Raw genomic sequence first — 461,373 nt, 5'->3', positions numbered from 1 at the left:
ACAATTAATTGAGGAGAAAAAATGGTAAATATAAGTAAATGGGATGCGAGTGAGTATCTTGAGGACGATGATGATGTTATTGCGTATCTCAATGCTGCAGCAGAACTTAACGATCCTCGCTTGTTGCAAGCTGCTATAGGCGATATTGCAAAAGCTCGAGGCATGAAAGAGATTGCTCAAAAAGCTGAGGTTGGAAGGGAAAGCCTTTACAAAAGCCTAAGACGAGATGGCAATCCTAGCTTTCAAACTATTGCGAAAGTTGTTCGAGCGTTAGGTGGACGCATTGCAATAGAACCAGCAAATGCGTGACATACCAAGTTATCGTGGCAGTTTTGCTAATTTTGCAATTTTTGCCACGATAACTCGTATAGCATAGCGACTGTGCAATTAAAGTTATGCGATACAGTCGCGTAATCAGTTAAAAAATATTGCCTGTTCATCAACGATATTGATGAACAGGCAATATTTTCAAGACAACAAAATTTGGAAACTAATCTAAGTTATATTGCTAAATCGTTTACTATTTTGCTACGTCAAGAACTACTAAACGTTGTCCGCCATAAGTTCTGGCATCGAGACAAGTTTGAATAAAGTAAGCAGATTTAGGGAATTGCTCAACGTACTCTTTGAATACTTTTAGCAACTTATCCGAGCTTCCGCCACCCTCAAAGTCTTTATAATCCGCCACTTTGTAATCTTTGCCGTTTAATTTAACTGGCATGCCTTTTTGGAGTTTCTTTAATAAGATGCCTGAACTGTTCAAACGGTCTACAACCATATAATGGCCAGTGTTAACCTGGAACCAGTCGTCTTGAAGAGTCCAGTGATAGAAAGCATCTTTAACGTAAGCCAACTGATCAGGATAAGCGTCCCAAATAACGCGTTTAGTTTCACCTAGGGCTTCCAAAGTCCCTTCTTGTCCCTTTACAAAAGCTTCGGCGATTTTCTCTTTTGAGGCTTTTTTGATTGGTTTTGAATGTTTTTTGGTAGAATGACGGCTTATTTTTGTTGGTACTGGTTTGTTTGCTTCGGAGTTACCGCAGGCTGCTAGCCCCACTAGCGAGCTGAAGAGCACTACAACACAAAGTAATTTTTTATAAGTCATTTTCCCCATAAATGGATTTCTTTCTTCTTGTAGATGCGTCTAACGGATGTTAGTCATCTTTATAAACTTGAACTCCAACTTTAGTGCCTGCTCAGTTCAGTTCAAAAATCTTGGTTTGAACGTGAGTAGGAAGTGATAATCGCTGCCGATTTTTGCATAAACGAATCAACAAGACCAGTTCCTTTTCACATAGTGTACCATAAAGGCTGAGTGACCTGTGTTGCTTTCTGACTTTTTAGCTTTTTATATAGACTCTATTTAGCTGCAATAATTAACCTAACTAAATTAAAATTGGTTAACTAATTAAATTAATTAGTTAACCAATCAGTTAGTTATTCAGTTATTCAGCAAATCAGTTAGTAAATCAACTATTTGATTAGAAATCCCAATCATCGTCGTCGGTTTCAACTGACTTTCCCATAATGTAGCTGGAACCAGAGCCGGAGAAGAAGTCGTGATTTTCGTCGGCTGCAGGAGAAAGAGCAGCGAGAATTTCTGGGCTTACGTGAGTTTCTTCTTCGCTGTACTTAGCAGGGTAGCCAAGGTTCATTAAAGCTTTGTTAGCGTTGTAACGCACGAAGTCAAAAACGTCATCGTGGAAGTCAAATCCTTCATAAATCTGACCAGAATACTCAACTTCCAGATCATACAAAGTGTCGAGCAAGTTCATAGTGAACTTTTCAAGATTCTTCTTATCGTTCTCGCTTCTAAGCTCCAAACCGCGCTGGAACTTGTAGCCCGAATAATAGCCGTGAATTGCCTTATCGCGCAAAATCAAGCGAATCATATCGGCAGTGTTCATCATCTTGCCGCGAGAAGCAAAGTAAAGCGGAAGATAGAATCCCGCGTAAAGAAGCAACGAAGAAAGCATAGTTGCAGCAATCTTGCGCTTAAGCGGATCTTCGCTCTCATACTCGCAAAGCACAGTGGTGACGCGCTGCTGCAAAACGTCGTTGCCAACAGCCCAACGATAAGCTTCGTCAATCTCTTCGCTAGAGCAAAGAGTAGAGAAAATAGAGGAGTAGGAGCGAGCGTGAATCGACTGCATAAAAGCAATATTCGTGTAAATAGCCTGCTCGTGCTCCGTGCGAGCGTGCTCAATCTGGCAAAGCTCGCCAATAGTTGCCTGGCTGGTATCAAGCAAAGTCAAGCCTGTAAAAACGCGAGTAGTGGTCTTGCGCTCAAGATCGGTGAGGGAACGCCAAGAAGGAATATCGTTGCTCAGCGGAACCTTTTCTGGAAGCCAGAAGTTAGCAATAAGGCGATTCCAAACGTCCAAATCCTTGTCGTCAACAATATTATTCCAATTAACTGGGCGTACGCGCGATCCGTGATGGTAGCGGTACTGAGATGGTGTGATAGAAGCTGCCATCATAGCGTCATCTGCGATTACGCGATTTGTGCCGAAAGGCTTATCGAGGCTACTTCTAAGCTCGGTTGGGCTGAGTTCTGTCATTATTACTCCTGATTCTGTGTTTACGTTTTATAAAATTTTTAAGTTTTTGATTTGGCGTGCGAAAAATTCACAGCGTTACGACTTACAGCGTGCAGCTTACGCAACCTTCGATTTCCGTACCTTCCAAAGCCTTCTGGCGAATACGAATGTAGTAAAGAGTCTTAATGCCCTTACGCCATGCGTAAATCTGAGCCTTGTTCAAATCGCGAGTAGTCGTAGTGTCTGGGAAGAACAAAGTAAGCGACAATCCTTGATCCACATGCTGAGTTGCTTCGGCATAAGTGTCAATAATTGCCTTCCAGCCAATCTCATAGGCGTCCTTAAAGTACTGCATATTGTCGTTCGTCATGTATGCAGCAGGGTAGTAGACGCGTCCAACCTTGCCTTCTTTGCGAATCTCAATGCGAGAAGCAATCGGGTGGATTGAACTTGTGGAATGGTTGATGTACGAGATTGAGCCAGTTGGAGGAACAGCTTGCAAATACTCGTTGTAAATGCCATCGCTCAAAATCTCGTCGCGCAACTGCTCCCAATCGCTGACGGTTGGAATCGCAACGTTAAAACGGGCAAACAAATCGCGAACTTTTTGAGTTTTAGGCTCAAGCGAGCGGCTGCCATCTGTGTACTTATCGAAGTAGTTGCCTTTTCCTGCAGGCTTAGCGTAAGCGCTCGTCTTAAAGTTTGCAAAAGCGTGGCCGCGCTCTACAGCCAAAGCGTGAGAAGCCTTATAAGCGTGGTAAGCAACCGTCATAAAGTACATGTCTGTAAAGTCAAGAGCTTCCTCGCTTCCGTACTGCATGTGTTCACGCGCAAGGAAACCGTGCAAATTCATTTGACCCAAGCCAATAGCGTGACCTTCCGCGTTACCGCGACGAATCGAAGGCACAGAATCAATAGAAGTATGCTCCGAAACAGAAGTGAGCGCACGCACAGCCAAATCAACGCTTGTGCCCAAGTCGCCATCCATTGTCTTAGCAATATTAAGAGAGCCAAGATTGCAAGAAATATCGCGACCGACGTGGCTATAAGACAAGTCGGCGTTATAAGTGCTTGCTTCCTGAGTTTGCAAAATCTCTGAGCACAAGTTGCTCATAGTAATGCGACCCTCAATAGGATTCGTGCGATTCACAGTATCCTCAAACAAAATGTAAGGATAGCCAGACTCGAACTGAATTTCTGCAATCGTCATAAAGAATTCGCGAGCGTCGATGTACTTCTTGTGAATACGAGGATTTGCAACCATCTCATCGTAATGCTCGGTAACAGAAATATCTGCAAAAGGCTTGCCATATTCGCGCTCAACATCGTAAGGACTAAACAAAGCCATCTTTTCCTTACGCTTAGCAAGCTCGAAAGTAATATCTGGAATCACAACACCCAAAGAAAGCGACTTAATGCGAATCTTCTCGTCTGCGTTCTCGCGCTTAGTATCGAGGAAACGCATAATATCTGGGTGATGCGCGCTAATATACACTGCACCTGCACCCTGTCGAGCGCCAAGCTGATTAGCGTAAGAGAATGAATCTTCCAAAAGCTTCATAACAGGCACAACGCCACTCGACTGATTCTCGATTCGCTTAATAGGAGCGCCAAGTTCGCGCAAATTCGTAAGAAGCAGAGCCACGCCGCCGCCGCGCTTAGAAAGCTGCAAAGCAGAATTAATTCCGCGCGCAATAGACTCCATGTTATCTTCCAAACGCACGAGGAAGCAGCTCACAGCTTCGCCGCGCTGAGCTTTACCAAGATTCAAGAACGTTGGGGTGGCTGGCTGGAAGCGGCCTGCAAGCATTTCGTCTAAGTAGTTGGTCGCTGCTTTTTCGTCACCATCTGCAAGTTCCAATGCAACAGCAGCTGCGCGCTGAGCGAAGTTTTCCAAATACTGCTTGCCGTCGAAAGTCTTCAAAGCGTAAGAAGTGTAGAACTTAAAAGCACCCAAGAATGTGCCAAAAGTGTGGTGTGCGGCTTCCGCATGCTCGTAGAATTTATCGAGAAATTCATCGCTGTATTTGTTGAATACGTTACCGTTGTAGTAATAGTTGTCAATCAAATAGTTCAAGCGCTCGCGAGTTGAAGCAAACTTCATGCTATGTTCTTGCACGTAACCCGAAACGTAAAGCTTTTCTGCTTCTTGATCTTTATCAAACTGAATGCCTTTTTCTGGGTCAAAAAGACCGAGCATAGCGTTAAGAACGTGGTAGTCGCGGCTGTTGCGGATGCGCTCTGCTGTTGTACTGGCAGTTGCGCTTGCAGAATCAGTGTGATCAAGATTAAGCGAAGTAGATTCGCTCATCGGATCCGTGCTATTCATGGGGTTTGTTCCTTTCTTCATGCGTTATTTTTGCTTTTTTAAACGCTTTTTGTTTTGTTTCTTTTACTTATTTCGTTTGTTTTGTTTATTTTGTTTCTTCTGTTTCTTTGAGTTGTTTTAAAAATCTCGGTATGCCCTGCGCTACTTTTTCTATATCTTCTGCAGTTCCCGTAAGTTCAAACGAGTACATATTTGGGATTCCACACTTTCCTGCAATTTGATCACCTGCAGCGCAATATGCTTCTCCAAAATTCGTATTTCCGGAAGAAATTACTCCGCGAATAAACGAACGATTTTCGCGATTATTTAAGAATTTGCGAACTTGCATCGGTATTGCTTTCGCAATATTTCCACCGCCGTAAGTTGGAACAATCAAAACATACGGTTCGCGCACGTTTAATTCCGGTTCTTTAGGACGAAGCGGTATGCGATATACGTTCACGTTATTGCTTGGAAAATCGCAATTTTGCACAAATCTTAACGTATTTTCGGAAACTGAGGAAAAGTAGACTACAGCTCCGATTGATTCACCTTGTGCGCTAGATTCTGGTTCGCTTTGTTGTGTTATATTTTCTTGCTCACACATTTCTTATGCTTCTTTTGCTGCCTCTGCGGAAGTTCCAAGTTTATCCGCAATTTGCGCAATTAAATCTGGACGGTACCCACTCCAGGATGCGTCGGGAGCAATGACTACTGGAGCTTGACGGTATCCTGCATTTTTTAACTGTTCGAGTGATTCGGGGCTTTTTGACAAGTCTACAGTTTCGAAGTTCACGCCAAGTTTTGTGAACTGTCGCTTAGTTGCATCACACTGTGGGCAATGAGGTTTAGTAAACACTGTGATAGTCATTTCAATCTCCTCTGGTGATGGGGAATTTTGCAATTCCGTGTTGTATCGACAAAAGCCAAGTAGTTAGCTTACTCTGAATAAGCACTATTTATAGTGGTGTGTCGACTGTGTAAACACTATATATAGTTATTATTAAAATAGCTAAAAATAGCGTGTTTGTAAGCGTGTCGTGTTTTATGAAGTAAATATGAGCTTAGTTTTAACGATTAAAAATGTAATTTATTTCACAAAATTTATATTTAAAACTACTTAACTTGCACATTGTTAAGCCTTGTGCATATCCGCCTATAAAATTATTAAGTGCGTTTCTTGAAGGGGCGTAACGCAAAATAAAAAATTGTGTATTTTGTAGATAATGCAGATTGCTTGGGTGCGCAAAGCATGCGTGCAAATAACAAAACAAGTACAAGATAAGAGGTGTCATTATGACTCAAGCTCAGGCAAATATTGGTGTTGTTGGTTTGGCTGCCATGGGTTCGAATTTAGCGCGTAATCTTGCGCATCATGGAAATACAGTAGCTGTTTACAATCGTCATTATTCGCGCACTGAAACTTTAATGAATGAGCATGGCAGTGAAGGTGCTTTTGTGCCTTCAAAAACTGTTGAAGAATTTGTGGCTTCTCTCAAGCGTCCGCGCACCGCAATCATTATGGTAAAAGCTGGTGCTCCTACGGATGCTGTTATTGAAGAACTTGCAAATGCTATGGAGCCTGGAGATATTATCGTCGACGGCGGAAACTCTTATTTTGAAGATACGATTCGCAGAGAGCGTGACATTCGCGCGCGTGGTCTTCATTACGTTGGTTGCGGTGTTTCTGGTGGCGAAGAAGGTGCTTTGCGAGGTCCTTCGATGATGCCTGGTGGCACTGAGGAATCTTGGAAGACTCTTGGTCCTATTTTGAAGTCTATTGCTGCTGTTGCTGAAGGTGAGCCTTGCGTAACGCATATTGGTACCGATGGTGCTGGTCACTTTGTGAAGATGGTTCACAATGGCATCGAGTACTCGGATATGCAGCTTATTGCCGAAAGCTACGATTTAATGCTTCGCGGTTTGGGTATGAAGTCCGACGAAATCGCGGATGTGTTTAGCGAGTGGAATAAGGGCGAGCTTGATTCTTATTTGATTGAGATTACTGCGGATGTGCTTCGCCAGAAGGATGCTAAGACTGGTAAGCCTTTGGTTGAGATGATGGTGGATCATGCTGGCATGAAGGGCACTGGTACTTGGACTGTACAATCTGCGCTTTCGCTTGGCATACCAGTTACGGGTATCGCTGAAGCCGTGTTTGCTCGCGGACTTTCCAGTCAGGTTGCTTTGCGAGAAGCTGCCGAAAGTCAAGGTTTGACTGGTCCGGATGTGCATTTTGATTTGAATGATGCTGAGCGTAAGGCGTTTATTGAGGATATTCGTCAAGCTTTGTACGCTTCTAAGATTGTTTCTTATGCTCAGGGCTTCGATGAGATTGCGGCTGCTGCAATTGAGCATGATTGGAAGATTGATCAGGCTGCAGTTGCTCGCATTTGGCGAGGCGGCTGCATTATTCGCGCTCAGTTCTTGAACCGCGTTTCCGAGGCTTTTGAGTCCGGTGAAGCAAGCGTTTCTTTGCTTTTTGCACCGTACTTTAAGGCTGCTATTGAGAAGTCTCAGGCTGCTTGGCGTCGTGTTATTGCGCGTGCGGTGGAGCATGGTGTGCCTGTGCCAGCATTCTCTAGCTTGCTTGCATACTACGATGGTTTGCGTTCTAAGCGTTTGCCGGCTTCGCTTATTCAGGCTCAGCGTGATTTCTTCGGTGCTCATACTTACGGTCGTATTGACGAGCCAGGCGTATTCCACACTTTGTGGGCAGATCCTAATCGCCCAGAAGTAAAGCAAGATTAGTGCATGTAAAAGTGTATATATAAAATTTAAAATGTCAATTATGTAAAAAGCGTCACATGCGTTGTTATTCTGCATGCGACGCTTTCTTTTTACAATACAGAAGCCATGTAGTACGGTAGGTAAAGCAGTTTGCCTTCGCGCTTAATTTCTCCGTGGTGAAGCACGATTCCTTCGCTGCTGGTTTTACTAAAAGCTTCCATAAAGTTTGTAATTGACTTTACATTTTTACTGCTGCCAGATTTTACTTCTATCGGAATAATCTTGTTATTTTTTCTTAAGAGAAAATCTATTTCCATTACTGTCTTTTTGGTATTGGTATTTGTTTTTTTGTAAAAATACGCGTTGTGTCCATTTGCTTTTAGGCACTGTGAGACAATATTTTCTATTATCATTCCTTCATTAATGTGTAATTTGTCTAGCAGAATTGCCTTATAAAGTTCGTTTTCTAGGTAAGGCTTATCTTTGTATGCTAACGAAGTTAAGAGTCCTGTATCCATCATGTAGCATTTGAAAGAAGGATTGATAGTAGATAGATTCAAAGCTACACTCGGATCTTCAACGCTGTTTGCAATGTTTACTATCATCGCTTCTTCAAGCCAGCGTATTGGATCCCTATACTCTTTAATGCGCGCGTTGGAATCTACGTGAGATAGCATGTAACGTTTGTCATGTTTGGAAAGCTCTGCTGGAATTCTATCGAAAAAATTAGTTACGTAACTAGGGTTTTCTTCTTCCTGGTCTTGCATATCTTGCTTATAAAGATTGATTATTTGTTGTTTAGCAAAGTCAACCTTCGCAAAATCTTTTGTATCAACATATGCTTGAACAGCTTGTGGCATTCCTCCAACCAACATGTACTCTCTAAAAGACTTCATTATGCTCTGGTGCATACTGCCCATAGGTTTAAGTGATTCAAAGTGATCTTTAATAGTAGGGAAAATCATGTTGTTATTGTTCGCTAATAAATACTCTTCATAGTCAAGTGGAAGTACTTCTAGCGTGTACTCTTCTGAGGGTATGAGAATATCCTTGCTTTTCTTTGTAATAGAAGCAAGTGAGCCTGTTTCAATGTAATCATAGCGAGCGTCTTCAAGCAGAGTTTTTATTGCTTGCCGAGCTTGCGGAAATAGTTGTATTTCGTCAAGTATTATAAGAGATTCTCGCTTATAAAGTCTGGTATTATAAGCTAACTGTATTGTGTTAAATAGAGTATCTAAATCTCTTAGACTGTTTATAAAAAGTTGCTTAATGTCTTCTTCGGTTTGATCGAAACGAATAAGAATATAAGACTTATACTCTTCTTTGCCAAGTTTTTCAGCTAATGTTGTTTTGCCAACTCGTCTTGCTCCTTTAAGAAAAAGCGCATAATTTGGCGCATATTCATGCTTCCATTTCAGCATTTCTTTGTATATTTTTCTATCAAACATGCGATTTTTGTGCTCTTTCTTTTATTACAAATTTGTGCTTGATTTGTTCAAGTGTTGCCGAGTGCGGTTTTCCTTGTAATTTCAACGGTTTTATAAAGATTTTCCCAAATGCGACATATTTTGTCAAGCAGATTTTCCCAAATGCGCCATGTTTTTAGGGGTCGATTTTCCCAAATGCGCCATGTTTTGAACACGCTATTTTCGCATTTGCGCCAATTTGTGTAGCGCATTTAATCTTTGACTTGCTGAATATTATGCATATTGCTAGAAAACTATGCAGTTATTCAATAGCAGCTTGCAAAGTTTCTGCGGTGGTTAGCCAAGAGATTTCGTCTGTTCCGTTTGCAAAAGACGCAGGATATTCAGGATTATTAGCTCCCGAAAGTGAATTCATTAAAGCAGCGCCCTTTTCTGCTCCGGCAGTCAAAAACCAAGTGCAGTGACTGTGAGCTAATACAGGAACAGTAAGAGTTAAGCGCATAGGCGGCAACTTAGGGGAGTGATTTACTCCAACAACAATGCGATCGCGATTATTAACCTGCGGTAATCCTGGGAAAAGTGAAGCCATATGCGCATCCGGCCCCATACCGAGAATTGCTAAATCAAACACTGGCTCTTTGCCAAGTATGCTCACAATTTCTTCCTCATAGTCGCGCGCTGCAGCATCTAAAATAGCGTCATTTTCAGCGTCGCTGGCTGCTGCAATTTCCTCCGCATTACGCTCATCTGCAGGCATTTCGTGAATATGAGATTCTGCCAAAGCTTTGTTAGAAGTAAGTAAGTTAAGAAACATTTCGCGAGCCTTGCGTGCATTGCGATCCTCGCTATCATAAGCTACGAAACGCTCATCTGCCCACCAAATATGCACTAAATTCCAATTAATTGCTGGTAAAAGTGGATTGCTAGCAAGCATTTGGAACATGCGTATTGAATCTGTGCCACCAGTAAGAAGTAAATGGAATGGTTTATTGAGATTTTGCACATCATTCTGTGATTCCATAATAAGAGTCACCAAGCGTTGGGCTGCAACAGCTGCAAGCACATCGCGATTATCGTATCCGTAAATACTTGCGTTATGCGCAAAAGTAACTTCATTATTTGTCATAGTTGTTCCTTTTATGCCATTGAAAATGTTTCACGAATTGTTTCACGTAATGATTCACGCATTTTCTGCAGGATTATCTCGCACCAACTGCGCGTAAATTTCGTCAGGATCAATGCGTCGCAATTCTTCGCTTAAGCAATCATCCAGAGTGCGAATAGGAAGCGCAATAGGTTGTGCAGCCTGTCCAGGCAGACTAATCAAAGCTTGATCTCCGCCAGCAGGGCGAGTGAGTGACAATGTGCCATCCTCGCGTTCTAAAGTTACGGAAGTAATAGCTTGAGCTTCAGGATTTTCAACTATTTCTACAGGAACATGCAAGCTACTCTTAAGCCAAGCTGCCAGTAAGTGCAAAGATACGTAATGAGTAGGACCCACAATCTTCGCGCTAAGAATAGGCAAATGTGGAGGTTGATCGAGCATAGAAGCAAGTAACGCGCGCCAAGGAGTTAAACGCGTCCAAGACAAATCTGCATCTTGCGGAGACCAGTTTTTGCGCAAGTTTTGCACAGTTTTAAGAGTATCGTCTGCTCGCTGTGCGTCAGTAATTCTGCTACTTGCCATAGCTCCAAGCAAATCGTGAGCAGGATCTTCAGGAGCGTTTGTTGGCCACCATGCAACAATCGGCGCATCTGGCACGAGTAGTGGAATAACAAGCGTATCCGGATGACGAACTAAACCGTTGTGCGGATACAAAATAATAATTTCACCAGCTCCAGCATCTGCGCCAAAACGCACTTGAGCATCAAGATTTGGCACAACTTCACCGCGCTCAGCAGCGTGTTCGCTAGACCAATCTCGAACCATTGCAATAACTCGGCAAGGATGCTCGCGACTAGCTGCGTTTGCTGCATCAAGTGCATGCTCTAATTCTTTAAGAGTTGTATCAATAAGCAAAGTGAGCACTCGACCAGTAGCGGATTCGCCGCGCTCTTCGTGCAATTCGTCGATTTTTGCTGCAATTTTGCTTGTATTGGTATCAGGAAGGTTGATAATCATGGCAATCTCCAATGGCGATTATCTCGAGCAAGCATAGCATCAGCTTCTGCTGGACCCCACGTTCCAGCGCGATACGGTTGCGGTTGTGTGCCAAGCGAACTCCAGAATTCCTCAATAGGGTCAAGAATTTTCCAACTTAAATCTACTTCTTGCGTAGTTGGGAATAGCGGTGGTTCGCCAAGAAGTACGTCAAGAATTAATCGCTCGTAAGCTTCAGGGGAACTTTCAGTAAAAGAGCGTCCGTAACTAAAGTCCATAGAAACGTCTCGAACTTCCATAGCTGTGCCGCCAGGAACTTTTGCGCCGAAACGCATAGTAACGCCCTCATCCGGCTGAACTCGAATCACAATAGCGTTACTGCCAAGTTCGCGCACAGCAGTAGACTCAAACGGCAAATGCGGAGCGCGCTTAAAAATAACAGCAATTTCCGTAACGCGCTTGCCTAAACGTTTTCCGGTTCGCAAGTAGAACGGAACTCCAGCCCAACGGCGAGTATCAACGTCAAGTCGCACTGCAGCGTACGTTTCAGTAGTGCTTTGAGGATCAATGCCTTGTTCTTCCAAGTATCCAACAGCTTTGTAAGAGCCCTGCCATCCTGCTGCATACTGTCCTCGAGCAGTGTTGGCAGCCAAGTCTTGAGGTAGTCGGATTGCAGATAATACTTTTGTTTTTTCAGCAGTCAAATCGCTAGCGCGGAAGCTTACAGGCTCTTCCATAGCAGTAAGAGCCATAAGTTGAAGCAAATGGTTCTGAATCACGTCACGAGCAGCACCGATTCCGTCGTAGTATCCGGCTCTTCCGCCAATGCCAATATCTTCAGCCATCGTAATTTGCACGTGATCGACGTAATTTGCGTTCCAGATCGGCTCGTACATTGCGTTAGCAAAGCGGAAAGCCAGCAAGTTTTGCACAGTTTCCTTGCCTAAATAATGGTCAATTCGGAATACAGAATTAGGATCAAAAACTTCAGAAACGACGCGATCCAATTCTCGTGCGCTTGCTAAATCGTGGCCAAAAGGTTTTTCAATAATTACGCGTCGCCAAGCATGCTCAGAAGAGTGCGAAAGACCTGATGCTGCAAGCTGTTGGGCAACAACTGGGAAGCTGGAAGGCGGAATAGACATGTAAAAAGCGTGATTTCCGCGAGTACCTCTGTCTCGATCAAGTTCGTTCACTGTTTTGCTTAAACGCTCAAACGCGGACGCATCGTCAAAGGTGCCGCGTACGAAACGTATGCCTTTAGCGAGATTAATCCAAGTTGACTCACGAAATGGCGTTCTGCAATGCTGCTCAATATTTTCGCGCACAAAGTTTACGAAATGTTCATCCGTCCAATCGCGTCTCGCAAAACCAGTTAAACCAAATCCTGGAGGCAAAAGCCCGCGATTAGCTAAATCATATACTGCTGGCATAAGTTTTTTGCGTGCTAAATCGCCAGTAATGCCAAAAATTACTAGGCTGCACGGACCCGCAATGCGAGCTAAACGCAAATCACGCGGATCGCGCAAAGGATTCGTCCAAGTAGATACGCTTTCCCCAGCGTCTTGCGAATCACGTAGTGTCCTCAACTCAGTCATAGATACTATCGTAATATTTCGTAGCTATTTTCACCACGCAAAACGCAATTTATTATGCTTAATAACAGTATTAAAAAGTTTTAGCGCGTTATAACTCTAATTTTCAGCCGCCGCATACAGCTAAACGAATCATCTTCGCGTATTGTGGACCGCCGATTGGAGTTAAGTGAACTCCATCGTCAGTCAAATATTCCGAGTGACCATTACTCAAACCATGCCAGTCTATAATGCCAACATTATGATGAGTTGCTGCGAACTTGCGTAAGCTATCGTTCGTTGCATCCTGCCAAGGTTGCGGAACTCGTGTGGTAACGAAATAAACAGGTCTACCTTTTGCGACATCAACCATGTGTTGAAGCACGCTATCGTCATGAGGAGGACCGTTGGTTCCAAGAGCGAAAATCACCACATCTCCAGCGTGTTTTACCGAAATATCTTTCTCGTATTCATCAGCTCCGTGGAAAATTTGTCTACTCACTTTTCCATCTATATAAGCGTTAGGCATAACTTGCATCAAATATGGTTTAGCGCCTTCAGTAATAGAATCTCCAACCATAGTTAAGTTTACGGAACAAGTATTGCGTCGTTTGTCGATCCGCGTATGAGTAGTAACAAGATTTCGTGGAACTTTTTCCGCAATAGGGAAGAGAATGCGATACTTCGATGGTGTAGGTGGAAGAGACTGTTTTACTACATTCTTTTGCACACCTTTTGGAACTGCTTTTTCTTTTGTTTCTTGCTTAGAATTAGTTTTGTCAAAAGCAGTAGGTTTTTTATTTGACGATGAAGATTGCTCTACTTGTGCTGTCAATTCTGGGCGAAGCTGCATTGACCTATGCTTAGCTATATCTTGCCAATTTACTGGCAAGATAATTAACGACACAATAATTATGCAGCACAAAGTTAGTGAGACAGAGCGAATAAGCTTAAATAATTGTTGATCTTGTATTGGCTTTTCAAATAATTGATACAAGCATTCTGCAAGTGCAACTATTACTAGTGCTTGCAAGACTTGCTCTCCTGTAGATACAGCAGTTGTTCTATTTGCTGGGTTGAATAATTCAAGAACAGGGAAGTGAACTAAATAAATTGCAAAAGAGCGTCTGCCGATATAAGCGAGCGGAGCCCATGCAAATATTCTCGAGCAAATATTATCAGTTTGCGTGCACGACCACAGTATTAGTGTGCAAGCGGCTGCTGTTATTGTGTATCCGCCAAAAACAAATACTGAAGATGTGCCTTCTGCATACACGAAGCAGTAGCACAACACAATTGTTGCCAACAGTCCAATGCAAGATCTCTGCCATGCATGGAGTGGATTATAAAAAACAGTTTTTGGCTTATTGAATGCGTTATTTGGAAGTTCTTGTATATCTGGAGCTACGCTATTATCTGATAAATCAATTTGTAATCCTTCGCGCAAGTCAGCAGGTATTCCATCTTCAGCAAATACTTTTTCGTTATTTGCGTAGGCTTTATCTGATTTTTTCGTTAGTGCTGAATTATCTACACTACTATCTGCATTACTATCTAACTTAACTGATGAAGCTAAGCTGACCGATATGTTCTTTTTGCCCATCAGCAAATGTAATGCATGAATAAGCCACGCGTGGAATGAATGTTTGGCAAACCAAGCACCGTACATTGCTAGCATTGCACCCATTAAGAATTCTGATGCTCTCGTATCTAGAGAATAGTAGACGCGAGCTGGAGTTGTGTAATTGTTAAATAAGTAGGCAAAAGTAAAAGTAAGAATAGAAGAAAGTATGGCTAAGCCTGCTGTGATATACATGCGTATTAGCTTGCTACGCACGAATTTAATAAGTGCAGCAAGGATAATAGGCCATATAACAAAAGCCTGCATTAAAAGTCCGAGATACCAAAGATGTTTGATAGGAGAAGGTAGTCCGGACTGTTCAAAATATGAAAGCTTACGAGCAACATACATTATATTGCTAAAGAATCCGGAGCCTGAAAGAGCATCCGCTTGTAACTTTGGTAGTAGACTTGGCGAAAAAAGCCACATAATTGGTGCTGTTATAGCGATAATTCCAAGTGTTGGCGGCCAAATTCTTTTTACGCGCTTTAGTAAATACTCCCAGTAATGCCTGATTCCTTGAGTATTTTTATTATTATCTTCGATATTTTTTGCATTTTTTGCGTTTTCATCTGCGTTTAAATAGCGCAGAACTGATCTCGTGCAAAAATATCCTGCCAATACCAAAAACAGTGTTACTCCAAGGAATCCTCCCATAAGAAGGCTTGGACGCATATGAAAGCATACAATACCAATAATTGCTAGAGCTCTTAAACCGTCTATTGCTTTATTTCGCTTCGAAACAGTATTTGTAGGTAAAGTAGATGATTGTTTATTTTCAGCTTTTGCGCTATTAATAGTTTTTTCTACGGTATTATTTGCGTTTGCTGAAAGATTAGTTGAGGTCGTTTTACTAGCATTTTTTTCTGCAGGAACCTTCTTTGTTTTGAAGGATTGACCTGCTTGTGAAGCAGTGGAAGTGTTCACGCATCTTTTTTTTGTCATCTTGCCTACGCTTCGGTAACCATACTGGTATGTATGCAACATATCGTGTGTAAAACGTAGCAATAGTAACTGTGTATTGAGACACTTTTATAGCTTAAAGCGTGTCTTGTTGCTATGCCTAGGATGTGCTAGAAATATGTGATTTTATGCTACTTCTGTAAGTGATACAAAACGTTTATTATTTAACGAAATTTGTTAACAAAATTTTGTTTTATATGCTCTATTGCTGTCGTTCGTCGGTGCGCGCTAAAGTGAGATAGAACAGTTATATGAATTGTTATTAAAGTTATCAAAGGAGCCAATATGGCAGAAACTTTTAACGTTGTGGTAGAGATTCCACGCGGTTCTAAGAACAAGTATGAAGTGGATCACGAAACTGGTCGCGTATTCTTGGATCGCACCCTTTTCACAGCTATGGGTTATCCAGATGATTACGGTTATATTGATGGCACTTTGGGCGAAGATGGCGATCCACTCGACGCTCTTGTTATGATTCCAAATTCTGTGTTCCCAGGATGCGTTGTTGAGTGCCGCGCTGTTGGCTTGTATCACATGGTTGACGAAGCCGGTGGAGACGACAAGGTTTTGTGTGTTCCAGCGGACGTTCGTTTCGACGACATCAAGGATATCGATGACGTGAATGAGTATCACAAGGCTGAAATCAAGCACTTCTTCGAGCAGTACAAGGCTTTGGAACCAGGTAAGGAAGTTCTTCCTGGTGACTTCTGGGCTGGCGTTGAGCAGGCTGAGAAGGAGATCGTTGCAGCTCGCAAGCGCTTGGAAGAAAGCGAAAAATAAGTTTCGCTTTTAATGAGTAAAACAATAAAAATTAAAAGTTAATAAATAAAACGTCGAATACACATACTGTGTTTTCGACGTTTTTATGTAAGTGCGTGCTGCTTTCAGAAGTAAATTAAAACGTAACGTTGCATACGCTTTTAATAATTTTAAGCAGCTACTAGCATTCCAAGGCCTGCAATATACACGAGTATCCCTGAAAGCATTATTGGCAATATAGAAATAGCGATATCGTGTGAAACTATTCCAGTTTCGTATTCTTCATAATTGTTGCGAACCCATAAATATGAAAGTCCTGATAGCGCGATTAGCATAAATATGCACAGTACTATAACGAGTATTCCACCGTCTAAATTGCGAAGCGATGGCATAAAGCTAATAATTGACGGCAAAAATAGCCAACCCGGAAGTGCTGCACAAGCAATACTTGCAGTAAGCGTGTGCGAAAGATTTCGTACTAAATTTGTGCGATTCTCGCGCAGCATTTGCCTCAAGAATGTTACAAATGTTGCTGCTACAAGAATTAGAGCAAAAGATACAGCCCAGCGTTCGTAAGGGTGAATTGCAGCAATGAACTTACTCATTGACACAGTTTCGTTATCAATAATGACGCTTTTTGGTAGCCATCCCTTTAATACTCCGGTTGCAAACCATGTAGAAGCAATTCCTGCGCATAATGCAATAGCTCGGTCAATTACATTTCCGTGCAGTGGCCACAACGCTATAAATGTAAGCATTATGATAAGGCATAATATAAGTGTTATTTTTGCTGTTGCGATTGGCAATATTGCTGCAATTGCGAGAAGTACTACAACAAAAATTTGGCTTACAAACATCGCTAATGCGTTCATGCTAGGTATACGGGTATGTTTTTGAACATTTACGCAAGAATTATCATTTTTCTGCATCTTGTCATTGCAGATACGTGTTTCATTGCTCATACACACTCCCTAGTGCCGTAATTTTATATTTATAAAGCGTAATATGTCCGTAAAACATTAACAAATTACTTTGTTTATTTACTAATGTAGCCTATAACCTGCACTGCGCTTTATTGTGTTGATATTTTTTATCTTTGGAAAATGCAAGTGTTGCGCTTATCGCTATTTTTCGCAGTATGGTTTACAATTCCTGTAAAGGCTGAATTTGCTACTACATCAATTGTTTGTTGGAGGCATCATATGACTGATATCACATTGATGACTTCGTGTGCTTCTCCCTCTTCAGTTTTACCTTCACTTACTTTGTTATCTCATAAAGTGCGTTTACTTTCTTTGGATACGTCAAGTTTGGCAAAACTGCCCGCACAAACCATTCTTTTGCTTGATGCGCGTGAGGATTTAGCTCTCGCTAAATCAATGTGTTCTTCTCTGCGTGTTGCAAATATTACGGTTCCTGTCATATTAGTTATAACTGAGGGTGGTTTTACTGTAGTAAATCCTTCGTGGAACATTTCTGATGTTGTGCTGACTAATGCTTCTCCTGCAGAAGTAGAAGGTCGTTTGCGTTTGGCTTCTTTGCAACACGGATCTTCTGATGATTTATTTGTGCATTCGCAAGGCTCTGAAATTGATGATTCTTTCAATTCAGACAATGGAACTATGCGTTCTGGAGATCTCGTTGTAGATATGCGTAGCTACACAGTGAGTTTGCATGGTCATCCTGTTGATTTAGCTTATAAAGAATTTGAATTGCTGAAATACTTTGTGCAGCATCCGCGCAGGGTGTTTACTCGCACTCATTTGTTGCAAGAAGTATGGGGCTACGACTACTACGGTGGCACTCGTACTGTAGATGTCCATATTCGTAGGCTCCGTGCAAAACTTGGTGTTGAATATGAACATTTGATTGGCACAGTGCGTAATGTTGGCTATCGCTTCGATCCTTCGGAATCAGATGAGAATAGCGAGATTTCCGAAAGCAGCATTGAAGATGATTCTGAAAATGATGCAGATAAGCAGTCTGCGCAATAATGATTTATCAAAGTTCTAATATGCGAGAATCAAAACAAGCGAAATTAGCTCGTATTTATGCAGAGTACGATTTATTGTGCAAAGAAATACCGGAACCTAAGTGTGCATTAAATTTCAAAAATCCATTTGAGCTACTAATTGCTACTGTATTAAGCGCGCAAACTACAGATAAGCGTGTGAATATCGTGACGCCTGAACTCTTTTCTATTTTCCCCAACGCGAGTTCTTTAGCTGCTGCTCCTGTATCTCAAGTTGAGTCAATTATTTACCCTCTCGGATTTTATAGAGTAAAAGCACAGAACATTATTTCATTATCTGCATGTTTGCTTAATAATTTTTCTGGTGTAGTGCCATCAAATATGGAAGCTTTAATATCGTTGCCAGGTGTTGGTCGTAAAACTGCCAATGTCGTTCTTGGCAACGCATTTGGATTACCGGGGTTTCCTGTAGATACTCACGTAATACGTGTTACAGGTCGTCTTGGTTGGCGTAAGGTTCAGAATCGTCCAAATCCTGTTGCTATTGAGCGCGAAATAACTGCTTATTTTGCTCCTAAAGAGTGGACTAATCTCTCTCATAGACTTATTTTGCATGGCAGAAAAATTTGCACTGCTCGGAATCCAAAATGTGTTTCATGCCCTTTAAATACAACATGTCCGTCGGCAATTATTTAAAGCGTGTTGTTCCCAATTCAGATATTGATATAGACTGTAGGTTATGTCAAGAACAGGCAAATATGCGTGTCACGCTTCCAGGTCATATCATACTCGTACTAGTGCAGACTGGATACCATGGGTTGTGTTTGTGGTTGTGTCTGTAATAATGAGCGGCATTTTGTGGTGTGGATGGCAAATGTACCAGGGTCATTCGCCTTTTGCTGCAATAATGCATCCAGCTAGTAACTCAGTGCTAAAAGTTGGTCTACGTACTGCTCCTGAATCTCTTGATATTAGAAACGACGACAGTGACGCTTTACAGCAAGCTTTAATTGGTAATGTTTACGAAACTCTTGTTAAACGTGGCGATGATAATAGTTTGCAACCAGGTCTCGCGAAGTCATGGGATATTTCGAAAGACGGCTTAACATATCGTTTTAATTTGCGTCAAGGTGTGCATTTCTCTAACGGTAGTGAGATGACTTCAAATTCCGTATTACAATCTTTGAAACAAGGCATCACAAATAATTATCCTGGTTATAGTGCACTTACAAATATTAAAACTGTTAATAATCCGGATGATTACACTTTAGTAATTACACTTAATAATCCAGATGCTTTACTTCTACGTCGTCTTGCTGGACGTGTTGGCATTGTCTATGACACAAAATCGATGATCGACTATGCAAGTGCTGCTCTTGGCACAGGTCCTTTCACTGTAAGTGACTACAATAAAGGCAATTCTTTAGTATTACTTCGCAACGATAAATATTGGGGAACCCCTGCTTCTTGTGCAAGTATTACTTTGCAATATTTCAATAGCGATACTGCTCTAGCTGAGGCAATGGAAAAGGGCAATATTCAAATGGCAGTTCCGCTTGAAGGTAACGAAAATAAGCGTCTTGCTGCTGTTGCTAATACGCAAATGGTAGAGGGTCAGAGCACAAGAGTGCGATTTATTGCAATAAATACAACAGTTTCGTCGATTTTCTGCGATGAGCAGGCTCGTAAAGCTGCGAGATACGCTTTGAATGCGCAAACTGTACTTGCAGCTGATGGCAATGGTGGTGTTCCAGTAGGAGGACCTATTGATCCTCTTTCAACTGGTTATGAAGATTTAAATGGATTGTATCCTTATAATCCAGGCAAAGCTGCTCCTTTGTTCCATTACTTTAGCGCAAGCTATTTAGGAACTATTAATTTTCTTGTTCCACAGGGCGAAAGTGGAGTTGGGGGCGAGCTTTCAAAACAGATTAGTTCCGTGAGCGGTTTTAAGGTCAATCTTGAAGAAGTTGATCAACAAACTATGCGTAAGCGTATTAGTGAAGGTAAGTATGATCTTGCGCTTACTACGAGCAATCGTACTTTAGATGAAGGCATGTTTGCAGAAAGCGGTTCTCCGTTCGTTTTGCAAGACGCGCGTGCTCAACAAGCTTGGACCGATGCGGTTCATTCTAAGAATGCAAACGAATATGAGGCAAATGCTCGTGCATATGCGCGCGAAGTAAGCAATAATGCTGCAGCTCACTGGTTATATGCTCGAAAGAGCATTATGGCTGTAAAGTCTAATGTAAGCGGCTATACGAAAAATATGACGGATCAGCTTCTGCCATTGCAGAGCATAGTGGTGAAATAGAAAAGCGTAAGATTTGCGTTGTCGCGCTGAGTTTCTAATATTCAGTTCATGAGTGAACAGGATAATAACGCAGTAAAACACGCACATTTAACACCATTGCCTAACAAGGTTGGTGTTGATGGTCTTGAAGACAAGTGGCGTAGTAATTGGGACGAAGCTAAGACTTACGCATTCCATAATTCTCACGACCGTAAGGCCGTATATTCTATCGATACTCCACCTCCAACCGTTAGTGGTCACTTGCACGTAGGTCACGTATTCTCTTACACGCATACGGATGTCATTGCGCGATATAAGCGCATGCAAGGCTTTGACGTGTTCTACCCAATGGGTTGGGACGATAACGGCTTGCCAACAGAGCGCCGAGTACAAAATTATTACGGCGTTAGAGTGGATACTTCGTTGAAGTATGACCCTGATTTTAAGCCGCCTTTTGAAGGTACTGAAGGTAAGAAGATTGAGGCAAAAGATCAGGTTCCTGTAAGCCGACAGAACTTTATTGAACTTTGCGAACGCTTAACTTCTCAGGACGAGAAGCTTTTTGAAGCTTTGTGGCGTAGGCTTGGTCTTTCTGTGGACTGGTCGCAAACTTACCACACTATTGGTGAGCAGCCTCGCCGAGTTGCACAAAAAGCATTCTTGCGCAATCTTGCTCGCGGAGAAGCGTATCAGAAAGATGCTCCAGGTTTGTGGGATGTTACATTCCAGACTGCTGTTGCTCAGGCTGAGCTTGAATCGCGCGAATATCCTGGTTTCTACCATAAGATTGCGTTCCGTTTTGAAGATGGTACGCCAATTTATATTGAAACTACGCGCCCAGAATTGCTTGCTGCATGCACCTCTTTGATTGCAAATCCAGAAGATGAGCGTTATAAGAAGTACTTTGGTCAGGAAGTTTATTCTCCACTGTTTAAGGTGAAAGTTCCAATTTTGGCGCATTCTGCTGCTCAAATGGACAAGGGTGCAGGCATTGCAATGTGCTGCACTTTCGGTGATGTAACCGACGTTGAGTGGTGGCGTGACTTGAATCTTCCAACTCGACCAATCATTCAGCGCAACGGCCGCATTGTAATGACCACTCCTGATTGGATTACGGACGAGTCCGGCCGCGAAATGTTCGAGAAAATTGCTGGTAAAACCACTTTCTCTGCTCGTAAGGAAATTGTTGAAGCTTTGCAAGCAGCTGGAGATATGGAAGGCGAACCAAAGCCAACAAAGCGTATGACGAACTTCTACGAAAAGGGTGATAAGCCTTTGGAAATCGTCACTTCTCGTCAGTGGTACTTAAAGAACGGTGGCACGGACGAAAAGTTGAATGCTGAGCTTATTGAGCGCGGCAAGGAGCTTAATTTCCACCCAGACTTTATGCGCGTGCGCTACGAGAATTGGGTTCATGGCTTAAATGGCGACTGGCTTATTTCTCGCCAACGCTTCTTTGGCGTTCCGTTCCCACTTTGGTACCCAGTAAACGAAAACGGGGAAGTGGATTACGAGCATCCTTTGACTCCTAGCGAAGACCGTTTGCCAATCGATCCAACTATCGATGTTCCAGAAGGATTCGACGAATCTCAGCGCGACCAGCCAAACGGCTTTACTGCTGAGCAAGACATTATGGACACTTGGGCAACATCTTCCTTAACTCCGCAAATTGTGACCCGTTGGGAAGAGCCTGGTGAGGAAAATCAAGCTTTGTTTAAGGCTACTTTCCCAATGGATTTGCGTCCACAAGGTCAGGATATTATTCGTACTTGGCTGTTTAGTACGGTTGATCGTGCGCATCTTGAAAACGGCTGCTTGCCTTGGAAGCATGCTGCGCTTTCTGGTTGGATTCTTGATCCTGACCATAAGAAGATGTCTAAATCTAAGGGCAATGTGGTTGTGCCAAATAAACCAATCGAAGAGTTTGGCGCGGATGCTGTGCGCTACTGGGCAACTTCTGCAAAACTTGGCTTGGATGCAACTTACGACGAAGGTCAAATGAAGATTGGTCGACGTTTAGCGATTAAGCTTTTGAATGCTACGAAGTTTGCGCTCGCAATTGGTCGCGAAGATGATGAGCATCAGGTTCTTGAGTCTGCTAGCGCGGATTGGGATTTTGCAGACGTTACGGAAGTTTTGGATCGCTCTGTTATGGCAAAGCTTGCATCCGTTATTCGTACTGCGACTGATGCGCTTGAATCTTACGAGCATTCTAAGGCTTTGGAAGCAATCGAAACATTCTTCTGGGAGTTCTGTGACGATTACATTGAGCTTGCAAAGAATCGTGCTTACGGTACTGCAGAATCCACTGGACGCACTCCAAGTGAAGCTGCTGTGAAGTCTGCTCGCACAACTCTTGGTCTTGCACTCGATGCTTTGGCTTGCTTGCTTGCTCCTTACTTGCCTTACGCTACTGAAGAAGTGTGGAGCTGGATGCATGACGGCGAAGGATCCGTGCATCGTGCTAGCTGGCCATGCGCTAAGGCGTATGAGTCTGCTGCAAACGGAGTTTCTGCAGACACTTTGGCTTACGCGGGTGAAGCTTTGGCTACTTTGCGCAAGATTAAGTCTGAAGCAAAAGTTTCTATGAAGACTCCTATTTTGCAAGTGACTTTGAACGTTGCGCAAAATGCTTACAAGGCTGTTGAGGAGACTTTGGATGACGTTGCTGAAGCTGGTCGCGTTACTGGAGAAGTAAAGCTTAACGCTGTTAAGGCTGCAGTTGCTGCTGATACTGAATCTGCTGAAGATTCTGCAGAATCTGATGCAGCTAACGTGAACGTTTCTGTTGCTCAAAGCGAACTTGGCGAAGCTCCTGCAAAAAAGAAGTAAACGCAAGTAATCGAAAATAACTAATCGCAAAACAAAAGCGCTGGAAGTCAATTTTCGACTCCAGCGCTTTTTGTGTATTTAAAAACTAAGCATAATCACTTATTATAAATCCTGCTGCGATGGTCAATATCCACAACAAAAACGGTCAGTACATTATTTTCAATTGCACAAATTATTCTGTAATCCCTTACTCTATATCTCCAAAATCCCGAATAGTTGCCAGTTAGTGCCTTGCCTCTGATTCGAGGATTGTCGAGATTGCTAATTTCGCGAAGCTCCTTAACGATTTGCTTAGCAATCGTTTTGTCAATTTTCCCTAGCTGTTTTTCAGCTCTTTTAGATAAATTAATCTTCCAAATCAAGGCGCTTCACCACGTCGTCGAGTGGGGATGTTTCTAATTCTCCACGTTTGTATGCTTCAATATCTGCCATTAGACCATATTCATGTTCAAGTTCATCAATTTGAGCTTCTAGTGCTTGATTCATGTAAAATGAACGGGTGCGGTGGGTGGTTTTAGCGAGCCGATCATAACGATCTAAAACGTTAGAGGGTACTCTTAATCCTGTAATTGTTGCGACCATTTTTAATCTCCAATGTAAAACATGTAAAACATATATTACCTTACACTCAGAATAATGCAATCCAATGGGTTGTAATCGCGAAGCATCGCGCGGTAACGCTAGACTGTAAACCATGAATCCAGAAAGCTTAAGTGAATTAATTGAAAAAATTGCTAAAGATTTAGTAGCAAGCGGTAAAGCTGGCAATCTAACAGAAGATTTGATTCCTGCTGCCGAAAAACTTGCAGTTATGAGGCCAAAAGATCGCGCACACGGCGATTGGGCTACGAATGTTGCTATGCAACTCGCTAAAAAAGCTGGTATGAAGCCTCGCGATTTAGCTGAACTTTTTGCCGAGCGTTTGCAAGAAGCAGAAGGTATTGCGCGCGTAGAAGTGGCAGGTCCTGGTTTTATTAACATAACGCTTGATTCTGCTTCTGCGGCGGCGGTCGTAGACGAAGTCTTAAAGCAGGGTGCGGCTTTTGGCAAGAATACGCATTTGAGCGGCAAAACTTTGAATCTTGAGTTTGTATCCGCAAACCCAACTGGTCCAATCCACATTGGTGGAACTCGCTGGGCTGCAGTTGGTGATTCCATGGCTCGAGTTTTGGAAGCGAACGGCGCAAAAGTTGTGCGCGAATACTACTTCAACGATCATGGCGAGCAAATCAACCGTTTTGCAAAGTCTTTAGTTGCTGCAGCTCACGGCGAAGAAACGCCTGCAGATGGTTACAAAGGTGCGTATATTAACGAAATTGCGGACGCTGTTATAAAAGAAGCAAATGCGGATGGTGTTGACGTTCTCTCATTGCCACGAATTGATCTTGGAAAAGACGAAGAAGGTTTGCCTCTTGGCGAAGGCGATTCCGAGCAGCGCGAAGAGTTCCGCAAGCGCGCAGTGCCAATGATGTTTGCTGAAATTCGCAAATCAATGCGCGATTTTCGTGTTAGTTTCGACGTGTGGTTCCACGAAAACAGCCTGTACGAGGATGGTGAAGTTGAGCGCGCTATTGCAGACTTGCGTGAGCGTGGAGATATTTTCGAAAAAGACGGCGCAACTTGGTTTGAATCCACTAAGCATGGCGACGACAAGGATCGCGTAATTATTAAGTCCGACGGAAACTACGCTTACTTTGCTGCTGATATTGCGTACTATCGCAACAAGCGTCACCGCGAGCAGAATCCTGCAGACGTAGCAATCTACATGCTCGGCGCGGATCATCACGGATATATTGGCCGAATGATGGCAATGTGCGCGGCTTTTGGCGACAAGCCGGGCGAAAACATGCAGATTCTTATTGGTCAGCTTGTAAACGTTATGAAGGACGGAAAACCTGTGCGCATGAGCAAGCGTGCTGGAAACGTTATTACGATTGACGATTTAGTTGATGCAATTGGCGTTGACGCTTCGCGCTACTCGCTTGCTCGCACCGACTACAACACAAGCGTTGATATTGATTTGGATTTGCTTGCTTCTCACAGCAACGATAATCCTGTGTACTACGTGCAATACGCTCACGCACGCAGCTGCAATGTGGCTCGCAATGCGGCTGACGCTGGAATTACGCAAGATGGCGCTGATTTAAGCTTGCTTAATACCGAGGCTGACGGCGAAGTGTTGGCTGCTTTGGCTCAATGGCCTGCTGCTTTGGCTCAAGCTGGCGATTTGCGCGCTCCTCACAGAGTTGCGCATTACCTTGAGGATTTGGCAGCAAGTTACCACAAGTGGTACAACCTTGAGCGTGTTGTACCAATGGAGTTAACTGACCCTGAAAATCGTTTGCCAGAAGCCGAGCGTGAAGCTCAGCGCATTGCAAAGTGCCCAGAGCCAGCTCGTGCTGCAGCTCGCTTAAAGCTTAACGCTGCTGTGCGCACAGTTATTGCAACTGGTCTTGATTTGCTTGGAGTTTCTGCTCCAGAAAAGATGTGATTTTGCTTATTTTATATAAGATTTAGAGCAAAGCTATAGAGCATTTTTGATTACATAGGACGTTGGTAGCTTGCCAGCGTCCTTTTTTATTTTTTATTAGAGACACGCACGAATTATAAGTTTCTATCGATTAAGTACATGCAATTTATTAATATACCCTCTAATATTATTTTTGCTTTAAATCCACAAAATTACAAAGTAAGAGATTTAGCTGAATAGTATGTAAATACAAATTTATCCTTATGGGAGGTGTAAGCATGAGCGTCACAACACAAAGTGTCAGCACAGATAGTGCCCCGAAAAAAAGGAACTTGACCATTATTGAATCCGCGTACGTGGCGGTCATGTTGTTTGGTATGTTCTTTGGCGCAGGAAACCTGATTTTCCCTGTGTTCCTTGGGGCTAATGCAGGAACTAATTTCGTGCCTGCAACAATTGGCTTTATTGTTACTGGCGTTGGTTTGCCATTGCTTGGTGTTACGGCTCTTGCAATGAGTCGTGCAAACGGTCTTTTTGAACTTTCTAGTAAGCCGAGCAGAAAATACGGCATGTTCTTTACTTGTGTGCTGTATTTAACAATCGGACCATTCTTTGCAATTCCTCGTTGCACAACAACTTCGTACACTGTTGGTTTGGAGCGCGTTATTCCACAAGACGGAAACGGTCAATTGTATTTGTTCTTGTTCTCTGTGGTTTTCTTCGCGTTAGCATTCTTCTTTGCTATGAAGCCTAGCGGAATACTTACATGGGTTGGTAAAGTTCTTACGCCGATATTCCTGGTTTTCTTAGGTATTCTGGTATTTACTGCACTGTTTTCTCCTGTAAGCGGCGCTTCTGCGGATGCTGCTCCTATAGGGAAGTATGTTAATGAATCATTCTTTACAGGATTCTTAGATGGCTACAATACAATGGATGCTTTAGCTAGCTTGGCTTTTGGCATTATAGTTGTTAGTACTATTCGATCCTTTGGCGTAAAAGACCCTAAAGATGTGGCAGTGAATACTGTGCGATCTGGATTCTTTAGCTGCTTGCTTATGGCGTTGATTTACGTCGCAATTGTTGTTGTCGGTGTGCGTAGCCGTGCACTGTTTAAGCCTGCTGAAAACGGTGGCGTAACTTTGGTGCAAGTTGCACGCTACCATCTTGGAAACGTTGGTTTGCTTGTTCTTGCTGCAACTGTTACTCTTGCATGCTTAAAGACGGCAGTTGGTTTAATTGTAAGCTGCTCGGAAACCTTCTCTAAGTTATTCCCTAAGGGTCCTAGCTATCGCGTTTGGTCTGTGTTGATTACGCTTGTTTCGTTTGGCCTTGCAAACTTTGGTTTGAGCACAATCATCGAATATGCAGTTCCAGTATTGATGTTCTTGTATCCACTGTCAATCGTATTGATTCTTTTGGCTTTGTGCGGTCGACTTTTTGGAAATTCCAAAGTCGTGTACGCTTGGACGCTTGGTTTTACTGGTGTTGCAGCGGTATATGATTTTTTGAATAGTTTGCCACAAGCTTTACGCAGTGCATTGCATATGAACGATATGTTGGTGGTTGTTCAAAACTGGCTACCGTTCTCAGAATTTGGCATGGCGTGGGTTTGCCCTGCTGTTGTTGGATTTGTTGTTGGTTATGTCCGCATGGTTTTATTTGAAAACAAGGACATGGAAGAGGTGGCTCGTCTAGCTGCTGGTCCAGATCTTGAAGGCAGTGTTGCTAGCGACGATTATTATTCTTCAAGCGATGCTGAGTTTAACGAGCCTGCTGACTTCGCTGTATCCGCTAAATCTACTGTTGACGAACCTAATTTTAGTGAGCAATCCTAAAGTTTTGTAGCGTCGCGTAGACGTCATAATAATCGCCATATTTTGATGCGTATTTTACGTAACAAGATATGGCGATTTTATGCGACTTGCTAATTGAGGCTTGCGACTTGCGCCTAGAAGTTGCCGCCGTTCCAACCCCAGTCAGTAGTTGCAGTGTAACGAATATAAGTGCGATCCTGTGGAATCCCAAGCTCTCGCTCTAAAGCTGCCATAATCTGCTCAGTTAACTTTTCCCAAGCAGACCCTGGCACGCTGGAACCAAACACGTTCACCTCAACGTAAGCTGCAGGCTTAGTATTGTCTCCTGCAAAATAAATCGGCATATTGTCCTCGAATGGGCACATGAGCCAATGCTCGCTTTTTCCTGGAACTGCGCTAATTGCTTTGCCATAAGCAGCTTTTAATGCGTCGCGCTGGGCAGGTGTTGTGCTTACAGAAACATGAGTATGAATAACTGGCATAATCGCTCCTTTGCTAAATTTGGTAAGCTTTATTACGTAACAATTATATGTTATTTGTTAGCAGCCGCGTGTTTAATGGATATTATGAAAAAGCTTATTGAACAGGTTGTAAAGTTTGGAATTGTGGGCGTTATTGCCCTTATTATTGACGTTGCGCTACTCAATTTATTAATGCTTGCGCACTTAAATAATGTGGTTGCGGGTACGATTTCTTTCGTAATCTCACTTATCTTCAACTATATTGCCAGTATGAAATACGTCTTTAAACATCGTGAAGATATGGCAAAGTGGATGGAGCTTCTGATTTTTGTTATTTCCGCAGTTATAGGTTTGCTTATAAACGATTTGATTATTTGGGCTAGTACGTTAGGAATGGTTGAAAGCTTACGCGGATCTGCAGTATACGTTTTGCGCACAAATATAGGAAAACTTGTAGCTACTGTTGTTGTTGCTGTGTGGAATTTTGTTATACGAAAGTGGCTGCTCGATGATACTAAATCTCAACAGCCTGGGTATGTTGCGCAAGAAGATACGAGTTTTGCTCACCGTTTGGGAATGTGGTCGCTTAATCATACAAAAAATCGCAAGTAATTGATTTAATCTTTTAAACAGAAAGTAGAACGCAATGCCAGCTACGACAATTCATTTTGTGCGTCATGGAGAAGTTGATAATCCAAATCACGTGTTGTATGAGCGTCTTTCTGGATTTCATCTTTCTGCTCGCGGAGTGAGAATGGCGCAAGCTACAGCAAAATATATTGCCACTGTTCCGCAAATGCGCGGAATTACTGCAATTTATTCGTCTCCTCTTGAGCGAACACGTGAAACAGCGCGTGAAATCGAAAATGCTTTGCGCAATATTGCAGATTCTGCCTATGTAAAAGCGCACTGTGACGAAGATTCTGCGCAATCTCAAGAAAGCGACATTATTTTAGATAAACGCTTAATTGAAGCTGGAAATAATTTCCGCGGGAAACGCATAGGTTACGGTGAAGGCGCACTGTGGAAAAACAACAATTGGAAGCTTGTTGCGAATTTGTGGAAGCCAAGTTGGGGAGAAAGCTACAGAAGTATTGCCACTAGAGTTGGCGATTTTGTGCGCGAGCAGGTTCGTAAGCATCCGGGTGAGCAAATCGTTGCAGTTACTCATGAGTCGCCAATCTGGTCTTATAGACACCTACTGGAAACCGGCCACGCTGAACATAATATGCTTCTTCGTCACACGGCTTTAGCTTCGATTACTTCTATTACTTACGATTGCGAGACTTTGCGTGTGCTTTCAATTACGTATGTTGATCCTGCTGGGCGAGTGAAGTAAGTAACATATAATGCGAAGGAGCATTGAAATGGTTAGTTCTGTTGATTCTGTCAAAGATTCTGAAGATATTAAAAATAATGAAAAAAGTATGCTAATGCTGAATGATGCAGCGCAATCTGCCGCAAAACTAACGGAATTATGGCCATTGACGGAAGCGCGACACTTAGATAACGACGCAAAATATGCGGAAAATCTTGAGGTGCGCTCAATGCGAGCAATAGCACGAATACTCACGAATCTTGATGTTACTGTGCCGGATGCTGAATTTGTGTATGAAGGTGCGGATGAAATTCCTGGACGTCCGCAAGAAATAGTAGACGCGCTACTTGCTGCCGCCGATGCTTACGACAATATGGATTCATGCTATGAGCCTAACTATGATGAAGCAGAAGAAGCAATACTAGAAAATAGTAATAATATAAATTCCATTTTTAGTAAGATTGCATCTCATTCTGCCGAAGATTCTAATGCAATAAATGCAGCAGCCGATACGTTAAATGTTGAAGGTAATTGGAGTATTAGCGATATTGACTTTGCAATTAATTATGCGAAACAAATGGTTTCTTGTTATGAAAATAAATCATTGGAAATGCAAAAAATTATTGTAGTTTTAAGCTTATTAACAAATCTAATTAAAAAAACTAACGAGATTTGCGAAACTTTACCAATCTTCTTATATATTAACGAAATATGTGAGTGTGCTGGTTTGCCGCGAATGATGTTCAAGGATGCTCAATGGCGTGAGATTGTTGATTGTGTGCGCAATTCTAGCGATAAGTGTAATTGTGATATAAGTGGCGATATAAGTGCGTTGGTCAATTTTATTTCGCCGCTGCTTATTTCAGAGTGGGGAAAGCATCGTGAAGACGTGCTGTGGGATCCTGAAGTTGCGAAGAAGCTCGCAAAAGAAGAGGATGATAGAAAGTCCCGCGAGGCTCTTGCTGCGAAGTTTGCGCACGTTGAGGGTAATAAAGAATCTACGCAGGCACTTGATTAGTTTTTAGGTTGACTTATGTTTGATGCGAATGCTGCACGTCCGTAACGCGCGGCACAATGGAACCTATGACTGATATCGAGGAAACTCAAGAAGTTGCTAATAATGCAACAAAATCCGCAAAGCCTGAACTTCCAAAGAATGTTCGCGTGCGTTTTTGCCCTTCGCCAACCGGTACACCTCACGTAGGTATGGTTCGTACCGCGCTATTTAACTGGGCGGAGGCTCGCCATACTCACGGCAAATTGCTTTTCCGTATTGAAGATACCGATAATGAGCGCGATAGTGAGGAAAGCTACCAGCAGATTATTGAGGCTCTTCGTTGGCTCAATATTGATTGGGACGAGGGCATTGATGTTGGCGGAGATAACGGACCGTATCGCCAGTCCCAGCGCATGGAAATTTATAAAGACGTAGCACAAAAGCTTTTTGAAGCAGGATACGCTTATGAATCCTTCTCTACTCCTGAAGAAATTAAGGAGCGTAATATTGCTGCTGGCCGTCCTGCTGAATTTGGTTACGATGGCTACGATCGTAATCTTACGGAAGAACAGAAGCAAGCTTTCCGCGACGAAGGTCGCAAACCTGCACTTCGCTTGAAGATGCCAAATGAAGACATTACTTTTAACGATTTAATTCGTGGTGAAATTACTTTTAAAGCCGGATCTGTTCCAGATTATGTGATTGTGCGTCCGAATGGCGATCCACTTTATACGCTTACGAACCCTGTTGATGATGCGTTAATGGACGTGAACGTGGTTTTGCGCGGTGAGGATATTTTGAGCTCCACACCTCGTCAGATTGTGCTGTACCGTTACCTTATGGAAATGGGTATTGCTAAGGAAACTCCACTTTACGGCCATATGCCTTACGTTATGGGCGAAGGTAAGAAGAAGCTTTCTAAGCGAGATCCAGAGTCCAACTTGTTCTTGCATAGGGATAACGGCTTTATTCCAGAAGGCTTGCTGAATTACTTGGCTTTGCTTGGATGGTCTATTGCGCCTGATCGTGACGTGTTCACTATGGACGAGATGGTTGAAAAGTTCGATGTGCGCGACGTTAAGGCAAATCCTGCACACTTTGACTTGGATAAAGCAATTTCGATTAACGCTGAGCATATTCGTATGCTCGATCCGCAAGATTTCTTGAACCGTTCTGTGCCTTACTTGCATAAGGATGGCGTAGTTAGTGCGGATAATTGGGATGCGTTAACTGACCGCGAGCGTGAAGTACTCACCGCTGCTGCGCCTCTTGTACAGCCTCGCGTGCGTTTGCTTGGCGAGGTCGCTGGAATGGTTGGCAGCCTGTTAAGTGAAGATGGCTACATTGCTCCAGATGACGACGCTCGTAAGCAGTTGAAGGAATCTGCAGGAGAGATTCTTGACGCTGCGCTCGCTGCCTTGAAGGACGTTGATGCTGCTGATTGGCATACTGATTCCTTGCACGAGCTTTTGAACAAGAAGCTTGTTGAGGAAGCTGGCTACAAGCCGCGCTTGGCATTTGGCCCTGTGCGAGTTGCACTTTCTGGTCGTCGCGTTTCGCCTCCACTGTTTGAGTCCATGGAAATCGTGGGCAAAGACGTGACTTTGGCGCGTTTGGCTGGTTTACGCGAGCATTTGTAAATTACAAATAATTTATAAGCGCAAATAAAATTTGAATAAGGCGGGAGTGTGGCACTATTGCTGCATTTCCGCCTTTTTATTTGTTTTATGCTTAATATATTTTCGACACGCCGCGGTTGCAAGTATTTGCTTTATGTTGTAAAGTCGCTATTTGTTGCGTCAAGAGGCGTAGCTGATAAATGAAAGCCCCCGTCGTCTAGCGGTCTAGGACTACGCCCTCTCACGGCGCCAACACCGGTTCAAATCCGGTCGGGGGTACGAAGACGGAACGGTTCCAAGAGCCGCGAAGCTTGTCAATTGGGGTATGGTGTAATTGGCAACACAGGTGATTCTGGTTCATCCATTCTTGGTTCGAGTCCAGGTACCCCAGCGAATAGCTCTCGTAGAACGAGGGCTTTTTTGTTATCTATCTGTATTACTGCGATTTGTCTCAGCGCGCGACCTTTTCTTTACACGGCTGTAAAGTTTCTGCCGCTTGTTGGCGTGAAAGCGGCAGTTTCTTTACATACATGCTCAGTTTTTGCCGTTTACTCCCGTTTACCACGCTTGCCGCACGCTTCTTATGTAGCCTTAAAATCAAAAACCCCGGTGCGTGACCGGGGTTAGAGAAAGAAGAGAAGAAGAGAGGTTTAAGTTATTAAAGTCAAATTCAACTACTTGCTTGTAGTTTATTTCCCTTTGATGTATATATAATAACCACCTTATGCTGAGTGCAGTAATGCGATTACCTGTGAATTGTCTGTGAATTTGTAACTATTTTACTGAAATTGCACGTTTTTATCGCTTTTAGGTTATTTATTATCAGTATTTGCTTAATTTAGTATTTTTGAATGTAAATAATTTATGTAAACTTGCGCACAAAATTGAGTGAGTCGCGGCATATCTGCCGTATGCTTAAAGTATGACTGATTCTGCACAATCTGAAGCTCATGCATCTGCGGCACTTCCTTTATCTATTTCGGCTCGTTTAGGACGTTTGCAGTTCCATCTTTCTGGTAAATTCCGGGTGCTTCAGTGTGCAGATGTTCAAGATGGGTTACGTATTTCACAAGATACTATTCGACTTATTGCTTCTGCTTGCGATGCTGTGCGACCAGATCTTGTAGTTTTTACTGGAAACCAGATTGCAGGTTATGAAAGAGTATTTGCAAAAACTTTTCAGCGTAGACTCTGGCAGGAATCTTCCAATATTTCAGCTTCTGATAAGAAGCAATTGGTTGATAAGGTGCACGAATTTGTTGCTAAGTTAATGAAGCCACTAGAAGATCGCAGTATTCCGTGGGTTGTTACTTATGGGAATCATGATTTCCAGTGCGGTCTGAGTAATGAAGAGCTTGATAAGATATATCAAGATTTTCCATGTTGCATGAATCGCAGTGCTTCTAATGTATCTTCTGCAAGTGCTATGCAATCGACAAAATGTGTGTTGCCAAAGCAGATTATTTTTACATGTGAGCCTGGTACTTTTGCCTTGCCTGTTATGGATGAAAAGCATGAAAAGGTTGTTTTTTCAATAGTTTTAGTTGATTCTGGAGATTATGCTAAATCCGGCGGATATGGTAGCCCTTCTAAAAAAACTATCGAGTTTATTTCTGGTCTTTCTTCTTATTTGCCTGAGCATATTTGTGTTTTTCAGCATTTTCCATTGCCGCAATATTATCGTGTTCTTCGTGAAGTTCCGCAAGAACTTGCTGCGCGCGAACATGCTATTGAAGGGTATCGTACTTTTGCTGGTCGCTATTATGCTCTTGACGAAAAACATGTTCTGCCCGATGGGTATTTAGGTGAAGGAATCAGCTGCCCTGACGCCGATAGTGGTGAATACGCTGCTTTGCTTGATGCAGGAGCTTTTGCGCTAATTGCCGGTCACGATCACCGCAATTCTTTCGCAGCTAAAGATCCCGAGAGTAATATGCTATTTGTTGCCACTCCTACATGTGGTTTTGGATCTTACGGTCCTGAACCTGCTAAAAGAGGCGTGCGCTTGCTTGAATTTGATATTCGTCACCCGTTTGAACCGCGTACGCAAATGCTTGAATTTGGGAATCTTGTTGGCAAACCTTCTTCCAAAAAAGCCTATACTTATGCTCTTACAGCTGAGTCTGAGCATGAATTGCCAGAAGTGGATTTATTACGTAAACCATCATTACTTACTAGATTGATTCGTCGATGGCGTCAACGATCTACGCGCTAATTTAATCAGTTTTAATAGATTGCATGAGCGCGTTGGCAAATATGCCGGTATTATAGTGAATAGTGTTTTAGCGCGAACGAAAGAGGTAAATGTGTCCGCACACAATACGGCTGAACAGAACAACAATAGTGGCATTGACGCTGCAGATGTGTTGCATGTAGAAGGTGGTAAGCCGCTTAATGGCACTATTAAAGTGCGTGGCGCAAAAAACTTTGTTAGCAAGGCTATGGTTGCAGCTTTGTTGGCACCTGGCAAGTCTGTTCTAAAAAACGTTCCTGAAATTCGCGATGTTCATGTAGTTTCTGATTTGTTGCGTTTGCATGGTGTTGACGTTGAAGTTAATGGACCTGAAGGCATTGTGACAATTGATGCCACAAAAGTGCAGCTCGCAGATGTAGCTGACGTCGACACTCTTTCTGGTTCGTCTCGTATTCCAATTCTTTTCTCTGGTCCTCTTCTTCATCGTCTTGGAGAAGCGTTTATTCCTGCGCTTGGAGGATGCAATATTGGTGGCCGTCCAATTGATTTTCATCTTGAGACGTTGCGTAAACTTGGTGCAAATGTAGATAAAGATCACGAAGATGGTATTCATATTACTGCACCTAATGGCTTACATGGCACTAAAATTCATTTGCCTTATCCTTCTGTCGGCGCAACCGAACAGACTTTGCTTGCAGCGGTTCTTGCAGAAGGTCGTACAGAGCTTTCCGGAGCTGCAATTGAGCCAGAAATTATGGATTTGGTAGCCGTTTTGCAAAAGATGGGTGCGATTATTTCTGTAGATGTTGACCGTACTTTCCGTATTGAGGGAGTAAAAGAGCTTCAAGGATACACTCATACGTCATTAACTGATCGCATCGAAGCAGCTTCTTGGGCTTCTGCTGCTCTTGCAACACACGGAGATGTGTTTATTAAGGGCGCAACTCAGCCAGAAATGATGACTTTCTTAAATGTGTTCCGTAAAGTTGGCGGACAATTTGATGTTACAGATAAAGGAATTCGTTTCTGGCATCCGGGTGGGGATTTGCATCCGGTTGCTATTGAAACCGATGTACATCCTGGTTTTATGACTGATTGGCAGCAACCTCTTGTCGTTGCGCTTACTCAAGCGAAGGGCTTGAGTATTGTGCATGAAACTGTTTATGAAAATCGTTTTGGTTTCACGAAGCCACTTGTGCAAATGGGAGCTATGATTCAGCTTTATCGTGAATGCTTAGGTTCGCTTCCTTGCAGATTCCAGCAGCGCAATTACAAGCATTCTGCAGTGATTTTCGGACCTACTCCGTTGACAGGTCAAGATATTGATGTACCTGATTTGCGCGGAGGCTTTAGCCATTTGATTGCAGCTCTTACTGCTCAAGGTCCGTCGAATGTGCGTGGAATTTCGCTAATTGATCGAGGATATGCAGATTTTAGAGGCAAACTTTTAGCATTGGGTGCTAATATCGACTGATATATTCTTCTACTTCTTCTACAAAACGTGAATTTTGTAGGTTTATAAGCTTTTATCCACAATGCTATAAAAAGCTTTTTTACGCATAAATTTATCGGTACAGTAGTCGCAACTGTAATTCAATTACTCAAAAAATTAACTGAAATATTTGATGAGTAGTTGGAGTTTTCAATATTGCGGAGGCGTAACGATGGTTTGTGTAGGCGGACGCTATCAGCTGCTTGGTGAGCTGGGGCGTGGTGGCACTTCAACAGTGTTTCTTGCTGTTGACACCGTTTTGCACAAGCAATGGGCTGTTAAAGAAACGCTTCTGCAAGGAGACGAAGAGTATCAACGGCGTATTATTCAATCCTTACGTGCTGAAGCGAATGTTTTAAAGGAATGCGATCATCCAGCTATTCCGCGAATTGTTGATTTTTTTGAAGAAAATGGTAGAGCTTATGCTGTTCGCGATTATGTAAAGGGACGTTCTTTAAAATCTATTGTAGAAGAATCTGGATTGCAAAATGTTGAAACTGTTCTTGATTTAGGTATGCAACTTTGCTCAATACTTTCTTATTTACATTCGCATTATCCGCCAATTATATACGGTGATCTTAAGCCTTCTCAGGTTATGATTTCAGAAGATGGCACAGTCCGTTTGATTGATTTTGGTGCTGCAACGCAATTATATGCAAACGGGGGAGTGCTTGATTTGCGCACAATAGACCAGTGCGACGCGCGATTTGCTACTAATATTTTTACCGCTCCTGAAATTTTGAACGAAAACTCTGCAGCAACTACTTCAAGCGATGTGTATTCGATTGGAATGACATTGCGTTACGCATTATTACCAACTGAAGTGCCTAAAACAAACGTGCAATCTGCTGTACTATTGTCTCATGAGAATCGTGAAGTAGTAGAACAATTAGTGTCTGTGCTCGCAATAGCTACAGCTACTAAACCATCTCATAGATATAAAGATTGCGACGAAATGTTTTCTGCACTGGAAGCGTGTGAGCATACAGAAAAGCATTCGCAACAATGCGACACCTCTACGAATGTATTGCGACGCAAACAATGCAAAAATAGTTTTAAGCCTAGAAAAAAGCGCTATGCAATTACGGCATTAATTGTTGTAGTACTAGTTTTTATAGTAATTTTATTCAACTGCTTAGGTTTATTTGTTGGGAATGCTTTTGTAAATCGAAATAAGCAATCTTTTGATGGTGAGCCAAGTAGTAAAAGAATTGAGGAAATACGCAAAAATAATAAAAGCTACGATTCTTACATGCAATTAGCTGAGCGCGAAAGCAATTCGGATATTGCGTGTCGCTATATTTCTCATGCAATGCAAGTGCAAAATAGTATGATCAAGAAGAAATATATAAGCAAAATATCATTTAAACCTCTCCAAATTTTATTGCAAATTCAACTTGCAGATCAGCAATGGAGTGCCAACGAAGAGCAATGTTTTGTTGGTTTGATTAATAAATACGAGCAAAACTTGCGTCCTGTAAATAAAGATTGGTTGAATATTTCTATAGAAATAGGCAAAGCGTATTGGTACTATTTTGCAGGATTTTCTGGAAAAGTTTCACAAACAGAACGATTATCTCGTATGCGAGTAGCAAAAGTATGGTTCCAAGAGGCTCAAAAATATGAAAAAGATGCGAATAAAGCGTCTTCGCAAGCTGTAGAAACTAATTCTGATGGCATATCGCATACTGCTTCAAATCAAAAAATGTTAAGCGCGTACATCGCTATTTCTGACGCTTATGCGCAACTTGTTGATGTTTCTAAAGATTGTGCAAGCGTAGAAACGTATAAAAATTATGTGAATCAATTACAGCAGCTAATGCAAATTGTTGAGAAAGATCACGGAGACGTTTTATTTGTGGATACTGGAGAACTAGTTTTGCAATCAATTCATTCGTGGTTGCCGATGTTCCTAGAAAGCGGAGCCAGTAAACAAGAGATTCAGCAAATGTGCGACAAGGCAGAATATCTTCTTAAACAAGCGCATGCGTCAAATGATGAGGCTGTAAGTAGAAAGAAAAACGCAATCGATAGCGTCAAAAAAGTTCAAGACGAAATTAATCTAGCTTTTTTGCAAAAGAAATAAAAGAAATAAAAGGAATAATAAAAAGGAGGGAATAAATGTGTAAACAAAGAAATTTGGGGGATATGTGGTTTTTCAAGCGATTTAAATGCGGCTGCGCTCGCATTGGCGTTTATATTGGGATTATTGTATTTATTAGTGCTGCTATAGTTGTTGCATTATTGCCACTTAATTCTATTGCGTATGCAAAAAGCAGCTATAACGCAGCCAAAGGATTGCATATAGCAAATGTTTCTGTTATGACAAAACAGAAAACTGTTCGCACTCAAGGCGAGTACATGTTTACTAAACGTGCTGCTTCGCTACTTATAACTTTTGATGGATTGGACGCTTCGGAAATTAGGAACGCGCATAAAGCTACTGTTAGCGTTGGAAGATATCAAATAGTGAGTGCCAAAGTTGATTTAGCTAAGATTGAGGCGGTGTCGTCGCTAGTTAATATTCGTTATAAGATCCGACCTCGAGTATTAGGAATAGTAAGAGTTGAATTGCAAAAAGAAGGAATATACGATTTGCAAGATATCTCTATAAGACTTGCTGCTGTAACAATGCATCCTAAACGCATATGGGGAGGAGTTGACTCTAATTCTCATGTTTCAAAGCAAACTAACTATATTTCTAATGAAAGTAAACTTTCTGGCAACAAATTGCGCTCTCGTAAGCCAATATTAAGTATTCCTGATTCAGTTTTGAATGCTTCAGATTTAACAAAAGATAATTCTTATAGCAAGCGTCCAAGATATATTGTTATTGACAAAACTGCTCCTCGCTTGAGTGTTAGTTATGACAACAACGCATCGTATGAAGGCAAATATTTTCGTAATAATCGAGCTTCAAGAATATTAATACAGGATGATTCGTTCGTTTTCTCGTATTTGCTTCACGATTCTTATCCTATTGCGAAAGTTTTTGCTGATGGTAAGCAGGTTATGGTACTTACAGCTAAAAGCTTTAAAAACGATGGTGTGCATACAAACGTGTGGTATGCTGATGTTTCTTTTTCGGGGGATGCTTCTTGGGATGTTCGCTATTGTGTTGAAGATTTATCGGGTAATGCGAGTTCTTCTATCAGTAATAAATTCATTATTGATACGCTTTCGCCAACTGTTTCTATTACTGGAGTGCAACAAGGCGGAGCGTATTCTCATGCTGTAGTTCCAACATTAGTTATAAAAGATCGTTGGCTAAAACCTGCAAGCGTAACGTATTCGCTGAGAAGAATGCGATATGCTAAGGAATTGCGTTCTTTTGTGTCTAGAAAAGCTGATTCGCAAAGCGTAAGTGTGCAATACGTAGGTTTTTATAATGGAATTCAAGACGATGACGTATATCAGCTTCAGTGGAGTGCTAAAGATTTAGTAGATCATGTTATTTCTGGTAAGTTGCAATTTTCTATAAATAGAAGCGGTTCCTCATTTAGTATAGATAGTTCCACTAAAGCAATGAATCGTAAACAATTGCAAAATGCTAAAGATATTCATATTGAAGAACTCAATCCTAGCGGACTGGCAAGTCCTGCAAAAATTAGTGTTATGCAAGACGGTGTAGAGAAGATTTTATCAAAACAGGATTTTTCTGTAAACAGTCGCACAGATCGTGGCTGGCAACGATTGACTTACACTATTTTTAAACGGAATTTTGCCGATAACGCTCATTATCGTGTGCGCATTATGTCAGTAGACAAGGCAGGCAATCATTCTTGTAGCGAAAGTGCAGTTAGCAAAAAGGAAGGAATGTTGCAATTTGCACCAGCTTCCGTGCAATTTACAGTAGATAATCTTGCTCCAATCACAACAGTGTTTGATATGCAAAATAATTCTACTTATCGCACTAATAAAGAAGGAAAAATTTTACGTATTAGTGCAAAAGATAACATAGCATTGCAATATGTAACAATCGATGTTGATGGTAAAACAAATCGTATTTGGAGCGGTAAAGATGTGAATAAATCAGTTTTATCTACAAAACTAAAACCAGACGGTTTTACTCACGACGTATTAGTAAAAGCTGCAGATTATGCGGGAAATATAACAACTTTGCAATATAAAAATGTAAAAATTGTTTCTATTGCAAATAAGCTTGTAAAAAAATCTGAAGCAGATAAAAAATCTAAAAATAGCGAGAGTAAAGATGCTGATAGTTCTGATGATGGTTTAGATGATGATTCCGACAATAGCTCCGATAACGATGATTGGATAGCTCGTTCGCAAGTGAAAAAATCGGAAAAATCTTTTGAAAATGCTGATTCCTTTAAGCGAAAATCGGTAAATTATATAGAAATTGTGGCTTATATTGGCACTGGAATTATAGCAATTCTTTGTGCTGCATTAGGAATTAGCATTATTTTTAAAAAGAAAATTAACAATCAGTAAACTATTCTAATTAGTTTTGCTAGATTTGACAGGCATTGTGCGAGAAAAATAAAAAGCCCACTGCGGTGGAATGAATGCAGTGGGCTCAGTGGAGCTAATGGTAATCGAAACCACGACCTCTTCGATGCGAACGAAGCGCTCTACCAACTGAGCTATAGCCCCAATGTCTAAGACAAATCATCTTACGACAACTCTGCACACTGTACTACAAAGCTTGTATAAAAACAACATTTCTTGTAGTGCAGCGTGCTTGAGTGTCGTAAGTTAAAATACTAGTTTATTTGTTTTCTTTATTAAGTTTTGCTGCTTTCTTTGCTTTGTGCGCTTTGTATAAACCAATAAAAGTTGGCACAAGCGAGATAAGCAAAATTGCAACAATTACTAATTCAAAATTCTTCTGTACGAAATCAATCTTGCCGAAGAAATATCCAAGAAATGTGAAAAGCGACGACCAAACGAGACCGCCTAGTACAGAAAATGGTGTGAAGCGTATCCAGCGCATTCCAGAAATTCCGGAGATGAACGGCATAAAAGTGCGTATGAATGGGAAGAATCTACCCAAGAATACTGCCAGCGGACCCCATTTATCAATCATTTTTTCGGTTTTTGCAACTCGTTCTGGAGTGAGCGCTTTTACTTTCCCGGATTCTACAATCTTTCGTCCGAAGAAATGACCAATAAAGTAATTGCACTGATCGCCAATGATTGGGGCTAGCCACACTACGGCAAGTAATAGTGGAAGTGGAAGCGCGCTATGACCTGTTTGAGCGTCAGGAGCTGCAAAAAACCCTGCTGCGAAAAGAAGTGAATCTCCTGGAAGGAATGGGAAGAATACTACGCCTGTTTCAATAAAAACAATGAGAAAAATAAGGCCTAATGCTGGAGCTGTGCCCATTGCAATCCAACTTGCAATAGCTGAGCGTGGATCCTTGAGTAGGTTAACAATAAAATGAATAAATCCCATAATGTCCTGTCATAAATTTTGCGTATTTAGTGACGCTTGTTAATTAAAAATCAAGCGAAACAACTGTTATTTTGAGCCTAGCAGTCGCCATAAACGGTTGACACTTTTTGTGCACACGCTATCAGTTAATTGCGTTATAACATACAATAATAGTTAGTAATGTAATGTTGCATGGTTAAAACTTGAGAAATTGCTTGGCAATTAAAGATTGGCAGGAGAAGTAACGTATGAAGTTAAATGATGAGCATGATGGTGAATATCCACAAAGTTTTGCTCCGCTAAAGCCTAGGAAACGTTCTGCTCGTGTAATCAATGCTAATGAAGTTTTAAAAAAGAATGATGATTCGAAAAGCAAAATTCCTGACGAATATGTAAACATTGGTTTGCCGGAAACAGACTTATCGATTGCTGATTTTTCTCGTAAGCATTCTAATCCAAAGAATTGGTGGATTTATTTTGGCGTTCTGCTTGTCGCTATTGTTATTCCGTATTGGATTGGTCGCACTATGGCCGCTCGTCATACTTCATGGGTTATTTCGCATTGCTCTGGATTATCTTCGCAAGGTGTTGTTTTTATTTCGTGGGTAATCACAGTGTCTGCTTTTACAAGTCTTGCTATGGCGTTAATTGACACTCATCGTTGGATTTGGCGGATAATGTTTGCTGTTTTTCTGGCTTTAGAACAACTTATTGCCGGATTATGCATGCTAAACATGAGCTTCTGGTATTCGACGTATGTGGTCTATGGTCATGCTTCAGGTTTAGCGAATGCGGCAAATCTTGGCATTATTTCTGCAGGTATTGGAGTAGCTGTATTTGCTGTCATTTTTGTTGGTTTGCTTGTCATTGTTCCTAAAACCTCGGCTTTGAATGTTCTTACGCGTAGTTGGGCGTCGTTCATAATGTTTTATGCGATTGAGGTTTTGGCAATTCTAGTTGTGCTATTTGGTGGCTTTATGACCGCAATGTAATATTTGGATTTTGCGAAAATAAGTTGTTTGCAAGTGGTTGTATGATAGAGACTTGGCGTGTAACGCCCGCGGATTGAGAGCGCTACAGCAGAAGGTTGTGGCACCGCGCAGTGATATTAAGGAGGACGCCGTGGCATTAACGGCTGAAGATAAGAAGAATATTATCAACGAATACGCGACGCACGAGGGTGACACGGGTTCCCCAGAAGTGCAGGTCGCTTTGCTTAGCAAGCGCATTGCTGACCTTACTGAGCACTTGAAGGAGCACAAGCACGATCATCATTCTCGTCGTGGCTTGTTGCTCATGGTTGGTGATCGTCGTCGTCTTCTCGATTACTTGAAGCGTGTTGACATCAACCGTTATCGTTCTTTGATTGAACGACTTGGCTTGCGTCGATAGTCTTGTAGCCCGGGCTTAGCTCGGGCTTTTGTATTCTTTGTGCTGTACGCAGGTACGTGTACGCATAAAAATTGTTCACATATTCACAGATTTGGGGTAAGTGTTGTGAACAATATTTAAAATTTATAACTAAAAAGAATTAACGAATAATTCAAAAAATAATTAAAGATTGATGTATAACTGAATACGGATGATTGAAGTAACCGAAACAAAAAACACTACGAAATATTGACGTAACGCAAGTGTTGCAAAGAGTGCAAATATTCGCATATAAGTAATAATGCGAAGTCGTCAATGTTATTACGCATGTTGGTTGATTAGGTAAGTTAAGAAAAGGAGGAACCCGTGGAGGGTCCCGAAATTAAGGCTGTAGAAGCCGTTATTGATAATGGTTCATTTGGTAAGCGTACGCTACGCTTTGAAACTGGTCGACTTGCTCAGCAAGCAGATGGTGCTGTTGCCGCATATTTGGATGACGATTCCATGATTTTGTCGACGACGACTGCAGGATCTAGTCCGAAGGAAAATTACGACTTCTTCCCATTAACTGTTGATGTGGAAGAAAAAATGTATGCTGCTGGAAAGATTCCAGGTTCGTTCTTCCGCCGTGAAGGTCGTCCTTCTAACGAAGCAACGTTGGCATGCCGTATTATTGATCGCCCGTTGCGTCCGTTGTTCCCACACACTTTACGTAACGAAGTGCAAGTTGTTGAAACAATTTTGGCAATTAATCCAGATGATGCTTACGATGTTATTGCTTTGAATGCGGCGTCTGCATCTACTATGATTTCTGGTTTGCCATTTGAGGGCCCAGTTTCTGGCGTTCGTTTGGCTTTGATTGATGGCCAGTGGGTTGCTTTCCCACGTTGGAGTGAGCGCGAGCGTGCAGTATTTGAGATTGTTGTGGCTGGTCGTGTGATTGAAAACGGCGATGTTGCTATTGCAATGATTGAGGCTGGTGCTGGTAAGAATGCTTGGAATTTGATTTACAATGATGGTCAAACCAAGCCAGATGAGCAAGTCGTAGCCGGAGGTTTGGAAGCTGCAAAGCCATTTATTAAGGTTATTTGCGATGCTCAAAATGAGTTGAAGCGTATTGCAGCTAAGGAAACTAAGGAATTCCAACTCTTCCCAGAATATACTGACGAACTTTATGCTCGTATTGACGAGATTGCTCATGCTGATTTGAATGAAGCTCTTTCTATTGCTGAAAAGCTTCCTCGTCAAGATCGCATCGCTGAAATTAAGGAAGGCGTGCGTGCTGCAATTGCTGAAGAATTCACTGATATGGACGAAGCCGAAAAGGAAAAGGAACTCGGCAATGCGTTTAAAGAATTGCAGCGTCAAATTGTTCGTCGTCGTATTTTGACTGAAGATTATCGTATTGATGGTCGTGGTTTGCGCGATATTCGTACGCTTTCTGCAGAAGTTGATGTTGTGCCTCGCGTACACGGTTCTGCACTTTTCCAGCGTGGTGAAACTCAGATTTTGGGTGTGACTACTTTGAATATGCTTAAGATGGAGCAGCAGGTTGATGCGCTTTCTGGTCCACAGACTAAGCGTTATATGCATAATTACGAAATGCCTCCATACTCCACTGGTGAAACTGGTCGCGTTGGTTCTCCAAAGCGTCGTGAAATTGGTCACGGTGCTTTAGCTGAGAAGGCTTTGGTTCCAGTTTTGCCAGGTCGCGAAGAGTTCCCATACGCTATTCGTCAGGTGTCTGAAGCTATTGGTTCTAACGGTTCTACTTCTATGGGTTCCGTTTGTGCTTCTACGCTTTCTTTGCTTGCTGCTGGCGTGCCTTTGAAGACTCCAGTTGCTGGTATTGCTATGGGCTTAGTTTCTGGTGATGTTGATGGAAAGCATATCTTCAAGACTTTGACTGATATTCTCGGTGCAGAAGATGCATTTGGTGATATGGACTTCAAGGTTGCTGGTACTTCTGAATTCATCACTGCTTTGCAGCTCGATACGAAGCTTGATGGTATTCCAGCTGATATTTTGGCTGCCGCTTTGCAGCAGGCACATGAAGCTCGTGCAACGATTCTTGAAGTTATTAACGAATGCATTGATTGCCCAGCTGAGATGAGTCCATTCGCTCCACGCATTATTACAACCACAATTCCTGTAGACAAGATTGGTGAGGTAATTGGGCCTAAGGGCAAGATGATTAACCAAATTCAGGAAGAAACTGGTGCTGAAATCGCTATTGAAGATGACGGTACTGTTTACATTTCTTCTGAAGGCGGAGAAGCTGCTGAGAAAGCTAAGGGAATCATCGATTCTATTGCAAATCCTCGTGTGCCAAAAGCTGGTGAAACTTTCACGGGCAAGGTTGTTAAGACCACAAGCTTTGGAGCTTTTGTGAATTTGACTCCTGGAACTGACGGTTTGCTTCACATTTCACAGATTCGCAATTTAGCAAATGGTGAGCGCATTGACACTGTTGAAGATGTGCTGAAGGAAGGCGATAATGTTGAAGTTATCGTACAAAGCGTAGATGAGCGTGGCAAGATTTCTTTGGCTATTCCAGGTTTTGAAGATCAAGAATCTTCTGCTCCAGCAGTGCGTGAAAATCGTTCCCGCAGTTCTCGCGACGATCGCGATTCTCGTGACTCTCGTGGCGATTACCGTCGTTCTCGCCGTGACGATCGCGATAATCATGACCGTGCGGATCGTGCAGATCGCGATGAGCGTCCTCGTCGCCGCATGCGCGATGACCGTGACGATCGAGATCGCATGGATCGAAATGACCGATACATGGATCGCGATAACCGTTATGATGACCGCAACACTCGTCGAGACGACCGTCGTGCAGATCGTGCAGATCGCGATAACCGTTACAGCGATAACGATTTTGATGAGCGTCCTCGTCGCCGCGTGCGCGATGACCGTGACGATCGTTACGAAAATCGCGATGACCGTGACGATCGTGCAGATCGTGACGACCGTGAAGATCGCTCAAATCGTCGAGATTCAGAAAATCGTCGCGTATCTGATAGAAAGCCGCGTTATGCAGCTGATGACGATCACTATGACGAGTATCGTTCGGCTCGCGAAGAGCGCGCAGAGCGTCCTCGTCGCCGCGTGCGTCGCGATTTTGATCCATTTGAGGAAGATTAATTGCGCAAATAGTATTAAAGCAAAATTATTGCTAGATACTAAATAAAAATAAATATTCGTAGAAGTGCCTTCAAGCTGCGTTTGCGTTTGGAGGCATTTCTTTTAGATAGCTATTTAAATGTTTTATGCAATCTGTGCAATAAAATAAAATATAAAAAGTAGTAAAATATTGTGACCGCGTAAAGTAGCGTAATGCAATAATAAATACTCACGAAAAATATAAAACTTACAAAATAGGGGTGAAATATGGTTATGCATCGCGCATTAGGTTCGTTTGATACAACCGCTATTGGTTTTGGCGAAATGCCATTGACAATAGAAAACAATCTTGGTCACGATATGGGAATTGAAACAATCCACGCAGCTCTTGATGCAGGTTGTACGCATATTGACACAGCTTGGGCATATTACTGCTCTGGTGGTGAAGAACAAACTGGCGAAAAGCTTGTTCGTGAGGCTTTAGAAAGCTGGAAAGGCGACAAATCTTCTATTTTGGTTGCTACTAAAGTCGGTCACTTCCGTAACTTTACTGACGGGCGACCAACGTGGGGTAAGGATGGTAAGCCAGAGCATTTGATTGCGCATGCCAAAGAGTCTGCAATGACTCTAGGCGTTGACACTATTGACTTGCTTTACTTCCACAGGCCAGATCCAGAAGTTCCATACAATGAGTCTATTGAAGCAATGCAGGAGTTGCTTGATGAAGGTGTGGCTCGAGAAATCGGTATTTCTAACGCTTCTGTGGAGCAAATCGATATTGCGCGCAACATTTTAGGAGAAAAGCTAGTAGCAGTACAAAATCAATATTCTCCAGTTCATTTAGAGAATGAAGATACGTTGCAATATTGCGAAAAGCTTGGAATTGCTTTTGTTTGCTGGAGTCCATTAGGTGGATTCCGTCATCCTTATGACGAGCATCTTTTCGATCCATTCCGCAAAGTTGCCGAAAATCATAGCGTAAGCTATCAGCAAGTAGTTTTGGCTTGGGAGCTCGCTAAAGGCGATCACATATTTGTCATTCCTGGAGCTCACAGACCAGCTACAATTTTAGATAGTTTGAAAGCTTCCGATTTGCAATTAAGCAATGAAGAATTGGCTTATTTAGGCTGAAAGAAAACAATAAAATGCAAGAAACAAGCGTAACTGGTATGCCATTGCCTCACGAAGATGAGGACGGTACGCCAATTCCTGTAACCATTCCAGTGCCGTTAGGGTCTCGCACTCATGCAGTTTTTACTACTAGACTGGGTGGAATTTCTGAAGGTTCATTTGCTTCACTTAATTTAGGCGGACGCGCAGGAGATAGTGAGGAGGCTGTAGCAAGCAATCGCGCAGCTTTACAGAAAGCTTTGCAAGCAGACTTGTCGCTTGTTGCTCAAGTTCATAGCAGAGAAGTATTTGACGCAGATAGTGTAGTAGATTCATGGAATACTTCTTACGGCTTTGATGCAACAGGTTTTGCAGATTCGCAATTGAGAATTGAGGCGGATGCGCAAGTTTCAACTGCGTGCTCGCTTGCTTTAGGAATGTTTGCGGCAGATTGTTTGCCAGTTTTACTTGCGGACGACGAAGCTGGAGTAATCGCTGCAGCGCATTGTGGGCGAAAAGGATTGATGGCTGGCGTACTCGATGCTGTCATCGAAGCAATGTGCGAAAAGGGAGCTGAGCGTTCTCGTATAGAAGCAGTGCTCGGTCCGTGTATTTGTGGAGATTGCTACGAAGTTGGTGAGAGTATTGCGCGCGATTTTGAAAAACGTTATCCGCAAACTGTAACAAAAACGCGTTTCGGTGGAATTGGTATTGATATTGCTGAAGCTGCACGCATTGATTTAGCGATCGCAGGAGTTGCGAATATTGTTGACGCTTTGCCAAGAGTTACTGCAGCTACGCAATATTTGCAGGAAGATGAGGAATTGCGCACGATTTGCGAAGTAGATGGGGAAGGCGAGTCTTTGCCGGAACGTTTGCAAAATTTGCAAAACCCAATGTGCACTTTGGAAAATCCGCTATGGTATTCTCATCGACGTGCTAGTTTAGCTGGAAAATCGCATGAAGGTAGACTTCTTGCTTTAGTAATTCGCGACAAATAATCGCATATGCTATATAAACATTACTGTATTTGAGCTAGGTAGTAAGTGCAGTTGTGTGAGCTTAGCAAAAACGTGCGCAACACACGAGTGTTTTTTGCTTGTAAGTGATAGCGTTGATTCTGATGGTGTAGCACAGCGTTTTGTGCAGCTGTGTGGGGGCTTGTGAAAGGAATATTATGGTGGCTGATTTATTCCCAACCGCGTTGCGTGGGTACGATAAAGACAAGGTAAATGAAGCATTTGCAAACTATGAGCGTACTATTTCTCGTCTGCGTGAACAAGTGCGTTCAAGCGATGAATCAATTTTGCAATTACAAGCGCAATTGCAAGAAGAAAAAAATAATGTAAAACGTGCAAAAAGCGGAAATACTTTTGCATCCTTAGGTGCAAATGCGCAGCAATTGCTGGCATCTGCAGAGCAGACTAGTTCTCAATTGCTTGAGCGCGCTAAGCAAGATGCTGCATCAATTAAAAAGAATGCACAAGCACAAGCTGGAACTTTGCTGAACAATGCAAAACTGGATGCTGCACATTTAATGCAAGAAGCACAAACTAAAGCAGACACAATGCTTTCCAATGCCACGCAAAAGTCGACACAACTTATGCAAGCTGCACAAGAAGATTCTGCACGTTTGCGCGATACTACTGCTAAAGATGTGCAAGCTCAAAAAGACGCTGCAGAATTAGCTTTACAAAACACTCAAGAAGAACATACGAAGCGCATGGCTTCTGAGCGCGCTCAGCAAGAAAGCAGCATTTCGCAACTTAAGTCGGAAGCTGCGCAAAAAATTGCTGAGCAGCGTGCGGCTGCAAACGAAGAGATTGCACGTGCTAAAGCTGAAACAAACGATCAGATTGAATCTGCTCTTGCAGAAGCAAATAAAAAGCTTGCTGATATGCGCGAACACGCTTCGAAGATGATGGCTGACGCACAGCGCAAAGCTGGCGAAATTACGGATGCTGCTGCTGCTAAAGCTCAAGAAATTGCAGATGATGCTCAAGTTGAACGCACGCGTACGTTAAGCCAAGTTAGTGCAGAAGTTGAGCAGATTCGAGCAGATATTGCTGCTCAACAGGAGGAAGCTACAAAGAAAGTCAATGCCTTGCTTTCTGGTTTGAAAGAGAAAGAAAGAGCAGCTCAGGAAGAAGCAGATGCTTTGGTTGATCGCGCAAAAACTGTTCATCAAGAAGCTGACGAATATGCAGCGCAAACGCATCAGGCTGCGGATAGTCAGGCTGCTGATATTGTGCGCAAAGCTATGCAGGAGGCAACTGCTCAGGTTGAAGAGCGTAGAGCTGCAGCGCAGCAAGAGCTTGATGGCATGACGACTCGATTAACCCAATTGCAGCATCGTGAGGCAACTATTACGCAGCGCGTTACGGAATTGCGTTCGCTGTTTGCGAATGCTTTCTCTGGATTTGATTTTGGGGATGCTCAACAAAACCAACAAGTTGCGCAAGCTTCTGACGATAATGAGGATTCGTCGGATGTTCAATCTTCTGCAGATGCGAAGCAGGCTCAGCGAGATGTTCAAGCTGCGTTGGCTGAATCTGAAGAAGCTAACGAGTCTCAAGAAGACCAAGACACAGATAATCAATAAAGAAAATATTGTAAAATTTGTAGATTGGCTTAAACATCGTACGCTAGAATGTGCTGGTATTTGAATAAATATTTGAAATAAATATTGATAATTAACAGGAAAGGTAGCATTGTGACTGAAATCACTGCTCTAACTGATGAAAAATTACAAGGTTTGCGTGAGGATTTTGACGCAAATCCTTTAAACCGTTTAGCTATGAATGGTGTGACTGCTGCTGGTATTGATAAAGTCGCGCGTAATTATGATCGTGCGCGCTTATTGCAGCGTCGTTTTTCTACCATTGTTGATAACGGAGATGCAACACATCAGGATCGTTCTGGCCGTTGCTGGCTGTTTAGTTCGTTGAACGTGGCTCGTTTCATTGCGAAGAAATCCCTTGGATTGAAGGAATTTGAGTTTTCTCAAAACTATGCGATGTACTACGACAAGCTTGAGCGAATTAACTACTTCTTGAAGGATGTTGCTGCTTTGGTGCGTGCAGGTGAGCCTTCAGATTCTCGTTTGATTCAGCATTTGTTGCATGACGTTATGGGCGATGGCGGCCAGTGGACCATGGCTATGAATGTTTACAAGAAGTATGGTGCTGTTCCTAAGGATTTGTTCCCAGAAACTGCTTCTTCTAAGAATACTGGTGCTATGAATACGCAGTTGCGTGCGCTTTTGCATACTGCTGTTGCTCATATGTATGCGAATGCCACTGAAATTGATGCGATTATTGCGGATGCTACTGCTGCAGGTCACAGGATTTTGACAATTCACTTGGGTGAGCCACCTAAGAGCTTCGATTGGGAGTGGACTGATAGCGACGGCAAGTTCCATCGCGATGGTGAGATTACGCCAGTTGAGTTTTGGAAGAAGTACGTGAATGCTGGTCTTGAGGATTATGTGTGCTTGGTTGACGATCCTCGAGCTGAACATCCTAAGGGCAAGAAGATTGCTATTGAGCATTTGGGTAATGTTGCTGGCGGAGACGCAACCGAATATTTGAACGTGCCAAACCAGTTTATGAAGGATTGCGTGCGTAAGATTTTGGTTGAGAAGGGCATTCCAGTGTGGTTTGGTGCCGATTGCCATCCTATGATGGATCGCGAGAATGGCGCTTGGGCTACTGATTTGTTCGAGTATGGTCGCGTTTATGGCGTTGATTTTGATTTGGATAAGGAAGCGCGTGTGCGTTTTGCTGATTCTGCGATGAATCACGCTATGGCTTTTGCTGGTGTGGATGTTGCTGATGATGGTACGACTACTCGCCGTTGGCGCGTAGAGAACTCTTGGGGCACTGATATTGCAGATAAGGGTTACTTTACGATGAGTGACGACTGGTTTACCGAGTATGTGTACGAAGTTGCAGTGCCGAAGAATCTGCTTCCGGAAGAATATCGCAAAGCCCTAGAAGAACCAGCAATCGTATTACCGGCGTGGGATCCAATGGGCGCTTTGGCTTAGCTTAAGCGCATTGGGCGCTTAAGCTACTCCAAAGCGCCGCGCTCACTATTGCGAAAAGCACAGTGTGCTTTTCGCGTGAGCTCGGCGGTGCTTGCATCTTTATTCAAGATGCAAGCACCGACCACATCAAATGTGGTTGTGCTTTCAACGCAAGCTCGGCGGTGCACGCATCTTTATTTCAAGATGCGTACACCGACCCCACCAAGTTAGGTTGATTCTCTCCTCGCACCCACCGATCGCACCAAGCACAGTTTTTATAGGATGGTGACAAATGGCTTCTACAGCTGAGCAGCGTACTTCTCGCGCGGTAAAGAAGGAAGTTGAGGAGGGGCGTAACCCTCTTAATTCCGCGAAGTTTCAGCGCTGGGAAGACCAGGTTGGTGTGGATCGCATAATAAACCGCCGCGTGCTTGAGCTGGAGCCTTTGCCAACTCCTGCTCAGGTGCTTGGTGAGTTGCCATTGTCGCCGTATGCGCAGGATATTGTTGCTGAGTCGCGCGATGAGATTCGTAGCTGTTTGAATGGCGAAGATGATCGCTTGTTGGTTATTGTTGGCCCGTGTTCTGTGCATGATCCTAAGGCTGCTCTTGATTATGCGAGTCGTTTAGCTAAGTTGCGTTCGGAGCTTGAAGATGAGCTTCTTATTGTTATGCGCGTGTATTTTGAAAAGCCGCGCACAGCTCTTGGCTGGAAGGGTTTGATTAACGACCCGGATATTGACGGAACGCATGATATTCATAAGGGTTTGTTGCTTGCGCGTAAGACTTTGCTCGGCGTGTTGGATGCTGGTTTGGCTGCTGCTACTGAATTTTTGGAGCCGACCAGCCCTCAGTTTATTGCGGATGCTGTGAGCTGGGGTGCGATTGGTGCGCGTAATACTGAGTCTCAGATTCATCGTCAGCTTGCTAGTGGTCTTTCTATGCCGGTTGGTTTTAAGAATGCTACGGATGGTTCTGTTTCTGCGGCTGTAAATGGCTGCTTAGCTGCGAGCCAGCATCATACGTTCTTTGGTATTGATCATCTTGGTCGCGCTTGTGCTGTGCAGACTCTTGGCAACCCTGATTGTCACGTGGTTTTGCGCGGATCTAGTAAGGGGCCGAATTATGATGCTGCGTCGGTTGCTTCTGCTGTGGCTTCAATTCGTTTGCGTTTGGGTACTGGTTGCATGGCTTCGCATGGTGTTGTTGTGGATTGCTCGCATGGTAATTCTGGCAAGGATGAGCGTCGCCAGATTGAGGTTGTGCGTGAGATTGCGGATCGTTTGGCTGCGGGTGAGCAGGGTATTAAGGGCGTGATGATGGAGAGCTTCTTACAGGGTGGTAATCAGGATCCTGCTCCTCTTAGCGAACTTGAATATGGGAAGTCTATTACGGATCGTTGTATTTCTTGGGAAGATACTGCCAATTTGCTAAGAATTTTAGATAAATCTGTAGCAACTCGCCGTAGAGCTTAGAGCTTAGAGATTGTAGTAAGATAATCTCAATTAATTTCTACTTGGCTTATGTTCCTTACTGTATTTGCCGCCTATTTTTGCATTATATTTTGCGTACAAGGGAGTGTGTTGAAATGTATAACGAAGACTTGAATAAAGCGAATAATGGGAATAATGCGAATAAAGGTTTTATGTGTAAAGCACTACCGGTGGTGCGTTATATATTGTTAGCTTTGATTGCAACTGGTGTTATTTTGTTGGCTTTTGCATGGTATCGTGGCACGCATAGTGCTGGTTATACGCTTGTTACGTTTTCTGCATTGTGGTTTAGCGTTTTTATGCCGTTTGTAACTGGAATTGCTTTGCTTGTTTTTGCTAACGGATGGCGTCGCATTGTTGGCACTTTAGTTTGTGTATTGCTTATAGCTGGATTTTTCGCTTTTCTTGCTCTGCAGAATCAAATTATTGCGTTTTTCAATGTTCCTGTTGTGAATCCTTGGTTTGATTTTACGTGCGAAGCATTGCTGAAGATTGCGACTTTAACTTTTGTTATTATGACTTTAGTATGTGTGTTTTTGGTTAATTGTAATGACAAATACATAAGTAGCGAAATAAAAAAGGATGATTCTGCTCATGTCTAATATTGAAAAACTTACAGAAGCTGATATTACTAAAGTCGCTGTTGTTGGCGCTTTAGAGGAAGAAGTTGCGCATATTGCTAGCGCGCTTGAAAACGTGACTCACGATCACTCTGCAAGTCTTGATGTATCTTGCGGCACTCTTGACTCGGCGAATGGCAGTAAAATCGAAGTCGCGGCTACTGTTGGCGGAATGGGTCTGGTTAATGCTGCTGCAACTGTGCAATATCTTATTGACGCATATAACCCTCAAGTCGTAATTTTTTCTGGTATTGCAGGAAATCTTAATAAAAATTTGCATACGAACGATGTTGTTCTTGGAAAAACTGTAAAATATCTCGATACCGATATGCGCTTAATCGGTCAATGGAAGCCATTTGCAAGCGAATTTCATTCGGATGATTATCTTCTTAAAGTAGCTAGTAAAGTGCTTACCGATATGAAAATCACGCATATCGCTGGCACTATTGCATCCGGCGGATATTTTGTTGATTCGCCAGAAAAAGTAGCGGAGGTAATTGCAGCTACTCAAGCGGATGCTGTGGAAATGGAAGGCGCAGCAGTCTTGCATGTGGCTGCTCGTAACGACGTTCCTGCACTTGTTGTGCGCGCAATGAGCGATAATGCGGATACAAAATACGAGGATTTTCACACTTTTGATATTTCCGAGTATGCGGACACTGCTGCAAAAATTACGGTAAATATTCTTCGCAATTTGTAGCATTTCGACACGCTGATGTGGTCGCCGACCTTCATTTTGCTTAAGTCGCGTTAAATATAGCGCCAAATACCGCCATTTTTGGTACCCACTTTATTTTTGCCGGTGAGGTTTTACCCACCTGTTTACGATGGTTGCGTTAATAAAAAAAGATAGGGATTAATTAAGAAAATGCGCCCAATTCGCAATACGGCTATAGGAACGCGAAAATGTGGTGGGGCGCAAGGCAATTCTTCGCGAAAGGAAAGAAGAATATGCGTAACGATATGAATAAGTCAAATATGAATAAATTTAATACGACTAAAAGCGCACTTAAGTTCCGCAGTATTGCTGCGGCGGCGCTAACTTTCGGCTTGTGTGCAACCTGCGCTGCTTGCGGAGACAATGTTCCTGCTGATAATTCCAATGCGTCAGGTTCGCAAAACACTAAGATCTCCGGCAATTTCCAAGGCTCGGGTGCTTCTTCCCAGCAGGTTGCAATGGAAGCGTGGATTGCAGGATTCCAATCTAAAAATTCGGGTGCAAAAATTGCTTACAATCCTACTGGTTCTGGTGCTGGCGTTACCACTTTTATGACTGGTGCCACGGCTTGGGCTGGTTCAGACAAAGCGTTGAGTAACGACGAAGTTGAAAAGTCTAAGTCGGTTTGTGCTCATGGAACTACGGCTTTCGATGTGCCCGTGTATGTTTCACCAATTGCGATTATTTTCAACCTTAAAGGTGTTTCGGATGCTGGCAAGCATATTAATTTGGACGCTTCGACGATTGCTAAAATTTTCGACGGAAAAATTACGCGCTGGAATGATGACGATATCAAGAAGCAGAATCCTAAGCTAAAGCTTCCAGACACCCCGATTACTGTTGTTCACCGCTCCGATAAGTCCGGTACAACGCAGAATTTCTTAAGCTATGTGAAAGACGCTGCTCCGGACGATTGGAAATATGATCTTTCTGAAAACTGGCCGAATAGTGTCGGTCAAGGTGCAAAGGGCACTTCGGGCGTTGTATCTACTATTCGCATGGCAAATGGTGCGATTGGTTACGCTGATTTTTCACAGGTCGGTAAGCTCGGTACTGTTGCAGTGAAGGTGGGGGATACTTACAATGAGATTTCTCCGGAAGCTGCTTCTAAAACTTTAGCTGATTCTGAAATTGACGCAGACGCTTCTGCAAAATATCCTAATCGCGTTGTTATGAAAATTAATCACAATACGCAATCTAAGGGTGCTTATCCAATTGTGTTAGTTTCTTACGATATTGCTTGCCCGGTTTATAAAGATGCTGGAACTGCTCGATTTGTGAAGTCTTGGCTTAGCTACGTAACTAGCGCGGAAGGGCAGAATGCTGCTTCTTCTGCTGCTGGAACGGCTCCACTTCCACAAAATTTGGTAAGCAAAATTAACGCATCGATTAAGTCTGTTAAAACAGGAAAGTAAAAACTTTACAAACTGATATTATGAACGTATCGGTTATAAAGGAGAATGATTGAGTTCTACGAAAAATGCGAAAGCAGTTGCGAATAGTGCAAACGAAACTGCTCAAATTTCTGAGAGCAATAGCAAAAATTATGTTGGCACTCATCTTGCAGACCGTCTTTTTAAAGGCGTGGCTGCAGGCTGTGGCATGCTAATTTTGCTTGTTCTTACAGCAGTTGCAGTATTTCTGCTGTTTCGTGCTTTGCCGTTATTAAGTGGAAATCACAATCAAGTAAGTCATGTGTTTGCTGATTTTACTGGTGGTAAAGCGCATGATTTTATAAGCTATGTGGCTCCGCTTATTTTTGGCACAGTGCTTATGTCTGCGCTCGCGCTGCTGTTCGCATTTTTTGTGGCAATTGGTATTGCTCTGTTTATTTCGTATTATGCGCCTAAAAAAATTGTTCCGCTTTTGAGTGGAGTAATTGATTTGCTTGCTGCGATTCCGTCCGTAATCTATGGTTTGTGGGGCGGATTGGTTTTGGTTCCAGCTATGTATCCTTTCTGGGATTGGGTTTCTAAACTTTTTGGCTGGATTCCGCTATTTTCTGGTCCGGCGGCTAATCCTTCTCGTTCTGCTGCTACGGTTGCATTAGTTTTGGCTGTGATGATTTTGCCGATTATTACTTCTATGGCTCGCGATATTTTCCAGCAGGCTCCTCGCTTGCAGCAGGAAGGTGCGCTTGCGCTCGGCGCTACGAAGTGGGAGATGATTAAGTTAGCTGTTTTGCCGTTTGCAAAGTCTGGTATTGTGTCGGCTTCTATGCTTGGGCTGGGCCGTGCTTTGGGTGAAACGATGGCAGTTTTGATGATTTTGTCTCCTGGATTTACTTTTGGTATCAATATTTTCAAGGCTTCTCAAAATCAAACTATTGCCGCAAATATTGCAGCGCAGTATCCGGAAGCGAACGGACTTGGCGTAAGTGCGCTTATTGCAACCGGCTTAGTTTTGTTCGTTATTTCTTTTGCAGTCAACTTTATTGCTCGCAAAATTACCGGAAAGGCGGGCGCATAAATGGAGCATCAAATTAATAAATCTAACGAAGGTGCTGAAGTCTTCGCAGAAAATTGCGTAGAAAATCGCGCAGAAAATTCTGCAGCTCCGGTTATTGACTTCAACAAATTCCGCCCAACTCGCTCACACATAGCTGCGCGCAAACGTAAAGACATGCTTATGCGCGTGCTGATTTTCTTGTCTTTTGTTGTGGCACTTATTCCGCTTATTTCTTTGCTTTTAACAACCATTATCAATGGTATTAAGCGTTTAAATTTTGATTTTCTCACTCATAACATGACTTACGTTGTGGGCGGAAATGCTACTGGAACTGGCGGTTACGGCGGAATTTTGCACGCGATTATTGGAACTCTTGAAATAACGCTAGGAGCTATGGTTATTTCAATTCCGATTGGTTTAATGTGTGCTGTTTATTTGGTTGAGTATGCTCGCGGAAACAAAATTTCGCGCATAATTAATCTGCTTGTTGACGTTATGAGTGGTATTCCGTCTATTGTTGCTGGATTGTTTGCATTTTCTATGTTTGCTCTTCTTGCTGGTCCTGGCACAATCAATGGTTTTGAAGGATCTGTGGCTCTTTCACTTCTTATGATTCCAACAGTTGTGAAGTCTTCTCAAGAAATGCTAAAAATCGTGCCTAACGATTTGCGCGAGGCGTCTCTTGCTTTGGGAGTTACTCAGCAGCGCACAATTACAAAAATCGTTTTGCGCACTGCTCTTCCGGGAATTGTGTCTGGCTGTATTCTTGCGGTTGCGCGCGTTATTGGCGAAACTGCGCCACTTCTTATGGCTTCAGGCTTTATTGCTTCCACGAATCTCAATTTATTTGATGGGCAAATGACGACTTTGCCGGTGTACGTTTACCAAGAATATTCCAAACTTTCTGCGAATTGTCCAGCTAATGCGCCGGCTTCTTGTGTAACGTCAATTCCGATGGAGCGCTCGTGGGCTGCAGCTTTAACGCTTATTGTGTTGGTGTTGTTGCTAAATATTTTGGGGCGAGTTGTGGCTCGAGTGTTTTCTGTAAAGACGAAATAAAGCGAAGTAAATCTTAAATAAAGTGAGTTAAAGCAAAGCAAAATAAAACAAAGCAAAGCGAATTAAATTTTTAGAAAGTGAGCATAAAATGGGTCAGCGAATTGATGTGAAGCACTTAAATATTTACTATGGTGATTTTCTTGCTGTAGAAGATGTAAATATTAATATTGAGCCAAATAAAGTGACGGCTTTTATCGGACCTTCCGGATGCGGAAAATCAACAGTTTTGCGCACTTTAGACCGCATGCACGAAATCACTCCTGGCGCGCGAGTAGAAGGTCAAGTGCTTCTTGAAGGCCGCGATTTATACGGTAAAGACGTGGATCCTGTGGCTGTCCGCCGCGATGTTGGCATGGTTTTCCAGCGTCCAAATCCTTTCCCAACAATGTCTATTCGAGAAAACGTGCTCGCTGGAGTTCGTTTGAATAATCGCAAAATTGCTAAGAGTGATGCTGACGATTTAGTTGAGTGGGCTTTACGAGGCGCGAACTTGTGGAATGAAGTTAAGGATCGCTTAGATAAGCCGGGTATTGGTCTTTCTGGCGGTCAGCAGCAGCGACTTTGCATTGCTAGGGCTGTGGCTGTGCATCCGCAAGTTTTACTTATGGATGAGCCTTGCTCAGCTCTTGACCCTATTTCTACATTGGCTGTAGAAGATTTGATTAATGAGCTTAAGCGTGACTACACGATTGTGATCGTGACTCATAATATGCAACAGGCTGCGCGTGTTGCGGATTACACGGCATTCTTTAATTTGAAAGCTGTAGGTCAGCCGGGGCATTTGGAATACTTTGCAGACACAACTACTATGTTCAACAATCCGCGCAATGCTGAAGCTGAGCGTTATATTTCCGGTCGTTTTGGCTGAGTTGTTATATACTTCTTTGATTTCGGTGTATTTCCTTGGTCAGCACGTGCGCGTAAGGTCAGAGCTGTTCGGTTGTTCAAAGGTTTCGCAATTTTCATAATTTTATGTGAGATTTTGTGATGCCTTCGTTCATTCGACGAGTCGCAGTAACCTCTGCGTGAATGCCCAAATGTAATTGCGTACGCGATTGCTCAAGTGCTTTCGCCGCGCTTTTCTGGTCTTTTGCGCTTGTAAACCAAGGAACAGAGAGTATATGGAAAAGTTCTTCCATCTCAAAGAAAACGGCACGAATGTATCAACGGAGATCACTGCAGGTCTCACTACATTCTTCGCAATGTCGTATATTATCGTCGTAAATCCAATGATTTTAAGCCAAACTGGCATGCCTAAAGGTGGCGTTTTCCTCGCTACAATCATCGCAGCAATCATTGGTACCCTTGTTATGGGCTTGTTTGCTAACGTACCTTACGCACAGGCTGCTGGCATGGGTCTTAACGCATTCTTTACTTACACAGTTTGCTTCGGCCTGCATTTTACTTGGCAAGAGGCCATGTGCATGGTGTTCTTGTGCGGTTTAATTAACATTATTATTACCGTTACTAAAATTCGTAAAATGATTATTCGTGCCATCCCGACTTCGCTTCAACAAGCAATCGGCGGTGGCATTGGTTTATTTGTGGCCTATGTGGGCATGATGAGTGTTGGCTTGATTACTTTTACTTCCAAGGATCCTGCCGCCGCTGCAAAAAGTAAACCAACTGCTGCTATTCCAGGTCTTGCTGTTATGAATAACCCTGTGCTTTGGTTATTCCTTATTGGACTTCTTTTTGCTATTGTTCTTACAGTTCTTAAAGTTCGCGCAAGCTTGCTTATTACAATTATTGCAACTTCTTTAATTGGTATTCCTTTGGGATTGACTTCTTTGAACAATGCAGTGTCTGTTACTGATGCTTTTGCTCAGCTTCCAACTACTTTCGGTGCTATTTTTAGCGATAAGGGTTTTGCATCTTTGTTTGCTGATCCTGCTCGTTTGCCGCTTGTGTTGGTAACTATTTTCGCATTCTCAATGTCGGATACTTTTGACACTCTCGGCACCTTTATTGGTACTGGCCGTCGTACAGGTATCTTCTCTGAGGCTGACGAAAAGGCTCTTGAAAACGGCTCCGGATTTAGCTCCAAGATGGATCGCGCATTGTTTGCTGATTCTATTGCTACTTCTGTTGGCGCAATTTGCGGTACTTCTAACACCACTACTTATGTAGAATCTGCTGCTGGTATTGGTGCCGGTGGTCGCACTGGTTTGACTTCCGTAGTTGTGTCTATTTGCTTCGCGCTTTCTATTGTTCTTGCGCCTTTTGCTTCTGCAGTTCCTGCTGCAGCAACTGCAGGTGTGCTTGTTGTTGTTGGTTGCATGATGGCAAGCTCCTTGAAGGAAATTGCTTGGGACGATATTTCCGAAGCAATTCCTGCATTCTTTGCTGCCGTATTCATGGCGTTCTCTTACTCCATTTCTTACGGCATCGCTGCAGGCTTCATCATGTACTGCTTAGTTATGACTTGCAAGAAGCGTGCTAAGGAAGTTCATCCAATGCTTTGGATTGTTTCCTTGCTGTTCCTGCTTGATTTCGTTGCTAATGCTGTGCTGTAAATGTGCATTTAATGTAAGGGTGCATTTTGCAAGTAGTGAACTTGTGAAACATAAAATATAAAAGTAAAAATTAAAAAATTCGAGGGTATGTAAATTACATGCCCTCTTTTTTATTTTTATAGTATTTCTCTTGACATTGTCCTAACGGCGTATTAAACTTACCCAACGTAAACCACAGACCGTTGGCGGAATTAAAAATTCCTGAAATTGATGTGTCAGGCCAGCACAGGTTGAGCGATGATTTATAGCGAATTTCGTTATGAGTCGAAAATTTAAGTACGCCTTAGTGCTTCTTATGTTGCTCTGCCAGTGCGCAGGGCTTTTTTTATTGCTCTGTTTAATTAAGCTTGATGCGTTTCTTTCACCTACGGCCAATTTAGGAAGGAACGCCATGAAGAGGCCCGAAAAGGAAGCGGTAGTTGCCGAGCTTACGGAACTTTTCCGTAACGCAGACGCTATCTACCTCACCGAGTACCGCGGGCTTACCGTTCCGCAGATTTCTACTCTGCGCGAAAAGCTAGGCCGCGATACTTCCTACTCTGTGGCTAAGAACACGCTTGCTCGTATTGCTGCTAAGGAAGCGGGCATTGAAGGTCTTGACGAGCTTCTCGCCGGCCCAACTGCAGTCACCTTCGTTAAGGGTGATTTCATTGAGGCTGCTAAGACCTTGCGTGATTTTGCCAAAGAGAATAAAGCCCTCGTCATTAAGGGCGGTTTCGCAGATGGAACCGTTTACGATGCCGAAGGTGCAAAGCAGCTCGCCGACTTGAAGTCGCGCCCACAGTTGCTTTCCGAAATGGCCGGCGCGCTCAAGGGCACCATGTCCAAGGCCGCTTACCTGTTCAACGCATTGCCAACCAAAGCAGTTCGTACAATCGACGCTTTGCGCGAGAAGCAGGAAAAGGCCGCTTGATTCCCTTGCAGCTTGCTGCATGAGACCAACCAAATGTAAAAATGTTATGGTCGTAAGGCATAAGGTATGCCCGGCCAAGTAAGAAAGGAAGCCAATTATGGCTAAGCTCACTAACGAAGAGCTTCTTGAAGCTTTCGGTGAAATGACCCTCGTTGAGCTCTCTGAGTTCGTCAAGGCATTCGAAGATAAGTTTGATGTCGAAGCTGCTGCTCCTGTAGCCGCTGTTGCCGCTGCTCCAGCTGCTGCTGGTGCTGCTGAGGAAGAGAAGGACGAGTTTGACGTCGTTCTCACCGCTGCTGGCGATAAGAAGATTGCAGTCATCAAGGCTGTGCGTGCTTTGACCAGCCTTGGCTTGGCTGAAGCTAAGGCTCTCGTGGACGGCGCTCCAAAGGCTGTTCTCGAGAAGGCTAAGAAGGAAGACGCTGAGAAGGCTAAGGCTGCCCTCGAAGAGGCTGGCGCTTCCGTTGAACTTAAGTAGTTCTAACTTTTTGTTGCTTTGCGCGTAACGCAGTTTTATGCGTGCGTGTATAGTGAAAATTAGGCGGTAGGATTATTCCTGCCGCCTTTTTTGTTGCGCTGCGACCTTTTCTTTACTTGCGCGTAAAGTTTCTGCCGCGCGTGTTATGCGAAGGTTGATGACAAGGCTGCCGCAAAGAAGTCTGATAAGAAGTCTGAAGCTAAGAAGTCTTCCGAGAAGAAGGCTGCTCCATTGGCTAAGACCGGTGCTGCTGTAGCTTTGGCTGCTGTTGCTGCTTCTGTGCTTGCTGGCATGGGTGCTGCTCTTCGCAAGATCCGTCACTAAGCTGAAATCTGATTCAGTGATGAATCATTTGGGCTTTAGCTTATTGGTTGATCGTTGAGTCGGTTTTACTGTGAATTACTTAGTCTAGTGTGCTGAAAGGTGCGCTAGACTAAGTGCTTTTGTAAAAAATTTTGTGCTCTGCACGCTGTGTAGATCTTTTAGTTTTATACAGCAATTAATTGGTTTGCGTTTGCTTGTTGATATGGTTTGCCAAATTTCCTTTTTTACTATTGATTCAGGCTTCGTTAACCGATTAATGCTGAGCACTTTGCGTTGTTGCTTTCCGCTAGGGACGGTTGGTAATATCGCAAGTTTCGAGGCTCGGAAGTTTCTTCCGAGCCTTTTGTTATTTCCATTTGCATAAAGATTTTAAAAATTATTGCAAATAAAATTCTTTGCAAAAGTTCTAGTAAAATTCCTTATAAATTTTCTTGTAAAATCTTCAAATATGAATATGTGATATTTTTATGCTTAAAATCAACAAATACTAGCGCAATATACACAAAGCATGACACAATAGTAAGTAGTGTGTTTTTTGAAGGGAGCAGATCACGTGAGTGAGCGACAAACCGTGCAGCGCTGGATGATTACAGTTGGTGGTGTCGAGCAGGCACGTGTGGGTGCAGGTCAGTCTGTAGAGATTGGTCGAAAGCCTATACGCCCGTTGCGTGAAGATGGTTTCGCGCGCGTCGACATAGTGGATAATAAACGTTCTATGTCAAAGAGGCATGCGCTGCTAATTGTAGACATGCGAGGCGTGGCAACAATACGAGATTTGCATTCAACTAACGGTACATATTTAGTCAGCGCAAATGGTGATTTGCTGCGTCTAGAGCCTGATGTTGATTTTCAGCTTCCAGATAACTTAATGCGCATGCAATTCGGTGATGTTCCTGTTGATTTTGTGCGTGTAGAAGAAGAATCTGCTGAAGTTGAAAAAGATAACGCAGTGCGTAATCTGTTCTCTTATGCTACAGATGAATCGCATGATGAGCCTGCAGCTTCAGATTTATCAGTAGATCAAATTCTTGATTTGCGCGCTGGTGAGCCAACAGGTGTTTTCCATGCTCAATCAGTTTCGCATCCTGGATTGTCTTGGAAACAAGGCATGCAGAATCATACTCAGCTCAATGATGATTCGCAAACAGATGTTGCTCCAATCAATCATGATGTAACTTTGCCTGTTATGCGAGAACAGCAGGAGGTTCCTGTAGAGCCGCGTAATTTATTTGCAGATGCGCAAGCGATTCAGCAAGAAAGTTCAACTAAAGAAGAACCTTCACAACAAGATTCTGTGATTTCTTCGGTTTCTGCAGTTGATCAAGCTGATTCAGTTGCTCAAGCTTCTCCGGTTACGCCAGTTAATCCGGAAACAAATATATTGCAAAACGAAAGTTCTCAAGAATTTCTAGTATCTCCATTAAATTCAACTGAAACTTTTGCTGAAAATATTGCCAATACTTCAGCTTTTAATGGTGCAAATACAGGTTCTAATAATCTCGATATTAACAGTTTTGGCTCTACGAATCTCGGTACTACAAATCTCGACTCTAATAATCTCGATATTAACAATTCTGATGCGGAGTACACACCTGCATTTGAGCCAGGCTCCGTATTTGAAAAAGTATCAAAAGGCGAATTTGACTCTCAAGAAAATGTAGTGGAAGCCGGCGGATTTACGTCAAAAGAAGCTGAAGAAAGTAGTGATTTTTCAAAGCAATTTGAGATGGCGCAATATTCGCAGTTGCTTCCGTTCTTGGCTGCAAACACTGGGTTATATGATGACTTATACGCGTGGCTCGCAGCTCAAGGTAATTCTGAAGTAGATGCTGCACTAGCTAGAAACAGCGGTTATAGTGCATATCGCAAAGCTATTGAACAGTAAGCAAGTAGTAGGGTGGGAATATGAGTGATACAAACAACGTGGAGCAGGATTCGTCAGAGCAAGTTTTTACTGATACAGTAGTTGAAAATACTACGTCAGAAGGTGATTCTTTAGAAAAATCTGGCTCTAACAATACCAACAGCGCTCGTACTAACGCTTTACAACATATAGTTGGGTGGAAGCAGCAATATCAGGCTCAGCTATCTCCTTCTCCACTAGAAGATATAACGCAACTTGCTGCACAATTAGAGTTGACGCATGCTCATCCTTCCGGAATTGCGCAACTTTTTGCAAGCGGAAAAGTAACATTAAAATCTTTATTCCGAGACGCTGGAATGTTGCGGGCTGCTGGGCGAAGGCTAGATCGAGTTTTTGAAGATAGAGACGCAAAAGCACACGAAAGTGGCGTTTCCGAACTTTCTTTAATAGTTGGTGTTGCATCGTGGAATGGCAACCATGTGCCTGTTCTTACGTATCCTGTGAAAGTTGTTCGTGACACTAATCAAGATGAGACCTCCGCCACTATTTATTTCTCTGGAAGTGTTGGGCTGAACAATTCGCTTGTGTCGCGTTTAAGTGAGCGTGGTGTTCAACTTAGGGAAGATGTTTTATTCGACGGATCTCAATATGAAAGTGGAACGCCAGAAACTTCTGTAGTGTTTGATGCTATTTGTAAGCAAGCTCGCTCAGCTTTTACAGATTTTGATATTGAGCGCGATATTATACTTGGCTGCTTTACAGATGCTGGTTCGCGTTTTGTAGCAGAAAGTGAACAAATTATTAACGCTTTGCAATCTGGCAATGTTGGAAATGCGATGATTGACGCTATGGCTGGCGATGATCGAGCTATTCATAAGCTTCAGTCTGCAAATAAGCTAGAATATAGTCCTTTCGACGCAGATCCTCATAGCGAATGCGAAGTTGGTGAAGTAGATAACGTTGTGCGTTATGCAGCGGAGCTTGTTGCTTCTGGAAATTCTCTGTTCGTGGATATTGATTCGGGCTCAGATTCAGCTGCGATTGCTGCTGCGATTGCTTCTCGTTCTGTGATTGCAGGACATTCTGTGTTGTATGTGCCTAATGTTGTTGAGCAGCAGAGGCGTTTCCGTTACACGTTGAATACGCATGAAATTTCCTCATTAGCATTAGACGTTGCGGATGGTCATATTGCTAAGCATGTCGATGCGCAGTTGATTGCAGCAGTTGGTGCTAGACATAGTATTGCGACTTCACGATTTGAGCAGGTTGCAGATGAGTTGGTTGGAGTGCGTTCTCGCCTTACTCGTTATTTAGGCGATCTTCATGGTATCAACGAAACTTGGGGAGTATCTGCATATCAAACAATCCAGAATCTTGCAGCAATTGCAATGTTTCCAACCCATCCGTCTACGCATGTGCGTTTAGATGTTTCTGCAGCGCACGCCATGACCGGTCATATTGAAGAGTGGTCGAAAAAATTCCACCAAGCCGATGAGCTTGGAGAGTTTAGGATAAATCCTGAAGATACTCCTTGGTTTGGCGCGTCGATATTTGACGAAAATGAAGCTATATCTGTATATCAGCGTGTTGTAGACGTGCTTCTTAAGCTTCTTCCAGCAACTCGAGAACAAGTTAAAAGCACTGTGCAAAGCTGTGGTTTCCCTGTGCCAACAACAGCTCGTGAGTGGAGTCGTCAAGTTACAGTTCTCAAAAATTTGCGACGTGTACTTGACGTATTCCAGCCTGAAATTTTTGAGCGCGATTTAGATGCAATGATTGAAGCGAGTAAGCCGAAAGTTCAGCGTAAAGCCGAAGGCACAATTATGGGCTTCTGGGAACGTAGACATCATGTTCGAGAAGCGCGCAGCTTGCTAAGAGTTGGAGCTAAAGTCGATGATTTGCATGAGGCATTAAAGATTGTTGCGCAGCAAGCAGCTCAGTGGCGTACTTTCGTGCCTCACGGCGGATGGCCTGTTTTGCCGCCAAAATTGGATGATATTGTAAATACTCAAGAATTATTAGCAAGGCATTTAGTTGCTCTTGATGCAGTGTTAGCAACAACTCTTAAGGGCGCAGATCTTGAAAATATTGAATTTGCGCAGCTTGAAGCTCGTTTGCAAGATTTGCATGACGACAGAGCATCTCTAGATACTCTCCCTGGTCGTTGCAATTTGGAGCGTGAGTTCAGCAAAGCGGGCTTATCTGATTTAGTTAGCGATTTGCGTCGTCGCAACGTTACAGGTAATGCAATTGACGGTGAATTGCAATTGGCTTGGTGGACTACTGTTTTTGAAGATATCGTTAATTCTTCTGCAATTATTTCTCACCAAGATGGCTCCGCAATGCAAGATGTCTCTGATCGATTCGTGCAAGTTGATACAGAACATGTGCGTTCAATCGGTCCAATGGTTCAGCAAGAAGCTATGAGGCATTTGTGCGATTTATTGTTCTCGCACACGCAAGAAGCTAATCAGTTACATACTATGCTTGCAGGAAACCGTTCTGGAATTACTTTTAATAAATTATTGCGCAATTATGCGGAACTTGTGTTGGCTGCGAAACCAATACTTGTAGCTATGCCATCTACTCTTACTATGATGACTCCGTTGAGACCTATTGCAGATACTGTAATAATTGATTCAGCATCTCATATATCAAATATTGAGTTGCTATCTATTTTGTCTCGTGCTCGTCAAGTAGTAGTTTTAGCGCATAAGCAAACAGTAAGTTCTGAAAGTTTGCGTTCGCTTATTTCATTACTACCATCTGTAACAGTAGTTTCTAGAGCAACAAGGCGCTCGCTTCGTTTAGCGCGATTCTTGGAAGAACATGGTTACGGAAAGTTGCGTCATGACGTTCCTGTTGAACGTTTGCAAGGTAAAGTTCGTTTGCATCAAATTGAAGCAACTGGAGTTCCAGTAATGTCTTCTGGGCTTATTGAAAGCAGCCAGCGTGAAATTGATGAAGTAGTTGAGCTTATTCGTCAGCGTGCGAATACGTTTACGGTTGTTCCTTCAAGCTATGTGCTTGTCGTAGTTACGTTGACAAACGTGTTCCGCAGTCGTTTAGGAGCAGAGTTGAAGTCTTTGTCTATTAAAGACGAAAACATGGCTAGATTCTTGCGACATGTGAGACTTTTGGGCGTTAATGAAGCTTCTGGAGCAATAGCAACAGATGTAATTATGTCGCTTTGCTATGCAAAAACATCTCATGGCAGACTTCTTCAGCAGTTTGGATTGCTTGAAGAAGAAGGTGGAAGCAGTGTGCTTCTTGACGCTTTGGCTCTAGCTCGTCGTCATCTAGATATTGTTAGTGCGTTTACATCTAAAGATATGGAAGATGAGCGTTTGCACCAAGATGGTCCAAAGCTTTTGAAGAACCTTTTGCAATGGGCTGAGAAGTTAAGTGATAAGCCGCTTCGTCCAGAAGATGCCAACGATGTTGAAGCGCAAATTGCTGCAGAAGCTGCACAAAGAAATGTGCTATTTACTGATTTAGCTGAGCGTATTCGCTCGCGTGGATTAAAAGTTGCAGTCAACTATGGCTTCGATAATGGCGTTAGAATTCCTCTAGTAGTTGGACTTGCGGACAAGTCATTTGCTGTTGCTGTGCTTACGGATGATGCGCAATTTATGAGCGTGCAATCAACTCGTGAACGTCATCGCATGATTATTCAGGATTTGGAATCCTTGGGCTGGTCAGTTATGACAGTGTGGAGCGTTGGAGCTTTTGTCAATCCTGAAAAAGAGGTTGACCGTGTTGTTTCTCGTCTCGGGGAATTGTATGGTGACAACGAATGAGTAAATACGATCCCAATAGAAGATCTCCCCGCAGGTCAGTTAGGGTTGTTCGTGAAGGCTCGGAGCTTTTTGATGCAGATGGCGTTAAACTCGAGCCTTCTGACGAGCTTACTTTGCAACAGCGTAATCAAGACGACGATAATCGTATTTTAAGCGAATTGCCGCCTCACTGGGCGGTGTTTTCCGAGCGTATTAGTTGAGCTTGAAATACGCGAGAAGTAGCAGAATGATTTATTCTTGTTGCTGCTTGTTGCTGACTGGTCATTATCGCTAATTGCTAATAATTACCGCTGATTTCTACTAATCGTGTACGTATTCCATGACGGCAATCTCATTGTGACAATTTCATGGCAACAATTGCCAAAGAGGGGTTTTCAGACTGAGCTTGTAATAATCGCAACGCATCTGCAGCAGGCATAGCAAGAGTGGTAGTATTTTGCTGATTTTGTGAAACTTGAGTGCTTTGAGTTATTTGCATTACCGTAACATTATGAACTACGCTAACATAGTGTTCATCAATTTCTGAAATATTGTTTTCTTCAATATCCTGGTTTTTGTTTTTATCGTTATTTTCTACAGTGCTGCTTTTAGATTTTTCGTTGTTGTGACTTTCTGCATTTTTAGAGTTAGAAATTTCTTCATCTTGTACCGGCTTGCTAAAGGCTAGATCAATTTTTTCGCCAGGAAGCAGTGTGTGATCTGCACTAGCTAAATGAATGGTAATAGAAGTGAATCCTTCTGGAATGCGCGGAATTTTACTCAATAGTGTTTGCAAAATTGGCATGCCTTTACGTATTTCGCATGTTGCAATAATAGAAGCATTCGCGCTTATATTATTAGATAGCGCTTGATTAAATACTTTATGCTTAGGCACTCGAACGTATGCAATATCGTTTACGCTAACGCGTGAACCTTGCTGAATATTGTGTTTAGCTACTGCTATAACTTGAGTTTCTTGTGAGTCAATAATAGTTGACACAACGAGTAAAGCCATCATTCCAGCACATAGCACAATAATGATTTTCCGCACGAAAGCGCGTTGCCTCCGCTGCAATAACGCACTATTTTTTGCGTTATTTTGAGATTTAAATAAAGAAAAATTTATGCTCATACCTGCATTTTGAAATATAAAAAATGCAAGAGCAAGAAAAATTGCGCGCTGTGGATAAAACCTATTAGCGCGCAATATTTAAACAATAATTAATATTTATAATTTTACAAAATCATTTATCGGTTCGATAAAAGCCTTTGCCTTTAAAGTTGATTGGAGGAGCAGAGTACACTTTGTGCACTGCATCTTTTCCGCACTGAGGGCAAATGGTAATAGGGTCATCTGAAAATGATTGATGTTCTGAAAAATCGTATCCGCATTGCTTGCAACGATAATGATAAGTAGGCAAAAGTCCCTCCGAAGTTACACGAGCACATAAGTAGCAGCTTACTGTTCCTTCACATATCCTAGTACATACTATGACAGTTATTATAGGTGTTAAATTTGCTTAGTGAATGATTGCGGCACAGCATATTGTGTGATGTCGCGCGCAATAATCCCACATTTTGGCGACACGCCGAAATGTTTATGTTGCTACACATCCTATGACTTCTTTATATTAATACTTATGGGTTATGAATCGGTGAGTGCGGTACTCGTATTAGTCATCCTTGTAGCCTTATGGTTCGGGTGGTTGCCTAAACGCACGGTTAACGGCATGAAGTCTATGCTTGAACATCGCGAGGATAGGTTTTCACCAACACTTCATCTTGTAGGTGAGTGGAGTACTGCGCGCATTTGCGACGGTACTAGTATGTTGGCAAAAGGGGCTTGTATGCAACCGACACAACAAAAACGAACATTAACTCCTGAATATATTGCGCGCATTCGCGCTGCTAGGCGTGCTGCAATACGCCGTCGTTGTGTGTTGGTAGTTGCGCTTGCTGCCTTGACTTTTGTCGTATTCTTAGCAGGATGCTCTGGTATATTTTCTCCAGTTTTTGCTCTTATTCCTGGAGCTATATTGGCAGTAGTGCTTTATTTTGGAGCTCGTGCTTCTAAGCATGCTCGTGCTTGGGAGGCGCGTATTGCAACAATGCGCGCTGCTTCGAAATGCAAAGCTGAGGATGAGCTGTGCGAACGCCATAATAGTGCTGTTATACGCCAGTTGAAAGATTATTCTTCTGCATCTGATTCTGATTTTAATGGAGAAATCAACAGTAGTGATGCGATTTCTCAAAACGACAGTGCTGAATATTCTGTATCTCAGACTGTAGTGCCTGTTCGAAATGATGCGTCTCGTGACAATACTGAAACTTCGGTTATGGAGCAGAGCGAAATTCGTGTTGCGTTACATCGTGCGGAGCAAGAGCGCAATGCAGCGTTGCGTGAGCGTTTGTATAAAGAAGAATCTGAATCTAAAGAGTCTAATATCGTTGAGACGGAAAAGAAAGACGCATACGATTCTTCTAACGCTTTTGTGGCTTCGGAGCAAAACTATCAGTCTAATCAAGATTTAATTTCGTTCTCGCTTGATTCACAAACTAAGTCTGATTCAGGTAATGCTAATTTAGCATCTCGTACTCCAGAAAGTTTGGAAATTAAGTCAACTAAGCAAGTAGTTAAAGCTGTACCAGTTGCTAATGTTGATAATGCCGATGACGCTGCTAATTTTGCTGCTACAAACTCTTCTCAGTTCCACGAAAAAGAAAAAGTAAGCGAAGTGGATGCTCCAGAGAGTTCTGAAGACTCACTCGGCGTGGCAAATTTGCATGATGTTCTTGCTCGTCGAAATGCATGATTTAAGAGTTTTATAAAAATTTTCTTAAAAGATTAGCACTCGAGTTGTTAGAGTGCTAAATTCGCGGTATTATGAGGCATAGAACGTAAGTGCGGTTGCGGACGTGATCGTCAGCCTCGTCGGATTGTTTCTTGCGTACGAAATAGTATCTCTTATGAAAGGGGTGGCAACAGTGTCGATTAAGCTCACACCGTTGGAGGATAAGATTATTGTTAAGCAAGCTCAAGCGGAAACTCAGACTGCTTCTGGCTTGTATATTCCAGATAATGCCAAGGAGAAGCCACAGCAGGGTGAAGTTCTTGCCGTAGGTCCTGGTCGTCGCGACGATAAGGGCGAGCGCATTCCTATGGATGTTAAGGTTGGAGACAAGGTTCTTTATTCCAAGTACGGCGGAACTGAAGTGCATTATGAAGGTGAGGACTACTTAATCGTGTCTTCTCGCGATGTGCTTGCAATTCTTGGCTAGTATTTAGCCGGTTGAAACAATAAAACTTACGCTGGAAATGACGGAAACGTTGTTCCCAGCGTTTTTTATTGCGGTACGTAAGAATGTCTGTGGAATATTTAGATAGGCGGCAGAAACTTTACGCGGTTGTAAGGTTTTGGTCGGATTTTTGCTATTGCACAGTTAAGGCATGTGTGGAGTATGATGGAGAAGTATGACATACAAACACCGCAATATTGTAGATACAATTCCTAGCTACAAGCAGGGTAAGCCAGCTCCTAAATTAGACGGCATTCGTGCGTATAAGATTTCTAGTAACGAAAATCCTTATGAGCCTTTGCAAAGCGTAAAAGAAGCGATCTCAAATCGCGCTCTTAATGTAATAAACCGTTATCCTAATATGCGTGGCACAGAAGTTGTTGAAGAACTTGCTAAGCGTTTTGGTGTGACTGCAGACGAAGTCGTGCTTGGTTGCGGCTCTACGGAAGTTATTACGCAGCTTGTTGACTTGGTTGCAGGTCCGGGAGATGAGGTCATATACCCTTGGAGAAGCTTTGAAGCTTATCCGATTATTGTGACTGGAGCTGGTGCTACAAGCGTTCAGATTCCTAACCGTGCTGATGGTTCCCATGATGTTGACGCTATGATTGCAGCTATTAGCGATCGCACGCGTTTGGTTATTTTGAATAATCCTAATAATCCAACTTCTGCTTCACTTAGCGAGGAGGAAGCTCGCAAGGTATTAGATGCTGTGCCAAGCGACGTTCTTGTACTTATTGACGAAGCTTATGTGCAGTTTAACACAGCAAAAGGCACTGCAAATGGTATAAAACTGTACCATGAGTATCCAAATGTAGTTGTTGCTCAAACGTTCTCCAAGGCTTATGGATTGGCAGGTTTGCGCATTGGTTATGGTATTGCTCCGGCTGAAGTCGTAGACGGTATGCGTAAAGTTGCTGTGCCATTTGGAGTGTCTCAAATAGCGCAGGTCGCAGCTTTGGCTTCTTTGGAAGATGACGCAAGCAAGGAGATGAGTACTCGTGTTGCATCTCTTGTTGCTGAGCGTGAGCGCATTCTTGAAGCTTTGCGCGAGCAAGGTTGGAATATTGAAGATGCGTATGCAAACTTCTTCTGGATGCCATTTGGGGCAGATACCGAGCGGGCAACAGAACATTTTATTGCTGCAGGATTGTCTGTTCGCGCTTTTGCTGGTGAAGGTATTCGCATTAGTATCGGCGAGCGCGAGGCTAATGACAGGGTTTTGACAGTTTGCGAAAATTTAAAAAAAGAAGGTTTTTCGCTAAATAACTAGCTTTTTGCATAAAAGTTTTGCTTTCGGCGTGTCTTAATCTTGCATTAGTCGCGATTTCGTGGCAAAATAACAAAGTTGCCGTTTGAAGTTCACTTCTTACGGAGACTGCTGGCGGGTTTCCCAAGTGGTCAAAGGGAGCTGACTGTAAATCAGCCGCTTCGTGCTTCAGTGGTTCGAATCCACTACCCGCCACGCCTCGATAGCTCAGTGGTAGAGCACTTCCTTGGTAAGGAAGAGGTCGTGAGTCCGATTCTCACTCGAGGCTCTCTGGCGGGGTAGCTCAGCTGGCTAGAGCGTACGACTCATAATCGTAAGGTCAAGAGTTCGAGTCTCTTCCTCGCTACAACGGCCAGTAGGAGACTGGCTGGCCAATAATGAATTGTAGAGGTGAACGAAATGGCAAGCAAGAGCGCCGACATCCGTCCGGGCATTACGATGGCATGCACGGAGTGCAAAGAGCGTAATTACATCACGACGAAGAATCGTCGCAATACGCCTGATCGTCTTGAGTTGAACAAGTTCTGCCCACGCTGTGGCAAGCATACGCTTCATCGCGAGACTCGCTGAATCTTCAGCTTACTGCGCTCACGATTTTGGCTTGTTTAAGCTTATTGCTAGTTGCGCAGATTTTATGCTTATTACCCCGCTTAATGCGGGGTTTTTGTTATTTATTGCTGTTAATATTTAAACCATGAGTATGCAAGCATCTTTAGTAAATAATCCATCCTTTGCAGATATAACAACTGTTGGCGTAGGTGGCAAAATTGCGCGTTTTATAGAGCCAAAAAGTCGCGTTGCTGTTATTGAAGCGGTAGAAGATGCTGATGAGCTTGGTCTGCCTTTATGCGTTATCGGTGGCGGCTCTAATATGCTTGTTAGCGATGAGAACTTCAATGGCGTTGTTGTGCGAGATGCTAGACGTGATATTCATGTGCTTGATGAAGCAGCACCTTCAGAAGATGGCATTGATTTGCAAAGTGGTGCTCATTTAGTGCATATCAATGCTGAAGCTGGTTGTAATTGGGATGATTTTGTTTCCCATACAATTTCTCTTGGCTTAGAGGGTGTAGAAGGTCTTTCTGGCATACCTGGCACTGTTGGGGCTTCTGTTGTGCAAAATATTGGCGCTTATGGTCAAGAAGTATCTCAAAGTGTTACTTCCGTAGAAGTCTGGGACCGCAAAACAAAATCAACTATGGAGTTGCAGAAGGATGCTTTAAATTTTGGGTATCGCACTTCATTGCTTAAAAAAAGCATGTACTCTTCAGTAGGAGTTCCTGCGGACTCGTATTTTCCTACTCCTCGTTACGTTGTGCTGTCTGTTACTTTTTGTTTGAAACATAATTCAACCGGCATTGTCTCTCATTCGCAATTAGCTAATGCTTTGCACGTAGAATTGGGTGAGCGCATGCAAACAGCAGCAATACGTCGTGAAGTTTTGCGCGTTCGTGCCTCTAAAGGCATGCTTGAGGATGCTTCTCGTTACGATAAGCTGTGGATGCGTGGTACAAAGTGTGCTGAAGGTGTTGAATTTGCTTTGCGATTGCAAAGTGAAGACTATGTTACTGGCGAATTTTTAGAGGGCGATAATATTTACAGTGATCGTCATAGTTGCGGTAGTTTCTTTATGAATCCAATACTTAGTACTAGTGAAGCCGATACTTTGCCAGAAGATGCTCCTAAATTTGATGCAATTATGCAAGATGGATCGCATGGTATAAAGACTTCTGCAGCTTGGCTTATTGACCATGCTGGATTCCATAAGGGTTTTAGGCTTATAGAAAATGGGAAACCTTCGCCTGCGGGGCTTTCTTCATTGCATACTTTGGCACTTACCAATCGTAATAATGCTTCTTGTGACGATATTGCAAATTTGGCAAAAACTATTATCCGTGGTGTGCAAAGTAAGTTTGGTGTAACGCTTATTCCTGAACCTGTTGTAATAAATATTTCTATAAACTGAAAATTTTACGAATATGATGCGTTTTATGCAGTAATATATAAGTTTATTATTTAAATTTTCACAAATAATAAAGGAACACACGGTAAAACTACCGTGTAAGCAATGTTTTGTGTAATATTTACCTACATTATCTATATAAATTTTTTTATTTAATTACATTTACAGGAATAAATAAAGAAAATTAAGTAGAAATTTTATATAGGTGAAGTCGCAACTGTTTCGCAAATTTGTTGATGCGCTTCTGATTGCGGCATACCTTTATACCTATACCTCAACGAAAGTGCGTTTATTATGCAAATATGGAGAAAAAAGTCTGTTGAACAGACTATCGCTGAGACTATGGATGGTGAACGCCATCTTAAACGTACATTAAATGCTTGGGATTTGGCAGTTATGGGTGTTGCTGTCGCTGTTGGTGCCGGTATTTTCTCTGTTGGTGCTCAGGCTGCAGCATTTCATGCTGGTCCTGCTGTAATTATTAGCTTTATTATTGCAGGCATTGTATGCGGTTCTGCTGCAATGTGTTACGCAGAATTTGCTTCTATGATTCCAGTTGCTGGATCTGCTTATACGTTTACATATACTACAGTTGGTGAGCTTATTGCTTGGATTATTGGCTGGGATATGATCCTAGAAATGCTGATGGCTGGCTCAGTAATTTCAAAGTATTGGGGCGTTTATCTTAACGATTTAATGAAGCTTTTCGGTTTGAATATGACCACAAGTTTTAACTTAGGTGGTTTCACTATTGATGTTGCTCCGATTATAATCGTTGCATTCTTTACAACTATGCTTGTCCTTGGAACTAAGCTTTCTGCACGCTTCGACGGCGCTTTAACAATCTTGAAGATTGGTATCGTTCTATTCGTGGTTGTTGTGGGCTTCTTCTACATTAAAGCTTCCAACTTTACGCCATTTGTGCCACCTGCAACCGACGCTGCAAGTGTAAAGGGAATAGAAGTCTCTGGGGTTATGGCACAGCCTTTGTGGCAGTGGGTAACAGGCATGCAGCCAGCTGTTTATGGCGTTCCAGGTATTCTTTCCGGCGCGGCTCTCGTGTTCTTCGCATTCATCGGTTTTGATGTTGTTGCAACAACAGCAGAAGAAACTAAGGATCCGCACAAGAACATTCCACGAGGTATTGGTCTTGGATTGTTTATTGTTACTGTTCTTTACATCCTCGTCGCAGTTGTAACAACTGGTATGGTTTCCTACAAGGATTTGGCAAAGCAAGCCGCTCCTTCGCTTTCTACAAGTTTCGAACTTGTGGGTGCTACTTGGGCTGCAAAGATTATTTCCCTCGGTATTGTTATTGGTTTAACAACCGTTGTGATGGTGCTTTTGCTCGGTCTTACGCGCATTATCTTCGCTGTGAGCCGCGATGGCTTGCTTCCACGTAGCTTCTCTAAGGTAAGCAAGCGTGGTATTCCTGCAAGACTTCAGATTGTTGCTGGTATTGTTGTGGCAGTCGTTGCTTCCACTCTCGATATTGGCATTCTTTCCGACATGGTGAACATTGGTACGCTTTCTGCATTCCTGCTTGTTTCTGCTGGTGTGCCGATTATGCGTATGCGCAGACCAGATTTGCACCGTTCATTTAGCGTTCCTGGCAATCCATGGCTTCCGCTGTTTGCAGCGCTTTCTACATTCTGGCTCATGCTTAACTTGTCTGTATTGACTTGGATTCGTTTTGCAGTGTGGCTGGCAATAGGCTTTGCGGTGTACTTCGGCTACTCTTACCGCAATTCTTTGCTTGGCAGGCAGTTGCGTAAAGCTAAGCAGCTCGGTGTTCTGGTTGAAACTTTGTTTGCTCAAGATGCTGCTGCTGCAGAGAAGGTAGCTGAAGGAGAAACAGAGGAGCAGGCTCGTGCAGAAGCTCAAGCTGAGGCGACTGCTGCAGCCTCGCAAGATAGTCAAAATTAATAAATTATTTATTTAGCAAGAAGTCGGCATACGGTTATATCGCATGCCGACTTTTTGTGTCATAGACTTTTCAAAAATGTTCTATAATAGAAAAGTTGCATAAAAGCAGAAAGGAGGGCGTTATGCCATATGTAATCGCAGAGCCTTGCGTTGATGTAAAAGATAAAGCGTGTGTAGATGAATGCCCTGTAGACTGCATTTATGAAGGCGATCGAACGCTTTATATTAACCCAAACGAGTGTGTGGATTGTGGAGCTTGTGAACCGGCTTGCCCAGTAGAAGCTATTTTTTATGAAGATGATTTGCCAGAAGACTGGGAGTGGTATCGCGATGCTGCGGTTGATTATTTCGACAAGCTCGGAGATTTGGGAGGAGCTACAGATGCTGGAGCTTCCGGATGGGATGAAGCTCGCGTTGCAGCCTTGCCTCCGCGTTCAGATAAAGCAAGTAATTAATTATTTGCAAAGTATTATTTAATGTGGCGCGAGTTTACAATCCAATGTGGGCAGCGTTGTTGCCGTATTTTTTGCGAACGGCATCTAAAGCGTGTTCTGCGTGACGCAATCTAGTATTTTTATTCATTGTGGACATGATGTTTTGTGTAGGATTTTTAGATTCGCGAGTATTTTCCTCCAGAATATCGTTTAGAGAAGGCTGAAGTGAAACTTTGTTTGCTGGCACAAGATTATTCGCTGTAACACCAGCTAAACGAACTGGGCTTAAAAGCTTTGTGTTATTGCCTCCAAGAATGTAATTATGCACAGTTGGATTAGCTTTAGAAAGCAAAACAACGACATGCTCGTAAAACTCGTGTGTTGAATCAGTTGCGTTTTGCAAAGTAGAAGATCTAGTAACATAATGCAAGTCGCCAAAGCGTAGTTTTAACGTTATAGTGCGTGCCATAAGTTTTCTGTTTCGCAACTGTTGAGTTACTTCGCTGCAGCATTGCTGTAGTAATTGTTTAACAGCATTCTCGTTCGTGGTATCTGTATCAAGAGTTCGCTCAGTTCCAATGGATTTTTCAGGGGCATGTGCAGTCACAGTGCGCTCGTCTATGCCCCTAACTGATTGATATATCATTCTTGCTAAGATTTGCGAACCCGTTATGCGAGTAAGCGTTGCTTCGTCAACATTTTTAAGCGACGCAACAGTAGATAAGCCCCAATCCTCAAGCTTATGTATTAAAGATGAGCCAATTCCTGGTATTGCGCGCAATGGCATTATTGACACAAAATCTTCATTACATTTTTGCGGAATAAGAAGCATTCCGTTAGGTTTTGCGTTAGTTGAAGCCATCTTTGCAATAAGTTTATTGCTGGCAATGCCAACCGAGCATGTAATATGATACTTTTCAAATACTTCTTTTCGTACCCAAGTTCCAATATTTACAGGCGATTTCCACTGTAATAAAGCCGATTTAACATTCATATAGCATTCGTCAACAGAAACTTTTTCAACTTGATTAGTAATATGCAAAAAAATATTTTCAAAAATACTTTTGGAAACGCTTGAATAGTAAGGAATGTCAACTGGCAAGAAAACTCCTTGTGGACAAAGATTTCTAGCTTTAACAACGGGCATAGCGGAATTAACGCCGTAAGCGCGCGCTTCGTAGCTTGCTGCAGAAACAACAGCGCGATTGCCTGTGCCGATAATAAGCGGCTTTCCTTTAAGCTCCGGGTGTCTTGCAACTTCTAAAGAAGCATAAAATGCATCCATGTCGACATGAAGTATGTTACAACCTGAGGTGTCGTGCCCCCAATCACGTTTCGCTGCTTGTACTCTCGGTGCTGTACTCATAAGTTTATAATAGAACAAACGTTCGATTTTATGGAAAAAATTTGTGGATTAAACTAATGTTTTTGTAAAAAAGCGTATGTCGGATCAATATTCATGTAGGGTTGTTGCTATGAAGCAATTTGTCGTCAATCTTTTACATCGCATGCCTGTGCTGCTTATTATCGTCATTGAGGCTTCAATGGTGTATACAGCAACTTCTGTTGCAAAAGTAGCTTTTAGCCAATTGGATCCTCTGTATGCAGTGTGGTATCGCGTAGGATTTATGACATTGTTGCTTTTGGCTTGGAGAAGACCATTTTCTCGCAGCAAACGTAGTTTTTTGCCAAAAACGCTACGAGAATGGGGAATTGTTGCAGCCGTTGGCGTGTCGTTAGTTGCTATGAACACTATGTTCTATGTTGCTATTAGTTGCATGGCTGTTGGTGTTGCAGTGACTATAGAATTCATAGGTCCTTTGCTTGTGGCTGTTATTGCAGGTCATGAATGGCGAGAGCGTGTGGGAATTGTGATTGCTGTTTGTGGCATTATGCTGTTGGCTAGCGCTTCTATACATAGTTCAGTAAGCCCGCATTTTCTAATTGGGTTATTCGCCATTCTTGTTGGCGGTTCAATGTGGGGCCTATATATTGTTTCAGGTCGCATGTTGGCAAAAAGTTCACACGCTATTGATCGTGTAAGTGTTGCAGCTCTTATTGGTTGGCTGTTGCAATCTGTTGTTCTTGCTGTTCCTGCAGTGCAGCATGTTATTTCGCCTAAACCAGAAGCTACTTGGGCTGCTCGCCCTGGTGGTTCTTTTGCTTTACTTGCGTTAATGTTGGTTATTGCAATATGTGCTTCTTTCTTCCCAACTTTGCTTGATCAGGTTTTATTGAAACGTGTTACTTCTGCAAAATACTCTGTTATACAAGCGTTGTATCCTGCAATCGCAGTTATTATTGGAATGGGATTTGGTGAAATTCCAACATTGACTGATATTGCAGGAATAATTCTTGTTATGTTTGCTGTAGTTGTAACGTTTTCTGGAGATCACAATCCTGTGTAGCACTGGATATTGTTATATTAAATGTTATCTTAAAGTGTGTCGTCAAGCTTGTTTACAGTCCTTAAGAGGTGCTATAGTGTCAATCTGTTGCTGTTATGTACAGTAAACAAGTGGAGTCATGCCTGAGTGGCCGATAGGGGCACCCTGCTAAGGTGTTAGTCGTGTAAGCGGCTCGAGAGTTCGAATCTCTCTGACTCCGCGGATTACTCCGGATTGCTTTTTGCAGTCCGGAGTTTTTGTTTTTTAAAAATCTCCACATGAAAAAATTGGGTAAGCGGCGGGTAAGCGGCGGGTAAACGGCAAAAATTTAGGCAAGAGATTTAAGCAAAATTGTGGATTTGTGCATAACTTTTATCCAAATACTACCTTTTAACCACAATACTAAAAAAATATTTACGCAAATCTTTTCTAAAGTCATAGTTGATGTCATGAGCGCTTACTCTAGTGTTCAATGCAAATAGAAAATTATTCTCATAATTCGCTATTGCATTAAGGGTTGGGTTAAAGGAGATTTTTATGGAAACATATTTGGGGAAGCATACTAATTTTAGTTGTGCGAATAAATTGCGAAACCTCATGAAACAAAAAAATATTCGCAAAATGTTGGCATTGTTTACTTCCGCAGTACTAGTTCCTTCGGTGCTTTGTTCGCAAATTGCTATGGGATCTGTCGATAAATTAACGGGTTATTATTACAAAAAGTCGAATACTGTTGAATGGCTAAGCGAAAAGATTGCAAGGCTAAGGCTCGGTCCTGTTACGGATAAGTGGGAGGGTAGAAAGAATTCTATTTTTTGCATGGAATCTTCCGTGTTTATAGATTACAAAGGCAATATTAAGCAGATGAATGGTGAAGATTATCGTATTGCTGCAAATATTATTAAAACGCACAACAACAATGACGATGATTTAACTCAGGCTGCTTTGGCGTTTATGATTCATAATCATTTTGATATTAATCAAGATAGATGGAAGGAGGCTGTTGAAAACGGATTTGTAGACGTTGAAACAGAAACTTTAAGGAATAAGGCAGATAAGTTGTGGCAGCAGGGTGTTAAAGAAACTCCGGTTAAGGCTGTGCTAAAAAATGATTACACTAAGGGCAAGCGCATTGGCGTAATGCATATTAGTCTGCAAAATTCTAATGGAGATTCTTTAGGAGGAGTACCTATTAAAGTAAAATCCTCAAATAATCTTATTAAATTTGCTAACGGATCTGAGTCTTTTGAAGGAAAATCTAAAAAAGAAGGTTTAGATATTACTTGGAACGCACTTGATGCTGGAAACGCTCGAATTGAAGTTTCTTTTAACGCTCCAAAAGCTGAACGTTTATTCTCTCCAGATGGTCAAGATGTGATTAGATCTTTTGAAAATACATGGTATCCGCAAGATTTTTCTTTTGGTGTAGAAAAAACTTTCCAGCCGTTACTTAAGTCGAAAATATCAAAGCATGAGCTGCGTGCAGGAGAGCAGGTAGATAGTACTGTAACTAGCAGTGTTGCAGGAAATGATTCTTGGCCAGAAAATGTTCGTCTTCGCGCGCAAGGCTACTATTTTGTAGGTTCAGCTGAAGATATTTTGCATATTCAACAGCGAAATAGTGGTGAATCTGCTAAAGAGTACTTGAATCGCATGCGTTCTATGCCTAATTTGCGCCAAGTTGCTGCGGCTAAAGCTAATTTCTCTAATTCTGGCGAAACTATAACTGCAGTAGCAAAACGCGCTAATGGCGATATTACATCATCTGATCTTGATAAAGCAGAAGCTTATAAAGTAAATGATTTAGAAGCAGGTTTGTTTGGCACATGGGTTTGGATTATTTCTCGCGATTCTCAGAATAAATCTGACCGAGAGTTTCTGAAAGATGATGTTGTGCAGCTATTTGGTTCTACAGACACTACGGCTGTTCATCAAGCAACCGTGAGCTCAGATATTGTTGCTAAGCAGCAAACTGTTGGGCTTAATACGGAAATTGTTAATGAGATTACTGTAAGAGGTCTTCCTGAAACTTACGGATCTTTTAAGGGAAATAACAGTTACGGCTTTAATGAAGATAAAAAAGCGCATATTCGCGTTTGGTGGGCTGGTGCAGGTAGCGAAAATCCTACTAAAAAAGACAACGAAAATTATATGCCGGGATCTAAAGGCGAGCCGTCTTATCAAGAGCCAAAAGAAGATAGTCATCATCGTTTGATTGCAAAGTGGGATGTTCCTGCAGTTAATGGCGTGTACAAGATTGGCAACGGAAATATTACGCTTAGACCTATTGCTGGAACTGATAGGTCTACTACTGAGCCGAAAGTTTTGGAAAATAACGTGCATATTCGCGCTAATAAAAATAGTGAGTCAGGATGGTATGTGTTTGTTTATGATTTTCCTGGTTCTTCACGCGCTTTAGCTCATAAATCCGCGTATGACGGATTGTGGAGCCGTGCCTTAGTTGAACCGGATGTTTTAACTACCCCTGTATCTGTTACAACTAGAGTAAGCGATGAAAAAGTTAAGGCTGGTGAAAAGTTTCACGATAATGCTCGTATTACTGGCACGTTGCCAAAAGGAAGTTACGTAGTGTTTAGTGCATACGAGTATGAAGATGGTAAGGGGAATAAGAGTGATTCTAGTGGAGCTAAATGTAGCGATGCTAAGAATGGTGATGCTAAGAAGGGCAGTGATTCTGAAACTAAGGAGATTAAGGAAGCTAAGGAAGCTAAGGAAACTAAAGAGACTAAGGAAACTGTAATATCTGCTGAAATTGAGAAAAAAATGCCTCAATCTCGCGTAAATATTACAAATAAACAAGCTGAAGAAAGTAAAAAGTCTTCTATTTCTGTAAGTTCTGCAGATATTACATTAGATCATGAAGGAACTGTTTATTGGAAAGCTGAAGTTTACGATGCTCAGGGTAATCCTTTAGCAACTCACGCATTGGGTGTAGAAGGAGAGACTGTGCAAGTTTCCGGCGGCGAGGATCGTTCTAAGAATGATGAAAATGAGGAGAATAATAAAGAAAACAAAGAAAATGTAGAAGAAAATCATAGTAAAACTGGCAGTGATGAAACGGCTAGCAGTGATGATTCAACTGATTCGAAAAATGATGTGAATGATAATGCTTCCAATCAACACGACAGCACAAATAGCAACGAAAATGCTAATAAGAATTATGTTAATCGAAGTAATACAATTCCAACATCGCTTGCTGTTACTGGTGCTTCTTCAGTAACTGTGATACTTCTGGCTGTTATTACGTTAACCTTTGCTTCAGGTTTATCGTTAGGTCGTTTTTCATCTATAGTTCCTAAGCATGGGAGAATGTCTGGTGGAGCGCGACATGGCGGGATTCCTCCAATGAGGCGTCGGTTAGTGAAATAGCGCATTTTTAATGTAGAATATTTGGCGCGTTAGTCTATTGAGATTTTTTTGAAGTAGATTAACGCGTCATTTTGCAATAAATAATACGATGATGCATAATATAGATACAACGATTTATTGTATTAATTTATATATGATGTTATAACCTTTATGTGGTTGTGTAATTGATAAATCGGAGTAACGATGAAGAATTATGATATTGATAAAGAAAAACTGATAGTACGCATGCATCGAGTACAAGGTCAGCTTGCAGCAGTCAATACTATGATTGAAAACGATGCGAAGTGTCAAGATGTTCTTATGCAGCTTTCTGCTGCAACTGCTGCTTTACATTCTTTAGCAGTGATAGTGGCAAGGGAACATGTCAATAAAGAAATACATGAATCTGTAAAAATTGGTACCGAAGAAGGTGCCGATGCAGCAATGGAAGATATTTCTGGTATCATTGACAGGTTATTGCGTTACGAAAAAGCGTAGTATTGGGTAGTATCTAGTGACTAATTCGCATAATATTCTGCACACTGTTCGTCAATTGCAATCGCAGCCTTTCGAGGCTTCTTTCGTAGAGAAAAAATCAGAGTTTATTGGATGCATTTGTCATATTGATAATCTTGACGATGCTGCGGAATTTATGCAATCAGTGCGTTTTAAGAATCCTAAAGCTCGCCATGTTGCGTATGCTGCAATTTGTGGCTCGTCGAAAGCTCAATTGTGTGAGCGCATGAGTGACGATGGTGAGCCAACTGGAACAGCAGGAAAACCAATATTAGATGTACTTAGATCGTCAAATTTAACAGATTGTGTAGTAACAGTAACGCGATATTTTGGTGGTATTTTGCTTGGAGCTGGTGGTCTAACCAGAGCTTATGCGCGTGCAGCAAGTATGGCAGTAGAATCTGCGCAAATAGTTGATATTATTACGTGCACTCGTTTTACTTGCAAGTTGCAATATCAACAATTGCGAATGTTGCAGCATATTGTAAGCCAAATGGAAGGTATAATTGACAACGAAATTTATGGTGCTGAAATTTCTCTTAATATTGCTATTCCAACTTTAAAATCACAAGAATTTCTTGATATGGTTCAGAATGCTTTTTCTGGAAGCGTTGTGCCGAAAGCAGATGGTACTCTAAGTAATAAGCTGATAGATACTAAGCGTTAAAGGTGATTTCATGGAAAAGACTAATGAAAAAACAAACACTATTGACGATTCATCTTATGAACCTTTAACTGCTGTATATGAGCATTTACGACATAGCGAAGATTCAGCTGAGCTTCATGAATTTGCTAGGAGAGAATTACCGGATCGATCAGACCAAGCGGCATTTTCTAGAGCCACCTCCTTGCTTGAAGCAGTTGCAGGTAATATCAATACTCCAGAAGAAGACCGTATTTATTTAGCTACAGAAATGCCTTTCCCAAACATATTAGTGAAACTTTCTGAAGATTCTGCTGATAAAGTACGTTTGGCTGTTGCTGAAAATAAAAATGCTAAAAATTGGTTAGTTGGAAGACTTACTAAAGATTCATGTAACGCAGTTCGAAATGCTGCATTATGCAATCCAAAAGCTTCTTGGAAAATGCGTTTAGAGGGTGCGCAATCGGATGGCATAAGTGCTGAAACATTGAAATATCTCGCCTCCCTTGGTGTTAGTGCAGAAGAAAACGCTCCAATTGTATTAGCTTCCATGGTACGAAGAGCTGTTGCGCTAAATCCTGGTGTTCCACAAAATGTGCTGCAAGAACTATGCAACGATAAATCTGAAGATGTATCATCAGCGGCGCGCAGTCGTTGCTAACGCGAATAATGGAGCGTATGGATAATACAACAGATGAAGAAGTAGCAATGAAGCCATTACACCGTCTTGCTGAATTAATGGGCGTTGGCGTGAGTTTTATTGGTTCGGATAATCAAAAACACGAGATTCAAGATAACGTATTAGTTTCTGTCTTAGGCGCATTAGGCGTAGATGCTTCCACAAATGAGACAATAGAAAGATCTACAAACGACGTTTTAGCGTATCGACACGGTCGTATTGTTGCTCCAACAGTTTTGCACACTGTTGGCAAATGTGATGAAGTTACAGTTAATACGGGAATATTAGAATACCCAGTTGCAACATTGACATTGGAAAATGGTGAACAATATAAAGGCGATTTAACTATTGTTCCTAACGAAAATGATGTTGCATACCCTGTAAATGGAAAATTTGTTGCAACATCTCTTATAAAAATTCCTGAAGATGTGCCAATGGGTTATCACACATTGCGTGTGATAGTTGGTGAGAGACAAGAAGAAGCAACACTTATTAGTGCTCCAGAAAGCATTGATACGCTGAATTCCTTAGAGTCCAATGGAGAACAGCTTTGGGGATGGATGGCACAACTTTACTCAATCCGTTCTTCGAAGTCTTGGGGTGTTGGTGATTTTGCTGATTTGGCGACTCTTCTTACTGAAGCTAAGCAAAAAACTGGCGCTGACTTTGTGTTAATAAACCCAATGCATGCAGGTGAGCCTATAACTCCGCTTACTCCATCCCCATACCTGCCGGTTGCTCGAGGAATGGTAAACGTAACGTATATTAGCCCAGAAAGTATTCCTGAGTACGAAACGTTAAATGATAAAACTCGCAAAGAAATTGAAAAGCTTCATGGACAGGTTGAGCCGCTTAACAATGACGCGCAAATAATAGACCGTGATTCCATGTGGCGTGTAAAAATGCGTGCATTGTGGCTGATTTTCAAGGCTGGTATGTCTGAAGATCGCGCTCGCATTTTTAATGAGTTTAAGCATGAGATGGGTGACAGGCTTGAATCTTATGCCACTTGGTGCTTGTGCTACGACAAGTGGGGTGTTCCAAAGGGTGACGATTGCTGGGAGAAAACTCTTACTAAGGATTCTGAGCAAGTTCGCGAATTAGCTAATCGTTTCCCAGATACTCTTGAGTTTTATCGTTGGCTTGAGTGGGTTGCTTTTACGCAATTGCATGATGCTCAAGTTGCTGCACGTAAAGCTGGTATGAAAATCGGCATTATGTCTGATATGGCTGTTGGCGTGCATCCTGCAGGATCTGAAGTTTGGTGGAATCCGGAGAGATTTGCTAACGGAGCTACTGTTGGCGCTCCACCTGATTACTTCAATCAGCAAGGTCAAGATTGGTCTCAGCCACCTTTGCACCCATTTGAGCTTGAGCGGACTGGTTTTAAAACATACCGAGATATGGTTCATGGAATGTTTGCTTCAGCAGGTGCTGTTCGCATTGACCATATTCTTGGACTTTTCCGCTTATGGTGGATTCCAGAAGGTTCAGCTCCAAGTGGCGGCGCTTATGTTTACTACGATGCTGATATTATGCTTGGCATTTTGGCAATTGAAGCCGCTCGCGCTCATGGTGTAGTTGTTGGCGAAGATTTGGGTGTTTTGCCTGCAAATGCTTTGGAAGTGTTGCGCAAGAAGGCTGTGCTTGGTTGCACGGTTGAATGGTTCGAAGAGCGTGACGGCGAATTCCGTACTCCAGACAAGTGGCGCGAAATGACGCTTGCATCTGTAAATACGCATGATTTGCCTCCTGCTGCCGGCTATTTGCGCTATGAGCAAGTTAATATTCGTGAGCGCTTGCACTTGCTTACTGGTTCCGTTGAAGAATTCCGCGCTGGAGCTGTTGCAGAGCATCGCGCTATGATGCGAATGTTGGTCAAAGGTGGTTATTTGGATGCTCAGTTGCTTGAGGATGAGGCTGCTCATACTCAGGAGATTGTTGAAGCATTGTACCGCGCTTTGAAGGCTGCTCCTTCCAGATTGTTGGCTGCTTCTTTGGTCGATGCAGTTGGAGAGTGTCGTGTGCAAAATCAGCCTGGAACGAATGACGAGTATCCGAATTGGCGTATTCCATTAGCTGATGGTGAAGGCAATCCTGTGTCCTTGGATAATATGTTTGATTTGCCTCGAGTGCAGTCGCTTTCTGCGATTATGAATGCCTGACGTTTTGCGATTCGTTTTGTAATTCGTCTTAGCTTTATATAAAATAGACACTTGCAAGTAGTCGCCACTTGGCGATATACTTGCAGATTGTTGTGTTTCCCTAAGGGGTCCTTCAAAGCGCTTTTCCCACTCGCCATCGAGGACTTTCAGGGAGCCCACGGATTATGAGTAAAATATTTTCTATAAACCAAGAAGATATACGCTCGAAACACAATAGAGAAAAGGTACGATTGTGAAGACTTTCACACCGAAACCAGCAGATTTAACTCATGACTGGTACATCATCGATGCCACTGACGTGGTACTTGGTCGTTTGGCCTCTCAGGTAGCAATCTTGCTGCGTGGTAAGAATAAGCCAACGTTTGCTCCTCATGCTGATTCTGGCAATCACGTTATTATTATTAACGCTGAAAAGATTGCTTTGACTGGCAATAAGTTGAGCAAGGAACTGTATTCCCACTCTGGTCGTCCGGGCGGCCTTCGTCGTGATAGCTATGCAGAGCTTTTGGAAAGGAATCCAAAGCGTATTATCATGGCTGCCGTTAAGGGTATGCTTCCAAAGAATCGTCTTGCTAAGGTGCAGCTTGACCGTCTTCGTGTGTTCACCGGAGCTGAGCATCCGCACACTTCGCAGAAGCCACAGGTCTTCGAGATCGCTCAGGTCTCTCAGCAGGCTAAGTGAGATCAAGGAGAATAGATATGGCAGAAAATAACAACTCCGCGGTTCTTGAGAACGAAGAAGAACTGACTAGCTACACCACTGAAACCAATGCTGGTGCAGGCACTGGTACTTCCGCCATCGAGCCAGGCTACGGCACTGGTCGTCGTAAGGAAGCTGTTGCTCGCGTGCGTTTGGTTCCTGGCTCCGGTAAGTGGACTATCAATGGTCGCACTTTGGAGGAGTACTTCCCATCTCGTTTGTTGCAACGCGAAGTGAATTCACCAATCGTGTTGCTCAAGCTTGAAGGCAAGTTTGATGTTGTAGTCCTCGTTGACGGTGGTGGTACCACTGGTCAAGCTGGTGCTATTCGTTTGGGTGTTGCTCGTGCATTGAATGCTATCGATCGCGATGCAAACCGTGTTGCTTTGAAGAAGGCTGGCTTCTTGACTCGTGACGCTCGCGTTGTGGAACGCAAGAAGGCTGGTTTGCACAAGGCACGTCGTGCACCTCAGTTCTCGAAGCGTTAAGTTTCGCGAATTTATATTTACAAATGGCTCCTGGTTTTGCTGGGAGCCATTTTTGTATTTTTTTATTATTTATTAAATTTGTTGAGTAAATGTTATAAATAGTGTGTAATTATCTGTCAAAATTGACATTCTAGAAAAATTTATCTATTAATCGAACATAAATCATTACAAAAAAGAACAAATAACGAACAATAGAGGATAAAGCTCGCTCATAAATAGCGCAACTCGCTTCAAAGATGCGAAAGTACAGCAAAGAGACTAAATTGTGACTTGTATCACATATTTAGCGGTGAATACTAAATTAGTTTGTTCATAAGTCTATTGATACCGCTGGTGGAACTATCGAGGAGGATACTCATGGTTGAGGCACAACACCAAGCCGAAACTGGCAAAACTGCTAGTGCTGATGACATTGCGTTAGCTGCTCAAAATGAAGTTGATAAACTTGTTGAAAAAGCAACTGTCGCTTTGAATGAGTTTGAGAAGCTTAATCAGCAGCAAATTGATCATATTGTTGCTAAAGCTTCAGTGGCAGCGTTGAATAAACATTTGGTTCTTGCAAAGATGGCTGTTGATGAAACAGGTCGTGGTTTAGTAGAAGATAAAGCTACAAAAAATATCTTTGCATGCGAACATATTACGCATTATCTAGCAGGTCAAAAAACAGTTGGTATTATTCGCGAGGACGATGTTCTCGGAATTGACGAAATAGCTGAACCGGTTGGTATTGTTGCAGGCGTCACTCCAGTTACAAACCCAACTTCTACAGCTATTTTTAAGTCGCTTATTGCACTTAAGACTCGTTGCCCAATTATTTTTGGATTCCATCCTTTCGCGCAAAAGTGCTCTTCTGAAGCAGCTCGAATTGTTCGCGATGCTGCTGTGGCTGCAGGCGCGCCAAAAGATTGCATTCAGTGGATTGAGCATCCTTCAATTGAAGCTACTGGTGCATTGATGAAACATCCAAAGATCGCAACTATTCTTGCAACAGGCGGTCCTGGAATGGTTAAGGCGGCGTATTCTTCAGGAAAACCTGCTCTTGGTGTTGGTGCTGGAAATGCTCCTGCATATGTCGATAGTGATGTTGATATTGTGCGTGCTGCAAATGATTTGATTCTTTCAAAGCATTTTGATTACGGAATGATTTGTGCAACAGAGCAAGCAATTATTGCGCATAAGGATGTATATGAGCCATTGCTTCGCGAATTGAAGCGCAGGAAAGCATATTTTGTTAACGCTGACGAAAAAGCTAAGCTTGAACAATATATGTTTGGATGCACTGCATATTCTGGAAATACGCCAAAACTTAATTCTGTTGTTCCTGGTAAGTCTCCGCAATATATTGCGCACGAAGCTGGATTTGAAATTCCAGAAGATGCTGTGATTTTGGTTGCAGAGTGCAAAGAAGTTGGCGAAATGGAGCCGCTTACTATGGAAAAGCTCGCTCCTGTACACGCAATGCTTCGCGCAGAAAATAAGGAACAAGGCTTCAAGATGTGTGAACAGATGCTTGTGCATGGAGCTGGTCACACTGCTGTAATTCACACAAATAATCAAGATCTTGTGCGCGAATATGGTGTTCGTATGCATGCTTGCAGAATTGTTTGGAATTCTCCTGGATCTCTTGGTGGCGTTGGAGACATTTACAACGCGATTGCTCCTTCGCTTACTCTTGGATGCGGATCTTATGGTGGAAATTCCGTTTCTGGCAACGTACAAGCTATAAATCTTCTTAATATTAAGCGTATTGCACGAAGGAATAATAATATGCAATGGTTCAAGATTCCGGCTAAAACTTATTTTGAGCCGAATGCTATTCGTTATTTGAGAGATATGTACGGCGTTGAGCGCGCAGTTATTGTGTGCGATAAGGTTATGGAGCAACTTGGCGTAGTCGATAAGATTGTTGATCAGCTTCGTGCTCGAGATAATCGCGTTAGCTTCCGTATTATTGATTACGTTGAGCCTGAGCCAAGCGTTGAAACAGTTGAGCGTGGCGCCGCAATGATGCGTGACGAATTCCAGCCAGACACAATTATTGCTGTTGGTGGCGGTTCTCCAATGGATGCTTCTAAGATTATGTGGCTTATGTATGAGCATCCGGAGATTTCTTTCGCTGATTTGCGAGAAAAGTTCTTCGATATTCGTAAGCGCGCATTTAAGATTCCGCCTCTTGGTAGCAAAGCTAAGCTTATTTGCATACCAACTTCTTCCGGAACTGGTTCTGAGGTTACGCCTTACGCTGTTATTACAGATCACAAGACTGGATACAAGTATCCTATTACGGATTACGCTTTGACTCCAACGGTCGCAATAGTCGATCCTGTTTTGGCTCGTACTCAGCCGCGTCGATTGGCGTGCGATTCTGGTTTTGATGCTTTAACTCATGCTATGGAAGCTTATGTTTCTGTTTACGCAAATGATTTTACGGATGCTATGGCTTTGCACGCTTCGAAACTTATTTGGGAAAATCTCAACGATTCTGTGAATTGTGAAGATTCTCAGCGCAAGATTGAAGCAAAAGAAAAAATGCATAATGCAGCTACTATGGCTGGAATGGCGTTTGGTTCTGCATTCTTAGGAATGTGCCACGCTATGGCTCATACTATTGGTGCTTTGTGCCACGTTGTACACGGTCATACGAACGCAATTTTGCTGCCTTACGTTATTCGCTATAACGGTCAAATTCCGCAAGAGCCAACTAGCTGGCCAAAGTACAACCGCTATATTGCTCTTGAGAGGTATCAGGAGATCGCTAAGAATCTTGGTGTAGATTCTGGTAAAACTCCTGAAGAAGGCGTTGAAAATCTTGCTCGTGCTGTTGAAGAGTATCGAAATGAAAAGCTTGGCATGGACGCTTCGTTTAAGGCTTGTGGCGTAGACGAAGAGTACTACTGGTCGATACTTGACAATATTGGCATGCGTGCTTACGAAGATCAGTGTGCGCCTGCAAATCCTCGTATTCCGCAAATTGAGGATATGAAGGATATTGCTATTGCTGCATATTATGGTGTTTCTCAAGAAGAAGGCCATCGCATGCGCTTGGAGCGTGAAGCGGCGTAATTATTTGCATATCTAGTTAATAATGGCAGAAGCTCAACTAATTGTAGTTTCTGCCAATTTTTGTTGGAAAATAGCCGACACGCCCGGTTTTTAATAATCGAAGGTTGATGGTTTAATTACTTAGTTGCCTGTTTTAAGGCTCGCATATTGTAATTAAAAAAAGCGAGCGCGGAAGCAAAAACTTTGAATCGAAATTTTTTTTGTATGAATAGGTTTTTGATGCCGCGCACTGATGTGGAATTACCCTAGGGGTTTATTCTCGCCGGTGCCCTTGAATTCAGGTTGGTAAACAGTAAACGAATCGCTAGAAAGGGCGGACGGCAATGGCGGGACAGAAAATCCGCATCAGGCTTAAGTCCTATGACCATGAGGTCATCGACCAATCGGCGAAGAAAATCGTCGAGACGGTGACGAACGCGGGCGCCACAGTAGTGGGTCCGGTTCCTCTGCCGACCGAGAAGAACGTGTTTGTTGTTATCCGTTCTCCTCATAAATACAAGGATTCTCGCGAGCATTTCGAGATGCGCACTCATAAGCGCCTCATTGACATCGTAGATCCAACGCCAAAGGCTGTGGATTCTTTGATGCACATTGACCTGCCTGCGGATGTAAACATCGAGATCAAGCTGTAGGAAGGGGGAGAAAGTAATGTCGCAGAATAAGAATCGCACTGCATTGCTCGGCCGCAAGCTGGGTATGTCGCAGGTTTGGGATGAAAACGGCTTCTTCGTCCCCGTAACTCTGGTTGAAGTTGCTACTAACGTAGTTACCGCTGTAAAGACTGTAGAGTCTGACGGTTATTGCGCAGTACAGCTCGGTTACGGCCAGATTGATCCTACCAAGGTGACTAAGCCATTGGCTGGTCATTTTGCAAAGGCTGGTGTAACTCCTCGTCGTCACCTCGCTGAGGTGCGCACCGAGAACGCGGCAGATTATCAGCCAGGTCAGGAATTGACTGCTGAATTGTTCGCTGAGGGTTCTGAAGTAGATGTCACTGGCACTACCAAGGGTAAGGGTTTTGCTGGCACTATCAAGCGTTGGGGCTTCAAGTCCTATCGTCGTACTCACGGCTCGCACAAGAACGAACGTCGCCCAGGTTCTGTGGGCGCTTGCGCAACTCCAAGCCGCATTTTGAAGGGCAAGCGTATGGCTGGTCGCATGGGTCATGTGACTTCCACCGCGCTTAACCTCACCATCGTTTCTTCGGATGTCGAGAACGGCATTCTCGCTATTAAGGGCGCTGTTCCAGGTCCTAAGGGCGCAATCGTTCTCGTCCGTTCGGCAGTGAAGGGAGCCTGATAATTATGGCAAACGTAACTCTGAACGTCACTGATACTAAGGGCAATGCAAACGGAACCGTTGAAGCTCCTGCTGAAATTTTCGGCATCTCCAACGAAGACGTTTTAGCTCACGGTCCACTGGTTCATCAGGTCGTAATCGCTCAGCTTGCTGCTGCTCGTCAGGGCACCCATGCTGTGAAGAATCGTGCTAATGTTTCCGGCGGCGGTAAGAAGCCATGGAAGCAGAAGGGCACCGGTCGTGCTCGCCAGGGTTCCATTCGTGCTCCTCAGTGGGTACATGGTGGCGTTGTTCACGGTCCAGTTCCTCGTAAGTACGATCAGCGCACCCCGAAGAAGATGAAGGCAGCTGCTCTTCGCTACGTTCTTTCGGATCGTGCAAATGCTGGACGTATTGCTGTAGTTGACTTTGGTATTAAGGATGTTCCATCCACCAAGACAGCTGTTGCAGCACTTACTCCTGTGACCAATAACCAATTCACTACTGTTGTTCTTTCTCGTGAGAACATCAATGAGTGGATGTCTGTACGCAACATTCCAACTGTTCACGTGATCTTCGCTGATCAGCTCAACACTTACGATGTTGTTACAGCTCAGTACGTCGTCTTCTCCAAGGAAGGCTTCGAAGCCTTCGTTGCTGCTAAGACCGAGCCTGTCGTTAAGGAGGCCTGATTTAAATGGTCGCAGTCCATAACCCAGCACATGACGTAATTCTTAAGCCAGTTGTTTCTGAAAAAAGTTACGCAGCTTCTGATCGTGGTCAGTACACTTTCGTAGTGGCTCCAGATGCTAACAAGGTTCAGATCAAGCAGGCTATCGAAGAAATCTTCAAGGTCAAGGTGACAAACGTTAACACTTTGAACCGCGCTGGCAAGTTGAAGCGCTCTCGCACCGGTTTCGGCCGTCGTGTGAACCAGAAGCGTGCTATTGTCACCGTGGCTGAAGGTCAAACGATTGACATCTTTGGTAACTGAAGGCTAGCCGAGAAAAGTAAAGGAATACTATATTATGGCTATCCGCGTTTATAAGCCGACGACTGCAGGCCGTCGCAACGCTTCGGTTTCGGATTTTGCCGAGATCACGCGTTCTACGCCTGAAAAGTCGCTGGTACGCAAACTCAGCAAGACTGGTGGTCGTAACTCTTACGGCCGCATGACTTCTCGCCATCGCGGCGGTGGTCACAAGCGTCAGTATCGTCTCATCGACTTCAAGCGTTGGGACAAGGATGGCGTGCCAGCAAAGGTCGCTCATATTGAGTATGACCCTAACCGTTCCGCTCGCATCGCTTTGTTGCATTACGCAGACGGTGAGAAGCGTTACATTATCGCTCCTGAAGGCGTTGCCCAGGGTGATGTTATTGAGACCGGCGCTCAGGCTGATATTAAGCCAGGCAACAACCTGCCTCTGAAGAATATCCCAACTGGTACCGTGGTTCACGCAATTGAGCTTCGTCCACTTGGTGGTGCGAAGATTGCTCGTTCCGCTGGTGCTGCTGTTCAGCTCGTCGCTAAGGATGGTGCTTATGCGCAGTTGCGTATGCCATCTGGCGAAATTCGTAACGTGGACGCTCGTTGCCGCGCTACTGTTGGCGAAGTAGGTAATTCCGATCACGCCAATATCGAGCTTGGTAAGGCAGGTCGCGCACGTTGGCTTGGTCGTAGACCAATCACCCGAGGCGAATCCATGAACCCTGTGGACCATCCACATGGTGGTCGCACCCGTGGTGGTAAGCCACCAGTTTCTCCATGGGGCAAGGGCGAGGTTCGTACACGTCGTCCAAAGAAGGCTTCGAACAAGATGATTGTTCGTCGTCGCCCGAATGGTAAGAACCGCAAGTAAGGGAGTGTCGAATAGATGACTCGTAGCATCAAGAAGGGCCCTTTCGTCGACGCCCACTTGCAGAAGAAAGTCGACGAGCAAAACGACAAGGGTACGCACAATGTCATTAAGACTTGGTCGCGTCGTTCGATGATCACTCCTGATTTCATTGGACACACCTTTGCCGTACATGATGGCCGCAAGCATGTGCCGGTATTCGTTACCGAAGCCATGGTTGGTCATAAGCTCGGTGAGTTCGCCCCGACCAAGACCTTTAAGGGTCATGTGAAGGACGACAAAAAGGCACGCCGCTAAAGGAGAGTTAGGACACATGGAAGCTAAAGCAATCGCTCGTCACGTTCGCGTGACGCCGCGCAAGGCTCGCCGCATGGTCGACCTCATCCGAGGCAAGCGTGCAAGCGAAGCTATTACCATTTTGAAGTTTGCTCCTCAGGACGCATCATTGCCGGTGCGCAAGGTTCTTGAAAGCGCGATTGCTAACGCTCGCGTTAAGGCTGAAAAAGCCGGTGAACCATTCCGTGAGCAGGACTTGGTCATCAAGGAAACCTATGTGGACGAGGGTGTAACGCTTAAGCGTTTCCGTGCTCGTGCACAGGGTCGCGCTGCGCGCATTAACAAGCGCACAAGCCATATCACTGTTATCGTCTCGCTTAAGGAAGGAGCCCGCTAAAGATGGGTCAGAAGATCAATCCTTTCGGCTATCGCCTGGGCATCACCGAGAATCATCGCTCTAAGTGGTTCTCTGACTCCAACAAAGCTGGCGAGCGTTATCGTGACTTCGTCCTTGAGGATGACAAGATTCGCAAGGAAATGAGCCATGACCTCGAGCGTGCTGGCGTATCTCGTATCGTTATCGAGCGCACTCGTGATCGCGTTCGTGTAGATATTCACACTGCTCGTCCGGGTATTATCATCGGTCGTCGTGGCGCTGAAGCTGAGCGCGTTCGCGCAAAGCTCGAGAAGCTCACAGGCAAGCAAGTACAGCTCAACATCTTCGAAGTGAAGAACGCTGCACTTGACGCTCAGTTGGTTGCTCAGGGAATTGCGGAGCAGTTGACAAACCGTGTTACATTCCGTCGTGCTATGCGTAAGGCACAGCAAGATGCAATGCGTGCAGGTGCCAAGGGTATCCGTATCAAGCTCTCCGGTCGCCTTGGTGGTGCCGAAATGAGCCGCTCTGAGTTCTATCGCGAGGGTCGCGTTCCACTGCAGACCCTTCGTGCCTTGATTGATTACGGCTTCTTTGAAGCTAAGACCACATACGGTCGTATCGGCGTAAAGGTCTGGATCTACAAGGGTGATATGACCGAGCGTGAGTTCGAAGAGCAGCAGGCTCAGCAGGGTAAGCGTGAAGGTCGTCGTGGTGGCGATCGTCGTCCACGTCGTGGCGCACGTCCTGCTAACCAGCAGAAGGCTGCTGAAGCACAGGCTGAAAAGCCAGCTGAAGCTGCAGCTGCTGAAGCTCCTGCCGCAACGGAAACGAAGGAGTGAGCAGATGCTTATCCCAAAGAGGACTAAATATCGTAAGCAGCACCGTCCTACCCGTAGCGGCATGTCTAAGGGTGGCACCGAGATCGCTTTCGGCGATTTTGGTATTCAGGCGCTGGCTCCGGCTTACATCACTAACCGACAGATCGAGGCAGCTCGTATCGCAATGACTCGCTACATTAAGCGTGGCGGTCGTGTGTGGATTACGATCTTCCCAGATCGTCCATTAACCAAGCACCCGCTTGGTGCGCGAATGGGTTCCGGTAAGGGTGCTCCAGAATTCTGGATTGCCAACATCCACCCAGGACGCGTAATGTTCGAGATCGGTGGTGTTTCTGAGGACATCGCTCGCGAGGCTTTGCGCCGCGCTATCGATAAGCTCCCAATGAAATGCCGTGTTATTGCGCGTGAAGGCGGTGACATCTGATGCCAGTCGGAACTGCAGACTACACCATCAAGAATTTGAACGAGAAGACAAATGCTGAGATCGAAGGCTTCTTGAAGAAGTCTAAGGAAGAGCTATTTAACTTGCGCTTCCAGGCAGCAACTGGTCAACTCGAAAACAGCGCTCGCCTCGAGGCGGTCAAGCACGACATTGCCAGGATGTATACTATCCTGCGTGAGCGTGAACTCGGCATCAGCCAAGAGCCTGGCGCCACTGAGGTCAAGGAGAAGTAAGCATGGCTGAGAACCAAGAGCGCAACTTCCGCAAGGTTCGTCGCGGCTACGTCGTGTCCGAGGCCATGGACAAGACAATCGCCGTTGAGCTGGAGCAGCGTTCGACACACCCGCTTTACGGTAAAGTCGTTCGCTCCACCCGCAAGGTCAAAGCCCATGATGAACACAATGAGGCACATATTGGCGACCTCGTGAGTATTATGGAAACTCGGCCACTGAGCAAGACCAAGCGTTGGCGTCTCGACTCGATTATCGAGCGCGCCAAGTAAACAAGTTCGGCAAGGCTCCGCGCTTCACCTGTGTCTGCTAATGTGTAGACACAGGTGAGTGGGGAGAACCAGCTCGGCTAAGGAGAATCAATGATTCAGCAGGAAACGCGGCTTCATGTCGCCGACAACACGGGTGCTAAGGAGTTACTTGCCATCCGCGTGCTCGGTGGATCGAAGCGACGCTATGCCGGCATCGGCGACATCATCGTCGCCTCCGTCAAGGACGCGATCCCTGGCGGGTCGGTCAAGAAAGGCGACGTAGTTAAGGCTGTCGTCGTCCGTACTGTCAAGGAGCATCGCCGTGTCGATGGTTCCTATATTAAGTTCGATGAGAACGCCGCCGTAATTCTCGGCTCCGGTCGTGAACCAAAAGGCACTCGTATCTTCGGACCAGTCGGTCGTGAATTGCGTGATCAGCGCTTCATGAAGATTGTGTCCCTTGCTCCGGAGGTGATCTGATATGGTAGCCAAGATTAAGTCCGGCGACCAGGTGAAGGTCATTCGCGGCAAGGATCGCGGTAAGGAAGGCAAAGTAGTTCGTGTACTAGCCGATGACCGTTTGATTGTAGAAGGCGTTCAGATCGTTAAGAAGCACGTTCGCGCCACCCAGCAGGGTCAGCAGGCGGGCATTGTTTCGGTTGAGGCTCCAATCCATCGCTCTAATGTGATGGTTATTGATCCAGAGACCAAGCAGCCTACACGCGTTGGCGTGATTGTTAAGCAAGAGGCTCGTGACGGCAAGGTTAAGACCGTGCGCGTGCGTGTCGCCAAGAAGTCCGGAAAGGAGCTGGCATGACCGATACTACAGTTGAGTTGCCGGCAACTCCGCGCTTAAAGCAACAATACAAGGATGAAATCGTACCAGCCTTGGAGAAAGAATTCGGCCACACTAATCCTATGCAGGTGGCTCGCGTGCAGAAGGTTGTCGTCTCTATGGGTGTCGGCGCTGCAGCTCGTGATTCTAAGCTCATTGAAGGTGCGATTAAGGATCTCACTTTGATTGCCGGCCAGAAGCCAAAGGTAACTAAGGCAAAGAAGTCTGTCGCTCAGTTCCATTTGCGCGAAGGTCAGGCTATCGGTGCTTACGTAACTCTTCGTGGCGATCGTATGTGGGAATTCTTGGATCGTTTGCTCACTCTGGCTTTGCCTCGTATCCGCGATTTCCGTGGTATCAATGGCAACCAGTTTGACGGTCAGGGTAATTACAACTTTGGTCTTACGGAACAGTCTATGTTCCATGAGATTGATCCTGACTCGATTGATCATCAGCGTGGTATGGACATCACCGTGGTGACTACCACCAAGGACGATGTGGAGGCCAAGTCTTTGCTTAAGCACCTCGGTTTCCCATTCAAGGAGAACTGAAATGGCAAAAACCGCTCTGAAAAACAAGGCGGCCGCCAAGCCGAAGTTCAAGGTACGCGCTTATACGCGTTGCCAGGTTTGTGGTCGTCCTCACTCCGTGTATCGCAAGTTCGGTCTGTGCCGCATCTGCCTTCGTGAGAAGGCTCATCGCGGTGAGTTGCCGGGTGTTACGAAGTCCAGTTGGTAAATATCGACGCTGAAGGTCCACTGCTTGAAGACAAAGTTCTCATATAGAGGCGGTGGAAACCACGGCGAGAAAGGGCGTTAGCCCACATGACAATGACAGATCCAATCGCAGACATGTTGACACGTCTGCGTAATGCGAGCGCGGCAAAGCACGATACCGTGGAAATGCCGTACTCCAAATTCAAGGCGAATATCGCCGAGATTCTGAAGCACGAAGGCTATATTAAGGACTTCGCTGCTAAGGAAGCTAAGGTTGGACAGACGTTGGAAATTACGTTGAAGTATGGCTCCAATGGCCAGCGTTCTATCCAGGGCATCAAGCGCATTTCTAAGCCAGGCTTGCGTCGTTACGCAAAGTCTGATGCTTTGCCAATGCCTCTTGGTGGTCTCGGTATTGCTATTATCTCGACCAGCTCGGGATTGTTGACTCAGAAGGAATGTCTCGATCGAGGCATTGGCGGCGAAATCGTCGCCTACGTATGGTGAGAAAGGAGAGCTGAAGATGGCATCGCATATTGGTAAGCTCCCCGTCGACATTCCTGCAGGCGTGGAAGTAAAGATTGAAGGTCAGTCCTTCAGCGTCAAAGGCGCTAAGGGTTCTGATTCTTATGAAATTCCAGAGGGAATCACCGCAGCAGTCGCTGACAATCAGATTGTTCTGACTCCAGTTGACGATTTGCGTCCAACTCGTGCAAAGCATGGTTTGGCTCGCGCAATTGTTGCTTCTATGGTGAAGGGTGTACATGAAGGCTACACCAAGACTTTGGATATTGTCGGTACCGGTTATCGTGCAGTGATGAAGGGCAAGGGCATTGAGTTCTCGCTCGGTTATTCTCACACTATTACCGTTCAACCACCGGCAGGTATTGAGTTCGAGTTGCCAAATCCTAACCAGGTAATCGTAAAGGGCACCGATAAGCAGACTGTTGGTCAGGTTGCTGCTAACATTCGTAAGCTTCGTGCTCCAGAACCTTACAAGGGTAAGGGTATTAAGTACACCGATGAACGTATCCTGCGCAAGGCTGGAAAGGCTGGTAAGTGATATGAGCGTTAAGATTTTCGGTAAGGGTACCAAAGTCGCACGTTTGCGTCGTCACGCCCGTCTTCGTAAGCACATTGCCGGCACATCTGAACGTCCTCGTTTAGTTGTTTCCCGTTCTAACCGTCATATGGTTGCTCAGATTGTGGATGATACCAAGGGAATTACTTTGGTAAGTGCTTCCACTTTGACTGCTGACTTCGCTGGTTTCACTGGCACGAAGACTGAAGCTGCAACCAAGGTTGGCGAATTAGTAGCGGCTAAGGCGAAGGAAGCGGGTATCACCGCTGTAGTCTTCGACCGTGGCGGTAACAAATATCATGGTCGCGTCGCAGCAGTGGCTGAAGGCGCCCGTCAGGGAGGTCTGGCACTGTGAGCGACAACGAAAAGGAAACCCAAGTGGCTGAAGAAACTCAGAACACTCAGGCATCCGCTGAGGAGCGTAACGATGATCGTCGTTCTCGCCGTAACAAGGGCGAGGGTAAACGCGGCGAACGTCGTAATCGTCGTGAAGAAAACCGTGGCGAAGAGCTTCTGGATCGCGTAGTTACTATTAACCGTGTTTCCAAGACCCACAAGGGTGGTCGTACCTTTAGCTTTGCAGCACTTGTTGTTGTTGGCGACGGTAAGGGCACTGTTGGTGTTGGTTACGGCAAGTCTCGCGAAGTTCCAGCTGCTATTGCTAAGGGTCAGCTTGACGCTAAGAAGCATATGTTCACTGTTCCACGCATTCGTGGCACCGTCACTCATCCAGTGCTCGGTCACGATGCTGCTGGTACTGTGTTGCTCCGTCCAGCTGCTCCAGGTACTGGTGTAATTGCTGGTGGTGCTGTACGCGCTGTTATGGAATGCGCCGGCATCACGGACATCCTCACCAAGTCCATGGGCTCTGCAACTGCTGTAAACGTAGTGCGTGCTACTGTGGACGCTTTGAAGAAGCTCGAAGAGCCAGAAGAGATTTCTGCTCGTCGTGGTCTTTCTCTTGAGGAAGTCGCTCCTGATGCTTTGCTCCGTGAGCGTGCTGCTGGCATTGCCGAAGCTCGCAAGGCTCGCGAAGAAGCTCAGGCCGCCAAGGCATCTGAAGCAAAGGATGGTGAGTGATGTCAAATTTGAAGATCACTCTGGTGCATGGTTTAGTTCATACAACTGAGCGCCAGCGCGCGAATGTTCATACGCTCGGCCTTCATAAGATTGGTCACAGCGTAGTTCGCGAGGACACCCCCGTCAATCGTGGCTTGGTTATGGCCGTTCGTCACTTGGTGAGCGTCGAGGAGGTCGACTGATTATGGCTAACGAAGAACCAATGCTGCATATGCACACGTTGCGTCCAGCTCCAGGAGCTAAGAAGGATCGCATCCGTGTAGGTCGTGGTGAAGGCTCTAAGGGTAAGACCTCAGGTCGTGGTGATAAGGGCACAAAGAAGCGTTATCAGGTTCGTCCTGGCTTCGAAGGTGGTCAGCTCCCACTGTATATGCGCTTGCCTAAGTTGCGTGGCTTCAAGAGTCCTTTCAAGAAGGAATTCCAAGTCGTCAACGTTGCAGATCTTGCTGACCTTTTCCCAAAGGGTGGCGAGGTTACTGTAGCTGACCTTATTACTAAGGGCGCTGTACGTGATGGCTATCCTGTAAAGGTTCTTGGCGATGGTGAATTGACTGTTGCTTTGACTCTTAAGGGTATGAAGGCTTCTGCTTCTGCTAAGGCAAAGGTTGAGGCTGCCGGCGGCTCCATCAGCGAAGAGTAGTTAAAGGCTACTTAAAGCTTGATGCAGTTATAAATCTGTGATAGTCCCTCTAGCATTGTCTAGAGGGACTATTTTTATCACCAAAACTCACAATAACCTATTTCAGTAGGTACCGTGGGTTAAACTATCGTCTCAGAGTTTGTTTTTTGCACTGTTGCGCCTAGGAGTGCGCGAAAAAAGGGAGGAAGACCCAGGTGAAAACGTTAATCCAGGCCTTCAGGACGAAGGAGTTGAGGAACAAGATCCTCTTCGTCTTCGCTATGATAATTATTTATCGTATTGGTTCATTTATTCCGATTCCGGGTGTGGACTATAAAGTTGTGCACGCTTGCACTGTTAAATTAGCTTCATCGAGCGAGAACTTTATTGGGTTAGTTAACTTGTTCTCAGGTGGCTCGCTGTTGCAGCTTTCTATTTTTGCTTTGGGTGTTATGCCTTACATCACTGCTTCCATTGTGATTCAGCTTTTGCGCGTGGTTATTCCTCGCTTCGAAGCTCTTCATAAGGAAGGTCAGTCTGGAGAAACAAAGCTTACGCAGTACACGCGTTACCTAACTATTGGATTGGCAATTTTGCAATCTACTACGATTTTGGTAACAGCACGTACGGGTGCTTTGTTTAATTATCAGTGCGGAAATAATATTATTCCAGACGGAAGCATGTGGAGCCTTATTGTCATGGTTTTGATCATGACTGGCGGCACTGGTCTTATTATGTGGATGGCAGAACTCATTACCGATAAGGGTATCGGTCAAGGCATGTCTGTCTTAATCTTTATGTCTATTTGCTCTGGCTTCTTACCAAAGCTTTGGGAGATTGGTTGGGGAACCAACGGTTCTAATGGCGATTGGAATAAGTTCGCTATTGTTGGTGGCGTTTTGATTGTTATCCTCATATTTGTTGACTTTGTTGAGCTTGCTCAGCGTCGTATTCCTGTGCAGTATACGCGTCGCATGATTGGCCGAAAAATGTATGGCGGCTCTTCGACTTATTTGCCATTAAAGGTAAATATGAGTGGTGTTATTCCACCAATCTTTGCTTCGTCAATTCTTGCTGTTCCTACCCTTATTGCTCAGTTTGGAGATAAGAGCAAGGCTTGGGTGAATTGGATTGAAGCTAATTTGGCTAATTCCACTTCTGCTTGGTATATTGCGTTTTACACAGTAATGATTGTGTTCTTCTGCTTCTTCTACACAGAGATTACTTTTAATCCTGATGAGACTGCAGATAACATGAAAGAGTATGGTGGCTTCATACCAGGCATTCGCGCTGGTAGTGCTACAAGTCATTATCTTAGCTATGTTATGAATAGGTTGAATACTGTCGGTGCTATTTATTTGCTCTTTGTTGCATTGATTCCTACCGTTTTGATTATGGCTTTGCATTTGAATACAAAATTGCCATTTGGTGGTACAACAATTTTGATTATTGCTGGCGTTGGTTTGGATACGTTGCGTCAAGCAAAGGCTCAGACTGAACAATTCCAGTATGCTGGTTTCTTGTTCAAGCATGATGAGCAGTTATTGAGCTAAGGAGATGAATATGCGATTACTAATTATGGGTCCACAGGGCGTTGGAAAAGGCACTCAGGCCGCTTTGTTAAGTGAGCATTATGGCATTCCAGCGATTTCTACTGGTGATATTTTCCGCTATAACCTTAAGAATCATACTGAGCTTGGAAAACAGGTTCAGGGATATCTTGACAAGGGCGAGTTGGTTCCAGATGAGCTGACTAACAGCATTGTTAAGGATCGTCTTGCTCAGGACGATGCAAAGAGCGGCTGGATTCTCGACGGTTATCCTCGCAACGCTTCTCAGGTTCAAGCTTTGGATCGTATGTTGGAAGAGCTTGGCACTCCTCTCGATCACGTTGTGGCTCTCGAGGCTGAGCGCGATGTTTTGCTCGAACGCATGCAAAAGCGTGCAGTGGAGCAAGGTCGTTCTGACGATACTCCAGAAGTAATTGCTAAGCGTTTAGAAACGTATGAGAAGGAAACAGCTCCATTGCTTGATATCTATGATAGCCGCGGTCAGTTGGTTGAAGTAGATGGCGTTGGAGATATTAAGGAAATCAATAATCGCATTGTTGAATCACTTAATTAAGTAGTGCGTTTTTAAATTTAAAAAGTAAAATGCGTTCTGTTCGACACGCCGAGTGTTGAATGGAACGCATTTACTGTATTATAAAAGATTGGCGTGTCTTCGGATGCGCAAAGTAGTATGCCCAAGGAACGGAACGAGGCTCATGGCAAAAGACGGTGTGATTGAAGTCGAAGGCACGGTAGTAGAAGCACTACCAAATGCGATGTTTCGCGTTCAGCTTGAGAATGAGCACATTGTTTTAGCTACGATTTCTGGTAAGATGCGTAAAAATTATATTCGCATTCTTCCTCAAGATCGTGTAGTGCTAGAAATGAGCCCTTACGATCTAAATCGTGGGCGTATTACGTACCGTTATAAGTAAGGTACAAGCAAAGGAAAACCATGAAGGTCAGCCCTAGCGTGAAGAGGATCTGCGAAAACTGCCGCGTGATCCGCCGTCACGGCCGCGTCATGGTGATCTGCATTAACCCACGTCATAAGCAGCGTCAGGGCTGAGCAGATTTCCATCGCGGAATACAAAGAATAAGGCGCTAAGTCACAGCCTAAGCTGAACCCTGGGTGCGCAGGCCCAGGCCGCACTTAATTTCTATTAATGCGGAAGACTTGGTGCACGACCTGCGTAACAGTAAAGGAATTACAATGGCACGTCTTGCCGGAGTAGATATTCCCAATGAGAAGCGCATTGAGATTGCCCTCACCTACATTTTTGGTGTTGGTCGTACTCGCGCTAAGGAAACGCTTGCCGCGACCGGTGTTAATCCGGACACTCGCGTCAAGGATCTTACGGATGAACAGCTGATCACCTTGCGTGATTATCTTGAGGCCAATTACAAGATTGAAGGCGATTTGCGTCGTGAGATTGACGCTGACATCCGTCGTAAGATTCAGATCAACTGCTATCAAGGCCAGCGTCATCGCAAGGGTCTTCCTGTGCGTGGTCAGCGTACTAAGACTAATGCTCGTACTCGCAAGGGTCCGAAGCGTACTGTCGCCGGGAAGAAGAAGGCCACCCGATAGTAGTCGGTGGTCGGCTCTAGGCCACGGATATATTTCCATCGTCTAGACATACCAACTCATTCGTCATTAGGAAACGAGGGTCAATGGCAGCTGCAAAGCAAGCCTCGCGCAAGCCGCGTCGCCGGGACCGCAAGTCGGTGCCGGTTGGGCAGGCGCATATTAAATCAACATTCAATAACACGATTATCTCCATTACCGATCCATCCGGTGCAGTCCTTTCTTGGGCTTCCGGCGGTGATGTCGGCTTTAAGGGTTCCCGTAAGTCGACTCCTTACGCTGCAGGTATGGCTGCTGAGTCTGCTGCACGCAAGGCAATGGAGCATGGCCTCAAGAAGGTCGACGTGTTTGTTAAGGGTCCAGGTTCCGGTCGTGAAACCGCTATCCGTTCCCTCCAGTCCGCGGGTCTCGAAGTTGGTTCTATTACCGACGTTACCCCACAAGCGCATAACGGCGTACGCCCACCAAAGCGTCGCCGCGTCTGAGCACTCTTACGAATCCATCCATCCAACCCGCTTATGGGCGGCGAGTGCACCACCGACCAGAAGCTGAAAGGATACCAAAGTGCTTATCGCACAGCGTCCGACACTTACCGAGGAATCACTGAATCCCCAGCGTTCTCGCTTTACTATTGAGCCGCTGGAACCAGGTTTTGGCTACACTCTCGGCAATTCGCTGCGTCGTACCTTGTTAAGCTCTATTCCAGGTGCTGCCGTTACTTCGGTTCGCATCTCTGGAGCTTTGCATGAGTTTACGACTCTGCCAGGTGTTGAAGAAGATGTCACTGAAATTCTGCTGAACATCAAGGGCATCGTGCTCACGAGTGAGTACGACGAGCCTGTAGTGATGTATTTGCGCAAGAATGGTAAAGGTGAGGCCACTGCTGGAGATATTACTCCTCCAGCCGGTGTTACTATTGCTAATCCTGACTTGCATATTGCTACACTCGCAGAAGATGGTGAACTTGAAATTGAGTTTACTGTTGAACGCGGTCGCGGTTACGTGCCAGCTCAGATGAACAAGCAGGAGAACAGCGAAATCGGCCGCATTCCTGTGGATTCGATCTACTCACCAGTTTTGAAGGTGAGCTATAAGGTCGAAGCTACCCGCGTGGAACAGCGCACGGACTTCGATAAGCTCATCCTGGATGTGGAAACCAAGCCAGCTATTACACCGCGTGATGCAGTTGCATCTGCAGGCTCGACTTTAGTTGAGCTTTTCGGTCTTTGCCGTGAGCTTAACGTTGATGCTGAAGGTGTTGAAGTTGGTCCAGCGCCAACTCATGATGAAGCTGATTCTCAGTTGGCTATACCGATTGAAGATATGAATTTTACTCAGCGTAGCTATAATTGCTTGAAGCGTGAGGGTATTCATACAGTCGGCGAACTGGTAGTTCACACTGAGCAGGATTTGCTCGATATTCGTAATTTCGGCATGAAATCCATCGATGAAGTTAAAGAGAAGTTGCAGGCAATGGGTCTGTCTTTGAAGGCTTCACCGATTGGCTTCGACGCCAATAATCTCGAAGGTGGCACTTTCTTCTCGCCTGAAGACGAGTAAGTTCCGCCTGCAATCGTCGTAACGTTCGGATGTTCGGGTTGATGCCCACCTGAACGATGCGACAATAAGGAGTAATAATGCCTACACCGAAACAAGGCCCTCGTCTGGCTTCTAGCCCGGCTCATGAGCGCCTGATGCTGGCCAATATGGCGACCAGCCTCTTCCAGCACGGTCGTATCGTAACGACGTTGCCAAAGGCAAAGCGTCTTCGTCCGCTTGCTGAGCGTTTGATTTCGTTCGCTAAGCGTGGCGATTTGCATTCGCGTCGTCGTGTGTTGCGTGTAATTCGCAACAAGTCCGTGGTTCACGTGCTTTTCACTCAGATTGCTGAGCAGATGAAGCAGCGTGAAGGTGGTTACACACGTATCGTGAAGATTGCTCCACGTCGTGGTGATACCGCTCCTCAGGCAATTATTGAGCTCGTAACTGAGCCAGTAAGCCCAAAGAAGGCTGTTGTGAAGGAAGCTGAAGCAGCTACCAAGGTTGCAGCTAAAGAAGAAGCTGCCGAGTAGTTTGCATTCCAGCTTTACGCATCGGTAAAGTGAATCTTAAAGCAAGCGTTTAATCGCTTCTTGAAGAATTGCTAAAACGAGTCGAGGATTTCCTCGGCTCGTTTTTTGTTTGTATTATTATTAAGTTATGCCGAATATTTTGGATCAAGTAAGAAGCGATTTTCGTACTTTTGCTCAAAGAAGTTTTAATTCTGTTGATGCTTTGATTTTGTGTGAGCTTTCATACATAAATATGCCAAAATCTATTCCGCTATATAACAGTGAGTCAAAAGTTATTTCGACTACGCCTATTTACGATCTGCTACGTTTTGAAGATTTTTCGTCGATGTTTTCTTCTGGAGTAGCTAAGGTTGATAAGTTTCGTCAAGAGTTACTTTTTGCAGTTGCAGCTAATCCGCGCTACAGAGGTATTAAAGTAGGCGAAATTCTTGAACGATTTGATAAATCGAATGCTCATGAATCTTGTGAACAGCAGTTTGCTGGTGTTACTTTTGACCTTAGTTCTTGTGAAGGAATTGATAATCCGAATACTATTGTTGTTGCTTTTAGAGGAACTGATAATACGCTTGTTGGGTGGAAAGAAGATTTTAATATGGCCTTTCGCTGCCCAATTCCAGCTCAGGAGTCAGCAGCAGAATATTTAATTTCTGTAACACAAAGATATAGTAAATATATTGCAAAAAAAGCTAGTTTATTACAAAAAATTTCCTCGTTTTTCGCAAAATCAACTAATTCGAAGCGTGACAATTGCGATAACAATAATAAGCGCGATAATAATAACAAGCGCAATAACAGCCCGAATATTATTGTCACAGGTCATTCAAAAGGTGGGAATATGGCGTCCTATGCTACTATGCGATTGGATGCGGAAAATGAAAAACTTGGCAATCTTGTATCTAAAATTTATTCAATGGATGGGCCGGGTTTTGCAAATGATGTAGTAGATACTAGCGTTTTTTCGTGCGTGGCAAGTCGAATAGAGAAAGTTGTGCCGCAATCTTCGATTATTGGGCTTCTTATGGATAATGGATTGCCATATAAAGTAGCTAGGGCTGATTCTGTTGGTTTAATGCAACATTTTGGCATGTATTGGCATGTTGAGGATGGTGATTTTGACTATCGAGATGAAGTTACTGCTCGCGCTGCTGCAATCGCAAAAGCTATGAATTCTTGGATGTTTGATTTGCCTGTTGAGGAACGAAAACGCAGGATTGATAGTGTGTATAACGTTTTGTCGAGTTTAGGTTATCCTACTTTTGATTTATTGGGTTCTCATTGGTCTGAGCTTGTGCCAAAATTACTTGGAATGGCAACGCACTTGGATGCGAAGTCTTATGAGCTTATACGCGGAATTATTGCTGCTGTTGCTGGCGTAGGCGTGAAGTAACTGTGGTGAAGCAAGCTTTATGAGTAACTGTAGATGGAAAGTAATACTAAGCGGAAGCAACTGTAAACGGAATTTAATTGCGGAATTATTTAGTTACGACGAATGGAAGGTTTTTTAAATGCGACTTCGCTTAGATTTAGCGTATGATGGCGGCGGATTTTACGGTTGGGCTAAGCAGCCTACTTTGCGCACCGTGCAGGGTGAAATTGAGGGTGCTTTGCATACAGTATTGCGTGTTCCAGAAGGGGATGCTGCTGAGCCGCTGCGCCTTACTGTGGCTGGACGTACGGATACGGGCGTGCATGCATCGCATCAGGTTTGTCATCTTGATGTTTGTGAAGAAACTTTATTGCGATGCGTAGGTCATACTGGATTGGACGGTGTTTGCGCGCTCGAGTACAGGCTTAAGCATGTTTTGCCACAAGATATTTCGTTGCATAAGGTTAGCGTTGCGCCCATTGGTTTTGATGCACGCTTTTCTGCGTTAGAGCGCACGTATGTGTATCGTATTTGCGACGCTTCTGATTATTGTGATTATGACCCTCGTATGCGCGGTTTTGTTTTGAAACTTGATGATGTTTTGGATGTTGATGCAATGAACCAGGCTGCGAGGCTTATGATTGGCCTTCACGATTTTGGATCTTTTGCGCGCCCTAATCCTGGAGGCACTACTATTCGCGATGTAAAAAGTGTCTGTTGGGAACGCGTGGGAACGCGTGCTAATGACGTGCGCGTTAAGCTTAAAACTGGATGCGTGCCGCCTGTTGAGCAGGGTTTGCTTGAATTTACTATTGTCGCTGATGCTTTTGCGCACAATATGGTGCGTTCTCTTGTGCAAGCTTGTGTGCAAATTGGTTGTGGGAAGCGTTCTTTTGATTGGTTTGAGGAAAAGATCAATGTTCCTCTTCGTGAAGGCTCGACGGGTCCAATTGATCCTCATGGATTGACATTGGAATATGTAGCTTATCCTCCTGATGAGGAGCTTGCTTCTCGCGCTGAAAAAATTCGCGCTCGCCGTGATTCTGCTGAGTTATAGCGTTTCAACTCGCCATAAATTTATATTCGCGCCATGGTTTACAATTGAAAAGTTGCGTTTGCGCGCGATTTTGTTGCGCGAATCGTAAGTGGATGAATGTCCGAGCGGTCTAAGGAGCACGCCTCGAAAGCGTGTGAGGGTAAAATCCTCCGCGAGTTCGAATCTCGCTTCATCCGCGAATTAACCAAGCCTAAAGCATGTAAAATTGCTTTAGGCTTTTTAATTCGCCGAACTTCGTAAGCGATCGTAATCCGTGCGAACTTTCTCTCGCGTTTGAAGTCGAGTCCTATTTTGTGTGTAAAGGGAATGCCCTATAGGCTAAAAGCCCCAAGGTTAAGTTTTACTTCAAAATAAGCTTCGTATCAGTAGGATACCCAAGTTCATAAGCTCTTAGCAGTCTAGATGTGATTAATTGCACAGTTGCATTTTTAAGAGTTTGTTGAGCGCGTATTACAGAATCGTTATCATCGCTTTTTGTAGTAACGTTATTCTCGGATGCATTATTATTTTTTGACGTAATAGTTATTATTTGATTAAAAGCAGCTAGCTCTTCTCTAGCGCAATCCATATAAGCTATAGCGGTAATCGACAGATCTTTTCCGCTTGCTGAATCATGTGTTTTTCCGCTTTCTAACGCCTCTTGAGGAATATCGTAAACTTTTTTGCGCAAGTCTGTTCCTTCTCCTGCAACTCGTATAAGAGTTTGAGCGTTTGTCGACGCCATATCGCTGTATTCCAATGTTATATTTTGCTCTTTTCTCGCTGCTAGTGTTTGTAAAATAAAAGCAAGTTTGTCTTCAGCTTCTGCAGCTTGAGCTAAGGGTTGATGTGTCCATTTGAAGTTTTTGTAATGATTTATTACTTCTATAAGATTCGCGTATGAATCGTGCTCCATTTGTTGCGCTGTTGTAGTTTTTGTATTTTCTGAGCTTTCGTTTCCGCTTTTATTGCTTACATTATTTGAATTTTCGTTACTATTTTTCTTCGAAAGCATTTCCCATTGAGCTTGCGTGCTGTATATAATGCTTTCACTTAATCTTCCTGGGCATTGCTGAGCGACAGTTTTCCAATATTTTGCTGCGGTTTCAAAATTCTTAATGGATGTGTTGTTTTGGTTCTTTTTGATTTCACGCTGCTTTTTTTGCGCAAGTCTGTATGCTTTAGCACATGCATTTTCTGGAGCTGCTGTGTGAACTGTATGCTCGACGTGAATGTTTTGTAATGTTCCACAGGCTGTTAGCAGTGGAGATATTAAAACGCATATAAGAAGCACGAGTGCTCTGGCAATACTGCGTTTTACTTGTTTGCGCATGTCATTTAACAAAACATAAAGTGTCTGCATAATCTACTAAAATAGCCACTGACTGTGACCAATATCGATTTATTAATTTGGTATTTGTTCTAAGTCTGCAACAATTAAAGCTAACTGTCGTTAGAAGAAAAAATAAGTGTGCTTTAATAGTTACAATTAATAATCATAAATTAATGCGTTATAACGAGAGGACGTGCGCGATGGAATTGGATTTGGCGGGAATGCATCAGCTTGCGGCACAGCAGGGGATTAATGCCGAGGAGCTGGACGAGGCGCTCGCCGAGGCCTTGCGTCTTGCGTATATGAAAACCGCTCATCCTGCAAAGCATGTGCGAGTTGAATTGGACGAACGTGCAGGTTCGTTCACTGTGTGGGCTAGGGATGAAATTCCTGGTAAACCTACTGAAGATAACCCGTATCCAGCTCCAACGCTGGGAGAGGAGTATGACGATACTCCTCATGATTTTGGTCGTTTAGCTGCTGCAACGGCTCGTCAAGTTATTAGTCAAATTTTCCGTAAAGCTGAAGATGATCGCGTGTTTGGTGCGTTTTCTGGTCAAAAAGGAAAGCTTATTAACGGCATTATTCAACAAGACGCAAAAGATAACACTAATATCCACGTTGCTGTTGGAGATGTTGAAGCTATTTTGCCGCGTCGCGAGCAGGTTCCAGGTGAACGTTACCGCCATGGTGAGCGTATTCGCGTATATGTTGTAAATGTTGCTCGTGGTCTGCGTGGTCCGGAAATTGTTGTTTCACGTTCACATCCTGAATTAGTTCGTCGTCTTTTTGAGCGAGAAGTGCCGGAACTTGTTTCTGGAGCAGTTTCTATTATGTCGATTGCACGTGAAGCCGGAGCTCGCACAAAGATTGCTGTTAGAGCTAATACTGAAGGTGTGAATCCAAAGGGTGCTTTAATTGGTCCTGGCGGTTCACGCGTGCGTGCTGTAATGGAAAACTTGGGTCAAGAGAAGATTGATATTGTCGATTGGTCGTCTGATCCAGCAAAGTTTGTTGCTGCTGCTCTTTCGCCTGCTACTGCTACACAAGTGCAAGTAGTGAGTGAAAAGAATCAAACTGCAGTTGCTTTTATTCATGATGCTCAGCTTTCTCTTGCTATTGGTAAAGAAGGTCAGAACGCTCGTTTGGCTGCAAAGTTGACTGGTTGGAAGATTGGTATTGAGTCTGCGGAAGAGCATGCTAAGAAGGTTGCTGCAGCTCAAGCACAAAATGCTCAGCCTGCTTCAGCTGATTTGAATAATAACGCATCTGCTGCTGAATAGATTGTTAATTGAGAAGTGCTAAATATTTTTAGATTGATATTTTCGCAATGTTTAGCACTTCTTGATTGTTTATTTTGCTAGTGGTGTGCAAATAAAGTAGTCTCTCGCGTGGCATTTAGCGACACTCGAGTCAATCCAACGTTTCGAGTATGCTAAAAGCTGGAATCTGGGCGAAAGGCAATCGCCATCGTCCGGCGGGAGACGAGGTATAAGATCATGGTCGCACGATGATATATCGCACGATAATAAATAATAAGCTCGCAATAATGTAAAGTGGTCGCGTGTACTAGCGCTGCCACAGACAGAGGAGAACACTGAGTGGTTAAAAAGCGCGTGTATGAACTGGCCAAAGAATTTGGTGTAGACAGTAAAACCGTGTTGGAGCGTTTGAAGAGCATGGGCGAATTTGTTAAGTCTGCTTCTTCAACAGTTGAGGCTCCAGTAGTTCGTCGTTTGCAAACAGCGTTAGCATCTGACGGAAATAAGTCCGAAAAGGCATCTAGTGCAAGTAAGCCTGCTGCGCCAAAAGCTAAGCCTCAAGCTAAGCCGCAGACTAAACCTCAAGCTAAAGATTCGTCACACAGTGATTCTGTAGCTGGCTCTTCTGCTAACCAGCCTGTGCACAACACAGCTTCTCATTTTGTTCCAAAGCCGGGTGCAAATCATACTCGTTCAAACAATCCTTCGCGTTCTAATGCTGCTGCCGGCGAAAATAGAAAAAATGATCGTCGCAATGATAATCGCGGCGAATCGCGACAGCAAGCTCAAGGTCAATCTCACTCAGATCGTTCACAGATGCCTCCTCGCCCTCGTCCGCACCAGAATGCACAAGGTGCAGGCGCATCTGCTCCACGTCCTGGTAATAATCCGTTTAGCCGTAAGCAGGGTATGCGTGCTCCTACACCTGGAGATATTCCACGTCCTCATCCGATGTCTCGTCCTGGTGCTGAAAATGGCCGCGGTGGTCGTCCAGGTCAAGCTGGCTCTGGACCTCAAGGTTCGCGTGGTGAACGTGCAGAACGCGGTGGCCGCTCGCGTGGTGGCCGCTCTGGTCAAGGTGGCGCACGCTCATCGCAGTGGTCGGGTCAGCGTCGTGGTCAAGGTGGCGCAGGTGCTGGCTCTGGTGCATCTTCTCGCCCATCTGCAGAATCTCGTTTTGCATCTCAAGGAGCTAGCTTCCAGGCTGCTGCAGCAGGCGCACCTAATGGTGGTCCATCGCGTGGCGGCGGTCGCGGTCGTGCAGGAGCTGCAGGCGCATTCGGTCGTCAAGGTGGTAAATCTTCTAAGGCTCGTAAGAATCGTTTAGCGAAACGTCGTGAATACGAAGAGCTTAAAGCACCAGTGATTGGCGGCGTGCGTATTCCTTCTGGTAACGGCGCTACGATTCGCTTGCGTCAAGGCGCAACTCTTTCTGATTTGGCGGAAAAGATTGATGTAAATCCAGCAGCTTTGGTAACTGTGCTCTTCCACTTGGGAGAAATGGCAACATCTACACAATCTTTGGATGAATCAACATTCCAAATTTTGGGTGAAGAAATCGGCTGGAATATCAGCATTGTTTCTGCTGAAGAAGAAGATAAAGAGCTTTTGCAGCAGTTTGACATCGATTTGGACGAAGAAGAGCTGCAAGAAGATGACGATTTGCAATCTCGTCCGCCTGTTGTTACTGTTATGGGTCACGTCGATCACGGTAAAACTCGCTTGCTTGATACCATCCGTAAGTCGAATGTTATCGATCGCGAAGCAGGTGGCATTACTCAGCGTATCGGTGCTTATCAAGTAACTGTAAATCTTGAAGGAAAGCCTCGTAAGATTACGTTCCTCGATACTCCAGGCCACGAAGCGTTTACTGCTATGCGTGCTCGCGGTGCTGAGCTTACAGACGTTGCAATTCTTGTTGTTGCAGCAGACGACGGCGTAATGCCTCAGACTGTTGAAGCTATTAACCACGCTCAAGCTGCTCATGTGCCAATTGTTGTGGCTGTGAACAAGATTGATGTTGAAGGTGCCAACCCAGATAAGGTTCGCGGTCAGCTTACAGAATACGGTTTAGTTGCTGAAGATTACGGTGGAGACACCATGTTTGTGGATATTTCTGCAAAGCAGGGCACGAACGTCGATAAGCTTCTTGAAGCTGTGTTGTTGACTGCTGACGCTGAGCTTGATCCTAAAGCAAATCCAAATATGGATGCTCGCGGTGCAACTATCGAAGCTCGACTCGATAAGGGTCGTGGTGCTGTTGCTACTGTTCTTGTGCAGCAAGGTACTCTTCACGTTGGTGATTCTATCGTTGCTGGCACTTCTTATGGTCGTGTGCGCGCTATGCTTGACGAGAACGGCAAGCATTTGCAGGATGCGGCTCCTTCCACTCCTGTTCAGGTGCTTGGTTTGACTTCTGTTCCAACCGCTGGCGACTTGTTCTTGGTTACTTCGGACGACCGTTCTGCTCGTCAAATTGCTGAAAAGCGTGCAGCTACAGAGCGTGCAGCTCAGCTTGCTAAGCGCCGCAAGGTTGTGTCTCTTGAAAGCCTTAAGGAACAGTTCGCTAAGTCTGAAGTTGACATGCTGAACATCGTTATTAAGGGCGATTCTTCTGGTTCTGTTGAAGCTTTGGAAGATTCCTTGATGAAGATTGAGGTCTCTGAGGAAGTTGGCATCCAGGTTATTCACCGCGGTGTTGGTGCAATTACTCAGAATGATGTGAACTTGGCAACTGTCGATAAGGCTGTGATTATTGGCTTCAACGTGCGTCCAAACCGTCAGGTTGCTGATTTGGCTGAACGCGAAGGTGTGGAGGTTAAGTACTACTCGGTTATTTACAAGGCAATCGAAGATATCGAAGCTGCTTTGAAGGGTATGCTTAAGCCAGAATTTGAAGAGGTTGTCACTTCTCACTCTGAGATTCGCGAAATCTTCCGTTCTTCCAAGTTCGGCAATATTGCTGGTGTTATGGTTCAAGATGGCGAGGTCAAGCGCGGTACGAAGTGCCGTATTTTGCGCGACGGCGTTGCTACAGTCAACGACTTGGAGATTTCCAGCTTGCGTAGGTTTAAGGATGACGTGCAATCCGTTAGCGAAGGTTACGAAGCTGGTATTAATCTCGGCAGCTTTAATGACATTGAGCTTGGCGATATAATCGAAACCTTTGAAATGAAGCAGATTGAGCGCAAGTAATTATGGCAGGAACGAATCCTAGAGCTGCACGTATTGCAGCATTAATTCAGCGCGTAATCGCTTCTAATATGGAATCGCATTTGCATGATAAGCGTTTGGCAAGTGTGACTATTACGGAAGTGCGTGTTACGAACGATTTGCAAATTGCAAAGGTTTACTGGACTCAACTTGGTCACGAAGGCAAAGAGCAGGGCGAGCGTCAGCGTGCAGCACAAGCTTTGCAGCAGGCTCACGGTCGACTGCGCTCTTTGGTCGGTGCAAAAGCTGGATTGCGTTTGACTCCTCAATTGCAATTCATTTATGACGAAGTGCCGTCTGAAGCGCACGAAATTGAGGATATTCTTGTTGCAGCTCGTCATCGTGATGAAGAATTAGCTAAGTTGCGTGAAAATGCTAAGTATGCTGGTGATGTCGATCCGTATAAGAAGCCACGCGAAGTTGAAGAATCTGACGATGATTTCGAAGAGGGCGACGACTTTGAAGAGGGCGACTTTGAAGACATGTCTGAATCGTCTGACAACAATTAGATCTCAAAGCAAACTCAATGTGAATCGTATAGTAGTTAGATTTAACTTATGTGCATACCAGATTCGGGATTACTGCTTGTAGATAAGCCGCAAGGTGTTACAAGTCACGATATTGTTGCATGCGCTCGTCATTTGTTGCATACAAAGCGAGTTGGGCACGCAGGAACGCTTGATCCTATGGCAACAGGATTGCTAATCATAGGTTTTGGCAATGCAACGCGACTTTTAAATTACATGTTGGGGCACAATAAAACCTATGAAGCAGTAATCCGCTTAGGAGAAGCAACTACTACTGATGACGCAGAAGGTGAGATTCTTCCGGATAATGCATTAAATATAGGTCCGGGGGTTCATGTCGATAATGACGACACGTCTTTTGAAAAGTCACTGTCTTTTGAGCGAATTAAGCAAGTTGTTAGCGAAAATTTAGTAGGCAAAATTATGCAAGCTCCTACTGCTTTTTCTGCTATTAAAATTAATGGTCAACGAGCTTATGATTTAGCGCGCGAAGGAAAATCAGTAGAGATTGCTCCTCGAGAGATATTTGTTAGTGATTTTTCAGTAAGTAATCCTCGAATTACTAGGGGAGTGAGTGGGAAACTCGTATGCGATATATCTGCAAAAGTTTCTTGCAGTAGTGGAACATATATTCGCGCTTTAGCTCGCGATTTAGGTCGCTTACTAGGAGTTGGTGGACATCTTACTCAGCTTCGTCGCACTAGCATTGGTGATTTTTCGGTTACTGATTCGCGAGTTCTTAAACTTCGCGCTCAAATGCGAGAATTTACTGATCGCAATGGAGTATTGCAGCATCGCTCAAAAGCAGTTCCTAGTGACGATTTTGACGCAAATAATATGCTTCCTAAAATTTGCTTAAATATGATGGATGCAGCTTCGCATTCGCTTCCAACTTTAAGCATTGATGAGAATCAAGCTAAAGACTTACGTTTTGGGCGCTGGATTGAGCTTAAATCTGGCATAAATTACGAAAATTATCCTGCAATAGCGTACGTTCAAAACGCAAATACTGAGGAATGTGACGTTGTTGCAGTAGTTGAATTGACAAAAAATATAAAAAGTAATCAAATCAAACCAATTGTGGTATTTCCGGCAAGCGAGAAGACTGGTAAACTAGATAAGTATTTAAAATAACGAATTGCGTATTTTGCGTAGTTTGCTTGAGTAATGCTTGAACGCGGATAGTAAGGATATCATGAAGGTCATCGACATTCGACCAGATGCCAACGGCATGATTAATTGGCCAACGTTAAGTGCGGAGCGTAAAGCGGTTGTTACCATTGGCGTATTCGACGGTATGCACAAAGGTCATCGCGAGGTTATTCGTCGTACTGTGGATCTTGCGCATCGTCATGGAGCGTTTTCAGTAGTGATTATGTTTGATCCACGTCCAAGCGTAGTGCATGCTAATCCTGATTTATACGATGATTTTGGCGACGTTAATTCTAAACTTCCGGACGATCCTGATGCTCTTACAAGCGTGCGTCAACGTTTGCGCGTGATGTCGCAGTTGGATGTTGATCATGTTGTGATTGTGCGCTACAGCCTTGCTTTTGCTGCAAAATCGTACCGTTTCTTCTTAGGTCAGCTCGTTGGAAAGCTTGGTATGCGAGCATTAGTTCTTGGCTCTGATGCTGCGCTTGGTGCTCGTCGTGCTGGTGATATCAAAGCAATTCGCGAGTTGTCTCAAGCAACTGGAGTTTTTGAGCTTATTGAAGTAGAGGATTTGGGTCCAGACGACGTTCGCGTGCCTGATCCTATTGTTCGTGAGGTTCCACAGGAGCCTGGAGACCCTAAAGATCCTTCTGATGGCATGAATAAAGCTGAATATCGTGCTTGGAGCAAGAGCATGCCAAATAAGAAAGTGCGTGCTTGGAGTTCTACAAATGTGCGCTGGATGTTGGCTACTGGTCGAGTCAAAGAAGCGCGTGAAATTTTGGATCAGCCGCATCGCGTTGAAGGAACAGTAGTTCATGGAGACGAGCGTGGGCGCGAGATTGGATTCCCAACAGTAAATCTTGGCGAAAAAATTGAAGGCTATGTGCCAGTTGATGGCGTGTACGCAGGCTGGGTTGTTGATTTAGATGCTGACAATAAGAACGATGTCAGACCATCGAAAAATGCTGTTCCGGATGTGAGTGTTTTGCGTCGTGACGAGCTTCATTTAGGCGTTCATTCTCCGTGGCGTTGGCCTGCTGCGATTTCTATTGGAACTAAGCCAACATTTAATAAAGATGGCGAAGAAGATGCAGAGCGCACTGTTGAAGCTTACGGATTGTTCGACGATTGGAAAGACTTGTACGGGCATCGTGTTTGCATCGAGTTTGCTAGTTTCTTGCGCCCGCAGCAGACTTTTGATTCGGTTGATGCGCTAAAAGATATGCTCAAAGCTAATGTTGAGCAAGTGCGCGAGATTACAGATGCTGAGTCTGAAATCTGATTTTGATATTTGTTTAGCTGCGTTTAATTGCGTTTAGCTTATAGCCCAAGTGCTTTTAAAATTGTGTCTGCGAAAGCATAAAATATACTTATGATAAACGCAGCAATCAATCTTGAGCAAAGTGAAACATATAATCGCGCGTTTGGAGCTATTGTTGGTCTTGCTATAGGCGATGCGCTTGGAATGCCAACTCAAAGCATGAGTGCTCAAAGCATACGCCGTTTTTATGGCGGTCCAATTACAAAATTAATGGACGCTGTAAGTCAGCAGCCAATCGCGCCAAATATGAAAGCAGGTTCTGTAACAGACGATACGGAGCAAGCTTTTTTACTTGCTGAACGCATAATCGCAGATAATGGCAATATTGACAACAACAAGTATGCGCAAAATCTTCTAGATTGGGAAGGTGCAATGCGCGAAAAAGGTTCCTTGGATTTGCTAGGACCGTCAACTAAGTCAGCTTTAAAAGCACTTGTAAATGGAGTAATTCCTGAAGAAACAGGCAAATTTGGCACAACTAATGGTGGTGCAATGCGCGCGACACCAATTGGCATTGCTTTCAAACCAGGTGAATCGCTTGCTAAGGCAGCCAGAAAATCATGCTTAATTACTCACAATACGACTCAAGGAATTGAATCTACAACACTCGTTGCTGCGGCAGTAAGTTTAGGTATTGAAGGTTGTGAAAATCCGCTTAAAGAAGCAATAAAATTCGTAAAATTGCTTCCAAAATATGGTAATTGGAGCGCAAAAGCAAGCGTTATAAGTAGGGTCGAATTTTTCACTAAAAAAGCTGAGGAGTTGAGTTGCTTATCTGTAAGTGACGATGATTTTGCTGAAATGTTGCAAAATGATTGTGGTACAAGTGTTGAAGCTAATGAATCCGTAGCTGCAGCTTTCGCAATTGCAACTCGCTTTGCAAATGAACCAACCAAAGCTGCGTGTTTTGCAGCATCGATTGGCGGAGATACCGATACGATTGCTGCAATGTGTTCTGCGATGTTGGGCTCACAGTATGGGTTGCAAGTGTTCGATGAAAAAATACGAGAACGCGTTTTAGAGAATTTGCGAGTCGATCACTGCTACGACGTAGAAAAGATAGTGTATGCTTTGTGCTTAATGAGAAAAAATTAGAAGATTGAGAAAAGTAGAGAATATGCTGCATAGTAGCTTTCAGAGGCGATTGCAATGTACGAATCAAACATAAGCTTGAATGAAAAAGCAAGTTTGGTCGTGCCGCAAGTAATCTCACTTGGTCAAATTATTGTAGATGTAACTATGAAAGTTAGCTCTGTTCCTAAACCAGGTGAAGACATATTTGCAAACTCGTATAGTATGAGCGCTGGTGCAAGTTACAACATGCTATTTGCTGCAAGTCAAATGGGAGCTAAAGCGCAATGGGCTGGCGTTTTGGGTGAAGGATATTTTGCAAATATTATTTCTAAAGCTTTAAACGAAGCACGTATTTCGCATATTGGCACAAAAAATTCCATGCTTGATTCAGGATTTTGCATAGCTCTTACGGATAAAAGCGCAGAACGAACTTTTATATCTACTAAAGGTGCGGAAACTAGTGGTGACGAGCATGCTTTTGACTTTGTAAATCCTAATCCGGAAGATGTTGTGTACATTAGTGGATACACGTTTGTGAGTCCTATAAAACGTGCGCTTTTGCGGTTTATGCTAAGAACAAGCGGTTTGTGCGGTTTAAGTAGTAGTGCTTTAGAGAGTTCTTTTGATAAACACAAGCGCCGGTTTACAGCGATTTTTGATGCGTCGCCAATGATTGCAAATATTTTAGATGAAGATTTAAAAGCCTTGATTGACTACGCGCCAATTTGGTTGTGTAATGCTAGAGAAGCTGAGATTTTAGCAAAAAGGCTTAACGCTTGGGGAAATGACGAAATCGAAGATGATTGCAGCGAAGATGCTGACGAAAGCAAAGATGCTGATAGCAAAAACTTTAATGACGAAACAAATAATCAACTTACAAAACGAAAGATTGAGCGTTTACAGCGTGCGCTAAGAGCTCCCCTCATCGTTCATGCAGGATCTCACGGAGCTTGGGTGTGTGATTTAGGTAAAGAAGCCGAGCATATTAAAGGATTTCAAGTAAAAGCAGTAGATACGAATGGAGCTGGCGATGCGCATACTGGCGTACTTGCGGCTTGCATAGGCTACAAAATGACGCTTAAGCAGGCTGTTTTATGCGCGAATGCTGCAGCTGCTATTGCTGTCACAAAATATGGGCCTGCAACGTGTCCTACAAAAAAGGTGATAGAAGATTTTATTAAAACAAATGTTTATTAATACCAACATTTATTGGATTTTCTTAAATTATTCACAAATCTATAAAACAAAATCAATATAAAAAGAAGCTAGGTGAAAAATGAGTAAAGCTCAAGTAGGAGAATCTAAAACTCAACAAGCCACAGACTCGTCGAGTCAACATTCCTTAAGCATTGAGGAACAAGGCATAGACACAATCAGTGAAAGCGAGCGCAAAGGAACGCCATCAAGCCTATTCTGGCCGTGGTTTGCAGCGAATATTTCCGTATTTGCAATGTCGTACGGAGCGTGGGCGCTTGGTTTTGCAATATCCTTCTGGCAGGCAACGTTAATGACAATAATCGGCGTAATTGTGTCATTCCTGCTGGTTGGAGTGATTTCAATAGCCGGCAAACGTGGAAACGCTCCAACAATGGTATTGACTCGCGCAACGTTCGGCGTACGTGGAGCAAACATTCCAGCAGCACTAAGTTGGATTGCAACGCTCGGATGGGAGATTTCTCTAGCAATAACTGCCGTTCTTGCAATGGCAACAGCCGCAGAAAAGATCGGCTGGGGTAGTGGTACGAGTGTTAAAATCGTGAGCACAATCATCGTAGTTGGATTAATTGTAATTGTTGGAATTTACGGCTACGACTTAATTATGAAGTGTCAGCAAGTTATAACAATTGTAACGGGAATAATCACTCTTGGATTCTTCGTACTAGGTTGGGGACACATAAACTTTGCTGCGATTGGTCAAATTCCAAACGGATCTCTTCCTGCAATGCTCGGTTGCTGCTTCTTCGTTATGACTGGCTTCGGCGTAGGCTGGGTTAATGTTGCGGCTGATTACTCTAGATACTTGCCTAGAAAATCTTCAAATAGCGGAATCGTTTTTTGGACTACTTTTGGAGCGTCAATTGCAAACGTGTTCCTAATTTTCTACGGTCTTCTACTCGCAGCTTCTAATATGGAATTAGCTCAAAACGTTGGAAACGACCCGATTGGAGCAATTGCTGCAATCTTGCCAGCGTGGTATTTGATTCCGTACACGATTGTAGCGGTTCTAGGACTTATGTCTGGAGCAATTATGGACAATTATTCAAACGGTCTTGCGTTGCTATCTTTTGGAATACGTATTCCTCGAACTGTTGCAGCAATTATTACTGCAATTCTAACTACTCTTGGCGTTGTTTATGTCACGTTCTTCTCCGACACATTTATTGGACCATTCCAAGGCTTCTTAACGACTTTGGGAGTGCCAATGGCTGTTTGGGCTGGAATGTTTACTACGGATGTGCTTGTTCGCAAAAAAGATTATTGCACTGAGGACTTGTATAAGCCGGAAGGTCGCTACGGTGCTTGGAATGTTAAAGCTTTTGCAATTCTTTGCGTTGGAACGATTGTTGGATGGGGTTTGGTCGTAAACTCTGCAGCGAAATGGCTTACATGGCAAGGTTATTTGCTTTGGTTTGTTGGCGGAAAATCAAGTAGCTGGGCTGGTGCAAACTTGGGCGTAATAGTTGCGCTACTAATCGGCTTAATTGGCTCTTTAATTTTCCAGCGTAAAGATATTGCTAAGCAAGAAGCGGATTTGCCAACAAGCGAAGTAGGTTTGCAGACAAGCGAAATTGCAGAATAAAAATAAAAATGAAAAAGGATATTCGTATGAAAGGATATTCAAATGATTAAAGAAGACGAATGGTTAGTGGTAATCGACAGACAGCGCGTTTTTTGCGAAAGTGAGTGGTCGACTTGGGCGTGTGCAGATCACACTTACGATTCAACAACAGAAGCTTTTACAAAACTTGCAAAAGCTTATGGTAATCGAGTAATTTACACGCGCTATGTAGCACCGCTTAAGCCAGAAAACGCTTGGATTGACTATTTTAAAGATTGGCCACAATTCCTCGTAAAACCTGATGACCCAATGTATGACTTCACTCCAGAAACAGCAGAACTTGCGGAAGGTCACACTGTAGTTACTTGCGAAACTTTCGGAAAGTGGGGTAGGAAACTTAAGGCTGCATTAGGCGAATGTCGCAAAATAACAATTTGCGGAGTTGCAACAGATTGTTGCGTATTAACAACTGCTTTAGCTGCAGCGGATAATGGCGTTGCTGTGCGTATTGCAGAAGATGCTTGTGCAGGAAGCACGCCGGAAAATCATAAGCTAGCTCTTAAAACTATGGAGCTTTTTACACCGCTTATAACAGTGTGCAGCACAAGCGAAATTCTTTAAAGTAGTAGCACTTGGGCATTTGCTTAGCTTATAGCCCAAGTGCTTTCAACGCTTCTCGCACTGTGCTAACTTCAATAATTTCTAATCCTGGAATATTAACATTTTTCCACATATGGCAAACTATTGCGCGCTTATATCCTATTCGCGCAGCCTCGCGCAATCGCGGCTCTATTCTTGGCACTGGGCGAACTTGACCAGTTAAGCTCATTTCACCAATTGCGCAAGTTTTAGGAGTTACTGCTTTCCCGGCAGCAGTGCTAGCTAAAGCTGCTACGATTGCTAAGTCGCAAGACGGCTCTTTTGCCAACGCTCCTGCAATAGTAGATACGTACAAATCTTTTGCAAGCAAATTAACGCGTCCGTGACGATACAAAACTGCTGTAAGCATTGCAAGACGGTTAGAATCAACACCAGAAACTGCGCGGCGAGGAGTAGGCAGAGCTGATTGCGTTACAAGTGCTTGTATTTCAATCGGCAGGCTTCTGTGTCCTTCAAGCGTAAAAGTGACGCAAGTTCCGTCGTTTGTGCAATCTTGCGCATTTTTACCTTGATTAGCGTTTTCTGTAGAAGACAAAAACAGTCCGGAAGGATCCGGCACTTCCTCAATTCCTTCACCGCTCATGTCGAAGCATCCAACTTCGTCTGTAGGTCCAAAGCGATTCTTTACGGCTCTTAGCATGCGTAGTGCTGTTTGTGTGTCGCCCTCAAATTGACATACTGTGTCAACTAAATGCTCAAGCGTTCGCGGCCCTGCTATTGAACCATCTTTTGTAACGTGCCCAACTAAAAGTATCGGAATATTGTTAGCTTTAGCAACGTCGATAAGTGCACTCGCAACTTCTCTAACTTGTGTAGAACCGCCTGTAATACCATCTACTTCTTGTGCGGAAATCGTTTGCGCAGAATCGACAATAGCAAGCGTAGGGTGATGCGTTTCAATAAGATCCAGCACAGTGTCAAGATCGCCTGTTGTTGCAAGTAATAAATAATCGTTTACAGCGTTAATTCTAGACGCGCGCAATTTAACTTGTGCTGCTGATTCCTCGCCGGAAATATACAATACCGGGGGAGTGTTGCTTTCTTTTGATTGCTTAGATACGTAAGCTGCTGTTTTTAGAAGTAGTGTTGATTTTCCGATACCTGGCTCTCCTGCTATAAGAGTTACGGAGCCTGGCACAAGTCCTCCGCCTAATACGCGATCGAATTCGCTAAAACCAGTGTGGATGCGCATTGCGTCGTCTGCTTGAATTTCGCTAATTGGTTGCGCGGATGTTGCTGAATCGAGAGTTGAATGTGCGCTATTGCGATTAGAAGTAGTTATGCTATCTGGTGAATATGCGCGCGATGCTGTTGTTGCGCGCGGTGTACGTGTTGTACGAGATAATCCGCTAACTCGCGCTTCTCTAAACTCGTTCACTGTGCCCCATTCGCCACATTCAGGGCAGCGACCGTACCATTTTGAGCCGCTCCAACCGCATTCAGAGCATAAATAGTGAAGAGTAGATTTACTAGCCATATCTCGACGCTATACGCTTTATTAGACAATCATATTTTGTATTTGTTTTTGATTGTAAAGCGCTTTTGCGTACTAAAAGCGTCATCGCGATGTGACATAATGCAAGTATGTCGAAATCGAATGCTTCAAGTATGAATGCTTCAAAGATGGGTGCGTTGAATATGAATTCCTCAAGTGTCAATAATTCATCACACAGCAAGTTATTAGTTGTGTTGACTTCAGCTGCAGTAATTGTGGTTTTGGCTCTAATTTCAGCATTTATGTGGCCAGGTTGGGCATTAAATCACGAAAACGTTGCGAGCAAAAATCATATGGTAATGCCTAAAACGCCTTCTATACCATCGAAACCTTTGCCAGCATCTTCTACGGCATTGCTTAAGGCTATGCCAGATAGCGTACTTGATTTCGCTCGTGTTGACGCTATACCTAGTGCAACTTGGACTGAATCGTCGCCTTTGGAGGAATATTCTGTTAAGTACTCAACTGGTCAGCCAGATGGGGAAGTGTCTGTAACTGTTGCTCAATGGTCGAATCGTGATTCTGCAAACAAACAGTATGAGGCGTTAGTTGATGGACTTAAGGGTTCTGATATCGCAAGTGGAAAAATTCAAGTTTCTGGCAAGACTTCCGGTAGCTATGTGTTGCGAAATGATGAAAATGATAAATCACAGGCTAGTGCATTGTGGCAGAACGATACCGCTGTTTTTGAAGTGAACGGCGCAAAGCAAGCAGTAGAGCGTTTTTATCACAGATTCCCAATGTAAATTGTTGTAAAAAAATGATGTTCTTTGTAATATCACTCCACAAAGTCGTTAAAACGGTGTAACATTAGGCAAGTTGCACACTTTACATAGGAATGGAGGCTTCAGATGGGTTCTGTCATCAAGAAGCGCCGCAAGCGGATGAGCAAGAAGAAGCACCGCAAACTGCTGCGTAAGACTCGTCACCAGCGCAAGTAATTTTCTTGCTATGCGTTGATGCGTGTCTGAACGTTTAGGCACGTGAGACTTTTTTTGAAGCGTCGGTTTTCCCGGCGCTTTTTTATATACAAAAAAATAGAGCCCGTGTTTACAGACTCTACTTTTCGCTTAGTTTCGCTACTTATTTGGGTTGGTAAGCGTGCGAGGGCCGTTAGGATCGCCGACGATCACGGTGTCAACCATGTTCAAGAACAAGCCGTGTTCCACAACGCCAACAGTTTCAATCAAATCCTTCGCCAACTCCTGTGGATGCTCAATGCGCTCCATATGCAAATCAACCACGAAGTTGTTCTCGTCGGTGCGAACTTCTTTGCCGTCTGCATCAAGACGCAAAACTGGCTTATATCCGCGCTTTTCGAACTTACGAATCACTTGCGCGGAGCCGAATGGAATCACCTCAACAGGAAGTGGGAACTTGCCAATCGTGTCGACTACCTTGCTTGCATCAACAATCCACACAATGCGGTCAGAGTTAATAGCCACAATCTTTTCCCAAAGAAGAGCTGCGCCGCCGCCTTTAATTCCGTTGAAATTCTTGTCAACTTCGTCGGAGCCGTCGATTGTAACGTCAATGTGATCCACTTCGTTAATGTCGAGAATCTTAATGCCGTAGCCTTCTGCTTGCTCTTGTGTGCGACGAGAAGTGGTAACTCCCGTAAAGCTCAAGCCTTCTTCCTGAACTCTGCGGCCAAGCTCGTCAACCAAGAAGCGCACTGTAGAGCCGGTGCCAAGGCCAACCATCATTCCATTCTTTACAATCTTTGCGGCTTCAATGCCTGCTGCTTTTTTAAGCGCATCTTGTTGTGCTTTATCCATTATCCCTGCTTTCTTGTTTTTGTTATTCCCGAGTTCGCCGATGAACTTCCATCGCTATTTGCGGGAGAGGCTTTGTGTTTTTATGCGTGCCTCATTTTCGTACATTTCCATATTAGTCTGCGTGCAGATTTTTAGGGCTATGTGCATTTTAATTGTGCCTTCATTCATTCACGGGATATTCGTGTGGTAGAGATTTGAGATTTTTTGCACTGATTGGATGCTTGCACGTTCATGAAGTTTTGCAGTTGCGCTCTGCAGACGTTGAGTATTTATTGCTTAGAGAACACTAGCGTCATTGCTACTGCATGGTGCCACACCAGGCACTCATACCACACCACAGAACGCTAGCGGTTTTATTAGTAGTGGGAGATAGGAATTGCTTGGTCGAGCAATATAAAAGCGGAACGATAGTAATAATCTTGTTGATGAATACTATTTTTGCAGAAAAAGTAAGTAAAAAACTAAACTTAACTATGCAACCGCTAAGCTCAAATAAGGTATAAGAGCGGAGCGCTGCGAGACAAGTAATTCCTATCTCACACAGCCACTTCAGAAATCCGCCAGCCAAACACCACACTAAACGAATTGCAAAAAATAGCTATGAAAGGTAGAAGGCGGTTGGAGATAAATGCAAGGTGCCGTCTGGTTCTACGTAGCCGTTTACGTTGATTGTGCCGGAAATAAAGCGCGCCTCGCCGTTAAAACTTGGGCTTGTGTTTGGTGGTGGAGTAAATTGCAGCACGCCAGAAACACTTAATCCTTGAACTGGTTTAGATGCAGTTTGCGTAACATTTTGCTTTGTTTTTGGAACTTCTTGAACAATAGTTATAGCATCTTGCTGGTGTGCAACTTGCTGGTGTGCATCTTGTTCATTTTCTATTGATAGTGCATCTTTTTCGCTATTTTCTAACGTTTCACGCTTTGTTTCACGCGCTTGTTCGCGCGCTGATTCATTTGCAGATTCAGTTAGATCACTAGTGTTTTTACTATTTTGTGCAGAAAAATCAGGATTAATATCTTCGCCAACTGTGCGTTCAAGATGGTATTTTGCATGAGAAATTTTGCCATCTAAAAGCATTTTCGCATCACTTGGCACATTCGTACCTTTTGCATATTCAGAAGCAAGAAGCGACTTCCAGCCTTCTAAAGGCAAGTATCCGTCCTTCAAACCATTTCGGCAATCTTCCGCATATCCGCGCGCTAATGTATCAACTTTTTCGTTTCCTTCGTTTCCTGCGTGACCCTTAACCCACACGAATTTTACGGCGCCTTCGCGCTTAGTAATTTCCGCGTCGATTGCTCGAATCAGCTCGGCATTTTTAACAGGTTCATTTTTAGAGTTTTTCCAACCGTTCTTTTTCCATCCGTGAATCCACGTAGTTGCGCAGTTTATAGCGTATTGTGAATCACTTTCGATTGTGAGCGGCTCTCTTCCAGGATGTGCTCGTAAAGCTTCCAAAACCGCGCATAATTCGCCAATTTGATTTGTGCCATTAGTTGCGCCTCCAGCATCTGCATTGCCTGTGTGATGATGTTCGTTAGAGCTACCAGACTCGTCAATGTGATCTGCCCACGCCCAACCCATTGAACCATTTGGGTTTCCGAGCGCGGAACCGTCTGTTGAAACAACAATCATGACAAAACCTTTCAAAAATGCGCCGGCTGCAGATTGCAACCAGCGCAATTAGTAGATTTCTTTATTTACGCAAGATTATTACGTTACGCTAAAGCCTTGTCGACTACAGCAGTAGCTTCCTCAAGCACCTTGTCAAGTGCTTCTGGAGAAACGAAGGATTCTGCGTAAACCTTGTAAATATTCTCGGTACCAGATGGGCGAGCAGCGAACCAGTTGTTCTTCGTCGTCACCTTCAAGCCACCAATCTTTGCGCCGTTTCCAGGAGCTTCTGTAAGCTTTGCGGTAATATCTTCGCCGGCAAGCTTGGTTGCTTCCACGTCGTTGCCGCTCAAAGCTGCGAACTTCTGCTTCTGCTCAAGCGTGGTTGGGGTATCAACGCGCTTATACCAGCTTTCGCCAAAGCGCGCAACCTGATCCTGGTGAAGCTGAGCTGGGTTCTTGCCAGTCTTTGCAGTAATTTCCGCAGCGAGTAAATCAGGAATCAAACCATCCTTATCGGTGGTCCACACGCGACCATCTTTGCGCAAGAAGCTCATGCCGGAGCTTTCCTCGCCGCCGAAAGCAACTTCGCCGCTAAAGAGTGGGTCAACGAACCACTTGAATCCAACAGGAACTTCCACAAGCTTTGCGTTAATAGAAGCAGCTACGCGGTCAATCAAGGAAGAAGACACAAGCGTCTTGCCGATAGCAGTATTCTTTGGCCAATCCGGGCGAGCACCGCCGAACAAGTACTCCACGCACACCGCGATGTAATGGTTCGGGTTCATAACGCCCCAGTTCGGGCACACAATACCGTGACGGTCAGCATCTGGATCGGTGCCGCCAACCAAATCGTACTTATCCCAAGCGCCAGCGTTAAGCTGATCAACTAAGCCCTTCATTGCGTAAGGGGAGCTTGGATCCATACGAATCTTGCCATCGTGGTCAATAGTCATGAATCGCCAGGTTGGGTCAACTTCTGGACGCACAACGCCAATGTTCAGGCCGTACTTTTCGTTCATAAGTGGCCAGTAGTTTACGCTTGCGCCGCCGAGTGGGTCAATTCCCAAACGCACGCCGCTGGAACGAATCACGTCGAAGTCGATTACGTTTGCCAAATCGCTAACGTAGTGTTCGCGGTAATCGAAGCCTTCAACCAAATCAGACTTGATTGCTTCCTCGAAAGGTACGCGCTTTACGGACTTGTAATTGTCGAGCAATTCGTTTGCGCGAGCTGCAATTGCGTTAGTTACTTCTGCAGGTGCAGGGCCGCCTGTTACAGGATCGTACTTAAAACCACCGTCGGTTGGTGGGTTGTGTGAAGGAGTGACGACAATGCCGTCAGCCAAGCCGTCGCCGCTAAAACGCTGAGTGCCGTCGGCTGCGCGATTATGCGTCAAAATAGCTTGAGAAACAACAGGAGTTGGCACGAAATCTCCGCGAGAATCCACGCGAACGTGAACTCCGTTAGCAACCAAAACCTCAATAGCGGTTTTTTGAGCAGGCTCAGAAAGAGCGTGCGTATCGCGACCAATATAAAGAGGACCAGTTACGCCAGCTTTCTTGCGATATTCAGCAATAGCTTGCGTAATTGCCACAATATGAGCTTCGTTAAACGAAGTTTTTAAAGCAGAACCACGGTGACCGGACGTGCCGAAAATCACGCGCTGTTCTGGAATGTTGGAATTTGGAACTTCATCATAGTAAGCGCCAACCAAAGCGTCGACGTCGACTAGATCTTCTGGGGTGGCGGGCATTCCCGCATTTTTTGCTACCATAATTTTTTATTTTGCCACGGTGCTTGTATTTTATTTATTTTTTGGCACTCTTACGCACAATGCTTGCTTGTCAACAGTGAAGCGCAAATGTTTCGTATAGCCCAAAATGTCGCCGTCTACTTGCACTGGAGCAGATTTTTCTAATTGCACTTCTGCGCTAAAACCTTGCGTTTGGTCAATTCTTGAGCCTGCAGAAAGCGAATCCTGCTGGAGCGCGCGCCCTGTTAGCGTTTGGTGTATTACTCCTCGGAACAAATTAGCCCAACCAATTAAACCGCCCGAAGTGTCAATAATCTCAAAATCAAGCACACCATCGTCATATGCTGCTTCTGGCATAAGCGAAAACATAGGAATCTGACCGCAATTTCCAGCCATAAGTGTGCGGAAAGTCAATCCTTTTAGCACGCTTTCGTCGCCATTCGAACGCTGTAAGGTAACGGTTGCGCGATATTTTGGCATAAACAAATGCTTTACGCCAGAGACAAAATAAGCAAGCCAACTAATATTCTTTTTTAAGTTTGGATCAGTGTCGTCAATCATTAACGCGTCAAAACCAATGCCTGCAATAATTAAGAATGCGTGTCCATGATCTTCTTCTGGATTGTCGAGAATCGTTACGCGCCCAACGTCAACCTGCCTAGAGCCGTGAGAAGTTGCAACACGCAACGCAGCATCCACGTCGTTTACTGGAATTCCCATATTTCTAGCAAAAAGATTGCCAGTTCCAATAGGAATAATTCCCATCGCGTGACCTTTACCGCTTACTGCGCTCGCAACAGTACGAACCGTGCCATCTCCGCCTACTGCTACTACTACGTTAGCTCCGTTTGAAAGTGCTTCTAAAGCGCATTCGCGTCCATCTTTATCTAACTGTGTATCAATAATTTCGTAGGTTAAATTGCGTTCTTTGCAATAATTTTTAATACTTTCGCGATACGATTTCGCTTGTGGTTTTGAAGGATTAAGTATGAATGCGTAATGCACTGAGTCGCCATGTCGTTGAGCAAGTTTTTCTGCCAAATGATGACGTTTTAAAGCGCGCGAAACAATCATGATGACGAATGGAGCGAGTACAAGCGCGAATACAATCATCATAAGAGCAATAGTCGCTTGAATAGGCATAGTTGGCATACCTCCTATTCTTGCACATTATTTTTTCTACAATACTAAATTTTGCGGCATATTGCGAATATTTACGTTTTTTACACATTTGTATAGTATGTATTGTTTTTATAAATACCGTTTATTGCTTGTATTAGATGTTTATTAGTTACTCATCAGGTGTCGGCTAGTTGCTAGTTAATTGTGCATTTTGATGCTTTTGCTTGTTCTTTGCTCGTTTTTCACGTGTATTATTCGCATTAATTCTGTACTAAATATTTAGTTAGTTATATAGCTAGTTATGTAACCAGTTATGCTCTCCTGCTTCGCTAATACTAATTTCGTGCGTCGCTAGTGGTAAACTGTGCAAGCGTATCTGTCGCATACAACTATTGAGCAGAGGTTTTGAATATGGCTGAATTACAGCAAAATTTTGAGGGAGATGAATCCCTCAATATTACACCTAGTAATATGCCTGATGATGCTAGTGACGATACTGTTGCTTTTATGCAGGTTCCTCAAAGTCATGTAGAAGATCAAATAGCTGATAATTCTGTTAATTATGAGGGAACTCTTGCTGATAATTTAGACGAAGTCGCCGATGAAGAAGATACTTCTGGAGACATTGTTGACGATATCGTTGAAGATATTGCCGGTAATAAGAAGAATGTGTTTGGTAATAATGCTGCATCTTATGGCATGTATGCAAATGCAACTCCTGCCGATTCAACTGCAACCGATTCATTTAGAGTAGTAGAGCCGAAAGCAAAGAAACATCGTACGAATCGTTCCGCAATGGCGTTGATGTATTCGCTTCTTATTTTTGTTATTTTGTTAGCAGCAGCATTTTTTGCACTTCATTTGTATTTCAACAATCGAGTTGCTCCAGGTGTTGATTTTGGTGATGCTTCTATTACGCGCAATCTCACTGGCTATCAGGAAGATTCTGTAAGCAAGACTGTTCAGAATGCTGTGGATCATAGCGAATTAGAAATTAGTGACGATCAAGGAAATAGTATTGATGCAGATTTGAGTCAGCTTGGTGTCAAGATTGATAAGAACGCAACTGTAAAAGCTATTATGAATGCTAAGCGAGATAATTTATTTACTCGTATTATGCCTTGGGTTCATCAAACTGTGAGCTTGAAAGCTGTACGTGATGATTCTGCTTTGGATTCGTACTTATTGCATAAGTTTATTCGTGAGAAGGATCGTGCTGTACCTTATAGTGCAGTTTTCGACAAGGATTCTGAATCTTACAAGGTAGAGGATGGCATACCTGGTCGCACTATAGAAACTATGTCTGTTCGTGAAGCAGTAAAAAAGTTAATTGCTTACCCTGGTAAAACAGTAAAAGTTTCTGTTACATCTCGACGCACTGACGCTCCTATTAAGCTTGATGCAGCGCAGAAACTTGTAAATGATTTAAATAAACTTCTTGAGAAAAAAATCACGTTTAATAACGGTGACGGTAAAGATTTTACGGTTCCAAAAGAAGCGATTGCGTCTTGGATCAATATAAAAGCAGATACGACTCGCCGTAAGCTTTCTTACACAATTGATGCAGATAAAGCAGATTATTATTTGTCTCAAGTTCTTCCAAAAGAACTTAATCAGCAAAAAATTAATCAAGAAGATGCAATTGATAAAGAAGGTAGGTTTATTTTCACAACGCTTAAAGGTTCTAATGGTGTTGAAATTAACTATTCCAATAGTGTTGCGAAAAAGGCTGTAGAATCTTTGCGCAATGGCAATGATTTCAAGATGGCTGTTCCTGCGAAAATCACTAAGTTTACCGTTGAAAAGAAGCTTGTTGAAATGCGCATTGTTGTTGACAAAACAACCCAAACGGCTTCTGTTTATAAGAATGATGAACTTGTAAAAACATTCCCTGTTTGCACAGGTAAGCGCGGTGCTGATGATTCAGCTTCCGGCACATTCTTTATTTACTTGCGTTATGCTTCACAGGATATGCGCGGTAGGAACGGCGATGGCTCTCCTTACTTCTCTCCTGGAGTGCGTTGGGTTAGCTATTACCATGGTGGAGAAGGCTTCCACACTGCTTCTTGGAATTATAAGGGTATTGCAACTGGCGATGCTGCAAATCACGGCTCTCATGGTTGTATAAACATGTATGAGCAGGATGCTCGCTGGATTTTTGAAAATTGCCCACGTGGCACTATTGTGCAAATTGTTGGCACGACTCCAGATGGTCCGGTACGCGAATGAGCGAATCTGTGGGTAACTCACTTAACAAAGATGAACGCGCCGAAGAACTTTTGCTTTCTGCGCGTTCTAATCTTGAGTATGTGCAAAGCCCACAATCTACTCCGAAGTTAGCTGCGTCTAGACGAATTAGCAGCGCGCCAATTCCTGTGCATGTTACTGCAACATTGTTTGATACTCCGTCTAAAGCTGAGTGTATTGACAATAAGCCATTGCTTGTGCGTTTTGGTCGCAGGCTCGTTACGTCTATTGTCGGCATGTGGATGCGTCTTGCTGGTCGTGTTGCTCGTCGTCTTGGCTGGTTTCCAAGTGTTGAGCCGTATATTGGATACGGAACGCATAGATATGCTCGCTTGATTTGCAGAACTGTGTATGCTCCAAAGCTTGGTCATCATTCTGCTCTAAAACGCGGAATTTACGCAATGCTTGTTGTTCCTGCTGTGCGTGTGCGCGTGGCTTTGTCTATTGACGGTATTCCTGTAGAAACAGCTCAAATTGGCGATTCTGAAATATACGATAAGCCTGAAGGTTCGCGCGATGGTAGTGCAGAGTATTGTATTTCTGACCGTGCAGGGTATTTAGATTTAATTACTGAGCGCGCTTTAGAGCCTGGTCGTCACGTTGTTTCGTATTCTGTTAGTGATCGTGAGCCTGTAAAAGCGAGCTTGTTTGCTATTGACGCAAATGTTCCTGTTGGTGTTATTTCGGACGTTGACGACACTATTATGGTAACTCAAGCGCCTTCGCCAATTCGTGCTGCTTATAATTTGCTTATTATGAATCCTGCTCATCGTTCGCCAGTTACTGGAATGTCTGAGTTTTTCCAGTCTTTAGAGCGTTTACGTGACGATATTCCATTTTTCTATCTTTCTACTTCTCCGTGGAATGTTGAGGCTTCAATTCGTCACTTTATTGATCGCGAAAAGTTTCCTGAGGGTCCTCTTCTTCTTCGTGATTTGGATCCACGTCCTAAAACTTTTATCCCAAACGGACCGCAGCATAAATTAGAATTTGCAACTCAGCTTATGGATGATTTTCCGGGTATGCGTTTTGTGCTTATTGGCGATGATGGTCAAAAGGATCCTTTAACGTATGCGAATATTATTCGTAAGCATCCAGGTCGTGTGCTTGCAGTAGGTATTAGGCAATTGCGTAAGCATGCTACTGTTGAGGATTTTCGTCGTAAATTATCTCGTGATTTTGCGGTTGCTTTAAGTGCGTCTAAGCGTGCATATGTTTTTTCGGATGCTCTTGATACTACGTGTGAAGATGCACAAGAAATTCCTACTATGGCGATCGAAAAATTACATAATGCTAACGAGTTTTCTGGTGATATTGATGATTTTGATGATGCTCAAATGCGCATAATTGAAGCAGAAGGTGCTGTTGGTACTTTGCAAGGCGTGCCATTTTTTGCAGCTCCTCAAGGCAAAGATTTAGCTAAAGTAATGCTTCCGTTTATAGAGGAAGCAATCGCGAAATAGTATAAAAATAATTGTAAAATAATTTTGTAATATTAAAGAATTGCAGAAAATATTTCGTTACTAATATATAAAAGCTGAAGAAAATACTTAATGAAAATTAAAAGAGGTGTAGCTATGAGTAATCAAGATTTCGCAAAGCCAAAAGCAGCAGAACGCATACCGTCGGCACGTGAATTCCATGGCGACACTTATATAGACGAATATGCTTGGATGAAAGATCGCAATAATCCTAAGCTTATGGAATACGTCAATAGTCAAAACGCTTATACTGAACAGCGTGTAAAGCACTTAGAAAACTTGCGTTCTACATTGTTTGACGAGTTGCGTTCAAGAGTTCAAGAAACAGACATGTCTGTTCCTGTGCGCATGAATAATTATTGGTATTACGTGCGTACTGAAAAAGGCAAACAATACGCTGTGCAATGCCGTATGAAAGTCAAAAATAGTGACGATTGGAATCCGCCAATTATCGACAATTCTGCAAAACCTGGCACAACTGATGGTGAAGAGATTTTATTTGATGCAAACTTTGAGTCTGAGCACTCTGGTGGCAAGTTCTTTAGAGTCGGTGGAATGGATTTGAGCACCGATGGTTTGAGAATGCTGTACGGTGTCGACACTCAAGGCGATGAACGCTTTAACTATTTTATTCGTGACTTTTCTACAAAAACATGTTCTTGGTTGCAGTTAGAAGAATCGTGGGAAAATCTTGCTTCTGCTTCACTTTCTCCAGATGGAAAATGGGTGTTTTATGTAAAGCTTGATGATGCTTGGCGTCCTTATCAAGTTTGGAGGCATAAGGTTGGCACTAGCGTTTCTAATGATGTAAAAGTTTTTGAAGAAACTGACGAGCGATTTTTTGTTGACGTGTATGAAAGTTTTGACGAACGATACATGATGATCAGTAGTAGTTCAAAGACTACGTCGCGCGTGCTTATGCTTCCTTTGAGCAATCCTGAAGGCGAATTCAGCATGGTTATTGAGCCGGTTGAGGGGGTGGAATACGATATTTCTTTCGCTTGCTTTGAGAATGCTGGCGAAAATGGTGAAGATATTCCAATTGCGATTGTGTGCCATAACGCTAAAAATCCTAATTTTGAAATTGACATTATTGATATGAGAGGAAATTCCGGCAAGTTTGATGAGCATATAACGTATAAGCTTTCGGATGGAGTATGTGTTGCGTCGGGTTCTCCTTATGGTTGCGAGCAGGGAGATGCTTGGCAACAAGGTGCTGGAAGTGAGCCTATTACAAAGCCTTATAATTCGCCTCAAAATCCTGAAATATTGCAAAATGCAGTTGGATTGAGCATAAGCGGATTGTCAATGTACAAAAATTATGTGGCACTAGCTTATCGTTCTCAAGGTTTGCCGCATTTGGCTGTAATGAGCAAGAAGCGCGCTGTTGAAGATTTTTTGCAAGCAAAACCGTGGCGTTTTTGCGAAGTGCGACCGCTTTCTTCCCAGCTTGCGAATCAATTTACGGATCAACTTTCTTCTCAACTTGCGGATCAAGCGCAAGCCGAACCACGTGCTGCGCTCGCAAATATTTCACAAGAAGAAATCAACAATAATCGCCTATTGAGTATTTCTATGACTGGAAATCCTTCGTACGAAGCTCCGCGTATGCGTTACGCTTTTGGTAGTTATGCGACTTTAGGTCAACTTCGCGAGTTGGATCCTTTAACAGGCGAAGATGTGTTGCTCAAGCAAGGTAAAATTTTAGGTGAATTTAATGAGCGCAATTATGCTGAAAAGCGCGTTTGGATTACTGCTCGAGATGGTGAGCGTGTGCCAGTGTCTCTTGTGTGGCGTCCGGATAAAATTTCTCAAACTGACTCAATGTTTATTACTGGTTATGGAGCGTATGAAGTTAGTTCAGACCCTACTTTTTCTGTCGGTCGCTTGAGTTTGCTGGATCGCGGCGTGTTATATGCGCAAGTGCATGTGCGAGGTGGCGGCGAAATGGGTCGTGCGTGGTATGAACAGGGTAGGCGCGTTAATAAAAAGCATACTTTTGAAGATTTTGTTGATGCCACGCGTGCTTTGCAAAATGCTGGTTTTGCTTCCGCTTGCCATACTGTTGCAAACGGTGGTTCAGCAGGAGGCTTGCTTATGGGTGCTATAGCAAATATGGCTCCGGAATGTTATGCAGGAATTGAAGCAGACGTGCCTTTTGTAGATGCCCTTACGTCTATGCTCGACTCTTCTTTGCCGCTTACTGTAACAGAGTGGGATGAGTGGGGCAATCCGCTCGATGATCCTGAAGCTTATGCTTATATGAAATCGTATACTCCTTACGAAAATGTGCCTTGCGTAAAAACGGAAGATGGTCGCAAAAAGTTAGCTGATTTTCCGAAAATCTTAATCACGTCCTCTATTCACGACACGCGCGTGCTTGTTACGGAACCTTTAAAATGGCTCGCTAAATTGCAAGCTTCTGGAGTTGACGCAATTGCTCGTATTGAAACTGACGGTGGTCACGGTGGCACTTCTGGCAGGTACAGGCAATGGCAGGAGTTAGCTTATGAAAACGCATGGTGCCTGCATGTTATGGGTATAAACAGTTAGTTGGAAGCGGCAGAAACTTTACTGCGTTGTAAAGTAAATGTCGTTTCCACGCCTTTCGTGATATCATGGGTCAAGTGATGTGCGTTTTTCGCTTGCGTTTTTCGTTTGCGTTTGTGCTCATTTACATACAGGTAGTTCAATGGAGATATCTACTTATTGCTTAATGAAGGGGTAGAGCAGCAATGGCAACACTCAACGTTGACAGCGATGAATTTTCACTGCAACATACCGCATTGTTTAAGCAAGTTCCAGCTGATCAAGTAAAAGAATTGATGCAGTATTTACAAGAATCAACATTTAAAAAAGGTTCTGCAATTTTTAATGAAGGCGATACTGACCATCGAATGTACTTGCTTGAGCGTGGAAGAGTAAAATTAGTTCGTCATTCAAACGACAATCGTGTGCAATTGTTAAGTATTCACACTCCTGGCGAAATTCTAGGCGAAATTCCCGTTTTTGACCCTAGCGGCGGTCCTCGTACAGCTTCAGCAATATCTATTACCAACAATACTAGAGTTTTATGGCTAGAAAATGACGTGTTATTCCATTGGTTAAACAATCACCCTAGTGTTGCAGTAGATATGCTTCAAGTGCTTGCAGCGCGCATGCGAGCAAATAATGAGCGAATTTCCGATTTAGTTTTTATGGATGTTCCTGCTCGTTTAGCAAAGACTTTGCTGAATTTAGCTTCAAGATTTGGTGAGCCTATGAGCGATGGCTTGCTTGTTCCGCATGATTTAACGCAAGAAGAGCTTGCGCAACTTGTTGGCTCGTCACGCGAAACAGTTAACAAAGCGCTTATGGATTTTGCAAACAGGGGTTGGATTATGCGCCAAGGCAGGTCAATTATTATCTACAAGCCTGGCATGCTTATTCGTCGAGCTGAACGTTAAAATGCGAATGTTTATGATGTCAGTTTTCAAGTAGAGGCAAACCTTTAAAATAGTACGCATGCCGAAAAAGAATTCACTGACTGTTCGCCGTGTGTTAGCACTGTTCCTTACCTACATCACTTTGTGTGTTGCAGGAGGTATTGCAGCAAGTATTATGTTTGTTCCTGGCGTAATGAGCGTGAATAGTGTAGTGAAAACAGTAGTGCCTTCACTTCGCGTTGACGGCATCGATTTTGATGTTACCGCGTTGCCGCAAAAATCGCGACTTTACGCTTCTGATGGCAAAACTATTATTGCAACTTTTTATGCTCAAAATCGCACTGTAGTGCCGCTTCGACGCATATCGCAATATATGCAGCGAGCAATGGTTGCTCGTGAAGACCGTCGATTCTTTGAGCATTCCGGCGTAGATATGCAAGGTGTTATTCGCGCATTCGTGCAAACATTCGTTAAAAAGGGAGATATGCAAGGTGGCTCTTCCTTAACTCAGCAATATGTAAAAAATGTGCTTATGATTAAAGCTCGCGAAAATAACGATCCTTTAGCTGAGTATCACGCTTCTGAAGGCACTATTGCACGTAAATTACGCGAAATGCTTATTGCAATTCAAATGGAGAAAAAATACTCTAAACTTGAGATTTTGCAGGGATATTTAAATATTGCGCAGTTCGGTAGCAATAATATTTACGGCGTAGAAACTGCAGCTCATCGCTACTTCAATACGAGTGCTGCAAAACTTAATCTTGTGCAATCGGCAACTATTGCTGCAATTACAAAGAATCCTTCGCGTTACGATCCTTCTATTGAAGCAAATCAGCCTGAAGCGCAAAAGCAGCGCAATATTGTGCTTGATTTAATGCTTCGTCAAGGTTTTATTACTAAGAGCGAGCATGATTCCGCTGTTGCTATTCCTCTTAAAAGCACTCTTAACATACAGAGGGAAGTCTCTAAGATTGGATGCCAGGCTGCAGGAGATGCAGCATTCTTCTGCGATTATGTGACGAAGAAAATTTTGCACTCTCGCGAGTTTGGTAAAACTGCTGCCATGCGCGAGAAGTTGCTTACTGAGGGTGGTCTTGATATTTACACAACTATGGATTTGCGTGCTAGTAAGGCTGCTATGAAAGCTGCTAGGGATACGATTCCTGTAAATGATAAGAGCGGTTTTGAGGTTTCAATTGCGGCAATTAAGCCTGGAACTGGTGAAGTTTTGGCGTTTGGTAGCAATCGTATTTATGATGCTACGGATGCTGCAAAATCAGATCCTACGCATACGGCTTTGAACTACGCTGTCGATGAACGAGATGGTGGCGGTCTCGGTTGGCAAATTGGTTCTACTTGGAAGCCAATTAATATGGTTGCGTGGATGCTTGCTGGAAAGTCAATTAATCAGCCTCTTCGCACTTCTATGCTTTATAATAATGCTGATTTTAATTGCAGCAAATTCCGCGGAGTTGGTAGTTGGTCAGTTCAAAACTCTGGTGGTGGCACAACTAATCCGGAAACTCCTTTGCAAGGTCTTGTGCGCTCGCATAACACCACTCAGGCTTCTATGGCTCAGCAAATTAAGCTGTGTTCAATCGCGGATGCTGCTCGCATACTTGGCTACCACAATTCGCCTCTTGGTCAGGAAAGCGTGTATTCTGCTAACTCGCTTAATCCGCCTATGACGATTGGTTCTGTGCAAGCTTCGCCTTTAACTGTGGCGAATGTGTATGCAACTATTGGTGCTGATGGCGTGGCATGTGATCCTATTGCTATTAAGCGAGTTGTTGACAAAAACGGTAAGCGTTTGAAAGTTCCTAGTGCGCATTGCCATCAAGCAATTCCAAAGGGAATCGCTCAAACTGCTGCTTATGCGCTGAATCAGGGTGTTGTGCAACCTGGTGGCGAGGCTTCAACTACACAACTTGATGGCGGTCGCAAGACTTTCGCAAAAACTGGTACTAACGAGCAGTACTACATGACTACAGCTGGTTTTGTGCCGTATCAAGTTGCTTCGTTTGTGGCAGTTGGTAACGCTGAATCACAGAAAAGCTTTAATGGCATGACTATTAACGGTCGCACAATGGCAGCTTGGTACGGTATGTATATTGCAACCCCAGCGTGGAAACAGTTTATGAACGACTATTTGAAAGCTGCTAACATTCCTGTTGACAACGATTATGGCAAGCCTGATCCAAAGTATACTGCCGGTGGAACTCTGCCCGGCACGCCTAAAAATACTGTTAAAACTGATCAGCAGAAGCGAGATGAAGACGCCAGAAAGCAGGCAGCACAAGAACAGCAGGAAGAAGCTAAGACGCAAAAGAACACGCAAGATCAGTACGGCACTGCTCGCCGCGACGACTATGGTGATTCAGAAACTGATAATTACTAAATGGTATTTGTTAACTCGTAATTGCTAGTTAACTTACTAAATACTAAGTTGTTTTGTGCTGTTCCTTATACAAATAAACCCTTACTTATGCTACTTGATTGTGAGCAAAGTAAGGGTCATTTTTAGCGCAAATACGCACTGTGCTAGTTCAAATCCGCACCAACTGCGTCTGCAACATGCTCAAAGCCGTCGCGCTTCAAAAGATCCGCAAGTCCGCGTTTCAGCGTCGTAATTTGTTGCGGTCCTCTGTACATAAGTGACGTAATAAACATAACCAAGTCAGCGCCTGAGCGAATCTTCTCATATGCTTGCTTTGGCGTAAATACTCCGCCAATGCCTGCAATAGCAAAACGTTCACCAAAAGCTTTGCGCGTGCGTCGAATAAGATCGTTGCTTGCGCTGTAGGTAGGACCTCCAGAAAGTGCTCCTTGCCAATCTTCCGGAACATCAAGTCCTGCGCGATTCTTTTGCAAGTTTGCAATACTTACTCCGTCAACTTTATGTTCGGCAAGTACGTCAAGCAGAGATTTGAACTGTTCCCAACCGCCGTGTAAATTAAGCGGCATCTTAACTAACGTTGGCTGAGGTCGCTTAATAGTGTCAAGATCAGTGAATAATTTGTCAAGTGCTTCCGGCTGACTAAATGGTTCACCCACACGCGTGTTCGGGCATGAAATATTTACTTCAATTATTGAGCTTTTTCCGGCTGCACGTTCCATAGAAATATGGTAGTCTTCAATTCCTTCTTCCAAGTCGCCAACTAAGTCGTCGTTTGTGCGCGCAATAGAAATAGACATATTCATAGATGTTGCGTGCGTCCAAGCTTTCTCGGCTCGTGCAACAACGGCTTCGCTGCCATCGTTTGCTAGTCCTGCGTGTACAAGAATAGAGTCATATTCTGGAAGGCGATGATACCAAGGTTTTTGATTTCCTTCGCATGGTCGGCTTGTGGTAGAGCCAACTGTTTCAAATCCAAAGCCGGCGTTGTCTAGCACGGTTGCCATTTGGCAATTTTTATCTAGTCCTGCACTTAAGCCAAACGGGTTTGCAAAATTCACACCCATAACGTTAGTTTCTAGCACCGGGTCTGTGTAGTTAAGCATTTCGCGAAGAAGCCACATTAACCCAGGAGTGCGCTCGCTAAATTTGCAAAAATTAATCATGCGATCATGCGCTTCGTCTGGAGGAATGTTAAAAACGAAATGCGGTTTAATAATGTGTTTGTATGAGAATGTAAAAAGGTCTGTCGTTGTTTTATTGACGACATTGTGCAATGAGTGTTCAGAAACGTAATACATATTTATATAGTAGGGCATTATTGTTATATACGCCATTCCTTAGTGTATTTTGTGCGTTTTCTTCCTTAGTACGCGTTCGTTTTTGTGCGATTTTTCACAAAACCTGCTTTACTTGACAACAAAATGTGCGTTCTTTTCGTTTTAATGCCCTGAAACGCTCAATTACGTTTGTTTTTTGCGTTTACGTGTGCGATAATGTTCGTATGATTTCTTCACAGCGTCAACATTTGATTTTAAGTCGTCTCCGTACGCGCGGTGCTGTTCGCATTACTGCGCTTTCTAAAGAACTGAACGTTTCTGCTATGACGGTTCGCAGGGATATCGCAGAGCTTTCGGATCGTGGGCTTTTAAAGCGCGTTCACGGCGGTGCTGTAACGACTAATACTCTGCTTTCGGAGCCGCTGTTTTCTGTAAAGTCGCAAATGGACATTGGTTTGAAGGATGCGATTGCGCGTTTGGCTGTGGACTATGTTTCTCCTGGGGATGTGATTGCTATTGGCGGCGGTACCACTGCTTATGTGTTTGCGCAGCATTTGCTCGAGTCTCGCAGGGCTTCTGGCATTACGATTTTGACTAATTCGATTCCTGTTGCGGAGCTTGTGCAAGCTTTAGAGTCGAAGGATGTCGAGGTTATTGTTACCGGCGGCGTGATTACGCGTTCCAATTCGCTTGTTGGGCCTATTGCAGATAAAGTTGTTGCTTCTCTTCGTGTGAATACCGTTTTTCTTGGCACGCATTCTGTGTCTCTTCCTCGCGGATTCCTTATGCCAAATTCTTTGGAAGCTGCTACTGATATGGCGTTAATGGATATTGCGGATCGCACGATTATTTTGACGGATCATACTAAATGGAGTTGTACGTCGCTTTCGCTATTTGCTCGTTTTGATCAGGTTGATACTGTTATTACCGACGATGGTTTGGATGCTGATTCTCAGCTTCGCACGCGTGAGCTTGTAAAGGATTTGGTTTTGGCACCTGTTATTGACGAGCGAGATGTTCTTGATGCATCTAATGGTGACGATTTAGCGAATTCTGAAGATTCTGACGATTTGCTTGATTAGTATTTTGCAAGTATTTTTGCAAAGTTTGATTTTGCGCGCTGATGATTTTAATGCCCGAGTGAGTTATTTACTCGGGCATTTTGTTCTTGCTGTTTGGTTTGGTTTCAAGTGTGCCGATGTTTAAACAAATTTTGCTATGTTTAAATAAAGCGTGCCGATGGTTAAATATTGCGTTTTTTGTTGTTTTATAAGGCTGTTAGAGAAATCACAAAACTCAAACCTTAAAGAAAGCTGAAAAAATGTTAAAAAAATCCAGTATATGGCGTGTCGTGTAATTTTTATCAAAAAATACAGAAAAATGCCGTAAATATTTCTGCTTTTTAATGAATATAACGAATATTTATCAAGATTTTTTGTATTTTTGATGCTGAGAAACCTGAATTTTAGTGTTGAGTTTTCTGAGAGCTTGCGGTAAGTTTTAACTCAGTTACCGGTTGAATCCCTAGTTCACTGGTACGAGCGGGAAACCGCAAATGGCAAATTTTTCTTCGCATACCCTAGTGCGAAGGAGAAGAAGAAAGGAAAATATTATGTTGAATAAGAAGGCTATCGCCGCATTCGCTGCTGGCGCCACCCTCCTCTCTGGTTTCGCTTTTGCTGTCCCAGCAATGGCTGAGGCTCCTGCTGCTCCTGCAGCTCCTGCAGCTCCTGCAGCTCCTGCTGCTCCTGCAGCTCCTGCAGCTCCTGCTGAACCTACTTATAATAAGTCATTCTATAAGACTGAAGACGCTGGAGAGCTTGATGCTCGTTTGGCTAAGGAGAAGGCTGATAAGGAAGCTAAGGCTAAGGCTGAAGACGAGAATGATAAGTATGAGCATTCTCCATTTGGCAATAAGGACATGGATTACGCGAAGTGTGTGAAGCTTTACGGTAAGGATTCTCTCGAGTGCAAGGCTGTCGCTGACTACCTCAAGCGTCATGGTCAGAAGGTTGATGACAAGGCTAACGACAAGAAGTCTGATAAGAAGTCTGAAGCTAAGAAGGCTGCTCCATTGGCTAAGACCGGTGCTGCTGTAGCTTTGGCTGCTGTTGCTGCTTCTGTGCTTGCTGGCATGGGTGCTGCTCTTCGCAAGATCCGTCACTAAGCTGAAATCTGATTCAGTGATGAATCATTTGGGCTTTAGCTTATTGGTTGATCGTTGAGTCGGTTTTTCTGTGAATTACTTAGTCTAGTGTGCTGAAAGGTGCGCTAGACTAAGTTTTTTTATGACAATTTTGTGCTCTGCACGCTCGTGTTCACGTCTTCGTCCTCTTTTTACGCAACTGTAAAGTTTCTGTCGTTATTTGCTGGTTTCGCGGCTTTTTCTTTACGCTGCTGTAAAGTTTCTGCCGCCTGACACCATCGTTTAAGCGCGTAACTCTCGTCGTCATGAGCGTGCTGTAAAATAGCAAAGTTGTGTGCGGTTTTGGTGCTTATCATCAAACATATCGCGCATATTTTGCAAACACACTCCTGCTGTGGAAGGTCCACAGCCGATAGTCCGAAGGAGGTGGGTGATGTCTGCACATAAGTATGAACTGATGTTCATTGCAAATCCTGAGCTGGATGAGCACGGTCTTAAGAAGTTGACCGAGCAGTATCTTGAGCTTGTCACCAACGAGGGCGGTTCCGTTGACGGCACCGATTACTGGGGTCGCCGCAAGTTTGCCTACGAAATTGAAGGCAAAACCGAAGGTAACTACGTTGTGGTGAACTACACTGCCGAGCCATCTGTAAGTGACGAACTTGACCGTGTTTTGAACCTTAATGAATCTGTAATCCGCACGAAGATTCTTCGCAAGGACGCTAAGTAAAAACTAGCAAAACTAAGTAAGCTCTAGTGAATTAAATAAAAACTAGTTAAGCTAAATAAATACGTAAACAACCGCGCATAAGTTGCGCACAAAATTGCCAGTAATCACTGATATGTGATTACGAGTAAAGCGAGAAAGAAAAGGCACGATATGGCAGGTGAAACGATTATTACCGTCGTGGGAAATCTCACTTCGGATCCTGAATTAAGGGCACTTTCCAACGGTGCTTCTGTTGCGAGCTTTACCATTGCATCCACACCTAGAACGTTTAATCGTAATACGAATCAGTTCGAGGATGGGCCTGCGTTATTTATGCGTTGCTCAGCGTGGAGAGACTTGGCAGAACATTGTGCAAACAGCCTTTCTAAAGGCACGCGCGTGATTGCTCAGGGCAGGTTGTCGCAGCGTTCGTATCAAGCGCAAGACGGCTCGAATCGCACAGTTGTTGAACTTACGGTTGACGAAATTGGTCCATCTTTGCGTTATGCAACTGCGCAAGTTAACCGCCAAAGCTCTTCAACAGGTTTTGCTGGTGGCTCGCGCGTATCAAATGCTGCTGGCGTAGGTTATGCTGGCGGAGCAAATTATGCTGCTAGCCAGGCTGCTTCTCAGCATGCTGCAAGTTCTTCAGCGGCTGATCCGTGGAGTGCTGCTGCGCCAACAAACGATAGTTTTTCAACTTTCGGTGCTAATTCTGATTTTGGCGGCGATTCTGAAGAACCTGAGTTCTAGCGTTTTAGTTGAGCTATAGATAGCGTATTTATTTGTTTATTTATGCACTTATTTACGCGCTTACTTAATCCTTATAAATACATCATCAGTTACATGTTATGCAAAAAGCATAACGGATTTGAGAGAGGACATCTTATGTCACGCAAAAGGCCGCAACCACCGGTCAAGCCTTTCAAGAAGAAGCCAAATCCTTTGAAGGCTGCCAAGATTACTGAAATTGATTATAAAGACGTTGCTTTGCTGCGCAAGTTCGTTTCTGACCGCGGCAAGATTCGTTCCCGTCGTATCACCGGCGTAACCGTGCAGGAACAGCGCAAGATCGCGAAGGCAGTGAAGAATGCTCGCGAAATGGCTTTGCTTCCTTACGCCACTACCGGTCGCTGATTGAGAGGATAGGAATATGGCTGAAACCAAGGTTATTCTTACCAAGACTGTTGCCAACCTCGGTCACTCTGGTGACGTTGTTGAAGTTAAGGCTGGTTATGCTCGCAACTACCTGATTCCTCAGGGTCTTGCTTTTGCATGGAACAAGGGTGCTGCTTCCCAGATTGAAGCAATGCGTCGCGCTCGTCTTGCCAAGGCTGTTGCCACTCGTGAAGAGGCAGTTGCAGCTAAGGCTCAGATTGAAGGCACCGTTGTGGAGCTTTCTGCTAAGGTTTCCGAATCCGGCAAGCTTTTCGGTGGCATTTCTGCTGAGAAGATTGCTGCCGCTTTGGCTTCCAAGGCTCAAGTTGAGGCTCGCGCAATTAAGGTTGCTACTATTAAGACCACTGGTGAGTTCCCAGCAACAGTAACGTTGCATCCGGAAATCACCGCTTCCTTCACTGTTAAGGTTGTGGCTGAGTAAGTAGCTTTGTGAATTTTACAAAACATGTTGCAGCGAGCAGATTCTTGCTTTTAGTGGTTTTCTGCTTGTAATACATGTGGATTGAACTTAAGCATTAGCTCTGCGTTTGCGTTGTATTGAGTTTTCTCATTGCGATGCTGCGCAGAGTTTTTTTATGCTGCAATATTTTGAAAATGTGAATGTGTTGTAAGTGTCACGTGCGTAACGTAGTTTTTTAAGTTTTACTCGACTAAATTAGAACAGTTGGAAAATTACGAAATTATCAAGGAGATGCAAACTGTGCTGGAAAGCAAATATGAACTGGCCGACGAGTTTAGTATGAACGCAAAAGCGCAAGATGCCAGCATATCTGCTATTCGCAATGACGAAGAGTATGCTTGTAAAAATTCCGCAATTACACCTTCCGCAATTACGAATCTCGAAAACGCAATAAAATACAGCAATCACAAAGGATACGGCGAAACTTGCGCGAAGGTTATTCTTTTTGGCGAACATTCCGTGGTTTATGGTCATTCTGCAATAGCTTTGCCGCTTAAAAACTTGCGTATGCGCGCTGTAGTAACTAATTGCAATGAATCTTTAGTACCTGTATCGTGTAAATCTTTATCTTCTGCTTCGTGTGAATCTTTAGCATCTGCATCACGCGAATCTTTAGCATCTACGACGAATCTCGATTCACATATAACTCTTTCGTGCCTTGACTTTACTGGCAAACTTTCCGAAATTCCTACGCGCTTTAATAGCATACGAACAGCAATTCGCGCGTCGCTGGAGTTTGCAGGGTGGAGCGGTGAGAATTTGCACATTTTTACCGAGTCTGATTTTCCAGCAGAACGAGGTCTTGGCTCGTCTGCGGCTGCTGCTGGTGCTATAATTCGTGCGATTCTTGACTATTATGGCGTTTCAGCTAGCGATGATGAGATTTTTAAGTTGACGCAGACTGCTGAGTGCGTGGCTCACGGACGTTCTTCAGGCTTGGATGCCACTGCAACCGCTGCTTCCTGGCCTGTGCGTTTTAGTCGTGGCTGTTTTGATCGCATGGAAATTAACATGCGTGCGTGGCTTGTTTTGGCGGATTCTGGATGCAAAGGAATGACTCGCGAAACAGTTGAAGCTTTGCGTTCTCGTTTAGAATCGAATCCTGTTGAAGTTGGAGCGCAGCTCAATAAATTGGGGGAGATTGCGGCTGTTGCAGAAGATGATTTGGCGTTTGGTCGTATTGAAAATATGGGTAAGCAAATGACTTTCGCACACCGTATTTTGGCGGATTTGGGCGTAAGTACTGCGAAACTTGACACTTTGGTAGATGCTGCTTGCAAACATGGCGCGTTGGGTGCAAAACTTACTGGCGGAGGTGGTGGAGGATGTGTCATTGCGCTGGCTGATAGTGAGGATGCTGCTAAGCGAGTGAGTGAAGCTTTTAAAAATGCAGGAGCTTGCGATACTTGGATTGTGAATATAGGTGATTCTGCAATAAATTGAATCTTATTTTTACTTGAAATGTAGCATAAACTTTACAGTTATTTAAAGAAAAGAAGCTTGTGCGCACTGTTTTGCTAAAACATTGACTAGCACATTAACAAACGAGAATTACGTATCTGCCGCAAAAGGAACAGTATGCAAAATGTTGAAATTCAGCCAAAAATAACGTTTGACGCTAGTCTTTCACCCAACTCAGCTTTTGCTAAAGCAAACGCGAATATTGCGCTGATTAAGTATTGGGGTAAGCGCGATGAAAAGCTGATTTTGCCTTATACTTCCTCGCTTTCGCTCACCCTTTCGGATTTGTTTACAACTACAAGCGTAAGTTTTGCGAATAATCTTGAACAAGATACTTTTACTTTAGATAATGAAAAGATTTCGCCGTCTGCAAAACCTTTTCGTCGCGTAGTCGCTATGCTCGATTTGGTGCGTGAAATTGCAGGAATTTCAACGAAAGCAAGCGTTATTTCGCATAATATTGTGCCAACTGCTGCCGGTCTTGCATCGAGCGCGTCTGGTTTTGCAGCTCTTGCGTCTGCTGCCTCGTACGCTGCTGGATTAAACCTAACTCCACGAGAACTTTCTAGACTTGCAAGATGTGGTTCTGGTTCAGCTTGTCGTTCGATTTTTGGAGGACTTTCAATTTGGCATGCAGGTTGCGACGACGAAACATCTTACGCAGAGCCTATTGAAAACGCACAAGTTGCGCTTAAAAATTTAAACCTTGCTATGATTGTTGTTACTTTGGACGATAGCAAAAAGCCGATTTCTAGCCGAGAAGCGATGCGCAGAACGGTTGAAACTTCGCCAACGTATATGCAATGGGTTGAGCAGTCGAAAGACGATCTTGAAATTGCTAAAAACGCAATTAAGCGAGCAGATATTGAGCAATTGGGTGAGGTTGTTGAACGCAATGCTTTTGGAATGCACGAAACTATGCATAATGCTGTTCCGTCGGTGAATTATTTAACTAGCAGCACGCATATTGTGCTTGAAGCGGTTAAAAATATGCGAAAAGATGGTTGGCTGGTGTGGTCTACGATGGATGCTGGTCCAAATGTGAAGGTGCTTACTTCTGGAGATGATGCTTATCGTGCGATGTGTCAGTTGCGCTCGCGAGTTGAGGATGGTTTACGTAATTCTAGCGTTTTTTGTAATACAGAATATTGCGAGCCGAAATTTGCGATTGCGCTGCCAGGTGACGCTGTGACGGTGAGTACGAGTTTAAAATAGGCGGATAATATGACTCAAGTGCGCTCTAGTGCCCCAGGAAAGCTTTATATTGCTGGCGAGTATGCTGTTGTTGACGGCTGTGCTGCAATTGTTGCTGCTGTTAATCGTTATGTAACAGTTAGCATAAGTGATGAAACCTTAAACGAAGAGTTACGCGAAAATTTGCAGAAAAATGCGCCTAGCAACAGAAATTATTGTGGTGTAATTACCTCAGATGGTGAAAAATATGAACCGCTTCTTTGGGCGCGTACATCCGACGGAAGTATTGAAATACAAAACGACGGAAAATATGCTTATGTGCTCGCTGCAATGTGCGTAGTCGACGCTTATGCTAGTGAGAAATGTGCGCCAAATATTAACCGCAAAAGTTACAATGTGCATATTTCTAGCGAACTTGATGATGCAAAAACTGGTAGAAAATACGGTCTTGGATCTTCTGCTGCAGTAACTGTTGCGGTTATTCGCGCGTTGTGCAAATGGTATGATTTGAATCTTTCGACTCCAGAAATTTGCAAGCTAGCATTGATTGCGTCGTCGAGTGTTAAAAAATCCGGAAGTGGTGGAGATGTTGCTGCCAGTTCTTATGGCGGTTGGATTATGTATCGCGCGTATAACCGCGAGTGGCTTGAAGCTGAGCTTGCGTTAGTAAAATCCGGATGCTCTGATTTCGATGAGTTGTTGCACAAAAAGTGGCCACGACTGGAAGTTAAGCGTTTAAATGTAGATAAGTCGCTAAAACTTTTAGTCGGGTGGACTGGTTCTCCTGCGTCTAGCGCAAAGCTAGTAAGTAGCGTAGAAAGTAGCGTTAAAACTAGTGCTGAAGGTAGTACGGAAAGTAGCGTCAAAACTAGTGCTTTTGACAATAAAAATCAACTTTTTACTTACGAAGATTTTTGCAAACAAAGTGAGATTTGCGTGCAAAAACTTGCGCGCGCAATTGAAAAGTTTGAAATAAGCGAAATTTCTAGCGGTTTTGCTCAAAATCGTGCGTTGTTACAAAAATTAAGTGCTCTTACTGGAACTGTTATCGAAACACATGAACTTACAAAATTTATTGAAATTGCGACTTGTGCCGGTATTCCTGCAAAAACTAGCGGCGCAGGCGGGGGAGATTGTGCAATTGCGCTGTCGACAATTTATGACAATAATGTAATTGAAACTATGAAATCTACTTGGGAAGCCAATGGAATAAAGCCATTGAATATTGATGTTACGGAAATTTTTGGAACTGGTAAGCCTTCTGAAAATATTGTATTAGACGCGTTTGTTAAGAGTCGCGAACCTAATGCACAATCTGCTCAATCTTGCACAATACAAAACCGCAAAGACGCGCATATTGCGCTTGCGGACAAGCAGTATAAAACTCGTGCAGATTCAGATTTTGACAAAGTGCGTTTTGTGCCGAATGCTTTGCCGCAAGTTGCGCTTGAAGAAATTGACGCTAGCGTGAACGTGCTAGGAAGCGAAGTATGCGATTCTGTGCATTGGTGCTCGCCGATATATATTAACGCAATGACCGGCGGAAGTGATGCTGCTAAAAAAGTGAATGCAAGTCTTGCTAGAGTTGCTGCAAAAAATTCTGTTGCTATGGCGAGTGGATCTTTGAGTGCTGCTCTTCGAGACGAAACTTTACTCAGCACTTTCAGTGTCATAAGAAGCGAAAATCCACATGGATTTGTGATGGCAAATGTTAGCGCTGGAACTAGTGCGTCTGATGCATTGCGTGCTGTAAACATGATTCATGCGAATGCGTTACAAGTGCATTTAAATGCTGCACAAGAGTTGGTTATGCAAGAAGGCGATCGCGATTTTCGAAATTGGTTGTGCAATATTGAGTCTATTGTCAGTGCGTGTGAAGCTTTAAAGGTGCCTGTGATTGTGAAGGAAACTGGATGCGGAATTTCTGCTAAAGATGTTCAGCGTCTTAAAGATGTTGGAGTGCGCACTGTAGATGTTTCTGGTCGTGGCGGAACTAATTTTGTAACGATAGAAAATGCTCGCAGGAACTTAGGCGACTGTGATTATTTGGCTGATTGGGGTCTTACTACTGTTGAGTCGCTGGTTGACATACGCAAGTGTGATTCGTTAAAAAATATGGAAGTTTTCGCAAGTGGAGGAGTTCGCACGCCTTTGGATGTTGTGCGCGCGTTGGCTTTGGGTGCTTCTGCAGTTGGTGTCGCTGGCGAGTTTTTGCATACGCTTATGCATGAAGGTGAGGATGCGCTTTCTTTGCAAATTGATAACTGGAAGAAGCAAATTAGGGTGATTATGGCTCTTCTTGGATGCAAGACAGTCAAGGATTTACAAGAAAAGACTGAGTTCGTGCGCGCGGATTGTCTTGGTAAGTGATATACTTGTGTAGTTGTGCGTTCAAGCGTGCTTATTTGTTTATGCAATGTGCGTAAGTAATTTGCGTAAGTAGTTCGTGTGTTTGAATGACGCAAGACTTGCAAGTCAAAGAAAATAGGAGTCCAATTATGGCAGCTCGTTGCGCAGTATGTGGCAAGGGACCTCAGACTGGTTTCACTGTTTCACATTCGCATATCCGCAATAAGCGCACCTTCCGCCCGAACCTTCAGCCGGTTCGCACCACCATTGATGGCGAGAACGTTCGCCTTCGTGTGTGCGTGAAATGCATTAAGGCTGGCAAGGTTCAGCGCGTTGAGGCGTGATTCGCGCATTGTATTGCGTTTAAATTGTAAGGCCCTGAGTGTTGCTCGGGGCTTTTTTGTATTTGCGTATTTTCGTTGCGCTCGCGTTTCCTCGCGTTTGGAGGGTTTGGTCTGGTGTATCGCTCCAAATGTGCGCAACTTTCCTCGTGTTTGGAGGGTTTAACGCGCCATATCGCTCCAAACGTGCGCAACTTTCTTCGCGTTTGGAGCGCGCTTAAGCAAATGCTTTGCGGATGATTTATAATCGAAATATGCTAAATACGCCCACGAACTCAGCCAAAATGCATACTTCGCTTTGTGCAATAATCAGCAATAAGCGACGCGTTTCTGCATTAAAATCTTTGGGCATAGTCACAGTCAAAGACGCGCTAACTTACTACCCATTTAGAGTCACAAGTCCACTGAGAATTGCGAACTTAAAAGATGTAAAAATTGGCGAAGAAGTGGCTTTCTATGCGCAAGTTCAGTCAATTAACGTTGTGCCTATGAACGCTCGTCGCGGTTTTAGAATCGAAATTAACGTTTTGCAAGATATGCAAGTGGTAGCTCAGCTTATTTATTTTTCTAAAAATCGTCAATACGCTCAGTGGCTTTCCGCAAAGATGCATGTTGGCGAAATGGTTGTTGTTGGCGGCATGTCTAGCGCTTTTAATGGTAAATTGCAATTTACGCATCCTCAAATTCTTACTGTATCTGCTGCAGAAGAAAGCGATAGCTTGCATCAATCTCGCGATACTGTAAGAAGCGTGGAAGATGGTTTGGCGCGTATGAGCGCTCCTATGCCCGTGTATCATGCAAATTCGCGAATCTCTAGTGAGCATATTCACGAAACAATACTTTCTATGCTGTCTGCACTTTCTGAAGATTCTGCATCTTCCGCATCTTCCGCAGCTTGCGCTACTGAATCCCTGCAAATCCCAAATATTACGCCTGAATCAGTGCTAAAAAAACGTAACCTCATGACTAGAGCGTCAGCAATATACTCAATTCATAATCCGCAATCAGTTGACGAATTTTATAAAGCTGTTGACTCGTTGCGCTATGAAGAAGCTTTTATTTCCCAAGTAGCTGTATTGCGATCTCGTGAAGATTCTAAAGATAATCAAGCAAAATCTTGTAATAATTCTCTTATAAGAAATGAATTTGTGGAAAGTTTGCCGTTTGAGCTTACTGCAGGTCAAAAAGATGTAATTGATGAGATTGTACGTGACATGCGTGAGCACCATCCGATGCGTCGCTTGCTTCAAGGTGAAGTTGGTTCCGGAAAAACAGTTGTTGCGCTCGCTGCAATGCTCGAGGCAGTTGGATCAGGCTATCAGGCTGTGCTTGTGGCTCCTACTCAAGTTCTGGCGTCTCAACATGCCGAAAATTTGCGCCAAATGATTGCGCGCGCGAATCTAAAAGTGCCTGTAATCGTCGTAACTGGCGGCATGAGACTTGCGGATCGCAGACGTGCGCTAGCGAGTGTGGCAAGTGGAGAGCCTTCGCTTATTGTTGCAACTCATGCAGCGTTCTCGTCGACTTTTAAGCCGACTAATTTAGCTTTGGTAATTATTGACGAGCAACATCGTTTTGGTGTTGAGCAGCGCGATGTTTTGTTGCGCAAAATGAGCGTAGATTCGCATAATAGTGCTGAAAAGTCTTTTACACCGCATCTTTTAGTAATGACTGCAACGCCTATTCCGCGCTCTGCTGCTATGACGTGGTTCGGTGATTTGGATGCTTCGTATTTAACTGAACTGCCTGGAGGTAGAAAACCTATTCGCACTTTTGTTGTGCAAGAATCGGATGCGAATACTATGGCGAGAATGTTTGCGCATATTCGTGCTCGCATTGATGCAGGTGAGCGTGCGTATGTTGTTTGCGCGCATATTGATGATGATTTTAATGAGGATTCTGGTAGGGATTCTGGTAGTGCTTCTGTTAGTAATTTTGGTAGGGATTTTGATAGCGATGAATCTGAAGGTTTTGAAGATGTTTCGCAATCTGTGCAATCTAATCAATCTGAAGAAAATAACGCAGATTCTTTGCGCAAACTTCATACAGTTAACGGCATTTTGAAGCGGCTTTCAGCTTTGCCGCAATTTAAAGGCGTTACTTTTGCTAAGCTTACTGGTCGCGACGATGATGCTACGAAACGCGAAACGATGGAACGTTTTGCGCGCGGAGATGTGCAAGTTCTTGTAGCTACAACGGTTATTGAGGTCGGTGTTGATGTGCCTCAAGCGAGTTGCATTGTGATTTTTGACGCGGATCGTTTTGGTCTTGCGCAATTGCATCAGTTGCGTGGACGTGTTGGGCGTGGTGGCACGAATTCTTGGGCATTTTTGGTTGCGCAAACTGAGGATGGAAGTCTTGCTCAAGAACGTTTGCAAGTTGTTGAAAATTCGCTAGATGGTGCCGTAATTGCTAAGAAAGATTTGGAATTGCGCAATGTTGGCGATGTTCTTGGCGATAAGCAGTCGGGTGGTCGCTCGAGTTTGAAGATTTTGCGAGTTGTTAAGGATGCAAAGATTATCGCTATGGCTCGTGAAGATGCGTTGGAGACTTTGCAAAAAGACACTCATCTTGTTTCGTTGCCGTATCTTGCAGGTGCAGTGCTTGATTTTACGAGAGGTGGAAGTGCGCAAATCGTAAGCAATTAAAATTCTAAAGTTCTGAATTTGCGCGCAAAATATCTTATAAAGATTACAATATTGTATGAATAAATTATCCTATAAAAAAAGTATAAAGAAAAAATTATTGCATATTTATGCACTTAATTTAGTAAAAAATACGGTAAGAAACTATTTTTAATTGATAATTAATATCAACTTTTGTTGGATATAATATAAAAAAACAACAAAATTACATAAATTTACGTGCATATTATGAGAATTGTGAATATCCTAGATAGTAGGCATCATTTGTAATCACAATAGAGATGAGGCGACAATGACCGAACGCGAACAACAAATCTTGACTTGGATTCAACAAAACCCGATGATTAGCCAACAGGAACTTGCAAATCTCGCAGGAATTACTCGTTCAGGTGTGGCTGCTCATATTTCCAATTTAATTCGCAAAGGATATTTACGAGGTAAGGGATATATTGTTACTCCTCCAAGTTATGTGACTGTTGTTGGCGGAATTAGCATGGATGTTCTTGGCATTGCTTGCGGAGATTTGATGGATTACACGTCTAATGCTTCCCGTGTGCGCTATATGCTAGGCGGTGTTGGAAGGAATATTGCAGTCGCGTTGGAACGTCTTAATATTCGCACAAGCATGGTTTCTGTCTACGGTGGCGATCACAACGGAGAGCTTTTCCGCATTGATGCTGCTGCAAACGGCTTAGATATTGGTTATGCGAAGCAACTTCCTGAGTCAATGACTGCTTCGTACATGTATGTTGGTGACGCTTCTGGTCAGCGTTTGCTTGCTTTAGACGATATGAGTATTTACGACCACATGACTCCTGATTTTTTGCGTGAGCGCATGTCCATTATTGAAAATGCTGATATTTTGGTGTTGGATACTAATATTCCGCAAAAGTCAATTGAGTGGCTATGTGACCGTTATCGCCGTCCTATTATTGTTCGTGCAATTACGGATGCAAAAGCTCCTCGAGTGCTTTCTAGATTGTCTCGTATTGACACCCTTATTTTAGATACTGCTGAATCGCAGGCTTTAACTGGCGTTAATGCTGTTGACGAGCGTTCTGCAATTCGCTGTGCGAATGTGCTTCTCAAGCGTGGAGTAAAACGTGTATTTGTAAATGCCGGTCGCGCAGGAGTTGCTTATGGTGTTGCAGATGAGGGAGTGTCGTTCTATCCTGTCCCAGTTAAGCGCGTCCAGAGAATGATGCTAACTCGCGGAAATAGCAATGTTGGTGTTGAAGCAGTCGGCAACGACAACGGTTCTAGCGATGCTGCTACTGCGGCGCTTATTTACGCGCGATATAACGAATTTGATTCTTCAAAAACTGGCAGATTTGCGGTTGCTGCTGCAGCTTTGAATACTGAATCTATGCAGCCTGTACATGAGTTGTTTAATCCAGAACTTATTTCTCAACGCATGACGAATATTCATGAGCGCATTTAATTAGTGCTTTTTGCGCTGATTTTATTTCTTTTATTTAATTTACGAATTAATCTTGTAAATTTTTCTTGCATACAATAGTAGGTCTGCTATACTTGTTATTAGTCATTTGTTTAGTTATATAAACAAATGTTAGGTAATTAGTGTTGTATGATGCAATGGAGCGTATGTGCAGCGAAATGCGTAGTGGCGTACGAGCATGGATCATAGAGCAATTTACGCATAAATTAACAGCAGTTAGTAGCAAACGTAATAGCAAAAATAACTGAAAACTATTTACGTAAGTTATTAACAAGAAGTTAGTTATCTACGAAGGAGTAATGATGACTTCAATCATCCTAGATTGCGATCCTGGCCATGATGACGCCATGGCTATTCTGTTGGCACTTGGTAACCCAAATATTGAGTTGCTCGGCGTAACTACAGTTGGCGGCAACCAAAGCCTTGAAAAAGTCACGTATAATGCGCGTGCAACTCTCGAAATGGCTCGTGCAACTCACATTCCAGTTCACGCAGGCTGCGACCGACCAATGGTCCGCCCTCTGGAAGTTGCGGCTTCCGTGCACGGCGAAAGCGGCTTAGACGGCGTAACGCTTCCAGAACCAACGCGACCATTGGACGAAGGCCACGCTGTAAATTGGATTATTGATACGATTATGAGCAACGAACCTGGCACGATTACGCTTGTACCAACTGGTCCGCTCACCAATATTGCTATGGCAGTGCGCCTTGAGCCACGAATCGTAAGACGTGTGAAGGAAGTTGTGCTCATGGGCGGCGGATATCACGTTGGTAATTGGAGCGCGGTTGCTGAGTTTAATATTAAGGTTGATCCAGAATCTGCGCATGTTGTGTTTAATGAGGATTGGCCTATTACTATGGTCGGTCTTGATTTGACACATCAGGCACTTTGCACTCCTGAAGTGCAAGCAAAGATTAATGCTATTGGCACGCCTCTTTCTGCGTTTGCTAGCGGTTTGATGGACTTCTTCCGTAAAGCGTATAAGGATAATCAAGACTTTATTGATCCGCCAGTTCATGATCCTTGCACGATTGCTTATTTGATTGACCACAGTGTGGTGGCTACTCGTCGCTGCCCTGTAGACGTTGAAATTAAGGGCGAATTAACAGTTGGTATGACCGTTGCAGATTTGCGCGGACCAGAACCATCCGCAGAAGAATGCCATACGCAAGTTGCAACCAAACTTGATTTCGATAAATTCTGGGATTTGATTATTGACGCGCTGAAGCGTATCGGCTGATTTGTACTAGAATTATTCACGATATTTTGCGCAACAATACTGCAAATTTACCGAAAGAAAATAAAGCGGCAAAGTTGCGCGAAAATAAAATTTATACGAAATTTGATATGAGGCTATTATGACTGAAGTTTCATCTCCAACGCCTTCCATGCTAGACAAGGGTGGGCGATCAATTGTTGCGTTAATGACGGCGCTACTCGTTGCTATTTTTGCTTTCCAGCTCAACGCTTCAATGCTTTCTCCAGCATTAGCAACAATGACAAAAGAGCTTCACGCAACCGATACGCAAATCGGCTTAACTCAAACAGTGTTCTTTACTGCTGCTGCTTTATTCTCACTGTTTTTGCCGCGCTTATCTGATTTAGTCGGTCGTAAGAAGGTGCTTATTGGCATTTTGATTTCAACGATTGCGGGCTGCGTAGTGTCTGCGCTTGCTCCAGATGTGAATATTTTGATGCTTGGACGTATTTTGCAGGGTGCTTCTGGTCCTGTAGTGCCGATGTGCTTGATTATGCTTCGCGTGCGCGTAACTGAAGAAAAGCGTTACGCAAAGCTAATGGCAATTTTGACATCTGTAAACGGTGGTATTGCTGGCGTTGATGCGTTGCTTGGCGGTTGGCTTGCTGGAAAGTTTGGTTTCCGTTCGGTGTTCTGGACTATGGCAGGTATTGCTGTAGCGGCAGTGATTATGGTGATTGTTGCTGCTGAAGAATCTTATGCGGAGGAAACTTCAAAGATGGATTGGTTGGGCGTTGTGACGCTTGGTATTGCGTTCCTTGCAGCATATCTTGCTATTAATGAAATTGATAAGCTTGCAAATGCTAACTTGACTATGGTTGCAGGCCTTGTGGTAGTGGCTGTAATCTTCTTCGCGATTTTCTGGAGAATTGAAGGAAAGATTGCTGCTCCTTTGGTTTCGACGCATTACATGAAGCAGCGTCGCACGTGGGGCTTGCTTTCTTGCACGCTGCTTACCATGACTGGCGTTTTTGCTTTGATGAATGGTGTAGTGCCGCAGCTTGCTCAGGATGCTAAGTTTGGTGCTGGCTTGGGTGCTGACGTGGTGAGCTTTGCAACGTTGACGCCTTACGCAATTATTGGCTTCTTGTTTGGGCCTGTGGCTGGTATGCTGGCTGCCAAGTTTGGTTACCGTTTGGTACTTCGTGCTGGCATTATTGTCAGTGTGATTGGCGTTGTGTTTGGTATGTATGTTGCTAATAATCCATCGGTGTGGTCTTTGGTTGCGCTTTCGCTGGCTTTGGGCGTAAGCTACGCAGGTGTTGCAAACATTATGCTTAACGGACTTGGTATTGTGCTTTCTCCAAAGGATAATCCAGGATACTTGCCAGGCATGAACGCTGGTGCTTTTAACTTGGGTGCTGGCTTAAGCTTTGCAATTCTTTACGCTGTGATGACGAATGTTGCAGGAACTAATGGTGCAACAGGCGGATACATGGCTTCGATGGTTGCGGGCATTGTGTTACTTGCGCTTGCGTTTGCTTGCTCCTTCTTAATCCCGAATCCTGAAGAAGTAAATAAGTAAGATTGACGCGTGAGTTTGCGTAATCTTAAGTGAATAAAATTAAGCGGTAAAGCTAGGATTTCCTATGCTTTGCCGCTTTTTGCTTTCTGCGCGCGACACTTCCTTTACACAGCTGTAAAGCGAGTATCGAAACCGAAAACAAATGCCAGTAAATTCTCCAACAAATGTGTTTAAAACTCATAGACAATACTAAATAATCACAAAATCGCATTGAGTAACAATGACTGTCGGGAGGGGGAGGATAAGCTAGAAGAATGCACATTATTGCTGGACGTTTTAAATCTTTGCCGCTTACTTCAGCGCAGTCGTGTACAAGACCTACTACAGATCGCACGAAAGAAGCGATATTTTCTAGGCTCGATTCGTGGGATGTTATGCACAATGCTCGCGTTCTTGATTTATTCGCCGGCACAGGTGCGTTAGGAGTTGAGGCGCTATCTCGTGGCGCGCGTGAGCTTGTTTCTGTTGAAGCAAATTCGCAAGCGGCTGCGCTGATACTTCGTACGTCGAAAGCGTTGCAGAGTTCAAAGGCTTGGGATTCTGCGCTTTCTATGAGGGTTCTTCGAAAGCGCGCGGAGCAGTTCGTTGCGGATTATAGTGGGGAAGCGTTTGACTTGGTTTTTATTGATCCGCCTTATGCTTACGAAACTGCGGATTGCGAAAGTTTATTGGCTTCGATGATTGCGAGCGGAGTTGCGAGCGTTTCTGCGGATACGTTGATTGTGTTGGAGCGTAGCGCGCGAAGTGTTTTGCCGACTATGCCTGAGGGCTGGGAGCTGTTTGATACGCGTAATTACGGAGAAACTTCCGTGCTGTTCATTCAGCCTAAGCGCGATTGATCTGATTCGGCTTCGTTACAATCTGTTTTTGTACTCAGGATGTGGCGCGAGTTTTGGGGGATTTCTTTTCTCGCATGCGCTACGACCTGCTTGAGCGCAGCATTGTGCGCGCGAAAGCAACTCGGAGCGTGAGCTTGCTCAAGTTGAAAGCACGGTGTGCTTTCAACGCAAGCTCAGTAGCGAGCGCGCTGTGCGCGTGAGCGTTCTTTCGTGCGCTTTATTCTTAAACGTTTTTTAACGATACGCTCGCGTTTTATTACGCTCGCTTGCGAAACTCGCGTTGGAAGTCCACTGGACTTCCAACTTTAGCGAGTTTCCGCATTGAAGTGCCTCTGCGCACTACGGCTTTAAGCGCTCCGGCAAATCAATGCGCAGTCCTCTTTTAGTGCTCGTAAAGAAATCCCCCAAACTCTGCGTGTTTAATCGTTAATAACCGTGCCTTATCGCAGAGATTTTTCGATTTTTCTTCTTCGCTTGGCGAATCAGCAGCCTGCGGCTCTGACGTTCGCCTCGCTCAGTGCGAAAAATCTCAAATCTCACCACACGAATATTAGTACATTGAAGTTAGCGTACTAAACAGGTGGTGGTGTTATGGTGGAGAGATTTTGTGTTGTGCGTGCGGCAGCAATAATGTTAGTGTTCTCTAATCAACAAGTAATTAACGCTAGCATAGCAATACTGTTGTCGGAGTATTTCCGGCTTTTGCTGCTAGCGCGAGTTTTTGCGCGGATGTTCGCCGGAAACTTCCCATCCGAGCGACATAAGCGTTTTTCGATCCGATTTATCTAGCTTGTGGCAGTCCAATTTTTTAATCAAGTCAGGTCGAATTTCGCTTGTACGAGATATAGCTTCATCTCGACGAAAACGATCAACTTTGGCGTGATTTCCGGAAGTGAGTATTTCCGGAACGCTTATACCGCGCCAAGTAGTTGGACGCGTGTATTGATGGTGTTCCAAAAGTGCGTCCGAGCCTGTGTACGACTCTTCAACAATCGACTCAGGATTTCCCATAAACCCCGGGATTAAGCGTGTAATTGCCTCAAGCATAACGCTTACTGCAACTTCTCCGCCATTTAGCACGTAATCGCCAATTGAATACTCGCGTACGTCAATTCCTTGCGCTCGGTAATATTCTGGAATCCTAGCGTCGTAGCCTTCGTATCTGCCGCATCCAAATACTAAATGATTTGCGTTGCTTAATTCTGTTGCGTCTTTTTGCGTAAATAGTGGGGCAGAAGGGTTCGGGAATATAAGAATTGGTTTAGTTGAGTCTATTTTATTAGTCGCGATTTTTGCTTCTTCGCAACTATCGCACGTATCGCACGTATTTTTTACTTCAGATTTTGGCAAGCTAAGCAGCTCGTCTAAGCATTCCGCCCAAACCTCAGGTTTCATAACCATGCCAGCACCACCGCCAACCGGCGTGTCATCAACAGATTGATGCACATCGTGAGTCCATTTGCGTAAATTGTATGCGCGAATTTGCAATAAACCATTATTTTGCGCTTTGCCTAACAAACTTAGGTCTAGCATGCGAAAATATTCTGGGAATACGGAAATAATATCGATGTCCATCATAAGGCACTCTACTACGAAAACTGATAAAACTATGAAAACTACGAAAGCCCCGGAATTAAACCGCCAGGAGGATTAATAGTCAAATACCCGTTTGCAACGTCAACTTCCGGCACAATAGCTTCAACAAATGGCACGAGCGCTGTTTTATGTTCTTCGTCAACCGGATGATCTAAACGGATTTTCAGTAACGATTGCGCGCCGTCGAGCACATCCACGACTTTTCCAATAATTTTAGGAGTAAGCCCAAGCTGATTTTCTTCGCACAAACGCGCTTGCAAACCGACCAAATCCTTAATATACCAAGCATTTTCGGCAGCAAGTTCTTGCGCATCTTCCGCATGCACATACAATTCAGTGCCATTAAGTGCTTCCGCATCGTTGCGATTTTGTGATTCTTCGAATAGTAAAATCCAACGATTTTTGAATGTTCTTGCGTTCTCAATAACGAACTCGCGCTCGCCGTCTGCAGTGCACAATACATTTCCTGGCTCAAAACGTTCGTAAGGCTCATCTGTAAAAATTTGTACAGTAACTTCGCCTTTTAAACCTTGGGCTTTACCGATACGACAAACCCTCAGCAGGTCATTACGACTTTGCTGAGGGTTGTCAAAAGATTGTTGGTCTAATGCCACGTTCATCTCACTTACGTACGTCCATAATGTCAACGCGCACATTGTGGTTGCTCAAAGCTTGCACAACAATGCGAATTGCATTAGCGGTACGACCATTGCGTCCAATAACGCGACCAATATCTTCAGGATTCACGCGTACTCGAAGCAATTCGCCGCGAGCATTTTCGTGAGAACGTACCGACACGTCATCTGGAAAATCCACGATGTTCTTAATGAGATGTTCAACAGCTTGAGCCAGCATGATTACTCAGCCTTTTCCTCGGCTTCGGCAGCTTCCGCAGCTTCAGCTGGGGCTTCTTCGGCTTCGTTTGCAGCGGCTTCAGCTGCAGCCTGAGCCTTAGCAGCGGCTTCAGACTTAGCGGCCTTCAGCTTCTGAGCTTCAGCTTCAACAGCTTCAACGCGAGCCTGTGCGTCTGGACCAGCTTCAGAAGTCTTCAACGTGCCTTCGGCACCGTCGAGACCCTTGAACTTCTGCCAGTCACCAGTGATCTTCAAGAGTTTCAACACTGGTTCGGTTGGCTGTGCGCCAACGCCAAGCCAGTACTGTGCGCGCTCAGAATCAATCTGAATCATAGATGGCTGCTTGTTTGGATCGTAAACGCCGATCTCTTCGATGGACTGACCGTTGCGCTTGTTGCGTGAATCAGAAATGACTACACGGTAGAAGGCATAGAACTTCTTGCCCAATCGCTTAAGACGAATCTTGGTTGCCAAAATGGCTCTCCTTATAACTAGAGTCGTGGAATTTCGTTCGGGTGTGGGGCACTCCTTGCGAGCTTCCACATGTTCCTCACGTGGTCGGGAAGAGGGCGCCGATTCACGCGAATAACTTATCTATTATGCCTGCGCGCTTGGACGTTTTTATCTAGTGATTGTAGGCCGATTGCTGCGATGTATGCTAAGTGATCAGTGCCGTCGACAACTACATTCTTTTGCCATAGTGCGTTAGATTTACAGTTTTTTGCGCAAAATAGCACATGGTCAAGTGTAAGATTTGGCCACTTAAGCCATGTAGGCCATGTGCGTAGACGCTTTCCAAGCGAAAGCGCAACGTCTGTAAATCCGTATTTCAAAAGCGAGCGAAAGCTTGGGTGGTCGACTGTGGAATTAAGATCGCCAGTAACAATAGTAAGAGTTGCTAAATCGCAAGTTTTCGAAGTAGATTCGTCAGCGCATTCGTTAGTGCAATCGGCGAAAGAATCAGTAGTAGAATCAATAGTCGCAAGTGCGCGAATTCCATTACTCCAAGCAGCACACCCACGCATCGGTGACTTTGGATGTGCAGAAGCAAATTTCACCAAAACTTTTTCATTTGCACCAAAATCTAAGCAAGTTGTAACGCTTGGTACGCTTGCAGCTTCAATTTTTACGGAATTATTGCAAGTAGAAATCGCGGAATATTGCGTAAAAATAGCGTTGAATCCGCCGTTATTATGCTCACTTTGCGCACCTACGCACGAAGTTGGAAAAATTTCGTATATTCCAAGTTTTTCAAGATTTTTTACTAAAGACTCGCTTAATTCTTGTAAAAGTAACGTATTTACGTGATATTTTTTCGTTATTTCTATTATTTCGGATGCACTCGCTTTTCCGTATCTGCAGTTAAGAGTCATCACGCGTATTTCTTGATGCCGTTCCTTGCAGCTTTTGCGCGACGATTTGCTTTCGTGCAACCTACGCAATCTTTCAAACCAGTACGGCGTATGCGACTTAAGCGAAATCAAAAATAGCGCAGCGTAAGCAACGCATAAATATCCGTAAGATTTCGCGTAAGATTGTGCTAAATTAAGCGATTTCGTTACTTTCTCTGCGCAGCATGTATACAGCAAAAAAGCGCCAAAATTACACAAAAACAGTGCTCCCACAACGTAAGTTGCAAGTGGAAGCAACGCAATAACATACGGAAGTGGGTTATATTTATCCGCACCTGCTGGCAGCCAACGCATCAGCTGCCACAAAAGAAGCGGCACAAATATAACCCACAAAAACGCCAATACTAAAATCATCGACCGAATAAGCCAGCTAATCCGCCGCCAAAGTTAGGTGGCAGTTGATTATCTTGATTTGCGTCTTCGGAATTCATAAGTTCCTTAAGTCCTTCAGGAAGATTCTGAAGATTTGGTTGCTGTGGCTTTGCAAAAGCAGAACCTGCAACATCGTCGCTAGTAGATTCGCCAGAAAGACGCTCACGCAACGCGCGCTCTTCAGCTTCCCTGCGCATTGGATTTCCGGACTTTCCGACCTTCTTCTTGCCTTTCTTGTCTTTGCGCTTCGACTTACTGCCGGCTCCACCGAATCCAGGAATGCCGCCCATGCCAGGCATCCCAGCTCCACCGCTCATTCGCTTCATCATTTTTGCAGCCTGTTCGAAACGTTGCAAAAGTGCATTAACTTGCGAAACGCTCACACCTGATCCGGCAGCAATTCTCGCGCGGCGAGATCCGTCAATAATCTTTGTATTTCTACGCTCTTGAGGAGTCATAGAGCGAATAATCGCCTCAGTGCGGTCAATTTCCTTATCGTCAAACTGCTCAAGCTCTTGACGGTGGGCAGCCATTCCAGGCATCATACCCAAAAGCTTCTTCATTGAGCCAAGCTTACGAACTTGCTGAAGCTGCTCCAAAAAATCATCCAAACCAAAGCTGCCTTCAGCTATTTTTGCAGCAGCCTTGCGTGATTCTTCTTCGTCGAACTGCTTCTGTGCGTGCTCAATAAGCGTCAAAATATCGCCCATATCGAGTATGCGTGAAGCCATTCGATCAGGATGGAAGATTTCAAAATCCTTCAAACCTTCACCTGTAGAGGCAAACAAAATCGGTTTTCCAGTAACGCTTGCAACCGAAAGTGCAGCACCGCCTCGAGCGTCGCCATCAAGCTTAGAAAGCACAACGCCGGTAAAGTTTACGCCATCGTTAAAAGCTTGAGCAGTGCGAACAGCATCTTGACCAATCATTGCGTCAATAACAAACAGCACTTCTTGCGGTTGCACGGCATCGCGAATATTGCGTGCCTGCTTCATGAGCTCTTCGTCAACACCCAAACGACCTGCGGTATCAATAATCACAGTGTCATACATTTTTTCGCGCGCATAATTAATAGAATCGCGCGCAACCTTAACCGGGTCGCCTTTAGTGAACCATGGCAAAGAAATCGCACTTCCGCCTGTTTGTACGCCCTTTTCTGGAGCAAATACAGGAACTCCTGCGCGCTCGCCAACAACTTGCAGCTGCGTGACTGCATTAGGTCGTTGCAAATCTGCTGCTACAAGCAAAGGAGTATGGCCTGCATCCTTCAGCCAGTAGCCTAGCTTTCCAGCAAGCGTAGTTTTACCCGCACCTTGCAAACCTGCAAGCATAATTACAGTTGGAGGATACTTCGCAAAATTAAGCTGCCTATCTACACCTGCGCCCAATACTTGCGTAAGCTCGTCGTTTACAATTTTCACAACTTGCTGAGCTGGGTTTAAAGCGTGCGAAACTTCCTCACCAAGAGCGCGCTCGCGAATTCGAGCAGTGAATGAGCGGACTACTTCCAACGCAACGTCTGCGTCGAGAAGTGCGCGGCGAATCTCGCGAATTGTGCCGTCAATATCGGATTCTGATAGCTTGCCTTTGCTGCGCAAATGCTTAAAAGCATTGGAAAGGCGGTCTGTTAACGAACTAAATGCTGCCATAGTTTTCCATTCTACCTGTTGTTGCTAACGTAACTTTAGTGCAATTGCTAACTTGATTTGCTAATTAATACTTTCGCGTTTTCTTTTGCTTTTGCGTTACTTTCGTTTATTGCAAATGCCAAGATGATTCTTGCGAAGTATCGACAATTACAATTCCTGCGTTATTTAACGCGTCGCGAATAGCATCTGCAGTAGCAAAATCCTTTGCTTTTCTAGCATCTGCTCTAGCTTTAAGTTGCAAAGTAATTAAAGAGTCCAAAGCTGAGTGTTCTTTGTTTTCCTTGCCGTTTGAGCCTTCTGCAGGCGATTGATTATCGTTCGAAGCCCACGTTTGTGCGTAAGGATCCAAGCCCAAAGTATCTAACATAGCTCGCACTTGCAAAACAGCGAGATATATGAGCTTTTGTACGCTTTCGCTTTGTGCTTGTGAAGAATCTTTGCTGCAGTCGTCAATAAGAGTATTTCCTTGACGAATTGTAGTAAATATTTCTGCGATTGCGCCAGAAACGTTAATGTCATCGTTCATAGCGCGAGTGAAATCTTCCGGAAGCTCGTCTGCGTTAACAGAGCGCACTTCTTCGCAAGTTGGCTTCTTGTCAAGCAATCTGTCAGCTCTCTCGAGGAAGTTCATAATGCGATCATAAGCCGATTTTGACTCCACCAAAGCTTGGTCAGACCACTCCAACATTGCGCGATATTGCACTGCTCCCAAAGCATATCGCACAACCCAAGCCGAATTATTTGCCAAAACTACTGGTACGGAAAGACCATTTCCCAACGATTTTGACATTTTTTCACCTTTGGCGGTAACCCATGCTGAATGCATCCACACATTGGCGCTTTCCCATCCAGCAGCACGCGTTTGTGCCATTTCGTTTTCGTGGTGAGGGAAACGCAAATCCAGGCCGCCTCCGTGAATATCGAAATCATTTCCAAGATAACGATGGCTCATAGCAGAGCATTCAATATGCCAACCAGGGCGTCCCTCGCCAAAAGGAGTTTTCCAGCGCGCATCCGGCTGATCGAAATCGCAAGGTGCTTTCCAAAGTGCGAAATCCCTAGGATCGTGTTTGTCTGGTGAAGCATCTGCAGGATCTGTTGGATTGTAAATATCGTTTTCGGCAGCGTCTACGCTTGGACCTTTCGCGTCTGCGATAGCTGCGGCTTCATCTGCGCAAGTTTCATTTTGGTTCTGATTTTGGTGCGTTAATTCGCCGTAATGCTCCCAACTTGGCACGTCAAAATAGACATTTCCAGTAGGATTTCCGTCATTGTCTTTAATAACATATGCGTGACCGCGTTCGATTAAGCGTTCAATCAGCTCAACCATGTCTGTAATATGACCTGTTGCGCGTGGCTCAACTGTTGGCGCAAGCACTCCTAAAGTATTGTAGGATTTTGTAAATTCGCGCTCGTAAATATATGCTCGTTCCCACCAATTTTGCCCTGATTCGTTGGCTTTTTTCATAATTTTGTCGTCAATATCTGTGACGTTTCTAACAAACGTGACTTTGTATCCTAAACGCAGCATCCAGCGACGGATTATATCGAATGCGATCGCTGCGCGAATATGACCAATATGCGGAGAACTTTGCACTGTTGCGCCGCACACGTACATGCCTACTTGACCATGCTTTTTAGGTACGAAAGTGTTCGTTGAATGTGAAGCCGTGTTGTATAAGTGCAGGTTTTCTGCGGCTTTAGTAACTTTTGCAGTCTCTTCGTTCAAACTCTTATTAAGCATAATTGCTATTATAAATGCTTCTTTATACTGCGATTTGGCATTGCTTTGTCTATTACTCCAAACGTGCGCAACTTTTCTCGCGTTGGCGCGACGGCCTGCTTGAGCGTAGCACAGCGCGCGCGAAAGCAACTCGGAGCGGAAACTCGCTTAGGTTGGAAGTCCAGTGGACTTCCAACGCGAGTTTCGTAAGCGAGCGCTTATAGTGCGAGCTTGTGGTTTGGCACTCCAAATGTGGGGAACTTATCTCGCATTTGGAGCGTTTATCGTCGTTATACGCTCCAAATGTGGGGAACTTATCTCGCGTTTGGAGCGTTATCCGTTGCGCAGTGCTCAGGTATATCGTCGCGCTCGCTGTTTCCCACACAGCCCAAGTATCAGCCAAGTAACAAGCTCAGTAGATAGAGCTAATATGATTCCAGTGTTACGTTGTGAATACTTATTAACTACTCGCGCGTACTACGCCACTCCCAAAGAATTGGTAATTAGTAACTAGTTTTTATTTTGTTCGTTACGAAAGGAATATCATGGCTGAGATTTCATCTGCTCTTATGACGGACATGTATGAATACACTATGCTCGACGCTGCTCTTAAAGACGGCACTGCAAATCGCAAGTGCGTTTTTGAAATTTTTACGCGCCACTTGCCTCAAGGTCGTCGTTACGGAGTTGTTGCTGGCATGGGCCGCATTTTGGAAGAGCTGCAAAAATTCCATCTTTCGGAAGATGATTTGTGTTTCTTAAGTGATCGTAAAATTGTTAGCGCAGAAACCATTGAATGGCTGGAAAATTTCCGATTCCACGGTAAAATTTCCGGTTATCGCGAGGGGGAGATGTTCTTCCCGAATTCGCCAATTTTGCAGGTAGAAGGCACTTTTGGTGAGTGCACTTTGCTTGAAACTGTGCTTCTTTCTGTGCTTAATTACGATTGCGCGGTTGCCTCTGCCGCAGCACGTATGGTTTCAGCCTCCGCAGGTCGTCCTTGCATGGATATGGGCGGCCGTCGCACAAACGAATATTCTGCAGTTGCTGCATCTCGCGCAGCGGTTATTGGCGGTTTTAAAGGTACTGCAAATCTGTTGGCTGCAAAACTTTACGGATTGAAGGCAATCGGAACCGCAGCTCACTGCTTCACTCTTGTTCACGACACCGAGCGTGACGCTTTCACTTCTCAAATTGCAGCTCTTGGCAAAGGCACTACGCTTCTTGTTGACACTTATAATATTGAGGAAGCTGTAAAGACAGCCGTGGAAGTTGCAGGTCCAGATCTTGGCGGAATTCGTATTGATTCTGGAGATTTGTGCGCTCTGGCTCGTCGCGTTAGGAATCAGCTCGACGAGTTGGGTGCTAAAAACACAAAGATTACAGTTACTAACGATTTGGACGAGTATGCTCTTGCTTCCTTACAAAATGCGCCTGTGGATTCTTACGGCATCGGCACAATGCTTGTAACCGGCTCCGGTGCTCCAACTTGTGCAATGGTTTATAAGCTTACTGAGCGTGAGGGTGCAGATGGTGTAATGCAGCCTGTTGCTAAGCGTTCTAAGAATAAAGCGACTGTGCCTGGACGTAAGTTGGCGTATCGTTCATACGATTACAGCAACGATTCTTGCGGTGTAGCTGATTGCGAACGCGTGATTTCCGGTTCGGAAGTTGCGCTCGCTCAGTTTAAGCCTAAGGATTCGTGGGAAAATCTGCTAGTTGATTACATGGTCGATGGTGAAGCTGACGAACAGTTTATGGGTCACGATGCGATTATACGTGCCCAGGATTATTGCGCTTCTGCTTTGCGTCGACTGCCTTTGGCTGCGCAAAGTTTGATGCGCGGAGACCCTGCAATACCAACAGAAATTCAAGTACTATAAAAGTACTATAAATTAATCTTTTTAAAACTAAACTTTACTAAATAACTAAATAAGATTCGCAAATAATTTTCGCGAATAATTAGCGAATAATTCATGCGTAAAGACTAGCGTTTCTGACAGCTTTTTTGAGCGTTTGTTGCGATAATGCTTTATGCTTGATTTTGCTAATAAAATTCAATTAAATTTTAGTGCGCTACGAAATTCGTTACACAATGCGTTACGAAAGGATGCGATATGTTTTCATCTTTAGAAGCAGATAATGCGTTAGATGCTGTTATGGAATCTGGTTCGCAATCCGCAAATCCAGATTCTGGTTCCGGCACAAGCACTTCTGTTCTAGAACGTCCAGAAGTTGACGAAGATGCTCGTCTAGATGATGGTGGTAATGCAGATCGTTTTGCGCACTATGTGTCAAAAGACAAAATTGATGAGTCGCGCTTAACTGGTCGACCAGTAGTAGCTTTATGCGGTAAAGTGTGGATTCCTCGACACGAAGCAAATGACTACCCAGTTTGCCCTGAATGTAAGCGCATATACGAGGAATTAGGAAAGTTTAATTTTTAAGTAATTATGTTGCGTATTTAAGTAGTTTATATTGCGTATTAGCGTTACTTCTATCTTTAACGATAAAAGTAACGCTATTTTTTAATATATTTTTGTTCTGAGCGCAATGGGTGATAATCTAAAAGCATGACTATAGCTGTGTGCCCCGGCTCGTATGATCCAGTCACTGCCGGCCATTTAGACGTAATACAACGTTGTACGCATCTATTTGATGAAGTACATGTGCTAGTTGCGGTAAATGCTGCAAAGACTCCGTTATTTTCTGAATCTGAGCGCGTAAAAATTATTCAAGAAGCAATAAATAATTTGCCGCAATCTCAAAATAGCTTCAATCGCGATTGCAAAATAGTAGTAACTTCAACAGCTGGTTTGATTACTGACTACTGTACAAAAGTTGGTGCTACAGTAATCGTAAAAGGCTTACGTCAAAACGGTGATTATGAGGCAGAACTTGGAATGGCACTAGTGAACCGCAAATTAGCAGGTATCGAAACGCTTTTCCTGCCTGCTGATCCTGTGCTTGAGCATGTTTCAAGCTCTGTGGTTAAAGATGTTGCTCGTCATGGGGGAAATGTTACTGGCATGGTTCCAGATAACGTAATACCCTTATTAAAAAAGCTTTTTAGTGAGCAATCATTAGGCGTAGATAATAATTCATCTATGCTGAACAATTGAACAGGAGAGTAGAAGATGACAAATAAAAATGAACTTACTGACGCAACTTCTGGATTATCTAGTGAAGGAGACGACACGATGGAGCGCGAAGTGCAAGTTGATCGCAATCAAAAGCTGCCATTGCATCCGGTTCTCGCAGATGAAGAAGATGCTCAAGATGGCGTTGTAAATAAAACGCAATCCGACGTACGAAGTGCGCATGAAGGCGACCTATTAGTTGATACAGATGCTGACAACACAGAAACGTCATCTGTTGCGGCAGTTGGAAGTGTTTCTGCTGCGGAAGATGTGCAGGATAATGGTGCTGATAGTACAAATAAGAACAAGAAAAATAGCAAAGCAGCTTCTTCGCCAGCATCATTTTCTCCTTTCCCTCTTCCAGATTTACGAGAGCGAGAAGATGGTGGCGTTATCGACTTTGAGGAAAATGAATCTGAAACTTCAAAAGTAGCTGCAGAAACAATAAGCGATGAAGCGCGTTCAAAGAGCCGCGCTGAATTTACTACAGTTTACGACATTATTGACGCAATGGAAGCAACTCTTTCGGAAGCCAAGAATGTTTTGTTTGCTGCAGGAATGGTAAAAATTGATCGCGATGAGTTCGTTGACCAGTTAGCGCGTTTGAAAGATATGCTTCCTGTGCAATTGGAGCGAGCTTCTGCGTTAATGCGAGAAGCAGAGCGACGTTTGCGTACAGCGCAAGCACAAGCAAGCTCTATTGTTTCTTCAGCGCAATCTCAATCTGCAGAAATAATTGAAGAAGCGCAAGAGCGTGCTCAATTTTTAGCAGGTCAAGAAAACGTAACGGCTTTAGCAAAACAGAAAGCTCGCGATATTCTCGCTACTGCGCAAGCAAAATCAGACAAGCTTACGCAAGGTGCGGATCAGTATTGCGCGACTGTTATGGAAGGCTTAAAGCAGCAGCTAGATAAATTAGAACAAGATGTGCAAGCGGGTCAGCGAGTGTTGGAAGATCGTCGTCGAGCTGCAGCGCACGTACAAAATGACATTAGCTCATCATTGTATGACGATGATGAAGAGGAAAGGAATTAGTAATGGCTTCGCATCCATCCCAATCACCATGGGCTGTTCCAGTAGCGCAAATGGCTGCGCGCGCTGGTAGTAGCATGTCGTTGCATCGCGTATTTCCGGCGCCGGAAGGTATTGGAGATTACGTTATTGGCGTAAAGCCAGGCAGTGATGTTATGGTTGATGGCGATTTTGATGCTGTGGTTGACGGCTTAATGTTTCAGGGCAGTATTACTGCCCCGGTGCATGCAGAATGTACTCGATGCTTGATGCCGCTTCGTCGCGATTGGAAAGTGGATGTGTGCGTATTCTTTCCATATGCTGACTCGCGTTCTAATCGTTCGGATAATCGCAATACTCGTGGCGATGCGGATGAAGCTGAATCGCAAATTTGGGATGAAAATGACGAGTCAGGCAATGTGTATCCTCTAGTTGCGGGTGGTGATTTTGCGGATATTGAGGCTCTTATTCGCGACACGATGGTAAGTGAGCTGCCGTTGCAACCGTTGTGTGAGCCGGATTGTCGCGGACTTTGCTCTCAGTGTGGCGAAAACTTAAACGAGCATCCAGATCATCATCATGACGTTACGGATATTCGTTTTGCTGCTTTAGAGGATTTGAAAGCTCAGCTTGAGCAGAATGAAAAGCGCGACGACCTGCCTGAGCGCTGCGATTTAGCGCGCGAAGGCAACTCGGAGCGGAAACTCGCTTAGGTTGGAAGTCCAGTGGACTTCCAACGCGAGTTTCGTAGCGAGCGCTTAGAGCGCGAGCTTTTGCGCAAAACAGATTTCGCTTAAATCTCACTCAAGTTCACGTAAATTAGCAATTTGTACGGCGCTTGCTGTAATATACAGAACGCTTAAGCTCAATCGATTGAATGAAATAGAGGAAAGAATTATGGCACTGCCTAAGTACAAGACCTCGCGTGCTAATACGCATTCGCGTCGCGCTAATTGGAAGGCGTCTGCCGTGCAGACTGTGACTTGCCCGAACTGCGGTTCTCAGGCATTCCCACACATGGCTTGCCCATCTTGCGGAACCTTCCGTGGTCGTGTTTATCGTGAAGCTATTCGCTCCGAGCACACCAAGTAGGTTTTATTAATAGAAACCCTGCCATCGACGGGTGGCAGGGTTTTTCTTTTTCTTGCGTATTGTGGCTGTGAGGGGTGGGGTTGCTTGCGCGACGACCTGCTTTCGCGCAGCATTGTGCTCGCGAAAGCAACTCGGAGCGTGAGCTTGCTCAGATGGAAAGTCCAGTGGACTTTCCACGCAAGCTCAGCCGAGCGGCAATTAGCCGTGAGGACAGCGCTCCGCTCTTGCTTGTTGTGGCGCGAGTTTTGGGGGATTTATTTCCTCACACGCGCGTCGAGTGCGTGCCAAGCGATTTCGGCGGCTGCGAGTTGCGCTTTTCGTTTGCTAGAGCCACTTCCGACTCCCAACACTTCGTCGCCATCCTTATGTGCCAAAACCGCGCGAGCCTCAAATACTGGAGCGTATTCTGGCCCAGAAACAGCCATTCGATACTCTGGATCTTCCAAACCCATATCGTGAGCTTTGACTGTAAGCGAAGTCTTCCAATCGAGAGCTGGTCCTTCAGTTAGCACTTCCGCCAAAGTGTCGTCAATCAAACGATGCACAACTCTGCGAGCTTCATCAATTCCATGTTCAACAAAAGTTGCACCAATAAGCGCTTCAACAATATCGCACAAAATTGAATCTTTATTATTTCCGCCCTGCTCCATTTCTCCGCGACCGAGAAGAATATACGCGCCAACATGCAGCTTTTCGCGCGCAACAGCAGAAAGCGCCCATTCAGACACAGCTTTCGCTCGCATCTTCGCAAGCTGACCTTCAGTCATGTCTGGATGTGCAGAAAACAGCGTTTCTGTGGAAACTAACTCAAGCACAGCATCGCCCAAAAACTCAAGTCGCTCATAATTTCGTGTGCCAGGATGCTCGTGCGAGAACGAGCGGTGGGTGAGTGCTTCTACCAAAAGATCCGGCGAAATAGTTGTGCCTAAAGCGTTTAAAAGTTCCTGCGTTGGGTCTCCAGGACGTGTTTCACCGCCATCTAATCTCAAAACTCCATCTTCGTTGTGTTGCACATGCGAGTTGTTTTGATTATTTTGATTGTGTTTGCTCTGCATATTCTGTTGATTCTGTTGATTGTTCTGAGTTTTCATAGCACGTATTATTATAGTCCTACTACCAACACAAGCGCTTTTAAGCTTCGCGTTCGCATTTGCAATCGCATTTTTCCATATTCCTTCTATACCCTTTCGTATAAGTGTTCAGCTATATTTGTGGATTATGCCTACGTATGATTTGGGATTAGAACGAGTTTCGCTAGAATTTGCTACAAAAACGATTTTTAAAGACGTTACTATTGGAGTTTTTGAAGGTGACAGAATCGGTATTGTTGGAAAAAATGGCGACGGAAAGTCAACGCTACTTCGACTACTTGCCGGTAAAATGCAACCTGATTCTGGTCGCGTTACGAAGCGCGGAGGGCTTACTTTTGGCATGTTGGATCAGCGCGATCCATTGGACGATAACGCAACTGTGCGCGAGGCTGCTCTTGAAAATCGCGAAGATTACGAGTGGGCTGCAGATCAGCGTTCGCGCGAAATTGTAGAAGCGCTTCTAGGCGGCATAAATTTGGAAGCAAAAGTAGGCACGCTTTCTGGAGGTCAGCGCAGACGTGCAGATTTAGCAAGATTATTGTTGCGCGACTGGGATATTTTGGCTTTGGATGAGCCTACGAATCATTTGGACGTTGTGACGATTCATTGGCTTGCAGAGCATCTTCTTCACCGTTGGCAGGACGGTCAAGGTGCGCTTTTGATTGTGACGCACGACCGCTGGTTCTTGGACGAGGTTTGCACTTCGATGTGGGAAGTGCACGACGGCGTAATTGATCCTTTCGAGGGTGGTTATAGTGCTTATATGATGCAACGCGTGGAGCGCGAACGCCAAGCGGATGTGCGCGAAGAGCGTCGCAGGAATTTGGCGAGAAAAGAGTTAGCTTGGCTTTCCAGGGGTGCTCGTGCGCGTTCTACTAAGCAAAAGTTCCACGTAAAGCAAGCGCGTGAGCTTATTGCAGATGTGCCGCCGCTAAGAGACACTCTTGAATTGAAGAAAATGGCAACTTCGCGTCTTGGTAAGCAAGTTGTTGATTTAATTGACGTTACGCAAATTTTCGACAACGCTCAGCAGCTAAAAAATATCGATCCGGATATTGCAGAAAGCGCATCTTCGTCTGAATCGAATGCAGAAAAATCAAATAAAGTCGATATTGTAGAATCTGCTTTTGCGCAACCAACTCACGTAGGAAGCGTTACTATTGCCGTTGACGAAAATCAAGAAAATTCTCTTGAAAATTCTGCGGAAAATACTTCGGAAAGTACTGCTACGAGCGCAGAAAACATTGCAGAAACTTCAGCTGCATCGCGCAAAACTATTACTGGACGCATGATTTTAGACGATGCAACTTGGCTTATAGGTCCAGGCGATCGTTTTGGAATTGTGGGTGCGAATGGAGCAGGAAAATCAACATTATTAAGCATTATTGACGGATCTCTAAAGCCTACGCTTGGACACGTAAATATTGGCAAGACTGTAAAATTTGCCGTGCTTTCGCAGCGGCTAGAAGAGCTTGAAAAGCTTGGAAAATATAAAGTAAAAGAAGTTTTAAGTCGCTATAAGCCTAGCTATATTATCGACGGCAAAGAAGTGACCCCAGGTCAGCTTATGGAAAGGCTTGGTTTTAAGCCCGAGCAGCTTATGACACCAATTGCGGATCTTTCGGGCGGTCAAAAGCGACGTATGCAGCTGCTGCTGATTTTGCTAAACGAACCAAACGTGCTGATTATGGATGAGCCTGGAAACGATCTCGATACTGACATGCTTGCAGTTATGGAAGATTTGCTCGATACTTGGCCTGGCACTTTGATTGTTGTTTCGCACGATCGCTACTTGCTTGAGCGCGTAACAGACCAGCAATTTGCGCTTATTGACGGCAAAATTCGTCACCTTCCAGGCGGTGTAGATGAGTATTTGCAAATTGTAGAAAAACTGCAACGCGATCACGAAAATAGTAGTGGTACTACTGGTACTGTTGGCGCTTCAAGTACTGCGAATGCTTCGAGTGCTGCAAATTCTACAACTAAAGAAAGTTCAGAAAGTACAGTAATTGAGCCCAAACTTACCGGCAAAGCCTATCACGATGCTGCAAGGCGAGTTTCAGCAATCGAGCGAAAACTTACAAAGCTTGAAGAAGAAAAGTCGCAAATTGAAGCGCAAATGGCTGCGCATAACCCAAGTGACTTTGTTGGACTTCAATCTCTTAACGAAGATCTCCAAAAAAACGAGCAAGAAGCAAGTGCTCTTGAGGATGAGTGGATGGAGCTTTCTGAGCAGCTTTAGTACAAAATTGCTGCGTGCTAAGAAGATGAAATAGAAGATAACAGCCACGTGCTAAATTTGTGAGGTATGACTCAAATCAAGGATATGTTGGAATCTGTAAAACCAATTCGCGTTGACGGTCGTGATGTTGACGAGCTCCGACCTGTGCACATAACACGTAAATTTACTGATGTTCCTGAAGGCTCTGTGCTTATTGAGTGTGGCAATACGCGCGTAATGTGTACCGCAACTTTTACGGTTGGTGTGCCTCGTTGGCGTAGAGATTCCGGTTTGGGTTGGGTAACTGCCGAATATTCTATGCTTCCTAGAGCAACAGCTGAGCGAACTGATCGCGAATCTGTGCGTGGAAAAATTGGTGGTCGCACTCACGAAATTAGTCGTCTTATTGGTCGCTGCTTGCGCGGTGTAGTCGATATGAAAGCGATGGGTGAGTGCCAGATTCAAATTGATTGCGACGTGTTGCAAGCGGATGGTGGAACTCGTACTGCTTCCGTAACTGGAGCTTATGTAGCTTTGGTAGATGCGCTTCATTGGGCAGAAAAGAATGGTCATATTCGCTCTGCTGCAAATGTTATTAAGGATTCTATTTCCGCTGTTTCTGTAGGCGTTATTAACGGCACTCCTATGCTGGATTTGCCTTATGTTGAGGACAGTCAAGCTATGACAGATATGAATGTAGCTATGACAGGTTCCGGTACTTTCATTGAAATTCAGGGCACTGCAGAACATCGTCCATTTAATCGCGACGAATTAAATACGTTACTTGATTTGGCAACTAAAGGTAATCGCGAATTGCAAGCTGCTCAAAAAGCCGCTTTAGCAAAATAGAAGAGATTGAAGGAGAACGGGCGTGAAGCTTATTGTGGCAACACATAATGAGGGAAAACTCGTTGAAATCAAGCAAATTTTAGAGGAGCAATTGTCGAAACTTGCAGACAGTTTCGAGTTAGTAACTGCAGGTTCTCTTGGCTTGCCTGATCCTGTGGAAACTGGCGTGACTTTTGAACAGAATGCTTTGCTCAAAGCGCGTGATGTTGCTGCAAGAACAGGTTATCCCGCTATTGCAGACGATTCGGGTCTTATCGTTGATGTGCTTGGTGCTGCCCCTGGTATTCTTTCTGCTAGGTGGAGTGGTGTGCATGGAGATGATAAAGCTAATAATGAGCTTCTTTTGCGCCAACTTTCTGATATCCCAGATCAATGTCGTACTGCTCGTTTTCGTTGTGCTGCAGCTCTTGCTATTCCGGATGGGTGCAGTGAGGTTCCTGAAGGCAGTGTTATGTCGCATTCTCACGGCTTTGAGACTGTTCGAGTCGGAGAAATGGTTGGTCACTTGTTGCGCGAGGCGCACGGAATTAATGGTTTCGGCTATGATCCGCTATTTGTGCCAGATTTTCAGCCTATTCGCGATGGTGTGCAAATGAAAGGTTTGACTAGTGCAGAGCTGACTCAAGAAGAAAAGAATGCTATTTCGCACAGAGGTAATGCTTTGCGCGCACTTTTGCCGGAGTTGCAGGCATTATTTATTACTGAATAAGCGAAAAATTTCGTGCGCGAGATGGGACTTGAACCCACACGTCGTAAGACACAGGAACCTAAATCCTGCGCGTCTACCATTCCGCCACTCGCGCATAGACTCATATAAACAATCGAGCGAATAAAAACAAATCAAAAGTATTAATACACTCGAGTGAGTCAGAGAGCCACTTGACAGAATCGAACTGTCGACCTTCTCATTACGAGGGAGACGCTCTACCGACTGAGCTAAAGTGGCATGTTGCCCGAGACGCATTCGCGACTCGCGCACAAATCAAACACTATATATCATATTTTTGAATTTGTCCAATTTGGCGCGTCGTGCAATAGATAATGCTCCAAATGTGAGATAATTTCCTCGCGTTTGGAGTGATAAACCACAGATAACCCTCCAAATGCAGGGTAGGTTGCGCGCGTTTGGGGCACTGCACATCCTCAAACTACAAATTTTTATGTGTAAATTATCAGTGTGATTGTGTTCATTTTTGTGTTAAGCTTCGCGTGTTTCTGTCTGCTTTTGTGAGTATCTTGTGAATTGGACTATAGTGACGGTTGCTGTCACGTCAGTTGAAGAAATGAAAGGACCTTACAATGGCCATCAATCCGCCAGTTGACGCCGTAAAAACCCCAGAGTGGGCTGCATTGCAGAAGCATTACGACGAGTTGCAATCAGAAGGCGTTTGCCTGAAGAAGTGGTTTGCCGAGGACGCAAATCGCGTGGATAAGTTGAGCTTCGAAGCTGGAGATCTCCACTTCGATCTTTCTAAGAATTTAATTAAGCCTGAAACTCTTAAGCTTTTCGCAAACCTTGCAAAGGCAGTCAAGCTTGACGAGCGCACTAAGGCAATGTACACCGGCGTGCACATTAACAATACTGAAGATCGTGCAGTTTTGCACACTGCTTTGCGTCGTCCTGCAGAGGATGCTGGCAAGTTCATTGTTGACGGTCAAGATACCGTTGCAGACGTGCGTGAAGTGTTGGGTCGCATTTACGATTTTGCTAACGAAGTTCGTTCTGGCGCTTGGAAGGGCGTTACCGGCAAGAACATCAAGACTGTTGTAAACATTGGTATTGGCGGTTCCGATTTGGGTCCAGTCATGGTTTACGAAGCCTTGAAGCCATACGCTGACGCCGGCATCAGCGCTCGCTACGTTTCTAACATTGATCCAAACGATATGGCAGAAAAGACCAAGGATTTGGATCCAGAAACCACTTTGTTCATCATTGTTTCCAAGACCTTCACCACTTTGGAGACTTTGACCAATGCTCGTACCGCTCGCACTTGGTTGCTGAACAAGCTTCAGGAGTGCGGTGCTATTGACGGAAGCGACGCAAAGAAGGCTGAAGCTGTTGCTAAGCACTTCGTGGCTGTTTCCACCAACCTTGAGAAGGTTGAAGAGTTCGGCATCAACCCAACCAACGCTTTTGGCTTCTGGAGCTGGGTTGGCGGCCGCTACTCTGTGGATTCCGCTGTCGGCACTTCTTTGGCTGTTGTCCTCGGTCCAGAGCGTTTCGAAGAGTTCTTGAAGGGCTTCCACGCAATCGATACCTACTTCGCTGAGACTCCATTCGAGAAGAACGTTGTTGTGCTTCTTGGTATGCTCAACGTTTGGTACCGCAATTTCTACAAGGTTGCTTCTCACGCTGTGCTTCCATACGATCAGTACTTGCACCGCTTCCCAGCTTATTTGCAGCAGCTCACCATGGAATCCAACGGTAAGTCTGTGCGCTGGGACGGCACTCCTGTAACAAGCGAAACCGGCGAAATCTTCTGGGGCGAGCCAGGCACCAACGGTCAGCACGCTTTCTACCAGTTGATTCACCAGGGCACTCAGCTTATTCCAGCTGATTTCATTGCTTTCGTGAACACGCCAAATCCTACTAAGGATGGCGATCAGGATGTGCACGAGCTCTTCTTGGGCAACTATCTTGCACAGACTAAGGCTCTTGCTTTCGGCAAGACTGCTGATGAAGTTCGCGCTGAAGGCACTCCAGAGGAGATTGTGCCAGCTCGCGTGTTCAAGGGCAACCGTCCAACCACGTCCATTTTCGGCGATGCTTTGACTCCATTTAGCTTGGGTGAGTTGATTGCTCTCTACGAGCACATCACCTTCGTTGAAGGTACCGTGTGGGGCTTGGATTCCTACGATCAGTGGGGTGTGGAGCTTGGAAAGCAGCTTGCAAAGCAGATTACTCCTGCAATTTCTAAGGATGATGAAGCTTTGGCAGCTCAGGATGCTTCTACGCAGAGCTTGATTCGCTTCTATCGCGCTCATCGCAAGTAAGATAGTAGTCATATAGGCAATCGTTTTTAGTGATTGTTGGTTTATAAGTCTCTTGGCGTTAATTCGTCAAGAGACTTTTTGTTTAGCATCTGTCGCTGAGTTTTATAGGTCTCAAGTGCATTGCAATGTGTTTTGCTGCATATTGACACAACTGCAACAATAATTTATAATGAGCACGGTCGGTAGGTAAGGCTACCACGGGGATAAGGGTTGCTGCCGCAACACAGTGGAGACACTGCACGCTGGTTAACAGTCGTTGTCGAATTTAAGGCTTCGACTAATGCAACGCCACCGCCCTGCGAAGCTGAAGCTTGAACGACGTGGCACGCTTAACATGCATTTGTGTGTTTTGGTGCGTCTCTGTTCTCTTGTAAACCTCCGATTCAATGATGAAGATTTGCGCCGGCAGCGCACTAACTTAAGGAGGTGATTTGCCGTGAAACATGACAGTAAAAGCCATAATTCTAGTACTCGTACTGATGAAGGCTCCGACACTATTGGCAGTAGTAGTTCGGATGTTCCTCCTGAATATATGAAGCCGGCAATCATCGAATTTAGGTTGCAAAACTTGCGAAATATATAACTTACGAATACAACTTGCGAAATATAATTTACGAAGTTAAAACGTGAGTTCTAGTTATTTGCGCCTGTAACGTAATCAATGGTGATACGGCTACGCAAGAATTTACACAAGAAAAGTTACGCAGATCTTTACGCAAGAATTTACGAAAATCTAAATAGAAATCCGCATAGAAATCTCAATAGATATCTGCGTAATAAATGAATAGAAATAAAAAATACACGAAGGTGAACCCACTTATTGCCTATTCGAGGACTTTATTATGACCGTATTTACAACTTCGCGCAAAGAAAGCGCAGGTGTGCAAGTCGACGAGAACACTCGTTTCTGGTCGGATATTATTGTGTGCGTTGGCATTATTGCCGTTTTTGGCGTAACTGCCTTCCTTATTCAGCGCATAAATCAGCCGATTGGTCCAAGTGGCATACCATCTAAGGTATCCACGGACTTAATCAATCTGCCTTACTACACTTTGCGCTCAGTATTTCGCATGCTGATCGCATTAGTTGCATCTCTTATATTTACTATTGTTTATGGCTCTCTTGCAGCTCGCAGTCGTAGGCTTGGCAAGGTGCTTATTCCTCTTCTAGATATTTTGCAATCAGTTCCAATTCTTGGCTTCCTTTCGGCAACTGTCACTATTTGGTTGGTAATTTTTCCTGGATCAATGCTTGGTGTTGAAGCCGCTTCGATTTTTGCTATTTTTACGAGTCAAGCATGGAATATGACTTTTTCGTTCCACCGTTCGCTGCTCAGCGAGCCAAAGGAACTGGATGAGGCAGTTCGTAGTTTGCAACTCACGCATTGGCAACGTTTCTGGGTGCTAGACATGCCTAACGCAATGATTCCGCTGCTTTGGAATTGTATGATGTCTGTTGGAGGCGGATGGTTCTTCCTTACAGCTTCGGAAATGATTTCCGTAAATAATCACACTTATGCTCTTCCTGGCATCGGTAGTTTTGTGGCACAAGCTGCTGCTGAAAATAAGCTTGGTCTTATTTGGTGGGCTATTTTGTCGATGGTGATTGTTGTTTTGGCACTTGACTTCTTCTTGTGGAAACCGCTTACAGCTTGGGCTGAGCGTTTCCGCATTACGCAAAGCGCATCTGATAATGAGCGTCACAGTGCTATTTTGACTCTTATTCGTCACTCTCATGCAGATGAAGTTATTAGTAAACTGTTTTTGCCAATTCGCGAGTGGCTTGAAAAAATAACGCGCCCATTCGGTCGCACAGGCTCCAAGTGGCCTCATAAGGCTGCTCAGCATAAGCTTGGTGATTGGGTATTTAACGTTATTATGATAATTATTGTGGCTGCTGGCGCCGCCCATATGCTTTACTTTGTGTATACAACTGCGGGTTTGCATGAGTTTATTACTGCAGGCATGCTTGGTGGCATCACTTTTATGCGCGTTGCTGCGTTGATTTTAATAAGCTCGCTTATTTGGGTTCCTGTTGGTGTTGTAATCGGCATGAATCCTAAGATTTCGCGTATTATGCAGCCTATAGTGCAAATTCTTGCTAGCTTCCCAGCAAACTTCATCTTCCCGTTTGCTATGGCTTGGTTTATGGCCTGGCATATTGATCTTGGTTGGGGAAGTATTATTTTGATGGCTCTTGGTACGCAATGGTACATTTTGTTCAATGTTATTGCAGGTGCTAGTGCTATTCCTGATGATTTGCGTGAAATGACGCGCAGCTTCCGCTTGGATCGTACTTTGCGATGGAAGACGCTTATTTTGCCGTCTATTTTCGGTTCATGGTGCACTGGCGGTATTACAGCTGCAGGCGGTGCTTGGAATGCTTCGATTGTGTCTGAGATTGTGGAATATGGAAAGAACCACATGGAAACTCAGGGTTTGGGCGCATATATTACTAATGCAACCACTTTAGGAGATTCTGCGCGCACTTTAGTTGGCGTAACTGTTATGAGCTTGATTGTTGTTTTAAGCAACCGATTATTCTGGTCGCCAATGCAACGTATTTCCGAAAAACGTTACGTATTGAATTAGATCGACTAACAAATCGACTAACAAATCGACTAATAAATTTACTAATAAATCGCTTAAAATAACAAAATTTTATGAAAAAGATTGGCAAAATTATGAATACTTTAAAGAGCAATGCAAAAAAAGTGCAATCCTCAATTACAAGCGATATTATCGACGCAAAGCACATCAGTCAAAGCTTCACTTCTGACAGTGGCACTACTCAGCACGTTTTGCACGATATTTCTTTCACTCTTCGCGAAGGTGAAATCGTGGCAATATTGGGACGCTCTGGTGCTGGAAAATCAACTTTCCTACGCACAATGGCTGGTCTTGTGCAGCCAACAGAAGGCACAGTAACGTATCGCGGACGCGAGCTGACAGGTCCAAACCCAGGGGTTGCAATCGTATTTCAAACCTTCGCTCTTATGCCGTGGCTTACAGTACAAGACAATGTGGAACTTGGCTTGCGTGCTAGAGGTGTTAGTAAAGAAAAGCGTACTGAGCTTGCTTTAGCTGCAATTGACGCAATCGGTTTGGACGGCTTTGAAACAGCGTATCCTAAGGAACTTTCCGGCGGTATGCGTCAGCGAGTTGGTATTGCGCGCGCGTTGGTGCTGAGACCGGATGCATTGTTTATGGACGAGCCGTTCTCTGCTCTCGATGTGCTTACTGCTGAAAACTTGCGACAGGAAGTTCTTAAGTTGTGGTCTAGCGAGGAGCGAGATATTAAGTCTGTGCTTATTGTGACGCACAATATTGAAGAAGCTGTGCAAATGGCTGATCGTGTTGTGGTTCTTGGATCTCATCCAGGTCACTTAATTGCTGATGTGAATGTTGATTTGTCTCGTCCTCGAGATAAGCACAGTGCTGAATTTGAAGCGATGGTTGATAATCTGTATGCTATTTTGACTGGTTCTGCTCCAGAAAGCACTGCAGAGCAAGACGCTTCCGAAGATGCTGATTCTCAAGATCAAGCAAATAATGCAACTAATGAAGATGCTGAAGATAACGAAGCTGCAGCAATTGCAGATATGCTTATTCAGCGCCACCATGACGATGAAGATGAAGATAAGCAAAGTGAGGATGAAGCTGAAGCAGGTGAGACAAAGGCAGAGCCTGTGGCTGTTCGTTTGCTTCCAAACGCTACACCAGGTGGTATGGCTGGTTTGCTTGACGTGATTTCTGAAAGCCCAGATGGCATTGATTTGGCTGATTTGGCAGCTGATTTGTCGTTTGAGATTGATGATTTGTTCCCACTTGTTGATGCTGGCACGATGCTTAATTTGCTTACTGCAGAAAATGGTCATATTACTATCACTTCTGAGGGTGAAGAGTGGCATAATGCCGATATTTTGCACAGTAAGCAAGTTTTTGCTCGTCTTGCGATTGAACATGCGCCTCTTGTGCACGCAATTGATCAAGCTTTGAGTAGGAATCGTAACGGAAAGCTTCGTGGCGAGCTGATTTTGGATTTGTTGCGCAGTAAGCACACGGATGCTTTGGCGCGTCAGCAGTTTGATATTGCAATTAGCTGGGGTCGTTACGGCGAGTTGTTTGATTATGACGCTGATGATGACGAGTTGACTCGTACAGTTGAAACTGCTCCTCTCGATGGAGTTGTGCGCTGAAATAGTGCGGAATAGTGCGGAATTATGCTCAATAATGTCCATTATTGAGCATAAATTTGGTACTTGTATGCTTTCGATAAAGGGATGCCGCATAGTTCTTTTATCTTTTAGGTCTAGTCGCTTCTTATTTAAGATTGCGCGGATCGGAAGTCCCCTAAAAAGCGAACTTTTTGGGGAAAGATTTGCGTAGCACATTTGTTGCTAACGCTTACTATGCGTCGATATGCGGCGGCGATGGAGGAATATTATGGTAAATGCTGTAGAAGCATTTGATGCTAAGCATCTTAAGGCTGCTGAAGAAATTCCAGCTTTCCGTCCTGGCGATACCGTTGACGTCAACGTTAAGATTCAGGAAGGCAACAACACTCGTATTCAGACTTTCACCGGCGTTGTGATTGCTCGTAAGGGTGCTGGCGTGCGTGAAACTTTCGTTGTTCGTAAGGTGAGCTTCGGCACTGGTGTTGAGCGTCGTTTCCCACTTCATTCTCCAGCTATCGATTCGATTAAGCTGGTTCGTAGCGGTCGCGTTCGTCGCGCTAAGCTGTACTACTTGCGCGCTTTGCGTGGTAAGGCTGCTCGTATTGCTGAGCGTCGCGATAACTCTGCTAAGTAAAATAGAACTTATGTGAAGGGTATTTGTTATGACTGATGACACGCAAATTAGCGATACTCATATCGTTTCAGTAGCGGGTCATGGTATAGATCCTTCACCGGTTCCACCAGAGCCGGAAGGAGATTTACCTTCCGGCTCTCGCATGTTTAAGCGCAAAAATAGAAAAGGTAAGCATTTTGCACATTCTAAGCGTGCTAAAAATGACCGCCTAACTTTGCGCGATGCTATAACATGGTTCGGTATTCCAGTATTAGTAGTGATACTTATTCGTGTGTTCCTATTTGGAGCTTACACAATTCCTTCTGGCTCTATGCTAGATACTATTCATATTGGCGATTATGTTATTACGACTAAGCTAACTCCGCGCTTATTCCCATTAAAGCGTGGAGATATTGTTGTTTTTGAGGATCCTGCACATTGGTTGAGTGGTGAAAATTCTTCCGGTGTTGTTGGCAAGGATTTAATTAAGCGTCTTATTGGTTTGCCTGGGGATACTGTTGAGTGTAAAGGCGCTGGGCAGCCTATTGTTGTAAACGGTGTTCCAATACGAGAATCTTCCTATATTCGTCCTGGTGTTGACCCGAGTGCTTTTCCGTTTAAAGTAAAAGTTAAAGCTGGTCACGTGTTTGTTTTGGGCGATAATCGTTCTAATTCTGCGGATTCACGATATCATCGCAATGATGGCGATGATGGCTTAGTTCCGATTTCCAAAATCGAGGGAGTTGCTGTGTTTAGATCGTGGCCGCTTGATCGAATTGGTCTTTTAGACGAACACCATGATGATTTTAAAGATGTGCCTGATCGTCCTGCAAAATAAAAAGTATTAACGCAATGAGTATTAACGAAATTGTGTTAGCGCGACTTGTATCTACTGATTTTAATTATGTCAAATAAATCATCCAATATACCGCTTGTTCCATCATTTAAATATGAGCAAGATCTGCTTTGCGAAGGCTATGATTGGGTTATTGGTCTTGATGAAGTAGGAAGAGGCTCTCTTGCAGGTCCTGTGATGGTAGGAGCTGCAGTTATTGGAATTAAACAAGTAAAAGAAAACTATATGCCTGAAGGCTTAGCTGATTCTAAATTGCTGAGTGAAAAGCGTCGAGAAGAGCTTTATGAACCGTTGCAAAAATGGTGTACAACTTGGGCAGTCGGGTCTTGCACTAACACAGAAATTGATGAGTGGGGTATTAGCTATGCTCTTGGTGTTGCTGCATTAAAAGCAATTTCTAAAGTTGAGGAAGATATTAAAAAGCTAAGTTTTAGCGTAAATGCGAATACGCGTGAGAATACGCGTGAGAATTCAAACTTTCGTATTGCAGCAATATTGGATGGACCTTGCGATTATATTGACAAAGTCGCAAATACTTTTGACGCTCCTTACATTCCTGAGCCTGTAAAAGTCCATACTTTAGTAAAAGCAGACAGACAGTGTGCGAGCGTAGCTGCAGCTGCAGTTTTGGCAAAAGTTACTAGGGATAATCTTATGGTATCTCTTGCTAAAAATCCGAAATATGCAGCCTACGATTGGGCAAGTAATAAGGGTTACGGCTCTTTAGCTCATCGCAATGCCATTAAAAAAGTAGGACCTAGCGATTTGCATAGACTGTCTTGGCATCTATAAGCGAGGGGTATATATGGCAGAAAATGAAGCAAAACGCGTGTCAATGATCGATGTTGCGCATGCTGCTGGCGTAAGTCATCAAACTGTTTCTCGCGTTATTAATAATTCTCCTGATGTTTCTGCTAACACGCGAATTAAAGTTCTGCGAGTTATTGAGCAACTTGGGTATTATCCAAGTAATTCAGCGCGCGCATTAGCGACTAAGAGGTCGCGTACTTTAGGGCTTATCGTTGGTGCAGAAAATAGAACATCTCGAAACATTATTGCTCCTATAGAAGCGCAAGCAAAATCTCGTGGTCTTTTTCTTTCTATTAGCATGGTCAACGAAACGTTATGTGAACAAAGTGATATTCAAGATTTATGCGAGAGTTTTGAAGAGCAAAATGTCGACGGATTAATAATTGACGCTCCAACAGACGCAATATTTACGTCACTGTGTCGTACGCGTATTCTTAAGCCGTGCGTATGTGTTACTGCTACTCATGGTGCAATAAGCGCGCATGAAGGCATGAATATGTTGCGTTCTCATAGCAACGTTGAGTATTCAATGATTGGGATTAATCAATCTCGCGCAATGAACGATATTGTGTCACTTATTGCGCATTATGGACATCGAAATGCTATTTATATAGCAGGTCCTTCACAATGGAGAGGTGCTGCAACGCGACTCATTGCATGGCGTTCACTTTCAACTGCTCAAGGTATTCATTCGCATATTGTGCAATGTACTTCGTGGAAGTCTTCTGAAAGTTACGCGCGAATGAATCATATGATTGAGAAATTTGGTATAGATGGCATTGCATTGCCGACTGTTATTGTTGCTTCAAGCGATGAGCAGGTAGTAGGAGTTGTGCGTTCCTTGTATGAGCACGGTTTGAAAATTCCGAGTGATATTAGTGTTGTTGGTTTCGGCGATATTCCGGCAATAAGTGATTTTTTCCCACCTCTTACAACTGTGAGTCTCGATATGCAGCAATTAGGATCGTTGGCAGTGCGTGAAGCTTTGAGATTAATGAATCATGGGCCTGAACCAGCATTCCCAGATATGTCTCATGGAGTTGGACAAATACCTGCTAGCTTAAAATTGCGTTCTTCTATTGGTGCAGTATTGAGATAATTTTGCGATCGTGAAAAATTGTATGAAAAAATTATTGAGAATAGAATTAAGAATGGTATTTTTAATTATTTTTTTGATTATTTAAATATTGCGTGAAACAGTTGTGAAACAACTTTATTTTCTTAATGCTAATATCTGGCAAAATGGCTTAAAATCAGCATAATTACGCGGCTGTCGGCGTGTTGATGGTGTGTGTGAAGCGTAATCTTAACATCTGTTGGGAGTGTGTGGTTTTTGAATAAATATGGAATAAAGAAAAGGATCAGGAGATGATAAATCGCTGCTTTGCGTTCGTGCCAGGAATTAAGCATCTAGTTGTTTTAAGGTCGGCGTGTCTTGCGATTTCTTATCTTGTAAACATAGCTTTTGTCTACGTTTGCGTTGGGATGTTGTCTCCAGTATTAAGACCTGTTCGTTCTACTGGAACTTCTTTAATGAGTTCTGTTGAATTTACGTCTTACATTATTGTTTTAGCTGCTATTATTTTGCTGAAATATGCAGTTTTTTACTGGTCGTGTACTGTTTGTGCAGAAATTGAGTCGCGAATAGCTATGCGTTTGCGCCCTAAAATGTTGCGCGCAATGTTATCTCTACGCTCTGTAGATATTGAAGATTCTCATGACATTACTTCTTTGCGCGTAAATGAAGATATTTTTGCAATACAAAGTTTTGTTGCTTCTTTAGTTCCACAAATTATTGCATCTATTCCTGTTCCTGTAGTCGTTTCTGCAGCACTATTTACAGTTAACCCTGCTATAGCTGGGATTTGCGCATTAGCTGCGTTGTTTAATGTTGCTTCTCTTATATTCTCGTTGGCACTAAGCCCAGTATCGTGGCGTTGTGTAAGTGCATTATTTGCCTATGTTATTGCTGGACTCGCAATTGTTGCAACTGTTTGGTTATCTTCCGTTAAAGGTGTAGGTCTTGCTGCAGCTCTGTTGACAATGCCTTTGTTAATGTTAAGCGTCCAGCCACTGAGAATTGTTGGTAAGAATATGCATGTAGTTAAACATGCTGTTAATGGTTTGAATCATGTTGAAGCATTGTTGCAAATGGTTACTGATTCTCCTGCTCCAATAGCATTTAGTGACGACGGTTCAACATTATCTTTGCCTGATGGCTCAACCAATATTGCTTTGCGTATGCGATGCAATATTTCGGAAAATAATGCGAATACTAATGAAGCTCAACGTTTATCGATAATTGCAAAATCTGGTGAATTGCAAGTTATTCCAAGTAAATATCATCATGTTATGCGTGAGAAAATACTTTCTGGAACAGGTTTTAATAAATCTGCTGACATATTGCTTTCTTATAGCGACCGTTATGATATTCATGAAGACGACGTTTCTCCATTTGTAGTTTCTGAAGTATTTGACGCAAACGATAGTGCATCTTACTTGTCGTTGAACGATGCAAGTTCTGCAGCTTTAGCAGATATTGTTACTATAGTTAGCGAGCGAAGTCATCTATTTTCCACAACATTGCGAGAAAACTTACTTTTGGCTGCTCCAACAGCTACGACTACTGCGATGTGGGATGCATTGCGAGCTGTGCGAATAGATGGTGTTGTTTATGCCGATTACGACGGTCTAGATATGCCAATAGATAGACTTTTTAATAATCCTGAAGCATCCTATAATTCTGAAGATTTAAAGCGTCGCGTTATTCTTGCTAGAGCAATTTTAAGACACACTAAAGTGTACGTTTTTGATTATTCCCAATGTGATATTAGCAATCATGAGGCTGAAGAAATTGTTAAAATATTGCGTCGCATAGCGCGTTATGCAAATGTAATAGTATTAATGCCAAATGATGATGGCATTAGCTCAACGGACGAAATAGCAACTGTAGAATCGTATCGTCATGTTGCTAATGATAGTTCTAAAAATATTACGCAACTAAATCAATTAAACGAATCTCAAAACTCGCAAAACTCGCATAATGTTGAGCAAGCTCAGCAAGATCCTAATAAAAACAAGCATATTTCTTCTATTGCAAGTATTGCTTATACTTATGAAGTGAGAACAATCTCAAAGTTCAAACGTGCTATTTTTGCTTTTATATCAATGTTTAGTACTGCTCTCAATCTTGTTTCTGCAGTATGTATTCCTGTTGCTATTGTTTCAGCGATGTTTGCTGTTGCAGGACGTCCAATATTTGGTTTTGTAATGCAACAGTGCGTGCTTGTTGCTGTTGCTTGTATGGCAGTTCGTGCATTAACTCTTGTTACAACATTTGCAGGTGTAGATATGCATCACGAACATTGGCATAAAGCTCATATCAGCATGAATGTCGGAATGATATTTGCAGTTGTACCTCTTATGGTTGTTTTGTACTATTTCGATGCGAATTTGTCTTATGTAGCTATTGTTTCGTGCGTGTTTATTATGTTTATTGTTCCTCGATACTTACTTATACGCTCCAAGCATATTGCAAATAAAGTGCGCATTGAACAACATGAAGTTGAGAATGAAGTAAGTGATATTGAGCTTGGTATCGATGAAGTACTTGCATTTAGGCAAGGTGAGCATTGCGTTAATCGAATGGTTACTTCAATGCATAAAGTTTCTCAACAAAGAATGCGTCTGGCTCGTAAAAGTGGAGGCATGTCGGCACTTGTTCTTGCTATATCGTTAATTAGCATTTCTGTAGCCGCACTAGTGGTTTCTCACACCATTCATCCGGTGCCAGCTAATATTCCAGCATGGAGTACGGTTTATGCTGTTATGGCAATGGTTTTGCTGGTAATTATGATTCAGCAAGTTGTAGATGTTGTTTTACAAAGAATACCGTCTGTTATGAGAGTTAAGAGCAGTAACTAACTTTAATTTAAAAAATATTGAATATGCATAAGTTGAGTTGGGGGACTGAGCATGCGTAATCGTTGTAACAAGAGGCAGTTTCTTGCGCTGTTCTGGATGCTGCTGTTTGCTGTTTTATGTGGGATTGTTATTGGCTTGTTGCTTCCTAAAATAAACAGTAGCGTTGGGAAGATTACAGGAGAATATGAAGCAAGCGGAGAAGCTGCGCAAGCATTGGAAAAATTGCGTATATCTAAGCCTTATCATTACGGGTACGAGCGTCAAGTATTTGGATATCGTACTACTGACGATGACGGTAACGGATGTGACGTTAGGGAAGACGTTTTAGCGCGTGATTTACAAAATGTGAAATACAAGTACGCAGGATCCTGCCAAGTGCGTTTCGGCTTGTTGCATGATCCGTATACTGGCAAAGATATTCACTTCGTGCGTGGGCGAAAAACCAGTGCATTAGTTCAAATAGATCATGTTGTTGCATTACAAAATGCGTGGGAATCTGGAGCGTGGAAATGGAATCGTGCAAAACGATTAAAATTTGGCAACGATATGATGAACCTACTCGCGGTTGAGGGAGCTGCTAATCAAGAAAAAGGTTCCGCGTCCGCAGCTTACTGGCTTCCTTCAAACAAAACCTTCAGGTGCGAATATGTTGCTAGGCAAATAGCTGTTAAGTATAAATATGGTTTAACTGTAACTCGCGAAGAAAAGCAGAGTATGGAAAGCGTATTGCATAACTGTTCTGCACAAAAATTACCAAAGTAAGGATTTCTCAGTTTGGTATTCGTAAAGCGACTTAGTAAGCGTTTAATAAGCGTTTAGTAATGATTATGAGTGTGATCGTGCATTACGTCGTGATGCTCTGCTGAATGAGGAATATGCAACACGCGCATGCGATCAATAGCTCTACGCGCAAGATTGTGAGCAGAACCCGTGCCTTCGCCCTTGACTCCAAAAATAACGATAAGAGCCATAATTCCTGTAATAATAGCACTAATGCGCAAAGTCCATTGAACTCCGAAAATACTAGCAGCAACATCGGCAGCGTGACCTGTGCCAGAATGGTGAAGAGTTGTCAATACTGTCATTGTAACTACTAAAACAGGTGCTCCAATAGCTCCCCAAAGCTGACGCATAGTATTAGTTACAGCCGAACCATCGCCAAGTTCTTCCTTACGCAAACAATTAAGCGACCACGTAGTTATTGGCATAAGCAAGAATCCCATGCCAATTTGGCGAGTAAACTGCCAAATGGAAATCCACCAAATCCATGTATCCATGTCAATAAGACTCATCATTACAGTGCCAAAAAACAGAATAATAGAGCCTGCCATAGCAACTGGGCGCACTCCAAAGCGATCTAGCATACGACCACCAAAATACTGCGAAATAGCCATGCCGAACGCTCCAGGAAGCAGAATTAAGCCGCTCATAGTTGCTGAAAAACCACGATCAGACTGAATATAAAGCGGAATAAGCACCATAATTGAGCTGAAAGCAAAAAATGTAAGGCAAGCGCAAATAGTACCTACCATAAAGTAGCGGTTTTTAAGCACATTAAGACCAAGAAGAGGAGTGTGACCGCGTTTTTGCGCTCGCAACTGCCTTATAACAAACCAAGCAATTCCAAAAGTGCCAATAATCATAGGAGCCCAAGATAATGGGTGTGAAATTCCGCATCCTTCAATATTAGTGAATCCAAACATGAGCCCGCCGAAGCCAATAACCGAAAGGCCAACCGAGAAGAAATCAGCATGCGCGTTAAGATCGTGTTCTCCAAAATTATGCAAGAAAAATACTGCCAAAACGACGGATATTGCTCCGATAATAGTAAGAGAGCAGAAAATAGAACGCCATCCATTAATATCAGTTTGCAAACCGCCAATAGTAGGACCGATTGCTGGAGCAATACTCATAGCCATGCCAACGCTTCCCATTGCCATACCTCTGCGAGTAACAGGGTAGACGGAGAATACGGTAATTTGTAAAACAGGCCACATTACGCCAGTGCCAATAGCTTCAAGAGTTCGACCAACCAGTGCCATCATAAAGTCGTTACTAAGCCATGCAAGTACGGATCCAAAAGTAAAAAGCGACATGGAAGTAATAACAATTTGGCGAGTAGAAAAGCGTCTTGTTAAAAATGCTGTAAGTGGAACCATAATTGCCATAATCAGCTGGAAAATAGAAGTAAGCCACTGACCAGTTGTGACGCTTATACCAAATTCTTGAACTATTGTTGGCAATGCTGCAGTAAGTTGTAATTGTGCGAAATTGCCGATAAATGTAATAAACGTAAGAATAGCGAGAGAAATTAAAGCAGGACGTGTAAGACGATTGTTATTGTATGCTTCTTCGCCTGTTAATGCATGACTGAGATCTTGGCTTTTATTAGACAGCCATGTTGAGTGCGTCAAAATAAAACATCCTTTTTTGTTCTTAAACATAGTTTTTCTTAAGCGTATTTTTAAGCATAGGTGGCAAAAGTCAATCGACTTAAGTCTATTCTCTTATCTATTACAACAAAAATTGCAAAACTTAATTTACGCAAAACAAAAGTTATTTAAAAATTTATTTTGCGCAAAACAATGATATTTAGACTGATTCTAATCAGTAGCTGTGGTAGGAAAGCCAATGATTGTAAGCGCCTTGAATGGAGCCATAACGACCATTGCAATAATTCCAGAACCAGCGGAGCTGCGTTTGATAGTTAGTTGCCCAATCAGCGCCAGCAGAAGCCATTTTTCCGCCTGGCAAAGCTTGAGGTAAACCGTAGGCCCCAGAAGGATTCATTGCGTTTACGCGCCAACCGGACTCATGAGAAATAATAAATACTGTTGCAGTAAAATCAGCTTCACTATAACCGTTAGAGATAAGCCAGTCGTGAGCCCATTGTTGCATCTCGCCAGCAGGAACAGTCGTACCGATAGAAGCAGTTAAGCCAATTCCGGCAGAAGAGCCGCCAGTTCCAACAAGAATAACCTTATCTTTTGGAGCTTTTTTAACATAAGAAGCAAAAATATTAGAGGAAACTATTTTTCCCTTAGCTCGAGTAACTATTTTTGCTGTTTCCATTACGCCGTTAGCGCCTTCACTTTGCACCTTCTCAGTACCTTTTGGAAGTGCAGCAGTTTCCTTTTTAACGACGTTAAACGCGATTGGGTCGTCGGAATTCTCTAATTTTGCGCCTGCACGATTAATAGTAATAACAGTTGATTCGCTAACTTTAGTTGTAAGAGATGGAGTAACAACATCGTGTGGCTCAAGAGTGATATCTCCAGCATCAAGAACGGATTTTACATCAGTGAAATCAGTGCCCAAAATAGTACGATGATGACCATTTATAACAACGTTAATATATGAAGTCGCGCCATTATGCAACATACTACGGCTAGCACTACGAGAAACTTGCGAAGAATCGGTTGCTGAATAAGAAGTAACCTGAACAGCGTGACCTTTAGACGAAGCGTAAAAATCTCGCGAGGCAAAACCAAGTATCACCAAAGCAACGAAGCCCAAAATAACCGCACTAACTCTAGCCCACTGTCGTAAACTGAGTGAACCAAGCGTAACAGTATGCTTACGGTGACTGGTCATAACCCTCCTTATTTCTGCAATTACTCTATTGATACTTGCAAACGCTCGCAACGTAGACTAATAAAACATGAGAAACATGCGTTAAAGTGTATGTGCAAAACGTATATGCAAAACCTCACGTATTATATCTCATGGCATAGTCTATAAATCAGATTCAGAATCATTAGATTCGTAAGATTTAGCTTGTTCAACCAAATCTTCCAAATCAGAAGCTAGTAATGCTCCCGCTTGTCTATAAATAACTTCGCCGCGCTTAATAACCATTACTGTTGGAACAGCTTGGATTTGAGCAGCTGCAGCAATCTCGTTGCTTTTGTCAATATCAACTTTTACGAAAGGAATTTCGGGATATTTTTCACTGACCTTCTCAAAAATAGGACCAAAAGATCTGCATGGACCGCACCATGTTGCCCAAAAATCAACAACAACTATTTCATTTGTCGAAGCAATCTTCTCAAAATTTTCTGTAGTAGCATGTATTGCTGCCATATTACCCCCTCAATATTTTGCGTATTTGCTTTATTGTACGTGCCGCCTTGCATAAAGTTGCCGATAGTGCGCTTATCTGTCGTCTTGCGGCACTAGGCTAGGAGTCATGCTTGATATCCAATTTATTCGTGAACATGCCGACGTAGTTAAGGAATCGCAGCGCAAGCGCGGTGAATCCGTTGAGCTCGTCGATGAAGTATTGCGCAGCGATGATTTGCGCCGAACTGCTCTTAAGGCTTTTGAAGAAGCTCGCGCCGAGCAAAAAGCTATTGGTAAGAAGGTTGCAACAGTTAGCGCGGAGGAAAAGGCTGCGCTTATTGCCGAAACTAAAGAATTAGCTTCGAAAGTTGCGGAATACAAAGCTGAATCCGAAAAAGCTACTGCCGACTACACTACGGCAATGTGGAAGCTTTCTAACATCGTTGAAGATGAAGCTCCAGAAGGCGGAGAAGACGACTATGTTGTAGTTAAGAAGGTTGGTACGCCTCGCGATTTTGCAGCTGAAGGTTTTGAGCCAAAGGATCATTTGACTCTTGGAACTGGTGTTGCTGGAATTGATATGCGTCGTGGCGTGAAGGTTGCAGGCTCTCGCTTCTACTTCTTGCGCGGTGCTGTGGCTCGCTTGCAAATCGCAATGCTTACTATGGCTGTTGATCAAGCCGAAGAGCACGGTTTTACGCTTGCGATTACGCCAACGCTTGTTCGCCCAGAAGTAATGCGCGGAACTGGCTTTTTGAATTCTCATGCGGACGAGATTTACCGTTTGCGCGAACCAGATGATCAGTATTTGGTCGGTACTTCCGAGGTTGCTTTGGCTGGCATGCATGAGGATGAGATTCTTGACTTAAGCAATGGTGCTTTGCGTTATTGCGGTTGGTCGAGCTGCTACCGTCGTGAAGCTGGTGCTGCTGGAAAGGATACTTCCGGTATTATTCGTGTGCATCAGTTCGATAAGGTTGAGATGTTCGTTTATTGCAAGCAGGAAGATTCTCGCGCTGAGCATCAAAAGTTGCTCGGTATGGAGCAGGAAATGCTTGCTAAGGTGGAAGTGCCTTACCGCATTATTGATACTGCTGCAGGTGACCTTGGTTCTTCTGCCGCTCGTAAGTTTGATTGTGAAGCTTGGGTTCCAACGCAAGGACGTTACCGTGAGCTTACTTCTACTTCTAACTGCACTGAGTATCAGGCTCGCCGATTGAATGTGCGCGAACGTATGGAAGATGGCGGAACTCGCCCAGTTAGTACGCTTAACGGCACTTTGGCTACTACTCGCTGGCTTGTGGCTATTTTGGAAAATCATCAGCATGAAGATGGTTCGATTGATATTCCAAAGGCTATGCAAGCTTATATGGGTGGCAAGGAAGTCATTGAGCCTACTAAGTGGGAAGCGTGAGTTTACTCGTGCACAAACACGGCGTTTGTTTCAAAAAACCGTTTAATTAGCTACAAAGCCCGGGAAATTGCCTAGGCTTTATTTTTTAGTTGATAAGCTTTTTGAATCTGGGTGTTGTGTGTTGCGTTCTATACGTGATGATATGCTTACCACTTGTGCGTTGAAAACGGCAATTTGATTGTTTTCATGCGCAAATGGATGGGTGTCCGAGCGGTCTAAGGAGACGGTCTTGAAAACCGTTGTAGGGAAACCTACCGCGAGTTCGAATCTCGCCTCATCCGCGAATTAACTAAGCCTAAAGCATGTGAAATTGCTTTAGGCTTTTTTAATTCGCTGAGCTTGTTCAGGTTGGAAGCACAGTGTGCTTCCAACGCAAGCGAGGTCTTTCTGCGTCAATAAAGACGCAGAAAGTGTGGGCTAGTGTGTTTAACGCAGTGTGTCAGGTTTGTGTTGCTGCATTTCGCGCTTGAAGCTTTTTTATTCTGCCGAGCTTTCTCAGGACTGAAAGTGCACTGCACTTTCAGTGAAAGCTCGGTCTGTCTTCGTCTCGATTGACGGGAAAGGGCGTGAAGGCAGCAGAAAGTTTGCAGTCGTGTAAAGGAAGGGTCGGTTGCGCACGAAATAACGGCAGAAAGTTTACTGCGGTGTAAAGGAAGGGTCGCGAAATGACTGGATGGAGGCAGAAACTTTACGTGCGTGTAAAGGGAAAGTCGGCTACGCGCGAGAATCCGATTGAAACGTGCGCTCGCTCGATTTTAGCGCGCGGAGTAGTGACGCTCTTGCGATGTGATGTCGTCCAGGAAGAAGCTTGCACCTTCGCGGCAAGACGTGCTGCTTTCGAAATCTTCCGGAGCGTAAGGCGCAACGCTTTCAAACATCTCCTCGTAATCAGCAACGCTTAAATGCACGCGCGAATCAAGCATATCCGCATGCTCGCGCGCAAACAGCGCATCTCTAAATCCTGGCGCAATCGTGCCGCTGAAAAATTCACCAACAGCGCCGGAACCATAAGAAAATAGTCCAATCTTATCGCCGCTTTTAAGTGCAGTAAGATCACTATTTTCGCAAGTAAATTCGTCTAACTCAAGTAAAGACAGCAATCCCAAATACAGGGAACCTGTATAGATGTTGCCTACACGACGGCTGTACTTCGTGCTGGTTTCGTAGCGCGAAAGTAAGCGATTGCGCGACGACTCGCTTAGGTTGCTATTATCGCAAGAATCAGAGCAAGAATTTGCGCAAGAATCCATCGCAGCCTTAAGTGCTTTCAAACCCATTTTCGTATATGGCAAATGGAAGCACAATCCGGCGAAATCGTTGAAATTGCAATCGTTTTGCGCGCAATACTTTTGCCAAACTTCGCAGAAAAATTGTATGTATTGCTCGGTTGAAAACTTGCCGTGAGCAAGAGCGGTGTCTTGGTAAACAGGTCGCCAAAAGTCCTGAATATCCGCGGATTTTACAACGCTGTCGTCGTTAATTTTAAGCACGTGCGGATTCGCGCTCACAAGCATTGCCACAGCCCCAGCGCCTTGCGTAACTTCGCCAGGGGTAGCAAGCCCGTAGCGCGCAATATCGGCTGCAATAACAAGCACTTGCGGATTTTTTTCTGCGTGCGCGCGCACATAATCGCATGCCATCATCAAAGCTGCCGTTCCGCCGTAGCAAGCCTCTTTTACTTCAATAGAGCGCACCCACGGCGTGAGTTTTAGCAGATTTTGAACGTATAGCGCGCTGGATTTACTTGCGTCGACGCCGCTTTCTGTGCCGACGATGAGCATTTTGAGGCGATTGCTATCGATGTATGGTAGTAGTGGGAGTGCGGCTTGCGCGGCGAGAGTGACGATGTCTTGGTGATTTGGTGGCACGGATTGTTCGCTTTGACCGATTCCGATTGTGAATTTGTTAGGGTCGATTCCGCGGTGTTCCGCCAATTCCTCGAGGTTTAGGTAATAGTGCGGCGTTGCGAAGGAGATGCGGTCAATGCCGACGGCAAGGGGAGTGGTTGCGGAGGTTGTGGTTGTGTTGGCTGCTGCGGTTGCTGATATTTTGATATTTTGTGTGCTCATTTGTCATAAACCCCTAAATTTTCTTAATTTTTACTTGATTCTCGTAACTTTTGAAGTAATTGCGTAACTTTTTCTGTAGTTCTTTCTGCAGGGCTAAGTTGCAAAATATTATGCGTGATTTCTGCGATTTCCGCACCTTTGGCACCTGCTGCAATTGCCAGGTTTGAAGACTGCAATGCCATGTGACCTGCTTGAATTCCAGGGCCTGCTAGTGCGCGAAGAGCCGCAAGATTTTGCACCAAACCGAGCGCGGCAAGCGTATTTCTAAAGTCGTTTGCGTTTTTGTATTTGCCGATTTTGATCGCGAGTTTTGCCATTGGAAGCGATGAGATTGAGCCGCCGACAATGCCGATCTGTAGCGGAATTTCAATACTGCCGTGGAGTATGGTTTTTCCGTTTAAAGTTTCGGTGTTCCACTTTGACAGTGGTAGGTAGCGACCGGAGCGCGCCGCCCACGCGTGTGCTGCCGATTCTAGCGCTCGCGTATCATTCCCGGACGCGAGCGCGGCTCCTGCGATTCCGTTTAGGATTCCTTTGTTGTGCGTGGCGGCGCGTGCAGGGTCGCTGGCGGCAAGTGCGCTCAATGCCGCGATTCGGCGCGCAAGGCGCTTTCCCTCGCGCTCTCGTTCAGAGTCTTCCAGCCGCCTGGATGCTAGTGCTTCAACCGGTATATGCACTTCTGCTGTGCTGGCAACGCGGCTGGTGTTCGTGAGTATTGCAACTAGCGCCTGCACGCCGAGCCAGCTTTTCAGCTGGGCTTTGACGGCTTCGCCCATAGTGTTCACTGTGTTTGCGCCCATTGCGTCGCATGTGTCTACGTCAATCTCGAGCTTTGCGAAGCCGTGCAAAGCTGAAGCGCGGCATTTTCGCGCGCCGCCACCCCTTTTACTCATTGATGGGTGTGACTCGTTTGCAATGCGCAACAGTTCTGCAACCTTTTCTTTATCTTCAACGATTCTGCTCAAACGCGCCGCCACGCTCCCGTCAGCGTCCTCAAAAGCTATTTGCGCTGTAGTCACGTATTGTGGCGAGTTTGCTACAATGCAACCTTCAATGCTTGCTGCAGCAATCCGCGCCCCATTGCACGCAGCTGCAATCACGGATGGCTCCTCAGTTGCAACCAGCACGTCACGCACTTCGCTGTTCACAATCAGCCCACGCACAACGCCAACCGGCAGCGTATACTTTCCAATTTGATGCTCAATCATATGATTTGCAACGTCTGTAGAAATTGTAGTATCGGAACTTTCCGCAAACTGTTTAAGCAAAAATGCTGCCTCAGCCTTGTTAATTGCGCCCTCATTTTGCAAGGTTTTTATGCGATTTTCCACGCTTAATTCACGAAAAGCAGCCATCGAAATCACCTCATGATTTGTAGACTACGAATGCTTCTGATCGCTTTGCATTCTGACTTGGTTGTTTGCATTCTGACTTTATTGTTTTACATTCTGGCTTGATTGTTTCGCATTCTAATTTGCATAGAAACGCCGATTCCGCCGCCGACGCACAGCGCAGCAACTCCATTTAACTTATTGCTATCTCGCAAAGCGTATATAAGCGTCGTCAAAATCCTCGCTCCGCTAGCGCCAAGCGGATGTCCGAGTGCAATTGCTCCACCGCGTACGTTGAGTTTTGACTCGTCAATATGAAGTTGCTCCGAAACAGCAATGCTTTGCGCTGCAAACGCTTCGTTTATTTCGAATAAGTCAATGTTGTCAACGTTGCTGCCGGTCGCATTTAGCATGCGTTCCATTACATGTTTTGGAGCGTATCCCATTAAATCTGGGTCGATTCCGCCTTCTGCGAATCCCACAATTTGCGCAAGATATTCAATTCCGTGCGCTTGCGCGTAATCTTTGCTCATAAGCACTAGAGCTGCAGCTCCGTCGTTAATTCCGCTTGCGTTTCCTGCAGTTACAGTCGATTCGTGCTTGCAAACTTCGTTTTCGCCAACTTCGCGCTTGTCAACTTCGCAAGTCGCGTCCGCAGTTTCTTCCGACGCTTTAAAAAGCGTGCGCAATTTCGACAACTGCTCTAAAGACGTATCTTCGCGAGGATGCTCGTCGCGAGTTATAACAGTTCCGTTTGCAAGCGTTACTGGCACAATTTCAGAAGCAAAATCGCCTCTTTTAATAGCGGCAACAGCTTTTTGGTGAGATTTGAGTGCAAAAATATCTTGTGCTTCGCGAGTAATACCAAATTTTGCTGCAACATTTTCTGCAGTAACGCCCATTGCGTCGCCAGTAAAAGCGTCGTTTAAGCCGTCTCGTTGCAAACCGTCAATAAGGGCAAAATTCCCGTATTTGTGTCCGCTAAATCGCGAATTAGTTGCGTAAAACGGTACGTTGCTCATGCTTTCAGTGCCGCCTGCAACAACAACTTGCGCATCTCCCATAACGATTGCGGATTGTGCTAAGCGCACTGCTTTTAAGCCGGATCCGCATACTTCGTTAATTGTCATTGCGCTGCTAGAAGTATCTAATCCTGCTTTTAACGCAATTTGGCGAGCAACGTTTTGTCCGCTGCCTGCTTGTAATACGTTTCCAAAAATAGCTTGATCCACGTCGTGTGAGCTAATTCTAGCGCGTTCTATTGCTGCTTTTGCTGCGATTGTTCCTAAATCAACTGAGGAAAGCGAAGATAAGCTGCCGCCGAATTTGCCAATAGGCGTACGTACAGCGCTTGCAATCACCACTTCAGTCATATGTTTAGCCACCTAATCAATTGTTTGTTGCAATACGTGTTGAAGTATACCAACCGGACTACTTTATCGTATTTTTCGACAAAATTACCATTTGCGAAAAATTTTTCTCGTTTCCTTCACAATTAGACTTACTTCAGTGAGTTTGCGCTCCTGAATCCGGCATAAACTTTACAGCCGCGTAAATTAAGAGTCGTATTTCTCCCAAACCTTCTGAAGCTTTGCAGTAATGCTCTGCAAACGTTGATTTATTACTGTCCAAAGAACGCTAACATCCGTGCTGCTGCACACGTCACACCGGGCACAAATACCACACACCCCACCGCAGCTTAATTTCGTGACTTTAGTTGCACGAATACCAGTGTGGTAGAGATTTGAGATTTTTCGCACTGAGCGAAGGGCGCTCGCGCAGCGCTTTGACCGAGCTTGAAATCATTGGGATTTCAAGCTCCTTCAAAGCGTGATTTGGCTCAATTGTGAAGCACGGTGTGCTTCACATGCCAAATCAGCCGAACGGCTACCAATAGCCGTGAGGAATACGCTCGCTACGAAACTCGCGTTGGAAGTCCACTGGACTTCCAACTTTAGCGAGTTTCCGCTCCGAGTTACTTTCGCGCGCTACGCTCTAAGCGCGAAAGCAGGTCGGAGCGCTACTTACGGAACGAAATCGACCCATCAACAGGATCCATCGCGTCAACAATCGCCAGCGAATCCAAGTCATATCCAGCTTCACGAAGCGCATCTCCACCACCTTGGAAGCCCTTTTCGATAGCGATTCCAATGCCGGCAACGCTAGCTCCAGCATGATTGCAAATGTCGATTAATCCTTGCAAAGCTTTGCCGTTCGCCAAAAAATCATCCAAAATAAGCACGCGATCTTCCGCACTTAAATACTTACGTGACACAATCACCGGAAACTCGCGCTGCTTTGTAAAAGAAAATACCGTAGATACGTATTGGTCGCCATCGAGATTAATCGACTGAGCTTTCTTTGCAAAAACCACAGGAACTCCACCAAAATGGCGTGCTGCAACACATGCAATTCCAATACCAGAAGCTTCAATCGTAAGAATCTTAGTAATATTTGCGTCGCGGAAATGCTCAGCCCAAGCGGCTCCCATATGATCAAATAAATTCACATCGCACTGGTGGTTCAAAAAGCGTCTACTTTTAATACATTGCCTGGTTTTACGATACCATCTTGGAGAATGCGTTCTTCCAGTTCTTGCACGATGCGCCCCTTCTTACGAACAATTACATTGCAGTACGCTCAAGCATACCTAAGTTCGTGACACAATATGAGTAAAAACGACTGCAGCATGTGGTAAACCTGATTAAATACGTGCGCAATTAAAACGTGGGGGCGTTTTATTGCTGAAGCTAAAACGTAGATAATTGGCAGCATTAATGGAGTACAAGTATGAGCGTAAGTATGGGCGCAAGTATGAATGCAAATATGAGTGCAAAGGATAGCGATTACGGATATGTAAGTGATTTGTTGGGGAATCCAGTTGATTCGTTCGATTCTGACGATCGTTTTTACGAGAATGTTGCGGATGCGAATGATTATGCCAACTACAGTTACGACGAGTATGCTGACGCTTACGCTAAAGAGCCTGATTTTACGCAGCAAGAATATGCGTCTGATCAAGAATCAGTGCCTCCTCAAGAATCAGTGCCTCCTCAAGAATCAGTGCCTCCTCAAGAATCAGTGCCTCCTCAAGAATCAGTGCCTTCCCAACAAGAAGCCCTTGCCCAACAAGAACTGCTTCCTCAAGAATCTCAAGAATATTCCCAAAATTTCGCACATTCTAGAGTTGCAGTTGACGCGCAAAAACTACTCGACGGCTTAAATCCGCAACAATCTCAAGCAGTCCAGTACGACGGACCGGCACTGCTTATTGGAGCAGGAGCTGGAAGCGGCAAAACGCGAGTTCTTACGCGAAGAATAGCTTGGATATTAAGCCAAAAAGGTGCCTGGCCAAGCCAAATTCTTGCCATCACTTTTACAAACAAAGCAGCTGCCGAAATGCGTGAACGTTTAAGCAAACTTATTGGTAGCGAAGCAAATACTATGTGGGTTTCGACGTTCCACTCTGCATGTGTGAAAATACTTCGCAGATCAGGACAGTATATTGGCTTAAAATCAGGCTTTTCTATTTACGATACTTCCGATTGCGAGCGATTAGTAAAAATTATTGCAACAGAGCTTAACGTTGATATTAAGCGTTTTACGCCACGCAGCATTTTGGGCAAGATTTCGGATTGCAAAAATAGTTTAATCACTTGGCGTGAGCAACTAGACATGTATGCTAACGATTACAAGCCTGGTGTTGCAGGTCAACAAATTGCGCACGCTGGCAATTCTGAAGCTGTTTACGCAACTATTTATGCGGAATATCAGCATCGTTTATCTCAAGCAAATGCGGTTGATTTTGACGATTTAATTATGCGAACTGTGCAACTCATGCGCGAAGTACCAGAAGCTGCGCAATATTACCGCCATAAGTTCCGCTATATTCTTGTAGACGAGTATCAGGATACGAATCACGCTCAATACGAGCTTATTCGCGAGCTTGCTGGAGTGGATGTAAAGCAAAATAGTGCAAATCCATCTCAGCAAAATAACACTCCTGCATCAATCACAGTTGTAGGCGACTCCGACCAGTCGATTTACGCTTTCCGCGGAGCAGATATTCGCAATATTCAAGACTTTGAAAAAGATTTCCCAAACGCTACAACTATTATGCTTGAGCAAAATTATCGCTCTACGCAAACTATTTTGGACGCTGCAAACGCAGTTATTTCGCATAATCAAGGACGAAAGCCTAAAAAATTGTGGACGGCATTAGGTAAGGGCACTCCAATTACTGGTTATGCAGCAGACAGTGCTCAACAGGAAGCAGCTTGGGTTGCGCAAGAAATAGCGCGATTAGCAGGTGAAGAGGGCGTTGCTTATTCGGATATGGCGATTATGTATCGCGCTAATGCGCAGTCTCGTTCGCTGGAAGATGCGCTCGTTAAAGCAGGTCTTCCGTATCAGCTTGTTGGTGGCACGAAGTTTTACGAGCGTCGCGAAGTAAAAGATGCGCTCGCATACTTGCAATCTATGGCAAACCCAGATGACGATGTGAATATGCGTCGAATTTTGAATGTGCCTAAGCGTGGGCTTGGAGCGCGTGCGGAGGCTTTGTTAACGCTTTATGCTCAAACACAAGGAGTTAGCTTCTGGCAAGCTTTGGAACATTTGGAGTCAATCGAAGGTATGCCAACTCGCACTGCAACCAAGCTTAAAGAGTTCCGCGAGCTTATGCACAACTTAATTACGTGTATGCAAAACAATGACTCGAAACCTTCTAAAGTTATTGACAGCATACTGAACGACAGTGGTTTGCTGGAGGATTTGCAACGTTCTGAAGATCCTCAAGATGCCGCTCGCGTGGATAATTTGTCGCAATTGCAGTCGGTTGCAGCTGAGTATGAGCAGAATACGCCGGATGCTAGTGTTGCTGGATTCCTTGAAACGACGGCGCTTGTGGCTGATTCGGATCAATTGCCGGATGAAAATGAGGACACTGGTAAAGTTACGTTGATGACGCTTCACACGGCTAAGGGTTTGGAGTATCCGGTTGTGTTCCTAACTGGCATGGAGCAGGGAACTTTTCCGCATTCTCGCGCTTTGGAAGACGATGGCGAGCTTTGCGAGGAGCGTCGTCTTGCTTATGTTGGTATTACGCGAGCTAAGCAGCGTTTGTATGTTACGCGTGCTGCTGTTCGTGCACAATGGGGGCAGGTTCAAGATATGCTTCCAAGCCAGTTTTTGGATGAGATTCCAGATAATTTGATTGATTGGAAGCGCAGAGAGTCTGATGTTGAGCGTTGGGGTGCTTCGTCTAGACGCGGCGATGATTTCGATAGCGATTTTGATAGTGATTTTGGCGGCGATTTTGATAGCGACTTCGGCGGCTGGGATGACGATTATAGCGATGCGTTTAGTGAAAAAACAACTTATGGTGGAAGCAGTTACGGTTCTGAAAAATCGCATGGCTCTAAGTCTTACGGAAGAAATAAATCGTATGGCTCGAGTTCTTACGGATCTTCTTACGGAAAGTCTTATAGCAAGTCTTATGGCTCTTCTTACGGTTCTTCTTACGGCTCGTCTTATTCTAAATCGAATTGGTCTAAGTCAAGTGCAGTAAAAACGCGCAAAGTTACCGCAAAAACTGCGGCTTCAACAAACGCAACAAAAGTTGGTTCAACTTCCGCAGTTATGAATAAAGACAATCATCTAAATATTCAAGACTTCCAAGTTGGCGACAAAATTACTCACGATACTTACGGCTTAGGAACTGTGCTAGCAACGCAAGATAAGGGCAGAAACTCAATTATTACAGTCGATTTCGGCTCCGATGGAGTAAAGCGACTAATGCTTAGAGTTGCACCAATCGAGAAATTGTAAAATCTTCTATTTATGCACTTTAATGTAAGATAAATTTTTAACAAGGACGTGGCATTCGCGGGTGTGGGTGCCGAGAAGCGTGTTGCATTAACGAAAATGTGACACTAAAAAATAAAAACATACATTTAATGAGGTATAAATTATGAAAAACAAATTATTCGCATCAATTCCTGCAATTATTTTCGGCTTGCTTATTGCCATTGCACCATTGACGTTTGCAAAGCCATGCTCAACCGGAGGCATGCACAAAATGCATATGATGATGCAACCTATGGCATGTTACTACACAGGTCGTGCAGCTGTTGGAATCGGCTTAGTTATTGCAGTACTTGGAATTATTGCGTTATTTGTTAAAGAAAATGTTCGCATTGGTTTAAATATTGCTGTAGTTGTGAATGCTTTGCTTATGCTTGCTGTTACAACATTCCTTATTGGCGTGTGCAAGAGCCCAATGATGCATTGTGCATCCGTTATGCGCCCAACGTTGATTGTTCTGTCTGTGCTCGCATTGGTGTTCGCAGCTGTTTCCGTGTATTTGGATAATAAAGAAGATTAATAGTTCAAATAGTTCGAAAAGCTTACTAAAGCAAAATTATGCGCACTATTACGCTAAAGCGATTGCCGCTGGAAAATCTTAAACGCAAGCCATTGCGCACTGCTGCACTTATTGTTGTATCTGCGTGCTTGTCTGCAATATTTTTCGGCGGCTCGCTGATTTCTATGAATCTTGAACGCGGCTTGAACAGTATGCGAGAACGCATGGGAGCCGATATTATGGTTATCCCTCAAGGTACGCACACTAAGGCAGAAGCGTTGCTTACAAACAGTGGTTCAAGCACTTTTTATTTCACTAACGATATTGAGAATTTAGTAAGACGCTCTCCGGGTGTGCAAAAGGCGAGTGCACAAACGTATATTTCTTCGCTTTCTGCAGGATGTTGCGCTGAAAAATTGCAAATTATTGGTTTTGATCCCGATTCTGATTTTGTTATAGGTCCTTGGATTTATTCTCAACATAAGCAGAAGTTACAAAAAGGCGAGATGATTGCTGGCGCAAATGTAATCGTGTCTTATATGAATACTGTTCGTCTTTTTGGACACCAATGGCCTGTAGCTGCACAGCTTGCAAAAACTGGCACAAGCATTGATAATTCAGTGTTTGTGCGACGCGAAAGTGTGCCGCAAGTAGTTGAGTATTCAACGAAAGTAGGGCACACTGCTATTCCAAAGGAATATGCTAAAAAAGCAGTTTCTGCAGTACTTGTAAAAGTACAAAAGGGTTACAGCGCGCAAGAAGTTGCAAAAAATATTCGCAAAACAACTGGTCTTTCAAGCATTGGCATAGTTTTTCCGGGCGGAATTACAGCAACTACGCAAGCTAATCTTGGTGTTTTTACTCGCACGTTGACTTTTATAATTGCTGCGTGCTGGCTAGTTGGATTGCTAGTTTTAGTTGCAGTGTTTTCAACATCTGTAAACGAACGCAAAAAAGAGTTTGCTTCTCTTCGCATACTTGGCACAACAAGAAATATGCTTTTAGGCGTTGTCGTTAGGGAATCTGCGATACTTGGCTTAGTTGGTGGAGTATTGGGGGTTGCGTCTGCAAGTCTTATATTGTTCCCTTACAGTTCTCTTATTTCTGAACAGTTGCAGCTTCCGTATTTGGAAGTGACTGCGCTACCAGTAGCAGTGCTTATGTTAGCGTCTGTGCTACTTGCGCTTGTTGCAGTTGTTGTAGCTTCAGCGCTTACCACATTGCGTATTGCTATGCGCGAAACGTATTTGACACTTAGGTCAGGTGAGTAAGTATGGAAGATAAGAGTCAAAAACTGCCAAGTAATGAGTTTGATATTTTACCTGTTGTTGAGCTTACTCGTGTAACTCGCGAATTTATGCGCAGAAAACACAAATTTTTTGCAGTAAATAACGTGAGTTTTGCGCTAAATAGCGGTGATTTTGTGGCAATCGTTGGAAAGTCAGGTAACGGAAAATCTACTTTACTAAATTTGATTGCTGGGTTATTGAAGCCAACGCATGGAAGTGTAAAAGTTTGCGGCGAAGAGATTTCTGAACGCACTTTTAGTGATGCAAAAATGTCTCGTTTGCGCGCATGTGATATAGGTTTTGTGACGCAATCGCAGACACTTTTACAAAATCTTACTGTGCATGACAACATACTTTTACCTGTGCAAATTGCAGCTAGTGCTTGTGAAGTAAGTAAGTCTGGAATAAGTAAGTCTGAAGTAAGTAAGTCTGAAGTAAGCGAAGATTTAAACGAGACTCGCGCGTTAGAACTTTGCAAGCAATTGCATATTGAAGATTTACTGTGGTGCTACCCAAATGAGCTTTCGGGTGGTGAAATGCGTCGCGTAATGATTGTGCGCGCGCTAATAAACAATCCAAAGCTTCTTATTCTTGACGAGCCTACTGGCGATTTGGATGTAGAGCATACTCGCATAGTTGTGAAAATGTTGCGCGAGGCTGCAAAAAATGGTGTGGCAGTGCTCATGGTAACTCACGATGTTGAGGCTGCTCGCTGTGCGGATTGCACATACACAATGGATTGCGGATTGACTTGCCGGAGCGCTTGAAGCGTAGCGCGCGAAGGCACTTCAATCCGGAAACTCGCTAAAGTTGGAAGTCCAGTGGACTTCCAACGCGAGTTTCGCAAGCGAGCGCGTTACTCGCGCGAGCGTTTTGGCTGGTTTGTGGAACATTTGCCGGGGAACTTACAACGTGAGTTTCGCGCTCAGTACGAAAAATATCAACAATTATTCTTACGGGTGTGTAGAATCAGAAAGGATGCCTATTTTGTGTAAGCATCATCTGGAGCCTTAGCCCATCAGTGGGTCGGCGCGCGGTAGTTATGGCGTTATTTCAACGTTTTAATACTTGCGCGTTCGTGTGTTAGCACGAAGAAGCACTGGAGAGGCCGGCTCAGCGTGAATAATTTTAAGCGATTTTGCGATCGATTAAAAACTTGGTTCACGTTCCGTTCAGATAACGACAGAATTAAAGGATTAGCTATGACTAATATTCAGCGTTCTCGCCGTCAGGTGCGTCTTTCTCGCGCCCTCGGCATCGCTTTAACCCCAAAGGCTCAGCGTATCTTCGAGAAGCGTCCATATGCTCCAGGTGAGCACGGTCGCACTCGTCGTCGCACCGAGTCCGATTACGCAGTACGTCTTCGCGAGAAGCAGCGTCTTCGCGCTCAGTACGGCATCTCCGAGAAGCAGCTTCGTGCTGCTTACGAGAAGGGTACGCACACTGCAGGCCAGACCGGTGACGCAATGCTCACCGATTTGGAAACTCGTCTTGATGCTTTGGTTTTGCGTGCAGGCTTTGCTCGCACCACCGCCCAGGCTCGTCAGTTTGTTGTACATCGTCATATTTTGGTTGATGGCAATCTTGTCGATCGCCCATCTTACCGTGTGAAGCCAGGTCAGACCATTCAGGTTCGTGCCAAGAGCCAGACCATGGTTCCATTCCAGATGGCTGCAGAAGGCGTTCATCGCGACGTTTTGCCAGCAGTTCCTGGTTACCTCGATGTGAATCTTGCCTCTTTGAAGGCTACTTTGACTCGTAAGCCGGAAGTCGATCAGATTCCAGTTGAAGTCAACATTCAGTACGTCGTCGAATACTACGCTCGTTAATTCGCCGATTTAATTCTTAAGGACATACCGCTTGACCCCTGTTGCGCATTCGCGTGGCAGGGGTCAATGCGTTGGCGCGACGACATGCTTGAGCGCAGCACAGCGAGCGCTTATAGTGCGAGCTTTGGTCTGGCTTGGCGCTCCAAATGCGGGTAATTTCCCTCGTGTTTGGAGGGTTTGGTCTGGCGTATCGCTCCAAACGTGGGTAATTTTTCCGGCGTTTGTTGTCGCGCAACTTTCTGACGCTTATGTACCGCGTAGTGCAATAATGGAGTTATGTTGCTGCATCTTTATTTAGTGCGTCACGGTCAGACGCTATTTAATCGCTATAATCGACTGCAAGGCTGGTCAAATTCTCCACTTACTGAAAAAGGTTTGAAAGATGCGGACACGGCCGCAAAAAAGCTAGAAAATATTGCTTTTGCTGCAGCTTATTGTTCGGATACTACTCGTGCGCAAATCACAGCACAACGTATTCTCGATGCAAATGAATCTGCCGGTAACGTGCGCCCGACGCTTGTAAGCGACATGCATTTTCGCGAGCAATGTTACGGCTATTTTGAAGGTCAAGATATGCAAATGGCTTGGTGGGCTGCAGGAGCACCTCACGGAGCTCACACTTATAACGAAATCGTTGAAAAATTTGGGCTTGCAGCTACTCGTGACATGCTTAAAGAAGCGGATCCTTTCCACGATGCCGAGTCAGATATCGAATATTGGACTCGCGTAGAAGAAGGTTTTGCGTTAATCGCTTCAAATTCTTTGCTTAACGATGGAGATAATGTTTTGCAAATTTCGCATGGCAACACTTTGCTAAGTCTTATGCACCGTTTTGCGCCTGCAGGCTACGATTTAAGCGAACGCCCTCAAAACGGAAGCGTAACCAGACTTGATTTTGATACTACCAAACCTATTGATAATGCCATTACTATTCGAGGCTATAACGAGTAGATTCTACTGTTTAACTTTGTTATATGCGTCGTTACCGTTCGTTAGTCTTAAGTCATTGCGAATGGTTTTAACTGTAGTCTGATTTGCTGTTGTATTAGCTTTCAGCGCGGTGAAGTCTTAAGCAAAAATGGTACAGAAAGAGGTTACGATGAGCGTTGGAGACATAGCTGCTCTTATTGCCGCGATTGCGTTTACTGTGCTTTCGGGTTTTTTGATTTATCCGCTAATTAGATTGGGTAAGTTGTTCGATCAGATTGCGAAAACTGTCAAAGAGTCGGGTGAGCATGCGATGCCTGCAATTGACGAGTCTGTGACGACGATTAAGCAAGTTAATAAGACTCTTGACGATGTAAACGCTGTTTCAGGAGCTACGCGCACAACTGTTACGAATATTGGTGCTCTTACTGATTTGTATGGTGCTTTCCTTGGAAAACCGCTCGTAAAAATTGCAGCTGCCGGCTACGCGCTAAAAGATACGGTTGCTTCTTTCTTTAATAAGCCTACTGTTCCAACAGACAAGAATAGTGCCAATAGTAACGTTTCAAAAGAATCCTCTGATAAGAATGCAACTAAGAATGCAAGCAAGGGGGAGTAATGTTCAAGCGTTTATTTTGGATGTTTGTTGGCATTGTAATTGGTGTTCTTACAGTTACGAAGGCTCGTGCATATGTTAAAGCAAAAATGCCGTCTTCTGCTAGTCATTTTATATTTGATAAGGAACCGAAAAATATCACATTGCGCACAGTAATGGGATTGTTTAAAGATTTTAATACTAGCCGTAAAGAGCATGAAGCTGAGCTTAATTCTCGTTATGCTAATCGTAAGAATAGGGAATTTTAAATAAAAAACGAGTTTTTCATAATTTCGTTACTTTGCTAAGTTTAGTTAAGTTAAGTATTGAAGTACTATATTGAATGTTTGCATGATTGCGTCGTGCGTCATGCGGCACGATTTCGTGTGAGCGTTGCATGTGGCTTTTGTTTGTGACGGTTATTTGTGACGGTTTGCGTGGGTCTTGCTAAAAATTACACAAGGAGTTCGTACGTATGCGCACAGCAGAAATTGCAAAGCGTTATCTTGACTATTTTGCTAAGAATGGTCATATGGTTGTTCCTTCGGCTTCTCTTATTTCGCCGAACCCAACAACATTGTTTACTATTGCCGGCATGGTGCCGTTTATTCCTTACTTGCTTGGTGAACAGACGCCTCCTTCGCGTCGTATGGCTTCGAATCAGAAGTGCGTTCGCACTCTAGATATTGACGAAGTTGGTAAGACTACTCGTCACGGCACCTTCTTCCAGATGGTTGGTAACTTCTCGTTCGGCGATTATTTTAAAGAGGAAGCTATTCACTACGCTTGGGAGCTTTTAACTAGTCCTCAAGATAAGGGCGGCTACGGTTTTGACCCAGAAAAGCTTTGGGTAACCACTTACACGGACGACGACGAGGCTCGCGCAATTTGGAAGAACGAGGGCTTTGATCCAGAACACATGCAAGTTTTCGGCATGGAAGATAACTTCTGGACTACCGGCGGCCCTGGTCCTGGCGGCCCATGCTCCGAAATTTACGTGGATCGCGGTCCTAAGTATGGTCGCGACGGAGGTCCGGCTGCTGACGAATCTCGCTTTATTGAGATTTGGGATTTGGTTTTCGAAAATTACCAGGTAGATAACGTCAAATCTAAGACTGATTTGCATATTGCTGGCGAACTCGATCAAAAGAATATTGATACTGGCGCTGGTTTGGAGCGTTTGGCTTACCTTATGCAAGGCAAGGAAAACATTTACGAAACTGACGAAGTTTACCCAGTTATTGAAGCGGCAGAAAAGCTTAGTGGCGTAAAGTATGGCAGCAACGCTGATGCGGATGTTCGTTTCCGCGTTGTAGCAGATCATGTGCGTTCCGCTTTGATGATTATGAGCGATGGCGTGCGTCCAAGCAATGTTGGCCGCGGCTACGTGCTTCGTCGTCTTCTTCGCAGAACTGTTCGCGCAATGCGTATGCTCGGCGTTCAAGATCCAGTTTTGCCAACCTTGTTCCCAGTTTCTAAGTCTGCTATGGAGCCAAGCTATCCGGAGCTTAACGATACTTTCCACGAGGTTAGCGAAGCTGCTTACGGTGAAGAGGATGCTTTCCGTCGCACTCTTGAAAAGGGCACGACTATTCTCGATTTTGCTGTTGAAAAAGCTAAGAAAGAGCATAAGGATGACCCTATAGTTGGCGGCTCCGACGCATTTACTTTGCACGATACTTACGGCTTCCCAATTGAGCTTACTCTTGAGATGGCAGCTGAGCAGGGTGTTAAGGTTGATGAAGCTAAGTTCCGCGAGCTTATGAGCGAGCAGAAGGGTCGCGCTCGCGCTGATGCTTTGAAGAAGCGCCACAACGTGGATGTTAGCGTTTACGACGATATTAAGAAGGCTCTTGAAAAGCCAATTGACTTCCTTGGCTACACTGACTTCTCCAGCCGTTCTAACGTTTTGGCAATTGTTGAAGCAGGTAAGGGCTCTGTTAAAAGCGTTACTGCTCCTGCAAACGCTGAGATTATTCTCGACCGCACGCCATTCTACGCTGAGCGCGGCGGCCAGATTGCTGACCAGGGCGAGATTATTTCCGATGACGGCGCGATTTTGGAAGTTGACGATGTTCAGCGACCAATCAAGGATTTGATTGTTCACAGCTGCCGACTTACCGAAGGAACTCTTAGCGTTGGTGCTCCTGTAAACACCAATATTGACCAGGTTCGTAGAGCTGCTTTGGCTCGAAGCCACACTGCTACGCATACCCTTCACAAGGCTTTGCGCGAAGAGCTTGGTCCACAGGCAACTCAGCGCGGTTCCGTGGTTGATCCAGACCGCTTGCGCTTCGACTTCCAGTGGCCAAAGGCTGTTGATAAGGATGCGCTTTCTCGCGTTGAAGCTCGCGTAAACGAGCGTATTCGCGACGATTTGCAGGTTGTTCCTAAGGAAATGCCAATCGACGACGCTTTTAAGCTTGGAGCAATGCACTTGTTCGGCGAAAAGTACGGCGATGTTGTGCGCGTTGTTGAAATCGGCGACGGTTGGAGCCGCGAGCTTTGCGGTGGCACTCACGCTAAGAGCACCGGAAAGATTGGTATGGTTACAATCCTTTCCGAGTCTTCTATTGGCTCTGGTGTGCGCAGAATCGACGCTCTTTGCGGCGAGGCAGCGTACGAGTATGGCGCCCGCGAGCACACTTTGGTTGCGCAATTAGCAGACATGGTTAATGCTCGCCCAGACGAGTTGGTTGAACGTTTGGAATCTTTGCTTAACAAGATGAAGGATTCTGATCGTAAGCTTGCTTCTGTTTACGAAGCTCAATTAAATGAAGCTGTACCAACATTAGTTGATGAAGCAAAGAATAGTAACGAAAAAGTTAAGTTGGCTCTAAAGAATGTTGGCAACTTTGGCTCATTCGATGCTTTGCGCAAGACAGTCCTAGATATTCGTGCTCGTTTAGGTGAAGATGCTCCAGTGGTTGTTGCACTTGCTGGTGTTAATGAAGACGATCGACCAATGATCGCAGTAGCTACAAACGAAGCTGCTCGCGGTCTTGGTGCTAAGGCTGGCGACTTGGTTCGTACTGCTTCCAAGGTGCTTGGTGGCGGCGGTGGCGGCAAGCCAGACTTCGCTCAGGGCGGTGGTACAGATGCTTCTAAGCTTGATGAAGCTCTCGAAGCTGCGAAATCAGAAGTAGCTAAGCTCGCCTAGTGCGTGTTTTACAGCTTAAAAATTTACGAATCTATACCAAAAGCAACACGAAATATGGTGTGGTTAGGTATTGATTTAGGTGACGCAAGGGTCGGACTTGCACTTTCCGACCCTGGTCTCACCTTTGCGCATCCTATTGGTAATGTGCAAGTGTTTGGAGATTCCTTCCATGCTATAGATGAAGTGCTTGAAGTTATTGAAGATAACAATGTAGAAAAAGTTGTTATAGGCTTGCCTTTGCAACTCGATGGCACTGAAGGAAAATCTGCTAAAAAAGCTCTGCGCTGGGGGAAGAATCTAATAAAACGCATGCAAATATTGCATGACGAAAAAGATTGGGCGTTGGATTATATGCCAGAAGTAGTTTGGAAAGATGAGCGTTTGACAACAGTAAGTGCTCATCGTCAGCTTTTGCAAGCGGATCTTTCTACTAAAAAGCATCGTCCAATGGTAGATCAGCAGTCGGCAGTGTTGATTTTGCAGTCTGCGCTTGACGCAAATAATGCAGAGTAGTTTTGAAAATCGAGTAAAAGCAGAAATAGCGAAGAGGAGAATAGCGTGTCTGACAATTTTGATGAATTTTTTGACAAACATGCAAAGTGGACTGAGCATGATGGCGAGCCGTCGTCAGAATCATCTAATTCTTCTAAATACAAGTCTTCGACTGTTAGCTCCAGAAAACGTGCTAAAGCTCGTCTTGAAGCAAAAAAACGCAGGCGTAGAGCAAAAGTCGTTTTATCTATTCTGCTCGTATTCGTATTAGCTGTTGTTGGATATTTTGGATACAGTGCGGTTCGCGCGTGGAAATTATCTCAAAATAGCGAGTCTGTTGCAGATTGGCCAGGCCCAGGCTTTGGAACGGTTGAGTTTACTATTGACACCGGCGAGGGTGCTATTAGCGTTGCCAACAAATTAGTTAAGGCAAATGTTGTTAAATCTCAATCAGCTTTTACTTCAGCTGTTTCTGCAAATAATAAAATTTTGTATCCTGGCGTTTACTCACTGAAAAAACATATGGCTGCTATTGATGTAGTTGATATTCTTTCAGATCAAACAAAAGCAGGCGGGTTCCTTGAAGTTCGTGCAGGGGATCACGCAGCAGACGTTTTGCAAAAAGCTTCAACATTATCTGGAATAAGTTTAGATAAATTCAAGGCTGCGTTAGCTGATGGTGCTGCAGGAATTCTGCCTGCTGAAGCAAACGGTAGTGTTGAAGGCTGGCTAGAGCCTGGAGTTTATAACGTAAAAGCTATGAAAAGTGCGGATGCTATTCTTTCCGCAATGGTAAAAAAGCGTATTGAAAAACTTGATTCTCTTGGAATTCCTAAAGGTAAAGATAGAGAAAAAGCCTTAATTATGGCGTCTATTGCCGAAGCTGAAGTGAATAATCGCGAATATTATGGCAAAGTTATTCGCGTAATACTGAACCGTTTGGCAAAAGATATGTCGTTAGGAATGGATTCTACTGTTGGTTACGGCGCGGGAGTAAAACCTATTAAACTCACGCAAGCAATGCTTGACGATGCAAATAATCCGTATAATACACGTATTCATAAGGGTTTGACCCCTACGCCTATTGGCATTGCTGGAGACAACGCTCTTCTTGCCACTATTAACCCTCAAGACGGTCCGTGGCTTTACTTTGTCACCACGAATTTGAAAACTGGTGAAACGAAGTTTGCGGATAACAAAGACGAATTCTTGAAATTCCGCGACGAGTACAAGCGCAACAATCCTGAAGGCAACTAAACTGTTAAATAAAAATATAGCTTTTAACCACATATATGTTTTGAGGTTGTAACAGTTTCGCAAGTTTTCGTAATCTGCTTTAATGAAGCAATTAATTATTACGATACTATCGGTGCTGCCAACGCTCACATGTTTAATTTCAGTTTGCGCAACTGACATAAAAAGTCGCGTAGTGCCAAGACTTTGGGTTGTTATTGCAGGAATTTTTCAATCTTTTGCGAATCTCATATATTCGATTATTTTATTTAGAAATATTAGCGTGCTTATTTTCGGCTGGATTTCTTGCGTAATTATTTTTGTAATTTACTGGGGTATGCGAAAAATTTCCGCAAAAAATGCTATTGGCTTCGGAGATGTTACGAGCGCGTCAATGATTGCGCAAGCCTTGGTATTATTCGGCTTTGACTGCCTAATTTACTGGTTCGCTTTAGTTGGAGCAGTTGGCTTACTTTGGCTTTTGCTATGGAAAATTTACTGCAAAATCTGCTCGCCAATCAACGCATCAATACCATTCGTACCAGTAGAAGCAATATCTGCAATACTCGCAGCATTGCTGTCAATAACAACCAGCTCAATACTTGGTAGTTAGTAGAGTAAAGTATTTAGACGCGTAAATTACTTGAGAATGGAGAAATGGCATGCTTAGATGGCAAACGGCAGGGGAGTCGCACGGTGAAGCGTTAGTAGCCATGATTGAAGGTTTGCCGGCTGGCGTGCACATTACTAGCAATGATGTAGTTTCGGCACTTGCTCGCCGTCGCCTTGGTTATGGTCGTGGCGCGCGTATGAAGTTTGAGCAAGACAAAGTGCGTCTTTTAACTGGAGTTCGCCACGGCGTAACGCTTGGTTCTCCGATTGCTGTAGAAATCGCGAATACAGAGTGGCCAAAGTGGACCGAAGTAATGAGTGCAGATCCTTTGGATCACGAGGTTGAGCAAGTTGGCAGAAATGCTCCTTTGAGCCGCCCTCGTCCAGGGCATGCGGATTTAACTGGTATGCGCAAGTATGGTTTTAATGATGCTCGCGAAGTTTTAGAGCGTTCGAGTGCTAGGGAAACAGCTTCGCGCGTTGCTTTGGGTGCTATTGCTGATGCGTTTTTACAGCAAGCTTTAGGCGTGCGCACAGTTGCGCATGTTATCGGCATTGGCGGCGAATACACTAACAAAAGTTTAGCTTTACCAACACCAGATGATGTTGCTGCTTTGGATGCTTCTCCAGTTCGCACTCTCGACAAAGATGCGCAAGCGCGAATGATGGCTCGCATCGACGAAGCAAAAGCAAATGCAGATACGCTCGGTGGAGTAGTGGAAGTGCTTGCTTACGGCATGCCTGCAGGAGTTGGCACATACGTTGAGTCGGATCGTCGCTTGGATGCGGCTCTCGCGAGCGCGATTATGGGAATTCAGGCTATTAAAGGCGTGGAAATTGGTGACGGTTTTGCAGAAGCAGATCGCCCCGGATCGGCCGCGCACGACGAAATGGTAACAGACGAAAATGGGAAAATTAAGCGTCTTACTAATCGAGCTGGAGGAATTGAAGGCGGAATGTCGAACGGCGAAATCATTCGCGTGCGCGCTGCAATGAAACCAATTCCGTCTATTCCACGCGCTTTGCGCACAGTGGATGTGCTTACTGGCGAAGCTGCTCAAGCTATTAATCAGCGCTCTGATTTCACTGCTGTGCCAGCTGCTTCTGTAGTTGCAGAAGCGATGGTAAGGCTTACTTTAGCTAAGTATGCTTTGGAAAAATTCGGCGGAGATTCTTTGCAAGAAACGCGCCGAAATGTGGAGTCTTACGTAGCTTCCTGGCCGGAGAATATGAAATGAGCAACACTAAACTTCCGCTAGCTGTTATTATTGGCATGCCTGCTGCTGGAAAAACGCGTGTTGGCCGCGAAGTTGCGCATCTTATGAATCTGCCTTTTTATGATACAGATGACATGATCGAGTGCGATATTGATATGTCAATACCGCAATATTTCGAGGAATATGGCCAGGATGCTTTTCGTAAAATAGAAGCTCGCATAGTGCGAGAGGCAATTTTGGGAGATACACCTACAGAAGATTCTACAAAGGGAATAGTTTCGCTTGGTGGCGGTGCGCCTATGCGTGAAGAAACTCAAAAAGTTTTGCGTGAGTATATGCGCTGTGGCGGTCGCGTTGTGTATTTGCAAGCAAATGCTAAAGAGGCTATTGAGCGTGCAAGCTGGAATAATAATCGTCCTATGTTTTCTGGAGAAGATGCGCAAAAGCGTTGGATGGAATTATTTGAGCAGAGAGATCCTGTTTTTAGAGCGGTATCGAATATTCACATGCAAACAAAAGGTTCGACTCCGTATATGGCTGCAGAAAAATTAAGGAGCATGATTATGCAACGTATTGTGCACGTAACAGGTGAAGGAATTGAACCATACGATGTGCGAATTGGTGACGGTGCAATGCAACTTCTGCCGCAAATGCTTGGAACTAAGCCAGTTAAAGTGGCGTTAGTTCACACGCAACCTGTTCAGCGTCATAGCGACAAAGCTCGAACTATTTTGCGCCAATCTGGTTACGAAGTTTTCGACATGTTAATTCCGGATGCAGAAGCTGGAAAAACTATTAAAGTTGCAAGTGGATTGTGGGCTAACCTGGCAGAAGCTGGTTTTACTCGTTCGGATGCAATTGTTGGTTTAGGTGGAGGAGCAGCAACGGATGTCGCTGGCTTTGTTGCTGCAACTTGGATGCGTGGAATTCGCTATGTAAACTGCCCTACTTCGCTTCTTGCGATGGTTGACGCGTCTACGGGCGGTAAAACTGGTATTAATACGGATGCTGGAAAGAATCTAGTCGGCAGCTTTTACACTCCAGCTGGCGTTTTAGCAGATACTTCTACGCTTGCAACTCTTCCAAACGATATTCTTATTGAAGGCTTGGGCGAGGTTGCAAAATCTGGTTTTATTCGCGATGGCGAAATTTTGAAGATTCTTAGCGATGCCAATAACGCAAGGCTTTTGCGTGAATTTAATGGGGATGATTTAGAAAATAATAACGAACTTCATGAACTGCTCGTGGAGCTTATTGAACGCACAGTTAAAGTAAAGGCGTATCACGTATCGAGCGATTTAAAAGAGCAGGGTTTGCGCGAGTTTTTGAACTACGGGCATACGCTTGGTCACGCTATTGAGCAGATTGAGCACTTCCGTTGGCGTCATGGAAACGCTGTAGCTGTTGGCATGGTTTTTGCGGCGGAGCTTGCGCAAATTTTAGGATATTTGGATGCGAGAGACGTTGCGTATCATCGTTCGCTTTTGGATTCGCTTGGATTGCCAACTTCGTGGCAGTGTGCCAAAGATGCGGATGCTGCTTTTGAGTGTGTGCTTAACCTTATGCATCGCGACAAGAAAGCGCGCGGCAACATGCTACGTTTCGTAATTTTGGATGGTATTTCTAATCCTATGCATTTAGACAATCCGCCTATTGAAGCTGTTCGTGAAGCTTTTGAGCGCGTTTATAAGCAAAAATAATTAATCTTGCGAGGTAAAAATGGAAAATCAGCATACAAAAAAAGTGCTTGTTGTAAGCGGACCGAATTTAGGTCGTTTAGGCGTGCGTCAGCCGGACGTGTACGGTAGTGAGAACTTTGAAACTTTGCGCGAGAAATGCGAAAAGTGGGGTGCGGAACTTGGGTTTGAAGTAGAAGTGCGCCAAAGTGACGACGAAGCGCAAATGGTTCACTGGATGCACGAAGCTGCCGATACTCATACGCCTGTTGTTATGAATCCTGCCGCTTTTACACACTACAGTTACGCGCTCGCGGACGCTGCTCACATGGTTTTGGATGCTGGAGTTCCGCTCATGGAAGTGCATATTTCTAATCCTGCTGCGCGCGATGCTTTTCGTAAAATTAGTGTAATTAGTCCTGTTGCAACCGGCACTATTACAGGCATGGGATTATACGGCTATAAGCTCGCTTTGGAAGCTGTTGCGCATCTTGTTTGATTTTGTTCGATTTTTTGCGAATCAACACCCAGCGTCGAGGCTCGAAGATACCATGGAGTTCCATGGTTAGAAGACAACATGGTAACTCTCAGGAGCATATTACAAAGCATATTTTTGTCACAGGTGGCGTAGTTTCGTCCCTCGGAAAAGGCCTTACAGCATCATCTTTAGGTCGACTTTTACGCAGTCGCGGATTGCATGTATTACAACAAAAACTTGACCCTTATATCAATGTTGACCCGGGTACAATGAACCCATTCCAGCATGGCGAAGTCTATGTTACGGAAGATGGTGCAGAAACAGATCTCGATATTGGTCATTACGAGCGATTCCTCGATGTTTTCTTAAGCCAGAAAGCGAATGTAACTACAGGTCAGATTTATCAATCTGTGCTTCGTAAGGAGCGCGCTGGCGAATATTTGGGTCAGTGCGTGCAAGTTATTCCGCATATTACTGGCGAGATTAAGTCGCGTATGCGCGCGCAAGCTTCCGACGATGTAGACGTGATTATTACGGAAATCGGCGGCACAGTTGGCGATATTGAATCCCAGCCATTCTTGGAGGCTGCTCGCGAAGTTCGTCGCGATTTAGGTCCTGAAAACTGCATGTTTGTGCACGTTTCTTTGGTACCTTATATTGCTGCAGCGCACGAGTTGAAGACTAAGCCAACTCAGCATTCTGTGATGATGCTGCGTCAGCTTGGTATTTCTCCAGACGCGCTTGTTTTGCGCTCCGATCGTCCGCTTAATCAGGCTATTAAAGACAAGATTTCGCTTATGTGTGATGTCGATGCTGAAGGCGTTGTGAACTGCGTTGACGCTCCAAGCATTTACGATGTGCCGAAGATTTTGTTCAACGAGGGCTTGGACGCTTACGTTGTTCGCGAGCTTGAGCTTCCATTCCACGATGTTGATTGGAACGAGTGGGAAGATTTGCTTGAGCGCGTGCATCATCCAAAGCATGAGCTAAACATTGCAATCGTTGGAAAGTATATTGATTTGCCGGATGCTTACCTTTCTGTTACCGAGGCTATTAAAGCTGGCGGTTTTGCAAACTGGGCTAAGGTGAATGTGCGCTGGGTTGCTGCCGACAAGTGCGAAACTCAAGAAGGTGCAGCTGCGGCTCTTGACCAAATGGACGGCATGGTTATTCCAGGCGGCTTCGGCATTCGCGGTATTGAAGGTAAGATTGGCGCACTTCGTTACGCTCGCGAGCATGGTTTGCCAACGCTTGGTCTTTGCCTTGGCTTGCAATCTATGGTTATTGAGTACGCTCGTCACGTGCTTGGGCTTGAGGATGCTAATTCCACTGAGTTCGAGAAGGATTGTGGCGATCCAGTAATTGCGACTATGGAAGAGCAGAAGGATATCGTGGCTGGTAAGGGAGATATGGGTCACACAATGCGACTTGGCTCTTACCCTGCAATGCTTGAAGAAGGTTCTATTGTTGCTGAGCTTTACGGCACTACGCATGTTACTGAGCGTCATCGTCACCGTTACGAAGTGAACGTGGCATATAAGGATCGTTTGCGCGAAGCTGGCTTGCGTATTAGCGGCCAAAGCCCAGATGGTAATTTGACTGAGTTTGTGGAGCTTCCAAAGGAAGCTCACCCATTCTACGTAGCAACTCAAGCTCATCCAGAGTTTAAGTCTCGTCCAACTAAGCCTCATCCACTGTTTGCTGGATTGGTTGCGGCAGCACTGGAACATCAGGAAGCTGCTGCTAGTAGTAAGGCTGATAAGTAAGGTTTAAGTAAGAATTAAGTAAATAGAAATAAGCGGTAAGACTGGGTTTTCCTAAGTTTTGCCGCTTTTTCATTCGCAACCGATCTTTTCTTTACACGCGCGTAAAGTTTCTGCCGTTTTTGTTTTATTAGATTGTGATAAACATTACGTTTTGCGCGTAACACGGCTATACCAAGAAATCGCATTACGAGGTAACCTTAGATAGGTGATAATTGAGTGGGGAGAGTGCAAAAGTAGCGCTTGGGGAGCAGCTTTTGCCAATTGATACGTACCGCGCGCAGGTGTGCGTTAAGTATGGAGGTGTTACAGGCTTTATGAGCGATACTGGCAATATGAATGATACTGGCGTTACTGGCGATACAAGCGTTGCAGCAAGCGATGGTAATCTAGCAAAAAATAAAGCTGCAGACGTTGAAATGAGCCAGTATGTGGCAGATCGCGCTCGCGTAAACGAAGAGAAAATCCGCCAAGATGAGCAAATTGTTGCTGAATTTGGTGATTACAATTACGGCTGGCACGATTCGGACGCTGCAGGCGAGGCTGCAAAAAAAGGTATTGACGAGTCGGTTGTTCGCGCAATTTCTGCCGATAAAAACGAGCCGGAGTGGATGCTAGATCTTCGCTTGCAAGGCTACCGCGCGTTTTTGCAAAAGCCAATGCCGGATTGGGGCGTGGATTTAAGCGGTTTTGACGCTGACGATTTTAAATACTACGTGCGCCCGGTTCACGATCAAGCAAAAACTTGGGACGATTTGCCGGAAGATATTCGCAAAACTTACGATCGCTTAGGCATTCCGGAAGCGGAGAAAAAGCGCTTAGTTTCAGGCGTTGCAGCACAGTACGAGTCGGAAGTTATTTACAATTCGATTCGCGAAGACTTGGCAGCTCAAGGCGTGATTTTTGTTGACACGGATACGGCAGTGCAAAAGTATCCGGAGCTTGTAAAAAAGTATTTCGCAACCGTGATCCCTGTTGACGACAACAAGTTTGCAGCTCTTAACACCGCGGCTTGGAGTGGCGGCTCGTTCGTGTATGTTCCAAAAGGCGTGCACGTGGATATTCCGCTTCAAGCTTACTTTAGAATTAATACGCCGAACATGGGTCAGTTTGAGCGAACGCTTATTATTGCGGACGAAGGCTCTTATGTGCATTACGTTGAAGGTTGCACGGCTCCAATTTATTCCACGGATTCGCTTCACGCTGCAAACGTTGAAATTGTTGTGGAAAAGCATGCGCGTGTGCGTTACACAACAGTGCAAAACTGGTCAAATAACGTGTATAACTTGGTAACTCAGCGAGCTTACGTGCGCGAGGGCGGCACAATGGAGTGGGTTGACGGAAACATCGGCTCCAAAGCTACTATGAAGTATCCTGCTTGTATTCTTGCCGAGCCTTACGCAAAAGCGGAGACTATGTCTTTGAGTTTTGCTGGCCGCGGACAATATCAAGATACTGGTGCGAAGATGATTCATTTAGCTCCTCACACGAGTTCTACGATTGTTGCTAAGTCGATTTCGCGCGGCGGCGGACGTTCAGCTTACCGCGGTCTTGTGAAGATTATTAAGGGTGCGAAGGGCTCTAGTTCGTCTGTTGTGTGCGATGCTTTGCTTGTTGACGATTTTTCCAGGTCCGATACTTATCCGCATGTTGACGTGCGCGAAGATGACGTTTCGATGGCTCACGAGGCCACTGTTTCCAAGGTTTCGGAGGATCAGCTTTTCTATTTGATGAGTCGAGGGCTTGAAGAAAAAGAGGCTATGGGCATGATTGTTCGCGGCTTCGTGGAGCCGATTAGCCGCGAGCTGCCAATGGAGTACGCGCTTGAGTTGAATCGCTTAGTTGAGTTGCAAATGGAAGGATCCGTGGGCTGATGAGCGAAGATTTAAAAGAGAATTTAGGCAATAAAATGACGGAAAAAGAAATTACTATTCCTATAGCAGACCCTAATGATCCGTATGCGGTTCCTGCAGCAATGCCTTCTAGCGCAGATAAATCCGTGCGCTCGTTTAATGTGGAAGATTTTGCGATTCCAACTAGAAAGCAGGAAGATTGGCGATATACTCCAGTTGAGCGAATTTCCGAGTTTTTCGAGCGTTTTGAACCATCTAATAGTATTCAAGTAACTCTTGAAGGTGTTGGTGGAGCTGCATTGGATGATTCTTACGTTGGTAGCGACGGTTCCGTAAGTTTGCAAGTAAAGCCGAAAAACGAGGCTCCTCATACCGATATGAAGCCGTCTGATCGCGTAGCTGCAGTCGCGTGGAATACAGCGAAATCTGCATACGTGCTTCACGTATCTGGCGAAATCAAAAAGCCAATCGTACTGAAAATTCAGGGTGATAATGTTAATACGCTTGACGCATTGCACTTAGTAATCGAAGCGGATTCTCGCTCGAATGCTGACATTATTATCGAACATACCGGCTGCGCAAAACTTGCTGAAGGTGTGGAAATCATCCTCGGAAAGCACGCGCACGTTTCTACTACCTTTATTCAAGAGTGGGATTCGGGCAGTAAACACGTTGGAAATCAGCGTATTCACGTTGGTGAGGGAGCTTCGCTTCGCCACACGATGGTCACTCTTGGCGGAGATGTTGTGCGCATTCGCATGGATCAGGATTTTGGCGGCGAACAGGGTGATTTGAACATGCTCGGCATGTATTTTGTGGATCCAGGCGAGCATGTTGAGCACCGCACGATGGTTGTGCACAATTATCCGGAATGCAAGTCCAGAGTAGTGTACAAGGGTGCCTTGGAAGGGAAGGGAGCGCATTCAACTTGGGTTGGAAACGCGCTTATTAAGCCGGAAGCTCCTGGCACAGATTCGTACGAGTTGAACCGTAATTTGGTGCTCACTCCTGGCGCAATCGCCGATTCTGAGCCAAATTTGGAAATTGAAAACGGCAATATTATTGGCGCGGGTCATGCAAGTTCAGTTGGACGATTTGACGACGAAGAGCTTTTCTACCTGCAGTCTCGCGGAGTTAGTGAGGTTGAAGCCAGAAAGCTTGTTGTGCGCGGATTCTTTAACGAGCTGATTGAGGAAATTGGCGTTCCGGAAATTGTCAATCACTTAATGAAGGCGATTGAGCGCCGTCTTGCAAGAACGGAAGAATAGGAGAAAAACATGTCAACTTTGGAAATTAAGGATTTGTACGCTTCTGTAGAAACAAAAGAAGGTCGCAAGCAAATCTTAAAAGGCGTAAATCTTACAGTTAATTCTGGCGAAACGCACGCAATTATGGGTCCTAACGGATCTGGAAAGTCTACTCTTGCCTACACTTTGGCAGGGCACCCAAAGTATGAAGTCGATTCGGGTCAAGTTCTTCTCGACGGCGAAGATATTTTGAAAATGACTCCTGACGAGCGCGCAAAAGCTGGATTATTCCTCGCAATGCAATACCCTGTAGAAGTACCTGGCGTGTCTATGACGAACTTCCTTCGTACTGCAAAAACTGAAGTCGAAGGCAAAGCTCCATCTTTAAGAAGCTGGGTGAAAGAACTTAGCGAGGCTATGAAAAAACTTCGAATGGATCCAAAATTTGCGTCGCGTTCCGTAAACGAAGGCTTCTCTGGCGGCGAAAAGAAGCGCGCGGAAGTTTTGCAACTAGAGCTTTTGAAACCAAAGTTTGCGATTTTGGACGAAACTGATTCCGGACTCGACGTTGACGCACTTCGAATCGTGTCGGAAGGCGTGAATCGCGCCAAAGAGAACACCGGTTTGGGCATTATGATGGTCACGCATTACACGCGAATCCTTAAGTATATTAAGCCGGATATTGTGCATGTTTTTGCGCAAGGTCATTTTGTAAAGACTGCAGGACCGGAGCTTGCGGATGAGCTGGAAGAAGAAGGCTACGACAAGTACTTGCCGGAAGGTACAACCGAGTCGGCACTGGCTTAAGCGCGGTTCAAGTACAGTTTAATCTATCTGTATATTCGTAAGAATAGCGTAAAAATAGCGGTTTAATATGACTACAGTGACTGAAGAAAATATTATGCGAGAATTTAGCGATTTGCGCTCGCAGTTTCCGATTTTAAGTCGCACGGTTCACGGCACTTCGCTTTACGACACTGTGCACGGAAAACCCTTGATTTACTTGGATTCTGCAGCAACTTCGCAAAAGCCGCAAGTTGTAATCGACGCCGAAAAAGAGTTTTACGAAACAATTAACGCAGGAGTTCACAGGGGAGCACACGAGTTGGCGGCGCTTTCCACGGTTGCATTCGAAGAAGCGCGTGCGAAGGTTGCGCGTCTTGTTGGAGCGTGCGCGGATGCTGGGCGCGAAGAAATTGTTGTTACTCCGGGCGCGACCGGCGCGCTTAATCTTCTCGCAACTGCTATTGGCAACGCTAGTGCAAAAGCGAGAATCTGCAAAAAAGACAGTAGTGATTCTGTTAGTTCTAAGCGTGATTTCCGCCAAAATTTTGTTCTTCGAGAAGGCGATGTAATAGTCGTATCTCGCGCAGATCATCACTCTGTTTTGCTGCCATTCCAAGAGCTTGCTCTTCGCACGGGAGCGGAGCTTCGTTGGATTGACGTAACAGAGGACGGCCGCGTGCGCACGGACACGGATTATTTGCGAACAATTATTGACGAGCGCACGAAAATTGTTGCAGTTACGCATATTAGCAACGTTACTGGCGCGATTACGGATGTTTCGCCGATTTGCAAGCGCGCTCACGAAGTCGGGGCGATTTTTGTGCTCGACGCATGCCAGTCAGTGCCGCATATTCCGGTTGATCTTCGCGCGTTAGACGTTGATTTTGCAGCATTTAGTGCGCATAAAATGTATGGACCTACGGGAGTTGGATTCTTGTATGGTCGCCGCGAGCTTTTGAACGCTCTTCCGCCGGCCAATTTTGGCGGTTCAATGGTGGAGCTTGCGTGGCTTAACAAGCCTGCGCAATACATGGATGCGCCTTACCGTTTTGAGGCTGGAACTCAGCCGGTTGCGCAAATGGTTGCGGCCGGAGTTGCAGCGGATTGGTTGCGCGCGGTGGGTATGAATAAAGTTGCAGAGCATGAGCAGGAAATTGCTGCAGAATTGCTAAAATTACGGGATGTTCCAGGCGTGCGCATTTTGGGTCCGACTGATTTAGAGAATCGAATTGGCACAGTTGCTTTTGAAGTTGAGGGCGTGCATCCGCACGATGTTGGACAGTTTTTGGATGCTCAAGGCATTGCGATTCGCGTCGGGCATCATTGTGCTCAGCCGATTCACCGTCATTTTGGTGTATACGCTTCGAATCGCGCTTCTGTTGGTGTTTACAACACAGTTGACGAGGCTCGCGCGTTTGTTGAAGCAGTCTCACACGTTCGCGCCTACTTTGGCGCATAATATTGTTAGCGAGCGAGTTGGAGAGTTAGCAAGTTAGCAAAGCGAATTGGCGAGTTAGCGAGTTAGGAAGTAGGTAAGGAGTGCGTATGTTTGATATGGGTTTTGCTGCGGGCGCTGGTTTTGGTGCGGGCGCTGGTTTTTCAGATGCGGCTGGTGACGGCTTGGAAAGCATGTATCAAGAAGTGATTTTGGATGCTGCGCGAAATCCGCATGGCAAAACTCATTTCGAAAGCACGGACGCGCTCGCAAAAGCGGAGCTGCAGGAAGAAACTCAAGAATCTACTGAATCTGCAAAAAATACAGAATCTGCCGAAATTACCTTAAATAATGCTCACGAAAGTTGCGCTGTTACATCTGACGAAAACTCTGCTTTAGGTCAATCGCACCAATTCAATCCAACTTGCGGCGACGAAGTTACCATGCGCGTGGAGCTTTCGCGCAGCGCAAATAATGACGAAACACCAATAGTATCAAGTATTAAGTGGGACGGTCACGGCTGCTCAATTTCGCAAGCAAGCCTTTCAATGATGGTTGATCTAGTCGAAGGAAAATCAGTTGACGAAGCCTTACAATTAGACGCGCTTTTCCACAAGCTTATGGAATCTCGCGGAGAAGGTTTGCAAAGCGAAGAGGACGAAGATGCGCTGGAAGATGCAATGGTTTTGCAAGGCGTATCGCGCTACCCAATGCGAATTAAGTGCGCGCTTTTGGCGTGGGAAGGCCTAAAAGACAGCATCGCAAAAGCTTCACAAAACTTGAATCCGCAAATTCTTGGCAGCTTGTAAAATCGAAATTTGGTACAAGCAAAGCAAGGAATATTATGGAAGAAAATCAATCGGCATCTGAGGTGATGTATGAAACGCATCCTGCGAATTTAAGCGCGAATGACATTGGCCGAGTTACAGAAGATGATATTTTAGACGCTTTACACGATGTTGTGGATCCTGAGCTTGGCATTGACGTGGTTGATTTAGGCTTGGTTTATGGCATTGAAATTGATGAGCTTGGGCGCGCAATTATTACTATGACGCTTACCACGCCTGCATGTCCGTTAACTGAATTGATTGAGGATGAGTGTGCGAATGCGCTCGCAGGCTTGGTGGAAGAGTTTCGTATTGATTGGACGTGGAAGCCGCGTTGGAGCGTTGAAAACATTAATGAGGACGGTCGCGCGCAGCTTGAGGCGCTTGGCTACAATCTCAACAGTTTGCAAGCGAATTTTGCTGCAGGAATGTACGGTTCTGGCGTAGTTGGCGCTGCGTCGATGAGTGCTGGTATTCCGCCAACTGTGTGAGTATTTGGTTGGCGTGCTGTTTTGTTTTGTTGTTTTGTTTTGAGAGCAACGTATTGCACAAGTGGGAATTATGGGCGCTGAAATAAAGGCAGTTAGTGCAAGCGGTATCTGTGATGTGCACGAAATAAGTGATGTGCGCAAAATAAGTGATGTGCACGATGATATGCGCGAAATAAGTGATGTGCGCGAAAATAGTATTCGCAAGTATGCTTTGCGCAAAATAACTGACGTTGTTTTCGACTTGCAATTGCTGGTGGATTGGGATGCGCGCCGCACTCTGGCTGCGGATTATCCGGATTTTATTGGGGAAGTGCTTTTTAGTTTCGAGCCTGAGTGGGGATTTGAGTTTCACGAGTCATTGCGCGAGGCTGGGTGGAGCAGCAAGCAAGCGCTGGATTCGTTTGATGAGCATCACGGACCGGCAGTTACGTGGCTATATCGCTTGTATTTTGAGCGTTTCGAGCGCGGTTTTGCAGGCGAGCTCGCGGATGCTTCGGCTGTGGCGCGTGAGTTGATTGCGAGCGGCGTGCGCGTGTGGGCACTTGGTAACGCTTCTTGCGATTGGTTAAATTGCGCGCGCAAAATTTGCCCAATACTCGGCGAGCTTAACGGCGTTTGTGCATCTTACGAATCGCATTTGCGCAAACCCGACGTAATGCTTTACCGCACGTTTTTGCAACAAACCGGTCTTTCCGCTGCTTCCGCGCTTTTTCTCGAAAGTGACTCTCGCGCAGCTTCTGCAGCGTCGCTGCTTTATTCTTAAGCTGCATTTCTAATCTGCGCACGCTCGGCCGCTTCGAGCGAATCGTATCCATACATTCGCACAGTATTCGCAATAATCATTTGCGTAAGATTTATATTTTCCGCGCGCAAGTTATGTACAAAACGCTGGTATTTTGCGAAAGTTGCGTCAGAATACGTGCTTAATTCGCCTCGCAAATACGTTTCAAAAGATGTATTTTCTGCCGTATCCTCGCTAGTTTTAAGCACGCGCATCGCAAAACCCAAATGCGGGTAGTGCTCGCGAAAATCCGCAGCCCACTCAACTTGCGTTAAAATAATCTGCTCCTGCGCGCTTTTTCTAGGCTCCAAAATTGGCTTAATATAAGGCTTAATCGTGCGCTCAAAAATTTCCGGCGCAGTCGACTCCATCATTCGCGCATACTTTTCCGTAATCAAATTGCCGCCGTTGCTGTTTGCGCGCTCAAGATCCTGCTTATAAGACTCCTGCAAATCCAGCGGCCACGCCAAAAACTGACTCATGCGCATAATGCGAAAAGTTGGCCAGTTTCCTTGGCAATTCGCGCGTCCGCCTTCGTTTTCTGTAAGCTGGAACTGATCCCACTCGAGTTGGGTGATTTCTTCCGCAAGTTTTTGCGCTTTTGTATTTTCTGCTTTCGTATTTTGCGCTTTCAGCTTTTCTGATTTCGGATTTTCTTCTTTCGTATTTGCTAATAAATCGCACATCATAAGCTCCTTAAGCACGCAGCGCGCGAATTAATATGCGCTTCAACGTACGGCCGCTGCCATTCTAAAAAAGTTTCGCCGCAATCGCTTAAGCCCTCGTATTGCAACTCTCGCACAATATCTTCGCAAATATTGTCAATTATTTGCGTAACTTGCTTTTGCGCAATTCCCGCTCCTTTGCCGCCTTCGCCAAAACCGTCGCCGCCGGAGCCGTCGCCGCCAAAGCAAGCAGCGGAAGAAAGTCGCATTACTGACTCAAGTTTTCCGCACACTTCCGGAAGCCTAGAAGCCATGCGATTGCTGAGCTTGCGCAATGCCGCAAACTGCCACTTGTAGTAAGGCAAGTAGCCTGCGGTTACAGGATTGTTGAGCAGAAAAACGAGGGAAGCAGTTGCGCGCACGAATTCGTTGATAGAAAGCCATGCTGCGGATGCGTCTTTGCGCGCAATCATGCGTGGGAAATTGTATTGGCCGGCTTGCGAAATCATGCCAAGTCTGCGCGAGATTAGTGAGATTCGCACATCGTCCGGCATGAGTTTGAAGCTTTGGCGCGCTTTTGAGAACTCGCCAAGAGGATCTGCGAAAATTTTTCCGTTCGTCGCTGCTGCAAGCGTTGACTCGCTTAATGAGAGCCATAAGTGCGGCTCGTTTGCGGCCGGGGCAGTGGGGAAGCCGGTTAGATTTTCGAAAAATTCGCTTATGCTGAACACTCCGACTCGCTTGCTGCTTTCGCATGATTTGGCGCGCTGCGTTTCGTTGCGAGATTCAAAACCGGCGTATTTTTGCGGAAGTGCGTTGTAAGCGTTTTGCAAATCCGCGCCAATTTCCGCGTAATCTTCGTCAGTAAGCCACAAGCAGAATCCGGGACCAAAATCGTGGTCGCGCGAAATTTCGTCGTCAAAACCGTAGCATTCCGAACCGTGACCAACTAATCCTGCTGCAATGCGATTTTTGTACCTCGCGAATTTTGGCTGATCAAGTAACGGCTTTCCGTAAGTTTGCCAGTATGATTGCGCTAATTGCATGCCGGTTTTTATGTTATTGTTTGCTGTGTGTTGGTTTTCTGTTTGTTGGCTTTCTGTTTGTTGGCTTGATGATTCTTGAATTTTTGTAGATAATTTTGCAGATACTTTTTCGGATATTTTCGTAACTTTTTCTGCCAACTTGCGCGTTTGTCGCAAATTTTCTGCCGTAATCGCGTAAGATTCGCTATCTTTTCCGTAGCATCTCGCAATCAAATCAAGTGCCTTACTGTAACTTTCCTCAGCCTGAGCGTACTCTCCGCGCGCGCACTGTACTTGCGCAAAGCCTGCCAATGCAGAAGCGTAGTGCGGCTGATTTTCGTTATTCCCCGCAATATACATGCGAACGCTGGTCGAAGCGTGTTCAAAAGCGGATTCAAGAGTTGCGGATTTGCTGTTTGTGCTGGTGTTGGGATGCGAGCACTCCTTCGTATGCTCCTTCGTACACTCCTGCAGCATCGAAAGCGCAAGATTCGTGTGCGTGGCGGCAATATCGATGTCGCACTCAGGATCCGTGCTCGTATTTTGCAAAATTTCAAGCGCCTGATTAAGCTCCTCAATTGCATCATGCGTGCGACCGGTTTCGCTGTAAAGCATCGAAAGATTGTTGTGAAGCGCGGCAAGCTTGCGGTTTTTAGTGCCGAGCGTTTCGGTGGATTCGTTAAGAGCTTGAGTGTAAATTTTTTCGGCGCGATCGTAGCTGCCTGCCGCGCGAAGGCTTGTGGCGGCGTTAATTAGCGTAGTTGTGCCAGCTTCCGTGCCAGCTAGCTGCATTTTGTTTGCAAGATTTAGAGCGCGATTGATGATTGGCTGATTTTTTGTGTGCTCTCCGCGCGAACGGTAAAAGCCCATGAGTTCGTTGAGAATAGACAGTTGCAGGGGATTGGCTTCGGTAAGTTTTCGCAAAAGATACGTTTCAATCGCGTCTGCGCTCGCGTGATTCGCGAACATTTCGTCAAGCTCGTTATAAAATTGCGCAGCGTCCTCCATCAAAGCCCCCTTGCTATTGCGCTTGTTCACAATCAATCGACTTCAATTTTACAGCCATGTAAAGAAACTGCCGCTTTCACGCCAAATTGCGGCAGAAACTTTACGCACGTGTAAAGGAAATATCGCCTACGCGCCTTAATTCGGCAGAAATTTTACAGCCGCGTATAGGAAATGTCGGAATTGCGTGTGCGTGGGTGGAGGGTGATTCTAGAAATCAAAAGTCGGGCTGGCGGGATTTGAACCCGCGGCCTCTTCGTCCCGAACGAAGCGCGCTACCAAACTGCGCTACAGCCCGATGCTGAAACTAGCGAAAGCATATGCGCATAAAAGTTCCAACAACGTCCGTAATGTTACAGGTTGGCTAATACAAATTATTGTAAAGCGTGTGCAAGTCGCGCAAAGCAAGTCACGCAAAGTAAGTCCCGCGTAAGCATATTGCTACAGGCTGCGGAATTTCTTTGTAAACATATCGCAAATTATCACTGCAAGTCGCGTATAAAACCTGTATTACCTACTGGCTACAATTAGCGTTTATGACTGACACCAATACTGCAATGTCTGCCGCGCAAAGTGCCGCAGAATCTGCCGCTAAAAATGCAGCAGAAAACGAAGCAACAGATACCGTCAATGAAATTGACACTGTTGAACATGCCGAAATGTTACTCGCTCAAGACGAGGCAATCGCCAAGCGCGTAAACGAAGGCGCAACCTTGGATGAAGCAATCGACCCAAGCAATAAAGAATTTGGGCCACAAGCTCATCCTGAGCAGGTACAGATGCGCGTTGCTAAGCGCGCAATGATGCTTAAGGAGGGTGTGCAGCCTTATCCTGTGCATCTTAACGTTACTGACACAATCGAAAAGGTGCGTGCTGATTTCGATGGCAAGCTTGAAGCTGGCGAAGAAACCGATACCGAGGTTGGTATTGCAGGTCGCGTGCTTTTCTTGCGTAACGCTGGCGGCTTGTGCTTTGTTAAGCTTTCTGCCGGTGACGGTACTACGATTCAGGCGATGGTTTCCAAGAAGGAAATTGGTGAGGAGTCCATTAAAAGTTTTAAGCAGATGGTGGATTTGGGTGACCACTTGTACGTTCGTGGTCGCGTGATTTCTTCTAAGACTGGCGAGCTTTCTGTATTTGCAACCGAGTGGGCGATTGCGGCTAAGGCTTTGCAGCCGCTTCCGGCTTTGCATAAGGAATTAAGCGACGACACTCGTACGCGCAAGCCTTATATTGGCATGATTGCGGACGAGAAGATTCGCGATATGGTTCGCAGGCGTTCGCGCGCTGTGGCTTCGCTTCGCCGCACTTTCGACAGTCATGACTTCTTGGAAGTCGAAACTCCAATGTTGCAAACGGTTCATGGCGGTGCTGCTGCTCGTCCATTTACAACTCACATGAACGCTTTCGACATTGATCTTTATTTGCGCATTGCGCCTGAGCTTTTCTTGAAGCGTTGCTTGGTTGGTGGCATTGAGCGCGTGTTCGAAATCAACCGCGATTTCCGCAACGAAGGCGTGGATGCAACTCACGCTCCAGAGTTTACAATGCTTGAGGCTTACCAAGCTTACGGCACTTACGATACGATTGCTGCTCTTACCAAGGAGCTGATTCAGAAGGCTGCTGTCGATGCTTTCGGTTCCACTAAGGTGACTTTGCTTAATGGCGAAGAGTACGATTTTGGCGGCGAGTGGAAGCAGATTACCATGTACGGCTCGCTTTCCGAGGCTTTGGGCGAGGAGATTACGCCGGAAACTTCCGTTGAGCATTTGGGTGCGATTGCAGACAAGCTTGGTGTTGAGCGCGACGAAGTGGAGAATCACGGCAAATTGGTTGAGCACTTGTGGGAGCACTTCTACGAGGATAAGCTTTACGCGCCAACGTTTGTGCGCGACTTCCCAGTTGAGACGAGCCCGCTTGTTAAAGGTCATCGTACGAAGCCTGGAATGGTCGAAAAGTGGGATTTGTACGTGCGTGGCTTTGAGCTTGCAACCGGCTACTCCGAGCTTAACGATCCTGTTGTGCAGCGCGAGCGCTTTGTTGCTCAAGCTAAGGATGCTTTGGCTGGCGATGTTGAGGCAATGGATATTGACGAGGACTTCATTGAGGCTCTCGGCGTCGGTATGCCTCCTGCTGGCGGCATGGGAATGGGTATTGATCGCTTGCTGATCGCTCTTACTGGCGCAACTATTCGCGAGACAATTACGTTCCCACTCGTGAAGCCTCTTCGCTAGTTGTGATTATCGCTAGTTGTATTAGTTATAATCAGTTGAATTAATCTTAAAAGTCGTTGAATGCTATTTTAGTGTTCGGCGACTTTTTTGATTAAATTTTTCGTGTTTGTTTACTTTTTGTAAGTAGTCGTACGAAACGAATAGACTAGGTAACTATGACATACAAATTAGTATTGCTCCGACATGGTCAGAGCGCATGGAATAAGACCAATCAGTTCACTGGTTGGGTTGATGTACCGCTGACTGAGCAGGGTGTTGAGGAAGCTAAGCATGGTGGCGAGCTTCTTAAAGAGAAGAACGTTCTTCCAGACATCGTGTTCACTTCTTTGCTTCGCCGCGCTATCAATACCGCGAATTACGCGCTTGATGCAGCCGACCGCTTGTGGATTCCAGTTCGTCGCAGCTGGCGTTTAAACGAGCGTCATTATGGTGCTTTGCAAGGTAAGAACAAGTCTGAGATTCGTCAGGAATATGGCGATGAGAAGTTCATGATTTGGCGTCGTTCTTACGCAACTCCACCTCCTGAGATTGATCCAAACGATGAGTATTCTCAGACGAATGATCCTCGTTACGCAGGCGATCCAGTTCCAGAAACTGAAGCTTTGGCAAACGTTGTGACTCGCGTAACTCCTTATTGGGAGTCGGATATTATTCCAGAGCTTAAGTCCGGCAAGACTGTAATGATTGCTGCTCACGGCAACAGCTTGCGCGCAATCGTTAAGATGCTCGATAACTTGAGCGAGGAAGAGATTTCCAAGGTGAACATTCCAACCGCTATTCCTCTGCTTTACGAGTTGGATGAGAACTTCAAGCCAATCAAGCCTCGCGGTGAGTATTTGGATCCAGAAGCTGCTGCTGCCGGCGCTGCTGCTGTGGCTGCTCAGGGTCAGAAGTGAGATTCTGATTCGCTGGCTTTGGAGCGCTTAAGTTAGTTTTTAAAATAAAAGTAGGTTTGCAATTAATTTGCAAACCTACTTTTTGTTTACTTTTATTTTCATGCGCACTTTGAGTAACTTGAAAGTGCGTAGCGCGTTTCGCTGTAACCGCTTTACGCTACAACCGTGTCTTTATCTGGCTCCGGCTTCTTGGACGGATCGAATCCGGAAACAATAAACACAATTTGCCTTGCGACGGCAACGCAATGGTCTCCAATTCGCTCAATAAAGCGGCTAAGCAGAACGACATCAATTAACTGCCTGCGTGTACCCTTCCAATTTTCGCCTTCTACCAGCTCAAAAATCTTTTCGTGCAATTTGTCGAGCGCATCGTCGCCAGCAATAATAGTTTCCGCCATTTGCACATCGCGATTTGCAACCATGGTCGTTAAGCGGCCTGACAGTTCGTGCAAGAAATCAACCATTGCAACAATAGTTTCGCGTCCTTCTTGCGCAATAGCAGATTCAGGCCAGGTTCGTCTAGTAATTTGAGCGATATGACTTGTTAAATCTCCCATGCGTTCAAACGTTGCAGCTAATCGCATTGTAGCTACAACTTCGCGCAAGTCTGTTGCCACAGGGTTTTGGCGAGCAAGCAAAGTCAAGCATTGGTCAATAGTGCTTGCTTCTAAAGCGTCTAAGTCTGCGTCTTTATCGATAACAGTTTGAGCAGCTTCCAAATCCGCGTTTAAAAGCGCGCTTCCAGCATCGTTCATAGCTTTTGCTACAAGTTCTGCCATGCGTTCGAGGTTTGAAGCAATCGCCTTCATTTCTTCGTTGAAAATTACTCGCATGGTGCGTCCTTTCTCAGTGCTGTGAGTTTATTTGAACGCCTAGTTTGCACGTCGCTATAAGTCAGGCATCCTATGTAATTATAGACGATGCTGGTAACGAAGCGACCGAAACTTTACAGCCGTGTAAAGTTTCTGCCGCTTTTTAGTTGCATAGTTACAAAAGCGCGCAAAATATGAGATTATAGGAGTATGCCTCAAGGTTCTTCTGCGGTTGTGATTGTTGTATTTGTTGCTTTCGGCGTGCTTGCGTTGTGCGTTGTGCTTTCGTTGTGTGTGTTGATGTCGGATTGGTTTTCTACAGTTTTGCGTCTTTTTAAGCGAGCGTTTAATTATATTCGTGGCGCAAGGTATGGCGCAAAGTATGACGAAAGCGACGACATAACCGACGACATCAGCGACAACGCAAGCGACGACATCAGCGACGACGCGTCCCAAGTTTTGGCAATGCTCGACATGCCAACTGTTGTCATTGATGCCAACAATGACGTAATTCGCGCAAGTTCTGAAGCTTATTTGCTAGGTGTTGTTAGCGATGATTCGCTATGTCAGCCTCGCGTTCTTCAAGCTGTTAATTCCGTACGCGCTTCTGGCAGATTCGAGCGCTTCTCTTTGGTTACTTCGACCCCTGAGCGTTATGTGTCAATAACCGCAAATCCTCAAGAGTCAACCACTGTTTCGCGCCCTAATTGGCTTACTGTTACGGCTGGAAGCATTGGAGGCGGTATTGTAGTTGTAATTATTGAGGATACGAGTGCAGCTCACCGTTTTGCGCAAACTCGCGACGACTTTATTTCCAACGTTTCTGAGCAGTTAATGCGATCTACTCGCAACTTAACTCAGCTTACGAAAGTTTTGCAAAACGAACAGGTATCTGCGCAAAAAATTAAAGATATTGCGCAAATTGCCGGTAAATCTTCCAAGAAACTTGAGCACATGCTTGAAGATTTGTTATGGCTGGTTCGCGCTCAAAATCCTATTGATTTAGATTCTGCGCAAGTATTTTCTTTGAATGATGTTTTGTCGTATGTGCAAAATCAAGTTGCTGCGTTTGCTAAGGATTGTTGCGTACGCGTCGTGTCAAAAGTCGATTCGCACTTATGCGTGCGCGGTGAAATTTCGCAAATTCAAGCTGCAGTGCGGAAATTAGTTGAGAATGCAATTACGTATTCTCCAAAAAATTCTACAGTTTCGCTATCTGCGTCACTTTCAACAGATGGTCAATACGCTGTGATTCGTGTTGTAGATCGCGGAGTTGGCATTGATTTGCAAGATCAGTCGCGAATTTTTGAACGATTCTATCGTGCGAATAATCAAAATAGTCAAAGCCAGGATGGTGTAGGTTTAGGGCTTGCAATTGCTAAGCATGTGGCACTTACGCACCACGGAAATATTACGCTTTGGAGTATGCCGGGGCAGGGTACTACCGTAAGTTTTGCGCTACCAATTGCAAATAAATAAGCAGCAAGTTAGCAAGTTAGCAAATCAGCAAGTTAGCAAATCAGCAATAAACTATTTTCCTAAGCGCCTGTAATCCCAGCGGTCAAAATGTTCCCAGATTAATAGCAGAACGCCAATAATTGTTCCCGATACGCAAAACAACACAGGAAACCAAGTCGTAATATGCAATAACGCAACGATAAGCGCAATCATTGTTGCGACTAACCACGCGATCGTTCCTATAGCAAAAACCTTTCGCAAATCAACGCGCAGCGGTTTTGGTACTGCTTTTCGTGCATCAGGATTAACTATAGGTGCAAATTTCATACTTCCAACCATACAACTTACCGAAGTCTAAGTGTGACAAGTGCAGCTTAAGCGCGAAAATTGGCGGATTTAGGTTGTGTGCGTTTCTTACATCCTAACCACGTTGTAACCTTTCACATAGAAGATTGGAAGAAAATCAGTTGGGGGTGTAGCGTTTGTGCGCTGCGTTCCACGTTTAACATAAGAAAGTGATTAGTATGAGACATGCTGCACATGGTGCCACAAAAGCAAAGAGGCGTGGTGATTCGCCGCTTTCGCTGTTTGTAGCTCAGCATGGCGCGCATGGTGCGCATAGTGTGCGCGGTATGCGTTCTGTTCAGGCTAATCGTGTTAGTGAGCGTTTGGCTGCGGTTGCTACTAGCAATGGTGCTGTTGTAGAGCTTCCAGAAGCTGTTTCTGAGCGTTTGCAGGAGCTTGTTCCTCAAAGCAGGCGCGCGCTTAGGTTGTCTAAGCTTGCTAATGAGCGTCGTCACAATGTAATACTTTCGGCTTCTCTTGTTGCAATGGTTGGTACTGTTGCAGCTACTATGGCTTTAACTAAGGTTAATAGTTTTGATGCTCGCGCTTCCGAATTTGAGCCGTCTATGACTGCAGTTGGCGACGCATCTTCAACAGTTTCGCGTTCTAGCCGGCGCGAGTCTCTTGATCCTATGGCGACTATTAATAATGCTGTTGACTCTATTGAGAATGCTGCTAAAAAATCGCATAATGTGGGCTCTGCTGATGCTGCAAATAGCGCGAATGAAGATAGTTCTGCTCGCTCGGATTCGAAGCATGGAAACTTAGCCAATAAGGTTGCTAATTCAGTACAACCTGGCACTTTTTCTACTATATCTTCGAAGTCTGATTCGTGGAATTTAGGTTCTGATTCAGGCTTTAATATTGCGGAAATGTCGCGTTCTGCTGCGAATAATCCTAAGGTTGCTTTGTTGATAGATAAAGACTTTGACGTTTTGCCGAAGGGCTTTAATCCAAATCACGCAACTGGGGATACCGGTAACGCGTATGAGTTCAGCCAGTGCACGTGGTGGGTGTATATTCGCCGCCATCAGTTAGGTTTGCCTGTTGGCTCGCATTTTGGCAACGGAAATATGTGGGCTGATTCTGCGCGCAGTCTTGGCTATTGGGTAGATAATTCCGCTCGTCATGTTGGCGATATCATGGTGTTCCGCTCGGGTCAGGCTGGTTCTGATCCATTCTATGGGCACGTTGCAGTTGTTGAAAAAATTAATTCAGACGGTTCTATTGAAACTTCTGAATGTGGCGCTTCTTACCAAGGACGAACTTTCTCGCGCAAGTTTGACGCTAAGGAAGTTTCTCAATATCAGTTTATTCATTACTAAAGCTGCATTACTGAAGTTTCGTTACTAGAGCTGGTTTGCTAAAATTAGTTTGCTTATTACTGGCGTTGCTATTTTTCTCGTATGTAATACCCAGATGATACACTACGGAAAGTATGCTAAAACAAAGTAGAATTTTCTCAGTTTTTGTATCAGCTGCCGCTGCAGCTTCAATGCTTACTGTTATGGCGCCATTCGCCATGGCAGAGTCTTCGCATGAGCTTTCCGAGTCAGCTGTCACTTCTACGCGCGCATTTCCAAAGGTGACGAATGTGCCTCGCGATATTTTAACTGAATCTACTTCTACTGATGTCGATACAAATTCTCATTGGGGTGGCATAGAAAGCTTGAATGTACCTCAAACTAAGACTCCTAGCGAACAAGCTGCTGAAGTGGCACGCCGTGCTTTTGCTGGAAATGCTGCTGCAAGCCGTTCTGGTTTCCGCAGTGGTGTTGAGCAGGTTCCTCTTGCTTCTGTAGTTCCTCCTGACGATAAGTCTGTTGCTTCTCTTTTGAATTTTGCTACTCAATTCTTAGGCAAAGTTCCATATCGTAGCGGTGGCAATACTCCTGCTGGATGGGATTGCTCCGGTTTTGTGCAGTATGTTTTTGCTAGTGTTGGTGTTTCGTTGCCTCGTACTTCTGGAGCGCAGGCAACTGTTGGAACCCCAATCCCAAGTTTGGCTCAAGCGCAGCCTGGAGACATTATCGCGAATGCGCAGCATGCTTCTATTTATGTTGGTAACGGCATGGTAATTAATTCGCAGTTTGCTGGTACTAAGTACGATCCTATCCGCTGCGTGTTCCCAGGCGGATACTCTATTCGTCGCGTTCTGTAGTTTCTATAGCTTCTGTAGAGTTTCTGTAGTCATATATCGCAAAACTGGCCAACACTCAATCTAAAATTACGCTACAATAGTATTTACAAGTTGTGCGCGAGTGACGCTGCTGTCGCAAGTGCAAGTATGAGGAGGTTGGCAATGATCCCAGAAAAAGCTGTATTGGTTGGAGTTGACGGCTCACACGCGAGCTATAAAGCGGTTTGGTGGGCTGCAAATTACGCAAAGCATGCTGGGTTGCAATTGCAAATTGTTTGCGCTTATTCGTTGCCAAGTTATGCTGCTGTTTCTTTTGATGCCACTTACACTGCGATTGGTGACGATAATGCAGCTCATCACGATGCACAAGAAATTCTATCTAAAGCAAAAGCTGTTGCTCTTGAGCAGGGTGTTGACGCGACTACGCTAATTGTTACGGGCGATCCTTCTTCGGTTTTCGTGGAGCTTTCTCGTAACTATCAGCTTATTGTGATTGGCAATCGCGGCAAAGGTGGCTTGGCAGAGCGTTTGCTCGGCACAACTAGTTCTTCGCTTCCAGCTTATGCGTATTGCCCAATTGTGGTTGTGCCTTACACTGACGATGACGGTCAGCGTATTCATTTGAATAATACGATTACGCGTGTGGCTGTTGGCTCTGACGAGTCGAAGTGGGGGCTTAAAGCTCTTGAAATTGCGGCTGATTTGGCGGATAGCTGGCATGCTGAGCTTGATGTTATTTCTGCAGTGCCAAGAGTGCAAGGTGCTGAGGGCGATACCGCTGTTATGGGCTCGTACATGGAGGATCTTGAGGAGCGCGTGAAGCCAATTTTGCAGCGTTTGCCGGATTTGCAAATTCATCGAACTGTTGTGCCTGGTTCTGCTGTTGAAGCTTTGACTCAAGCTAGTTTGAATCATGATCTTGTGGTTGTTGGTTCTCGCGGTCGCGGTGGCTTTACCGGTTTGCTGCTTGGCTCGATTAGCCAGGGATTGTTGCAGCATTCTTCGAGGCCTGTGTACGTTGTGCCGCGCAAGTATGTGGAATTTAGTGCAGCTCAGGTTGCGGCAGCGCAAAAGCAGCATTCTGAAGCGTCTATTGACGATATTTCCGGAGTGCATGAGGTTGATGTGCCGAAGGCTGGTAAAGAAGCTGCTAAGGAGATTGAACAAACAATCGATCCGCTGCGATAATGCAACGACTGCTTGGGATAACGCTCGCGTTGCTGCGACGACCTGCTTGAGCGCAGCACAGCGCGCGCGAAAGCAACTCGGAGCGCCGAGCTTGCTTAGGGTTGAAAGCACGGTGTGCTTTCAACGCAAGCGAGGTCTGCCTTCGTCTCGATTGACGAAGGCAGGACAGATTTGTGTGGTTATGCTTTAGAAACTAGGTTGTGTTTTGTGTGCGCTGACGACCTGCTTGAGCACTGAATTACTAGCGTTGAGTTGCTTTCTGCGCGCGTGTCTCATTTTGCCCATTTTGAGACACTGGTGCAGATGAGTTACTGCGTTATTGTCTCTGTTTGGTTGTTTTCGGACATTAGTGCAGATTGCGTACTGCGTTAGGGTCTCATTTTGCTTGTTTTGAGACATTCGTGCAGATTGCGCTCGCGCTGATTACGCTCGCGCGCGAAACTCGCGTTGGAAGTCCACTGGACTTCCAACTTAAGCGAGTTTCCGCTCCGAATTGCCTTCGCGCGCTAAAATCGCAGCGCGAAAGCAGGTCGTCGCGCTGCGCGCGTGTCTGAAGACCGGCGTAGTGAAACATTTGCCGGAGTTTTTACTGGCGTTTGTTGTTGGTTTTGCCGAAGCTGACCACATTTGCCGGGGATTTTATCCCACATTTGGAGCGCGCAGGTCATCTAGTCTTGCGGCTTTTGCGGCTCTTGCGACTCCGCTTCAGTATTCTCGCGCTTTTTCAGCATAAAACGCGCGCGTCTGGCATCTCGCTTAGCTTTCTTTTCAGCGAGCTTCTCTTTGTTCATCTCGATTGCGCGCTTGTAAATCTTAAGCAGCTCAAGTGCTTGGCTCTTAAAATCGTTATTTTTCGAATACTCGAGCACGTTCGCCTTAAGCTGAGCCTGCTCAGTCTCGCTCATATTCAAAACTTTACTAAAAACAGTTTTAAAATCTTCCTTAGTATCCCACTGATACCCGTTTTGACCGCTGATAATCTGCTTCTCATTCGGTACATCATGCTTTACAAGCGCAAACAGACCGGAAGCCATTGCTTCTAACATCGAAAGTGAGTGCATTTCGGAAAGTGATGCGGTTGTGTAGTAGTCCATTGCGTGCAAATACTTTGGAATTTCCGTGTGAGCAATAGGCCCAAGCAAGCAAATTCTGTCGTCAAAACCATTATCTGCCACGCGCTTGCGCAACGATTCCAAATCAGGACCGCCGCCAATAACAAATAAGCGCGCTTTTTCGCGAGGAAAATCGCAATACATAAAGTTGTCAATTAATTCTGAAATATTTTTTTCAGCACCGATTCTACCAACGAAAACAAACAGCTTAGTAGAGTCAGAAACGCCATATTTTTCGCGGAAAGCTTTGCGGAATGCAAGTCGTTCAGGTGTTGGTAGGAACTTTTTATATTCCACAGCGTTATTCAGCACAATCACTTTTTTATCAACCTTCTGACGGTCAATATATGCCTGTGCTTTAGGAGACATGCTCGTAATAATTGTGGCATTTTTCGAGAATCGCATAAAATATTTCGCCGAAATATTGCGAGAGAACTCAGTAAAATGCTTTAAGCCAATGTAAAACAGGAATTTATCGTATTCCGTGTGAAGCGTATAAATAACGGGAATATGCTCTTTTTTTGCTACTTCCAAGCCGATTTCGCCAATACCAAATTCGTTTTGAATATGAATAACGTCCGGCTTAAATTTAAGCGGCAGCTGCTTTCGCATGTGACCAATCGGAAGGGCAACGCGGTATTTGTAAAGCTTTTTAAGCAATATGCCTGGAACGTAAACAACTCCATCTTCAAGCTTGGTTTTGCGCTGTTTTTCGGAGCCGACCGTGACTACTAGCACTTCATGCCCGAGCTCTTCATACATCTTTTTGAGCATGTAAGACTGTGTTGCGACGCCATTTATGTACGGTGGATACGTTTCTGTAAAAATAGCGATTTTCAAAGTTTCCTCCGGTTGCATACATGCATGCGTAGCGTCATTATTGCGCAAATATCTTGTGTACTCAATTGTGCCACACGTGGTGAATTTTAGTGCAAGTTTAGTGTGATTTTTCGCGACTTTTGGCTTATCCTAGCGTCGAACCGTAACGTTTACGCTTACTTTCGCCCCATTTTCGAGCGTATGCTTAACCGTGCAACCCCTGGAAATATGACGTTCCATGCGCTCTTTAAGCGCGGCCGCATCTTCCTGGCTGAGTGCAGGTTTTGCGCAAGTTGCGTCAAGAGTGACGTCTTCTTGAAAACGCAAGTACGTGCCTTCTTCCGCGTCGTACGTGCCGTTTACCACAACTCGCGCGCCGGCACCTTCGCCAACCGCCTGCTCAGCCGCGTACTGGCTGCTAAGCGCGGTGCAGCCGGCTAAAGCGATTTGCATTAATTCAACCGGGTTGAACATGCCTTCGCCGTGACCAAACTTCAAGCTCACACCGTCGTCGCTGTGTGCTTCCCAAGTGCCGTCCTCGTTGCGCTCTACCCATAATCTTCTAGACATTTTTGCTCCTTTGCTGTAGTCGTATTTGTTCATGTTATCGTAAGGATTGTAACTTTGCGTTCAATTGCAGAAGTTAGCGTTTTGCGCGGTAGGCATATGGTTTTACGAGCGCGATTCTTTAAATTTATTAGCACTTTGTTAACATGGCAGCATGGCTTTAACAGAAGAAGAACTTGCCGCAATTCGCGCGCGCGTACCACAAAAACCGCTTTCCAGCATCCCAACTCCTTACGAGGATTTAGTGCGAAAAATCCTTACGGAAGGCACTTTAAAATCAGATCGCACCGGCACTGGCACAATCTCACTTTTTGGTCAGCAAATTCGCTTCGATATTAGCAAATACTTCCCGCTGATTACCACGAAAACCGTGTTTTTTAAAGGACTTGCGTACGAGCTGCTTTGGTTCCTTAAAGGCTCGAGTAATGTGCGTTGGTTGCAAGAAAACGGCGTTCATATTTGGGACGAGTGGGCGGACGAAAACGGCGATTTGGGCCCTGTTTACGGCGTGCAGTGGAGGAGTTGGCCGGCTCCGACAGCGGAAAATCCAAACCGCACAATCGACCAAATCGCAAACGTTCTGGATCTTATGAAGAATCACCCAGATTCTCGCCGCATGATTGTTAGCGCTTGGAATCCTGCGGAAGTTGAGCATATGGCGTTGCCACCATGCCACTCGCTTTTCCAGTTCTACGTTGCCGACGGCAAGCTTTCGTGCCAGCTTTACCAGCGTTCTTGCGATATGTTCCTCGGCGTGCCGTTTAACATTGCGTCCTACTCGCTTTTGACGATGATGATGGCTCAGCAGGCAGGTTTGGAGCCGGGTGAGTTCGTGTGGACGGGCGGCGACTGCCATATTTACGACAATCACGTTGAGCAGGTGCTTGAGCAGCTTTCGCGCGAGCCATACCCGTATCCGCAGCTTGAAATTCGTAAGGCGGATTCGATTTTTGACTACGATTACAGCGATTTTAAGGTGATTGATTACAAGCATCATCCGACGATTAAAGCGCCGGTTGCTGTGTGATAATTGCGAATTATTTTGCTTGATTTAGCGTGTGAGGTGCGTATATGGCAAACAGCGTGTCACATAATTTCCCTGTGCGACTGATTTGGGGCGAGGCTTTTGGTTTGGACGGCAGGCCCGGCGCGATGGGCGTAAACGGAGGCATGCCGTGGCGACTTTCGCCGGATTTGCGCTATTTTAAGGCGATGACTATCGGTTGCCCTGTGATTATGGGTCGCGGTACATGGGATGCGATGCCGCCGAAATTCCGTCCGCTTCCGGGGCGCGAAAATATTGTTGTTACGCATAATCCTGATTTTGTGGCGGATAGAGCGCGTAGTTTTACTAGCATTGATGCGGCTTTAGATTATGCGCGCGAATGGCTGGAAAATAGGGAAGTGCTGGAAAGTCAGGAAAGCGTATCTCAAGACTCGCCTTTAGACGGACGAGCAATCTGGGTTATTGGCGGAGCTGCGATTTTGCGCGAAATGCTTGCGAATTATCACGCAGACGCAGCTTACGTAACGCAAATTGAAGCGAAAGTTGCAGCGGACACATTTGCTCCGAATATTCATGCATTAGTTGATGCAGGAAAATGGCATGTTGCGCGCGAAGGCGAGTTTGAGGAAGCGCCGCTGAAAGTTGGTAGCGAAAGCAATCCTGCACGATACCGGTTTATGGTATATGAGCCTGCTCAGTAAACGAGAAATCGCAAAGTAAACGAGACAGCAAAATAAACGAGGAAATATGACTGAAGAATCAAGCAAAATCAAGGTCGACGCGCGTCGCCCATACACTGTTATGACGGTTTGCACAGGTAATATTTGTCGCTCGCCAATGGCGGAAATTGTGTTGCGCAACGAGTTTCAATTGAGGGGATTGGGTGACGTTGTTGCCGTGCGTTCCAGTGGTGTAAGCGACGAAGAGTACGGAAATCCGATTGACCGTCGCGCGCAAAGGGAATTAACTAAGCGCGGATATGGGCTTCCTGCTTCGCATTTTGCGCATCGAATTGAAGCGGATGAGATTGCGGAAACGAACCTGTTTTTGCCTATGACGGCTTCGCATATGCGCTCGCTTTTGCGTTTGTTGCCGCCGCAAAAGCGCGAACTTGTGCATATGTATCGCGCGTTTGATCCGTCGCTCCCTAAACCGCAGCCTGGTCGCGAGATGTTGCTTGACTTGGCTGATCCGTGGTACGGAGGTCCTCGCGAGTTCGAAGTTGCGATGGATCAGGTTGAGCAGTGCGCGCCTTACATAGTTGATTGGGTTGCTGCTCGCATTGAGAGGGTTAACTAAAGTAAGCGCTCCAAATGTGAGGTAACGTTCGCGCTATAAGCGAGCACTTATAGTGCGAGCGTTTCCTCGTGTTTGCGGACATAGTTTAAATTTGTAGGTATAGTTTTACAGGTATCAATTACCGCTCTGTTACTTTTAGTTGGGAGGATTTATGGCAGGTTTGGCTGTCGAAGACGTGCGCGCTCGCGTGCAAAACGCCTGGAATGATGTAGTTTCCGTGTTGAATAAGAAGATTTCGCTGGCTGCGGTTTCTGCTAAGGGTATTGCCGGCGAGCATATGCAAAAGTCCGCGCAATACGTGGCTGGGGTATTGCGTGAGGTTGGTATTGACGCGCGCGTTGAGCAGTCCACGAATCCGGACGGCACTCCGGGGGCTTTTGAAGTGGTCGGCTCTCGTATCGTAAACCCAAGTGCGCCAACGGTTTTGCTGTACGCGCATCACGATGTGCAGCCTGTTCCGGACCCATCCGAGTGGAACACAAACCCATTTGAAGGCACAGAGCGCGACGGTCGCCTCTACGGACGCGGCTCAGCTGACGACGGCGGCGGAATCGCAATTCACTACGGAGCTTTGCGCGCACTAAGCGACGATTTGCGCGTAAATATTAAGGTTTTCATCGAAGGCGAAGAAGAAATGGGCTCGCCAAGCTTCATCCCGTTCATTGAATCGCATAAAGACGAGTTCGAATCCGACGTAATTATCGTTGCCGACTCCGGCAATTGGTCCGCCGAAATCCCAAGTCTTACAACGAGTTTGCGTGGAAATACCGACGTGGATGTAAGGGTTAAAGTACTTGGTCATCAAGTGCATTCTGGACAGTTTGGCGGTCCGATTTTGGACGCTTACACGCTCGCTTCCATGCTTATTGCCTCGCTTTACAACGAAGCTGGCGACTTGGCAGTTCCTGGAATTGAAGCACAGGAACCGGTTGGCGGTTTGCAGCGCGATTTGGACGAAGCACAAGTGCGCGCCGACGCTTCCGTGGTCGATTCTTATAAGCTTGCAGGCACCGGTTCTCTCGCCGCGCGCATGTGGACTAAGCCAAGCCTGACGGTAATCGGCATGGACGCACATCCTGTTGAGGGCAGTTTTAATGTGATTGCGCACGAAACTAAGTTGCGTCTTTCGCTTCGTACCGCGCCTTCGCAGCGTCCGGAAGAAGCGCAAAAAGCGTTGTGTGACTTCTTGGTATCTCACGCGCCTTTTGGTGCGGAAGTTACTGCAGAGCCGATTGATAACGGCATGGGTTGGGCAATGGATCCGGATGCTGTTGCAACGAAGGATGCGCTCGCTTCTATGCGCGATGCTTTCGGCGTGGAGCCGGTAAACAAGGGCGAGGGCGGCTCGATTCCGTTTATTCCTGAGCTTCAGCGCATCTTCCCGAAGGCGCAGGTGCTGGTGACGGGTCCGGAAGACCCTAAGTCTAATGCACACAGCCCGAACGAGTCGATTTCGCTTTCTGGTTTGCGCGGAAATATTGTGACGGAAGCGCTGCTTTTGGATCGATTGGGCGAGTAATTCTGGCTAATTTTGCGCGAAGGCGGCATAAACTTTGCAACGCTGTAAAGTTTCTGCCGTTTTTTGATATGTACCCCTTTTTCTTTACATGCGCGTAAAGTTTCTGCCGTTTTTGTGGCGATTCTCGACCGAAATTTTACGTTACTGTAAATTTTCTGCCGTTTCCGCCGCGTCTGCATGCGTCTAGTCTGTTGAGTAATCTGCAAACATGACATGGAATCCATTTGCAAAGAAAACTGCCAATAATGAGGGCGCGTCTACTCCTTCGTTGCAAAAGAAAGTAGCGGATGCAGAATCGTCCGTAGCGACGAAATCTCGCGAAAAAAACGCGCCAACTCCTAAGCGCAACGCTGCTCAGGCGCAAAAGCTTCGTCCACTAGTGCCGGCAGATCGCAAGGAAAGTGCAAAACGCGCACGCGCTCGTCTTCGCGAATCTGAGAATTTGCAATACAACGCAATGCGCACTGGCGATTTGGCGCATATGCCAAAAATTGAGCAGCTTCCGTGGCGTGTGTATATTCGCGATTACGTGGATGCTCGAATTAATATTGGCGAGTTTTTCATACCAGTTGCAGTGCTGATTATGATTTGCTTGTTTGCGCTATCTAAATTTGTGATTGTTTATTTTGTTTTTGCAGTGTTCTTGTACGCGTATTTGTTTGCATCTGTAATTGACATGTTTGTTATGTGGCGTAAGTTGCGTAAGGAGCTGATTCGTCGTTTTGGTGATGTGGCTGTGTCGCGCAAATCGCGTTCCGGCATGTACGCATTCAGCCGCGCTATGCAGCTTCGTCGCTGGCGTTTGCCTAAGCCGAGTAGCGCAAAGCGTGGTAACTGGCCGAAGTAAGTGTAAAAGTAAGTGTAAAAGTAAGTGCACAAGTAAGTGCAAATTTATTAATATTTGCACAAGCTACTATTATTATTTGAGATACTCAAAATAACGCGAATATCATGGGGTAAACGCATGGCACAAGATAAAGCACAAAGCAAATCGCAAGGCGCGTCTCAGGGCGCGACGCAAGGTATGAAGAAGCCTAAGAAAAAGCAGGGCATGTTCTCGCAGATTATACGTATTTATAAGTACACGCATTCTGACGATAAGCAGCTGCCTTTGTGGTTGTCTTGCGCGTTTGCTGCACCGATTTTGGTTGCTGTAATTCTTGGAATTGTATCTCGTTGGTCCATTTTGATGTGGATTATGATGCTTATTACAGCGGCGATGCTTGGTTTGCTGCTGTTTACTGTTGTACTTACGAAGCGCGCAGATAAAGTTGGTTACGCAAAGTTGGAAGGTCGCCCGGGTGCGGCTGCTGGCATTATTTCTGCGATTAATAAGGGCGGTTTTACTTTTCCGCAGCAGCCTGTGTGGGTGGACGCGCGCACGAAGGATGCGCTTTGGCGAGGCACTGGTTTTAACGGAATTTTCCTCGTTGGTGAGGGTAATTACGAGCGTTTAATGCATGCTATGGATCGACAGGAGCACGCTATTAAAAGCGTTACTGCCGGATCTAATATACCTGTATACCGTATTGCTGTTGGTAATGGCGAAAATCAGGTGAAGCTTAAAGAATTGCGCGGAAAGGTGTTGCGCTCGAAGACGCTACAGCCTGTGAAGCACAAGTTTGCGTTGTTCGATAAAATTCATCCGAACCGCCGATTCTTCCTTACTAAGACAGAGCTTGCGATTTTGAATGAGCGTTTGCGCACGTTGCAAAGCAAGAGTGGATTTGGCATTCCGAAGGGCATCGATCCAACGCGTCCTCAGCGCATCAGCCGTCGTGCAATGCGCGGTAAGTAAATTAAGTAAATTTTAGTGTTTTAGCCTTATTGTTGCGTGCGTAAGTGGCGTTTGTTCGTCGCTTGCGCACATTTTTATTGATGCGACGACCTGCTTGAGCGCAGCACAGCGCGCGCGTTTGGAGGGTTGGCGTCGACGCAGTGCCGTACAATCGTCAATCGACACGGGTGCTCTGTGTTATCTCGCTTATGCAAGCGTGAACATTCAGAGCTGAGAGAAAACCGCTTGAACGTGAATCCGGGTAATACCGGCGCACGGAGGTCTGTTTTTCCCGTGCCTGGAGAGGTGTTGCAAGGTTTCTTTGTAACGCAAAGTATTGCATGTAACGCATCACGATGTAACGCGTTTGACGCACAACATCGTAATGTACACATGTAACGCAAAATATTGCATTGCGCACAATGTAACGCATTGCAACACGTAACAAGAAAGGCACATTTTTATGTCAGAAGAAAATTATCAGTCCAACATGCAGTGGCGTGTTGCAGACATCGCAGTTGCTTCCGTAATTGGCGTTGTTTCTGCTTTTATTTATTGGGTTGTTGCCATTTTTAGTGAGGTTCCATGGACTGCGCTAAACAGCATTCTTCCAGGTTTTGCAGGTCTTATTAACGGTCTTTGGCTCTTCGCTGCTCCTTTGGCCGCAGTAATCGTGCGTAAGCCGGGTGCTGCTATTTACGCTGAAGTCGTAGCTGGCGTGCTCGAAGCTTTGATGGGCAATCAGTGGGGTGGTGCTGAAACCTTCGCTATTGCAGTGGTTCAGGGTCTGTTTGCTGAAATTGCGTTCATTATTTTCGCTTACAAGAAGTGGAATTTGAACACAATGATTCTTTCCGGCGCATTGACTGGCATTGGTTGCTGGGGTTACACCTTCCTCGGTAAGTTACAGGCTGTTAGCGTATTCGGCAAGTATGGTCTTCCATACTTCGCCAGCACAGTGGTTTCCGGAATTGTGTTTGCTGGTGTTTTAATGTGGTTCTTGTATGTGGGAATCGCTAAGACCGGCGCGTTGGATCAGTTTGCGTCCGGTCGCGAAATACGCGAAAAATAGCGAATAACGTATTAAGAAATAACTAAAATCTATCATTGCCATAAAGGATTTACTATGCCTGATGCTACTCAATCGCAAGAATCTGAAACTTTCCTTCCAACAGATTTAAGTGATCGCAAGAGTATCAGCAACGCTAGTGACGCAAGTAGAGCTAGTGATAACGCTTCTAACGCAAGTAACGCTGAACTTCGTTTTGAGAATTGGGGTTATCGTCATGCTTCCCGTCGCGCTTTTGCTGTGCGCGGGTTGGACCTCACGATTAAGGCGGGGCAGCGCGTGTTGCTGCTTGGTGCATCAGGCATCGGTAAATCCACGATTTTAAGCGGCGCGGCAGGTCTTATTGGCAATGATTTTGTGGCGAAAAATAGCGCAAAATCCCAGCAAACCACTCTCGTCGAAGATGCCGATGGTGGTGTGAGCGAGGGTTGTGTTTTGGTTGACGGCGTGCCGGTTCGACGTGCGCGCGGTCGCGTTGGTTTGGTTTTGCAAGATCCGGATGCACAGGCGATTTTCCAGCGTTTGGGGGATAACGTTGCGTTTGGTCCGGAAAATATGAACGTTCCGCGCAACGAAATTTGGGATCGCGTGCGCAAAAGTCTTAAAGAAGTTGGGTTGGATGGCTTGCAATTGCATCGCTCAACTTCGCATTTAAGCGGCGGTCAGATGCAGCGTTTGGCGCTTGCTGGCGCGCTCGCTATGCAGCCGAGTGTGCTGCTTTTGGACGAGCCGACTGCGAATTTGGATCCGGATGGCACGCAGCAGATTGTTGGTGCTGTGCGCGCGGTTTTGGATTTGACGCACGCCACGATGGTGCTTGTGGAGCATCACGCGGAGCCGTGGATTGACATGATTGACCGCGTGGTTGTGCTTGGGCTTGAGAATGATGAAGCTGCGAACGGAAAAGCTGCGAACAACGAAACCGTTCACGATGACGATATTGCGCGCGTGGCTTCTTCGCGCACAGTGATTGTGGCGGACGGCACGCCAGACGAGGTGTTTAATCGCACCGATTTGGACTTTGAGGATCTGGGTATTTGGCTTCCGGAACGCTACAAGAAAAACGTAAAATCTTCTGCAAATGAATCTTCCGTAAGTAATTCTTCCGCAAATGCAGAATCTTCTGAAAAATATTACGAAAACTGCGATCCAGCAGAAGGCTACGGAGAAGTGCTACTTTTCACGAAGGACCTCGCAATCAGCCATAATAGCGAGCCGATTGCGCGTCACATCAATCTTGAGTTTAAAGCCGGACAGATTACGGCTTTGGTCGGCGCGAACGGTGCTGGAAAATCAACGCTTTCGCTCACTTTGGCTGGTCTTTTGCCGGCAGTAAGCGGCGAGGTTGTGGCGAGTGATGCTCTTGCTCAAGGCGCGAATGGTACGGATCCAATGAAGTGGAAGTCGCCTGATTTGGCGAAGCGCATTTCGTACGTTTTTCAGAATCCGGAGCATCAGTTTGCGTGTGGTTCGGTGTTGGATGAGGTTATGTTGGGGCCGCTTCGCACGGGTGTTTCGGCGGATGAGGCGCGCGCGAAGGCTCAGGAGTTGCTGAAGCGATTCCGTCTGGCTCGTTACGCGAAGGCGAATCCGTACACGCTTTCGGGAGGTGAAAAGCGTCGTCTGACTGTGGCGGCGTCGCTTGCTGCGGCTCCGCGTGTGCTGATTTTGGACGAGCCGACTTTTGGGCAGGATCGCAAAACTTGGTTGCAAATTATTCGCTTGATTGCAAGCCTTCGTAGCGAGGGTGTGAGCATTATTGTGGTGACGCACGACCGTGAGCTGGTTGAGGCGTTGGGTGCGCGCTTGGTTGAGCTTGTGCCGGATGCGAAAGCTGAAGCTGCTGAAATGAGTGCTGCTGAAGTGAGTGCTTCCGAAGTGAAATCTTCCGAAGCGCTTTCCGCAACTACCGGCGCAACAGACATTTCGCGTATCAAAGTGAGCGCTGTAAACAATCGCGACGAGGAAGCGAAACTTTCAAGCAAATCGCCGCTTCTCGCGTCAATTAATCCAGTATTTCGCATTTTTGGAGCGTTCGCGGCTTCGATTCCGCTATTTTTTACGCTTGATTGCGTTTCTGCTTCGGTCGCGTTGCTGTTGGAATTTGTGATTTTTGCGTGCATTAAGCTTCCGCCATGGCGTGTGATTCGCCTTTCGTGGCCTGTGTGGGTGGGTGCGCCGACTTCCGCGCTCACTGTGTTGCTATACGGCAAAAGTGGCGGAAATACTTGGTTCCAGTGGTGGCTGATGCATGCTACGGATCGTTCGGCTATGTTGGCTGTTGCAACTTCGCTTAGGATTTTGGCGATTGGCGTGCCGTCGATTGTGATGGTGATTGGGCTTGATGCTACGGATTTGGCTGATGCTTTCAGCCAGGTGCTGCATTTGCCGGATCGATTCGTGTACGGCGGTTTGGCTGGAATTAGGCTGTTTGGCGTGCTGCAGGATGATTGGGCGGCGCTGACTGCGTCGAGGCGTTCGCGCGGTTTGGGTGATGAGCATCGCGTGAGGGCGTTCTTCCCGCAGTCGTTTGCGCTGCTTGTGCTTTCGATTCGACGCTCGACGACGCTCGCCACGGCTATGGAAGCGCGCGGTTTTGGGGGAATTGGTGCGCGTTCGCACGCTCGCGTGAGTCGTGTGCGTGCGCGCGACTGGTGGATTTTTGCTGTGTGCGCGATTGTGCCGTCGGTTGCTGTTGTGGCTGCGCTTTACTTCGGCACCTTCGCCTTCCTTGGCGGCGCGTGAGTTTTTCTATGCGCGCGATGGCTGCTTTTGATAGCGGCTTTTGCTAGCGGCGCGTTATTTCCTTTACGCCGCTGTAAAGTTTCTGTCGCTTTTTGCTTCGCATCCCCAGTCACAATCTAGTTTCTAAAGCACAACCACACTAACCTGCCCTGCCTGCGTCAATAAAGCCGCAGGCAGACCTCGCTTGCGTTGAAAGTACACTGTGCTTTCAACCCTAAGCAAGCTCGGCGCTCTGAGTTGCTTTCGCGCGCCCTGTGCTGCGCTCAAGCAGGTCGTCGCGCATCCTCACTAGCGTGTATACTTTCTCGAGTTGCGGGCCTGTAGCTCAGTGGATAGAGCGTCTGCCTCCGGAGCAGAAGGTCGTGGGTTCGAATCCCATTAGGCCCACTTTTGATTTTCTACTTTTGGTCGTGCCTGTCTATTCGTTGCTTTTCGTGTAGTGTTTTGTAGAATATTTGCATATGCGCTGGTGCATTTAAAGAGTCATCGAATGCTATTGGGGTAGTATTCGCAAAAATAAAAGATATTTATCCATAGTTTGGAAAAGGGGAATACATAGTATGGACAATCAATGCGATTCGGATATAAAGAAAACATGTGCAATTAGTAAATTGCCTGTGAAGCTTTCGTCAATAGATCAGATAAAACATCTTAAGAAGCAAGGTATAACTTTTAACAAACAATCTGAAGATTCTGCAATTTCCTACCTTTCAATCTTCTCATATTATTTTGAGACTTGTTCATATAAAAAATTGTTTAGCAAGAGAGTTGGTGGATCTAGGGATGGCCAGTATATTGACTTGGATTTTGATCAATTATGCAAAATAGAGCAGCTTAATAGGATGTTTCAAATACTTTTGCTTCTAATAACTTTAGCTATAGAGCATGAGGCAAAAGTTAAGTTAATGAAAATGTTTACTGAAAATCCTGAAGAAGATGGATACTCCATTGTTGAAGATTACATGTCTAGTCTTTATAACGATGACCGCAAAATACTAATTGCTGAATTAGAACGACTTAAAGATGGGAAATATAGCAGAGAATCGGCGGCAAAGTATGCAGGTGGAATGCCAATTTGGGTATTTGTTGAAGGTATTACATTTGGAACATTGTTAAGATTTTATCGTTTTTGCGCAAAAAGATGGGGTAGTAGAGAGATGCAGAAGGAGCATCACTTATTGTGCAGGGTAAAATCCGTGCGTAATGCTTGTGCTCATTCTAATTCAATATTGGATGGAATTACTGAAAAGAGTTTTGACAACGTGCTTTTGCTTGAAGAAGTAAGTAAAGCTATTGAAGCTGTAGGGTTCAATAAGCGTGCGAGGCGATCGAATATGTGTAATGCGAAGATGAAAGAAATAGTGATAACTGCATATATGTATAAGAGATTTTTGTCTAGGAATTATCAATGTGATGAATGCGTGAATGATCAAAAAAGCATTATTAGATACATTGCAGGAGGATTTATAAAAAAGGCATCTGAGTACACAAAAGAGTATGATAAAGCGAGTAAATTTAACTCATTGCTTGCTTTTATTTGTACTGTTATTGACAGTTGGATATGTGAAAGATAAAATTGAAAATGCTTGAAAACCTTAGGGTTTTGGGGGGCGGAAGTGCGAGAGTGCATCTGCCCCGATTTTTTTTTGCGCGCAAACGACCTTTCCTTTACACAGCTGCACAGTTTCTGTCGGATTTTCTTGCTGACGCGACGACCTGCTTTCGCGTTGCACAGTATATATAGCATGGCATATAGTGACGAATCTCACACAGTATATAGCGACGAAGCACACAGAATACAGCAGCGCAGCACACAACACACAGAGCATATACCAGCACAGCATATAGTGGTGCGATGCGTGCGTTATAACAACATGTAGTACTTTGTGTGGGAAAGTGGTCGGTTTTTAGACACGCCGAAGACGCGATTTTTGCGTTTTGGCGTCGGAAATTATTCATTATAAATGCGTTTTACAGTAGATTTTTTAGCGATATTCGCGAATTATAGAAATTTTTTATATGCACAATTATAATACGTGTTTTGCTTGAAATCCTTCATGGGGGGGGGTATAAATATTAGGGGCTTTTCAGCAACCATGCTTGTATATAGGGCATGCAGGTATGTTATACTGGACTACCTGTGGTTGGCTCTGTCTGTGGCATTTGCAGTAGTGTGCGTACAAGGTTTTAGTGCACCGAGCATTGGCATCGCATGCAGGTTGAGTGCGTGAAGTCTTAAAGATTAGAGAGTTGGAATTTGAGATATACTGCGGCTTGTGCAGCAGTGGAGGACTAGGAAGGCGAGAAAATGTTACCAGCAAAGTTCCGTGGATTCGCATCACGCGTGGGTCGTCTTGCGTCGCGCGCTTTGGTCTGGCATAAGACCAGCGAGCGTGATGCCGCCGTTCGTACTTCCAGCACCACAGTTATTTCTTCCAGCAATGCCAGTACTTTCGGCACCGCCAGCACTTCTTTCGACAAAGCAGTCATTTCCGACAGCGCAGCCAATTCCGACAACGTTACCACCATCGCTCGCACCGCTCACCCAGCCCACACTCTTCGTCGCGCGCTCTTCGCAATGTTCGTAGCCGCCGCCACCATAGTAACCATGCTCATAGTGCCGCCGATGAAAGAAGCTAATGCAGCTAATGTTAGTTGGGATTACATTGGTAATGGGTATATTTCTCCTAACTCTGTTGCGAGTTATGATGTATATAGAGATTTCGATGTTCAGTCTCCAGATATAAATACAGTAACCGTTAATGGAAAGAAAAAAACAACCATCACTTGGAATGTTCTTTTTAACGCAAATGGATGCAGAATTAAAAAAATAGAAAATCCAAATGTAGATTGTGATGAAAATACTGCTCTACATGCGTATGATGGTAGACCTGATTTTTATCTTATTCTTCCAAAAAACATCAAGGATAATAGCATAAGAATTACAAGGTATCGTACAAAATTTGCTGGTTACAGTGGTAGAGGCAAAAGGTTTGTTTGGGAAGAACGAGGCAAAGATCAAATACCAAGCGATTTTAATGGTTATACTAATGCTACGCGCTTACCAGGTGATAGTGATTATGAGAATTTCTGGAAAGCATCTATTGAAAAATGTGGTTTAGGTACAGATGCAACATGTGAAGTAGATACATGGCGTCGAGCTGGTAATTTTGGTAGGTTATTTAAATCTTGGGAACAAGATAACGCTGTAGATTCTATTCGCTGGATTGTTACTGCAGAAGTTGAAGAAGGCAGTGACCCTTATAAGTTACCTTTTATGGCAGGTTGGATTTCCTACTATGGAGATAAGCATAAGTTTACAGTTTTTGGTCCGTATGATCATGATGGCGACGGCATACCAGACTTGGAAGAGTTTAAGTATGGTTTAAATCCTAAAAATGATGATGACATCCAATTCCCAAAGAGGTCTAAAGAGGACGCTGTTTACGGTGAAGTTACTTCCGTGAAACCGTATATAAATACTGGTGAGTGGGTTGGTGATTCTTATAACGGCGATTTTAAATATTATAAGGACATGCCAAATCATGGGGGCAGAACTACGACTGAGATGATTCCAACTGATGCTGGAATAGAATTTACGTTTAAAAAGAATGGAATTGGAAATAGTGAGATACTTCCGCCCGGTGTTACTAAGACTAATAATCCTAATAATATGCAGCCTGGTCAAGCATATATTAACCCAAAAACAGGCGAAGTTAAGTATAGTCCTAAGGCTTCTGATAGAAACAAAACTATACATTTTGAAGTTCAAATAAACTATCCTGACCCTAAGCCAAACAATTGTAAAATGAACAATTCAATTGTGAAGGTAAAAGGCGTTGATATACACGTTGTTTCGCAGGCGTCCCGGTATAACCCTTACTATGACGATACTACAGTAAAAGCTGGTGAAGAAAAGAATTCTCCAAATCCAAAAGACAGGGGAGGGAAACAATTCCCATCTGGCACTAAGTTTAAGGCAGAAATTTATAATAAGTATCAAAATCCACCAACTTGGGCAAAGATTAATAACGAGTCCACTGGTGTTGTCACTTTCCACCCAAATAAGTGGGTTCCTGCTTCTAAAACTGGTCAGCCTGAGAAGAGACCTGTAGTTGTGCATTATCCTGATGGTTCAACTTCGAAGGATAAAGATTCTGGTAATCATGGTGATCCAGTTAATGCTCAAGTGTATGTAACAAGAGATAACCCTGGCACTGGTGACTTGCAGCTCCATATTCATAAGAACCAAAATGGTCAAGAGATTAACTATACCAATGGATTCGTATTCCGCAAGAATCGTGATGTTACTCCACACCCATGGATAGATTCTTGGTCAGTGCAGGAACCTGGCGATATTACTATTCGCTCTGTGTGTGCTGATACTACAAATCTTCTGAATCTTAAGTTTTATCTTAACGGTATTAATGGAATAACAATAAATGGTGAAAAACCGTGGCCTCATGCTACTGATGAGGAACAAGAAAAGTGCCGAAATGGTCAGGGCTGTGCAGCAAACAAATTATTTGATAGCACAGACAGAACCATGGAGCGTACGCGTGGTAGCATCACAGGAAAGCCACTAAAGGTTGGCAATTACCAGTGCACTGTGTATGCTTTGAAGCCTAAGGCTTTGAAGAAATTTGAGGATGCTGAAAAGAAGAATAAGGATATTGGAAAGAAAGACGGTTCTTCTACTAATATCATTGATTCTGATACCTTCAGTGGGTTAAGAGAAGATGTTGATTATACATCTAGAACTGTGCCAATTAAGGTTCACTCCGACGCGCATTATTATAATCCTCAATACGATAAGGTATATGTGCAGGCTGGTGGTAAGTCTAAAGAATCGGCTGCTCCAGTAAGCCATTCTGGTGCTAACGGCGTGAAAGCTAATGACAAGAGTCAACAGGAGCTTGTGCAGAATGGTACTAGGTTGCCAAAAGGCACTTGGTTTGAGCTAAAAGAGTATCCTAAGGATAGTAAACATGTTCTTACATGGTATAAATTTGTCAATAAGCAAAGTAACAAGAAATCAGGCAAGGATGAGCCTGAAGATAGTACTACTGACGCTAGATATGGCAAAGTTACTTTTTCTCCAGAAAAAACTGTAACGCTTGGTGAATATTTTGCTCCTGTAATTGTGCATTATCCAGATGGTTCCACTTCTGAAGATCCGGATTCTGGTAATCTTGGCAAGCCTGTGTATGCGCCTGTAGAGGTAACTAGTCAACCAATCCAAAAAAATGATTTAAAACTCAATGTTTATTCGCAATATGGCGGAAGACGAATTGAAGACAATGATAACAATGGTATGCGTTTCCGTAAAGATGAAGTGTTAGGCGACGCTACTGGTAACACTAAGCCAATGTTCTTTGACTCATGGTCAAGTGCTAAGCAAGGAAAAATTTATCAGCGCATGCTTTGCTATAAAAAGAATCCACAAACTGGTAAACCTGAAAGCTATGAGATTGATGGTATTAATGGTCTGACACTTGCCGGTCGAAAAGGTAATACTACAAGCGGTGAATTTATTGATAAACAACCATCACAATGGACAAGAGCTACTGAAAAGAATAAGGATGAATGTACGGTTCATGGTAAAAACTGCAACCGTAACCTTTACTTATACGGTGATGAGCATGATACCGTAGAGCGCACTTGGGGTTGGTTACATGGCAAGGTTAAGGAAAATGGCGACTTTGTATGCACTGTGTACGCTATTAAAGACCTTGAGGGTAAAAATGGTAAGAAGGGTGGTTTACAAACTAAGTTTAATAGTGCTGTAGAAGGTTTTGTAAAGAATCCTGGTAATCGCAAGTTTGAAGATGTTATTAAATCAGTCTTAACAGATAAGCCGGGTAGTGAAGATAGTCCTCAAGAAGCCACTCAAAGGCACGTCGATTGGGATTCGGTAACCTTCCCAATTCATGTGCATAGTGATGCTCACTACTACAACCCAGAGTATAAGGCTATTAGTATGGAGGCTGGTACTAAAAAAGCCACTGAGGTGCCTAAGAGCAAGAAGACTGCCAACGATGCTAATACGTCGCAAGACGATGTGCGTGAAGGTGATCTACCGGACGGAACTTGGTTTAAGTTTAAGAAATCTTTAAGCTACACATTCTTTGAGGATGATCAAGATAATAAAGCTGACTCTGGTGATTCAGCTAAGAATGGCACGGGTCAGTTTGGTAAGGTTACGTTCCGACCGCACAAGTGGTTCCCTGTTGGTTCTGACAAAGTGCAGGTTATTGTGTACTATCCGGACGGTTCTACTTCTGAAGACCCAGATTCTGGTAATCTTGGTAAACCTATTTATGCGAAGGTAGACATTACGCGATCGCATGATGAGGATGCTGGTAATTTACGGCTGAATGTTGGCGATCGTGAAGGTAGCGGCGACTGGAATAATACTACCATCAAACTCACTAAGGGCGAGGAACTTAGTACTTCTAAAAAGACGACCCGTTGGCTTGATTCATGGTCCAAGTATAAGCCTGGAAAAATCAATTTGCGCACAATTTGCAATAAGATTAATTCAGACGGCACTAAGTCTCACTACCAGTCGGGCGGTATTGCTGGTATTAAGATGCAAGATGTAAAGATTTGGGATCATACTGAAGCTGCGTCAGCGCAGAAAGCTTGCGAGAAGGATGCAAGTCAGTGCCACCCTGATAGGCAGCTATACGACGATTACATTGCAAATGGTAACTCAAAAGATACCACTGAGCGTACTCGTGGGTGGATTAAAGGCAAGGCTAACGAATCCGGCGACTACGAATGCGTAGTTTACGCGATTAAAGCAAAACAGTTTAAGACAGACAATAACGATTTGCTTGCTAGATTCGATGCAGCTGTTGGTGCACTTAACAAAGATGCAAGTAAGAATAACACTGATCCTTTGAAAGACTTCAAGTGGAAGCTTGATGGTAATAACGGCAACAAAAACGCGGTTAAAGGTGTTGACTACGAGTATCGCGCAATACCAATCCACATTCACAACGACAACCACTTCTACAACCCGAAGTATGTTGATGTGAATGTTACGGCTGGTCAAAAGGTTGAGAATGCTGTGCCGCAAAGCGTTAAGAGTGCTAACGGTGCGGATAAATACCAGGATGCTGTGAAGGCTGGTGCGCTTCCGGACGGAACTTGGTTTGAGTTTAAGGATGCTACTCACGGATTTGAAGTAAATAATGACGGCACTGCTGGAAACAAGGTGTCTTTAGACTGGTCGTATTGGGCTTCTGGCAACGCCGCAGATAACACCGGTGAGCAGAGCAATAAGCCTGACAATCCTTCCAAGCAAAAGAATGGCAAGCACAGTTCCAAGGATGACGGCACGCGTTACGGCAAAGTGACCTTCCACCCAGATCAAGCTGTTGCTCCTAAAGCGTACTTGAAAGAGATTATCATCCATTACCCGGATGGCTCCACTTCGGACGACCCGGATTCTGGTAACAACGGCAAGCCTGTGTATGCGAAAGTTACAGTTGGGGGCCTCAGTGGAGCTGACAAGGATCTTAAGATGACATTGCTCAGATCTCAAGATGCTGATCCTGAACATGACAAGCTTGGTGGTGCCAATTCTCTTACCGTCATGAGCGGCACGAGCCTTACTAAGAATCCGTATGTGCTCGCGTGGAGCTTGAAGGATCGTCGCGATATTTCATTGCGTATGATGTGTTCTAAGCAAAGCGAGCAAAAGTGGAGTCGCGGGCTTGACGATACGCTCAATATGCATCTGAACCAGAATTATGGCGAAGATGTAAAGCCGTGGGCTTTTGCAAGTGCTGAGCAGCGAAAGTCTTGCAGTCAAGACAGTAAGAATTGCATGGCTAACTTGCTGTATGGCTTTACGAAGAATGATAAAGATCCGAACAGCATAGAAAACGCTGTGTCTCGCAGTGAAGACGATATTGCTGGCGTACCTCAAAAGGCTGGAAATTACACGTGCGCTGTGTTTGCGTTGAAGCCGAATGCGTTGACGGTGTTTAATGACACTGTTGATGCTGGGCTTAGTACTGATAAAAAGTATTCGTCTACAAATATGCAAGCAGCTCAGCTTACCGGCGTAGTCGTTGGAAAAGACTGGAACAGAATTGCTGTTAATGTGACCGTGATCGATCCGCCTAAATTCGCTCTGCCAAAGACCGGCGGAATGAACTGGAACGTGCTGCTTGGTACGTTTGCTGTGATTGGCACGGGCGTGATGGCGGCTGGGTTCTTCCTTGAACAAACCAAGTGGGGGCGCGCGATGCTCGAGGCGTTGCTGCGTAAGACACTGATTAAAGATTTTATCTGCAAAACTGCCAAAAAGCTTCGCGCTTTAAGGCGACGTAGCGAAAGGTGGCGATGCTGATGAAAATTTTCTGCAGCTTAAAAACTGCAGTATCAACGTTCCATGTGCTGGCAATGGCATTACGCGTTACACAGTGATGTTACACAGTGACGGTAATTATGCCGGAGCATGGTTCGGATTTAATCTTGCTGCGCGCGGCGCAAATCGTAGCCGCCGACAGAGTTCATGCGGCTTTGCGATGACTCCGCCGACCGTGCGCAACACAAAATAAAACAATAAACGTATTTTCCTCAAAACCTGCCCACAAGGGCACTGATATAAAGGAGAAGAAAGTGAATAAATTCACTAAACAATGCGTGACGGCATTCGCCTCGCTCGCAATGGCTGGCACGCTGTGCGTCGCCGGCGCCGTGGTGGCAAACAACGTAGCATTTGCTACGGGTCCTACAGCAGCTGAAAAAGCCCCATGGGATCTTGGCAATGAAGCTACCACTAAGAAGGGTTCCATTACCATCAAGAAGTATAAAGACGAAGTTGATAATGGTTCTCAAAAGAAGTCTACGCCTATTAATGGTGCAGAATTTAAGATTACAAAAGTGTTACAAATTGGTTCTACAAATATTGATCTTAAAAAACGTGCTGATTGGGTAACTATCGCTGGAGTAGTGAAAAAACTTAACGAGCATAAAGAAACTGAAGCCCAAGTTCACTTAGGAACAGATGCTTCTAGCACGCAAACTAAAACAACTGGTCAACAAGGTCAGAAGAATGGTGAAGTAGCATTCACTAATCTTGAACTTGGATTATACAAAGTTGAAGAAACTAAAGCTGCTGAAGGTTATTCAAATGATGTAGCACCATTTTATGTGACTGTTCCTCAAATTACCCGCGAAGATAAAAAAGTAAATAATACCTACACTTATGATGTTGTTGTAGAACCGAAGAACGCTTACATTAAGGATAGTGTTACTAAGACAGCAGATACTACTAAGATGGTTGGTGCTGGAGATGAGATCACATACACTATTAAAGCTAAGTTGAATAAGACAAAAGCTACTAACGGCAATAAGAATCTCACTGAAAATGATCTTCAGGACTTTGCCATTTATGATGATGTTTTAACTTCAGCATATAAAACCGTTAATTCAAGTGTTATTGCTGAAGTAAAAATCAATGGTGACACTGCTGCAATGACTAAAGATCAGGACTACACCGTTTCTGAAGAATCTGGAACTACTGACAATGGCATTAATACTGATCGTAAGCGCATTAAGGTTACATTTAAGAAGGGTGTTGCTAATAAAGGACTTCAAGCTATTGCAGCAAAAGCAAATGTTCTTGATTCAAAACCGGTAGAAATTGATGTTACTGTAAAACTTCAGTTAGTATCAGACTTGAGTAGTTTTGTCGGTAAAAACAAAGTTCTTGAAAACAAGTCTGGCTTTATTCCTGGTCACGGTGATGGCATTCAACCAAAGCCAACTCCTGGTGGCAGTGCAACAACTGAATTCCGTAAGTTCCACATTAAGAAAGTCGATGCAACTGATAAGACAAAGGCTCTTAACAAGGCTGAATTCAAGGCATTTGCTAATGAAGCTGAAGCTAAGAAGTGTGCTGCTGACCCAAGTGCTACTAACGCTTGTAGTAAAGCAATGACCGGTTTTGCTGATGCTGTTCCACAAACTAATACCGAAGCTACTATCACTACAACTGGTGTTGACGGGAATAAGAATGGCGTGACTAAAGATTATATTGCTAAGGTTACGGATCAGAATAGCAAGATTTATCTTGTTGAGGTTAAGGCTCCAGATGGATACACTCGTTCTGATAAAGTTCATGAAGTTTCTTTGACTTCTGGCGATACTGCTCAGGAGATTGAGATTGTGAATATTCCAGATAATAAGGGTGGCTTCTGGTTCAACCTTCCAAAGACCGGTGCCGCAGGCGTGATTATCTTCGCGTTGGCTGGCATGTGCTTGGTTGCTGTTGGCATGTTCATCTTCTTGCGCAACCGCAAGAAGGATGAAGAGCAGCAGGCTGCCTGATTTGGGTTTTGATGCTCGCTGTTAGGTGAGTGTCTTGTGGGGTGCAGGGATTTATACTTCCTGCGCCCCACCCAATTAATAGCTAAAAATAACTAAATAATAAACTAATTCATTAGAGTTCTGCCGACGTTGTTTCTGTAGCTTTGCAGTATTGCTTTGCAAACGGCGATTACTTATTGCTTAGTGAACTTTAGCAGTATTGCTCTGCAGACGTTGAGTATTTATTGCTTAAAGAACACTAGCGTCATTGCTGCTGCACACACTACACCAGAAACCTCAACCTACGAACCCACCCGCAGCTTAATTTCGATACTCTAGTTGCACTTAGTAAACCACGCACTTTACGTAACAAACTTAACGAGTCTATGAGTTTTGTGTTGTGGTCTAATGTGGTAGAGTCTCAAAAGTTTTCGGGCAGAGCAATAAAAGAGGACTGAGGAAGCAACATTCTTTTAAGAACAAAGCAGACAGTAAAACCTTTAACAGTTAAAGCGACGAAGGACGGGAGTTGCGATGCTGAAAACTTTCGAGGCTCATTAGTCCGTTTGCAGAAAACACCAGTCAAAACTCATAGACGATACGTAAGAATATCGCAAACAAAATCGCAAATAAACTAAACCACATAACTTAACCAATTTAAGCCTATTAAACTCACGAAACGAGGAAGCATGAAATTAAACGATGCTGTTGCTAAAGTATATGCTTTCCTCAACAAAATCTCCCTGAATATCCCCATCGTAAGTAAGCTTCTCAAAAACCAAACAAACGCAACCCAAACTAACGAAACCAACTTAACCGAATCAAACGCAACCGAAAATAACGCAATCGAAAATAACGCAACTCAAACCCACGCAACCGAAGCAAAATCCGCCGAAAGTAATCAAAAATCTAAGCAAAAAACCAATCAAAAATCTAAGCTCCGCCGCATCGTCGAGCCAATCGCATTCGTGTTGGCAGGCATTTTGTGCTTCAGTTACCCTGTTGTTTCAACGCTTTGGAACAATCGCGTGTCGAAGGAAATTTCTAACGCGTACGACAAGTATAACCACGATCAGGCTGGTGACGTGCGCCGCGCTCACATTCGCGCAGCGAAGCTTTACAATAAAACTCGCAAAAATATGCTTACCACGGATCCGTATGGTCCGGATGGGCAAAAAGACATAACTAACACGCCTGAATACAAGCGTTATCTTAAGGCGCTTGAGGAGCCTATGGGCATTATCGGCATCGTAAAAATTCCGAAGATTGGCGTAAAACTTCCTATTTATCACGGCAGTTCGCAGGAAGTTTTAGCGCACGGCGCTGGTCATTTGTATGGCACTGATTTGCCGGTTGGCGGCAAGAACCGCCACACAGTTATTACCGCGCACACGGGTCTTGCGGATGCAACCATGTTCGATGATTTGGTGAATTTAAAGAAGGGCGACTACTTCTACCTCGACGTGCAAGGCGAAACTTTACGATACAAAGTATTCCGCATCAGCGTGGTTGAGCCGCACGATATTAGTTTGTTACAGCGCGAAAAGGGGCGCGACTTGGCGACACTGCTAACGTGTACCCCGTATGGCGTGAATTCGCATAGGCTTTTGGTGACGGGGTATCGTGTGCTGCCGGACCCTGTGAAGGTGCCGGGTGACCACGTGCAATGGCCGCTTTGGATGACGCTATTCGTGATTGCAATGGCGTTCTCATTGATTATTTTGTCCATGATGATTGCCGCGGCAACGTCTAAGCGAGGGCGACAGCTCGACATTCGCGGCAAGCATTTGCTGGTACTTTCGCGCAAGATGCTGCGTAAGTTGCGTCGCGAGTAGCGCGACGACCTGCCTGAGCGCTGCGATTTAGCGCGCGAAGGCAATTCGGAGCGCCGAGCTTGCTTAGGGTTGAAAGCACGGTGTGCTTTCAACGCAAGCGAGGTCTGCCTTCGTCAGTAAAGACGAAGGCAGGGCAGGTTCGTGTGGCTGTGTTTTAGGAACTAGGTTGTGTTTTGTGTGCGCTAACGACCTGCCTGAGCGCAGTATTGCGCGCGCGAAGGCAATTCGGAGCGGAAACTCGCTTGGGTTGGAAGTCCAGTGGACTTCCAACGCGAGTTTCGTAAGTGAGTGCTGTGGTTGCGCGCGTTTGGAGCGTCGCACAACGCTAATCCCTCCAAATGTGAGAAACTTTCCTCGCGTTTGGAGTGCTAAAGTAGCGCAAACCCTCCAAACGTGAGATAACTCTCGCGCGAGCGTAAAATTTAGGTCAGTTGCGCATATCGTCGGTTGGCTGAAAAATTTACGGTTTATATTGCGCAACGAACCAACATTTGTTGGTAAATCAGCAATATTTTTTTAAAAAACATTGTCAAAATGCAAGGTTTTTGAAAAATTCTGTAAATTATATGTTAACTACAGATTTTTTACATGTTACTTGTGGAAAAGTGTTTGCGAGGAAATGGCGTAATTTAGCCATTTTTTCTATCCTAAATACAAATTTTTCAAATTTTATTTGCTAAATTAACAAGTTAAAAAAATTTTTTCTCTTTAAACAAGTGCTAGAGTATATGAAAAATATTTTGTTGCACTTGCAAAAATACACCATTATTTGCTGTTTGCATGGGGGGGGGGTATATCTCTTATGCGATATTTAGCGGAAATGATTCAAACCAGCGTAACAAAAATATTTACACCCGCATGAAAAATTTTGGCAGCCAGTATGAAAGATTTTGGCAGCTGGCATGAGTTTGTGATAGCTAGAACCGAAATTTTTCCGGGATAACAACCACCATTTTGAAGGAGAGTATGTTTATGAAGTTCAAACGAACGTCATATCTGACTCGTTTAGCAGCATTAAGTGTGGCCGCGGCGACGCTTATGGTGCCGCTTGGTACAGTTCCTGCGGCATTTGCAAAAAATGATAATGAAACTAAAAAAGATGAGAATGCACTTGTCTCTAAGATGCTTGATTCATCTTTAAAAGATAATAGTGAGATTAAGTCTATAGAAGATTTACGCCATGTTAATCCAACTCTTGCTAAAGCTTTTGAGAATTACAGTAAAAAAGATCAATTTAATAAAAATTCAAATGCTCAAGTGACTGTTGTTGTTACGTTGAAAAATAATCATCCGAAACTCACGAATTATGACGAAAAAGCCAACATTCATGAGCAGAATGTTTTAATTAACCGCGTAAAGTCAAAGTACAATATGACGGTTCGTCGCCAAGTTGGTTATTTAATGAGTGCTTTTGAAGCTACTCTCCCTGAAAAACACGTTCAAGATTTGAAACGTGAGCCAGGTGTAGTTTCTGTCGCAAAAGAACGTTTATATCATCCAATGGAAAATACTGCACGTAATTTGCAAGGTGTGCAAGCTGCGTTTAAAAAATATCATCTTGATGGCACTGGTATGTTGGTTTCCATCATCGATACGGGCATAGATCCAACTCACCAAGATATGAAGCTTGATGCTTCAGCTAAGACGCATCTTCGATTACAGCCAACAGGTAAAGGCAACACTACTGACAAAGTGCCTGCAGGTTTCAATTACGCTGATGAAAATACTAATTTCACAGATTCGGGTGCGGAACAGCACGGTATGCACGTAGCTGGTATTGTGGCTGCTAACGGCGATGAGACTGGTGCTCCTGCATCTGAACATAATCGTGTTGATGGCATAGCTCCAAACGCTCAGCTGCTTGCTATGAAAGTATTCTCAAACGTGCCGGGTTCGCATGGTGCTCGTGATGTTGATATTGTTGCTGCAATCGAGGATTCTGTAAAGCTTGGTGCTGATGTTATTAACATGTCTCTCGGATCAGATAACGGTTTTGGTGGAACTTCTAATGCTACATCTCTCGCTTTAAAGAAGGCTCACGAAGCTGGTGTGCTTCCAGTTATTTCTGCAGGAAACTCCGGCTTGAACTTCTCTGAAAGTGGTGGCATAGACGATGTTCTAGGTAAGTGGGATGATGCAACTCTTGGTTCACCATCTTCTTATCCTTCTGCTTTCAGCGTTGCTTCTGTAGAAAATTCAAATATTACTCAGCAGTCTGCAAATTGGGTTGGAAAAGATGGCAAGTCACATACTTTGCCGTACAGCTATTCTATTGGTTCTTTAACGGATGCACTATCTCAGCATGAACTTGTGGATGCTAAAAAAGCCACTAAAGCTGATGTTAAAGATCTTGATCTTACAGGTAAATATGCTCTCGTAGAACGTGGCGATATCAGTTTTACTGAAAAGTTTAATAATGCGATTTCTAAAGGTGCTAAAGGTGTGATTGTTTACAATCACGACAAAGATTCATCCTTATTCATAGGAATGGGTGGATTGGACAAAATCAAAGGTTGCTTTGGTGCGTCTATTCCTCGTTCTTATGCATTAGAAATTAAAAAAGCATTAGATAATGGTGAGAAAGTAAAGATTGCTTTCACTGAACAATTCGTTACTATCGCCAATCCGGATGATGGGAAGCCTTCTAGCTTTACTTCTTGGGGTCCAACTCCAGAATTTGATTTTAAACCTCAAATTGCTGGCATCGGTGGTAATGTTTGGTCTACGCAGAATGGAAATAAGTACACCAGCATGTCTGGTACTTCCATGGCTGCTCCAAACGTTTCCGGTCTTTCAGCGTTAGTGATGGAAAGCTATAAGAAGCGTTTCCCTGATCTTAAAAAGTCTGAAATGGCTACTCGTGTAAGCCAAGCATTAATGAATACAGCAAGTATTATTGGACATAAAGATTCTGCAAATAGTAAGAAAATTCCTTACGCTCCTCGTCAAATCGGTGCTGGCTTAGCTCAGGTCGATAAAGCTGTTGCTACTAACGTGATTGCAACAGTCGATGGCAATGCGTATGTGGCTTTTAAAAACGTGAATTCTAATCGCAACTTTACAGTTACTTTACATAATTATGGTAAGAATCCAGTAAAATTTGCTGTCCCAGATCAGGATGTTGTAAATGAGTCTAATGAGGCCAATAAAGATACAGTAACCTCTATTAGTGATACTGAAACGTTGCAATCAAAAACGCGTGAAGTTACGGTAAAGCCTGGCAAAACCGCTGATGTTAAGTTTACGTTAAGCCCAAATCGTTCTAAAGGCAATCATTATATTGAAGGTTGGGCGCGATTTGAATCGCTTACTGATACTCAGCCAGATGTTTCTGTGCCATATCTTGGCTTTGTTGGCGATTGGAACGATGAACCTATAATGGTAAAACCGGGAGAAAGCTATAGTGCAAGCCACAGTGATCTTACGACATCATTGCTTTCTGTAGCTGGTTTTATGGGTAAACTTCCGGTTAATAATGAAACGAAGCCTTATGTACTTGGCGAATTTTCACCTGCAAATAGAGATGGCTGGATGGATTATGTTGTTCCATCTATGGCTATATTCCGCGGTGCATCTGAAGTAAAATATTCTGTGTTGGATTCACATAATAAAACTAAGATTGTTCTTGGAACAGAACACAACGTGAATCGTTCTACTATTTCTAATGTTGGAGCAACCGATGGCTTAGCTGGAAATTTCGACGGGTCTGTGTGGAATCCAAAAACAAGTAGATTTGAAATTCTTCCTGACGGATGGTACACGTATCGTATTCAAGCTCGCTTAGGAGATAAGTTTGATTGGCAAACTTATGACATGAAGGTAGCAATCGATAATCATGGACCTAAAGTCACAGTATCTGATCGTGATGCTAACGGCAATGTGAAGATTGTTATTAGTGATGAGTTAAGCCCTGATCCTGGCGTACCAACTATTCATCTTCCTGGTGTAAAGGATGCCTTGAACTATGGTGATGAAGACACTCAATGCCCGTTGAATGAAGCAACTCGTACGCGAGTGTGCAAGACTATTCACATTGGTAATGAAGCTCAATACATAGATGTGCTTGTTCGAGACAATGCTATGAATTCAACTGAGGTTAAAAAGGTATTCGACACATATGCTGTGAAGAAACCGGATGGTTCAGAAGAATCTAAGAAGAACAAGAAGTTTATTATTCCAAATGAACAAAAACTTACTTCTCAACAAATTAAAGCTAATGCTCTAGAAGAAAGTAAGACCGACCCAGATATTAATGGTAAGTTCTATCTTGAGGGATATCTCACTAAAGATGTTGCTTCTATAAAAGCTTATGTGACTCCTGAAGGCGGTAAAAAGCAGGAAGTCAAATTAGCTAAAAAGCGCAAGGGTGAGAATACTTTCTATGCGTTTGTGCCACTGAAAAATGGTGAAAATACTGTGATGCTTAAAGCTTTTGATAGTAAGGGTGACCGTATTGGCAATAAGAAACTTGTTTTAAAGTTTAATGCACAAACACCTAAGATTACTGTTGATGGTCTTGACAACAAGGGTAATTTGCCTGTAGCTGCAGATGGTAAAGTAACTGTTGCTGGTAAAGTAACTGATACTCCTGGAGATACTGTAAAGCTAACGCTTAATTATCAAAAGGCTGCTGACAACACTACTGCAGCTAATGCAGTTGCTGGTTCTGTGAACAATCATGCTTCTGGTTCTGCCTCTGAATCTACTACTAAAGCTGTTTCTGGTGCTAATACAACTTCAGCAGCGAATATTAATGCAAATGTGAAGCAAGCAGATATAGCTGCAGCTAGTAAAGAAACTGAAGAAGTAGTAACTGTTGGTAAAGACGGTAGCTTCAAAACAGTTATTACTCCTGCCGCTAAAGCTGTTATGGTAACTCTTGTAGCTACTGATTCTGCTGAAAACACTACAACTATAGGTTTGGCTCTCGCTGGTCGTTCAACTCCTACGCCTAAACCTGCAGCTGCAACAAAAGATTTCATGCTTACTAATGCTGGCTCTATGGGTTCTTATGCGTGGTTAATTCATAAGAAGAATAATGGTCCAGACGTTATTGGCACTGATTACTTTGTTGCTCAAGGTGATGTGAGTTCCAAAGTGACTAGCGTGGTGTTTACTCCAGCTTCGCGTTTTGATGCTACAACTAAGAATCTTGTAACTCCAAACCCATTGCGTGCTGAAATTAAGAACGGAAAGTTTAGTGTAAAGCTTCCAATGCATCCGGGTATAAATGATTTCCGCTTGCAGGTGAACACTAAATCAACTGACGAAGATGCTGATGAAGACGATGAAACGAATGTAATCGATACTCCTGCAGCATTCTACTTCGACATTACGCCTCCAACAGCACATTTCGATACTCCAAAACTGTATGGTCACACGTTGTTCACTAATCGTGACACAGTGACTTTCAGTGGAAATGTATCAGATGATGCTTTCGGTCAAAGTTTGCGAATTAATAATGATTCTGTAGGTGATTTCTACACTTTGGACACGAATGGTAAAGAAACAACTCGTCGCCAATTCTCAACTGACATTCAAGTAGACAATGGTGATAAGTTGCTGCTGCACTTAAGTGATCAGGTTGAATCTCATTTACTTGGTGTGATTCCAGTTGTTCTTGATGAAGTTGATCCTACTGTTAAAGCAGGTTTGGTTGAAGGCGAAGAAATCACTGATGGTCACGAAATTACTGTTAAAGCAGAAGATGATAATTTGAAGTCTTTGCGCGTTATGGTTGATGGTCATCCAGTAGCGTATACGGAAAATTATCTTCCAACTACAGCAGTAGAGGACACATTAGTGGATGTTTCTAAGGTTAACGATAATCCAACTCCAGATAAGCCAAGTTCTACAACATTAACGTTGAAGATTCCTACTAAGAAGTTGGTTGATGGTACTCACACTATCACTATTGAGGCGACCGATTTTGCTGGTAATACAGCAAGTGACGCAAGTAATAATGCAAATGGAGCTACTGCATATACATTCACGGTGAAGAATGGTGTGAAGCCTGGTGAGAATCCAACGAAGCCAAGTAATTCAGGAACCAAGGATGAGTCAACTCAAACTGATTCTGCACCAATTCCTCCTGCTTCTACAAAAAAGATCCAAAAGTCTCTTGCTGGATTAGAAACCAAGAATGTCACAGCTGGAAAGGAAGTAAAGATTTATGTTTCTGGACAGCCTGAAGCTGTGAAGAAAGCCAAATCCGGTGATCGCATGTATGCGTTCATTTACTCTGATCCTAAGGATCTTAAGGGTGAAGATGGTCATGAATATGTGACAGTGCATACTGATGAAAACGGTAAGTACTATTTCAAGGCTTTGATTCCTAGCGGATATTCAGGTAAGCACACAATCTTACTTATGGATGCAAATGGTAACCAGATTGCTTCTGGAGAGGTATCTGTATCTTCCTCTGCTTCTTCTGATAGTGGCAGCCAAACTGGTTCTGATAATAAGAATAATCAGAACCAGAATGGTAGCGGTAATGCTGGTAATACTGGTAACTCTGGTAATACTGGTAATAGCGAAGGTGGAAGCACGGGTCACGGTAACGGTAGTGGCAACAACGGTGGCAGCACTAGCGGTAATGCAAGCGGTAATACTAGCGGTAATACTAGCGGTAATGCCAGCGGTGATACCAACAATAATAGCCGCGGTGGTAATCATGGCGGTAGCCACAGCTCTAATCATGGCGGTAGCCACAGCTCTAACCACGGCGGTAATCATGGTGGAAAATCCTTTACTACTGGAGGTAATTCCAGTAATAATTCGGAGTCGTCCTCAAAGGATGATGCGGATTCTACTAATGCAGGCGCATCCGCTGCATCCGGCGATGCCGCTGCCAATGGCAACGCAAGTTCTGCCAATGGCAACGCAAGTGCTGCGAATGCTAACGCTGCTGCAAAGCAGAAGGCTGCCGCTAAGTCTGCCGCCAAGAAGATGACTTCTGATTTGGCGATGACTGGTAGCAGTGTGATTGGCATGGTTGTGACGTTTATGGTGCTGCTTGCAAGCGGTGCTGTAACGTTTAAAACTCGCCGCCATCATACGCACACAAGCAAGTAAATAAACAAAATAAGTAAATAACATAAATAAACAAAGAGCACTTTTCATCTTCTAGTAAGATGGGAGTGCTCTTTTTGTATGTAATATATTTTGGAGAATAATCCATAGTTTGTTTTACATATTAATTTGCTTTATCATTCATTCACGTGGATACTCGTTCGCTCTCCAAATGCGAGACAAGTTCCCCGTGTTTGGAGCAAAACACAACCTAAAACCCTCCAAATGTGAGAAACTTTCCTCGCTTTTGGAGTACCACACAAACCTACGTTTAGTAAACCCACCATCCAAAAACAACTGAGCTCTTGTTCTAAACAAACAAGAGCTCAATGAAATCACGTGTAGGAGCAACCTACACAGGTAAATTAGAGTCTACCACATCCCCTTAGAATTTGCGTTTGCCATGTTATATTTCGTGGCGAATGTCAAACTAAATGTGCAATAATGTACAATATTTTCATGTCTGCTAATACATTTTTTACTTTGCAAGAAGCGCAACAATTTTGTGGCGTGGCTAGATTTAATCGTTATATGCGCGATGCAAATAATGATTTAGGTACAGCTATGCTTATATGCAAATCGAATCATGAATTAGCAGGAATATTGCATGAGCAGATTGGATACGTAGAAATATGCGTGCGTAATTCAATTGATTTAGAACTTCGTAAACTTGCGTTGAAAGAAAAGCAAAATGAGGAATGGACCAATCCTCTGTATACGCCAGATTTGGTTAAAGATTTGATTGAAAATCAAATCAAGCAAGCGAGAGAAATCGCAGTTCACTCGCATGATGGTAGAAGTGTAAATCATGATGACATTTTATCTAAACTCATGTGGGGAACATGGGTAAAGCTTGTTGGATCTTCAGAAACAAAAAATAGCAATCGCATTCAACAAAAACTTTGGAAAGACGCTGTAGGCAATGCGTTTCCATTTGTGAACTGTTCAAAAATGAATAAAGAGTACGATGAGGATAGAAGAATAATAGCAAAAAATCTTATTTATATTAAAGAGATTAGGAATAAAGCAGCTCATTTTGATAATTTATATAACATAGCTAGGGGAAAGAGGAATCTTACGAACGCACTGTTTACGCTACTTCATGCGGTTAATAAGTCGTTTACAACTGGATGGATTGATCCCTCAAAAATACGTAAAGCTGCTAATAAATATTTGGAACTGATGATTGGTGTTGATGATTAGTACTGATGATTGGTGTTGATGAAGTAAACGGTATGAAAGCAAATGCGTAAGTTGCGCGAACTACCTGCCTGAGCGCGCGCAATGCTGCGCTCAAGCAAGTCGTCGCGCCCATGTTTGGAGGTCTTTGGTGGGTTTTTGCTCAAATCGAGGTAACGCTCTCACCGTGTAAAGTTTCGGTCAGTTGCGCATATCGTCGGTTGGCTGAAAAATTTACGGTTTATATTGCGCAACGAACCAACATTTGTTGGTAAATCAGCAATATTTTTTTAAAAAACATTGTCAAAATGCAAGGTTTTTGAAAAATTCTGTAAATTATATGTTAACTACAGATTTTTTACATGTTACTTGTGGAAAAGTGTTTGCGAGGAAATGGCGTAATTTAGCCATTTTTTCTATCCTAAATACAAATTTTTCAAATTTTATTTGCTAAATTAACAAGTTAAAAAAATTTTTTCTCTTTAAACAAGTGCTAGAGTATATGAAAAATATTTTGTTGCACTTGCAAAAATACACCATTATTTGCTGTTTGCATGGGGGGGGGGGTATATCTCTTATGCGATATTTAGCGGAAATGATTCAAACCAGCGTAACAAAAATATTTACACCCGCATGAAAAATTTTGGCAGCCAGTATGAAAGATTTTGGCAGCTGGCATGAGTTTGTGATAGCTAGAACCGAAATTTTTCCGGGATAACAACCACCATTTTGAAGGAGAGTATGTTTATGAAGTTCAAACGAACGTCATATCTGACTCGTTTAGCAGCATTAAGTGTGGCTTCGGCGACGCTTATGGTGCCGCTTGGTACAGCAAATGCTAAAGACAATAGTGCTGAGAACAATAATCTCGCACAAGTTGTAAATCAAAAGAATAAGAATAATAAAACAACCAAGTATCTTGATCCTAAGATTGTCAGCAGAATAGTTAATAATCCATTTAATAGGACTGGTTCTTCTAATAAGCCTGTAACTGTTATTGTTACTTTGAAGAAACAGCCAAAACTTCCTTCGAAACAATCTGAAAACAGTAATAAAGCTGACCAGAATCGTCTTATTGGAAAATGGTCTTCAAAATATGGCATGACAGTACGTCGCCAATTTGGTTACCTGATGAATGGTTTTGAAGCAACGTTACCAGCTAACAAAGTTGCGGCTTTACGCCACGAACACGAGGTAGCTTCCGTTGCAAAAGAACGTTTGTATTACCCTCTTGAAAATTATGCTCGCGGTTTGCAGGGTGTGAATGAAGAATTTAAGAAGCGTGGACTTGATGGAACCGGAATGCTTGTGGCTATTATCGATACGGGCATAGATCCAAGTCACCATGATATGAAGCTTGATTTCAAAGCTGAAAAAGTTCGTAAGATTAAGAACACATTCCCATCTAATGGTGTAAAGTTCACTAATAAAGTTCCTGCGGGCTGGAATTATGCTGATGAAAACTACACTATTACAGATAGTGGTGCAGAGCAGCATGGCATGCACGTAGCTGGTATTGTGGCAGCTAATGGTGATGATGAGAATAAGCCAGCTGATAAAAACGGTCATATTAACGGCATTGCTCCAAATGCTCAGCTACTTGCAATGAAAGTATTTTCAAATAAGCCGGGAGCGCACGGAGCTCGTGATGCTGATATAGTTGCCGCAATTGAGGATTCTGTAAAGCTTCATGCAGACGTTATTAACATGTCTCTCGGCTCAGATAACGGTTTTGGTGGAGCTTCTAACGCTACATCTCTCGCTTTAAAGAAGGCTCGCGAAGCTGGTGTGCTTCCAGTTATTTCTGCAGGAAACTCCGGTTTAAGCTTCTCTACATCTGGAGGAACTAATGATGCATTAGGAAAGTGGGATGATGCAACTCTTGGTTCACCATCTTCTTATCCTTCTGCTTTCAGTGTTGCTTCTGTAGAAAATTCTTATATTATTCAAACCGCTGGTTCATATACAGATAAAGCTAATAAGACAACTGAGATTCCTTACTCTATAGCCTCAGGAAAAGCTGATGGTAAAGAACATGAGATTGTGAATATCGGTCTTGGTAAAAAAGATGAAGTTAAAGATTTGAATCTTCACGGAAAGTACGCTTTAGTTGAACGTGGCGTAATAGCATTTAGTGAAAAATTCCAGAATGCTATTGATAAGGGTGCTGATGGTGTAATCGTTTATAACAAAGCTGGCGATTCAGCACAGTTCCTTGGCATGGCTGGAGTTGATAAGTTCACATGCTTTGGAGCATCAATTCGTCGTGAAGATGCTTTAAAGATTGTTGATGCACTCAAAGCTAACGCAAGTGGTACAGTTAAGGTTTCCTTCTCTGATAAGACAATGGGCATTGCAAATCCTGATAAGTTGCATCCTTCTAGCTTTACTTCTTGGGGTCCAACGCCAGAACTTGATTTTAAGCCTCATATTGCTGGCATCGGCGGTAACGTGTGGTCTACTCAGAACAACAACAAGTACACTAATATGTCTGGTACTTCTATGGCTGCTCCAAACGTTTCCGGTCTTTCAGCTTTGGTGATGGAAAGCTATATGAGGCGTTTCCCTAAGCTTTCTCCAAAAGATCGTGCTACTCGTGTTGAACAAGCCTTGATGAATACGGCTGAGATTCTCAATAATTCCAGCAATGTACCATTTGCTCCTCGTCAAATCGGCGCTGGCTTAGCTCAGGTTGATAAAGCTGTTGCTGCTAACGTGATTGCAACAGTCGATGGTAATTCATACGTGGCTTTACGTCAGGTTAATGGAGATCGTAAGTTCACTGTTAAACTGCATAATTATGGAGATAAGGCTGTAACTTATGAAGTTCCTAAACAAAATGTTGTTAATGAATCTAATAATGCTGGTGAAGAAACTACTACCTCTATTAGCTCAGAAACATTAGCTTCTTCGACTAATACAGTTACAGTAGATCCTAAGTCAGAAAAGGAAGTAGAGTTTACATTAACTCCAGACGTGACTCGCGACCATTATGTTGAAGGTTGGGCGCGTTTTACTTCAAAGACTTCTGGGGAACCAGATTTGGCTGTTCCATATCTTGGCTTTGTTGGCAATTGGGATAAGGAACCAATTCTTGTAAAGCCTGGTGAAGAGTATCTTCAAAATACAATTAATATGACTACTTCGCTTATTGCCGAAAGTTATTTTGGTGATGTGCAAGTTAATGATGAAGCTCCTGGTCATTTAGAATTTTCTCCAAATGGTGATGAGTTATTCGATAAGATACGACCATCATTAGCATTATTCCGTAATGCAAGTTTAATACAGTATTCTGTTTTGGATAATTCTGGTAAGACTGTTGCAGAAGTAGGAGAGGAACATGACGTTTCTCGTTCTAATTTCTCAGAATTATTACGTGATCCAAGAGCATTAAATAGTTCTATTGATTTTGATGGAACTATTTATGATAAGACATCTACTGATATTGCGCATTGGAATAAGAAACTTCCTGATGGCAAATATATTTATCGAGTAAAAGCTTGCTTGACTAAGGATATGTGCCAAACGACTGATATGCATTTTAACCTTGATACTAAAGCTCCAACCGTTACAATTAGTGAACCTGATAATGATGGTAAAATCACCATTACAGCTCATGATGAGTTAAGTGAAACGTTGAGTGATCCAGGTGTAAAAGTTAATGGTAACAGTGATTATGTCAAGGTTAATGATAATGATTGCAGCGAAACTCATGACGCAAATGGCTATACTCGCACTTGCAAAGTTAATGTAGGTAAGGATGCTTATTACGTCAATGTCAGTTTGCATGATGGCGGTTTCAATGAAACCAATACTTCCAAAGTGTTTAAGGGATTTGCTAATAAAAAGATTCTCATAAATAATGAGGTTAATCTTAAGAATATTGGCATTAAGGATGTCACTGCTAAAAAAGATAACGGTGTTGATAAATACAGCATCGAAATCTCTGGACGTATTGCTGATGATTGCAAGGATGTGAAAGCTTATGTTCAATCAGGAACTGAAGCAGAAGAAGAATTAGCTGTTAAGACAGATGATTCTGAGTTTAGCTTTAAAGCTCCTATTAAACAAGGTGCTAATACAATAAAAGTTAAGGCAAAAGGTTCTGATAATAAAGAAGTGGTTGAAACTCTTGCAACTAATTTCGACGGAAAAGCACCAATAATTAAACTAACTAATGCAGATAGTAATGGGAATGTAACAATTGACCAAACTGGTGCAGTAGAAGTTAAAGGTGAAGTTAAGGACGATACTACTCCAAAGCAGAATCTCACGTTTACTGTCAAGTATAGTAAAGATGAGGTTGTTGGTAGTGAAGTCCAGACTGAACAAGTGGAAGAGCCTGTAAATGTTGCTACTGATGGCTCATTTACTGTAAAAGTTATTCCATCTGCTAGTACATATTCAGTTACCTTGGTTGCTAATGATGGAGTTAACACAGCTACTCAGAATGTAGGTTTCGCTAATCGCGTTATGCCAACAAAGACAGAGCCAAAGCTTTATAATATTTCACTGAGTAATGCTAATAGCTTAGGATCATACAACTGGATTGTTCCTGGAGATAGTGGTACTTCGCTCGATTCATTTAATGCAAACGGCAAAGTAAGTAACAAAGCTACAGAAATACTATTTACAAAAGCTAATCGAGTTAAAGATGATGGTTCGGGGTATGAGGACTTTGATCCTATAGCTGCAACAATCACTAAGTCCACTAATGCAAATGCTGATTCCACATTCACGGTAACTCTGCCAATGCATCCTGGAATAAATGACTTTAGGATGATTGTTAAAGAGGGAAGTGATGTGGTATTAGACACTCCAGTTGCTTTCTATTTCGACAGACAGGCTCCAGAAGTAATGTTTAGCACTCCAAAGTTGTATGGCGGCAGAATATTCACTAATAATGACACTGTGAAATTCAAGGGTGTTATTAGTGATGATTTTGCTGGCTATACTCTTAAGATTAATAATCTTATTGCTTCAGACAACTTCAGTACTGATTCTAAAGGCAAAGAAACTAATGCTCAGAGCTTCGATAGAGATGTTGAAGTTAAAAATGGAGAGTTTGTGTTAATCCAAGCCATCGATCAGATGTCTAGTGCACTGTATGGTCGTGCTCCTGTTGTTGTTGATAAGGATGCTCCTTCTGTGACACTTGGAATAAAGGACAATGATCATGTTGAAGCAAATCGTAAGATTTCTGTAACAGCTAAAGATGATCATTTGAAGTTATTGCGAGTGAAGATTGATGGTAAAGAAGTAAATCATGCAAGTAATGGTCTTAAAGAAACGGATATTAAGCTGAGTAAGAATAATCCTTACGATGCTACTTTTGCCGATCTGAAAGATCTGAAGGATCCGCTGAAGGTAGATGTTGATTTCAATTCACTTTCTGCCGGAAAGCACTTAATCACAGTTGAAGCTGTTGATTATGCGGGTAACGTTGCAACGAAGAATACTTCCGCAGAATTCGTCGTTGAAAAGAAGTCGAATGATGGTCATGGGAACGATCATGGTTCCTCCTCTGTAACTGTCAATCCTCCTTCCGCCTCAACTCCAGCACCTAAAGCTCCTGAATCTACCGCAAAGCTAGATCAGTCGCTTAAGGGAATCCTTGTTGCAGGTGAACATATGAATAATGTTGTTCGTGCTGGTAAGAGCAATCCTGTGAAGTTGTATTTCGCTGGCATGGATGCTCCTGCTAAGGGTGATGCTGGCTCTAAGTCTCACAAGACTAAGGTCTCTTCTGTCACGAGCGAGTTCATCAAGGAACTTAAGAAAAACAAGGTTGCTTACGCTTATGCTTACATGTATTCTTCGCCTGTGTTATTGAAGGGCGCAGATGGATCTAAGTATGTGAAAGTAACTTTGGATAAGAATGGTCAACCTCAGTTTAATGTTGTGATTCCAGCTGGCTACTTCGGTAAGCATATGATTGTTTTGCTTAACGACAAAGGTGAGCAGCTTGCTTGGGCTAACGTGTGGGTTGTTCCTGAGAATGCTACAGCGTTCGATGAAACAGCTGCAGAGATTAACCTGAAGTATTCGGAGCTTCATTCTGGTACTGGATTTGATAACGGATTAGGTGCTGATTCTGGATTTGGCACATTTACTGGCACTACTTACGTTGGTACAGACGGAAATGCCTCCAGTGGAAGTGGCAACGCAGGTGCTGCATCCGGCAACGCTGCTGCAAAGCAGAAGGCTGCTGAAAAGGAGCAGGCTGCCGCTAAGTCTGCCGCCAAGAAGATGACTTCTGATTTGGCGATGACTGGTAGCAGTGTGATTGGCATGGTTGTGACGTTTATGGTGTTGTTTGCAAGCGGTGCTGTAACGTTTAAAACTCGCCGCCATCATACGCACACAAGCAAGTAAATAAACAAAATAAGTAAATAACATAAATAAACAAAGAGCACTTTTCATCTTCTAGTAAGATGGGAGTGCTCTTTTTGTATGTAATATATTTTGGAGAATAATCCGAATAACCTGAATAACCTTAATAACCTTAATAACCTGAATAACCCATATTTTGTTGTATGCAATATATTGCGAATATTCTAATAAATCCATAAATTTTAAGGCTAAAATAACATAATTTTAGATATTTTCCATAAAATCTTTTAAATTTTAAGTAGGGGTTGAAATCTGCCTTGGGGGGGGGGGTATAGTTGCAAGCATCGTGGCTGCAATTAAGAGAGGTTTCGCAGTGTTGTTTAGTTTTTGATTTTGTAATGATGACTACACAAATTTTGAGAGTTTGGATTTAACGAAGGGGATTAGAGATGTTTCCGCAGCGTCGTCGTAACAGTCTTTCTAAGATTATGCGCGTAATTTGCGGTTTCACGTCCTGCGTGCTGACTCTAGTAACTCTCGCGATTGTGCCTATAGCTCCGTCGAGTGCTTCAACCGAAGAAACAACACCTAAGACCTCAGAGCGTGCTGAGATTAAGGGTAATCAAGAGCTTAAGAATAAAGACGAACATAAGTCTGATAAAAAAGCTGAACAGCAACCTGTTAGTAATCTTGAACAACATACTTCTGCAATGGCTAGTACAAATCCTAAAAACGAAGCTTCCAATAAAGATAAAAAGGCTGATCAAAACAGTAAAAATAAAAAAGCTAATCAAGATAAAAACGCTGCTGAATCTGCGAAAAGCGAAAATCACGAAGACAGAAGCTCTGCTGATAATAACCAAGCCAGCGCGCAATACTATAATCCTGCATATTCAATGAATTATCCAAATATATTTGCTGGTAACTTGTCTACAAGTGCGAACAATAAGTCTGGTACACCTAAAAGCAGGAAAATACGTAAAAATAAAAATGTTAAAGGCGGATATCTTCCCGCTGGCACGTGGTTCGAAATTAAGCCAGATGCAAATGATAAAGAAGACGCTTCTAAGTGGGCTAATTTTGAAGGCGAACAATGCGGTAATTCTTCCGAATGCACAACAACAAAAGCCATTCCTAATAGTAATAGTTCTTCAAAATATGGTGTTATAACTTTCCGTCCAAATAGGTGGACTGAAGCAGGTCATTACAAGGTGCACGTAGTTGTGCACTATCAGGATAACACTACTTCCGATGATGCAAATGCTGGAAATAGCAAGAATAATAAGCCTTCTCCAGTTTATGCAAACGTAGTTGTTACGCGATTTGATCCTCACGACAGTGATTTGCAACTTTCAATAATCAGCAAAGATAAAGAAGATTTGAAATATGGACAATCTGATAGCTCAGATTTAGTGTTAATGGCTGGTCAAAAGGTTGAAAAAACTACTTTTGATGCTTCTGCACATCTTGGCATAGGCAATATTAATCAGCGTGTGATTTGCTACGAAAAGGATTCTGAGGGCAAGCCTGTTGATGGAAAATACGAGTCTGGCGGAATTAACGGTCTTGAGTTAGATAAGCAAGACGTAAAAGTTTGGAATCATGCCAGTTATGATCAGCAAAAGAAGTGCTTTGATGATCCTGCTAATAGTTGCAGTGTAGATGATTTGCTTTATGACGATTACGTGTACAAAAAGTATGTTAAAACACATCCGGATTTTGAGCCTAAGAGTGTAAACGAGCGTACGGTTGGACAGTTTAAGGGAACTGTAAAGAAAACCGGTGATTTTGTGTGCAAAGTTTATACTTTAAGGAATTCTGTTAAAAATGACGGAAAGCAAGATGAAACTGTAGTAAATAAGTTTGATCAAATAGCTACAGAAAAACACAATAAGATTGATGAAATTGACTCTGCGCTAAAGCAAGATGCTTTATTTAAGTCTGGAATTACTTGGGAAGCTAAAACTTTGAACATTACTGTTCGCAGAATGTCTTACTACTATCAGCCTTATTATGGTGATGGAATTGATACGCTACCTGGTAAAACTCAAGCTTCTATTGTGCCGCTTAACCAGTGCGGAGTTGGCAAAAATTGCAGTAAGCAGTTAGCTAGAACTCGTCATCTTCCTGACGGAACTTGGTTTGAAATAAAACAATATAAAAATGATGAGAAGCACCCAGTTCTTGATTGGGCTTCATTTATTGACGCTGAAGATGATAGTGATCAAAGTAATAAGCCTAGCGATGCTGGAAGTAAAGTCGGAAAAGATAGTAAAGATGGTTCCGGCGCAGTATACGGAAAAATTACTGTAAGAATGAGCACTTGGATTAAAACAGGGTATTACTATGTGCCAGTGGTTGCGCATTATCCTGATGGCTCTTCTTCAGAAGATAAAGATTCCAGTAACGAAGGCAATCCTATCTATTTGAAAGTATCAGTCAACAATTCTCCACGTATTATTGATGATGATTTAAAGTTGCGAGTTACAACCGAAAAAGCTTCCGCTGATGGTGAGTCTGACTTGCAAAACGACGATTATGGTGATGTAGATTCAGACCAGGGCATCACAATGATGCGTGGAATGCGCTTTTTGAATCCGTATATTGATGCGTGGTCATTGCGTGACGTGGGTAATAAGATTTCTATAAAAGTTTTGTGCACTAAGGTGAGCAAAGATAGCAAAAATGGCTCTGGAAGTACTGGTGGATCAGGAGACGGTACTGGCTCTGGCAATACTAACGTTTGGTCTAGTAGTGTTGATGGCTTGACTGCTCCTACAGATAACCAAATTTATAAATGGGATCATATTAAAACTGTTGCTGAGCTTAGAGGTTGCAATGATAAACCAGCTTCGTGCGATGCAAAACGTACCCTATTTAGTCGAGACGTTGATGCTAATGATTGGGATACTTACAATCCGTTCGAGGCAGTCGAACGCACGGATTCGATTATTGGCGGCGTGCCTACAAAAACAGGCGATTATCAATGCGTTGTGTATGCGTTGAAGCAGAAGGCACTTGATGCTTATACAGCTAAGGTGAATAACGAAACTTCCGTACAAAATGGCGATACTCTTCTTGACGGCGTCGCTGGTCTCGAAAAAGGTAAGGACTGGACGAAGTCCGTGGTTCCAATTCACGTTGTTGAGCCTTTTAAACTGCCAAAGACGGGATTCGCAGGCTGGAACATGCTTCTTAGCGTTGCTACAACGATTTTCACAAGTCTTATGGTTCTTGCGTTTGCTCTCGACCAAACACAGTGGGGGCGCGCATTTATAAAAAATTTTGTATACAGAAATTCTGCTCAAAAGGTCAGTGAAATAGCTGTTCAAAAGGGCACTGAAGTATCTGCTCGCAAGGGCACTGAAATAAAGGAGAGGAAATGAATAATTTCACAAAACGATGCGTCGCCGCATTTGCCTCGCTTGCAATGGCTGGGACGCTGTGCGCGGCGGGTGCTGTGACAGTGTCCAGTGTTGCGTGGGCTAACAAGCCTGATCCACAACAGGGTAGTCAACCTCAAGGCGGTAAGACTGGTGTTGATACTCCATCACAAGCTGCAGCGCCTGGAAAAGCACCGTGGGAGCTTGGTACTGAAGCTTCAACAAAGACTGGTTCTATCACCATTTACAAGTGGAAGGATGAGGTTGGCTCTGATAAAAAGCAGTTGAAGAAAAATCCTGTAAAAGATGCCGGGTTCACTGTAAAAAAGGTGACGAAGCTTAATACAAGTGATACGGAGAATCTTGACTTAACCAAGTATACCGATTGGGTTAAGGTAGCCAATAAAATTGATGACCTTAATAAAAACAAAATTACTGTACCAACTGAAGATGTTACTAACGGTACAAAAGATACTGATGCTAGTGGTGTTGCGAAGTTTGAAAGTCTAGGAATCGGCCTGTATCAAATTACAGAAACAAAGGTTCCGAAGAATCATTCTGCTGCCGAATCCAAGCCATTCTATATGACAATCCCAAGGATTGAAAAGGATTCTGATGGCAACGTAGTCTACAACTATGCTCCATACGCGGATCCAAAGAACAAGGATTTGAGCGATAGCGTTAAGAAGACTGCAGATACTTCTAAGACTGTTGGTGCTGGCGATAAGATTTCCTACACCATTAGCGCTGAGCTTGACAAGATGAAGGAGATGGGTGCTGATGCTACGGCTCTTACTGCTACTGATTTTAACGGCTATTCTGTAGTCGATCTCGCTCCCGATAAGGCTTTTGTTTACCCTACAAAAATTGCCGATGTAGTTACAAAGGTACAACTTGGAACCGGCGATGCGCCTGCAACTAGCGATACGTCGCTTACTGCTACTACTGACTACACCGTTGCTAAAGACGCAAATCAAATTGCTGCTACAAACACTGATGTTGCTCGCGATAAGATTACTATCTCATTCACTGATTCCGGTAAGACTGCGCTTGCTAAAGCTGCAAACGACAACGCTGGCAATGTAGTAAAGGTATTTGTTACTTTAGAGTTCACTCTTGCTGGTTCGGATATTCTTGGCAGTAGCACTGTTATTAACAAGGGTGGCTTAATTCCTTCGCACGAAACTGGTACTCCAGACGTTGTTGAAGGTAAAAAGTACAAGGAAGTGAAGTTCTCAAAGTTCACTATTCAGAAGCTTTCTGCAAAGGATAAGTCTAAGGTTACTGGTGCAAAGTTTAAGCTGTTTGCAGATAAGACCAATGCGGATAATTGTTCTAAGGCTATTTCTGAAAATAAGACAGGCGAAGAGCTGACTAACGCTTGCTCTGCTGCTTCTACTAACTTCGGTGAGAAAGAAGCAAAAGGTAATGATGCTAAGACTGATGAATATTCAGTAGTTCGCGGTAAGAAGTACTACGTTGTAGAAACTATTGCTCCAGCAGGCTACATTCGTAACCCTGATGCGGTTGAAGTAGAGGTTGGAGATACGGACGCTACCAAGAACTTTGAGTTCCAGGACGTTCCAGACGATAGCAACGGCTCTTGGCTTAGCCTTCTTCCAAAGACCGGTGCTGCTGGCGTAATCATCTTCGCAGTTATCGGCATGTGCTTCGTTGGTTCCGGATTCTTTGTGTACATGCGTCGTCGCAAGAAGGAAGAGAAGCAGGCTAAGCTCCGCGCTTAGTTAATCCCTTTCTTTAAGCATTAACGAAAATGGGGAGTCGGGCGCGCGTTAATTAACGCTTTCCTGGCTCCTTTCTTATTATTGGAGGAATCATGAAGCTAGCTGATTTTGCAGAGTCTGCTCGCGCGCTATTTAAGCGGCTGACTCGTATGCGCGCTAATAAGTCCTCCAAAAGTGCGGAATCTTCCGCAAGCTCTGGAATCGCTGCATCTTCCGAAAATACTGAATCTGCGCAGTCTGCGCAGTCTACGCAGTCTGCGCAGTCTACGCAGTCTTCATCATCACAAGAGCAATCTTCCCCAAAACCAATGTCCACACTTCGCAAGCTGGCTGAGCCGATTGCGCTTGTTACTATTGGCATTTTGTGTTTCAGCTATCCTGTGGTTTCTACTTTGGTCAACAACCATGCTGCCAAAGAACTCTCAATCGAGTACGATAAATTAAATAAGGAAAAGCCTAAAGAAAATCGCGCGGAAATTTTGCGAAAAGCGCGTGAATACAACGCTCGCCACAAGGCGATTATTAGCGCGGACCCGTATAACGGCAATAACGACTACATGGACACTCCCGAATATAAAGAGTACGAAAAAGTGCTTAGTGAGCCGATGGGGATTATGGGCATTGTGAAAATACCGAAAATTGGCGTGAGGGTGCCGATTTACCATGGAACTACTCAAGATACTCTCGCGATGGGAGCGGGGCATTTGTACGGCACGGATTTGCCGGTGGGTGGCAAAAGCAGGCACACGGTTGTGACGGCGCATACGGGTATGCCGGATGCCACAATGTTCGACGATTTAAACACGCTGAAAAAAGGCGATTACTTCTATTTTGATGTGCAAGGCAAGACTCTTCGATACAAAGTGTTTCGCATAAATGTGGTAGAGCCGAACGATATTCGTTTGCTGCGGCGTGAGAAGGGGCGCGACTTGGCGACGCTGATTACGTGTACCCCGTATGGAATTAACACGCAAAGGCTGCTCGTGACGGGGTATCGCGTGCTGCCGGATCCTGCTAACGTGCCGGGCGACCATATGCAGTGGTCGTTGTGGATGACGTTGTTTGTGATATCGATGGTGATGTCTGCGGTGTTGATGGCGATGATGCTGATTGCGTCGTTGCGAAAGAAGAATGGTGTGAGTAGTGTGCAAGGCAGGCATTTGCTGGCGGTTTCGCGCAAAATCTTGCGTAAGTTGCGCAAACGACCTGCCTGAGCGCAGCAATGCGACACGCCGGCTTGCGCGCAAGCTCATTCTGAGTATAGTAGTTACTCGGTTCGCGAAACGAGCCAAGATAACCAACGCCCCTTTAGCTCAGTTGGTTAGAGCAGCTGACTCTTAATCAGCGTGTCCAGGGTTCGAATCCCTGAGGGGGCACAAGCAAAACCCAAGCTTCACCGCTTGGGTTTTTTCGTATCTAATCTCTCCGTCACGCATATGCAGCAGCGCGCGTTTGTCCTTCTTTGCAGTCAAGCTGGAAACATGACCTCGTCAAATATGATGCCGCAATTATTCCAGGATGATGCCCAGCTTGAACAGCCGCAACCGTCGCAACAACCGCTGCTAAATTTAGCACAGTCGCAGTCGCAACAAGTTCAGTCGCAGCTGCAATCACTTACGCCGCAGCAAGCTCAGCCGCGACAGCTCCCTCTAAAAGCCGCCGACACGACTGCCGAAAATCCATGGCCTGTTGCCGTTTTAAGCCAAAAGTTCCACAGTGCAGTAGAACGCTGGCCAGCCGCGTGGATTGAGGGTCAAATCGTCGAAATTAACATGCGCCGCGCTTCTTCCGGTTACATCACCCTTCGCGACAGTAATGAAGAAGTGTCGATTTCCGTAATGGGCTTCAGCAATTTCGTGCAGCAGGCGCGCGAACTTCGCCAGGGTGACCGCGTAGTCGTTCACGGCAAGGCGGATATTTGGGTAAAAGCCACGCGCTTAAGCTTCGTTGCAGACGAAATCCGCCGCGTCGGTGCCGGTGACTTAAAAGCGCAAATTGACGAGTTGCGAAAAAAGCTTAAGGGCGAGGGCTTATTTGACGCTGAAAATAAGGTTCCGCTGCCGGAATTTCCTAAGTGTGTCGGTCTCGTGTGCGCTCCTCAAGCGCGCGCGGAGGGCGATGTTATTACGAACGTGAATTTGCGCTGGCCTGTTACGCGCTTCAAAGTTATTCACGCGCACGTGCAGGGCGTGCAGTGCCCGGTGGATATTATTGCCGCAATTAAGCAGCTCGACGCGGATCCAGAAGTTGACGTTATTATCGTTGCTCGCGGCGGTGGAAGCTTTGAAGATTTGATTGGTTTTTCAGATGAGGGTGTGGTTCGCGCTACTGCTGCGTGCGTGACGCCGATTGTGTCTGCAATTGGTCACGAGGACGATTGGACGCTGATTGATTTGGCTGCAGACATGCGCGCTTCGACTCCTACGGATGCTGCAAAGCGCGTGGTTCCAGACGTACGCGAGCAGTGGCAGCTTATTGATAACGCGTTGCAAACTATGCGCATGCGAATTTCTGCGCGCGTAGACAATGAGATTCGTCTCGTTGAAGGTTATGCGAATCGCCCGAGCCTTACGCGCCCGAGCACTATGCTTGAGCCGCACGAGCGTTTGGTTGAGCAGGCTGTTGAGCGAATGCGTCACGGTTTGGTGCGACTTCTTGACGACGCGAGTTTGACTGTTGAGAAGGCTCACGCGAGCTTGACTGCGCTAAGTCCGCAATCGACTTTGAATCGCGGGTACGCTGTTGTGCAGCTCAGTGGTGGGCGAGTGCTTGACGATGCGGCTTTAGCGAAAGTTGGCGACGATATGACAGTTACGCTTAAAAGTGGCGTGGTTCTTGGCAAGGTGACTGGAACAAAGTCAGCTGTTACTAAGTCTGCTTTCATAAAGCCAAGTAAAAAGTCAAGTAAGTAATTTTTTAGATATTTTAGATATTTATTTAGATACAACGAAAGGTTAGATATGAGTGAGAAAGTAACGAAAAAAGCGGAAGAATCAGCAGAAAACACAGAATTTGCAAGCACACTTACGAAAGAAGAGCGCGCTGCGATTGAGACGATGCCGTACGAAGAGGCTCGCGAAAAGCTGGTTCAGGCGGTTCAAGCGTTGGAAGCTGGCGGTTTGACGCTCGATCAGTCCATGCGTCAGTGGGAGATTGGCGAGGCGCTGGCAAAGCGCGCGCAGGGTTTGCTTGCCACGGTTCGCGCTAAGTTGGACGCGGCACAAGCGGAACAATCGGCGACGGCAGCTACGGCTGGCACGCAATCGAATCTTGAGGATTAGCACTCGCTGATTATGCGCTCAGGCGGCATAAACTACTCGCGACTGAGTCGTTTTGGTCGGATTCTTGCGAAAAAGCGGCATAAACTACTCACCCTTGCACTGTTTCTGCCGTTTCTGCCGTTTCTGCTGCGCGCCGCAGTGACACGCCATAGTGTATAATTGCCATTTGTTGCCTCGGTAGCTCAGTGGATAGAGCACCACTCTCCTAAAGTGGGTGTCGTCAGTTCGATTCTGATCCGGGGCACTTTTATGTGTGGACGTTGTGCAGTTTATATTTGTGCAATGGTGTTGTGTGCTGTATAATTCGCCTATTTTTTGTTGACAAATATTAGTTTCTTTCGTATAATTGAGTAGTGGTGAAGCCAGGCAGTGTCTGGTTCGCGAAGAGCCAATCAAGCGATTGATTGGCTCTTCGCGCATCTAATAGCGGGGGATTGGTGGGGATGATGGTGATTTATAAACCTTTTACTACTATCAGACAACAAATAGAATTACTTAAGTCTAGAGGAGTAGTGTTTCCTGATGAGATTAAAGCTATGGAAATACTTGAAAGAGAAGGTTACTATAGCGTTGTAAATGGATATAAAAATCCATTTCTTGAGTCAAAAAATTCGAATAAATATGTTCAAGGAACAAAGTTTGAACACATTTATTATCTTTTTAAATTTGATCGTGAACTTCGCAGTGTTATCTTTGCAGCTACAACTAGAGCAGAAGCATTGTTAAGGTCATCATGTTCATATTGCTTTAGCCAAATGCACGGTAATGAAGTTAATGCTTACCTTAATGAAACTAACTATGAAGATCCAAAGGAATCAGGTGGTTTAATTAAAGCATTTAATCGAATTATAGAAAATAATAAGTCAAATAATCAAAAATTAAATATAGGAAAAGAGTACATACGACATTGTATCAATAATCACGATGGGCAAGTTCCATTATGGGTTTTATCTAATGATTTGACTTTCGGACAGATGTTCTGGTTTTACAAAGCGCAAACTAAATGCGTTAGAGGTTTGGTTGCTAAAAAATATACTGAACTTTATAATTCTTCACACTGTTCTCAAAAAGATATTACGTCAATAAAAATTGATTCTATTTATAGAAGAATTAAAGAGTTCAGAAATATTTGTGCGCATGATGAACGTTTGTATTGTGCTAGACCGCATAGTGATAATGCAACAGTCTTTCAGCTTATTAAAGATTTCGACATATTATTAGAAACTAGCTATTATCTAGAGTTTTTAGAGAAGATTGAAAAATTACTTGTTGCGCTTTGCGATAAAGTTCCAAATTGCTCTAAAAATGTTATTGAATGCATTGGAATGTCTAGTATTGATGAATTTTATGATTGGAAAAATAAAATTAAAGAAAATATTATCTTGAATAGTAACTTGTCTGTTCCAAACGAGGCAACGCTTAAGGCTATGAATCACGCTAATCAAATTATGAATGGCAAAATTTCTGACGATGGCATTGCTTTTAGCAATGCTAATGAAGCTAAGGCATTTTTGGATAATATGTCATGAAAATGTCATGAAAATTATTCGCGAGTCGCGAAATTATTCCTAATGTTAGGGGATAGTGTTAGATTATTTCTAACTTAAGCGATGATCCGTTATCGGCGGGGAGTTTTCGGAAGAACGGCGAGGATTCGTAAGGTTTTCGCTTATTAGAACCGACGGGGTTGGCCCGCACAGCCAAACACGAGAGGCTATGGGAATAGTTCGATTGCGTTGCATATTTGTGTTACGCACTTGCGTTATGCATTGCGATACACGTTACGTAATCATCTTATAGCAAGCGAGGTGGTACCGCGGCAGTAACTGTCGTCCTCGCAGGGAAATATTCACCCTGTTGAGCGAGGAGAGCACAGTGAGCGAATCCACTAATCCAGCAGCAAACGCGTCCGAAAATACGTCCGCAAATCACGTATACCCAAAGGTAAGTGTTTCAGCATCAACGCAAGAAAACTCCGGCGCGCAAGTTGCACCAAATCCTTCCTTCCCAAAGCTTGAAGAATCAGTTCTCCAATACTGGGATGCAAACAACACTTTCCGCAAGTCAATCGAATACCGTCCGTCCGGCAAGGGTAGTCAAAACGAGTTCGTGTTCTTCGACGGACCTCCATTCGCAAACGGTCTTCCTCACTACGGCCACCTGCTCACAGGCTACGCAAAAGACGTCGTTCCGCGCTATCAGACTATGCGCGGTCGCAAAGTAAACCGCGTTTTTGGTTGGGATACTCACGGTCTTCCTGCAGAGTTGGAAGCGCAGAAGGAACTCGGCATCGAGTCGGTTGAGCAAATCGAAAAAATGGGCATCGCAAAGTTTAACGATGCTTGCCGTGCCAGCGTTTTGAAGTACACAAACGAGTGGCAAAACTACGTGCATCGTCAGGCTCGCTGGGTTGATTTCGAGCGCGGTTACAAAACGCTGAACATTCCATACATGGAATCCGTAATGTGGGCTTTTAAGCAGCTTTATGATAAGGGCTTGGCTTACAAGGGTTACCGCGTGCTTCCGTACTGCCCGAAGGACCAAACTCCACTTTCAGCCCACGAGCTTCGCATGGACGCGGATGTGTACCAGAATCGTCAGGATACTACCGTTTCCGTTGCCGTTAAGCTTCGCGACGAAGCCGACGCTTACGCAGTATTCTGGACCACTACTCCTTGGACTGTGCCAACCAATTTCGCAATCGTAGTTGGCGCAGACATCGACTACGTGGAAGTTCGCCCAACTGAAGGCAAGTTCGCAGGTAAAAAGTTCTACATCGGTAAGCCTTTGCTTGGCTCCTACACTAAGGAACTTGGCGAAAATTACGAAGTTGTGCGCGAACTTAAGGGCGCTGAGATGGCTGGTTGGCGCTACTACCCAGTGTTCCCATACTTTGCAAGCGATTCTGCGCTCGCAGAGGGTGGCACTCCTGGTCCTAACGCTTTTACGATTTTCACTGCAGATTATGTTGACACCGCTGAAGGTACTGGTCTCGTTCACCAGGCTCCTTACGGCGAGGACGATATGAACACGCTTAATGCGCACGAAATTCGCAGCGTTGACGTGCTCGACGCAGGTTGCAAGTTTACAAGCGACTGTCCAGATTACGAAGGCTTGTACGTTTTCGACGCGAACTTGCCAATTTTGCGTAACTTGCGTGCAGGAGACGGTCCGCTTGCTCAAATGCCGGAAGATCAGCGCGCGTTGTTATTCCAAGAAAAAAGCTATGTACACAGCTATCCTCATTGCTGGCGTTGTGCAACTCCGCTTATTTATAAGCCTGTTTCTAGCTGGTTTGTGTCTGTTACGAAGATTAAGAAGCGCTTGCTTGAGCTTAATCAGGAGATTAATTGGATTCCTGGAAACGTTAAGGACGGTCAGTTTGGTAAGTGGCTTTCTAACGCGCGCGACTGGTCGATTAGCCGTAACCGCTTCTGGGGTTCGCCAATTCCAGTGTGGGTGAGTGACGATCCAAAGTATCCTCGCGTAGACGTGTACGGTTCTTTGGAAGAGCTTAAGGCTGATTTTGGCGACTATCCGCGCGATGACGACGGCAATGTGAATATGCACCGCCCGTATATTGATCGCCTTACTCGTCCAAATCCAGACGATCCTACTGGAAAGTCGCAAATGCATCGTATTACGGATGTTCTCGACTGTTGGTTTGAGTCTGGTTCCATGCCTTTCGCGCAGTTCCATTATCCGTTTGAAAATAAGGAATTCTTCGAAGAGCACTTCCCATGCGACTACATCGTTGAATATATTGGTCAGACTCGTGGCTGGTTCTACACGCTTCACATTATGGCTACGGCTCTATTCGACCGCCCAGCTTATAAGAACGTGATTTGCCACGGCATCGTGCTTGGTTCCGACGGCCAGAAGATGAGTAAGCATTTGCGCAATTACCCGGATGTGAACGGCGTTTTCAACGAGTACGGTTCGGACGCAATGCGCTGGTTCCTCATGTCTTCGCCAATTTTGCGCGGTGGCAATTTGATTGTGACTGCAGACGGCATTAGGGATACGGTTCGTCAGGTTATGCTTCCAGTTTGGAGCTCGTACTACTTCTTCACTTTGTATGCGAATGCTGCAAACGGTGGTAAGGGTTATGACGCTCGTCGCCTTCGCGCGGATGAGGTTGCAGGACTTTGCAACATGGATCGTTATTTGCTTGCTCGCACGCGTTTGCTTGTTGAGCGCGTAGAAAAGTGCTTGAACGCGTTTGCGATTAGCGATGCTTGCGCAGCAGTTGGCGATTTTATTGACGTGCTTACGAATTGGTATATTCGCGGCAGTCGTGACCGCTTCTGGAATGAAGACGAGACTGCTTTCAACACGCTTTACACTGTGTTGGAAGTGTTCATGCGCACGATTGCTCCTCTTGCTCCTATGGAAGCTGAGGCTGTTTGGCGCGGTCTTACCGGTGGCGAATCCGTGCATTTGGCTGATTGGCCTTATTTGGTGGAGCCTGAAACTCTTTCAGACGGTGAGAAGAACCCTAAGGCTGGAACAGTCACTGAGCTTGGTGCTGTTCTTGCTCATGACGATGCTTTGGTTGCTGCTATGGATAAGGTTCGCGAGGTTGTGTCTTCTGCGCTTTCGTTGCGTAAGGCGGAACAGTTGCGCGTACGCCAGCCATTGGCAAACTTGACGGTTGTTGCAGAAAATACTGCTGCTGTTGAGCCTTACGAGCAGGTTCTTGAGCGCGAGCTTAACGTGAAGAATGTTACATTCTGCACTTTGGAAGACGCAAGCAACCACGGTTTGAAGATTGTTCACGAGCTTAAGGTGAATGCGCGCGCGGCTGGTCCTCGTTTGGGTAAGCAGGTGCAGTTTGCTATTAAGTCTTCTAAGAGTGGCGATTGGCATGTTGATGAGTCTGGAGCTCCTGTTGTTCAGACTCCAAACGGCGAAGTTGCGCTTGTTGAGGGCGAGTATGAGCTTGTAAATCGCGTTGAGTCTTCGGATGCTCAAGCGGCTGCGAATACTGCTTCTGCTGCAATGCCAACTGGCGGTTTCGTTATGCTCGACACTGCTTTGACTAGCGATTTGCTTGCTGAAGGTTACGCTCGCGACGCTATTCGCGCTGTTCAGGATGCCCGTAAGGAGAACGGTTTGGATATTAGTGACCGAATCGCTTTGACTTTGAGCGTGCCAGCTTCGGACGTTGTTAAAGTTGAGCAGTTCCGCGATTTGATTGCGGAGGAGACTTTGGCTACGAGCTTTGAGGTTGTTGAGGCTGATTCTAGCGCAACTGAGCTTAGCGTAACTCTTAAGCGTGCGTAAAACACAACTAACAGCTAATTAACTAAACAAAGCGTGCCGGTGTATTTCAATACGTCGGCACGTTTTGTTTTACTTCTAGTTTTATTTGACTACCGTGTTGTAGCTACTCTAAAGAATTTCATTATTCTCAATATCCATCCAGGCATAATAAAAGTGACGTGCTTTTGTTCGTTCGAGTGGTTCTCTATAATTGGATGCTCCAAATCAAAGTACTCAAGTACGTCTTCGCCGTTATCGAATTTTCTATCAATTTCTTTTCCGCTTATCTCTTTACTTTTTGTGGTGTTTTTCATAATATTGTTCCTCCTTCTTTCGTGATCTTCTTACAGAAATAATACGAATTCGATTATTTCTTTTTGTTATTACTGCAGTCCAATGTTTGCTGTCTATCTTTCCAAAAACTAAGTAGCGAGAGTCATCATTGCCTGAATTTTTGGATTTGATTTCAGTTATTTCATTATTCCAAAGTATTTGAGCTTTTTTGAAACTGATACCATGTTTAGCTAAATTTTTTAAGCTCTTTGCAGGATCGTACTCAAAATTCATACTCACCTTCTATCGTCTATTTTAACGTAAAATAGCATCAATTGAAACTATTTTTAATGATTGTTGTTTTGTATTAAGTATCGTAAATGCTTTAAGTCGGCTTTCCTAGATTTTTTTACGCATTGTGGTTAAAGGCTATTTATAGAAGCAAGCGCTACCGCATTGAGCTTGCTTGAAGCGCACAATGCAGCTTCAAGCAAGAGCAATGTGACACCCCGTTTTCTATGGGTTCCTATAGTGTCGATAAGACAACAATACAAATTTTTACTCGATTTGTGTTTTGCGTTAATTTATATTGCATGATATTCAAAAAGAAAGTGCAGGTGACGAAATGAGTAAAGATGAGAAGGGTCGGTGTATTTCGTTCACGCTATAAGCGTGATTCATCTAGTGTCACCGTTCCTACTGGAAATAATTCTGGCATTATTATCGGAAGTATAATTATTGCAATTTTTGTGATTTTGGCAATTTTTGCCGATGCTTTTACTGCAATCACTGGCAATAATCCTTATGATGAGCATCCAGAATATTTAGATTTTAATTCTGTTCCAACAGGTTTTGGTGGCATTAATTTCCAGCATTGGTTTGGTCTTACGCCACTTCGTGGTCTTGATATTTTTGCAATTGTGGCTCATGGCGCGCGCGTATCTCTTGGAATTGGCGTCGCTTCTACCATAATATCGCTATTTCTTGGCATCGTAATCGGCATGATTGCAGGGTATTTCAGTGGTTTTGCAGATGCTTTGCTTTCGCGCACAATGGACGTGTTCTTCGGTTTCCCGTTCCTGATTTTTGCGATTGCTTTGTCTGCTGTTGTGCCGCAAGATTTTCCGCGTCCGCTTCTACTAATACTTGTTTTAGGATTTTTTGGTTGGCCAAGTATTGCGCGTTTAGTTCGCGCTCAAACTCTTACGCTTAAATCTCGCAATTTTGCAGTTGCATCTCGCGTAATGGGAGCCGGTACGTGGCATGTTCTTCGTGAACAAATAATGCCAAATATGATGCCGTTGTTGCTTGTGAATGTAACGTTCCTTATTCCTGGACGAATTGGAGCTGAAGCTGCGTTGTCTTTCCTTGGCGTTGGTATGAATCCACCTTCGCCTTCGTGGGGTCGCGCTATTGCGGAAGCTGTGCAGTGGGTTTTAGTTGACCCATGGTATTTACTTTTCCCTGGAACTGCACTGTTCTTGCTAACTTTCGGTTTTAATCTTGTTGGTGACGGTTTGGCCAGTGCTCTTCAGCCTCGCGCTAAAAAGGCGGCGACGGCATGAGATATAAGGAAAATATTAGTAATAGCGATACAAAAAATAGTAATAGCAGTACGAAAAATATCACCAATAAGCAGAATGTAAATAATACGCAGAAGAAAAATATGCAACAAAATATTAGTAATAACAGCAATAATGAATCCGCAAAAAACCCGCGAATTATTAGCAAAACCGTAGATTTTCTTACGTTTTTAATAAAGCGTTCAGCAAGCGCGGTACTTGTTTTAACACTGATTGCAGTTGTATTATTCCTTATTTTCTTTATGCTCCCAGCGAATCCTGCGCAACTAGCTTGCGGAAAGCCGTGCACTCCTGAGCGTTTGGCTCGAGTTTCCGCATTTATGGGCACGGACGCGCCGTGGTATGAGCAGCTTGGAAACTATATTCGTGGGATATTTTTTGGACGAGAATTTGGAACTAATTCTGCATCCTCAGGAATTTCAGCCGCTGGTGCCGCAATTATCTGCTCGTCTCCATGCTTAGGCTGGTCCTTCACGCTTAACGAACCAGTCACAGATCTTATTATGAGCCGTTTTGCTGTGACAGCTTCTTTGGCGATTGGCGCTGCATTACTTTGGGTAATTATTGGTGTAGTAACCGGAGTGATTTCTGCTTCTAAAGAAGGATCGCTTTTTGATCGTGCATTTAGAGCGCTTTCTTCAGTGGGGATTTCGTCTCCTGCTTACCTGATTGGTATGCTTGCAATACTTGCTTTTGCAGTATATCTGCCAATTTTCCCTACAGGCGGTTATGTGAATTTTTCGGATGATCCTTTAGGTTGGCTGCAGCATTTGCTACTTCCGTGGATTGTTTTGGCGCTTCTTAACGCTGCTTATTATACGCGACTTACTCGTGCTCATATGCTTGACGAGTTGCAACAGGATTATATGCGCACTGCCTTGGCTAAGGGTATGCCGCGAACGAAAGTTATAACTCGTCACGCTCTGCCTAACGTAATGCTTCCTGTGCTAACAATGTTTGGCTTGGATCTAGGCGGTTTGCTTGGCGGTGCTGTGATTACTGAGAGAGTTTTCTCTATGCAAGGTTTGGGTTCGCTACTTCTTGATTCTGTTAAAAATCTTGATTTGCAAGTGCTGGTTGGTGTGACGCTTTTTGCGGCTGCGTTTGTGATTGTTGCGAATCTTATTGTTGACATCTGTTATCGTTTCATCGATCCTCGTGCCGCAGTCTGTTAGTGCCTTTCGAGTGAAATTGTTAGTGGGCGAGGACTAAGCGCTTGCGTTTGCTTGATGCTGCTCGTGTCAGCTCGCTCACTTTTTCTCAAGTTCAAAAATGTTAAATAGCTTATGCGCGAGTTTTAAAGAATTAAATTTTAAATAGAAAAGATTAAAGAAATAAGGGGATTATTATGTTCATTTTCAAAAATAATACGGCTTCAAAGAAAATTCTTGCTTCAACAGCAGCTTTTTCACTACTTACAATTTCACTACTTTCGCTTTCAGCTTGCACAAATTACAACTCTGGGAAAACCAGTATTACGAACACTTCCGTGCTAAATTCTAATCCTAAAAAAGGCGGAACTTTTACAATATTTACGTCAAATACGAATATGAATTTCGATCCAGCGCGCAGTCAGGGTTTGCCAATTACGTCAAATAATTTCATCTTCCGCGCGCTTACTACTTGGAAAGTAAATCCGGATTTAAGCAAGCAAACGCGCGTAGTTCCAGATTTGGCAACGGATACTGGCACAACAAGTGACGGCGGAAAAACTTGGAAATACACTCTTAAAAAGGGTGTTAAGTATGAAGATGGAACCGAAATCACTTCGCACGATATTAAATTTGGTATTGAGCGCTCGTTTGCAGATTCGTTAAGCGGTGGTTTTGGATATCACAAAACTCTTCTTGTTGGAGCTGAAAACTATAGAGGACCATTCGACGGAAAGTCGCTTGATTCGATTGAAACTCCAGATAATCAAACGATTATTTTCCATTTGAAAGCACCTTTTGCAGATTGGCCGTGGGTGACATCTTTGGCTGCATTTGTGCCAGTTCCAACTAGTTCAGGCGATGCTCAGACATATAGTAAAAGGCCGAAATCTTCAGGACCATACAGGATTGTGCAGAACGAAGTTGGAAAGCAAGTTGTAATGCAACGCAATAAGTATTGGGATTCCAAGCTTGACAGTACTCGCACAGCTTCTGCAGATGAAATTGTGTGGAAACTTGGTTCAGACACTACTGTTTCAGCTCAGTCTATGATTCAAGGAAATACGGATACAAAAGCCGCATTTTTGGCTGATTTTGTGCCGCCTGCTCAGCTTGCACAAGCTCAAGCGCATCCTCAATCTCGCAAGTTGCTAACTACTAGTAGTGATGGTGCTCTTGAATATTTGGCTATGAATACGCGCAGAATAACGGATATCAATGTTCGAAAAGCGATTCAGTATGCTGTTGATAAGCAGTCGTATCGAACTGCGAAGGGCGGCGAAATTGCTGGAGGTTTTGCTACTACGCTTATTACGCCTGGTATTTCTGGTCGAAAGCAGTTTAATTTGTATTCTGAAGATCCTCGAGGGAACGTTGAGAAAGCTAAACAACTGTTGAAAAAATCAGGTAAAACCGATATTAAGTTGATTCTGATTGCTCGTCCGGATCAAACGCAAGTGGCATCTTCTGTGCAATCAAGTTTAAAGCGAGCTGGTATTAAAGTGACGATTAAAACTGTTGACGCAGTAAACTTTACGGATGCAATTACGTCAAATTCCGGAGATTACGATTTGGCTTTGGCTTCGTGGCAGCCTGATTTTCCTTCTGCTTTTGCGAATTTGGGACCGCTTTTTGATTCTTCGCAAATTGGCGGCGGTAACTGGAATATTTCTCGTTATTCGAATCCTAAAGTAGATGCTTTAATTCGCGAAGCTGTGCAAACTGTTGACGAGAATTCGGCTCATAAACTGTGGCAAAAGGCGGATCACGCTATTATGGAAGATTCTCCTGTTGTTCCGCTTATTTACTCGCATAATACGTTTATTCATGGAAGCGGTGTTGAGAATTTCTACATCGGAAGTTTTCCTGCTTACCCTAATTATGCAGCTGTGTCTTTGAATAGGTGATTGAAGATGACGAATTTGGATGCGCAAGCTTTGGATAATAAAGATTTGGATGCGCGTAAAAGAATTGTTATAAGTGTTGAAGATTTGTCGGTTTCGATTGACGGTAGGCAAATTACACGCAATGTTTCTATGCGATTGCGTGCTGGAATGGTTTCTGCGTTAGTAGGCGAGTCCGGTTCTGGAAAGTCACTTACTGCGCTGGCTCTTATGGGATTGCTCGATAATAATGCGCGTGTTGAAGGGAATGCGGCACTTCTTAACGCTTCGGATGCTAACGAATCTTTTATAAATTTGCTTAGCGAAGATGCCTCTTATGAGCATATTCGCGGTGGTATGATTGGCATGATTTTTCAGGAGCCGTCCAGTGCGTTTAATCCTGTGAAAACAATTGGCAAGCAAATAGAAGAAGCGCTAATATATCATCCTGAAAAAGCAGGAAAGCTTAGCCAAAGAGAGCGTAAGAAGCGTGTGATTTCGCAGCTTCTCGAGGTTGAGTTGAGTGATGCTGAGCGCGTGTATCGTTCTTATCCGCATGAGCTTTCTGGCGGCCAACTCCAGCGTGCGATGATTGCTATGGCTTTAATAAATCGTCCACAAGTTTTGATTGCAGACGAGCCTACAACAGCACTCGACATCACCACGCAACGAGATATTTTACGTCTTATACGTAATTTGTCGGAGAAATTACAGCTTGCTGTATTAATTATTACGCACGATATGAGTGTTGTGCGCGCGCTCGCAGATGAAATGTATGTAATGCAAGGCGGGAATATTGTGGAATCTGGCGAAGTTCAGCATATTTTTGCGAATCCTAAGCACGAATATACGCGCACTTTGCTAGATTCTGTTCCTAAATTTGATATGCAATATGCTTCAAGTGGTGATTCTTATGAAAGTATAGAAGAAGTAGCAAAAGCAATTGCTAAGAATATTGCTAAGAATATTTCTGAATCTCCAGGATCTGAATCTCCAGTAGTTGAAGTTCAAGGCGTAAGTGTGAAGTATTCGCATGCTCGTTTTAGCAAAAATTCAAATAAGCTTGCTCTCGCTAATGCAAACTTGCGCATTAACTCTGGCTCTACACTAGCTTTAGTCGGGGAGTCTGGAGCTGGGAAAACCACTATTGCAAAGCTTATTTCTGGGCAAATCAAACCAAATTCAGGATTAGTGCTACTTAATGGAGAAAACTTAAACAGATTAAACAATAAAGCTCGCCGCCAAGCATTATCGCGAATTGGATACGTTTTTCAAGATTCAGGTTCCGCACTAAATCCGCGTAAAACCATTGGCTGGAGTATTGCAGAACCATTACTTTTACACACGAATCTTGATGCCAATGAGCGTTTAGAGCGCGTTGAAGAAATGCTTAATCAAGTACAACTGCCAGTTGAATTCGCAAGCCGTTTTCCTCACGAGCTTTCCGGAGGTCAAAGACAGCGCGTAGGTATTGCGCGAGCGTTGATTTTGCAGCCTTCTCTGCTTATTGTGGATGAGCCAACTTCTGCGCTTGACGTAACAGTGCAACGTTGTGTACTTAACTTATTGCATGATTTGCAACAAAAATACCGTTACGCATGCTTGTTTATTACTCATGATGTTGGCGTTGTGCAAGAAGTTGCTAGCGAAGTTGCCATAATTAGAAATGGCAGCGTTCAATATATTTCGTAGTATGTTTTCCTAGTATGTTGACACTCGCCATTACGATAGTAAGCGTTTTTAGGAGGTAGTTTATGGCATCGTCGGCAGCAATTGGCGTTTTTGATTCTGGGCTTGGAGGCATTTCCGTGGCTCGTCAGTTGCATGCTGCTCTGCCGCATGAGCGAATTATTTATTTCGGCGACTCTGCAAACGCGCCATACGGCATTAAAACGCCTGAAGAAGTTAAAAAGTTAAGCTTTGCAATCGTCGAGCATTTTGTTCGTTTAAATGTAAAAGCTGTTGTAATTGCTTGTAATACTGCCACTTCCGCAGCTGTGAACGATTTGCGCGCGCATTACAATATACCTATCATAGGTATGGAGCCGGCGCTTAAATTAGCTTGTGATTTAGGTAAAGGTGAGCCTCAGCGCGTAATCGTAGCTGCAACTCCGCTTACTCTTCGCGAGCGCAAGTTTGCGGATTTGCTGCAACGTTTTTCGCAAAATAACACGATTTTTTCGCAGCCTTGTCCTGATTTAGTGCGTATTGTTGAGCGTGGGGAGCTTAATAATCGTGATGTAGTTTTTGCTGCTCTTCACAAGTATTTCGACGAGTATGATTTAGACAGTATCGATTCGGTTGTGCTGGGCTGCACTCATTTTGTGTTTTATAGGGATTATTTCCGCGAGTTTTTGCCTGCGCGCACGAATATTGTTGACGGCAACGAAGGAACTATTAATCATTTGCGCAAAATATTGGAACTTAATAATGAGCTTGCAAGCGATTCTCAAGAAGGCAGCATAACTCTTACTAATTCGGATACAAGCTTGCGCATGCAGCAACTTGCGAAGAGCTTGTGCTGAAAGACTTGCGTTAAGATTTTGCGTTAAAAATCGCTCTTATTCAGCCAAAAAATACTTTAGAATATTGGCACAAAATCAAAGTAAGCAATGCCGCAACCCAAAGCACATCTATTAGCAAGTCGTATCGCAAACGGTAATAGCTTTCAACCAAGCTAAAACGCTTAACAAGCAACTTTTGCGAACTTACGCTTGCGTGAGTCAAAGATATAAATTGCATTGTTGTGGAGAACATAAGCACAATGCACCACGGGCACAACGCGTGAATTACGAACATAGATTGCGAAAACAGCCAGTAAGCATAGACAAGAGCGCATAACCCACCAAGCCAAGTGCAGATTGCGAACCATCGCGGCACGCGTACGCGAATCATTCCAATAACTGCGAGCGTTACGAATACGCTTTCTGCAGCAATTCCAAAGAATGCGTTTGGGAAGCTTAATTCGCCAAATTTCACAATTTCTGCCTGCCAAGTTTGTGCAACTCTAGAGCAGGACACAACGCTGTTAAAATCGCAGCTGAGCAGTTTTTTAGGTGCGCGCGCTAAAGCAAGGGTTTCAGCAGAAAGTATAAGCGAAGTTACGAGTGCTACTGCAGAGAAAAATAGCATAATGCCATACGTCCATGCTGCAGAGTGCCTCCATCCGCTAAGTGTTGTTTCATAGTTTTCTTTAGCGGCGTCAGTTTGCTTCATTGCTGCTCCTAAAAGTTACTAATTGCGAATGATGTGAATAATAATAAATAATAGCAAATAATTATGTGTGCATATTCATTTCTCGTTACATGGCACAGTTTACGATGATTATATGACCGCAATAAGCAACAACCAACGTGAAGCATCAAATCATGCTAGCGATAGCAACTCCAGCATGATGAGTTTTGCGCGCGAACGCTGGGATTTGCACTGTCATACTGTTTATTCAGACGGTACTGCAACTCCAGAAGATTTAATTACGCAAGCTAAAATCGTTGGTTTGCAAGGTGTTGCTATTACTGATCACGACACAACTGCAGGATGGCATGATTTTCAAGAGGCTGCTAAAGCTTCGAATATGCCAGTATTATTTGGTTCGGAGATTACTGCGCAAGACTCAGGCGTGTTTGTGCACATGCTCGCATACCAGTACAATCCGAAAAATAGCATGATTGTGAGCATGTTTGAGCTTACTAGGAAGCGTCGTTTTGATCGCACAAAGCGTATGGTTGAATGTATGTCGCGCGATTTTCCAATTACTTGGAATGACGTTTTGGCTCAAGCGAAGCTCGGTGACTTAACTACGATCGGGCGGCCGCATATCGCTGATGCTTTAGTAAAAGCTGGCGTGTATAAAACGCGTTCTGAAGCTTTTGCTGGGCCTATTTCTCCGTGCAGCCCGTACTATATACCAACTCCTTCTCCAAATGTTCGTGAAGTTATTGAGGCTGTTAAAGATGCTGGAGGGGTTGTTGTTATTGCGCATCCTGCCGACCCTACGCGTAACCGCGTGCTTCTTTCGGATAATCAAATTATATCGTTTGCTAAAGCTGGTCTTGACGGTTTAGAAGTGTATCATCGCGGAAATTCTAAAGCACAGCGTGAAAGACTGCTTTCTTTAGCGAGTAAGTGCGATTTGCTTGTGACGGGCGGCTCGGATTGGCATGGCTACGGTAAGCCAAATCGTTTGGGCGAAGAAACAACAAGCCGCGAAGTAGTATCGGAAATACTCTTGCGCGGCTATAAGCTCTAAAACTCTTTATTTATGTTGCTGTAAAGTTTTTGCCGTTTTTTCGCGCGTAGCCGGCTTTTTCTTTACGCAGCTGCACAGTTTCTGCCGTTTTATCGACTTAATCCGACCAAAACTTTACACACGTGTAAAGTTTCTGCCGCTTTTAGCGGAATTTCGTTATTTTAGTTGAGCGCGCCGAAGCCCACTGAATGCTTTGGCGTATCGCCGATGAGCGCGTAAGACAGCGACGAAGCTGAGACCATAATAGTGCGCCCATTTACGTCCGTAAACTCAAGCATATCTTTGGAATCGTTAATCACTTTGCGCACTTCTTCTGCGCTTTGGTTGGTTTCAAAATCGATGGAATCAGAAACGTTTTTTACTCCTAAAACAACTCGCATACATACTCCTTTTGCTTTTTACGCTATTTATCGTTTTAATTAGTATTTAGTATTTTATTTATCTTAGTCTAAGTCTGCTTGTGCGTCGCGCATTGCTCGTTCTTCACGCTCTAGCAGAGGGATGATTACGGTTTCTGGTTTATCGTCATTTTTTTGCGTATTTCTTTCTGTATCTTCAGAAAGTTTTGAGTCCGAAGAAGTCTCGTTTGCGCTATCAACCTTACTGTCACGCTCAACTATAACTTCATCCTTAACCTCAGAATCATTGTTGTTCTTGGCGTCCTTAGTTTCCTCATTGCTACCAGCGTTACTAACGTTTTCATGCTCAGCACTAGCATTGCTATCGGCAGATTTACTCATTGCAGTTTGCACAATAGTTTCTGCGGTTTCGTGTACTGTTTGAGTTTTTACATGAGTAATTACTTGAGTTGCTGTGTCGTCAGCGAGTTGTGCTGCTTTTTCAGCCTCCTCAGCGTTAGCTGCGTGTGTGCCAGCATATTGAACTTTGCGCTCATGAGTATCGTCGCTTATAGTTTTGTTGCTATCGTAAGTCTCGTCTTGAGTGTTATTTAATTCAGTATTTCTTTCTGAAGTAATGTCTCGCTCATGAGTTTCGTCGCTATTTCCAGTGTTTAGTTGGTTTTCAGTAGAATTATTCTTAGAAATTTGGCGACTTTGCGTATTGTCATTTTCAAGAAGCGTTCCAACTGTAATAGTCGAGGCGGGATTTCCTGCAGCACGACCAGTTTTAGCAGTTTGTGCATTGCTAATACGACTAAGCTCGTGCGCTAAACGCTCAACTTGAGCCTTAAAACGCATAATACTGGTGTTATCTGCACGTTGCAAAGCTTGAACAAAATCGCCAACTTGTTCCATTTGCAGCCACAAGTTTGCGCGAAGCATAATCAAACTATCTAAACGAGAACCCATAATTCTACCGTATGCAGAAAGCACTGCGTTTCGGCGCTGCTCGTTAAGTTTTGCAAAAATCCAAGCCAAATCGCGCGCAGGATCGTTAATTTGCATTCTTTGCCAATTTGTCACAGCAGTAATTGTTGAGCCAGCAAACAAAATGTCGCCATCCATAAAACCGCCGTGTACTGGGCAAGTTTCAAATGACCACAATCCTTCAGTTTCCAACACTCTTGACCAACTGTCAGTAATTTCGGTTGGAATATGACCGGCTTGACGAAGTCTTTTAATCCAACCGGTTAACTGTGCGCGAATTTGACCAGTAGTAAAAGCAGGGTATTTTCCGCGCGTTACGAAAGTAGGGCGCAGGCGATGAATAGCGCCGATTGCAGTTCCAACATTTGCGCAATCGTCGGTAGTAAGAAGACGCAAGTCGCGAGCGCTACCTTCAAGATGTTCGCAAATAAGCACAGTGTCTTCATCGTTGTTGTTGGCAATAATGCTTGATATTCGTATAGATTGCTGTTGTGTAGATTGTTGTTGTACGTATTGTTGAGTGCCAGCAACTGTAGAATTTCCATCGGTTACATTATTTGCAACGTTTCCAGCGTTGTTATTAGCATCTTCGCGTTTTCCTGGCATAAACGTGAGCATAGTGTCGTAAGCGAATCCCAAAGCTGCCAAATCTTTACTGTGCTCAAGAGTCCATGCTGCACGAGCCCGGTCATGCAAACGCTTGCGACCTTTACTATCCGCACTGATAAAAACGTCGTAAAGCTTACCGGAAATATCTTGCACAACGGCGTGAGAAATTCCAGCCGCGGTATCAGTGGCATTAACTTGCTCACTTTGGCGCGTTCCTGCAAACTGTACTTCGGGCATGGCTGCAGATGCCAGTGCTGCCAACTTGAATCTACTGAGTTGTGTCACACTCCCACAGTAATACAAAGCACCGAAATTTTGCCAATTTTTTGTAAGTTATACACATATTTTTATTCTTGTTGCGTAAGTGTTGTTATTGCTGCAACAATAGAATTATGAATTCTTCACCAGAACCTTCGCAAGTGACTTCTAAAACTTCTCAAGTGACTTCTCCAGAAGCACTTTTAGACGGGTTGGATAATTCGCAACGCGAAGCTGCTACCGCACTAGAAGGGCCAGTGCGCATTATAGCTTGTGCAGGAGCTGGTAAAACGCGCACTATTACGCGCAGAATTGCGTATGCTTGCGCTACTGGTAAGTGGGATCCTGAAAGAGTTTTGGCAGTTACTTTTTCTGTAAAAGCAGCTGCGGAAATGAGATCGCGTATTGAGGCTCTTGGTGTAAGTAATGTTGGATGCGTCTCAACATTTCATTCTGCGGCTTTGCAACACATTCGCAGCGTGTGGAACGACGTCTGTTCAGCACAATTTCCATCAATTATGAATGATTCTCAGCAAATCATAGCTTCTGCGCTTAAGCGTTATCCGGATTTTGCGGATATGACTTTGTTGCAAACTCGCGATATTTTGGCAGAAATTAATTGGGCGAAAGTTTCGCTTATTGCGCCTGACGATTACTTGCGTGTGTGCGCTTCTACGCACCGTTTGCCTCCTGCAGGTTTAGAGCCGCAGCAATTTGTCGATATATATGAAGCTTACGAAACCGAAAAAAATGCGCATAATTGCATCGATTTTAACGATATTCTTCTACTTTGCTGCCATATTTTACGAAATTTTCCGGAAGCTGCAAACCGTATTAAGCAATCAATCGGATGGATCACAGTTGACGAATATCAGGATGTGTCTCCTTTACAGCACGAATTGTTGCGATTATGGATGGGGCAGAACCGCGATATTTGCGTAGTGGGCGATCCTGCGCAAACAATCTACTCGTTTGCAGGTGCGAATAGTTACTATTTGCTTTCATTTCCGCAAGAATTTGCTCCTCTTGGAGCAGATATTAGTTTGAATACCGACTACCGCTCCACAGAACGCATAGTAGGTCTTGCTAATAGAGTGCTTGCGGCTTCTGCGCATAAAAAGGATTACGTAAAAGTTAAGGCGGCAACAAAAGGCGGCGTTCGTGTTAGCCAGCAAGTTTTTGCAACCGATGTTGAAGAAGCTTTGGGTGTAGTTGAGCAAATTGCAAAACTTGTAAAAAGCGGCGTTGCGCATCTTGGGGAGTGCGCAATACTAACGAGAACCAATGCTCAACAGCAAGTAGTTTGTAAAGCGTTAAAAGCAGCAAAACTTCCGTATCGCGTGAGAAAAGACGTGGGGTGGCAGCGAAATGTTTTAGAGGATGCGCAAAGCTACGGTTCTCAAGGTATTTCTGACATTTTTGCATCTTCTAATATTTCAACTGTTACTGTTTCAACTATTCATGCTGTTAAAGGTTTAGAGTTTGCGCATGTTTACGTAATTGGCTGCTCTGAAGGGCTTATTCCTTTTGGCTCTACGACTGATGACAGTGCTTTGGAAGAAGAGCGCAGACTTATGTACGTTGCAATAACTCGCGCAGAAAAGACTTTGCATCTTTCTTACGCTTCTAGAAAAGACAGTGGAACTGGCATGAATCGCGTGCCTAGCCGCTTTCTGGCTTAATCTCGCGGCATAAATTTTACGCTCGTGTAAAGTTTTGGTCGTTTTTGGTTGAGACCGACCTTTTCTTTACACAGTTGCACAGTTTATGCCGTTTTGAGCGTTGATGTCGATTATTCAGCTGGATTGTTATTGAATCAGGAGTTTTACAAGAGTTTTATTCGCCGTCAGCATCAGTTTCGTCGGAATTGCCGGATTCGTTGCCAGCTTCGTTACCGGATTCGTCGTCAGTTTCGTTACCGGTCTCGCTGTTTTGCTTCTTTTGGCGTGCATCCTCTTCCAAAAGCTTGCTAAGTTCAGCATCCCAATCATTTGTGCCTAAATCGTCTTCTGTTAATTTTTCAAAAGATTTTTCGATAGGCGCATTTTCGATAGCGTTATCAGTATTTTTGTTACTTTCGTAACTGTCTGCACTTTCGTGACTTTCGCTAGTTTTTTCAGTTGCTTCATTAGTTTGATTAGACTGAGTTTCTATTGCATTTTTTGCAGCAGTTTTCGTTGCATCCTCCGCATCGATTTCTTTCGTAACTTCGTCACCTGCGTTACCAGCTTTACCTTCATTACTAGCGTCTTTCGTAACTTCGCTAGCTTCCGGCAAAGTTGGCAACAAATCTGGATGACTCCACAAGCTATCTCGCTCTTCAATACCGCGCTCGCGAGTCAACTTTTCCCACAATTGCGATGCCTCGCGCATACGGCGAGGGCGCAAATGCAAACCAAGTAACGATTCAAACGTCACTTCTGCAGGTCCTCCTGCAGCTCGCTCGCGACGCATCATCTCTCGCAACTGCTCAATGTGCACAATATGAGCCATTCCAGACTGCCATGTAACGCAATCAACCCAACCTTCAACAAGTGCAAGCAAAGTTTCCAAACTGTGCAAAGCTTGACGCTGCTCCTCAGAATCATTGCTGCCAATATTTTGCAAATTAACAGCTCCTGAAATTGCTTCCGGATTCATTGTTTCCACGTCGCGAAGCTGTTCTTCCATAGCCTCTAAATCAATACTTATTCCGTTTGCGTACTTAATAATCAGTGCTTCAAATCGTGGCATAAGCCATGGCACGGATGCAAATAATCTTGCGTGTGCAGCTTCTCGCAAAGCCAAATAATTCATGACTTCTGTAATATCCAACTCCCACACTTTTGCATACTCAATGCAGTTGTATGGAATTAATCCGCCTGCAGGATTTTGCAACAGCGCAAGACCTTGATCAAAACTGCCGTGTACTTCGTGTGAAAGTGCTCCAGCTGCTTGACCCAGTTGCATAGCAAACGAAGTGTTTCCAAGCAGTTTCATGAGTTGCGCTGGATTATTCATTCCTTCAGGCAACGGAATCGGCACAACTCCTGCAAATAATCCTTTTACTTCAGCATCATCCACATCTCGGAATCGCTCTTCAATAACAGAAGTGAGTGCTTCATTTACTGATTTTGCAACAGGATTAGCGAATTTAACCCAAGCTTCAAGCGTTTTTTCTACCCAATCAGCTCTAGACAATACTTCTGGCGTTCCAGGAGCAGGATTGAAATTGCACGTTATATCTAGCCACAAGTTCGCTTGGCTTAAAGCTCTTCGTGTGGCATCTGCTACGTCTGCATTTACATTTCCTTGATCGCCATTAGCGTGCTGTAAAGCAATAGATTGCGCTAACTTGCGATTAATTGGCCCTTCTTCAAGTGTTGCTTCCATTTCGTATGGATTATTAAGACCGCCTGCACTAAAAGCTTGCATCATTCCGCGAACTTCGTCTGGTTTAGGAAGCTTATCAGGATTCTGATTTAAGAGTTGTTCGCGTAGCTCAAACGGAAGCTGATCAAGTTGTTTCCATGCTTCTTCTCCCTGTATTGGCCCAAAGCATTCAATGAGCCATTGGTGAATTGCATCGTCATTCATGAGCGTATCCTTCTCGTGCCACGTGTTGCATAATTTACAGTTTTTATTTTTATACGTTTCGTATCTGCACGTATTTGTACGTATTTTATAAGTATTTATACGTATTTTACACGTCTTTATATGCGAGTTTAGCGCATCTTCTTAATAAAAATATTTTTTAATACAAATATTCTACTCGATAATATGGTTTTATGTGCTATAACTTGCGTGCAAATATATTTTAAAGCAAAACTATATAGGGCTTGTGTCATGATACAAGCATGTTTCGCTTTTCTACAGGTGCTAGTGTATTCCGTGCGTGTTTTAGATCCTTGCGCTCGCTGTCTCATGCTTTAGTTTTGTACATTACTTCGCATTCTTTGCGATATTTTGCAGGATTCTTTACAGTAATTGTTGCGATTTTTGCGTTGTCGCTTCCAAGTGCATACGTCGTAGAAGAGCCTGGTCCAACGCAGGATGTTTTAGGATCCCTATCAAATACTCCTGTGATTGATATGTCTGGTTCTCGAGTAAAAGAAAATCATGATACTGGTAAATTATTGTTGATTACTGTCAATGTTTCTGGTGTTCCTGGATATGAGGTTTCAACATTTTATTCATTGATTTCGTGGATGGATCCTCATAAAAGTTTGTTGCCTCGTGAAGCTATTGTGCCAGTAGGGCAGAGTGCTGACGAGTATGAGAAGGAATCCACAAACGAGATGAATGATTCGCAAAGCCTTGCTCAAAATGTTGCGTTACAGTACGCGTCTAAGCATCTTGGAATTAAAAAAGAAGATGTAAAAGTTCGTTTACATATTGAAGATATTGGTGGACCGTCTGCCGGAATGATGTACACTCTAGGAATTCTTGACAAGCTTACTCCTGAACAAGAAACTGGTGGTAAGACGATAGCCGGAACTGGAACTATTGAAAAATCGCAAAAAATTGGTGCAATTGGTGGTATTCGGTTAAAGATGATTGCAGCTAAAAGAGATGGGGCTACTTGGTTCTTAGCGCCTTACGATAATTGCAATGAAGTTGTTGGGCATGTGCCACAAGGTTTGCGCGTTGTAAGTGTAAAAACATTGGATGATTCTTACAAAGCGTTAAAAGCTATTGGTTCTGGTCGTGGTGCAAATAAATTGCCAAGCTGCAATGTGAAATAAAACAATAAACCAAATAAAGCAGAAACCAAATAAAGAGCAGAAAGTGGGCGATGAGGGACTCGAACCCCCGACATCCACCGTGTAAAGGTGGCGCTCTAGCCAGCTGAGCTAATCGCCCGTTTGCAACAAATTAAAAACATACATGATGGTGTGTACGAATGCAACGTGTGGCGCGCGTCGTAACAATCGCGTACAGTATACTGAATAAGAACATGTGCTCAGGAGGTCGATATTCGATGGCTCAGAAACCTGATACCGCTCGTAATGCTTCAGCAATGGAGCGTGTGGGTAAGCGTAAGTTAGGATATAACGTCGCACAGGTGAATGCTTTTCTAGAGCGTGCTCACACTTTGTACGAAAGCGATGAAGCTCGACTTACGCAGAAAGATATTCAAGAGGTTTCTTTTGACTTGGAGCGTAATGGTTACATTATTGGTCAAGTTGATGCTGCGTTATCGCGTTTGGAACGTGCGGTAGTAGATAAGTGCACTGAGCAAGAATTGGCGCAATGCGGACGAGTTGCATGGAAAGCTCGTGTAGAAGCGCTTTATCGTAAACTTTTGCAACATGCTCAAAGAGATTATCGCGATCGTTTTGATCGTGGTTCTTCGCATCACCCGTCTTATGCGCGTAAACAAGTGGATATTATGGTCGATCAAGCATTAGATAAGATTGCTCTTATGCTTGGTCATGAGCTTGAGTGGGAAACGGACAAAGAAACATTACAAGATATTGATTCTGCTTATGTTTCTAATGTGATTTTTACGCAAAAAAACGGTAAGCACGGTTATGATGAGCGTCAAGTTGATTATTATTTAAACGCTTGTGTGCGTTTGCTTAGCAGCTTGGAATCTTTTGAGCGTGTAGAACAGTATGTTGATGCGGATAATAGTAGTTCCTCATACTCTCGAGCAGCATCTGAATCTTATTCTGCTCCTGCTTCTGTTCCTGCTTCTGTTCCTCCTTCTGTTATTCCTGTAACTAAAGCTGAAGAGCCTGCTAAATCTTCAGAATCTACGGAATCTTATAACCATTCTGAAGAGCCTGTTCCATCATTTGCTCCTTCAATAAAGCCTGCATCTGATTTCAGTGCTGCTTCTGCAGCTTCTTCCGCTTCTGCCACTGCACCTTCTGCTTCTTCAATATTCAAACCTGTTGAGGATGCTGTGGATGATGAAGACACTGCGGATAGATTGTCTAAGATTGCACCTCGCTCAATACCTAGCGTGCCAAATCATGATAAACAAAGCATTTTTGCTCCTGTAGATTATGCTAATCAAGATTCTAATGATTCGTTTGAAGCGTTAAATAAGTCTGAGCGCGCAATATTTACACCTCATGCTGCTGCAAGTAAGCCTTCTAATGTTCTTAACGATACTGATAGCAATGACGAGCTTTTGCAAAGCGCTACAGTAATGCGAAACTCTTCTGAATCTTCTGTGCTACCTCCTTCTTTCACTCCTGCAGCTCGTAATCGCAATAATTCATCTGCGCCTAAGCCTGTTGCGGCTCCTGCTCCTGATGAATCAATTCCATCATTTGCTCCTCAAGATTCTGCACAGCATTCCTCGCAGCATTCTTCGCTTAATATTCCGGAGTTGCATGTTTCTAATTTGCAGCCGAGTAAGCCATTGAGTTTAGATATTCCAGATTTGTCATTCCCAATTATTGGTCATATTGATGAATCTACTAATTTCGGTAGCTCTTCTCAAGGCGACGATGATTCGGAAAATAACGATCGTAATTAATCTAACTATTAAAAAGATATAGTTTGATTTATGCCATTGTATCGCGATGAAGCTGTTGTGCTTCGTACTTTTCCTTTAGGTGAAGCGGATAGGATTGTTGTGCTTCTTACTAAGCGGCATGGCAAAGTTCGTGCTGTTGCAAAGGGAGTTCGTAGGCTTAAATCACGTTTTGGTGGTCGTCTTGAGCCGCTTATGCGTGTTGATTTGCTTCTTGCACAAGGTAAATCTTTGGATGTAGTCTCGCAGGCTGTTTCTATTGCTGCTTATGCTGGTGAAATTTGTGCAGATTATACGTCCTATGAGTATGCAAACGTCATGCTTGAAGTTGTGGATTTGCTTGTTTCTAACGAATATACAGATGAATACAGGCGTGAATATCAAGATACGCTAGGGCAGTATCGTCTACTTACTGCGGCTTTACTTTCATTGTCCAAGCATAAGCATTCTCCTGATGCTATTGGCGTGTCGTATATATTGCGAGCATTGTCATTAGCTGGGTGGTCTCCGCGACTACAAGCTTGTGTTGTATGTGGGAAAAATGAAGATTTATGCTATTTTTCGCCTTGCGCAGGTGGAATGATGTGTGCAAGTGATCACACTCCGGATTCAATAGTTTGTGCTAATTCGACGCGTTTGCAATTGTGTGCTCTTGCGCAAGGAAACTGGTCTGTTCTTGACGGAGTGTCGGTTGATTCTTCTACTATGCGATGCGTTCAGCAATGGGCTGAATATTATCTTGAGCGACCTATTCGTTCGATGGGGTTGTTACATTCGTAAGTATGGCTTTTGAAAACGTGGATTATAAGTCGCTCGATATTCCAGCGGCTCCTTTTAGTGACCCTTCTCACATACCAGATTTTCCTAAGGGCAAAGTGCCTCGTCATGTCGGTGTGATTATGGACGGAAACGGACGCTGGGCAAAAGAGCGCGGAATGATTCGAACCGAAGGTCACAAAGCTGCAGAACCGGTAGTTTTTGACGTTATTGCAGGAGCTATAGAAGCAGGAGTTCGTTACTTAAGCTTGTACACTTTTTCTACCGAAAATTGGAAGCGATCTCCACAAGAAGTGCGCTTTTTAATGGGATTTTCTAGGGATATTATTCACCGCAGAGTTGCGCAAATGAACGAATGGGGAGTGCGCGTTCGTTGGGCAGGAAGGCGCCCTAGATTGTGGAAGTCTGTTATTGACGAGTTGGAAAAAGCGCAAGAAATCACCAAAAATAATAAAACTATTGACGTTGTTTTTTGCATAAATTACGGCGGTCGTGCAGAAATTGCGGATGCTTGCGCGCAAATCGCGAAAGAAATTCAAAATGGCAAAATTAAAGGCGATCGTGTAAGTGAAAAAATGATTGCTGAGCACTTGTATAATCCGGATATTCCAGATTGCGATTTGGTGATTCGCACTTCCGGCGAGCAGCGCACTAGCAACTTTTTGCCTTGGCAAGCATCCTACGCGGAACTTGATTTTGTGCCGGAACTATTCCCGGATTACGGCCGCGAAGTGCTGTGGAGGTCGATTGACCGCTATGCGCATCGCGACCGCAGGTTTGGTGGCGTAAAAAACGCCTAGTATCTCACTAAGATTTGTTACTTTTCGCTAGTGAGCCAAGCGCAAGCTGCCACAACTGCAGCTTCTAATCCGCGATTAAGAGTGGGCTGCAAATCTGGGGCGAATGCCGGATTGTGATTTCCAGGAGCATTCTGCATATCCGCAAAACCACCTAAGCCCCAGTAAGCGTAAGGAGTTTTAAAAGCGTTCGCGACTATAGAAAAATCTTCCGAAGCAGAAGCGCGCGAAATATCTACAGAATCTTCTCCAAAGTATTCATCAAAAGCTTTACGCACGCGCAAAGATGCATTCTGATCATTATTTGTAAGCGGATAGCAATCATAATACGTAAACTCTGGTTCTTTAGGACATCTTGCAAGCTCGCACTCTCCACGCACAATTCGTTCAATAGCATTGTGCACAAATTTTTGAGTATCTTCGCTATAAGTTCTTGTGTTAATTAAAAGCTCGGCATCATCAGGAATAATATTCGACTTACTTCCTGCATTAAGCGCGCCAACTGTAACAATTGCGTAATCTTTAGCTGCAAGTTCGCGAGAAACAATCGTCTGCAATTTAAGCACAATTGACGAAGCAACAACCACCGGGTCAACGCTCAACTCAGGCATAGAACCATGCGAACCTTTACCAAAAATGTGCACGCGAATCGAAGCTGCAGTAGTTAAGAACGCGCCCGAACGAATACCGACTGTTCCTGCAGGAATAGTGCCCAACACATGCTGACCAAGGTAAACGTCAGGCTTTGCAATCATGCTCATAATGCCATTTTTCACCAAGTCTTTTGCGCCTTGAGCTGTTTCTTCTCCAGGCTGAAAAACGCCAATATACGTTCCTTTCCAAGCATCTTTATGCTCATTAAAAGCCTTCAAGGCACCAAGTAGGCTGGAAATATGAAAATCGTGACCGCAAGCGTGTGAAACTTCAACCGTTTTGCCATTTTCGTCTTGCGCACTAACTGTTGAAGTGTAATCTTTTCCTGAATTTTCTTTAATTGGAAGCGCATCGATATCCGCTCTCATAGCAACAACAGGACCTTCGCCGTTTTTAATCTCTGCCACAACGCCTGTTTTTCCAACTCGCTTTGTTTCAATCCCAGCTTCGCTAAGAATATCAATAATTGTTTGAGCTGTATGATCTTCTTTCATTGACAGTTCAGGATGTTGATGAAAGTATTTGTATTGTTTTTCTCGTTCTCTTTGGGTTTCATCTAAATCGGATAATATTTTCTGAACTGCCGTAAGTTGCAGCATAAATTCCTGCTTTCTTTTGTTTTATTATAACTTTTTCGAGTTTTGAGATTATTTGAGATTATTTGATTTCAGTTTTATTCTTCTTTATTTCGTTCGTCGAGAATCTTATCTACAAGCGCACTTTTTGCGTCAATTTGATTGCTAAAACCAGGGCGAATATCTAATTTTAGTATTACTCCAGTACGGTATCCTTTACTAACTAAAGTCATCGTAGCATCTTTCACAACGCGCATAACGTCATCAAATTCGCCCTCAATATTCGTAAACATTGCGTTAGTTTCGTTCTTTAATCCAGAATCGCGAATTACTTGTACGGCATCTGCCACGTACTCGCTCAACTCGTCTCCGACTCCGCTTGGAGCAATGCACAACGCCGCGACCGTGTTAGTTCTGTGCTCGTTCGCGTGGTCGTTTGTATTCTCGTTATTATTTTCACTCATAGTAACAATCCCTTTAAAATCGTAATCTTACGCAAATCTAGCAAAACAAGACAACGCCAAATAATGCGTCAACAAACCTATAAATTTGCATTACTTTAACAATTTTACAAGCGTCACAGGGTTTTTCTATAATAGCAACGTTTTCACCCGAATTTTCTAGTTTTTACGAAAAGGTGTATTGTGGCTGTTTCAAAGCTTGATGAAGTCGTTTCCTTGGCTAAGCGTCGAGGATTTGTGTTCCCAGCCGGCGAAATTTACGGTGGCACGCGTTCTGCGTGGGATTATGGCCCACTCGGTGTTGCGTTGAAAGATAATATCAAGCGCGAATGGTGGCGCTACATGGTGACCACGCGTGGAGATGTTGTTGGTGTGGATACTTCCGTTATTCTGCCTTCACAGGTGTGGGTTGCTTCCGGTCACGTTTCCGTGTTTAACGATCCTTTGATTGAGTGCTTGAATTGCCATAAGCGTCATCGTGCAGATAAGTTGGAAGAGTCTTATGCTGAAAAGCATGGCGATAAAATGCCAGAAAATGGCTTAAAAGACATTGCTTGCCCAGATTGCGGTACTCGCGGAAACTGGACTGAGCCACGCGACTTCAACATGATGCTTCGCACTCATTTAGGACCGGTTGAAGACGAAAATAGCTTGCATTATTTGCGTCCAGAAACAGCTCAGGGCATTTTCGTTGATTTTAAGAATGTCATGACTTCTACTCGTCAAAAGCCACCTTTCGGTATTGCAAATATTGGTAAGTCTTTCCGCAACGAAATTACGCCTGGAAACTTCATCTTCCGCACTCGCGAGTTTGAGCAGATGGAAATGGAATTCTTCGTAGAGCCTGGAACCGACGAAGCTTGGCACCAGTATTGGATTGACACTCGCGTGCGTTGGTATGTTGATTTGGGTGTGAAGCCAGAAAACTTGCGCATGTATGAGCATCCTAAGGAGAAGCTCAGCCACTATTCCAAGCGCACTGTCGATATTGAATACAAATTCGGCTTCCAAGGTTCGGATTGGGGAGAGCTTGAGGGTATTGCAAACCGTACTGACTACGATTTGTCTGCTCATGCTAAGCATTCCGGCGAGGATTTGAGCTACTTTAACCAGGCTACTGGCGAAAAGTATGTGCCTTATGTTATTGAGCCTGCGGCTGGTCTTACGCGCTCGCTTATGGCATTCTTGGTTGATGCTTACGACGTTGACGAAGCTCCAAACACTAAGGGCGGAGTTGACAAGCGCACTGTTCTTCGACTTGATCCTCGTTTGGCTCCTGTTAAAGCTGCAGTTTTGCCTTTGAGCAAGAAGCCAGAATTGCAAGCTGTTGCTCAAGATTTGGCTGCAGATTTGCGTCAGCATGATTGGGTTATCGATTACGATGAGGCTGGAGCTATTGGTCGCCGCTATCGTCGTGAGGACGAAATTGGTACTCCTTTGTGCGTAACAGTCGACTTCGATACTTTGGAAGATCATGCTGTTACAATTCGCGAGCGCGACACCATGCAACAAGAGCGCGTTTCTTTGGACAAGGTTGCAGATTACGTTGCTAGCCGAATTAACGAAAAGCGCGTTAAGTATCCGCAAGGACCTGTTGAGATTGTTGGTACTCGTGCAGCCGACGGTGCTACGGATATTGCTAAAGAAGCTGGCGAAGACGAGTCTAAGCCTGTACAAATCGCTACTGCTGGCGGATTGTACTAATACGCGTTTGAGTAGTGCTTAAGCGAGTAGTGCTTAAGCACTAATAAGCAAAATTATTATTAAAGTGAATGGAGTTAAAGCAATATGAATTTTTCTATAAAACCAGTGGATTTAGGGAAAGTTCATATTGCTACTCCTGTTGTTTTGTCTCCAATGGCTGGAATTACCAACTGGCCATTTCGCGTAATCTGCCGAGAATTTGGTCCGGACGGGCTTTACGTAGCAGAAATGATTACGGCTAGAGCATTAGTTGCACGAAATCCAAAAGCGCTTAGACTTTGCCGTTTTGCGCCTAGCGAAAAAGTGCGCTCTTTGCAGCTTTATGGTGTAAATCCTTCTATTGTAGAACAAGCTACTCGAATTGTTGTCGACGAAAACATGGCTGATCACGTTGACTTAAACTTCGGCTGTCCAGTTCCAAAAGTGACGCGACGTGGCGGCGGTTCTGCTCTTCCTTGGAAAACTGATTTGTTGCAAGAAATTTTGCATCGCGTTGTTTCTGTTTGCGAACCTGCAGGAATCCCTGTTACAGCTAAATTCCGTGTTGGTATTGACGAGAATCATGAAACTTTTATTCAAGCTGGTCATATTGCGCAAGAAGAAGGATGCGCTGCTGTAACTTTGCATGCTCGCACAACTGCAGAATATTACGGTGGTCATTCAGACTGGCAGCGTATTGGTGAGCTTGTAGAGACGCTTGATATTCCGGTTTTTGGCAATGGTGATATTTGGGGTGCGGAAGATGCGCTCGCAATGTTTAAAGAAACTGGCTGCGCTGGCGTTGCTATCGGTCGAGGATGCCAGGGTCGCCCATGGTTGTTTGCTGATATTCGCAATGCTTGCGAAGGTAGCGATAATCGTGTGAATCCTACTTTGACAGAAGTTGGTTCCGTTATTTTGCGCCACTTAAATCTTTTAGTTGAGTTTTATGATGGCGACGAGCGTATGGCTGTTCACGACTTGCGTAAGCATATTGCTTGGTATTTAAAGGGCTTTCCTGTTGGTGGTGGCACTCGTAAAGCGTTTATGGAGTGCGAGTCGATTGAGGATGTTCAACGTAATCTCGATATGCTTGATGGTTCTCTTTGTTTGCCAAAAAAGGTGTTAGACACGCCGCGTGGACGAGTTAGATTTGCTAAAAAAGTTCATTTGCCGTATGGGTGGTTAGATTCTCGTACAACTAGTCACGAAGAGCGAGAGGCGTTATTTGGTGACGATCCAATGGATGCAAGTTACTAGTATTTTCTAGGGCTTTCGTCATTTTTTTGCACTGATTATTTCGATAATGTTCTATTAAAATCACCTTGTGCTCATATTTGCATATAGCACGGTGTATTATCAAAGCAGTGACATTTTTTCAGTTTATTGTGAAAACGTCGTCAGTATCGAGCGTTTTACGCTAAAATATTGTGTAAACGTGCGTGAGTGACAGGAGATAACGGTGAGCGAGATTGCCCAGACTGACAATTTCAACGACAAAACCATCATCAAGGTAGTCGGCGTCGGTGGTGCCGGCGGTAACGCCGTCAATCGGATGATCAGCGAGGGTCTACAGAATGTAGAGTTTGTGGCCATTAATACTGACGCTAAAGATTTACTGCGTTCTGATGCTGATGTAAAGATTTCATTATCTGATGCTTCGAGCCGAGGCTTGGGTGCTGGTGCTGATCCTGAAAAGGGTGCTAAGGCTGCGCAGGATCATCAATCAGACATTGAAGAGGCACTTAAGGGTGCTGACATGGTGTTTGTTACCTGCGGTGAAGGCGGCGGCACGGGTACTGGTGCAAGCCCAATTGTGGCTCGTGCAGCTCATCAGCAAGGTGCTTTGACTATTGCTGTTGTTACACGTCCATTCGGTTTTGAAGGACCGCAACGTGCTGCATCTGCAAAACTTGGTATCGAGAATCTTCGCAAAGAAGTTGACGCGTTGATTGTTATTCCAAACGATCGTCTTTTGGAAATTTCTGATCGTACTATTGGAATTATTGAAGCATTTAAGACGGCAGATACTGCGTTGCTCGCAGGTGTGCAAGGCATTACTGATTTAATTACCATGAATTCTTACATTCATGTTGATTTCTCTGATGTTACAGCTGTTCTTCGCGGAGCAGGTACCGCACTGTTCGGTATTGGTGCTGCAAAAGGCGAGGATCGTGCAACTCAGGCAGCTGAAATTGCTATTAGCTCCCCATTGCTGGAAGAAAGCATTGAGGGTGCTCACGGTGCTTTGATTAATATCGCAGGTCCAAGTGATTTGAAGCTTCAGGAAGCTTCTGCTGCAACTGAACTTGTTCGTAAAGCTATTCATCCAGAAGCTCAAATTATTTGGGGTCTTTCCCTCGATGATTCTTACGGCGATGAGGTTCGAGTTACGGTTATTGCTGCTGGATTTGATGCTCATCCTAAGGCGGAGGAGTCCTCGGCTAAAGCTGGTCAGTTTGTTGATATGCAAGCAGATGTTAAGCCTGTAGCTCCTGCACAGTCTACCTCATCTTTCAAAGAGGAAGCTCAAGCTGCTCCACAAGTAGAACAACCTGCTTCTATGCCTTCTATGTTTGAGCCTGCGATGAATCATCAGCAATATTCTCCTGCGGCAGCTCCTGTACAGCAGCCTGCTGAACCTGACGAATTAGATATTCCTGATTTTCTGCGTTAAGCGTAACGAGAGGAGGGTTGCTTCATGGCTGGCTTTATGAAGAACGTGATGTCATACGTTGGTATGGCAGATGTGCCTGAGGATGATGATTATGCTGAATCTGATGTTCAAGAAACGTCATTCGATAATGATCGCTCGGTAACTCCTGCTGTGTCGCAACATGGTAATGATTTGCGTGGTGGTTCTGCTCGTGCGAATGCTAGTCGTATGAGTCGTATTACTACAATTCATCCTAAGTCTTACGATGATGCGCAAATGGTGGGTCGTGCTTTGCGTGACGGTGTTCCAGTGGTTTTAAACCTTACTGGTGTAACTGAATCGGTTGCGTATCGTATTGTTGATTTTTCTGCTGGAGTTGTATTTGGTGTTCGCGGTTCTATTGAGCGTGTGACTCCTAGGGTATTTTTGCTAAGCCCGGCACAAGTGAATATCAAAGTGGAGGATGCTCCGAACGACAATACTGCGCGTGACTTGTTCTCCTAAAATTGTATTTGCTAAAGAATTAATTGAGCAGCGTTTGTTTAACAACTTTCGCTGCTTTTTTATACTTTTTGGTAGCATAAAAGCGATGTGTACGAGCATGACTAAAATCATGCGAATTTAAACTAAAGGCATGTAACCCAAATAACGAAAGTAATCTCATGAGCACTGAAAATGAAAACGAAAACACTATGCAAGCCAAGCAACGCACTGTATTGTCGTTTGTGCGTCGTTCTGGGCGCTTAGATGCGCGTTTACAGCACGCTCAGGAGCGTTATGCAAGTCAGTACCTGCTAGACGTTACTGAAGCACCTGGCTCATTTAGATTGCGCGAAAATTTGAACATTACGCATGATTGGATTAGCGATAAGTGGGGGAATGACAATCCGCTTATTGTTGAAATTGGTTCCGGACAAGGCGAAAACATTGTTGCCGCAGCTGAACGTTTGCCGGAAACTAACTTTTTAGCGCTTGAAGTTTATGATCCAGGCGTTGCTCACACAATGCTTCTTGCTGGAAAGCAAGGTTTGACTAATCTTCGTATTGCACAAATTAACGCTCCTGATTTCTTCGCTGCGTGCGACTGCGGAGTTTTAGAAGAAGTTTGGACTTTCTTCCCGGATCCATGGCCTAAAATGCGCCACCATAAGCGTCGTATTGTGCAGCCAGAGCTTGTCTCTACAATACACCAGGCATTGCGTAGAGGGGGTGCGTGGCGCATTGCTACAGATATTGAGGATTACGCTTTGCATGTGCATGAGATTATGGATTCTCGCGAAGATTTTGCAAATATTGGCGAATTAAGCGCAAGTCTTCCAATTGAGCATGTAGGGAAAGGTACAGCTGATACTGCAGCAGCTCTTCCGCACGCAGATTTTAGCGAGTCTGAGCGCTTTGCTGGTCGAGTTCTTACGAATTTTGAGCGCAAAGGCTTGGAGGCTGGTCGCACGATTCACGACTTCACCTACATAGCACAATAATGCTCTGCCGCCGCTGTTCTCGTAGCTTTGCAGTTGTACTTAGTCTCAACACGCCGTGAGTTGCGTACTGCTTTTTTGAGTGTTAATATCATATGGTTTGGTTCGAAGCCCCCTTCGTCTAACGGTTAGGACACCAGACTTTCAATCTGACAACAAGAGTTCGACTCTCTTAGGGGGTACAAATTACAACGCCGCTGGGTTTTCAGCGGCGTTTTTCATTTTTTGTATTTCTGATATTCGTATTTCTATTTTTGCTGCTTACCCTATTTTTCGTATTTTGCGCAGCAATTAGTTTTTCATATATTTTTTCTATAAATCGATATAAGATCTGACAATGTATTAAATATCACAAAAGGTATGTTGTGCTTTTTAGAGGTGATACACTTTCTCATTGGTACTTCTGCCCGGGCTGCGTAGGTCAGGAAGTATTCAATTCAGTAATTTACAATGCGCAGCAGCTTAAAAAAGGATTTCCTATGAGCGATATTTTCAATACAAATAATAATGGGTTAGAATCATCTAATTGTGTAACGGATCAAGTGGATAGTAATGCTGCTTCTAGTATTAATAGGGTTGTGAGCATGCGTTGGCGTGTTGCAGATATCGCATTAGGTGCTGCTCTTGCTGCTGTTTTTGGCGTTATCTTGTATGGCTATGGCTTGGTGTTTATTCCTTTGATTCGTACTTTGAATGCAGCTGTTCTTCCTGGTTTTGCAAGCATCACGCATGGTGTTTGGTATTTGTCTGGAACTCTTGCAGTTTTGCTTATTCGTAAGCCAGGTTCTGCAGTGTATGTAAATGTTGTTGCAGCATTTGTACAGGTGCTACTTGGAACTCCGTTTAATATGCGAGATACGCTTATTTCCGCACTTTTACAGGGTGTGTTTGCGGAGATTCCGTTCTTAATTTTCCGTTTGCGAAAGTTTAATTTGACTTTGAGTGCTCTTTCTGGTTTGCTTGTGGCTTTTGAGTATGGTGTGTTCTTAAGCTTCACTAAGTATCAGGCCAAAGCTTCTACTTATATTACGATTCATATGATTACAGAGCTTATTAGTGGATTGTTGCTTTCTGGAGTGCTTGTGTGGTTTGTGTATTTGGCTTTGCGTAAAACTGGTGCTCTTGATAACTTCGCATCTGGACGCTCTGACCGAGCTTGAAATCATCGGGATTTCAAGCTCAGTAACCCTAAGCAAGGTCAAAAATTCGACTCACTGAGTTGGCGACGTTTATGGGTATGTGCTAATCTAGTCGTTGCTAACTTTGTTAGCGTGGGGCTTTAGCTCAGTCGGTTAGAGCAGCGGACTCATAATCCGTCGGTCCAGGGTTCAAGCCCCTGAGGCCCCACAAGATATTAATAATGCCACTTCATTATGATTTATGAAGTGGCATTTTTGCATCTTATAATTTAAATTTTATTTTTTGTTTTATTTGTTATTTTCTGCCATTGACAAGTAATCTGGTATTTGTTTTGGATACTTAGGCCATGCTCCTTCTTGAGTGCACACAAATGCTGCAGTATTAACAGCTGCGCGATGCGCCTCTTGCAAGCTTTCTCCCTTAAGAATATGCGCTGCAAATGTTCCTGAGAACGAGTCTCCAGCACCAACTGTGTCAAGAACTTCAACGTGTGGAGTTGGGATAGTTGAGCTTTCTCCAGTGCTAGTAGTAATCGTGCTAAAAGTAGAGCCGCCTGTAAGAATCACATAATCTAGTCCGTAACGAGCTTGGAACCACTTGCAAGCTTCCTCGTCTGAAGTGTCGCGAATATTGAACATATCGCGTAATAAGAATAGTTCCGAATCGTTAAGCTTAAATACTGTTGCTTCTTGAAGTAATGTGTCAATAAGATCCTTAGAGTAGTGATCGCTTCTAATGTTAATATCGAAGAACTTCATTGCTCCAGGCTTAGTATGCTTTAACAATTGCAAAATTGTGTCGTGAGTTTCTTGAGAACGTAAGCTTAGAGTGCCAAAGCATACTGCATCTGCTCGTTCTACTAAATCAATGAGTTCTCGAGTGTAAAGAATATGATCCCATGCTATATTTCGCAGAATAGTGTACTCTGGTATTCCATTTTTTAGTGTTACTTCTACAGTGCTTGTTGGCCAAGCGTTGCGTTGAATAATTGAAGCGATGCCAGCTTTGTTCACTTTGTCAATCAGCTCATCGCCGAGTTGGTCTTGACCAACAGCGCTAATCATGCAACTTTGCGCTCCGTGACACTGTGCATGATATGCAAAATTTGCTGGTGCTCCGCCAACACGTTTTCCGTGTGGAAGCAAATCCCATAAAAGTTCGCCGAGTGAAAGAACAATTGGCTTAGTCATAATATTCCTTTCGCACGCGTCAGTGCAGCAAGTTTGTAGAGCTATACTTTTTACTAAATATCTTCTCGCTTCTTCAAAAGCATTTTGATGCAAATTTTGCTTGTAAAAATGCTATACGAACAATTATGGTGCGCCCTTTCGATAAGTAATATGCGCAATGCGTGTTACGTTTCTATAGAGCGCACCATAAGTGCTATATTGTGTACGTTTAACTTAGCTTATGCTGGCGTACTATATTATTATTATTCTTTTTTATTATATTTTTCTATTATTTTGATTTATTGCTTAATGCTGAAAAATATCACTTTTGTGAGCTTGTTCAGCCATCCATGCTTCTACATCATCGATTTGCTTTGGAATGTCAATAGAAAGCCACTCTGGACCGTTTTCAGTCATTAGTACATCATCTTCAATACGAATTCCAATTCCGCGCATTTCTTCCGGTAGCATCAAATCGTTAGCTGCAAAGTATAATCCTGGCTCAATAGTGAATATCATTCCTGGAGTAATTTTTGCGCTCTGATAAGACTCGTAGCGTGCTTGTGCGCAATCGTGCACATCCAAACCAAGATGATGAGCAACGCCGCAAGCGTGCCAACGACGATGCTGTTGACCTTCTGGCGAAAGTGATTCTTCAACGCTAACTTTCAAAATTCCCCATTCGTGCAAGTGTTCGGCTAGAACGCGCATGCAAGCATGGTGAATATCGGAGTAGGTTGCACCTGGTTTAGCAGCCTCAAAACCGGCTTGCTGAGCGTCAAGAACGCACTGGTAAAGCTTCTTTTGTAAGTCAGTGAATTTGCCGTTCGTTGGGAAAGTTCGTGTAATGTCAGCAGTGTAGAGGCTGTTAACTTCAACGCCGGCATCAATAAGTAGCAATTCTCCGCTGGAAACAACGCCAGTGTTGCGCATCCAGTGCAAAATTGGCGCGTGCTTGCCTGAAGCAACAATAGTGTCGTAGCCTACTTCGTTGCCTTCTTCGCGAGCAACAGAATTAAAAGCACCCTCAATCATGCGCTCGGAATGCTCATGACCCAAAGCATTAGGCAAACGCGTAAGCATGCGGTCAAAACCAAGTTTTGTGGCGGCAATAGCTTTGCGCATTTCGCGAATTTCGTAGTCGTCCTTAAGCATTCGTGCTTCTGCAGCGAATTCGTGCAATTTATCGTCTGCGCAAGTGTTTGCATCTTCATCAGTAAATCCACTTGCTTCTCGCATTGTTTCAACTTTTGCAGTAAGCTCAGGATCGGTTTCTCGAACAATTCGCACGCGAATGCCTTCACCATTAGCATCGTCGCTTACGTTCTTTGCAATAGCGTCATCAAGTTCTGCAATATCGCGCGTTTCAATGCCAGTCATTGCTTTAAGTTCTTTTAAGCCTGCGCGAGGACCAACCCAATATTCTCCGTAGTGAGGATCCTTGTAAAATGCTGAAGTGCTGTTATCTGCGCGTGGAGCTACAAAAAGCTCAGGTACATGCGTTTTTCCAGCCTTAGCTTCTTCGCTGTCTTCGCTGACTGGCTCCATAACAAGCACAGCACCAGCCTCATAGTCTTGACCTAAGCCAGTGTAGTAAGCAAATGTAGTGTCTGGACGGAAAGCATAATCGCAGTCGTTATTACGCACCTTTGGTTGTCCTGCAGGAATAACTAAACGTTCACCTGGGAAACGCTTTGAAAGAGCCTCTAAACGAGCTGGAATGTACTTGCTAGATTCAAGAGCTTTAACTTCTGGCTCCTGGTTATCCCAGTTATTCGTCATAAAATCTTTAAAAGAATCACTGTTTGGACGAAGTGAACGGTTATTTACGCGATCTTCTGCCTTTTGCGTGCCGTCAGCTTTTAGCTCTTCGCCGTGCTCAGTTGGCGTATATTCTGCCATTATGAGACTCCTTAATTTTTGCTTGTTAATTTTTGCTTGCGCAAATTATACAAATAGTAAATAAACAGTCAATAAACTAACATAGTCTTATTTAGTGTTTTATGCGAGTTTTTTAGTGCAAAATAGCAAGATTTTATACGCAATTTACAAAGTGCGTATAAAACGCTTTTGCTATGTGAATATTGTCACAACATATTTATATGCGTGTGTTGTTGGTATCAACTAATCTAGATTGTTGGAAAATGAGTAAGCGAGCGTAAAAATTAGGGGGAGTAGTTATGTCTATTGAAAATCCAAATCGCAATAATGAGCGAATTGTTGATATCGAACGCAATATTATGAGTCGAGCTCCAGAACACAATAAAACTAATCTCGACTTGGATCGCATGCGTCTTATTCTCGATATTTTAGGTCATCCAGAGCAGTCTATGCGTGTTATTCACATAACTGGTACGAACGGCAAAGGTTCTACTGCTCGAATGGCTGAGTCAATTTGTCGAGCATACGGTTTGCGAACCGGATTATATACTTCTCCACATTTGGAGCGCGTAAACGAGCGCATTATGATTGACGGACAGGAAATTAGTGACAATCAGTTCGTTGATGTGTGGGATCAAATGAAAGACATTATCGACATGGTTGACGCTCGCATGGAAGCTGACGGTAAGCCAAAAATGAGCTTTTTTGAAGTGCTTACAGCCATGGCAATTTGGGCTTTTGCGGACGCTCCTGTTGATGTTGCTGTTATGGAAGTTGGCATGGGTGGCGAATGGGATGCCACTAATGTTATGAATGCTGATGCTGCAATTATTGGGCCGGTTGATATGGATCACATGCAATGGCTTGGAAACACTGTTGAAGAGATTGCTCGCACGAAGGCTGGTATTATTAAGCCAAATTGCACTGTTATTTTGGGTCCTCAGCCGCATGAAGCTAAGGTTTTGCCAATTATTAAGGAAGTTGCAGAGCGCAACCATGCTACATTATTGCGCGATTCTTCTTATGGCGATGGCGAACTTGAAGTTGTGTCTCGTACTCCTGCAGTTGGTGGACAGGTTGTTACTTTGCGTACACCTCTTGGCACTTATGAGGATGTTCCGGTTGACAAGTTTGGCAAGCATCAGGCTCATAATGCTTTGGCAGCTCTTGCCGCTGCAGAGGTTGTGCTGCCTGTAAGTGGTGCTTTGGATGGCGATTTAGTTGCAGAGGCTTTAAGTCAGGTTAAGGTTCCTGGGCGTATTGAGCAGGTTCGTACTTCGCCGACAATCATTATTGATGGTGGACATAACGTGAATGCTGCCGAGTCTCTTCGTGAAACTATTGAAGAAAACTATCATTTTGAGCAGCTTATTGGCGTTGTGGCAATGATGGCAGATAAGCAAGTTGAAGAATACTTGGGTGTTCTTGAACCTATTTTGACGAAGATTATTGTTACGCGTAATTCTTGGCGGGACCGTGTAATGGATCCGGAAGATCTTGAAAAGGTTGCTGTAGGCGTGTTTGGCAGGGATCGTGTGATTCGCGTTGACGAGCTTCCGGATGCTATTCAAACGGCTGTGAATCTTGTTGATGAAGACGATGAGCTTGGCGTGGGCTACGGTCACGGCGTGCTTATTTGCGGAAGCTTTGTTACGGCAGGAGATGCTCGCACAATGCTTGTTGAGCATGTGAATCCGGATTTAAAAAAGCCTAAAGATCAGCGCGTTGCAATTCACCCGAATATTGACGAGTCCTGAAAATTAAGCTATTTCTGCTACTTCATTCGCAAAGATTTAGCTTTTTCTACAGTATTTTTTACAAGTACTGCTTGAGCGTCAACTAACGGTATTTGCGGAAGAGGAAAAGCTTCATTAAGTACGCTTAATTCTGTGCAACCCAAAATAAGTGCGTCGCAACGGCACGCTCCTGCAGGGTCAAGCATGTCGCTTAAAACGGACTCGTAACGGCGTAAATTAAGATTACCTGTGCCTTTTACATCATCATAAATAAGTGATGTAATGCGTTTTTGTAAATCGTCGTCGGGTGCTACGAATGTGTATCCTGCTTCTTCTATAGCGCGCTGATACACTCCAGCTTTACGCGACCCTGCAGTACCTAAGAATCCAATACGGTTACATTTAGACTTTGGGTAACGTTTAGAAACTTCAGCTACAGCACCACGCGGCATATGTATAATTGGCACGTCGGTAAGTGCTTGGAACTTATCGTAAAAGTAATGCGCAGTATTGCACGTGAGCACAATAAATGAAGCACCCATCGCAGTTGCTTTAGCTATGTCGTCTGCAAGAGTAGGGAATGGGCTTTCGGATGATTCGCCAACAATATATGCTGTTCTATCTGGCACAGAAGCATCATTGAATACCACATAATCTAAAAACTCTTGATCGTTATGTGCATGCGTTTCTTTATTAAGTAAACGAATATAGCTTTCTGTTGCAAGTGTGCCCATGCCGCCAAGTACAGCAAAAAACGGACGTTTCATTGTCTCATATTCCCTTCAAAGTTACGTAATAATTTTCACGCTTTATTGCGGAAAAATTCTGCGTAACGCCTTGTGTAAATTGAAAACATATGACGAATCATCAACCAGCGTAGCAGATTCATATCTTTTTTATATTCTAGCGTAGTGCCCCAATCGCCGCGACGAATCATATTAAGACCGCGCTTCTTTTCATCGCCTTCTGCTACATAATTGCAAAATATCGATCGCGGAATCTCCATCCACAACTTTTCTCCACGACCGAACACAGTATTTCCGTCAAAAGGCTTATGGTCAATTAAATCTTCAACAAAATATTTAGCAATATTAAATCCGTTTAAAGTGACGAAATAGCTTGAACGGCCTTGGCGTAAATTGATTTCAAAAAGCTTATATTTTCCGTCTCTCTCATCGTATTTCATATCAAAATTAGCTACGCCAACGTAATGTATATCTTCCAAAAATGCTTTAATATTTTGGAAAACTTCTTCATTGTAGTCTGGAATAATAGCTGCATAATTGCCAATCGCTTCTGGAGTTGGATCCTCCAGCAGAGGGTGTCCTAGAAACATCATGCGCACATGATGATTGCTATCAACGTAAGCGTTTAGCACACGCATGCGGCTGTCGTCTCCAGGAATAAAGTCTTGCAAAATCATTTCGTCATCGTAGCCAGCTTTGTACGAGCGTTGAATAAGAGTATCAAGTTCTTGCGGAGTATTGATAATAAAAGCTTTTTTACGTCCCTCAAAATCAATATCAAGCCATTTAGTGCTATTCGCTGGTTTCATAGCAATAGGGAAGCTGAATGGCAAATCTTCATAAGCGTGCGCTGCTACTTCTTGAGCGTTTACAACTTTAGTTTTTGGATGAGGAAGATTGTATTTTTCACAAGTTTTATAGAATGAGCTTTTAAGGCTAAGCTGGCGATTGAGCGAATTTGGCAATGTGTGGAAAGCAAAATATTCGTGCAATTCATCACCGCATTGGCTTAGAAGGTTCGCATATACGTCGCCGCAAGGAATAAGCAGAAGTTTGGTATTAGGATGCTCTTGATGCCATGATTTAGCAAAATTAAGCATTGTATTGCGGAATGTAGGAAGTTCTCCAAAGCCTGGAACAATTCTCACATCGACAATTTTGCTAAATTTCGTAGGTGAAAGTTGGAAGTGCGCAAAAGCAATTGAAGTAATGCCATATTCTTCATGGAATGCTCGAGCCATGCCGTATGCGTTTATATCGCTACCGAGTAACACAGGTTGAAATCGTTGATTCTTCATTTGTATCTTCTTCATTTGTTTTAATTTGTTATTTAACTTGTTTGTTATTTAGTTTGTTAGCTAGCTTGTTAGTTAGTTTATGTAGTAATTGCGTTTATTTTATTCGTATATTTTCATACTTTCGCATAAGCGTATTACAGACCAAAAAGACGCTTTATTACGAATGAATCACCCTCATACGGCACATGCTTTCGTTTGTTTTTAATCCAACGTTCATCGCCCTTACCGATAGCAAGAAGAATGTTTAATCTTCCATTTTTTTGTTCGCTACTTGCTGCATCGTTGTAAGCGCATTCTATTGCTTCAGCTCTGTCGATAATAATGCGTGAAGAAACATTTGGGTTCGTAACATAACTTTGCATATCCTCGCAAATATGCATTACGTCTTCAGTATCAGTATCTTCAGTAGTGAAAATAAACTGTTCTATGCGGTTTTGCGCGGCTTCAACAATTTCTTTACGACGGTCGACAGCTTTATCTCCTGTGGAACCAGTTATTAGCGTAATTCGAGGATTAAATTTGCCGTAGCGTTCTTCTACAAAGTCAAGAACTGATTTTGTAGAAATGTAGTTATGCGCATAGTCGACAACCGCAATCATGTTTGAGTGCGTGTCTTTGAAAACTTCCATGCGTCCAGAAATTTTCACATTCTCAATAGCGTGTAGTGCGTGTAAATCAGTATCCTGATTAATTCCCAATTCTCCTGCAATAGCGATTGCAGCTAAAGCATTTTCGTAGTTAAAATCTCCTGCAATAGACAATGCGAATTCGTCAATAGGGCAGTAGTGCACGTCTTCTTCGTAGTCGTTATCTTCATAGTCGTCGTCTTCGCTTGAGTCTCGCATAGCGATGCAATGTGATTCACTATTTTCTACTGGCATTGCAATGTAGTCAGGAGTAAGTAATTCCGTGTAATCGTCATCGTTAGCAGGCGCGCAATAATTTATGCGATCGTCGTCAAGATCATCGAAATTGTCATTTTCGCAAGCATCGCCTTCTATTTCATCTTTTTTAATGCGAGCAAAAGTTGTTACGAGCACATTGTTGCGTTCCGCATCTTGTAAAAGAAGATCTGCGTGATCTGTATCAGAATTTAGTACTAAACGCTTAGTATTTGCAATAATTTGTCGTTTGCAATACAAGTAATCTTCAAAAGTTGGGTGCTCAATAGGGCTAATGTGGTCTGGGCTAATGTTTAAGAATGCTGCAACATCGAATTTAAGACCGTATACGCGATTCACCTTATAAGCTTGCGAAGAAACTTCCATAACAAGATACTTCATGCCGTTATCTACAGCTTCGCGCATCATTTTGAAAGCATCAAAACTTTCAGGAGTAGTTAAATTAGATTCAACGTAATTTTTTCCGTCTACGCAATTATCTACTGAAGAAAACAGTGCTGCTTTACCGTGCGAATGGGAGTTTAGGATAGCGTGAGTAAAGTAGGCTGTAGTTGTTTTGCCTTTAGTTCCAGTAATTCCAACAATAGTGAGTTTTTCTTGTGGATTTCCAAAGAATGCTGCTGCAAGCACGCTCATTGCTTTTTTAGCATCCGTAACAATTAAACCAACAGCTTTTGTGTATTGTGCGTAGCTTTGTTCAGCAACATATGCAGTAAGTCCTTTGTTGTCTGCATCTAAAAGATATTCCGACTTAAAATTGCCTTTAATAAACAGAAGTGTTCCAGATTTAATATCGCGAGTATCGTAAGTTGCGTTAGTAAAGCACTTATCTGCATCAATATTTGGGAAATAATACGGATTTAAAGACCATATTTCATTGCGAGAATGAGTAGAGTCTATAGTTTTTTCTTTAGTATTAGCACTATTAACACTATTAGTATCTTCTGCTTTACCATATTGAATCATTTCGCGCAACAAACCATAGTGCTGCAAAATTTCACTTGCGCTCGCTAATGACAACGTGTTATGCATGATCATAATTTACTTCTTTTCACCAAATGTTTTATAGCCATGTTCCAGTAATAGGCTCACGTCCGTGAGATTGCAGCCATTGATTGAAGCTATCTCGCCAATTAATATAAGCTTCGCGCTGCCAATCCATCATAGTATTCAGCCTCATGCAACTTACTGACTCATATAGTTTGCTCATTGGAGCAATCAAATCAAGAGCTGCAACTGTGTCTGCTGTAGCATCGTGGAAATCTCCGATTGGTTCAACCCCGTAAAACTGAGATGTAATAGTGAGAGTACGCTTGCCGGATCTTCTAGAAACAGCCCTATCGATAACAAGAGGGTCAACAGTAAGAATGTCATTAGCGTTTAGTGCATGTATTGAACAAGTTGCGCGTTCTTCTAGCGCAGTAAGATGCCAATGCTTCAAGTCGTGACGTAACATTGCAATATCAAATGGAGCGTTATAAGCAAGTAGTGGAATATTCTTAGCTTGAGCCATGCTTACTGCACGTGCAAGGAATTCAAGTTCTTCTTCAGGCTCTCCGCCGTGTTCTTTGAGGTATTCATCTGTGAAACCATTTACTTCGCTTGCTTTAGGATTCATAGGCTGATGAGGGTTAATTAACCAAGTTGATACCACATCTCCAGTGTGAGCTAGTTCAGGATTGCGTAATACTAGAGTTGCAGAAACAATGGCATCTTTACCAATATTTGCACCTGTAGTTTCAGTGTCGAAACCAAGTAACCATGATTCAGCAAGTAATGTATTCTCATCTTGCTTAGGTGCTAAATCTAAAGCATTTAACAATTCTTGAATATGAGTTGGCATAGTCACAATACTACCGCAATGTCACGCAATGTCACACTATGCCGCGCTGCGTTATTGTGCTGCGATGTGTTACCATCTCGCGCTGCGCTACACTATGCAATACGATAAATCAGTAGCGATATGTGCAAAGTAAAAGTATTATTGACTATATGAGTGAGCAAATCGAGAAGACAAATGTTATGTGCTCTAAAAGCGTAAGAGTTAAAAAACAAAATGCAAAAAATTGTAATGCTCGCTTATTTAGTGATCGTTTAGTAGATACTAAGCAAAGTTCTGCAATGGAAAGTCGACGCAAAAGATTTGAACAACTTGTATCTACTTGCGTTGATCCTTTGTACACTCAAGCTATGCGTCTTACGCAAAATGCGCAGGATGCGCAAGATTTAGTGCAAGATACTTTTGAGCGCGCTCTTAAATCTTTTGAAACTTTTCAGCTTGGCACGAATTTTGCTGCCTGGATTAACAGGATTGAACGAAATTTGTATTTTAATCAGTACGCGAAAGCAAAACGAAGCCCTAAACGTGCTAACGATGAAACTGGTGACTACAATGATTGGGATATCTATGAGGCTTCTAATCATTGCGCAAAAGGAATGCTTTCTGCTGAACAAGAATATTTAGAAGGGTTTGCTCCACAAGAGATTATTGCGGCGCTTAGTAAGTTGCCGCCTGAGCGTAGAAAAGTTTTTATTGAAGTCGCTATTCGAGGTAAATCTTATAAACAAATTGCCCAAGAAGAAGGCGTAAAAATAGGAACTGTTATGAGCAGACTTAACCGCGCTCGCATGCAACTCAAACGTGAGCTTTCTGATTATTCTAGTGAATAAAAGTATGTTAAAACGAAAAAGCCCACGATTGACGTGGGCTTTACAGTATGTATAAGCGAATTTATAGTTTAAGCATTTGGTCTTTTACCATGATTCGCTGCTTTTTTACGACGCGCCTTGCGCTTGCGGCCACGCATACCCATAATGCACTCCTTAACGATTAATGAACAACCTTAGGGATTATCGCACGTTGCCAAGACGTTATATTTGCCAACGTACTAATCCCGTGCGAGTAATCACTTGTTGGTAGCAATATTTGCAGTAATAAAGCTTATGTTGCTTATGCTGCTATATCAGCTACAGTTGCGTTTAATAATGTTACGATATCTTGAGGATTAAGAACTACGTCCAATCCTCGTTTTCCTCCAGAAACAAGAATCTCATCAAATTGCATTACGCTACTATCTAGTACTGTTTCATGGTGCGTTTTTTGTCCGAATGGTGAAATTCCGCCAACTACGTAGCCGCTTTCTCGTTGCGCAACTTCTGGGCTTGTCATACTTGCTTTCTTTGCGTGTACGGCTCCTGCAATTGCTTTCATATTGAGACGTCCGTTTACTGGAACAATTCCAACCACTCGCTTTTCACCAGTGTCAACCATAAGAGTTTTGCAAACTTGAGCTGCGCTTACGCCTAGCTTCTCAGCAGCCTCAATTCCGTAGCCGTCGTCCATGTGATCAGCGTCATGCTCGTATTGCGCTATGCGGAAGGTGATGCCTGCGTTTTCGAGTTGCGCAATAGCAGGAGTTGCTTTTCCGGTTTCTGCATGTTTTTTACTCATTTTGTTACCGTGCCTTATACTCAGCCATCAAATTCTGTTACATGATATGCTATACCGACTGTTGACTTAACATATAAACCCCTTGTGTAGCTTAGAAAGCAGCACAAGGGGTTTTTGATATATTAAATATTCGTACAACCAGCTATTGCTGATTGATGCTTAGCGAAATTACTCGGAGATTTCAGCGAAGTAAAGAAGGGTGCGAATCATGTTGGAGGTGAAGCCGTACTCGTTGTCGTAGAAGGTGACGGTACGAGCCAAAGTTACACCGTCAACAGTGTTCACATCGGTCTGAGTTGGATCGAAAACGCCACCGTGGGTGTCGCCGATGATGTCAGAAGACACGATACTGTCTGCATTGTAACCGAAGTACTCGCAGTTTTCGAAAGCCTTCTTGAAAGCGTCGTTAATTTCTTCAGTGGTTGCTGGCTTCTCAAGAACAGTAGTTAACTCGGTAACAGAGCCGTCTGGAACTTGAATGCGCTGTGCGTGACCCTGGAGCTTGCCGTTAACTTCTGGCACAACCTTGCCGATTGCCTTAGCAGCGCCGGTGGAGTGCTCAATGGTGTTGCAAGCTGCGGAACGGTTGTTGCGTGGCTTGGAGCCGCGTGGGCCGTCGAGAATCATCTGAGTGCCGGTGTAGGCGTGAATTGTGGTCATGAAGCCGGACTTGATTCCCCAGTTATCTTGAAGCAACTTCACCATTGCGGCCATGGAGTTGGTGGTGCAAGAACCAGCGGAAACAATGTTGTCAGAAGCCTTCAAGATTTCGTGGTTAACACCGAACACAACTGTTGGAGTGGTTTCGTCCTTAGCAGGAGCAGAAATAAGAACCTTCTTAGCGCCTGCATTCAAGTGAGCCTGGGACTTTTCTGCAGAAGTGTAGAAACCGGTGCATTCGAGAACGAATTCAACGCCATCGTTCTTAACCCATGGAATGTTATTTGCGTCTTTTTCGGCGTAAACCTTATAAGTCTTGCCATCTACAACGATTGCGTCTTCGGTGGAGGTTACCTCAACTGGGGTGCCGTCATCGTGGCGGAATGTGCCGTGGGTGCTGTCATACTTGAGCAAGTAGGCGAGCATCGAAGGGGTGGTCAGATCGTTGATGGCTGCGACTTCGATGTCACCTGCTTGACCGCCGCGAGCTTGAAGCTCAAAAATACGACGGAATGCGAGACGACCGATGCGACCGAAACCATTAATACCAATCTTGACTGTCATGTGGTTCTCCCTTGAGTGAGACCTCGTGCGCAACGTTTTAAGCCGCGCTATTTTCGCGATGAAAACTCACGCATTTAGGTCATCGTTATTTGAATTAACGGTGTTCATTTTAGTGTGCGGTATGTACGAAGAGTTGTAATATAGCTCACTTTTATTGCAATAATGCATTGTGAGAACAGTGAGCGTTAACATGCTGTGTTTTATGAGTGTTTTTGTGAATTTTTTGATAGTTTCTAGTTGCGTTTTTGCATAACATTTTACGAATCAATATTGTTCAATTGAACAACGCATGTAATTTTAAAAAGAAAAAGGCTGACGAGTTTTCAAGTAAAAGATCCTCGTCAGCCATTTGTGCAAACTAAAGTTTGCGCTATTCGTTATACGTCATTGCTTCAGCAGCTGCAGTAGTCGAATATGTTGGAGTAGTCTCGCTTTCAAGAGGAACTGCTAATGCTTCCGATATAGAAGCATCAACTTCGCCTAAATCTCCAATTGGTCTTTTAAACCAGCTCACCTGTGGCAATGGAGCGTTAATAGGGAAGGTTACAATAAGTGTTCCTTCATGAACGTCAATATGAGCCGGCGTATCATTTAATAATTCGTTACTTAAACCTTGTACTGCATCTCCATGCATGGTTGCGTGTTTAAGCTGATACTTTAATCCAACTTCATTTACATCATTAGAAACTGGAGTATGAGAAAAAACGGAAACTATGCGCAAATCATTTCCAGATGATGCTGGAAAATCAAGAGATCCATCATGTATTGCTGTAACAATTTGACCGTCGCCGTACAAGAATCCAATTCCACCGCGACGCGCTAAACGAACCATAAGTTGAATATTAGAAATAGTATGGTCAACTCGACCACCTAATCCTCCGAAAATATGAAATTCTCGAGAGCCTTTAGCCCAACCGACTTTCAACGCAGAAAGTAAGTCCGGATCATCTTTTTCTGCAGGCAATCTAGTAATAACTGCATCAGTAGGGAGCTTTAATCTAACAGAGTCAAAATCGCCGATGAGCGCATCCACATGCAAACCTAATTTACATGCATGATCCCAGCCTCCATCAGCTGCAATTGTTAAAGCGCGATCTGGCACATGCTCACGCGTATGATCGTAATAATCTCCTGCTGCTAATACTACGCAGCGTTGCAAAGGTTCCATAGCAACATAATAACGCTGCATTTGTACTGATGACATACATTTATAACAAGAGTTTATAAGCGTAGTGTCAACCAACATTTGACTATGTTTTATGCCATTTTTTGGATTTGGTTTTAGCGTATTTTATTGTTTTTATTCCGGCAAATACAGGAATTTTTAGACTAATACTCGCTTAACATAAAGTGCTTGGTGTAATATTGCATGGCAAGTTAGATTTTCCAAGTTATTATGGATTTTCGTTAATTATTTGCTAGTAGACTAACGTAATGCTGTGTTGTATATTCTACGAGGAGAAATAAATGTGCGGAATTGCAGGGTTCATTAATGACACCCCAATTAACGTCAAAAGCCAAATTGTAAAAGATATGACAGATGTGATTGTGCATCGTGGTCCTGACGAGTATGGAACTATGATTGACGAACACGCAGCACTTGGTTTTCGTCGACTTAGCATTATAGATCTTCACGGTGGATCCCAACCTATGTACAACGAGGATGGGAATCTTGCAGTTACTTTTAATGGCGAGATTTATAACTACAAGCCACTTCGCGAAGAACTTATTAAAGCTGGTCACACTTTCCACACTGATTGCGATACAGAAGTATTAGTGCACGGATACGAAGAGTGGGGTAAAGGCTTACTTAATCGTTTACGCGGAATGTTTGCATTTGTTATTTGGAACAAGAGTACTCAAGAATTGTTTGGCGCTCGCGACCATTTCGGTATTAAGCCTTTTTATTATGCGCAAATGAACGGTACTTTTATGTACGGATCCGAAATTAAATCTTTACTGCGCCATCCAGATTTTAAGAAGGAACTTAACGAAAATGCGCTTAAGCCGTTTATGACATTCCAATATCCTGCAATTAACGAAACTTTCTTCAAAGGCGTTTTTAAGCTGCGTGAAGGTAATTGCTTTACGTATAAGAATGGCGAAATGAAGATTGAGCAATATTACGATCCTAATTTCAAAGAAACAAAGCAACGCTTGAATGAATTAGTTGATTCTATCGATAAAACAGTTTGTGATTCTGTTCAAGCTCACCAAATTGCGGATGTTGAAGTTGGTTCGTTCCTTTCTTCTGGAGTTGATTCAAGTTATGTTGCCGCTGTTGCGCGCCCTGAACACACATATTCTATTGGTTTTGCTGGTGGAAGATACAATGAATCCAAACAAGCAAGCGAATTGGCAAAAATTATTGGCTTAAACAATAAATCTGAAATTATTGACGCCGCTGACGCATTCCGTTATTTCCCACAAATTCAGTGGTATTTGGACGAACCTGATTCTAACTTCTCTTGCGTCCCATTATTCTTCCTTGCAAAATTAGCTTCGCAAGATTTACGCGTTGTGCTAAGCGGTGAGGGAGCAGATGAATTATTTGCAGGATACATTGATTATGGTGTTCATACGCGTTCTAAACTTATTAAAGTTGTGACTCGCATGCTTGCAAAGTTGCCAAAAAAGTTACGTTACGCGATTGGTCGAGCTGCAAAGGGTAAGCATTTCCATGGAGCGTGGCACTTGTACGCTAATTTAGCTCCAGCTGAGGAGCATTTTATCGGCCAATCAAAGGTCTTCAATGAGGAAGATGCTGTAAAACTTTTGAAGCCTGAGTATCGCAAGGGTCCTAGCGTTCGCAGCATTGTTGATGCTATTTACAATAGAATTGCTGGTAAGGGACTTTCTGAAGTGAAGAAAAAGCAATATCTTGATATGCATCAATGGATGCCAGGAGATATTTTGCTTAAGGCAGATAAAATGACTATGGCACATTCTTTGGAGCTTCGCGTGCCTTTGCTTGATCGCGTTCTTATGGATGTTGCAGAAAAAGTTCCTACTAAATATTTAATTACTGACGAAAATACGAAGTTTGCTTTCCGACAAGCTGCGTCCCGTCATTTGCCAAAAGCTTGGTATGACAGAGAAAAGCTTGGTTTCCCTGTGCCAGTTAAGGATTGGTTGCGTGAGGAACGTTTTTATAAGATTGTGCGTAAGACGTTTGAAAGTGACGATGCTGCTAAATTCTTCGATAGAGATGCTTTACTTCGTATGATTGACGATAATTATGCAAAGAAAAATGACGATCGTCGTAAGATTTGGACAGTTTACACATTCCTGACTTGGTATGATGTGTACTTTAATCATGATGGATTGAAGCCTGAGCCAATGCAGTTAGCGTAGAAATCGCATAGTTCTAGCTTTGATTTGTGGCAGTCAAAACACGTTTCGTGTGTTGACTGCTTTTTTGTCAAGGCTTCTAGTAGAATAGACATTCGGCTTGAGTAATCAAGAAAGTGGGATGTCCCCACCTGGAAGCCTGCTGTGGTTTCGGGTTCATGACTTCGGTCACGCAAGTTAGCTTCTTGTGCTGCTTGCTGCGCTGTTTGTAGCGTTTTATTGATATGAAGTAGTGAATCTTAAGCTCTTGGACTTCTTGGTGTATTGCATCTTACAAGTATTTAGAAGGATTGGAGTCATCATTAGCGACGAACCACGCATTAACGAGGAAATTCGAGTCCCTCAGGTGCGCCTTATTGGTCCAAAGGGCGAGCAAGTGGGAGTTATCGCAACCTCTGTCGCGTTAAACCTTGCAAGGGAAGCTAACCTCGATCTTGTCGAAGTTGCACCTACTGCTAAGCCTCCAGTAGCCAAGCTTATTGACTACGGTAAGTACAAGTACAACGAAAAGATTAAGGCTCGTGAAGCACGTCGTAATCAAACCGTCGCAGAGGTTAAGGAAATTCGTTTCCGCCTTAAGATCGACGATCACGATTTCGATGTGAAGAAAGATCATGTGCTTCGTTTCTTGAACGGCGGAGACAAGGTAAAAGTAACTATTATGTTGCGTGGCCGTGAGCAATCTCGTCCGGTTGGTGGCGTTGAATTGTTGCGCCGACTTGCAGATGAGGTCTCTGAAAGTGGCACAGTAGAGTTTGCGCCAAAGCAAGAAGGTCGAAATATTATTATGACTCTTGCTCCAAAAGGCAAGAAAATTCATACACAGTCTGAGCAGCGTCGTCGTGGCGCTGAATCTCGCGCTGAGCGTCAAGCTCGTCAGGCTGCTCGTCTTGCAGCTAAGCAAGAAGTTCAGTCACAAGCTGCAGCTGCAGTAAATGCTATGCAATCCGATCAACATCACAAGGAGGGCAGCAATGCCGAAGATGAAAACTAATTCCGCAGCGTCCAAGCGCGTTCGTCTTACCGGTACCGGTAAGGTGATGCACGATGGTAGCGCCATGCGCCACAACTTGGAGCACAAGTCGGCTCGTAAGCGTCGTGCTCTTTCTGAAGATAAAGTATTGGCTACTGCGCAGAGCAAGAAGCTTAAGGGCTTGCTCGTTAAGTAAGTAACAAGTAAGAATTGCTTGTAAACGAATACGCAATCGAAAATTTTAAGAAAGCTGAGGAATACTTATGGCACGAGTAAAGCGCGCAGTAAACGCTCACAAGAAGCGTCGCGTTGTTCTTGAGAGGGCTTCTGGCTACCGCGGTCAGCGCTCCCGTCTTTATCGCAAGGCAAAGGAACAGCTGCTCCACTCATTTACTTATAACTTCCGCGACCGCAAGGCTCGCAAGGGTGATTTCCGCAAGTTGTGGATTCAGCGCATTAACGCAGCAGTTCGCGCTGAAGGCATCACTTACAATCGCTTCATTCAGGGCTTGCACTTGGCAGGCATCGAATTGGATCGTCGCGCTCTTGCTGAGCTCGCAGTTTCCGATATTGAAGCTTTCAAGGCTGTTGTCGAAGCTGCTAAGGCTGCATTGCCAGCTGATGTAAACGCTCCAGTTGAAGCCTGATTTTGCTTTAATAGAGTTCTATTTTAAGCCCACCAATTTAGGTGGGCTTTTTCTTTTAAATCAACAAATTTATTTATTAGCTATAATTATTTTTATGCGCTCAAATCTTGATTCTGACAATAGGAAAAATAATATTCCTGAAGAGTTTGCACTTCATATTCAACGCTTTATTGCGCATATTGATATTGAGCGTGGTCTTTCTAAAAAAACAGTATCTGCGTACGCTTCAGATTTGCAAGATTACACATGCTGGCTTTACGACGAACGAAAAATAAAAGATATTACTACTATTTCTCAATTAGATATTGAATCATACATTCGAACTTTGAATGAATTAGGGTTGGGAACTAGAACAGTTGCGCGTCGACTTGCAAGTATTCACGAATGGCACCGCTTTATGCTTGCTCATGGCGATATACAAGCTGACGTTTCAGCGCAAGTAAAAGCTCCAAAACAAGCCGAGTATTTGCCGGATGTTTTAAGTATTGAAGAGGTAAATAGAGTTATTGAAGCTGCTGGAAATTTTGGTAGCGAGGACGCTATTTCGATTAGAGATGCAGCTTTGCTAGAATTTTTGTACGCTACTGGAGCGCGAATTTCGGAAGCAGTTGGCGTAAAATTCGAAGATATTGATTTAAACGAATCTGTTGTAAAACTTACAGGTAAAGGCTCTAAGCAGCGTTTAGTCCCGATTGGTGGTTGTGCTGTTCGTGCTCTTCGTAACTATATGGAGAAATCTCGCCCAGAATTAACGTTAAAGGGCAAACGTGAATTGCACACAATTTTCTTAAATAAGAGAGGTAATGCACTTTCTCGCCAATCAGCATGGGCAATAGTAACGCAAGCTGGCGAGCGTGCAAAACTTGACAAACCATTGCATCCGCATACGCTGCGTCATTCTCTTGCCACGCATCTTATTGCAGGTGGTGCTGATGTGCGCACAGTTCAAGAGTTGCTTGGACATGCTTCAGTTACAACAACTCAAATTTATACGCATATTAGTCCCGACGCATTAGTTGAAGCTTACGTAATGAGCCATCCTCGAGCTAAATAATTTTATGCTCAGAGTTTCGTGAGTATACCTGTTGATAAAGTGGGGAACATGCCTACTGATTTACTTGGACGCGAATACGAAACTTTTCATGCACCAGAGCCGTTAGCTTCACACGGTCCTGCTCGCATTATTGCAATGTGCAACCAGAAAGGTGGAGTTGGTAAAACTACAAGTTCCATTAATATTGCTGGCGCACTAAGTCAGTATGGTCGTCGCGTTTTGATTGTTGATTTCGATCCGCAAGGTGCAGCAACAGTTGGACTTGGAATTAACGCAAATGCGCTTGATAATACAGTTTATACGGCATTATTTGATTCGTCTGTAGATGTTCACGACGTAATTCGTCATACTGAAACAGAAAATATTGATATTATTCCTGCAAATATTGATTTATCTGCAGCTGAAGTTCAGTTAGTAACCGAAGTAGGACGAGAGCAGATATTAGCAGGTGTATTGCGCAAAGTGCGCGACGAATACGATGTTATTATAGTCGATTGTCAGCCTTCTCTCGGCTTGCTTACTGTAAACGCGTTAACGGCAGCTGATGGTGTGATTATTCCACTTGCTGCAGAGTTTTTTGCTCTTCGAGGCGTGGCTCTTCTTATGCAATCAATTGAGAAGGTACAATCTCGTATTAATCCAAATCTTAAAGTATTTGGAGTTCTTGTCACTATGTACACTCGCACACTTCATAGTGAGGAAGTGTTGCAGCGCATTTATGAAGCTTTCCAAGATCGCGTTTTGCACTCTGTGATTTCGCGTTCTATTAAGCTGCCAGATTCTACAGTTGCTGCAGTTCCTATCACTATTTTTGCTCCTGAACACAAGACTGCAAAAGAGTACCGCGAAGTTGCGCGTGAGCTTATTGCTAAAGGTGTTGTTGCGTAAGTTCTTGTTGTTCTGCGTTAGTGTGGATTAAAAGCTGTCTGCGCTCACTAGTAAAATCGGTGCGGTTTGGCAGTTTACCTATTTGGGTGCTTGTCAATAATGTATATAGCTACTGTTTTTAGCTGATGTTTATAGCTTAAGCGGTTGCATGTTAATAATTACTTAAAACGCGAAGAATGGAAGAGGTTTGTGATGACTGTTCGCGGTGATATTCGAAATGTGGCAATTGTGGCGCACGTAGACCACGGTAAGACCACTCTGGTAAACGCCATGCTTCAGCAGTCGCACGTATTTTCTGAGCGTGAAGAAGTTCCAGATCGCGTTATGGATTCCAATGATTTGGAACGCGAAAAGGGCATTACTATTCTTGCTAAGAACACTGCTGTGCAGTACACAGGTCCATTAGCTGAAAAGTATGGTCATCCAGAAGGTATCACTATTAACGTTATTGATACTCCAGGTCACGCTGATTTCGGTGGTGAGGTCGAGCGTGGTATCTCTATGGTTGACGGCGTTGTTTTGTTGGTTGACGCTTCTGAAGGTCCTCTTCCACAGACTCGCTTTGTGCTTCGTAAAGCTTTGGAAGCTAAGCTTCCTGTTATTTTGTGCGTAAATAAGGTAGATCGTCCAGATGCTCGTATTGAAGAAGTTGTTGGCGAATCTACAGATTTGCTTCTTGGCTTGGCTCAGGATGTTGTCGAGGAAGGTATTGACCTCGATCTCGACGCTTTGCTTGATTTGCCAGTAATTTATTGCGCTGCTAAAGCTGGTTATGCTTCTGTTAATCAGCCTGAAAATGGTGGTTTGCCAGATAACGATAATTTGGAGCCATTGTTTGATTCTATTATTTCGAACATTCCAGCTCCTGAATACGAAGAAGGCGCTCCTCTTCAAGCTCATGTTGCAAACATTGATTCCTCTGACTTCTTGGGTCGTCTCGGTTTAGTGCGAATTTACAACGGAACTTTGGAAAAGGGCAAGACTTACGGTCTTTCTCGCGTCGACGGTTCCATTGAAAACTTCCGTGTTTCTGAGCTTCTTCGCACTCAAGGTTTGGAGCGCACTCCTGTAGCTTCTGCAGGTCCTGGCGACATTGTTGCTGTTGCTGGCGTAAACGACATTATGATTGGCGAAACTATCGTTGACCAAAACGATCCAAAGCCGCTTCCATTAATTCATGTCGACGATCCTGCAATTTCTATGACTTTCGGAGTAAACGATTCTCCTCTTGCCGGTACTGAAGGCAAAGATCATAAGCTTACTGCTCGTATGATTAAGGATCGTTTGGATCGCGAGCTTATTGGTAACGTTTCTATTAAGGTTATTCCAACTGAGCGTCCAGATGCTTGGGAAGTTCAAGGTCGTGGCGAGCTTGCTTTGGCTGTGCTAGCTGAGCAGATGCGTCGCGAAGGCTACGAGCTTACAGTTGGTCGTCCTCAGGTTGTTACCAAGACTATTGATGGTCAAATTAATGAGCCTATGGAAAGCACTACAATTGACGTCCCAGAAGAGTACATGGGTACCGTCACTCAGCTTATGGCTGATCGCAAGGGTCGCATGGATTCTATGAGCAACCACGGTTCTGGTTGGGTTCGTTTGCAATTTACTGTTCCTTCGCGTGGTCTTATCGGTTTCCGCACTGCTTTGCTTTCTGCTACTCGCGGAACTGGTATTGCAAGCTCTATTTCCGCCGGTTATGCTCCATGGGCTGGTCAGATTGTGACTCGTCAGAATGGTTCCATGGTTTGTGACCGCAAGGGTGTTGCAACTCCTTATGCTATGCAGCGTTTGCAAGCTCGTGGCGTATTCTTCGTTGATCCACAAAGCCCAGTTTACGAAGGACAAATCGTTGGTATTAACAACAAGCCAGATGAGCTGGATGTAAACATTACGCTTGCTAAGCACATGACTAACATGCGTTCTTCAACCGCTGATGTTCTCGAGACCTTGACTCCGCCAATCAAGATGAGCTTGGAAGAGTCTCTTGACTTTGCTAACGAAGACGAATGCGTGGAAGTTACACCTGAAGCAATTCGCGTGCGCAAGATTATTTTGAGCCGTGACGAATGGTATAAGTGGCGTGCTAAGCAGCGTCGTCAAAACAACAACGCTGCATGATAATCGCAATATACCAATTAGTAATGGAACGTTAGGTTTTATTATGTCGTCGAAACCGTGGTCGCATCGCTTGCCTTCGTGGGGCAGGTATGCGACCACGTGTGTTTCTGCAGTAATATGCGCGTTGATTGGTACTTTTGCTCATCGCTGCGGTGCAATGGATAACATTCCTTACGGATTCGTATTATCTATGCTTTTGCTGTTTTTGTCTGCTTGGTGTGCAAGATCTCGTAGTGGTTGGAGTGGATTACTTATTCACGCAATAGTTTTCTCCGCGTTTGCTTGGATTCTCGCATTAGATTTTATTGGCAGTGCAATTCTAGTACCTGTTGGTTTCACAATACCGTTGCCATGGTGTTCGCAATATGTTGGATATTTTTGGCTTTACGGCGTTCTTGTTGCTCACTTAGTCTTGCTTTGTATGCCTCAGCGTTGGTTTGTTATTGAATAGTGAAATGAGCAAAGAATTTGCAATAATTTAAGCGTGACTTCGCTGTGAATTTTGCATACAAAGAAGTATTAAGCAGTATTTTTTACAGTAGTCTTGATTACAATATTCTTAACTGCAACAGTTTTTAAGGAATACTTATGAATAGTAGTAACAGTAAGTTCTCACGTAAATTATGCTATTTAGGGCCGGAAGGTTCTTTTACTCATCAAGCAGCTTTAAAAGTTCAGCAGCAGTTACAATCATTTGAGAATTTGCGACTTATTCCAATTGCTTGCGAGAATGTTCTTAGTATTGCTAGTGAAATCGAAGAGCATCACCATTGGGGTGTTATTGCGTGGGAAAACAATATTGAAGGCGTTGTAATACCTAATTTAGATTTACTCATTGATGCAAAAAATATGGTTGGTATTACTCGAATAGGCGTCGATATTAGTTTTGATGCTGTTATTTGCAAGTCAGATTCAATCGATAACTGTTCTACTATTGTTGCTCACCCTCACGCGTTGGCACAATGTCGTAAGTTTGCTCAAGAGCGTGGATTGAAAGAAAAAACTGCGTCTTCAAATGCTGCTGCTTGTAGGGATTTAGTTCCTGGAGAAGTTGCTTTATGCCCTAAAATTTGTGCTGATTTATACAATAGGCAGATTGTGAGTGAAGCAGTTGAAGATTTTTCTGGCGCGCGAACTGAGTTTTTAGTGCTAGCTCCTCGAGATGAGGCTTTAAATTTTGTTAATACGCAGCGCGAAAACTTTTCATCATTTTCCTCAATTATTGCGTTTATTCCTCGTTGCACAGGTGCTGGAGTGTTAGCAAATTTGCTTGATGTTGTGCGTGATCATGGTCTTAATATGACTTCCTTTATGTCTAGACCGATTAAAGGGCAAGGCGGTTTATACAGTTTTATTGCAACTGTTGATGCTGCTCCTTGGGATTCTACGTGTAAAGCTATGATTCAAGAGGTTGTTGAACATGGTGATTGGGTTCGAGTTTTAGCAGTGTATTCTTCTGATAAACGCAAGAATCCGGTGATGGATGATTGGATGCTACCTCATGGTGGAGTGTGCGTTGAACCTTCAGTTGATGCTTTACGTAATTTGAACGTAATGCGTGCAGAAAGAGAATTATTATGGTAGAAGATGCTGAATTTTCGCAAAAATTTTCTGTTGGCATTGTAGGTCTTGGTCTTATTGGTGGATCTCTTGCAAAAAGACTTGCTAAACTGGCAAATTGCAACGTATATGCATGGAATCGTCATAATGAGCCTTATGACGAAGCTAAAAGTTTAGGAATTACTTGCGTAGAAAAAGTGCAAGATTTAGCAAAACTTCGTCCAAATGTTTTGATTTTATGCAATGCTTTAGCCGCTATGCCAAGTATTTTGCATGAAGTTGCACCTTATATTGACAAATCTTGCACAACTATTAGCGATGTTGGCAGCGTAAAAACTTTAGTTCGAGAGCAAGTAAAAGATGCAGGTTTGCAAGATTGCTACGTTGGTGCGCATCCGATGGCTGGTAGTGAATTTACTGGTTGGAAAGCTTCTAGTGGTGAGCTTTTAAATGGTGCTTTGTGGGCTTTAACTGTTGATGATTCTACTGAGTTTTGGCGAGTTAGAAATATTTTGCAAATGATTGTTTCGCTATGCAAGAATCGCGCAATAGTTTTGGATGATGCAACGCACGATAATTCTGCAGCTCTTATTTCTCACATGCCTCATGTTGTTGCAACAGCTCTTGCAAACGTATTATGTGAACAATCTAATCGTGCTATTGCTTTACAACTATCTGCAGGTTCCTGGCGAGATATGACACGAGTTGCTCTTACTGATCCTCAACGCACTCGTGCTATGGTAAGTGAAAATCGGCATAATACTGCGAAATTATTGCGTTCCGTAATTTCTGAGCTAACTTTTGCTGCAAATATGTTAGATAATGATGTTGAAACCGCGGATGCTTTAGAGCAAGAGTTTTTTGCTAAAGCTCAATCTTGGAGAGAATATAAATACTTGCAGCGCAACTCGTCTAAAACTAGTATGCAACAAAGCGATGCTGCAAATAGCAGATTGTGGAAGTATGATTCTCAAATCAATTGGCAGCAGGAATTATTAGAATCCGCGCGCTTAGGAGAATCCATTGTTGAACTTTCCGGATTTAACATCAACGAATCTTCGCAACTGCTATTGCGCTCAGATGCTTCCTTGAGAAATGTGTAAAACTTGCTCCTTATCAGACAATTCTACAGACTAAGCGGCTTTTGGAATTTGCGTTCTGGGATTGGCTTTAAACGGTAAATAGTTTTGGCATCAATGAACATTTCTTCGGCAGCTCTAGTGCCGTTTGCTGCAGGATCTCGAAGTAAATGAAGCATTACCCCGTCCCACTCGAGTACGTGCCCAATTGCATCATGATACTCGATTTTTTGTGTTCCATTGTTATTGTCTTCTATAATTTTGTAAGTTCTTACTACTATGCGCGAGCCTGCAGGTATTTGCTGTGGTAGTGTAGTTAAATTCCGTGTTTGTGTGTTCATAACATGCTCCTTGTTGTATTATGCATGTGACTGAAGTATATGGCAAACGTTTTGTTTTAAACTTTTATGGAAGGGTGAGTTAAGTATGAGCAACAATAAATTTGTTTCTGAAAATTTCTTAGGCTTACCTTCTAAATATATGAGTTTAATAGATGATTATATTGATTATGTTCGTGCTAATAAAGGCTTGGGTGAACGCACGCAGAAAGCTTATGCCAGTGATATTTTGCAATGTTTAGCATGGTGTAATCGGCACGGATTTAATAATATTTCGGAGCTTACTACGGATGATTTGCGTTCGTGGATGGCTGATGAGTCGCGAAGTCATGCGCGTTCAAGTTTGGCTCGCAAAGTAGTTGCGGTGCGTGGTTTTTTTGCGTGGTGTCAGCATGTTGAATACATAAGCGGTAATCCTGCAGAAATTTTAATGACGCCAAAAATTAAAAATATGCTGCCATCTGTTTTGGATGAATATCAAGCAGAATCATTAATGAATAATGTTGATTCTAAAGCTAATGTTTCAACTTCGTGTCCCAAAAATCAGAAAGCTGTAGGACTTCGCAATGCTGCAATTCTGGAGCTTTTATATGCGACTGGTATTCGTGTTGGTGAGCTTACTAGTTTAAATATTCAGGATATTAATTTTTCCTCGCACACTATAAAAGTTACTGGTAAGGGAAATAAGCAGCGTGTTGTGCCTTTTGGGGTTCCTGCTTATAAAGCTTTATCTGCTTGGATTTCTAAAGATGGACGAGAAATTTTATTGCGAAATTCTGTTGAAGAGGCAGTATTTCTTGGTACTCGCGGAAAGCGTATTGATCAGCGTTTGGTAAGGCAGATTGTGCATGACGAGGCTAAAAGTGCGCATGTTCCGGATATTTCTCCTCATGCTTTGCGGCATAGTGCTGCTACGCATATGTTGAATGGTGGAGCAGATCTACGCGAAGTGCAGGAATTATTGGGTCATTCATCGCTTAATACTACTCAGCGTTACACTCATGTTTCTATTGAATCTTTAAAACGTAAGTATTCTCAAGCTTTTCCGCGTGCATGATAGTAAATGTTTTAAGTATTCAATTATTCATATTTAACATGTTTTTTACATAATAAATATGTTAATTTACATTTTTGTAATATACATATACCTGTAAAAAACAATAAATTTTACTATATAAATAATAAAATTTTCGGTATTTATAATTAAATCTAGACTTAAATAATTAATTATTACTAATATACAATATTTTTTTCAATTTTCTTTTACTATTGCATTGTTTGTAAAAATACGTATCATTGAATTTTAATCAACGAAGAGGCCTCGTCATTGGCTTGCGAGAATCCATCTGGCAATAAAAACCGGATGGATTTTTATGTTTTAGCTGATGTTTGGCTTTTTTGTGATATGACAATCCTGCCTACCAGACGTTAGGAGAAAAATATATGAAGAATAAGGCTTTGGCTTTCGCTGCTGCTGCCTGCTCGCTGGCAATGTTACTTGGTGGCTGTGGCTCTTCCGCTAAGAATGCACAAACAAACGGTGGCAAGGTTATTATTACCGTTTCAAACTCTGAGCCACAAAACGAATTAGTCCCTGGAAATATTAACGAAAATGCTGGCGCTCGTCCTGCCATGTTGGTTAATTCCACGTTGGTAACTTTCGATGAAAAAGGTAATCCTGTGAATGAGGATGCTGAAAGCATCACTCCAAATGCTGATGCTACCCAGTACACCGTGAAGGTTAAGAAAGAAAAGAAGTTCAGCGATGGCACTCCTATTACAGCCGAAAGCTTTGTGAAAGCTTGGAGCTTCGTCGCTAACGCTAAGAATGCTCAGAAGTGTGCTTCCTTCTTCCAAACCATTAAAGGTTATGCTGATTTGCAGAAGGATGGTACTAAGGGTGACGAACAGCTTTCTGGTTTGAAGGTTGTTGATGAAAATACTTTTACCGTTGATTTGGAACAGCCAGATTCTGTATTCCCAATTAAGGTTGGCTACTTGGCATTTGCTCCACTTCCGGAATCCTTCTACAAGGATCCAAAGGCTTATGGCGAAAAGCCTGTTTCTTCTGGTCCATACTTGTTCAAATCTTGGGATCACAACAAGCAGATTGAAGTTGTGAAGAACCCAGATTACGATGGTCCACGTAAGGCTCAGAATGATGGCGTAACTTTCAAGGTTTATACAGATGGTAACGCTGCATACCGCGATGTGCAGGCTGGAAACCTCGATATGACTGATAATATTCCAGATACCCAAACTAAGACTTTCCAGAAAGATACAACTGTTAAGGCTTATAACCGTCCAGGTTCTGTAATCCAACAGTTCACTATTCCTTCAAGTCTCCCACACTTCGATGTAAAGACTGAAGAAGGTAAGCTTCGTCGTCAAGCTATTTCTATGGCTATAGACCGTAAGGTGATTATCAACAAGATTCTCAATGGCACTGCTTCTCCTGCAAACGAATTTACTTCTCCATTGACTCCAGGCTATAAGGCTGATCTTAAGGGTCATGAGAACGTAGAATTTAATGCAAAGAAAGCTAAGGAACTTTGGGCTAAGGCAGATAAGATTTCTAAGTATGATGGATCTCTTACTTTCTCCTACAATGCCGATGGAAATGCGAAGTCTGTGTTTGATGCTGTTGTGAATTCCCTCAAGAATAATCTCGGAATCAAGGCTGAAACCACTCCAATTCCTACATTCCAGGAATTCCGTAATGCTTGCGCTAAGCGTCAGATTAAGGGTGCATGGCGTGCAGGTTGGATGCCAGATTATCCAAGTGCAGAAAATTACTTGACTCAGGAATTTGCTTCCGTTGCAGCTGATGGCAATGGCTCCAACGAAGGTGATTATAAGAATCCAAAGTTCGACGATTTACTTAAGAAAGCTGCATCTGCTAAGCCAGAAGAGGCTATTAAGCTCTATCAGCAAGCAAACGAAATCCTTCTTGAGGATCTTCCATCTGTCCCATTGTTCTACTCGAACGCTAAGGCTGTGATGGTTCCAACTTTGAAGGGCTTCACAATGGATTGGCAGAATATGCCGCTGTACTATCAGCTTCACAAATAAGCTGGTAGCTAATTAAGAAAACAGCATAGTGTTACATACTTTTTAGAAAGTTAGTAGGTAACACTAGTTGGTTCTTCTCAATAATTTAATATCGCTTATTGCGAAATTGCTGCTCCAGCTAAACTAGTTAAATAAAACTATTGAGCTGGAGTGGCACTTTGTTGTTTTTTGAGTAAGTTTTAACAATTCAAGGAGAATTCGATGGGTAAGTACATTCTGCGTCGTATTTTGCAGATGATTCCTGTTGTTCTCGGCACAACATTATTAGTTTATGCTTTAGTATTTGCTTTGCCTGGAGATCCAGTAAAAGCAATGTTTGGAGAAAAACCTGTTAATCCTGCAGTGGCTGCACAAATACGAGCCGAGTATAACTTAGATAAACCATTTATTATTCAATATTTACTTTTCTTAAAGAATGCTCTTACCCTCGATTTTGGTCATACTTTTGCAGGTCAACCAGTTATCGATGAAATTGGTCGTGCATTCCCAGTTACTGTTCAACTAGCAATTATGGCATTCGCTTTCGAAGCAATATTTGGTGTCATATTTGGCATAATTTCAGGTTTGAAGAAAGGCAAGTGGTATGACAGTGTGATCCTGGTTGTATCACTTCTTCTTATTTCTGTTCCAACATTTGTGACAGGTTTCGTAGGACAATACTTATTTGGTGTTAAATGGCGTATATTACCAGTTACAGCTAGTAACGATCCTGGATTCTTCGATTTGCTTCTTCCTGCAATGGTTCTTGGTTCTGTGTCTATGGCGTATATCATTCGACTTACAAGATCTGAAATCTCTTCAAATATTTCGCTTGATTATGTGCGTACAGCTCGTGCAAAGGGCTTAAAAGAAGGCTCTGTTATTGTTCGCCACGTTTTGCGCAACTCGCTTATACCTGTCGTCACCTTCTTAGGCCAGGATTTGGGTGCTCTTATGGGCGGTGCAATGATTTCGGAAACAATCTTCAACATTCATGGCGTTGGATTCCTCACATATCAAGGGATTCTAAAAGGAGAAGGAAACCTTGTTGTTTCCATTGTCACGCTTTTGACATTGATATTTGTATTTAGCAATTTTCTTGTTGATATGTTGTACGCGGCTCTTGATCCGCGCATTCGTTACGCGTGAGGGGAGTACACTATGGAAGATAATTTGATGAAAAATGATTTGATTGCAAATAATGCTTCAAATTGCAATATATTACCGGGGCAAGAACGCTACGTTGCACCATTAGACGATACGCCTATTCAAGAAGTGGATTCCGTAGACGAATCCGCTGCTGCAACGAGTATGTGGGCAGATACTTGGAGAACTTTGCGCAGGAATCCATTGTTTATTGTTTCTGCAATTTTGATTATTGCAATTATTTTTGTTGCATTCTTCCCAAGCATTCTTACAAAGCACAATCCTAATTATTGCGTTTTGGAACACTCTCTTGAGCCAGCTTCAGCCGCGCATCCATTTGGTTTTGATATGCAAGGTTGCGATATTTATGCTCGAGTTGTTTATGGTACTCGTACATCGCTAAGTGTTGGTTTGCTTGCAACTATTTTGGTTGTACTTGTTGGTTCTTTAATTGGTGCGTTAGCAGGATTCTTCGGAGGCTGGGTTGATACTATTCTCAGCCGAATAACTGATATCTTCTTGGCTTTACCAATGCTTCTTGGTGCAATCGTAGTTTTACAAATGTTCCGTACATCTAAATCAATTTGGAAAATTGTGCTTGTTATGGTGCTTTTTGGATGGGTTAGCGTTGCTCGTATTGCACGAAGCGCTGTTATGGAATCAAAAAATCTTGAATTCAATACCGCATCTACTGCTTTAGGATCTACTCCAATACGTAATCTTTTCAAACACATTATCCCGAACTCTTTGGCTCCAATAATTGTTGTTGGAACAACTTCGCTTGGAACTTATATTGTGTTGGAAGCAACATTAAGCTTCCTTGGAATTGGTTTACCAAGTACTACTGTCAGCTGGGGTGGAGATATTTCTACCGCTAGAAATGTTCTTACTACGAACCCAGAAGTCTTGTTCTATCCGTCTATTGCGCTCGCAATTACTGTGCTCGCCTTTATTATGATGGGTGATGCTGTAAAGGATGCATTAGATCCGAAGAGCCGTAAGGCGTGAATTTAGCGTGGAGGAATAAAACTTATGAATACAACACGTAAAGATATAGACATTCGCGCCATGCAGCTAGAGCAAGGGCCATTGTTGGAAGTAAAAAATCTCCAGGTTGATTTCACAACAGACTCAAAAAAAGCTGTTCATGCTGTTAGAGATGCTAGCTTCTGTGTTTATCCTGGTCAGTGGGTTGCAATTGTAGGTGAATCTGGTTCAGGAAAGTCCACTTCTGCAATGGCTGTTCTTGGTCTTCTTCCTGGAACCGGTCATGTTACAGGTGGATCTATTAAGCTCAAGGGTAAAGAAATTAGCAGTTTGAAGCCAAAAGAGATTGCTGCCTTGCGTGGTACTGCAATGGGCCTAGTTCCGCAGGATCCTATGAGCAACTTGAACCCTGTGTGGCGTATTGGCGAACAAGTTAAAGAAGCATTAATCGCAAATGGTGTTGACGTTGATCACGAGAAGCGTTCTTCATTAGCTGAGGCTCTTGCAGGCGATTCTGTTCAAGTCAAAAGCAATGAGGATGAAACATTCCTTGGCTCTAAAGAATTACCAGATTTGATTGAAGTTGCTAAGAAAGCTTTGAAAGAAGTTGGGCTTGATGAGCATAACGATGCTGAAAAGTTCAATGAAGCTATTGATTACTACAAGAAAGAGTGGGTTCCAGGCTCTGAAACTCGTTGGCGCGTAGCAGACGATTTAATCAAATATGGTGTAAATGACGACAAAGCTTGGGAAATTGCCAAAAAGTATGTTGTAGGTGCAAGCGTTGAAGATCGTATTGCTGGTTTGCTCGATGAAGCTGGTTTGCCAGATGCTGCAACTCGTGCACGTCAGTTCCCACATGAGTTTTCCGGTGGTATGCGTCAGCGCGCTTTGATTGCTATTGGTTTGGCTTGCCGACCGGACTTGCTTATTGCAGATGAGCCAACTTCCGCTTTGGATGTTACTGTGCAAAAGCGTATTCTTGACCATTTGCATACACTAACTGATTCGCTCGGAACTTCTGTTCTCTTCATTACACACGATTTAGGTTTGGCTGCCTCTCGCGCGCAGCATGTTGTTGTTATGTATAAGGGTCGTGTTGTTGAGTCTGGCCCATCGTTGGAAGTTTTGCAGCATCCTCAGCATCCGTATACAAAGAGACTTGTTGCTGCCGCTCCAAGCTTAGCTTCTCAGCGCATTATTTCTGTTAAAGAACACGGTGGTAACGCTGATAACTTGCTTGAGCATCACGTAGTAGGTGAGCAAACTCTCGAAAAAAGTGAGCATATTATTACTGTGGATCACTTAACTCGTGAGTTTAAGCTTCCTCGCAAGAAAGAGCTTTTTAAGGCTGTTGACGACGTTTCATTCTCTATTAAGCGTGGTACGACGTTAGCTATCGTTGGTGAATCTGGTTCAGGTAAATCTACTGTTGCGAATATGGTTTTGCGACTTCTTAAGCCAACAAGTGGAACTGTTACTTACGAAGGTAAGAATATTTCCGATTTAAAGGGTTCGGATTTGCTTGACTTCCGTCGCCATGTGCAGCCAGTTTTCCAGAATCCGTATGGTTCTTTGGATCCTATGTACTCAATTTATCGTTCAATTGAAGAACCTTTGCGTATTCATAAGATTGGTGATAAAAAGAGTCGTAAAAACCGTGTGGTAGAGCTTCTAGACATGGTTCGTATGCCTGCTTCAGTTATGACTCGATTCCCGAACGAACTTTCTGGAGGACAGCGTCAACGAATTGCGATTGCTCGTGCTATGGCTTTGGACCCAGATGTTATAGTTTGCGATGAAGCTGTATCTGCTTTGGATGTGCTTGTGCAAGATCAGGTTTTGCACTTGCTTAACGATTTGCAGGCGGAGCGTGGTTTGAGCTATTTGTTCATCACACACGATTTGGCTGTCGTTCGTCAGATTGCAGACGAAGTTGTTGTTATGCAGCATGGAAAGCTTGTTGAGCATGCAACTACAGATGAGGTATTCGATCATCCACAGATGGAATACACTCGCGATTTGCTTGATGCAATTCCAGGAGGAAATTTGGAACTTGGTTTAGACTAAATAGTACAAGCTGATAAAAAGGTGCAGGTTTTATAGAATCTGCACCTTTTTATTTTTCTATTAATTCCGTGTTTATTGGTTGAGTAATCCATAACTTGTAATCTGTGTTGGTTGCGTGATTTATGTCTGTTGCTTAGTGGTGGAGCTGTTTGTGTTGTGTACATATTAGAGTTGATTACATGATTACAATTACGACTTCGAATTTAAACGGTATTCGTGCAGCTGAGCGCAAAGGTATGCTTAACTGGTCTGACGCGCATACTCCAGACGTGTGGTGTATGCAAGAAGTGCGCGCTCCGCAGGATGCAATCGACCCAATTATGACAAAAATTGAAATGGGATATCGTACGTCTGAAAATATCGTAAATTCTATAAAAAACGATAATTTTACTTATACAAATGAAGTTTGCCGTGTAAAAGGTCGAGCTGGAGTAGCTCTAGTTACGTCTCTTCCTGTAGTTGAAAAACGCTACGGTTTGCCTGGTTTAAGTGAGGATGTTGATTCTGGGCGATGGGTTGAAACTGACGTGCGTACCCCTGAAGGGTATGAAATTACTATTGCTTCTGTGTATGTTCATGCTGGAAATGTGGACGATCCGCAAAAAATGCAACAAAAATTCCGCTTTTTAGACACAATGCTTATACGCTTGGGGGAGCTTCGAAATATTGCAGCAAGTGGCGGAAATCAAGCGATTTTGTGCGGTGACTTTAATATTGCGCATACTTCACTTGATATTAAAAACGCTAAGGCTAATGAAAAAAGTGCAGGATTCTTGCCAGAGGAACGCGCTTATATTGATCGCTGGATTAACGAATATGAATTTGTGGACGTTATGCGCATGCTTGCAGGAGATATTCAAGGACCATACACTTGGTGGAGTCAGCGCGGTAAAGCTTTCGACAATAACGTTGGCTGGAGATTAGACTACCAGTTCGCAACTCCTGAAATTGCGGAAAGCGCTCGCGGATTTGTGATCGATCGTGCTGAAAGTTATGATGCGCGATGGTCTGATCACGCGCCGTTAAGTATAAAGTATGACGTGTGATGCGTAAGTATTAATTTGCATAATGTGAAATAACTAAATAATCGCACGTGTATATGAATGTACTATATACGCAAATTTTTCAGTGCTTTGCTTGTGCTATTCTGGTGAAGTTAGGCAATTTACAATAATAAGTAATAAATATATTTTTGTAGATTTGTTGTTTTAAGAAATGAGGAATAATGGGTTGGTTATTTGGCCGACATGAAGAAGAAAAATCTTCAAAAGTTGAAGACAAAATCGTAGAGGTAAAAACTGGTCCATGGGATTTCAATGATGAAGATGCTCCTGATTTTAGCGATTATCTAGATTTTGGTTCAATCTATATTCCATATTTTCAAGGCATTGAGTTGCGAGTAAAAAAGCAGCATGAAACATCGCAAGTTCTTGGTATGACAGTAACTTATGGTTCTTCAAGCGTAGAAGTTGAAGCTTTTGCTGCGCCTAAAACATCTGGTATTTGGCTAGAAGTATGCAAAGATTTGCTTGATGGTAATAGTCAAGCGTGTACAGTACAAGGCGAATTCGGTACTGAGCTACTGTTGCCTGTAAAAGTTGGAGAAAAAACCATTACAACGCGTATTGTTGGCGTTGATGGTCCTAGGTGGATGCTTCGCGGAGTATTCTCTGGACCTGCAGCAACAGAGCTTGCAGATAATAATAACGAAACAAAACAATTAGACGAATGGTTTAAGGGGATTGTTGTAAATCGTGGTGAAGAGCCGCTTGCGCCTCGCGATTTTATTCCTATGCATGATCCAATAACTAGAGAAGAAAAAGAAGCTGCTTTAAATGCAGAAAATAGCGGTAAAGATGGGGAAAATAATACGTCTGATGAAGATGCTAATAATGCACTAAAAAAAGACGATAAACCATTAGGTTACGACCAACAAGTAGAAGTAAAAACTACGCTTACACGCGGTCCAATGTTTGCTGAAATTAGATAATGCAAGTAGTAGAAAGTTAATTGAATGGATTCACAGGAATCTTTACAGAAGGTCGAAGAAGAGTTTTCTTCGCAAGAGTTTTCAAATGAAGTAAAACTCGACGATTATGCGCAAACCAACAATTTTGTGCAGACTAAAAAACGCTCAGGATTAGCGACATTGGCTTCAATCGGAGCAGAAGGGTCTACATTTTCTGTAATTGATTCATTGGGTGGCATTCGAGGCGTAATTGAATCCATGCTTCCAGGCTTGCTGTTTGTTATTTGCTTTGTTGTAACGCGTAACGTACAAACAACGGTTATTGTGGCAGCTGTGATTGCTGTTTTGCAAGTTGTGGTTCGTCTTATTCAGAGACAATCGCTTATGGGAGCAATTAGTGGACTTGTTTCCATTGCAATTTGCCTTATTTGGGTGTGGACGAGTCATCAAGCGCGCGACTACTACATGATGGGTTTTATTACAAACGCTGTTTATGGTACGCTTCTTGCTATTTCGCTGATTGTGCGCGTGCCTGCTTTAGGGCTTGTGATTGAGTCAATTCGCAAAATGCCTACAGAAAACTTTGGTGCGTGGCTTCATGAATGGCTCGATTATAAGCCGCTTAAGCGAGCGTATATGTATGTGACAGGATTGTGGATTGCTGTTTTTGTGCTGAGGCTCGTTTTGCAAGTGCCATTATATTTGACGAATCACGTTGTATGGCTTGGTACCGTTCGCTTGATTATGGGATTGCCGTTTTGGGCACTCGCAATTTGGGTTTCTTACTTGATTATTGCAACGCCGTTTATGCGGCTTCATCATAAAAATCGAGAGGCAAAGCAGGGTGATGAAGATCAAAACGATGTAAATTCAAGTGAAGTAAAATCAGCTTAACAAAAATCAGCGTTAGAAAATCAGCGTTAGAGAATCAGCTTAACAAAACGCAAAACTAAGGGGTAGTACATGCAAGTAACGATGCGAATCGAGCGATATGCGGATCAAGGTAGATGCGTAGGTCATCTCGAAGGACGCGTTGTATTCGTGCGATTTGCCCTTCCTGGTGAGCTGGTTGTTGTGCGCATGGATGAGCCGATGCGTGCAAAAGCGCACTTTTTTACTGGCGAAGTTGTAGAAGTTTTGGAGCCTAGTGCGGATCGTGTGGAGCCGCAATGGAAGCTCGCTGGTCCTTTGGCTCAGGGCGGCGGAGTTGGCGGCGCGGATTTAATTCACGTTTCTTTGCCTGGTCAGATTCGTTGGAAGGCTTCCGTAATTGCCAATCAATTCCAGCGTTTAGCGCATATGGATGTTGCGGAAAGCGATGTTAGTGTTGAGCGCATGCCAGGGGACGAGGAGCTTAACGGGTTTAATTGGCGTACGCGCATGGAGTTGGTTGCGGATGATGAAGGGCGATTGTCTATGCGTAAGCGCGAGTCGCATGATCGCATTGCGATTGATACTATGCCGCTTGCGTCGCGCGCAGTTTTGGCTGTTGCGGATTCTTTGGACTTGTGGAATCGTTCTTTTTCGCCAAATGCGCAAATTCGTCTTGCTGTTCCAGAGCCTAGGGTTGATGGTTTGGATTTTGGTGTTTCTGGCGATAAGGCTGCGCTTCTTAGTGCGATTGGCGAAAATTATGCGCTTATAGTAAATGATGAGTTGGTTGCGGGTTCGGCTTTGTTGCGCGAGCGCGTGCGCGTTGCGGCTGCTGGCGATTCATCGCGTGCGCGTACTTTTGATTACGATGTTGACGCGCGCGGTTTTTGGCAGATTCATCGCGCAGCTCCAGAGCATTTGGTGAGCTACGTTTTGGGATTAGTCCGTTCTGCGCTTGGTGGTCGCACTAAGAATACGGTTTTGTGGGATTTGTATTCTGGATCTGGTTTGTTTACGATTCCGCTTGCGACTTTGGCTAATGTTGGCGGAGCTTTATCTAGTTTTGCTGGCGATTCTGGTTCTGCAGAGCCTGCGCGCGTGCTTAGTATTGAGGGTGCACCGATTGCTGTAAAGAATGCAAGGCGAAACATTGGGCGCGCAGGTCTTAGCAGAGATATTGTTGAAGCGCTTGAAGGCGATGTTGCGCAAACGCTTGAATCGCAGGTGTTTAAGGCGAGTAAGTCGTCTAAGATTGTTCGCCGATTTGCGCATCCTGATGTTGTTGTGTTAGATCCTCCGCGCGCTGGTGCTAAAGCTCAAGTTTGTAAGCAGATTGCGAAGTCTGGAGCAAGAGCTGTTGTGTATGTTGCTTGCGATCCGACTAGTCTTGCTCGCGATGTTGGCACGTTTAGGGAGCTTGGCTACAGCGTTCAGTCTTTGCGCGCGTTCGACATATATCCCAACACTCATCACGTCGAGAGTGTTGTATTGATGTCAAAGGCTGATTAGGTGGGTGCAAATTTGCCCTTGTGTAGCAGGGGTTCGCGAGGGCTATCGTTAAAAGGTTTAATGCGAAGCAGCTTTAAGCTGGGTTCTTGCGGTTTTTGAGTGCGATTTTTCTGTATGAGGGAAGATATCAACGCTCTAGGGTCGAGTGCACAGGATGTTAACGTTAAAAGGTGCACCCACTTTGCACCCACCCTGCACCCACCTGTTTATGTGCGGTTTGCTTGTAGTATGTTAGCGATTTTGGTATAGGGTGGGTTGAATATTTTTTGAAAAATTGTAGTTTTAAGTGATTTGGGAATATCGATAATATTGTTTCAAGAAAAATTGTGATATGAGTTGCTAGCGTAAAGTTCTTCTTTATAATTGGATTATAATAATCGGTTTTTGGGGTTGGGGGTATTTTATGTATAGTAGGAATACTAATTATACTAGGCAGATTATTGATGATTATTGTGTGCTAGATACCGAAACGACCGGCTTATCTGCGTATTACGATGAAATTATTGAAATTGGTATTTTAAGGGTCAGGAACAATGAGATAGTAGACCGTTATGATCAGCTGGTTAAGCCGAGTACCGGAGTAGATGGTTTTATTACAGCATTAACAGGAATAACTAATGAAATGTTGGCGAGTATGCCGTCTATCGCTGATGTGAAAACGGCTGTGCTTTCATTTATTGGTGAGGATATTATTCTTGGGCATAATACTTCTTTTGATATGCGTTTTTTGAATGAGGGTTTTAAGACTCAATTGTCTAATCAGTATATGGATACGATGCAATTTGCTCGTAAACTGTATCCTGAGTTGAAGCATCACAGACTCTCCAATTTAACTGATTATTTGGGTTTGCATAATAATGAACACCGTGCTTTAGCTGATTGTATTGCGACGAAAGAATTATATGATGCTGTTAAAACACGCATGGCTGAGAAGAATCTAGTCATTGAAGATTTATGGCCTGTTAGCGGAAGTCACGGTGGTAAAGGGATAGATATCAAAGCCATTAAGCCTGATGAAGTGGTTGTTGATAAAGATGGGTTTTTCTATAATCGGCACGTGGTTTTTACTGGTAAGCTTGAGAAAATGGTTCGCAAGGATGCGATGCAGATTGTAGTGAATCTCGGCGGCGTCTTAGATAATAGTGTGACTAAGCAAACTAACTATCTAATACTTGGGGATAATGATTATAATGCAATTCTTAAAGGTGAGAAGTCATCAAAGCATAAGAAAGCAGAAAAGCTCAAGCTTGAGGGGCAAGATATAGAAATTATTGATGAGCGTACTTTCTATGATTTGCTGGAAGTATAGTCTCAGATATAAGCCGTAAATAGTAAAAGGAATACCAAGCATTAGATTTAAAAGTGTTAGGTTAAAACTCAGAATGGAAAGTCAAAGTTTCAGAGTTCAAGGGCAAGGTTTCATTGTATCCAACACATAATGAAACTAAGATCACGCTGAGGATGGTTTATATTCCAGTACCAAAGGACGAGGATTAGTCCTATGAGCTTATGCTGTAGCCAGCACAAGTTATACGCATCAAAGATATGAAAGGGGTGAGTTATATGATACTCCCTGAAAATTTGATGAACTTGATTCGTCAGGGCGAGGGGCTGACAGTCGAATTCAAAAAATCAACAACAGATATTACGAAGGATGTCTACGATACTGTTTGCTCTTTTTCTAATCGGGATGGCGGTCATATTTTCTTTGGCGTGAAGGATAACGGGACGATTCTCGGTGTTGATAAAGACTGCGTTGAGCAGATGAAGAAAAATTTTGTTACGACGATCAACAATGAGAGAAAAATGTATCCGCCACTCTATTTGACTACAGAGGAATATGAGATCGATGGGCGTATTGTTCTTTATGTCTATGTCCCTGTTGGAAAAACCGTTTACCGCAATGCGGGCAGAATATTTGATCGCAATAATGAGTCGGACATCGATATTACAGATAATGCGGACATGGTTTTCAACCTTTATGCCCGTAAGCAAAGCACCTATTTTGTGAATAAGGTCTACCCTGCCATCCCGGTTTCAAGCCTTCGTCATGATCTTATGGATCGAGCAAGGAGAATGACGAGAGTGAATACTGAGCACCATCCGTGGATTGACATGACGGATGAGGAGATGCTCAGAAGCTGTGGGCTTATACTTGAGGATCCGGAAACGAACAAAGAAGGTATCACACTTGCGGCAGTCTTGCTCTTTGGCACGGATAACCGTATCATATCCGTGTTACCTCAGCATAAGACAGACGCTATTTTCAGAGTGTTTAATGTTGATCGTTATGATGACAGGGATGTGGTGATCACAAACTTGATTGAAAGTTATGATCGTCTGATGGAATTTGGAAAGAAGCATCTGAATGATGTTTTTACATTGGATGGTGTCCAGCGGATAAGCGCCAGAGATAAAATCCTGCGTGAGATTATTTCCAACCTGCTCATGCACCGTGATTTTTCCAGTGGATATGTACCGAAGCTTGTCATTGAACGGGATAAGATTACAACAGAGAATGCGAACCTTGCGCATGGGCACGGAAACTTGAATCTGGAAACATTTAGGCCATTTGCAAAGAATCCGCCGATAGCAAAAGTGTTCCGTGAGATCGGTCTTGCTGATGAGCTGGGAAGCGGTATGCGCAACAGCTATAAATACACGAAGATGTATTCTGGTGGAGAGCCTGTCTTTACAGAGGCAGATGTTTTTACGACAGTGATTCCCCTTTCTGAGGCTGCAACTGCCAAGGTCGGGCCGACTACCCAAGGCACTACCCAAGGCACTACCCAAGGTACTGTGCAAGGTACTATGCAAGCTGAACTGAGCGAAAGAGATAAGACGTTAGTTAATCTCTTACTGAAGCATCCGGACCATACACAAGCAAAGATTGCGAATGAATTAAACTGGGATGTTAATACTGTGAAATATTATATGAATAAGCTAAAGAAGAATTCCGTAATTCTACGCCATGGGACAAGTCAGAACGGCTATTGGGAAGTTATTTATAAGAATTGAGATATAATATATTCATCTGCATTTTAGGGCACTCCAAAGCGCACTTATAGATCAAGCCAAAGTGCCAAAACGCCAAGATGACGTTTTAAGTGGCGTTTTGAATGATGTTTTGGTGGATAAGATAATAGAAGTCATTCAAAATGATCCTAAGATTACGCAGGTAGAACTTGTAAAGATACTTAATATTCCATATCGTTCTTTACAAAGAAAAATGGATGAGATGAAAGACTCTGGCAGCATAGAACGCATTGGTGGCAAGCGTTATGGTCACTGGAAGATTAATGAGTGATGTAGATGTGTGAAGGATTGACTTTATGTATGGGCAGAAAATAACGGCGAGATTATATTTGATGAATCAAGATCCTTATAAAAAGTCCGATTCTGATAAGCGGGATAAGGGAACAAGATAAGGAGCAAGCCACGATACAAGATTTAATTCAATTTTGCTATGTTCCTCGCAGCCGGAAAGAAATGCAAGAATTTATGGGGCTGACCGGTAGAGGAAACTTTTCGCAAAAATTACAAGGCCTCTTATGAAACATCAAATAAAAAGGAAAGGTCGTGAATAAATGAGCAGAATACTATGCCCGGAATGCGGGACAAAAATATCAGATAAAGCTACGAATTGCCCGCATTGTGGATTTCAAAGTGCCGATTCAAAGAGGCCAATCAGTGAGCAGGACAAATACGAGATGGTTCCGATCTTCGAATATAATATTGAAGAGTGGCAGCCGAATCGAGGAGAACTAAGCATTATCTCATATGAAGATAATAGAAGTCTTATTCAATATTTTGGTAAGTGGGAAAATATCAAGGTGAAGCTTCCTGCAATTGCAGAAGTAATAGGAGCTATGGCAAACAAGAATCGCATCATGGTTGCTAAGATGGATTCCTATGTGAAGGATTTAATAGATAAGGGAATCTATCGATTCACCATTGATAAACAGGGAGAAATACTACCAACAATTCGTGACGCAGATGGATTTGTTAAACAGGTGAGACTTGAGGACATGGCCTTGACACCTAATCTCATACAGTCCTTAAACAATTTATCGATGCACGCGGTAATGGCTCAGATTCTTGATGAAATAGAATATGTCGGTTATGCAATAAGAGAAATCCATGTAGAGCTTCAGAATGATCGTCTTGCTATGGCAGAAGGAGCAAGGGATAAACTAATGCAGGCAAGGCTGATTCAGGATGCAAAGCTGAGAGAAGCGGCTATGCTGGATGTTATACATAGTGCGACAGATGCAAAGCGAGTATTGATGCGGAACTTTTCTCAGAATATGTATTATATCACCGAACATTCCCAGAAGCCTGATTTTCAAATGATGCGTAAATTCAAAGAAGAAAAAGACGTCAGCAGGAAGGCAATTGACGCATTTCAGGCAATTGTTTACATTACTAACTCTGTGCAGACCGAGTGTGAAGGATACGCAATGTTGGGAGAATACGAACCGTGCAAGGAATGCTTAGAGGAATTCAAATCCTTCATAGTGGAAAATAAACTTAATGAGCGAGATACATTATTGTTGCTCAATGAGAATTCTTCTCAGAAGCGGATCGAAGTAGTTGATCAGTTTACCGATATTGCAGCGAGGATTACAGCCTTTGATCCGAAGGCACAAATTGAGTATTCATTACATAATCTGTTGACAGTAGAAACAGAACATACCGAAGGTGATTATGATGAGCAATAATAAAGGTCCAGAAATTCGTTATTGCAAGAAGTGCGGATGTGAACTTGTAAGCACTAATAAGTACAAGTTATGTGATAATTGCAGACGCGAAAGGAGTGCAAATTTTAGAAAGGACGTATTAGGTGCGGTGGGTATGGTTGGCAGTATCGCACTATTTATTGTTGCCAAGGGAAAGCGTGGTGGCGGAGGAAATAAAGCCTGAGCAGAGTTGAGACGATGGGATTTCAGACATATTCCCTCAGAGCGAAGTCTTGAGGCGGTTGGTAAATCTGTGCGTTTGCATATTATTGGGCAGGAACATGGTCTTTGACCTGTTTCCGAGAACGGACAAGGGTAAAATCGGTGTGTTTTCCTCAAAAAATTCGCTTTGACCAATTCCCGCGAACGAACGTGAATTTGGCTACACACTCGACATTAATATGAAGCAGTCGTGCCACGTCGAGACTGTCGTATTGATGTCAAAGGCTGATTAGGTGGGTGCATTTTTGCCCTTGTGTAGCAGGGTTTAGCGAGGGCTATCGTTAAAAGGTTTAATGCGAAGTGGCTTTAAGCCGGGTTCTCGCGGTTTTTCAACGTGTTTTGGCTGTATGAGGGAACATGTCTACGCTTTAGGGTCGAGTGCACAGGATGGATAACGTTAAAAAGTGCACCCACTTTGCACCCACCCTGTGAAGTGGGGATATACAGTATTACAAGCATAATATAGTAAGAAATAATATGATGCTCTAAATCAAAGTTTCAGAGTACAGAGCAATAGTTTCAGAGTTCAAAAGCAAAGCTTCATTGTATCCAACACGTAATGAAACTAGAGTACGAAAAAGGAAGAGGTGCTTCATTTGTCAGAGAATCAAGCGGTACATATAACTTGAAACATGCTGAGACAAGTAAAGTGAAATACGATCTTGTTGGAAAAGTTGCAGAAGGCACTACCCTGAGAAGAAAGACAGTAGGGGCAATTCTTGCTGGTCTTCGCATTGATAGGCTTTATATGTTCAGGAATAATCTGGAAGAATTTATTACTAAGGTGGTTCGACTGATTAATGAACAGAAAGTAGCGATGATCGTTGAGCATATTTCATATGATTCTATCGAGGGCAAATATGATAGCTCAATCTTTACGGCAGAAAAAGATACCCAGAGCTTCGATAAGGCATTCTTGGCGAAGAGGTCCATCCAAGATTATGTATTTACGGATGGATCAGCAGAAAAGAGCATGGAGCGTTGTTTCACAGAGGATTTGGATGCAGCAGAAGAGGTATGTGTATATGCAAAGCTTCCAAGAACATTCCAGATACCTACACCGGTAGGAAACTATTCTCCAGACTGGGAAATTGCTTTCTATGAAGGAAAGGTAAAGCATATTTTCTCTGTGGCAGAGACCAAAGGAACCATGGATAGCTTGAATCTGCGTCCAATTGAGCAGGTCAAGATTTAACGAAATGTCCGCAAGTAATGTCAGATATCACGACGTTGATATATACCAGAGCTTGCTAGATGTGATGAAGACAATGAGTTAGGACGGTGGAGCTAATGACTAAAAAAGTATCAGATAATACTAATGATGCATATGAACAATTTGGAAAATGGCTTATCAAGCAACCTTTTTGGCTTCAAGATGCTACATATAGAATCTATACAGGAAAAACAATCGATGAAAAACAAATAGATCGGTATGCGGATATGTGTATTGATCAGCATAGGCAGCAAGATCTTCAATATGAGCATCTTTCTGTAGAAACAATAAGAGCAGAAAAAGAGAATAAAAATATATCAGTTTTATCTTTATCAGAAATCAAGAGTGTTAATGCATTGGCAGAAGATACCTCGTTAGAGTTTTCTGAGAGCGGTGTTACTGTAATATATGGATTGAATGGTACAGGGAAGTCTGGCTATATGAGAATCTTCAAAGAATTAAGCGGATCTCCATATGAAGAAGCAATACAGCCGAATGTGTATAAAAAAACTAAAGGTAGTACACCTTCCTGCAAGGTTAGAATAAAAAATGAAGGCAAAGAAATAGAAGAAGCATATGATTTATCAAGAGGAATTCAGTCTTCTATTTTATCCGCATGCGATGTTTTTGATACACGAATTTCGAATGCATATATTACTTCATCTAATAAGGTGTCGTATCAACCTTTCATATTTACAGTTTTATCGAAACTGGCTATTGTAGCAGATAAAATATCTAAAAGGATTGATGAACGTGAAAGCCATGTTCTTGATAGAACAATTACTATTCCAGATGATATAAAAAATCATAAATGCATGTCGTGGTTAAAGGAAATAAATAAAGATTCTAAAGTTCCGGAAGATTTCATTGAGTGGACTGAAGACGATCAAAAGCAACTTGAGGAGATACCAAGACTTTTAGACAGGGAAAAGGTTAAACAGCAAGTTGAAATTATTGAAAGTAGGGTAAAGTTAATCACTCAGGTTCTTAGGGATTTAGAAGAGGCAAATCGTAAACAGGATGCTGCATCCTTGGGAGAAATGGTTTCTGCCTGGAGTGAAACAAAAGAAAAATACGATTTATCTCGAAAACTGTTTTCAGAAAAAGCAGATATTCAAGATAGTGTAAGCGTAAATGTAAAAGCATGGAAAGACCTTTGGAAATCAGCAAAAGATTACTATGAATCATTTATTTTCGAAGATAACAAAAATCATTTTGGAGAGGAAGGATCAATTTGTCCACTTTGCCATCAGTCGATTTATGGGAAAACTCAGGAACGAATAAGTAGTGTTAATGAATTTATTAATGGTAGTTGTTTGAGTGATCTGGAAAAGACGAAAAAAGAGCTAATAAGCTATAGAGATTCGATTTGTAAAAGACAATATAGTAGCGATGTAGTTCAGCAATTATTAGAAGATATGGACAAGAAAAATCTTCAAAGTATAGTTGATACATATAAGCGAATTGAAGAAATAAAACTATTGTCTGATGTGACAGAGTTATCATTGAAATTATCTGAAGTAGGCTTGGAAAAAGCTATTACAAGTTTGAAATCCATTCTTTCAGCGCTAGAAGAAGGGAAGAAACCGCTAGTTAGCGCCCTCGAAATAGAAGGAAAAGAAGAGTTAATAAATAGTTTACAGGTGTTAAAATGCAAAAAATGGTGTGTAGACAACTTATCGACGATACAACGAGTTATTACAAATCTGAAAAAAATTGATGATTTGCAGTGTTCAAAGCAGTTTACCACCACTAACAAAATCACGAAACAATCAAATGTGTTGGCAGATTTATTGATAACACAAGCTTACATCGATCGTTTTACTAAGGAATTAAATATTCTTGCCCCACATGTTAAAGTCAAGTTAAGCAAAGGAACATCACAGAAAGGGAATTCGCCTTATAAGGTGAGTATTGATTCTGACAGTGGGATAAAATGTAAGCCAGAGGATATTCTTAGTGAAGGTGAACAAAGGATTGTTGCATTGGCGGCTTTCTTTGCAGATGCAACAGGTAGGGTCGATAGTATTCCTATTATTATTGACGATCCTATTTCATCACTTGACTTGAATTATGAAGAAGCGGCAACAAGAAGGATTGTAGAATTGGCATCATCTCGACAGGTAATAGTTTTTACACATCGTATTTCTTTACTTGTCGGTATAGGAGAGGTCTGCAAAGCGAATAATGTACAAATGCAAGAGGCACATATTCGAAGTGCTAATCGTGGAAAAGGTATACCGGAGTCTGAAGAAGTTTATCATGGGAAAATCAAAGCTCAGCTAAATGCATTAAAGGCAAAAGTTGTTAGAACAAGAAATATCGATTCTGATTTGCCAGAATATGATGATGCTGTAAGTAGGATATGCCAACAGTTCAGAATTTACGTTGAAAGATCTGTGGAAGATGTACTTTTATTGGGAATGGTGCATAGATTCCATAGAAGAATCATGACAAACAATAAAGTAATGAAGATATCACAGATTAAAGATTCTGATTGTCAGATGATAGATGATATGATGACCAAATATTCTTTTACAGAGCATTCTCAGCCAATGGACAGTATGCCTGTTCAGCTCAATTTGGATGAAATTTACAAGGATATAGATTCATTCATATCATGGGTAGTTGAATTCACAAAGCGAGTTGGCTGAAAATCTAGAAGGTTAACGGACTGATTTCTAACGTATAACTTATTCAGAGGGAGCAATTCATGGGGAAAAACAAAGCTGATTTGCAATCGATTCAAAAAGAAATAAAACCGTTCCCTTGTAAGGAGTGGTTTTAGAAAGCATATACTGATCCTGCAGATATGGCTCCTGTTTGTAGGCTTATACGAAGAAAGCATGACAAGGTAGATATTGCCCCAAGACCAAGAGATGATGGGAAACCATATCTTGTAATCAAGGTACATGGATTTCTTTCGGGTGGAGAAGTAAAGATTAGAGGTTCCAAACAGGGGAGGTGATTAGCATTGCGGATGCTATCATGGATAGAATATTCTCAAAATTTTAAATCATGGGCAGAGAGTACCAGAGAAAGTTACGTAAATAGGATTGATGATTTCACCGATGCTAATCACGTGGAGAGTGTTGTTTTGATGTCAATGACTTAATGGGTGGGTGCATTTTTGCCCTTGTATAGCAGGGGTTTGCGAGGGCTATCGTTAAAAGGTTTAATGCGAAGCGGCTTTAGGCTGGGTTCTCGCGGTTTTTCAACGTGTTTTGGCTGTATGAGGGAACATGTCTACGCTTTAGGGTCGAGTGCACAGGATGTTAACGTTAAAAGGTGCACCCACTTTGCACCCGGCTTTGTGAAATAAGTAAGACGATAGTTAAGTTGCTTGAGGTACTAAGTTATATATGAGTACATGGTATAATAGTGACAATTATTTTCGGAGGTATCAAAAGATGGTAATTAATAAATCCTGTTCTAAGTAATGTAGAGAGGTTAAATCCTCTCGGTATTTTCAAGGAGGATTTATGATACGTATTGATGATTTAACAGAAGTTGTAGGTGCAAGAACTTTATTTACGATTGATCATCTATCTATTGGTGCTTGTGACAAGGTTGGTTTAATTGGTGATAATGGCACAGGCAAAACCACCTTTTTACGCATACTTTCAAGTCTTGATACGGACTATGCGGGCCGAGTTCAAATGAACGACGAGATTAGTTATTTGTTCAACAATTTAGAAGATGAACTCGGTTTTATATCTCAGCGTCGTTTTCAGCAGAATTGTAGTAGTAGTCCAGGCGAGCAGCAAAGATTGAAACTGGAGCACCTTTTAGTTGATAATAAAGCATTTTTGCTTATTGACGAGCCTACATCACATTTAGACATTAAGCAAAGAAAGCTATTAGCTAAACGGCTCTATTCTCGCAATAAGGGTTTTATTCTTGTCTCTCATGATCGAGATTTTATTAATCAAACCTGTACGAAAATTTTCGAATTGGTCAATGGGAAAATTGAGGTTTATAGCGGTGATTATTCGTTTTACCTATGCGAAAGAGAAAAGAGGTATAAGTGTGCTGAGAGGGAATATGAGAGTTATGTAAAAGAAAAGAAGCGTCTTTTACAGGTTGCAAATGCAATAAAACAGCAGTCAGCAAAAGTAAAAACCACACCCAAAAGGATGGGTAACTCAGAAGCTAGGCTGCATAAAATGGGTGGGCAACAAAATAAGAAGAAGCTCGACAAACAGGTAAAAGCCACTTTAGAAAGAGTAAATCAACTAGAGGTGAAGAGTAAGCCATATCAAAATGCAGCCATCAAGCTCAATATGGATGAGCGAGAAAAAATTCATTCCAAGGTACTCATCAGGGCAGAAAATCTCAATAAGAGCTTTGATGGCAAGGTGATTTTTAAGAATGTCAATTTTGCGATAGACAATACAAATAAAGTTGCCTTATTAGGTGATAACGGTTCAGGGAAAACCACTTTGCTCAACATGATTCTTAACGGTGAAACGTGGACACATCCGAATTTACGAATTGGTTACTATAGTCAGCTAGGAGAAACACTCGACTATACAAAAACGATTCTAGACAATATATTACCTTATTCAATCTATGACCAGTCAATGACTAGAATCATCTTGGCTCGTCTAGGTTTCAAAACAAATGATGTGTTCAAGCAAGTGAATGTGCTTAGTGATGGTGAAAAAGCCAAGGTGAAATTGGCGAAGCTTCTAACAGGTAACTTTAATTATTTGCTGATGGATGAGCCAACTAACTTTTTAGATATTCGTGCCATAGAAGCTTTAGAAGAGCTGCTTCAAGGCTACGACAGACCCTTGCTTTTCGTGACGCATGATGTGTCCTTTATCAATAATGTAGCGGATTCTTTGTTACTTATCGAGAATGAAAAGATTACTGGTTTTGAAGGTAATTTGCAGCAATATAATGAGGGAAATGAGGTTTAGACTAATTATCATAATGAGAATATTTGCTGTTATTCGCTGGCATTGCACAAATGAGAAGTTTAGTGCCCAGGAATACATAGATGTCAATTGCAATTATCCTGGTGATTAGGATGGTGCAATAGAACGCATTGAAGAATGCGAGAAAGGTAATCTTGATATTATTCTTACTAAAAGTGTGAGCCGTTTTGGTCGTGATACGAAAGAAGGATTAGAGGCTATTAGAAAGATTCGATCTTGTGGTACAAGGATTATTTTTGAGGCTGATAAGATTGATACAGAAACGGTTGATGATGAGCTTTTACTTAGTGTGGTTCAGGTTTGTAGTCAAGCAGAGAATGATTGGCGTAGCGAGAATATTGTTTGGGGATTAAGGCATAGAGCAGAAGATGGCACATCAGGTCTTTATAGCAGAGTTTGTTATGGTTATAAGAAAGATAAGCATGGAATGCTTATTATTGACGAAGACCAAGCACAAGTGGTAAGAGATATTTTTGACTGGTATTTAAAAGGATTAAGTATCGACGGTATTATTAAAAGGCTAAAAAGTAGAGGTGTTAAGTCTCCCAAGGGAAAAGACATTTGGAGTAAACGGGCTGTTGATAGCACTTTGACTAGGCGTAAATATACAGGCGATGTGGCTATAGCAGATTCAGGTGGTTCTGACAGGCAATATTTGTATTCGGATCATCATTCCGGAATTATTTCTAAAGAGAAGTTTGAAGTCGTTGAGCTTGAGATGGCGGATCGGAGTAATGTGGAAGTTGGAGAGGACGGAACTATTATAAGAAAGAAGAAAAAATATAGCTCGAAGAGAGGTACTAAATTATGACGGAAAACTTAAAATACAAATTACGGTATTCATTTATTGTATGTTTAAGAAAATTTATGGAAGTTTTATTTTTTGCTTATGACATCATAAGGCATCCGATAAAAAACATTTCAATATGGTTAGTAGGATTGTTGGCGCTACTGATTTATGGAAATCTATCTATAGGAATAAAAGGGAAAGATATGTTTTTTATGTCTGCTGGATTGGTGTCAATAATTACATTCATATCGAACTTTTTAGAGAAGCAGACGATAGATATTGATAATAAAGATAATTTCTATTTAGGTTATAATATAAAAAAATTGAAATTTCATAGAAATTTTTGGCTTAAAAGATTTAATGAACTTCCAGTTAAACTACTGTTTTGGGTAATTGCTCTTATTCCAATTATCACAATTTTTGTTGAGTTAAAATACAAATCTAAAGTATTAAATGAGATGGTTGAAATAATAGTGGCACGTATTAAATATATAGATTCAATATGGCTTGCTACATTCATAGTTAGCTCATTTTATTGCACCGCAATTTTGATAGAGTCAGTGAATTTATCAAGAAAAAATTTCTCTCAAAGTTATTTATATAAAATAACTAATAACTTTGAAAGGCACATAATTAAAATTGAGATAGAGCGGGATTTTAAAGAAATATTTAATAATATTTTCAATATTAAAAGTAGATTAGGATTAGAAAATAATTTTTGTAGCAATGTTGAAAGCGTCATTAATTACATTGTTAATAGTGGGGATGCAGTTAGTGCAAGTGATTCTGAAATTATAGAATTTTATAACATTGCATTTGAATGTGAAGGAAATAAGATAGACGATGTACTAAGTAAAGTGTATAAATACGCAAAATGTAAAGAAGATAAAAAAATAAAATTTTTTATTTATCCGTATATGCTTAACAAAATTTTGAAATTAATTAAATTGTACTATTACACAAAATGGAATACAATAACTGAATTACATGTGTTACCGTCAGGGATTATAAATATTGCAATTCAAGATTTAAAGATATTGTTGGAAATAGAGAAAAAGTTGCATGGAAATAAAGAATATGAAAATATATTTTGTGGAATTTACATAAGTAATAAGTGTTGTTTTAGAAAAGATAAGACAAATAGTAATTTATGCATTTCAAAAATATGTGAAATTTTAGAAAAAAAGTTTAGAGATATTAAATTCCTAGATTGTATTAATAATATGGATACAATGATGAATTTGTTTGATGTCTTAAATAAGATAGATAGTCAAATTAAAGAGGATAGATATTTTTCGCCAATATTTAGTACCATATTTAAACATACTATTGATAATAAAAATGAAGACAATGAATTTGTTCAATTATTTTATGATGAGATGAAAAAACAGGATTTACCAGAATATATTATTAGCAAAAGAAATGAGGTTACTAAGAATATATTATTGAGTGGGGACTTGATATCAAATGATATTCTCGAGTATCTTCTAGGCTTTATTCAATTAGAAGATGCTATCGTGGTATTGATTTTTAGACTTGCTTATTCAGAACGTTCTGGTAGAGAAATAATGACAGTTGATGAATTTGAAGTTTGGAAAAGGGCATTCAATAAACTTACAGTAATAAAAGATATTGATGAGTTAAAAGAATCAAAATTTATAGATGAAATATGTAGCGAAATTTCAAAGTCAGATGTTTCTCATTTTATATTTTGTCAATTTATTAAATGGATGTGGTCTTCATTATTTGAAAAATTTGATGAAAAGAAATATGAGGAATTCATAAGGCTTGGTAAAGAAGGAATTAGAAGAAATTTTAGTCTAGATAGTTATATTATTGTGAGATTGCTATTATGTAAGTACTACTATAGGTCGTTAAGTGTTTATGAGTTTAAAGAGGAAAATAAAAAGCAAATAAAAATTGAAGTAAATAGTATTAAAGATATATTAAATAAAGAATGCGTATATATTTAGTGTCTTCAAATTGCCTAATCGAGATAGGAAATAACAGGTGTAAGCCAACCGATGATTGTGCCTATAAATAGGCGAAAAGCATGAAATTAAGAAATGATTTCAAAAATAGCCTAACAATCTCACGTCGAGAGTGTTGTATTGATGTCAAAGGCTGATTAGGTGGGTGCAAGTTTGCCCTTGTGTAGCAGGGCTTAGCGAGGGCTATCGTTAAAAGGTTTAATGCGAAGCGGCTTCAAGCTGGGTTCTCGCGGTTTTTGAGTGCGATTTTGCTGTATGAGGGAAGATGTCGACGCTCTAGGGTTGAGTGCACAGGATGTTAACGTACTTCGCTCGCGTTGAAAGCACACTGTGCTTTCAACTTTGAGCAAGCTCAGCGAATCGAAGGCGTAAAACAAAAATAAGGATTGGAGTTATAGGTTAAAATTGTCCTAAGCCCCCTTTACGTCATATCTCTCATGCTCATTCTTGACAAACCCATACAACAACTTTAATATTTTTAATAAAAGTTTAATTTAATTAAAGTTTTGTAGGTTGAAGAAAGGGGTGATATGGATCATATTCCAAAATGGATGGCTAATCTCACAGATGAAGATATGTCGTTTATAAAGAACTTTGTATTATCGTCTGGGTCGTTAAAAGAAATGTCGCAAATGTATCAAGTCTCTTACCCAACGATGAGAATCAGGCTTAACAAGCTTATTGAAAAACTGCGCATAAGCGACAATGAACCAGAAGATCCGTTCGTTCTTTTGGTAAAGAGTCTTGCTATTGACGATAAATACGATGTTGACACAGCTCGAACACTCATAAACGAATATAGAAAAAGGAAGGATGAATCATGAGCTATGCATTATTTGGTCCGATAATTGACATTCTTATCGCACTTGCTATATGTGCTTTAGTGTTCTTTATTGCAAGAAGTCTTATTCGATATGCGCATTTTCTTAAGAAAGACGATAAGTCATCTAAGCAGTCTGCAGAAGATAAAAGAATCGCATTACAGGACTTATAAAACACAAAAATAACAAGTTATCGTGGCAGAAATTGCAAAATTAGCAAAAACTGCCACGATAGCTCCATAAATATGTCTTTATTTAAGAATGGTTCCAAAATGTAAATATTTTTAAATGTTGGTTGTTAGGAACATACAAACTACTAATAGTAAAAGTTTTTTTAAAAAGTTTTCTAAAAGCACTATCGTTAAAAATAGGTACACCTATTTGTGTAGATAAAATCTGCACGTTAGTATGTTGGTAATTTACGAAACGAGAATCACGAGGAGGTGCTTATTATGACTAATCCTTTGCGCGGTATACGAGAAGAAGATATCGTCAAGTATTTTAAAGATCACAATCTTTCAGTTGATAAGACGTATGTATTTACAATGAAATACGACCCTTGGTGGAAAGATTTAATCAAACTATTTTTGTTACCTAAATTATTCTATGTAGCGCAAGGCGTTGATGCGCGTATTGTCGCTGCCACTAATAATGAGTTTATTGTGGTTAATCCGAATGCCATTTTAGGCTCGGGTAATCTAGCTAAATTAGACGATAAGCATCTTCGTCGCATTCCGTGGAATCAACTCACTAATTTTGAAGTTATAAATAAGCCAACAACTCAAATAATTCGCTTTACTGTCAATAGTAAAACCGAAGAATGGAGTGTACCAACGGAAAGTGCTAGCGTATGGCACTTTAATGTGTACAATCTTGATAATTTGAGAAAAACAATACAATCGCACATTAAGTAAGGAGATACGGTTATGTTAAAGGTAAAAAAGATTGTAACATCACTGATTGTGACTGTTTTGTCTTTCGGATTCTTGTCAACAACAATTCCAGCTGCGGAAGCGACTGAAAATAAGTCTACAGCTATTGTACAACAGGATGTTAAGAAAATTGAACAAGAAGTTCGTTTTATTTTTGAAGAAGCTAGCAGTTATAAGAATGGCGTGGTTTCTGTTAAAGATGAGCTCCTTAAGATGAAATATGGAAAAGTAATGGCCGCATACATTGCTGAAGGTATTCGACAAGTATATACAAATGATAACCTGTTGGACGCAATCCGCGCGAATAGCCAAGATAAGGATTTTTGGTCTTGCATGGGCGGCGAACTTATAGGTTTAATTCCTGGGATGGATATTGCTCAACTGCTTTCCAGTGGTGATTTTAAAGCTTATATTGAAGGGCATGCTTGGGATAAGCTTGCTAAATTCCTTGCAAAACAAATCGCTAAATTTGGATTGAAGGTGAATGTTGCAGGTATCGTAGCATCAATCGCAATTGGCGCTGGGAAATGTCTCATTTTTGGATGAAATAGTAATAAATTGTTCACTTTTGTCATAGATTTATGATGCATGTATTGCAATTTTGTATTGCAAAATATGAAAATAATGCTTTGGCTTTATCGCACAATTACTTTGCGACAGAGCCGAAGCATTTTAATCATCATTCTAAACATCTATTGACAAGCAAATTCCAAAACAAGATATCATATATTGTATGAACACTACTTATGCAATTGTTGATAATGACACGTTTGTATTGCGATATATGCAACTTCTTTTAAAAAGTCGTTTGCCTGAAAACTTTGTTTGTGCATGGATGTGTTCTTCTGCAAAACAAGCTATTCATCGTTGCGTTACAGAAAATACTCCTGACGTACTTTTAGTAGATATGTCAATGAGAGAAATGAGTGGTGTTGATGTAATTAAAGCAATTCGCGAGCGCAATGGCAATATTGTTTTAATTGGCTTTACTTCCTACATGCTGGATGAATACGTATTGCAAGTTGCTAAGGCGGGTGGTCAAGCGTTAGTACATAAAGACAATTTAGCAGACGTAGTTGCAGCTATCCAATCGCGCGCAACAAGCTACGGTTGCCCAGAATTGCCACAATATATTGACTATTTTCACACTCCGCAAGAATCATTTAATATGATTTCTCAACTTCCGAAGACTTCAGTTTTGTCTCCTCAAGAATCGGAAATTATGCGCTTGTGTAAACAGGGGTATTCGTCAAAAGAGATTGCAGATCAGCTTAATGTGAAAGTTTCAACAGTCAACACGCATTTACGGCGTATTTATGGAAAACTTCAAGTTAAAAGTCGCATGCAGGCGCTTGCTGTGCTCGCAAAATATTCACATGACATATAACGTGTAAGAAATTAACGTGTAAAAGTAGGTAGTTATGAAATTATTAACGCGTATGATCAATTTTTTGCCGCATGATGCCTGGCAGAAAATTGGAATTGGTGTAATCATAAGTTGTACTTTGATTCTTGAGATTTGTTCCTATAATAATCTTCATTACTACTCTAATTGGCATGCAATTACAGTTGAAATAGTATGGATTGTAATCTGCTTATGCATTGCAATATGGCCACGTAAAGCATCTTTTATTGTACTTATTTGGATGCCGTTGGTAATTATTGCGCCAAATATCAACTACTCATCTATGATGCTTACCATATTGATTTGTTTGGCAATTGCTGTAATTACTCAACCTTGGTACACCGTGCTTTCTTCTTGCGGAGTATCTTCATGGTTCTTTATTATCTGCGATTTTCAAAACGCTTATGTGTTAGCGTGGTGGCTTCTTATCACTCTTATTTCTAGTGCAATCGTAAAATACTATATTTCTACTATTCACCAACAGCAGGAACAGTTATTTGCGCAGCGTTACAACGTTTTTCAAAAATATGCCACTATTGCCGCAATTCGCATGCACGATGAAGTAACTAATGAGCTTTCCAGCATTATGATGATGGCTCAACAATCTATTGAACCTCAAACAACTCATGAGCAAGAGCATGAAAATTCGCGAGAGATTCTTCAACGTGCTACTACAACTGTTCATAGAGCACGTAATATCATTTCTCTTCTTGACAATGCTACAACTGCAAGCACTGGCGATGTTATGCAATCGACTACATGTTATAAAGATTTTTGTACAGGCTTACGCGTTTTATTTGACTGTGAACAAAAGTCATTTGAAAAGCTTGGCTATATTGGTTCCATTGACTTGAGTAGTGATTTAGCTACTGAAGATTCTCAATCAATCCATTTGCCTTTTGAAGAATGTGCTCAAATTGAGTATATTTGCCGAGAACTGCTTGCGAACGTAAAAAAGCATGCTGCAAAGCCTAAAGAATACGCCATGAATGTAATGCTTAATGACCATGAATGTCATATTACGTGTATAAATAGTGCGCAACGAGGTATTCTTGCTAACTTGCAATTAGGATATGGACTGCGTTTTCATAAGATGCTTGCGGAACGCGTTGGTGGAACTTTTAAAGTTATTGAAGATGACGATTCGTGGATTATTAATGTACATGTTCCGCTTCATGCAGAGAAATAGCCATTGCGCAAGATGCTTATTGTGCTTTCTTGCGCTTCAATCGAGTATTTGGACGAACCTTTGTGCAGCAGATGCAAGTAGGTGGTTAATTTGCAATGCAGAATGCTGCTTCGTTGCTATGTTATACCAGTTATCGTGGCAGTTTTTGCTAATTTTGCAATTTTTGCCACGATAACGCGCGATTTAGTAATAATTGTGTGCACAATGGTGCTACTTTGGTATTACGTTGGGTGCTGTAGGTCTGTTATAATAAAGCAAAGCATGAATAACAAATTCATGATTTTGAGCTTAAAGGAAACGGCATGGCTTCTACAAAAACAGCTAGAACAGGCAGATTAAGTGTAAGAGTTAATCCAGAAATACGGGATAGCGCATCGCAAGTTCTTGAACATTATGGTCTTGATATGAGTTCAGCAGTCAACCTATTTTTATATCAGATTGTAAATACGCAACGTTTCCCATTTTCACTTGAAAGTTCTCCATATGAGCATGCTATTGATGAAGCTATGAAAGAAAAACCAATAGCTGCAGGTACTGTAGACGATTTTGCTGAGCTGATGCGCAATGCCTAAACCGCCATTTTATAGTCCAATCTATCTGCGAGATGTTAAGAAATATAAGCAGAAGCATTACGATATTGAGCAAGTAATCAATATTGTAAGACTTATTTGCAATAGTGCAGATTCTCGCGAACTTGCAACTTATAGAGATCATATTCTTAAAGGCTCATATAAAGGCGTGCATGAATTGCATGTGTCTGCAGATGTTCTACTGTTGTATCAAGTTAAAGAAGATTGCATTATATTCCTACGCTTAGGATCTCACGACGACTTATTCTAGCTAGCAAAATCTACCACGATAACTTGCTTAAAAATATAGTTATACAAAAGGAATCACATTTGCAAGCGTACTTGATGAAATTATAAACTTATTGAACGTTCTTAACTCTAAGCAAAATGACTAAATTTTGTATCCGTTGGCGACAAAGCGACAATTTTGGCGACATAAAAATGTCGCTTGGGGCTTAGGACAATTTTTAGACATTTTGTGCAACCATAGCACGATGTTCCATAATTGTCTTTTAATCCCCATTTTAATTCTGTGATTGTTGTAAAAATCAATATAAGTATGAATAGCTTGACGTAATTCTTCTGTACTATCCCAGTTAAGTGGATAATACATTTCTGTTTTCATTTGTCCAAAAAAGCCTTCACAGGCAGCATTATCTCCACTGTTTCCTTTTCTTAACATGGAGCGTGTAATACCAAGACCTTCTAATCTCTCAATCCACCTGCCATCTCTATAGTGACCTCCTCTATCTGTATGAATAGCTAAGCTTTTACATTCTGTAATCTTAAGGGTAGTTAAAGTCTCTTCTAACATTTCATCTACAAGACTCTGATCTGGGTGGTTTGAAAGAGCGTAAGAGACCACTTTACCATCAAAACAGTCAATCATAGGGCTTAAATAGAGTTTTGACTCTTTTACTGAAAACTCAGTAATGTCTGTAAGCCAAATCTTATTAGGTGAATCTGCATGAAAATTATTGTTAACAATGTTACTACATGCGGGAGTAATTTCTCCTATGTAACTTGAATAGCGTCTTTTACGCCTGGCATATCTAACCTCAATTAACTCTTCTTTCATGAGCCGTCTTACTACTTTTTCAGATACTTTAATACCTTTAGTTCTCAACGCTAACCATATTCTAGGAGAGTCATAAGTAAAGAAGTTTTCTTCTGCAATCTTGTGTATGCAACCTCGTATATGTGCGTATTTGTCAGGTTTTTGAAGAGCATTTTTAGCATAGTAATAACTTGAACGTTTTATCTGAAGTGTTTTAATCAGAAGCTCTAACGGTAATACTAAAAGTAGTTAGGCTTATAACACTTTTTGCGGAGTGAGGATTTCTGATATTAATACGGTTGGGATTATATTAGATTTGTTGGGATTGTATTAAATACAGTTGGGACTTTATTGGCCACGGTTGGGACTCTATTAGAGCGTGGCTAATGCTCGTTTTGTTTTCTAAAACGAGTGTTGTTTAACGAGAAGGGGGGTGAAAACATTGTTAACGCTTAAACCTCAAAGCACGTAGCTTTCAAGGCAAGTGTGGTTTTTACATGTCAAACTGTTATAAAAACGAGATTATTCCACTCTTTTTTACACTCATGATACAGGTTTTAAGAAAGAGCGGGTAAATGTTATAAGAATTTTTGGAACAATTAACAAGATTGTGGTTAATGATTAATCAATAAGACACTACTAGTAAACAGTTAAAGCCTGATTAGCTATAGGGCGATGAGATACGTCAATAGGATCCTCATGGTTTTTCATGACTCCTATGAAGTACCTCTATTCTACTATGGCTGTTTTTCAGGTATTAGAGTCGGTACTTCATAAAGTATCGGCTCTTTTTTGTATGTGTCTTCACCCTACCGCTGCAGGCGGGAAGGGTGAGCATGAGGACTCGCAAAACTAATAGCAATGATTGAGCAACGTATAAGTATACAAGTTGTGTTCGTAATGAAGATGGTAGTTATAGTGAAGAAACTATCGAGATTAAGCCGGGCGAAAATGGTGTCACTGAAGCTGATATTAAGATGCTTCACTCAATGGATGACAGTGAGGTTTACTACAACAATAAGAACCTGCGTCCTACTAGAACTGTTGAAGAAAAAGCTGAGATTGAAGCTTGGAAAGAAGAATATATCCAGCATTTTAATCTTAAGCATGGTTATGAGCCGAATAAAGATGATGTGGAGTATGCTGCTGAAGAGCATTTTCCACGTAACTATAATCTTTCACTTGACTTTGATGCACGTCGAGAGTGTCGTATTGATGTCAAAAGCTGATTAGGTGGGTGCAAGTTTGCCCTTGTGTAGCAGGGCTTAGCGAGGGCTATCGTTAAAAGGTTTAATGCGAAGCGGCTTTAAGCTGGGTTCTCGCGGTTTTTGAGTGCGATTTTGCTGTATGAGGGAAGATATCAACGCTCTAGGGTCGAGTGCAATAAGTTCAATGATTGTTGCTTGTGCACAGTGTGATATACAAATGTATCAATCACTTGGATTTTCAATTCAGATTGGGAACTTGTTTTCATTTGAACCATAAGTCACAGTCATTAGATAAAAAATAAAGGAGTAAACTATGGAGCATAATTGCGGATTTATTAACGATAAAAAAGCATTTAGGTATAGAGCAGCAGCCATCATAGTAGAAGAAGGTTGTGTGCTATTTGCAGGAAATGATGAGGACGACTATTACTACTCAGTTGGCGGAGCGGTTCACATGGGCGAGACATCAGAAGAGGCCGTGAAGAGAGAAGTATTTGAAGAGACAGGTCTTAATTACGAGGTCGATCACCTTGCTGTCGTACACGAGAACTTATTTATCGGCAGCTCCGGCTTAGATGGAGTAGACTTCCATGAGCTTACATTCTACTACTTGATGAAGTCCCTGGGCAAAAGAGATTTTACGAGCCATAGTACTACAGAGTCAGGTGCTAAAGAGACAATGCATTGGTTACCTATAGATGAGCTTGATAAGTGCAAGGCTTACCCGACATTTATGAAAGAATATCTTAAATCGGAGCATAGTGGAATAGAGCATATAATTTCAGATGAAAGATATTAATGAATCCCGCTATTATGGCAAGAGATCGTTACATAAACATTATTTCTTAGAAGATTATGACAGGAAGAATGTGTTTGATATTGAAGAATATATAAAGAGAAAAGGCAAGGTTAAGCTTAATAGAAATACGGTAATTACAAGATTGTAAGATTTACTATTATAACTATATGGTCGAGGGTATATTCGATATGGTAGAACTATATAAATTTGGAGTTGTGGAGGCGATGAAATGATTAGAAAAATAAAAAAAGAAGATGCTCAATCTATACGAGAAATATGTGATATTTCTTTAGGATATACTGTTTCTACAGAGTTAGTAGAGAATCAAATCATAAAACTATCAGCTGATAAAAAGCATCATGTGATTTATGTTTATGAGGATGAGGATTTGCATAAAGTTGTTGGATTTGTACATGCTGAAATGTATGAGAGTCTTTATTCAGAGTGTGGATTAAATATTCTAGGATTAGCTGTTTTACCAGAGTTTCAAGGAAGAGGCATTGGAAAAAAATTGATGAATCATTTAGAAATGGATTCTCGACAAAAATTACTTAAGTTTATCAGGTTAAACTCAGCAGAAGCAAGAACGGAAGCACATAAATTCTATGAAAATATAGGATATGTATGTGATAAGACGCAAAAGAGATTTATTAAAATTTTCGAATAAGTCAATCCTAGTTTGTTGAACTGAAAAATTGAATACTAAATTTGTAAGACGATAGAAAAAAGAAAAAAATCTATCGTCTTTTTCATGCCTAATTTCAATTTATATTGCGCTCAATAAATAGGGGAAACTCGTTAATTAGCGAACTAGTATTTCAAGTACTTTTCACTAATATATACACTACAAAATGCTAGTTCTAGTTTCTTAACTCTTGGATACAATGAAACTTTTCCTTCTGTACTCTGAAACTGTTTGCTTTCTGTGTTATATATCCCAGCATGCACTTGACAACAAACGTATGTTTCTGTTGCCTTATTCCGTACGTTCGTTGTTGGGGATTGGCATGAATGAGAGCAGAGCAATGAGGTGGATATCGGTCTTCGGCGCATTGTGTTGTATGGCTCGTGCACCTTGGATTTTGTACGTTCTCTGTTAGTTTTGTATAAATTCTTTTGAAACAGCTATTTTCACATAATTATGTGCGCGTGTGCTAAGAAAATGCCGTGTTACGATTCGTAACGCTTGTGTTATCGTTCGTTCCTTTTCTATTCATATGTTGCTCGTTAGCATGTAATTACGCAGTGCGATTATTAATTGCATTACGAGCAAAACAAATAATCGTTAAGAACGAAAACTTATAGCCAATGAAAGGAGTTATACGATGTTGTTGGGAGAAAAAATCAGAAATGCGCGCGTGGAAGCGGGTTTAACTCAGGAAGAACTTGCTGAAATGATTATGGTTTCGCGTGCTGCGGTAGCGAAGTGGGAAGGCGGTCGCGGTCTGCCGGATGTTGCAAATTTGAAGGTGATTGCGGATGCGCTGGGCGTTACTGTCGACTATTTGTTGGATAAAGACAATGCTATTGATTTGTCAATCATTAAGAAGCCTATTGATTTAGCGAAGTATGGTCTTAATGCAAAATTGGGTGTTCGTAAGAAAATCAAGATAAAGGAACAAATTATTCGCGATGAATATGCAGACGCTGAAATTATTATGCTCACGGTGACGAAGTTTATTCCAAATTCGTCTGAAAAGTTTATGGATAATTTTATCGGGTGTATTACTACTTTGTTCGGTGATATTCCTTTGTTTGATACGTTTGCATTCGGTAAAGCGGTAGAGAGCATTGGCAGTGAACAGTATTACTTGGTGAATAAAAAAGAAAAGCAATTTTTTGTGCTGATAACGGATGAGTATATTATTAGCAGAATGATGCGAGTAAAGTTCACTGATAAGAAGATGTGTGTTGGGGATAAGGAATTTACGCAAGTTGGTAAGTTGCGTGATAAGTAAGAACCGGGAACCGGTAGTTGGTTGGGAATTGGTCAGAAGAATGTGGTTTTCAGTTTTGATTTCCGCATTCTCCTGATTTTTATTTTCCGGCTTTTGTACATGCTTTTAGTGTTTTTACATGACAGTTGATCATAAGAAATGAAATTCGATTTTTGCACACATATAAGAATGCATATTCTTTGCATCTGGCTAGTCTACTGAAATTATTTGACCTGTGCGTCAAAAAAGTTCATTGGCACCAAGTCATGATTTTGACCATATAAAACGTTACATTGGGCTTTTAGAAAGATATGTCACATATTGTCGAATTCCCATTATTTGTTGTTGATAATATTTTCGATGTTTCCGACTGTATAAAAGATACGAACAATCGTCACGCTACATTTATCTTCATCTAAGAGGTAAAAAGCTGTGTAGCTATCTATGGGAACCCTGTGTATTTCCATAGAACACCAAGGCTCCCAGACAACAATTTAATATTGCATGGGCATGGTGTTAGTAGAATGGATATCATGCCTGAAATCAGGCTATAAAGTCAATTTTAAACCTTTAACGATAGCTTTTTTAATAACCGTTAGCATAATAATGATTGTTATTAGGAATAGTTATTCCAGTAGTGCGTCAATATTTCGTTTTGAGTATAGAAGTCTTCGCACTTCCATAGTGTCGTCGATGACAACGTAAAAAATAGAAAAGTTGCGTACATTAATCCTGTAGTAAGGGTGTTCTCGTGTTGATTAATCCCTTCTCCTTACACTATCAAAGACGTCGTCTTTAGAAAGACGCGTAGAAGTATTTGCGGCAAAAGTATCTGCTTCGTCGAGTTTTCTTTCGATGTCGTCAGTGAGAGCAGAGTATTGTTTGATGCTCATGAGAACCATAGTTCCATAACCGTTTTTTGTAAGGAATACTGGTGTATTTGAATTTATAACTGTTTCTTCTACTTCTGGGAATTTATTTCTTAAATCGGAAACTGGGCGAATATTGATCATAGTATCAACCTCCTTTTATCAAAAAAGTATCATAATATTATCAAGATTACAATAGTTAGCGCGCTATCGAACTTTTATTCCGACGTTTGGCGAGATATTATTCCAATGTTTGGCGGCATCAGTGAAGATGATTGGAAAGCGCGGTGTGAAAATGAGAGAAAACGAATTGGCGGTCGGTTGCGCTCATTTGTCGGCAGAAATTGCGCTTTTAACGGCAATTGCCAACTGCACTTGCTACTACGCAACTGCTGTTTCAGATATAATTTTACCATGATCATGATGAATTCTAGTTTGAAATGGAGATGTTTTTATGATTTTAGCAGATAAAATATTGGAACTGCGTAAACAAAACGGTTGGTCGCAGGAAGAATTGGCGGACAAATTGGGCGTCAGTCGCCAAGCTGTTTCCAAATGGGAAGGCGCACAAAGTATCCCGGATATGGAACGGATAATTGCATTGAGCCGTTTGTTTGGTGTTAGTACAGATCTTCTTGTAAAAGATGAAATTGATGTTATGGGGAAGAACGTCAATGAAGATGGAAATGCCTGGCAGGAAGAAGCTGGCGTTCGCATGCGGGTAATTGAGCTGGAAGAAGCCTCCGCTTATATTGCTCACAGAATATCATTTGCCGCCTATGTTGCTCTAGGTGTTCTTCTTTGTATTCTGGCGGCAATCCCGTTGGTCGGCAGTGATCTTTTGCTTTCTCACACAGTAAATGCGCAAGTCGGTAAAACTATGGGCTTAGCATTTAGTGTTGCGATTATTACCGTTGCTGTAGCTATTTTTATTATTCAGAGTTTCCACGGAAAGCGTTATCAATATTTGGAAAAAGAGGACTTTGAAACGGCTTACGGCGTTGACAGTGTGCTCAAAGAACGCTTGGAACGATTCATGCCGTCGTATGTGCTGCGGACGGTCAGCGGTGTCGTTTTATGTATGGTTGCTTTTATTTTTCTTATAATTTCGGATATAGCGCCGAAATTTTATCAACTTTCATCCGGCTTTTTTGTAGTTGTCGCTATTGCTCTGGTGGCAGCAGCTGTTTATTTATTCGTACAGGCGAATATTGTCCGCTCGTCCTATTGCCGTTTGCTGCAGCCGAAGAAAAAGATTGTCTATCCTGCAAAGATTAGGTTATTCCTCCAAGCTTACTGGCTTATAATTGTCTGCATTTATTTAGCCTACAGTTTCATTACGTCCGATTGGGGAAAAAGTTGGATTGTTTGGCCGTTGGCCGCATTGACTTACGGAGTAATAGAAGTAGTGCTCAAAGCGTGGATGCTCGGAAAGAAATAAATGATTTGCTTCGTTTATAATAGAAACAAATGTAAGAAACGATAAATTATCGACTATAATCGAAAGCTATAATCGAAAGCGCAAGCGTGATATTTCATTGTTTTCCGACGATTGGCGAACTTTCATTCCGATGATTGGCGGGTTTTCGTTCAGACGATTGGCTTTGTTTAGAAATGTGGTTGTAAAGACTAAATGTTAAAAGGTTTAGCATGCGGTGGATTTAAGCTCACTTCTCGAGATTCTAGATGCAATTTTGCTATTTTATCAGTTATAACTTATAAATTATCGATTTTGGCATTAAATTTCACTTATAGTTTATAAGTGCGGTGAAAATTCCTGGTTCTGGTTCTACTTTTGGCTCTGACATTTGTTCGGATCATGCATTTTTCTAGTAAAAGCTGTGATTTATGGAAAAGAAAAATTTTATGGATGCGAAAACCCTATACTAATTGGAAAAATAAAAAATTTTTCTTTAATAAAGCTTGTATGAGTGATTTTTTTTTTAATAGTAATACTATTAAAGCTAAACAGACTATTATGGATTCTAATTTTAATAGAATTACATATTGGGAATAAGGAGAGCTTATGAGACTAATTAGACCAGATAGTAAATATATCCAAAGTTATATAGAAGCAAATGAAGAAGATGAAATTTTTAGGCCGAATGCTGAAAGACGTTTTAGAAATTATGAGACAATTGTAGAGAGTTCTTATAACTATGAACATGGTATAAATTTGCCTGAAAATTATGTTAGAGCCACTACATTTTGGCTGATAGATAATGAAAAATTTATTGGTGAAATCAATATTAGGCATGAATTAAATTCTTTTTTAATTAACTATGGTGGTCACATAGGGTACGAAGTTAGGCAATCTGAATGTATGAAGGGCTATGGAACAAAAATGCTTTCTATGGCACTTACATATTGTAAAGAGACTTTGAATCTACATAAAGTTTTAATTACGTGTGATGATGACAATATCGGCTCAATAAAAGTTATAGAAAATAATGGTGGAATTTTAGAAAACAAAGTGAAAAATAGCCTATCAAGGGGAAATGTTACAACAAGAAGGTATTGGATTAATATATAGAGGAAAGATGATGAGTGAGACGAATGTAAGGCCAGTGCTTTTCAAGCATGCTTTTTGGGATAATGTGATTATAGAAACTGTTGCTGGCATTTGCACTCTTATTATTTCGCTTCTTGTACAGCAGTTCGTAGGGCACCACGTACTAGGTTGGGAAACTGTGGTCATACTCGCGCTGAGTGTTGTGGTGTTTTCGCTGCTAAGTGCAGCGTATCTGCAGTGGTATAGGCATCGTAGACCGGATGACGGGTATTTGCTTATTGGAATCATCGATTTTGTGCTCAGGCTTCTGGTGACTTCTGGTATTGCTTTATTGCTTGTTTCCAATATCACGTTGCTAAGCATTATTATTGGCGCAGCGATTACTAGTGTGTTGCTGTTTGTTTTTGAAAAGTCTTGGCAGCCAGGTATGACGGATGCGCAATTACAGGAAGCTTCAAAGAAATCGGTTGAGCTTGGCGTTCAAATGCTTGAAGAAGAGCGCGTAAAGCGCGCCGAGGTGAGAAACATGATTGCATTACAGCATGCGAGCGCAGGTAAAACAGGCACTTCTAGAGGTGTGTCTTTAACATTTTCCTCGTTAATCGTTGCGAATATGCTGATGGAAGCAGTATGCGATGTTGTCACATTTTTGCTTGCATTGATGCTGCAATTGTGGATGCTTGGTACTATTGGTGGCTGGCGCACGCTGCTTGTCATGTTCTTGGGCAATATGCTATTTTCTTGCGTGGCGGCTGCGGTTATGGTTCTGATGGGTGCATTGAAGGCTGATCAACAGAAATGCCCAACAAAAAGTTGGTCTTTTTTGACTATTTCTGTATTGCTTAGACTGCTTATCTTCGGTGTTCTCGCTTGGCTTCTTACACCGAGTTTGGCATGGGTGAGCGTAGTTGTTGGTATTGTGCTTACCGATATTATTTTCGTTATCAAGCAGCACCCATGGAGAAGAACCGCAGTAGCTGCGTAAGATTCTGTAAGACTGTTTTCTTCTTCTTTGAGCAAAAGGCTCTACGTACGTAGAGACTATAGTATTGATGTCAAGGTCTGATTATGTGGGTGCATTTTAGGCTTTGTGCTTTTGATTTCTTCTTCGTAAAAACTCTTTAACAATGATTGGAATTATAGTTGGAATACATTCAGTGGTTAAGAAATACGTAATGTATAAGTAAATCCAGCTACTACCCAATTGTTGAGGAGACTCTTGTAATATCAATAAATCAATGGCTGGTGCGATAAGCGCTATGGCAATGGTTTTACAAACTCCTAAGTTTTCGAGTGTTTTTTGATTGACAACGATTGAGTAAAGGACAAGCGTTGTTAAACCAAATACGTGAGCTATACCGATAAATAAAACAGGTGAGTCATAAACAATTTCTGGATTAAACAATCTAAGTGAGTTAAGGATTAGTCCTAAAAGAGGCAATAATAATGAAAAAAGGAATAATCGTATAGCTTGATACATAGATTTCTTCATTACAACCTCCTTAAATTTATATAGCCAAGCAGATGACTACTGTCGTAGACGGACTATTTTCACTCATTTTACGTTAATTTATCTTACTTTGAAAGTTGTGATAATCATATCCGATTAAAATCTGGCGGTCATTGGCAGACGGGGTTTAAGGAGCTTGTGTAAATACTGTATCGTTTTCACGAAGGCAGCGTAGGCGTGATAAGCGAGATTTTGTTTGCTTTTATGAACATGACATAAAGTTCAGAGAAATTTTGACGATTTGATGTGTTATAAGTATTGGTTCGTATAGAAGTAGCGTCTTTAATATATTTAATATTGCGTATCGAATATGCTTGCTTATATGGACGAGAAAACGTTGTGTTGATGAGAGTAGAAAAGAAGTTCAAATACTCGCGATTATTTACGCTAGAAGAGAACAGGCTAAGCGACTGGAATAATTAGAACAATTGTAAATCGTAAGCGCAATATAGGAACAGAATATATGAACAGAATATAGGGATAGAAAAATGTCAGATTCGTCGACGAAAGAGAAAGAAAAACAGGAACATACTCCCACAGATGAGAAAAATCCTCTATATTGTGAATCACATGAGCAAATATGTGAGAACCTTAACAGTGCAAATAAGGAATTGCCAAAGTATAAGGTTTTGCGGCTGAGTGCGGAAATCTTTTCCATCTTAATTATTGTTGGAACTGTTTTTATGGCATCCAATAAGCTACAGCTTTTTGGATGGATCACCTATTGTTTTGCAATTCTGCTTCTTGTTGTAGTTTCTCTTATTTGGGTTATTGGTGTTATTTGGCAGCGCAATATACATAGTCGTTTTCGGAGTGCGAATGTAGAGCGTAACAAATCTTTTCTTAGCTATGGTAAGCAACAGTGGAAGGGTAGAATCTCGCTGGTTCTTTATTGCTTTTTTGTGTTAAGTGGTATTCTAACTGCATTCTTTGGAATAACTGCGGTACGTCTTCCAAATCAGTGGCTTTTGCAGACTTGGGCGTATGTTATATGCGCGGCAATGCCAGTTGTTTGGATGATTACGATTGCTCTTGTATGTGTCTTCTATAATCTCTATCTTATTTCGCGTGTACGGAAGATAGGTATAAGAATTGTACTTCGTTGTCTACATGTTCTGCTTTGTGTGCTGATTATCTTAGGTCTTGGATTTTTTGACGTTTTGTTTATTGTTGGCAGATATTCTGTGAAACAAAATGATAATGGTACATACACAGAGCACGTGGACGATATGTATGCTCCTTTTGAGTATTATCTTTATAAGTCTGAAGGCCCATTTTTCCTTAAGTATCTTCGACCAATGAAAGATTCAAGTGATACTGATCCAAAAATAAGTGAATCTGAGTGGTATAGCAGAATTGATCGTAATAACAGGAAAGATACAAGATTAAAAGATACAAGATTAAAGGTTGAAGAGCCAGATAAAAATTACGATTTGCATGATTCCGCTGAGCATGATTTAGAATCAAAGAAGGAAAGAAATGCAGCGCTTAAGATATTTGATAAGTATTTTGCGGCGAAAGGCTTTGCGTTCAAGGAGAACTATACCGCCAAGGGAGATATGTACTTTGTTCTGAGTGAAAGCCGTTCGGACATTACCTATCTGCAGTATAACAGGGACTCTCAGGATGGAAAATGTGGTCTTTATATTCTGTTTAAGGCTTCAAAATCTTCAAATGGAAGCTGGTCGCCGAGTGATGCTCATATGCAGAGCACCTACACGTATGAATATAGCACTGGAGTAATTGCAAAGAGCAGTAGGGCATATTGGTAGTAGGGTTGATTGGTTATATGTAGGAATATAAGACTATCGGAAGATTGCCAGATAGTAGCATCCATAGTTGTGTACTCTAGTTGCTTATATTTTGGGGAACAAAACGGTGTAAAAATTGTAAAAAAGTTCCCTACATTATTGATTATTGGGGAACAAAACGGTATTTTATTTAAGTAAATGTTCCCCAATTTATGTGAAAAAGGAGTGTGAAGATGGCTGCAAAATATGATGATGTGCAAGAATTGCTTAGAAAAAAGGCTGATATTAATGCTCGCTTGAGTTTGCTTGCGTATGATGGTACTCCTGAAATCAAAAATCGTGGAGATGGTAAATATTTATACACCAGAAAGCGTGTTTCGGGAAAGTTGACGTCCACGTATGTTGGTGTGTATTCGGACGATTTGTATAATCTTCTTCTTCGCAATGCAAGTGAATCTAGGCAATTGCGTAAGGAACTTCGCGCTGTAGTAAGGCAGCTTGCGAATGCCGGATATTCTAATAGTGAGTTATCTGCTGATTTGGTGAACAATATTGCTTTTGCAAGGGCTAACTTAAAGGCGAATATTTACGATCAGGCGGTTTTGGAAGGTGTTGCTACCACTTTTCCTCAAACTGAAGAGATTATAGATAACGGGAAAGTGTTTGGTGTTTCTGCGAGTGACGTTCAAAAAATCTTGAATTTGAAGCATGCTTGGGAGTTTATTTTAGACGAGGATGTTGTATTAAGCAGGTCTGATTATTACATGCTCAGTCATATAGCGAAGCTTGTTAATGAGGGTTTTTTCTTAGACGGCGGTCGTATTAGGGGTGTTCCTGTTGCGATTGGTGGATCTACTTATATTCCGCCTATTCCTAATGAAATAGATGTTAAAGAAAAAATAAGGAATATTGTTGAAAGTGAGGAAGATAGTGAGAATGTTGAAGGTAGAGTTGGAAGGAAAGAGCCTATTGATATTGCGATTGAATTATGCGTTTATTGTATGAAGTCGCAGATATTTTTAGATGGGAATAAGAGGGCTTCTGTGATTTTTGCGAATCATTATTTGATTTCTCACGGTAGGGGCTTGTTGGTTATTCCAGAAAATAAGGTTCCTGAGTTTAAGAAGTTGCTTGTTGAGTATTATGAGGGTGAAGATTTGCAGGTGATTGCTTCGTTTATGAGGGAATGTTGTTGGAGGCATTAAACCGCGTGATTATGTTGGTTCTTCTGTTTCTTCGAATCTTGCTGTTTATGAAAATTATAGTTTGCTAGTAAATGAAGAAATTAGTGTCGATAGTCTAGACAAATTAATAAAAAAAATAGGATATTTATTAAGATTATTACAGTAATCAGAGCGAATGGTAGATCTTGTTTACTTAATAGTCTGTTTTATGATCATTTGATACAGAGTGGTGTTAACGAAAAGGAGGCTAGTAGTGTTATGAGAAGTAAAACTATTTTTTGTAAAACCATTTTTCAAAGTTGTCTTGTTATGCTTTTGCTGCTAGGTTCTCTCTTTTCTCTTGCTGGATGTTCCGACGATGATGAGAAGGCGGCGCTTGCGTCGTATCATTGGGAAACAGTAGCGGTGTCTCGGGAAGAGTTTCGTATACCAGATAACTATATGAATAAGGATGAGTTGTATCTCTTTGTGTCACGAGATATTCTGGATTCTCATTATGATTTGTCTAAAGTTACTCTTGGAGATAAGCCAATCAAATTAGTTGACTCACAGTTTAATTTGCCTAGTTCAGGACTTAAAGCTTTATTTTTAGTTGGGAAATTTGATTTAAAAGACAAGCCAGGCTCTTGTAAGTCAAGCTCTTGTGTTCTTAAAATACCAGGGATTAATAAAACAGGTAATGTTGCTATAGGTTATAAGAAGAAATAGTAATATTTTGCAAATGTTAAACAAATGTTTTGTGATTGCTTATATTTGAGTTTTTTGCGGAATGCTCATATAATTTTCCACGTAAAGCACATTTAAGTTTATGAGGTGTTGCGCTATGACTGCCCAAATGATAGCTAGTCTTAAGAACGGTTTGAAAGGCATATAAAAGCACATAAAACAGCTTAAGATACATATTCTTTAGCAGTATTAAACACGCATTGCACATGATGTTTTGTCATTATGTTTGCACATGCGCGCTGGTTTTTCTGTGGTTTTTGCACGTTTTTTGCATGTTTTTGCGTGTTCTTATCGTTCTTGTAAGCAAGCGTTATCTTTTCTTATCTGACTAACTGATTTTCATTGTTGAAATTTATTCAATAACAGTAAGAATTAAGGTTTAATAAAAGTAAGAATTAAGCTTTAATAACACGTAAGAACGAAGCAATAATAATGAATAATAATATAGAAGACGCGACTAATAGTCGCGATAACAATAATAAGCAGTCAACTAGCAACTTAATATTGTGTATTGATAATGTAACAAGATCTTATTCTCGTGGATTCGGTCGTAAGAAAACAACTCGCCAAGTTTTACATAACGTATCTTTTGATATTCATTCTGGTGAAATATTTTGCTTGCTTGGTCCGAATGGTGCAGGTAAAACAACTACTGTAAAAATTGTTGGCACGTTGTTAGCTCCTGATAGTGGTAGTGTTCGTATTGCCGATATTGATGCTGTGAGTAATCCTCGAGAAGCACGTAAGCACGTGTCGTTACTTCTTGGAGGTGAGCGAGGATTTTATCAAAAGTTAAGTGCATTAGATAATCTTCGTTATTTTGCGGATCTTTCTGCTGTTCCATATAGGGAGCAAGGAAAGCGTATTCACGATGCTCTTGAGCAAGTTGATTTACTTGATAAAGCTCATGATGCTGTTCAAACTTTTTCAAGGGGAATGTGGCAGCGATTGCATATTGCTCGATCGCTGGTTGCTAGAACGGATCTTATGCTTTTAGATGAGCCTACCACTGGTTTGGATCCTGAAAATGCTAGGAAAGTACGTGAAATTATTCATGCTTTACGAGATCAAGGAATAGCGATTTTGCTAACTACGCATGAGATGAGTGAGGCTGAAAAATTAGCTGATACTGTTGCTGTAATAAATCACGGTAATATTATCGCTCAGGGAAGCGTGCAGCAGTTGGCTTCTTTGCAGCATATTGATCATGTAACAATGTACGCGTATGAAGGTGAATCATCGGTTGTGGATTCTAGTGTTAAGGAAGAATTGCAAAAACTTGATGGAGTGTTGTGGTGTGATGTTTTTGAATCGCATGGAGTGTTAAATATTACTATCGCGTGGAGCAAAACATTATCTCAAGAACGAAATATTAAAATTCCTGTTGATGGGATTACACGTTTAGGTGATCGCGCTGCAAGTTTGGAAGAAACGTATCTTGCTATTGTGCAAAATGATAATATTTCTGCATCAAATACTTCTACTTCTGCTGCTACGCCGTCTTCTTCGTCTTCTTCACTTTCATTAAGTAAGTAGGAGGCTTAATATGAATACTTCTACTCATTCATACGCTTCTGTGATTCGTGGCATGTGGTTTCAGCTTAAAAGCTTAGTGAAAACAACGTTTTTCTTGCAAAATGCGATACTTGCTCCAGTATGTTTTGCGTTGATGAAAATTGTTGCCTACTATGGTTTTTCTCATAATTGTGCTAATTGTCTTAATAATATTTGGGTTGATTCTTCTATAGCTGGATTATGGTCTGCTACAACTACTGCTGTTGGAATTATTGGATACCAGCGTTATTTAGGAACATTACAATATTTAACTTTAAGTGTTATCTCACCTTCTGCAGTGTTTCTTCCTATTGTAGGATCCGCAGCTTTACTTGGGTGCATTGGTATGCCGCTTGCGATTATTACAGTGGCTGTTTTCTGCCATGGGTTCTTTATGATAACATTCACGCAGCTAGTTGGATACTTACTTTCTATGCTTGCTTGCGTAGCTTCTGCTGCATTATTATCTGGAATTTTTGTATTATGCCGTAAAGCTACAGTTTATGAAGGTTTGATTTTAATTCCTGTATGGATGCTTTGCGGAATAGTAATCCCTGTAGAATCAATGTCATTGCCAGTTCGCGTTATGGCGTTTATTCATCCGCTTACGTCTGCAGTGTGGGTGGCTCATGCGCAATCGTTTAATGCTACTACTGTGTTAGCGATTGTGTTATGTGTTGTATTATCTAGCGTTTTGCTTGTTATTGCAGGTTTTATGTTACGTCATGCTATTCGACTTGCAACGCTTAATGGAAGTTTGAACATAATATGATACGAAATAATAATCAGGTTGAAACTATGCGAAATAAAATTATTCAAAATAGTAAGTGCGCTAGATTGCATCAATATAATCAATATTCACAGTATGGTCACGTGAGCGTGTTATCTAGTATACGAACTGGTGCAAGAGTGAGTATACAGAGTATACCTAGCTTAAATAGTTGGAATACTGCTGTTATTCGTATGATTATTGAGCCTCTTTTATCCACGTTCTTATACGTTTTTCTAGCTGGAGCTGTAAGCGGAGGATTCAATGGAGCAGCTAGTGTAGCGACTAGCGCTGGTTTTAATCATAGTTTGATTGCTTCAACTCTTGCTGCTGTGATGGGTGCGTGTTCTATTTCCACAAGTATGACTGTGTCAGAAGCACTAGCATGGGATCGTTTTGAAGGCACAACACCATTCGTGCTTACAAGCGCGAAAGTTGCATTACCATTATGGTTCGGTCGTATTATTGCGCTCGTGACTATTTCTTTAGTGAGTGATGCTGTGACTTTGTTCATAACAATGCTTGTAGTAAGCCCAAGTGCTTTCTTTGTGATTAATATGAGTGCGTTGATGCTGTTGTTCCTTATTGTTCCTGTTGCTTCTACGGGATTTGGTATCGCTATAGCTGCTATAAGCATGATGATGAATGATGTTTATACTATTTCTAACGCGCTTAGTGCAATACTTCCTATTGTTTGTGGTGTGATTGCTCCAATTAGCGTATTTCCTAAGATGATGCAATACGTGTTATATGTGATTCCAGTAACTCATGTTACTCAAGCATCTCGTAGTATAGTTGATGGTTCTGTAAATGTTGGCGTATCGCTACTTGTGATTCTTATTGTTGGTGCGTTGTGGGCAATTGTTGGTGTGATCATATGGAATGTTGGTGTGGTGATTCAACGACGTAAAGGTACTTTAACAACTATAGGGTTTTAAGTAATAAATATGTGAATTTAGTTAATTAAATAAGGATTTTATTAGCGGGTATAGGGGTGGGTAATACTAAAAGCATATTGATTATTGAGTAAGGTTGTTTAGCTATCTTAAACTTTTTAACGATAGCTTTTCCTATCGTTAAAAAGTGCACCAACTATCCATAGTGTGCACTCAAAAAAAGTGTAGCCGTATAGTAGTTCTTTCAATCCATCGTGTTTTCTTTGCGCCGGTTTTACCATTCTTAACCATCTTGTTGCTACATACACTACCAATGGGATTATTGCAAGAGTTCATCATTTAATTACAACAGTAGATTAGGTTAGTTTCATTAGAGTATTCTAATTGTAGTCTATTTGCATAATTTAGTATTTTTTTGGGGGGGGGGGATAACCCTATTTCTAGTTGTTACAAGTAAAACTTATAACACCTTATACATTTTATATGTTATCAAAAATAACAACAACAATTGTATGGCAAAAAATCATGTAATAAGATGAGTACTAAACCTAATGATAGGTCTTTTATATATTGTAATTACAAAGGAGAATTTCTATGAAATGTCATATTTTTAAGTCTATTGCTGTAGTTGTTGCAGCATTATCAACCTGTATTTCTCTGGTATCAACTGCTCAAGCTAGTGAGATAGTGGATAACGGACCAAGTGTTGTAGAAAGCAATGTCAGTGATGCGAATATAGATAATTATGCTAAGCGTCTTGAAATTATTTTTTCAAGGTATCTCAAGTTTAATGAAATTAATAAAAAATGGACTATAACACAAGCAGGGGAGTTTTCTCATGTTCCTAAAGAAGTGCTTGAGAATTTAATTCATAAGCTCAATGCAAATGCATCTGTTGGTGAGATTTCGTCTAATGATAATCATGCAGTGCGTTCGAAGGATTATGCTAAATGTATAATTAATGCTACTGGGCTAGGCAGCCTTGCTGGAGTATTTACTGGTGCTTTCACAAAGTTACTTGAAAAGCAGCTTTGGAAGCAAGCTGCTATGTATATTTTAAAGGTAGCTGGTTCAGCCGCATTTAGAGGTGGAGCTGTGGGCCTAGCTGCAAGTTTAGCAGCTTCTGCTATTTGGTGTGCGACTCCGTGGAGTGAGTGAGGAGGATATTCTCATGTACAAGGTTCTTATGTTCGTGCTGAAGTTGGTTATGTTTACAGCTGTGAATTTTATGTTCCTTTACTTGTCGATGGTGGTATTCGGCCATGATTTTGGTGCGATGTTCAAAACGTATGGGAATGCGCTCGGTCCGCTTATGTTTGTGCTTGCTTTGATGACAACGATGTCGTTGCCTAATGAAGGAACTATTTTTGAGGGTAAGCGGCAAAAAGTGTGCTAAAAAACCGAGTTTTCGTTGAAATATCAATGAAAACTTGCTGTAGTTAAGCTAAAAAAGCTTAACATTTAGTATTACTTGACATTGAAAACAAAAGGGGCTTAGGACAATTTTTAGACATTTTGTGCAACCATAGCATGATGTTCCATAATTGTCTTTTAAGCCCCATTTTAATTCTGTGGTTGTTGTAAGAATCAATATAAGTATGAATAGCTTGACGTAATTTTTCTGTACTATCCCAGTTATGTTGCAAGAAGGTTTTCTCTTGCCAGAAGAAGACTATCTCCTTGATATTAAAAACCATAAATAGATTCAAAAATGCATGTTTAGACCATTTGAGCCAGTCTGTTTCATTATAACTATTCTCTTTAACTACTCTAATCTTGCGCTCTAAAAGTCCAATACGTTGCTTAAAAGGAGAGCTGCCTTCGTACATAACGTCTTTATTTTACACAAATTGCTCTTAAAAGAGAATCTTTCGTTTTTTGTAAAAGATGAAACAGAAAGCGAGGTGATGGAAATGCAAAAGAATGTTAAGCAGACCTTGAAGCTTGTAGTTTCCAAGGCTAGCAGGTGATGCGCTTTTACAAAAAACCATCACGACAGATTTCATTAACCTTGCTTAAAGCTAAAAAAGACTACACGAAAATAGCTGATGAGATTGATGAACTGAAAGTTAAGAAACAGCAGCTTCTTATAGAAAAAGCAGGTCAAGAAGATGCTAAAAGACGGATCAGAGAAATGGAAGATTTTCTGAAAAGTGAACGTCACGATATTAGTGAGTATGATGAGAAGCTGGTAAGAAAGTACATCAAGAAAATAAAAGTTTACGAGGATAGGTTCAGCGTAACTTTTAAATCAGAGATTAGTGTGAATATTGAAAGTGTGTAACTTCTTAGAGCTCATTTTTAGCTATTTCTTATGTGCTCTAAATGAGTGATATCAGTCACTTATGATGTTCGGGAATATGGTATGAAATATTGTGGTTTCTACAATAATGTTTATTAAATATCGTATTATGCTTCTGCGTTCGGAAAGAATAGAATACAATTTTCGAGAGTAATGCTCATCTTTGAATCTGTGTATTCAATTTCGTAATTTCTGCAACAAATATGCCTGTTCTTGAATAGCTAAGATTGGAGTAGAAATCATGAAATTTGGTTTTATGTAAGCAAGGTCTATGAATATCGTTAAATGCTGATAATCATAAGCCTTGCTTGTTTTATGAGTGATGGAACATCTAATACCGCTATATTCAATTAAGCAGTAGGTTCGTTTTTAATATTCGCTAATTTTACCACTCAAAGATGTGGTTAATTCCATCATCTTTCGCGCGTAAGTATTTCCATCGATTTCTTCATTGTCATATTGACGCATTAACTCATCAATCTGTTTTTTAGTTCTTCCCTGGTCATATTTTTCCCTTAATTAATTTTGTTGATTTGCATAAAGAGCCTCTCAAATACAGAATCTCTTTATTTGGATTTTTTCTTTATATGTTCAAAATAATCATCATCATTTTTGGGTATGTTGTCATTTTCATATTCGCCAAGGTATGTGAAATCATGATATTTTACGCCATCATATTCGTATCCGGTATAAGGATATCCTCTTTGTGTTGTTCCCTGATATGGCTTGAATTCTGCTTCGGCTTCTTCCTTGGTGTAATAATCAGCGTCAAACCATACGCCATCTTGTTCTTTGTCCCAGCCAATTTTTGTGGCTTTAAACACATATTTCATTTTCATTCCTCCGTGATAAAAACTTATAGTGAATACGAATATAATCATTTCAGTCGTATCAGAGAATTGCTATTTTAGAATCTATGAATTTTCTTCTGTTGCGTCTTTGATAACGGTCTCTTGTGGATGGGAGTCATTGTATTCATTGATTCCTTGGATTATTTCCTGCTTAGCAGCTTCTAATTCGGCAGGTGAGTCTGATTTTTCTTTGAAATACTGAATTAGTTTCATGATGCAGGCACTGCCAATAGCACCAATTGCTAGTGCTCCGCCAATATAAGGAAGCATTTTCTTATGCCCCTCATCTTTTCCGAGGTTAAAAGTCTTATCTACGAATTTTTCAGGTCCGCCTGCATTTTTGGCTTCCTTTGAAAACTCTGCATAATTCCAAGTCATAATTTACCCTACCTAATTCTGCATCTTTCTACGCGAGAGTAGTAACAATGGTTGTTTCTATCTTCACAAATAAGATAATGAACATTAAGTTCGAATACAATATAAAGTCTAACATTAAACATCTTTTGTTCGGAACTGCGTCTTGAGCTTAATCTGATTTTTATAAATTTATGCTTATTTTCTTAGAGTCGATTTCAATATACATCCTGTTTATTATGGACTGTTTCGTGATGCCTAAAAATCAAGTTATCAAGCTAATCTTAAACTTTTTAACGATAGCCCTCCCTGTCGTTAAAAAGTGCACCCACTATTCATAGTGTGCACTCAAAAAAGTGTAGATATACTAGGAGTTCTCTCAATCCATACAGAATCAGTAGCGCTTCTTTGCAAATCTCACTGAATCGCAATAGCGTTTTGATGATTTCTACTGTGCCTGCAGCCTGTTGTAGCGTTTTCGTTCTGACATTTGTTTGTGTTCATAAAGGTGAGTGTAAGACTAAATAATCTTGTTAGAAAGAAAAATTTGTTTTAGTTTGCAATATTTAATAAAATACTCTCGTTGGTGTAGCATACGCAAATAACAGTATCCGACGCGCCTCTTAACAATGCGGATCAAGTCGGGTCTTTTGATTTTTGGTCTATAACCCGATATTTAACAAGGGAGTTGTTCAAGTGGCGAATAGTAGGAAGTTTGTAGCAAAAACGAAAGATGTTAGCTTAACGGTTAGAAGGGCTGATTCTTTTAATATTAGTTATGTTAATTGTGAAAAAGATATATTTCATATTGAAAAAAATCAAGACGGTATAAAACTCGTTCAAACAGAAAAAGTATCGGCTTTTTACTGGCTGCATTGGCTTGCTAAAGGCAGCCCTGAGGTAATTGTTTCGTTACCAGAGAGTGTTGATTTTTGTGAGATTAAAGCTGAGTCTAATCAAGTATTAGTAACGGATATTAAAGCTGACAAGATTTATGCGGAAGTTCATAACGGCAGGGTGGAAGCAAGGAATGTTCAGGCGAATGATGTTTTTCTAAAGTGTCTTAATGGTTCTGCTGTGGCGAATAATGTTAAGGTTGTTGCTTCTTGCATGGTGGATACGTTAAATGGTACGAGTGTTTTAGAAGGAGAAATACCTAAGGATGTATGTCTTGAAGTAGTTTGTGAGAATGGTATTAGCGAGGTTTCTGATAAGAATAAGGTCAATCTTAGTTGTAATAATTTTGGGCGCAAAACAGATGGATGTGCTCACTATGCTGTGCATTGCTTGAATGGGAAAGCTGTAGTGAAGTAATACTGTTGCGGTGTTTTATGTCTGTCACTGTGACTAGTCGCACGAAATATAGTTTGGCATATTCTAAAAATGCTTAGGAATGTTGGAGTATTAGGCTTGGTGGTTTTTTAATCCAAGTGTAAAGGTCATTTTCATTTGCTTCGCCTGATGCAACTTTGAGAATAATATCAATCAGTTCTTCATTTGGCAAGTTCCTCATAGACTTTTTTGTTCTTTTTAATGAACATGTTGGATAAAGCCATAACTTCATTATCTGTTGGAACAGTAACTTTTTCAGTTTTGGCTTTTGGGAATTCTAAAATTACGTAGCGAGGAGCGTTGTTTTTCAAAATAACAGCTGATCCGTATGTGTCAACAAGTCGCGCAACTTTAGAAAAGTTTTGATTTGCTTCGGAAATAGAAACAAGTGTGTCTGTATTTACATTCATATCAAGAACCTCCATTTTTAGGAGGATTATAGCATATATTTTAGGATAAATAAATCCTAAGTATTTTGAGAGTTATTTTATAAATGGCATTAGCCTATATGTGATTTAGTTGCTTATATTTTGGGGAACAAATCGGTGTAAAAATTGTAAAAAAGTTCCCTACATTATTTGATTATTGGGGAATAACCCTATTTTTCTAATAAAAGCTGTGATTTATGGAAAAGAAAAATTTTATGGATGCGAAAAGCCTATATTAATTGGAAAAATAAAAAATTTTCCTTTAATAAAGCTTGCGTGTGTAATTTTTTAATATTAATGCTATGAAAACTAAACAGACTATTATGGATTCTAATTTTAATAGAATTGTATTTTTATTAGAATTGCATATTAAGGATATTGCATATTAAGAATAAGGAGAACTTATGAAATTAATTAGACCAGATAGTAAATATATCCAAAGTTATATAGAGGCAAATGAAGAAGATGAAATTTTTAGGCCGCATGCAGAAAGACGTTTTATACACCCTGAGACAATTATAGAGAGTTCTTATAACTATGAACATGGTATAAATTTGCCTGAAAATTATGTTAGAGCTACTACATTTTGGTTGATAGATAATGAAAAATTTATTGGCGAAATTAATATCAGGCATGAATTAAATTCTTTTTTAATTAACTATGGTGGTCACATAGGATACGAAATTAGACAATCTGAATGTATGAAGGGCTATGGAACAAAAATGCTTTCTATGGCACTTACATATTGTAAAGAGACTTTGAATCTACATAAGGTTTTGATTACGTGTGATGATGACAATATTGGGTCGATAAAAGTTATAGAAAATAATGGTGGAATTTTGGAAAATAAAGTGAAAAATAGCTTATCAAGAGGAAATGTTACAACAAGAAGGTATTGGATTAATATATAGGAAAAAAGATTAAAAACAGCGAATGTGAATGTGAGAGTGACAGGAAAATAGCCGCAAAAGCTCGGTAACGCTGCGGTTTTCTGGCAATCGGGGGACTTCGGAATCGGGCAGACAAAACACTCTGCGGAAATTTATCTAAAGGAGAACCAACCAAGAGTGTGATGGTAGAGTTGCCAAGATAGATGTCAATAAATGGAGTTGCCGGGTTAGATGTCGGGTAGTTGTGGTTGTGAGATAGATATCAAGATTGGTGAGGCTTGATTTATTCGCAAAATTTACTATTCCTATTATAGAACGTTAAAAGGAGGAACTTTGAATATAGAGTATGTTGTAGTTGGCATATGTATTGTGGCAGTGGTGATGATTGCTGCTTTCCTAATTAATAGGCTAAAGAAAACAAATATTCCCAAAGACGAGAATAGCTCTGATTTGAATAATAGTGCGATGATAGTAAAGAAAACAAGTAAATTATCTCAGCCAGATCAAAAGCTCGATGAACTTGTCATTCAGATGGAAATGCTTCCGGTAGAAGCAATATCTGATGATAGTAAGCTGGTGGAGATAACTGATAGTAAAATTCTGGGGCGTGTGAGCAATTTGTTTTCCGGATTGGTGCAGGCTAGTATAGCAGGTTCCAATGCAGTCCAAACTGCAAAAGCGGGAAGCGAGGTTTTGTATCGCGCTATAATCCCGGCTGGTGCTAAACTTACCAATTCTAAGGCTATGGAAGGGGCGGTTCGAGGACTCTATTTTGGTGCTAATGGAATCAAGGGTCATGCAAACCTTTTAGCGGTTAAAGCTAAAAATGTAGTAGCAAATAATGTGGGTGTAGCCATGGGATTGGCATCAATTGTTGTTGGGCAGTATTACATGACGCAGATAAATGCAGAGCTTGGAGTAATCCGTGATGGAATTTCAAAAATATCTGATTTCCAAGATAACGAATTTCGAAGTCGGATTTTTTCACTTGTTGCTCATGTTAAGAAAATTGCCGACTTTCAAGTAGAGATCCTTGAGAATGATGAATTGAGACTGTCAAAGATTGCGCAGCTCGATAATCTAGAAGAAGAATGTACTCAGTTACTTGGTCAGGTTAATTTAACTTTGGCGGGCTTTACAAAGAAAAATGACCTGGATTATGCATCTTATGAAAAGGAATTAAAAGAAGCGCAAAACTGGTATACATACCAAAAAGCATTGCTTGATGTGCTGTATAAGATTTCCGACTTGAGGTATACGCTTCATCTGGGGGCTGTCTCAAGAAAGCAGTGCCTAGCGCTTTTGCCGACATACACAAAGCAGGTGGAAGATACTCAAGCATTATTGACTGGCTGGCATCAGACATCCGTAAATCGTTTAAGCATTGATACAGATGAGATCAAGCGTAAAAGAGATGGAATCGATCGCGTCATTCATTTTATTCCTGGATTATTTGATGATGACCTTAATTTTAGGGCGATTAACAAAAAAACAGTAGATATGATAACGGCTCAAGCATCAGTCAAATCCATTAAACATCCGCAGGACACCTCTGACCTGTATGCCGAGGATGTGCAATTGATTTCTAAAGACGGTAAAATCTACTACTTACCAATGGGTAAGGCAGAATGAATGTGAAAAAAGAAGAATGATAAGGTGACAGGTACGTTGTAACAAAAAGTATGACAGTATTCGTCCTCTTGACATGAATGGTGCCACCGTCACTCAGAATGCCATTCACGCCAACTATGATAATTTGTTAATTAGTGAGAGAGGTACTTTAGCACCGTTAGTTTCAAATAGTTGAATTTCATCAGTGGACGTTAGCATTACTATTATATTATCGTCCACTTGAGACCTTGGTGATTCTAAATGCACCAGCTTACTAGGAAGACATCTAAATGAGTAAATGTTCAAACGGTCGTAAGCAAATGCAGCTAGTTTCTATTCTAACAAGCGTAATGGTTCCAGTTATTGCAGCTTTCGCTATTATGGAGTTATATCATCTGCTTGGAGTAGCCATTGCAATGGAACTGATTCTTATCGTTTGGGCAGTCGTGCTTATTAAGTCAAGCAAGTAAAACAATTCTCCGACTAGACAGCGAGACTAATTAAATGGATGACATCATACAAGTACGTGTTTTGCAACTCCTAAGTGGAGTGGACGCGATGTATTTATTCTAAAGAGTGTCCACGGCTAGCTTGGGTGAGGTTAGAGACTTTTTTGCGATAGATTTCTAAATAGCGTTGAGTTCCATGAGCTTATTCTTCATAATGTATTTAGATTAAATTCCGAAATGGAAATAATTCTAAATAGGAAGAGGCGTACGTTTACGAGATGTTGTTCACAGATATAATATACGTTTAATATTAATAATAAAGGCATCAAGAAACAGTTAGAAGTTGATTTCATAGCTAATCTTGGAAGTAAAAGATATTATATACAATCTGCCTATAGCCTTCCTTCAATCGAAAAGATACATCAAGAAAAAGCGTCCTTGTTATATATTGATGATTCATTTAAGAAAAAATAATTATCGTAAAAGATAGAATAAAACCTTTTTTGGATGAGCATGGAATACTTACTAGTTTATTCGACTTCCTATTGGATAGGAATAGTTTAGATTTGTAGTGAATAGCTTAACGTATTAGTTATGCTTATATTCCCACACATATTCCCGAGCGCGAGCTTTTGAAAACTATTAACTTTTATTCATATTTGTCTCTCAATCTCACGTTGAGACTGTTGTTTTGATGTCAAAGGCTGATTAGGTGGGTGCAAATTTGCCCTTGTGTAGAAAGGCTTAGCGAGGACTATCGTTAAAAGGTTTAGCGTGCGGTGGATTTAAGCTGGGTTCTCGCGGTTTTTGGGTGTGTTTTGGCTGTATGAGGGAACATGTCGACGCTCTAGGGTCGAGTGCACAGGATACTAACGGTAAAAGGTACACACGACTTGCTCACAGGCTACAACGTCAAAGATAGGCAATTTCTTATAATGTAAAATATCTAGTAATATATACAAATATAATGAAATATATCCAAATACAACCAAATATATTGACCTTTTATAAAAAGCAGATATAATGGTAATTAGGTCTGTAGTGATGAAAATTTAGAGGCGGTATAACACAGATGAAAAATGAAGAAAGCTATATCAGCATTGATGAAGCGGCAGAATACTTGGGGATAAAAACTGTCACTCTGAGAACCTGGATAAGAAAAAAACCAGATATGCCAGTATATAAAATAGGAAAACTTTGGAAATTTAAACGCTCGGAATTAGATAAATGGATTGCCAGTGGAGAAAGTGCAGAGTAGCTGTTAAGTTAGGAGGGTGATTCATATTGTCTAAAATAGAACTTTACAACGATGACTGTATTGTTGCTATGGATAATCTTAGGGCAAAATCAATAGATTTAATTGTTACAGATCCGCCATATAATCTTGGTAGTTTTATGAAAACTAGAGATACTAATCTAAAAAAGATGAGAGACAATTTTTTTGCTGCCGCAGGTTGGGATGACATGGGTTTTGAGGAATGGAAGAAATCCATGGAGTCTTTTTTTGAACTATCTTCTAGAGTCATGAAAAAGGGTGGCTCTATGATTGTGTTTATGGCTATTATAAAAGTTGAAACGATTATAAAGTTAGCTGAGGAATATGGATTTTACTATAAGACAACAGGGATTTGGCATAAAACTAACCCTATGCCCAGAAATATGAATTTACATTTTGTAAATTCTACAGAAGCATGGGTGTATTTCACTTATAAAACAAAGACTGGAACATTTAACAATGGTGGAGCTATGTTTCATGATTTTATAGAAACATCCGTTACTCCGAATAGCGAAAGAAAATATGGAAAACATCCAACGCAAAAGCCAGAAAGTTTGATGCAGCACTTTGTAGAAATACTTTCCAACCCTGGTGATAATATTCTAGATCCATTTATGGGCTCTGGAACAACGGGAGTTGTTTCAAAACGAGCTGGTCGCAATTTTATAGGTATAGAATTAAACTCAGAATACTACAACATTGCTAAATCTAGGATAGAGGGCAAATAAATGCAACCAACGGTAATAGATTTATTTTCAGGCGTAGGAGGATTATCGTTAGGCTTTGAAGAAGAAGGATTCAGTGTTCTTTTAGCTAATGAGTATGATGAATCCATTGCAAACGCTTATATGAAAAATCATAAAACAACAAAAATGGTCGTTGGTGATATTACCTCTCTTGATTTGGATGCTGTTTTTGGAACATATAAAAATAAGATTGACGTCATTATAGGAGGGCCACCTTGCCAAGGCTTTTCGCAAAAAGGTCAGCGGAAAACAATCTACGATAAAAGAAATTTTTTATTTGAATATTATGTAAAGGTAGTTGAGCTTGTAAAACCTAAGTATTTTGTAATGGAGAATGTCCCAAACCTGCTTACTGCTGAAAAAGGTTATTTTTTTAATGAAATTGAGACGCTATTTAATGCTATGGGGTACTTTTTGCAGCATGGAGTACTTAATGCCGCGGATTTTGGAGTACCACAAAATAGAAAAAGAGCAGTTATTATTGGCAAAATGAATGGGGTTGCTCCGTCTTTACCATCTTCGCTGAATGAGAAAGTAACTATATGGGACGCAATTAGCGACTTGGCATTTTTAGAATCAGGAGAAGGCGATGAGGTGCAAGAATACAGATATGCGCCTCAAAGCGAGTATGAAAAAAAATTACGTGGACATGCTAACCTTTTGTATAATCATAAGGCAACAAAACACTCTCCACTTTCATTAAAAAGATTGAGAATGATTCCTCCTAATGCCGGTAAAGAAGTTTTACCAAAAGAGCATCTAACTAAATCCATATATAGTGGTACGTGGACCAGAATGAAAAAAGATGATATATCCGTCACGATAACAACAAGATTTGATACACCTTCTTCAGGCAAATTTACTCATCCTTTTTTAAATCGGGCAATAACAGTAAGAGAAGCGGCCAGGATACAGTCATTCCCAGATGAATTCATATTCATTGGTAGTAAGAGTTCTCAAATGAGACAAGTTGGTAATGCTGTTCCGCCACTATTGGCATCAGCAATCGCTAGAGTAATTAAAAATGATATTATGGAGGGAAACATTGATGAATAGACCAGATAATATGTCCGTTTATGATGAATTGTATTTAAAGCTTGGTATTAAATCTTCGCTCCCACATGTTAAGAGTGCTGTCGCGCTAATACTTTTGTTTTGGGAGTGCTCTATTAAGTCTGCTGAGCTTCAGTATTCCGTGCAAAGTGGAGACAAAATAGTAATTAATCCAAATTTGAAAACTGCTATTAAAAATAAACTAGCACAAATTTGTAAACAAGATGGTATTAACATTGATACAGTAATAGGTGCTATAAATAATAATTCACTATTTAAGTCTCAAATGGAATCGCTAATAGTAGCCTTTGAGCTAATTTGGAAGTTAGCAAAAATCAGCTTTATTGATGAAGATAAAACTGCTAGTGCAGAAAGGACAGGTGGAATAAGGTATCCCAAAAAATTAATCTATACGGTTAATGCTGACATTATCGATACTCTAATTGACAATGATTGGGATGCTTATGTACGTATTTTGATTTTGTGGATTGGTGTTGATATTAATTATGATAAGCAGATAGAGACTCGATTGAGTCGCTTGTTAACTGCAATATCTGAAGGCGCAATCTTTAAATTAGTTGATGGTACTAATGATGTTATTTTTAATCAAAACGACGTGTATAAGAAACTAATGCAAACTAAAAATAATGTAGATTTAAATGGAGATGAAGAAGCTAAAGGTTCTTTAAGAATACTTAAATCTCTGCTTTCGGATGGACTAAACCCATACCTTGAGTGCCATAATGGAGATGTTCAGATATTAAAAGGTCAGTTTAATAATCTAGAGGAATATCAAAAAAGGGTAGAAACCTTTCTGCAGCTATCAGCCACAAAAATAATAGGCTCCAAGGATGTAAATATAGATAAAGAGACCGATAGACAAGATTCGCTTGAAAATAATCGCGTTGTAAGTGGGCGTAATATTCTTCTATATGGTGTTCCGGGTTCTGGTAAGAGTTGGACTATTGAGCATGAATATTGCAAACCTGGAAGTGTTGTAGAAAGACTTGTATTTCATCCTGACTACACTTATTCAGATTTCATTGGACAGATTCTTCCAGCAGTTTCAGATGATGGACAGGTAAGTTATAAGTTTACTCCTGGACCTTTTACGAATATCCTTCGCGAGTCATATAACAATCCGAGCAAGGAGTACATCCTTATTATTGAGGAAATTAATCGTGGTAACGCTCCTGCTATCTTCGGAGAAGTGTTCCAGTTGCTTGACCGTAAAGTAGAAATTCGTGATATTGATGACAACGGATATCCCATCGGTACAAGTGAGTACGGTATTACAAATATGAATATTGCTGAGGAGATGTACGGCAAGGATAGAAAAACAGAAAAGGTTCGTATTCCTTCAAACCTTTCCATCATAGGTACGATGAACACATCAGATCAAAATGTTTTCACGTTAGATACAGCTTTTCAGCGCAGATGGGATATGCGTCTTATCGAGAACGATTTTGCCAGTGTTGACAGTTCGCTTGCTGATGCAGAAATCCTTGACACTGGAATAACATGGAAAAATTTCTGTGTTGAAATCAATAAGATTGTTGTTGGGAATAGTGCAAGGATGACTTCTGCGGAGGATAAGAGACTTGGAGCATACTTTGTTCATGTTCATGACCTTAAATACGATGACACTATGGGAGATCTGAAAGAATACGATGCTCTTCGTATGAAAGAAACCAGTGGTTCCCTTACAGATGATGAGAAGTCCAGAATTGCAGTGATTCGTGATGCAATGCGACAAAATAGGAAGTTCCCTGAAAAGGTAATAAAATATCTTTGGGATGATGCATTTAAATTCAACCGTGAAATTATTTTTGATGTTGATAAATATCAAAGTCTTGAACAAATAATACATGCTTTTATGTATGCCAATGGTACTGAGCGCTTTAAGGTGTTTAAAGATAATGTCAGGGATGCATTTGCTAATGTAGAAGAAGATTAAGTCGGTGATTTATATGGATTTAGACTCAGCATCAAATTCAATCAAGGAATTTGATATTAAAAAACACTGCCATGTTAACACAAATGAAGATGGTGATCGTTTTGTTGGTATCAAAGCTGATTCTGATAATGCTATGGTCTATTTTCCAATCGGATATGAGTTGCCAAAAACCGATGCTGAAATCAGAACAGACATAAAGCATTTAATACAAGTGTTATCTGAATTTACAACAAAAGATGACAGATTATTGGCAATTAATAAGTTTACAGCACCACAATTAGTAGGCTTCCCTATCAATGCGTATAAAAATGTTATAGAATATTATTTTTCAATTGGTGGCGCCTATTATGTTGAGAAAGAGCAAGTATATACTACTGCTTCAACTGGTAAGCAGGATTGGGCAAGAACTGCACGAAAGCAAATGCCTCTTGTTCAAAGCAGAAATGGTGTGAGTTCTTTTGTATTTACACAGTTTGAAGTTCGATCTTCAACTCCAAATGACACGAAAGAAATAACGCAGATTAATAGATTCTGTGTGTATGAAGCGTTTAAGAGACTTGGATGGCTGTATGTTCCCTATATGCCAGAGGAATCAGGGTCACATCCGGATATTAAGACGTCAATAAGAATTGTCCAAAACAAGCTTGCTACTACAAATGACGATAGAAAGAAATCCTTATTTCGTAGCATGAATGACATGCTTGAGTATATGTATGAGAAGACTTCCGATAAGCAATTCTACTTTGGTACAGATGACTTTGATCACGTGTGGGAAAAATTAATTGATCGAGCATTTGGAGAGAAGGACAAAAATAAATATTTTCCTCGTTCAAGATGGTTGCTTGACTACGGCAAATACAAAGAAAAGAGGCCTTTGATACCGGATACAATCATGATATATAACGATAAATATTACGTTCTTGACGCTAAGTACTATAAATACGGTTTGACTGGGATTCCTGACCATCTGCCTAACGGTTCGTCAATCAATAAGCAAATTACATATGGCGAATATTTGGAAAAGAATAAGAATGTAGATGCGAAATCTCTATTTAATGCTTTCATCATGCCGTACAATATGGCAAAGAACTATTTTAGTCTGACGTCTTTTGTTGGAAACATTGGTGAGGCAATTGGCGACTGGAGACGCAACAAAAAATACTATGAACGAATCCAAGGAATTGTGATTGATACAAGATATCTAATGTACCATTATTCAGGTAAACCGATAAAGGAAAAGGCTGCACTTGCAGAATCTATAGAGTCTGTTCTGAGCAGGAAGGAAATAAAATTTACAAAGGAATCATCTCTTTCTAAAATAGTATCTTATGCGCGTAAGCCTACTGATTCTATGGTTACCGAAGACCGTGGCACGTACGATATAGATTAAATATAAAAAATACTATTGCAGAATCTCTGTTTGTAGTACTACAGACAGAGACTTTATTTTATAGTTCTTCTTTTTCCTTTTCTTTTCCTATATCGGTCTTGTGTAACTCTGTTGCAGCATTCTTTGCTACAGAAACGTTTCCTTGTTGATGTGGTATTTACAAGGAAATACCGACCACATCTAGGATTATCACAGGGGCGATATAACTCAAGATCTGGTTTCAAGTAAAATATGGAGAAATATACAGCACTAAGAAGTGAATCTACTTTCCAGGAAGGAGTCATGGTTTCTGGATCATAAACAGGATGTATATCTTTAATATTGTAATTAATTTCTTCCTTAATTAGAAACTTAGCGATTTCAATTACTGCTACTTTCATTATTTCAGAGAAATTATTGGAGCTATCTCCATTCATGTCATAAAAGAAGTGAAATAGGAAATCGGAAATTTTCTTAGCTGTATCTTGTTTCTCATAATTAACAAACATCAAAGTTACTTTAATATATAGCTCGTTTTGAAATCCTTGAACAGATTTATAACCTCCAATACTATCGTTATAATCATTGATGCTCAGATTATATGTGCCATATAAAGAGTCTGCAATAGTGTAGGTATCTCCATCAAATTTTTCCTATTTTCTTTTAGGAGATAATTCAGATGGAGAGTTGTTAATCGTTTCAAGATAAGAATTGTGGCAGCTTGAATAAGGTTTATTCATAAAATCTGTATTTATAGAAATATCCTTACGGAGGAGTAAAGAGATAACCAATTCGCAAATCTTTTTATAATTCTTTCTAATTTCACTACAGCAGTCATTAACTCAACTGTCGCTTTCAATCGGTTGATTATTTCATACAAAATTTTTTCATCGAATCCAGTATAGGAAGTTTCTGATACAGGAAATAAGAAACCATTGCTTTTAAAGAAAGAAAAAAGTTCTTTAGTTAGTTTGTTAGATAATGAAATTAATTTACCAAGTATATTTCGATCCTCTGTGCTTACATTAGATGCAATCCGAAATAAACCACCTTTGGCAGTGTAACCAAATTTCAGGTATTGCTTGTAATTTTAATCTGATTGTAGGCTCTTTCCCTGGAGATGTGTGTTCTATATCTTCAACGCAGTCACAACTACAGCTTTCAAACATAAATAAAAAATTTTCAAAATTATTTACGGAATTTTTTCTTTGATCAAGGGCATTTTGAATCCTTTCTATTGTAATAAAGTCATGGATTATAGCATGGCTTTATTTTTTGGTTGCAAAAAGTAATGTCAATTTATTTGGAATATATCGCTTATATACTTTAATGACGAGTAATGTAAATAATTTAGCATTACTTTTCCATTAAAGTTATGCTATTTTTTACTATCTTCTATTACTTTCTTTACTTGATTATATTTAATTCAGAGTTAATCAATAACTCTGATGTGATTTCAACTAATGAAATGAATATCGTTGCATAGGTTGAGAACATCAAATTTAAATCACAAAGCCTGATTAGCTATAGGGCGATGAGATACATCGTAGAGTCTCTACGGGTTTATTCCGTGGGGTGCTATGTGAAGTACCTCTATTTTCCTATGGTTATTTTCAGTTAAGAAAGCCGGTACTTCACCTAGAGTACCGGCTCTTTTTGTATGTTCTCTCCATCGCTCCGACCGCTACAGAACGCCTGCTTATTACACGTAAAAACATATAAGGAGAAAAATTATGATAGAAAAAGTAAACCCGTCACATGTTGACAAGATTGCGGATCGTATTGCTGGAGCAATTGTTGATCTGGCTTACAAGCTGGATGAGAATCCTAAGATTGCTGTTGAAGTGATGCTCGGGCATGGTAAGTGTGCCGTGTGTATTGAAAGCACGGTGATGTTTAAGTTTAAGGATATTAAAAATATTATCCATCGTTTAAGCCCTGGGAAAGTAAAGATTGATATTACGGTTGTGCCGCAGGATAAGCGTTTAAGCCGAAACCAGGATGGTATGGTTCGTTGCGCTGATAACGGGATTTTTAAAGGCGTACCACTAACAGACGAACAAAAGAAACTCTCGGCTATTGCTCGAAAGGTTTATGAAAAGTATCCGTATGACGGCAAGTATGTTCTTGATGGTGAAAAGCTTATCATCTGCCAGTCTCACGCTAAACGAGAAGACGTATTGAAAGACTATCCGAATGCGTTTGTTAATCCTTTAGGCGACTGGACTGGTGGTATCAGCGTGGATACGGGAGCGGTTAACCGAAAACTCGGGTCAGACATGGCTGATGCTGTTACGGGCGGCGGATTGCATGGTAAGGATCTTACGAAAGCTGACGTGTCGGTTAACATTTACGCGTTTTTGAAAGCACAGGAAACCGGTCGGGTTGTTGAGTTTTCTTGTGCTATCGGGGATGAAATGGTTGATGGTAAACCGTATTCGCAGATTGTGAAAATTGCGAAAGATTATATTGACTCGGTGGGTGGTTTTGAAAAGCTGGCTTGCTGGGGTCTTTTCTAACGGGAGGAAAGCTTATGGAAAAAGAAATGCAGTATTATTTGGCTGACGTAAGTGAGCTTATCCCGTATGTGAGAAACGCTCGCACTCACTCTCAGGCACAAGTGGCTCAGATAGCGGCAAGTATTCGCGAGTTTGGTTTTCTATCCCCAATTCTAGTGGCGGAAGATAATACGATTCTCGCAGGGCATGGCAGGCTTGCCGCGGCATTAAAACTGGGTCTTAAAAAAGTTCCGTGCGTGAAAGAAAACCATTTAACTGAAACACAAAAACGTGCTTATATTATCGCGGATAATAAGCTTTCACTTAACGCCGGCTGGGATAGTGAGCTTTTAGCTGTCGAGTTGTCAGAGCTTGAAGGAGCTGATTTTAACCTTGATCTTCTCGGGTTTGACGAGGTGGAGCTTTCCAGTATTTTTGATGCCGATAAAGACGTAAGCGATGATGATTTTGATGTTGAAAAAGAGCTGGAAGAACCGTGTTTTTCTAAAACAGGTGACATTTGGACGCTTGGTAAGCATCGTGTTATTTGCGGTGATGCTACTAAGTTAGAAACATTTAAGACGCTTCTTGAGGATACTAAAGTGAATCTGGTGGTTACTGATCCGCCTTATAACGTGAACTATGAGGGTGCTGCTGGGAAAATTAAAAACGATAATATGGAGAATGATAAGTTTTACCAGTTTCTTTTCAACTCGTTCGTGAACATGGAGCAGGCGATGGCAGATGATGCGTCTATCTACGTGTTTCATGCTGACACGGAGGGGTTGAATTTTAGAAAAGCATTCCAGGACGCGAGGTTTTAGGCTTATACCCTTTAATGCCTGATCGTATGAGAGTTGACCGGGATGAGAACGGTCAAATTTTTTACGAGTATACGTTAAATGATAGTGATGTTTTAGCGGGTAAAGAAACGAGTGTGAAACTTAAACCATTTGACGTGCTTCATATTCCCGGTCTTGGTTTTGACGGTCTTGTTGGCTATTCGCCTATTGCGATGGCAAAAAACGCTATCGGCATGGCAATAGCTACGGAAGAGTATGGTGCATCGTTTTTCGCTAACGGTGCTACACCAAGCGGAATCTTGGAATACCCCGGTACAGTAAAAGATCCGTCTGGTATGAGGGATAGTTGGAATAGGGGGTTCTCGGGTTCTAACTCGCATAAGATAGCGATTTTAGAGGAAGGCATGAAGTATACGCCTATTTCTATTTCGCCTAACGAAGCGCAGTTTCTTGAAACTCGTAAGTTTCAGATTAACGAAATCGCTCGTATTTTTAGAGTCCCACCACACATGGTTGGTGATTTAGAAAAATCAAGTTTTTCTAATATTGAACAGCAGTCGCTGGAGTTTGTTAAATACACGCTGAATCCTTGGGTGGCGCGGTTTGAACAGTCTATTACGAGGCGGCTTTTTACTGATAAGGAGAAAGAAACATATTATGTGAAGTTTAACGTGGATGGTCTTCTTCGAGGAGACTATCAGAGTCGTATGAATGGTTATGCTACCGCTCGTCAAAACGGTTGGATGAGCGCAAACGATATTAGACAGTTAGAAAACTTGGATAAGATTCCAGCCTGTGAGGGTGGCGACTTGTATTTGATTAACGGCAACATGCTCCCGCTTAACCGTGCAGGAGCGTTCGTTGGAATGGGTAGAAATAACGATTCTAAAATATAGAAATAAATTAGTTAATTAAGTTGAATTTGTATCTTGATAAAAATGATATAACATGTTAAATTAATATTATTATAGTATAACTGTTTAGACAGTGAATGAATCATTTAGGCAACGAAGACATAACGAATTATCTTAACGTTAAGCGAAAAATAGAATTTAATCTCTATAGATACTTAACTAAGATAATATCCTACACTATGAGAGTATACAGCGAATTAAGAATATAGAATTCTAGGAGGTGTAATACTATGTCTAAGAAAAAAATGTATATTTCGCTAGGAACTTTACTTTTATTGGTTCTATTTGTATCTACTGGAATTTTTATTATTGGAAATAATCAAGCATCAAAGAATAGTGGGAATATAGCTCATAAATTGATGCCAGTAAACGTAGCTTATGCTGAAACGTTAGATGATATAAAGGGATCCATGAATAAGTTGATGGTGGAATTAGAAACTGAGACGAAGACTAATCCACAAGTGGCTATGCAGGCACATCCAGGAAAGTTTATTAGGAATTCTAAAAACTATCAAAGAATATTGAAACTGGGACTGAAGGCAATTAAACCTCTTTACGATGCTATTTATGATAGTAGAGATGCTGGATGCTATGAGTATATTCTAGCTATGGCTATTGAAGACATAACTGGTGAAAAGTTTGTTTACAATTCTGACTATGGTTGGAAAAATTCGTTAGAGTTTAGGATGGCTTATGACGAAAAAGTAAACAATACAAGGTTTAATGTTGAAAGAATCAGTAATAATGAAACTTTGAATGATCATGACCGAACTCAGAAATTTAAGGAATTAGGGATTTTTGCAGTTTCTGATTTAATTAAAGAGTATAGGAAAAGTGATTCCAAAGTTTCTAAACCATCGATATTAGAAGCTGTTAAGGGAATTACTAGTAAGTATAAAGAACTTGCAATAACGGAAAGAACTCCAACTGAGAGTATTCTAGATGAAACACAATTATTTGATTCTCTAGTTTCCTTAAATGGAAGAGCATACAAGTAAGGTGGATTATCTAACTGTAAAGCTAGTTCTTTAGGTATTATATGAGTGTTATACAAACATGAAGCGACCAAGAAAATCTTGGTCGCTTCTTTATATAAGAAAGGAGGAAAAAGGGGGTTATAGGCCAAAAAGTGTGTAAAACTAAGCTGATGAGTATTCTGTGGCATAAACTAGTCTCAGCACTGTTAAAAACTCAGTCAAGTATCTTAAGAAAGTAACGGTCATATGTTACTGGTGCAGTACGTAATCTGCGTTAGTAACAGCCTTTGACGATTTATTGTTAAATACTCAGCTAATACATGCTTCGAACGCCGCTTAATATAAGAAATAGCCCACATTCGATATACTGCGAGCCTTACTGCTATAAGGGTTATGAGCTTATTTTTACACACTTTTTGTCCAGGTGGCGAATGTGCAGAAAACAGATTCGATTACCGCAAAACCCTTGTATTGCAAGGTCTAAGACATGATTTCTTACACACTTTTTGGCCTATAACCCATTATTAGATTAATAAGGAGGAAAATATGAAAACATTAGTAAAAAAGACAATGGGTCTATTGATGGCTACATTAGTAGCGTTTGGTGTTATGGCTGGAACTACACAGGCGTTTGCGGCTGAAGGACAACTTGTATATAAAGTCGATAGTCAATTAAACGTAAGCGGATCCTTTTTCTTAAAGAAAATTACAGGAACCGTTGATGTGAGTAAGACGGTAACTGCATCTCCCGTCACGCCAATTGAAGGGCAAAAAGACTCTTATACGGGTACTATAAGCGCAAGCGTGGAAGCTGCAGACCTTTTTGAAGGAGCCTACAAAGTATATGAGAAAGAAATAAAAGGACAAGGTTTTGGACCTTTGAAATTTGAAAATATAATCATGTCCAGTGAAGGTGAAAAGTTCCCTATTGCTCAGTATACGATAAAATTCCCTTCTAACTTCCACGTTGATAAAAAGGGAATTAAAGCTACCGAAAACACATCTACTATCAGTGCCATTGAGACTAAATATGTAGAAAAGGATAATTCAGTTGTTATCACTATTCAACTAGGAAATTGGAATGATTATAAAGAATTTTTTAAGCTTGTAGAAAGTGAACGTAATCAAACTGGGCATGAAATTAACGTAAATATCCCATATATAGTAGAAGGAAAAGAAGAATTACTTGGAACTATAACTGGTTCAGGAATTTGCCAATTATACAAATTTGGCAATCACCCAGTTAGTGATCCAATCGTTAACATTACCTCCCCATTAAAGTCACTTGAAATCAAGAGACCGTAGGAGGTTTTGTATGAAATTACTAAAAAATATGGCTGTAACGATAGTATCAGCTACATTGATTGCATCAGCAGCATTTGTGTCACCAGTGTTTGCCGCGGATGGTAGCAAACCGCTTCTATATTTAATTAAGGATTCGTTGGCTGCTACGCCTGAATATTTGGGCGATAGTACGCTAAAGAATACGTATTGGGTTGATGTGGAAAAGAAAGAGATAACCGATGGTTTTACAGGGAAAACTTATTATGGGGTATTTCCTAAGTATTTAACCTCTTCAAGTAAAACAGCGATTGCTGATTTTCCATTTAACTCTTTAGAAGACATGACTAGTACGCCAAATGCGGGGATAGTGAATAACCTTAATACGTATTGGCTTATGCCTACTGGGATGGATTTTGAAGAAAGATATGGTTATCTCGCAGGTAATGATACGGCAGAAGGAGATACAAAACCAGGACAAAATCCTACAAAACCTATCGAAAATCGTGTCAACCCATTTGGCTTTAAGGAAAATGATTTATTAACTCAAGATGAAATTAAAAAGCCAGTTGATAAACTTAAAGTATACGGTGATCTGAAGCTTAAGGGTGAAACGGATTCTAAAGCGGTTGGTGAGCTACAATCTGGGGATAAACTGAATCTTGATTTTTCAGTTAGTATCCCATGGTTTAAGCGTTATCTCAATGGTTGGACGCTAAGCTATACGAGAGTTGGTGGCACGAATGACGCCTATGTTACGAAATTCCACAATAGCTACGGTAAGGTTGATGCAGGATTTGCTTTTACGCTAGATATTCCAGATGGTGTAGAAGTAGCTAATGATGCATCTGCTACAATTAGCGGAATTAAGGGATTTTCTCCAAGTGTAACAAAAACAAATGATGGTAAAACGCTCATTGTTACATTAAAGAAAGATAATCCTGGAACAACTCAAAAATGGCAAGACATCATTAACCAAGTTAAGAATGTAGATACCAGCAATATCATTGTTTCAGTAACTGGTCTATCTGTGAAAAAGACAGTTACTGAAGGTAAAAATATAGAATTCGAGGAACGGTAGCCGGTTTCTATGATTTTGCTAATTCTTCCACAGAGAATTTTGTGAAAGCAACCACTGCAAGAGAGGATAACTGTGCTAATCGCAATTATTTCTTCTTTGCTGCTGAACAGGATCCTAAAGGGTTAGATGCGAACGGAGAAGAAAATAAGTCTAAACAAATCTCTTATTCTTTCCAAGTGAAGAAACCAGAATCGACACCAGATCCGACGCCTACATATAATACTGTAACTTTTAAAGATGGCGATTCTACGGTTGCTACTGTTAATGTGGAGCCTGGTAAGGCTATTGATACTGATGCGTTGACTAATGAGTCTATGCCGAAGAAGCCAACGAAGGCTGGTTATACCTTCAAGGAGTGGAATACGAAGGAAGACGGTAAGGGTGAGACGTTTACGGGAGCAAGCATAGTTAATGGCGATATGACTGTGTATGCTATTTACACGAAAGATCCTGTACCAAATCCGGATCCAACTCCGAATCCTCCGGCACCGACGCCAACTCCGTCACCGAATCCAGAGCCTAACCCAACTCCAAATCAACCTGCGTCGGAACTGAAGCTGCAGCCGCAGACACCAGCTCCTCAGCCGCAGCCTGAAAAGCATATTGGCATGATTCCTAAGACAGGCGAATCGGCATCGTTTGCAGGCTTGCTCGCAGTGCTTGGTTTCTCAATTGCTGGACTTGCACTTCTTCTTAAGAAGAAAATGATGAAAAAAACAATAAGTAGGCACTGCTTGTTTTAAGTAACCGGCATTGTTTATTAGAAGATGGCTCTAGCGATATGTTAGAGCCATCTTTTTGTATGTTATCTTTTGAGTGTTATTTGAGATAAGCTTTCTTATTTTCAATAATAAATAGTATGATGCTCCAAACTAAGGGTTAAGAGCTCAATGTCAAAATTTCAGGATTCCTATAAATAGTTTCAGAGTACAAGAGTAAGATTTCATTGTGTCAACACGTAATGAAACTAGAAGCGTGTTTTGGTAAAAAGATATTTTTAACCATAATAAATATAAAAGTTGGATTTCTACCACAGAAAAAATTGAGTTTTCAGAGAAATGCTCAACAAATTGGATGACATATGTAGATGAACGTCGAATGGAAATAACGTGCGGAGAAGCTCCTTATTTAGTTAGTCGTTATAATGCAACAACTGGCAAAATAATTCCACTTAAGCAACGTATTGGTCTTTTAGAGCGCAATATTAGAGTAGTTAAAGAGAATAGTAATAATGAAACAGATTGGCTCAAATGATCTAAATATGCATTTTTTGAATCTATTTATGGTTTTTAATATCAAGGAGATAGTCTTCTTCTGTCAATAGAAAACCTTCTTGCAACATAGAGCTGGGGTAGTACAGAAGAATTACGTCAAACAATTGATTTTTATAACAACCACAGAGTAAAAAGGCTTAAAAGATAATCGTGCTATTACTGCATAAAATACTTAAGAAATTATCATAAGCCCCTTTTCGACCTATAGACCTTCTTTTTAGTGGATTATATTTAGTCTAATTTTGTTAATCTTTAAAAATTTGTATTAGTTGCAACAGTATATTTTACTTTTTCTCAATGATCGTTTTCTTTTTAACACACCCATTTAGTATAAAATTTTTCATTCATACAATAATTTACTATAAGTCTTTCTTAAAATAATTAATAAAATTTATTATTTGTTACTGTTTTGTATTCATGACTTATAACTGTATTGTATTTTTTGTAAGAAGTAATAGTATCTTTTACCAAAGTTCTTAAATGAGTTCTTAAATGAACTTAAAAGGAAATTAAATGAGTTATTATTTTTTATTGAAAGGTGAATATTATGGGACGTACTAGAACTGAACACAGCACTCCACATTTTACTAGTATGAGTGATTTCTTTGTTGGTGAAATACCAGACGATGATGAAAATTGAAATAAACATGCTGGCGGTTTTGTTATTTTGTAATACAATTGCCAGCATTATTTTGTGAAAAGATATGTTATGGTTAATTTTGTTTCACCTGAACGAGAATTTACATTGATGGATTCTTTGTCATCAATTATTGAGGTATTTGCCTTAAAGAAGTGGCAATGGAGTGTTGAAGTATCAGCATTAGACACTACTTGTATTTTGGATTCGTGTGTTTATTTAGATGAGGCTGATTGTGCAGATATTGTTTTAGAATCCGCTAGAGGTAAAGGTCTTGGGCTTGAATCTCTAACTAGCGGTTTATATGAATTATTGGAACATATAGTATATTCGAATCAGTCTGTTTTGTATTCTTGTTCATCATCTCTTCGAATAAAAGGAGATGCGATTCTTAATCTTTCTAATTCAGCAAGCAAAAATACTGATTATACTTTTTATAGTATGAGTGATAATGCTATTGCTTCGTTACCACCAGAATACTGCGGTGGAAAGTCTACTGGTGAGTTTTCTTCTATTGATGAAAATTTAATTCGTTGCTACTATACAAATAATGGATGGGCCGCAGGTGCTTCTATCCAAGAAGCGACTTTGCATGCGCTTAATGAACTTATTGAACGAGATGCAACATCTAATATTCTTCTTTCTAATATATTTGATGATGTATGCGTAGAGTTTTTAATTCCTAATTGTGAATTATTGAAAGAAATAAAACAGGCTATTGAGAGCGCAACTGGTAACAAGGTGTATATTGTATCGATTCCAGCTTTGTCTGGCTCAGTGGTGCTATCTATATGTTATAAGACAGATAGAGAAGAAATTCCTACTTTTGGATGCGGCGCATCGCAATTTTTAGGATACGCAACATATCGTTCGCTTCTTGAGTTATGGCAAGAGTTATGTGCAGATAAAGATTATTCTAATCCTGAAGAACGTGATAGATCCAAAAGACTAAAACATCTTGTACATTCATATCCAAATATTAAGAAAGCTTTATTCTTAGAAAAAATTAGACAGGATAGTGGGAAATTTTCACAAAAATTAGTGTCATATGATATACGTGACACTTTATCTATTCCTAACATAGAAATTCAGATAAATAATATAGTAAATGATCTTCATAAGTACGGAATAGATATATGGAAACGTGACGCATTCCACTATGAGCGTAAATCGATGAAATGCAATCCTAGTGTTGTGCAAATTGTCGCACCAGGATTGGAACGTTTTCATGTTATTCGTCATGGTTTTCCTGCTGAACTTATAGGTCGTCTAAGAAAACGTAAATCAATAATGTCGATTCGTCAACACAATTAATGTAATTTATAAGGGGCTTATTATGAAGGCTATTGGTAAGCGGAATAATATTTTTATTCGTATGAGATCTATTAGTCCAGCATTGCGATGGGCTTTGGTTGGCTTCTGTTTTTCTATGCTTGGTAATCAAGCGTATGAAGGATCGGTTTTGCCTTCGATTATTATTGTTGGCTTGCCAGCTTGGGTGATTGGTTTTCGTAAGACTTTTATGACGGTTGCCGATTTTCTTTCGCCATGCTCTGGTTGGATAGTTGATAAGCTTGGCGGTTTTCGCGCCCTTGCTATGACTGAAGGCGTAGAAGGCGTGCTCGGTTTGCTGCCGCTTCTTATGTTTGGCTCTCCTGCGTGGAAGTGGTCGCTTGTAGCTCTTTCTTGTGCATTGTTGATTACAGGTCAAGTGATTGATATTGCTAGCGAAGTTTTCGAGGTTGATGCTGCAGGCGGCGACGACAGCATGATTGTAAACTACAGCGGCATTGTGAGCATTTTGGCAAGTATTACAGGAACATTACTTGGCTCTCCATTAGGATCGTGGATTGCGAGCTGGTCGATTCCTGCGGTTTTGATTTTCTCGTCCGTGACTTCTTTTGCGGCTTGTGCTACGCGATTTATTATGAAACAAGACATTGCGCAAGCGTCTTGCGCAGAAGAGGAAGCGTTGCAAGATGTAGAGAATGAATCGCAAGCGATTAGTGAAGAAGGAGAAGTATCGCAAGTATCGCAAGTATCGCAAGAAAATGACGTTGCCAATAAATCTGCAGCTAAGCAATCTGCGAATCCGTTACTCAAGAGTAAAATCATGCTTCTTGCAGGATCTCTTTTGGTTGCTTTTATTCCTGCATGCTCTGTTTCTTATATTCTTCTCGGTCTTGGTAAGCAATATGGTTCTAACTCTTTGACGATATTGTATATTTTTACTGGTGTAGGAAGCGTGCTCGCATCCGTTTTATATGCGCATTCTTCTCAAAAACTCGGTTTAAGAAAAGTTGCGATTTTAGGTATTGCTGTGAGCTTGCTTGCTTATTGCCTTATGTTCATTAATCTTTTGCCAATGATGTGCTTCGCATTCTTCCTTCAAGCGATTGGTGGAATGTTACTAGTAGAGCCGATTATTGTTGCGCGTCAGATTCTGTTTAAAGGAAGTGCGCTCGCTAAGTTTTCTGGTTGGGCGCGCCTTGCGTTTGCGATTGGTGCTACTACTGGTTCTTGGATTGGATTTGCATTCTCATCTACGTGCCAATGGCAGCTTTTGCCTATACTCGCGCTGATTTTTACTGCCGGTTTGATTGTTGTTTTGCCGCAGTTGCCAAATACCAGCTATGCGGCGCTCGCATGATTATTTGTAATATTTAATATTGAATATAGTTGTTACCTTAATCGCATGGTAGTTTTTGCCTATATTACTTGAATTATTACGCGGGGGGGGGGTATCCTTTGCTCTATTAACAAGCTCTTTTACAAGATGTGAGTTTACGTCTGCAGAGCGAGTTGAAGAGAAAATATATAAGTGAGGACTGTTAATGGTTAAGAAAACACAAGCTGCTAAAAATGCTTTACATGTGTCTAAGAATTACGCGTATTTGAAGCCGAGTACACTTCGTTCAATGGCGAAAGAGATAAGTGGAACTCGTTTAGAAGCATGTAAGTCGTATGCGGTTTCACGTTTACCGAAAATTGCTGTGACTGCAACATTGGCAAGCTTGCTTGCTTGTGGTGCTGGTTTGCCAACTCATCAAGCTTGGGCTAATGGTTTTAATCTTCCTGATGGTAGCTATAGGTATGCGAATCGCGATTCTTCTACAAAGGCGCAGAGGTATGTGGATATTAAACTAGTGCCATGCGATGAAAAACAAAACGATAATAAGGAAACAGCAGACAGAAAAACTTACGGACAATATTATAAGGTTGAGTACCAGTTTAATTCTCAGGGTGAATGGTGGGGTGGTCGACCATTCTGGTGGGCGAGTGTGCCTAAGGGTGTTGACATTGTAGATAATAAAATTACTTTGTACAAAGATGAACAGTTGACTGGTGATTCGTCTTCTCAACAAACAGGTGCAACATATACAAAGGAGTCTTGGAATCAGTCTGCCAGCCGTTTCTGGTTTGATAATAATAAAGAGCAAGGCACTGAATTTAAGAATAACTGGGAAAGAATGACCGGTGAAGCCGGTGGTTATGACGAATCTGGTAATACTCTCGGTACTTCTAGGGAATATAAGGACGCTACTAGTGCCTTGATTATTAACTGGGAGAGTAGAGGCAATAGAAAGTCTAAGATTAGCTTCGTTATTAAACTGAATGATAAAACGAAGCCTTTGAAATTTGCTGCAGGTGTGTACCAGGTGATGGGCAACTGGCATTACACTGCTGGTAAGGTTGCGCTTGCGCCGACGTTGCCAAAATACTCACAAGAATTGGAACTTACTTATCCTACAGATAAAGTAGAAGTTGATTCTTCGACATATGGAAATAATCTTTCAGAAGATGAGAAAAAGGCTGTTCTTACAAAGCTGTGGAATGCTAATAAGAGTAATACCGATGTGCTGAAAAAGCTTAAAGGTATGGAACAGACTCAAACTGAAGAGGCTTTCAAAAAGGCTGTAAAAGTCAATAACGATGGTAGCGCAACGGTAACATACAAGGATAACTCTACGGATACTATTTCTAAGGAGAATCTGACTAAACGCTACGTGCCATTGTCAGAGCGCACAAAAATTACGTATCCGGATTTGACTCCTGTGAAGAATCCGTCTTCTCTTGATTTAACAGAGAAGAAACAAGTTGAAAATGCTATTAAGAATGCTAATAGTAAGATTAAGGATCTTATAGAAAAGGTTGATGTTGCTGCTAATGGTGATGCAACAATCACATTCAAGGATGCAACTGGTACTCATTCAACTAAAAAGCTTGAAGGCAAGTATCTTGTAAAGAAGCAGCGCTTACTTGCGGATAAGTTTACGCCGTTATACGGGTTACCTATTGGTGTGAAGAATACAAGTAGCCTTTCGCCTGATGACATCAAAAAAGTTCAGGATTCTATATACGATGCTAATAAAAATGTAAATGGATTCCTTGATGCTATAAATAATAATAAAAATAACATTTCGATTGCAGCTAATGGTGATGCAACAATTACTTACAAGGATAACGAAAATAGCTTCCCCTCAAAAGATACTATTTCTCACACGTTATTAGTTTATAAGATACCATCTTTATCTGAGCGAGTGAAAATTGCTATGCCAAGCAGACTTGGTGTAAAGAATGCTGAAGATTTATCTTCTCAAGAACAAAATGCAATTAAAGATAATATCAAAAAAGCTAATAAAGATCTCAATCAAAATCTTAAGAAAGACGCTAATGCTATTAATGTAGGAAAAGATGGTACTACAACAATAACGTTCAGCGATGATAGTACTGTAAAAATTCGCGGCGAGCGTCTAGTTTATACGCAAGGTAAAAGCACTGCGCAAGGAACTCATAAAGTTACTACTGGAAAGTATACGTACAATATAACTCCTATTAAGGTGACCAATATTAATAATATCGATGGAAATAATTGGGCTGATGCAGCTCGGCGTTTCATGTTTGATAATTATAATTGGAAAAATAAAGGAACAGAATTTAATAAAATTAATCATACTGAACCGCTTGCAACTGGTGGTAGCAATATAGCTAGCAATAATAAATGGGATTTGGAAAAACAGGCAAGTATATTCACTCCAAAGAGTGACACTAGCGGATTAGAAATTAATGTTTGGGGTAAACCTGGTATAACTAACATTGTGCATGGAAGTAGTGGTATTGAGATTAGAGGTGCTAGTAGTACTTGGAATAATGATGATTTGTACTTCACATTATCCAAAGATGATCTTTTCTATGCCGATGGACCAGCGTTTAATCCAGAAGACGAAAAGAAAAAGATTGATGATGCAATAGAGAAAGCTTTGAAAGATAAGGGATTCTCTGGAGATGAGCTTAATAAACTTAAGAATGAAATATCTAAAGATAAAGATGTTTTATCGGATAAAAACGGTATTAAAAAACAAGATGACGTTGATAAGCTTCTGAAGAAAATAGACGAGCTTGTTGATAAGAAGAAAGAAGAATCTGATAATAAAAAGCAGATTGATAAGGCTAAGAAGGATCTTGGTCTTGATGATAAGCAGAAAAAAGAGCTTGATGAACAGCTGAAAGGTGTAACTGATCCTGAAAAGATTCGTGAGAAGATAAACGAATTCCAGAAGAAGCAGGATCAGCAGAAGCAGACTGAGTCTGATGACAAGCAGGAAGAGGTTGACCAAAAGCAAAAGCAGGCTGTTCAAACTCAGCAGAATGCTGATAATACTGCTGTCGACCAAAAGCAGCAGCAAGTTATTCAGGAGGAGAATACTTCTAATCAGCAAGCTGAAGAAGCTAAGAAGAAAGCTGAGCTTGAGAAGCAAAAGCAGGCTGCTATTGATGAAATTAGCAATGGTGAAGATTATAAAAATCTTACGCCTGAAGATAAGCAGCAGTTTATTGAGAAGATTCAGAAGGCAACTGATGCAAATGCTATAAATGATATAAAGCAAGAGGCTAAAGAAAAGGCTAATAAGAATCAGACTGCTGCTGATAACAGTAATAAAGAAGGTCTTGATAAGGCTAAGGCTGATGCTAAGAAGAAGATTGGTGAGTTGACTAATCTCAACGAACAAGATAAGCAGAAGTATCAAGACGAGGTAGGTAAGACCGATAGTCTTGATAAAGTTGCAGAGATTCTCAACAATGCTGAGTTTGAGGATGCTAAAGCTGCAGCTAAGAAGAAGATTGCTGATCTGAAGAAGCATGGTGATCTTACTGATCAAGAAGCTACGAACTTCAATGCAAAGTTGGATGATAAAAATACCGATTCTATACAAGACATTGATTCTATTCTTCAGGAAGCTGAGCTTGCAAAGACTAGAAAAGATGCGAATACTGCAATAGATAATCTTCAGAATCTTAATAATGCACAGAAGAAGGCTCTTAAGGAAGAAGTTGCAAATCCTGAAACTGACCCTAAGAGTGATTTAGATACTGTTGATAAGGTGAAAACTGCTATCAATAATGTTGTTACTAAGGCTAAAGATCTTGACGGCAAAATGAAGTCACTCAAGGATCTTGTAACTCTTGTTAATGGTCAGAAGTCTACTCTTACAGCAAAGTCTGATTATAAGGATAATAAGAAGACTGCTTTTGATAGTGCGTTAAAGGCTGCGGAAGATCTTGTTAAGACTGATTCTGCTGAGAACAAAACTGCTGATGAAGTTGACGAGATTAGTAAAACTCTTGAGAAAGCTGTTAAGGATCTCGGTGGCAATACTATTGACAAGTCAAAGCTTCAGACTGAAATTGAGACAGCTTATGAATTGCAAGGCAAGAATAAGCAGGGTCAGGATGATTCTTCTAAGAAGAAGAATCCAAAGTATGAGAATGCTTCTACAGAAAAGAAGAATGATTTTGATACTGCTCTGTCTGAGGCAAAGAAAGTTTATGACCAAAAAGATGCTTCACAGCAGTCTATTAATGATGCTGAATCTAAGTTAAGCAAAGCGATTGATGCTCTTGATGGTCATAATAAATCTGATTTGAATGATGCCATAAAGAAAGCAAAGTCAAAGAAATCTGAAATTGCTTACAAGAATGCTTCTACAGAAAAGAAGAATGATTTTGATAAAGCCTTAAGCAATGCCGAGTCAATTGAAAAGAAGGCTGGCGCATTAGATACTGAGATCAGTAATGCAAAAGACGAGTTGGATAATGCGATTAATGGTCTTGATGGCAAAGTTAAGACTGATGAGCTTCAGACAGCGGTTGATAATGCTAAGAAGTTGACCGGTGTTACTACTCCTAAGTCTCAGGACGCATATAAGTATGAGAATGCTTCTGAAGCAAAGAAGTCTGCGTTCGATAAGGCTTTGCAACAGGCTGAGTCTGCTATTACTGAAGCTAAGAATGTTAAGTCTACTAAGACTCCTGAGCAGAAGCAGCAAGCTGTTGATACTGCATTAACTCAACTTACTAATGCCATTAACGCTCTTGACGGTAACGACAAGACTGAATTGGTGGCAAAGCTTGCAGAAGCAAAAGATAAGAAGAATGATGTTTCTTATAAGAATGCTTCTGCTGAGAAGCAAGATGCTCTTAACAATGCTATAGACTCTGCAGAAAGCATTGTAAAGAAAGCTGGTGCAACAGAGAAAGAAATTTCTGATGCTACTTCTGCGCTTAATAATGCTGTTACTGGTTTGGATGGTCACGATACCTCTGCTTTGCAGGCGGCTGTGACTGCTGCTGAGTCGAAGAAGAAGACTGTTGCTTACACGAATGCTTCTGATGCAACGAAGACTGTGTTTGATCAGGCTTTGCAAGCTGCTCAAGATATCTTGAAGAATCCTCAGGGCAAGACTGAGCAAGAAATCAACGATGCTAAGACTAAGCTTGAAACTGCTTCTAGCGCTCTTAATGGAACTGTAGATACGTCTAAGTTGCAGGCTGAAGTTAACAAAGCCGATTCTTTGAAGAAGTCCGTACAGTATACGAATGCTGTTCAGGATAAGAAATCTGCGTATGATGCTGCTCTTACGGCTGCTGAGTCTGCTCTTGCTGATGCAAATAATGCTCAATCAGCGAATACTCCTGAGCAGCAGCAGACTGCGGTTGATGATGCACTTAAACAGCTTCAAACCGCAGCTGCTGCACTAAATGGTGTTGATATTACTGATTTGCAAGCTGAGATTGCTCTTGAGAACAGTGTGAAAGAATCTGTAAAATACGCGTATGATACTGCTGAAAAGCAGCAAACATATAATAAGGCTTTGCAAGATGCTAAGGAGCTTATATCTAAGCTAGCTGATCCTGCTGGTAAAGGTGTGGATCTTGCTGCTAAGTCTCAAGCAGATCGTCAAGCTCTTGTTAATACTGCGTTAAAGAATCTTAAGAATGCTAAAGATGCTTTGAATGGTGTTAATAAGACGGTATTGCAAGCTGAAGTTGATGATGATTCTCACTTTAGCAAGTCGTTTGCCTACTTGCTTGGTGAAGCTCCTGATTTGGATGTGTATAAGAAGGCGTTGGCTAAAGCTAAACGTGTGCTTGCTGATCCGAATGCTACCCAGGCTCAAGTTGATGCTGCGGTTAAGAATCTTTCTGCTGCTCGTAAGGCTTTGGCTGCTGCTAAGGCTCATGCGGCTGATGTTCGTGCTTCTGTGCGCGCTCAGGTGTTGAAGAGTGGTAGTGTTGCTCAGCTTAGTAAGACTGGTAGTGACGTGTCTGTGTTTGGCTTGTTTGCTGCAACTCTTAGTGCTGCTGGTGCTGCGCTTTTCTCAACTAAGCGTCGTGGTACTTCTCGTCACAGTAGTAAGTAAAATATTTGCTAGCTGGTCTGGTTATTGCAGATCAGCTAGTTTTAGAACTGCTTAATGTTTGCTTAATTGTATTCAGTAAGTTTGCTGAGTATTGAGTTAATCAGCATAATGAAGTTAATGTAAAATGTGTCTCACTTTGCGTCTTTCTTTACTACGCAAAGTGAGGCATTTTGCTATTTTAATTTGCGATTACACGGGAAGTTATTGTTGCTTACTATATTTTAAGAGTTATCTTGCTTACAAAGCACTTATTGAAGCGTTTAGTCACTGAGCTGCTAAGTTATTGAAACATCGAAACATTAAACCTTAACGATTTGCATATATATGCATCCTTATGTATAATCTTTAAAAAATAAAATCTTGCAAGTGCTAATACACGTAAAAGAGTATAAAATATTCTGCACAAATTACTATACAGGAGACTCTCATGCACAAGATTGTTCAAAAATGGAATAACATTGACCTTATTTTACGCATTGTAATTGGTCTTTTTCTCGGTGCTGCGCTTGGTATTTTTGTGCCAGCTCACGTCTATGTGCTAGATCTTATGGGAAAGCTTTTTGTCAGCGCGCTTAAATCTGTTGCGCCAATTTTGGTATTTTGCCTAGTTATTGGTGCACTTGCGCAAGCAAAAAGTGTTGGCAACATGAAATTGGTAATAGGGCTGTACGCGCTATCTACGTTTACTGCAAGCCTTGTAGCTGTATGTGCGGCTATGATTTTCCCTGTTGATTTTACTTTTGCTCATGTTGCAGCAGCGTCTTCGCCGTCTCCTCAAGGAATTGGTGAGGTGCTTAATTCGCTTGTGCTAAATATTGTTGTTAATCCTGTAGATGCTCTCGTTAAAGGTAACTTTATTGGTATCCTTTTCTGGGCAATTGCTTTCGGTGTTGCGTTACGCTTAGCTGAGCCTTCCACCAAAGCATTTTTCGATAACATTTCGTCTGCTATTGGAAAAATTGTCCACTGGATTATTAACGCAGCACCTTTTGGCATTATGGGTCTTGTTTATACAACAGTTGCAAGTAATGGTCTTCGTATTTTTAGCGAGTATGGTTTCGTTATTGCTTTGTTAGTAGGCACTATGGCTGTTGTTGCTTTGATTCTTAATCCTATTTTGGTTTTCATGCTTACTGGCAAGAATCCGTATCCTCTTGTTTTTAGAACTTTGCGCGATTCGGGTGTTACAGCGTTCTTCATGCGTTCTTCTGCTGCGAATATTCCTGTAAATATGAATTTGTGTGAAAAACTTGGCTTTAACAAAGACAATTATTCTGTTTCAATACCGCTTGGTTCAACTATTAATATGAGCGGAGCTGCTATAACTATTTCTATCATGTCTTTGTGTGCTGCTCACACGCTTGGTATTCGCGTCGATATTCCAACGGCTGTGATTCTTTCTGTACTTTCTGCAGTTTCTGCTGCAGGCGCATCTGGTGTAGCAGGTGGTTCGCTTTTGCTTATACCTCTTGCATGCTCGTCATTTGGCATTTCAAACGATATCGCTATGCAAGTAGTTGCTATTGGTCTTATTATTGGCGTTATTCAGGATTCTTGCGAAACTGCACTTAACTCTTCCACGGATGTTCTCTTTACTGCGGTTGGCGAATATCGCATGTGGCAGCGTGCAGGTATTAAGTTTAAGATGGGCAGGGATCACGAGACTGTGCAACTTAAAAAGTAGCTGTTCTAGCTGTTGCTAGTTTTTGCTAAGTATTCTTGCTAGTGCGCGTTCTTACGTTTTTACGTTTTTATGAGCGCGCACTTTTATTATATTTGGATGTTTATTGTAAATGAATCTAACAGATGTTCAAATAAAATAGTAGAAGTGGAATCAGTATTTTAGCGCGCATTAGACTTTAGGGAAGTGGTAGGTTGTGTTTGCAGGAATGCTGCGGTTTATCCACGCATTTGCTGCGATTATACTTCCGCTGCCAATTGTGGTTTCTCCGCCTAAGATTGTTGCGTTTGCGTAGATTACAACATTATCTCCAATATTTGGATGCCGCTTTCCGCTTTTTACAGGATTTCCATTCTCGTCTAGCGCAAAACTTTTTGCACCCAGCGTTACTCCTTGGTAAAGCTTAACATGCTCGCCGATCACAGTTGTTTCGCCGATTACAATGCCAGTTCCGTGATCAATGCAAAAATATGCGCCAATTTTTGCTCCTGGATGAATGTCAATTCCAGTTTTTCTGTGCGCGTATTCGCTCATAAGTCTAGGAATTAGCGGTACGTTAAGTTCGTAGAGTGCGTGAGCTGTGCGGTGAATAAGCATTGCATAAAAACCAGGGTATGCGAGCGTGACTTCTACTTTGCTTGTGCAAGCAGGATCGCCTTCATACATGGCTTGAATATCTGTTAAAAGTAACTTTTTAATTGCAGGAAGAGTATTTATAAATTGATTGCAAGTTTCTCGAATTTTAATTGTGTTGCTTGTGTAGCATTGAAGTTCGTGAAATATAATGCGTTCTATAGTGTCTAATGCGTTTGAAGTAACGGTATTCAAACTAGCGTTATTATTCAAACTAGCGTTATTATTCAAACTAGCGTTGAGTTGCGTAGTCTTGTTGCTTTCATTGCGCACATGCAACTCAGGCAAAAGTAACACCTGAGTCGCATGTATGAGTGCAATAATATTGCGGTAATTAGGTATGAATGTAGCTTGCCTTATGTCTGAATCGTGAATTGAGTTCAGTTGATTTATAAGATCAAGGCGATCATTCATATATTTCTCCCGTTATTTTGCTATTTTCTTTATTCTATAGTTTTGATCATTATCTAATAATGTTATTTATTATTCTTTTATTATTTAATCAAAACTTGCGTATTTAAAGTAGGCTCCTAAATGTAGTTAGTCTTCAAATAATGCGGTAGACAAGTATCGATCTCCTGAATCTGGCAGTATTGCAACGATGGTTTTGCCCCTGTTTTCTTCTCTTTTTGCTTCTTGGATTGCTGTCCAAATTGCAGCTCCGGAAGAAATACCAACGAGGACGCCTTCTTTTTTGCTTATAAGCTTGCCGCTTTCGATTGCGTCTTCATTTGTTACGTGAACAATGCGATTATAAATGTTTTGGTTAAGCACATCTGGCACGAATCCTGCGCCGATTCCTTGAATCTTGTGCGCTCCTGGCTTGCCGCCTGCAAGCACAGGGGAGTCGGCTGGTTCTACTGCGATTACTTCAAGATGCGGATTTTGCTCTTTTAAGTATGTGCCAGTACCAGTGATTGTGCCGCCTGTTCCAACGCCTGCAATCAAAATATCCACGTTTCCGTCAGTGTCTTGCCAAATTTCTGGACCTGTTGTTTTGTAGTGTGCATGCACATTTGCTTGATTGGTAAACTGCCCAGGAGTCCACGCGTTTGGCGTGTTTTCAACGATTTCCTTCGCTTTGGCGATTGCGCCTTTCATTCCATCTTTAGCAGGTGTGAGCACGAGTTCGGCGCCGTATGCTTTCATGAGTTTTCGGCGTTCAATAGACATGCTTTCTGGCATAACAATAATGCTTTTGTATCCTTTTGTTTGCGCAATCATTGAAAGACCAATGCCAGTATTTCCAGAAGTTGGCTCAACAATTACTGAGCCTGGTTTAATCGTGCCTGCGTCTTCTGCTTCTTCAATCATCTGCTTTGCAATGCGGTCTTTTACAGAGCCTGCTGGGTTAAAGTATTCGAGTTTTACGAGGATTTTTGCTGCTAGATTGTACTCTTTTTCAATGTGTGTAAGCTCCATAAGTGGAGTGTGGCCTACGAGTTCTTGCACGGACTTGTAGATATTAGACATAATATTTCCCCTTACTTGTTTGTTGTTTTACTTGTTTGTTGTTTTGTTTCTGTTTTGTTTTTAATTTTTAAAAACAATTTTTATTAATAAAGTGATTATTTATTAGTTGTTTCTAAAGATGCCATTATTCGTTTAATATTTATTCGTTTTAATATTTAACACGTATTGAATTGTTATCTTTTTTAACGTTTTATATTCGATTTTTGGCATAAAAAAAGAAACAGCGCGCTGTTTCTTGAATCATAATTCGCTGTGTTTTAACGTAGATGCTTTTAACACAGGCTAGATGTTATGCATACTTAGTGCTTGCAAACATCATTTCGATTAAGAAATGCGCAACAGCATACGTTACAACAACAATTTGTCATCATATTTGTATGATACATGTGCACTCCTTTACTAGTCGAAATGGTGATAGGTGAAGACTATAGCGAATGGATTTGTGTTTGTCAAACTTAATTTAAGTTCGCTAATCTTAATTTGTGCTTTATGATCCTATTTTATGTTTGCCAAACTTAATTTTAAGAAATTATATGTTACTTTCATGTATCTTCGTTATTGTTGCTTTTGAGAGTTGGTTGTTTAGCAGATTTGATAGTTTATTTGTGAGTTATCTTATACTGGAATTTGCTAAGTTTGTTTGTTATAATTGGCATGTTAATTCGGTACGGAAGTTGACAAACTGAGATCATGAAAAATATAATCCTCGACAGACAGACAGACAGACAGACAGACAGACAGACAGACAGACAGACAGACAGACAGACAGACAGACAGACAGACAGACAGACAGACAGACAGACAGACAGACAGACAGACAGACAGACAGACAGACAGACAGACAGACAGACAGACAGACAGACAGACAGACAGACAGACAGACAGACAGCGTGATGCTGTCTTTTTCGTAACATAATTTTTATCGTCTCACCACTCTATACATTGTTTATTTTGTATTGAAATAGGTTAGTGGTTCTGCATATTTACACGCATTTTTGGTTTTGTGTTTGCACTATATAAATTTTCGAAATTTAATAAAAATTATTGTTACGATAATAGTTAGTTTGGCTGGAAATAAAAAATGAATAATAAAATAATAAAAAAAGTTATTAGTCTAGCAGTTGCTTTTGTAGCTACGATTGGACTTTTTGCTGGAACAGTGACTGCACAGGCTGCTGATAAGGGAACTGCAGAAGTCAAGAAATATCCGCTTTCACTCGATATGGATATCGCTTTGGACCCTGGGTATGGCCACACGCATCCAGGTGGTAAAGGACAGATTGACAAAAACATTGAAAGCATGTGGGAAAATCTTCCAATAACCGTTGAGGATGAAAACGGAAAGAAAATTGATGTTAAGAAGAATCTGCAATCTAACTTTCAGCGGTTTGTTGGCGATTTTGCGATAGGAGAAAAATTAACAATAACGATTGATACTGATAAAATTCCCGTGGGTTATCATCTTTCTCATGATACGGATCGCACATATATTCCAGCAAAGGGCTACTCTAAATTCACCGTTACGTATAAACTCGACGATGGTAAGCCCATACCTCTGCGAATTTCGTTTGGAAAATTGAACGTGAAATTCGATCTTAAGGGCGGAAATATTGAAGGTAAGACGGATCCAATCGTCAATACTGTAAAAACGGATAATACGGTTGATTTCCCAGCTGACCCTGCAAAAAAGAATTTGGTGTTTGGCGGATGGTATACCGAGCTTCCTGATATTGAATATTATCAGAATCATAACATGGCAGGCAAACGCTACTACTGGAATAAGAAGTCACTATTTTCGGATACCAGTTGTGACGTGCCGCAGTGGAATGATGAGAAATTAGATCCTCGGGGCGACTATCAATTTTTACTTCGCGCACAGTGGAATGCGAAAGTTTCGTTTAATGCTAATGGTGGCACTTTTATTGACGGTAAAGCTGAGAAAAGTGGTGCAATACGACAAGGTAAGAGTATTAAAATGTTAGCTGCTCCTACGCGCGAAGATTATCAGTTCTTAAACTGGGTAGATGCTGCTGGTAAAACTTACAAGCCTGGTGAAGAATATACTTTGAATGCTAATACTGTGTTTACTGCCAAGTGGAAGCAGATTCGAAGCACGGTTACTTTCAAGAACGGCGATAAGACTCAAACGGTAAAGGTGGAAACTGGTAAGGCTATTGATACGGATGCGTTAAAAGATCAGTCAATGCCTAAGAATCCAACTAAAGATGGCTACACGTTTAAAGAGTGGAATACTAAGGCGGATGGTAAAGGTAAAGCATTTACTGGAACAACGCTTGTAAATAGTGATTTGACTGTGTATGCCATTTTTACGAAGAATCTGAAACCAGCACCTACTCCAGATCCAATTTTGCCTGCACCTTTTGAGCCTGAATCAGGGATGGAGAATCCATTGTCAGTTCCTGAATCTCAAACTCCGGAGACTAAACAAGAGCTATCTCATGCACCTAAGTCGGAGCATGAACATAATACAGCGCATGAATATGTGAAATCTCCTATTGTTGAGCATAAGACTGAAAAGCATGTTCCAGATATGCCTAAGACTGGTGAGTCAGCTTCAGTTGTTGCGTTGATTTCTGCTTTAGGTTTTGCTATTGCTGGTTTCGCTGTTGTGCGATTGAGGAGAGTGTTTGAAGCAAAATCCGTAAGATAACTAGTGTTTACTTGCGTAAGTTGAAGTTTTACGCGCTTTTATAAGGCTTCGTAAAGTCTTATAAAGTAAATGAGGCGGCCTTGACTAGTTGATAGTTAAGGCCGTTTTGTTTACTGACGCTTGTTTTTGTTTACTTATATGGCTGATAAGTAAACAAATTCGGGGAAGTGCTCTTGTTTTTGTTTACTTGTGTACCCTCTAAGTAAACAAATTCGGTGAGAATCTCGCTAGTTAAATCTCTTACGAAACTCACGTTGGAAGTTCACAGTACTTCCAATCCAAGTGAGTTTTTGCATCGAAGGAAATTGAAATTCCAATGGTTTCAATCTCGGTCAAAGCGCTATAGTGGTACACAAATGCACAGGTTGTCTTTAGCGCATTAAAGGCCTATGTTAAAAGAAGAGATAGGCGACTTGATATACTGAGCGATTACGCTAGAAAATTTAGGGTTTCAACGTTGATTGCACAATATTTGGAGGTGTTATTGTCAATGAATTTAGCGGATGTTCAAATAAAAGAGTATGAAAAGTATAATAGCAAAGATATTTTAAGGTTGTATGATTCCGTTGGTTGGTCTGCGTACACAGATGATTTAGTTGCTTTGGAAAATGGTTTTAACAATTCACTCAAGGTTTTAGCTGCATATAAAAATGATGAGCTAATTGGCATTTCTAGAGCTGTTGGCGACGGATATACGGTTGTTCTTATTCAGGATATTCTTGTTTTGCCTGAGTATCAAAGGCAGGGGATAGGGTCTGCTTTGTTAAAGGCGATTGTGGATTGCTATCCTAATGTTCGTCAAATTCAATTGACTACGGATTGTACTGAAAAAACTATTGCTTTTTATAAGTCAGCTGGTTTTATTGAGTTAGCAGAAATCGATTGCTGCGGTTTTATAAAAGACAGGACATGATGCAGAAAATATGATTCTCTAGTAGCCATTAAGTGCGAATTTGCAGCAATTGACTATTTTGTGATCTTTGCGTATTAATGTGTGTATTTGTATATAGGATTGAATGGCTTGTATGACGGAGCTGATTGTATGACAGAATATGATTTGCCGATTTTAGAGTATGATTCCGATAAAAGTGCAGTATTAATGCCAACACACGATAATATTTCTGTTCAGCTTCCATCTAAAGCGGTTTTTGCTTTCTTAGGCGATGAAATTGATCAGTATGCTTTAAGTAGGAAAGCTACGATTGTAGCAAATTTTGAATCTGCAACTAAAAAATATCCAATATATGTTTTGGAAGAAAAAGTAGGAGATGTAGTAAGAGAAAATACAAACAGTGAAGTAGAAGAAGAAACGCAAAAAATCTGTTTAGTGCAGGCTCCAGTTGGCGCTCCTGCTGCTGTTCAGATCTTAGACTGGCTGATTTCTTACGGCGTTAGGGAAGTTGTTAGTGCTGGTTCTTGTGGATCGCTAGTTGATTATGCAGAAAATGTTTTTCTGGTTCCGTATAAAGCCTTAAGAGATGAGGGAACTTCTTATCATTATTTGCCTCCAAGTCGTTATGTTGATGTTTCAGAGCATTCGAGGCATGCTATTTTACAAACTTTGCAGGCGCATAATTTGCCTTATCATGAAGTTAAGACGTGGACTACGGATGGGTTTTTCCGTGAAACTAAGGGGAAAGTTTCCAGTCGTAAGCAGGAGGGATGCGCGGTTGTTGAAATGGAGTGTTCTGCTTTAGCAGCTTGTGCGCAAATGCGCGATATTGTTTGGGGTGAGATTCTTTATACTGCAGATACTTTGCATGATGTTGAAAATTATGATGAGCGTAATTGGGGCGGAGACTCTAAAGCGTATGCTCTTGAGCTTTGTATTGAAGCAGTGTTGCGTATTTGACACGTTTATGCTGATATTACGTATGAAACCATCGTTCTAATTTGATTTTTTTTTTAACTCTATGCTTATTATTTCTAGCAAGCATTACGTATAAGTGTGTTTAAGCATTTATATGTGTTGTCAAGTAGATAAGCATGACCAATCAGGATAAGTATGATAGTGTAGCTTTCAATGCTTTGTAGCGAGCGAATCGGCAAAATGGAAACGAAAATGCTAGCTACGAAAATGCTATTAGCGAAAAATAGCAAAAATAGCAAATAGATATAAAGGAAGTGAGAGGTAGCGAGAATGAGCAAAACTGACAATGCGGCAAATCAGCAATCATCGACAAATCAGAATCCATCCGCAAATCAAAATACTGCGGCAAATCAGCAATCATCCAAACTACATCCCGACGTAAAAAATTACGTAAAACTATTTTTCAAGGAAAACAAGCTTGTAGCTTTTCTTTCGATGATAGTTTTTATTTCCTTGTCTATGATTTACACTGCTATTTCTTGGATTTTGCAAATTATTTTCGACTATATGGCAGGTAAAGGAGCTTTCTCTTTAACTACTATTTTGCTGCTTGTTGTTTCCTTTATGCTGGCAATCTCCCTGATTTTCGCGTTGAAGCGCAGCTCGTACCCTCGCTTTCTTGAAAAAGCAATGAATCAGTATAAAGAGTCTGTTATCAAGAAGCTTTTACAGAAGAGTTATAGTGATTTTTCGCTCGCGAATTCCGGCACGTATCTTTCTGTACTTACTAATGATTGTGAGCGTATTCAAGAAAAGTATTTGAAGAAGATTTTTGATTTTGTTCAAGACGTTCTTATGCTTGTAAGCTCTCTGGCTCTTATGATTTACTATAGTCCATTGCTCACTGTTATTGCTCTTATTATTTCTGTGCTTCCAATGGCGTGCTCGATTCTTACAGCTAACGGAATTGCCACTCGCGAGGAGCAGGTTTCCAAGTCGAACGAGTCTTATACAGCCTTAACGAAGGATGTTTTGAACGGCGTTTCGGTTATTAAGAGTTTTAAGGCGGAGCAAGAGGTTATTAACCGTTATCAGAATCAGTCGATGGAGCTTGAGCATACGAAGAATCTTCGCGAAAAAACGATGACTACTGTTTCTGCTCTTGGTACGATTTCAAGTCTTGGGACTCAGCTTGGCGTGATGCTTATTGGTGCTTGGATGGTTAACGCTCATATTGGTGTTATTACTGCTGGAATGGTGTTAGCTTTCACTAATTTGATGAATGGCGTGCTTCAGCCTATTGCAACTCTTCCGCAAATGCTTGGCGAGATGAAGGGTGCTAAGAAGCTTATTAGCAAGATGGCTGATTATATGAGTAATGCTAAGGAAGATTCTGGCGAGATTATTGACGATTCTATTAAAAGCGTTGTTTTGAGTGATGTTTCGTACGCTTATGACGCGGATCATAAAGTCTTGAAAAATGTAAATCTAACTTTGCAAGCTGGAAAATCTTATGCAATAGTAGGACCTTCTGGAGCTGGTAAGAGTAGTTTAATCAATCTGCTTATGGGATACTACAAGGATTATGAAGGTAGTGTGAAGCTGAATAATCACGAGCTTAGCAATGTGAGCAAGAGTTCGCTTTACGATAAGACTACTCTTATGCAGCAGTCTGTGTTTATGTTTGATGCTTCGATTTTAGATAATATTACGCTTTTTAAGCCGTTCCCGAATGCGGAGGTGAATCGCGTGATTCACTTGGCTGGTTTGGATGATTTGATTGCTGCTAAAGGCAAGGATTATCAGTGTGGCGAGAATGGTAGTCATCTTTCTGGCGGTGAAAAGCAGCGTATTGCTATTGCGCGAAGCTTGCTTAAAAAGTCCGAGATTCTGCTGGTTGATGAGGCAACGAGCGCGTTAGATAACGAGACGAGCGCGAACGTAACGCAGTCTATTTTGGATTTGCAAAGGATTCTTCGACTTGTTGTAACTCACCGCTTGGATGCTAATTCGCTTAAGCAATATGATGAGATTCTTGTGATGAAAAGCGGCGAGCTTATTGAGCGCGGAAGCTTTGAGGAGCTTATGAATCAAAAGGCTTACTTCTACTCGCTTTACACTGTGTCTATGTGAGGCTGTGGTGCTTGTTTGGGCTTGGCTTTCGCTTGGTTTGCGCTGAGCAATTTTAAGCTCAGCAGAGACACTGGTGCAGTTTGGTTTCTGCGTTATGGTCTCTGTTTGGTGGTTTTTGGACACTGGTGCAGTTGGTGCTCGCGCTGATTACGCTCGCGCGCGAAACTCGCGTTGGAAGTCCACTGGACTTCCAACTTAAGCGAGTTTCCGTTCCGAGTTGCCTTCGTGCGCGCTTTGACTGAGTCTGAAATTATTGGAATTTCAGGCTCCTTCAAAGCGTGATTTGGCATGTGAAGCACGGTGTGCTTCACATGCCAAATCAGCCGAACGGCTATGCCGTGAGGATCTGCGCTCAGGCAGGTCGTCGCGCTGCGTGAGTGTCTCTGTTTGGCGCAAGCGGCAATTAAGTGCAAATTTGCAACGACTGGCTACTTTGTGGTTTGGCTAATCTTGGTTTGGCTACTTTAGAATTGTCTGCCTGTTGAGTTTGTCTACGTTCTGGGTTGTGTCGGTGGAGAAAATTGCCGTAAATGGCAAAAATCTTCACTGGTGTTTATTAAACGCATATCTCAATAGTAGGTATATTCCCAAGCAACAGGCGCGTATTCCAGAAACTTGATATACTGAGTTATTACGCTAGAAAATTTAGGGTTTCAACGTTGATTTCACAGTGTTTGGAGGCGTTGTTGTAAATGAATTTAACAGACGTGCAAATAAAAGAGTGCAAAAAGTATAATAGCAAAGATATTTTAAGGTTGTATGATTCCGTTGGTTGGTCTGCGTACACAGATGATTTAGTTGCTTTGGAAAATGGTTTTAATAATTCGCTCAAGGTTTTAGCTGCTTATAAAAATGATGAGCTAGTTGGCATTATTAGGGCTGTTGGTGACGGATATACGGTTGTTTTTATTCAGGATATTCTTGTTCTGCCGGAGTATCAAAGGCAGGGGATAGGGTCTGCTTTGTTAAAGGCGATTGTGGATTGTTATCCTAATGTTCGTCAAATTCAGTTGACTACGGATTGTACTGAAAAAACTATTGCTTTTTATAAGTCAGCTGGTTTTATTGAGTTTTCAGAAATTGATTGCTGCGGTTTTATAAAAGGGAGATGACATGAATGTAAAATATGGTAGCGTATTTACAAATCCAGAAGTTTTAAACAGACTCGCACAAATAGAACAATCTCCCCAAATACAAGGAAAATTAAGTGCTTTAAAAGAAGGCGTAAAAAATAACTCTTTTGATCCAATTCGTTTAATTCCATTAATACCGGTAGTAATGGTTTTAGGCACTTTGTATAACTATTTTCCAAATATTGATTACTCTCGTTACAAATATTATTTGCTAATAGTAGGTGTTTTTGTTGTTTGCTTTGCAGGTAAGTTTTTTGTAAATAATAAGGTTGATGTAGACGCGCTATATGCGGATAATGTTTTAACGCCGATTTTAAATGTGATTCTGCCTGGAACAGTATTAAACAATTCCGAAGGAATTGACAGCAGCATTTTTGATAATCTTCTGCCAATATCTAGTAGGTATTATTCAAGTAAACACATAATTTTTGGCGATGAATTTAAAACTGAATTTTCAAATATGCAAGCAATCCACTTTTCTAGAAGTGAAAGTGGAAAAAGTGTTAAAAAAAACGGATTTTATTGGGCAAGTCTTATTAATAAACTCAAAAACCAACATAAATGGCCACATTAGAATCGTCCCTGTTACTGGAAAGAACTTTATGGGACAAAAACTAAATGGATACTATGGTAAAAAAACAAAAGAGGAGAGCGAAGTTCAGACAGAATCCATTGAATTTAACGACTCGTATTCAGTCTTCTCTACAGACGATTTTTATACAAAACTGGTATTAGATCCAAGTTTTATAGAACTAATGAATAATTTGCAAAAAAGAATGCGAGTTTGCTTATACCTAGATAGTGAGCGTATTGTTGCAGCCTTTGATTCTGGTCGGTATTTATTCGGCGCTCCAGGAAAATCTGGAATAGAAAACCTATCTTTAACAAGAGAATATGCAAAATTTAGAGATATTTTGGCTGAGTATTACGAAATAATTAACGTAATTAGAGAGAAATTACAAAAGTAGAAACTAGTAAATTGCAATACTAGCGAACTAAAAAATTAGAAAATACTAGAACTAAAGGAGATGTTATGGGAGACATTATGGGTGACGTTATGGATAAGAATACTGTGCTAATTTGTGTTGCAATAGTGCTTGTAGTGCTTATTGTCTGGTTTATTGGCATGTTAAATAGGCTAAGAAAATATAGGGTGATTATAGAAGAGTCGCGGAAAAACGTTGATATTGCGCTCGCTAAAAGATACGATACGATTTGCCAAATGCTTAAAGTTGCGCAGTCGTTTGCAAAGTATGAAAAAACAACATTAGTGGATTTAGTAAGTTTAAGAGAGGGATTGGGCTCAGCGGATTCTAGTTCGGTAATCAAAAATCAGAATCATGCAATAGGGAAGATTTTTGCTTTGGCGGAAGCTTATCCGGAATTAAAGTCTTCTGAACAATTTTTGAACTTGCAGGAAGAAATAAACGACGAAAATGAGCAGCTTGCGGCAGCAAAAAGAATTGTTAATAGTAATATAAGCACTCTTAATCAAAATATTGTTACCTTCCCAGTGTCGCTTATTGCAAGCTTAAGCGGAATAAAGCAGATGGCTTTTCTTGACGAAGATAATCTAAGCAATAAGAAGAATATTGACAGCATACTGAGCTAGTGAAAATGTTTAGCTAGACGGTATATCTAATATAGCCAATCGCCCGCGAATTTGCAGTGATTGGCCACTTTGGGATTGACTGATTTGTGATTGGTTGATTGGTATTTAAATATAAACGCCAGGGAGTTTATTTCAACTCTACTGGCGTTTATTGGTTACTTGCGTTATTCGCTAGTTGCGTTTTTTACTTGCCGTGTTTTCGGAAATAATCTGCTAAATAAACTGCGATATTACAATGCCGGCAGCCATAAGCGGAATATTGAAAATAAGGAACGTTGGAACGCAAGTATCCCAAATATGACTATGCTGACCGTCCGCGTTTAAGCCGGAAGTAGGTCCAAGTGTAGTATCGGAAGCAGGGGAGCCTGCGTCTCCGAGAGCTGCAGCGGAAGACATAAGAAGAATCGTTGCGGGAGTGCTGAAACCAATGCTCTGACACAGTGGCACGAACAAAACAGCAAGAATAGGAACCGTGCCAAACGAAGTGCCAATGCCCATAGTCACAAGCAAACCAATAAGTGTAATAACAAATGCGGCAACAAGTTTGTTCTGTCCCATAGAAGCTACGCCAAAGTTTACAAGCTCCTCAACTCCTCCTGTCGCTTGGATCACGTTAGCATATCCGCCCGCAATGAGCATCACAAATGCAATAAGACCCATGAGTTTTACGCCGCCAGTAAGCTGATTGTCAATGTCATTCCACTTTATTGCTCCAAAAATAATCATGGTTGCAAGACCTGCAATAGACGAAAGCGAAAGATCTTTACTGATAACTTGCACTACTACAACAACAATAATTGCGAGAATGGTTACGTAGTGGCGTTTATTAAGAGGTCCGACAACGGCGTCGGCTGCGCGAGTGTCAGTTTCTGTAGTTTTGTATTCGCGAGGTTTTCTGTAAAGCACAAATACAGCAAAAAGTAGTGATGCAAACATTGCAAGACCTAAATACCAGTTCACAGCGCTAACGTCTGCAACGCTAACCTTCATGCCGTTTTTAGAAAGATTCGTAGCAATAACAGTTTGGAAAATTAAGCCGAATCCAAACGGAATTGCAATGTATGGAACTTCAAGACCAAAAGCAGTACAGCATGCAGCTGCTCGTCGGTCAATCTTAAGTTCGTTCATGATTCGTAAAATCGGCGGAATAAGAATAGGAATGTAAGCAATGTGAACTGGCACAATATTTTGAGATATGCACGCAATTAGAGTTAGTACTGCAAGTAGAGCGTACTTTTTCATGCCAATAATTTTGCTAATTTTTTTAGAAATAATTTGAGCCAAACCGGTTGCTGTAATTGCTTCCGCAAAAGTACCAAGCAAAATGTAGGCGAGCGCAGTTTGCGCATTGGTAGAGAAACCATCGCAAAGCAACGCCATAATCGTGTGATTTCCATCTCCAAAAAGCGGAAGATGACCGGCAATGCCACCTGCAACGCAAGCTACTATCATTGATAGCAAAACATTAAGTTTTGCAAGACTAAGTGCGCATAGCACTACAACCGACACAATAACCGGATTAAATATAATATTTAAAATTTGCAAACTTAGCATGCCGTTCACCCCTTTAAATGCTTGAATTTAATATATTGTTTGAAGCAACACATTTTATTTCGTATTGCTTACGTCTGTATTTTTTGCATACGTATTCTTACATATGTATTTCTTACAATTAGTAATTAAAGACAATATAGCATGGAAGTGTTTACAACTTGTTTCTTAAGTGAATATAAAATATAAACAATTAAATAAAAAAATTAGTGTAACTCAACAATTGTTTGCACAAAAGAGTATTCTAAGTGATTAGTGGTGAAGAGTTGATAAATCACCAAATGCTCGGTTTTACACCGTTTTATTGCAACATTGCAACGTGAGTTTACCGCTGAAAAATAGCGATAAAGCAACGTGAAAATTAAAAATTGTTTTGCTAATTGCGAAAATCCAAAAATAAACAATAAACTGAAAAACTGAAAAGCTGAAAAACTAAAAATTGAAAATAGTTATTTAGAGTATTTACAGTAAGGAGGAATCTGGCGCTCTAAGCAAAAAAGATACTACGCCGTATCTTAATTGCAAACGTCAAACATACAAATTATGAAAGATAGTAAAACGCTTTTAGAAGCTAAAGAATTAGGGTTAAAAAGATTTAGAAGAACACCATTTTGGGATGTGTCATTAAAAGTAGAAGCTCATCAAATCGTTGCAATTTCAGGCGAACACGGCTCTGGAAAATCAGCTTTGCTACTTGCACTGTCTGGTTATATGAAATTTACGAACGGAACTCTTACTATTGCGGACGCAACTCTTCCTAGCGATTTCCACGAATCTCGGCAATACGTGGGATTGGGATTATTCAACGGAATTAACGAATTTTACAAAATGCAAACAATAGAAGAAGTTCTTATGAGCGAGCTGAAACTCGCAGCGCGCTCGCCTCTATTCTTAAAGCAATACAAAAATGATGTAAAAAATCGCGAAGCTTTACAGCAGTACGCTTACAACGTGCTAGCTCAGTGGAAAGTATTGTCTCCTCGTAAAACAGCAATAGGAGAGTTGACTCCGTGCGAGCGCATGCGCTTGGCAATTGCGTTGGCATTATTAAAGCAACCGTGGCTGCTATTTGTTGATGGAATTGAGACGGAGCTTACTAGTGAGCAACGCGAATGCTTACTTTCCGATATTCGCGAATATGTTAGCAAAAACTACTGCTCCTGCCTTGTTGGAGTTTTGCAAAGTGAGTTAGAAAAGCAAGCGGATCAAGTCTTAAGACTTATGCCAAATAATGAGAAAACAGAAAATTCTCATACTGATTCTCAACTTGCTACAAGTGAAGCAAACGGTGGTGAAAACAATGCACGTTAGTACTATTGCTCTTGCATTTCGTGAGATTAACAATACGATGAAAGGAAAAGCTCGAAAGCTTGTTATTGGAACCGTAGCTTTGATTCCACTTTTATACGGATCGCTTTACTTATGGGCATTTACAAATCCTTATAAGACTTTGGATACTGTGCCTGTGGCTGTTGTTGTTGAAGACAATGGCGCTATGATTAACGGCAAAATGCGAAACATTGGAAACGAAATCAAAACTCGTTTAAAGAATCAAAAAGACGGTAGTGAAGGTTTCCAATGGAATTTTGTAAATAGTGCTGAAGCAAATAAGGGCCTTAAAAATGGCAACTATTTTATGGTAGCAACTATTCCAGCTTCCTTCAGTAAGTGCATTGCTTCCGCACAATACGATACTCCAACTAAAGCAAAACTTCACGTAAAGTACGATCAAGCAAGCAATATGCTGGCTTCACAAATTGGTAAAACTGCTTTCCGCACTATGCGTACTGAGATTAGCGAGGCGATTGCTCAAGAGTATTGGGAGCACATGTTTGCGAAAGTTAATTCAGCTTCCGATTCTCTTGGTGCTGCTGCAAACGGTGCTGGAGCATTGCATGAAGGTTCAAAGTCTTTGCAAGGCGGAATAAATAAGCTTGCAGATGGGTCGAATAAACTTTCGCAATCTTTGCAAAAACTTCAAGGCGGATTAGGGGAGCTTCAAAAAGGCGCGAATACGCTAACTGAAGCCAATGCTCGCAGCAAAGAAGGAGCTCAATATCTTGCACAAAAAACGCAAGATTTAGCAAACGGAGCCCAACAGTTAAGCGAAGGAACGCAAAGGCTATCGGCAGCGACAAGCGAATTCTATGAAGGAGCTCAAAAGCTTGCAGCTTCAAGCAACGAATTAGAAGAACATGTTAAAGCTGGAAACGCTGAAACAAAAGCACAAATTACTGGTCTTCTTATGCAAGCGAAAAACCCAGCAGTAACAAAGGAAGAAGTGCTTGCTAATTTGCAAAGTTTGGCAGAAGGATTAGGTGAAAATTCTAATCTTCTAGAAACAAATCTTTCTGCTTTAAGCGCTGGAGCAGACAAGCTTTCTGCAGGAAGCTTGCAAATAAAGGGCGGTGCTGACGCAATATCTCAAGGTATTGAAGCTGTTAATACTGGCTCAAATAAGCTTGCTGCTGGAGCGAATAATCTTGCTGACGGTTTGGCTCAAGTAAGTAACGGTAGCGAGAAACTGAATAATGGCGTGAATGCAGCAGCTCAAGGTTCTGCGAAAATAGTGAATGGTTCTGATCAGCTTAATTCCGGCGCTAAGAAGCTATCTGATAACACTCCAAAGCTTGTTGATGGTGCTAAGAAATTGCATGACGGGCTTAAAGATGCTCAAAAGTCTGGAAAAGTAAACGGTATTGTTCAAAAAAGTAAGATGATGAGCGCACCAGTTTCCTTGGAGGAGCACGAGTATTCGCACGTTGAAAACTATGGAACTGGTTTTGCTCCTTACTTTATTTCTATCGCCCTTTGGGTTGGTGCTCTTATGACAACATTCGTTTTGAGAGTTATGGATAGGCGAGCGATACTAAACGGCATGAATCCGCTTAAAAGCGCGCTTATTAGCTTGACGCCGTTTGTGATTATGGGCGTTGCGCAAGCGATTATTCTTATGGGCGTTGTTCAAGGAGCGTTGAAGTTCCAAATCGATAATGTTGTTGCATTCTACGCGCTGGGGATTATAGCGTCAATAGTCTTTATGGCTATAATGCAAATGATTATGGTGGTGTTCCGCATGCCAGGGCGAATAGTTGCGATTGTGCTACTTATGTTGCAAATCACAAGCTCTGCAGGAACGTTCCCAGTACAAATGACGCCGGCATTCTTTAGAGCTGTTCACCCATATTTGCCAATGACGTACTCAATTATGGGGTTGCGTCAAGCAATGTCTGGAAAGAACAGTGGTGAAATAGTTTCAGGCATTGGAATGCTTGTGCTTTTCGGCGTTATTGCGATTGCTATAACAAGTATTGCCTTCCGCATGAAGCGTACTGTAAAAATGTTTGATTTGCATCCTGTAATAACGCTTGATGCATAAGTATTCATGTAGGCGCGATAATTAAAATCCCCGCAGCTCTTGTTGGTTGCGGGGATTATTTTTAGTGAATCTCGTTTAATTTAGTTACTTTATAAATACGTTATATGACTTTAGAAAGTAGACGCGTAGACTTCGGCAATTGCAGCTTCGTCCATATGCATATAGGAGTTCTTCAAAAGTCGCTGCTGCTCTTTAACAACGCTTGAAGCCCAGCTTTGAATCATATCTTCAGTCATGCCATACTCGTGAAGCTTATGCTTAGGAAGAATCGTGTTAAGAACTTCGTCAAGCTTGTCTAGTACGTTCGCTTTCTGGCATTCAAGAATATTTGCTATGAAGCCGAAAAGCTTAGAAAGCTCAGTGTTTTCTGTGTTATTCTCGTTTGCGTCGTGCTTAGCATAGTATCGCAAAACGCTTGTAAGAAGAGCTGCATTCGTTTCGCCGTGAGCCACGTGGAAAGTTCCACCAAGCGGATAAGCCATCGCGTGAACGCAACCGCAGCCAGCGTTACCAAACGCAATACCAGCGTAAAGACTTGCCGAAACCAAGTCGCTTACAACTTGGCTTTTTGTGCTGCTGCCTTCTTTAACAACTCGCATATAACTTTGCAAAATAAGCCCGCAAGCCTTGTAACTAAACATTTTTGTAAGCTCGGTTGCAATAGGAGAAAGTGTGGACTCAATCGAATGCGTAAGAGCGTCAATAGAGCTGGTTGCAAAAACGTAATCAGGCAGGCTCTTTAACAATTCTGGAATAAGAACAGCGTCCGTAGCATAGCAAGCATCGTTCGCCAAACCCTTCTTGGTATTGCGCTTAGTAAGCGAGAACACCGCAACGTTCGTAACTTCGGAGCCAGTGCCGCAAGTAGTTGGAACAAGAATAAGATCCGCGCCTTTTTGTGCAGGAATCTTGCCGTCAACCAAGTCTTCAAGCGGGCTTGTTTGCTTCAACGCACAAACCTTCGAAATATCCAAAACAGTGCCGCCGCCAATGCCAATCACGCGCTTTGGAGTTGTGTGAATGTCACTAACGATTGCATCAACCATTGCGTCGCTCGGCTCACCCTTGCCGTATTTCTCTTGGAAAATCACGTCGCAATCAAGATTCAAATCGCCAAAATAAGGCTCCCAAATGTACTGGTTTGTAATAACCAAATCGCCCTTGCTGAGCTTGAATTCTTGCGCGAAGTCGCGTGCGTTCTCGAACTTATGAATAGTTGGTTTAATAGAAAGCTGCTTCATCCTAGACTCCTTTGTTTTAATCTGCATGTCTTATGCTAATAGTGCGCGTTTTGTGCGCTCTTTTGTGCGCGGATGATTAAAAAACCAAGCAACTGCTCCATTATAGAACAGATTGCTTGGTTTAATAAATGCGATTTAAGCTAATCAGAAAAAGTGATTCAGCCTAAGCTAATCAGCAAAGTCTAATCATTCCTTCAACAAAGCCGTGTAAGCAGCCATCGTAATGTAGTTGTACGGCTGGTTGAAGTGAGGCATGAAGAAGATGTCGCACAAAGCAAGCTCTTTAATCGTGACCTTCTTTTGAATAGCCAGCGAGAACAGGTGAATTGCGGCAGACATATCGTAGTTAGAAGCCAACTGGCAGCCAACAATAACCTTCGTATCCTTCTTGTAAACGATGCGAATCTTCACCTTTGGATTCTCAACTTCCATAAACGCAGGCTTTTGAGTATCCTCAAAATCAACGTAATCAACGTCCATGCCCTCTTTTTGAGCGGCAGTCAAGCTCAAGCCAGTGCAAACAAGCTTGTAGTCGTAAATCATCATTGCGCTAGAGCCTTGCACGCCCTCGGTTTCTACAGGAGTTCCGCAAACGTTGTGACCTGCAATCAAGCCGCTTCGAACGGCGTTAGTAGCGAGCGCAATGTAGTTCACGCGGTCTCGGGCATTGTCGTAGATTGTAGCGCAGTCGCCGATTGCGTACACGTCTGGATCGGAAGTTTGCTGTTTCTTGTCAACAAGGAAAGCACCGTTAGCATACTGCTTTAAGTGATCTTTGCCGAGAGCAACGTTTGGGTGGAAGCCAATAGCGCAAATCACCATGTCGGCTTCGTAAGTGCCTTTGCTTGTTTTAACAGCCTTGACTTCAGTGTCTCCAACAATTTCTTCAACAGTTTGACCAAGTTCAAACTTAATGCCTTTATCTTCCATAATTTGCTTCAAATTATCGGAAAACTCTGGATCAAAGTAGCCGTTAAGAATATGGTCTTCCATGTCAATAAGAGTTACGTTCTTTCCAAGTCGCTTAAAAGCTTCTGCAAGTTCCACGCCAATGTAGCCTCCGCCGAGAACCACGACGTTACGGAAATCGCGCTCTTGAAGCTTAGCGATAACAGTTTGAGCATTCTGGAAAAGCTTTACCATTTGCACGTTTTCCAAGTCAATGCCCTTAATGCGAGGCTTGTTTGGAAGGCTGCCGGTAGCAAGAACCAGCTTGTCGTAAGAATCGTGAATAACAGTGCCGTCTTTAAGTTCGACTGTTACTTCTTTCTTTGCGTAATCAATATCTAAAACTTTACTTTCAAGATTTACCTTAGCGCCTTTTTTAACGAAATCTTCTGGCTTCTGATAGAACAGTCCGTCGCTGCTTTGAATTTGCTTGCCAATCCACAAAGCCATGCCGCAACCAAGGAAGGAAATATTACTATTCTGATCGTAAATTGTAAGCTCGTTTCCTGGGTAGCTCAAAATGGTGTTAGCGCAGGCAGTGCCGGCATGATTTGCGCCAATCTGAATGATCTTCGTCATCGGTAATCTCTTTTCGTCGTTGAATCTAGTTTTAATTTTGTTTATTTCTGTTGAATTCTGCTGAAATTAATTTAATCTAGTTTAATTTAATTCCGCTAAATTCTGTTGAAATTATTGTATGTGCTTCAACTGCTTTGTTTAATTCACGCTGCGGCGCGAATGCACATCCAATGCACAATACTATTACACGAATGCGAGTCTTACCAATTTTGATTTTGTGCGTGTTGTGAGGGAGTTGTGTGGTTATTTCACAATCTGACTATCACTAATCTTTTTGCGAACATGAATTACGTAGTTGAATCCTGAAGTTTGTATACAGTTTATATACAGTGACATTCACATATGTACAGTTTTTTTGTGATGCGTTTTAATGTTTTATAAAGTGATATTCGTATGAAGGGGTATTGTGATGCGTATTTTGATTACTGGTTTTACGCCGTTTAATAATGAGTCTATAAATCCGTCGTGGAAGATTGCGCAATCAGTGCATGCGCCTGAGGGTGTGGAACTTGTTCGTTTGCAGATTCCTACGGAATTTAGCAAGGGCGCGCAAAAAGTTATTGAGAAAATAGAGGAAGTTCACCCTAATGCTGTGCTTTCATTAGGGCAATTTGGTGGTTCTGCTTGTTTTAACGTTGAGTATGTTGGCATTAACTGTAGAGCTGCGCGTATACCGGATAATAGTGGGTATAAGCCTTGGTATGAGCCTGTTGTGCAGGATGGTGATGTGGCTTATAAAGCGACTTTGCCAGTTGTGAACATAGTTGATGCTTTAAATAAAGCAAAATTGCCGGCGTCTGTGTCTTTTTCTGCTGGCGCGTACGTGTGTAATGACGTGCTTTACAGTGTTTGTCATTATTGCCAGACTAAAAAATTGCCGATTAAGAGTGGTTTTATTCACGTTCCATATTTGCCTGAGCAGATTCTTGATAAGCCTACTACGAGTTCTATGAGTTTAGTTGATATGCTTCGAGGTATTGAAGTTGCGCTGCAAGTAATTGCGGATGATTGCAAGTGATTGCAGATTAATCGCCAGCAAATCTTTAATTTGTCAAATTGCATAAAATAACTCAAAACAACCACTTATGTTGAAGGTGTGGTATAAAAGTCTTATGTTTTCTAAACGCGCTATTACCATTTTTGCGGCTGCTGTCGTAACTGCTTTAACGTTGGGTACGTTGAGTGCTTGCGAGCCGCAGGGTAAAGCCGTTGGTAGCACTGGTCGCGCTGGAGACATAATTCACGACGGCATAGATATTAATGACATCCATTTGCTGGTCATTGGTTCAAAATTAGCTGCGCTTGATGACGAAGTTATGAAGCATTGTAAAACGTCAAAATTGAGTGCTTCTTATGTGCCGCTATCAAATGTTGTTAATCCTAACGAAGCTGCTCAGCAAGCTATTCGCGCTGCAAGCGAGCAACCTGTTTCATTAATACTTATAGACGCGCTCGACGTAACAGGCGTTGACGACCTGCATAATGATAATAATCAACCTAATATAAAAGAGAATAACAAGCTTAATAACAGCACTCGCAATAAACAAAACGAAAGCAAAGCATGGATTTCTGCGCTGCAATACGTGCGTTACGCTGGAGTGCCAGTTGCGTTAATAAATCCTGTAAAAGCACCAAAAGACGCAACTTTATACGCAGCTACTTTGTATTTTGATAGCGATGGAAGTGGAATTGGAAAAAATATTCATGAATCTTATTTATCAAAAAATAGCGAATCTTTAAACAATAAAAGCAATAAATCAAAATTTGAGCGTTCGTCTTTGCTAAGCATCGTTCGAGCAATAATCGACAATACACCGCATAGTAGGGAAGTGATTATAAATGACAAATAACGAACAAAACGCAATGGCATCTACAGAAATTAGCAAAAATAACGCTATTGCGGTGCTTCCTAAAGTAGAAGTTTCTGGTTTGAGCACAGAAGAAGTTGCAGAGGCAGTCTCTCGCGGAGATGTGAATATTACTTCTAAGCAGACTTCTCGCTCTTTAATGGATATTGTGCGCGCGAACGTGTTTACATTGTTTAACGCGATTATTTTCACAGCAATGGTTGTTGTGCTTGCCACTGGTTCGTGGAAGGATGCTGTTTTTGGTGTGGTAATTCTGGTAAATACTGGAATTGGCATTGTGACTGAATTAAAAGCAAAGCGCACTTTGGATAGGCTTTCTATACTTGTGGCGTCTTACGCAATGGTTCGTAGAGGCGGAGAAAATATTGAGATTGCGCACAAAGATATTGTGCTTGGAGATATTTTGTGGCTTAGGGCTGGTGAACAAGTTCCTGCAGATGTAGAAGTGCTGGAATCGTGGGGCTTAGAAATGGACGAGTCCATGCTCACGGGCGAGTCTGCTACAGTTCGAAAAGCAAAAGGTGATAACGTTTATTCCGGATCTACTGCAGTTTCTGGAATGGCTTTAACGCGTGTTACTGCCGTAGGAGAGCACAGTTATGCGGCAAAATTGGCGGCGCAAGCGAAAGTTTATACCAAAACAATTTCCGACTTAAGCCGTGGAATTAACACGATTTTGAAGTATATGACGATGGTTGTGGTGCCTTTGTGTGTGCTGCTTGTGTGGTCGCAAATGCACAAGGTTGGCGGATTTGTTGAAGCTTGGCAGACTGGTGCTTGGAGGGGAGCTGTTGTTTCTGCTGTTGCAGGCGTTGTTGGCATGATTCCAGAAGGATTGGTTCTTCTTACTTCGCTTAATTTTGCGGTGGCTGCTATGCGGCTTGCTCGTAAGCAAACGTTAGTTCAGGAGTTGGAATCTGTAGAAACTTTAGCGCGCGTAGACTGCTTGAATCTGGACAAAACTGGCACTATAACCGACGGTGGTATTGCATTCGTTGGCGTGGAAAATCTAGATAATAGTGGTGCCGAAATATCTTTGCAGACCAACTTGCAAACCAATCAAGCTTTATTCGACTTATCAAATGAAGAAAATCCGAACGCAACAGGTGTTGCGATTATGGAAGGGCTTGGCTCTAAAGGAGTTGCAGCTAGCCAGCATGTATCTAACCGTCTTCCATTCTCTTCTGCTAGAAAGTGGAGTGCGGTGCAATATGCGAAAAGCAGCGGAGAACATGAAACTTGGTATATGGGTGCTCCGGAAGTATTGCTAAGCGCGATTAATTATGCAAATTCTAATGAACTTTTAGCGAAAGTTAATTCTTATGCGGAGCAAGGTGAGCGCGTGCTGCTGCTTGCAAAAGTAAGTAGCGAAAGTAGTACTGTAAGTAGCGTCGATAGTAGCAGCTTAAGTAGCGTAACAGAAACAGATAAAACTTTTGGCGATTCTCCAACTATTTGCGTAAATGCTCATCCTATTGCTTTAGTTCGCTGCTCTGAGCGTATTCGTGACGATGCTCGCAAAACGCTTAAATGGTTCCGTGAGCAGGGTGTGCGTTGCCGCGTAATTTCGGGAGATAACCCTACAACGGTTGCGGCTGTTGCTGCAAAAGTTGGCTTAACAGGAGATCGCAAGCCTGTTGCAATGGACGCTAGAAAATTGCCAGAAGATATTAACGAATTGGCTAAAGTGCTTGAAAATGTGGATGTGCTTGGGCGCGTGCTTCCTCATCAAAAGAAAGCGATTGTTCAGGCGCTTCATACTCAAGGTCATGTTGTTGCTATGACTGGTGATGGCGTGAACGATACTTTGGCTCTTAAAGAAGCTGATTTGGGCGTTGCTATGGGCAATGCTGCTCCTGCTGCAAAAGCTGTAGCTCAAGTGGTTCTTGTTGATTCGCGATTCTCGCATTTGCCGGATGTTGTGGCTCGCGGTAGGCAAGTGATGGCAAATATGGAACGTGTGGCTGGCTTATTCCTTGTAAAAACTGTTTATTCTGCGCTTATTTCTGCAGGAGTTGTGCTTCTAGCGTTGCACTTCCCGTATTTGCCTCGTCACATTACTTATATTGGTTCTTTAACTATTGGTATTCCAGCATTTTTGCTCGCTCTTGCGCCTAATACTTGTCGATACATTCCAGGTTTCTTGAAGCGAGTTGTTCGTTTTGCTGTTCCTAGCGGATTTGCTATAGCTGCTTCTGTGCTCGCTACTGCTGTTATAGCTCCGCGAGTTTTGGGATTAAATCTTGACGATGTTGTTGCAAATAATTTGATAGCATCTCGTTTTATTGTCTCAAACGTGCAAGCTTTGGCAACTACTCGCAGTATTTGTTCCGTAATCGTATTTGTTCTCGGCATACTCGTGCTTGCAAGCGTTGCCAAGCCGTTGCGCTCGTGGAGAGGAATTATGGTTGCGCTATTTGCTGCAGCTGGAGTTGCTGGAGCTTTTATACCGTTTACTGCAAAATTCTTCGAAATTCACGTGCCGACTGCAGGAAGCGCGTTTACTGTAATGCTTATAGCTGTTGTTTTAGCTGTAATCTTATGGTTTGTGTGCGTGAGTTTAGCAAACTTGTTATCTAAACAAAGTAAGAAGTGAACAATCTAACATATTTCTCATGTAATTAGTGTGTCGACGTGAGCTTAATGATGCTTACAATAGATACGTGTTTAGTATTTTAGAGATGTTTTCAGTAGGCGTTGGTCCTAGTTCATCACATACAGTAGGTCCTATGCGAGCTGCGTGTTCGTTTGTTTCATCGCTTAAAAAAAGTGGTAGTCTTGCAAACGTTGCGCACGTAAGTGTGACTCTTTACGGATCACTGTCTTTAACAGGTCTTGGTCATGGCACTGATCGCGCTTGCGTTGCAGGTCTTGAAGGAAATCTTCCAGATAATGTAGACACTGATCATATGCTTACTATTCGTCAGGAATGCAAAAAAACTGGCACTTTAACGCTTGCAGGTGAACATACTATTGCTTTTGATTACGATAAGGACGTAATTTTTGAAAAATGGATGCGAATGGTTGTTCATCCTAATGGAATGCGTTTTGTTGCAATTGATTCTGACGGAAATAAAATCGATGAGCAAGTTTGGTATTCAATTGGCGGCGGATTTATTCGTCAAGGGTGTGCAGATGATGCAATGGTTGGCTTGCATGAGCGTGTTACTGAGCAAGATGAAAATAATGCCAATAAGAATAGTGTAAGCGAGAATAATAGCGAAAGTAATAACGGAAATAGTAGTGATAATGCTGCAAGCTCTTCAAATCAAACAAAAGATTCCACTGTACCTTATCCTTTTACTTCATGCGACGGGCTTATAAATATTTGCCGAGAAAAGCATATGTCAATAAGCGATGTTGTGTGGCAAAACGAGCTTGCATTGCATGAAGGTGATGCTGACTACGTGCGCAACTATTTGCTGCATGTTTGGAAAGTTATGAGTAAATGTGTAGAAAACGGATGCAACTCAAAGCAACCGATTTTGCCAGGAGGTCTTGATGTGCCTCGCAGAGCTCCTCACATGTATGAGCGTTTAGCTGCAAATTCAGACATGCTTCGCAACAATCGTCGTCGTTCGGATGCTGCTTTAGAAAGTTCAGACTCTGCGTGGGTTAATCTTTTTGCGCTCGCTGTTAGTGAAGAGAATGCTGGTGGTGGGCGTATTGTTACTGCTCCAACGAATGGTTCTGCAGGAATTATTCCTGCAGTATTGCAGTATTATTGGCGATTTGTTGATTCTGCTAATGAAGATGGAGTTGTGCGATTCTTGCTTGCTGCAGGTGCTGTTGGTTACTTATTTAAGCGAAATGCTTCAATTTCTGGAGCTGAAGTTGGTTGTCAAGGAGAGGTTGGTTCTGCTTGTTCGATGGCTGCTGCAGGATTGTGCGAAGTGTTGGGAGGGACCCCGGAACAGGTTGAAAATGCTGCAGAAATCGGTATAGAACACCATTTGGGATTAACTTGCGATCCTGTAGGCGGTTTGGTACAAATTCCTTGTATTGAGCGCAATGCTATGGCTGCAAATACAGCAATTAATGCTGTTCGAATGGCAATGCTTGGAGATGGCTCGCACATGGTAAGCCTTGACAAAGCGATTAAGACTATGAAAGAAACTGGTCATGACATGATGTCTAAATATCGCGAAACCTCAAAAGGTGGGCTAGCTGTAAACGTTGTTGAGTGCTAATTTGCTAATATTTTTGCATTAATTCGTTGATGTTTTGAGATTAATTTTTGCTAAGTTATACACAATGCGTATATTTCATGTACATACGTAACGTTTCAGTGCTAATCTAGGACAGGTTAATCTAGGAAGTGTTAGTCTAAACTGCATTTATTCGAATGTGCATTTACTTAAATGTACTATTTAAAATGCGCTGCTTTAGTAATGCAGGATGGTTAAAAGCTGTCTGTGTAGATGTTATACTGTTCAGATTATACTGTTTGGAGTTTGTAAAGGAGGAAATATGGCACAAGATATGCCAGAAGTGATTGCAGAATTTGGCACTACGCCAACGGTGACGTTCCCTGAATCTGAACCGCCAGCAGGCCTTAAAGTTGTTGAATTAGTTGAAGGTAATGGTCCTGTAGTTCGTGCAGGTGACACTGTAACTGTGAATTATCATGGTGTGGTTTGGGGTAGCGACAAGCCATTTGATTCAAGCTTTGCTCGTCATACTCCAGCTAGTTTTGGTATTGGTGTCGGTCAAGTGATTCAGGGCTGGGATCGTACTGTTCCAGGTCATAATGTTGGATCTCGTTTGTTGATTTCTATTCCTCCAGAGTATGGTTATGGCTCTCGTGGCATACCGCAAGCCGGTATTGGCGGCGGAGACACGTTGGTATTTGTTGTTGATATTATTTCAACTCGTTGATAGAAGAGCGTGAATTTTATTTACGAGCGCATAGTTTTTATTTTTAGAAATTGTTGTATAAGGAGGTAGCAATGGCTGAAGAAAAAACTATTTTACTTACGCAGGAAGCGTATGACAAACTAAAAGAAGAGTTAGCACATCGTGAAGGTGAGTATCGAGAAGAAATCACTGAGCGTATTGCTGCAGCTCGTGCTGAAGGTGATTTGTCTGAAAATGGTGGTTATCAGGCTGCTCGTGAAGAGCAAGGAAAGAATGAAGGTCGCATTAATGAGCTTATTGTAAAGCTTCGTAATGCGAAGATTCTTGAAGCACCGAAGGATGGCACTGTTGGCAATGGTTCTTTGGTTACTCTTGAGCTTGCAGGTCGAGAAATGACTTATGTTCTTGGTTCTCGCGATATTGCTGTAGCTACGGATTATGACGTTATTAGCCCGGAATCTCCAATTGGGGCAGCTATTATGGGTGCTCATGCTGGTGATACTGTTAGCTATGCAGCTCCAAATGGACGTGAAATTTCAGTGACAATTAAGGATTCGCATCCACTTGCGTAAGTTGCGTAAGTTACATGATTTTCATAATCTGCATAAGTTGATTTTATAAATATTATTCTCCCCACTTAGTTCATATTTTGAAATAAGTGGGGAGAATATTTTTTGAGGGGTTGGTGGATAAGTTCTATATTTTTCGCAAAACTGTAACAACTTTTCCCATAATAGTTGCGTGTGATCCGTCAATAGGAGAGTAAGCCGGATTATGTGGAATAAGCCATACGTGACCGTGGTCATTTCTGAAAGTTTTAACAGTTGCTTCGTTATCTAACAGTGCTGCAACAATGTCTCCATTTACAGCCTCATGCTGCTCTCTAACTACTACATAATCGCCATCGCAAATAGCGGCGTCAATCATCGAATCGCCGTGTACTTCAAGCATAAAAAGATTTCCTGTACCTGTAAGACGTTCTGGCAATCGCATTACATCTTCAATATGCTGTTCTGCTGTTATTGGAGCTCCTGCTGCGATTCTTCCCACTAGAGGAACATCTCTAGAATTTATAACAGAATCAGATTCGTATGCGCTAATATTGGCAACTCTTGAAGAATTTTTATTAATTTTGTTATTTGAATTGTTTTCAACAATTGAATTATCAAGAATTTCAATAGCGCGACCTTTATTTGCATTAATTCGCAAAATCCCTTTATCTTCAAGTGTCCGCAATTGATGTTTCACAGAAGATGGGCTTCTAAGTCCAACTGCTTCTCCGATTTCGCGGAAAGAAGGAGGGAATCCATGAATTTTTATATTGTTTTGGATGGCATTGATAATATTGCGTTGGCGGTCAGTAAGTGACATTGCGCTAATATCGCTAGCATTAATGCCATTGTTATCGTTATTTGTGCCATCGTTATTCATGGTGCTCCTTTCGCTTTTACTATTTTAACGCACTTTCTTAAAAAAATCAAACATCTGTTCGACACGCCGTTGCAACTATCGAACAAATGTGTCATTATTAATACATCTGTTCGATAGAACAAATGTTCAGTCGATTAAGGAAGGAGAAAGGATAATTATGAGTACGTCATTAATTAGAAGTGGCAGGGAAGTTAGAGTAGGTATGCAAGAAAATACTTATTTGATTCGTAAACGCTGCGTTTCTAATAAGCATGCGCGCAAAACTAGAGTTTTTCGTGTAACTGTACTTTTGATGACAGCAATAACATTCTGTACATTGTTTATGCCAAAGACTGCTGTTTCTGCAATACCTGAAAGAGTTGTTACATATACAGTTCGTCCTGGAGATACGTTATGGAATTATGCTGCTACTATTACTCCTAAAAACGGTGATATATCAGATAATGTAGAGCGTTTAATGGCTTTAAATCATCTTTCTTCTGAAGATTTGGTTATCGGACAGTCTATTAATGTTCCATTAAATGATGCTCAATAGTTGATTGAGTACAAATAGTATGAAAATGGGGGAAATATGAGAAGGGAAAATATTACTATATTTGAGATTGAAACTGATGAGCTAAGTTTTACTGAAAATGATGATGTAATATTCAGTGTGTTTTATGGAGTATTTCGGATTATGGACAATAAAATCGTATAATATTCGGAAATATTTGAATAAAGTGAATAATATTATGTAGTTTTTCGCTATTTTTTAGTATGCTGAATATATGCATTGTCCTTTTTGTAAGAATTCTGATACGAAAGTTATAGATACTCGTATCAGTGAAGATGGTTACTCTATTCGCCGTAGACGTGAATGCCAAGTTTGTGGTAATCGATTTACTACGGTGGAAACAACTCAGTTGCTTGTAATGAAGCGTTCAGGCTCTATTGAACCTTTTGATCGGGCAAAAGTTGTTGCCGGTGTTAGCAAAGCATGTCAAGGACGTCCCATTAATGCTGAAGCGTTAAAGACAATTGGTATGCGAGTAGAAGCTGATTTGCGAGCACGAGGTTTAGCGCAAGTTACATCTGAAGAAGTTGGCAAAGCTATTCTTAAGCCATTGCGTGAATTAGATGAAGTTGCATATCTTCGTTTTGCAAGTGTGTACCAAAACTTCGCAGGTCTTGAAGATTTTGAACATGCCATTGAAGATTTAAAGCGTAGTAAAACAGAAAAATAATAATTTTATCGATTATTGTTACAGAATATCTATTCCCTGCGCTTTTGCATTATTTTGAGTTCTATTTCTCAAAATTTGCGTCATCTGCAGTGCGTATTATATGCAATTTTTGAGTTGGTCTAGTCATTGCAACATATAGATTGGCTGCAGCAGTTAGTCTAGATGCTGCTTCCTGCTCAATTTGAGAAGGTTGCAACACTATGACAGCGTCATATTCAAGACCTTTTACTTCCTCAGCTGTGCAAACGCTGCATTGGCAATCATCGGCATTTTGTTTGTTTAACTGATTCCATAATTTTTCAGGTAATGCATGTTCTAATGCTTGATTTACAACCTTTTTAGCATGGCTAACTATACTGTTAGGAGTAATGATTGCAATACGACCACTACCATCATCAGAGACAAATTTTTCGAATAGTTTTATACAAGATTCTGCAAGTGCAGTATCGAGTTCATCTTGTGATTCAACCGTTTGTGATACGAGTGAATCAGGTACTGAGCGAACTGCATGAACAGTAGAAATGTATAATCCTGAATCTGTTGCAACTTTGCTTGCTGCTTCAGAAACTTCACTAGGATTTCGATAATTAATTGTTAACTCGTAAAGATCCCAATTTGGTTCTCCAAATAGAGAATTCATATTCTTCTGCCATCTGTGAGTTCCTCCGAGCGCAGAAGTTTGTGCAACATCGCCAACAATAGTAAAGGAGCGTGAAGGACAACGACGAATAAGCATTCTCCAATCCATTGCTGTAAGCTCTTGAGCTTCATCGACAACTACGTGACCATATGTCCACTCGCGGTCAGAAGCTGCTTTACGGGCAAGCATTCCTGCATCGTCGCCTTGCAGATTATCAAGAAGCATATCAGCAGTTACTATGCCATTTCCAATACCAGCTTGTGCTAAAGTGTCAGCTGCAAATTGTTGTTCTTCAAGTTTTTTTGCTTGTGCTGCAGATCTTTGAGCGTCAAGTTTTGGATCAGGACCGAGCAATTCCATAGCTTCATCAAGTAATGGAATATCAGAACGAGTAAGCGGGCTGCCCTTTGGTCTAGTAAGTGAGTTAATGTCTTCGTCGCTCAACCAAGGTGCGTATGTGCGTAATTTGTCAGGTTTAGCAAAAAGTTGGTCAATGAGCCATTCTCCAGTCATAGGTAACCATGCAAGATTTAAAGTAATGCGCAGTTTATCGTCAAGACGAAGTTGAGAAGTTATATCGTTTAATTCAGCTTGATCTGGAACATAATCAAGTTTTTCCAAATAACGATTTTTCAATATGCTGAGCACGGTTTTTATAAAAGTATTTCGTGCCTGGTTATGCGGCTGGTGAGTCCGTTGAGCATCTGATTGAGCTATCTCAATATCTTCTTTTAGAAGAGGAATACCAAATCCTCCAACATGAATTGTTGGAAGATTTTTAGGAACGCGAATACGAGCGGCAATTGCATTCGCAATAACTGTTCGCATACGATACATTCCTTTTAATTTTGCTGCGTATGGAGAATCTTCATCTGTAGCACAAATTCCAGGAATTAAGTCGGAAATAGTTCTACTTACTACACCTGTTTCACCAAGAGAAGGGAGTACTTGATCAATATAACGCAAGAATGCCGAACTTGGACCAACAATAAGAACTCCTGAACGCTCAAGTTTGCGCCTGTGAGTGTATAACAAATAGGCTGCTCTGTGCAAAGCAACAGCTGTTTTTCCTGTGCCAGGACCTCCCTGTACAACAATAGTGTGATCAAGAGGAGCGCGAATAATTCGATCTTGTTCTGCTTGAATAGTGGCAACAATATCAGTCATTTTGCCGGTTCTGCGAGAACCTAAAGATGCGAGCAGTGCTCCTTCGCCAGTAAGAGTACCTTGTTGTGAAGCTTTTCCTATTTCATCAGAATGTATGTCAAGTACTTCATCTTCAACACCAATAACGTCTCTGAAACGGAGTGTAATATGACGACGCATAACAATATCGCCATGATGCGAAGGGGTTGCCTCATAAAAAGGTCGTGCAGCTTCAGCGCGCCAATCTGTAAGAATAGGATCATGGTTTTCGCTAAGCAAACCAATGCGACCAATGTATCGCCTAATGCCTTCTGTGTTATCAAGTCTTCCAAAAACAAGACGATCTTCAACAGCTCGTAATTGTGTAAGACGATCTTCGTACATGGTTGCGAATGAGTCGCGCTCTGTGCGCTGTGTTGGTGAACCGTGCGAACCTGACGCGCGCACAGCGTCTAAGCGCGCGCGAATAGTATTACGCAAATCATCTAGACGGCTATAAGCTCGGTCAACAGCTTGTTGTTCTTCGCTAAGTTGTGAGGAATAGGTAGACATACGCTTCCATTCTTCGTAGAATCTGCAGCCAAATCAAAGCCAATTTTTAGGCATTTAAGTGTATCTCGAGGCATAAACCACTGATTTATTTCGTGTTGTAATCTAAATTAAAACAAGCTAAAAGCTTAGCGAATAATTGCGTTTTATTTTGCCGCAAAAATATAATCTAAACATATGTTTATAAGGGTTGATTTTGAATTATAGAGAGATAGAATTCTTGAGTTGTGAAGCATAAAACGATGAGGTTGACGCCTACTAGTTTGTTGCAACTTAGAAATAAACAGAATGGCTTACTGCATCACTGTTGATGTAGCGAGTTTGTAATCAGAAAGGTAGTTCACATGAAGAAGCTTATTCTTGATTTGGATACTGGTGTTGATGATACCTTAGCAATTTCTTATGCTCTTGGTAGCCCTGAGGTTGAGCTGATCGGTATTACTGGTACGTATGGCAACGTTTTAATGGAACAGGGCGTTCGTAATGCTCTTGCTATAACAGATTTATTTGGACATCCAGAAGTTAAAGTGTATCGTGGTTTGCCGCATGCGAGCAAGAAAGATTCGTTTGAAGTTCTGCCTATTTCTGCATTCATTCACGGTGACAATGGTATTGGCGATGTTGTTATTCCAGATTCAAAGCGTGAAGCTGAGTCTGAGCCAGCTGTTGATTTCATAATTGATGCAGTTAAGACTTATGGCAAGGATCTTATTTATGTTCCAACTGGTCCTATGACAAATATTGCTGCTGCATTGCATAAGGCTCCAGAAATCAAAGATGAGATTGGCAAGATTGTTCTTATGGGCGGCGCGCTTACCATTCATGGAAACGTAAACGCTTGGACTGAGGCGAATATATCTCAAGATCCAGATGCTGCAGATGTACTCTTCCGCTCTGGCGCTCCAGTAACAATGGTTGGCTTGGACGTTACATTACAGACTTTGCTTACTTACAAGGAGACAAAGCAGTGGCGTGACCTTGGCACAAAGGCTGGCAAGTTCCTTGCAGATATGACCGATTTTTACATTAAGGCATATGAGACTACGGCTCCGCACCTTGGCGGATGCGGCTTGCATGATCCTTTGGCAGTAGCGGTAGCTGTGGATCCAACGCTTGTTACAACTCTACCAATCAACATGCAGGTAGATGTTGAAGGCCCAACTCGTGGACGCACAATTGGTGATGTTACGCGCTTGAATGACCCTGTTAAAACAATGCAAGTTGCTGTTGGTGTTGATGTTCCACGATTCTTGAACGAGTTTATGACGCGCATTTCTGGCTTGGCAAAAATCGCTGGCTGAGTGTGGATTTTACGCGTTTTTTAATTCCGTTTTAACTCCGCTTTTTGTTGTTCGACACGCCGCAAATCGCAACATTTTCCGCAATATACGACGTGCCCTATTTACCAATGTAAAAACTAAAAATATTAATTGATTGGATTATTATGACTGAGATTGCAAAATCTAGCGCGGTAGACTCATACGAAGATCCAAAAACCCGCGACAAAGTGGCGATTTACTCGCTAATTTTACTTCTTATAACCTTTATCCTTGGAACATTGTGTTTGCAAGGATTTAATCTGGTATTCGATCAGATTGGTAAAGCTGTTGGTGCTCCTAATCAAGCTTCTCTTATTACGAGTTTGCCAATTATTGTTTTAGGCATTGTGTGCTTTATTTACGGCTCTTTAGGTGACTTTGTGTCGCTTCGTAGACTCATAACAATCGGACTTGTAACACTGTTTGTTGGATCGTTGTTTGGTTTTATTGCAAACTTCTTCTTCACTCCAAACTTGTGGACTGTTATTATTGCGCGTATTTTACAAACAGCTGGCGAACAGGTAGCAGGTTCTTCCTTCCTTGTTATTGCAACTAAGTATTTGCGCAACGATCTTAAGGTAATTTTCTTTGGACTCTTTACTGCAGCTTATCAGCTTTCTGCTTCTATTGGCGTTTTTGCTGCTGGTGCTCTTAGCTCTATTGCTTGGCAGTATTTGTTCTTGATTCCTGCAATTACTATTCTGTTCTTGCCAGTTCTTGTTAAGTGCTTGCCTACAAAGAATGGTATTGGTGGGAAGATAGATAAGCTTGGCTTTACAGTGTTTGGTATTGCTGTTGCATTGCTGACTTTGTTCTTCTCGTACAAGGCATGGGGATTGTTGCTTGGATCCATCGTGCTGTTTGTTGTGTTTGCTGGCTATATTATGAAGGCAAAGAACCCGTTTGTAACTCCTGCATTCTTTAAGAATAAGCGTTGGCTTTCGGGCATTGTCTTAATATTCATCTTCTACTTTACTAACTATTGCATGCCTCCAATTTACAATGTTATTGGTGGAGTTTTGTATCATATGAGCACTGAGGCAGTTTCTTCCTACCTTGTATGGGCATTTGTTGTGGCAGCAGTGTTTGGAACATGCTCTGGAGCAATTATCGGTTTCATTGGACGTAAAGCTGGTATTATTACAGCTGCTGTTCTTATGATTCTTGGATGGGTTGGAGCTGCTGTATTCATCAATTGCGGATTCCTTGTTCTAACTTTGTGCGCATGCGTTTACTACGCTGGTTGCGGACTTATGTATTCGCCAATCGTTTCAACGGTTCTTAGCGCATTGCCTGTTGAAGAATCGGGTCGTGGATGCGGTATGAACGATTTAGTTATGAATGTTACAGCATCAATCGGTATTTCCATTTTCAGCGGATTCTTTGGTGGAAACTTGCTAAAAGGATTCTCTTTTGCTGGAATCCAAGGCTTAAGTGCAGGCTATTCTAACTTGCTTATGATGGGCGCTATTGTAGCCTTTATCGGCTTAGTAGTTTACATTGCTCGTAGCCTTATGGTTAAAGAGTAATTATTATTTACTCAATATGTTAGTGGTCACTATCTTGCAGTCATCTTTGGCTGCGTGGATAGTGACCACTTTTTTGTAGTCTTATGCCGCGCATTTTTAAACTAATATAGTTTTTACGCTAACATAGTTTTTTCATGCGCTGAATACTAATCTTTTGATATTGTATTGGTGAGGCTTATTTTTAATGATTATTTAAATTAATTAGCGTTATAGCCAAAATCCTTACTTTTTTAATACTTCTTTCCACCATGATTCTCTGCCTAAAACAAAATCATCTTTAACTTTCGCATTAAAAATTAAATCTGTAATAAGTGAGTCTTTGTTGTTTTTGTTAAATATAGAAGCAGTCAATTTGTAATCTTTAATCAATTGTGCCAAAAATTAGACATTTAAGTATACCTCGAAGCTTATACACCGAGATTGTATTCCTATGTCGATCTAACGAATATTATTTGCGAGGATCTCCGAACCAAGCAGAGTAAATCAATGAAAAATTGCGATTTCCATATGCTGAGCACGAATTTCCTTCGCCGTATCCAGCTTTTAACGATTCTATATTTGGCTGATAAGGAGTATAGATATAAAGTAATGCAGTAGCCTTATTTTCGATATAAACATTGCTAGATCCGCATGATTTATTTGGCGAATATTGAATTGTGTTAATCGTGTTAGGGTGGTAGTTATATTGATCGTTATGAAGAAGATAATATCTATATCTTCTTGCGGAACCAATTACTTGTTTAAAGAATCCTGCAAAACGTGGGTTGCAATGAGAATCATCTGGACAATCTAATCCCATAGCTGATTTGTATTGGAAATCGCTAGGATCAGTGTCTGTTACAAGATGTTGTTCTTTTTGCAGCATGGTAAGTAATACTCGTTGACTGATATGACATGCTTTTGCTGATTTGTATATTATGTCTGCAGAAGATTCTTTGCTTACACTTTGATACTTTGAGCATAGTGAATCGGCAGGAATAGTGTGAGTATTAAAGTACGCATTTTTTAAGCAATTTTTACCAGTGCATTTTGCTCCTTTTTTGCGTATAAAATTGCGTACTTCGTCTTTACTCATTGCGTTATCGTCAAAAAATTGAGAATCAGAAATAATATTGCCTGGATTAAAATCGAAGCGTGACACAAGTTGTTCTTGTTTGTTGCGAAGATTAGAAACAGTCTGTTCCCAACGTATCCACTGAACAACAGGAATGATAATAGCAATGCCTATGACAGCAATAATAATGTTTCGTAAAATTTTATTGGAGTAAAACTTATGCTTTAATGAACTGTTGTTTTTATTGTGATGAGCACCACTATTATGTTCACTATTTAGGTTGACATGAATAGAATCATGTTTCTTTCTTCTCTGCACCATGTTTCCTCCTACTTAGCTTGTTACATTATAAGTGATATGCGAATCATTTTATTATTGTGATTATTTTTTAAAATTGTTCCTAACTTTTATTGTTGATTGTAACTATCAAACTGTAGAATTATCCGATTGAGTAGCTACGCGCGAAGAATTTGTTGCGATTAACTTTAGATTGTTAGAGCAGATTGATTTATTTGCAGTAGTTTTCTGCATAAATATTTGGAATTATTAGGCTGTTGTAGGGAAGTAGGACGGTGATGATTGGGACTAAACGATTTGATTGTTCTTCTGTGGATCCTTATGATGACCCAGAAAAGCGCGATAAGGTTGCTGTTCGTGCGTTAATACTACTGCTTATTACATTTGTTATTAGCACCTTGTGCTTGCAAGGTTTCAATCTTGTTTATAAACAAGTTGGTATAGATGTGAAAGCTGTTGATCAAGCGCCTCTTATAACTGGTTTACCTGGCATTATTTTAGGAATTGTATGCTTTATTTACGGTTCTTTAGGCGACTTTGTGTCATTAAAAAAGCTAGTAACTATTGGATTAACATCTTTGTTTATAGGCTCAGTTTTTGGATTTGTAGCTAATTCTTGTTTTGAGCCAAATTTGTGGACAGTTATTGCTGCTCGTATTATGCAAACAACTGGTGAACAAGTAGCAGGTTCATCATTCTTAGTAATTGCAACGAAATATTTGCGAAATGATTTGAAAGTTATCTTCTTCGGATTATTTACAGCATCGTACCAGCTTTCTGCATGTATTGGAGTATTTTCAGCGGGATTGTTAAGCTCTATTGCTTGGCAATATTTATTCTTAATTCCAGCATTAACTATTCTAATATTGCCGGCATTATTGCATTATTTACCAACAAAAAACGGCAATGGTAAAAAAATTGATGTTGTTGGTTTTACAGTCTTTGGATTTGCTGTTGCATCTCTTACATTGTTCATTTCATACAGAAACTTGTTGATGCTTATTTCAGCAATTATATTGTTTATAATTTTTGGTATTTACATTAGTAAAGCTAAAGAGCCGTTTGTTACACCAGCTTTCTTTAAAAATATTCGTTGGCTTTCTGGCATAATTTTGATGGGCATAATATACTTCACAAATTATTGCATAAGCCCACTGTTCAATAGAGTTGGAAAAACTTTGTATAACATGACTACTTCACAAGTAGCTTCTTATTTAGTTTGGGCTTTTATTGTTGCTGCAATATTCGGTTCATGCTCAGGCTTAATAATTAGTCGTATAGGAAGAAAAACAGGTTTATTATTAGCAATATTGTTTATACTTTGCGGATGGATTGGTATTGCAGTATTAATAAATTCTGGATTCTTGGCTATAGCTTTGTGTGCATGCATTTATTATGCAGGTTGTGGAATGGTGTATTCTCCACTGGCCTCAACAATTCTTTCATCTCTTCCAGTTGAAGAATCTGGCAGAGGGTGCGGAATGAATGATTTAGTTATTAGTGTTTCTGCGTCTGTTGGTGTAGTAATTTTTGACGGAATATTAGATAAAAACATGCTGAGTGGAAATTCTATAACGGGTGCTTCTGGTATTTCGTCTGGATTTGCAAACATATCTCTTATGTGTGCTGCTGTTGCATTATTAGGGATTATCGTATTTACATTCAGAAACTTTATTACTAAAGAAAGCAATGCAATTGAAGTAAACGAAGATCAAGAATAAGACCAAAATAATAGTAAAAGCAAAAGCAATAGAATTATAATTGGCAATAGCTTAGCAACTGTGCAAATAAAGTTTGTTTACAACGTTATGAGCAATATTGTTTACAACATTGCAAGCGCTAAGAAAAAATATATGCATATATGCGAAACAGCTTTCACCTTCCGCCAATCATCTTTCGCATGCGTTGTATGCTAATCGGATATGCAGTTCCCAATTCTTGCGCCCAAAGAGATACATAGAATTCTTCGCACATCCAACGTAATTTCTCAGCGATTATTTGTGACTCGTCATGTGCTGGTCCTGATGGGATTTTCTGAGCGTCTTCTTGAGCTTTTACTACAAGCTTATGTGCTTCATCTGCCTGCCAAGCCCAACGTACGTCACGGTTTTTGTCTGCCTTAGCTTTAGTAAGACGAATCACGTCTGCATGCAAGTAGCGTTCAATACGAGGCAGAGAATCAGATGGAGTTTTGGCAATAAACCCTTCGTATACAAGACTTGCAGTGTGTTCGCGGATTGATTGCAACACTGAAAGCAAAGGCAAATCTGCTTTGCCAGAAACAGCTTTACTAACTTCCGCATCACGCTTTAATATAGCAATCACATCGTGAGCTACATCGTATACCGTATCCTCGTATATTTCGGAAATGTTGGCAACAGTTTCGCGTAATAAATTGTCGTCAGTAATATTATCTGTGTTCGCAATTAGTCGTTTTACTGCAGCCATTTGCAAGTCTTCTGCTAAAGCGTTAGAAGTTGAATAAGGTGCAGATGCGAGCATTAAAGATTCAGCGCCAAGCCAGCGAGAAGTAATACGCTTATTGTCTAAATGCAACATGTTTAGCGCACCCTGCCATACCATTTGCGCGCGCGAAAGATTTGTAGCGCCTGATTTGTGCAATAAATCAGCTCTTTCTACAACGTTTCCAGCTTGAGCTGCTTTACTTGCTTTACGATTTACAACCGCCCGCGCAGATTCTTGAGCTTCTTTTGCAAAGCGTTTTTGCAATGCAATTAATGACTTATCTGTTCCAAGAATTGTAGGTTTTACGCGATTAGAGTACTTGTTACGACCTGCAGGTTTATTGCGACTTTCGTTAGCTTTTCTCTCTTCAACACTAAACGTCATGCGCAAGTATGGTGAGAGTCTGCTTATTTGCTCGTCGTCGAAAACTTCAGGATGTATTTGCGCTCCAATTACACAAATTGCAGCTTTAGTGAAAACTTCTCTAAAATCTTGCCATTCGCTTTTTATATTGCTTTCTGTTTCTCCAATCCCAGGAAGCTCGTCGTAATGTTCGTCAATCCAAGAGCGAATTTTTTGAGCAGTATCAGGAGCTGGAACAAACTGTACTCGTAGAGCTTTAGGCAAAGATTTAATCATGCCAATAATAAGCTCATCAAGCAAACCTGGAACATTCCAAGTAAATTCTTCAGGAGTTAAACGCGA

Annotated in this window: 377 protein-coding genes, 18 tRNA genes, 8 pseudogenes and 1 riboswitch (2 of these 404 only partly in view); of the genes and pseudogenes, 316 read left to right on the top strand and 87 right to left on the bottom strand. The window is 42.5% G+C overall.

Translation table 11 applies throughout. The annotated features are described in order from the left end of the window. Both HXT39_RS06050 and HXT39_RS06045 read left to right on the top strand, forming a co-directional pair. Positions 1-28, top strand: the end of a protein-coding gene (locus HXT39_RS06050; RefSeq protein ID WP_004109878.1) for a type II toxin-antitoxin system RelE/ParE family toxin. 251 nt of this gene lie to the left of the window's left edge; the window shows 28 of its 279 coding nt (coding positions 252-279); its start codon lies off the left edge, out of view; it ends in the stop codon at positions 26-28. Further along, positions 22-309, top strand: a complete 288-nt coding sequence (locus tag HXT39_RS06045) for an addiction module antidote protein (RefSeq protein ID WP_012913778.1) — start codon at positions 22-24, stop codon at positions 307-309. The genes HXT39_RS06050 and HXT39_RS06045 overlap by 7 nt, the downstream gene beginning before the upstream one ends. 211 nt (positions 310-520) lie before the next feature. Here the strand turns inward: HXT39_RS06045 and HXT39_RS06040 are convergent, their stop codons facing one another. The 5 genes from HXT39_RS06040 to nrdH form a co-directional block, all read right to left on the bottom strand. Next, entirely contained in the window at positions 521-1,114 is a 594-nt protein-coding gene (locus tag HXT39_RS06040) for a hypothetical protein (protein ID WP_004109871.1), read from the bottom strand. Positions 1,115-1,481: 367 nt separating this feature from the next. Continuing rightward, positions 1,482-2,561, bottom strand: coding sequence for a class 1b ribonucleoside-diphosphate reductase subunit beta (nrdF, locus tag HXT39_RS06035; protein ID WP_012913780.1), 1,080 nt, complete (start codon positions 2,559-2,561; stop codon positions 1,482-1,484). A gap of 82 nt (positions 2,562-2,643) precedes the next feature. Then, positions 2,644-4,869 carry a class 1b ribonucleoside-diphosphate reductase subunit alpha gene (gene nrdE, locus HXT39_RS06030; protein ID WP_103013777.1) on the bottom strand — a complete coding sequence of 742 codons (2,226 nt, stop codon included), beginning with the start codon at positions 4,867-4,869 and terminating at the stop codon, positions 2,644-2,646. Positions 4,870-4,954: 85 nt separating this feature from the next. Then, positions 4,955-5,455, bottom strand: a complete 501-nt coding sequence (nrdI, locus tag HXT39_RS06025) for a class Ib ribonucleoside-diphosphate reductase assembly flavoprotein NrdI (RefSeq protein WP_004109846.1) — start codon at positions 5,453-5,455, stop codon at positions 4,955-4,957. 3 nt (positions 5,456-5,458) lie between these two features. Further along, complete coding sequence (gene nrdH / locus HXT39_RS06020; RefSeq protein ID WP_012913782.1) at positions 5,459-5,719, bottom strand: glutaredoxin-like protein NrdH; 261 nt, start codon at positions 5,717-5,719, stop codon at positions 5,459-5,461. A gap of 425 nt (positions 5,720-6,144) precedes the next feature. On the opposite strand from nrdH, the gene gndA reads away from it, so the two are divergent. After that, a complete protein-coding gene (gene gndA / locus HXT39_RS06015) occupies positions 6,145-7,599 on the top strand; it encodes an NADP-dependent phosphogluconate dehydrogenase (protein WP_004109841.1) in 1,455 nt (484 codons plus the stop codon). Between the two features lie 89 nt (positions 7,600-7,688). On the opposite strand, the gene HXT39_RS06010 is transcribed toward gndA, so the two are convergent. The 5 genes from HXT39_RS06010 to HXT39_RS05990 form a co-directional block, all read right to left on the bottom strand. Continuing rightward, positions 7,689-9,026 carry an ATP-binding protein gene (locus HXT39_RS06010; RefSeq protein WP_004109838.1) on the bottom strand — a complete coding sequence of 446 codons (1,338 nt, stop codon included), beginning with the start codon at positions 9,024-9,026 and terminating at the stop codon, positions 7,689-7,691. Positions 9,027-9,306: 280 nt separating this feature from the next. Then, a complete protein-coding gene (pgl, locus tag HXT39_RS06005; protein ID WP_004109833.1) occupies positions 9,307-10,131 on the bottom strand; it encodes a 6-phosphogluconolactonase in 825 nt (274 codons plus the stop codon). Positions 10,132-10,185: 54 nt separating this feature from the next. Beyond that, complete coding sequence (locus tag HXT39_RS06000; protein ID WP_004109831.1) at positions 10,186-11,127, bottom strand: glucose-6-phosphate dehydrogenase assembly protein OpcA; 942 nt, start codon at positions 11,125-11,127, stop codon at positions 10,186-10,188. Beyond that, entirely contained in the window at positions 11,124-12,704 is a 1,581-nt protein-coding gene (gene zwf / locus HXT39_RS05995; protein WP_012913784.1) for a glucose-6-phosphate dehydrogenase, read from the bottom strand. The genes HXT39_RS06000 and zwf overlap by 4 nt, the downstream gene beginning before the upstream one ends. A gap of 103 nt (positions 12,705-12,807) precedes the next feature. Beyond that, on the bottom strand, positions 12,808-15,246 hold the full coding sequence (locus HXT39_RS05990; protein WP_076002596.1) for an acyltransferase family protein: 2,439 nt from the start codon (positions 15,244-15,246) through the stop codon (positions 12,808-12,810). 303 nt (positions 15,247-15,549) lie between these two features. On the opposite strand from HXT39_RS05990, the gene HXT39_RS05985 reads away from it, so the two are divergent. After that, on the top strand, positions 15,550-16,044 hold the full coding sequence (locus HXT39_RS05985) for an inorganic diphosphatase (RefSeq protein ID WP_004105658.1): 495 nt from the start codon (positions 15,550-15,552) through the stop codon (positions 16,042-16,044). A gap of 149 nt (positions 16,045-16,193) precedes the next feature. On the opposite strand, the gene HXT39_RS05980 is transcribed toward HXT39_RS05985, so the two are convergent. Further along, the gene (locus HXT39_RS05980; RefSeq protein WP_004109821.1) at positions 16,194-16,985 is read right to left on the bottom strand and encodes a hypothetical protein; all 792 of its coding nucleotides are present in this window, start codon (positions 16,983-16,985) and stop codon (positions 16,194-16,196) included. Positions 16,986-17,225: 240 nt separating this feature from the next. Here HXT39_RS05980 and HXT39_RS05975 point away from each other — a divergent pair, with 240 nt between their 5' ends. The 4 genes from HXT39_RS05975 (at position 17,226) to valS (ending at position 23,120) form a co-directional block, all read left to right on the top strand. Continuing rightward, positions 17,226-18,017, top strand: coding sequence for a response regulator transcription factor (locus HXT39_RS05975; RefSeq protein ID WP_033888627.1), 792 nt, complete (start codon positions 17,226-17,228; stop codon positions 18,015-18,017). Further along, the gene (nth, locus tag HXT39_RS05970; protein WP_102703324.1) at positions 18,017-18,691 is read left to right on the top strand and encodes an endonuclease III; all 675 of its coding nucleotides are present in this window, start codon (positions 18,017-18,019) and stop codon (positions 18,689-18,691) included. The genes HXT39_RS05975 and nth overlap by 1 nt, the downstream gene beginning before the upstream one ends. Positions 18,692-18,821: 130 nt before the next feature. After that, positions 18,822-20,309: an ABC transporter substrate-binding protein gene (locus HXT39_RS05965; protein ID WP_103013778.1), complete on the top strand. Its 1,488-nt coding sequence runs from the start codon at positions 18,822-18,824 to the stop codon at positions 20,307-20,309. A gap of 48 nt (positions 20,310-20,357) precedes the next feature. Continuing rightward, complete coding sequence (gene valS / locus HXT39_RS05960) at positions 20,358-23,120, top strand: valine--tRNA ligase (RefSeq protein WP_102703326.1); 2,763 nt, start codon at positions 20,358-20,360, stop codon at positions 23,118-23,120. 95 nt (positions 23,121-23,215) lie between these two features. On the opposite strand, the gene HXT39_RS05955 is transcribed toward valS, so the two are convergent. Both HXT39_RS05955 and relB read right to left on the bottom strand, forming a co-directional pair. Further along, positions 23,216-23,482 (bottom strand): type II toxin-antitoxin system RelE family toxin, encoded by a 267-nt coding sequence (locus tag HXT39_RS05955; protein ID WP_012913788.1) that lies wholly within the window; start codon positions 23,480-23,482, stop codon positions 23,216-23,218. Then, the gene (gene relB, locus HXT39_RS05950; RefSeq protein ID WP_102703327.1) at positions 23,466-23,702 is read right to left on the bottom strand and encodes a type II toxin-antitoxin system RelB family antitoxin; all 237 of its coding nucleotides are present in this window, start codon (positions 23,700-23,702) and stop codon (positions 23,466-23,468) included. The genes HXT39_RS05955 and relB overlap by 17 nt, the downstream gene beginning before the upstream one ends. Positions 23,703-23,814: 112 nt before the next feature. Here relB and argS point away from each other — a divergent pair, with 112 nt between their 5' ends. Then, on the top strand, positions 23,815-25,611 hold the full coding sequence (gene argS, locus HXT39_RS05945; RefSeq protein ID WP_103013779.1) for an arginine--tRNA ligase: 1,797 nt from the start codon (positions 23,815-23,817) through the stop codon (positions 25,609-25,611). A 257-nt stretch (positions 25,612-25,868) separates the two neighbouring features. Beyond that, positions 25,869-27,425 (top strand): branched-chain amino acid transport system II carrier protein, encoded by a 1,557-nt coding sequence (gene brnQ, locus HXT39_RS05940; RefSeq protein ID WP_103013780.1) that lies wholly within the window; start codon positions 25,869-25,871, stop codon positions 27,423-27,425. A gap of 113 nt (positions 27,426-27,538) precedes the next feature. On the opposite strand, the gene HXT39_RS05935 is transcribed toward brnQ, so the two are convergent. After that, positions 27,539-27,886, bottom strand: a complete 348-nt coding sequence (locus HXT39_RS05935; protein WP_004574134.1) for a phenylpyruvate tautomerase MIF-related protein — start codon at positions 27,884-27,886, stop codon at positions 27,539-27,541. Between the two features lie 84 nt (positions 27,887-27,970). Between HXT39_RS05935 and HXT39_RS05930 the strand changes: the two genes are divergently transcribed. The 10 genes from HXT39_RS05930 to HXT39_RS05885 all read left to right on the top strand — a co-directional run bounded on the left by HXT39_RS05930 (position 27,971) and on the right by HXT39_RS05885 (position 39,940). After that, a complete protein-coding gene (locus HXT39_RS05930) occupies positions 27,971-28,477 on the top strand; it encodes a GtrA family protein (protein ID WP_064622127.1) in 507 nt (168 codons plus the stop codon). Between the two features lie 34 nt (positions 28,478-28,511). Next, the gene (locus HXT39_RS05925) at positions 28,512-29,204 is read left to right on the top strand and encodes a histidine phosphatase family protein (RefSeq protein ID WP_004109791.1); all 693 of its coding nucleotides are present in this window, start codon (positions 28,512-28,514) and stop codon (positions 29,202-29,204) included. A gap of 28 nt (positions 29,205-29,232) precedes the next feature. Further along, positions 29,233-30,201: a hypothetical protein gene (locus HXT39_RS05920; protein WP_102155478.1), complete on the top strand. Its 969-nt coding sequence runs from the start codon at positions 29,233-29,235 to the stop codon at positions 30,199-30,201. Between the two features lie 56 nt (positions 30,202-30,257). After that, positions 30,258-31,820, top strand: coding sequence for a glutamate--tRNA ligase (gene gltX / locus HXT39_RS05915; protein ID WP_103013781.1), 1,563 nt, complete (start codon positions 30,258-30,260; stop codon positions 31,818-31,820). Positions 31,821-32,005: 185 nt separating this feature from the next. Next, positions 32,006-32,078, top strand: a tRNA-Glu gene (locus tag HXT39_RS05910). Between the two features lie 40 nt (positions 32,079-32,118). Further along, positions 32,119-32,190: transfer RNA gene (locus HXT39_RS05905), tRNA-Gln, on the top strand. 531 nt (positions 32,191-32,721) lie between these two features. Continuing rightward, complete coding sequence (locus HXT39_RS05900; protein WP_004109786.1) at positions 32,722-34,014, top strand: metallophosphoesterase; 1,293 nt, start codon at positions 32,722-32,724, stop codon at positions 34,012-34,014. Positions 34,015-34,105: 91 nt separating this feature from the next. Further along, positions 34,106-35,467 (top strand): UDP-N-acetylglucosamine 1-carboxyvinyltransferase, encoded by a 1,362-nt coding sequence (gene murA, locus HXT39_RS05895; RefSeq protein ID WP_004109784.1) that lies wholly within the window; start codon positions 34,106-34,108, stop codon positions 35,465-35,467. Between the two features lie 190 nt (positions 35,468-35,657). Next, on the top strand, positions 35,658-37,571 hold the full coding sequence (locus HXT39_RS05890) for a serine/threonine protein kinase (RefSeq protein WP_012913797.1): 1,914 nt from the start codon (positions 35,658-35,660) through the stop codon (positions 37,569-37,571). Positions 37,572-37,606: 35 nt separating this feature from the next. Further along, positions 37,607-39,940, top strand: coding sequence for a hypothetical protein (locus HXT39_RS05885; protein ID WP_103013782.1), 2,334 nt, complete (start codon positions 37,607-37,609; stop codon positions 39,938-39,940). Between the two features lie 89 nt (positions 39,941-40,029). On the opposite strand, the gene HXT39_RS05880 is transcribed toward HXT39_RS05885, so the two are convergent. After that, positions 40,030-40,102, bottom strand: a tRNA-Ala gene (locus HXT39_RS05880). Between the two features lie 115 nt (positions 40,103-40,217). Beyond that, positions 40,218-40,904: a DedA family protein gene (locus HXT39_RS05875; RefSeq protein ID WP_004109778.1), complete on the bottom strand. Its 687-nt coding sequence runs from the start codon at positions 40,902-40,904 to the stop codon at positions 40,218-40,220. Between the two features lie 227 nt (positions 40,905-41,131). Here HXT39_RS05875 and HXT39_RS05870 point away from each other — a divergent pair, with 227 nt between their 5' ends. From HXT39_RS05870 to HXT39_RS05770, 21 genes and pseudogenes are all read left to right on the top strand, one after another. Beyond that, entirely contained in the window at positions 41,132-41,875 is a 744-nt protein-coding gene (locus HXT39_RS05870) for a hypothetical protein (RefSeq protein ID WP_004109776.1), read from the top strand. Positions 41,876-42,005: 130 nt separating this feature from the next. Continuing rightward, complete coding sequence (gene rpsO / locus HXT39_RS05865; protein ID WP_004109774.1) at positions 42,006-42,275, top strand: 30S ribosomal protein S15; 270 nt, start codon at positions 42,006-42,008, stop codon at positions 42,273-42,275. Between the two features lie 345 nt (positions 42,276-42,620). Then, positions 42,621-45,401: a polyribonucleotide nucleotidyltransferase gene (locus tag HXT39_RS05860; RefSeq protein WP_103013783.1), complete on the top strand. Its 2,781-nt coding sequence runs from the start codon at positions 42,621-42,623 to the stop codon at positions 45,399-45,401. A 246-nt stretch (positions 45,402-45,647) separates the two neighbouring features. Then, positions 45,648-46,511, top strand: a complete 864-nt coding sequence (locus HXT39_RS05855) for an aldo/keto reductase (protein ID WP_012913799.1) — start codon at positions 45,648-45,650, stop codon at positions 46,509-46,511. 14 nt (positions 46,512-46,525) lie between these two features. Then, positions 46,526-47,491, top strand: coding sequence for a polyphenol oxidase family protein (locus HXT39_RS05850; protein WP_012913800.1), 966 nt, complete (start codon positions 46,526-46,528; stop codon positions 47,489-47,491). 176 nt (positions 47,492-47,667) lie between these two features. Continuing rightward, positions 47,668-49,092, top strand: a complete 1,425-nt coding sequence (locus HXT39_RS05845; RefSeq protein WP_012913801.1) for a cell division protein — start codon at positions 47,668-47,670, stop codon at positions 49,090-49,092. Positions 49,093-49,203: 111 nt separating this feature from the next. Continuing rightward, positions 49,204-50,538, top strand: coding sequence for a C1 family peptidase (locus HXT39_RS05840; protein ID WP_103013784.1), 1,335 nt, complete (start codon positions 49,204-49,206; stop codon positions 50,536-50,538). 271 nt (positions 50,539-50,809) lie between these two features. Continuing rightward, positions 50,810-51,991 (top strand): 3-deoxy-7-phosphoheptulonate synthase, encoded by a 1,182-nt coding sequence (locus HXT39_RS05835; protein ID WP_064621722.1) that lies wholly within the window; start codon positions 50,810-50,812, stop codon positions 51,989-51,991. Positions 51,992-52,104: 113 nt separating this feature from the next. Next, positions 52,105-52,611 (top strand): hypothetical protein, encoded by a 507-nt coding sequence (locus tag HXT39_RS05830; RefSeq protein ID WP_103013785.1) that lies wholly within the window; start codon positions 52,105-52,107, stop codon positions 52,609-52,611. Next, a complete protein-coding gene (gene mtnN / locus HXT39_RS05825; RefSeq protein WP_103013786.1) occupies positions 52,604-53,329 on the top strand; it encodes a 5'-methylthioadenosine/S-adenosylhomocysteine nucleosidase in 726 nt (241 codons plus the stop codon). Before HXT39_RS05830 ends, mtnN begins: the two co-directional genes overlap by 8 nt. A 206-nt stretch (positions 53,330-53,535) precedes the next feature. Beyond that, on the top strand, positions 53,536-54,762 hold the full coding sequence (pstS, locus tag HXT39_RS05820; RefSeq protein ID WP_102703337.1) for a phosphate ABC transporter substrate-binding protein PstS: 1,227 nt from the start codon (positions 53,536-53,538) through the stop codon (positions 54,760-54,762). Positions 54,763-54,868: 106 nt separating this feature from the next. After that, entirely contained in the window at positions 54,869-55,816 is a 948-nt protein-coding gene (gene pstC / locus HXT39_RS05815) for a phosphate ABC transporter permease subunit PstC (RefSeq protein WP_100066732.1), read from the top strand. After that, positions 55,817-56,854 carry a phosphate ABC transporter permease PstA gene (gene pstA / locus HXT39_RS05810; protein WP_004109758.1) on the top strand — a complete coding sequence of 346 codons (1,038 nt, stop codon included), beginning with the start codon at positions 55,817-55,819 and terminating at the stop codon, positions 56,852-56,854. A gap of 88 nt (positions 56,855-56,942) precedes the next feature. After that, a complete protein-coding gene (gene pstB, locus HXT39_RS05805) occupies positions 56,943-57,722 on the top strand; it encodes a phosphate ABC transporter ATP-binding protein PstB (protein WP_004109757.1) in 780 nt (259 codons plus the stop codon). A gap of 253 nt (positions 57,723-57,975) precedes the next feature. Next, on the top strand, positions 57,976-59,370 hold the full coding sequence (locus HXT39_RS05800) for an NCS2 family permease (protein ID WP_012913808.1): 1,395 nt from the start codon (positions 57,976-57,978) through the stop codon (positions 59,368-59,370). Positions 59,371-59,761: 391 nt separating this feature from the next. Beyond that, a complete protein-coding gene (gene rplJ / locus HXT39_RS05795) occupies positions 59,762-60,283 on the top strand; it encodes a 50S ribosomal protein L10 (protein WP_012913809.1) in 522 nt (173 codons plus the stop codon). A 97-nt stretch (positions 60,284-60,380) separates the two neighbouring features. Continuing rightward, entirely contained in the window at positions 60,381-60,761 is a 381-nt protein-coding gene (gene rplL / locus HXT39_RS05790) for a 50S ribosomal protein L7/L12 (RefSeq protein WP_004105575.1), read from the top strand. 150 nt (positions 60,762-60,911) lie between these two features. After that, positions 60,912-61,085: pseudogene (locus HXT39_RS05785) on the top strand (peptidase); the annotation flags it as partial. 553 nt (positions 61,086-61,638) lie between these two features. Further along, complete coding sequence (locus HXT39_RS05780) at positions 61,639-62,970, top strand: FHA domain-containing protein (protein WP_012913810.1); 1,332 nt, start codon at positions 61,639-61,641, stop codon at positions 62,968-62,970. A gap of 20 nt (positions 62,971-62,990) precedes the next feature. Next, complete coding sequence (locus HXT39_RS05775; protein ID WP_103013787.1) at positions 62,991-66,749, top strand: helicase; 3,759 nt, start codon at positions 62,991-62,993, stop codon at positions 66,747-66,749. Beyond that, entirely contained in the window at positions 66,746-66,949 is a 204-nt protein-coding gene (locus tag HXT39_RS05770; RefSeq protein WP_004109746.1) for a hypothetical protein, read from the top strand. Before HXT39_RS05775 ends, HXT39_RS05770 begins: the two co-directional genes overlap by 4 nt. 131 nt (positions 66,950-67,080) lie before the next feature. Here the strand turns inward: HXT39_RS05770 and HXT39_RS05765 are convergent, their stop codons facing one another. Together HXT39_RS05765 and HXT39_RS05760 are read right to left on the bottom strand one after the other, a co-directional pair. After that, complete coding sequence (locus tag HXT39_RS05765) at positions 67,081-67,860, bottom strand: hypothetical protein (protein ID WP_162863135.1); 780 nt, start codon at positions 67,858-67,860, stop codon at positions 67,081-67,083. 112 nt (positions 67,861-67,972) lie between these two features. Then, positions 67,973-68,149 carry an FmdB family zinc ribbon protein gene (locus HXT39_RS05760; protein WP_004574103.1) on the bottom strand — a complete coding sequence of 59 codons (177 nt, stop codon included), beginning with the start codon at positions 68,147-68,149 and terminating at the stop codon, positions 67,973-67,975. A gap of 309 nt (positions 68,150-68,458) precedes the next feature. Here HXT39_RS05760 and HXT39_RS05755 point away from each other — a divergent pair, with 309 nt between their 5' ends. From HXT39_RS05755 to fdxA, 10 genes are all read left to right on the top strand, one after another. Further along, positions 68,459-69,541: a hypothetical protein gene (locus tag HXT39_RS05755; protein ID WP_102703340.1), complete on the top strand. Its 1,083-nt coding sequence runs from the start codon at positions 68,459-68,461 to the stop codon at positions 69,539-69,541. A gap of 172 nt (positions 69,542-69,713) precedes the next feature. Further along, positions 69,714-70,007 carry a co-chaperone GroES gene (groES, locus tag HXT39_RS05750; RefSeq protein WP_004114319.1) on the top strand — a complete coding sequence of 98 codons (294 nt, stop codon included), beginning with the start codon at positions 69,714-69,716 and terminating at the stop codon, positions 70,005-70,007. 193 nt (positions 70,008-70,200) lie between these two features. After that, entirely contained in the window at positions 70,201-71,298 is a 1,098-nt protein-coding gene (gene hisC / locus HXT39_RS05745; protein WP_076002616.1) for a histidinol-phosphate transaminase, read from the top strand. Positions 71,299-71,408: 110 nt separating this feature from the next. Beyond that, positions 71,409-71,490 (top strand) — tRNA-Tyr (locus HXT39_RS05740). A 1-nt stretch (position 71,491) separates the two neighbouring features. Continuing rightward, positions 71,492-71,563: transfer RNA gene (locus tag HXT39_RS05735), tRNA-Thr, on the top strand. 4 nt (positions 71,564-71,567) lie between these two features. Then, a tRNA-Met gene (locus HXT39_RS05730) sits at positions 71,568-71,641 on the top strand. A 53-nt stretch (positions 71,642-71,694) separates the two neighbouring features. Next, positions 71,695-71,865, top strand: coding sequence for a 50S ribosomal protein L33 (gene rpmG / locus HXT39_RS05725; protein ID WP_004105548.1), 171 nt, complete (start codon positions 71,695-71,697; stop codon positions 71,863-71,865). 124 nt (positions 71,866-71,989) lie between these two features. Next, a complete protein-coding gene (locus tag HXT39_RS05720; RefSeq protein WP_012913815.1) occupies positions 71,990-73,261 on the top strand; it encodes an FAD-binding protein in 1,272 nt (423 codons plus the stop codon). A 291-nt stretch (positions 73,262-73,552) separates the two neighbouring features. Beyond that, positions 73,553-75,184, top strand: coding sequence for an APC family permease (locus HXT39_RS05715; protein ID WP_103013789.1), 1,632 nt, complete (start codon positions 73,553-73,555; stop codon positions 75,182-75,184). Positions 75,185-75,306: 122 nt separating this feature from the next. Further along, positions 75,307-75,639, top strand: coding sequence for a ferredoxin (fdxA, locus tag HXT39_RS05710; protein ID WP_004109733.1), 333 nt, complete (start codon positions 75,307-75,309; stop codon positions 75,637-75,639). Between the two features lie 34 nt (positions 75,640-75,673). Here the strand turns inward: fdxA and dinB are convergent, their stop codons facing one another. Beyond that, positions 75,674-76,984, bottom strand: a complete 1,311-nt coding sequence (gene dinB / locus HXT39_RS05705) for a DNA polymerase IV (protein WP_064621618.1) — start codon at positions 76,982-76,984, stop codon at positions 75,674-75,676. A gap of 109 nt (positions 76,985-77,093) precedes the next feature. On the opposite strand from dinB, the gene HXT39_RS05700 reads away from it, so the two are divergent. The 42 genes from HXT39_RS05700 to HXT39_RS05495 all read left to right on the top strand — a co-directional run bounded on the left by HXT39_RS05700 (position 77,094) and on the right by HXT39_RS05495 (position 107,319). Then, the gene (locus HXT39_RS05700) at positions 77,094-78,026 is read left to right on the top strand and encodes an EamA family transporter (protein WP_064621617.1); all 933 of its coding nucleotides are present in this window, start codon (positions 77,094-77,096) and stop codon (positions 78,024-78,026) included. Between the two features lie 112 nt (positions 78,027-78,138). Further along, a tRNA-Ser gene (locus tag HXT39_RS05695) sits at positions 78,139-78,225 on the top strand. A 317-nt stretch (positions 78,226-78,542) separates the two neighbouring features. Next, positions 78,543-81,395, top strand: coding sequence for a peptidase (locus HXT39_RS05690; RefSeq protein ID WP_102703341.1), 2,853 nt, complete (start codon positions 78,543-78,545; stop codon positions 81,393-81,395). Positions 81,396-81,578: 183 nt separating this feature from the next. Next, on the top strand, positions 81,579-81,872 hold the full coding sequence (locus HXT39_RS05685) for a metal-sensitive transcriptional regulator (RefSeq protein ID WP_004109707.1): 294 nt from the start codon (positions 81,579-81,581) through the stop codon (positions 81,870-81,872). 16 nt (positions 81,873-81,888) lie between these two features. Further along, positions 81,889-82,557, top strand: a complete 669-nt coding sequence (locus HXT39_RS05680; protein WP_103013790.1) for a YigZ family protein — start codon at positions 81,889-81,891, stop codon at positions 82,555-82,557. A gap of 10 nt (positions 82,558-82,567) precedes the next feature. After that, on the top strand, positions 82,568-83,194 hold the full coding sequence (locus HXT39_RS05675) for a hypothetical protein (RefSeq protein WP_004109701.1): 627 nt from the start codon (positions 82,568-82,570) through the stop codon (positions 83,192-83,194). 8 nt (positions 83,195-83,202) lie between these two features. After that, positions 83,203-85,377: a 4-alpha-glucanotransferase gene (malQ, locus tag HXT39_RS05670; RefSeq protein WP_004109699.1), complete on the top strand. Its 2,175-nt coding sequence runs from the start codon at positions 83,203-83,205 to the stop codon at positions 85,375-85,377. A 232-nt stretch (positions 85,378-85,609) separates the two neighbouring features. Beyond that, positions 85,610-86,059: a 50S ribosomal protein L13 gene (rplM, locus tag HXT39_RS05665; RefSeq protein ID WP_012913824.1), complete on the top strand. Its 450-nt coding sequence runs from the start codon at positions 85,610-85,612 to the stop codon at positions 86,057-86,059. Positions 86,060-86,076: 17 nt separating this feature from the next. Further along, positions 86,077-86,565, top strand: coding sequence for a 30S ribosomal protein S9 (gene rpsI / locus HXT39_RS05660; RefSeq protein WP_004105525.1), 489 nt, complete (start codon positions 86,077-86,079; stop codon positions 86,563-86,565). Positions 86,566-86,922: 357 nt separating this feature from the next. Further along, positions 86,923-89,628, top strand: a complete 2,706-nt coding sequence (gene adhE, locus HXT39_RS05655) for a bifunctional acetaldehyde-CoA/alcohol dehydrogenase (protein ID WP_102703344.1) — start codon at positions 86,923-86,925, stop codon at positions 89,626-89,628. 323 nt (positions 89,629-89,951) lie between these two features. Further along, complete coding sequence (rpsJ, locus tag HXT39_RS05650) at positions 89,952-90,260, top strand: 30S ribosomal protein S10 (protein WP_003808013.1); 309 nt, start codon at positions 89,952-89,954, stop codon at positions 90,258-90,260. Between the two features lie 16 nt (positions 90,261-90,276). After that, on the top strand, positions 90,277-90,927 hold the full coding sequence (gene rplC / locus HXT39_RS05645) for a 50S ribosomal protein L3 (RefSeq protein ID WP_004105519.1): 651 nt from the start codon (positions 90,277-90,279) through the stop codon (positions 90,925-90,927). Between the two features lie 5 nt (positions 90,928-90,932). Then, complete coding sequence (gene rplD / locus HXT39_RS05640) at positions 90,933-91,598, top strand: 50S ribosomal protein L4 (RefSeq protein ID WP_012913826.1); 666 nt, start codon at positions 90,933-90,935, stop codon at positions 91,596-91,598. Positions 91,599-91,603: 5 nt separating this feature from the next. After that, positions 91,604-91,900, top strand: coding sequence for a 50S ribosomal protein L23 (gene rplW, locus HXT39_RS05635; RefSeq protein ID WP_004105515.1), 297 nt, complete (start codon positions 91,604-91,606; stop codon positions 91,898-91,900). A 34-nt stretch (positions 91,901-91,934) separates the two neighbouring features. Continuing rightward, entirely contained in the window at positions 91,935-92,765 is an 831-nt protein-coding gene (gene rplB / locus HXT39_RS05630; RefSeq protein ID WP_004574091.1) for a 50S ribosomal protein L2, read from the top strand. Positions 92,766-92,780: 15 nt separating this feature from the next. Beyond that, entirely contained in the window at positions 92,781-93,059 is a 279-nt protein-coding gene (gene rpsS, locus HXT39_RS05625; RefSeq protein WP_004114357.1) for a 30S ribosomal protein S19, read from the top strand. 16 nt (positions 93,060-93,075) lie between these two features. After that, positions 93,076-93,435, top strand: coding sequence for a 50S ribosomal protein L22 (gene rplV / locus HXT39_RS05620; protein WP_004105510.1), 360 nt, complete (start codon positions 93,076-93,078; stop codon positions 93,433-93,435). Positions 93,436-93,437: 2 nt separating this feature from the next. Beyond that, complete coding sequence (gene rpsC, locus HXT39_RS05615; RefSeq protein ID WP_004574090.1) at positions 93,438-94,256, top strand: 30S ribosomal protein S3; 819 nt, start codon at positions 93,438-93,440, stop codon at positions 94,254-94,256. A gap of 4 nt (positions 94,257-94,260) precedes the next feature. Continuing rightward, positions 94,261-94,680: a 50S ribosomal protein L16 gene (gene rplP, locus HXT39_RS05610; RefSeq protein WP_004109684.1), complete on the top strand. Its 420-nt coding sequence runs from the start codon at positions 94,261-94,263 to the stop codon at positions 94,678-94,680. Beyond that, positions 94,680-94,931, top strand: coding sequence for a 50S ribosomal protein L29 (gene rpmC, locus HXT39_RS05605; RefSeq protein ID WP_103013791.1), 252 nt, complete (start codon positions 94,680-94,682; stop codon positions 94,929-94,931). The genes rplP and rpmC overlap by 1 nt, the downstream gene beginning before the upstream one ends. Before the next feature lie 2 nt (positions 94,932-94,933). Next, on the top strand, positions 94,934-95,200 hold the full coding sequence (rpsQ, locus tag HXT39_RS05600; protein ID WP_004114365.1) for a 30S ribosomal protein S17: 267 nt from the start codon (positions 94,934-94,936) through the stop codon (positions 95,198-95,200). A gap of 90 nt (positions 95,201-95,290) precedes the next feature. After that, entirely contained in the window at positions 95,291-95,659 is a 369-nt protein-coding gene (gene rplN, locus HXT39_RS05595; RefSeq protein WP_004574089.1) for a 50S ribosomal protein L14, read from the top strand. A gap of 1 nt (position 95,660) precedes the next feature. Continuing rightward, positions 95,661-95,996, top strand: coding sequence for a 50S ribosomal protein L24 (rplX, locus tag HXT39_RS05590; protein WP_012913827.1), 336 nt, complete (start codon positions 95,661-95,663; stop codon positions 95,994-95,996). Then, positions 95,993-96,565 carry a 50S ribosomal protein L5 gene (gene rplE / locus HXT39_RS05585; RefSeq protein ID WP_004109679.1) on the top strand — a complete coding sequence of 191 codons (573 nt, stop codon included), beginning with the start codon at positions 95,993-95,995 and terminating at the stop codon, positions 96,563-96,565. Before rplX ends, rplE begins: the two co-directional genes overlap by 4 nt. Before the next feature lies 1 nt (position 96,566). Then, on the top strand, positions 96,567-96,752 hold the full coding sequence (locus HXT39_RS05580; protein ID WP_003808046.1) for a type Z 30S ribosomal protein S14: 186 nt from the start codon (positions 96,567-96,569) through the stop codon (positions 96,750-96,752). Positions 96,753-96,838: 86 nt separating this feature from the next. Next, the gene (gene rpsH / locus HXT39_RS05575) at positions 96,839-97,237 is read left to right on the top strand and encodes a 30S ribosomal protein S8 (RefSeq protein WP_004105495.1); all 399 of its coding nucleotides are present in this window, start codon (positions 96,839-96,841) and stop codon (positions 97,235-97,237) included. Between the two features lie 16 nt (positions 97,238-97,253). Continuing rightward, entirely contained in the window at positions 97,254-97,793 is a 540-nt protein-coding gene (gene rplF / locus HXT39_RS05570) for a 50S ribosomal protein L6 (protein WP_004109673.1), read from the top strand. A 1-nt stretch (position 97,794) separates the two neighbouring features. Continuing rightward, positions 97,795-98,166: a 50S ribosomal protein L18 gene (rplR, locus tag HXT39_RS05565; protein WP_004109670.1), complete on the top strand. Its 372-nt coding sequence runs from the start codon at positions 97,795-97,797 to the stop codon at positions 98,164-98,166. Then, positions 98,163-98,891, top strand: coding sequence for a 30S ribosomal protein S5 (gene rpsE, locus HXT39_RS05560; protein WP_004574087.1), 729 nt, complete (start codon positions 98,163-98,165; stop codon positions 98,889-98,891). Before rplR ends, rpsE begins: the two co-directional genes overlap by 4 nt. Beyond that, positions 98,891-99,073: a 50S ribosomal protein L30 gene (gene rpmD / locus HXT39_RS05555; protein WP_004105491.1), complete on the top strand. Its 183-nt coding sequence runs from the start codon at positions 98,891-98,893 to the stop codon at positions 99,071-99,073. The genes rpsE and rpmD overlap by 1 nt, the downstream gene beginning before the upstream one ends. A 2-nt stretch (positions 99,074-99,075) precedes the next feature. Next, complete coding sequence (gene rplO, locus HXT39_RS05550) at positions 99,076-99,531, top strand: 50S ribosomal protein L15 (protein ID WP_004109667.1); 456 nt, start codon at positions 99,076-99,078, stop codon at positions 99,529-99,531. 194 nt (positions 99,532-99,725) lie between these two features. Continuing rightward, on the top strand, positions 99,726-101,063 hold the full coding sequence (gene secY, locus HXT39_RS05545) for a preprotein translocase subunit SecY (protein ID WP_421793276.1): 1,338 nt from the start codon (positions 99,726-99,728) through the stop codon (positions 101,061-101,063). Positions 101,064-101,073: 10 nt separating this feature from the next. Continuing rightward, a complete protein-coding gene (locus tag HXT39_RS05540) occupies positions 101,074-101,634 on the top strand; it encodes an adenylate kinase (protein WP_012913828.1) in 561 nt (186 codons plus the stop codon). Between the two features lie 142 nt (positions 101,635-101,776). Next, on the top strand, positions 101,777-101,995 hold the full coding sequence (gene infA, locus HXT39_RS05535; RefSeq protein ID WP_004105485.1) for a translation initiation factor IF-1: 219 nt from the start codon (positions 101,777-101,779) through the stop codon (positions 101,993-101,995). A gap of 20 nt (positions 101,996-102,015) precedes the next feature. Further along, positions 102,016-102,129 carry a 50S ribosomal protein L36 gene (gene rpmJ / locus HXT39_RS05530; RefSeq protein ID WP_003842636.1) on the top strand — a complete coding sequence of 38 codons (114 nt, stop codon included), beginning with the start codon at positions 102,016-102,018 and terminating at the stop codon, positions 102,127-102,129. A gap of 144 nt (positions 102,130-102,273) precedes the next feature. Next, on the top strand, positions 102,274-102,651 hold the full coding sequence (rpsM, locus tag HXT39_RS05525) for a 30S ribosomal protein S13 (protein ID WP_004105472.1): 378 nt from the start codon (positions 102,274-102,276) through the stop codon (positions 102,649-102,651). An 83-nt stretch (positions 102,652-102,734) separates the two neighbouring features. Next, positions 102,735-103,133: a 30S ribosomal protein S11 gene (gene rpsK / locus HXT39_RS05520; protein WP_004105468.1), complete on the top strand. Its 399-nt coding sequence runs from the start codon at positions 102,735-102,737 to the stop codon at positions 103,131-103,133. Positions 103,134-103,212: 79 nt separating this feature from the next. Then, positions 103,213-104,208 (top strand): DNA-directed RNA polymerase subunit alpha, encoded by a 996-nt coding sequence (locus HXT39_RS05515; protein ID WP_004574084.1) that lies wholly within the window; start codon positions 103,213-103,215, stop codon positions 104,206-104,208. Between the two features lie 77 nt (positions 104,209-104,285). Beyond that, positions 104,286-104,720, top strand: coding sequence for a 50S ribosomal protein L17 (gene rplQ, locus HXT39_RS05510; protein WP_004129014.1), 435 nt, complete (start codon positions 104,286-104,288; stop codon positions 104,718-104,720). 127 nt (positions 104,721-104,847) lie between these two features. Beyond that, complete coding sequence (locus tag HXT39_RS05505; protein ID WP_004109646.1) at positions 104,848-106,107, top strand: Mbeg1-like protein; 1,260 nt, start codon at positions 104,848-104,850, stop codon at positions 106,105-106,107. Positions 106,108-106,225: 118 nt separating this feature from the next. After that, the gene (locus HXT39_RS05500; protein ID WP_103013792.1) at positions 106,226-107,143 is read left to right on the top strand and encodes a tRNA pseudouridine synthase A; all 918 of its coding nucleotides are present in this window, start codon (positions 106,226-106,228) and stop codon (positions 107,141-107,143) included. Between the two features lie 90 nt (positions 107,144-107,233). Further along, positions 107,234-107,319, top strand: a tRNA-Ser gene (locus HXT39_RS05495). A 164-nt stretch (positions 107,320-107,483) separates the two neighbouring features. On the opposite strand, the gene HXT39_RS05490 is transcribed toward HXT39_RS05495, so the two are convergent. Beyond that, on the bottom strand, positions 107,484-108,485 hold the full coding sequence (locus HXT39_RS05490) for a hypothetical protein (protein ID WP_103013793.1): 1,002 nt from the start codon (positions 108,483-108,485) through the stop codon (positions 107,484-107,486). A gap of 170 nt (positions 108,486-108,655) precedes the next feature. On the opposite strand from HXT39_RS05490, the gene nusA reads away from it, so the two are divergent. The 10 genes and pseudogenes from nusA to HXT39_RS05440 all read left to right on the top strand — a co-directional run bounded on the left by nusA (position 108,656) and on the right by HXT39_RS05440 (position 120,410). After that, positions 108,656-109,738, top strand: coding sequence for a transcription termination factor NusA (gene nusA / locus HXT39_RS05485; protein WP_004109632.1), 1,083 nt, complete (start codon positions 108,656-108,658; stop codon positions 109,736-109,738). A 318-nt stretch (positions 109,739-110,056) separates the two neighbouring features. Then, a pseudogene (locus HXT39_RS05480) lies at positions 110,057-110,212 on the top strand (translation initiation factor IF-2 N-terminal domain-containing protein); the annotation flags it as partial. A 168-nt stretch (positions 110,213-110,380) separates the two neighbouring features. Beyond that, positions 110,381-112,912 (top strand): annotated as a pseudogene (gene infB, locus HXT39_RS05475) (translation initiation factor IF-2); the annotation flags it as partial. A 2-nt stretch (positions 112,913-112,914) separates the two neighbouring features. Next, a complete protein-coding gene (rbfA, locus tag HXT39_RS05470; protein ID WP_103013795.1) occupies positions 112,915-113,439 on the top strand; it encodes a 30S ribosome-binding factor RbfA in 525 nt (174 codons plus the stop codon). Between the two features lie 48 nt (positions 113,440-113,487). Continuing rightward, positions 113,488-114,591 (top strand): tRNA pseudouridine(55) synthase TruB, encoded by a 1,104-nt coding sequence (gene truB, locus HXT39_RS05465; RefSeq protein ID WP_103013796.1) that lies wholly within the window; start codon positions 113,488-113,490, stop codon positions 114,589-114,591. 61 nt (positions 114,592-114,652) lie between these two features. Continuing rightward, positions 114,653-115,897, top strand: a complete 1,245-nt coding sequence (gene ribF / locus HXT39_RS05460) for a bifunctional riboflavin kinase/FMN adenylyltransferase (protein WP_199172871.1) — start codon at positions 114,653-114,655, stop codon at positions 115,895-115,897. Positions 115,898-115,987: 90 nt separating this feature from the next. Further along, entirely contained in the window at positions 115,988-117,031 is a 1,044-nt protein-coding gene (locus HXT39_RS05455; RefSeq protein ID WP_103013797.1) for an ADP-ribosylglycohydrolase family protein, read from the top strand. A gap of 54 nt (positions 117,032-117,085) precedes the next feature. Continuing rightward, positions 117,086-118,207 (top strand): PfkB family carbohydrate kinase, encoded by a 1,122-nt coding sequence (locus HXT39_RS05450; protein ID WP_103013798.1) that lies wholly within the window; start codon positions 117,086-117,088, stop codon positions 118,205-118,207. Positions 118,208-118,286: 79 nt separating this feature from the next. After that, a complete protein-coding gene (locus HXT39_RS05445) occupies positions 118,287-119,810 on the top strand; it encodes a purine-cytosine permease family protein (protein WP_103013799.1) in 1,524 nt (507 codons plus the stop codon). A 42-nt stretch (positions 119,811-119,852) separates the two neighbouring features. Further along, complete coding sequence (locus tag HXT39_RS05440; RefSeq protein WP_102155434.1) at positions 119,853-120,410, top strand: cysteine hydrolase; 558 nt, start codon at positions 119,853-119,855, stop codon at positions 120,408-120,410. Between the two features lie 28 nt (positions 120,411-120,438). Here the strand turns inward: HXT39_RS05440 and radA are convergent, their stop codons facing one another. Next, a complete protein-coding gene (gene radA, locus HXT39_RS05435) occupies positions 120,439-121,926 on the bottom strand; it encodes a DNA repair protein RadA (protein ID WP_103013800.1) in 1,488 nt (495 codons plus the stop codon). 107 nt (positions 121,927-122,033) lie between these two features. Between radA and HXT39_RS05430 the strand changes: the two genes are divergently transcribed. Both HXT39_RS05430 and HXT39_RS05425 read left to right on the top strand, forming a co-directional pair. Further along, positions 122,034-122,690: a hypothetical protein gene (locus HXT39_RS05430; RefSeq protein WP_004109607.1), complete on the top strand. Its 657-nt coding sequence runs from the start codon at positions 122,034-122,036 to the stop codon at positions 122,688-122,690. 105 nt (positions 122,691-122,795) lie between these two features. Next, positions 122,796-122,885 (top strand): 30S ribosomal protein bS22, encoded by a 90-nt coding sequence (locus HXT39_RS05425; protein ID WP_004268639.1) that lies wholly within the window; start codon positions 122,796-122,798, stop codon positions 122,883-122,885. 138 nt (positions 122,886-123,023) lie between these two features. Here HXT39_RS05425 and rpiA read toward each other — a convergent pair whose 3' ends face one another. From rpiA to HXT39_RS05405, 4 genes are all read right to left on the bottom strand, one after another. Beyond that, positions 123,024-123,722, bottom strand: coding sequence for a ribose-5-phosphate isomerase RpiA (gene rpiA, locus HXT39_RS05420; RefSeq protein ID WP_004110197.1), 699 nt, complete (start codon positions 123,720-123,722; stop codon positions 123,024-123,026). 598 nt (positions 123,723-124,320) lie between these two features. Next, entirely contained in the window at positions 124,321-125,406 is a 1,086-nt protein-coding gene (locus HXT39_RS05415) for a ribonuclease H family protein (protein ID WP_103013801.1), read from the bottom strand. A gap of 35 nt (positions 125,407-125,441) precedes the next feature. Further along, positions 125,442-127,115: a phosphoglucomutase (alpha-D-glucose-1,6-bisphosphate-dependent) gene (pgm, locus tag HXT39_RS05410; protein ID WP_004112076.1), complete on the bottom strand. Its 1,674-nt coding sequence runs from the start codon at positions 127,113-127,115 to the stop codon at positions 125,442-125,444. A gap of 30 nt (positions 127,116-127,145) precedes the next feature. Continuing rightward, positions 127,146-128,246, bottom strand: coding sequence for a diacylglycerol/lipid kinase family protein (locus HXT39_RS05405; protein WP_103013802.1), 1,101 nt, complete (start codon positions 128,244-128,246; stop codon positions 127,146-127,148). A 381-nt stretch (positions 128,247-128,627) separates the two neighbouring features. Here HXT39_RS05405 and HXT39_RS05400 point away from each other — a divergent pair, with 381 nt between their 5' ends. The 5 genes from HXT39_RS05400 (at position 128,628) to HXT39_RS05380 (ending at position 137,770) form a co-directional block, all read left to right on the top strand. After that, on the top strand, positions 128,628-130,445 hold the full coding sequence (locus HXT39_RS05400; RefSeq protein ID WP_103013803.1) for a L,D-transpeptidase: 1,818 nt from the start codon (positions 128,628-128,630) through the stop codon (positions 130,443-130,445). After that, positions 130,442-131,926 (top strand): App1 family protein, encoded by a 1,485-nt coding sequence (locus HXT39_RS05395; protein WP_102703358.1) that lies wholly within the window; start codon positions 130,442-130,444, stop codon positions 131,924-131,926. The genes HXT39_RS05400 and HXT39_RS05395 overlap by 4 nt, the downstream gene beginning before the upstream one ends. Positions 131,927-132,016: 90 nt before the next feature. After that, positions 132,017-134,497 (top strand): S9 family peptidase, encoded by a 2,481-nt coding sequence (locus tag HXT39_RS05390; protein WP_102703359.1) that lies wholly within the window; start codon positions 132,017-132,019, stop codon positions 134,495-134,497. A 182-nt stretch (positions 134,498-134,679) separates the two neighbouring features. Continuing rightward, complete coding sequence (locus HXT39_RS05385) at positions 134,680-135,390, top strand: Crp/Fnr family transcriptional regulator (RefSeq protein ID WP_004110206.1); 711 nt, start codon at positions 134,680-134,682, stop codon at positions 135,388-135,390. Positions 135,391-135,448: 58 nt separating this feature from the next. Continuing rightward, on the top strand, positions 135,449-137,770 hold the full coding sequence (locus HXT39_RS05380) for a transglycosylase domain-containing protein (RefSeq protein WP_103013804.1): 2,322 nt from the start codon (positions 135,449-135,451) through the stop codon (positions 137,768-137,770). A gap of 143 nt (positions 137,771-137,913) precedes the next feature. Here HXT39_RS05380 and HXT39_RS05375 read toward each other — a convergent pair whose 3' ends face one another. Next, positions 137,914-139,068, bottom strand: coding sequence for a quinone-dependent dihydroorotate dehydrogenase (locus HXT39_RS05375; RefSeq protein WP_103013805.1), 1,155 nt, complete (start codon positions 139,066-139,068; stop codon positions 137,914-137,916). A gap of 203 nt (positions 139,069-139,271) precedes the next feature. Here HXT39_RS05375 and HXT39_RS05370 point away from each other — a divergent pair, with 203 nt between their 5' ends. The 15 genes from HXT39_RS05370 (at position 139,272) to rsmD (ending at position 156,613) form a co-directional block, all read left to right on the top strand. Further along, positions 139,272-140,129, top strand: coding sequence for a DeoR/GlpR family DNA-binding transcription regulator (locus tag HXT39_RS05370; RefSeq protein WP_064621441.1), 858 nt, complete (start codon positions 139,272-139,274; stop codon positions 140,127-140,129). 530 nt (positions 140,130-140,659) lie between these two features. Next, entirely contained in the window at positions 140,660-141,214 is a 555-nt protein-coding gene (locus HXT39_RS05365; protein WP_103013806.1) for a peptidase, read from the top strand. Between the two features lie 412 nt (positions 141,215-141,626). Then, the gene (rpsF, locus tag HXT39_RS05360; RefSeq protein ID WP_004574062.1) at positions 141,627-141,923 is read left to right on the top strand and encodes a 30S ribosomal protein S6; all 297 of its coding nucleotides are present in this window, start codon (positions 141,627-141,629) and stop codon (positions 141,921-141,923) included. 150 nt (positions 141,924-142,073) lie between these two features. Then, the gene (locus tag HXT39_RS05355; RefSeq protein WP_103013807.1) at positions 142,074-142,655 is read left to right on the top strand and encodes a single-stranded DNA-binding protein; all 582 of its coding nucleotides are present in this window, start codon (positions 142,074-142,076) and stop codon (positions 142,653-142,655) included. A gap of 135 nt (positions 142,656-142,790) precedes the next feature. Continuing rightward, positions 142,791-143,039: a 30S ribosomal protein S18 gene (rpsR, locus tag HXT39_RS05350; protein ID WP_004105399.1), complete on the top strand. Its 249-nt coding sequence runs from the start codon at positions 142,791-142,793 to the stop codon at positions 143,037-143,039. A gap of 16 nt (positions 143,040-143,055) precedes the next feature. Further along, positions 143,056-143,502, top strand: a complete 447-nt coding sequence (rplI, locus tag HXT39_RS05345; RefSeq protein WP_004110231.1) for a 50S ribosomal protein L9 — start codon at positions 143,056-143,058, stop codon at positions 143,500-143,502. A 279-nt stretch (positions 143,503-143,781) separates the two neighbouring features. Continuing rightward, a complete protein-coding gene (gene mvk / locus HXT39_RS05340) occupies positions 143,782-144,984 on the top strand; it encodes a mevalonate kinase (RefSeq protein WP_064621448.1) in 1,203 nt (400 codons plus the stop codon). Positions 144,985-145,119: 135 nt separating this feature from the next. Then, positions 145,120-146,217 carry a diphosphomevalonate decarboxylase gene (mvaD, locus tag HXT39_RS05335; RefSeq protein ID WP_103013808.1) on the top strand — a complete coding sequence of 366 codons (1,098 nt, stop codon included), beginning with the start codon at positions 145,120-145,122 and terminating at the stop codon, positions 146,215-146,217. Between the two features lie 9 nt (positions 146,218-146,226). Next, on the top strand, positions 146,227-148,566 hold the full coding sequence (fni, locus tag HXT39_RS05330; RefSeq protein ID WP_102703365.1) for a type 2 isopentenyl-diphosphate Delta-isomerase: 2,340 nt from the start codon (positions 146,227-146,229) through the stop codon (positions 148,564-148,566). Between the two features lie 128 nt (positions 148,567-148,694). After that, entirely contained in the window at positions 148,695-148,889 is a 195-nt protein-coding gene (gene rpmB, locus HXT39_RS05325; RefSeq protein WP_012913853.1) for a 50S ribosomal protein L28, read from the top strand. Between the two features lie 233 nt (positions 148,890-149,122). Continuing rightward, complete coding sequence (locus HXT39_RS05320; protein WP_103013809.1) at positions 149,123-151,534, top strand: ATP-dependent DNA helicase RecG; 2,412 nt, start codon at positions 149,123-149,125, stop codon at positions 151,532-151,534. A gap of 289 nt (positions 151,535-151,823) precedes the next feature. Continuing rightward, complete coding sequence (locus tag HXT39_RS05315) at positions 151,824-152,972, top strand: PfkB family carbohydrate kinase (protein WP_076002633.1); 1,149 nt, start codon at positions 151,824-151,826, stop codon at positions 152,970-152,972. 320 nt (positions 152,973-153,292) lie between these two features. Then, on the top strand, positions 153,293-154,231 hold the full coding sequence (locus tag HXT39_RS05310; protein WP_033888576.1) for a nucleoside hydrolase: 939 nt from the start codon (positions 153,293-153,295) through the stop codon (positions 154,229-154,231). Positions 154,232-154,349: 118 nt separating this feature from the next. Then, complete coding sequence (locus HXT39_RS05305; protein WP_004110247.1) at positions 154,350-155,774, top strand: MFS transporter; 1,425 nt, start codon at positions 154,350-154,352, stop codon at positions 155,772-155,774. Positions 155,775-156,028: 254 nt separating this feature from the next. Continuing rightward, positions 156,029-156,613, top strand: coding sequence for a 16S rRNA (guanine(966)-N(2))-methyltransferase RsmD (gene rsmD, locus HXT39_RS05300; protein ID WP_103013810.1), 585 nt, complete (start codon positions 156,029-156,031; stop codon positions 156,611-156,613). Positions 156,614-157,321: 708 nt separating this feature from the next. Here rsmD and trmD read toward each other — a convergent pair. The 7 genes from trmD to cysS all read right to left on the bottom strand — a co-directional run bounded on the left by trmD (position 157,322) and on the right by cysS (position 164,240). Further along, complete coding sequence (gene trmD, locus HXT39_RS05295) at positions 157,322-158,188, bottom strand: tRNA (guanosine(37)-N1)-methyltransferase TrmD (RefSeq protein ID WP_199172883.1); 867 nt, start codon at positions 158,186-158,188, stop codon at positions 157,322-157,324. A gap of 41 nt (positions 158,189-158,229) precedes the next feature. Next, complete coding sequence (rimM, locus tag HXT39_RS05290; protein ID WP_033888578.1) at positions 158,230-158,829, bottom strand: ribosome maturation factor RimM; 600 nt, start codon at positions 158,827-158,829, stop codon at positions 158,230-158,232. A gap of 1 nt (position 158,830) precedes the next feature. Next, the gene (locus tag HXT39_RS05285; RefSeq protein ID WP_004105376.1) at positions 158,831-159,064 is read right to left on the bottom strand and encodes an RNA-binding protein; all 234 of its coding nucleotides are present in this window, start codon (positions 159,062-159,064) and stop codon (positions 158,831-158,833) included. 2 nt (positions 159,065-159,066) lie between these two features. Then, a complete protein-coding gene (rpsP, locus tag HXT39_RS05280; protein WP_033888579.1) occupies positions 159,067-159,537 on the bottom strand; it encodes a 30S ribosomal protein S16 in 471 nt (156 codons plus the stop codon). Between the two features lie 116 nt (positions 159,538-159,653). After that, the gene (locus HXT39_RS05275; protein WP_004110263.1) at positions 159,654-160,829 is read right to left on the bottom strand and encodes an endonuclease/exonuclease/phosphatase family protein; all 1,176 of its coding nucleotides are present in this window, start codon (positions 160,827-160,829) and stop codon (positions 159,654-159,656) included. Next, positions 160,826-162,496 carry a signal recognition particle protein gene (ffh, locus tag HXT39_RS05270; protein WP_004110266.1) on the bottom strand — a complete coding sequence of 557 codons (1,671 nt, stop codon included), beginning with the start codon at positions 162,494-162,496 and terminating at the stop codon, positions 160,826-160,828. The genes HXT39_RS05275 and ffh overlap by 4 nt, the downstream gene beginning before the upstream one ends. A gap of 106 nt (positions 162,497-162,602) precedes the next feature. After that, positions 162,603-164,240: a cysteine--tRNA ligase gene (gene cysS / locus HXT39_RS05265; RefSeq protein WP_033888634.1), complete on the bottom strand. Its 1,638-nt coding sequence runs from the start codon at positions 164,238-164,240 to the stop codon at positions 162,603-162,605. A 524-nt stretch (positions 164,241-164,764) separates the two neighbouring features. Here cysS and HXT39_RS05260 point away from each other — a divergent pair. The 6 genes from HXT39_RS05260 (at position 164,765) to rpmF (ending at position 169,462) form a co-directional block, all read left to right on the top strand. Further along, a complete protein-coding gene (locus tag HXT39_RS05260) occupies positions 164,765-166,102 on the top strand; it encodes a nicotinate phosphoribosyltransferase (protein WP_012913865.1) in 1,338 nt (445 codons plus the stop codon). Between the two features lie 234 nt (positions 166,103-166,336). After that, a complete protein-coding gene (locus HXT39_RS05255) occupies positions 166,337-166,666 on the top strand; it encodes a DUF3039 domain-containing protein (RefSeq protein WP_012913866.1) in 330 nt (109 codons plus the stop codon). A gap of 126 nt (positions 166,667-166,792) precedes the next feature. Continuing rightward, positions 166,793-167,341: a pantetheine-phosphate adenylyltransferase gene (gene coaD / locus HXT39_RS05250; protein ID WP_012913867.1), complete on the top strand. Its 549-nt coding sequence runs from the start codon at positions 166,793-166,795 to the stop codon at positions 167,339-167,341. Positions 167,342-167,356: 15 nt separating this feature from the next. Continuing rightward, positions 167,357-168,394: a hypothetical protein gene (locus HXT39_RS05245; protein ID WP_102703370.1), complete on the top strand. Its 1,038-nt coding sequence runs from the start codon at positions 167,357-167,359 to the stop codon at positions 168,392-168,394. Positions 168,395-168,396: 2 nt separating this feature from the next. Continuing rightward, complete coding sequence (locus HXT39_RS05240) at positions 168,397-169,083, top strand: YceD family protein (RefSeq protein ID WP_004110281.1); 687 nt, start codon at positions 168,397-168,399, stop codon at positions 169,081-169,083. Between the two features lie 184 nt (positions 169,084-169,267). Further along, entirely contained in the window at positions 169,268-169,462 is a 195-nt protein-coding gene (rpmF, locus tag HXT39_RS05235; protein ID WP_004574042.1) for a 50S ribosomal protein L32, read from the top strand. Between the two features lie 254 nt (positions 169,463-169,716). Here the strand turns inward: rpmF and rnc are convergent, their stop codons facing one another. Beyond that, positions 169,717-170,553, bottom strand: coding sequence for a ribonuclease III (gene rnc / locus HXT39_RS05230; protein WP_102703372.1), 837 nt, complete (start codon positions 170,551-170,553; stop codon positions 169,717-169,719). Between the two features lie 127 nt (positions 170,554-170,680). Here rnc and HXT39_RS05225 point away from each other — a divergent pair, with 127 nt between their 5' ends. The 3 genes from HXT39_RS05225 (at position 170,681) to HXT39_RS05215 (ending at position 174,332) form a co-directional block, all read left to right on the top strand. After that, the gene (locus HXT39_RS05225) at positions 170,681-172,795 is read left to right on the top strand and encodes an ABC-F family ATP-binding cassette domain-containing protein (RefSeq protein ID WP_102703373.1); all 2,115 of its coding nucleotides are present in this window, start codon (positions 170,681-170,683) and stop codon (positions 172,793-172,795) included. Between the two features lie 66 nt (positions 172,796-172,861). Continuing rightward, the gene (gene rph, locus HXT39_RS05220) at positions 172,862-173,623 is read left to right on the top strand and encodes a ribonuclease PH (protein ID WP_012913873.1); all 762 of its coding nucleotides are present in this window, start codon (positions 172,862-172,864) and stop codon (positions 173,621-173,623) included. 22 nt (positions 173,624-173,645) lie between these two features. Beyond that, positions 173,646-174,332: a non-canonical purine NTP pyrophosphatase gene (locus HXT39_RS05215; protein ID WP_012913874.1), complete on the top strand. Its 687-nt coding sequence runs from the start codon at positions 173,646-173,648 to the stop codon at positions 174,330-174,332. 13 nt (positions 174,333-174,345) lie between these two features. Here HXT39_RS05215 and HXT39_RS05210 read toward each other — a convergent pair. Next, positions 174,346-174,426: transfer RNA gene (locus tag HXT39_RS05210), tRNA-Leu, on the bottom strand. Between the two features lie 70 nt (positions 174,427-174,496). Continuing rightward, a tRNA-Thr gene (locus HXT39_RS05205) sits at positions 174,497-174,569 on the bottom strand. A gap of 353 nt (positions 174,570-174,922) precedes the next feature. Between HXT39_RS05205 and pgi the strand changes: the two genes are divergently transcribed. From pgi to HXT39_RS05155, 10 genes are all read left to right on the top strand, one after another. After that, on the top strand, positions 174,923-176,617 hold the full coding sequence (pgi, locus tag HXT39_RS05200) for a glucose-6-phosphate isomerase (RefSeq protein WP_004110292.1): 1,695 nt from the start codon (positions 174,923-174,925) through the stop codon (positions 176,615-176,617). A gap of 171 nt (positions 176,618-176,788) precedes the next feature. Further along, a riboswitch (M-box (ykoK) riboswitch) is annotated at positions 176,789-176,949 on the top strand. Positions 176,950-177,053: 104 nt separating this feature from the next. Then, entirely contained in the window at positions 177,054-177,200 is a 147-nt protein-coding gene (locus HXT39_RS05195) for a hypothetical protein (RefSeq protein ID WP_004110294.1), read from the top strand. 259 nt (positions 177,201-177,459) lie between these two features. Continuing rightward, positions 177,460-179,208, top strand: coding sequence for an ABC transporter permease (locus HXT39_RS05190; protein ID WP_102703374.1), 1,749 nt, complete (start codon positions 177,460-177,462; stop codon positions 179,206-179,208). Between the two features lie 92 nt (positions 179,209-179,300). Next, the gene (locus HXT39_RS05185; protein WP_033888635.1) at positions 179,301-180,815 is read left to right on the top strand and encodes a nitrate/sulfonate/bicarbonate ABC transporter ATP-binding protein; all 1,515 of its coding nucleotides are present in this window, start codon (positions 179,301-179,303) and stop codon (positions 180,813-180,815) included. A gap of 247 nt (positions 180,816-181,062) precedes the next feature. Beyond that, positions 181,063-181,428: a 50S ribosomal protein L19 gene (rplS, locus tag HXT39_RS05180; protein WP_004105329.1), complete on the top strand. Its 366-nt coding sequence runs from the start codon at positions 181,063-181,065 to the stop codon at positions 181,426-181,428. 28 nt (positions 181,429-181,456) lie between these two features. After that, positions 181,457-182,245, top strand: a complete 789-nt coding sequence (gene lepB, locus HXT39_RS05175) for a signal peptidase I (protein WP_004110299.1) — start codon at positions 181,457-181,459, stop codon at positions 182,243-182,245. Between the two features lie 66 nt (positions 182,246-182,311). After that, positions 182,312-183,055, top strand: a complete 744-nt coding sequence (locus HXT39_RS05170; protein ID WP_004110301.1) for a ribonuclease HII — start codon at positions 182,312-182,314, stop codon at positions 183,053-183,055. Positions 183,056-183,068: 13 nt separating this feature from the next. Beyond that, a complete protein-coding gene (locus HXT39_RS05165; RefSeq protein WP_004110302.1) occupies positions 183,069-184,172 on the top strand; it encodes a LacI family DNA-binding transcriptional regulator in 1,104 nt (367 codons plus the stop codon). A 269-nt stretch (positions 184,173-184,441) separates the two neighbouring features. Continuing rightward, the gene (locus HXT39_RS05160) at positions 184,442-186,997 is read left to right on the top strand and encodes an ABC transporter (protein ID WP_103013913.1); all 2,556 of its coding nucleotides are present in this window, start codon (positions 184,442-184,444) and stop codon (positions 186,995-186,997) included. Positions 186,998-187,048: 51 nt separating this feature from the next. Beyond that, a complete protein-coding gene (locus tag HXT39_RS05155; protein ID WP_064621542.1) occupies positions 187,049-187,759 on the top strand; it encodes an HNH endonuclease family protein in 711 nt (236 codons plus the stop codon). A 53-nt stretch (positions 187,760-187,812) separates the two neighbouring features. On the opposite strand, the gene HXT39_RS05150 is transcribed toward HXT39_RS05155, so the two are convergent. The 3 genes from HXT39_RS05150 to trxA all read right to left on the bottom strand — a co-directional run bounded on the left by HXT39_RS05150 (position 187,813) and on the right by trxA (position 191,080). Further along, a complete protein-coding gene (locus HXT39_RS05150; protein WP_004110308.1) occupies positions 187,813-189,441 on the bottom strand; it encodes an MDR family MFS transporter in 1,629 nt (542 codons plus the stop codon). 163 nt (positions 189,442-189,604) lie between these two features. Next, on the bottom strand, positions 189,605-190,591 hold the full coding sequence (locus tag HXT39_RS05145; RefSeq protein WP_033888583.1) for a G5 domain-containing protein: 987 nt from the start codon (positions 190,589-190,591) through the stop codon (positions 189,605-189,607). A 141-nt stretch (positions 190,592-190,732) separates the two neighbouring features. Next, a complete protein-coding gene (trxA, locus tag HXT39_RS05140; protein ID WP_421793272.1) occupies positions 190,733-191,080 on the bottom strand; it encodes a thioredoxin in 348 nt (115 codons plus the stop codon). 106 nt (positions 191,081-191,186) lie between these two features. Between trxA and serS the strand changes: the two genes are divergently transcribed. Further along, on the top strand, positions 191,187-192,473 hold the full coding sequence (serS, locus tag HXT39_RS05135) for a serine--tRNA ligase (RefSeq protein WP_103013914.1): 1,287 nt from the start codon (positions 191,187-191,189) through the stop codon (positions 192,471-192,473). 196 nt (positions 192,474-192,669) lie between these two features. Then, positions 192,670-192,754: transfer RNA gene (locus HXT39_RS05130), tRNA-Ser, on the top strand. Positions 192,755-193,228: 474 nt separating this feature from the next. Here HXT39_RS05130 and HXT39_RS05125 read toward each other — a convergent pair. From HXT39_RS05125 to HXT39_RS05110, 4 genes and pseudogenes are all read right to left on the bottom strand, one after another. Next, positions 193,229-194,542 carry a hydroxymethylglutaryl-CoA synthase gene (locus tag HXT39_RS05125; RefSeq protein WP_103013915.1) on the bottom strand — a complete coding sequence of 438 codons (1,314 nt, stop codon included), beginning with the start codon at positions 194,540-194,542 and terminating at the stop codon, positions 193,229-193,231. A gap of 23 nt (positions 194,543-194,565) precedes the next feature. Next, on the bottom strand, positions 194,566-195,897 hold the full coding sequence (locus HXT39_RS05120; RefSeq protein ID WP_103013916.1) for a hydroxymethylglutaryl-CoA reductase, degradative: 1,332 nt from the start codon (positions 195,895-195,897) through the stop codon (positions 194,566-194,568). Positions 195,898-195,983: 86 nt separating this feature from the next. After that, positions 195,984-197,246, bottom strand: coding sequence for an acetyl-CoA C-acyltransferase (locus HXT39_RS05115; RefSeq protein ID WP_103013917.1), 1,263 nt, complete (start codon positions 197,244-197,246; stop codon positions 195,984-195,986). 647 nt (positions 197,247-197,893) lie between these two features. Then, a pseudogene (locus HXT39_RS05110) lies at positions 197,894-198,474 on the bottom strand (xanthine phosphoribosyltransferase). A 189-nt stretch (positions 198,475-198,663) separates the two neighbouring features. On the opposite strand from HXT39_RS05110, the gene HXT39_RS05105 reads away from it, so the two are divergent. The 23 genes from HXT39_RS05105 to HXT39_RS04995 all read left to right on the top strand — a co-directional run bounded on the left by HXT39_RS05105 (position 198,664) and on the right by HXT39_RS04995 (position 224,910). Beyond that, positions 198,664-201,702, top strand: coding sequence for an ATP-dependent helicase (locus tag HXT39_RS05105; RefSeq protein ID WP_103013918.1), 3,039 nt, complete (start codon positions 198,664-198,666; stop codon positions 201,700-201,702). Positions 201,703-201,844: 142 nt separating this feature from the next. Then, the gene (locus HXT39_RS05100) at positions 201,845-202,258 is read left to right on the top strand and encodes a DUF4418 family protein (RefSeq protein ID WP_004110325.1); all 414 of its coding nucleotides are present in this window, start codon (positions 201,845-201,847) and stop codon (positions 202,256-202,258) included. 38 nt (positions 202,259-202,296) lie between these two features. After that, complete coding sequence (locus tag HXT39_RS05095; RefSeq protein ID WP_103013919.1) at positions 202,297-203,508, top strand: FtsX-like permease family protein; 1,212 nt, start codon at positions 202,297-202,299, stop codon at positions 203,506-203,508. Between the two features lie 2 nt (positions 203,509-203,510). After that, positions 203,511-204,293: an ABC transporter ATP-binding protein gene (locus HXT39_RS05090; RefSeq protein ID WP_103013920.1), complete on the top strand. Its 783-nt coding sequence runs from the start codon at positions 203,511-203,513 to the stop codon at positions 204,291-204,293. A 435-nt stretch (positions 204,294-204,728) separates the two neighbouring features. Then, positions 204,729-205,355, top strand: a complete 627-nt coding sequence (gene rpsD / locus HXT39_RS05085) for a 30S ribosomal protein S4 (protein ID WP_004105277.1) — start codon at positions 204,729-204,731, stop codon at positions 205,353-205,355. Between the two features lie 276 nt (positions 205,356-205,631). Beyond that, on the top strand, positions 205,632-206,306 hold the full coding sequence (locus HXT39_RS05080) for a histidine phosphatase family protein (RefSeq protein WP_103013922.1): 675 nt from the start codon (positions 205,632-205,634) through the stop codon (positions 206,304-206,306). A 148-nt stretch (positions 206,307-206,454) separates the two neighbouring features. Beyond that, a complete protein-coding gene (locus tag HXT39_RS05075; protein WP_076002650.1) occupies positions 206,455-206,901 on the top strand; it encodes a DUF948 domain-containing protein in 447 nt (148 codons plus the stop codon). Then, on the top strand, positions 206,901-207,146 hold the full coding sequence (locus HXT39_RS05070) for a hypothetical protein (RefSeq protein WP_076002651.1): 246 nt from the start codon (positions 206,901-206,903) through the stop codon (positions 207,144-207,146). The genes HXT39_RS05075 and HXT39_RS05070 overlap by 1 nt, the downstream gene beginning before the upstream one ends. Positions 207,147-207,352: 206 nt before the next feature. Further along, entirely contained in the window at positions 207,353-210,037 is a 2,685-nt protein-coding gene (gene alaS / locus HXT39_RS05065; protein WP_102703380.1) for an alanine--tRNA ligase, read from the top strand. Between the two features lie 54 nt (positions 210,038-210,091). Further along, positions 210,092-210,550 (top strand): Holliday junction resolvase RuvX, encoded by a 459-nt coding sequence (ruvX, locus tag HXT39_RS05060; protein WP_004110340.1) that lies wholly within the window; start codon positions 210,092-210,094, stop codon positions 210,548-210,550. Between the two features lie 45 nt (positions 210,551-210,595). Further along, a complete protein-coding gene (gene mltG, locus HXT39_RS05055) occupies positions 210,596-211,786 on the top strand; it encodes an endolytic transglycosylase MltG (RefSeq protein ID WP_102703381.1) in 1,191 nt (396 codons plus the stop codon). Between the two features lie 172 nt (positions 211,787-211,958). Continuing rightward, positions 211,959-212,375, top strand: a complete 417-nt coding sequence (locus HXT39_RS05050) for a peptidase A24 (protein WP_102703464.1) — start codon at positions 211,959-211,961, stop codon at positions 212,373-212,375. A 49-nt stretch (positions 212,376-212,424) separates the two neighbouring features. Continuing rightward, entirely contained in the window at positions 212,425-213,612 is a 1,188-nt protein-coding gene (aroC, locus tag HXT39_RS05045) for a chorismate synthase (protein WP_012913896.1), read from the top strand. Continuing rightward, complete coding sequence (locus tag HXT39_RS05040) at positions 213,609-215,291, top strand: bifunctional shikimate kinase/3-dehydroquinate synthase (RefSeq protein WP_102703382.1); 1,683 nt, start codon at positions 213,609-213,611, stop codon at positions 215,289-215,291. Before aroC ends, HXT39_RS05040 begins: the two co-directional genes overlap by 4 nt. A 19-nt stretch (positions 215,292-215,310) precedes the next feature. Then, entirely contained in the window at positions 215,311-215,766 is a 456-nt protein-coding gene (locus HXT39_RS05035; protein WP_004110700.1) for a type II 3-dehydroquinate dehydratase, read from the top strand. Between the two features lie 62 nt (positions 215,767-215,828). After that, entirely contained in the window at positions 215,829-217,511 is a 1,683-nt protein-coding gene (locus tag HXT39_RS05030) for a CTP synthase (RefSeq protein WP_012913898.1), read from the top strand. 332 nt (positions 217,512-217,843) lie between these two features. Next, positions 217,844-219,382 carry a Fe-S cluster assembly protein SufB gene (gene sufB / locus HXT39_RS05025; protein WP_049762345.1) on the top strand — a complete coding sequence of 513 codons (1,539 nt, stop codon included), beginning with the start codon at positions 217,844-217,846 and terminating at the stop codon, positions 219,380-219,382. Next, on the top strand, positions 219,382-220,629 hold the full coding sequence (gene sufD, locus HXT39_RS05020; protein ID WP_102703383.1) for a Fe-S cluster assembly protein SufD: 1,248 nt from the start codon (positions 219,382-219,384) through the stop codon (positions 220,627-220,629). The genes sufB and sufD overlap by 1 nt, the downstream gene beginning before the upstream one ends. A gap of 9 nt (positions 220,630-220,638) precedes the next feature. Next, a complete protein-coding gene (sufC, locus tag HXT39_RS05015) occupies positions 220,639-221,415 on the top strand; it encodes a Fe-S cluster assembly ATPase SufC (RefSeq protein WP_004105229.1) in 777 nt (258 codons plus the stop codon). Positions 221,416-221,509: 94 nt separating this feature from the next. After that, positions 221,510-222,853, top strand: coding sequence for a SufS family cysteine desulfurase (locus tag HXT39_RS05010; RefSeq protein ID WP_165845989.1), 1,344 nt, complete (start codon positions 221,510-221,512; stop codon positions 222,851-222,853). A gap of 86 nt (positions 222,854-222,939) precedes the next feature. After that, positions 222,940-223,638 carry a Fe-S cluster assembly sulfur transfer protein SufU gene (gene sufU / locus HXT39_RS05005; RefSeq protein ID WP_102703386.1) on the top strand — a complete coding sequence of 233 codons (699 nt, stop codon included), beginning with the start codon at positions 222,940-222,942 and terminating at the stop codon, positions 223,636-223,638. Between the two features lie 35 nt (positions 223,639-223,673). Further along, positions 223,674-224,147 carry a metal-sulfur cluster assembly factor gene (locus HXT39_RS05000; RefSeq protein WP_076002660.1) on the top strand — a complete coding sequence of 158 codons (474 nt, stop codon included), beginning with the start codon at positions 223,674-223,676 and terminating at the stop codon, positions 224,145-224,147. A 70-nt stretch (positions 224,148-224,217) separates the two neighbouring features. After that, positions 224,218-224,910 (top strand): HAD family hydrolase, encoded by a 693-nt coding sequence (locus HXT39_RS04995; RefSeq protein WP_199172880.1) that lies wholly within the window; start codon positions 224,218-224,220, stop codon positions 224,908-224,910. Here the strand turns inward: HXT39_RS04995 and HXT39_RS04990 are convergent. The 3 genes from HXT39_RS04990 to HXT39_RS04980 form a co-directional block, all read right to left on the bottom strand. After that, positions 224,907-225,617: a DUF4125 family protein gene (locus HXT39_RS04990; RefSeq protein WP_318255928.1), complete on the bottom strand. Its 711-nt coding sequence runs from the start codon at positions 225,615-225,617 to the stop codon at positions 224,907-224,909. The two genes, HXT39_RS04995 and HXT39_RS04990, sit on opposite strands and share 4 nt — an antisense overlap. Beyond that, positions 225,614-227,626 carry a DUF4037 domain-containing protein gene (locus tag HXT39_RS04985; protein WP_103013924.1) on the bottom strand — a complete coding sequence of 671 codons (2,013 nt, stop codon included), beginning with the start codon at positions 227,624-227,626 and terminating at the stop codon, positions 225,614-225,616. The genes HXT39_RS04990 and HXT39_RS04985 overlap by 4 nt, the downstream gene beginning before the upstream one ends. A gap of 221 nt (positions 227,627-227,847) precedes the next feature. After that, positions 227,848-227,921 (bottom strand) — tRNA-Pro (locus HXT39_RS04980). A gap of 238 nt (positions 227,922-228,159) precedes the next feature. On the opposite strand from HXT39_RS04980, the gene lysS reads away from it, so the two are divergent. Together lysS and HXT39_RS04970 are read left to right on the top strand one after the other, a co-directional pair. Next, the gene (gene lysS, locus HXT39_RS04975; protein WP_004110641.1) at positions 228,160-229,857 is read left to right on the top strand and encodes a lysine--tRNA ligase; all 1,698 of its coding nucleotides are present in this window, start codon (positions 228,160-228,162) and stop codon (positions 229,855-229,857) included. A gap of 155 nt (positions 229,858-230,012) precedes the next feature. Then, a complete protein-coding gene (locus HXT39_RS04970) occupies positions 230,013-230,753 on the top strand; it encodes a phosphoglyceromutase (RefSeq protein ID WP_004112459.1) in 741 nt (246 codons plus the stop codon). Positions 230,754-230,905: 152 nt separating this feature from the next. On the opposite strand, the gene phoU is transcribed toward HXT39_RS04970, so the two are convergent. Continuing rightward, a complete protein-coding gene (gene phoU, locus HXT39_RS04965; RefSeq protein WP_103013925.1) occupies positions 230,906-231,586 on the bottom strand; it encodes a phosphate signaling complex protein PhoU in 681 nt (226 codons plus the stop codon). Positions 231,587-231,775: 189 nt separating this feature from the next. Between phoU and HXT39_RS04960 the strand changes: the two genes are divergently transcribed. Then, positions 231,776-233,044 (top strand): sensor histidine kinase, encoded by a 1,269-nt coding sequence (locus HXT39_RS04960; protein WP_103013926.1) that lies wholly within the window; start codon positions 231,776-231,778, stop codon positions 233,042-233,044. A 51-nt stretch (positions 233,045-233,095) separates the two neighbouring features. Here the strand turns inward: HXT39_RS04960 and HXT39_RS04955 are convergent, their stop codons facing one another. After that, the gene (locus tag HXT39_RS04955; protein WP_103013927.1) at positions 233,096-233,362 is read right to left on the bottom strand and encodes a DUF2530 domain-containing protein; all 267 of its coding nucleotides are present in this window, start codon (positions 233,360-233,362) and stop codon (positions 233,096-233,098) included. 185 nt (positions 233,363-233,547) lie between these two features. Here HXT39_RS04955 and HXT39_RS04950 point away from each other — a divergent pair, with 185 nt between their 5' ends. The 3 genes from HXT39_RS04950 (at position 233,548) to HXT39_RS04940 (ending at position 236,696) form a co-directional block, all read left to right on the top strand. Continuing rightward, complete coding sequence (locus HXT39_RS04950; RefSeq protein ID WP_103013928.1) at positions 233,548-234,693, top strand: CHAP domain-containing protein; 1,146 nt, start codon at positions 233,548-233,550, stop codon at positions 234,691-234,693. Positions 234,694-234,806: 113 nt separating this feature from the next. Further along, on the top strand, positions 234,807-235,529 hold the full coding sequence (locus HXT39_RS04945) for a C40 family peptidase (RefSeq protein ID WP_103013929.1): 723 nt from the start codon (positions 234,807-234,809) through the stop codon (positions 235,527-235,529). Between the two features lie 141 nt (positions 235,530-235,670). Next, a complete protein-coding gene (locus tag HXT39_RS04940) occupies positions 235,671-236,696 on the top strand; it encodes a universal stress protein (RefSeq protein WP_004105206.1) in 1,026 nt (341 codons plus the stop codon). A gap of 668 nt (positions 236,697-237,364) precedes the next feature. On the opposite strand, the gene HXT39_RS04935 is transcribed toward HXT39_RS04940, so the two are convergent. After that, on the bottom strand, positions 237,365-238,666 hold the full coding sequence (locus HXT39_RS04935; protein WP_041160472.1) for a glycosyltransferase: 1,302 nt from the start codon (positions 238,664-238,666) through the stop codon (positions 237,365-237,367). Positions 238,667-238,777: 111 nt separating this feature from the next. Beyond that, positions 238,778-239,197 carry an OsmC family protein gene (locus HXT39_RS04930; RefSeq protein ID WP_103013930.1) on the bottom strand — a complete coding sequence of 140 codons (420 nt, stop codon included), beginning with the start codon at positions 239,195-239,197 and terminating at the stop codon, positions 238,778-238,780. 151 nt (positions 239,198-239,348) lie between these two features. Here HXT39_RS04930 and HXT39_RS04925 point away from each other — a divergent pair, with 151 nt between their 5' ends. From HXT39_RS04925 to ileS, 25 genes are all read left to right on the top strand, one after another. After that, positions 239,349-240,221: a thymidylate synthase gene (locus tag HXT39_RS04925; protein ID WP_102155384.1), complete on the top strand. Its 873-nt coding sequence runs from the start codon at positions 239,349-239,351 to the stop codon at positions 240,219-240,221. A 44-nt stretch (positions 240,222-240,265) separates the two neighbouring features. Then, positions 240,266-240,901, top strand: a complete 636-nt coding sequence (locus HXT39_RS04920; RefSeq protein ID WP_102703392.1) for a dihydrofolate reductase — start codon at positions 240,266-240,268, stop codon at positions 240,899-240,901. A gap of 46 nt (positions 240,902-240,947) precedes the next feature. Then, complete coding sequence (locus tag HXT39_RS04915; RefSeq protein ID WP_102703393.1) at positions 240,948-241,499, top strand: low molecular weight protein-tyrosine-phosphatase; 552 nt, start codon at positions 240,948-240,950, stop codon at positions 241,497-241,499. Between the two features lie 151 nt (positions 241,500-241,650). Beyond that, positions 241,651-243,018, top strand: a complete 1,368-nt coding sequence (locus HXT39_RS04910; protein ID WP_076002670.1) for a dipeptidase — start codon at positions 241,651-241,653, stop codon at positions 243,016-243,018. 208 nt (positions 243,019-243,226) lie between these two features. After that, positions 243,227-243,865 (top strand): DUF3043 domain-containing protein, encoded by a 639-nt coding sequence (locus tag HXT39_RS04905; protein ID WP_004105197.1) that lies wholly within the window; start codon positions 243,227-243,229, stop codon positions 243,863-243,865. 177 nt (positions 243,866-244,042) lie between these two features. Continuing rightward, positions 244,043-244,816, top strand: a complete 774-nt coding sequence (locus HXT39_RS04900) for a DUF4191 domain-containing protein (RefSeq protein ID WP_076003139.1) — start codon at positions 244,043-244,045, stop codon at positions 244,814-244,816. Between the two features lie 442 nt (positions 244,817-245,258). Then, positions 245,259-245,867, top strand: a complete 609-nt coding sequence (locus HXT39_RS04895; protein ID WP_004105192.1) for an ECF transporter S component — start codon at positions 245,259-245,261, stop codon at positions 245,865-245,867. 54 nt (positions 245,868-245,921) lie between these two features. Further along, positions 245,922-248,609, top strand: a complete 2,688-nt coding sequence (locus HXT39_RS04890; protein ID WP_102703394.1) for an ATP-binding cassette domain-containing protein — start codon at positions 245,922-245,924, stop codon at positions 248,607-248,609. A gap of 314 nt (positions 248,610-248,923) precedes the next feature. Next, positions 248,924-248,996, top strand: a tRNA-Arg gene (locus tag HXT39_RS04885). Between the two features lie 173 nt (positions 248,997-249,169). After that, positions 249,170-250,183: an Abi family protein gene (locus HXT39_RS04880; protein WP_103013931.1), complete on the top strand. Its 1,014-nt coding sequence runs from the start codon at positions 249,170-249,172 to the stop codon at positions 250,181-250,183. A gap of 734 nt (positions 250,184-250,917) precedes the next feature. Next, positions 250,918-256,974: a Rib/alpha-like domain-containing protein gene (locus tag HXT39_RS04875; RefSeq protein ID WP_103013932.1), complete on the top strand. Its 6,057-nt coding sequence runs from the start codon at positions 250,918-250,920 to the stop codon at positions 256,972-256,974. 272 nt (positions 256,975-257,246) lie between these two features. Beyond that, entirely contained in the window at positions 257,247-258,959 is a 1,713-nt protein-coding gene (locus tag HXT39_RS04870) for a SpaH/EbpB family LPXTG-anchored major pilin (RefSeq protein WP_103013933.1), read from the top strand. Positions 258,960-259,627: 668 nt separating this feature from the next. Continuing rightward, entirely contained in the window at positions 259,628-260,773 is a 1,146-nt protein-coding gene (locus tag HXT39_RS04865; protein WP_102703399.1) for a class C sortase, read from the top strand. A gap of 972 nt (positions 260,774-261,745) precedes the next feature. Then, positions 261,746-267,847, top strand: a complete 6,102-nt coding sequence (locus HXT39_RS04860) for a S8 family serine peptidase (protein WP_102703400.1) — start codon at positions 261,746-261,748, stop codon at positions 267,845-267,847. Positions 267,848-268,288: 441 nt separating this feature from the next. Next, positions 268,289-269,047: an Abi family protein gene (locus HXT39_RS04855; protein ID WP_102155368.1), complete on the top strand. Its 759-nt coding sequence runs from the start codon at positions 268,289-268,291 to the stop codon at positions 269,045-269,047. A 723-nt stretch (positions 269,048-269,770) separates the two neighbouring features. Beyond that, positions 269,771-275,398 carry a S8 family serine peptidase gene (locus HXT39_RS04850; protein WP_102703493.1) on the top strand — a complete coding sequence of 1,876 codons (5,628 nt, stop codon included), beginning with the start codon at positions 269,771-269,773 and terminating at the stop codon, positions 275,396-275,398. A gap of 407 nt (positions 275,399-275,805) precedes the next feature. After that, positions 275,806-278,742, top strand: coding sequence for a cell envelope integrity protein TolA (locus HXT39_RS04845; protein ID WP_102703401.1), 2,937 nt, complete (start codon positions 275,806-275,808; stop codon positions 278,740-278,742). Further along, positions 278,739-280,484 carry a SpaH/EbpB family LPXTG-anchored major pilin gene (locus HXT39_RS04840; protein ID WP_102703402.1) on the top strand — a complete coding sequence of 582 codons (1,746 nt, stop codon included), beginning with the start codon at positions 278,739-278,741 and terminating at the stop codon, positions 280,482-280,484. Before HXT39_RS04845 ends, HXT39_RS04840 begins: the two co-directional genes overlap by 4 nt. 92 nt (positions 280,485-280,576) lie before the next feature. Continuing rightward, positions 280,577-281,698: a class C sortase gene (locus tag HXT39_RS04835; RefSeq protein WP_103013934.1), complete on the top strand. Its 1,122-nt coding sequence runs from the start codon at positions 280,577-280,579 to the stop codon at positions 281,696-281,698. Positions 281,699-281,786: 88 nt separating this feature from the next. Further along, a tRNA-Lys gene (locus tag HXT39_RS04830) sits at positions 281,787-281,860 on the top strand. A gap of 120 nt (positions 281,861-281,980) precedes the next feature. Continuing rightward, positions 281,981-283,396 (top strand): exodeoxyribonuclease VII large subunit, encoded by a 1,416-nt coding sequence (xseA, locus tag HXT39_RS04825; RefSeq protein WP_103013945.1) that lies wholly within the window; start codon positions 281,981-281,983, stop codon positions 283,394-283,396. Between the two features lie 48 nt (positions 283,397-283,444). Then, positions 283,445-283,765: an exodeoxyribonuclease VII small subunit gene (locus HXT39_RS04820; protein WP_004110585.1), complete on the top strand. Its 321-nt coding sequence runs from the start codon at positions 283,445-283,447 to the stop codon at positions 283,763-283,765. A gap of 171 nt (positions 283,766-283,936) precedes the next feature. Next, positions 283,937-284,009: transfer RNA gene (locus HXT39_RS04815), tRNA-Arg, on the top strand. A 160-nt stretch (positions 284,010-284,169) separates the two neighbouring features. Then, a complete protein-coding gene (locus HXT39_RS04810) occupies positions 284,170-285,294 on the top strand; it encodes an Abi family protein (RefSeq protein ID WP_219705410.1) in 1,125 nt (374 codons plus the stop codon). Positions 285,295-285,640: 346 nt separating this feature from the next. Continuing rightward, complete coding sequence (ileS, locus tag HXT39_RS04805) at positions 285,641-289,051, top strand: mupirocin-resistant isoleucine--tRNA ligase (protein ID WP_103013935.1); 3,411 nt, start codon at positions 285,641-285,643, stop codon at positions 289,049-289,051. A gap of 89 nt (positions 289,052-289,140) precedes the next feature. Here the strand turns inward: ileS and HXT39_RS04800 are convergent, their stop codons facing one another. After that, a complete protein-coding gene (locus HXT39_RS04800; RefSeq protein ID WP_033888599.1) occupies positions 289,141-289,344 on the bottom strand; it encodes a hypothetical protein in 204 nt (67 codons plus the stop codon). Next, positions 289,322-289,597: a BrnT family toxin gene (locus HXT39_RS04795; RefSeq protein WP_004110572.1), complete on the bottom strand. Its 276-nt coding sequence runs from the start codon at positions 289,595-289,597 to the stop codon at positions 289,322-289,324. The genes HXT39_RS04800 and HXT39_RS04795 overlap by 23 nt, the downstream gene beginning before the upstream one ends. A 341-nt stretch (positions 289,598-289,938) precedes the next feature. Between HXT39_RS04795 and HXT39_RS04790 the strand changes: the two genes are divergently transcribed. The 5 genes from HXT39_RS04790 (at position 289,939) to murI (ending at position 296,445) form a co-directional block, all read left to right on the top strand. After that, positions 289,939-290,868 carry an ABC transporter permease gene (locus HXT39_RS04790; RefSeq protein WP_004110570.1) on the top strand — a complete coding sequence of 310 codons (930 nt, stop codon included), beginning with the start codon at positions 289,939-289,941 and terminating at the stop codon, positions 290,866-290,868. Further along, positions 290,865-292,061 (top strand): ABC transporter permease, encoded by a 1,197-nt coding sequence (locus HXT39_RS04785; RefSeq protein WP_103013936.1) that lies wholly within the window; start codon positions 290,865-290,867, stop codon positions 292,059-292,061. The genes HXT39_RS04790 and HXT39_RS04785 overlap by 4 nt, the downstream gene beginning before the upstream one ends. 173 nt (positions 292,062-292,234) lie before the next feature. After that, complete coding sequence (locus HXT39_RS04780) at positions 292,235-293,944, top strand: ABC transporter substrate-binding protein (RefSeq protein WP_102703405.1); 1,710 nt, start codon at positions 292,235-292,237, stop codon at positions 293,942-293,944. A 6-nt stretch (positions 293,945-293,950) separates the two neighbouring features. Continuing rightward, entirely contained in the window at positions 293,951-295,612 is a 1,662-nt protein-coding gene (nikE, locus tag HXT39_RS04775) for a nickel ABC transporter ATP-binding protein NikE (protein WP_102703406.1), read from the top strand. 62 nt (positions 295,613-295,674) lie between these two features. Continuing rightward, on the top strand, positions 295,675-296,445 hold the full coding sequence (gene murI, locus HXT39_RS04770; protein ID WP_012913941.1) for a glutamate racemase: 771 nt from the start codon (positions 295,675-295,677) through the stop codon (positions 296,443-296,445). 40 nt (positions 296,446-296,485) lie between these two features. On the opposite strand, the gene HXT39_RS04765 is transcribed toward murI, so the two are convergent. Beyond that, positions 296,486-297,136 carry a vitamin K epoxide reductase family protein gene (locus HXT39_RS04765; RefSeq protein WP_004110557.1) on the bottom strand — a complete coding sequence of 217 codons (651 nt, stop codon included), beginning with the start codon at positions 297,134-297,136 and terminating at the stop codon, positions 296,486-296,488. Positions 297,137-297,311: 175 nt separating this feature from the next. Between HXT39_RS04765 and HXT39_RS04760 the strand changes: the two genes are divergently transcribed. Beyond that, positions 297,312-298,169, top strand: coding sequence for a PHP domain-containing protein (locus HXT39_RS04760; protein ID WP_102703408.1), 858 nt, complete (start codon positions 297,312-297,314; stop codon positions 298,167-298,169). Positions 298,170-298,330: 161 nt separating this feature from the next. On the opposite strand, the gene HXT39_RS04755 is transcribed toward HXT39_RS04760, so the two are convergent. After that, complete coding sequence (locus HXT39_RS04755) at positions 298,331-298,549, bottom strand: DUF3107 domain-containing protein (protein ID WP_004105154.1); 219 nt, start codon at positions 298,547-298,549, stop codon at positions 298,331-298,333. Positions 298,550-298,612: 63 nt separating this feature from the next. After that, complete coding sequence (locus HXT39_RS04750; RefSeq protein WP_033888646.1) at positions 298,613-300,343, bottom strand: phosphotransferase; 1,731 nt, start codon at positions 300,341-300,343, stop codon at positions 298,613-298,615. Between the two features lie 155 nt (positions 300,344-300,498). On the opposite strand from HXT39_RS04750, the gene HXT39_RS04745 reads away from it, so the two are divergent. Further along, entirely contained in the window at positions 300,499-302,046 is a 1,548-nt protein-coding gene (locus HXT39_RS04745) for an ATP-dependent helicase (RefSeq protein ID WP_004110548.1), read from the top strand. Positions 302,047-302,200: 154 nt separating this feature from the next. On the opposite strand, the gene HXT39_RS04740 is transcribed toward HXT39_RS04745, so the two are convergent. Next, a complete protein-coding gene (locus HXT39_RS04740) occupies positions 302,201-303,940 on the bottom strand; it encodes a zinc-dependent metalloprotease (protein WP_102703410.1) in 1,740 nt (579 codons plus the stop codon). A 260-nt stretch (positions 303,941-304,200) separates the two neighbouring features. Here HXT39_RS04740 and HXT39_RS04735 point away from each other — a divergent pair, with 260 nt between their 5' ends. Continuing rightward, complete coding sequence (locus HXT39_RS04735) at positions 304,201-305,088, top strand: YlbL family protein (protein ID WP_102703411.1); 888 nt, start codon at positions 304,201-304,203, stop codon at positions 305,086-305,088. A gap of 44 nt (positions 305,089-305,132) precedes the next feature. Here HXT39_RS04735 and HXT39_RS04730 read toward each other — a convergent pair. After that, positions 305,133-305,206: transfer RNA gene (locus tag HXT39_RS04730), tRNA-Val, on the bottom strand. A 118-nt stretch (positions 305,207-305,324) separates the two neighbouring features. On the opposite strand from HXT39_RS04730, the gene HXT39_RS04725 reads away from it, so the two are divergent. Genes HXT39_RS04725 through HXT39_RS04715 form a run of 3 tightly spaced genes read left to right on the top strand, consistent with a single transcriptional unit; the run spans position 305,325 to position 308,410 of the window. Next, positions 305,325-306,836 (top strand): DivIVA domain-containing protein, encoded by a 1,512-nt coding sequence (locus tag HXT39_RS04725; RefSeq protein WP_012913947.1) that lies wholly within the window; start codon positions 305,325-305,327, stop codon positions 306,834-306,836. Positions 306,837-306,866: 30 nt separating this feature from the next. Next, positions 306,867-307,613 (top strand): DNA repair protein RecO, encoded by a 747-nt coding sequence (gene recO / locus HXT39_RS04720; protein WP_004110538.1) that lies wholly within the window; start codon positions 306,867-306,869, stop codon positions 307,611-307,613. A gap of 2 nt (positions 307,614-307,615) precedes the next feature. Then, on the top strand, positions 307,616-308,410 hold the full coding sequence (locus HXT39_RS04715; RefSeq protein WP_004110536.1) for an isoprenyl transferase: 795 nt from the start codon (positions 307,616-307,618) through the stop codon (positions 308,408-308,410). Between the two features lie 17 nt (positions 308,411-308,427). Here the strand turns inward: HXT39_RS04715 and HXT39_RS04710 are convergent, their stop codons facing one another. Both HXT39_RS04710 and HXT39_RS04705 read right to left on the bottom strand, forming a co-directional pair. Continuing rightward, positions 308,428-309,660, bottom strand: coding sequence for a M20 family metallopeptidase (locus HXT39_RS04710; RefSeq protein WP_103013937.1), 1,233 nt, complete (start codon positions 309,658-309,660; stop codon positions 308,428-308,430). 74 nt (positions 309,661-309,734) lie between these two features. Beyond that, positions 309,735-310,100, bottom strand: a complete 366-nt coding sequence (locus tag HXT39_RS04705; RefSeq protein ID WP_103013938.1) for an MTH1187 family thiamine-binding protein — start codon at positions 310,098-310,100, stop codon at positions 309,735-309,737. A gap of 180 nt (positions 310,101-310,280) precedes the next feature. Between HXT39_RS04705 and HXT39_RS04700 the strand changes: the two genes are divergently transcribed. The 8 genes from HXT39_RS04700 (at position 310,281) to HXT39_RS04665 (ending at position 317,261) form a co-directional block, all read left to right on the top strand. Continuing rightward, positions 310,281-311,801 carry a glycine--tRNA ligase gene (locus tag HXT39_RS04700; protein ID WP_004105144.1) on the top strand — a complete coding sequence of 507 codons (1,521 nt, stop codon included), beginning with the start codon at positions 310,281-310,283 and terminating at the stop codon, positions 311,799-311,801. An 84-nt stretch (positions 311,802-311,885) separates the two neighbouring features. Beyond that, positions 311,886-313,040 (top strand): tRNA dihydrouridine synthase DusB, encoded by a 1,155-nt coding sequence (gene dusB, locus HXT39_RS04695; RefSeq protein ID WP_103013939.1) that lies wholly within the window; start codon positions 311,886-311,888, stop codon positions 313,038-313,040. A 202-nt stretch (positions 313,041-313,242) separates the two neighbouring features. Beyond that, positions 313,243-314,457 carry a cell division protein FtsZ gene (gene ftsZ / locus HXT39_RS04690; RefSeq protein WP_012913952.1) on the top strand — a complete coding sequence of 405 codons (1,215 nt, stop codon included), beginning with the start codon at positions 313,243-313,245 and terminating at the stop codon, positions 314,455-314,457. A 24-nt stretch (positions 314,458-314,481) separates the two neighbouring features. Further along, positions 314,482-314,940 carry a cell division protein SepF gene (locus HXT39_RS04685; RefSeq protein WP_004105139.1) on the top strand — a complete coding sequence of 153 codons (459 nt, stop codon included), beginning with the start codon at positions 314,482-314,484 and terminating at the stop codon, positions 314,938-314,940. 158 nt (positions 314,941-315,098) lie between these two features. After that, positions 315,099-315,917: a tRNA (guanosine(46)-N7)-methyltransferase TrmB gene (gene trmB / locus HXT39_RS04680; RefSeq protein WP_012913953.1), complete on the top strand. Its 819-nt coding sequence runs from the start codon at positions 315,099-315,101 to the stop codon at positions 315,915-315,917. Between the two features lie 107 nt (positions 315,918-316,024). Continuing rightward, positions 316,025-316,096, top strand: a tRNA-Glu gene (locus HXT39_RS04675). 297 nt (positions 316,097-316,393) lie between these two features. Then, entirely contained in the window at positions 316,394-317,074 is a 681-nt protein-coding gene (locus HXT39_RS04670; RefSeq protein WP_041160559.1) for an ECF transporter S component, read from the top strand. 113 nt (positions 317,075-317,187) lie between these two features. Further along, a tRNA-Ile gene (locus HXT39_RS04665) sits at positions 317,188-317,261 on the top strand. 80 nt (positions 317,262-317,341) lie between these two features. Here HXT39_RS04665 and HXT39_RS04660 read toward each other — a convergent pair. Then, positions 317,342-318,244 (bottom strand): carbohydrate kinase family protein, encoded by a 903-nt coding sequence (locus tag HXT39_RS04660; RefSeq protein WP_004110445.1) that lies wholly within the window; start codon positions 318,242-318,244, stop codon positions 317,342-317,344. Positions 318,245-318,529: 285 nt separating this feature from the next. Next, positions 318,530-320,125 (bottom strand): aminopeptidase P family protein, encoded by a 1,596-nt coding sequence (locus HXT39_RS04655; RefSeq protein WP_103013940.1) that lies wholly within the window; start codon positions 320,123-320,125, stop codon positions 318,530-318,532. Positions 320,126-320,403: 278 nt separating this feature from the next. On the opposite strand from HXT39_RS04655, the gene HXT39_RS04650 reads away from it, so the two are divergent. Beyond that, positions 320,404-321,861 carry a bifunctional folylpolyglutamate synthase/dihydrofolate synthase gene (locus HXT39_RS04650; protein ID WP_103013941.1) on the top strand — a complete coding sequence of 486 codons (1,458 nt, stop codon included), beginning with the start codon at positions 320,404-320,406 and terminating at the stop codon, positions 321,859-321,861. Positions 321,862-321,878: 17 nt separating this feature from the next. On the opposite strand, the gene HXT39_RS04645 is transcribed toward HXT39_RS04650, so the two are convergent. The 4 genes from HXT39_RS04645 to HXT39_RS04630 form a co-directional block, all read right to left on the bottom strand. Then, entirely contained in the window at positions 321,879-322,607 is a 729-nt protein-coding gene (locus tag HXT39_RS04645; RefSeq protein WP_103013942.1) for an aspartate/glutamate racemase family protein, read from the bottom strand. Between the two features lie 35 nt (positions 322,608-322,642). Then, positions 322,643-323,884: a carboxylate--amine ligase gene (locus HXT39_RS04640; protein WP_081378923.1), complete on the bottom strand. Its 1,242-nt coding sequence runs from the start codon at positions 323,882-323,884 to the stop codon at positions 322,643-322,645. 134 nt (positions 323,885-324,018) lie between these two features. Next, complete coding sequence (locus HXT39_RS04635) at positions 324,019-325,824, bottom strand: UDP-N-acetylmuramoyl-L-alanyl-D-glutamate--2,6-diaminopimelate ligase (RefSeq protein ID WP_103013943.1); 1,806 nt, start codon at positions 325,822-325,824, stop codon at positions 324,019-324,021. A gap of 25 nt (positions 325,825-325,849) precedes the next feature. After that, positions 325,850-326,629 carry an exonuclease domain-containing protein gene (locus HXT39_RS04630; RefSeq protein WP_033888658.1) on the bottom strand — a complete coding sequence of 260 codons (780 nt, stop codon included), beginning with the start codon at positions 326,627-326,629 and terminating at the stop codon, positions 325,850-325,852. Positions 326,630-326,907: 278 nt separating this feature from the next. Here HXT39_RS04630 and HXT39_RS04625 point away from each other — a divergent pair, with 278 nt between their 5' ends. Continuing rightward, complete coding sequence (locus tag HXT39_RS04625; RefSeq protein WP_421793311.1) at positions 326,908-327,456, top strand: sigma-70 family RNA polymerase sigma factor; 549 nt, start codon at positions 326,908-326,910, stop codon at positions 327,454-327,456. A gap of 68 nt (positions 327,457-327,524) precedes the next feature. On the opposite strand, the gene HXT39_RS04620 is transcribed toward HXT39_RS04625, so the two are convergent. The 4 genes from HXT39_RS04620 to HXT39_RS04605 all read right to left on the bottom strand — a co-directional run bounded on the left by HXT39_RS04620 (position 327,525) and on the right by HXT39_RS04605 (position 330,629). Then, positions 327,525-327,599: a 50S ribosomal protein bL37 gene (locus HXT39_RS04620; RefSeq protein WP_369803150.1), complete on the bottom strand. Its 75-nt coding sequence runs from the start codon at positions 327,597-327,599 to the stop codon at positions 327,525-327,527. 137 nt (positions 327,600-327,736) lie between these two features. Continuing rightward, positions 327,737-328,237, bottom strand: a complete 501-nt coding sequence (ybaK, locus tag HXT39_RS04615) for a Cys-tRNA(Pro) deacylase (RefSeq protein ID WP_004105119.1) — start codon at positions 328,235-328,237, stop codon at positions 327,737-327,739. Between the two features lie 168 nt (positions 328,238-328,405). Further along, the gene (gene gap, locus HXT39_RS04610; RefSeq protein WP_004573912.1) at positions 328,406-329,461 is read right to left on the bottom strand and encodes a type I glyceraldehyde-3-phosphate dehydrogenase; all 1,056 of its coding nucleotides are present in this window, start codon (positions 329,459-329,461) and stop codon (positions 328,406-328,408) included. A gap of 370 nt (positions 329,462-329,831) precedes the next feature. Next, positions 329,832-330,629, bottom strand: a complete 798-nt coding sequence (locus tag HXT39_RS04605) for a thiamine diphosphokinase (RefSeq protein ID WP_033888660.1) — start codon at positions 330,627-330,629, stop codon at positions 329,832-329,834. A 299-nt stretch (positions 330,630-330,928) separates the two neighbouring features. Between HXT39_RS04605 and asnB the strand changes: the two genes are divergently transcribed. The 10 genes from asnB (at position 330,929) to HXT39_RS04555 (ending at position 341,155) form a co-directional block, all read left to right on the top strand. Continuing rightward, complete coding sequence (asnB, locus tag HXT39_RS04600; protein ID WP_102703416.1) at positions 330,929-332,815, top strand: asparagine synthase (glutamine-hydrolyzing); 1,887 nt, start codon at positions 330,929-330,931, stop codon at positions 332,813-332,815. A gap of 253 nt (positions 332,816-333,068) precedes the next feature. Further along, positions 333,069-333,806 carry a translation initiation factor IF-3 gene (infC, locus tag HXT39_RS04595; protein ID WP_199172886.1) on the top strand — a complete coding sequence of 246 codons (738 nt, stop codon included), beginning with the start codon at positions 333,069-333,071 and terminating at the stop codon, positions 333,804-333,806. Beyond that, positions 333,787-333,981 (top strand): 50S ribosomal protein L35, encoded by a 195-nt coding sequence (gene rpmI / locus HXT39_RS04590; RefSeq protein ID WP_004128670.1) that lies wholly within the window; start codon positions 333,787-333,789, stop codon positions 333,979-333,981. Before infC ends, rpmI begins: the two co-directional genes overlap by 20 nt. 67 nt (positions 333,982-334,048) lie before the next feature. Further along, complete coding sequence (rplT, locus tag HXT39_RS04585; RefSeq protein ID WP_004105106.1) at positions 334,049-334,432, top strand: 50S ribosomal protein L20; 384 nt, start codon at positions 334,049-334,051, stop codon at positions 334,430-334,432. Positions 334,433-334,526: 94 nt separating this feature from the next. Continuing rightward, positions 334,527-335,486 (top strand): site-specific tyrosine recombinase XerD, encoded by a 960-nt coding sequence (gene xerD, locus HXT39_RS04580; RefSeq protein ID WP_102703467.1) that lies wholly within the window; start codon positions 334,527-334,529, stop codon positions 335,484-335,486. A gap of 48 nt (positions 335,487-335,534) precedes the next feature. Then, the gene (locus HXT39_RS04575) at positions 335,535-336,374 is read left to right on the top strand and encodes a ParA family protein (protein ID WP_076002697.1); all 840 of its coding nucleotides are present in this window, start codon (positions 335,535-335,537) and stop codon (positions 336,372-336,374) included. A gap of 192 nt (positions 336,375-336,566) precedes the next feature. Further along, positions 336,567-338,492, top strand: coding sequence for a translational GTPase TypA (typA, locus tag HXT39_RS04570; protein WP_064621387.1), 1,926 nt, complete (start codon positions 336,567-336,569; stop codon positions 338,490-338,492). Positions 338,493-338,535: 43 nt separating this feature from the next. Continuing rightward, entirely contained in the window at positions 338,536-338,943 is a 408-nt protein-coding gene (locus HXT39_RS04565) for a hypothetical protein (RefSeq protein WP_041160476.1), read from the top strand. A 137-nt stretch (positions 338,944-339,080) separates the two neighbouring features. Then, on the top strand, positions 339,081-340,076 hold the full coding sequence (locus HXT39_RS04560) for a prephenate dehydratase (protein ID WP_102703417.1): 996 nt from the start codon (positions 339,081-339,083) through the stop codon (positions 340,074-340,076). Continuing rightward, positions 340,070-341,155: a prephenate dehydrogenase gene (locus tag HXT39_RS04555; protein ID WP_004110388.1), complete on the top strand. Its 1,086-nt coding sequence runs from the start codon at positions 340,070-340,072 to the stop codon at positions 341,153-341,155. The genes HXT39_RS04560 and HXT39_RS04555 overlap by 7 nt, the downstream gene beginning before the upstream one ends. A gap of 23 nt (positions 341,156-341,178) precedes the next feature. Here the strand turns inward: HXT39_RS04555 and HXT39_RS04550 are convergent, their stop codons facing one another. Beyond that, complete coding sequence (locus HXT39_RS04550) at positions 341,179-341,472, bottom strand: DUF6725 family protein (RefSeq protein ID WP_012913969.1); 294 nt, start codon at positions 341,470-341,472, stop codon at positions 341,179-341,181. Between the two features lie 85 nt (positions 341,473-341,557). On the opposite strand from HXT39_RS04550, the gene HXT39_RS04545 reads away from it, so the two are divergent. From HXT39_RS04545 to HXT39_RS04415, 27 genes are all read left to right on the top strand, one after another. Continuing rightward, a complete protein-coding gene (locus HXT39_RS04545) occupies positions 341,558-342,526 on the top strand; it encodes a tyrosine recombinase XerC (RefSeq protein WP_004110385.1) in 969 nt (322 codons plus the stop codon). Between the two features lie 386 nt (positions 342,527-342,912). After that, positions 342,913-344,541, top strand: a complete 1,629-nt coding sequence (locus tag HXT39_RS04540; protein ID WP_103013944.1) for a peptide ABC transporter substrate-binding protein — start codon at positions 342,913-342,915, stop codon at positions 344,539-344,541. A 201-nt stretch (positions 344,542-344,742) separates the two neighbouring features. Next, positions 344,743-345,669 (top strand): ABC transporter permease, encoded by a 927-nt coding sequence (locus HXT39_RS04535; protein WP_004105077.1) that lies wholly within the window; start codon positions 344,743-344,745, stop codon positions 345,667-345,669. A gap of 12 nt (positions 345,670-345,681) precedes the next feature. Next, positions 345,682-346,674, top strand: coding sequence for an ABC transporter permease (locus HXT39_RS04530; RefSeq protein ID WP_004110381.1), 993 nt, complete (start codon positions 345,682-345,684; stop codon positions 346,672-346,674). Positions 346,675-346,698: 24 nt separating this feature from the next. Continuing rightward, positions 346,699-348,723, top strand: coding sequence for a dipeptide ABC transporter ATP-binding protein (locus HXT39_RS04525; RefSeq protein ID WP_033888614.1), 2,025 nt, complete (start codon positions 346,699-346,701; stop codon positions 348,721-348,723). A gap of 179 nt (positions 348,724-348,902) precedes the next feature. After that, positions 348,903-349,769, top strand: coding sequence for an exodeoxyribonuclease III (locus tag HXT39_RS04520; protein WP_004110377.1), 867 nt, complete (start codon positions 348,903-348,905; stop codon positions 349,767-349,769). Positions 349,770-349,948: 179 nt separating this feature from the next. After that, on the top strand, positions 349,949-350,713 hold the full coding sequence (locus HXT39_RS04515; protein ID WP_004105066.1) for a DUF3710 domain-containing protein: 765 nt from the start codon (positions 349,949-349,951) through the stop codon (positions 350,711-350,713). 24 nt (positions 350,714-350,737) lie between these two features. Continuing rightward, complete coding sequence (locus HXT39_RS04510; protein ID WP_233186357.1) at positions 350,738-351,586, top strand: DUF3159 domain-containing protein; 849 nt, start codon at positions 350,738-350,740, stop codon at positions 351,584-351,586. Between the two features lie 69 nt (positions 351,587-351,655). Further along, positions 351,656-353,074: a class I SAM-dependent RNA methyltransferase gene (locus tag HXT39_RS04505; protein ID WP_102703421.1), complete on the top strand. Its 1,419-nt coding sequence runs from the start codon at positions 351,656-351,658 to the stop codon at positions 353,072-353,074. Positions 353,075-353,477: 403 nt separating this feature from the next. Next, on the top strand, positions 353,478-354,383 hold the full coding sequence (locus tag HXT39_RS04500) for a 3'-5' exonuclease (RefSeq protein WP_102703422.1): 906 nt from the start codon (positions 353,478-353,480) through the stop codon (positions 354,381-354,383). 254 nt (positions 354,384-354,637) lie between these two features. Then, a complete protein-coding gene (locus tag HXT39_RS04495) occupies positions 354,638-356,092 on the top strand; it encodes an RNA-binding domain-containing protein (RefSeq protein WP_102703423.1) in 1,455 nt (484 codons plus the stop codon). A 61-nt stretch (positions 356,093-356,153) separates the two neighbouring features. Further along, the gene (locus HXT39_RS04490; RefSeq protein WP_158245254.1) at positions 356,154-356,381 is read left to right on the top strand and encodes a winged helix-turn-helix domain-containing protein; all 228 of its coding nucleotides are present in this window, start codon (positions 356,154-356,156) and stop codon (positions 356,379-356,381) included. Between the two features lie 280 nt (positions 356,382-356,661). Then, positions 356,662-357,795 (top strand): zinc ribbon domain-containing protein, encoded by a 1,134-nt coding sequence (locus tag HXT39_RS04485; protein ID WP_102703424.1) that lies wholly within the window; start codon positions 356,662-356,664, stop codon positions 357,793-357,795. Next, a complete protein-coding gene (locus tag HXT39_RS04480; RefSeq protein ID WP_101896516.1) occupies positions 357,785-357,997 on the top strand; it encodes a hypothetical protein in 213 nt (70 codons plus the stop codon). The genes HXT39_RS04485 and HXT39_RS04480 overlap by 11 nt, the downstream gene beginning before the upstream one ends. A 597-nt stretch (positions 357,998-358,594) precedes the next feature. Next, positions 358,595-359,230: a hypothetical protein gene (locus HXT39_RS04475; RefSeq protein WP_199172881.1), complete on the top strand. Its 636-nt coding sequence runs from the start codon at positions 358,595-358,597 to the stop codon at positions 359,228-359,230. Positions 359,231-359,325: 95 nt separating this feature from the next. Beyond that, positions 359,326-361,902, top strand: a complete 2,577-nt coding sequence (locus HXT39_RS04470) for an AAA family ATPase (RefSeq protein ID WP_102703425.1) — start codon at positions 359,326-359,328, stop codon at positions 361,900-361,902. Between the two features lie 828 nt (positions 361,903-362,730). After that, a complete protein-coding gene (gene abc-f, locus HXT39_RS04465) occupies positions 362,731-364,173 on the top strand; it encodes a ribosomal protection-like ABC-F family protein (protein WP_102703426.1) in 1,443 nt (480 codons plus the stop codon). Positions 364,174-364,348: 175 nt separating this feature from the next. Then, positions 364,349-365,002: a recombinase family protein gene (locus tag HXT39_RS04460; RefSeq protein WP_233186358.1), complete on the top strand. Its 654-nt coding sequence runs from the start codon at positions 364,349-364,351 to the stop codon at positions 365,000-365,002. Next, entirely contained in the window at positions 364,999-366,954 is a 1,956-nt protein-coding gene (locus HXT39_RS04455; RefSeq protein ID WP_102703427.1) for a hypothetical protein, read from the top strand. Before HXT39_RS04460 ends, HXT39_RS04455 begins: the two co-directional genes overlap by 4 nt. A gap of 548 nt (positions 366,955-367,502) precedes the next feature. After that, complete coding sequence (locus HXT39_RS04450; protein WP_020759138.1) at positions 367,503-367,796, top strand: DUF2089 family protein; 294 nt, start codon at positions 367,503-367,505, stop codon at positions 367,794-367,796. Next, positions 367,793-367,966: a hypothetical protein gene (locus HXT39_RS04445; protein ID WP_102703428.1), complete on the top strand. Its 174-nt coding sequence runs from the start codon at positions 367,793-367,795 to the stop codon at positions 367,964-367,966. The genes HXT39_RS04450 and HXT39_RS04445 overlap by 4 nt, the downstream gene beginning before the upstream one ends. A 279-nt stretch (positions 367,967-368,245) precedes the next feature. Further along, positions 368,246-368,707 carry a hypothetical protein gene (locus tag HXT39_RS04440; RefSeq protein ID WP_004110362.1) on the top strand — a complete coding sequence of 154 codons (462 nt, stop codon included), beginning with the start codon at positions 368,246-368,248 and terminating at the stop codon, positions 368,705-368,707. Between the two features lie 12 nt (positions 368,708-368,719). Next, the gene (locus HXT39_RS04435) at positions 368,720-369,271 is read left to right on the top strand and encodes a hypothetical protein (RefSeq protein WP_076002703.1); all 552 of its coding nucleotides are present in this window, start codon (positions 368,720-368,722) and stop codon (positions 369,269-369,271) included. A gap of 187 nt (positions 369,272-369,458) precedes the next feature. After that, positions 369,459-370,112 carry a response regulator transcription factor gene (locus HXT39_RS04430; RefSeq protein ID WP_102703429.1) on the top strand — a complete coding sequence of 218 codons (654 nt, stop codon included), beginning with the start codon at positions 369,459-369,461 and terminating at the stop codon, positions 370,110-370,112. A 34-nt stretch (positions 370,113-370,146) separates the two neighbouring features. Next, a complete protein-coding gene (locus tag HXT39_RS04425) occupies positions 370,147-371,319 on the top strand; it encodes an exodeoxyribonuclease V (protein WP_102703430.1) in 1,173 nt (390 codons plus the stop codon). A gap of 302 nt (positions 371,320-371,621) precedes the next feature. Then, positions 371,622-371,891, top strand: coding sequence for a type II toxin-antitoxin system RelB/DinJ family antitoxin (locus HXT39_RS04420; protein ID WP_102703432.1), 270 nt, complete (start codon positions 371,622-371,624; stop codon positions 371,889-371,891). Continuing rightward, positions 371,884-372,159: a type II toxin-antitoxin system YafQ family toxin gene (locus HXT39_RS04415; RefSeq protein WP_102703433.1), complete on the top strand. Its 276-nt coding sequence runs from the start codon at positions 371,884-371,886 to the stop codon at positions 372,157-372,159. The genes HXT39_RS04420 and HXT39_RS04415 overlap by 8 nt, the downstream gene beginning before the upstream one ends. Positions 372,160-372,279: 120 nt before the next feature. Here the strand turns inward: HXT39_RS04415 and HXT39_RS04410 are convergent, their stop codons facing one another. Continuing rightward, on the bottom strand, positions 372,280-373,149 hold the full coding sequence (locus HXT39_RS04410) for an IS3 family transposase (RefSeq protein ID WP_233186360.1): 870 nt from the start codon (positions 373,147-373,149) through the stop codon (positions 372,280-372,282). Positions 373,150-373,934: 785 nt separating this feature from the next. Here HXT39_RS04410 and HXT39_RS04405 point away from each other — a divergent pair. From HXT39_RS04405 to HXT39_RS04385, 5 genes and pseudogenes are all read left to right on the top strand, one after another. Then, entirely contained in the window at positions 373,935-374,174 is a 240-nt protein-coding gene (locus HXT39_RS04405; protein ID WP_233186359.1) for a hypothetical protein, read from the top strand. 292 nt (positions 374,175-374,466) lie between these two features. Further along, a complete protein-coding gene (locus tag HXT39_RS04400; protein ID WP_102703435.1) occupies positions 374,467-374,952 on the top strand; it encodes an NUDIX hydrolase in 486 nt (161 codons plus the stop codon). A 31-nt stretch (positions 374,953-374,983) separates the two neighbouring features. Beyond that, positions 374,984-375,100: pseudogene (locus tag HXT39_RS04395) on the top strand (conjugal transfer protein TraG); the annotation flags it as partial. An 81-nt stretch (positions 375,101-375,181) separates the two neighbouring features. After that, positions 375,182-375,619 (top strand): GNAT family N-acetyltransferase, encoded by a 438-nt coding sequence (locus tag HXT39_RS04390; RefSeq protein ID WP_102703437.1) that lies wholly within the window; start codon positions 375,182-375,184, stop codon positions 375,617-375,619. Positions 375,620-376,277: 658 nt separating this feature from the next. Next, positions 376,278-376,910, top strand: coding sequence for a helix-turn-helix domain-containing protein (locus HXT39_RS04385; protein ID WP_076002747.1), 633 nt, complete (start codon positions 376,278-376,280; stop codon positions 376,908-376,910). A gap of 737 nt (positions 376,911-377,647) precedes the next feature. Here the strand turns inward: HXT39_RS04385 and HXT39_RS04380 are convergent. Beyond that, entirely contained in the window at positions 377,648-377,902 is a 255-nt protein-coding gene (locus HXT39_RS04380) for a type II toxin-antitoxin system Phd/YefM family antitoxin (RefSeq protein WP_004110957.1), read from the bottom strand. A gap of 310 nt (positions 377,903-378,212) precedes the next feature. Between HXT39_RS04380 and HXT39_RS04375 the strand changes: the two genes are divergently transcribed. The 3 genes from HXT39_RS04375 to HXT39_RS04365 all read left to right on the top strand — a co-directional run bounded on the left by HXT39_RS04375 (position 378,213) and on the right by HXT39_RS04365 (position 381,255). Beyond that, the gene (locus HXT39_RS04375; RefSeq protein ID WP_102703438.1) at positions 378,213-379,199 is read left to right on the top strand and encodes a helix-turn-helix domain-containing protein; all 987 of its coding nucleotides are present in this window, start codon (positions 378,213-378,215) and stop codon (positions 379,197-379,199) included. A gap of 585 nt (positions 379,200-379,784) precedes the next feature. Then, the gene (locus tag HXT39_RS04370) at positions 379,785-380,291 is read left to right on the top strand and encodes a GNAT family N-acetyltransferase (protein ID WP_102703439.1); all 507 of its coding nucleotides are present in this window, start codon (positions 379,785-379,787) and stop codon (positions 380,289-380,291) included. 10 nt (positions 380,292-380,301) lie between these two features. Further along, entirely contained in the window at positions 380,302-381,255 is a 954-nt protein-coding gene (locus tag HXT39_RS04365) for a hypothetical protein (protein ID WP_165845969.1), read from the top strand. A 96-nt stretch (positions 381,256-381,351) separates the two neighbouring features. Here the strand turns inward: HXT39_RS04365 and HXT39_RS04360 are convergent, their stop codons facing one another. Then, the gene (locus HXT39_RS04360; RefSeq protein ID WP_102703440.1) at positions 381,352-381,762 is read right to left on the bottom strand and encodes a hypothetical protein; all 411 of its coding nucleotides are present in this window, start codon (positions 381,760-381,762) and stop codon (positions 381,352-381,354) included. Positions 381,763-382,268: 506 nt separating this feature from the next. Between HXT39_RS04360 and HXT39_RS04355 the strand changes: the two genes are divergently transcribed. The 8 genes from HXT39_RS04355 to HXT39_RS04320 all read left to right on the top strand — a co-directional run bounded on the left by HXT39_RS04355 (position 382,269) and on the right by HXT39_RS04320 (position 390,056). Beyond that, positions 382,269-383,552 (top strand): YcxB family protein, encoded by a 1,284-nt coding sequence (locus tag HXT39_RS04355; protein ID WP_421793267.1) that lies wholly within the window; start codon positions 382,269-382,271, stop codon positions 383,550-383,552. A 212-nt stretch (positions 383,553-383,764) separates the two neighbouring features. Beyond that, positions 383,765-384,736: a Fic family protein gene (locus HXT39_RS04350; RefSeq protein ID WP_102702975.1), complete on the top strand. Its 972-nt coding sequence runs from the start codon at positions 383,765-383,767 to the stop codon at positions 384,734-384,736. A gap of 237 nt (positions 384,737-384,973) precedes the next feature. Then, positions 384,974-385,423 (top strand): hypothetical protein, encoded by a 450-nt coding sequence (locus HXT39_RS04345; RefSeq protein WP_102702976.1) that lies wholly within the window; start codon positions 384,974-384,976, stop codon positions 385,421-385,423. Between the two features lie 450 nt (positions 385,424-385,873). After that, positions 385,874-386,977 (top strand): ABC transporter ATP-binding protein, encoded by a 1,104-nt coding sequence (locus tag HXT39_RS04340; RefSeq protein ID WP_102702977.1) that lies wholly within the window; start codon positions 385,874-385,876, stop codon positions 386,975-386,977. A 10-nt stretch (positions 386,978-386,987) separates the two neighbouring features. Next, entirely contained in the window at positions 386,988-387,767 is a 780-nt protein-coding gene (locus HXT39_RS04335) for an ABC transporter (protein ID WP_180963717.1), read from the top strand. Then, complete coding sequence (locus HXT39_RS04330; RefSeq protein WP_102702978.1) at positions 387,764-388,702, top strand: ABC transporter permease; 939 nt, start codon at positions 387,764-387,766, stop codon at positions 388,700-388,702. The genes HXT39_RS04335 and HXT39_RS04330 overlap by 4 nt, the downstream gene beginning before the upstream one ends. A 552-nt stretch (positions 388,703-389,254) precedes the next feature. Continuing rightward, complete coding sequence (locus HXT39_RS04325; RefSeq protein ID WP_102702979.1) at positions 389,255-389,818, top strand: hypothetical protein; 564 nt, start codon at positions 389,255-389,257, stop codon at positions 389,816-389,818. A gap of 13 nt (positions 389,819-389,831) precedes the next feature. Next, positions 389,832-390,056: a hypothetical protein gene (locus HXT39_RS04320; RefSeq protein ID WP_102702980.1), complete on the top strand. Its 225-nt coding sequence runs from the start codon at positions 389,832-389,834 to the stop codon at positions 390,054-390,056. A gap of 58 nt (positions 390,057-390,114) precedes the next feature. On the opposite strand, the gene HXT39_RS04315 is transcribed toward HXT39_RS04320, so the two are convergent. Then, positions 390,115-390,489, bottom strand: coding sequence for an IS3 family transposase (locus HXT39_RS04315; protein WP_219724965.1), 375 nt, complete (start codon positions 390,487-390,489; stop codon positions 390,115-390,117). 140 nt (positions 390,490-390,629) lie between these two features. Here HXT39_RS04315 and HXT39_RS04310 point away from each other — a divergent pair, with 140 nt between their 5' ends. After that, positions 390,630-390,944: an integrase gene (locus tag HXT39_RS04310; protein WP_233186375.1), complete on the top strand. Its 315-nt coding sequence runs from the start codon at positions 390,630-390,632 to the stop codon at positions 390,942-390,944. A gap of 584 nt (positions 390,945-391,528) precedes the next feature. Here HXT39_RS04310 and HXT39_RS04305 read toward each other — a convergent pair. Then, positions 391,529-391,795: a hypothetical protein gene (locus tag HXT39_RS04305; RefSeq protein ID WP_102702982.1), complete on the bottom strand. Its 267-nt coding sequence runs from the start codon at positions 391,793-391,795 to the stop codon at positions 391,529-391,531. 81 nt (positions 391,796-391,876) lie between these two features. Beyond that, entirely contained in the window at positions 391,877-392,191 is a 315-nt protein-coding gene (locus tag HXT39_RS04300; protein ID WP_102702983.1) for a hypothetical protein, read from the bottom strand. Positions 392,192-392,863: 672 nt separating this feature from the next. Between HXT39_RS04300 and HXT39_RS04295 the strand changes: the two genes are divergently transcribed. Next, positions 392,864-393,481 carry a DUF4097 family beta strand repeat-containing protein gene (locus HXT39_RS04295; RefSeq protein ID WP_102702984.1) on the top strand — a complete coding sequence of 206 codons (618 nt, stop codon included), beginning with the start codon at positions 392,864-392,866 and terminating at the stop codon, positions 393,479-393,481. A gap of 179 nt (positions 393,482-393,660) precedes the next feature. On the opposite strand, the gene HXT39_RS04290 is transcribed toward HXT39_RS04295, so the two are convergent. After that, positions 393,661-393,909, bottom strand: coding sequence for a prevent-host-death protein (locus HXT39_RS04290; protein ID WP_102702985.1), 249 nt, complete (start codon positions 393,907-393,909; stop codon positions 393,661-393,663). Between the two features lie 422 nt (positions 393,910-394,331). On the opposite strand from HXT39_RS04290, the gene HXT39_RS04285 reads away from it, so the two are divergent. The 8 genes from HXT39_RS04285 (at position 394,332) to HXT39_RS04250 (ending at position 403,299) form a co-directional block, all read left to right on the top strand. Then, complete coding sequence (locus HXT39_RS04285; RefSeq protein ID WP_103014104.1) at positions 394,332-394,838, top strand: GNAT family N-acetyltransferase; 507 nt, start codon at positions 394,332-394,334, stop codon at positions 394,836-394,838. Between the two features lie 312 nt (positions 394,839-395,150). After that, positions 395,151-396,449 (top strand): hypothetical protein, encoded by a 1,299-nt coding sequence (locus HXT39_RS04280; protein WP_102702987.1) that lies wholly within the window; start codon positions 395,151-395,153, stop codon positions 396,447-396,449. A gap of 269 nt (positions 396,450-396,718) precedes the next feature. Beyond that, positions 396,719-396,898 carry a hypothetical protein gene (locus HXT39_RS04275; protein ID WP_102702988.1) on the top strand — a complete coding sequence of 60 codons (180 nt, stop codon included), beginning with the start codon at positions 396,719-396,721 and terminating at the stop codon, positions 396,896-396,898. A 1,051-nt stretch (positions 396,899-397,949) separates the two neighbouring features. Continuing rightward, a complete protein-coding gene (locus tag HXT39_RS04270; RefSeq protein ID WP_004110921.1) occupies positions 397,950-398,135 on the top strand; it encodes a helix-turn-helix domain-containing protein in 186 nt (61 codons plus the stop codon). Between the two features lie 26 nt (positions 398,136-398,161). After that, positions 398,162-398,881: a DNA-methyltransferase gene (locus tag HXT39_RS04265; RefSeq protein WP_004110918.1), complete on the top strand. Its 720-nt coding sequence runs from the start codon at positions 398,162-398,164 to the stop codon at positions 398,879-398,881. Beyond that, positions 398,882-399,955, top strand: coding sequence for a DNA cytosine methyltransferase (locus HXT39_RS04260; protein WP_012914001.1), 1,074 nt, complete (start codon positions 398,882-398,884; stop codon positions 399,953-399,955). After that, positions 399,948-401,909 (top strand): AAA family ATPase, encoded by a 1,962-nt coding sequence (locus HXT39_RS04255; RefSeq protein ID WP_102704504.1) that lies wholly within the window; start codon positions 399,948-399,950, stop codon positions 401,907-401,909. Before HXT39_RS04260 ends, HXT39_RS04255 begins: the two co-directional genes overlap by 8 nt. Positions 401,910-401,922: 13 nt before the next feature. Beyond that, entirely contained in the window at positions 401,923-403,299 is a 1,377-nt protein-coding gene (locus HXT39_RS04250; protein WP_103014105.1) for an LlaJI family restriction endonuclease, read from the top strand. A 53-nt stretch (positions 403,300-403,352) separates the two neighbouring features. Here the strand turns inward: HXT39_RS04250 and HXT39_RS04245 are convergent, their stop codons facing one another. Continuing rightward, a complete protein-coding gene (locus HXT39_RS04245) occupies positions 403,353-403,787 on the bottom strand; it encodes a CGNR zinc finger domain-containing protein (protein ID WP_033888673.1) in 435 nt (144 codons plus the stop codon). A 1,224-nt stretch (positions 403,788-405,011) separates the two neighbouring features. On the opposite strand from HXT39_RS04245, the gene HXT39_RS04240 reads away from it, so the two are divergent. The 12 genes and pseudogenes from HXT39_RS04240 to sstT all read left to right on the top strand — a co-directional run bounded on the left by HXT39_RS04240 (position 405,012) and on the right by sstT (position 423,129). After that, the gene (locus HXT39_RS04240; RefSeq protein WP_064622140.1) at positions 405,012-405,797 is read left to right on the top strand and encodes an S-adenosylmethionine synthetase N-terminal domain-containing protein; all 786 of its coding nucleotides are present in this window, start codon (positions 405,012-405,014) and stop codon (positions 405,795-405,797) included. 14 nt (positions 405,798-405,811) lie between these two features. After that, a pseudogene (locus tag HXT39_RS04235) lies at positions 405,812-406,597 on the top strand (ParB N-terminal domain-containing protein); the annotation flags it as partial. Beyond that, positions 406,591-407,475 (top strand): annotated as a pseudogene (locus HXT39_RS04230) (phage portal protein); the annotation flags it as partial. The pseudogenes HXT39_RS04235 and HXT39_RS04230, both read left to right, overlap by 7 nt. Before the next feature lie 248 nt (positions 407,476-407,723). Then, entirely contained in the window at positions 407,724-408,491 is a 768-nt protein-coding gene (locus HXT39_RS04225; RefSeq protein WP_004110901.1) for a hypothetical protein, read from the top strand. Positions 408,492-409,016: 525 nt separating this feature from the next. Next, positions 409,017-409,775, top strand: a complete 759-nt coding sequence (locus HXT39_RS04220) for a hypothetical protein (RefSeq protein ID WP_064621843.1) — start codon at positions 409,017-409,019, stop codon at positions 409,773-409,775. A 10-nt stretch (positions 409,776-409,785) separates the two neighbouring features. Beyond that, positions 409,786-410,832 carry a hypothetical protein gene (locus HXT39_RS04215; protein ID WP_103013950.1) on the top strand — a complete coding sequence of 349 codons (1,047 nt, stop codon included), beginning with the start codon at positions 409,786-409,788 and terminating at the stop codon, positions 410,830-410,832. A gap of 41 nt (positions 410,833-410,873) precedes the next feature. Continuing rightward, complete coding sequence (locus HXT39_RS04210) at positions 410,874-411,575, top strand: InlB B-repeat-containing protein (RefSeq protein WP_304529122.1); 702 nt, start codon at positions 410,874-410,876, stop codon at positions 411,573-411,575. Between the two features lie 355 nt (positions 411,576-411,930). Continuing rightward, positions 411,931-412,086, top strand: coding sequence for a hypothetical protein (locus HXT39_RS04205; RefSeq protein ID WP_233186361.1), 156 nt, complete (start codon positions 411,931-411,933; stop codon positions 412,084-412,086). Positions 412,087-412,815: 729 nt separating this feature from the next. Continuing rightward, complete coding sequence (locus HXT39_RS04200; RefSeq protein WP_102155297.1) at positions 412,816-414,057, top strand: YcaO-like family protein; 1,242 nt, start codon at positions 412,816-412,818, stop codon at positions 414,055-414,057. A 22-nt stretch (positions 414,058-414,079) separates the two neighbouring features. Beyond that, positions 414,080-415,393, top strand: a complete 1,314-nt coding sequence (locus HXT39_RS04195; protein ID WP_103013952.1) for an MFS transporter — start codon at positions 414,080-414,082, stop codon at positions 415,391-415,393. Between the two features lie 184 nt (positions 415,394-415,577). Continuing rightward, positions 415,578-421,445, top strand: coding sequence for a GA module-containing protein (locus tag HXT39_RS04190; protein ID WP_103013953.1), 5,868 nt, complete (start codon positions 415,578-415,580; stop codon positions 421,443-421,445). Positions 421,446-421,872: 427 nt separating this feature from the next. Beyond that, positions 421,873-423,129, top strand: coding sequence for a serine/threonine transporter SstT (sstT, locus tag HXT39_RS04185; RefSeq protein ID WP_103013954.1), 1,257 nt, complete (start codon positions 421,873-421,875; stop codon positions 423,127-423,129). 168 nt (positions 423,130-423,297) lie between these two features. On the opposite strand, the gene epsC is transcribed toward sstT, so the two are convergent. Beyond that, on the bottom strand, positions 423,298-424,173 hold the full coding sequence (gene epsC / locus HXT39_RS04180; RefSeq protein ID WP_103013955.1) for a serine O-acetyltransferase EpsC: 876 nt from the start codon (positions 424,171-424,173) through the stop codon (positions 423,298-423,300). A 126-nt stretch (positions 424,174-424,299) separates the two neighbouring features. Continuing rightward, complete coding sequence (gene cysK, locus HXT39_RS04175; protein ID WP_103013956.1) at positions 424,300-425,232, bottom strand: cysteine synthase A; 933 nt, start codon at positions 425,230-425,232, stop codon at positions 424,300-424,302. Between the two features lie 1,081 nt (positions 425,233-426,313). Between cysK and HXT39_RS04170 the strand changes: the two genes are divergently transcribed. The 7 genes and pseudogenes from HXT39_RS04170 (at position 426,314) to HXT39_RS04140 (ending at position 434,591) form a co-directional block, all read left to right on the top strand. Continuing rightward, entirely contained in the window at positions 426,314-427,903 is a 1,590-nt protein-coding gene (locus HXT39_RS04170; RefSeq protein WP_102155291.1) for an InlB B-repeat-containing protein, read from the top strand. A 490-nt stretch (positions 427,904-428,393) separates the two neighbouring features. After that, positions 428,394-428,816 (top strand): GNAT family N-acetyltransferase, encoded by a 423-nt coding sequence (locus tag HXT39_RS04165; RefSeq protein ID WP_103013957.1) that lies wholly within the window; start codon positions 428,394-428,396, stop codon positions 428,814-428,816. 129 nt (positions 428,817-428,945) lie between these two features. Beyond that, complete coding sequence (locus tag HXT39_RS04160) at positions 428,946-429,755, top strand: nucleoside phosphorylase (RefSeq protein ID WP_199172888.1); 810 nt, start codon at positions 428,946-428,948, stop codon at positions 429,753-429,755. Between the two features lie 288 nt (positions 429,756-430,043). Next, positions 430,044-431,846, top strand: a complete 1,803-nt coding sequence (locus HXT39_RS04155) for an ABC transporter ATP-binding protein (RefSeq protein WP_103013958.1) — start codon at positions 430,044-430,046, stop codon at positions 431,844-431,846. A 692-nt stretch (positions 431,847-432,538) separates the two neighbouring features. Beyond that, a complete protein-coding gene (locus tag HXT39_RS04150) occupies positions 432,539-432,958 on the top strand; it encodes a GNAT family N-acetyltransferase (protein ID WP_103013959.1) in 420 nt (139 codons plus the stop codon). Between the two features lies 1 nt (position 432,959). Further along, positions 432,960-433,947: pseudogene (locus tag HXT39_RS04145) on the top strand (DUF3137 domain-containing protein). Positions 433,948-434,012: 65 nt separating this feature from the next. Beyond that, positions 434,013-434,591, top strand: a complete 579-nt coding sequence (locus HXT39_RS04140; RefSeq protein ID WP_103013960.1) for a LemA family protein — start codon at positions 434,013-434,015, stop codon at positions 434,589-434,591. Between the two features lie 213 nt (positions 434,592-434,804). Here HXT39_RS04140 and HXT39_RS04135 read toward each other — a convergent pair whose 3' ends face one another. Further along, a complete protein-coding gene (locus HXT39_RS04135; RefSeq protein WP_199172889.1) occupies positions 434,805-436,145 on the bottom strand; it encodes a Na+/H+ antiporter family protein in 1,341 nt (446 codons plus the stop codon). Between the two features lie 540 nt (positions 436,146-436,685). Between HXT39_RS04135 and HXT39_RS04130 the strand changes: the two genes are divergently transcribed. Together HXT39_RS04130 and HXT39_RS04125 are read left to right on the top strand one after the other, a co-directional pair. Further along, positions 436,686-437,453 (top strand): ATP-binding cassette domain-containing protein, encoded by a 768-nt coding sequence (locus HXT39_RS04130; protein ID WP_103013961.1) that lies wholly within the window; start codon positions 436,686-436,688, stop codon positions 437,451-437,453. Then, positions 437,443-439,521, top strand: a complete 2,079-nt coding sequence (locus HXT39_RS04125) for a YhgE/Pip domain-containing protein (RefSeq protein WP_103014039.1) — start codon at positions 437,443-437,445, stop codon at positions 439,519-439,521. Before HXT39_RS04130 ends, HXT39_RS04125 begins: the two co-directional genes overlap by 11 nt. Before the next feature lie 110 nt (positions 439,522-439,631). Here the strand turns inward: HXT39_RS04125 and HXT39_RS04120 are convergent, their stop codons facing one another. Both HXT39_RS04120 and nox read right to left on the bottom strand, forming a co-directional pair. Beyond that, positions 439,632-440,762 carry a 4-hydroxybutyrate dehydrogenase gene (locus HXT39_RS04120; RefSeq protein WP_103013962.1) on the bottom strand — a complete coding sequence of 377 codons (1,131 nt, stop codon included), beginning with the start codon at positions 440,760-440,762 and terminating at the stop codon, positions 439,632-439,634. A gap of 186 nt (positions 440,763-440,948) precedes the next feature. Then, positions 440,949-442,289, bottom strand: coding sequence for a H2O-forming NADH oxidase (gene nox / locus HXT39_RS04115; RefSeq protein WP_103013963.1), 1,341 nt, complete (start codon positions 442,287-442,289; stop codon positions 440,949-440,951). A 409-nt stretch (positions 442,290-442,698) separates the two neighbouring features. Here nox and HXT39_RS04110 point away from each other — a divergent pair, with 409 nt between their 5' ends. The 6 genes from HXT39_RS04110 to HXT39_RS04085 all read left to right on the top strand — a co-directional run bounded on the left by HXT39_RS04110 (position 442,699) and on the right by HXT39_RS04085 (position 449,586). Beyond that, the gene (locus HXT39_RS04110; RefSeq protein WP_103013964.1) at positions 442,699-443,307 is read left to right on the top strand and encodes a pyroglutamyl-peptidase I; all 609 of its coding nucleotides are present in this window, start codon (positions 442,699-442,701) and stop codon (positions 443,305-443,307) included. A gap of 94 nt (positions 443,308-443,401) precedes the next feature. After that, positions 443,402-444,139 (top strand): hypothetical protein, encoded by a 738-nt coding sequence (locus tag HXT39_RS04105; protein ID WP_004110825.1) that lies wholly within the window; start codon positions 443,402-443,404, stop codon positions 444,137-444,139. Next, the gene (locus tag HXT39_RS04100) at positions 444,129-446,753 is read left to right on the top strand and encodes an HAD-IC family P-type ATPase (RefSeq protein ID WP_103013965.1); all 2,625 of its coding nucleotides are present in this window, start codon (positions 444,129-444,131) and stop codon (positions 446,751-446,753) included. Before HXT39_RS04105 ends, HXT39_RS04100 begins: the two co-directional genes overlap by 11 nt. Before the next feature lie 85 nt (positions 446,754-446,838). Next, positions 446,839-448,347 (top strand): L-serine ammonia-lyase, encoded by a 1,509-nt coding sequence (locus HXT39_RS04095; RefSeq protein ID WP_103014040.1) that lies wholly within the window; start codon positions 446,839-446,841, stop codon positions 448,345-448,347. 280 nt (positions 448,348-448,627) lie between these two features. After that, positions 448,628-449,035 (top strand): FKBP-type peptidyl-prolyl cis-trans isomerase, encoded by a 408-nt coding sequence (locus HXT39_RS04090; protein WP_004107148.1) that lies wholly within the window; start codon positions 448,628-448,630, stop codon positions 449,033-449,035. Between the two features lie 71 nt (positions 449,036-449,106). Next, entirely contained in the window at positions 449,107-449,586 is a 480-nt protein-coding gene (locus HXT39_RS04085; RefSeq protein WP_004110818.1) for a GreA/GreB family elongation factor, read from the top strand. A 124-nt stretch (positions 449,587-449,710) separates the two neighbouring features. Here HXT39_RS04085 and lexA read toward each other — a convergent pair whose 3' ends face one another. Then, complete coding sequence (gene lexA, locus HXT39_RS04080) at positions 449,711-450,385, bottom strand: transcriptional repressor LexA (protein ID WP_100066613.1); 675 nt, start codon at positions 450,383-450,385, stop codon at positions 449,711-449,713. 217 nt (positions 450,386-450,602) lie between these two features. Here lexA and HXT39_RS04075 point away from each other — a divergent pair, with 217 nt between their 5' ends. Continuing rightward, a complete protein-coding gene (locus HXT39_RS04075) occupies positions 450,603-450,980 on the top strand; it encodes a LysM peptidoglycan-binding domain-containing protein (RefSeq protein ID WP_012914030.1) in 378 nt (125 codons plus the stop codon). A 232-nt stretch (positions 450,981-451,212) separates the two neighbouring features. After that, on the top strand, positions 451,213-451,668 hold the full coding sequence (gene nrdR, locus HXT39_RS04070) for a transcriptional regulator NrdR (protein ID WP_012914031.1): 456 nt from the start codon (positions 451,213-451,215) through the stop codon (positions 451,666-451,668). Positions 451,669-451,729: 61 nt separating this feature from the next. On the opposite strand, the gene HXT39_RS04065 is transcribed toward nrdR, so the two are convergent. Next, entirely contained in the window at positions 451,730-454,006 is a 2,277-nt protein-coding gene (locus HXT39_RS04065; RefSeq protein ID WP_102703005.1) for a HelD family protein, read from the bottom strand. Between the two features lie 341 nt (positions 454,007-454,347). Here HXT39_RS04065 and HXT39_RS04060 point away from each other — a divergent pair, with 341 nt between their 5' ends. Further along, on the top strand, positions 454,348-455,304 hold the full coding sequence (locus tag HXT39_RS04060) for a nucleoside hydrolase (RefSeq protein WP_064621673.1): 957 nt from the start codon (positions 454,348-454,350) through the stop codon (positions 455,302-455,304). A gap of 143 nt (positions 455,305-455,447) precedes the next feature. Continuing rightward, complete coding sequence (locus tag HXT39_RS04055; RefSeq protein ID WP_103013966.1) at positions 455,448-456,851, top strand: MFS transporter; 1,404 nt, start codon at positions 455,448-455,450, stop codon at positions 456,849-456,851. A gap of 448 nt (positions 456,852-457,299) precedes the next feature. Here HXT39_RS04055 and HXT39_RS04050 read toward each other — a convergent pair whose 3' ends face one another. Continuing rightward, a complete protein-coding gene (locus tag HXT39_RS04050; protein ID WP_103013967.1) occupies positions 457,300-458,226 on the bottom strand; it encodes a hemagglutinin in 927 nt (308 codons plus the stop codon). Positions 458,227-458,480: 254 nt separating this feature from the next. Between HXT39_RS04050 and HXT39_RS04045 the strand changes: the two genes are divergently transcribed. Continuing rightward, positions 458,481-459,923, top strand: coding sequence for an MFS transporter (locus HXT39_RS04045; RefSeq protein WP_041160485.1), 1,443 nt, complete (start codon positions 458,481-458,483; stop codon positions 459,921-459,923). A 154-nt stretch (positions 459,924-460,077) separates the two neighbouring features. Here HXT39_RS04045 and hrpA read toward each other — a convergent pair whose 3' ends face one another. Further along, on the bottom strand, positions 460,078-461,373 hold the end of the coding sequence (gene hrpA / locus HXT39_RS04040) for an ATP-dependent RNA helicase HrpA (protein WP_103013968.1). The gene runs 2,790 nt beyond the window's last position; only the last 1,296 of its 4,086 coding nucleotides appear in the window; its start codon lies beyond the right edge, outside the window — the gene reads right to left on this strand; it ends in the stop codon at positions 460,078-460,080.

It is taken from the genome of Gardnerella sp. DNF01159 (assembly GCF_049244215.1).
Lineage (GTDB): Bacteria > Actinomycetota > Actinomycetes > Actinomycetales > Bifidobacteriaceae > Bifidobacterium > Bifidobacterium swidsinskii.
This window is presented reverse-complemented; position numbering and strand designations above follow the sequence as displayed.

Bases quoted from the DNA above. Each gene is read 5' to 3' on its own strand.
- HXT39_RS04305 (WP_102702982.1), bottom strand. From the start codon at position 391,795: ATGAAATATGTGTTTAAAGCCACAAAAATTGGCTGGGACAAAGAACAA.
- HXT39_RS04650 (WP_103013941.1), top strand. From the start codon at position 320,404: ATGTCTATTGAAAATCCAAATCGCAATAATGAGCGAATTGTTGATATC.
- HXT39_RS04315 (WP_219724965.1), bottom strand. From the start codon at position 390,489: ATGTACGAAGGCAGCTCTCCTTTTAAGCAACGTATTGGACTTTTAGAG.
- rpsD (WP_004105277.1), top strand. From the start codon at position 204,729: ATGACTAATATTCAGCGTTCTCGCCGTCAGGTGCGTCTTTCTCGCGCC.
- HXT39_RS05185 (WP_033888635.1), top strand. From the start codon at position 179,301: ATGAATACTTTAAAGAGCAATGCAAAAAAAGTGCAATCCTCAATTACA.
- rpsK (WP_004105468.1), top strand. From the start codon at position 102,735: ATGGCAGCTGCAAAGCAAGCCTCGCGCAAGCCGCGTCGCCGGGACCGC.
- HXT39_RS04300 (WP_102702983.1), bottom strand. From the start codon at position 392,191: ATGACTTGGAATTATGCAGAGTTTTCAAAGGAAGCCAAAAATGCAGGC.
- HXT39_RS05155 (WP_064621542.1), top strand. From the start codon at position 187,049: ATGCGTAATCGTTGTAACAAGAGGCAGTTTCTTGCGCTGTTCTGGATG.
- HXT39_RS04745 (WP_004110548.1), top strand. From the start codon at position 300,499: ATGAATTCTTCACCAGAACCTTCGCAAGTGACTTCTAAAACTTCTCAA.
- HXT39_RS05095 (WP_103013919.1), top strand. From the start codon at position 202,297: ATGCGCACTATTACGCTAAAGCGATTGCCGCTGGAAAATCTTAAACGC.
- HXT39_RS04660 (WP_004110445.1), bottom strand. From the start codon at position 318,244: ATGACTAAGCCAATTGTTCTTTCACTCGGCGAACTTTTATGGGATTTG.
- HXT39_RS04710 (WP_103013937.1), bottom strand. From the start codon at position 309,660: ATGCTGCAACTTACGGCAGTTCAGAAAATATTATCCGATTTAGATGAA.
- HXT39_RS05010 (WP_165845989.1), top strand. From the start codon at position 221,510: ATGCGAGAATTTAGCGATTTGCGCTCGCAGTTTCCGATTTTAAGTCGC.
- aroC (WP_012913896.1), top strand. From the start codon at position 212,425: ATGCTTAGATGGCAAACGGCAGGGGAGTCGCACGGTGAAGCGTTAGTA.
- HXT39_RS05400 (WP_103013803.1), top strand. From the start codon at position 128,628: ATGGCTGAATTACAGCAAAATTTTGAGGGAGATGAATCCCTCAATATT.
- HXT39_RS04415 (WP_102703433.1), top strand. From the start codon at position 371,884: ATGCCTAAACCGCCATTTTATAGTCCAATCTATCTGCGAGATGTTAAG.
- HXT39_RS05875 (WP_004109778.1), bottom strand. From the start codon at position 40,904: ATGGGATTTATTCATTTTATTGTTAACCTACTCAAGGATCCACGCTCA.
- HXT39_RS04930 (WP_103013930.1), bottom strand. From the start codon at position 239,197: ATGTCTAGAAGATTATGGGTAGAGCGCAACGAGGACGGCACTTGGGAA.
- sstT (WP_103013954.1), top strand. From the start codon at position 421,873: ATGCACAAGATTGTTCAAAAATGGAATAACATTGACCTTATTTTACGC.
- HXT39_RS05990 (WP_076002596.1), bottom strand. From the start codon at position 15,246: ATGACAAAAAAAAGATGCGTGAACACTTCCACTGCTTCACAAGCAGGT.
- HXT39_RS04960 (WP_103013926.1), top strand. From the start codon at position 231,776: ATGCCTCAAGGTTCTTCTGCGGTTGTGATTGTTGTATTTGTTGCTTTC.
- HXT39_RS04890 (WP_102703394.1), top strand. From the start codon at position 245,922: ATGCCTGATGCTACTCAATCGCAAGAATCTGAAACTTTCCTTCCAACA.
- HXT39_RS05035 (WP_004110700.1), top strand. From the start codon at position 215,311: ATGGAAAATCAGCATACAAAAAAAGTGCTTGTTGTAAGCGGACCGAAT.
- trxA (WP_421793272.1), bottom strand. From the start codon at position 191,080: ATGGCAGCAATACATGCTACTACAGAAAATTTTGAGAAGATTGCTTCG.
- HXT39_RS05870 (WP_004109776.1), top strand. From the start codon at position 41,132: ATGAAGTTAAATGATGAGCATGATGGTGAATATCCACAAAGTTTTGCT.
- HXT39_RS04915 (WP_102703393.1), top strand. From the start codon at position 240,948: ATGACTGAAGAATCAAGCAAAATCAAGGTCGACGCGCGTCGCCCATAC.
- HXT39_RS05125 (WP_103013915.1), bottom strand. From the start codon at position 194,542: ATGAGCACACAAAATATCAAAATATCAGCAACCGCAGCAGCCAACACA.
- HXT39_RS04640 (WP_081378923.1), bottom strand. From the start codon at position 323,884: ATGAAGAATCAACGATTTCAACCTGTGTTACTCGGTAGCGATATAAAC.
- HXT39_RS05070 (WP_076002651.1), top strand. From the start codon at position 206,901: ATGTTCAAGCGTTTATTTTGGATGTTTGTTGGCATTGTAATTGGTGTT.
- pgi (WP_004110292.1), top strand. From the start codon at position 174,923: ATGGCCATCAATCCGCCAGTTGACGCCGTAAAAACCCCAGAGTGGGCT.
- mvaD (WP_103013808.1), top strand. From the start codon at position 145,120: ATGCAAAATGTTGAAATTCAGCCAAAAATAACGTTTGACGCTAGTCTT.
- typA (WP_064621387.1), top strand. From the start codon at position 336,567: ATGACTGTTCGCGGTGATATTCGAAATGTGGCAATTGTGGCGCACGTA.
- HXT39_RS05120 (WP_103013916.1), bottom strand. From the start codon at position 195,897: ATGGCTGCTTTTCGTGAATTAAGCGTGGAAAATCGCATAAAAACCTTG.
- HXT39_RS05455 (WP_103013797.1), top strand. From the start codon at position 115,988: ATGATAAACGCAGCAATCAATCTTGAGCAAAGTGAAACATATAATCGC.
- rplB (WP_004574091.1), top strand. From the start codon at position 91,935: ATGGCTATCCGCGTTTATAAGCCGACGACTGCAGGCCGTCGCAACGCT.
- HXT39_RS04250 (WP_103014105.1), top strand. From the start codon at position 401,923: ATGGATTTAGACTCAGCATCAAATTCAATCAAGGAATTTGATATTAAA.
- xerD (WP_102703467.1), top strand. From the start codon at position 334,527: ATGCGCTCAAATCTTGATTCTGACAATAGGAAAAATAATATTCCTGAA.
- nth (WP_102703324.1), top strand. From the start codon at position 18,017: ATGATTTATCAAAGTTCTAATATGCGAGAATCAAAACAAGCGAAATTA.
- HXT39_RS04075 (WP_012914030.1), top strand. From the start codon at position 450,603: ATGAGTACGTCATTAATTAGAAGTGGCAGGGAAGTTAGAGTAGGTATG.
- HXT39_RS04790 (WP_004110570.1), top strand. From the start codon at position 289,939: ATGAGAAGGGTCGGTGTATTTCGTTCACGCTATAAGCGTGATTCATCT.
- HXT39_RS04440 (WP_004110362.1), top strand. From the start codon at position 368,246: ATGACTAATCCTTTGCGCGGTATACGAGAAGAAGATATCGTCAAGTAT.
- HXT39_RS04405 (WP_233186359.1), top strand. From the start codon at position 373,935: ATGGATGACAGTGAGGTTTACTACAACAATAAGAACCTGCGTCCTACT.
- HXT39_RS05540 (WP_012913828.1), top strand. From the start codon at position 101,074: ATGCGATTACTAATTATGGGTCCACAGGGCGTTGGAAAAGGCACTCAG.
- HXT39_RS05105 (WP_103013918.1), top strand. From the start codon at position 198,664: ATGAGCGTAAGTATGGGCGCAAGTATGAATGCAAATATGAGTGCAAAG.
- nikE (WP_102703406.1), top strand. From the start codon at position 293,951: ATGACGAATTTGGATGCGCAAGCTTTGGATAATAAAGATTTGGATGCG.
- HXT39_RS05700 (WP_064621617.1), top strand. From the start codon at position 77,094: ATGAAGCAATTTGTCGTCAATCTTTTACATCGCATGCCTGTGCTGCTT.
- HXT39_RS05835 (WP_064621722.1), top strand. From the start codon at position 50,810: ATGGCTTCTACAGCTGAGCAGCGTACTTCTCGCGCGGTAAAGAAGGAA.
- sufB (WP_049762345.1), top strand. From the start codon at position 217,844: ATGAATGATACTGGCGTTACTGGCGATACAAGCGTTGCAGCAAGCGAT.
- HXT39_RS05425 (WP_004268639.1), top strand. From the start codon at position 122,796: ATGGGTTCTGTCATCAAGAAGCGCCGCAAGCGGATGAGCAAGAAGAAG.
- HXT39_RS04995 (WP_199172880.1), top strand. From the start codon at position 224,218: ATGGGCGCTGAAATAAAGGCAGTTAGTGCAAGCGGTATCTGTGATGTG.
- rplI (WP_004110231.1), top strand. From the start codon at position 143,056: ATGGCTGAAACCAAGGTTATTCTTACCAAGACTGTTGCCAACCTCGGT.
- HXT39_RS04525 (WP_033888614.1), top strand. From the start codon at position 346,699: ATGAATACAACACGTAAAGATATAGACATTCGCGCCATGCAGCTAGAG.
- HXT39_RS05160 (WP_103013913.1), top strand. From the start codon at position 184,442: ATGATAAATCGCTGCTTTGCGTTCGTGCCAGGAATTAAGCATCTAGTT.
- alaS (WP_102703380.1), top strand. From the start codon at position 207,353: ATGCGCACAGCAGAAATTGCAAAGCGTTATCTTGACTATTTTGCTAAG.
- rpsQ (WP_004114365.1), top strand. From the start codon at position 94,934: ATGGCTGAGAACCAAGAGCGCAACTTCCGCAAGGTTCGTCGCGGCTAC.
- fni (WP_102703365.1), top strand. From the start codon at position 146,227: ATGACTCAAGTGCGCTCTAGTGCCCCAGGAAAGCTTTATATTGCTGGC.
- HXT39_RS05930 (WP_064622127.1), top strand. From the start codon at position 27,971: ATGAAAAAGCTTATTGAACAGGTTGTAAAGTTTGGAATTGTGGGCGTT.
- nrdI (WP_004109846.1), bottom strand. From the start codon at position 5,455: ATGTGTGAGCAAGAAAATATAACACAACAAAGCGAACCAGAATCTAGC.
- HXT39_RS04970 (WP_004112459.1), top strand. From the start codon at position 230,013: ATGACATACAAATTAGTATTGCTCCGACATGGTCAGAGCGCATGGAAT.
- rpmI (WP_004128670.1), top strand. From the start codon at position 333,787: ATGCCGAAGATGAAAACTAATTCCGCAGCGTCCAAGCGCGTTCGTCTT.
- HXT39_RS04225 (WP_004110901.1), top strand. From the start codon at position 407,724: ATGTCTAAGAAAAAAATGTATATTTCGCTAGGAACTTTACTTTTATTG.
- HXT39_RS05285 (WP_004105376.1), bottom strand. From the start codon at position 159,064: ATGCTGGCTCAAGCTGTTGAACATCTCATTAAGAACATCGTGGATTTT.
- HXT39_RS04630 (WP_033888658.1), bottom strand. From the start codon at position 326,629: ATGCCAACTCATATTCAAGAATTGTTAAATGCTTTAGATTTAGCACCT.
- HXT39_RS05830 (WP_103013785.1), top strand. From the start codon at position 52,105: ATGTATAACGAAGACTTGAATAAAGCGAATAATGGGAATAATGCGAAT.
- HXT39_RS04495 (WP_102703423.1), top strand. From the start codon at position 354,638: ATGATACTCCCTGAAAATTTGATGAACTTGATTCGTCAGGGCGAGGGG.
- rpmF (WP_004574042.1), top strand. From the start codon at position 169,268: ATGGCACTGCCTAAGTACAAGACCTCGCGTGCTAATACGCATTCGCGT.
- HXT39_RS04340 (WP_102702977.1), top strand. From the start codon at position 385,874: ATGAATAATAATATAGAAGACGCGACTAATAGTCGCGATAACAATAAT.
- HXT39_RS05845 (WP_012913801.1), top strand. From the start codon at position 47,668: ATGGTGGCTGATTTATTCCCAACCGCGTTGCGTGGGTACGATAAAGAC.
- nusA (WP_004109632.1), top strand. From the start codon at position 108,656: ATGGAATTGGATTTGGCGGGAATGCATCAGCTTGCGGCACAGCAGGGG.
- rpsC (WP_004574090.1), top strand. From the start codon at position 93,438: ATGGGTCAGAAGATCAATCCTTTCGGCTATCGCCTGGGCATCACCGAG.
- HXT39_RS04095 (WP_103014040.1), top strand. From the start codon at position 446,839: ATGTTTTCAGTAGGCGTTGGTCCTAGTTCATCACATACAGTAGGTCCT.
- rph (WP_012913873.1), top strand. From the start codon at position 172,862: ATGACTCAAATCAAGGATATGTTGGAATCTGTAAAACCAATTCGCGTT.
- HXT39_RS04500 (WP_102703422.1), top strand. From the start codon at position 353,478: ATGTATAGTAGGAATACTAATTATACTAGGCAGATTATTGATGATTAT.
- HXT39_RS04330 (WP_102702978.1), top strand. From the start codon at position 387,764: ATGATACGAAATAATAATCAGGTTGAAACTATGCGAAATAAAATTATT.
- HXT39_RS04290 (WP_102702985.1), bottom strand. From the start codon at position 393,909: ATGAATGTAAATACAGACACACTTGTTTCTATTTCCGAAGCAAATCAA.
- pstB (WP_004109757.1), top strand. From the start codon at position 56,943: ATGGGTCAGCGAATTGATGTGAAGCACTTAAATATTTACTATGGTGAT.
- sufC (WP_004105229.1), top strand. From the start codon at position 220,639: ATGTCAACTTTGGAAATTAAGGATTTGTACGCTTCTGTAGAAACAAAA.
- HXT39_RS04785 (WP_103013936.1), top strand. From the start codon at position 290,865: ATGAGATATAAGGAAAATATTAGTAATAGCGATACAAAAAATAGTAAT.
- dusB (WP_103013939.1), top strand. From the start codon at position 311,886: ATGAATTTTTCTATAAAACCAGTGGATTTAGGGAAAGTTCATATTGCT.
- adhE (WP_102703344.1), top strand. From the start codon at position 86,923: ATGGTTGAGGCACAACACCAAGCCGAAACTGGCAAAACTGCTAGTGCT.
- HXT39_RS04535 (WP_004105077.1), top strand. From the start codon at position 344,743: ATGGGTAAGTACATTCTGCGTCGTATTTTGCAGATGATTCCTGTTGTT.
- HXT39_RS04195 (WP_103013952.1), top strand. From the start codon at position 414,080: ATGAAGGCTATTGGTAAGCGGAATAATATTTTTATTCGTATGAGATCT.
- HXT39_RS05450 (WP_103013798.1), top strand. From the start codon at position 117,086: ATGTACGAATCAAACATAAGCTTGAATGAAAAAGCAAGTTTGGTCGTG.
- HXT39_RS04255 (WP_102704504.1), top strand. From the start codon at position 399,948: ATGAATAGACCAGATAATATGTCCGTTTATGATGAATTGTATTTAAAG.
- trmD (WP_199172883.1), bottom strand. From the start codon at position 158,188: ATGGACATCGATATTATTTCCGTATTCCCAGAATATTTTCGCATGCTA.
- HXT39_RS04050 (WP_103013967.1), bottom strand. From the start codon at position 458,226: ATGGTGCAGAGAAGAAAGAAACATGATTCTATTCATGTCAACCTAAAT.
- HXT39_RS05395 (WP_102703358.1), top strand. From the start codon at position 130,442: ATGAGCGAATCTGTGGGTAACTCACTTAACAAAGATGAACGCGCCGAA.
- HXT39_RS05385 (WP_004110206.1), top strand. From the start codon at position 134,680: ATGGCAACACTCAACGTTGACAGCGATGAATTTTCACTGCAACATACC.
- rplV (WP_004105510.1), top strand. From the start codon at position 93,076: ATGGAAGCTAAAGCAATCGCTCGTCACGTTCGCGTGACGCCGCGCAAG.
- HXT39_RS05245 (WP_102703370.1), top strand. From the start codon at position 167,357: ATGACAAATAAAAATGAACTTACTGACGCAACTTCTGGATTATCTAGT.
- HXT39_RS04100 (WP_103013965.1), top strand. From the start codon at position 444,129: ATGACAAATAACGAACAAAACGCAATGGCATCTACAGAAATTAGCAAA.
- HXT39_RS04450 (WP_020759138.1), top strand. From the start codon at position 367,503: ATGGATCATATTCCAAAATGGATGGCTAATCTCACAGATGAAGATATG.
- HXT39_RS05500 (WP_103013792.1), top strand. From the start codon at position 106,226: ATGCGACTTCGCTTAGATTTAGCGTATGATGGCGGCGGATTTTACGGT.
- HXT39_RS04125 (WP_103014039.1), top strand. From the start codon at position 437,443: ATGCACGTTAGTACTATTGCTCTTGCATTTCGTGAGATTAACAATACG.
- HXT39_RS04515 (WP_004105066.1), top strand. From the start codon at position 349,949: ATGGGTTGGTTATTTGGCCGACATGAAGAAGAAAAATCTTCAAAAGTT.
- rpsI (WP_004105525.1), top strand. From the start codon at position 86,077: ATGGCAGAAAATAACAACTCCGCGGTTCTTGAGAACGAAGAAGAACTG.
- HXT39_RS04860 (WP_102703400.1), top strand. From the start codon at position 261,746: ATGAAGTTCAAACGAACGTCATATCTGACTCGTTTAGCAGCATTAAGT.
- rplD (WP_012913826.1), top strand. From the start codon at position 90,933: ATGGCAAACGTAACTCTGAACGTCACTGATACTAAGGGCAATGCAAAC.
- HXT39_RS05100 (WP_004110325.1), top strand. From the start codon at position 201,845: ATGAAAAACAAATTATTCGCATCAATTCCTGCAATTATTTTCGGCTTG.
- HXT39_RS05150 (WP_004110308.1), bottom strand. From the start codon at position 189,441: ATGTTTAAGAACAAAAAAGGATGTTTTATTTTGACGCACTCAACATGG.
- rplJ (WP_012913809.1), top strand. From the start codon at position 59,762: ATGAAGAGGCCCGAAAAGGAAGCGGTAGTTGCCGAGCTTACGGAACTT.
- HXT39_RS05430 (WP_004109607.1), top strand. From the start codon at position 122,034: ATGTCGAAATCGAATGCTTCAAGTATGAATGCTTCAAAGATGGGTGCG.
- HXT39_RS05380 (WP_103013804.1), top strand. From the start codon at position 135,449: ATGCCGAAAAAGAATTCACTGACTGTTCGCCGTGTGTTAGCACTGTTC.
- radA (WP_103013800.1), bottom strand. From the start codon at position 121,926: ATGGCTAGTAAATCTACTCTTCACTATTTATGCTCTGAATGCGGTTGG.
- HXT39_RS04140 (WP_103013960.1), top strand. From the start codon at position 434,013: ATGGGAGACATTATGGGTGACGTTATGGATAAGAATACTGTGCTAATT.
- HXT39_RS04390 (WP_102703437.1), top strand. From the start codon at position 375,182: ATGATTAGAAAAATAAAAAAAGAAGATGCTCAATCTATACGAGAAATA.
- HXT39_RS05920 (WP_102155478.1), top strand. From the start codon at position 29,233: ATGGTTAGTTCTGTTGATTCTGTCAAAGATTCTGAAGATATTAAAAAT.
- HXT39_RS04520 (WP_004110377.1), top strand. From the start codon at position 348,903: ATGATTACAATTACGACTTCGAATTTAAACGGTATTCGTGCAGCTGAG.
- HXT39_RS04840 (WP_102703402.1), top strand. From the start codon at position 278,739: ATGAATAATTTCACAAAACGATGCGTCGCCGCATTTGCCTCGCTTGCA.
- HXT39_RS04760 (WP_102703408.1), top strand. From the start codon at position 297,312: ATGATGAGTTTTGCGCGCGAACGCTGGGATTTGCACTGTCATACTGTT.
- coaD (WP_012913867.1), top strand. From the start codon at position 166,793: ATGACTATAGCTGTGTGCCCCGGCTCGTATGATCCAGTCACTGCCGGC.
- truB (WP_103013796.1), top strand. From the start codon at position 113,488: ATGTGCATACCAGATTCGGGATTACTGCTTGTAGATAAGCCGCAAGGT.
- HXT39_RS04800 (WP_033888599.1), bottom strand. From the start codon at position 289,344: ATGAAAAACACCACAAAAAGTAAAGAGATAAGCGGAAAAGAAATTGAT.
- rplE (WP_004109679.1), top strand. From the start codon at position 95,993: ATGACCGATACTACAGTTGAGTTGCCGGCAACTCCGCGCTTAAAGCAA.
- HXT39_RS04475 (WP_199172881.1), top strand. From the start codon at position 358,595: ATGAAACTAGAGTACGAAAAAGGAAGAGGTGCTTCATTTGTCAGAGAA.
- HXT39_RS04350 (WP_102702975.1), top strand. From the start codon at position 383,765: ATGGCTGCAAAATATGATGATGTGCAAGAATTGCTTAGAAAAAAGGCT.
- abc-f (WP_102703426.1), top strand. From the start codon at position 362,731: ATGATACGTATTGATGATTTAACAGAAGTTGTAGGTGCAAGAACTTTA.
- HXT39_RS04155 (WP_103013958.1), top strand. From the start codon at position 430,044: ATGAGCAAAACTGACAATGCGGCAAATCAGCAATCATCGACAAATCAG.
- HXT39_RS05505 (WP_004109646.1), top strand. From the start codon at position 104,848: ATGCCGAATATTTTGGATCAAGTAAGAAGCGATTTTCGTACTTTTGCT.
- rplT (WP_004105106.1), top strand. From the start codon at position 334,049: ATGGCACGAGTAAAGCGCGCAGTAAACGCTCACAAGAAGCGTCGCGTT.
- hisC (WP_076002616.1), top strand. From the start codon at position 70,201: ATGACATACAAACACCGCAATATTGTAGATACAATTCCTAGCTACAAG.
- HXT39_RS04835 (WP_103013934.1), top strand. From the start codon at position 280,577: ATGAAGCTAGCTGATTTTGCAGAGTCTGCTCGCGCGCTATTTAAGCGG.
- HXT39_RS05320 (WP_103013809.1), top strand. From the start codon at position 149,123: ATGATTTATAATCGAAATATGCTAAATACGCCCACGAACTCAGCCAAA.
- trmB (WP_012913953.1), top strand. From the start codon at position 315,099: ATGAGCACTGAAAATGAAAACGAAAACACTATGCAAGCCAAGCAACGC.
- HXT39_RS05775 (WP_103013787.1), top strand. From the start codon at position 62,991: ATGAGTGATACAAACAACGTGGAGCAGGATTCGTCAGAGCAAGTTTTT.
- HXT39_RS04530 (WP_004110381.1), top strand. From the start codon at position 345,682: ATGGAAGATAATTTGATGAAAAATGATTTGATTGCAAATAATGCTTCA.
- HXT39_RS06010 (WP_004109838.1), bottom strand. From the start codon at position 9,026: ATGTTTGATAGAAAAATATACAAAGAAATGCTGAAATGGAAGCATGAA.
- HXT39_RS04335 (WP_180963717.1), top strand. From the start codon at position 386,988: ATGAATACTTCTACTCATTCATACGCTTCTGTGATTCGTGGCATGTGG.
- HXT39_RS04910 (WP_076002670.1), top strand. From the start codon at position 241,651: ATGGCAGGTTTGGCTGTCGAAGACGTGCGCGCTCGCGTGCAAAACGCC.
- HXT39_RS04540 (WP_103013944.1), top strand. From the start codon at position 342,913: ATGAAGAATAAGGCTTTGGCTTTCGCTGCTGCTGCCTGCTCGCTGGCA.
- HXT39_RS05445 (WP_103013799.1), top strand. From the start codon at position 118,287: ATGAGTAAAGCTCAAGTAGGAGAATCTAAAACTCAACAAGCCACAGAC.
- HXT39_RS04955 (WP_103013927.1), bottom strand. From the start codon at position 233,362: ATGGTTGGAAGTATGAAATTTGCACCTATAGTTAATCCTGATGCACGA.
- HXT39_RS04400 (WP_102703435.1), top strand. From the start codon at position 374,467: ATGGAGCATAATTGCGGATTTATTAACGATAAAAAAGCATTTAGGTAT.
- HXT39_RS04670 (WP_041160559.1), top strand. From the start codon at position 316,394: ATGAGCGATATTTTCAATACAAATAATAATGGGTTAGAATCATCTAAT.
- HXT39_RS04750 (WP_033888646.1), bottom strand. From the start codon at position 300,343: ATGCCCGAAGTACAGTTTGCAGGAACGCGCCAAAGTGAGCAAGTTAAT.
- valS (WP_102703326.1), top strand. From the start codon at position 20,358: ATGAGTGAACAGGATAATAACGCAGTAAAACACGCACATTTAACACCA.
- HXT39_RS04370 (WP_102703439.1), top strand. From the start codon at position 379,785: ATGAGACTAATTAGACCAGATAGTAAATATATCCAAAGTTATATAGAA.
- HXT39_RS05770 (WP_004109746.1), top strand. From the start codon at position 66,746: ATGAGTAAATACGATCCCAATAGAAGATCTCCCCGCAGGTCAGTTAGG.
- HXT39_RS04780 (WP_102703405.1), top strand. From the start codon at position 292,235: ATGTTCATTTTCAAAAATAATACGGCTTCAAAGAAAATTCTTGCTTCA.
- HXT39_RS04705 (WP_103013938.1), bottom strand. From the start codon at position 310,100: ATGAGTGAAAATAATAACGAGAATACAAACGACCACGCGAACGAGCAC.
- epsC (WP_103013955.1), bottom strand. From the start codon at position 424,173: ATGAATGATCGCCTTGATCTTATAAATCAACTGAACTCAATTCACGAT.
- ruvX (WP_004110340.1), top strand. From the start codon at position 210,092: ATGGTGTGGTTAGGTATTGATTTAGGTGACGCAAGGGTCGGACTTGCA.
- malQ (WP_004109699.1), top strand. From the start codon at position 83,203: ATGGAGCGTATGGATAATACAACAGATGAAGAAGTAGCAATGAAGCCA.
- HXT39_RS04310 (WP_233186375.1), top strand. From the start codon at position 390,630: ATGCGCTTTTACAAAAAACCATCACGACAGATTTCATTAACCTTGCTT.
- HXT39_RS04895 (WP_004105192.1), top strand. From the start codon at position 245,259: ATGTCAGAAGAAAATTATCAGTCCAACATGCAGTGGCGTGTTGCAGAC.
- rpsM (WP_004105472.1), top strand. From the start codon at position 102,274: ATGGCACGTCTTGCCGGAGTAGATATTCCCAATGAGAAGCGCATTGAG.
- HXT39_RS05260 (WP_012913865.1), top strand. From the start codon at position 164,765: ATGGCTGAGATTTCATCTGCTCTTATGACGGACATGTATGAATACACT.
- HXT39_RS04455 (WP_102703427.1), top strand. From the start codon at position 364,999: ATGACGGAAAACTTAAAATACAAATTACGGTATTCATTTATTGTATGT.
- ybaK (WP_004105119.1), bottom strand. From the start codon at position 328,237: ATGAGTAAAAAACATGCAGAAACCGGAAAAGCAACTCCTGCTATTGCG.
- pstA (WP_004109758.1), top strand. From the start codon at position 55,817: ATGGAGCATCAAATTAATAAATCTAACGAAGGTGCTGAAGTCTTCGCA.
- fdxA (WP_004109733.1), top strand. From the start codon at position 75,307: ATGCCATATGTAATCGCAGAGCCTTGCGTTGATGTAAAAGATAAAGCG.
- HXT39_RS05315 (WP_076002633.1), top strand. From the start codon at position 151,824: ATGACCGAACGCGAACAACAAATCTTGACTTGGATTCAACAAAACCCG.
- rplQ (WP_004129014.1), top strand. From the start codon at position 104,286: ATGCCTACACCGAAACAAGGCCCTCGTCTGGCTTCTAGCCCGGCTCAT.
- rplO (WP_004109667.1), top strand. From the start codon at position 99,076: ATGGCTAACGAAGAACCAATGCTGCATATGCACACGTTGCGTCCAGCT.
- HXT39_RS04220 (WP_064621843.1), top strand. From the start codon at position 409,017: ATGAAAACATTAGTAAAAAAGACAATGGGTCTATTGATGGCTACATTA.
- HXT39_RS04560 (WP_102703417.1), top strand. From the start codon at position 339,081: ATGAATAGTAGTAACAGTAAGTTCTCACGTAAATTATGCTATTTAGGG.
- HXT39_RS06045 (WP_012913778.1), top strand. From the start codon at position 22: ATGGTAAATATAAGTAAATGGGATGCGAGTGAGTATCTTGAGGACGAT.
- dinB (WP_064621618.1), bottom strand. From the start codon at position 76,984: ATGAGTACAGCACCGAGAGTACAAGCAGCGAAACGTGATTGGGGGCAC.
- pstS (WP_102703337.1), top strand. From the start codon at position 53,536: ATGTGGTGGGGCGCAAGGCAATTCTTCGCGAAAGGAAAGAAGAATATG.
- HXT39_RS05115 (WP_103013917.1), bottom strand. From the start codon at position 197,246: ATGACTGAAGTGGTGATTGCAAGCGCTGTACGTACGCCTATTGGCAAA.
- HXT39_RS05370 (WP_064621441.1), top strand. From the start codon at position 139,272: ATGATTTCTTCACAGCGTCAACATTTGATTTTAAGTCGTCTCCGTACG.
- HXT39_RS05310 (WP_033888576.1), top strand. From the start codon at position 153,293: ATGACTTCAATCATCCTAGATTGCGATCCTGGCCATGATGACGCCATG.
- HXT39_RS05375 (WP_103013805.1), bottom strand. From the start codon at position 139,068: ATGTATTACGTTTCTGAACACTCATTGCACAATGTCGTCAATAAAACA.
- rsmD (WP_103013810.1), top strand. From the start codon at position 156,029: ATGCACATTATTGCTGGACGTTTTAAATCTTTGCCGCTTACTTCAGCG.
- HXT39_RS04505 (WP_102703421.1), top strand. From the start codon at position 351,656: ATGCAAGTAACGATGCGAATCGAGCGATATGCGGATCAAGGTAGATGC.
- HXT39_RS05390 (WP_102703359.1), top strand. From the start codon at position 132,017: ATGAAAATTAAAAGAGGTGTAGCTATGAGTAATCAAGATTTCGCAAAG.
- HXT39_RS04900 (WP_076003139.1), top strand. From the start codon at position 244,043: ATGAAGAAGCCTAAGAAAAAGCAGGGCATGTTCTCGCAGATTATACGT.
- rimM (WP_033888578.1), bottom strand. From the start codon at position 158,829: ATGAACGTGGCATTAGACCAACAATCTTTTGACAACCCTCAGCAAAGT.
- argS (WP_103013779.1), top strand. From the start codon at position 23,815: ATGAATCCAGAAAGCTTAAGTGAATTAATTGAAAAAATTGCTAAAGAT.
- brnQ (WP_103013780.1), top strand. From the start codon at position 25,869: ATGAGCGTCACAACACAAAGTGTCAGCACAGATAGTGCCCCGAAAAAA.
- HXT39_RS05675 (WP_004109701.1), top strand. From the start codon at position 82,568: ATGGAAAAGACTAATGAAAAAACAAACACTATTGACGATTCATCTTAT.
- HXT39_RS05355 (WP_103013807.1), top strand. From the start codon at position 142,074: ATGGCAGGTGAAACGATTATTACCGTCGTGGGAAATCTCACTTCGGAT.
- xseA (WP_103013945.1), top strand. From the start codon at position 281,981: ATGATGCCGCAATTATTCCAGGATGATGCCCAGCTTGAACAGCCGCAA.
- HXT39_RS04165 (WP_103013957.1), top strand. From the start codon at position 428,394: ATGAATTTAGCGGATGTTCAAATAAAAGAGTATGAAAAGTATAATAGC.
- infA (WP_004105485.1), top strand. From the start codon at position 101,777: ATGGCAAAAGACGGTGTGATTGAAGTCGAAGGCACGGTAGTAGAAGCA.
- lysS (WP_004110641.1), top strand. From the start codon at position 228,160: ATGACTGACACCAATACTGCAATGTCTGCCGCGCAAAGTGCCGCAGAA.
- rplL (WP_004105575.1), top strand. From the start codon at position 60,381: ATGGCTAAGCTCACTAACGAAGAGCTTCTTGAAGCTTTCGGTGAAATG.
- rplW (WP_004105515.1), top strand. From the start codon at position 91,604: ATGGTCGCAGTCCATAACCCAGCACATGACGTAATTCTTAAGCCAGTT.
- rplF (WP_004109673.1), top strand. From the start codon at position 97,254: ATGGCATCGCATATTGGTAAGCTCCCCGTCGACATTCCTGCAGGCGTG.
- HXT39_RS05190 (WP_102703374.1), top strand. From the start codon at position 177,460: ATGACCGTATTTACAACTTCGCGCAAAGAAAGCGCAGGTGTGCAAGTC.
- rpsS (WP_004114357.1), top strand. From the start codon at position 92,781: ATGACTCGTAGCATCAAGAAGGGCCCTTTCGTCGACGCCCACTTGCAG.
- HXT39_RS05715 (WP_103013789.1), top strand. From the start codon at position 73,553: ATGCAAATATGGAGAAAAAAGTCTGTTGAACAGACTATCGCTGAGACT.
- nrdH (WP_012913782.1), bottom strand. From the start codon at position 5,719: ATGACTATCACAGTGTTTACTAAACCTCATTGCCCACAGTGTGATGCA.
- asnB (WP_102703416.1), top strand. From the start codon at position 330,929: ATGTGCGGAATTGCAGGGTTCATTAATGACACCCCAATTAACGTCAAA.
- HXT39_RS04875 (WP_103013932.1), top strand. From the start codon at position 250,918: ATGTTACCAGCAAAGTTCCGTGGATTCGCATCACGCGTGGGTCGTCTT.
- HXT39_RS04430 (WP_102703429.1), top strand. From the start codon at position 369,459: ATGAACACTACTTATGCAATTGTTGATAATGACACGTTTGTATTGCGA.
- zwf (WP_012913784.1), bottom strand. From the start codon at position 12,704: ATGACTGAGTTGAGGACACTACGTGATTCGCAAGACGCTGGGGAAAGC.
- HXT39_RS04270 (WP_004110921.1), top strand. From the start codon at position 397,950: ATGAAAAATGAAGAAAGCTATATCAGCATTGATGAAGCGGCAGAATAC.
- HXT39_RS05075 (WP_076002650.1), top strand. From the start codon at position 206,455: ATGAGCGTTGGAGACATAGCTGCTCTTATTGCCGCGATTGCGTTTACT.
- gltX (WP_103013781.1), top strand. From the start codon at position 30,258: ATGGAACCTATGACTGATATCGAGGAAACTCAAGAAGTTGCTAATAAT.
- HXT39_RS04485 (WP_102703424.1), top strand. From the start codon at position 356,662: ATGAGCAGAATACTATGCCCGGAATGCGGGACAAAAATATCAGATAAA.
- HXT39_RS05885 (WP_103013782.1), top strand. From the start codon at position 37,607: ATGTGTAAACAAAGAAATTTGGGGGATATGTGGTTTTTCAAGCGATTT.
- HXT39_RS04920 (WP_102703392.1), top strand. From the start codon at position 240,266: ATGGCAAACAGCGTGTCACATAATTTCCCTGTGCGACTGATTTGGGGC.
- HXT39_RS04865 (WP_102703399.1), top strand. From the start codon at position 259,628: ATGAAATTAAACGATGCTGTTGCTAAAGTATATGCTTTCCTCAACAAA.
- phoU (WP_103013925.1), bottom strand. From the start codon at position 231,586: ATGCGAGTAATTTTCAACGAAGAAATGAAGGCGATTGCTTCAAACCTC.
- HXT39_RS04655 (WP_103013940.1), bottom strand. From the start codon at position 320,125: ATGGCAGAATATACGCCAACTGAGCACGGCGAAGAGCTAAAAGCTGAC.
- HXT39_RS05365 (WP_103013806.1), top strand. From the start codon at position 140,660: ATGTTGAATAAGAAGGCTATCGCCGCATTCGCTGCTGGCGCCACCCTC.
- pgl (WP_004109833.1), bottom strand. From the start codon at position 10,131: ATGACAAATAATGAAGTTACTTTTGCGCATAACGCAAGTATTTACGGA.
- HXT39_RS05850 (WP_012913800.1), top strand. From the start codon at position 46,526: ATGCAAGAAACAAGCGTAACTGGTATGCCATTGCCTCACGAAGATGAG.
- HXT39_RS04905 (WP_004105197.1), top strand. From the start codon at position 243,227: ATGACATGGAATCCATTTGCAAAGAAAACTGCCAATAATGAGGGCGCG.
- HXT39_RS05145 (WP_033888583.1), bottom strand. From the start codon at position 190,591: ATGACCAGTCACCGTAAGCATACTGTTACGCTTGGTTCACTCAGTTTA.
- HXT39_RS05240 (WP_004110281.1), top strand. From the start codon at position 168,397: ATGGCTTCGCATCCATCCCAATCACCATGGGCTGTTCCAGTAGCGCAA.
- HXT39_RS05405 (WP_103013802.1), bottom strand. From the start codon at position 128,246: ATGCCAACTATGCCTATTCAAGCGACTATTGCTCTTATGATGATTGTA.
- rpsJ (WP_003808013.1), top strand. From the start codon at position 89,952: ATGGCGGGACAGAAAATCCGCATCAGGCTTAAGTCCTATGACCATGAG.
- rpmC (WP_103013791.1), top strand. From the start codon at position 94,680: ATGCCAGTCGGAACTGCAGACTACACCATCAAGAATTTGAACGAGAAG.
- HXT39_RS04260 (WP_012914001.1), top strand. From the start codon at position 398,882: ATGCAACCAACGGTAATAGATTTATTTTCAGGCGTAGGAGGATTATCG.
- HXT39_RS04365 (WP_165845969.1), top strand. From the start codon at position 380,302: ATGAGTGAGACGAATGTAAGGCCAGTGCTTTTCAAGCATGCTTTTTGG.
- HXT39_RS04945 (WP_103013929.1), top strand. From the start codon at position 234,807: ATGCTAAAACAAAGTAGAATTTTCTCAGTTTTTGTATCAGCTGCCGCT.
- HXT39_RS04755 (WP_004105154.1), bottom strand. From the start codon at position 298,549: ATGCGAGTTGTTTTAGGAGTAAAAAACGTTTCTGATTCCATCGATTTT.
- HXT39_RS05900 (WP_004109786.1), top strand. From the start codon at position 32,722: ATGACTGATTCTGCACAATCTGAAGCTCATGCATCTGCGGCACTTCCT.
- HXT39_RS05490 (WP_103013793.1), bottom strand. From the start codon at position 108,485: ATGCAGACACTTTATGTTTTGTTAAATGACATGCGCAAACAAGTAAAA.
- HXT39_RS04765 (WP_004110557.1), bottom strand. From the start codon at position 297,136: ATGAAGCAAACTGACGCCGCTAAAGAAAACTATGAAACAACACTTAGC.
- HXT39_RS05080 (WP_103013922.1), top strand. From the start codon at position 205,632: ATGTTGCTGCATCTTTATTTAGTGCGTCACGGTCAGACGCTATTTAAT.
- HXT39_RS04545 (WP_004110385.1), top strand. From the start codon at position 341,558: ATGAGCAACAATAAATTTGTTTCTGAAAATTTCTTAGGCTTACCTTCT.
- sufD (WP_102703383.1), top strand. From the start codon at position 219,382: ATGAGCGAAGATTTAAAAGAGAATTTAGGCAATAAAATGACGGAAAAA.
- HXT39_RS04550 (WP_012913969.1), bottom strand. From the start codon at position 341,472: ATGAACACACAAACACGGAATTTAACTACACTACCACAGCAAATACCT.
- HXT39_RS04045 (WP_041160485.1), top strand. From the start codon at position 458,481: ATGATTGGGACTAAACGATTTGATTGTTCTTCTGTGGATCCTTATGAT.
- HXT39_RS04110 (WP_103013964.1), top strand. From the start codon at position 442,699: ATGCGTATTTTGATTACTGGTTTTACGCCGTTTAATAATGAGTCTATA.
- HXT39_RS05925 (WP_004109791.1), top strand. From the start codon at position 28,512: ATGCCAGCTACGACAATTCATTTTGTGCGTCATGGAGAAGTTGATAAT.
- rpiA (WP_004110197.1), bottom strand. From the start codon at position 123,722: ATGGATAAAGCACAACAAGATGCGCTTAAAAAAGCAGCAGGCATTGAA.
- HXT39_RS05855 (WP_012913799.1), top strand. From the start codon at position 45,648: ATGGTTATGCATCGCGCATTAGGTTCGTTTGATACAACCGCTATTGGT.
- HXT39_RS04385 (WP_076002747.1), top strand. From the start codon at position 376,278: ATGTTGTTGGGAGAAAAAATCAGAAATGCGCGCGTGGAAGCGGGTTTA.
- rplR (WP_004109670.1), top strand. From the start codon at position 97,795: ATGAGCGTTAAGATTTTCGGTAAGGGTACCAAAGTCGCACGTTTGCGT.
- HXT39_RS04470 (WP_102703425.1), top strand. From the start codon at position 359,326: ATGACTAAAAAAGTATCAGATAATACTAATGATGCATATGAACAATTT.
- murI (WP_012913941.1), top strand. From the start codon at position 295,675: ATGGCATCGTCGGCAGCAATTGGCGTTTTTGATTCTGGGCTTGGAGGC.
- HXT39_RS04880 (WP_103013931.1), top strand. From the start codon at position 249,170: ATGGACAATCAATGCGATTCGGATATAAAGAAAACATGTGCAATTAGT.
- rplN (WP_004574089.1), top strand. From the start codon at position 95,291: ATGATTCAGCAGGAAACGCGGCTTCATGTCGCCGACAACACGGGTGCT.
- rplC (WP_004105519.1), top strand. From the start codon at position 90,277: ATGTCGCAGAATAAGAATCGCACTGCATTGCTCGGCCGCAAGCTGGGT.
- HXT39_RS04480 (WP_101896516.1), top strand. From the start codon at position 357,785: ATGAGCAATAATAAAGGTCCAGAAATTCGTTATTGCAAGAAGTGCGGA.
- pgm (WP_004112076.1), bottom strand. From the start codon at position 127,115: ATGGTAGCAAAAAATGCGGGAATGCCCGCCACCCCAGAAGATCTAGTC.
- HXT39_RS06000 (WP_004109831.1), bottom strand. From the start codon at position 11,127: ATGATTATCAACCTTCCTGATACCAATACAAGCAAAATTGCAGCAAAA.
- rpmB (WP_012913853.1), top strand. From the start codon at position 148,695: ATGGCAGCTCGTTGCGCAGTATGTGGCAAGGGACCTCAGACTGGTTTC.
- HXT39_RS04135 (WP_199172889.1), bottom strand. From the start codon at position 436,145: ATGCTAAGTTTGCAAATTTTAAATATTATATTTAATCCGGTTATTGTG.
- HXT39_RS04850 (WP_102703493.1), top strand. From the start codon at position 269,771: ATGAAGTTCAAACGAACGTCATATCTGACTCGTTTAGCAGCATTAAGT.
- HXT39_RS04855 (WP_102155368.1), top strand. From the start codon at position 268,289: ATGTACAATATTTTCATGTCTGCTAATACATTTTTTACTTTGCAAGAA.
- HXT39_RS04205 (WP_233186361.1), top strand. From the start codon at position 411,931: ATGGAAATAACGTGCGGAGAAGCTCCTTATTTAGTTAGTCGTTATAAT.
- HXT39_RS04645 (WP_103013942.1), bottom strand. From the start codon at position 322,607: ATGAAACGTCCGTTTTTTGCTGTACTTGGCGGCATGGGCACACTTGCA.
- HXT39_RS04725 (WP_012913947.1), top strand. From the start codon at position 305,325: ATGGCTCAGAAACCTGATACCGCTCGTAATGCTTCAGCAATGGAGCGT.
- HXT39_RS04160 (WP_199172888.1), top strand. From the start codon at position 428,946: ATGACAGAATATGATTTGCCGATTTTAGAGTATGATTCCGATAAAAGT.
- HXT39_RS04565 (WP_041160476.1), top strand. From the start codon at position 338,536: ATGTCGTCGAAACCGTGGTCGCATCGCTTGCCTTCGTGGGGCAGGTAT.
- ribF (WP_199172871.1), top strand. From the start codon at position 114,653: ATGAAGGTCATCGACATTCGACCAGATGCCAACGGCATGATTAATTGG.
- HXT39_RS04275 (WP_102702988.1), top strand. From the start codon at position 396,719: ATGAGTAAATGTTCAAACGGTCGTAAGCAAATGCAGCTAGTTTCTATT.
- HXT39_RS05255 (WP_012913866.1), top strand. From the start codon at position 166,337: ATGTTTTCATCTTTAGAAGCAGATAATGCGTTAGATGCTGTTATGGAA.
- HXT39_RS04605 (WP_033888660.1), bottom strand. From the start codon at position 330,629: ATGGAACCTTTGCAACGCTGCGTAGTATTAGCAGCAGGAGATTATTAC.
- HXT39_RS04190 (WP_103013953.1), top strand. From the start codon at position 415,578: ATGGTTAAGAAAACACAAGCTGCTAAAAATGCTTTACATGTGTCTAAG.
- HXT39_RS05040 (WP_102703382.1), top strand. From the start codon at position 213,609: ATGAGCAACACTAAACTTCCGCTAGCTGTTATTATTGGCATGCCTGCT.
- HXT39_RS04150 (WP_103013959.1), top strand. From the start codon at position 432,539: ATGAATTTAACAGACGTGCAAATAAAAGAGTGCAAAAAGTATAATAGC.
- HXT39_RS04715 (WP_004110536.1), top strand. From the start codon at position 307,616: ATGGCTTTTGAAAACGTGGATTATAAGTCGCTCGATATTCCAGCGGCT.
- HXT39_RS05685 (WP_004109707.1), top strand. From the start codon at position 81,579: ATGAAGAATTATGATATTGATAAAGAAAAACTGATAGTACGCATGCAT.
- rpmD (WP_004105491.1), top strand. From the start codon at position 98,891: ATGTCAAATTTGAAGATCACTCTGGTGCATGGTTTAGTTCATACAACT.
- HXT39_RS05580 (WP_003808046.1), top strand. From the start codon at position 96,567: ATGGCAAAAACCGCTCTGAAAAACAAGGCGGCCGCCAAGCCGAAGTTC.
- HXT39_RS04940 (WP_004105206.1), top strand. From the start codon at position 235,671: ATGATCCCAGAAAAAGCTGTATTGGTTGGAGTTGACGGCTCACACGCG.
- HXT39_RS05765 (WP_162863135.1), bottom strand. From the start codon at position 67,860: ATGAGCATAAATTTTTCTTTATTTAAATCTCAAAATAACGCAAAAAAT.
- rpmJ (WP_003842636.1), top strand. From the start codon at position 102,016: ATGAAGGTCAGCCCTAGCGTGAAGAGGATCTGCGAAAACTGCCGCGTG.
- cysS (WP_033888634.1), bottom strand. From the start codon at position 164,240: ATGCTTAATAAGAGTTTGAACGAAGAGACTGCAAAAGTTACTAAAGCC.
- HXT39_RS04380 (WP_004110957.1), bottom strand. From the start codon at position 377,902: ATGATCAATATTCGCCCAGTTTCCGATTTAAGAAATAAATTCCCAGAA.
- HXT39_RS05720 (WP_012913815.1), top strand. From the start codon at position 71,990: ATGAGTATGCAAGCATCTTTAGTAAATAATCCATCCTTTGCAGATATA.
- HXT39_RS04510 (WP_233186357.1), top strand. From the start codon at position 350,738: ATGGATTCACAGGAATCTTTACAGAAGGTCGAAGAAGAGTTTTCTTCG.
- HXT39_RS04085 (WP_004110818.1), top strand. From the start codon at position 449,107: ATGGCTGAAGAAAAAACTATTTTACTTACGCAGGAAGCGTATGACAAA.
- HXT39_RS05690 (WP_102703341.1), top strand. From the start codon at position 78,543: ATGGAAACATATTTGGGGAAGCATACTAATTTTAGTTGTGCGAATAAA.
- HXT39_RS05975 (WP_033888627.1), top strand. From the start codon at position 17,226: ATGACTGATATCACATTGATGACTTCGTGTGCTTCTCCCTCTTCAGTT.
- HXT39_RS04435 (WP_076002703.1), top strand. From the start codon at position 368,720: ATGTTAAAGGTAAAAAAGATTGTAACATCACTGATTGTGACTGTTTTG.
- HXT39_RS04935 (WP_041160472.1), bottom strand. From the start codon at position 238,666: ATGCAACCGGAGGAAACTTTGAAAATCGCTATTTTTACAGAAACGTAT.
- HXT39_RS05275 (WP_004110263.1), bottom strand. From the start codon at position 160,829: ATGATTTTAGTATTGGCGTTTTTGTGGGTTATATTTGTGCCGCTTCTT.
- HXT39_RS04355 (WP_421793267.1), top strand. From the start codon at position 382,269: ATGTCAGATTCGTCGACGAAAGAGAAAGAAAAACAGGAACATACTCCC.
- HXT39_RS05890 (WP_012913797.1), top strand. From the start codon at position 35,658: ATGGTTTGTGTAGGCGGACGCTATCAGCTGCTTGGTGAGCTGGGGCGT.
- HXT39_RS04845 (WP_102703401.1), top strand. From the start codon at position 275,806: ATGTTTCCGCAGCGTCGTCGTAACAGTCTTTCTAAGATTATGCGCGTA.
- HXT39_RS04245 (WP_033888673.1), bottom strand. From the start codon at position 403,787: ATGTTTGTTAATTATGAGAAACAAGATACAGCTAAGAAAATTTCCGAT.
- HXT39_RS05755 (WP_102703340.1), top strand. From the start codon at position 68,459: ATGAAGTCTATGCTTGAACATCGCGAGGATAGGTTTTCACCAACACTT.
- HXT39_RS05980 (WP_004109821.1), bottom strand. From the start codon at position 16,985: ATGAGCAATGAAACACGTATCTGCAATGACAAGATGCAGAAAAATGAT.
- relB (WP_102703327.1), bottom strand. From the start codon at position 23,702: ATGGTCGCAACAATTACAGGATTAAGAGTACCCTCTAACGTTTTAGAT.
- HXT39_RS04985 (WP_103013924.1), bottom strand. From the start codon at position 227,626: ATGGAGGACGCTGCGCAATTTTATAACGAGCTTGACGAAATGTTCGCG.
- HXT39_RS04445 (WP_102703428.1), top strand. From the start codon at position 367,793: ATGAGCTATGCATTATTTGGTCCGATAATTGACATTCTTATCGCACTT.
- HXT39_RS05800 (WP_012913808.1), top strand. From the start codon at position 57,976: ATGGAAAAGTTCTTCCATCTCAAAGAAAACGGCACGAATGTATCAACG.
- HXT39_RS04990 (WP_318255928.1), bottom strand. From the start codon at position 225,617: ATGATGTGCGATTTATTAGCAAATACGAAAGAAGAAAATCCGAAATCA.
- gap (WP_004573912.1), bottom strand. From the start codon at position 329,461: ATGACAGTCAAGATTGGTATTAATGGTTTCGGTCGCATCGGTCGTCTC.
- HXT39_RS05440 (WP_102155434.1), top strand. From the start codon at position 119,853: ATGATTAAAGAAGACGAATGGTTAGTGGTAATCGACAGACAGCGCGTT.
- HXT39_RS04635 (WP_103013943.1), bottom strand. From the start codon at position 325,824: ATGATCATGCATAACACGTTGTCATTAGCGAGCGCAAGTGAAATTTTG.
- rplX (WP_012913827.1), top strand. From the start codon at position 95,661: ATGGTAGCCAAGATTAAGTCCGGCGACCAGGTGAAGGTCATTCGCGGC.
- HXT39_RS04375 (WP_102703438.1), top strand. From the start codon at position 378,213: ATGATTTTAGCAGATAAAATATTGGAACTGCGTAAACAAAACGGTTGG.
- rbfA (WP_103013795.1), top strand. From the start codon at position 112,915: ATGGCAGGAACGAATCCTAGAGCTGCACGTATTGCAGCATTAATTCAG.
- HXT39_RS05225 (WP_102703373.1), top strand. From the start codon at position 170,681: ATGCCTACGTATGATTTGGGATTAGAACGAGTTTCGCTAGAATTTGCT.
- HXT39_RS04170 (WP_102155291.1), top strand. From the start codon at position 426,314: ATGAATAATAAAATAATAAAAAAAGTTATTAGTCTAGCAGTTGCTTTT.
- rpsR (WP_004105399.1), top strand. From the start codon at position 142,791: ATGTCACGCAAAAGGCCGCAACCACCGGTCAAGCCTTTCAAGAAGAAG.
- HXT39_RS04555 (WP_004110388.1), top strand. From the start codon at position 340,070: ATGGTAGAAGATGCTGAATTTTCGCAAAAATTTTCTGTTGGCATTGTA.
- HXT39_RS04055 (WP_103013966.1), top strand. From the start codon at position 455,448: ATGACTGAGATTGCAAAATCTAGCGCGGTAGACTCATACGAAGATCCA.
- HXT39_RS04130 (WP_103013961.1), top strand. From the start codon at position 436,686: ATGAAAGATAGTAAAACGCTTTTAGAAGCTAAAGAATTAGGGTTAAAA.
- rpmG (WP_004105548.1), top strand. From the start codon at position 71,695: ATGGCAAGCAAGAGCGCCGACATCCGTCCGGGCATTACGATGGCATGC.
- nrdE (WP_103013777.1), bottom strand. From the start codon at position 4,869: ATGAATAGCACGGATCCGATGAGCGAATCTACTTCGCTTAATCTTGAT.
- HXT39_RS04325 (WP_102702979.1), top strand. From the start codon at position 389,255: ATGAAATGTCATATTTTTAAGTCTATTGCTGTAGTTGTTGCAGCATTA.
- serS (WP_103013914.1), top strand. From the start codon at position 191,187: ATGCTTGATATCCAATTTATTCGTGAACATGCCGACGTAGTTAAGGAA.
- rnc (WP_102703372.1), bottom strand. From the start codon at position 170,553: ATGAAAACTCAGAACAATCAACAGAATCAACAGAATATGCAGAGCAAA.
- HXT39_RS04950 (WP_103013928.1), top strand. From the start codon at position 233,548: ATGAGACATGCTGCACATGGTGCCACAAAAGCAAAGAGGCGTGGTGAT.
- HXT39_RS04795 (WP_004110572.1), bottom strand. From the start codon at position 289,597: ATGAATTTTGAGTACGATCCTGCAAAGAGCTTAAAAAATTTAGCTAAA.
- rpsF (WP_004574062.1), top strand. From the start codon at position 141,627: ATGTCTGCACATAAGTATGAACTGATGTTCATTGCAAATCCTGAGCTG.
- HXT39_RS04420 (WP_102703432.1), top strand. From the start codon at position 371,622: ATGGCTTCTACAAAAACAGCTAGAACAGGCAGATTAAGTGTAAGAGTT.
- HXT39_RS04625 (WP_421793311.1), top strand. From the start codon at position 326,908: ATGGAAAGTCGACGCAAAAGATTTGAACAACTTGTATCTACTTGCGTT.
- HXT39_RS04105 (WP_004110825.1), top strand. From the start codon at position 443,402: ATGTTTTCTAAACGCGCTATTACCATTTTTGCGGCTGCTGTCGTAACT.
- HXT39_RS05985 (WP_004105658.1), top strand. From the start codon at position 15,550: ATGGCAGAAACTTTTAACGTTGTGGTAGAGATTCCACGCGGTTCTAAG.
- lepB (WP_004110299.1), top strand. From the start codon at position 181,457: ATGACTGATGACACGCAAATTAGCGATACTCATATCGTTTCAGTAGCG.
- HXT39_RS04065 (WP_102703005.1), bottom strand. From the start codon at position 454,006: ATGTCTACCTATTCCTCACAACTTAGCGAAGAACAACAAGCTGTTGAC.
- HXT39_RS05305 (WP_004110247.1), top strand. From the start codon at position 154,350: ATGACTGAAGTTTCATCTCCAACGCCTTCCATGCTAGACAAGGGTGGG.
- rpsH (WP_004105495.1), top strand. From the start codon at position 96,839: ATGACAATGACAGATCCAATCGCAGACATGTTGACACGTCTGCGTAAT.
- HXT39_RS05000 (WP_076002660.1), top strand. From the start codon at position 223,674: ATGGAAGAAAATCAATCGGCATCTGAGGTGATGTATGAAACGCATCCT.
- recO (WP_004110538.1), top strand. From the start codon at position 306,867: ATGCCATTGTATCGCGATGAAGCTGTTGTGCTTCGTACTTTTCCTTTA.
- HXT39_RS04200 (WP_102155297.1), top strand. From the start codon at position 412,816: ATGGTTAATTTTGTTTCACCTGAACGAGAATTTACATTGATGGATTCT.
- HXT39_RS04345 (WP_102702976.1), top strand. From the start codon at position 384,974: ATGAGAAGTAAAACTATTTTTTGTAAAACCATTTTTCAAAGTTGTCTT.
- HXT39_RS05165 (WP_004110302.1), top strand. From the start codon at position 183,069: ATGGCAGAAAATGAAGCAAAACGCGTGTCAATGATCGATGTTGCGCAT.
- nrdR (WP_012914031.1), top strand. From the start codon at position 451,213: ATGCATTGTCCTTTTTGTAAGAATTCTGATACGAAAGTTATAGATACT.
- mtnN (WP_103013786.1), top strand. From the start codon at position 52,604: ATGTCTAATATTGAAAAACTTACAGAAGCTGATATTACTAAAGTCGCT.
- HXT39_RS04285 (WP_103014104.1), top strand. From the start codon at position 394,332: ATGAAATTAATTAGACCAGATAGTAAATATATCCAAAGTTATATAGAG.
- rplP (WP_004109684.1), top strand. From the start codon at position 94,261: ATGCTTATCCCAAAGAGGACTAAATATCGTAAGCAGCACCGTCCTACC.
- HXT39_RS04740 (WP_102703410.1), bottom strand. From the start codon at position 303,940: ATGAATGACGATGCAATTCACCAATGGCTCATTGAATGCTTTGGGCCA.
- HXT39_RS04925 (WP_102155384.1), top strand. From the start codon at position 239,349: ATGGCTTTAACAGAAGAAGAACTTGCCGCAATTCGCGCGCGCGTACCA.
- gndA (WP_004109841.1), top strand. From the start codon at position 6,145: ATGACTCAAGCTCAGGCAAATATTGGTGTTGTTGGTTTGGCTGCCATG.
- HXT39_RS04735 (WP_102703411.1), top strand. From the start codon at position 304,201: ATGTTTCGCTTTTCTACAGGTGCTAGTGTATTCCGTGCGTGTTTTAGA.
- rplS (WP_004105329.1), top strand. From the start codon at position 181,063: ATGGTAAATGCTGTAGAAGCATTTGATGCTAAGCATCTTAAGGCTGCT.
- HXT39_RS04215 (WP_103013950.1), top strand. From the start codon at position 409,786: ATGAAATTACTAAAAAATATGGCTGTAACGATAGTATCAGCTACATTG.
- HXT39_RS05935 (WP_004574134.1), bottom strand. From the start codon at position 27,886: ATGCCAGTTATTCATACTCATGTTTCTGTAAGCACAACACCTGCCCAG.
- lexA (WP_100066613.1), bottom strand. From the start codon at position 450,385: ATGTCACTTACTGACCGCCAACGCAATATTATCAATGCCATCCAAAAC.
- nrdF (WP_012913780.1), bottom strand. From the start codon at position 2,561: ATGACAGAACTCAGCCCAACCGAGCTTAGAAGTAGCCTCGATAAGCCT.
- HXT39_RS04685 (WP_004105139.1), top strand. From the start codon at position 314,482: ATGGCTGGCTTTATGAAGAACGTGATGTCATACGTTGGTATGGCAGAT.
- HXT39_RS04240 (WP_064622140.1), top strand. From the start codon at position 405,012: ATGATAGAAAAAGTAAACCCGTCACATGTTGACAAGATTGCGGATCGT.
- HXT39_RS04090 (WP_004107148.1), top strand. From the start codon at position 448,628: ATGGCACAAGATATGCCAGAAGTGATTGCAGAATTTGGCACTACGCCA.
- HXT39_RS04820 (WP_004110585.1), top strand. From the start codon at position 283,445: ATGAGTGAGAAAGTAACGAAAAAAGCGGAAGAATCAGCAGAAAACACA.
- HXT39_RS04060 (WP_064621673.1), top strand. From the start codon at position 454,348: ATGAAGAAGCTTATTCTTGATTTGGATACTGGTGTTGATGATACCTTA.
- HXT39_RS05030 (WP_012913898.1), top strand. From the start codon at position 215,829: ATGGTTAGAAGACAACATGGTAACTCTCAGGAGCATATTACAAAGCAT.
- HXT39_RS04360 (WP_102703440.1), bottom strand. From the start codon at position 381,762: ATGAAGAAATCTATGTATCAAGCTATACGATTATTCCTTTTTTCATTA.
- HXT39_RS04120 (WP_103013962.1), bottom strand. From the start codon at position 440,762: ATGAAGCAGCTTTCTATTAAACCAACTATTCATAAGTTCGAGAACGCA.
- HXT39_RS06040 (WP_004109871.1), bottom strand. From the start codon at position 1,114: ATGGGGAAAATGACTTATAAAAAATTACTTTGTGTTGTAGTGCTCTTC.
- ffh (WP_004110266.1), bottom strand. From the start codon at position 162,496: ATGGCAGCATTTAGTTCGTTAACAGACCGCCTTTCCAATGCTTTTAAG.
- HXT39_RS05090 (WP_103013920.1), top strand. From the start codon at position 203,511: ATGGAAGATAAGAGTCAAAAACTGCCAAGTAATGAGTTTGATATTTTA.
- cysK (WP_103013956.1), bottom strand. From the start codon at position 425,232: ATGTCTAATATCTACAAGTCCGTGCAAGAACTCGTAGGCCACACTCCA.
- sufU (WP_102703386.1), top strand. From the start codon at position 222,940: ATGTTTGATATGGGTTTTGCTGCGGGCGCTGGTTTTGGTGCGGGCGCT.
- nox (WP_103013963.1), bottom strand. From the start codon at position 442,289: ATGACGAAGATCATTCAGATTGGCGCAAATCATGCCGGCACTGCCTGC.
- HXT39_RS04425 (WP_102703430.1), top strand. From the start codon at position 370,147: ATGAAATTATTAACGCGTATGATCAATTTTTTGCCGCATGATGCCTGG.
- HXT39_RS04575 (WP_076002697.1), top strand. From the start codon at position 335,535: ATGCCTACTGATTTACTTGGACGCGAATACGAAACTTTTCATGCACCA.
- HXT39_RS05170 (WP_004110301.1), top strand. From the start codon at position 182,312: ATGTCAAATAAATCATCCAATATACCGCTTGTTCCATCATTTAAATAT.
- HXT39_RS04320 (WP_102702980.1), top strand. From the start codon at position 389,832: ATGTACAAGGTTCTTATGTTCGTGCTGAAGTTGGTTATGTTTACAGCT.